Here is a 412,230-nt window from a genome sequence, read left to right as displayed (position 1 = left end):
CTATTGTGGTGACGCACGGTGTTGACTCCGTTTTCGTGTCCGGGAGACGCGCCAACGTCTGGACACGAGTAGAATCAATGCCCTGCGCCTCGTCCACAAAACTTAACCGGACAGCCGTGGGTCAAGCCCGGCCATGACGAAATAGGGAAGTTCACCGCCCCGCCGCGATCTCCGCCAGACGCTCCGGATCGAGGATCTCCACCGTATAGGTGTCCAACAACCTGATCAGCCCGCCGGAGCGCAGCTTGGTGAAGGTGCGCGACACCGTCTCGATGGTCAGGCCGAGATAGTCGGCGATGTCCATCCGCCCCATGGGCAACGGCACCCGGCACAACCCCGCCTCGTCGGCCGGCTGGCGGTCGCGCAGGATGATCAGCAGCGATGCCAGCCGCTCCGTCACGCTCTTGCGGCCGAGCAGCAGCAGGCGCTCATGCGCGGCGACCAGATCGGCCTGCATCATGTCGAACAGCTTGCGCGCCAGCGCTGGGCGCTGGTCCATGGCGGCGTCCAGCCGGCTGCGCGGCATCCGGCTCAGCGTCGTGGGGGTCACCGCTTCGGCGGTGTGGGTGTGATTGTCGCCCGCCGCTAGCCCGACGATGTCGCCGGCCTGCAAAAAATCCACGACATGCCGCCGCCCGTCCGGCAACAGGATGCTGATGCGCACCATGCCCTCGACCACGCGGTAGACGCTGCGCGCGGCGTCGCCCTCGTAGAACAGCGCCTCGTCGCGCGCCACCGTCACCGTCTCGGTGGCCAGCGCGAACACGTCGTCGCCGACCACCAACCCAAACTGCCCCACCACGGGCCGGAGCACCGGGCGCCGGGCCGATGCGGGGGTCGGCATCGGAACCGGCTGAAGGGGCCGTTGCTGCCGCAGGGCGGAGAGTTGCAGGGTCATGGAGATGGCTTCCATATCCGATGGCCGTCCAGAATTCGGCCGTCTAACGTTCGAAGGTATGGTTGATCGACATTAACCAAGTCCTAAGAAAGCCTGCCCCGGCGGCTGAGCAAAAGGAGTAGGGGCGTTTCATCCGGCTTAAGCGCCGGGGCGGCGGTACCAGCCGGTGCGGTCGGCGGTCTTGAGCAGGCTCATCACTTCCGGCGACACCCACCAGCGGCAGCGGCGGCGCTCGTCGCTGGCGGTGGTGAGCAGCCGGTCGATCAGGCCGGACTCCTCGTCGCTGAAGCGCTGGCGCTGCGCCAGAGCCTCCTCGACGATGCGGATCAGCGAGCCGTCCAGCGCGGTGACCTCAATCGGGTGGCCGATCAGCTCCATAAGCTCGGCCAACTTGCCGAGACGTGGCAGGTCGGCCTGCTGGCCGGCGCCGGTCAGGTCGCGGAACAGGCCGGACAGGTGCTGGGCGATGCTCGGCTGCCAGGGCTTGATGGCGGTGGCGAAGCCGCGCGGCTTCAGGCGCGCCTTGAAGGACGCGACGTAGCGGATGCGCTCCAGCAGCGGTTCCGGCGAAGAGAAGCGCGTCATCGTCATTAGGCGCTGGCCGACCGAGGGGACCAGTTCCAGCTCCACCGCGTTGATGAAGCGGCCGAAGGCGTCGCGGATGCCCGCCAGATGGCGGTCGCTTTCGTCGATGCCCAGGGCGTGCAGCGCGTCGTACCAAGCGAAGACGTTTTCTGTCAGCACCTCGATGTCGCCGCTGTTGGGCGGCGTGCGCGTCGGCGCGCGGTTCAGGTAGTGCTCCTCGATCCACTCGCGCGCGACCTGGGCGGCCAGCTGGAAGTGGGCGACGATGCAGTCGCGGGTCAGCGTCTGCGGGAAGGTGTGGTGGATCTCCAGCGCCGCGGCCGGGTTCCGCTTGGCGTGCAGGTGCGCCACCACCAGCAGCATGGCGCCCTCGGCGCCGGGGCGGCGCTCCTCGGTGGCGGTCAGCACATAGTCGGTCAGCGTGGCGAGGTTGGTCGCCGGGGCCGGCTTCGCCAGATCGCGCCACGCCGGGGCGACGGTCAGCAGGAATTCCAGCGTGTCGAGATCGGAGGCGGTCAGCGGCGGCGTGGCGCGGCAATTCCGGCTGGCCAGCGTGGACTTGCGCTGCATGTTGGCGTCGGCGAGGAACTTGGCGCGCTCGGTCGCCTTCGGCTTGACGGCGGCGATGACCGCCAGGGATTCCTTGCGCAGATCCTCGGCGATGCGCTGTGCGGCCGGCGAGGCGAAGATCTCGTCCAGCGGCTTGTCGTTGGCCTGTTTGGTGACCGTGCGCTGGATGCGGGCGACGTTGTGTTCCATGTGCTGCGACAGCGCGAACCACCACGCGCCGGCATCGATGATGTGCATGCTGGCGGGCAGGCGGGTTTCGGCGCGGATGCTGTAGTCATCGCGCAGCAGGATCGGGTCGAACCAGCCCGTCCACAGGCGCCGGGCGTGCTCGGTGCGGCGGCCGTTCAGCATCTCCAGCAGCAGGTTGGCGACGTGCGGCCCCAGCGACTGGTTGTCCAGGTGGCCGTCGCGGATGAGCTGGTGAAGGCGCGCCTTCTGCTCGCGCCCGAGCGGTTCGAGCACGTCCCGCACACGGGCGAGGTTCGCGTCGGCGAGTGGACGGGGCTGATCCGTGAGGCTCATGGCGTGCATCTGCCTTCTCCCAGCGATGGCAAGCCGGTGGAGGCGGCCTGCCCGTGGCAGACAAAGCAACAATTAAGCCAAATTCGGGAGCGGCGGATCGGCTGCCGTTCGTGTGTGGGAGCAGTATGGCCACGCTTCCGTTTCCGGGAATCGGGGACGCGTTTTGCCGAATCCGGGACGTCAGCGCTTCCGCGCCGGCCTCGCGTCCAGGCGTTCGGCCTCGGCGCGGGCGGCGGCGCGGGTGGGGGTGAGGAAGGCGCGCTCGACATAGGAAATGACCGCGGCGATTTCCTCGTCCGACAGCACGGCACCCCACGCCGGCATAGACGTGTTCGCCAAACCGCGGCGCACCGCCTTTTCGATCCGTGCGTGGTCCAATTCGGCGACCTGCGTGATGTCGGTGAAGTTGCGGGGGTGCGGTTGCAGGAACGCGCCGATCCAGTTCTTCGCCGTGCCGTCGGCGGCGTGGCAGAAGGCGCAGTTCTGGTCGTAGATCGCCTTGCCCTTCGTCTCCTGGGCGTTCAGCCCCTCGATCACCGGCGGCACGTCGTGGCCGGCGTAGGTGCTGGCGTGGCTGATGGCGTCCACCTCCTTGCCGCGCACCACCGTGCCCATGTGCGACAGCGGGAACGCCTCGATGGTCGGGTTGGCGGTGTTCCTGGGCTCGTGGCAGGTGATGCAGCTGTCGAGAAACAGCGCGCGTCCGGCGCGGGCGGTGTTGTCCAGCGTGTCCAGCGGCGTGTCGAGCGAGGCGCCGCCGCGCACGAACGGGTAGGCGGCGGCGTACTTCGCGTGGTGGTCGGGCCAGCCGTTCTCGACGGTGTGGTAGGCGGTGTTGGGGGCGCCGCGGCGGACGAACTCCTCCAGCACGAAGACGGCGACGTCGCGCCGTTCCTCGGCCGAGAGGACGTTCTTGAAGCTCTTCATCCCCGTCCCCGAGACGCCGTGTTCCAGCGTCGAGAGGATCTTGTCCAGCGTCAGGCCGGGCGACTGCACGAAGTTGCGCGGCGGCGGGTCGAGCTGTTGCGCCGCCACCGTCTTCGCGTCGCCGCTGTAGCCGTGGCAGAAGTAGCAGCGGAAATTGTAGACCTTCCGCCCGCTCTCGACCTCAGGCGCCGCTACGGCTTTTTTTTTGCGTCGGGCTCCGGGGCCGGCGGCGCGGCTTGCGGAGCGGCGGCCGGGGCCGGCGTAGCGCCGGGGGTCCACTGCGGGGCGGCCGGCGGCGCGTCGGGCTGGATGAAGGCGGTGAACACGTACTCCGCGACGTTGGCGATCTGCTGCGGGGTCAGCACCTTGGACCAGGCGGGCATCTCCGAACCGACGACGCCGTCGCTGATCGCCTTGAACAGCGTCGGGCGGTTGAGGTCAGCCTTGTATTGCGGCTGCTGGAAGTCGGCCGGGCGCGGGTTGATGAAGTAGGCGCGCGGCCCCTCGCCGTTGCCTTCCTTGCCGTGGCAGGTGGCGCAGGTGTCATCGAACATCGCCTTGCCGGCGGCGCGGTCACCGGCGAGCTGGTTGGGCATCGGCAGCGACAGGTCGGCCGGGCCGACGCTGTGCATGATCTTTGCCGTCTTGGACCCGCCCTCCTTACCACCGCCCGCCGGGGGCAGGGCGGCCGTCTGGGCGTGCGGCTGGGCCGGCGTTTGGGCCGGCATCTGGGGATGCGCGGGGTTCTCCGATTTGGCAACCGGGGCGTCATCCTTCCCGTTTTCGGGAATGGCGGCCGGGTAGATGAAGGTGCCGCGGACATAATCGACGACGGCGGCGATGTCGCTGCGCGACAGCTTCGTCGAAAAGCCCATCATGGCCGTCTTCGGGCTGCCATAGGTGACGGTGTTGATCATGTGCCGGCGCGACAGTTCCTTTGCCTTCGTCGACGTGAAATCGAAAGGCGAGGGGTTCAGGCTGTTCTTCGCCCAACTGGCGCCGTTGCCCTTGTCGCCGTGGCAGACCGAGCAGGTCCTGGCGAAGATGGCGCGGCCACGGCTGGCGTCTTCGGTTTGCGCCGGCAGCATGAAGGCTTCCCGCATGTAGGAAACCACCGCCGACAAACGTTCCTCCGATAGGGATTTCCAAGCCGTGCGGGCCGCCTCGGCGTGCGCCGATTCGACACCGCGGCGCATGCGGTCGTAAGGATAGCGCACCACCGCCTGCGGCGTCGTGAAGTTGGGAACCGGTTGCCCGGCAGTCGCCGCTTCGGGGCCGTCGCCCGCACCGCCCTTGCCGTGGCAGCTCGTGCAGTACGCGGTGTAGTCCTGCATTCCCGTGATCTTTTGCGACGCTGCCTTGCGGCCGTCGCCTTCCTGGGCGTGCGCGGCCGATGCCAGCAGGGACAGCGCGATGATTGCCAGGGACAGGGACCGCATTCTCGCTTCCTCGTAGTCGTGCCATAGGGGGCGGCGCCGGGGAACGTTACTCCCGGATCGATGCCGCCGCTAGAGCAAGAAATGGGCCACGCACTGGCACGCGGGTTGCTTGAAAAAACGCCTGATCCCGTCCCCCGGCGATGCCGTGGGGGCACCCGAAACTCCGGCGCGGGTGTGGCCTTGTGACGACCTTCATGCGGATCGCGTCCGCCCTGCTCATGCTTGGTGCGGTGCCCGCGTTGGCCGGTACGCTGGTCGGCTCGAAGCACGACCTGACGGCGCTGAACACCCGCGCCAAGGTCGAGGCGATGACCGGGCTGGCGTTCAACAACTACCGCGACCCCTGCATCTACTGCCACCTGCCGGCCGACGCCAAGGCGACGAACGCCTTCAACGACGACGAGCGCTACAAGGACTGGAACCGGTACTTCTCCAATCAGGAGGACTACCAGCGCTACGAGAGCGGCTCGGCCAAGGTGAAGCCGGGCCAGCTCGGCCCGCAGAGCCTCCTCTGCCTGTCCTGCCACGACGGCACGATGGCGGTCGATATGGTGGTGAGCAAGCCGGGAGGCTGGTCCACCAAGGACGATTCGCCGCTGCACATGAAGCTGGACAAGGGCGGCGGCCTCGATCGATGCACCCAATGTCACGACGGTGTCACCGCGCACAAAATGGATGCCGTAGTAATCGGTCGCAATCTCATGGACGATCATCCCGTGGGCATCAAATACCCCGGCCTGTTCGGCAACGAGGACTACCATCCACCCGGTCGTGACGGTACTTTCCGTAATGGCGTCAAGCTGTTCGACAATCAGGTCGAGTGCGCGACCTGTCATGATGTCCATCAGCCCGACGTCGTCCCCTTCCTACGCGTGGAGCAGAGCGAGCTATGCATAACCTGCCACAACAAATAGGCCGGCGGATCGCCGGTTCCCTCATGGCAGCCGCATTGGCCCTCACTTTGGGGGCATGCGCGACCGACCAGAAGAAGCAGAGCGCACAGACTCTGGTCTGGCCGTCGCCCGACGATGCGCGCTTCTATTGGGAGCAGACCCTGACGGGGTCCGGCGACCTGATGGAAGAGACGCAGCAGCAGCGGCTGCGCCGCATGGCGACCGGCGAGACCACCGCCGGCCATTCCTTGCAGAAGCCCTGGGGCGTTGCCGCCTTCGATGGCAAGGTGTACGTCGGCGACACCATCGCGCGCCGCGTCCATGTCTTCGACATGCGCGCCAAGAAGTACTCGACGATCGCCGACCAGGGCGTCGGCGCGCTGGCCAAGCCGCTGGACATGACCACGGACGGCAAGGGCCAGCTCTACGTCTGCGACAACGCCGGCAAGCGTATCGTCATCTTCGACGCCGAGGGCAAGTACGCGCACTCCATCGGCGGCACCCTGCAACGGCCGAGCGGTGTGGCCGTCAACAAGGACGGGTCGCGCATCTACGTGGTGGACACCGGCGGGGTCACCTCGGAGAAGCACCAGATCGTCATGTTCGACGCCGCGGGCAAGGAACTGGGCACCATCGGCACCCGCGGTTCGGCGCCGGGGCAGCTCAACCTGCCGCTCTCCGTCACCTATAGCGTCGCCAACGACCATATTTATGTGGTGGACGGCGGCAACTTCCGGGTCAGCGAATTCACCGCCGACGGTTCGTTCGTCAAGGCGTTCGGCGACATCGGCCGCAGCTCGGGCCAGTTCGCCCGTCCGAAGGCGATCACCTCCGACCGCGAGGGCAACGTCTACGTGACCGACGCGGCGTTCGGCAATTTCCAGATCTTCGGCCCGGACGGCAAGCTGCTGCTCGACGTCGGCGGCCGCGGCGCCAGCGGTGTGGGCGGCGAGTTCATGCTGCCGGCCGGCATCACCGTCGACAAGTCGGACGGCCGCGTGTACGTGGTCGACCAGTTCTTCCCGAAGGTCGACGTCTTCCGCCCGGCGAGCACGGCGGAAGCCCGCGTGCCGCGTCCGGCGAGCGAGCTGAAGGAAGCCAAGAAGTAAGAGCGGAATTCCCGGAAACGGGAAGGAATCGTGTATGGTGGCCGCCTGGGCACGGGCGGCCACTGCCGCAACTGCGGGGCGACGGGTGGCACGATCATTGCGACTGTGCGGCCAACGTCCGGGGCGGCAGCGCGCCGCTTCCGGGCGACAACCTGCCCAGCAACGGAGAACTCTGACTATGCGTACGTTCCTGCTCGCTTCTGCCGTCGTCCTGATGAGCGTGTCGGCCGCCAACGCCGCCAACGCCGCCAACCCCGCCGCCGGCAAGGGCGTGTACGAGACCAACTGCGCCGCCTGCCACGGCCCGGACGGTGTCGCCACCATCCCCGGCGCCCCGAACTTCGCCAAGCGCGAGCGCCTGGAGAAGCCGGATGGCGCGCTGCTGAACTCGATCAAGAACGGCCTGAACATCATGCCGGCGTGGCAGGGTCAGCTGAGCGCCGACGAGATGGCCTCGGCGCTGGCCTACGTCCGCACGCTGGCTCGCTAAAGCTCAAGGAGACGCTGTCTTGACGACGCACCGCCGCTTTCATCGGATGCTTGCCGCGGGGGCCGTGCTCCTGTCGGCGATGGGGAGCGCGTCCGCTCAGACCAAGACGGCGTCTCCGGCCGCTATCGAGAGCTTCAACGTCGGCGAGCGGGCGTACGTTCGCTCGCTGGCGATGGACCCCGGCCGCAACTCGCTGTGGGTCGGCACCTCAGTCGGCGTGCTGGAGGTGGACCTGAAGGGCAACGCCCCGAAGAACACCTTCACGCGTGAGCAGGGCCTCGCCAACGAGTACGTCTTCGCCATCGGCGTGTCCCCGGACCCGGCCGCCAACGGCAAGGTCTGGTTCGGCACCAACGCGGGCGGCACCAGCACCTACGACAAGGACGGCAAGTGGAAGGTCTACTTCCCCATGCACGGCCTCGCCGACTATTGGGTCTACGCCTTCGCCTTCGACCGCCAAGGCGGCACCTGGATCGGCACCTGGGACGGCGCCAACTACGTCGACCCGAAGACCGGCGCCTTCACCACCTACCGCAGCGAGCTGATCAACATCTGGGTCTACGGCATCGACATCGACGCCGAGGGCAAGGTGTGGTTCGGCACCGAAGGCGGTGTGACCATGCACGACGGCAAGACCTGGACCTCCTGGACGCACAAGGACGGCCTGGGCGCCGAGAACGCCGGCAACCTGCCGCGCAGCGCCAACACCGGCCTCGGCACCCGCTCGCGCCACGATCTGGCGCTGGAAGCGGCCGGGCAGGAGACCTACAACCCCAACTACGTCTTCTCGGTGAAGGTGGACAGCACCGGCCGCGGCGTCTGGTTCGGCACCTGGGGCGGCGGCGTCTCGCTCTACGACGGCAAGACCTGGAAGTCGTTCAGCACGGCGGACGGCCTCGCCGGCAACGTCGTCTATTCCATCGCCCAGGACGCCGAGGGCGGCCTGTGGTTCGGCACCAACCACGGTGTCAGCCACTATGACGGCAAGCGGTTCGTCACCTACACCAAGGCGGACGGCCTTCTGAACGACAACGTCTACGCCATCGCCCTGACCCCGGACGGCAGCGCGTGGTTCGGCACGCTGGGTGGCGTCAGCCACCTTCTCCACCGCAAGCAGTGAACGGAATCCAGTCCATGCGGAACGTCCTCATCGCCGCCGGCGCCGCCGTTGCCGTCGTCGCCGTGGGTGCCTACCAGCTTGGCCGTCAGCAGGCGCCGGCCCCCGCCGCCCCGGTCCCGGCGGCGACCGCCCCGGCGGCTCCCGCGGCTCCGGCAGCCCCTGCGACTGCGGCTGCGTCGCCCCACGCGGTGTCGCCCCACACGGCGGCCCCCGGTGCCGCTCCGCAGGTTCCGCTGCCGCCTGGCGCAGTGGCGCCCGGCGCGGCCGCCCCGCACGCGACGCTGCGCGACTACGACCACTTCCGCATGGGCAACCGCAACGTCAAGGCGCTGTGGTCGGACGGCGACACGCTGTGGGTCGGCTCGTCGGGCGGCGTGATCCGCTACACGATCTCCGAGGACAAGTACGTCGTCTACGACAACAAGTCCGGCCTGCTGTCCAACGGCATCTTCTACCTGCAACGCTTCGGCGACGAGCTGTGGGTCGGCACCTACGGCGGCGGCCTGTCGGTGCTCGACGTGAAGACCGGCGCGTGGCGCGGCTACAACGTGCCCGAGGGCATGGGCGACGCCTTCATCTACGGCGCGCTGCGCACCAAGAGCGGCGACGTCTGGATCGCCACGTGGTCCGGCGCCAACCGCATCAAGGGCGGCCAGATGGACGACATCGACGCCTGGGAGCTGCACACCGTGGCCTCCACCGGCGGCGGCCTGCCGAACGACTGGGTGTACGGTCTGGCCGAGGGCAAGAACGGCGAGATCTGGCTGGCGACCGAGGGCGGTCTGGCCCGCTTCCAGGACGGCAAGTGGGAGAACTGGACCCACGCCAAGGGCCTGGGCGCCAAGGCCGAGGCGGTGAAGGGGCAGGGCGAGCTGAACAACGACCCCGGCACGCAGTCCCGCCACCACGCCCAGCAGAAGCAGGAGCAGGGACTGGGCGACGTCACGACGGCCTACAACCCGAACTACGTCATCTCCATCGCTGTGGACAACGACGGCGCCGTGTGGGCCGGCACCTGGGGCGCCGGGCTGTCGCGCTTCGACGGCAAGGAGATGAAGACCTTCACGGTCGCCGACGGTCTGCCGTCCAATCACATCTTCATGCTGAAGAAGGCGCCGGACGGCACGCTGTGGATCGGCACCAACCGCGGTCTGGTGCGCTATGACGGCAAGAGTTTCACGACCTTTACGGAGCAGGACGGCCTGCTCGGCAACAACGTGTTTTCCATGGCCTTCGCCGAGAACGGCGAGGTCTGGGTCGGCAGCTTCGGCGGCCTGACCCGCTTCCGCAAGGGCTTGTAAGCCCCTCTCCCCAAACCCCTCCCCCGCAAGGGGGGAGGGGCTTTCGATTGAGCGGCAGGAGCGACATCGGATGTTCACGGAAATCGGCCACTACGCGCTGATCATGGCCGTCGCCGTCGCGGCGGCGCAGGCCGTCGTGCCCCTGATCGGGGCGCAGCGCGGCGACCGCGCGCTGATGGCTTTTGCCCGCACCGCGGCGTTCGCGCAGTTCCTGCTGGTCGGCATCGCCTTCGGCGCGCTGATGCACGCCTACGTGACCAGCGATTTCTCCGTGGCGAACGTCGCCCAGAACTCGCACACCGACAAGCCGATGCTCTACAAGGTGAGCGGCCTGTGGGCCAACCACGAGGGCTCGCTGCTCTTGTGGATCACCATTCTCGCCGGCTTCGGCGCCGCGGTGGCGACCTTCGGCCGCAACCTGCCGGAATCGTTGCGCGCCCGCACCCTGGCGGTGCAGGCGATGATCGCCGTGGGCTTCACGCTGTTCATCCTGCTGACCTCCAACCCGTTCGAGCGCCTGGACCCGGTGCCGCTGAACGGCAACGGCCTCAACCCGCTGCTTCAGGACCCCGGCCTCGCCTTCCACCCGCCGTTCCTCTACCTGGGCTATGTCGGCTTCTCCATCGCCTTCTCCTTCGCCGTCGCCGCGCTGATCGAGGGCCGGGTGGACGCCGCCTGGGCGCGCTGGGTGCGCCCGTGGACGCTGGCCGCCTGGACCTTCCTGACCGTTGGCATCGGCCTTGGTTCCTGGTGGGCCTATTATGAGCTGGGCTGGGGCGGCTGGTGGTACTGGGACCCCGTCGAGAACGCCTCGTTTATGCCGTGGCTGGCCGGCACGGCGCTGCTGCACTCGGCGATCATCGTCGAGAAGCGCGACACGCTGAAGACCTGGACCATCCTGCTCGCCATCGTCGCCTTCAGCCTCAGCCTCCTGGGCACCTTCCTCGTGCGCTCGGGCGTCATCAGCTCCGTGCACTCCTTCGCCTCCGACCCCGGGCGCGGCCTGTTCATCCTCGGGCTGCTGCTGGTGACGGTCGGCGGCTCGCTGGGCTTGTACGCCGTGCGCGCTCCGGTGCTGAAGTCCGGCGGCCTGTTCTCCGGCGTCAGCCGCGAGGGCTCGCTGGTGCTCAACAACGTGCTGCTGTCCACCGCCGCCGGCACCGTGCTGCTCGGCACGCTGTACCCGCTGTTCGCCGACGCGCTGAACCTCGGCAAGCTGTCGGTGGGCGCGCCCTTTTTCAACGCGGTGTTCGTGCCGCTGTCGGTGCCGCTGGTCCTCGTCATGGCGCTCGGCCCGCTGCTCGCCTGGAAGCGCGGCAACCTGCTGCGCGCCCTGCGCACGCTGAGCCCCGCAATCGTCCTCGCCGTGCTGACCGCCGGGGCGACGCTGGTGTACGGCGGCTCGTCCTCGCCCTGGTGGGCGGCGCTGGGCACCGGGCTCGCCGCCTACCTGTTCGTCGGCACGCTGAGCGAGATCGGCGAGCGCGTCCGCTTGTTCCAGATCCCCGTGGCCGACAGCCTGTCCCGGCTGGTTCACCTGCCGCGCTCGGCCTATGGCCTGCTGCTGGGCCACCTCGGGCTGGCGTTCGTCATCGCCGGCATCACCGGCTCGTCCGCCTGGAAGGTCGAGAGCATCCAGACCCAGCGCATCGGTGAAACCGTCGTGGTGGCCGGCTACGGCTACCGCCTGGACGGTGTCGAGGAGACCCGCGGGCCGAACTATGTGGCGGCGCGGGCGACCTTCACCGTGACGAAGGACGGCAAGCCCTTCGCCATCATGTACCCGGAAAAGCGCCTGTACATGCAGCCGCAGCGCCCGACCACCGAGGCCGCCATCGAGACCACTCTGTTCGGCGACCTCTACGCGGTGATCGGCGATTCCGAGAATGGCAGCTTTGTCACGCGGCTGTACTACAACCCGCTGGTGCCGTGGCTGTGGGTCGGCGGCATCATCATGGCGCTGGGCGGGCTGGCCAGCCTGTCTGACCGACGCCACCGCATCGGCGCGCCGGTGCGCGCCCGCGGTGCGCTGCCGGCCAACGCTGTTGCCGGAAAGGCCTGATCCATGAAGCGTCTCGTCTATCTGCTGCCGCTTCTGATCCTGGTGGTGGTTGCCGGGTTCTTCCTCGTCGGGTTCAACCGCGACCCGAAGCTGATCCCCTCGCCGATGATCGACAAGCCGTCGCCGGCCTTCTCGCTGGCGGGCCTGCGCGGCAGCGACGGCACGGTCTCGAACGCCCGGTTCGAGGGCAAGGTCACGCTGGTTAACTTCTTCGCCTCGTGGTGCATCCCCTGCCGGGTCGAGCACCCGCTGCTGTTGGAGTTGTCGCGTGCCGGGACGGTGCAGATCGTCGGCTTGAACTACAAGGACAAGCCCGAGGACGCGCTGAACTGGCTGCGCCAGCTGGGTGACCCGTACGGCGTCATCGCCGCCGACCGCGACGGCCGCGTCGCCATCGACTGGGGCGTCTACGGCGTGCCGGAAAGCTACATCATCGACAAACAGGGCCGCATCCGCTTCAAGCAGGTCGGCCCCATCACGGAAGACGTCTGGCGCAAGGACATGGCGCCGATGATCAAGGAGTTGTCCCGGTGAAGCGCCTGATCTTGGCCGCCGCTTTGGCGATGGGACTGGCGGCGCCGGCCGGCGCCGTGATGCCCGACGAGGTGCTGAAGGACGCCACCCTGGAGCACCGGGCGCGCGAGATCAGCAAGGATCTGCGCTGCCTGGTCTGCCAGAACCAGTCCATCGACGATTCCGACGCGCCGCTCGCCCGCGACCTGCGGGTCATCGTCCGCGAGCGCCTGAGCGCCGGTGACAGCGACGCCGGTGTGGTGAAGTTCCTCACCGACCGCTACGGCGACTATGTGCTGCTGAAGCCGCCGGTGAAGGCGACGACGGTGGTGCTGTGGACCGCACCGGCGGTGCTGCTGCTGCTGGCGCTGCTGGCGGCGCGCTCCGTCCTGCGCCGCCGCGCCGTCGAGACAGCCCCCGTGCCGCTCAGCGACGCCGAGCGCGCGCGGCTCAAGGATATCCTCTCCAGCGGAGGCCAGTCATGACCTTCTGGCTCGTCCTCGCCGCCCTGACGGCGGTGGTCCTCGCCCTGTTGCTGCTGCCGCTGCTGCGCCGCGGCGACGCCACCGAGGCGTCCACGCGCGGCGCGCACGACCTCGCCGTCTACCGCGACCAGCTCACCGAGGTCGAGCGCGACCTGGAGAGCGGCCTGCTGACCGCCGATCAGGCCGAGGCCACGCGCATCGAGATCCAGCGCCGCATTCTCGGCGTGGCCGCCGACCGCGCCGACCGGCCGCTCGGCCGCGGTGCGCGCGCGGCGCTGGCCGGCTCGCTGACGCTGTTCGTGCCGGCGGTGGCCTTCGGCCTCTACAACCACCTCGGCGTGCCCGGCCACCCGGACAAGCCCTACGCCGAGGCGCAGGCGGAGCGCCAGGAACTCGGCGGCGACCAGGACCCGACGATCCTCGCCATGATCGAGGGCCTGTCGGCCCGCCTGACCCAGAACCCCGAGGACGTCGAGGGCTGGCAACTCCTCGGCCGTTCCTACCGCGCCCTCAACCGGCTGGAGGAGGCCGCGGCCTCGCTGCGCCAGGCTGCGAAGCTCGGCAGCACCGACCCGGAGACCTACGCCACGCTGGGCGAGTCCATCGCGCTGGCCGGTGGCGGCACGGTGACCACCGAGGCCGGCAACGCCTTCCGCAACGCGCTGCGTCTGCACCCCGGCGACCCGCGCTCGCGCTTCTATCTGGGGATGGAGGCCATGCAGCTCGGCGACGCCGTGCAGGCGGTGGCGATCTGGCGCGACCTGGAGAAGGACTCCGGCCCGGAGGCCCCCTGGCTCCCGTTCCTGCGCGAGCGCATGCGCGAGGCCGCCGCCGCGGCCGGCGTCAACCCGGAGAGCGTGCCGCCGCAGTCCCCGGTCACCGCGTCGGTCGGCGACGGCCGGCATGAGCGCGTCGCCCCCGCCCAGCGCGACACTCCAGAGATGGTCCGCAACATGGTCGCGCAGTTGAGCGAGCGGCTGGCGCAGAACGGCGACGACGCCGACGGCTGGGTAAAGCTCGGCCGCTCGTACCGGGTGCTGGGCGACATGCAGAAGGCCAAGGACGCCTACGGCCGGGCGACCGCGCTGAAGCCCAAGGACGTGCAGATCAAGATGGACTACGCCGACGTGCTGCTGCTGATGGCTGGCGAGCCGGAGACGTTGCCCGCCGACTACGTCACGGTGATGCGCGAGATCCTGATGCTCGACCCCGGCAACGCCGACGCGCAGTACTTCATCGGCTTGGCGGAGATGCAGGCCGGCCGCTACCGCGCGGCGCGGACGCACTGGTCGAACCTGCTTGGCGGGCTGGACCCGAAGTCGGCCGAGTACAAGGAACTGAAGCGCCAGATCGAGGAACTGCCGGAAGGCTGACCGGCTTTCAGGAACAGGAACGGGCGGCTTCGGCCGCCCTTTTCGTTTGTGGGATCAGCTGTCCTTCGGAGCGTCGGCGTTCGTGCTCGGCGCGGGTTCGGCGGGCTTGGCCTCATCCGGCTTGGCATCTGTGGGCTTCTCCTGCTTCTGCTCCTGCTGCTGCGCCGCCTTCTTGTCGCGCTTGGCCGTCTTCGCCTGCCAGGACCGCTCGGCCGGGGTGGCGCCCTGCGGGATCGACTTGGCGGGCGAGGGCAGGGGGATCATCGGCTTGGCGGTTCCCGCCGGAGCGTCGGCCGACGCGTCGATCTTCACCGCCGGGCGCGGCACCGCCGGTGGCGCCTTCTGTTCGGGATAGTACGGCTTCGCCGGCGGGGCTTCCGCCTTGGCCTTGTCGACGGACAGCGTCTGCTCCGCCGGCTTCTCGGCCGGCTTTTCGGCCGGTTTCTGGTCGGCCGCCTTCTGCTCGGCGGGTGCGCTGCTCTTGTTGTCGCTGCGCTCCTGCGCCGCCTTCAGCATGGCGACCTCGGAGTCGTCGCCCTTCCCGCCCTTCTTGGCCAGCTTCTCGGCCTCAGCTTCCGCCTTGGTCTTGACGATGATCTTGCGCTTGCGCGGCGCGTCGCGATCCTCGGCATAGGTCGGGGCCTTGACGACCTCGATCTTGGTGCCGGTCACGAATTGGATCAGCGTCTGGTTCGTGTCCCACAGGCCATAGCATCCGCACAGCGGAACGCTGAGGATGGCCACGAGGACAAGGCGGTGGGTCATAGCTCCGAACCACTCCGACGGGACGGCGCCAAGGGCGCCTGGGTGGTTCCATGCCAAAGCCGGGCCACATAGCCCGCATTCTATAAATATTTCGGGGACTGGCACAAACTGTCACGGCGCTTGCAAGGTACGGGGTGCACAGTGCGGCTTTTGCGATCTCTCCCACGCCGCTTCCTCAACGCACCGCCCGCAGGCTCGGACGGTGCGTTTTCTTTTGCGCTCCGCGCGCCCCCTCCGCTTCCCCGCGCCGGGAAGCGGATTCCCGGAAATGGAAACGCAATTCACCGCTCCCAACCTTGGGAACGCCCCGCACGCTCCAGCCGCCTCCGGTCCGCTTCTTGCAACTCTGCGGGCAACGACCGACGGCGCCGGTTCATTGGCTGTTAACCACGACCATCGATCATGCCGGCGCCGGCACCAAGCCAACTGGACGATCACGATGAGCGGCACCATCCCCCAAGCCCGACCCGTGGAGACCTCACGTCCTGCCGCCCGTCCTGCGGCGAAGCCGCAACCGGCGCTGGCGTCCGTGGCCCGCGCCGTCGAGGGGTTCTTCGTCCGCCACCGCCGCCGGCTGGCGTACGTGCACGCGGCGATGTTCGTGGTCTTCATGACCATCATCTTCGGCCCGCTGTTCACGCCCGAGGCGCCTCCGGGCGCCGGGGCGTTCGACCACATCACGCCGTTCGCGTCCTATGTGCTGTGGGGGCTGTGGTTCCCGCTGGTGTTCCTGTCGGTGATCGTCACCGGCCGGTCGTGGTGCGGCATCCTCTGCCCGATGGGCGCGGCGGCGGAGTGGGGCAACCGCTTCGGCCCGCAATGGAGCATCCCCGCGTGGCTGCGCTGGGAAGGCTTGCCGGTGGTCAGCTTCCTGATCATCACCATCCTCGGCCAGACGGTCGGCGTGCGCGACCATCCCGAAGCCGCGGCCGAGGTGTTCGGCGCCACCATGGGGGCGGCGATCCTCGTGGGCTTCTTCTATGGCCGGCGCCGCCGCGCGTGGTGCCGCCACCTGTGCCCGATCGGCCTGCTGCTGGGCGTCTTCTCGCGCCTGGGCGCGGTCGAGTTCCGCCCGAAGATCAAGCTGGCCGGCGGCGAGAGCTACACCGAGCACGGCGTCTGCCCGACGATGATCGACGTCACGCGCAAGGAAGAGTCGCGCCACTGCATCGAGTGCTTCCGCTGCGTCAACCCCGACGCCAAGGGCGGTGTCGCGCTGCGCCTGCGCCGGCCCGGCGAGGAGGTGGAGAACATCCGCCACCACCACGCCAACCCGATGGAGGTGTGGTTCCTGTTCATCGGCACCGGCATCGCGCTGGGCGGCTTCCTGTGGCAGATCCTGCCGCTGTGGCAGGATCTGCGCCAGATGACCGGCGAGTGGGCCATCGAGCGCGACCTGTTCTGGCTCCTCGAATCCGGCCCCGGCTGGCTGATGAGCGTCCACCCCGAGCGCCGCGAGGTGCTGGTCTGGCTCGACTTCTTCCTGATCGTCGGCGCCATGCTGGCGGTGATGGCGCTGTACACGGCGCTGCTGGGCGCCACCACCGCGGCCGCCGCGCGCCTCGCCGGCCGCGCCGGTGCGGATTCCACCTTTGCCCGCCGCTTTACCGAGTTGGGCTACCAGTACGCGCCGGTCGCCATGGTGTCGCTGGTGGTCGGCCTGGGCACCGCGCTGTTCGCGCCACTGCAACTGCTGGGCTTCGGCCCCGACGTGGTGCGCGCCGCCAAGGCGTTGCTGTTCGCCGCCAGTCTGGTGTGGAGCGTCTGGCTCGGCTGGCGAATCCTCGGCAACCAGGGCGTGCCGGCAGCGAAGCGCTGGCTGCCGCTGGTGCCCGGCGTGCTGGGCAGCGCCGCCATCGCGTTCGGCTGGTGGCCGGCGCTCTTCGGCCTTTGATTTCCGTGACCCCAAGGAATTCTGCGATGAAGACCCTGTACGCCCTGCCGCTCGCCGCCCTGCTGATCGGGGTCGCCGCTCCCGCCGCGCTCGCCGCCGGCCGCGACATCGGCACCGCCGAGCGCGAGGGCATGAACATCGTCGTCCGCTACATCCAGGCGGTCGAGGTGGAGACCGGCGACGAGCCCGGCCAGAAGCCCGCGGCCAACCCCCACGCCGGCCACGGCGGTCCGGCCGACGCCCATCTGGAGGCGGTGATCACCGCCGCCAAGGACAACGCCTACGGCTTCTTCCCCGGTGCCTTCGTGCCGTACCTTCAGGTCGAGTACATCGTGCGCAAGCAGGGTTCCGACTGGGTTGGCGACGGCGTGCTGAAGCCGATGATCGCCTCGGACGGCCCGCACTACGCCACCAACCTGCTGCTGAATGGCCCCGGCAAGTACACAGTGGAACTGATCGTCGCCCCGCCGTCCGCCAAGGTCTTCCCGCGCCACCTCGACAAGGAGACGGGCGCCAAGCCCTGGTGGCAGCCGGTGTCCATGGAATGGCCCTTCACCTTCGTCGGCAGCACGGGGAAGAAGGGCGGGTATTGAGGGGACGGGCTCGTTGCAACGCCCCCTGACCGTCATCCCCGCCTCCGCGGGGATGACGGTCAGGGAAAGGGCGCAGCGGCCCTGTACAAACAAAAAAGGCCGGGCGCTCTGCCCGGCCTTTCTCGTGGGAGGGAATGCCTTCACTCCGCCTGCAAGGCACCGATGAAGAAGACGCCGGGGAAGGTGCGGTTCAGGCCGTTGGCGTAGAAGTCGCGCACCATCGTGCCGTCGCCATGGCGGACCACCATGCCGGCCTTCAGGTCGGTGTACGGGGCGGCCAGCCAGCGCTGTCCATCCTCGTCCTCGACCAGGGCGTAGGTGTAGCTGTCGCTGTCAAAGGCTTCGACCACCGTGGCGGTGAAGGGCAAGTCGGCCTGCACGCCGAGGGTTTCGCCGGTGCGGTGCTGCGGCGCGGGGCTGGGAGACGACGCGGCCGACGACAGGGTCGCGGGGGCAGCGATGACCAGGGTGGCGAGGGCCAGCGTGGTGAGGACGGTCAGCGTGCGTTTCATAGCAGTCTCCCAAGTCCGGTGCGCTCTGCCCGAGGGGGTGGTTCGGCGTCGCGCACCTTCCTCTTTGCAGGCCGCGTGCCAAGGCGCCGCTCCCATGTCTCCCTTGGATTCCCGCTTCGCTCCAATCCAAGATTCCTCAATGCCGGAAAAATCCCGCCTAATTTTCCCACAGCGGAGAGGAGGCCATTCCCGGCCGGTCAGCGCTTGCGGATTTCCGGCCGCAGGTCGGCGCCGCTGCTTCGCTTGACCTCGATCTCGCGGGCGGCGGCTTCCAATGCCAGGAAGCGGGCGGGGGTGGTGGGGTGGCTGGTGGACATGGTGATGGTGCGCGGGTTGAGCGCCGCCAGCCGCCGCCAGAAGCCCGCCGCCGCGGTGATGTCGAACCCCGCGCGCGCGGCGTAGTAGATGCCGACATAGTCGGCCTCCGCCTCGAAGTCGCGGCCGTAGGCGCCACGCGCCACGTCGCCCCAATAGCCGCCCAGGTGCTCGGCGCCGGTCAGCAGATCCAGCACGCCGCCCAGCGTCGAGCCGGTGCGGGCGTTCTCCTCGCGCTTGTCCATGTGGCCCATGGCGTTGTGGCCCAACTCGTGGCCGAAGATCAGCGCCAACTCGTCGTCGGTGACGAAGTCCATCATGGCGGTGGTGAAGCGTACCGACCGGCCGTCGGCGTAGGCGTTCACCACGCCCGCCCGCTCAAGCCGCACATCAAAATCGCACCGCAACGTCGGCGTTACCCGCAGGTCCAGCGGCTGCCCGCCGCGCGACAGCGAGAGCGTGACGGGCCGCTCCGACGAGACGGCCCGGCGCAGCAGCGCCTCGACCTGCGCGAGGGTGTCGCGGCCGGTGGGCAGGCGCTCGCCGTTCACTGCCAGCAGCCGGTCGCCGACCTTCGGCCCGCCGGTCTTCGTGTCGCTGACGGCCAGCACCACCACGCTCTCGTCATTCGGGAAATGGCGCAGGAAATCCCCGGCGAACGCGTTGTCGGAGCGGTTCATCGGCACGAGGCCGAGATCATAACGCGTGCGTCCGCCACACAGCGGTGCGTTGGCCTCCAGCACCCGCGCCCCCACCGCATGAAGGCGCTGGAGGCGGGTGATGTCGTCGTCTCCCGCCTTTGCCGGCCCGGTGTCCAAACCGTGCAGGCCGCCGAAGCCGCGCACGGTCGCCAGCCGCATTTGCAGCTCGGTTTCCTCGCGCTGGTGGTCGGCGTCGATCTGCGGCACCTCGGCCACCGGGCGGCTGCACGCCGCCGCTACGGCCAGCGCCGCCAGCGCCGCCCACCTCCATGTCCGCCCCGCACCCGCGCGTGTGCCCATCGGCTCCTCCCCGTCGATCGTGCGGGGCGCGACCGCAAGAAGCATACCATAGTCGTATACAGCGAAGCGGCGCCGCCGGCTTTGTCACGTGTGGGCCGGGGGCGGGCGGACTATGCTGTTGCGATGGCGGGATAGCCCCGCTAGAAGCGGGAGCAAGCCTGTCGTGGAGCGATGGTGGTGAGAAGACGCGCATCCTTGCCGGCGGTGATGGCGATTGTGCCGCTGCTGCTGTGCGCCGCGCCGGCGCGCGCCGCGGCGCCGACGGTGGACGACGCGCAGGTGCTGTGGGACTGGATCGCCCGCACCATCGCCACGGTGGCGCGCTGCGCCGACTACGACTACGACCGCCGCGAACAGCACCTCGATCTGCTGGAGCAGTACTTCAACGAAGTGAAGGACGCCCAGGCGAAGATCGAAAGCATCCTGGTGCAGGACGCCACCCGCACCGGATCGCGCAGCCCGGCGCGCGACACCGCCAAGAGCATGGACGCGACCATCGTCAAGGCCCGCGCCACGGTGGACGAGGAGAACCAGGGCCACGACATCCGCTTCATCAAGAACGTCTGCAAGGGCTTGCTCGACGACTACCGCGCCGACAAGGCCCTGTTCATCCCACTGACCGAGCGCTTCCCCAGCGAGGCGAAAGCGCTGAGCCTGACGGCGCCCTGAGGGGGCGGAACGGCGCACTTGCTCTCGCAGGCTGTCCGGTCTAGGATGAAATTCCTCGTTGGCGAGGTGCGTCCGCACGCTGCGGAGAGGATGAGACGCTCCGCAAAAATGCGTTTCATAGCGTCTCATACCGAAGGCGCTTGATGTCTTCCATCAAGCGCCTTCGGTTCAAACCCGGCAGCATATTGCGCAGCAATGTGCGGGAGGGTGATACGGCCGGCCGATCATGGAAGCATTCATGCGCCGGCCGTATCACTCCGTCTCATCCGACGCCGAACGGATGCAACGCTCACCAGAATCGCGTTTCATAGCGTTTCATAGCGTTTCATTGGTTGCATCCGACGCCGCCGGGAAAGCGGTTCTAAGTCGGGATCGGCACGCCGGCCCGGTAGGTCTGGAGATAGGCGATGCCTTCGGCGGCGGCGTCTTCCACGACGGCGAGCAGGGCGCGCACCGCCGGGGCGTCGCCCGCGTGGGCGGCGGCGCACAGCTGGCGGCAGCGGGCCGGCAGCACTCGCAGGCCGACGTTGCCGGCATAGGACACCAGCGCGTGCGCCTTGCGGTCGACCGCCGCCATGTCGTCGGCGGCGGCGCGCAGCGCCTCCAGGCGCTCGGGCGCGGAGCGCAGGAAGTCGTCGATCAGCTCGGCGCAGGACCGGTCGCTGAGCGACTCGCGCAACTCGTCCAGGATGAACTCGTCCAGCACCGGCAGGTCGCTGTCTTCCGGGTCGAGGGCGTAGGCGGCGCCGGTCACGGCGGCGCCGATGGCGGCCAGCAGGCCGGTGCGCTCGATGGGTTTCAGCACGTGCCCGTCCATACCGGCGGCGCGGCAGTCCTCCAGCTGGCGGGGCAGCGCCGCGGCGGTCATCGCGAGGACCGGCAGGCGGCCGACCGGCGGCGGCAGGGCGCGGATGGCGCGCGCCGCCTCCAGGCCGTCCATCACCGGCATCTGCACGTCCATCAGCACCAGGTCGTAGCGGACGTGCTGCACGGCGTCCAGCGCCTGGGCGCCGTTCTCCACCGTGTCCACCACGTGCCCGGCGAGGCGCAGCACGGCGCTGGCGACGACGCGGTTGCTGTCCAGATCGTCCGCCACCAGGATGCGCAAGGGGTGTGGCGTCGGTTCCGGCTCCGGCTTGGGCGGGGCGGGGGAGGCGATAGGCAGGGGAGCGGGCTGTGGGGCGGGCTGTGGGGCGGGCAGGGTGATTTCGGCCAGCAGCGCGTCGATCTTCGCCTTCAGCTCCATCGCGGAGAAGGGCTTGGGCAGCATCTCGTAACCCGGTTGCGGGTCGTCGCTGCTGGCCACGGTGTGCGTGGCGAAGCCGGAGGTGACGATGATCCGCATCTCCGGCCGCAGGCGGCGCGCCTGTTGGGCCAGCTCGATGCCGCTCATGCCCGGCGGCATGATGACGTCGGTGACCAGCAGGTCGATCGTCGTGCCGTCGTTCAGCAGCACCAGCGCCTCATTGGCGTTGCCGGCCTGAAGCACATGGTGGCCGTAGCTCTCCAGCACCAGGACGGTGGCCTGCCGCAGCAGCGCGTCGTCGTCGACCACCAGGATGGTGGCCTTGCCCGGCGTCTGCGCCGCGGCGGCGCAGGGGTGGGCGAGGCGGAGCAGCCGCTCCGCCGGCAGGCGCACGGTGATGGTCGAGCCCTCGCCGACGCGGCTGCTCAGCACCATCTGGCCGCCGTGCAGCTCCACCAGATGACGGGTCAGCGGCAGGCCCAGGCCGGTGCCGGTGAGCTGCCGGTTGGCGGGGTTCTCCACCTGCTCGAACGCCTGGAGGACGCGCGGCACATCCTTCTCGTCGATGCCGATGCCGGTGTCGGAGACGGTGATCGTCGGCGCCCCCTGGTTCAGCGCCACCGTCACGGCGACCCGGCCGCCGGAGGGTGTGTACTTGACGGCGTTGGTCAGCAGGTTCAGCAGGATCTGCCGGATGCGCTTCTCGTCGGCGCGGAGGTACTGGGCGTCCGGCGCCACGCTGTGGCTGATGGTGACGCCCGAGCGCTCGGCCCGCGCGGTGATCATCCGCGTGCAGAATCGCACGGCGGCCGAGAGGTCCACCGTGTCCTCGTCCAGGCGCAGGCGGCCGGCCTCGGCCTTGGCGTGGTCGAGGATCTCGTTGATCAGGCCCAGCAGATGGTGGCCGCTGTCGCGGATGTCGGAGCCGAACTGCACGTACTGCCGGTCGCCGGCCGGGCCGAACGCCTCGCGGGCGATCAGGTCGGCGAAGCCGATGATGGCGTTCAGCGGCGTGCGCAGCTCATGGCTGAGCCCGGCCAGGAAGTTGCTCTTGGACTGGTTGGCGCGCTCGGCGGTGCGGCGCGCTTCCTCCAGGTCCTCTTCCATGCGCTTGCGGTCGGTGATGTCGCGGATGACGAAGACGAATTCCACCGGCTCGCCGTCCCGCAGGTCGGTAATCAGGCGGGCCGACGCCTCGGTCCACACCCAGCGGCCGTCCTTGTGCCGCATCTGGAAGGTGCCGGTGCCGCGCGGCGTGTCCGGCGTCAGGCGGCTGAACAGCGCGCCGGCGGCGCGGCGGTCGTCGGGGTGGACCTGCGTCATGAAATTGTCGCCGGTCAGTTCCTCCGGCCCATAGCCGAACACGTCGTGCACCGCGCCCGAGCAGTAGGTGCGCACACCGTCGAGCGACACCCGCACGATGACGTCGGAGACGTTCTCGGCCAGCAGCCGGTAGCGCGCCTCGCCCTCGCGCAGAGCCGCGTCCGCCTCGATCCGGCGGGAGATGTCGCGGATCACCATGACGTATTCGCGGATGTGCGCGGGGGTGACCGCCGGGGAGCGGCAGGCGACGGCGCGGACCCCCACCTCCACCCAGACCCAGCGGCCATCGGCGCGGTGGATGCGGCCGGTGAAGCGCGCCTCGGGTGCCGGCGGCTGCGGTCCGCCGGGCAGGGCGTCGGCACCGGGCTGGTCGGCGGGGTGAAGCAGATCGACGAAGCGCTGTCCGATCAGTTCGGCCGGCGTGCAGCCAAGCGTTTCCTGTACGGCGCCCGAGGCGAAGGTCAGCACGCCGTCCGGTCCGACCTTGCCGATCACGTCGGAGACGGTGTCGGCGATGAGGCGGTAGCGCCCCTCGTTCTCGCGCAGCGCGCGTGCTCCCTCCAGGCGCCGCCGCTCGCGCAGCAGCAGCGTGCCGAGGAACGTGGTGCCCAGCAGCCCCATGCCCATCACCGCGGCGCCGGTGGTGCGCAGCGCCTCCAGTGCCGTGTCCCTGGGCAGCAGCGCCGCCGCCAGGATTTGCGCCGACCCGGCGAGCAGGCCGAGCAGCAGCATGTGGCGGCTGCCCAGCTTCACCCGGCGCCGTTCGGCGACATACGCGAAGGCGATGCCGGCCGCGGTGGAGAGGACGATGGCGGCCACCCCGGCGAGCGCCCCGGCGCCCCCCAGCCACAGCCGGTAAACGGCGGCCAAGGCGGCGGCGGCCATGGCGGCGAGCGGTCCGGCGATGGGGGCGGCGAGGGCCAGTATCACGCTGCGCGCGTCGATGTAGACGCCGGGTTCGATGGTGATCGGCTGCGCCATGGAGATCAGCGCGCCCGTGCCGAACATCGCGCCGCAGGTCAGTGGCCACACCAGTGGGCGGCGTCCCAGCCGCTGCTCCAGATCGCCGAAGAGGATGGACACGAGCGCAAGGAGGCCGACCCCCTTCAGGAGTTCGACCAGCGCCTCGGCAGAAGGCAGCATCCCCGCGTGCATCGTTGCTCGATTCCCACCCATGCCCGAGCCGCCTGGACCGTGTGCTGGGTCAGGCGATTGTCGGGATACTATACGAAAGCGTGTGCGCGGAAATCTGTCAAATCCGTGCGCTGTAGACGCCGCGGGCGTCCACATTATTCGGCAATGGTTCCGGTGATGCGCCGGGTCGGCGCCGCACCCGTAAGGGGTCAGGACATGGGGGGCTCCACAGGGGGCGGATGGGGGGCATCGGGTAGGCCCTATCTTATACGCAAAAGCCGTGCCGCGTCGTCAGGGGGGCGGTGCGTTGCGCCAGCGCCGGACGCGTTCGGCGATCAGAGTCGCGGCGCGGCAGCGGTCCACCGCCGCCGTCTTCTCCTGCAAGACGGCGAGGTGCTGTTCCTCCGCCGGTGTCAGGCGGGCTGTGCCCAGGCGCTTGCGCGAGGTGAGCGCCAGTTCGTCAATGGCCTCGGCCTCGCTGTACTCGCCGCAGGTGGCGGTGATCCGCCGCCGTTCCGAAGCGGTCGGACCCTTGAGGTCGGCTTCCAGCCGTTCCTCCGATAGCGGCCGGGACGCGCCCGGCGGCAGCGTGGCCAGCGTGGCGGCGTAGGCTGGCGGCACTTCCATCTCCGCCAGATAGGCGGCGATCTCCGGTTCGGGCAGGCGGCGCAGCAGCAGATGCTCGCCCAGCCGCTCGGCACCCGCCACCCACACCAGGAAACAGGCCCCGGCGCAGATGCACTCGGTGTCGGGCTTGCAATGTGCCGGGAAGACGCCGCCGCGGTCCGGCCGGTACTGCGGAGCTACGGTGCTCAGGTGGCGGGCGCGGACCAGCCGGCCGATCCGCATCGCCTCGGCCACGTCGCCGCCGCGCGCCACGGTGTCGATGCGGGCGAGGAATGGCCCCGACCGCTCTGCCAGGGCGGACACTGCGGCATAGTCGCCTGGACGGATCTCGCCGGTCAGCGCCAGCGCGCCGCAGGCGCCCGGCGATGGCCCCCCGATGTCCGGCGTGGCGGCGGCGACGACGCGGCGGACGTCGTCGGCGGACACGGGGACGCAGCGCACGGCGGCCTGCGCCGGGCCGGCTGTCAGGAGGCCGAACCCCAGCAGCGCCAACGCTGCGAGGTGCCGGATGCGATGTCGGGCGGTCATGGCCGTAACACCCCAATACAGCTTTTGACTTTGGTCAAGCGACAAGCCCGGCGCCGCCCGCCGCCGTCCGTGCTCAATGACAAGCCTGAAATACGATTGGGCCATGTGTGTCCTCGTTATGACCAACGTATTGTTCTCTTCTCTTTCGAGGTATGGCATTCTTGATCTCGGGCGGTGTTTCTTCGGGTGTGCAAATGAAGCGGGCGGTTATCGGCGCCGCGTTGCTGCTGGGCGGCTGCAACGCGCACAACGGGGCCTCTCTCAACGAGAAGCTCTACAATTTCGCGAACGCAGGCATGGTTCGGGTGGGCGATGGCCAATACGCGTCGCTGCAGGCGACGCAGGTGCATTCGCCGCGCGAATGCGCTGCGCTGACGCAGCCGGGGGCGCGGGTGTCGGCGTCCAGCTACGACACGCTCCGTTCGCTGTGCGTGAAGGACGCTTCCTTCAAGGCCGAAGTCGCCGCCGTCAACTAAGGCGGGCCAGCCAAGGCAAAATTGTGGGTATAGGGGCGGAAGGCCGCAGGGCCTGTCCGTCCCTTGGCGCGCTCGGCCTGGATCGGCGCCATGCTGGACGAGGGGGCGAGTCGCTCCTCGCCGGGGCGTCGACGGTGGTGGAGGCGGGCAGTGCCGAGAGGGGCCGTGAAGCGGCGGGGCGGCGTCCCTTCGTCGGACCCTTGGTGAGGATCAGGCCAGGGCGCGGGCCTGTTTCAGGTGCTGGCGCGCCAGGGCCAGCGTTTCGCGGTTGCTGACCAGGCGCTCGCGCAGCGTTCCGCCGGTCGGGTAGAGCCGCACATCGCCAAGCACGCGTTCGGCCTTGTCAAGGAAGGTCATGATGGTGAAGGCGGTGTCGGTCGTCATGTCCTGTCCTTCCTTAATGGGGTTGCGGGCCTTGTGCGTTGCGGGCGACGTGGGTGGTGCGGGTGCTGGGCGCATCCCTAATAGCAACGGCCGTGCCAAAGCGTGAACGCCGCGGCAGCAAAGCAAAATCCGCATTTCGATCGGGGCTATGTCCCAACTCCGGGAACCTGAATGTCAATTTCTGGAGTGGCGTGACCCGTCGCCGCGCCGGCAATTCGCCATCAAGGCCCCCTCCACCCCATGACGGCCCCCCGGAGCGTGGTATAGGGAGGCAGGCAGAGTTCGAACGGGGAAGCGGGATGAGTTCGGGAATGGCCTCTGCCGAGACGGGCAATTTCGGTTCGTTTGTCCGGGACATCGTGGCCTTTGGGCGGTGGCGCTTGGCTGGAGTTGCCGTATTGGCCGTGCTGGCGGTGGCCGCCGAAGGGCTGGGGTTGCTGCTGCTCGTGCCGATTCTTCAACTCATGGGGCTCGTCGAGGCCGGCACCGGCGCTCCGGCGTGGGCCGGCGTTCCGTCCATTGGGCTGGAGGGGGCGTTGGCGGTGTACGTGCTGCTGGTGGCGGCGGGCGCCATGGTGGTGGCGGCGCGCAGCACCGCGGTGGCGGCGCTTCGTTCCGATTTTGCCGACGATCTGCGGCGGCGCCTGCACCGCGGGCTGACCGGCATGGAGTGGCGCGCTTTCAGCCAACTGCGCGGGGCCGATGCCCAGCATGCGCTGACCATGGAAACGGCGCGCGCGGTCAATGGCGTGGATTTCCTTCTGCGGATGGCCGGTTGGACGGTCGAGATCCCGGTGCTGCTGGCGGTGGCCCTGCGGCTGTCGCCAGCCTTGACCGGCGCCTCCCTGGCACTCGGCGGCGTTTGTCTGGTGCTCAGCCGTCCGCTCAACCGGCGGTCGCACGCGCTCGGGCAGCAGCTGGGCGTGACGTGGAAGGCCTTGCAGGGCGACATCAGCGACGACCTCGCGGGGATGCGGGTGATCCGCGGCTTTGGGCTGGAGACGCTGCGGCGCCGGTGCTTCGAGGGGCGGATGGCGGACGTTCGGGCCGCGACCCTTGCGCATCAGCGCTCGTCCAGCTTGGGCCGCGCGGCGCTTCAAGCGTTTGCGGCCGCCGCGGCAGCCCTGTCCGTCTGGTTCGCCGTGCGGGTGCTCGCCATGGGGCTGGCCGACACGCTGGTGCTGATGATGGCGTTCGCCCGTCTGCTGGCGGCGTCGCTGCGCATTCAGGATGCTTGGCGGACGGTGCTGCACGCGCTGCCGGCGTACGCCGCGGTTCAAGGCATGCTTGCACGCTGCCGCGCCGCCGCCGAGCCGGACCTCGACGCTGACGACGCGCCGCCCATGGCGCCGCCGGTGCGCGGGCTGACGCTGGAGCGGGTAACGTTCGGATACGGCGCGGACGGTCCGGCGGTGCTTCGCGGGATCGATGCCCAGGTTTCCATGCACGCCGTCACCGCGGTGGTCGGTCCCTCTGGGGCCGGCAAATCGACCCTGGCCGATCTCCTGCTCGGGCTGAGCGAGCCCGACACGGGGCGCATCCTGGTGGACGGGCGTCCTCTGTCCGGGGCGTTGCGGCGGGCGTGGCGCCGGCGGGTGGGGTACGTTCCGCAGGAAGCGTTCCTTTTCCATGATACCGTCCGCGCCAATCTGCTGATGGCGTGTCCTCAGGCTTCCGACGCGGCGCTGTGGGCGGTGCTGGAGCAGGTGGCCGCCGCCGATTTCGTGCGCGCTCTGCCCCAGGGGCTCGACACGATGGTGGGTGACCGTGGCGGGTGGTTGTCCGGTGGGCAGCGGCAGCGCCTTGCGTTGGCGCGCGCGCTCCTTGCCGGCCCGGACCTGTTGATCCTCGACGAGGCGACGAGCGCGCTCGACAGTGAAAGCGAGGGGCGCGTCCTTGACGCCTTGGAGGCGTTGCGCGGGCGGCTGGCCGTGGTGGTGATCGCGCATCGGCCCTCCACCGTGCGCTCCGCCGATCACGTCATCGTCCTGGATGCGGGGCGCGTCGCCGCCACCGGACCCTGGGCGGACGTGAGCGCCACGGCCAAGCCCATCCTGGATCGGCTGACGATGGGCTAGGAGAGATCCCGACTCCGGGAACCGGAGTGTCAAAGGCAGGATTGGCGGAACCCGAATTGGTATCCTGGTGCCGCGGCGGTGGTTGGCTTGCGCCGGCTGCGCCTTGGCACGCGTCATGCACGGATGTCGGCACAGTTACCATCCATCGCACTCGAAAATGAGGGTGTCATGCGCGACGAATACGAATTCCTGCTCGCGCTGAGCAATGAAGCCGACGCAGAAGTCCGCTTGCAGATCCAGCGTATCTGCGAGATGCCCCGAAACGAGAAGCTCTGGACCCAGCCGGAGGCCTCGCAGAACCGTACGCTGCCCCGCCGTCCCGAAACCAGCCGCCACGCCTCCCACTGAGCTTCCAGCCAGCCCCATGAGGCCGCCCATGCAAGGCCGTATCGCCATCAGCGCTTACTGCCACGCCCTGATCCTCGGCTTCGCCGAGGTTCGTGCCCGCGATTTCGCAGACCGGGTGTTCGGCGAACTGTTCCCCGAGATTTCCGCCGACGAGCGCAAGGCCATCCTCGACCACGAGATCTCGACCGTCGAGAATCGTGTCATGCCGACCACCCACTGAGGGCGCCGACTCTCATGAAGAAGATCCGCACCCGCCGACACGCCGAAGCCGCCAAGGCGCTGTCCGCCATCCCCCCCTTTGACCGCCTGTCGTTGCTGCGCTTCTGCGGCGTGACCGAGATGATTGAGGTGAAGAGCCACGCCCGCGGCGCGGTCCTGTTTGCCCGCGGCACCGTGTCGGACGTCCTGTACATCCTGCTCAGCGGCACGGTGGCGCTGGAGGCGGCGGTGCGTGACGGCCAGCCGATGGTCGTCGAGGTGATCTCGCGCCCCGGTCCGCTGGACGCCATCGCGGCATTGGCCGGCGCGCCGTGCTCGGTGCAGGCGGTCGCCACCCGCCCGGTGCGAATCGCGACGCTGCCGGTGTCCGTGGTCCGTTCGCTGACCATGCTGGAGCCAGCCTTTGCCGCCGCCCTGTTCGGCATGATCGCCCAGCAGTACCACGCGGCGGTGGAGCAGATCGGCGACCTCAAGGCGATGTCGGCCACCGAGCGCCTGGGCTCCTACCTGCTCCAGCAGGCCGACCACGCCGAACCCGCCGACAACGGCGGCGTGCGCATGCGCCTGCCGATCGCCAAGAACCAGATCGCGCAGAAGATCGGCATGGTTCCCGAGAGCCTCTCGCGCGCCTTCATGGGCCTGCGCCGCGTGGGCGTCACCACGGCGGGGCGCGACGTCGCTATTGCCGATGTGAGTCGGCTGCGCGCCTTCTGCGCCAACCGCAACGCCGAGCCGGCCCGGGTGGCGTCATGAGCGCCGCGACCGCGCGGGGCTGGTGGGTTGCCGCCCTCCTGCTGGCGGCCGTGGTGCAGGCTCCGGCCGGCGTGGCCGCCGCCCCCGCGGACGAGGTCCGCGCGCTGGATCCGCTGATGGCCGCCGAACTTGAGCGCGTCGCCACCGCCTGCACCGTACCCGAGGGCATCGCCAACTGCCAGGACGCCATCCGCGCGTGGTTCGGCACCCACGACCCGCGCGCGGCCAACTGGCAAATCGACCGCCTTGTCGAGGAACTGCGCTTCGACATCGAAGTGGCCGCCCTTCTAGCCCGCATGGAGCACGCCGACGCTCCAGCCGCGGTGGAGCGCTTCCGCGAGCGCCACCAAGCGCTGCTATCCGCCCAGCGCGAGGCAACCGGGCAGCGGGAGCCGGCCGCGCTTGCCGGTCCGCCCGCCGATTCTTCGAATCGGTAACCGTCGCCACCCCTTTCCCACAATCGAGAGGCGAGCCGTCGCGGCACCGCCGTTTCTTGCGCGGATGCTGGCCGTGTGCCCGCGGCATGCCGCTTGCTTTGTTCGCGGAAGATGGCCGGGAGGCCGCAGAAGCACCGCCACCATGCTTCCACTGCGGCCCGACACGGTCCCGGGAGTGCAACGAACCAACACCGGACGAAGGGCTTACGGTCCGAACAATCGCCCGGCTCCTATCGCTCAAAAGGAACCCATTCCATGATCCGTTCCGTCTTCGCCGGCCTCCTCCTTGTCTCCGCCGCGTCGGGTGCGTATGCCGCCGACGTGCCGGTCATGACCTATCACGAGTTCCCGCCCTTCGTGACCGAGCCGGGCAAGGGCCTGACCTATGCGTTGGCCGACTACATGACGAAGAAATCGGGCGGTAAGTACACGTTCGTGGTCGAGGCCATGCCGCGCAAGCGCCTGGACACCGCGCTGGCCGAGGGCAAGGCGGTCGTCGTGCCATGGGCCACCCCGGCCTTCTTCGGCGACCAGGACCAGACCAAGTACAAGTGGTCGGCCACCGTCATCCAGGACGCCAACGCCGTGGTGTCGCCGAAGTCGGCGCCGATCGAGTACACCGGTCCCGACGCCCTCGCCGGCAAGATGCTGGGCGGTGTCGCCGGCCACCGCTACGGCTCGGTGGATGCGCTGGTGGACGGCGGCAAGATCAAGCGTGACGACGCCAACTCCGAACTGACCAACCTGAAGAAGGCGGCGCAGGCGCGCATCGACGTCACCATCCTGGCTGACACCGCCGCGCGCTACCTGATCAAGAGCGAGAACCTCGCCGACAAGCTGCACGTCTCGGCGACGCCGCACAGCAAGTACGAACGCCGTGTCTTCGTGTCCGGCGGCGACGCCGAACTGGTGGGTTTCGTCACCAAGACGGTGGACGGCCTGGCAGCCGACGCCGACTGGAAGACGATCAGCGAGCCGTACCTGAAGTAAGGCGCCGACGGTGGGGAGGGGCGTTCCCTCTCCCCACCGGCTGCCCTTCGCTCCTCCCTGGACAGGAAATCCCGCCATGACCGCCGCAACCCGCCGCAAGAGCCTGAAGATCACGCTGCTGGCCTGGACCGCAGCCCTGCTCGCCGTCGTCTTCACCGGCTTCAGCGCATGGCAGTTGCGCAGTCAGGCGGCCGATCAGATGGCGCTGGTCGAGGCGCGCGGCACGCTGATCGCGTCGCTCCAGGCGGAGGCCGTCGCGGCGCCGCTGTGGAACATGGAGGACGACAGTGTCGCCAAGATCCTGGCGAGTTTCGCCCGCGACCCGGACTATCTGGGCTCGCGCGTCGTCGATCCGTCGGGCAAGCCGAGCCATGCGCACGGCGCCGCCCCCAACCCTGACGCAATCCTTTTCGCCCAGGACGTCACGCGCGGCGGCAAGAAGCTGGCCGTGCTGGAACTGCGCCTGTCGCGCGCCTCGCTTGAGGCGGCCAAGAGCGCCGCCATGCTCCGCACAGTGCTGACGCTGGGCGTGGTGGCGGCGATGATCATGGCCGGCTTCTCGCTGATGCTGCGCCGCATCTTCCGCCCGCTCGACCAGATCCGCGAGGCGATGTACGCGCTGTCGCACGGCGAGCTGAGCGCCCAGGTGCCCGGCCTGGAGCGCGCGGACGAGATCGGCTCCATGGCGGACGCGGTGCAGACCTTCAAGAAGAACGCGCTGGACGTGCAGCGCCTGGAGGGTGAGCGCGCCGCCGAGAAGCAGGCCGCCGAGGCCGAGAAGCGGAGGGCGCTGGCTGCCATGGTGACCACTTTCGAGGCGTCGGTGCAGACCGTGGTGCAGTCCGTGGCGACCGCCGCCACCGACCTCCAGGGCTCGGCCGAGACCATGAGCCGCGTCGCCCAGGAAACCCGCCGCCAATCCTCCATCGTCAGTTCGGCGTCCGAGCAGACCTCCGCCAACGTGCAGACCGTCGCCGCGGCGACCGAGGAGCTGTCCGCCTCCATCGGCGAGATCAGCAAGCAGGTCGGCCACGCCGCCTCCGTCGCCGGTCAGGCGGTGCAGGAAGCCAACCACGCCAACACCATCGTCCAGGGCCTCGCCACCGCCGCCAACCGCATCGGCGAGGTGGTCAATCTTATCAACGACATCGCCAGCCAGACCAACCTGCTGGCCTTGAACGCCACCATCGAGGCGGCGCGCGCCGGGGAGGCCGGCAAGGGCTTCGCGGTCGTGGCCAGCGAGGTGAAGGCGCTGGCGACCCAGACCTCGCGGGCGACCGACGACATCCGCAGCCAGATCGACGGCGTCCAGAAGGCGACGAACGAGGCGGTGCAAGCCATTCAGGCCATCACCGGCACCATCGGCGACATCAGCCAGGTGTCGGCGGCCATCGCCTCGGCGGTCGAGGAACAGGGCGCCTCGACCAACGAAATCGCCCGCAACGTCGAGCAGGCGGCAGCCGGCACCCAGGACGTGTCGGACAACATCGCCAACGTCAGCCACGCCGCCGGTGAGGCCGGCACGGTGGCCGACACGGTGCTGACCGCCGCCGTCGCGCTGTCGCAGCAGGCCGGCGCACTGCGCCGCGAGGTGGACCAGTTCATCACGAATGTCCGGGCGGCGTGATCGTCACGCGACCTGGAGGGCAAGTCCAAGGAGAGCAAACATGACCATGTCCAGAAGGGAAGTGATCGCGGCCGGTGCGATGCTGGCGGCCGCCGCCCCCGGTGTTGCCGAGGCGCAGACCGCGCCGGCCAGCCCGACCGTGAGCGCCAACACCAAGCCGAAGCTGAGCACGCACGTGCTCGATACCTATCATGGCCGGCCGGGTGCCGGCGTGAAAATCGATTTCGCGCGGGTCGAGAAGGACGGCTCGAAGACGCTCATCAAGACCGTCACCACCAACGCCGATGGCCGCACCGACCAGTTGCTGTTCACTGCCGAGGAAATGGTGGTCGGTACCTACGAACTGACCTTCCACGTCGCCGACTACTACCGCGCCCAGGGCCTGACGCTGCCCGAGCCGGCGTTCCTGAGCACCGTGCCGATCCGCTTCGGCATCTTCGACGCCAAGCAGGGCTACCACGTGCCGCTGCTGTGCACGCCGTGGAGCTACAACACCTACCGGGGCAGCTGAGCGGCAGACCACCCGTAGAGCCTCAGTCAACACTCTACTCCGGATCATGGCGGCAGTCGGTACAGCCGGCGCAAGGCGGCCCAGCCGGCGGCCGCTCCATGGTCGCGCCGCACGATCACAGCAGCATCGGCGATGCGCATACGTTTTTCGGCGTTGGGCAATGCAGCCAATTCCGACAATGCGGCGGTGATGGAATCAACGTCAGTTCCGCACCAGCGCACCGCCGGTCCGAAATGGACGAGACTGCGCAGGCCAGGGCTGTCAGCGAGTGCTGCGGGCACGCCGCAGGCCAGGGCTTCCAAGGCGGCGACGGGTAATCCCTCCCGGTGGGACGGCATGGCGAAGGCGTCGGCTGCGTGCAGCAGCGAGCGCACGTCGTCGACCACTCCCAGGAAACGGACGCGGTCGGCGACGCCTTCCGTGACGGCAAGGGCTCGCTCTGCGGCTTCCAGCGGTCCATGGCCGGCATGCAGCAGCAGCATGTCCTTGCCGTTCGCCGCCAGTCGGGCGACGGCCCGGATCAAGGCGTCGTGATTCTTCACTTCCAGGCAGCTTCCGACGGCCGCCACCGCGAACGTTCCATCGGCAAGCCCCAGGCGGGCGCGCGCCTCCGACCGCTCCTCGTCCGTAGGTGGCCGGAACACGGGATCCACCCATGCCGGAATGCACTGAACGGGATTGGCGAAACGCCTCTGCTCGTTGTCGACGACGGATGCGGATGGTGCGGCATGGACGACGCCCAAGAGATGCCGCGCTATTGCACGTTGCGCTGATCGACGGACACGCAGGCTGCCGGTGAAGGGGAACGTGCTGTGCACCATGCGCACGATCCGAGGCACCCGATTGAGATGGGCGGCCAATTCGATCCAGAACGCCGCCCGTTCGCAATGGACATGAACAACATCGAAGCGATTGCGGCGAAAAAGGGCAATGAGATGCCCGACGAAGGACAGGTTGCGGGAAAAAGGGAGGTGGTTGATGACGTAGCCCGCGGCGGCAAGGCGTGCCGCGAAGGGGCCTGGTCCGTTCTCACCGGTCGACAGTATTGTTGGTCGAAGCCCGTTCGCCACGATCAACGGCCCGATCACCTCCAGCATACGTTCGGCGCCGGATGGTTGCAGATCCGCCATCACGTGGAGGATGCTGCGGGCGTTTCCGCTGGTGGTCTGCTCCATCCGATCGACCCTGCTTTGGTGTTCATGCACGGAAGTGTACAATCTGGGATGTGCTGCCGCGCGCAACACTGCCGCTGTGCGCAACGTTGCCGTGCTTTTCCTGGCGCTATGGACGAGGGCAATATACAACAATGGGGAATGGTGACGCGCAACAAGGAACGTCGAGTATGTTAGACATGGCCCCTTCAACAGAGAGCCAAGCCGCGTGCGATGCCGGGGCGTTCCGGGAGACAGCGGACACGCTGCTGGAGCAGTTCGCCAGGAAGCATGGCGCCTCGAAGATGGTCCACGACTATCTGAAGCGTTACGACCAGCACTTCCATCAACGGCGGCACGACGTCCGCCGGATCATCGAGATCGGACTCCAGGCGCCGCACCAGAGCGGCTCGTCCGTCCACATGTGGGAGGACTACTTCCCGAACGCCGTGGTGCACGGCATCGACATCAATCCGGCCTGTCGCGGGCTGGAAGGGGGCAGGGTCAAGATTTCCATCCTGAACTCGGCCGATGGTGCCGCGGTGGACGCCTTCATTCGCGAGAACGGCAGCGACTTCGACCTGATCATCGACGACGGCAGCCACTGGTACCAGGACCAGATCGATACCTTCCGCAACTTCTTCCCGCATGTCCGTCGGGGCGGGCACTACGTGGTCGAGGATCTGGTCAGTGGCGACGGTCCGCACCGATACATCGCGGTGAACGCTTTCAAGGAACTGGTCGACGGCATCAATTACTTTCCCGCCGACCTCAGCACGGGGTGGTGGCAGCGCCTGCACTCCCTGGAGGGGGGGCAGGCATCCTATGTCCGCGATGTAGTCGCCGTCAGCTTCTACCGCTACATGGCCGTGGTGGAAAAGGGGCGGAACCCCGAGGACAACCGCTTCCTCACGTGCGAGGCGCCCGCCGTTCCCATCTCCATCAAGGACACCTCGGCTCGGACAGGCGGGGGTGTCGAAAAGCTGCGCCGCGTGGTCGAGATCGCCCGTGCCCTGCGCAAGCGCCACTTCATCCCGGCCAAGGCGGTGCGCGCACCCAGCTTCCTGGATCGTCTGCTCGGCCGCATCCGCTGACGCGGACTATGGTGGCGATTTGCAGGCTCGCCTGAGCGGCTCAGGACGGCTCAGGTCCGCTGCAGCCGCTCCCAGGTGTGACGCCCCGGCACGTCGCTGGTGGGGCCGCGCACGTAATGGTGCAGGATCAGGCGTCCCGTCAACCGCGGCAGGCTGTCGGCGAGATGGCGGAACGCGCTGTCCATGCAGTGGATCTCCTGGGCGTTCTCCAGGATCATGCCGTAGTCGAAGATGTTGTCGGTCATCCGGCGGTCGGGCCGGATCACCGGCAGGCCGCCGGGCACCAGGCGACGGTCGATCGTGAGGTTGCGGCCCGGATCGTCATGAAGGAACAGGTAGGGCCGTACGGTCCCGACCAGCCGCTCGAACAGGGCGCGCTCGCGCTCCGGGTTCCGCTGCACGAAGGAGAGCGCCCAGCGATCCGAGTAGTCCAGTCCGGCCTGGGCGTAAAAGTCTTCCCCGAAGGTGTGGCGCTTCTCGTCCAGCTTCTCGAAGCCGATCCTGACCAGCGGAACCGCCGGGTAGTGCCGCAGGAAGTCGTTCACGTCATCGTCGTGGCGAACCGGGAACAATCGGATCGTCGGGTCGTCCCGGAACATGAAGCGGACGCTCGTCTCGTTATGCCGCTTGACGAACAAGCCGAGCGACGGCGTCCCCGCTGCGATGTGGCGGACCAGCCCGTTGCATATCAGATGATCGCCCAGCCCGAGGTGGTGGGAGAGGAACAGGGCCGGAAACGCCTCGGGCGCCGCTGGCCGGCCGTGCCGTGCGAGTGCGGTGTGGGCGCGTGTTTCCTCCGGCCGCCGGGCTAGGAGGTCGAGCAGCAACCCCTGCGCCTCGCCGGGGCGGCCGAGCGCCTCGTGCAGGGCTGCGAGCAGGAGCAGCGCCTCGGCGTCGTCGCGCCGGCAGGCGGAGTCCTCCAGGCACCGCAGGGCACCGGCACCGGGGCGGCCGGGCAGCAGTGCCCTTCCGGCCATGAGAAAGGCGCCCGGATCGGCCATGGCGATGCGGCGAAGATCCTTATAGAGCGCCAGGGGACGGACGGGCAGTCGCCGCAGTCCGGCGAGGCTGCTTTTGGTCTGTCGGGTGGCCGCGACGACGGCGTCGAGCATGACTTGATTTCCCTTCCCCCGCGCGGACATCCAGCGACGGGTTTGCCGGAGCATGGCCCAAACATCCCGTGCCCTGCAATCCTGGACGCGCCATGCGGGCATCGTGACAAGGACGGGCGCGCGTTCCGCGAACCCGGCGCTGTGTCCCCACGGGATTCGAGGCCATTGCGCCCCGCCGCGGCAATGACGCACACTGCGGCTCCCTCCACGCACCGCCCCGGTCCCCGCTCCCCATGCCCACCGGCGACGCGCCGACCGCCTCTCATGCTCCGCTTTCGTCGAAGCAGGTCGGATTCTCACTGCGCTGGACCTTTGCGACGACCGCCGCCACCGGCGTCGTGCAGCTAGCGCTGGCCGCGGTGCTCGCGCGCCTGCTCAGCCCGGCGGATTACGGCATTGTCGGCGTGGCGGCCGGCGTGCTGCGCTTTCTGCAGTACTTTGCCGATTTTGGCATCGTCTCGACGGTGATCCAGAAGCGTGACCTCGATCATGCGCGGGACGTGCCGATCCTGTTCGCCTTGGCCGCTGGCGCCAACCTCGTCCTGTTGGGCGTTGTCTGGGTCGGAGCGCCGCTGCTCGCCGCAGTGGTGCCCAACCTGTCCGCCGATACCGTTGCGGTGCTGCGCGGTCTTGCCTTCGCCGGCCTGATCGGCGGTGCCGGGCAGACCGCCATCGCACTGATGCGCCGCAACCTTGATTTTCGCGCCATCGGCATCCAGGGGTTCGTGGCCCTTGCGGTGGGGCAGGGCGCCGTGGCCATCCCCCTGGCGGCGGCCGGATTCGGACCGTGGAGCCTCGTCGGCGGTGCCATCGCGCAGGTCGCCGTCGCCGCGGCGCTGGCGCTGTGGAGTGTCCGGCCGGTGCTGCGGCCGCGGTCGACCACGCGGGTGCGCTTGCGCGCGCTGGCAACGTTGGGCAGCGGTTACTTGATCCTGCGCATCCTCGATTCCACCGGGCTGCACCTGCTGCCCGTGGTGGTGGGGGTGTTGGCCGGTATGGACGCCGTCGGGCTGTGGGATCGGGCCTTCATCCTGGCTATGCTGCCGCTGGAGGCGCTGTGCGCCGGCGCCGGCCAGATCCTGTTCCCAGTGTACAGCCGGCTGGCCGGTGAACCCGAACGGCTGCGCAAGGCTTGGCTCTCGGTCATCCTGCTCGGCCCCTGCCTGCTGGGCGGTGTCGCCGGTGGCATGGCTGCGGCGGCGCCGCAGATTGTCAGCGTGATGCTCGGTCCGGCGTGGCTGGGGGCAGTGCAGCCGCTGGCGTGGCTGTCGGCCTGGGCGCTGCTGCGGATGCTCGCCATGCTGACCGGCACCCTGTGTGAGGCGCTGGGCCGCCTGACGTTGCGAGGCGCTCACCAAGTGGCTTACCTGGCCGCACAGGGCTGCGCCCTGGCCGTCGTGCGGCCCGTCGACTTGGTGGGGATCCTCCAAGTGCTGCTGGCTGTGGAGGTGGTCGCCCAGTCGGTGATGCTGTTGCTGGCGGCTGGCGCGTGCGGCGCCCCGCGGGGCGAGGCCGCGCGGAATGTGCTGACGGCGCTGCTGCCCGGCATTCTGGTGGGCGGCGGCACCGCGGCCGTCACGGCGGCGTGGGCGGCGTCCGGCCTGCCACCGCTTGCTGGTCTGGTGGCGGCGATGGCCGCGTCCGGCCTGCTGCTTGCCATTGGCGTGCTGTTGCACCCGTCGCGGGCGCTGCGCCGCGCGGTTGGACAGCGGCTGCTGGGCGATGCGCTGGGCATCACCGCGGAAGGCCGCACGCCAGCCGCCGCTGCGCGGCGCTGGCTGGAGCGCTGATCCGCGTCCGGGGCAGGCCACTCCGCGCATCGCTGGAATGTCACGGAGCGTGGAGGTCACCTGCGCCGATAATGCTTGCATGCCGTTCATCCCCATTGGCGTACCCCGAGTTGCATGAGCGGGGAGCAGGCGATATACTTCCAAGGGACGGTGAGGGCGTGATGCTGGATGTGGACCAAGTTCTGGCGGGCGACGTTCTCGGCATCGTCGCGGCGTTAGCCGCCTTCTGCGGCATCGTCACGGCGATGCTCCGCTGGATGCCGCTTGTGGTCGCCATCGTCATCGTCGGCGTGATCGAGGGGCACCTCGGCATCGATCTGGGCATAAGGGTGGCGGACCGCACGGTGTCGCCGGCCGATCTGATCTTCATCATTGCGATGATTGCCGGTAGCGTACGCCTGCTGTTGCGAGGCGGCTTCACCCGCATCCAGTTCGTCTGGATGGCGACGGTGCTGGTGCTGCTGGTGGCGTTCGGCATCGGCGCGCTCCAGTACGGCTTCGACACGGCCACGACGTTCTACCGCCGTTACTTCTATCTGTCGGCAGGGACGCTTTACGCGCTCAGCTTCACCTGGACGTCGAACGACCTCGACCGGCTGGCCCGCATCTGGCTGGCGGCAGCCGGGGCGCTGGTGTGCTACACGCTGCTCGCCTGGATCGATCCGGATATCGCCACGCTGGCCGGACCCACGGTGTTCAGCAACTACGCCGAGTACGAGGCGGAGCGCGTGCTTCCGTCGTCGAGCGCGTTCCTGATCGCCGAGGCCGGCCTGCTCTGCCTGGCGGCCTGGAGCCGATTGGACGTGTTGCCGCTCTACCGCGCGGCGGCCATCCCGTTTCTGCTGATTGCCATCCTGCTGTATCACCGCAGCGTCTGGTTCGTGATGCTCGTCGCCATCGCGGTGCTGCCGCTGCTGAACCCGCGGGCCGTGCTGCGCATCGGCTTGGCGTTGCTGATAGTGCCGCTTGGGCTGGCGGTGGTCTGGCTTGTCGGCCTGGGCTTCGGTCAGGACGTCCTGTCCGCCTCCATGTCCAGCGCGATCATGGAACCGCTGAACGATGACAGCACCCTGTCGTGGCGCCTCACCGGCTGGCGCATCCTGGTGGACCGCACGTTGGCGGGCGGGTTGCCGTCCATCCTCTTCGGGTCCGGCTTCGGCATCGGCTACGAGCGGCTGATCGGTTGGTCGACCATTCAATATTCGCCGCACAACCTTTACGTCGAGCTGTTCATCAACGCCGGCATCGCCGGCAGCGGCCTGTGGATACTGTGGCTGCTCATGGTGCTGCGCCGCCTGTGGAGCGGAGGCGACGACGGCGGGCAATTGCTGGACCGCGCCGCAAGCATGGCCCTCTTCGTGGCCGTGGCCGCCTTTGGGCTGCCGTACACGCCGGCAATGGAGCAGGGTATCCTGGTCGGCGCCATCGCCGCGCTCGCCATGCGGCTGGAGTCCAGGAGAACCATGCCGGTGCCAGCTCCAAGGGAAGCGGCCGCATGATCGCGTTGCGCCGTGTCACGGCGGTGCTCGCCTGCCACAACCGCCGCGACCTGACCTTGCGCTGCCTGGGCACACTGTTCGAGCAGCGCTTCCCAAACGGTGCAGCGGTGGACCTGCGGGCGGTTCTGGTGGACGACGGCAGCAGCGACGGCACCGCCGACGCCGTTGCGAAGCGGTTCCCGGAGGTGTGCATCCTGCGCGGCGACGGCACCCTCTGGTGGGCCGGCGCCATGGAGATGGGGCTGCGCGCCGCCATGGCTGACGGCGCGGACCTCCTGCTCTGGCTGAACGACGACGTGGCGCTCGACGAAACAGCGTTGGCTTCCCTGCTGGACGCCCACGACCGCTGGAGCGCTGCCGAAGGATGCCAGCCGGTAGTCGTCGGTGCAACGCGCGCTCCCGACGGCGGGGGCCGGAGCTACGGCGGGCAGCGGCGCGGGCGGTGGCATCCCTTCCGCCTGCATCCCGTGCACGCGGTGGGGGAGGCGCAACGTTGCGACACCTTCCAGGGCAACGTCGTGCTGGTGCCGTGCTCCGCCGCGCAGGATCTCGGCGGCATCGACCCGGTCTTCATCGGCGTCCAGGGCATGGCCGACACTGACTTTGGGCTGCGGGCGACCGCGCGCGGCATTCCTGTGGTGGCGGTGCCACCGGTCGGTGCCTGCGCCTCCAACACGGTGCCGGCGCCCTGGTGCGACGGCGGCAGGCCGCTGACCGAGCGCCTGTCCGCCATCGTCGGGCCGCGCGGCCTGCCACCGCGGGCGTGGTTGAGCTTTGCCCGCCGTCATGGCGGCGGGCTGTGGCCGTTGTGGGCAGCGCTGCCGTACGTGCACGCGGCGCGTCGTGCGCTGGCACCGTCGGCCGCGCCGCCATCCGCCATGCTGCCGCCAGCCAGACCACGGGTTGCGCTGTTCGACGGCATCACGCCGCGCTACCGCCTGCCGCTGGTGGAGCGCCTGGCGTCCGAGCCGCGGTTCGCCTTCACCGTCTTTCACGGCCGCGGCCTGGCGGGATGGAACGCCGCCGATGTCCAGGAAGCGCTGCCGCTGCCCGAAATGCGCGTGCGCAACCGCTTCTGGCCAGGCGGCGGCGGCCGTATCGCCTGGACCGGCGGCGCGCTGTCGGTGCTTGTCGGACGCTACGACGCGGTGATCGCCGGATTCCACGTCCACGATTTGGCCATCTGGTCGTTATGGCTGGCGCGCCGGCTGTTTGGACGGCCGCGGCTGCTGCTGTCGGGGCACTTCGACTTGCAGCCCGGGGGCGGCGCTGTCTGCCGTCTGCGCCACTGGCTGCGCGTCCGCATGGCGCAACGGGCCGACGCGGTGCTGCCCTACACGCCGCGCGGCGCTTCCAACTGTCTGGCCAGCGGGATACCGGCGAACCGGGTGTTCGTCTCGCACAACAGCCTCGACGTGCTGGCGATCCGGGCAGCCGCGGCGGGCATTGGGCCGCAGGCGGAGGAGGAGGCGCGTCGCCGCCACGGCCTGCATGGGCTGAACGTCTTCCTTTTCGTCGGCCGGCTCTACCCCGCCAAGCGCGTGGATCTGGCGATTGCCGCAGTGCGTGCGTTGCGGCAGGCGGGGCGGCCGTGCGTCCTGCTGGTGGTAGGCGACGGCCCGGACCGAGCGCGTCTGGAGGCCATGGCGGGGGATGGGGCCGTGCGCCTGCTCGGCGCTCTCTTCGACGACGCCGACTTGGCAACGCTGTTTCGTCTGGCTGTCGCCATGGTCCTTCCCGACGCCGTGGGGCTGGCGGTGGTGCATGCCTTCGCTCATGGCGTGCCGCTGGTGACCTGCCGGGGCGGGACCGCGCACGGGCCGGAAATCGACTATTTGCGCGACGGTGAGAATGGTCTGCTGGCGGACGCGCCGGATGCCGCCGCGCTCGCCGCCGCCCTGGCAAGCCTGCTCGACCGGCCGGAGCGGCTGGCGGCGTTGCGGCGGGAGGCGCACCGCACCGCGGACACCATGGGGGTGGACGCCGCCGCCAAGGCGATGGGCGCCGCCTTGACCCGCGCGCTGGATGCGGCGCATGGCTGAGTCCCGCGACGCCGTTGCGGAGCGGCTGGCGGCGGCCGGCATCGGCGCGCGGGCGGCGCGCTGCACGGCGCTGCACATGCGCAAGATCGCGGTGGTCCTCGATGACGGGGCGGGGTTTGTCAAGGTGGCGCTGCACCCGGCCTCGGTGGCGGCCGTGCGGGTTGAGGCCGCCGCCTATGCCGGCCCGCTTCCGGCCGCGCCCTATGGGCGTCCGGTTCTGAAGCGGTTCCACGACGGCGGCGACTGGGCCGCGCTGTGGCTGTCGGCGGAAGCCGGCCGGCCGATGCCGTCCTGGCGCTCGCTCCTGCCCCGGCCGGGGCCGTTCGAGGACCGTTTCTCGACGCGGCCGGCGGCTGACCTGCTGGGCGATCCCATGCCGCCGCCGTTCGAGGACTGGCGCCGCCGGCTTGTCGACAGGTTCGGCGACTGCACCGTGCGGACCGCTCCGGCGCACGGCGACTTCATCTATTGGAATGTCCTGTCCGGCGGCCCGGACGGGCCCGTGCTGATCGATTTCGAGCAGCATGAACCCTGCGCACCGGCCAGCCACGACCGCTTGTTCTGGACCTTCGTGCCGCTGGCGCGCAAGGCGCTGGCGTTGCGCTGCGGGCAGGCGCTGGCCGCAGCCGCTCCGGCGCTGGCCCGGCGCCTGGTGCCGGAGGCCGAGCGTTCAGGACTGGAATTGGCGCTGCTGGTGCTGCGTCATGGCGCACGCATGGCGGTCGAGCACGAGCGCCCCGACATCGGCCTGCTCTACGATTCCGAAACCGTGCGCCTGCAGCACGGTCTAATCGCACTCTACAAGCGCGTGCTGGGGAGGCTGTTGCCGTGAGCGGCCGGCATCTCTACCGTTTCCTGCTTGGCCGGCTGGTGCCGGAGCGGGTGCAGACGCGGCGCTTCGTCGTCGGGCTGCGGGACGCCGGCGTTCCGGCCGGGCTGTGCGTCGATGTCGGCGCCGGCACCGGCCCCTTCGCCGCCGCTCTGAGCGAGGCGCTGCCGGACGCGCGGTACGTCGCCGTCGACTTTGTTCGCGGCGACCGCGTCGAGGTGGTGTGCGACGCTGCGCGGCTGCCCTTTCCCGACGGCTCCGCCGGACTGGTGGCGCTGTTCCAGGTGCTTCAGCATCTTCCCTGCGTCACCGACGCGCTGGCCGACATGCGCCGGGTGCTGGCACCGGGCGGCTGCGTGCTGATCAGCTATCCGGCGCTTCAATTGCAAGGCCGCGAATGCGACCTGTGGCGCTGGACCCGGGCGGGGATGGAGGCACAGCTCACCCGGGCGGGGTTCACCGTTGTGCGGCACGACGTGCGGGGCGGGCTGCTGCTGTCTGCCACGTCGCTGGCCGCTGGGCTGCCCGGACGCCTTCTGCTCGGCGGTGTGGGGTGGCGTCGGGCAACGGGGCGAGGGGGCGCTCTGCGCCTCGCGCTCGCCTTCGCACTGGCGCTGCCCTTCCATCTCCTGGGCTTCGCCGCGGCTTTCGCCGACTCCCTCCTTGGCGCGTCGCCGGTGTATGTCGGCGGCATCATTCTGGCGCGGAAGCCCGCCGATGGCTGAGATGCCGACCGGGTTGCGTCTCACCACGTCCTGGGACGACGGACATCCCGCCGACCTGCGGCTCGCCGAGGCACTGGGCCGGCACGGCATCGCGGCCACCTTCTACGTACCGGCGGTGAACCGCGAGGGCCGCCCGGTCATGACCCCGGCCGAACTGCGCGGCCTCGCAGCCGCAGGGTTCGAGCTGGCAGCCCACACGCGCGACCATTGCCGGCTTGCCCGCCTTCCGCTCGACGAGGCGCGCCGGCAGGTCGTGGACGGCCGCCGCTGGCTGGAGGATGTGCTCGGCGGTCCGGTGCGCGGATTCGCCTATCCGGGCGGGGCGGTCGGACGGCACGGCCGGCGCTTGGCGCGCGACGCTGGCTTCGCGTATGCCCGCACGACGCGGATGTTCTGCCTGACGCCTGGCCGCGACCCTTTCGACCTGTCCACCACCGCGCAGTTCTACGCGCACGGTCCCGCCGCGCTGCTGCGCAACTGGGCGCGTCGTGGTGCCGGGCTCGACCGGCTGCGGCTGGCCGTGCGCTGCATCGCCGCGGGCGGGGTGGAGGACGCGGTGGGCGCGCTGCTCGACGAGGCGGCGGCGCGGGGCGGCGTCTTTCATCTCTGGGGGCATGGGTGGGAACTGGATCAGGAGGGCCTGTGGCCCAGCCTGGACCGTGTGCTCGCCGTGCTTGCCGCTCGCATTCCGCGGGCGCGGCGCATCGTCAACGCGGGGCTCGTCCCATGATCCGCTTCCTGGCAAAGGTGGCGGTGCAGCACGCCATCGGCGCGCTTCCGCGAGGGCCGCAGCTCTACGACTGGGTGCAGCGCCGGGTGACGCGGTCGATCATCGCCGCTCCCGAGAACGTCAGCCACAAGCGTGCCGTCGCCATCTCCATGAAGGCGCTGGTCGAAGCACACGGCGGCGTTCCCATCGCCGAAGCGGGGCCGCACCTCGACATCGGGGCCGGCTGGCTGCCGGTCATCCCACTGGTCTTTCGCCAATTCGGCCTGGGCGAGCAGGTCCTGGTGGACATCATCCGTGGCCTGCGACCCGACACCGTGTTCGCCGCCGCGCGTCTCCTCGACGCAGGGCGCGGCGGCCTGCCAGCCCTGAACCCGCCGGAGACCTGCGGCGATCTGGACGGGTGGCTGTCCGGGCTCGGCATCGCCTACCGGGCGCCGGCATGGCCACCCTATCCATTGGAAGACGGTAGGTTCCGTCTCATTACCTGCACGCAGGTTTTTCAGTCTCCACCGGCGCCGGTGGTCCGCGCCATCCACGCCGAGGCGGCGCGTCTGCTGGCGCCGGGCGGGTTGTACGCCGCCACCATCCGGCTCGACGACCAGTACGCGCGCAGCGACCCGTCGCTGCCGCGCTTCCATTTCCTGCGCTATGGGCGTGCCACTTGGGAGCGCTGGTTCGACAATCCTATGGCTTCCTTCAACCGGCTGCGCGCTTCAGACCACGCCCAGCTGTTCGAGGGGCTGCCGCTCGACCGGCTGGTCTGGGATGAAGAGGGCGGCGGCCCCGCTGAACTGGCGGAACTGGCATGCAGTCGGCCGCATCCGGAGTTCGCCGGCTACCGGCCGGAGGATATGGCGCGCACCGGCCTTACCTTCCTCATGCGGCGGCGGAGCTAGACCGTGCGGATTCTGCTCTCCGCATACGCATGCGAGCCCGGCAAGGGATCCGAGCCCGGCGTCGGCTGGGGCTGGGCGCGCACCCTGGTCGAACTCGGGCACGAGGTGTGGGTGCTGACCCGGTCCAACAACCGGCCGGCCATTGAGGCCGAGTTGGCGGAGCGCCCGCTTCCCGGTTTCCTCCCCGTCTACCACGACCTGCCGGGCTGGGCGCAGGCCGGCAAGCGCGCTGGGGGTGGAGTGGGGCTGCGCGCCTACTACACGGCATGGCAGGCGACCGCGGTGCCGCTGGTGCGCCGGTTGATGGCCGAGCGGCCGTACGACCTGCTGCACCACGTCACCTTCGCGCAATGTTGGTCCGCCAGCGCGCTCGCCGGCCTGCCGGGGCCGTTCCTGTGGGGGCCGGTCGGCGGCGGCGAGGCGTGCCCGCCGGCCTTCTGGCCCGACCTCGGGGCGCGGGGCGTCCTTTCCCAAAAAGACCACTNGGCGCGGGCCGCCGTCTACGAGGCGGCCCGCGCCGGGCTGCGGCTGGCAGCCGGGGCGTTGCCCCACCTGCGCCTCACGGCGCGGAGTTGCCGGCTCGCCGTCGCCGCTACGCCTGAAACCGCCGCGATCCTTGCCCGGCTGGGCGTGCGCCGCGTGATCGTCGCCTCCCAGGTCGCGCTCGAGCCGGAGACGATCGAGCGTTTGGGCGCCGTCGTCCGCTCGCCTGGGCCGCAGTTCCGGTTGGTGCTCCTCGGCGACCTGCTGCCGCACAAGGGCGGGCATCTGGCACTTGCCGCAGCCGCCCGGCTGCGCGGGGATTGGCGGCTCGACGTGATCGGCGAGGGGGGGGAGCGTTCGCGGCTGCAGGGCTTGGCGGCGCGTCTGGGCATCGCCGGGCGGGTCTGCTTTCGCGGCGCGCTGCCGCGAGCCGAAGCGCTGGAGTGGCTCGGTCAGGCACACGCGCTGCTGTTCCCGGCGCTGCACGATTCCGGTGGACTGGTGGCGGCGGAGGCGCTTGCGGCCGGCGTCCCGGTGATCTGCCTTGGGTTGGGCGGGCCGGCCTGCCTTGTTCCGGCTGATGGCGGCATCGTCGTGCCGGCCTCCGATCCACGGGCTGCGGTGGAGGGGCTCGCCGACGCGGTGCAGCGGCTGATCGACGAACCTCACCGTCTGGTGGCGCTGTCCGCAGGAGCCAGGGCATATGCGTGCCGAACCTTCGGCTGGCCGGCCCGCGCCTCCGCCGTCTATGCCGCCCTGGCGGAGGCGTCATGAGTCTCGGCATTCTCGTGTACCACCGCATCGTGCCGGAGCGGGTGGCCGCCTTCCACGACGTGACGGAGACCCGATTGGCGGCGCACTTCGACGCGCTGGCGTCGCTGGGGGTGACGGCGCGGGGAGCAACGCTGCGCACCCCCGGCGGCCGGGACGTGCTCGTCTCCTTCGACGACGCCACGGACGGCCACTGGCGCGCGGCCGACCTGCTGGAGGAGCGGGGGTGGCGCGGTGTGTTCCTGGTGCCGGCGGGCCGGCTGGGAGAGCCCGGCCGGCTGAGTGCCGCGGCGGTGGCCGACCTCGCCCGGCGCGGTCACGTGATCGGCGCCCACGGCCTGACACACGACCGCTTCGACCGCATGGATGCCGCTGCGCTCGACCATGAACTGGCGGAGCCGCGCCGCATCCTGTCCGGCCTGACCGGCGCGCCGGTCGTGTGGCTGGCGCCGCCCGGCGGCCTGTGCCCACCGGGTTTGACGGAGGCCGCGCGCGCCCACGGCTACACCATGGTGAGGGGAATGCGCTGGGGCTATGCCGACAGTGAATCGGGGGAGTCGGTCGGACTGCTGCCGGCCCTGCCGGTGGTCGGGCGAGCCACGCCGGCGGCGGTCCGCCGCATGGCCGAAGGCCGGGCGCCGATCTGGCTGGGCCGGCTGAAGGACGCGGTAAAGGCGCTGGTCGGGGAGGAGCGCTGGGACGCCCTGCGGGAAGGGTTGCGATGACCCGCGAAGCGCTGCTCGCACGGTTGCTGTGCGCCGCACTGGCCGAGGGTTTGCCGCTGGCGCGCCTCGACGCCGCTGCCGACCCGGCGGCCCCGATCGGCGGCGGCGACGCCGACCTGCTTGCCGCGTGGCGTCCGTGGCGGACGTGGCTGGGGCTGGTGCGGCGCTGCACCGCTTCGACCGGCTGGCGGCTGCTGGCGGCCGTGCCGCGCGGAACGGTGCTGATCCTGTTCCTGGGCGATAGGGCGGGCGGCTTCCTCCAGATCGATCTGCACCGGGCGCTGACCGCCCGCGGGGTTCCGTTCCTGCTGGCGAGCGACCTGCTGGCGCGCGGCCGGCCGGAGAACGGTGCGCTCCGCCTCGATCCCTCCGATGCGCTTGGGGCGCGGGAGCTGGAGCACCGCATGGTGCACGGCCGTCCCCGGCAGGCCGGCACGACCGTGCCGGCGCATCTCGCCGCCGAAGTGTTCGGAGCGGGGAAGGGGGGCCGGGCAATGGCGCTGCTGCGGGCCTTGCGGCGGCACCCTTGGGAGTGCGTGAGGGTCCTGGCAGCCAAAGTCGCGGACGCCACGGTGTGCGGCCTCCGGCCGCCGGGCAGCCTATGGATAGTTTGCGGTCCGGACGGCGCGGGAAAGACAGCTCTGCTCGGTGTGCTGACGTCCGTCCTGCCGCGCCGTCTGGCGCGCGGTGTGCGGGTCTTCCACACGCGCCCGTTTCTGCTCCCGCGGTTGGTCGGGCTGTTTCCGTCCGCTCAGGCGTCCGGCCTGGCGCGCCCGGACGAACGCCGGCCGGGCCGCATCGCTTCCTGGATTCGGCTGGCGATCGCCTGGGCCGATTGGGTGCTCGGCTATTGGCTCATTGTTCGCCCTTGCCTGGTAGCGGGGAATATTGTTCTGTTCGACCGCTACGTGCAGGACTATCTGGTGGCGCCGGAACGGCGGGGAATCGGCGTGCCGGAATACGCCCTCGCCTTCGTCGCCCGCCGGGTGCCGAAGGGGGACGGGCGGATCGTGGTGGTGGCGGACACCGAGGTCCTGCTGCGGCGCAAGGACGAGCTTTCGCCCGAGGAAGCGGTGCGACAGGTGGCGGCTTACCGTCATCTCGCCCGGGGCGACGCGGGCGCGTTGCTGCTGGACGGTGCCTCAGCCCCGCCGGAGGGGTTGGCCGGTGCCGTCCTGGAGCGAATGATGGAGGTTATGGCCAGGCATGCGTGTCCTGCTGATCCATGAGCGTTATCGTGAGCGTGGCGGTGAGGACGTCGCCTTCGACGCCGAAGCGGCGCTGCTCGCCGCGCACGGCGTGGAGGTGATCCCGCACCTGGAGGACAACGGGCGTATCGCGGGGGCGGGGTCGGCAGGCATGGCGTTGCGCGCCATCTGGTCTCCGTCGTCGTATCGCGTGACTCGCGACGCCATCCGCGCGGCGCGGCCGGACGTCGTGCACGTGCACAACACCTTTCCACTGCTGTCGCCGTCGGTCTACGACGCAGCGCGGGCTTGCGGCGTTCCGGTCGTGCAGACGCTGCACAACTATCGGCTGCTCTGCCCCAACGCGCTGCTGCTGCGCGACGCCGCCCCCTGCCAGCTTTGCCTGCCACGCACCGTGAAGTGGCCCGGCGTGCTCCACCGCTGCTACCGCGGAAGCGCCACTGCCAGCGCCGCGGTCGCCGCCGTCGCCGGCGTACACCGCGCCCTGGGGACTTGGCGGCACAAGGTCGATCTGTTCCTGGCGCTGACCTCCTTTGCGGCCGGGCGGTTTGCCGAAGGCGGGCTGCCACACGAACGTCTGGCGGTCAGCGGTGTGGCGGTGCCGGATCCCGGACTGGTGGCGGTGGACGGTCCGCGCGCCGGTGCGCTCTGCGTCGGCCGGCTCAGCCAGGAAAAGGGTATGGACGTGCTGGTCGAGGCTTGGCGGGACATCGACGCGCCGCTCGACATCATCGGCGACGGGCCGATGATGGACGCTTTGAAGCGCATGGCACCACCACAGGTGCGCTTCCTGGGCCGCCAGCCGGCCGCGGCGGTGTCGGCGGCAATGGCACGGGCGTCGCTGCTGGTTTTCCCGTCGCTGTGCTACGAGAATTTCCCGCTGGTGGTCGTCGAAGCCATGGCGCACGGGCTGCCGGTGCTCGCATCGTCCAGCGGGGCCGTGGAGGAGATGGTCGAGGATGGCGCCACCGGCGTTTTCGCCAGCCCCGGCGTTGCGCAGGATTGGAGCCGCAAGGCGGCGGCTCTGCTGGCCGCCCCCGGTCGGCTGCGGGGCCTGGGTGCCGGCGCGCGCCTTGCCTATGAGGCGCGCTACGCCCCGAACCGGGTGTTCGAACAGCGCATGGGGCAGTACCGGCGCGTGCTTGGCGGCTTCCCCGTGCCCGCCGCCATCCCCGTCGAAGGGACGGCCCTGTGACGCCGCTGCCGCTGATCCGGTCCGACGCACCGCCGCGTCCGGAGGTGCCGCGCAGCGAGATTCTCGGCACGCCGGTGAGCATGGTATCGCTCGACCGTGCGGTGGCGCTTTCCGCCGGCTGGATCCGCGCGCGGACGCCGACCTATGTGTGCCACCTCGACGCCCGCAGTGTGCTGGCAGCGCGCGACGATCCGGATGTCCGCGCGGCCTATGCCGGCGCGGGGCTCGCCGCGCCGGACGGCATGCCGCTGGTCTGGATGGGCCGCGCGCGCGGGTTCCCGGTCACACGGGTGTACGGTCCCGATTTCATGGGGGCGATGCTGGCCCACACTGCCACCTGGATTGACCGCCCCTGCCGGCACCTGCTGTTCGGCGCCACCAACCCGGTGCTGGACCGCCTCGCCGCCCGGCTTCGCTCCACCTATCCCGGCGCCCTGATCGCCGGTGCTTTCGCGCCACCCATGGGGACCTGGAGCGAAGCAACGGAACGCGAGCATTGCGCCGTGCTGAACGCCGTCGGGGCCGACGTCATCTGGGTCGGGCTGGGGGCGCCGCGCCAGGATCTGTGGATGGCGCGCAACCGCGCGCGGCTGGAAGCGCCGCTTCTGGTGGGGGTGGGGGCCGCCTTCGACTTCCTGTCCCGGAGCAAGGCGCAGGCGCCGCTCTGGCTGCGCTCGGCGGGGCTGGAGTGGGCGTTCCGCTTGGCGACCGAGCCGCGGCGCCTCGCCGCCCGCTATGGCGCCACCGTGCCGCGCTTCGCCGCGCTTGCGCTGGCCGAGGAGGCGGCACGCCGGTTGAGCCGGCGCTGACCGCCGCCACAGAGTTTCACCGCCGCCGTCAGGCTCGCGAACTCCAGGATTGTGCGACGCCGGCACCGACTATGGCCGCCCAGGTCACTGCCACCGCTGGGACTTGCATGCTGTAATCCAGCATCGCGTGCATCCCCACCAAAACTGTGGCCGCCAGCCCCAGGGCGGGATAGACGCGGTCGGTGTGCCGCACCAGGATACCACGCACGCACAGGCCGGCCAGCCACAGCACCGCAAGAATGAGAGCGGCTGCAGCCGGAATGCCCAACTCCAGCGCCAGTTCCAGATAGGTGTTGTGCGCCTGATCCCAAACCTGCATCAAGCCGAGCGGCCGCTCCATGGCGAAGACCGCCGGGAAGCTGCCCAAACCGGAGCCCAGCCACGGCCTCCCGGCGATGGCGTCCAGTGCCATGGCATAGATTCGCAGCCGGTCCGGCAGGTCCGGCATGGCGTCGCGCCTCAGCCACAGCAACGTAACGAAGCCGGCGAGCGTCACTACCCCCACACCGGCGGTGACGAGGGCCACCCCTGTCCGTGGCTGCGGCCGGCTGGCCACCAAAAGGCCGGCGACCAGGACCCCAAGGCCCGAGGCGGCAGCGGCCACGCCGGCCCGCGAGCCGGTGCCGAGCAACGCCGCCGCGAGGACCAGCGCCGCCGCCGGGAAGACGATTGTGGGCCGCCGCACATGCCGCAGCAGCGTCACCAGCCGGATGGGCCCGGCCCCCATCCGGTGGGCGGCCGCAGCGACGGCGCACAGCAGGGCAAGGCCGGCGTAGGTCGCGAACGTGTTGCGGTTGACGAACGTGGCGGTGACGTCACCGCGATAGGCCCACTTCTCCATCCACAGGATGGTTTCGCTCCCGGAGACATGAAGCAGCAGCCCGTACACCGCGTAGAGTCCGCCGGCGATGGCGAGGCCTTCCACGAAGTGGTGCGCGCGGCGGGATGAGCGGGTGTGCAGCAGCGCCAGCCAGAACACGCCGCCATAGCACAGCAGCCGCATGACGCCGTCCAGTGCGGCTCGCTCGTCGAGGCCGATGCGCCCGGCCGTCTGCACATCGGGGGCGAGCGCTGCCGCGGCGTCTCTCCACAGGGGATGCCAGAGCTGGTCCGGCACGCCCGGTACACTCTGTACCATTGCCCAGGCCAGGGCGGCCGCAAACAGCAGAGAGGGCACCAGGATGCGCCCCGGCGCTACGGTGCGGGTCCCTTTGTCACGCCACAGGGCGAGCGGCCACGTCAAGCACAGCAGGCCGACCAGCGTGGCCAGCAGGGTCCAACTCCAGGGACGGTTGGTGCCTAGCGGCAGGGGGGCCAGCGTGACGACGATGAGCAGGCACCAGAAATGGAATCGCCGAAGCATTGCCGGTCGCCGCCCGCCGTTACACCGTCACCGGCGAATAGAACAAAGTGGTTGTGTTGGCAAGGGACCATAGCTGTGCCGCGAACTGCCGGTGTTAGGCGTCTCGCTCCCCTCAACGGCGGTGTCGGCGCTGACCGTGGCGGAAAAGGCGGATGAAGCGGCGAAGTAGTATGGCCGGCATGGATGCACCCGGAGCCTCCTCCACGTCGGCCTCTCTCGGTCGCAGCAGGGCCGCCAGCAGCGCCGCCTTGCCGGCCGGCCGGGTCAGCAGCGCCAAATCCGTGGGAAGCTTGGCCGAGGTCGGCCGCCGCCCGGCCAGGGCGTCGGCGTCCGGCAAGCCGATCAGGCCTCCGGCCCACAGCGCAGCCAAGCGCCGCACTGTGCGGTCGGGCGGCGGACACCATTCCGGCAGCGGTGCGTTCAGCAGACCGGCGGCCAAGCGGCAGCCCACGGCAAGCGGCCGGACGAGATCCCACTGCTGCGCCAGGACGGTCGTCCGCGAGCCGCCGTCGCGGCCGCTGCGCAGTCGTTCAGCCACGTCGCATAGCCAACTCAGCCGGGACCATCCATGGCTCGATCCATGCACGCACAGATACAGGAAGGTCTCCGCGTCCGGCAGCGTTCGAACCGGTGTCCCGGCAAGGTCGACAGTGACCGAGCCGGTCATGGCCTGCGCCACGGCGACCGGGAACAGCATCCGCGGCGAGGTGAATTCCCAATGCAGGTCGATCATGGTGCCACGGGCCGGCGCTACGAACGCCAGTTCCGCCAATTGCAGCCAGCCGGAGCCGAGAAACGGTGCTGCCGCCGGCGTCATGGGGCGCAGCCCAAGCCCTTCCAGCACCCGTGCTGCCCTCGGAGCGTCGGAGGGCTGGACATAGAGGTCCACGTCGCTGGCCTCGCGGCCGGCGGGATTCCCCCAGGATGCCACCGCTTCAACGGGCCCCTTGACGAGCAGTGCCGGAACGCCCGCCCCCTCCAGTGCCCGCACTGTGCGGGTCGCCTCGGTCGTGGCCGCGAGGGCCCGCAGGCTGGCGCGCCGCGCCGCTGCGCCGATGTGGGTGCGGGCGATCTCGGGGAGGGGGAGGGCGTTCATGGCGCGATGGACAGGAAGCACGATCCTGTGCCCGACCGCCATCTCGATGAACCTGTCCCAATCGACCCCACGCTCGACGGCGCTTCGCGCGCCGGCCTCGTCCGGTGTCCGCCGGGCCGACGCAAGCAGCAGGTCGACAGTCGCGTCGGGGCCGGCGGCACCCGTATCGGGTGAAAAAGGAAGTGAAGTCATTTTTTAACTAGTGTAGCTAGAATGCTGCTGAGCCCTTCTTACGACTATAGCGCTCCCCAGACTAACCGAAAGCAGCATGAACACGCAGGCCGATTGCACAATGCACGACGTGCCGGGCCGTGAGGCCGAGGCGCCGGGGGAACGGTTCCTGGCGCCTGTGCAATCCAATAAGGTTCTCGCCACCGCGGTTCTGGTCGCGGGGGACATCCTGGTGCTGGAACTGTCGATCGCCTTCGGCACGCTTCTGCGCATTCTCGCAAGCTCCTGGTTCCCGATCGGGATCGGACCCAGCATCTTCCTGGGCGTCCATGCGGCGGTGTTCCTGCTGCCGCTCGGCTACTGCATGGCCGGATTGTACCCGGGCTACGGGCAGACGGAGGTTGAGCGCCTGCGGTCCCGCACCATTGTCACCGGATTGTCCTTCGGGGCCATGGTCCTCTTCGACTACTTGGCGCAGGACGGGAAATGGTCGCGCGGCATCCTTCTGTCTTCGGCGATGATCGCGCTGGTGGTGAGCCCGGTGTGGGATGTCGTCGCGCGCCGGCTGCTCATTCGCCTGAAACGGTGGGGAGCGCCCGTCGCGGTCTGGGGGGCCGCCGACCGTCGCGCAGCGGTCATCGAGGCGTTGCGGGAGAATCACCAATTGGGCTGGGTTCCGGTGCTGGAGGGCGACTGGCCGGTACCGGGCAAGTTGCCTCCGGCCGACATCGAAGTGGCGCTTCTGGTGCTGCCGCGAACCGGCTCGCCGGCGCTGGCGCTGGCCGACGAGCTTCCCTACCGCCGCGTCATGCTGGTGCCCGATGTCAGCAACGTGCAGAGCCTCTGGGTCTCCGTCCGCGACCTCGGCACCTACCTCGGTCTGGAGACGCGGCGCAACCTGCTGGCCCCCTTCAACCGGATCGTGAAGCGGGCGATGGACGTCGTGCTTTCGTGCGTGGCGCTGGTGCCGGCGTTGCCCATCCTCGCGGTGTTCGCGCTGGTGGTGGTGGTGGCCTCGCCGGGCCCGGCGTTCTTCGTCCAGACCCGCACCGGCCTGGACGGACGCCCATTTCGCATGTGGAAGCTGCGGACCATGGTGCCGGACGCCACCGAGCGTCTGGCGGAGCTGTTCGCGAGCCTGCCGAGCGCGGAAGTTGAATGGAAAAATCATATGAAGCTTCGGGCGGATCCGCGGGTCATTCCGTTCGTCGGCCGCCTCATTAGGCGCTTCAGTGTTGACGAACTGCCGCAGCTGTGGAACGTCATCCGTGGCGACATGAGCCTGGTCGGACCCCGGCCGTTGCCAAGCTACCATCTGGCGGTGCTCGACCCCGCGGCGAACCGGCTGCGCCAGAGCGTGCGCCCCGGCCTGACCGGCCTCTGGCAGGTCGCCGGGCGCAGTTCCCGTCCGCTGGCGGAGCAGCAGCGGCTCGACACCTACTATGTTCGAAACTGGTCCATATGGCTTGACATCCACATCCTGGCCTGCACGGTGGTTGCGGTGCTGCGGGGGAAGGGGGCCTGGTGATGAGCGTCGTGCATCCAGGCGGGTTCCCGGTGGCCGGGCTCCGTCACCGTTCCATTCAGTCGGGTCGATCATGAATCACATCGTGCGTGCCGCCAATATGCTCCCCAGCCAGCCGGCACAGGCCCGGGCGAATCTCGACGTCAACATCGCCAACATGCTGCGGACGCTGTGGCGGCGACGGTTCTTCCTGGTAGCTTGTCTGGTGCTGGCGGTCACGGTCACCTGGGTAGTGCTGTCCCGCATCACGCCCGTCTACTCGGCCAGCGCCACGGTGGCCATCGATACCCGGCGCTCTCGCGTGATAGACTTCAAGGAGGTGCTCTCCCAGATGCAGCCGCATCTGGTGACCGTCTTCACCGAGGTGGAAGTCGTGCGGTCGCGGGTTATCGCGCAACGCGTCGCCGACAAGCTCGACCTTTACAACGACCAGGAGTTCAACCCGTCCCTGCGCAAGGAGGATGGGTACAGCCCGCTCGCGTCGGTGTTCGCGCTGTTGCTCGAAGCACGCAAGCTCATCCGGGACGAGCCGGCCCCGCCGCCGCCCGACCCGCAGACGCAGGAACGGAAGATGCGCGCCGGGGTCGTTGACGCGCTTATCGGACGGCTGTCCGTCAGCCCCGTGCCGCAGTCGCTGGTGCTGAGGCTGACGTTCAACTCGACCGATCCGGCCAAGGCGGCGCAGATTGCCAACGCTTTCGCCGACGCCTACATGACGGAGCAGCTCGAGACCAAGTTCGACGCCGTCCGTCGCGCCAGCACATGGCTCAACACGCGCCTGGAAACGCTGCGGCAGAACGTCGTGGCGTCCGAACGCACCGTTGCGGCCTACCGCAACTCGAATGGCCTGATCCAGAACAAGGGGCAGCTGCCCAGCCAGCAGAAGCTGACCGAACTGAACACCCAACTCATCACCGCTCAGGCGAAGCGGGCCGAGGTGGAGGCGCGCGTCGCACGCGTGGAGGCGCTGGTGCGGTCTGGCCGTGGCGGTGACGGTGCCGACGAGATGCTGGACTCGCCGCTGATCCAACGCCTGCGCGAGCAGGAGGCGATGCTGTCGCGTGAGGCGTCCGAACTGGAGCTGCGCTATGCCCCGCGCCACCCGCAGATGGTGAAGGTCCGGGCGGAGCTGTCGGATCTCCGTGGCAAGATCGCCGGCGAGATGGACCGTGCCGCGCAGGCACTGCGCAGCGAACTCGCCGTGCTCAAGGAGCGTGAGGCGGGGACGGCCAGCCAAGTGCGCCAGCTCGAAGGCTCGGTCATGGAGCAGAACAAGGCCGAAGTGCAGTTGCACGAATTGGAGCGCGAGGCGCAGGCGAACAAGGCGCTGTACGAAGCCTTCCTGTCCCGCTTCAAGGAAACCGGCGAGCAGGAGCAGATCCAGCAGGCCGACGTCCGCATCGTGTCCTACGCCGAGGCGCCGAACAGCCCGTCGTACCCGCGCAGCGGTCTGCTGATCTTCGGTGCCGCCATCCTGGGGCTGTGCGCCGGAATGGTGCTGGTGGTCATGCTGGAGCATCTCGACAACACGGTTCGCAGCCGTGAACAGTCCGAGGAGATGACCGGCGTCGCGTCCATTGGCATGATCCCGCAGATCCGTGGCGCCGGAAAACGGGTGGAGAACTACCTGCTTGAGCACCCGGCCTCGGCGTTCGCGGAGGCGTTCCGAATCATCTGGTTCGCGCTGAAGCACGCCTCGCCCGCCGAGAGTCCGCACGTCATCATGGTGACTTCCTCGGTACCGGAGGAGGGCAAGAGCCTTACTGCGCTGTCGTTGGCCAGGACGGCGGCCAACCTGTCCATGCGCGTCGTGCTCGTGGACGCCGACCTTCGCCGCGCCACCCAGGGCGGCCTGCTGGGCATCGCGCCGGAGCGCACCATCGTCGATGTGCTGACCGGACAGGCGTCGCTGGACGAGGTGATCCGCCGTGACCCGCGCACCTCGCTGGACGTGGTGCTTGGCCGGCCGGTCAAGACGCAGGAACTCGACTTGGTGGCGTCGAACCGCCTGCCGGAAATGATCGAGGCCCTGCGCGAGCGTTATGATCTGGTGATCATCGACAGCCCGCCGACCATGCCGCTGGCCGATGCCTATGTGCTGGCTCGCATGGCGGAGCAGACGGTGTTCTGTGTCCGCTGGGACAAGACCCCGCGGAACGTCGTTGCTGCGGCGGTGCGCGGTCTGCTCGATGCCAAGGTGAACGTGGTGGGCACCCTGCTCACACGTGTCGATGTCCGCAAGCACGCACGCTACGGCTATGGCGACATCGGGTACTACTATGGCCGCTACCGAAATTACTATGCGGACTGACCCCACTGCCGCCCGAGGGCGGCGCGGAGCCGGTGCCAGCGTGTTGTCCATGCTGCTCGGGATTGCGCTGCTGGTGCTCGCCGGCCCGCGCCTGTCCGCCGAGGTGGCGCTTCTGCTGGCGGAGCGGCCGCTGCGCGAGGCCGAAGCCGGGCGCCCCGTCGCTCCTCCTGACCTGCGCCACACCGCTGAGGTGATGGAGTTTGCGGCGACCCACGGCACCGCGGCCCGGACTTACGACAGCGCCGGCCGGGCTTGGCTGGCCCTTGCCGGAACGCTCGACCGCGGGGTGTTCGATCGGGCGGCACGCTCGCTGATGGCTGGCTTGGCGCTGGCTCCCGGCGATTCCCGGAGCTGGCTTCTGCTGGCCCACGTGGAGCACCGGCGCAACCGTCTGCTCGAAGCGGCGCGGGCGTGGCGCCTGTCGGTGGTCACCGGCCTCTTCGATCCGGAACTGATGTTCCAGCGCGAGCAGAGCGGCCTGGCCCTTTGGCCTTACATGGACCTCGACGCGCGCGATGCCTTCGGTCGGCAACTCGCGGTGCACTGGGCCTGGGGGCCAAGCGGCCTGTCGGAGCTGATCCACCGCTTCAATGCCATCGCCATCGCACAGCATGCGCTGGCCGGGCATCCCGAGGCCGCTGCGGACTTGACCATGCGGGTGAACCGGCGCGCCGAAAACGACAAGGCGAGGCCATGATACGGTTCCCGGTTCAACCGATGCGTCACAACCCCGCCAATCGGCACACGCAAAGGCGAAGCAGGCAATTGCGATAGGCATCTTTCGTGGTATTATCCGGCAACGGCTTTGGCCGGCGCGCGTCGCAGAGCAGATTTGGGAGCAGCGTATGGTCATGCGCAATCGGATTGCCGTTGCAACGGCGATGGTACTGCTGGTGGGCATTTCGGCGTTGCCCGCGTTGGCCCAGAACCGGCCGCAGGGCAACGCCGCCGCCCAAGGGGCAGGGACCCTGCCGCCTGCTTTGCAGGCAGCCATTCAATCCGGCAACGCGCAGGCGGTGACCCAGGCGATCGCCACTCTCAGCGGCGGCAACTCGCAACGCGCCGCTGCGCTTGCGGACCAGACGGTCCGGGCGGCGGAAAGCATGCTCGCAACCAACCCGCAGGCAGCCATCGCCATAGCCAGGGTGGCGGTGGAGACGGTGCGGAGCGAATCCGTGCAGTCCGGCTCCCCGCAGCAGACGCAGGACGTGGTGACCACGGCCGCGCGCATCTTCATCAACCCCACCGCGCAGCGCGTCGCGCCGGAGCAAACCGCGGAACTGGCGGCGGCGGCGGTGCAGGTCGCTAGCTCCACCAAAAACCCGTCGTTCACGGCCAGCATCGCGGCGCAGGCTGTCGCCACGGCCGAAAAGGTTCTGAAGGATGCCCCAGCGGCGGCACTGCAGGTGGCCAGCGCCGCCGTGCAGGCGGTGAAATCTACGCCTGTGCTCAGCAGCGCTCCGGAGAAGAGCCTGGAAACGGTCACCATCGCGGCGCGTATCATCATCACGCCGGAGGCGCAGAAGATTGGTGGGGATACGGTTAGGTCCATCGCCACTGGCGTGTCCGACGCAGCCAACAATCCGGTGGTGGTGCAGAACAATCCAGCGGCGGCCAAGGATGCCGGGGATAAGGCCAAGCAGGCTGGGGGGCCAGAGGTAGCGGCAGCCAACCCACAGAACAATCCGCAGACCAACCAGCAGACCAACCCGAACAATAAGCCGGAAGTCGTGCTGCCGACGGTCCAGGACAAGACGCTGACGGCCAGCCCTGGCTGATCGCCGGATGGGAAGCGACGTGCCTGGGAGTTCCGGGCACGCGTTTGCATATTCCTCTGGCCGGGGTGCAGGAAGCTGGGCACATTGGGCACCCATTTCCCCGGTGCACCCATGTTCGTAGTGTTGTCATGACGCGGCGTCTGGTTTCCGTTTTCCGGCGCCTGTCCCAGTCCCTGCGTGGCGACGCTGCCCCGGCTGTTCCGGCCCGGGTTCCCGACGGGCTGATCGTCTATGCCGTCGGCGACATCCACGGCGAGAATGGCGCGTTGGACAAATTGCTGGCCCGGATCCGCGACGACAGAGCGGAGAATGGTGCTGGCCTCTCCCCGGTCATTGTGTTCCTCGGCGACTATGTGGATCGGGGGCCGGACAGCCGCGGCGTGCTCGACCGACTGTGCGGGGAGCCGCTGCCCGGCTTCACCGTCCACTTCCTGCTCGGCAACCACGAACAGGCGATGCTGCGCTTCCTTGATGCACCGCGCGAGGGGGCGGATTGGCTGGCGTACGGCGGCGCCATGACACTGACCAGTTACAAGGTGCCGAGTCAACTCGGCGTGCGTGAGGCGGATCGCGACGCCGCGTTGTGCGAGGGGCTGGCCGCACGGTTGCCGGCTGAACACCGGCGCTTCCTGGAGGCGCTGGAGACCTGCGTGGTCTATGGCGACTATGCTTTCGTGCACGCAGGGATACGGCCTGGCCGGCCGCTCGCGATGCAGACGGCCGAGGATCTGCTGTGGATCCGTCAGCCCTTCCTCGACTGGCCGGACCGGCATGAGAAGGTGATCGTTCACGGCCATACGCTGGTGGACGCGCCGCAGGTCCTACCGAATCGCATCGGTATTGATACCGGAGCCTACGCCACGGGGGTGCTGACCGCCGTGGCCCTGCAGGGCGACAGAGTGCGCATCCTGCAGGCCCGCCGCTGATACGGCCGGCGCATGGATGCTTCCATGACCGGCCAGCCGTATCACCCTCCCACTGGCGACAGCCCATTGCCACAGGCAAAGGGCGAGAACGGTGCATTGAGCTGTTGGGTTTGAACCGAAGGCGCTTGATGGATGGCATCGAGCGCCTTCGGCATCGAGAGGTTAGAACCGCCGCTGCGTCACACGGACGATGTCGCCGGGAAGGATCGGCGTGCGCTCGTTCGCGCGGTATTCCTTCTGTTCCTCGTCCTGCTGGCGCACCAGCACCACCTCGCCCTCGCGTGCCCGGTAATCGTATCCGCCGGCCTTGGCGATGGCGCTGAGGACGGTCATCCCAGTCATGTAAGGAAACTCGCCGGGCTGACGCACCTCGCCCAGGACATAGAAGGGCCGGAAGGTCTGCACCTCCACCGCGACTCGCGGCTCGCGCAGATAGGCCTCCTTCTTCAGCGCCTCCTCGATTCTCTGGGTCAGCGCTTTCGCGGTGATGCCGCTGGCCGGGATGTTTCCCATCAGGGGCAGCGCGACGTTGCCTGCCGGATCGATGATGAAGTCGCCGGACAGGTTCGTTTCGTTGAAAACGGTGACGCGCACCCGGTTCCCCGGCTCCAGCCGATAGGTGTCGGTGGGGTTGATCGTTTTCATCGGCGCGTCCACTGACGGGAAGCTGACAGTGTTGCCGCACCCGGTCAGCAGAAGCACCGCGACCGCGGCAGCGCTGACGGATGAGCGGACGATGCGGCCAATGCGATGTGACGGCATGGATGAAACACTCCCACCAGGGTCTAGTGCAACGGCTCGGATTGCCCCGATGGCATTAGAACCGGCCCACGGATTTGCGCCCACTTAAATCACTTTCGTGCGTGCTCGCAACAGTGGAATTAGCTCGAATTACAGATAGCCCCGGATGTCGGAGCTTTGTCACGGGCATGTCTTTCAATCGGCCAGGGGCGACCCCGAATGGGCCGCAGCCGAAGGCCTGGAATCGCCCGGATTGTGTCGGTTAGGGCACGTATGGACGGTTGAATCGCTCAAAGGTCATTGCTCGCTGGTTCTAGGCCGATTGTAATGGTATGAGGCATGCTGTCTTCAACCGTTTGGGCCGATTACCCGCGATGTCGAACGTGCAGGATGCCCCCGGAACTTCCACTGTCGTAATCACGAACCGCTTGGGCGCAGCACTCGGGGCCGTGCTGCAGGTGTTGAGCGTGGGCGCGGGTATGTATTTCGTGGCGGAAGCCGCCGCTCCGCACGACGCGTTGGCGCAGACGGCATCGCCTCGGCCGGTGCCCCGCACCGGTGCAAAGATCACCACGGAGACGACCACTCCGGGGGCCGCGGCCCCGGAGCAGACGGACGACTCGACGCGCGTCCACGACTCGTACCAGCCCAAAGGTATCGAGCTTGGGGAGTTCCTGCTGCTGCCCAAGATAGACGTCGACGAGATGTACAACACCAACTTCTACGCCACGGAAAACGACAAGAAGTCCGAGTTCATCACCGCCATCCGGCCCGAATTGAAGCTGCGCTCCCGTTTCCGGGAGCACGCGCTGAACGTGGTTGTTCAGGCTGAGCAGTACCTGCACCGGAAATACACCCACGATAACCGCCTCGACCTGCAGGCCGAGGCCGATGGGCGGTACGACTTCTCGACCGAAACGCAAGCCAACGGTTACGTGCGGTTGTTCTCCCAGCACGAGGACCGCGGCAGCCCCGACGACACGCGCGGCCTGGAGCCGGCGCAGACCCGCGGCGCCATCAATCGGTTTGGCGTCAAGCACCAGTTCGGACGCTTTACCGTCGGCGGCGACGTCGGCCTGAACCGTCGGGTCTTCAACAGCGTGGAGACGAGCGCCGGCACGACGATCAGCAACCAGGATCGCGACCGCTGGGAGAGCGAGGCCAGGGTGCGCGGCGGATACGAGTTCATCCCAGGGTACGCGGCGATCACCGAGGCGAGCATCAACTCCCGCCGTTACGACGACCGTTTCGACCGCCGGGGCTTCGAGCGCAGCAGCCACGGCTACCGCATCGAGACGGGTGTGGGTGTCGACGTCAGCCAGTTGATCCGCGGTGACTTCCTGGTCGGCTATCTGCAGCAGGACTATCGGGACCCTCGGCTCTCGGATCCGCAGGGACTGTCCTTTCGAGCGACCTTCAACTGGACGCCGTCGACGCTGACCGTCGTGGTGCCCTCGCTGGAGCGCACGGTCAACGAAACGACGACCACCGGCGCCTCGGCGATGGTCCGCAACGGCTTCTCGCTTCTCGTGCGCCACGAGTTGGAGCGCAACATCGTGCTGACCGGCTATGCCGGGGTTTTCTATGATCAGTACTCTGGACTTGAGCAGAGCAGTTGGACCTACGAGGGCCGTGCCCGCGCCACCTATGCCTTCACACCGGAATTGTATGTCGCCAGCGAACTGGCCTACCGGCAGAAGGATTCGCAGATCGTGGGCCAGAGCTTTGATCAGGCCGTGATTATGCTTCGCCTCGGTCTGCAGATGTGAGTTATCTGTGGCGGGGCGTCGTCTTTGCTGACGTTCCGCCGCCCGATGGTGCTGCTCCCGGCCCCGCGCAAGCGGTGCAGGCGGCGGCTGTGGTCCGGCAGCCGATTTCAACTGTTTGCAGACGCGGCCGGTCATGGCAACGTTAGCCCCCATTCCAACATCCCCCTCGGGATACGCCGCATGACCGATCTTCTGACGCTGACGCTCGACTCCTTCACGCCGCACGTCGGCACGCCCTTCGCGCTGAACCATCCCGAGTTCCAGGAGACGTTCACGCTGGTGGAGGCGAAGGCGGGCATACCGCACGACCATCCGATGAAAAAGCGCGACCCGTTCTCCCTGCTCTTCCACGGCAGCAGCACCGACCGGCAATTCAACCAGCAGATCATGCCGTTGAAGCACGAGGCGATGGGCGAACTGGCGATCTTCCTGGTGCCGCTCGGGCGCAACGAGGACGGCTCCATCCGCTATCAGGCGGTGTTCAACTAAAGCCCCCAGATTAAAACCGACATTGCGCCGATGCACCGGCCTCGGCTAGCGTCGGGGCCGTTGCAATCGGGAGGCCGGGATGAAGGCGCGCGTGAGGTGGGTGGACGGCATGATGTTCGTCGGCGAGTCCGGCAGCGGGCATGCCGTGGTCATGGATGCTGCCCCGGCGGTGGGTGGCCGCGACCTGGGCATCCGGCCCATGGAGATGCTACTGCTGGGCCTGGGCGGCTGCTCGTCCATCGACGTGATGATGATCCTGAAGAAGGGCCGCCAGACGGTGACCGACTGCTGGGTCGAACTGGAGGCCGAGCGCGCCGAAACCGATCCGAAGGTGTTCACCAAGATCCACGCCCATTTCGTGGTGACCGGCCGAGGCATCGACCCAACGAAGGTCGAGCGCGCCATCGCGCTGTCGGCGGAGAAGTACTGTTCCGCCTCGGTGATGCTGGGCGCCGTGGCGGCGATCACACACGGCTTCGAGGTGCGTGAAGAGGGCTGAGCGCTCCGGTCAATGCGGCAGCGCCAGCAGTCCGGCGATGCCGTCCAGGGTGCCGCGGTGGCGGCGCCAGCGGTGGCCGCGCTCGTCCACCTCGAACAGGCGGACGAAGGGCGTGTGCGGCAGCATCGGGTCCAGGTGAACCTCGACGATGTCGGCGCCCGACGGGCAGGTGTCGATCAGCGGGTCGGCGGATTCGAAGGCGTGGCCGGCGCGCAGGCAGCGCTCGGCGAAGCGCTCCAGCAGCACCGAGGCGGAGTCCGCGTCGCGCAGCGGCCGCAGTTCCGAGATGACCTGCGGCATGCCGCGGAAGCTGGCCAGGAACAGGCCGGCCGCGTGCCGGTCGTCGTGCACCACGAGCTTGATGGGGTTCGGTCGCATGGGCGCGCGCTCCTTAGAGCCGGATGTCGACGGAGAACAGGGCGAGGTCGGCCGCGGCATAGGTGGGCCGCCGGGCCAGCGCCGCGCGCAGCAGGCCGGTCAGGGGTGAGAAGAGCTGGCGCATCGCCGTGTCCTCGCCGGTCAGGGTGTGTCGCCCCTCTTATGCGCCGCGCAGTGTGACAGTTTCCATCACGGCCCGGTCATTGTGCGCCGAGTCACAAAACCGCAAGACGCGTCTGCTATAGCTTCCGCTACCGCAGTTGCGCCGGAGCCGACGATGGGCCTTTCGATCCTGGACGCCCTGGACCATGAGGGCGACGCGCCGTCCGTCCCGGTGGCGGCGTCGGTGGCAGAGGCGTGGCGCGGGACTCTGGCCGGCATCGAATATGCCTTTCAGCCCATCGTGCAGATGCGCACCGGCCGTTGCTATGGCTATGAGGCGCTGATGCGCGGCCTCGACCGCACGCCGTTCGCCGACGCGAACGCGCTGCTCGACACCGCCTGCGCGCAGGGCGTGCTGGTGGAGGTGGAGGCGGCGCTGCACGCCAAAGCCATCGAGAGCTATTGCGCACTGGACGGCTGGCTGAGCGCCAAGCTGTTCCTCAACGTCGACGCCCGCGCGGTGGGGGTGAGCCCGCTGCTGTGGCTGCCGGTGCTCGACCGCTTTCCCGGCCTGGGCGTGAGCTTCGAGATTTCCGAGCGCAAGGAGTTGCAGCCCGAGGTCGGCATCGAACAGGTGATCGAGCAGTACCGGCGCGCGCATCTCAGCGTGGCGCTGGACGATTTCGGCGTGGGTTACGCCGGGCTCAAGCTGCTGTACGAGGCGAAGCCTGATTACGTGAAGGTGGACCGCTTCTTCATCGACGGCATCGGCCGCGACGTGCGCAAGCGCGCCATCGCCAACGCGTTGATCAGCTACGCGCATGCGCTGGGCATCCTGACCATTGCCGAGGGCGTGGAGACGGAGGCCGAGTTCTACGCCTGCCGCGATTTGGGTTTCGACTTCGCGCAGGGCTATCTGATGGCCCGCCCGCGCACGGCCATGATCGAGTTGCCGCTGTCCAGCCCGGTGGTGGAGCGGCTGAACCGCACTGACCGCCGCCGCGCCGCCGCCAGTCACCAGCGCGTCTACGAACTGATGGAGCGGCTGACGCCGCTGTCCGTCGTCTCGCCGAAGACGGCGCTGCTCGACTATTTCTGCGCCAGCGGCGCGCCGCCCATCGCTCCGGTGGTGGACGATCACCGCCGTCCGCTGGGGCTGGTGCGCGAGCGCGACCTGAAGCGCTTCGTCTATTCCCGCTTTGGCGGCGAACTGCTGCGCAACAAGGGCGTGGGCGGCAACCTCGCCGACCTCGTCATCCGCAGCCCGGTGTGCGACATCGCCACGCCGCTCAATCAGGTGATCGAGGCCTTCTCGGCCGAGGAGGCGAGTGACGGCATCATCATCATCGAGGCCGGCGAGTACGCCGGTTTCCTGTCGTCGGGCGCGCTGATCCGTCTGGTGCACGAGCGCAATCTGGCCATGGCCGCCGACCAGAACCCGCTGACACGCCTGCCCGGCAACACGGCCATCGTCCGCCACATCGACTCGGTGCTGGAGGACCGCGACCGGCCGCACGTGCTGGTCTATTTCGACTTCGACAACTTCAAGCCGTTCAACGACAGCTTCGGCTTCCGCCAAGGCGACCGCGCCATTCTGATGTTCAGCGAGCGCCTGAAGGCGTTGGCCGGGGCGGGCGGGGCGTTCGCCGGGCACATCGGCGGCGACGACTTCTTCCTGGCGGTGAGCGGCCTGGACGAGGTGGAGGTGTGCGGCCGGCTGGCCGAACTGGTGGCGCTGTTCCGCTCCGACGCCGAGAGCCTGTACGACCCGGAGACCCGCCGGGCCGGCGTCCTGGTCGCCCACGACCGCTACGGCAACGCGCGGGAGTTCCCGCTGCTGTCGGTGAGCGGTGTGGCGGTGGCGGTGCCGGCCGGCGCGCAGGGGCTGACGCCGGACGCCATCAACGCCACCATCGCCGCCAACAAGGCGCTCGCGAAGAGCAGCCCGGAGAAGCTGCACGTGGTGCGGTTGGGTTGATTGCCCTCTCCCGCTTCCGGCAGGAGAGCGAGGTTTCCTTGGCGTTTCGGCGGCGCTGGATGGAACGCTGTGGAACACTATGGAACAGTGTGCAGGGGGTGTTCCATTCGACCGGCACCATACGGACACGGCTCTCCGACGAGGATTGTCATCCTAGAATAAATCGCTCGCAAGAGCAAGCGCAGCGTTCGAACCAGCGTGCAAACCACGGCCTCTCCCCCAACGGAGCTGGGGGGAGACCGTGCCCTTTATGCCCGCGCGGCGCGCAGGAGCACGGTGGCGGTGGTGCCGCGGCCGGGGGCGCTCTCCAGCCGCAGGGAGCCGCCCATGCGCTCGGTCAGCATCTTGGCGATGAGCAGGCCCAGGCCGCTGCCGAGGTGGCCGTCCCGGTCCGGCGTAGCGTGCGTGTGGTCGAGCCGGAACAGCTGCGGCAGCGTCTCCGGTGGAATGCCGACGCCCTCGTCGCGCACGGACAGCGCCACGCCGTCGTCGAGTGTGGCACTGGACACCACCACCGTGCTGCCCGATGGCGAGAAACGCACGGCGTTGTCCACCAGATGGCGCAGCGCGGCGGTGAGCGCGGAGAGGTCGGCCAGCGCCAGGACGTCCTTCGCCGCGTTCACCAGGGTGATCGCGCGGCGGCCGGCGGACGGGGCCATCTCCTCGATCAGATCGTCCACGACACCGCCGACCCGGTAGCCGCGCAGGTCGATCGGCATCTGGTTTAGTTGCAGGCGCGACCACATCGCAAGGTTTTCGATCATGCGCATGACCTGCCGGCCGGCGTCGTCGCACAGGTCGGCACAGCCCGCCATGTCGGCGGTGGGGAGCATCTGCGTGACGCCGAGGATGGCGCTCATCGGCTCCTTGAGGTCGCGGCACAGCAGGTCGAGGAAGCGGTTGACGCGTTCGATGGTGTCGGTGAGCTGGTCGCGCTCGTTCCGCAGCAGCGCTTCCGCCGTGTGTCGCCGGCTGATGTCGGTGACCACGATGAGGGCGTCGCCCGAATTGGCCACCGTGCCGCTGTTGAAGATGGTGTGGACGAGGCTGCCGTCGCTGCGCACCAGCGTCATGTCGTAGGTGCGCCGCGGCGTCAGGTCGCGCATCGCCACCTGTCGGTCGATGGTGCACAGGCTCTCGTCGGCGACGAAGGCCAGAAGCGGACTGCCGACCATCTCACCGTCCCGGTAGCCGAGCAGCGCGCACATGGCCGGGTTGGCGTAGGTGAGGATCAGGTCCCGGTCGACGATCCAGCAAGGAGCCGCCGCCGCGTCCAGCAGGGCCGGAGCGGGCAGCGGAGCCGTGTGCGGCGCGTGAACGGAATGGAGCGGCATCAACATCTCGGCTTCCTTGTTTAAGAATCAAAACAATGACTTGGCCGGGATGATAGACTCGCTCTGGTTGCCGGAATTAAACGCTCCCATGAAATTGCCGAGACGGTCGTGTGGAGGTTTGATGACGCTCCTTCACACCCGTTCGATGACGGCGGCGATGCCCTGGCCGATGCCGATGCACATGCTGACCAGCGCGTAGCGCCCGCCGGTGCGCTCCAGTTGGCGCAACGCCGTCAGAGCCAGACGGGCGCCGCTGGCGCCCAGCGGGTGACCGATGGCGATGGCGCCGCCGTTCGGGTTGAGGCGGCTGTCGTCGCCCGCGATCTCCAGCAGCTTGGCACACCCCAGCACCTGGGTGGCGAAGGCCTCGTTGATCTCGATGACGTCCATGTCCTGGAGACTCAGCCCGGCGCGTTCCAGCGCCTTGCGGCAGGCCGGCACCGGCCCCAAACCCATGACGCGCGGCTCGACACCGGCGATGGCGCCGGACACGATGCGCCCGCGCGGCTTCACGCCGGCGGCCTCGCCGGCCGCACGGCTGCCGACGATCAGCGCCACGGCGCCGTCGTTGAGGCCGGAGGCGTTGCCGGCCGTCACCACGCCGTCCTCAGCTAGCGGACGCAGCTTGGCGAGGCCGGCGGCGTCGGTCTCCGGGCGTGGGTGCTCGTCCTCGGCCACCACCACGGGCGGCGCCTTGCCGCGGGCGGGCAGGGTGATCGGGGTGATCTCCTCGGCGTAGAAGCCGGCGGCCTTGGCGGCGGCGTACTTTTGCTGCGAGGCCAGGGCGAAGCGGTCGCTCTCCTCGCGGCCGATGCCGAGGTCCTTGGCGATGTTGTCGGCCGTCTGCGGCATGGTGTCCGCGCCGAACGCCTTGGTGATCTTCGGGTTGGGGAAGCGCGCGCCCATGGTGGTGTCGAAGATCGCCGCGTCGCGCGAGTACGCGCTCTCCGCCTTCGCCAGCACGAAGGGGGCGCGGGTCATGCTCTCGACGCCACCGGCGACGAACAGCGCGCCCTCGCCGACGCGCACGGCGCGCGCCGCGTCCATCACCGCGGCAAGCCCGCTGCCGCACAGCCGGTTGACGGTCTGACCGCCCACCTCGACCGGCAGGCCGGACAGCAGGGCGGCGTGGCGGGCGACGTTGCGGGAATCCTCACCGGCCTGGCAGGTGCAGCCGGAGATCATGTCCTCGACCGCGGACGGGCTGAAGGCGCTGCGCTGCATGATTGCGGCGATCACCGAGGCCAGCAGGTCGTCGGGGCGGACTTTGGACAGGGCGCCGGCGTGCCGGCCGAAGGGGGAGCGCAGTCCGTCGTAGATGTAAGCGCCATCGTCAATTTTTGTGGTCATGGGATCAGGCCTCGGGAGTCGTCAGGGGCACGTTGAGCAGCGCGCGGCGCTTGAGCCACGGGCTGGGGCGGTAACGGGGGTCGCCGGTGAAGGCGTGCAGCGCCTCCAGCACGGCGAGGATGCGGCGCGGGCCGAGCCTGTCGCCGAAGGCCAGCGGCCCGTGCGGGTAGCCGAGACCGAGCGGCACGGCGCGGTCGATGTCGGCCGGGGTGGATATTCGCTGCTGGGCGATGTCGCAGCCGATGTTGACGATCATCGCCACCACGCGCTGCGCCACGAAGCCGGGACTGTCGTGGATCACCGTGACCGGAGCGCCTCTACCGAGTGCAGCGTGCACCGCGTCGCGCACAGCCGGATCGGTGACCGGGTTGGTCATCAGCGTGCGCCGGTTGTCCAGGCCGAACAGGGTGTCCACCGCGACGGTGCGTGTCGGGTCCAGTCCCTCGGCGAGCGCCGCGGTGGTGCAGTCCTCACCCAGCGGCGCCACGATGCAGGCGGAGCCGGGGGAGGGGCGGTCGCCGCTGTCGATCTCGACACCCTCCAGCGCCTTCGCCAGCACGCCGGCACCCTCCGGGTTGCGGTTGCCCAGCCAGACGGGCATGGGGGCTGCTTCGGGCGGGGGCACCTCGGCGGGCAGGACGGGCCTGCCGGCCTCGTAGGCGTAAAAGCCGCGGCCGGTCTTGCGGCCGAGCAGGTTGGCGGCGACGAGCTGACGCGGCAGCACCGAGGGGCGGAAGCGCGGCTCTTGATAGAATTGGGCGTACAGCGACTCCATGACCGCGTGGCTGATGTCGATGCCGATCAGGTCCAGCAGCTCGAACGGCCCCATGCGGAAGCCGGCGGCACCGGTGAGGATGCGGTCGATGTCGGCATAGCCCGCCACGCCCTCACCGACGATGCGCAGCGATTCCGTGCCGTAGCCGCGGCCAGCGTGGTTGACCAGGAAGCCCGGCGTGTCCTTGGTGAGCGCCGCGAAATGGCCCATGCGGGCGCCGAGACCCAGCAGCGCGTCGGTGACCGCGGGATCGGTCAGCACGCCCGGTGCCACCTCGACGATCTTCATCAGCGGCACGGGATTGAAGAAGTGGAAGCCGGCGATGCGCTCGGGCCGCTTGCATGCCGCGGCGATGGCGGTCACCGACAGCGACGAGGTGTTGGTGGCGAGCACGCAGGCCTCGCTGACCACCGCCTCCAGGCCGGCGAACAGGGCGCGCTTGGCGTCGAGGTTCTCGACGATGGCTTCGACCACCAGGGCGCACTGCGCGAAGTCCGGCGCGTCCGGCGGTACCGGGGTGAGGCGGGCCTTGGCGGCGGTGGCGGCTTGCGCTGAGAGCTTGCCCTTTTCGGCGAGACGGTCGAAGGCGGCGTCGATGGCGGCGACCGCCTCCTCGGCGGCACCCGGCTTGGCGTCGGCAAGGATCACCGAGACGCCGGCCGCCGCGGCGATCTGCGCGATGCCCCGGCCCATGGTGCCGGTGCCGACGACGCCCATCACGAGCTGATCGGACTGCGGGTCGAAGGTCATGAATCCTCCCATTCGTTCTTAACCCTCTCCCGTCCCGGGAGAGGGTGGCCGGCGGCAGCCGGCCGGGTGAGGGTAAGGCCAAGGATCCTTGCAGTGACCCTCACCCTCCCGCTCGTGCCGAGCGGGCCCCTCCCTCTCCCGGGGCGGGAGAGGGGCTCTAAGTTCATTTCCCTTCGTACTTCGGTCGTCGCTTCTCCAAAAACGCCTGCATGCCTTCCTTCTGGTCGCTGGTGTCGAACAGCAGTTGGAAGGCCTTGCGCTCCAGCATCAGCCCGGTGGCGAGCGGGGCGTCCATGCCGGCCAGCAGCACCTCCTTGATCTGCATGACCGCGATGGGCGGCATGGCGGCGATGGTTTCGGCGGTCTTCAGCGCGGTGTCCAAGACCTCGGCGTCCGGCACGACGAGGCTGACCAAGCCCATGGCGTCGGCCTCTCGGGCGGTCACCGGCTTGCCGGTGAGGATCATTAGCATGGCCTTGAACTTACCGACCGCGCGGGTCAGCCGTTGGGTGCCGCCAGCACCGGGCATCACGCCGACACGGATCTCCGGCTGGCCGAGTTGCGCGCCTTCACCGGCGATGATGATGTCGGCGTGCATGGCCAGCTCGCAGCCGCCGCCCAGCGCGAAGCCGTTCACCGCGGCGATCACCGGCTTGGGGCAGCCGGAAATGGCCTGCCACAGCAGGTGCGACTGGCGCAGCAGCATGTCCGCCGCCCCGACGCCCGCCATCTCCTTGATGTCGGCACCGGCGGCGAAGGCGTTCTCGTCTCCGGTCAACACAATGGCGCGCACGTCGGCGGCCTTGCCCAGATCCGTGAACGCCTCGGCCAGTAATTGCCGGACACGGCCGTTCAGCGCGTTGCGCACCTCCGGCCGGTTGATCCGCACCAGCGCCACGCCGTCGCGCGGGCGTTCGACCACCACTTCGGTCAAGGTTCCCTCCCTCTAATTTCGCATAACGAAACTGAGTTTCATTCTTGTTGACATGACCCTAAACCGCGGGCAGGATCGCTGCAACAGAAAACAATCCGGCGCACGAACGGCCGGATGCCCGGAGGGAGCGGGCGAAACCTATGAGAAAGCGCGACGAGATCCCTGATGTGGACGACCTCGCCCCGATCGAGGGAAAGGACCCCAGGTTCGTGACGGCGCTCGCCCGCGGCCTGGATGTCCTGCGCGCTTTCCGCCGCGGCGACCCGCCGCTGGGCAACCAGGAACTGGCGGAGCGCACCGGCCTGCCGAAGCCGACCATCTCCAGGCTCAGCTACACGCTCTCGCGGCTTGGGTTCCTTGTGTACGACGGGGCGACGGGCAAGTACCGCCTGGGCACGCCGGTGCTGTCGCTGGGGTATACGGCGCTGTCGGGGCTGGGCATCCGCTCGGTGGCGCGGCCGTTCATGCAGGAACTGGCCGATCACAGCGCGCTTCAGGTGGCGCTCGGCAGCCGCGACCGGCTGAGCATGGTGTACCTGGAAAGCTGCCGCGGCGATTCGCCGGTCATTCTGCCGCTGGACGTCGGCTCGCACATCAAGCTGGGCACCACGGCTATGGGCCTCGCCTATCTCGCCGGTTTGCCCGATGCGCAACGGGCGGCGCTGATGCCCCGCATCGAGGAGCACGAGGGCAAGCGCTGGCCGGTGGTGCGCGACGGCATCCTGGCTGCCGTCGAGGAGTACCGCGCCAAGGGCTACTGCACGTCCGTCGGCGCGTGGAAGGCGGAGGTGAACGCGGTGGGCGTGCCGCTCATCCCGCACGACGGCTCGCCGGTGCTGGCCTTCAACCTCGGCGGCCCGGCCTTCCTGGTCGATCCCAAACGGCTGGACGACGATTTCGGCCCGCGGCTCGCCGCGATGGTGCGCCGGATCGACGCCGCCCTCTTCAACGCGTGAACCGGAGACGATTCCATGGCTTTGGACCCCGAGACCCTGCAACAGCTCCTCGACACCGTGGCACGCTTCGTGCGCGAACGGCTGGTGCCGCTGGAGCACAAGGTCGCCGAGGATGACGCGATCCCCAGGGAGATCGTCGCCGAAATGCGTGAGCTTGGCCTGTTCGGCCTGTCGGTGCCGGAGGAGTACGGCGGGCTCGGCCTGACCATGGTGGAGGAGGTGCAGGTCGCCTTCGAGCTGGGCCGCACCTCGCCGGCGTTCCGCTCGCTGATCGGCACCAACAACGGCATCGGCTCGCAGGGCATCGTCATCGACGGCACGCCCGAGCAGAAGGCCACGTACCTGCCCAAGCTGGCGTCCGGCGAGATCGTCGGCGCCTTCGCGCTGACCGAACCCGAGGCCGGGTCGGACGCCGCCAGCCTGCGCACCAGCGCCCGGCGCGACGGCGATCATTACGTGCTGAACGGCACCAAGCGCTTCATCACCAACGCGCCGCACGCCGGCCTGTTCACCGTCTTCGCCCGCACCAACCCGGACGAACCCGGTGCGCGCGGCGTCAGCGCCTTCCTGGTTGAGGCCGGTACGCCGGGCCTGACCATCGGCAAGATCGACAAGAAGATGGGGCAGAAGGGCGCGCACACCGCCGACGTGATCTTCGAGGATTGCCGGGTGCCGGCCGCCAACATCATCGGCGGCAAGGAGGGCCAAGGCTTCAAGACGGCGATGAAGGTGCTGGACCGCGGCCGGCTGCACATCGCCTCGGTGTGCGTCGGGGTGTCCGAGCGGCTGATCCAGGACAGCCTGCACTACGCCATGGAGCGCAAGCAGTTCGGGCAGCCCATCGCCGAGTTCCAACTGGTCCAGGCGATGCTCGCCGACTGCCGGACAGAGGCGTACGCCGGGCGCTGCATGGTGCTGGAGACGGCGCGCAAGAAGGACGCCGGCGTGGACGTCGCCACCGAGGCGGCGTGCTGCAAGCTGTATTGCTCGGAGATGGTCGGCCGCGTCGCCGACCGCGCGGTGCAGATCCACGGCGGCGCCGGCTACATCGCCGAATACGGGGTGGAGCGCTTCTATCGCGACGTTCGGCTGTTCCGCATCTACGAGGGCACCAGCCAGATCCAGCAACTCGTCATCGCCCGCAACATGATCCGTGAGGCCGCCTGACGTGAGCGAGGAACAGGCGATCGTGGCGGCGCTGCCGCGGCGGATCAGCCATCCGCCGCTGGCCTGGGCTGACAGGACCCCCGACGCGCCAGCCCTGCGCGAGGGGGGCACGGAGTGGACCTATGCGCAGCTCGGTGCCGCGGTGCGGCGGATGCGCGACCGCATGGCGGGCTTGGGCGTGCGCGGTGGCGACCGGGTGATGCTGATCGGCGAGAACGGCTTGGCGCTGGTGACTCTGATGCTGGCGGCGAGCGAGCTGGACGCGTGGCCGGCCATCATCAACGCCCGGCTCTCCGAGCGCGAGATCGACACCATCCGCGACCATTGCCGGCCGCGCCGGGTGTTCTACACCGACGCCGTCTCGCCGGACGCCGCGGCGCACGCCACCCGGCATGGGGCGACGCCGCTGGGCGATGCCGAGTTGCCGGCGATGGCGGTTGGGCCGCTGCTCGACGCCGAACCGGAGCCGGTGTTCGCGGACAACGCCCGGCAGGTCGGCGCGCTGATCTACACGTCGGGCACGACGGGGCACCCCAAGGGCGTGATGCTGTCGCACCTCGGGCTGCTGTTCGTGGCGGCAATCTCCGGCCGTCAGCGCGGGCTGAACAGCGCCGACCGCACCTACGGTGTGCTGCCGATCAGCCACGTCTTCGGAGTGGCCTCGACCTGTCTGGGAACGCTGTACGCGGGGGGATGCCTGCACACGGTGCCGCGCTTCGATCCGAAAGCCGTCGTCCGTGCTCTGGAGGAGGAGGGAGTCACCGTCCTGCAAGGGGTGCCGGCCATGTATGCCAAGCTGGTCGAGCACATCCGGGCGAGCGGCAAGCCACTGAACGCGCCCGCGCTGCGTTACCTGTCGTCGGGCGGGTCGGTGCTCGATCTGGCGCTGAAGCAGGACGTCGAGGCGACCTTCGGGCTGGTGCTGCACAACGGCTACGGCCTCACCGAGTGCTCGCCCACGGTGACGCAGACGCGCATCGGCAGCCCGCGCACGGACACCTCCATCGGGCCGCCGCTGCCGGGCGTCGAGGTCCGTTTCGTCGATGCCGCGTCGGGCCGGGACGTGCCGGCGGGGGAGGTTGGCGAGCTGTGGGTGAAGGCGCCCAACGTGATGCTCGGCTACTACCGGGCGCCGGAGCTGACCGCCGAAATGCTGACGGAGGACGGCTGGCTGCGCACCGGCGACGTGGCACGGCTGGAGCCGGACGGCTGCTTGAGCGTCGTCGGCCGCATCCGCGAGATCATCATCCACTCCGGCTTCAACGTCTACCCGGAGGAGGTCGAGGGCGTGCTGTCCAGCCACCCTGCGGTGACGCTGGCTGCGGTGATCGGCCGCCAGGCGGCCGGCAACGAGGAGGTGGTGGCCTTCGTGCAACTCGCCCCCGGCAAGACGGCCGGCGAGGCGGAGCTGAAGGCCTGGGCGGCGGAGCGGCTGGCGCCCTACAAGCGCCCGGCGCGCATCGTTGCCGTGCCGGCGCTGCCCGCCAGCCCGACGGGGAAGCTCAAGAAGGGCTCGCTGCGGGACATGGCGGAGGGGTTGCTTGGCGGCGGAACTTAAAGAACAAACGGGAGGAATGACGACATGATGCGCACGCTCACCGGGTTGGCCGCGACCGCGGCCGTGGCGTTGGTTCTGGGCATGGGAGCCGCCCAGGCGAAGGACTTCGTGCTGGGCGAGGAATCGCCGCTGTCCGGCAATCTGGCCCGCGTCGGCCAGGGCATGCACGAGGGCATCTCGGTCGCCATCGACATGGCGAACAAGGCCTACGCCGGCAAGCACAGCTTCAAGCTGGAGACCATCGACGACGAGACCTCGCCGGCCAAGGCGGTGGCGGCGGTCGAGAAACTGGCCGGCATGGGCGTTTTGGCGCTGACCGGCGGCTACGGCTCCAACATCATCGGCCCGGCGTCGGAGGCCGCCAACAAGGCGGGGCTCGTCTACGTCACGTCGGGTGGCGTCACGCCCGACCTGACCGAGCGCGGCCACAAGACGTTCTTCCGCATCAACAACACCGAGGGCTATGCGGCGGCCATGATCGGCCTGCTGACCGACATGAAGGTCAAGAAGGTCTCGGTGGTCTACCTGAACAAGGAGGCCACGTCGAACCTCGCCAAGTCGGTGCAGAAGCAGCTGACCGACAAGGGCGTGACCGTGGGCATGCACGAGTTCGACGGCTCGACCAGCGACTTCAAGCCGCTGATCAACAAGGTGAAGCTCCAGGACCGGCCCGAGGTCATCGCCATGGTCGGGTATGAGAACGACTATGTCGGCATCTTGCGCGCCGCCAAGGTTCTGAAACCGGATGTGAAGGCTATGGTCGGCGTGTGGTCGCTGGCGACCTCGCAGATGGCCAAGGAGTTCCCCGATCTGATGGAGAACGTCTATGGCACCTCCATGCTGCCCTACCCGGTAGAGTTCACCCAGCCCGAGGCGCAGGAGTTCGCCAAGAGCTACAAGGCGCTGTTCAACAAGGAACCCGACTATCTGGGCCAGTTCGGCTACGTGCAGACCAAGCTGCTGATCCAGGCGATCCTGCGCGCCGATCAGGCCGGCACGGTGGGCAAGGGCGGCGTCGCCGAAGAGCTGCGCAAGACCGACGAGCAGACGCTGATCGGCCGCGTCACCTTCAACGAGAAGGGCGACAATCCGAACTTCAGCCACCGCATGGGTCAGCATCAGAAGGGCAAGGTCGTGCTGGTCTGGCCGCCCGAGGCCGCCAACGGGAAGATGAACTTCCCCGGCGTGCCGTGGTGATCGGTTAAGTCGCAGCGTTGGCCCCCCTCCCAACCTCCCCCCGCCCAGCGGGGGAGGGGTGGGTGGGGGCCGACGCGACCACGCGCACCGCACGCAAAGGCGCAAATATGTTCGAACTCACACTCCAGGCACTGTTCTCCGGCCTCTTGGCCGGCGGCTATTACGCCACCGTGGCGGTGGGGTTGGCGCTGGTGTTCGGCACCATGCGCGTCATCAACCTTGCGCATGGCGAGCTGGTGCTCCTGGCCGCCTACATCGCCTACGCCGGCGAGGCGCAGTACGGCCTGAACCCCGTGCTGTGCATCCCCTTCGCGCTGGTGGTCGTCTGCGCCAGTTCCGCCATCGTCTACGCGCTCCTCTCGCGCATCGAGCAGGACCGCGAGATCAACTCGCTGATCCTCACCTTCGGGCTGGGCGTCATCCTCACCAATCTGATCCTGATGACCTGGGCGGCCGACATCCACTCCACCTCCAACGCCTGGATGCTCGACAGCGTCGTCCTCGCCGACACGCTGTTCGCCATGCGCTCGGAGGTGGTGTTCTTCGTCGCCGGGCTGGTGCTGATGGCCGCGGTGCATGTGTGGCTCAGCCGGTCCTGGCAGGGCCGCGCCGTGCGGGCGCTGTCGAGCAACCGCAACGCCGCCACGCTGATGGGCGTCAATCCGCGCAAGACCGAGATCCTCTCCTTCCTCGTTGCCGGGGCGCTGTCCACGTTCGCCGGTGTGGCCATCTACACCGGCAAGACCATCTTCCCGGCGCTGGGCCACGTGATGACGGTGAAAGCCTTCATCATCACCGTGCTGGCCGGCATGGGCTCGATCCCCGGCGTGCTGATCGGCGCGGTGATGATCGGCATCATCGAATCCTTCACCGTCACCTTCGCCTCCGCCTCGTTGCAGGAGCTGGCCGGCATGGTTCTGTTCCTCGTCGTGCTGTTCGTCGCCCCCTCGGGCCTGTTCGGCGGCAAGAAGGCGCTTCCCCGATGAACCCGCGCATCCTCGTGCCCGTGCTGGTCGCCGCCTATCTGGTGGTGCCGCTGGTCTTCCAGTCGAACGGTTACATCCTCGGCCTCATCGTCGCCTCGCTGACCATCGCCGGCATTGCCGTGGCCTGGGCGCTGCTCGGCAACCTCGGGGGCATGGTCAGCTTCGGGCACGCGGCGTTCTTCGGCGTCGGTTCCTACACCTCGGCGGTGCTGACCATGAAGGCCGGCATGCCGGTGTTCGTCGGCCTGCTGATGGGCGGGGTCGGCGCCGCCATCGCCTGCATCGCCACCATGCCGGCGTTGCGCCTGAAGGGACCGTACTTCGCGCTGGCGATCCTCGCCTACGCCCACATCTTCCAGATCCTCGCGGTGCAGATGGAGGGCGTCACCGGCGGGGCCGGCGGCCTGCTGTCGATTCCGCGCTTCCCCACCGTGCTGGGGATGGATTTCGGCTCCAAGCTCGGCGGCTACTACGTCATCACCACGGTGGTGGTGCTGGCGGCGCTGGCCTACGACGCGATCCGCCGCTCGACCTGGGGGCTGGCGCTGAAGGCCATGCACGACAGCGAACTGGCGACCCGCGTCATCGGCGTGCCGAGCACGCACCTGAAGGCCGCCATGCTGGTGGTTTCCGCCTTCATCACCGGCGTGGTCGGCGCCTTCAACGCCCACTTCATCAACTTCCTGGAGCCGGACTACGCGTTTTCCGGAGCCTGGACGGTGCTGCCCATCGCCGCGGCGATCTTCGGCGGCTACCGCACGGTGTGGGGGCCGGTGCTCGGTGCGCTGGTCATCTATCTGTTCGACCAGTTGCTGTTCAAGGAGATCCTGCCGCATGGCCACCAGCTGGTGCTGGGTGCCCTGATGGCCGGCATGGTGCTGTTCAGCCCCGGCGGCCTCATGCCGGTGCTGGTCCGCCGCGGCAAGGGGGGGCGTGCGCATGCTCACGCTTGAGGGCGTCCAGGTCAGCTTCGGCGGCGTCACCGCGCTCCGCGGCGTCACGCTGACCGTGGGAGAGGGCGAGACGGTCGGCCTCGTCGGTCCGAACGGCGCCGGCAAGACGACGCTGTTCAACGTCATCTCCGGCGTCGTCCATCCGGTGGCCGGGCAGTTGAGCTTCCGCGGCCAGCCGCTCGGCCGGTTGCCGGACTACAAGCGCGCCCGCCTCGGCATCGGCCGCAGCTTCCAGATCCCGCGCCCGCTGCACCACTGCACGGTGCGCGAGAATCTGATCGTCGCCCAGCGCTTCGGCGCCGGGAAGACCGATCCCCAGCGCATCGACGAGATCCTCGACCTGCTCAAGCTCGCCCACAAAGCCGACCGCGACGCGGTCAGCGAACTGGCGCTGACCGAGCACAAGGCGCTGGAGGTCGGCAAGGCGCTGGCGACCGACCCCAGCCTGCTGCTGCTCGACGAGGTGCTGGCCGGGCTGGAGACCGCCGGCAAGCGCGCCTTCATGCAGACGCTGAGTGCGGTCCGCGACCGCTTTCACCTGGCGATGATCGTCATCGAGCACGACATCCCGACCATCTCCTCGCTGTGCCCGCGCGTGGTGGTGCTGAACTTCGGCGAACTGATCGCCGACGGCACGCCCGAGGCGGTCTTCCGCGACCCTCAGGTCATCAGGAGCTACACCGGTGAAGCCGTTGCTTGAAATCGAGCGCCTTCGCGCCGGCTATGGCGCCATCAACGTGCTGTGGGACGTGTCGCTGAGCATCGCTCCCGGCGAAACCACGGTGATCGTCGGCCCGAACGGGGCCGGCAAGACGACGCTGCTGCGTGCCTTGATGGGGCTGGTGTCGGTGCAGGCCGGCGACATCCGCATGGACGGGGTGAGCATCCGCAACCGCCGCACCTGGGACAGCGTGGCCGCCGGCCTCGTCATGATACCCGAGGGGCGAATGATCTTCCCCGACATGTCGGTGGAGGACAATCTGATGATGGGCGCCTTCCCGCCCAAGTGCCGGAACAACTGGAAGGCCAACAAGGACATGGTCTTCGACATGTTCCCGCGCCTGAAGGAGCGCCGCGGCCAGCTCGCCGGCACGCTGTCGGGTGGCGAGGCGCAGATGCTCGCCATGGGCCGGGGGCTGATGGAGGAGCCGCGACTCTGCCTTATCGACGAGCCGTCGCTGGGCCTCGCCCCGGTCGTGGTGGACGAGATCTTCCGCATCCTGACGCGCCTCAAGCAGGAGGGGCTGACCATCGTGCTGGTCGAGCAGAACACCGTCAGGGCGCTGAAGATCGCCGATCAGGTCTACCTCATGCAGTCCGGCCGCGTGGCGCTGTCCGAGCGCGGCGACCGTGTGGATCTGGACCGCCTGCACGCCCTCTACTTCGCGCACGAGGCGGCGGAATGACCCGGCCCGACCTGCCCCACGACCACCTCCTTGACGGCGAGCCGCCGTCGGGCTTCCAGGACCTGCTGACCTACCGTCTGGCACGCTGGGAGGACGGGGTGGCGGAGATGGAACTGAGCATCGACCGCCGCCACCTCAACCGCGCCGGAGTGGTGCACGGCGGCGTGCTGACGACGCTGCTCGACACCGCCATGGGCTTCTCGGCGACGTATTGCCCGCTGCCCGGCCGGGTGCGGCGGGTGGTGACGCTGTCGCTGTCCACCAGCTTCCTCGGGCAGGCGCGGCACGGCACGCTGGTGGCGCGCGGCAGTCTGCGCGGCGGCGGGCGGAAGATCGTGTCGTGCTCCGCTGAAGTCCGGCTGCGCGAGACCGGCGTGGTGCTGGCCGCCGCCGAGGGCATGTTCAAGTACCGCACCGGCAGCGAGCACGCGGACGGCGTCGAACTCCACCGCGCCTGAGCCTCGGTCTTTGGCCTGGCGTGACCCGGCGGCGCTGGATGGAACACTGTGGAACGCTGTGGAACACTATGGAACAGTGTGCAGGGGGTGTTCCATTCGACCGGCGGAGCGCGGACATCACTCGCCAGCAAGGATTTCCATCCTATAACGAAACACCCGCAAGAGCAAGCGCATCATTCGAATCAACGCGCAAACCGCTGGTGCGGCATACGCCGACCTGCGTGCGCAGCTCGACGGCGAGGGTGCGAATGAGGCTTTCGGCGTGCAGCCGCTCGCCGTGCAGCGCCACGATCAGCAGCACCGCAAGGCCGGCGGCGGCGGCGGCGCCGCGCGAGCGGACGGTGGCCGGCGGCAGGCGGCGGTACAGCAGCGCGAACAGCGTTACCGTGGCGCCGCCGACGGTCAGGCCGATCACCACCTCCACCGCGCTGTGCGCATCGAGCAGCAGCCGCGACGCGGCCACGGTGGCGACCAGCCCGGTTGCGGCAAGTCCGGCCAGCCAGCGCGCCGCTCCCGCGGTGTGGCGGGCGACGATGACTGCGGCGGCGCCGTAGACCATGGCGGCGAACGCCGCATGGCCGCTGGGGCTGACCAGTGTCGGGATGGCGAGCGCTTTCTCGCAGGCATGGCCGGCCAGCTTCAGCGCGGTGATGGCGGCGAGGCCGGGGATGAGCGCGCCGATCCAGGCGAGTGCCGCCGATGCCGACTGCTGCGACCACAGCACGACCGCGAGCGTAACCGCCAGTGGCAGCATCAGCGCGCTGTCACCAAGGTCGGTAATCGCGTTCAGCAGTACCAGAGCCATGCCTCATTCTGATCTGTGGGGGCGCATCGGGCAAGTCCCGCGTCGGTGGGCCGGGAACGGTCTATGCCCTGGAATTAAGCCTAAAGTGTGGGCAATACGCCCTTGTTGCGGTCATTATCCGAATTTATTATGCCTACAAGCTCAAACGTCTCGTGAGGGTGTCGCCATGTGCGCCGGCGTCGAAGGCTGCTTCCTGATCCGCGCCTATCAGCAGAACCTGCGGAAGCATGGCCACGCCGAAGCGGTGAGCGCCGCCGCACGCCTGTACCAGCGCACCAACACGGATGCCTCCGACGAGGAGGCCCTGGCCTTCGTCACCCGCTTCGTGACCCCGACCGCCGCGGTGGCCGACTGCGAGGGCTGCACGCACGCGGGGTGATCGTGGTGGTGAAGCCTATGAACGAAGTGATACGGCCGGCGCATGGATGCTTCCATGATCGGCCGGCCGTATCACCCTCCCGCACATTGCTGCGCAATGTACTGCCGGGTTGAACCAAAGGCGCTTGATGGAAGACATCAAGCGCCTTTGGTATGAGGGCACCGGCGGTGTGAGCGGTGAAACCGCGCCGGTGCCCTCACGTGACCGCTTGCACGGCCATCCCGTCTTTTATCGAACGACCACGACCACCAGCCGCTTCGGGCCGTGGACGCCGTAGGCCAGCGTTTGCTCGATGTCGGCGGTCTTGGACGGGCCGGAGATCAGCAGCGCGTTGGTCGGCATGCGCTCGGCCCATCCGTGCCCGGTCATCACCTGCCAGAAGGTGTCGTACAGCGCGTCGGCGCGCAGCAGCGCCACATGCACGTGCGGCACCAGCGACAGAAGCCGCGGTTCGTCCTTGCTCGGCCACAGGACGAGGCTGCCGGTGTCGGCGATGGCGCCCAGGGTCGAGGTGATGCCGGCGTCGATGCCGGTGAACATCTCGTCCTTGAACTCCTCGATGGCACGGTCGTAGCGCACCAATTCCGGGCCACCTTCGGCCCAGGAGGACTCCAGCCGGGCGCCGGTCGCGGTGGCCGGGGCGTACAGCACGGTTTTGGCGCCGGCTTGCCTCAGGAAAGCCTGCACCACGTCAGGCCAGTCCTGTTCGGTGGCGTCGAGGAACTCGGTGTGGACGGCGTCCATCAGGCGCTTGATGCGCTCCAGCCGTTCGGCGGGCTCCCAGCGCTTGTCCTTGAGGACGGTGAAGTCGGACGCGACCGTTTCCACCGGGTGTGCGTCGCGGCTGGCGCGCAGGCTCGCCAAGATCGAGGCGCGGGCGGTGTTGGTGCTGGCCTCAGGCATCGGGAATCCCCTTCTCGCGGGCGAGGTCGTGCAGCGTGCGGCCGGCGAAGCGCGGTTTGACGCGCGCGCTGGTCCATTGCTTCAGCATGGGCAGGCTGGCCGGTGCGGCGTTGCCCACCGCCGCCAGCGCCGTGGTGGCGACGCGGTAGAGGGTCGGCGAGGCGTTCGTTGCCGCCCAGCCCTTCCACACCAGCGCTTCCACCGACGATGCGCGGGAGCCGGCGCCTTTCACCGCGTTGCCGGGGTGCACCGCCTCGGCGCGAAGGCGGCCCATCAGCTCGACGATGGGGATCTTGACCGGGCAGATCTCGACGCAGGCGTTGCACATGGTGCAGGCGTGCGGCAGTTCGCCGCGCGGACCCAATCCGTCCACCTGCGGCATCAGGATCGAGCCGATCGGGCCGGGGTAGGGCGCCTCGTAGGCATGGCCGCCGACGCGGGTGTAGACCGGGCAGTGGTTCATGCACGCGCCGCAGCGGATGCAGCGCAGCGTGTGGCGCAATTCCTCGTCGGCGTAGATCTTCGAACGGCCGTTGTCGAGGATCACCAGATGGATCTCGCGCGGGCCGTCCTTCTCGCCGGGCTTGCGCGGGCTGGTGATCATGTTGACGTAGGTGGTGATCGGCTGCGCGGTGGCCGAGCGGGTGAGCAGGCTCAAGACCGGCGGCACGTCCTCCAGCTTTTCGACCACCTTTTCCAGTCCCATCAGCGCGATGTGCACCGGCGGCACGGTGGTGACCATGCGCCCGTTGCCCTCGTTCTCGACGAGGCACAGCGTGCCGGTCTCCGCCACCGCGGCGTTGACGCCGGAAATGCCCACGTCGGCGTCCTTGAACTTCTTGCGCAGCACGCGGCGCGCAAGGTCGGTCAGTTGCGCCACGTCCTCGGTGTATTCGGCTTCCTTGATCTTCTCGCGGAACAGATGGGCGATCTGCTTCGTGTTCTTGTGGATCGCCGGCATGATGATGTGCGACGGCATCTCCTGGTCGAGCTGGACGATGTATTCGCCCAGGTCGCACTCCAGGCTCTCGATGCCGTGCTTTTCCAGGAAGGCGTTGAGGTGCATCTCCTCGGTGACCATGGACTTGCCCTTGACCGCCAGCTTGGCGTCCACGCGCAGCATGATCTCGAGGACGATGTCGTTGGCCTCCTCGGTGGTCGAGGCCCAGTGCACGGTGATGCCGTTCCTGGTGCAGTTGGCTTCCAGCTTCTCCAGCAGTTCCGGCAGCTTGGACAGGGCACGCAGGCGGACCGAGGCGCCCAGCGCCCGCATGTCGTGCCATTCCTTGGTGTCGGCGAACTGTACGGCGCGCTTGGACATCAACCCGTCCATGGCGCGGCGGAAGTTGGCGCGCAGCTGCGGGTCCTTGAGGGCCGTGCGCGATGCTTTCGCGAAGTTGACGTCAGCGAGGGCCATGGGTCCGCTCCAACAGGAATTCGGCGATGTGCTTGCCCTTGATCGCCGTGGTGCCGGCGTCGAGGGCTCCGTTGATGTTCAGGAGGCAGCCGCAGTCGCCCGAGACCACCGCCCTGGCGCCGGTGTCGGTGATGTCGGCCACCTTGTCCTCAACCATGGCGGCGGAGATCTCCGGGTGGCGGACGGCGAAGGTGCCGCCGAAGCCGCAGCACTCCTTCTCGCGCTTCAGTTCGACCAGTTCGACGTTGGCGAGCTGGCGCAGCAGCGCCTTGGGCTCGTCCACCACGCCCATCTCGCGCTGGGCGTGGCAGGAGGCGTGCCACGTGATGCGCACCGGCTCGCCCTTGTCCTCCAGCGTCACGTCGAGGACTTTGACGAGGAACTGGGTCAACTCGAAGACGCGGCCGGCGACGGCGACGGCGCGGGCTTCGTCCGGTTCGCCCTTGAAGAGGTCGGGCCAGTGCGTCTTCATCATGCCGGCGCACGAGCCCGAGGGCACGACGACCGGATAATCCTCGGTGAAGAGGACGAGCTGGGCGCGCGCCACCTTCAGCGCCTCGTCCCGGTAGCCGGAGTTGTAGGCGGGCTGGCCGCAGCAGCTCTGCCCCCTGGGGAAGACGACGCGGATGCCCTCGCGTTGAAGCAGTTCCATGCCGGCCATGCCGGCCTGCGGGTAGAACAGGTCCACCAGGCAGGTGCCGAAGAAGTAGACCGTGTCGGGCCGTTTGGTCGTTTGCATTGGCGTTTCCTTCCAAACTCTTTGTAGCCCCTCCCCCGCGAGGGGGAGGGGCTTTATTCTTCCCCTAGAACGCCGGTTCCGCCGTCCGTGCCGCATCCGCCGTGGCCTTCGGCCGCGTGCAGGCGTCCACGAGGTAGACGATGGAGCGGTACGGCATGCCGGAATGGTGGGCCAAGCCGATCTCGCAGGTCCGGCTGGTCGAATAGCCGCCTTCGCTGCCCTGCGGCACGCCGGTCTTGAGGTGGCGCAGCGCGTGGGCGTTCAGGTCCGGCTGGGTGAAGCCCTTGTCGCCGGCGAAGCCGCAGCAGCCCACGCCGTCCGGCACCACCACGTGTTCCGAGCACTTGGCGGCAACAGCCTGGAGCTTGCCCTCCAGCCCCATGCGGCGCAGCGAGCAGGCGAGGTGCAGCACCGCCGGCTCCGCCCGCTTCACGAACTCCAGGCGGTCGAGCAGGTGGTCGTGCAGGAACTCCACGAGGTCCAGCACCTTCAGCCCGTCGTCGGCCAAGTGCCGCTTCAGGCGGAAGGCGCAGGGGCTGGTGTCGATGACCACCGGCAGCCGGCCGTTGTCGCTGGCGGCGCGGATGGCGGCGACCATCTCGTCGGCCTTGGCGTCGGCCTGGGTGGCGAAGCCCTTGCTCTCCAGCGGCATGCCGCAGCACAGGTTGGACAGGCCATCGGGGTAGAGCACGCGGTAGCCGGCCTTGCGCAGCAGGCCATCGACCTTCTGCGGCAGCGGCGTGCTCTCGGGGTCGTCGGCGGCCGGACCCATGGTGCGGCTGGAGCAGCTCGGCACGTAGACCACGGCGGGGGCTTCCGCGCACTCGGCGACCGGCGCCGGCACGAAGTTCAGCGCGGTGGGCAGCGAGCGCGGCAGGTGCGGCAGGCGGTCGCCGGACAGGCGGCGCAACGCTCCAGCGGTGGCCGACACCGCATCGGCGCCGACGACGCGGCGGGCGAGGTCGGCGATCTTCAGACCCGTGCGGCCGGCGGCCAGCGCCACGCCGAAATGGTCGGCGGCGAACTGGCCGAGGCGGCGCTGCATCGGACCCTTGCGGTTGCCGCGCAGCGCCTTGATGAGCAGGCCGGTCTCGATGCCGACCGGGCAGGCGGTGGAGCACAGGCCGCACGCCGCGCAGGTGTCGATGCCCTGGTGGTCGTAGGCGGTGTGCAGCGCGTCGAGCCGTGCACGGTCACCGGTGCCGGCCAGCCGGGCGATCTCGCGCCAGCCGACGATGCGCTGGCGCGGGCTGAGCGTGAAGGTGTGCGACGGGCAGACCGGCTCGCAGAAGCCGCACTCGATGCACTTGTCCACCAGCGGGTCGGCGGCCGGCAGCGACTTGAGGTTCTTGAGGTGCGCCTCCGGGTCGTCGTTGAGGATGACGCCGGGGTTCAGCAGGCCCTCGGGGTCGAACAGGCCCTTGATTTCCTTCATCAGGCCATAGGCCTGGCTGCCCCACTCCATCTCGACGAAGGGCGCCATGTTGCGCCCCGTCCCGTGCTCGGCCTTCAGCGAGCCCTCGTAGCTGTTGACCACCATGGCGCACACCGCGTCCATGAACCGGCGGTAGCGGTCCACCTCGGCGTCGGTGTCGAAGGCCTGCGTGAAGACGAAGTGCAGGTTCCCCTCCAGCGCGTGGCCGAAGATGATCGCCTCGTGGTAGCCGTAGTGCTCGAACATGTGCTGGAGTTCGACGGTGGCCTCGGCCAGCCGGTCGATGGGGAAGGCGACGTCCTCGATGATGACCGTCGTCCCGGTGCGCCGCACCGCGCCCACCGCCGGGAACAGGCCCTTGCGGATCTTCCAGAACTTCTCGCACTCCGCCGGATCGGTGCTGAAGGCGGCCGGTTGCAGCAGCACGCAGCCGTCCAGCACCGTGCCGATGGCGGTGATGTTGCCGGCAAGGGCTTCGGCGTTCTCGGCGCGGGTTTCGACCAGTAGGGCGGCGGCGCGCTCGTCCAGGCCGCGGATCACCGCCGGCATGCCGGGCTTGCCCTGCACCGAGTGCAGCGCCGCGCGGTCCATCAGCTCGACCGCCGAGACCGGGGCCGGCTTCAGCAGCGCCACGGCGCGGCAGGCTTCGGCGATGTCGGGGAACAGCAGCAGCGCGCTCGCCTTGTCGGCGTGCTCGGGCACGGTGCGGTAGGTGATCTCGGCGATGAAGCCCAGCGTGCCCTCCGACCCGATCATCAGGTGCTGGAGGATCTCGAACGGGTCCTCGAAGTCGACCAGCGCGTTCAGGCTGTAGCCGGTGGTGTTCTTGATGGCGAACTTGCGGCGGATGCGCGCGGCCAGAGCCTCGTCGCCGCGGGTGCGGGCGCCCAGCTCGGCCAGCTTCGCCAGCAGCGGGGCGTGGCTCTTTTCGAAGGCGGCGCGGCTGGCGGCGTCGCCGGTGTCCAGCACCGTGCCGTCGGCCAGCAAGAGGCGCATGGAGGCCAGCGTGCGGTAGCTGTTCTGCGCCGTGCCGCAGCACATGCCGCTGGCGTTGTTGGCGGCGATGCCGCCGACCTTGGCGGTGGCGATGGACGCCGGGTCGGGGCCGATCTTGCGGCCGAAGGGGGCGAGCTTGCGGTTGGCGTCGGCGCCGATGACGCCGGGCTGCAAGGTGACCGTCTCGGCGCCCTGCGGAATGGTGCAGCCGCGCCAGCCGTCACCCAGCAGGACCAGCACGCTGTCGCTGACCGCCTGACCGGACAGGCTGGTGCCGGCGGCGCGGAAGGTGACCGGAGTGGAAAGCGCGCGGGTGTGGTGCAGCAGGCGCGCCACCTCGTCCTCGCTGTTCACCACGGCGACGATCTTCGGGATCAGGCGATAGAAGCTCGCGTCCGTGCCGTAGGCCAGCGTGCGCAGGGGATCGACGATCAGGCGCTCGGTCGGGATGAACTCCCGCAGCGCCACGTGAAGCCGGTCATAGGGCGCGGGCAGCATCGGTCGGTCGAGCTCCGGGTTGTTGGGGTAATATTGTTTCCGCTTGGTCGGCGGCTGGCAACTTATGTGCCGCAGCTGTGTTTGTGGATAAACGATTTGGCCAAAATCCGCAATGGTAAAATCAATTGACCATAGCCATGTTCTCCTGACCGCTGTTGAATGCGGAAGGAGGGGGCATCAATGACCTACGGCTCGATCAAAACGGCCAAGCTGGCCGATACCGTTGCCGAGCATCTGGAGCGGCTGATCCTCGAAGGATCGCTGCGGCCGGGCGAAAAGCTGCTGGCGGAACGTGAGTTGGCCGGCAAGCTCGGCATCTCGCGGCCCAGCTTGCGCGACGCGCTGGCCCGGCTGATCGAGCGGGGGCTGATCCGCACCGACGCGCACGGCGCCGCTTATGTCAGCGAGACCATCGGCGCCGCGCTGCGCGACCCGTTGACCGAGCTGTTGCGCAACCATCCCGAAGTGACCTTCGACTATCTGGAGTTCCGCAACGTCGTCGCCGGGGCGGCGGCGTATTACGCGGCGAAGCGGGCCACCGACCTCGACCGGCAAGCCATCGCCGAGTGCCTGCGGCGCATGGAGGCGGCGCACGACAAGGATGACCCGACCGAGGAGGCCGACGCCGACGCCGACTTCCATCTGGCGACCTACGAAGCGACGCACAACGTGGTGATGCTGCACGTCATGCACTGCCTGTCGGACCTGCTGCGCACGGATGTCTTCTACAACCGGCGGAAACTCTACGATTACAAGGGCGTGCGCCATCTGCTGCTCAACCAGCACCGGGCGATCTGCGAGGCGATCCTGGCCGGCGACGCCGAGCGGGCGCGGGACGCGGCGACGCAGCACATCGGCTACACGTATGGCGCGCTGGAGGAGATCGGGAAGTCCGAGGCACGGCTGGAGGTGTCGCTGCGCCGCATGGGGCGGTCCGACCTTGTGGCGGGGGCGAAGCGGGTGCGGGAGGGGTAGGGGGCAATAAAAAGCCCCTCTCCCTTGACGGGAGAGGGGCTTTCGTGAGGGCCGGCAATCCGTTTTACGGGATCATCCACGCCAGGACGTAGGCCTGGATGTAGGTGATGATTCCGATGATCGCCACAAAGAACAGGCTGTGCTTCAGCGTGAAGCGGAACAGCTCCGACTCCCGGCCGACCAGCCCCACGGCCGCGCAGGCCACGGCGATGGACTGCGGCGAGATCATCTTGCCGGTGACGCCGCCGGTGGTGTTGGCGGCCACCAGCAGGACGTCCGAAGCGCCGATCTGGTTCGCCGTCGTGGCCTGAAGGCCGCAGAACAGCGCGTTGCTCGACGTGTCGGAGCCGGTCAGGAACACGCCCATCCAGCCGAGGATCGGCGAGAAGAACGGGAACAGCGAACCCGTGCCGGCCAGCAGCAGCGCCAGCGTCGAGGACAGGCCCGAGTAGTTGGCGATGAAGGCAAAGGCCAGCACCATGCCGATCGAGTAGATCGGGCGCTTCAGCTCGTTCACCGTCTCGCTGAAGGTCTTCAGCGCTTCCATCGGGCGCATGCTCAGCACGACCATCGAGATGATCGCCGAGATGAGGATGGCGGTGCCGGTGGCGGCCAGCAGGTCGAGCTTGTAGACCGCCTCGTACGGCTTCGGCGAGGCGACGATGGGGGCCGCCTTCATCACCAGCTTGTCCAGGCCGGCGACGGGGAAGTACAGCACCGTGTCGGCCAGCGCGCCGCCCTTGTTGAACAGCGCCTTGAAGGGCTTCAGGCTCCAGATGGTGACGATGACGGTGAGGATCAGGAACGGCGACCACGCCTTGAAGATCTGCCTGCCGGTGTAGCTGCGCGCGGCGGCGAACTCGCTGGAGGCCATCGCGCCGACCGACGCCGGGGCCGGCGTGGCGAGCGGGGAGTGCGAGAAGCGGAAGACGGCCTTCGGCTTCCAGACCTTCAGGAACAGCGTGATGGAGACGAGGCTGACCAGGGCCGAGGTGATGTCCGGCAGCTCGGGGCCGATGAAGTTGGCGGTGAAGTACTGCGTCACGGCGAAGGTGCCGCCGGCCACCAGGATGGCGGGCCACGTCTCGCGCACACCCTTCCAGCCGTCCATGATCATGATGATCCAGAACGGGACGAACACCGACAGCAGCGGCAGCTGACGGCCGGCCATCGCGCCGATGCGGAACGGGTCGAGCCCGGTCACCTGACCGGCGACGATGATCGGAATGCCCATGGCGCCGAACGCCACCGGGGCGGTGTTGGCGATCAGGCACAAGCCGGCGGCGTACAGCGGGTTGAAGCCCAGGCCGACCAGCAGCGCCGCGGTGATCGCCACCGGCGCGCCGAACCCGGCCGCACCTTCGAGGAAGGCGCCGAACGAGAAGCCGACCATCAGCATCTGCAAACGCTGGTCTTCGGTGATCGACACCACCGACGAGCGGATGATCTCGAACTGTCCGGTCTTGACCGTGATCTTATAGAGGAACACGGCGGCGACGATGATCCAGGCGATCGGCCAGATGCCGTACAGGAAGCCGTAGCCGGCCGAGGCGAGCGCCATGCCGACCGGCATCTTGTAGAACAGGATCGCGACGGCCAGCGAAATCGCAACGGTGATCGTGCCGGCGATGTGGCCCTTCAGGCGAAGGACGGTCAGCGCCAGGAAAAAGAAGATGATCGGCAACGCGGCGACAAGCGCCGATAGCCAGAGATTGCCCGCTGGGTCGTAGACTTGTGTCCAGGTTTGCATGTTTCCTACCTATGTCGCTGTTCTCAGTGCAAGTCGTCGGTGCGCGACCTTGAAGCGGGCTTCGTATCTGTTCCGCTGGGCTCACACGCCGCCTTATCAGCCGCAGTGCGGGCCGGCTGGAAACAGTCTTTTTCCATGGCCCTGCGAGCGGTCAAAAAATCTGACCAAACGCGAGCGTACGGATACAATGTGTTGCCAACTAATGCAATGTGGAAAATTATGGTCATATGACGGGTGCCGGGCAGGCCGTTCGTATCGCGGGGCAGGACCGGATACGCCGCGGCTCAAGGCGGCTGGCAGCCTCAGTGGTCAAATGATCTGATCATCCCCATAATTTTGGACAGCGGCGTTTTTCCGCATTGCCAACGGGGGTGGGCTTTGTAGGATCAGGCTCGAAGATGAGCGGACGCGAATGGAACGGACGGATGCGATGAGATCGGACTCCATCAAACCGGCGAAACTGGCGGATACCGTCGCCGAGCACCTGGAGCGATTGATCCTCGAAGGCGCGCTGCGGCCGGGGGAGCGGCTGCTGGCCGAGCGCGAACTGGCGACCAAGCTCGACATCTCGCGCCCCAGCTTGCGCGACGCGCTGGCCAAGCTGACGGACCGCGGCCTGCTGATGACCGACCACAACGGGGCGACCTACGTGGCGGAGACGCTGGGCGCCACCTTCCGCGACCCGCTGACGCAGTTGCTGCGCGAGAACCCGGAAGCGACCTTCGATTATCTGGAGTTCCGCAGCACGGTCGAGGGCTCGGCCGGCTACTACGCCGCCAAGCGGGCCAACGATCTGGACCGCGAGGCGATCAAGGCTTGCTTCGAGCGCATGGAGGCGTCGCACGGCAACGACGATTCGTCGGAGGAGGCGGACGCCGACGCCGACTTCCATCTGGCGATCTACGAGGCGACGCACAACGTCGTCATGCTGCACATCATGCGCAGCCTGTCCGAACTGCTGCGCAACGACATCTTCTACAACCGCACCAAGCTGTACGAGCGCAAGGGCGTGCGCGACCTGCTGCTCGACCAGCACCGGGCGGTCTACGACGCGGTGATGGCCGGCGACCCGGAAGGGGCGCGCGACGCGGCGGAGCGGCACATCACCTACATCAACGCCGCGCTTCAGGAGATCCGCGACGCCGAACAGCGCCTGGAGGTGTCTCTGCGCCGCATGGGCCGCAGCGACCTCGTCGAAGTCGGCGGGCGGCGGCGGAAGGCGTGACCTTTCAGCCCCCGCCCATGAGAGGATGCGGGAAGGTATCGACGCGGCGCGCTTCGGTCCCTAAGATCCCCCGCCGCTGGGGACGCTAGGGGAGAGGGCGCGTGGGCAAGAGGGACGACGGACAGGGCAGCGACCATTTCGAGGGCACGGTCGCCGACCGGCTGGCCCGCTACTGGCGCGCCGAGGACCCCCGGTTCGACGCGCTGCTGGACGAGGTGCTCGACGGCGGCCGGCAGGCGGTCATCGAGGCCGCGCTGGGCAAGCTGCGCGAGGGCGAGCATCTGCCCTTCATGGACGATGTCGAGACGCTGGCGGAAATCGTCGAGCGCACCGGCGCGGACGGCGAGCACCTGTCCACCAGCCTCTACTGGTTCGTCGCCGAGGTGGAGGGCGATGCCCACGCCCCGCCGCCGGCCGCGCAGATCGAAGAGGCGTTCCTGTCGGTGGATCTGCTGAAGCCGGGCGAGCGGGTGCGCTTGCTGCCGGTGTGGCTCGATCCTGAACAGCTTTCCTATCTGGAGGCGATCGACCGCCGGGCGCTGCTGCGCCGCATGCTGGCGTCGTTCGATGTCGCGCTGCGCTTCGCCGCCGACCAGGAGGTCACCGCCGAAACCGACGAGGGGCCGCGCCTGCTGGCGCTGGTCGGCCTGTTCGACGAGGTGGTCGGCGACGCGGTCGAGGACGAGGACTGGGACGACGAGGAGAACAGCGAGGAGGTCGAGCGCATCGGCGCCGCCGTCGAGACCTTCTCGGCCAGCGTGGCGCGGGCGGATTCGCGCATTTCGCGCTGCCGTCCGGTGGGCGGGCTGACCGATCTCTTGGAGTTCGTCGCTGAGGAGCCTTGGGACGAGGCCGCCGACATGGAGGATCTGGAGCGCTTCATCGACGTGGCGCTGGCCGAGGTGAGCGACGGCCTGCTCGACGCCGAGGTGCGCTGGACGCCGGGATCGCTGGATGTGGGCCTGAGCGGGTCGGACGGCCGCTGGGTGGACAGCGCCACCTTCGACGTGCCGGAAACGCAGCTTCCCACCGCCATCGACACGCTGAAGCGCCTGTGCCGGTCGGTCCGCCCGGCCGGCGGGCCGACCGGGACGGCTTAGGCAAGGAAAATAGCCCCTCTCCCTCGACGGGAGAGGGGGTGGGGAGAGGGTGGCGCCGGCGCAGCCGGCCAGAAACTTTTCGCGCCCGCCCCCTCTCCCCAAACCCCTCTCCCGCAAGGGGAGAGGGGCTTTTCTCTTTAAGGGGCCGTCCTCAGATCGGGAAGCTCACCGAGGCCGTGGTGCCGGCGGCGTCCGAGTCGGTGGACAGCGTGTCGCCGAGTTGCGACGCCAGCGCCTCGGCCAGCATCAGCCCGTCGTCGGACGTGGTGTCGAAACCGGCGGGCAGCGGGCGTCCGTTGTCCTCCACCACCAGCCGCGCGCGGGTGTCGTTCACCTTGGTGACGATGACCTGAATCCAGCCCTGCTCCGGGAAGGCGTGGTGCAGGCTGTTGGACACCAGTTCGGCGATGATGAGGCCGAGCGGCATCGCCTCGTAGAGGCCGACCGCCACAGGATCGGCCTTGACGGTGATCGGGATGTTGGCGAGCCCGCCCGGCGTGCCGGACTTCACCACCTCGCACAGCGCCTCCACGTAGCGGCCGAGGCCGACGTGCGTTCCGGCGCCGGTCTCGTGCAGTTGCCGGTACAGGATCGCCAGCGCCTCAATGCGCACCATGGTCTGTTCATAGGCGATGCGGGCGTCCGGGTCGCGGATGCGGCCGGCTTGCAGCTTCAGCAGACTGATGACCAGCTGGAGGCTATTCTTGGCGCGATGTTGAAGCTCGCGCAGTTCGGATTCCAGCTCGCGGACCCGCGCGGCGTTCGTGTCCTCGGCCGACGCCTCCGGCCCACCGGCGGCGGCGTCGGGTGGCAGGTGATCCGGGTGAGACATCGGCGGCATTGCGGTGACCTATGGCTGCACGGAGGAGCTTCGCTATCTCATCAACTCCGGTCAATTTATGCACTTGCGGCCAGTACGGCGCAGGCTCAGAGGAAGTACCTCCAGGGGTATAGGCGGGAGGGCGGGTGTCGCAAACCCTATGATTTTTAAGGCATGGTCAAAAGGCGGCAGGCGCACGCGGCAAACCCGAAAGGGGTAGCGCAGCCTCGGCCGGAACGGATCTTGCCCATGGCGGGGGTAGTCCCGTCGCCCTGGCAAGGGAAAATGAGTTTCCAACGCCCGGTTGCCATGGTTGAGTGGCGGGATGATGCTTTCCCCGCTTTCCCAACCCTGGCGCTCCCGATCCTGGCGACACCGTGCGGCGGCGTTGCTGCTCGGCGTTCTGATGGCGGGGGCTTGCGCCGGGCCGTCGCCCGGCGTGGAGTGGAGTTCGCGCCCGGTGCCGTTGCAGCATGACGATGCGCAACGGGACCGCGTCGGCGCCTTTGTCTTTCGCGGTGCGGTGGAGGTGGTCAATGGCGGCCCCGGAGTCGGCGGCCTGTCCGGGTTGGCGATCACCGATGGCGGGCGGCAGTTCGTGGCGATCAGCGACGTCGGCGCCGTGGTGTTCGGCCGCCTGCACCACGACGGCGGGCGGTTGGTCGGGGTCAGCGACCTGACGGTGAGGCCGCTGGCCGGCATCGGGCCGCGGCACGGCCGGGCGCGCGAGGACGATTCCGAGGAGATCGTGGCACTGCCGGACGGCGGCTGGCTGGTGTCCTTCGAAGGGCATCACCGCATCCTGCGCTATCCGCCCGATTTCGGCCGATCCGGCGGGGCGCCGGTGGAACTGCCGCTGGCGCCGGGAATGGCCGAATTGCCGCTCAACAGCGGGCTGGAGGCGGTGACGCGGTTGCACGACGGCCGGCTGCTGGCGTTCGCCGAGGGGCCGGACAACGGCGTTCCCGAGCGTTCGGCGTGGATCGGCGGCCCGCTGCTCAAGGGGCCGGGCGACTGGGGGCCGGGCGACTGGAGCGCCTTTACCTACCGCGCCGCGCCCGGCTTCCGGCCCACCGGGGCGACGGTGCTGCCCGATGGCGACGTTCTGGTGCTGGAGCGATTCTTCTCGCTGTTGGGCGGCGTCAAGGCGCGCATCGCGCGCGTGGCGCGGGCCGACCTCAAGCCCGGCGCCGTGGTGGACGGCGAGGAACTGGCCCGCCTGGAACCGCCGCTGCTGACCGACAATTACGAGGGCATCGCCGCCGTGCCGGGCGCTGCCGGAGAGACGCTGGTCTACGTCGTTTCGGACGACAATTTCAGCGCCTTGCAGCGGACCTATCTGCTGATGCTGGCGCTGCCCGACCGAAAGGTGGCGCGGGCGCCGTAGCGCGTCCGCTCAATCCTCGTCAGGGTCGACGATGCGCAGCCCGACGATCCGGGTGTTGATCAGCACCTTGCCGGCGTGCTCGAAATTGACGGTGACGCGCTCGCGCACCGCCGACTGCACCTGGCCGAGGCCCCAGTCGGGTTGGCCGGGGTGGCGCACCCAGGCTCCGGGCACCAGTGAGTCGTCCATGGGTCCCCTTCCCGAAATTCGGCGGCATCTCGCGGCGGTGGATGTTACAAGAAGGAGGAGCGTCACGGGAAGGTCCCGCCGCTCCGTTCCGGCCACCTGACCGCGTGAAGAACATGGACCTGGACATCCGCGTCGTCGAGTTGCTCGCCTCCCGCCTCTGCCACGATCTGGTCAGCCCGGTCGGTGCCATCCGCAACGGGCTTGAACTGATCGAGGAGATGAACGAAGACGAGGAACCGAACCCCGCCTTCATGGGCGAGGCGATCAAGCTGATCGACCATTCCTCGCTCCAGGCCGACCGCCGTTTGCGCGTCTTCCGCCTCGCCTACGGCACGGCCGGACGCGAGCAGAAGGGATTTGCCGACGTGCGCAGCGCCGCGCAGGGCTGGGTGGAGGGCTCGCGCACGACGCTCGACTGGCCGGCCGGCGTGCCGTCCGACTGGGCGGCGATGCGCACGGGCGTCGCCAAGGTGCTGCTCAACACGCTGGTGCTGGCCGAGGAGTCGCTGACCCACGGCGGCACCGTGACCGTGGCAGGGGAGGGCAGCCAGGACACCGGCCGCCTGACCGTCACCGCGACAGGGCGCCCCGGCGCGCTGACGCCGGAGGCCGAGGCGGCGCTGAGCGGCCGGGCGAAGCCCGAGGACCTGACGGCGCGCACCATCCACCCCTACATCACCGGCCGCTTTGCGGAGACTTATGAAGTGCGGCTGACAGCGGCGCCGGCGGGGGCGGAGACGCTGGTGTTTACGCTGGAGTGGTGAGGAGGCGGGGCCCTCACAACTGCTTGCAGATCCGCACCTCGACCACCGTCTGCTCGACCCCGTGCGTCGTCTGGTGGGCCGTTGCGCGCACGGTCACCGCCAGGCTGTGGCGGGCCGCGGTGGTCAGCGCCTCGTTGAGCGCCGCCACCGCGTCGCGCACCTGTTGTGCCAGCTCTTCGTCCTTCATATCGCTCCCCCTGTGACAAGCCATCGCGGGCTGGCCCCACCCATTCGAGGTAAGACACTTTTAATCAGTGTTTGACAGGCTCCCTCCGTGCCCGAAGGCCCGGATTGCGGCCTGAGCGGGCGCACCGTGCCGCCGGTCCCGCCATGGGAGCCGGAGCACGATAACGGAGGCCTGGGGAACACGCCATGGATGATCTGCTCAGTGAATTCCTGACCGAGACCAACGAGAACCTGTCCGTGCTCGACGTCGAGCTGGTCCGGTTGGAGCAGAACCCCAACGACCCCGAGCTGCTCTCGAACATCTTCCGCCTCGTCCACACGATCAAGGGCACCTGCGGGTTCCTCGGCTTGCCGCGCCTGGAAAAGGTCGCGCACGCGTCGGAGAACGTGCTGGGCAAGTTCCGTGACGGCGAGTTGACCATCACCCCCGAAGCGGTGTCGCTGATCCTCCAGGCGCTCGACACCATCAAGGGCCTGCTCGCCGTGCTGGAGGCCACCGAGGCCGAACCGCCGGGCGACGACAACGACCTGATCCTCCGCCTCAACGCCTGCGCCGAGGGCAAGCTGGGCGGCGCCCCAGCCGCCGCTAGCGCTCCGCCGCCCCCGCCGCCGCCCGAGAAGAAAAAGGAAGAGGTGGTCGTCCCGTCGGTCTCGCTTGAGGAGCTCGAGGCCGCCTGGAACGCCGCCCCCGGCCCCGGAACCGCGCTGACCCCCGTCGCCGCCGAGCCGGAGCCGTCACAGGAACTGGCCGTGCCGGAGCCCGATCCGGTGCCCGCCGCCCCCTCGAAGATGCCCGTCCCGGCCGCCCCGGCCGCCGGCGGCACCAGCGGCGACGACGTGCGCGAGGCCGGCAACAAGGAATCCGCGGTCGCGGCGCAGACCATCCGCGTCAACGTCGATCTGCTCGAAAACCTGATGACCATGGTCTCGGAGCTGGTGCTGACCCGCAACCAGCTGCTCCAGATCCTGCGCTCGCAGAAGGAAAGCGAGTTCGCGGCACCGCTTCAGCGCCTCAACCACGTGACGTCGGAGCTGCAGGAGGGCGTCATGAAGACGCGCATGCAGCCCATCGGCAACGCCTGGGCCAAGCTGCCGCGTCTGGTGCGCGATCTGGCGCACGAGCTGAACAAGAAGATCGACCTCCAGATGCTCGGCGCCGACACCGAGCTTGACCGTCAGGTGCTGGAGCTGATCAAGGACCCGCTGACGCACATGGTGCGCAACTCGGCGGACCACGGCCTCGAAATCCCGGCCGAGCGCGTGAAGGCCGGCAAGTCGGAGACCGGCCGCGTCACGCTGAACGCCTACCACGAGGGCGGCCACATCATCATCGAGATCCAGGACGACGGTAAGGGCCTGGCCATCGACAAGATCAAGCAGAAGGCCATCCAGAACGGGATCGCCTCGGAGGGCGAGCTGGCCGCCATGTCGGACCAGCAGATCATCCAGTTCATCATGAAGCCGGGCTTCTCGACGGCGGCCAAGGTGACCAGCGTCTCGGGACGCGGCGTCGGCATGGACGTGGTCAAGACCAACATCGAGAAGATCGGCGGCACGATCGAGATCAAGTCCCAGCAGGGCAAGGGCTCGACCTTCGTCATCAAGATCCCGCTGACGCTGGCCATCGTCTCGGCGCTGATCGTCGAGTGTGCGGGCGAACGCTTCGCCATCCCGCAGATCAGCGTGGTCGAACTGGTGCGCGCCGCCGCCGACAGCGAGCACACCATCGAGCGCCTGAAGGGCACGCCGGTGCTGCGCCTGCGCAACCGCCTGCTGCCGCTGGTTTCGTTGCAGACCCTTCTGCGCCTCGAGGACGAGGAGCACACCACCAAGACCACCGACGAGACCTTCATCGTCGTCACCCAGGTCGGCACCTACACCTTCGGCATCATGGTCGACCGCGTGTTCGACACCGAGGAAATCGTGGTCAAGCCGGTGGCGCCGATCCTGCGCCACATCGAGATGTTCTCGGGCAACACCATCCTCGGCGACGGCTCGGTCATCATGATCCTCGACCCCAACGGAATCGCGTCGGCGTCCGGCGAGATCACCATGGGCGAGGCCGCCAACAAGGAGGCCGCCTCGGTCCAGGCGACGCGCCAGGAGGACAAGATGGCGCTGCTGCTGTTCCGCGCCGGGTCGCAGGCGCCCAAGGCGGTGCCGCTGTCGCTGGTCGCCCGCCTGGAAGACGTCGATGTCGCCGCGGTGGAGATGTCGAACGGCCTGCCGGTAGTCCAGTACCGCGGCAAGCTGATGCCGCTGGTTCCCATCGATCCGGGCTTCATGCTGGGCCAGGAAGGCCGCCAGCCGGTGCTGGTGTTCGCCGACGGCGACCGCTCCATGGGCCTGATCGTCGACGAGATCGTCGACATCGTCGAGGAGAAGCTGGTCGTCCAGCTGACCGCCGAGCGTCCGGGCCTGATGGGCTCCGCCATCATCGCCGGCAAGGCGACCGAGGTGATCGACGCCGGCTTCTTCCTGACCCAGGCCTACAAGGACTGGTTCGGGTCCTCGCAGGGCAGCGAAGCCTTCGAAGAGGAAAAGTTGCAGCGCGTGCTGCTGGTGGACGACAGCCCGTTCTTCCGCAACCTGCTCACCCCGCTGCTGTCGGTCGCCGGTTACGACGTCACCGCGGTGGAGAACGCGAGCGAGGCGCTGGCGCTGTGCGAGGCGGGCGAGGACTTCGACGTCATCGTCTCCGACATCGAGATGCCGGGCATGAGCGGCTTCGACTTCGCCGAGGCGGTGCGCGGCGGGTCCCGCTGGCAGGCGGTGCCGCTGGTGGCGCTGTCCAGCCACGCCACGCCGCGCGACCTCGACCGCGGCCGTCAGGCCGGGTTCACCGATTACGTCGCAAAGTTCGACCGTGACGCGCTGCTCTACACGCTCCAGCAGACGCTGTCCGAACAGAAGGGTGTCGAAGCATGAGCAACGCGAAGCTCCCCGCCACCAGGAAAGCCAAGGGCGAAGAAATCGTCTCCGGCGGCTCCCAGGACTACGTCACCATGACCATCGCCGACCAGCTGTTCGGCATCCCGGTCTTGCAGGTCCAGGACGTGCTGGGGCACCAGAAGATCACCCGCATCCCGCTGGCCCCGCCGGAAGTGGCCGGTTCGCTGAACCTGCGCGGCCGGATCGTCACCGCCATCGACGTGCGCCTGCGCCTCAACCTGCCGGCGCGCCCGAAGGACAAGCCGGGCATGTCGATCGTCGTCGACCTGCGCGGCGAGCTGTACAGCCTGATGGTCGATTCGGTCGGCGAGGTGCTGAGCCTGTCGAACGAGGACTTCGAGCGCAATCCGGCGACCCTCGATCCGCGCTGGCGGGAGGTGTCCACCGGCATTTATCGCCTGAACGGCCAATTAATGGTTGTGCTGGACGTGCCGCGTCTGTTGAACTTCACCAACATGGAAGCGGCGTGACGGCGCGGCTGGCCAGCCCGCCGACAAGCCCAGGGTGTGCGTGATGAGATCGTGTCTGGTGGTGGATGACAGTCGGGTGGTCCGTAAGGTCGCCCGGAAGATCCTGGAGGAACTGGCCTTTGCCTGCACCGAGGCGGAGGACGGCCGACAGGCCATGGAAGTGTGCGCCAAGGGTATGCCCGACGCCATCCTGCTGGACTGGAACATGCCGGTGATGAACGGCATCGATTTCCTGCGCCGGCTGCGCAAGATGAGCGGCGGCGACCAGCCCAAGGTCGTCTTCTGCACCACCGAGAACGATCTCGCGCACATTCAGGAGGCGCTGTCGGCCGGGGCCAACGAGTACATCATGAAGCCCTTCGACAGCGACATCATCCAGACCAAGTTCCAGCAGATCGGGTTGCTGTGAGCGGATCGCACCGGTGAAAGGCTGAACGCCGCATGTCCGACAGCTTCCGACCCTTCAGCGCCGCCAAACCTCCGGCGCCTCCGTCCCCGCCCCCTCCGGGAGGCGGCGCCGATCCCTATCGGGTGATGGTGGTGGATGACTCCGCGGTGATTCGCGGCCTGCTGACCCGCGCGCTGGAAGGCGACGCGGAGATCCGCGTCGTCGCCTCGGTGGGCGACGGCCAGATGGCGATCAACTCGTTGCAGCGCAACTCCATCGACGTCATCGTCCTGGACATCGAAATGCCGGTGATGGATGGCATCACGGCGCTGCCCAAGCTGCTGGCGGTGGCGCCGCAGGTGAAGATCATCATGGCCTCGACGCTGACGCTGCGCGGCGCCGACGTGTCCATGCGCTGCCTGCAAGCCGGCGCCGCCGACTACATCCCCAAGCCCACCTCGACCCGCGAGGTCGGCGGGGCCGAGGACTTCAAGCGCGAACTGGTCTCCAAGGTGAAGGCGCTGGGTGGTGCGGCGCGCCGCGCCGGTTCGCGCTCGCGCGGCGAGATCCGGCCGCTGCCGCCCTCGCTGGCGCAGTCCATGGCCGACCGCGCCGCCGGCGTGCCGGCACCGTCCCCGTTCCGTCGCGCCGAGCCGGGACCGGTCACGCTGCGGCCTTTCCCGACCCCGGCGGTGCGCCCGGACGTGGTCGCCATCGGCAGTTCGACCGGCGGCCCGCAGGCACTGTTCGAGGTGCTGTCGCACCTCAAGGGCCTGACGCAGCCGATCCTCATCACCCAGCACATGCCGGCCACCTTTACCACCATCCTGGCCGAGCACATCAGCCGGCAGTGCGGCCTCTCCGCCGCCGAGGCGAAGGACGGCGAGGCGATCGTAAGCGGGCGCGTCTACATCGCGCCCGGCGACTTCCACATGCTGGTGGCGCAGCGCGCCGGGCAGAACGTCATCCAACTCAGCAAGGATCCGCCGGAGAACTTCTGCCGGCCGGCGGTGGACCCCATGATGCGCACCCTGATCAAGGGCTTCGGCGCCCGCAAGATACTGGCCTGCATCCTCACCGGCATGGGCCAGGACGGCATGCGCGGCTGCACCGAGGTGGTCAACCAGGGCGGCGTGCTGATCGGTCAGGACGAGGCGTCCAGTGTGGTGTGGGGCATGCCGGGCGCCGTGGCGCAGGCCGGCCTGTGCAGCGCCATCCTGCCGCTCAAGGAGATCGGTCCCACCCTTCGTAAGCTTGCGGCGAGGGCCTGAACATGAGAGTCGAAGACTTCGACATGTTCGCCACGCTGCTGAAGCAGCGCTCGGGCCTGGTGCTCACCAAGGACAAGGCGTACCTGCTGGAATCGCGCCTGATGCCGGTGGCGCGCAAATGGAACATGAAGGGCCTGGACGAGCTGGCCTCGACCGTGCGCACCCGCAAGGACGAAGCGCTGCTGCGCGACATCACGGAGGCGATGACCACCAACGAGTCCTCGTTCTTCCGCGACCAGAAGCCCTTCGACCAGTTCAAGCAGATCGTCCTGCCGCGCCTGATGGAGGCGCGGGCGGCCAAGCGCTCGATCCGCATCTGGTCGGCCGCCAGCTCCTCGGGGCAGGAGGCGTATTCGCTGGCCATGATGCTGAGCGAGGACGCGCCGCGCCTGTCCGGCTGGCGCATCGAGATCGTCGGCACCGACATCTCGTCCGAGATGGTCGAGCGCTCCAAGGCCGGAATCTACACCCAGTTCGAGGTGCAGCGCGGCCTGCCCATCCAGATGCTGGTGAAGCACTTCCGGCAGCAGGGCGACAAGTGGCAGATCGCTCCCAACCTGCGGCAGATGGTGACTTTCCGGGAGTGGAACCTGCTGAGCGATCTCGGCGGGCTCGGCCAGTTCGACGTGGTGTTCTGCCGCAACGTGCTGATCTATTTCGATCAGCCGACCAAGGCCAAGGTGCTGGAGTCCATCGCCCGCCAGATGCCGCCGGACGGCGTGCTGTACCTGGGCGGCGCCGAGACGGTGCTGGGCATCACCGACCGCTTCAAGCCGGTCGATGGGCAGCGCGGGCTCTACACGCTGGCCAACGGGCCGGGCTTCAACACGGCGGGGATGCGGGCGGCGGTGTAGCTTTGGAGGGGCCGTGCAGATCGACGCTTCGTCCTGACGGTGCGCGATCTGGACGCCACCATCGCAGCACCTACTGACGGATGTTCGCCATCATCACCGCCCACGGCGTGGGGGTGCCGCGCGTCTCCCACACCGCGAGCGCCTTGTCCTCGGCGCGCAAGCCGGCCAGCGCGGCGGGCAGGGCGGTGGTGTCGGGAATGCGGTTCGCCACCAGGGTCACGGTGTGCGTCGGCCGGAAGCGCCGCGGGATTTCCTCGGCCATGTTGGCGCGGGCAAAGGGGTGCAACTCGGTCAGCACATCGAAGCCGGTCAGTGCCGGGAAGCGAGCCGGATCGAGCAATTCCTGCTCGAAGCCCTCGACATCGCACACCACCAGCACCCGCTGACCGGCGAAAGCGGCGAAGTCCTCGCCGGTGAAACGGCCGCCGACGATCACGCGGTCGGCGACGCCGTTCGCCTCGGCCAACCGGCGGCAGGCGTCCAGAGCGGCCGGGTCGATGTCGCGGGCGTGCACGGCCACGTGCGGCCAGCGCCGCGCCAGCCCGACGGCGTAGTAGCCCTCGGCGCAGCCGACGTTGATCACCACATCATGGCCGCGCGCCGCCAGGGCGTCGAGGTGTGGGTGCAGTTCCGCCTCGTAGCAGCCGAGCATGCGCGGCACGAAGCAGCCCTCGGTAACGGTGCCGTCGAACATCATCCCTTCGAACGGTCCGCTCAGCACCCGCGGTCCGTAGGCGTCGAGCAGCATCTCGCGCAGCACCGACACCTGCGCCGCCCAGGCGTTGCGCGCGAAATCCGGGTGGAAGAGGGCGAGGCGGCGGTAGGCGTCGAGCGCGGCCGGCCACGCGCGCTGGCCGGTGTGGGCCTGCGACAGCTTGGCGTATCCGGCGTCGAAATCGGGCACAGCCGCCAGCACGCGGCGGAAGCTTTCCGCTGCGGCGGCGTGCTGGCCGTTCGCCAGATGGGCGTCACCGATGTCGAAGCAGGCCCGTGCGAGGGCGATGAGGATTGGTTCCATGGACGCCCATGGTACGGGCGCGCGGCGGCCGCATCAACAGTGGTAGGGGCGAGACGCGACGGGCCTCAGCCCGCCGCCTGCTGCTGCGGCACCTTGGGCGGCGTCGCGTGATGAATGTCCTCGTGCGGGTCGCGCAGCACGTAGCCGCGGCCCCACACCGTCTCGATGTAGTTGTCGCCCTGCGTCGCCGCCGCCAGCTTCTTGCGCAGCTTGCAGACGAAGACGTCGATGATCTTCAGTTCCGGCTCGTCCATGCCGCCGTAAAGATGGTTGAGGAACATCTCCTTGGTCAGCGTGGTGCCCTTGCGCAAGCTGAGCAGTTCGAGGATGCCGTATTCCTTGCCGGTCAGGTGCAGCGGCTGGGTGTCGACCTCCACCGTGCGGGTGTCGAGGTTGACGGTCAGGCGGCCGGTGCGGATGACGCTGTCCGAGTGCCCCTTGGAACGGCGGACGATGGCCTGGATGCGGGCGATCAGTTCGCGCTTGTCGAACGGCTTGGTGAGATAATCGTCGGCCCCGAAGCCCAGGCCCTTGATCTTGTGGTCCAGTTCGGACAGGCCGGACAGGATCAGGATCGGCATGGTCACCCGCGCGGCCCGCAGCCGCCGCAGCACCTCGTAACCATCGATGTCCGGCAGCATCAGATCGAGAATGATGATGTCGTAGTCGTACAATTTTCCGATTTCGAGCCCGTCCTCGCCCAAGTCGGTGGAGTCGACGATGTAACCCTCGGACTGAAGCATCAGTTCGATGCTTTTCTGGACCGAGGTATCGTCTTCGACCAGCAGAACCCTCATTGGCGGTATCCCGACGTTGGTGGTGCCTTACCTTACCCGAACCTTGAATCTCTCACGCCTCGCCGGTGCGGCCGATGAGCTCCGGCCGATCCGCTGGCGGGCGACGCATGCTTAACAGGTCAGGTCGCTCGTTTACACAGGTTAACAGACGATTCAGCTTAACGCCAGCGCCGGAATGCGCTTCATTTAACGTTAATCTTTCCGGCCGATGATGGCTCTGCAACGGCGGAAAAGCCAATTCTCCAGCCGTTTCCAATGCTTAACGCCGTCCCGGACCGTACCGTGCCAGCCGACGTCGCCCGCCTCATCGATGACATTAATGCGATGCCCGACTACCGCCGGTTCGGGCGGGTCACCGCCGTTCTCGGCCTGCTGGTCGAGGTCGGCGGCATCGAAAAGGAGCTGTCGGTCGGCGGCCGTTGCGCCGTCGAGGCGCGCGACGGCCGCCGCGTGCCCTGCGAAGTGGTCGGATTCCGCCAGAGCCGGGCGCTGCTGATGCCGCTGGGCGGGCTCGACGGCGTCGGGCTGGGGTGCCGGGCGGTGGTGGCCGACGGGCAGCCGATGGTCTATCCCACCGACGCATGGCTGGGCCGCGTCATCAACGCGCTGGGCGAGCCGGTGGACGGCAAGGGGCCGCTGCCCAAGGGCACGGTCGGCATTCCGATCCGCAACTCGCCGCCCTCGGCGCATTCCCGCGCGCGGGTCGGGCAGAAGCTCGACCTCGGCATCCGGGCGATCAACACCTTCCTCACCTGCTGCCGCGGCCAGCGCATGGGCATCTTCGCCGGTTCGGGCGTCGGCAAATCGTCGGTCATGTCGATGCTGGCCAAGTACTCGGGCGCCGAGGTGGCGGTGATCGGCCTGCTCGGCGAGCGCGGGCGCGAGTTGCAGGAGTTCATCGTCGAGGATCTGGGCGAGGAGGGACTGGCGCGCAGCGTCGTGGTCTGCGCCACCTCGGACGAGCCGCCGCTGATGCGCCGGCAGTCGGCCTACATGACGATGGCGGTGGCCGAGTATTTCCGCGACCAGGGCCGCGACGTGCTGTGCATGATGGACAGCGTGACGCGCTTCGCCATGGCCCAGCGCGAGATCGGCCTGTCGGCCGGCGAGCCGCCGACCACCAAGGGCTACCCGCCCACCGTCTTCGCCGAACTGCCCAAGCTGCTGGAACGCGCCGGGCCGGGTGTTCCCGGATCGGGCTCGATCACCGGCCTGTTCACCGTGCTGGTGGAAGGCGACGACCACAACGAGCCGATCGCCGACGCGGTGCGCGGCATCCTCGACGGACACATCGTGCTGGAGCGCCAGATCGGCGAGCGCGGCCGGTATCCGGCCATCAACATCCTGCGCAGCGTGTCGCGCACCATGCCCGGCTGCAACTCCCAGGAGGAGAACGAGCTGGTCGGGCGGGCGCGGCGCATGCTGTCGGCGTACGACAACATGGCGGAGATGATCCGCCTGGGCGCCTACCGCCGCGGCACCGACCCGGCGGTGGACGAGGCCATCCACTACCAGCCGGCCCTGGAAGCCTTCCTCAAGCAAGGCAAGCGTGAGGCCACCGATCTTGCGACCGGTTACGCCCAGCTCGCCGAAATCCTCGGGATGCCGTGGTCATGAGCAGCCTGAAAACCATCATCCGCCTGCACAAGTGGCAGCTCGACGAGAAGCGTCGCGCCCTGTCCGACTTGCAGAACCTGCACGACCGCCTGTGCATGGAACTGGCCCGCCTGCGCGAGGAGGTCCGGCGCGAGCAGGAGGCGGCGCGCACCGATCAGGCCGTGGCGTTCAGCTACCCCGCCTTCGCCAAGGCGGCGCGCGAGCGCGACCACCGTTTGCAGGACTCGATCGCCCAGGTCGAGCAGCAGATCGAAGCCGCCACCGAGGAGATGTCCGAAGCCTTCCAGGAGCTGAAGCGCTTCGAACTGGCCGAGGAGGAGCGCCTGAAGCGCGAGCGCGAGAAGATCCGCCGCAAGGAGGACGCCATGCTCGACGAAACCGCGCTGGTCGGCTTCCGTCGCCGCCAGGCACAGGAAAGCGCCGGGCAGTAGCAGCCCGGCCCGCGTCCCTTACTTCAGCGACTTGATGAAGGCGATCAGGTAGTCCTGCTCGGCGCGGTCCTTGATCGAGACGTGGCGCATGCGGGTGCCGGGGAGGACTTTTTCGTTGTCGGCGATCCAGCGGCGCAGGTTGGCCTCGGTCCAGGTGATGCCGGACTTGCGCATGGCGTCGGAATACTCGAAGCGCGGCAGCGTGCCGGCCTTGCGCCCGACGACGCCGATCAGGCTCGGCCCGAAGGCGTTCTTGCTGGGGTCGAGCGCGTGGCAGGCGGCGCAGTGGTTGAACACCTGACGGCCGGCAACCTCCTCGGCGGTTTCCGCGAGCGCGGGACCGCCCGCAAGCAACACCCCCGCCGCTATCGCGATGCCGGCGACTTTCATGGCGCGAATTCCCCCATCTGAAACTTACCCACGTGCATAATAGGGGTATTCCGGCGGCGGGATTATTAGACTTTAGAACAAGTGCGACCGTTAATACCGCTCCATCCGCGCGAAGAGATGCGGGTTGTCCCAACCCGGCTGACGGTCTTCGACCACGACGCGGTGGGCGGTGCGCTCGGCGCGCACCTCGGTCCAGCGCGGCACGGCCTCGTTGCCGACATCGTCCAGCACGGCCAGCGCCAATGCCTCCAGCCCGCCGGGGAAGGCGGCCAACTCGGTCAGGTAGGCGGCGAAGCCGGCGGGGGCGATCACCCAACGGTCGGGCACGTAGCGCAGCTCCAGCCGCGTGCCGGGCTGCGGCTCGCCGGACAGAGTCACCAGATAGTCGTGCCGGACGTCGGGGTTGGCGGCGGTGGTCAGGCGCTCGCGGCGCTGTTTGGGAGGGGGCATGGGAGGCGCTCCGTTCATGCCGTGACGCCCAGGCCGGCGCGGCCGGCGCGGGTCAGCTTGACCCAGTTGCGCGCGCCGTTCTGGAACGACAGCGTGCCGGTGAAGCCGACCGCGCCGAGGCTGTCCGCGAAGATGCCCGTCAGCTCGGCGTTCAGTTCGGCGGGGAACGGCGTGTGGGTGCGCAGGATCAGGTCGAAGCGTTGCGGCCGCACCAGCCCGTCGAGCTGGAGCGGGCCGAAGCGGCTCAGCTCCAGGTCGATGACGAAGCGGCTGCCGCGCGCCTCGCGCTCGCCCTTGGAGCCGCCGCCCTCGTCGCCGTCCACCCGGCGGATCTGCACCTGCATCGGCTGAAGCGTGCGCCCGTCGAGCATCGGCACGGCGAAGAGCTTCCAGTCGGACGGCGGCGCGTCGGCGGCGGCCGGGCGGGGCGGGGTGCGCAGTTCCTCTTCCAGCTGCTTGAGCAGGGCGCCCTGGCCGGTGCGCTCCAGCGTCGCCGTCGCCTCCTCGCCGAGCCAGCCGCGCGCGTCGCCGCCGCGCATGGCCGACAGCAGGAAGGTCAACGCCGCGGCCAGCTTCTTGTTCGGCTGCGGAAGCACGGTGTTGGTGAGCGTGCGGGCCAGCTCCGGGTCGGCGGCGGCCAGAGCCGCCATCACCTGCCGCAGCGCCGGCCAGTCCTTGGCGTCGGCCGGCGCCTCGGCGCCATGCGGAGCGGCGGCGTGCTGCGCCCGCAACGGGTCCGTCAGCACCACCGTCGCCCGCGTGCCGGGCGGCAGCGGCCCCTGCGTGGTCAGCACCAGCATGCCCTGCCGGGTGGCGAGGATCGGCTGCCCCTGCGGCGTGGCGCCGGCCACCGTGCCGTGCAGCAGCGGCCCCCGGTCGTTGTCCGCCGCCGGAAGGCTGGTGAGCGGGGCCTCCAGCGGGATCGGCGCGGCGGTGCCGGGCTGCGCCACGCTGACCACCTTCAACGCCACCGTCGCCCCCTGCACCAGCATAGGGGCGGGCTTGGCCGGCACGGACGACGGCTGAAGCGGTTGGGGCGCGGCGTCGGGAACGGCTTGAGGGGTGGCCTTGGGGGTGGTCTGCGGACCGGCTTCGGAAGTGGTCTGCGGTGCCGGCGCGGCTTGGGGCGCGGCCTTGGGAGCGGCGGTTGGGTCGGGCTTGACCTCGGGCTTGGCGCCGTTGGGCAGGGTTGGGGATGCGCCGGGGTGCGCGGCGTCGCCGCCCAATTGGACCGGTGCGCCGGATGGCGGACCCGCAGGCGGCGCGGCGGGCTGGGCGGTGCTGGCGGGTGCCGGGGGGGCCGCTGTTGGAGCGGTCGGCGCCGCGGAGGACGGTGCCGCGGGCGCGGCGGTCGCCGGGGTGGGGCGTGAGGCCGGCGCTGCGCTGGTGGGTGCGCTGGGTCCAGGAGGTGTGGCCGGCTTGGCGGCGGCGAGCACCAGCGCCGGCAGGACGCTGCCCGGCAGCAGCAGAGGCACCGCCGCGCCGGGCGCCGCCGGGGCTGCGCTGGGCAGCGTCAGCAGCACGGCCGGCGGCGTGCCCGCCGGCTGCGGCTGCGGCGGTGCGGCCCCGGCCTGGCCGGTGGTGGGCGGGGTGTTGGCGAAGACCATGGCGCGGCCGGGCGGCTGGCCGGGGCTGATTTGCACGGTGACGGGTTTGTCCGCCGACAGCGTGGCGGCGAGGTCCAGCAGCACGTCGCCCATCTGGGTGCGGATGCGCGTCAGACCCTCGGGCGTCGTACCGGCGACGGTGCCTGTCAGCGCCACGGCCCGCGGCAGATCTTGGAGGCGCTCGGGCAGCTTCACCACCGCGGCCTCGCCCAACAACACCTGCGCGGTGCCGGGCGTCGTGGCCGGGGCCGCGACGGCGGTCGGCGGGGGTGGCGGGATGGAACCGGCGCCGCCCATCGCGCAGCCTCCTTACGCCTTTTCCTTGTCCTTGATCAGACGTTGCGCCAGTTGCACCACGTCGTTGGCCGCGTCGCTCTGCGGCGAGCGGGTGAGGATCGGGATCTGGTTGCGGATGGCGTCGCGCACCTTGAGGTCGCGGCGGATGATGCCGGCCAGCGGCGGCTTGAACTTCAGGAAGTTCTGGCAGGCCTTGAGGATGGTGCCGTAGGTGCGGTCGCCCTCCTTCAGCGTCTGCGCCAGATTCACCACCACGCGCAGGTCGGCGTTGCGATTGGTGACGTGCGTCAGCTTGATGAAGGCATAGGCGTCGGTGATCGAGGTCGGCTCGTCGTTGGTGACCACCAGCGTGGTGCCGGCCGGGCCGCACAGCGTGCGCACCGTGCGATCCACGCCCGCGCCCATGTCCATGATGACGTAGTCGTAGTCGCGCGCCAGATCGAACAGATTGTTGCGCAGGCTCGACAGCGCCTGACTGGGCAGCGTCGCCAGGGTGCCGGAGCCGGACCGGCCGGCGATGATGTCGAAGCCGCCATCGGGGAAGCGCTCGGCCGCGCGCTGGAGCGTGACCGTGCCCTCGATGACCTGGCCCAGGTCGCGCTTGGGCTGGAAGCCCAACTGGATGTCCACGTTGGCGAGGCCCAGATCGCCGTCGAACAGCAGCGCGTTCTTGCCCATGCGCGCCAGCGCGTGCGCCAGCGTGATGGAGAACCAGGTCTTGCCGACACCGCCCTTGCCGCTGGCCACGGCGATGACGTTCCGGCCGCGCAGCGGACGGACGTTGGAGCCGGGGGCAATCGACGCGGGCGCCGGGAATACCTTTTCGGTCATGATGCGGTCCTCGACGAGCTCACGGCGTGAGCGGCTTTGGTTTGTCTGGTCTTGGCCCTGGACGGTGCCGGCTTGACGGCCGGCTTCTCCACCGGGGGCATCATCAGGCGGGCGAAGGCGACGGGATTGAGCGGCGTCAGCCCCTCGGCCACCTTGGCGGACACGGTGCCGTCGCAGAAGACGAGGCGGGCGCGGTGCGCGGCGGCCAGCGTGCTGCCGAACCGCCGCGCCACGTCCAGCCGCGTCACCAGCAGACGCTTGACGCCCAGCGCCTTGAAGGCCATCCCGGTCTCGGCGGCCTCCACCATGTCCATGCCGGCGGGCAGCACCAGGATCGGCTCCATCTCGCCGGCCCCGAGCAGCGCCCGCAGATCGCCCATCTCGTCGGCGTCGAAGGGGTTGCGGCCGGCGGTGTCGATGACGACGAGGTCGTTGCCGCGGCTGACGTCGATGGCGCCGCCCAGCGCCTCCGGGTCCTCGACGCGGTGCAGCTTGACCTTCAGGAGGCGTGTGAAGGCGGCCAGCTGGTCGACGCCGCCGGCCCGCACGGTGTCGGTGGTGATGACGCTGACGGTGCGGTTCTTCAGCACGGCGCGCGCCGCCAGCTTGGCGACGGTCAGCGTCTTGCCCGAACCCGGCGGCCCGACCAGCATCAGCGGTCGGGCGTTGCCGCGGCCGCCGTTGGGCAGCGGGTGGAAATTGAAGACGGAGTCGAGCGCCGCGCCCAGCGCCAGTGTCGCGTCCTCGGTGTCCAGGCCGGCGGCGGCGTCGATGAGCTGTTCGGCCAGTGCCGCCGGCACGCCGTGGCGGTGCAGGGCGTCGGCCACCAGTTCGCCAACGTCCACCTCGGGCTCGACGGGCGCTCGGCTGGAGACGGCGGCGTTGATGCGGGCGGGTTCGGACGGGTGATCGTCTTCCTCGACCGCGGCGGTGACGCGCACGCCGCCGCCTTCCTCCTCGCGCGTGGCGACGATGATGGCATCGTCGCCAAGCTGCTGACGGACCTGGCGCATGGCGTCGGCCATGCTCTTGGCGTGGAAGGATTTCAGCCGCATGGGCGGCACTCCTTCCGGTTTCTAGGGGCGGATATGCGCATGATCAGATCTGCCCCAGGGTCTTGATCTTGGCCTTCGGATGAATCTCGTTCTGCGACATGACCACCGTGGACGGCCGGAAGCGCTCGATGATCGAGCGCACGTAGGGCCGTATCGGAGGACTGGTCAGCAGCACAGGCGTTTCACCCATCATGGCTTGTCGTTCGAACGTCTGGCGCACCGACGTTATGAATTGTTGCAGTCGGCTGGGCGCCATCGCCAACTGCCGGTCGTCGCCTTCGCCCATGAGCGATTCGGCGAAGGCCTCTTCCCATTCGGGCGACATCGTGATGAGCGGGATGAACCCCATTTCGTTGGTGCAGGCGTCGCAAATCTGCCGCGCCAGGCGCGAACGGACGTGCTCGGTGATCTGCGTGATGCTGCGCGTTTGACCCGATGCCTCGGAGACACCTTCGAGGATGGCCGAAAGATCCCGGATCGAGATGCGTTCCGCAAGCAGGTTTTGCAGAATGCGCTGCAAACCACCGATGGTGATCTGCGACGGGATGACGTCGGCCACCAGCTTCTGGTGCGCCTTGTCCAACTCGTCCAGCAGTTTCTGCGTCTCGGTGAAGGACAACAGCTCGGGCATGTTGTCCTTGATGAGTTCGGTCAAATGGGTGGTCACCACGGTGGATGGGTCCACCACGGTGTAGCCCTTGAACAGCGCCTCCTCGCGGTAGCCGGCCTCGACCCAGATCGCCGGCAGGCCGAACGTCGGCTCGGTGGTGGCCTCGCCGGGCAGGCTCATGGCCTCGCCGCGCGGGTCCATGACCAGAAGCATGTTGGGCCGCACGTCGCCGCGGCCCGCCTCGATCTCCTTCACCCGGATCACGTAGGTGTTGGGTGGAAGCTGGAGATTGTCCTGGATGCGCACCGCCGGCATGACGAATCCGGCCTCGCCGGCGATCTGCCGGCGCAGCCCCTTGATCTGGTCGGTCAGCCGGTGGCTGCCGGACTGCGGCGCGTTGATCAGCGACAACAGGCCGTAGCCCAGCTCCAGCCGAATCAGGTCGATGGCGAGTGCCGTGGATATGGGCTCGTCGGCCACCGGGGCCGCCGCGCTGGCGGCCGCGTCGTCGATGCCCGCCTGCGCCTCCTCCTGCTCCTTGCGGGCGCGCATGCGGGGCAGGAACCACGCCGCACCGCCGGTCGCCAGCGCCATGGGCAGGAAGACGTACGACGGCATGCCCGGCATCGCCGCCAGCATCGTCAGCAGGCCCGTCGCGATGCCCAGCGCCATGGGATAGCCGGTCAGCTGGCCGACCACCGCCTTGTCGGTGGAGCCGCCGGTGCCGGCCTTCGACACCAGGAAGCCGGCGGAGATGGAGATGACCAGCGCCGGGATCTGCGACACCAGACCGTCGCCGATGGTCAGCTTGGTGAAGGTGTCCAGCGCCGTCATCACCGGCATGTTGTGGCGCAGAACCGCGATCGACACGCCGCCGATGATGTTGATGAACATGATCAGCAGGCCGGCGACCGCGTCTCCCTTCACGAACTTCGACGCACCGTCCATGGAGCCGAAGAAGGCGCTTTCGTCCTCCAGTTCCTTGCGGCGCTTGCGGGCCGTGGTCTCGTCGATCATGCCGGCGCCGAGGTCGGCGTCGATGGCCATCTGCTTGCCGGGCATGGCGTCGAGGGTGAAACGCGCCGCCACTTCGGCGATGCGGCCGGAACCGGCGACGATCACCTTGAAGTTCACGATGGTCAGGATCGCGTAGACGATCACGCCGATGATGAAGTCGCCGCCCATCACGAAGCTGGCGAACGCCTCGATGACGTGCCCGGCCGCCTTGGTGCCCTCGTGCCCGTGGCTGAGGATGAGGCGGGTCGACGCCATGTTCAGCGACAGCCGCAGCAGCGTCGTGATCAGCAGGATGGTCGGGTAGGACGACAGCTCCAGCGGCTTCTGGATGAACAGCACGACCATCAGGATCAGCACCGACGCCGTGATCGACACCGCCAGCATCATGTCGAGCAGCAGCGTCGGCATCGGCATGATCAGCGCGATGATGATCATCATGATGCCGACCGCCATCAGCACGTCGCCGCGCTTCAGCGATGCCTTGATGACGCCGACCATCTCGCCGATCGCGGCCACGTTGCCGCCGCCGCCGGCACCACTGCCGCCGCCGCTGTTCTCGGGATTGTGTTCGGTGAGCGCCATGGAGGTGTCCGGCCTTTACGCGGTCAGCCGAACATGGCGCCGCGGTCGTCGCCGCCGGACGGCGGCACCGGGACGCCTTCCTCGTTGTACTGCTTCAGCTTGTTGCGCAGCGTGCGGATCGAGATGCCCAGGATGTTCGCCGCGTGCGTCCGGTTGCCCAGGCAGTGCGACAGCGTTTCAATGATCAGGTCGCGCTCCACGTCGGCCACCGTGCGGCCCACCAGTCCGGTCAGACCGCTGCCCCCCGGCATCGCCGCGATGGGCGGGGCGTAGGGCTGCGCGTAGCCGGGCGGGGGAGCGTAGGCGGAAGATGCGGTAGGAGGCATGGGCCGGGCCGCCGGCACGGTGCCGGACGGGCCGGCGAAGGGCTGCGCCACCGGCGAGCCGGCGGGGATCGACGCCTGCGCCGAGCCCTCCGGCGCCAGCGTCTGGCTGCTCAGCATGATCGCTTCCGGCCCGATGGTCTCGCCGCGGGCGAGCAGCACGGCGCGGTGCATGGTGTTTTCCAGCTCGCGCACGTTGCCGCGCCAGTGGTGCGCCATCAGCAACTGAAGCGTCTCCGGCGCCAGCGTCTTCTCGGGCAGGCCGTTGGCCTCGGCGTACTTCTTGATGAAGTGATCGGCCACCAGCGGGATGTCGAGCGGCCGCTCGCGCAAGGAGGGCAGACGGACGTTGAAGACGTTCAGGCGGAAGTACAGATCCTCGCGGAAATTGCCGGCCTGGACCTCGGCCTCCAGATTGCGGTTGGAGGTGGCGATCAGGCGGACGTTGACCTTGATGGGCTGGGACGAGCCGACCCGGTCGATTTCCTTCTCCTGGATGGCGCGCAGCAGCTTGGCCTGGAGGCGCGGGTGCATCTCCGACAGCTCGTCGAGCAGCAGCGTGCCGCCGTTCGCCTCCTCGAACTTGCCCAGCCGGCGCGCCACGGCGCCGGTGAAGGCGCCCTTCTCGTGGCCGAACAGCTCGGACTCCAGCAGGTTCTCGGGGATGGCGGCGCAGTTGACGGCGACGAAGTTCTCCTTCGAGCGGCGGCTCTTGCGGTGGATGTAGCGGGCCATCAGCTCCTTGCCGGTGCCGGACTCGCCGGTGATCAGCACGGACGCGTCGCTGGGGGCGATCTGGTCGGCCAGCCGCAGCGTCGCCACCATCGCCGGGTCCTGGCAGACGATGGAGTGGCTCTCCTCCGCCACCGCTTCCAGCACGGCGCCGATCAGCTCGGCGTTGGGTGGCAGCGGGATGTATTCCTTGGCACCGGCGCGGATGGCGCGCACGGCGGCGGACGCGTCGGTGCCGATGCCGCAGGCGACGACCGGGATGTTGATCCGCTCGGCCTTCAGGCTGTCGATGAAGGCCGCCACGTCCAGCTTGACGTCGATCATCGCGATGTCGGCGCCGCACGCCGCCCGCAAGGCGTTGAGAGCGCCCTCGATGCTGTCGGTGTGGGACACCTTGGCGCCGCGCTGCATGGCGATCTTGCCGGCAGCGGTGATGTACCCCTCCAGGGTGCCAACGATCAGTAGACGCATCTCACGCTCCCCTCGGGGACTCTTTCTCGAAATACTGGATCCGCCGCCCCGGCGGCAGAAGCGTATTGAGCAGCATCTCCAGGCGGCGGGGGTTTTCCTGCCGCGCGATCGATACCGCACCAATGGTGTACAGGGTCTTGACCAGGGCCTCTTCCTCGGCGGCGCGTTCGAGCTTGGCGGCCAGCGGCGCCAGCACGACGTTGCCCAGAACGGCGCCGTAGAAGGTGGTCAGCAGCGCCAGCGCCATGCTCGGCCCGATGGTCGAGGGGTCGCTGAGGCCGCCCAACATCTGCACCAGCCCGACCAGCGTGCCGATCAGCCCCATGGCCGGCGCCACTTCGGACGCGCGGCGCAGCACGGCGGCGCTCTTGGTGCGCGCGGCGCCGACCGCTTCGACCTCGGCGGTCAGCATGTGCTCGACGTCGTCGGTGGGCAGGCCCTCGGTGATCAGCGAGACGCAGCGGTGCAGGAACGGCTCGCCCTTCAGCTCGGGGAGCATGCTTTTCAGCATCTCCGGCCCGGCGCGGCGCGCGGCCTCGGCGAGCAGCATGACCTGTCGCGACACGGCGCGCGGGTCGTGGGTGCTCTGTACCAGAATGCGGCCGGCGTTGCCCCACGCCGCCATCACGTCGCCCAACGAGAAGGACGCGGTGGTGACCGCCAGCGTGCCGCCCAGCACGATCAGCAGCGACGGCGGGTCGAGGAAGGCGCGCAGACTGCCGCCCGACGCCATCGCCACCAGGATGACGCACGCCGCGGCCCCCAGGCCGACCAGCGTGCCGGCGTCGAGCCGGCCACGCAGGCGCGTGCGCGACGGCGACGCCGCGACGCGTTCGGCCATGGCCGCGGTCCGCTGGGCGCGCAGTTCGTTGGCCTCGCGCGTGGCGGCGTCGCGCGTGGCGGCTTCCCGCAGGCCGTCATCGTCCAGGGCGGCTTCCCGCCTGGCGGCGGCGTTGCGGATGCTGCTGTCGCGGGAGCTGATCATCCGCGCTCCGACTTGATGATTTCGGTCATGGTGATGCCCAGCCGGTCCTCGACGACGACGACCTCGCCGCGCGCCACCAGACGGTTGTTGACATAGATGTCGATGGCCTCGCCGACCTTGCGGTCCAGCTCGACCACGGCGCCGCGGCCGAGCTTGAGGAGCTGGCTCACCTGCATGGTCGATTTTCCGAGCACGGCCGAGATCTGGACGGGGATGTCGTACACCGCCTCGAGATCCTTCGCCGGGCCGAGACCGCTGTCGTACTCCGACATGTCGGAGCGACCGTTGTCGATCTCGTCGAGGGAGAAGGTGTCCTTAGCCATCTAGAGTCTCCGGACAAAAATCGTTCACTGCAGCGCACCCCCTTCAAGGAGACGGGAAGCGCTTTCCTCGATGTCGGCCAGCAGGCGGGCGGTGTCCCGCTCGGCACCGCCCTCGGCCCACTCGACCCGGCAGTCGCCGGGGCCGAGCGCCGGGTCGCCGACGACGACCAGCTTGGTGTCGAAGCCGCAGTTGGCGACGGTGGCCTCCAGGTGCCCGCGCACCAGTTCGATGGTGTCGGGGGCGACGCGCACCACCAGCCGCGGCTCGTCCATCAGGTCGGTCAGGCAGGCGCGCACCAGCCTCTCGATCTCGGCGAGGCCGTTCCGGCGCGCCAGTTCCGGCATCAGCTTGCGCACGATGGCAAGCGCGATGTGCACGGGCTGGTCGCTGCGCGCGGCGTTGCCGGCCTCGCGCTGGACGATCAGATCCGCCACGCCCCGCGCGATGCGGTCCAGCGCCTGGGCGGTGAGCGCCGCGTCGGTGCTCTCGATCTCGGCGCGGGCGGCTTCGGCGCCCTCCGCCAGTCCGGCGGCGTGACCGTCGGCGTAGCCCTGCTCGATGCCGGCCTTGTTGCCGGTCACCATGCCCTCACGGAAGCCGGCCTCGCGGGCGGCGGTCAGCTCCGCTTCGCCGAAGGTTGGCGCGGGCGGCGGCTCGGGCGCCAATTCCTCCTCGACATGAGCGTAGTTGTGGCCGTGGTGGTTGTCCACGTCGAAGGATTCGTCGAACTGGAACTTGCGGACGGAGGTCATTCAGTGCGCCCTCAGCTCTCTTGGTAGAGCCAGTTGCGCAGGATCGACACCGCTTCTTCCGGGTGCTTCTCGACGATTTCGCCGACTTTGCGCAACGAGGACGCGCGGACGCGGCCCTCGACCCGATTGATGTCGATCATCTGCTCCAGCTCTTCGTCGGCTTGTGCGGCTTCCAGCGCCAGATCCTGTGCCAGCGCGCCGGTCGGGCCGGCGAGCGCCGCCGGCATGCCCGACTGATCGCTGAGCAGCTTGTCCATGTCGTCATCCTCCTGCGCGTCGGCCTTCTCGAAGGCGCGCGTGATCAGGGGGCGGATGACCAGCAGGATGATCAGCACGGCGACGATGCCCAGCACCACCATCTCGGCGATGCGGAAGATGTCGTCCTTGCCCATGCCCAGGAAGATGGCGTCCGGCTTGGCGAACTCGTCGTCGGGCGTGGAGAAGCGCATGTTGACGATTTCGATCGTGTCGCCGCGCACCGCGTCCAACCCGACCGCCGAGCGCACCAGCGCCTTGATGCTCTCCATCTCCTGGTCGGGGCGGGGCTGGTAGGTGGGCTTCCCGCCATCGGGGCTGGGCGTGTAGACGCCGTCCACCAGCACCGCCACCGACAGGCGGCGGATCTGGCCGCTCTCGCGGACGTGGTTCTTGGTGGTGCGGCTGATCTCGTAGTTGACCGTCTCCTCGTTGCGGGTCGACTTGTTCGAGGAGATGGAGCTGTTGTCCCTGCTGCCGGTCTGCGCGGTGGGCAGGTTCTGGTCGACGGTGACGGGCTGGAGCGGGTCGCGGTCCTGGCTCTGGTTGGTCTCGCCCACCGTCTGGGTGGAGCGCACCACCTGGCTTTCGGGGTCGAAGATCTCCGACTGCGTGGTGATGCGGTCGAAGTCCAGGTCGGCCGACACCTCGGCGCGCACCTTGCCGTAGCCCACCGTGCGGCCGACCAGATCCTCGATGGTGGCGGCGATGCGCCGCTCGTAGGCGAGTTTCTTCTCCTCGGCGTTGGCCATCATCAGGTCTTCGCTGTTCGCCCCGCCGCCGCGGGCGAGCAGCTTGCCCTTGTCGTCGATGATGGAGACCTGGGTGGGCTCCAGGTTCGGCACCGAGGCGGCGATCAGGTACTGGATTGCCGAAATGTTCTCGCGCGACAGCTGCGCGCCGGGCCGCAGCTTGAGGAAGACGCTGGCCGTCGCCGGGTTCTGTGTGCGGGCGAACAGCTCGCGCTTGGGCAGCACGAGGTGGACGCGCGCCTGCTGCACGCCGTTCATCGTGCCGACCGTGCGCGCCATCTCACCTTCCAGCGCGCGCAAGTGGTTGATGTTCTGGATGAAACTGGTGGCGCCGAAGCCCTCGCCCTTGTCGAACAGCTCATAGCCGACCGAGCCGCCGGACGGCAGCCCGGCCTCGGCCATCTTCATGCGGACGGAACCGATCTGGTCGGCGGGGACGCGGATCTTGGTGCCGTTCTTGTCGACGGCGTAGGGGATCTTGGCGTCGTCCAGCTTCTTGGCGATGGCGGCGGCGTCGGCGGGCTGAAGCTCGGCGTACAGCAGCTCCATGTCGGGGGAGGACAGGCGCGTCGTCAGATAGACGAAAAAGCCGATCAGCAGCAAAGCCACGGCGCCGATCGCCCCGAGGCGCGCGGGGCCCAGATTGCGCAAGGTTTGCAGCAGGTTGTTCACGCGCGTCAGTCCCCGAGCGGTCGGAACCCCGCAGCCGCCGGACCGGGGCTGCAAAATCCACGCCGATGGTTTTTCACGGTTCGGAGGGTGAAAGGTTTTGATGAATTAACGGTTAATTCGTCGGCAGGATTTGCCCAGTACTGGGCAAAATGTGCCTACCGTGACACGTATGACGCCGTCTGTTGCGTGACGGCCACATCATGATGAGGGTTGCATGGCCGCACGGCCGTTCCTATCGGCTGGAGTAATCGCAATGGGGCGCCATGTATCATTGGGCGAGTTCGCCGGTGCGTCCGTTGACGGACCGGGGAGGTGGGCGTAGCTAAGAAATCGCATACGCACACGCAACCCGTACGGGTTCTTCGGTGTTGAAGGCTTTAGGGTTTATGCGGTGAACACGGGGGAATGCTGTGAAAAAGCGCGGCCGTGAAAAGAAGGAAGGCCTCAACGAGGTCGATGTGTTCGTCGGCCAGCGCCTGCGCGAACTGCGCATGCTGGCTGGCTTGTCGCAGAGCGACGTGGCGTCGGCGCTGGGGCTGACGTTCCAGCAGCTTCAGAAATACGAGCGCGGCTTCAACCGCGTCTCGGCCAGCCGGCTGTACAAGCTGGCGCAGTTCTTCCGTGTTCCCGTCTCGGTGTTCTTCGACGGCCTGGAGGAGCGCTCCCACGCCGAGGCGGCCGGCGGCCGGGCGGAGGAGACCGCCGAGAGCGAGGGCACGCTGCGCTCGCGCGAGGCGCTGATGCTGGCGCGCTATTTCCAGAACATCCGCGACCCGCAGGTGCGCGCCGCCATCCGCGAACTGGCCGAACGCTGCGCCAACGCCAGCGAGGGCGCCGAGGGCCACCACGCCGAGGATCTGGGCGTTCCCGCCCAGCGCGGCACCCGCCGCCGCGGCGAGCAGCCGGCAGGACGGGCTTGAGGGCGGATCAGGGCCGCTTCAGTTCCCGGTAGCGCGCCAGGAAGGCGGCCATCGCCTCCTCCGGCCCCAGCGGCACGATGGGGTCGGCGGCGGGCGGCGGCAGGTCCTGCCAGTTCACCCGGTGCGGTGCGCACAGGTCACGCAGTTCGGTCGCCAGCGCCCGCTGGTCGGCCACCTTGACCGGCTTCGGCTCCGGGTGGCGGAAGCCGAAGCGCCGGGCCAGCCCGATCTTGATGGGGGCGATGGCCTGCTTGATCGCCTCGCGGCCGATGCGCGCCTTCCACGGCGTCGGCCAGTCGCCGGTGAACGCCTCCTCGCTATCGTGCATCAGCGCGTCGTACGCGTACTCCGGCGGGCACAGATGGCTCGCCAGCAGGCAGTGCTGGGCGACGCTGAAGAAGGTGCGGGTGTTGCCGACGAAGCGGCACTGGAAGGCCAGCGGGCGCGCCACATCCTCGATCTCGAAGCGGCTGAAGTCCGGCTTTTCCAGGTCGACGACCCGGCCGGAATAGGTGATCAGCACGGCCGTCGGCTCGGGCACGTCGAGCAGGTCGTACTGGTCGGGATCGGGAACGGTCGGCGAGGCGGTGCGGCGGCGTGTCATCGCTTATCCTTAACAGAGCCGCGCCGCAGACGACAACCGGTGCTCATGGGGGAACGCGCATGGGAATCGACCGGAGCGCGAGACGATGGTATGCTCATTCCATTCTGCGTATCGGCGGGTGTCCATGGACAAGTCGGATCTGATCCTCGCGGCGATTGAACAGCTCGGGCGGAGCCTGGGCGCAAGAATCGATGGCACAGCGGATTCGCTGCGCACGGAATTGAAGGCGGCCATCAACGACCTTCGCTCGGAGTTGAAGGCAGACATCAACGACCTTCGCACGGAGTTGAAAGCAGACATCGCGCACCTCGAAACCGAGGTGCGCACCGAATCCCGCGTCATCCACGCTCGCCTCGACGAGCAGCGGCAGACTGTCAACGCCTTGATCCCGACGCGCATCGCCGCGGTTGGGCGCGGCACCGACGCGGCCGAGTAAAGGGCATTCCCCAAACAAAACGGGGCGGCCCTCAAGCCGCCCCAAGGCTCGGGAGGAACGCGGTGGCTGGCTAGCGCGCGCCCATGCGCAGCTTGCCGAGGAAGGCGTCGACGTTCTGCTGCAGGGTGCTGGCCTCGTGCTTCAGGCCGGTGGCGGCGTCCAGCACGCGGCCGGCGGCGCGGCCGGTCTCGTCGGAGCTGCTGGTGACGCCGACGATGTTCACCGACACCTCGCTGGCGCTCGATGCCGCTTCCTGGACGTTGCGGGCGATCTCGGCGGTGGCGGCACCCTGCTCCTCGACGGCGGCGGCGATGGCGGCGGTGATGCCGTTGATGTCGGCGATCAATGCGCCGATCTCGCGGATGGCGCCGGCGGCGCTGCCGGTCACCCGCTGGATCTCGCTGACCTGCTGCTGGATCTCATCCGTCGCCTTGCCGGTCTGGTTGGCGAGGCTCTTGACCTCGCTCGCCACCACGGCGAAGCCCTTGCCCATCTCGCCGGCCCGCGCCGCCTCGATGGTGGCGTTGAGCGCCAAGAGGTTGGTGCGCGACGCGATGTCGTTGATCAGCTTGACGATCTCGCCGATCTTCTGCGCCGAGTCCACAAGGCCCTGGACGGTCGCGTCGGTGCGCTCGGCGGCGGTGACGGCGCGGCCGGCGACGGTGCTCGACTGGTTGACCTGCCGGCTGATCTCGGTGATCGAGCTGGACAGTTCCTCCGCCGCGGCGGCCACGGTGGCGACGTTGCTCGACGCCTGACCGGCGGCGACCGCCACCGTCTCCGACTGCTGTCTGGACATGTGGGCGGTGACCGCCATCCCCTCGGCGGTGGTCTGCATCTCGCCGGCCGAGCTGGTCAGCCCGACCACGGCGGTGCGCACCGAGGTGGCCAGCCCCTCGACCATCTCCACGTGGCGGCGGCGCTCCTCCTCGCCCTTCTCCAGGTAGACGGAGATGGCGAGGCTCATGTCCAGCATGATCGCCTGAAGCAGCGCGCGCTGAATCCGGGCCGTGCGCGCCTCGGCCTCGCGCGGGTTCCAGCGCGAGCGGAAATGCCGCCCGGCGGCGGTCACCAGCTCCGACGCGATGAAGGAATAGCCGCCGATGTACCAGCGCGGCTCCAGCTTGCGCACATGGTGTGCGTTGCCGATGCGCTGGATGGATTGCTGATAGCTGGCGTCGAAGCGCCCCTGCGCGATCTCCAGCCAGTGGCGCAGCTGATGGTCGCGGGCGTGCTTGACGCCGGCCTCGCCGCCGAAGATCGCCATCAGATTGGGCCAGCCACGCAGGTGCGCGTAGAAGCGGTCGAGGATGCCGGGCATCTCCGCCTCGATGACCGGGCGGAACTCCTGGAGGGCAGCGCGGGCGTCCTGGTCGACGCGGAGGAAGCGGAGCTGATCGGCGAGGTCGACGGTGCTGTCTTGGCTCATGGCGGCTCTCCCGGTGGAACGACCCCTATCCGATTGTGGGATAGTTGAGTGTTTTGCTGGGATAAGCCTGCAGCGAAAGTCTTAAATATTTATTTCGAATTTTAATAGCTTGCGGGGGCTATAGTTGGGAGGCGTGCGACGTTGGATCAGCCCGGCGCCTGCACGGAATCCGGGTCCTCGATCAGGCGGTTGGTGTCGGCCACCGTCGCCTCCAGCAGCGGCAGCAGGGAGGCCACGCGCTCGGGGTCGGCATGGTGCTCGTTGAGCGCGCGGGCGATGGCGGCCAGCCGCGGCGCGCCGAAATTGGCGGCCAATCCGGTCAGCGTGTGCGCCGCCTGCCGCAGGTCGCGCGGGCGGTCGCCCTGGAAGGCGGCGCGGATCGCCGACAGCTCGCGCAGCGACGTTTCCGGCATCAGGCGCAGCATGCTCTCCAGGCTCTCGGCGCCGAGCGCCAGACGCAGCTCCGACAGCTTGACGCGGTCGAGCAGCGGCACGCCGTGGAGGCCGTCCTGGTCGGCGGGTGCCGCCGCCGCCGGGATCGGGCGCGGGGTGCGCGGCCGGCTGGCCATCTCCAGGATCAAGGCCCCCAGCGCGTCCCACTCGATGGGCTTGGTCATGTAGGCGTCGAGCCCGGCCGCCATGTGGCGGTCGCGGTGCTCGGGCAGGGCGTCGGCGGAAATGCCGACGATCGGCATCTGCGCCACCGGGCCGGGGCTGCGCCGGATCGCCCGCGCGGTGGAGCCGCCGTCGAGGATCGGCATTTCCATGTCGAGCAGCAGCAGGTCGTACGCCTTCCCCTGGAGGGCGGCCAGCACCGCGCGCCCGTCGCCCACCGCGTCCACCCGGTGCCCCATGCGCGTCAGCATGGTGGAGATCAGCATGCGGTTGATGTCGTTGTCCTCGGCCAGCAGCAGGTGCAGCGAGGCGGCGGGCTGCGGCGCGGGTGCCGCCGGCTCCGGCGCCGGCTCAGGCGTGGACTGCGGCGGGCGCACGCGGATCGAGAAGCGGAAGGTGGAGCCGTCGCCGGCCTCCGACGTCGCGGTGATGTCGCCGCCCATGGCCTGCACGAGGTGCTTGCAAATCGCCAGCCCCAACCCGGTGCCGCCGTACTTGCGCGTGGTGGAGACGTCGGCCTGCACGAAGGCCGTGAACAGGCGCTTCTGCTGCTCGGGCGTCATGCCGATGCCGGTGTCGGTCACCTCGAAGCGCAGCACGACCTCGCCGGTGTCATCGACCTGCGGGCGCCAGACGCAGATCTCGATGCCGCCGCGCTCGGTGAACTTGATGGCGTTGGACACCAGATTGAACAGCACCTGACGCAGCCGCGTCGGGTCGCCGCGCACATGGGTGGGCGTCTCGTCGGCCACCGAGGCGGACAGATACAGCCCCTTGGCGGCGGCGCGCACCTGGAACAGTTGCACCACATCCTCGATCAGGCGCCCCAGGGAGAAGTCGATCTCCTCCAGTTCCAACTGCCCGGCCTCGATCTTTGAGAAGTCGAGGATGTCGTTGAGAATCGCCAGCAGCGTGTCGGCCGAGGAGCGCAGCGTCTTGACGTAGCCCGTCTGCTGCTCGCTGAGATCGGTGCCCAGCAGCAGGTCGCCCATGCCGAGCACCGCGGTCATCGGCGTGCGCAGCTCGTGGCTCATCATGGCGAGGAAGCGCGACTTGGCGCGGCTGGCGTTCTCGGCGGCGATGCGGGCGGCGTCGGCTTCCTCGCGGGCGCGGTCGAGGTCTTCGGCCAGCGCGAAGGTCTCGGCGGCGAGCTTGGTGAGCTGGTCCTGGGCGTCGCGCAGCCCCTGCTCGGACTGGTGCTGGCGGGTGATGTCGGTGGACGAGCCGACGTACCAGCGCACCGCGCCATCCGCCCCCCGCACCGGGCGGATCGACAGGGCGTTCCAGAACGGCGTGCAGTCCTTGCGGTAATGCAGGATCTCGACCGCGATGGGCGCTCCCGCGGCCAGCGCCCGGTGCAGCGTGTCCACCGTGCGGGGATCGGTGTCCGGCCCGCGCAGCAGGTCCAGGCTGCGGCCCAGCAGCTCCGGCGCGGTGTAGCCGGTCATCTCCAGGAAGGCAGGGTTGCAGTGGACGGCCGGGGTGCCGGGCTGGCGCGCGTCGAGCACCGCGATGCCGGTGCTGCTGGCCTCCATCACCTCGGCCAGCATGGCCGGGGTCAGCACCTCGGTATCAGACAAACCGCCGGGAACGGAGGGGGACAGGGAAGAGGGGGGGTGCTGGTCCACGCGTGGGCCCGTCGTCGTCGAATGGTGCGACCATAAGCGTTCGCGCGCCTGATTTCCATGGGATTGCCACGGGCGTCGGTGCGCCGTACCATGCACGCGGCACACCCTGATGGGGCAGGAACGACACGCCATGATGGCCGACCAGAACAGCGCCGCTCCGCGCACCGTCAATAACCTTGGTATTCTGCTTGCCGAGGACGATGACTTCACACGCTCGCTGGTGTCGAGGCTGTTGAACGACATCGGCGTTCGCGCGGTGTGGGAGGCGTCGGACGGCATCCACGCCCTCGACGTGTTGCGGCAGCGCGGCGGCCAGGTCGATCTGGTAATCTGCGACCTTGAGATGCCGCGCATGGGCGGGCTGGACCTGCTGCATGCGCTGCGCACCTCGGGTGGCGACGGGGTGGCCGACCTCCCGGTGATCGTGCTGACCGGCCATCGCGAGGCCGAAACCGTGAAGCGCGCCATCGCCTACGGCATCTCCGGCTATCTGGTGAAGCCGGTCGCCAAATCCGACCTGCTCAAGCGCCTGACCTTCGCCTTGCAGAAGGGGCGGTAGGGGCAGGAGCGGGTTTTTTGTAGCGGTTGGCGCGCTGCCCCCGACGCGCATATTATTTCTCACGGATGCCATCGACGGAGTGCCTTCGTGCGAGACGCTGCTTCCATGGCGATTGCCGAGCGGTGCGACGAGATCGCCCGGACCGTGGTCGAGGCCCAGTTCCGGCGCTGGCCGGACCTCTACGGCCGCTATGGCGAGGCCGGGCGGGCGAAGTGCGTCGAGGATCTGCGCTTCCATGTGCTCTACCTCGCCGAGGCGGTCGGGGCGGACAGCCCGGCGCTGTTCCGCGCGTATGCCGGCTGGGTGAAGGTGCTGTTCGCCGGGCTGCGCATCCCGGTGGAGGATCTTTGCAGCAGCCTGGAGATCCTGCGCGACGTGGTGGCCGACACCATCGGCGGTGTCGCCGCGGAGCGCGCGGCGGCGTGTGTGGCGGCGGCGCTCGACGCGCTGCCCACGGTCGGCATCGACCCGCCCAGCTTCATCGTCCCCGATGCGCCGCACGCCGAATTGGCCTCCACCTATCTGGACGCTCTGGTCGCCGGTGACCGGCGTCGCGCCACGCGGCTGGTGATGGACCGTGTCGAGGACGGCGGCCTGGATGTGCGGGACGCCTACCTGCACGTTTTCCAGCCGGTGCTGCGCGAGGTCGGGCGGCTGTGGCAGACCGGGCGCATCGGTGTGGCGCACGAGCATTTCGCCACCGCGGCGACGCAGGCCGTCATGTCCTTGCTGTACCCGCGCATTTTCGCGACCCGGCGTGTCGGGCGTTCGCTGGTGGCAACCTGCGTCAGCGGCGAGCAGCACGAGATCGGCGTGCGCATGGTGGCGGACTTCTTCGAGATGGCCGGCTGGGACACTTACTATCTGGGCGCCAACACGCCCGCGCGCAGCGTCGTCGCGGCGGTGGAGGAGCGCAACGCGCAGGTGCTGGCGGTGTCGGCCACCATCACCGCCCATATCGGCGCCGTCGCCGAACTGATCGACGCGGTGCGCCGGGGGATCGGCGCCCGTCCGTTGCGCATCATCGTCGGCGGCTATCCCTTCACCGTCGAGCCGGAGCTGTGGAAAGCCGTGGGTTCCGATGCCTCGGCCTCGGACGCGGCCGAGGCGGTGGCGGTCGCCGGACGGCTGATCCAGGAGACGCCATGGGGGGCGTCATGACCCCGGCGGCGGCGACGGGCGGTGCGGTGCTGATCTGCGACCGCGACGGCCGCGCCACGGCGGTGCACCCCGTGGGCGCCGGTGTGCCGGGGCTGCGGTCGGAGGTGGGGGCGCCCTTCCCGGTGCTGTTCGGTCTGGAGCCGCTTGGCCACGCGCTGGAGCTGTTCACGGCGCTGCGGCGCGACGGGACGATCCACGACTGGCCGCTGCACGCGGCGCTGTCTGATGGCACGACGCGGGCCGTCTACCTGTCCGGGCATTGCGCCGAGGGGATCATGGCGCTGGTGGCGGCCACCCAACCCGGCGCGGCTGATGCGGTCTGCGCCGCGGTGGGTCAGGCGCGGCCGGAACTGGCGGCGCTGCTCGGCCCGCTGACCGGTGCGCCGGTGGCGCCGACCGCCGAGACACTGTTCGAGGAGATGACGAGCCTCAACAGCCAACTCGCCAACGCCCAGCGCGAGCTCGCCAAGGCCAACGCCGAACTGGAGGCCGTCAACGCCCAGAAGGCCCGGTTGCTCGCCATGCTGGCGCACGATCTGCGCACGCCGCTGCAGGTCATCGGCGGCTTCGCGCAGGTTCTCAAGGGCCGGCTTTCCGGCCGCGGCGAGGAGCGTGACCTGGAGTCGCTGGAGCGCATCCGGGAATGCAGCTTGTTCATGCGCCACCTGATCGAGGACGTGCTGTCCATGTCGGCTCTGGAGGCGGGCCGGCTGACGCTGTCGCCGAAGGACACCGACCTCGGCGCGCTGGTCCGCCGCAACGTCGCGATGAACGAGATCCTGGCGCTGGGCAAGGGCCTGACCATCGACTGCCGGGTCGCCGAGGGCTTGCCGACGCTGCCGCTCGACGCGCCGCGCATCGAGCAGGTGATGAACAACCTGCTGTCCAACGCGGTGAAATACTCCGATTCCGGGACCTGCATCCGGGTAACGGTGGAGGCGTGCGGTGACGGCCGGGTGCGGGTTTCCGTCGCCGACCACGGCCGCGGCGTCGCGGCGGATCAGCTGGCGCGGCTGTTCCAGCCCTTCTCGCACGCCAACACGCTGACCGACCTCGGCGACACGTCGGTGGGGCTCGGCCTGTTCATCTGCCGCAGCATCGTCGAGGCGCACGGCGGCAGCATCGGCGTGGAGAGCGAGCCCGGCCGGGGCTCCACCTTCCACTTCGAGTTGCCGGTTCCGGCCGTGCACGGCTAGTCAGGGCGCCGGGGATACGGTAGAACAGGGGGCCATCCCTTATGCACCGCACCCGCAAGCGGTCGGAGCGTCGTGAGCGAAGAACCGCCGATAACCATCGCTGCTCCACTCGGGGAGAGCCGCCCCCGTGCGTCCGAACTGCTGGAAGAGTTCCTGGCGCACGAGCACGGCGAGCGGATCGCGCTGGGTGACCTTGTGCGCATTCTCGGCGACCGGGCGTTCGGCGCGCTGATCCTGCTGCTCGCCATCCCCAACGTGCTGCCGGTGCCCGGCCTGTCCACGGTGACCGGCCTGCCCATCGCCTTCGTCGCGGCGCAGATGATCCTTGGCCGCACGCAGCCCTGGTTGCCGCGCCGGCTGGCGGCGCTGAGCATGGAGCGCGAGGGCTTCCTGCGTGTGCTGAAGCGCGCCCACCCGTACATGGAGCGGATCGAGCGCCGCTTCCTGCGACCGCGCCTGCCGGCGCTGACCTCGCCTTTGGCCGAGCGGTTCATTGGGGCCGCCATGGTGGTGCTGGCGGTGGTGCTGGCGCTGCCCATCGTCTTCGGCAACCAGCCGCCGGCCCTGGCCATGGCGCTGATGGCGCTGGGGTTGATCGAGAAGGACGGCGTGTTCGTCATAGCCGGGCTGGTCACCGGCGTGGCCGCGCTGGCCATCGTCGCCGCCGTCCTGTTCGGATTCATGCAAGGCCTGCTGATTCTCATCGGCTTGGCCACGGGTTGAGGGAAGCGGCACCGGCCATGATTTGGGAACTGCTGGTCATCGTCCTGCTGATCGTGGTGAACGGCTTCTTCGCCATGTCGGAACTGGCCGTCGTGTCGGCCCGCCGGGCGCGGCTGCAACGGATGGCCGAGGGGCGCGGCGCCAGGGGGGCCAAAGCCGCCCTGGAGCTGGCCGAGAACCCCAGCCACTTCCTGTCCACCGTGCAGATCGGCATCACGCTGATCGGCATCGTCGCCGGTGCCTATGGCGGCTCCACCGTCGCCGAGCGGCTGGGGCCGAAGCTGGACGCCGTGCCTTGGATCGCCCCGCACGGGTCGCAGATGGCCTTCGCGCTGGTGGTCGCCGGCATCACCTACCTGTCGCTGATCGTCGGCGAACTGGCGCCCAAGCGCCTCGCGCTGATCAACGCCGAGCGCATTGCCGTGGCGGTCGCCGGACCGATGCGGACGCTGTCGCGGGTGGCGCTGCCGCTGGCGTGGCTGCTCGGCGCGTCGACGGAGGCGCTGCTCAGGCTGTTGCGGCTGCCCACCACGCGCGAGCAGACGGTAACCGAGGAGGAGGTCAAGAGCCTCATCGCCGAGGGCACGCAGTCCGGCGTCTTCGCCCCGGCCGAGCGGCAGATGATCGAGGGGGTGCTGCGCCTCGCCGACCGCACGGTGCGCGCCATCATGACGCCGCGCCCGGACGTGCTGTGGCTCGATCCCGACGACCCGCCCGAGGCCATCGCCACGGAGATCCGCGACGGCGGCTATTCGCGCTTCCCGGTCTGCCGCGGCGACGTGGACGAAGTGCAGGGCATCGTCTCGGCCAAGGCGCTGCTGGATCAGGCGTTGCACGGGCGGCCGCTCGACCTGCGCGCCGCGCTGGTGCAGCCGATGATCGTGCACGACGGCACGCCGGTGCTGCGCCTGCTGGAGCTGTTCAAGCAGTCAACCGTGCACATGGCCGTGGTGGTGGACGAGTACGGCAGCGTCGAGGGCATCGTCACCATGACGGACATCATGGAGAGCATCGCCGGTGAAATGCCCGAAGCCGGGCAGGAGGCCGACAGCGGCCTCGTGCAGCGCGAGGACGGCTCGTGGCTGGTGGACGGCATGCTGCCGGTGGACGAGGTGGAAGCGACGGTCGGCGTGCCGGGGCTGAAGGGGGAGGGGACGTACCACACGCTGGCCGGCTTCGTGCTGGAGCGTATCGGTCACGTGCCCACCGCGTCGGAGCATTTCCTGTGGCGCGGGCACCGGTTCGAGGTGGTGGACATGGACGGCCGGCGGATCGACAAGGTGCTCATCCAGCGGGTGGACGAACACCCGGAGCCGTGAGTTCGGGTGTCGGGGGCAAGAATTCACACGAATTGCACGGATTTTGGCACGGATTACACGGATTTTTTATTCGTGCGCAGCAGCGGCCTTCGGGATGGCTCGCGGCTTTGCGAGCATAAAAAATCCGTGTAATCCTTGTTCAAATCCCCAAAATCCGTGTGAATTCTTGCCTTCCCATCTCAGAACTCGCTCACCCCGGTCCGGGAAATCCGCACCTCGCGGTGGACCGAGACGCTGAGCAGGAAGCCCACGCAGATCAGCAGCGTCATCATCGCCGTGCCGCCGTACGACACCAGCGGCAGCGGAATGCCGACCACCGGGATCAGGCCCATCACCATGGCGACGTTGACGAACATGTAGAGGAAGAACTGCGTCGTCAGCCCGACACCCACCAGCCGGCCGAACTGGTTGCGGCAGGACAGCGCGATCACCACGCCGTACACCAGCAGCAGGCAGTAGAGGAACAGGATCGCCAGCGCCCCGGCCATGCCGAACTCCTCGGCCAGCACGACGAAGATGAAGTCGGTGTGCTTCTCCGGCAGGAACATCAGCTGGCTCTGCGAGCCCATGGTGAAGCCCTTGCCGAACAGGCCGCCGGAGCCCAGCGCGATCTTCGACTGGATGATGTTGTAGCCCTTCCCCAGCGGGTCCAGCTCCGGGTCGAGGAAGGTGTAGACGCGGTTGCGCTGGTAGTCGTGCAGGAACTCCCAGGCGACGGGGATGGCGCCCAGGCCGCCGCCGATGGCCAGCGCGAACTTCCACAGCCGCACGCCGGCCGTGAAGAACACCGCACCGGAGCCGAGGATCAGCAGCAGCGAGGTTCCCAGGTTCGGTTGCAGCAGCACCAGCCCGACCGGCGTGAACACCAGGAGCAGCGGCGGGATCAGCATCAGCGGCCGGCCGACCTGATCCAGCGTCAGCCCGTGGAAATAGCGCGCCAGCGCCAGCGTCATCGCCGGCTTCATCAGCTCCGACGGTTGCAGGACGAAGAAGCCCAGATTGATCCAGCGCTGCGCGCCCATGCCGATGTGGCCCATGATCTCCACGGCCACCAGCAGCATGAACACGCCGAAATAGATCACGTAGGCGAGCCGCATCCAGATGCGGATGTCCACCAGCGCGATGCCCAGCATCAGCACCAGTCCAGGGATGGCGCGCACCAGCTGCGCCTTGGCCCACGGGTCCCACTGGCCGCCGGCGGCGGAGTACAGCAGAGCCACGCCGACGCCCGAGATGGTGCACACCAGGAGCACCAGCCCCCAGTTGATCATGCGGATCTTGGCGCCGAGCGTCAGCGTCGGGCGTTGCGGCGACAGCCCGCCGGAGTGGTTTTGAAGGAGCGCGACCATGTCCCGTGGGTTTGGCGGTTTCCGCCGGCTGGTCCACCGGCTGGGCTGCGGGATACTGCACCAGGACGGGGTGCGCGGTAAAGCCATCCGCCGCACCCGCCCCAGCAAGGCCACGGATCAACGGCTTTCGTCTTATCGCGGAGCGGATCGCAGGGAGAAGAGATTCGGGATATTGCGGCGCCCATGGATAATCCGGACGATCTGGAGCGTCTGCTGGTCGTAGGCAATCACAAAAGGCGGCTCGCTGACGAACAGGAAGGGCAGTTCAGCCGGCACGTCTCGCCGCTTGTGGCCGTGGCCTCGGCCCATGGCGATGGCTTCAAAGCGGTGGCGCAGCCTGTCTCGTGTTCTGCGGGCGACAGCCTCGACCGCAGTTCGCTTTCCAGGACAAGGCGTCTCAGGTCCGTATACGCCTGCCTGGAAAGCCTGACGGTCATAGGTCAGCGCTTCCGGGCCTGTTCGGCCCTTTGTTGCGCGAGAGCCTCGTCCACCATGCGGTCAGCCTCTTCCATGCTGACGACTCGCCCAGCCTCCAGGTCGGCCAAGCCTTCCATAAGCATTGCGATCAGTTCCTCCGGCTCAATCCCGAGCGGGTAATCGTTCGGGCCGTCGGACGGCATTCTGGGACGATCGTCGGGCATGGCTGCCTCCGCGTTGGCTCCATCCATGATAACGCGAAACGCGCGGCGATGTCAGTGCGCGTCCGGCGCGTAGCCCTTGGTGAACAGCGCCACCGCGGCGTCGACGAAGCGGTTGGCCTCCGTCTCCGGCAGCGCGTCCTGGATGCCCATGATGAAGCGCGTGTGGATGTGCGCCTTGATCAGGCCGAAGAACTGCTCGGCCGCCAGATCGACGTCGGGGATGCGCAGCGCGCCGCGGCGGTCGAGTTCGCGCAGATAGGCTGCCATCTGCCCGTGCGAGCGCGCCGGACCCGACTCGTAGAAGGCGCGCGCCAGCTCGGGGAAGCGGTGCGCCTCGGCCACCACCACCCGGTAGGCCGCCAGCGCCTTGCAGGACAGCAGCAGCTGGAGGAAGCGCCGGCCGATGAAGCGCAACCCTTCGGCGGCATCCATGCGGCCGATGTCGGCGCAGGTCATGTCGCCCATCTGGTCGCGGCACTCGCACGCCACCATCGCGGCGAACAGCTCGTCCTTGCTGCGGAAATGCGCGTACAGCGTCGCCTTGGACACGTTGGCCGTCTTCGCCACCGTGTCCATGCTGACGGCACCGTAGCCGTTCTCCAGGAACAGCTTGCCCGCCGCTTCCAGGATCTGCGCCGGCTTGGAGCCCGCTTCGGGGCTCGGCGCCACCACACCCGCCATACCGTCCTCCCGCATCGTCGACACCCGTTCCATGGATCTTGGTACTAAACCGTTCAGTTCACTCTTGACAACAGATATGCAGCCATCCATGTTCGTACAAGACAAAACTGAACGGTTCAGTTTGGTCCTGACCGCAGGGCCGGCGCGGACCGCACCGCAGAGGTTAGATAAACATGCCCAAGGGCGTTCGGAAGATCATTCTGACGGGTGTCGCGGCGGTGGCGTTGAGCGGCGCCGGGTACGGCGGCTGGCACTGGTGGACGCAGGGGCGCTTCGTCGAGTCCACCGACAACGCTTACGTGCAGAGCGACATCAGCGTGGTGAGCCCCAAGGTCGCCGGCTATGTGCGCGAGGTGCGCGTGGCGGAGAACCAGCAGGTGAACGCCGGCGACGTGCTGGTGGTGCTGGAGGACCGCGACTTCCGCGCCAAGGTCGCCGAGGCCGAGGCCAACGTGGCGGCGCAGCAGGCGGCTCTGGGCAGCAACGCGCAGAAGCTGGTGTGGCAGCGCACGCAGATTGACCAGGCCGAGGCCAATCTGGCGTCCGCCGAGGCCGAGCGCCAGCGCGCCGCGCAGGAGTTCAACCGCACCCGCTCGCTGGTCAGCGACAACTGGACCTCGCGCCAGAAGCTCGACACCGCCGAGGCCGACCTGCGCAAGGCCGACGCCGCCGTGCTGAAGATGCGCGCCGCCCTGGCCGCCGAGCGCGACCAGATCGGCGTGCTTGAGGCCGCGGGCGCCGAGATCAAGGCGCACTTGGAGCAGGCCGCCGCCAGCCTGGACGCCGCCCGCAACGACCTGGACAACACGGTGATCCGCGCCGGCGTGGACGGCGTGATCGGCAACCGCGGGGTGCAGGTCGGCCAGTACGCGCGGCCGGGTGTGCAGATGCTGGCGCTGGTCCCGCTGCCCGACGTCTATGTGGTCGCCAACTTCAAGGAAACCCAGCTCTCCGACATGCGGCCGGGGCAGAAGGTCGAGGTCAAGGTGGACGCCTTTCCCGGCAAGACGCTGAGCGGCACGGTGGAGAGCTTCGCGCCGGCCTCGGGCTCCAAGTTCAGCCTGCTGCCGCCGGAGAACGCGACCGGCAACTTCACCAAGGTCGTTCAGCGCGTGCCGGTGCGCATCGCCCTTCCCAAGGACACGCCGCTGGCCGGCCTGCTGCGTCCGGGACTGTCGGTCGTCGCCGAGGTGGACACCCGTGGCGCCGACGACCGCCCGCACCTCGCCGGCTCGGTGTTCGGCATCGCCAACCCGACCAGGGCGCTGGCGCAGAAGTAAACCCCTGAGGTCAACCCATGACCGACACCACAATCGACACCCGAACCGCCCGCGGCCCTGCCCCCCACGACGGGCCGCGCGGTGTGGAGGGCCCCGCGTCCCGGCCAAACACCCCGCTCCCCAGCGGCCGGGACGCGGCGGTCTCCCCTCCAGCCTTCGCACGGCGCGCGCTGACGGCGCGCGACCTGCTGGGCTTTCTGGCGATGATCGTCGGCATGTTCATGGCGGTCCTCGACATCCAGATCGTCTCTTCTTCGCTGTCTGAGATCCAGGCCGGCCTGTCGGCCAGCGCCGACGAGATCAGCTGGGTGCAGACCTCGTACCTGATCGCCGAGGTCGTGATGATCCCGCTGTCGGGCATGCTGTCGCGCATCCTCTCGACGCGGGTGCTGTTCACCCTGTCGGCGCTGGGTTTCACACTGACCAGCGTCGCCTGCGCCTTCACCAGCGGCATCGAGGCCATGGTGCTGTGGCGGGCGTTGCAGGGCTTCATCGGCGGCGCCATGATCCCCACCGTCTTCGCGTCCAGCTTCGCCCTGTTCCCGCCGGAGAAGCGGCCGGTCGTGTCGGTGGCCATCGGCCTCGTCGCCACCATGGCGCCGACGCTCGGGCCGACGCTGGGCGGCTATCTGACGCAGTCGTTTTCCTGGCACTGGCTGTTCCTCATCAACGTGGTGCCGGGCGTGGTGGTGACGACGCTGGTGTGGAACTGCGTGGACTTCGACAAGGGCGACCGCTCGCTCCTGAAGGGCTTCGACGCTTTGGGGCTGGCGCTGATGGCGGTGTTCCTCGGCTGCACCGAGTACGTGGTCGAGGAAGGCCCCCGCAACGACTGGTTCGACGACCGGACCATCGCGCTCCTGGCCGTGGTCGCGGTGGCGGCCGGCGCCGGGTTTTTCTGGCGCGTGCTGACCTACAAGAACCCCATCGTCGAGCTGCGCGCCTTCCGCGACCGCAACTTCGCCATCGGTTCGCTGTACAGCTTCATCCTCGGCATCGGGCTGTACGGCGCGGTCTACATCACGCCGCTGTTCCTGGCGCGGGTGCGTGGGCTGAACAGCTTGCAGATCGGCGAGATCATGTTCGTCACCGGCCTGTTCCAGTTCATGTCGGCACCGCTCGCCGGCTTCCTGTCGGCCAAGATCGACCTGCGGGCAATGCTGGCCATGGGGCTGACGCTGTTCGGCACCGGCGTGTGGCTGAACTCCTCACTGACCGCCGACTCCTCGTTCTGGGAGCTGTTCGTGCCGCAGGCGGTGCGCGGGATGTCGCTGATGCTGTGCTTCATCCCGATCAACACGCTGGCGCTGGGCACGCTGCCGCCCGAGCAGCTGAAGAACGCGTCGGGCCTCTACAACCTGATGCGCAACCTGGGCGGCGCCATCGGCTTGGCGGCCATCAACACGGTGATGATCGACCGCTCGGCGCTGCATCTGAACCGGGTCGGCGACAACTTCAACATGGCGCGCCCGGTGGTGCAGGACATGCTGGACGGGTTGGCCGCACGCTTCGACGGGCTGGTCGTGGACCCGCAGGCGGCGGCTGCCAAGATGCTGGCCGGCATGGTGCAGCGCGAGGCCATGGTGCTGACCTTCAACGACCTGTTCCTGGTAATGGCCGGCGTCTTCGCTGCGGCGCTCCTGTTCATGCCGCTGGTGCGCAAGCCGCAGCAGGTGGTGGCGGCGGATCACTGAGTGAGGGTTGGGAACAACAGGGTTCACACGGATTTCACGGATTGAGGCACGGATTTCACAGATTTTTTATCCGTGCGCCGCAACGGCTTGCGGGTGAGCCGATGCGCTGCAAGGATTAAAAAATCCGTGTAATCCGTGTTCAAATCCCCGAAATCCGTGTGAACCCTGTTGTCCGCACAGCACTGATGGACCACACGCCACGGTGACCTTCCCCCCGCGTTCGTGCTATAGGGCCGTCCGTTCCCCGGTAATCCGCTCAGGCACCCATGAAGCGTCAATACACCCGCCACGAGGTCAAGGAGCTGCTGGGCGCCCTTGAGCGCCAGTGCCGGGAGGCGGCCAAGCTCGCCAAGATCGCCGAGGTCGAGGCCAGCAAGCACAGCTTCGGCGCCTACCGCGAGTTCCGCGACAAGGTCGGCGAGTTCCAGGCGCTTGTCATCCTCATCGAGCAGCGCCTGCGCAACCTCGTGGACGCCCGCTCCGACGATCTGCGCGACCAGTTCGAGCGGCTCGACACGGTGATGCTGGCGCTGCTGGTCCGGGCCAGCATGCGGTTCTTCTTCGTGCTGTCGGCCAACCCGATCCTGCCCATGGGCGCGCGCGAGATCTTCATGGCCGAACTGCGCAGCCTGCACGACGCCGCCGAGAAGCTGAACCGCCCCAACTATGCCGGCAAGCTCGGCCCCGAACTGGGCCGCGACCTGGAAACCGCCTCGCTGATCCTCGAAGAGATCATCGACAAGGCCCCCGGCCTGCTGAACTTCCGCGGCTTCAGCAGCGAGGAGGCGTAGCGGCGCCTTGGCCTGAGGGAGGATGCCCCCATATGTGCGGGGACCATCCGCCACCCCGCGAGCCCATCCCGTGCGCCTTCCCGACTTCAACGACCTGACCGACGTCGGCGCCCGCCTGCTGGGGCGCGCCGGCGGCGTCGCCGGGCGCATCCTGGTCGAGCGCGACGTGCGCCTCGGCGTCACCGGTCTGCGCCGCGCCGGCAAGACGGTGTTCACCACCGCGGTGGTCGACAATCTGCTGAAGGCCGGCCGACTGCCGTTCCTCGACGTGGTCTCCTCGGGCCGCCTCCAGGCCGCACGCCTCCAGCCGCAGCCCGACCCGGACGTGCCGCGCTTCCAGTACGAGGAGCATCTGAAGGCGCTCTCCGGTTCCGATCCCCATTGGCCCGAGCCGACGCGCGGCATCAGCCAACTCCGCCTTGCGCTCCGCTACCGGCCGAACTCGGCGCTGAAGCGCGTCGTGCAGTCCACGACCATCCTCAACCTGGACATCGTCGATTACCCCGGCGAGTGGCTGCTCGACCTGCCGCTGCTGAACCAGTCCTTCGCGGAATGGAGCACGCAGACGCTCGATCTGGCCGAACGGGCGCCCCGCGCCGCGCTATTGGCCGACTGGCGCGGCTGGCTCGCCACGGTGGACCCCGCCGGGCGGGCGGAGGAGGAATCGGCACGCACCGGTGCGCGGCTCTACACCGCCTATCTGCACGCCTGCCGCGGCGTCGACGGGCTCAGCCTGATCCAACCCGGCCGCTTCATCGAACCGGGCGACTTCGAGAACGCGCCGCTGCTGACCTTCTGCCCCTTGCCGGGCGCGCCGCGCGGCCGCGGCACGCTGTGGGCGCTGATGGAGGAGCGTTTCGACGCCTACAAGTCCGTGGTCGTCCGCCGCTTCTTCGCCGAGCATTTCGCCAAGCTCGACCGGCAGGTGGTGCTGATCGACGTGCTGGGCGCGCTGAACGCCGGCCCCGACGCGGTCGCCGACATGAAACGCGCGCTTGAGCTGAGCCTGGAGCCGTTCCGGCACGGCAGTGCCGGGTGGCTCGACTGGCTGTTCGGAACGAAGATCGACCGCGTGCTGTTCGCGGCGACCAAGGCCGACCACATCGCGTCGAGCCAGCATCCCAACCTGCGCCGCCTGCTGGACGATCTGGTGGCGGACGCGCGGCGCTCGATCCGCTTCGAGGGCGCGCAGGTGGACACCATGGCGCTCGCCGCGCTGAAGTCCACCGAGACCGTGATGGCCGAGCACGAAGGCAAGCAACTGCGCTGCGTGCGCGGCACCCCGGTGGGCCGCGACCGCGAGACGGTGCTGTACCCCGGCGACATCCCGGAGGTGCGGGACGTGTTCCTGCGCCCCTACAGCTTCATGCCCTTCAAGCCGCCCCCCGGCGCCGGCACGGACGGGCGCGGGCTGCCGCACGTGCGGCTGGATCAGGCGTTGCAGTTCCTGCTGGGGGATTATCTGGCATGAGCGAACGTTCGAAGGAGCGCACCCCCAAGGAACAGGCATGGGTTCCCCCCATGGAGATCGACCCGGTGCACGCCGCCCCGGTCCCGGTGGAGGACGAAGCCCCCGCCGGCTCCGCCGCCGAACGCCTGCCGGCGCGGCTCGCCGAGGGCAGGCGGCCCGGCGTCGGGCGCTGGCTGTTTGGCGCGTTGGCGGCGCTGGTGCTGGTGGCGCTGGGCTTCGACACGGCGGACCTGCTGCAACGCTCCTTCGCCACCAGTCTGGCGCTGGGCACGCTGGTGGCGGCGCTGGTGGGCGTGGCCGGCGTGTCGGCGGTGGCGATGCTGGCCCGCGAGCTGCGCAGCCTGCGCCGTCTGCGCCGCATCGAGCATTTGCGCGGCGAGGCGGACGCGCTGGTGGTCAAGGCCGGGCAGGGGGAAGGGCAGGGGGGCGGCGACCGCTTCGCCGGGGAGCTCAGCCGCCTCTACGAGGGGCGCACCGACCTGGAGCCGGCGCTGGCGCGCCTCAAGGACTTCGTCACCGATGCGCACGACGATGCGGAGGTGGTGCGCCTCATCGACCGCGAGGTGCTGGCGGTGCTCGACCGCCGCGCCTACCAGACGGTGCTGCTGGCCGCCCGCGACACCGCCATCGTGACTGCGCTAAGCCCGGCCGCGGTGGTGGACCTAGCGGTGGTGTTGTGGCGCAACCTCAAGCTGGTCCGCACCATCGCCGGGCTGTACGGGGCGCGGCCGGGCTATGTCGGCTCGCTGCGGCTGCTGCGCCGCATGCTCGCCAATCTGGCGGTCGCCGGGGTGACCGAGAGCGCCCATCACGTGGCGGTGGAGGCGCTCGGCGGCTCGCTGGTGGCGGCGCTGTCGACGCGGGTCGGGCAGGGGGTGATCAACGGGCTGCTGACCGCGCGGGTGGGCATCACCGCCATGCACCTCTGCCGCCCCGTCCCCTTCGGCCCGCACAACCGCCCCAGTCTGGCGAAGATCCGCGGCGAGCTGATGTCGCTGCCGAAACAGGTGTTGTAGATACCCTCTCCTGAGACGGGAGAGGGTGGGGCCCGCTCGAAGAGCGGGAGGGTGAGGGGCAATCCAAGGATCCTCGCGCTACCCTCACCCGGCGCCTTCGGCGCCACCCTCTCCCGGGGCGGGAGAGGGAAAAAACTCAATCCAGCATCGGCAGCCCGGTCTCGATGCGCACCAGCGCCGCCAGCAGCGGCGCGCCGATATCGCGGCGGACGAAGTTGCTGGCGCGCTCGGCGGCGTTGATCGCCTGCTGGAAGCTGACCCGCCAGCGGTTCTCGCCGTACAGCACCTTCTCCGCCTTGGCCTTCTGCGCCAGCAGGGCAGGGCGCTTGCCGTTGCTCTCCTCCACCAGGCGGACGAGGCGGCGCATCAGATCCTCGGCGGTCGCGCGCTCGTTGCGCTTGACCGACACGTCGATCAGTTCGGCGAAGGTCTCGCCGCGCACGTCGATGTCCTGCACCTGCTCGGCGTAGGCGATGGCGACCGCGGCGTCGCCGCGCCGCGCCAGCCGGCCGAGCACCGCCGGGATGGTCCAGGGGTTCTCGTCCTGCACGTTGCGCAGCATGCCCAGCGCCAGATTGGCGTCGCCCAGGTCGGCCGCCGCCACCGCCAGTTCGGGCGGACAGCAATCGCCCTTCAGTTCCTTGGCCTCACGGAACTTGGAGAACTGCCTCTCCACACTGTTGAGGAACAGGGTGCGGGCCTCGGCCTCCTTGCCGGCGCGCAGCATCGCCTGCACCACCAGCCCCAGCTCCCAAGAGCAGCCGTGCGTGGTCGCGTACTGCTTGGCCTCCTCGGCCAGCGCCGAAGCCAGCGCCGCGTCGCCGCGCCACGCCGCGACCTTGCCGATGTCGCCCAGATTGTAGAGCCGCGTGCCGCAGTCGGGGATCTGCCGGGTGATGTCCAGCGCCAGCGGCACCTGATTCATCAGCGCCAGCGCGCGGGCGACGAACAGGTCCTGTCCCGAGTTGTCCGTCGCCTTGCCGCGCCGCACGGCGCTGACGAAGGGGGAGACGATCTCCTTGGCGCGGCCGGGGTCGCCCAGCTGCTGGTAGGCCACCGCCAGCGACAGCCAGTCCCAGCGCGCCGCGGTGATGGGCGTCTCCACCGGGGGCAGCAGCTCACCGACGCGGTGCAGGAAGCACAGGCTGCTCAGCGGCTCGTTGCAGACCAGCGCCTTGATGCGGCCGCGGAACTCGTAGAAATCGAAATCGCCGACGAACTGGTTGGTCACCAGCTGCACCGCCAGCGCGCTATCGGGGTACTTGGTGACGATCTCCGTCAGCAGCCGGTCGGCTTCCTTGAGCAGCCGGCTCTCATCGGCGGTGTCGTAGGTGTTGTCGGCCTGCCGCACCATCTGCATGGCCTGCACGAACAGCCGGTTGGCCGGGCTGTTGTCCTGCGCCAACGCCTGTCCCGCCAGCCCGGCAAGGGCCGCCACGACCACGAACAGGGTCGTCAGGAAGGCGGGAAAGCGGTGCTGGACGAGGGCGGCGAACATGGCGGTGCTGGGTACCTCTGTGGCGGTTTACTGTTGAACGTAGCTGACGACGCGCTGGACGTTGGGGATGGCGCGGGCGTGGCCGATGACCCGGTCCAGCTCGTCCTGACTCTTGGCCCATCCCATTAGATAGACAACACCGTTGACGGTATCGATGTTGTAGTTCTGTCCCGACACCGCACCGTCGAAGGTGAGGCGCGTGCGCAACTGTGTGTTGATCCAGGTGTCCTTGGCGGAATCGGCGATGCCCGACTCGGTGTCGACCTGGATTTCGTTGATGACTTCCTTGACGCCGTTGGCCTGCCAGGCGAGGCGCACGGCATCCAGGCGCATTTGCGGATCGGCGGCACGGCCGGTCAGCAGCACGCGCCCCTGATCCACGCGCATGGACAGCCGCCCGTACAGGTCGATCGAATGCTGAAGCCACAACTCGTTGATCTGCGCGGTGATGGCCGTGTCCGTGGCGAAGCCGCGCAAGCCGCGCTTCTCCTGCGAGGCGACCACCGCGGTGCCGGCGCCGCCGAGGACCAGGGGCACGCACGCCGTTCCGGCGACCGCCACAACGGCCAACCCGACCACCGCCCAAAGGCGCGCCAAAGCCGACACGACCGACCTCCGTCCACTCGCCTGTCCAGGGTGCGAGCGGTGCGAAAAAGTCACGCCTGATGTGGGATTGCAACGGGTTTTTTCGCTCATCTTTGTTTTGTTTTCCTAGTGATGCAGGGATGCTGCACATGCGAAGGCAACGGGGTGGAATTCAGGTGAACGGGGCACGGGCAAGCACGGCGGCGAGTTCCCGCGCCAGCACCTTTGCCACCGTGCGCCGCGCCTCGGCCGTGCGCAGGGTCTGCTCGTCCTCGGGGTTGGACAGGAAGCCGGTTTCCACCAGCACCGACGGCACGTCGGGCGCCTTCAGCACGGCGAAGTTGGCGGCGCGCATGGGGTTGTCGAGCAGCCGTAGCTCGCGTCCGGCGCCCTTCACGATGCCCTGGCGGGCGGCCAGCGACGCCTTGGCAGTGTGGCGGGTGGCGAGATCCATGAGGATGGCGCGCACCGCCGGCTTGGCGCCTTTGAGGTCGACTCCGGCCACCGCGTCGGCGCGGTTCTCCTGGCGGGCCAGCGCCCCGGCGAAGCCGTCCGTCGCCTTGGCCGACAGCGTGTAGGCGGACAGGCCGCGCGCCTCGCGGGTGGGGGCGCTGTCGGCGTGCAGCGAGACGAACAGGTCGGCCTGCGCGGTGCGCCCGACCTCGACCCGGTCCTCCAGCGCCATGAAGCGGTCGTCCCGGCGGGTCAGCACGGCCTTGACGCGGTGCTGGTCCGTAAGGCGCTCGGCGATCTCGCGGGCGATGTCGAGGGTGACGTCCTTCTCGCGCGTGCCGTGCAGCCCGATGGCGCCGGGGTCGGCGCCGCCGTGTCCGGGGTCGAGCACCACCACCGGCACGCCCGGCCGCCGCGCCGGCATGGCGGCGGCTGGCCCGGCAAGAAGGCCCGGACCGCCGCACAGCGGCGCCGACCACAGCAAATTCAGCAGAAGCCTTCTGTCCATCGTCCCGTATCCCATGCGACCTTCTGCCGCACTCCCTGTCGGCGAGCCCGCCGCGTTAACCAATGCGCGCGCTCGAAAGTGTTATAGGCGACGTTTGGCTAATCCCAAAGGTTAACTGGTAGGACCGCCCTGAAATAGGGCAGCCTCGCAGGAGAAGCCGGCCCCGCCGATCTGTAGCTTGATGATTATCTCGATTCGGATTAAAATTTTAAGAACTGGTATCGGGAGGCATCGATGTTGAGGAATGCCCTGTTCGCCATCATCCGTCAGGAGCAACGCGAGATCGAAGACCGCCTCGTCGAGGAGGAGCGCCGTCCGGCGCCCGACGTCGGCCGTCTGGTGGCGCTTCGCGCGCAAGCGAGCAACCTGCGCCGGGAACTGGAACACTTTCCCGAGGCCTGAGACGCCCCTCCTCATGGCTCGGCATCCCGCCCCTCTCCCGCACGCGCGGGTGAGGGGCGTTGTTTTTTAAAGGGAAGGAGCACCCCCGCGTTGCCGGGTGCATCGTGCGGACATTCGTGCTAGGGGAGGAGCCCCCTTCCACCGTCGAACCGCACTGCAGCACGCGCATGTCCCAGACCGGCTCCGAATTCATCCTGACCATCTCGTGCCCCGACACCGTCGGCATCGTCTTCGCGGTGTCCGGCTTCCTGGCCGAGCGGAACTGCAACATCATAGACAGCGCCCAGTTCGGCGACCGCGGCAGCGGCCTGTTCTTCCTGCGCGTGCACTTCGCCGCCGGCCGCAAGGGGCCGGGCCACGCGGAGCTGTCGAAGGCGTTCAAGGAGGTCGTCGCCGACCCGTTCCGCATGAACTGGAAGCTGCACGACGCCACCCGCCGCCAGCGCGTGCTGATCATGGTGTCGAAGTTCGGGCACTGCCTGAACGACCTGCTGTACCGCTACCGCATCGGCTATCTGCCGATCGAGATTCCGGCGATCGTCTCCAACCACCGCGACTTCTACCAGCTGGCGGCGTGGCACGATGTGCCGTTCCACCACATGCCGGTGACGCCGGAGACCAAGGCGCAGCAGGAAGCCCGCCTGTGGGAGATCGTCGAGCAGGAGAACATCGACCTCGTGGTGCTCGCCCGCTACATGCAGGTGCTGTCGCCGGAGATGTGCGAGAAGCTGACCGGCCGCGCCATCAACATCCACCACTCGTTCCTGCCGAGCTTCCGTGGCGCCAAGCCGTACCATCAGGCCTACACGCGCGGCGTCAAGCTGATCGGCGCCACGGCGCACTACGTGACCTCGGGCCTGGACGAGGGGCCGATCATCGATCAGGAGGTCGAGCGCGTCGACCACACCATGACGCCGGAGGATTTCGTGGCGATGGGCCGCGACATCGAGAGCGTCGTGCTGGCCCGCGCGATCAAGTACCACGTCGAGCACCGCGTGCTGCTCAACGGCAACAAGACCGTGGTGTTCAAGTAGCCATCAAAAGTCCCTCCCTGCCGGAGCGGGGAGGGACTTGAGCGTCAGCCCGTCGGCGGGGCCGCCGCCTTGGCCTCGTCCGGCGTCGGCGTGAACACGGCCCGCGTGATCGCCTGCTCGATCTGGTCGCGGGTGAACGGCTTGGGGATCACCGGGCCGAGATACTCCAGCCCGCGCTTCGCCAGCTCGTCCGGGAAGGCGGTGACGAAGATCACCGGCAGGAAGCGCTGCCGGCGCAACTCGCGCGCCACCTCGATGCCGTTGTCGCCCTCGGCCAAGCGGATGTCCATCAGCGCCAGCGTCGGCGTGTGCTCGGCCGCCAGAGCCAGCGCCTCGTCCATGGTGGTGGCGTTGCCGCAGACGATGTGCCCCATACCGCGCACCGTCTCCGTCAGATCGAAGGCGATGATGGCGTCGTCCTCGACGATGAGGATCACGGCGGTGAGGTGGGCGCGCACCACCTCGCGGGCGTGCGTCAGGCGCTCCACGGCCTCCTCCAACGCCAGACCCAGCGTATCGGCGGCGTCGGTGAGCGTCGCGTCCTCCAGGTTGACCAGCAGATAGAGGCGCCGGTCCGTCTCGTCGAGCGTGTCGAGCGCCGCCTCCACGGGGTGCGCCGCGCCGCGCTCCGGCCGGGGGCCGGCCTCGTCGGCCAGCGCGTTCAGCCGGGCGTACAGCGCCAGCCGCAACCCGCCCCGGCCGTCTGGGGTCCCGCCTTCCAAGCCATCGTTGCCGTCGTTCAGCAACTGCTCGAGCGCGCGCGTCACCAGGGCATCGCCGCGCGCCGCCGATCCCGTCAATGCGCGGGCATAACGGCGCAGGTACGGCAGATGCGCCATCAGCTCGCGGGTGCGTTCCACCATGGTGTTCCCCGTCGTTTGTCGCGATGCGACGGCAATGATAGCGTCGCGTTCGTATCGGACACAGTCAATTTCGGTGCTCGGGAGGCGGAAGGGAAAGGGCCTATGGCATAATGCGCAGCATTTCCCGAGGGACTTCCAAAGGATTGTTGCGAATTACCATGACGGGTTAACGCAAAAGGTTAGGTCGTCTTTGCCGTTCCTCCGCGCTCCGCGTCCGGCGCGCGATTTGGGAACAAGAGTCGGGTTCATCCGTTTCAATCGGCAATGGTGTGATTCCTCCCTGAACCGCCAGCAACTCGCGGCGGGGGAGCGAAAGCGTTGAAAACCAAGAGGGTATGCCCTCCGGATCAACGCCGCTCCCCCCCAGCCTGTCCCCCGAATCCTTCCCGAAAGTCGCCGCAGCGCTGGGCGTGCGCCGCGGTCGGGCCGCATGCGGGTGGTGAGGCCGTTTTGCCTTTTGAGTGCCTCGTGGCCGGCGGCAGTTCATATATGACCTACCAAATATACCTTCTGCCATGTGGGGTAAGTAGTTGGATCTGCATAGGGTCCGCGCTCTCAAAGCACAATGAAGCCTATGAATAGCGCGGAGTAAAAGAATGGCTGGTGACTTGCTTTTTGACGAGGAATTTAACAAGTTCGATCCTTACAGCAAAGATGATGCGTGGAAGACTTCGTTCCATTGGGGAAGTGATCAGGTGCTTGGCGGTGAGAAGGGTTATTACGTCGACACCGAAAATGGAGGAGGTAACGGCACCAACCCCTTTAGTGTTTCGAACGGAGTCTTGTCGATCACATCCACCCCCGCGTCGGGGCTGCCCAATGATCAATCCTACACCACGGGTGTCATCACCAGTCAGGGCAGCTTTGCGCATCAGTATGGTTACTACGAGATGCGCGCCGAATTGCCGGGCGGCAAAGGCTTCTTTCCGGCATTCTGGATGCTGCCGGCGGACAAGCAAACGCTGCCGGAACTGGACATCATGGAGTACTCGTCGCGCTTTCCCAACGAATACGTGACGACGCTGCATTCGAAGACCGGCAACGGGTCGCCGGTGGTTCAGGAATTCGCCAAGGGGTTGCCGGACCTGTCGGACGGCTTCCACACCTTCGGAGTGGATTGGCAGGAGAACGAGATCTCCTGGTACTTCGACGGCAAGGAGGTTTACTCGGCGCCGACGCCGTCCGATCTTCACACGCCGATGTACATGATGCTGAACCAAGCGGTGGACCGAAACAGCTGGATCGGCCCTCCCGACGGTTCGACGCAGGATTTCAAGATCGACTACGTCCGCGTCTATGACAGCAAGCCCGCATCGGCCGGTGCCGCGGCCGCGCCGGCCCAAGGGACGGCGCCGATGTTGGCGCCGTCCAGCGACACGCTCCTCGGTGGGGCGCCTCCCTACGGCGACGACCAGTTCCTGCTCGCGGGCTCTGGCGGAGCGGCCTTCTCGGGAGGGCTCTGACCCTACGGAGGCGTGGAAGACTGGAACGGGGCCGGCGGTCGCACCGCCGGCCCCCGCCATTCCTTGGAAAGATCCAACCCCGGCGGCGGTGTGGCGCTTGCGCGCGCGGCCCTGGCCCGGTAATGAGAGGCCGGCCCCGCTTAGACCGTTTCCACACCGGACCCCGACACCGATGGACGAGCACGAGACCGACCCTCAGGTCACCGACGGCTTGACGCCGGAGGAGCTCGCCGACCTGGAGGTGTGGCGAGGCAGGGTGCGGGGCACCAACATCTCCGACAAGACCTTGCTGGCGACCGATTATCTCAATCACTTCAACGAGATCGTGATGTTGATCGAGATGATCCCGGACATGCCGGACATGTTGGAGGAATGCTACGTCTGGCAGCCCAAGACCTACCAGGAGCACTTCCGCGACAGCGGCTTTTCGGACAAGGCACTGGCCATCGAGGCGTACGAGCACGTCCCTGCCAAGTTCCGCAAGCCCTTCGAGGACACCATCGAGCACATGACACAGGTGGTGCACCACACCCTGGAGCGTATCGGAAACGACGTCCACCAGGGTGATCCGGACCGCCTGCGCGCCGATTGCCAGCAGTCGGTGGAGCTGATCCATCGCATCATCCAGGTCGCCAACGGCATCATCCACGGTGCCGCCCACGTCATGGAACAGGGCGAGATCGACCTGTACCTGGGGACGGGGTGAGGGACGTACTAAGTCTTCACGGATTTCACGGATTTGGGCACGGATTACACGGATTTTCTTTATCCGTGCGCAGCGATGGGCTGACGGGTGAGCCGACGCGCCGCAAGAATCAAATAATCCGTGTAATCCGTGCCCAAATCCGTGAAATCCGTGGAAAATGGTGACCCCGCACCTCCCAACCGGTCGTCCCCCCGGAAGCGCCCGTTGCTGGGATGCCCACCATTCGCTCAACGCATGCCTCCGCGCCGCCGCCGGCCCTTACAGTGGGCGGGCAATAAGAAAGAACCGGCGAGCGCCGGGCAGGGGGAGTGGTGAAGGCAGGCGGTCCCAGCATGATGGACGACGCGGCCGAGGCGCAGGGCGACGGCCCCACGGATGTCGAGACGGCGGCCGACCTCGCCGCCCGGCCGGAGCTGCGTTTGTGGCTACGTCTGTCGGCGTGCGACGCGCTGATCGGTCAGACGCTGCGCACCCGGCTGCGCGACGAGTTCGACACCACGCCCGCGCGCCATGACCTGATGGCGCTGCTCGACAAGGCGCCCGACGGCCTGACCATGGGGGAGCTGTCCAAGCGCCTGATGGTCACCAACGGCAACGTCACGGGCATCGTCGACCGGTTGGTGCAGGATGGGCTGGCGGTGCGCGCCTCGGCCTCCTACGACCGCCGCACGCAGTTCGTCCGGCTCACGCCGTCCGGCCGCGCCGCCTTCCGCACCATGGCCGACGCGCACCAGTCCTGGCTGGCGGAGCTGATGGGCGGGATGGAGCACGCGGAGGTGGTGGCCTTGCTGAGCCTGCTCGACCGGCTGAAACGCTCGGTGCGGGGAGGCGGGCGGTGAGCGGCGGCGCGCATGTCGACACCTTTGCCCGAGACCTTCTGCCGCCGCGCGCGCAGTGGCCGGACTTGCGTCTGGAGGCGGCTGGCCTCGCCTATTCCGAGCGTCTGAACGCCGCGGCCGAACTGCTGGATGCCTGGATCGCCCGCGGCCATGCCGACCGCCCCTGCCTGATCGCTTCCGGCGAGGCGTGGAGCTATGGCCGACTGCACGAGACGGTGAACCGGATCGCCCGGCTGCTGGTGGATGTGCACGCCCTGGTGCCCGGCAACCGGGTGCTGTTGCGTGGGCCGAACACGCCCATGCTGGCGGCGTGCTGGCTGGCGGTGGTGAAGGCCGGCGGCATCGTCGTGCCGACCATGCCGCTGCTGCGGGCGGCGGAACTGGGGCATATCCTGGAGGCCGCCCAGATCCGGCTGGTGCTGTGCGACGCCGGCTTCACCGCCGACCTCGCCGGGCTGGCGGCGACGGTGGTGTCCTACAACGGCACCGGGCCGGATGGGCTGGAAGCGCGCATCGCCGGGGTCGAGCCGCTTTTCGACGCGGTGGACACCGCGGCCGAGGACATCGCGCTGATCGCCTTCACCTCCGGCACCACTGGGCGGCCCAAGGCGACGGCGCACTTTCACCGCGACCTGCTGGCGGTCGCCGACCTGTCGCCGAGGCTGCTGTTGCGCACCGGCCCGGAGGACGTGTTCTGCGGCACGCCACCCATCGCTTTCGCCTTCGGGCTGGGCGGGATGCTGCTGTTTCCGCTGCGCGCCGGGGCTTCGGTGGTGCTGCTCGACCGGCCGTCGCCGGAACGGCTGCTGGCCGCCATGGCGCAGCACCGCGCCACTCTGTGCTTCACCGTCCCCACCGCCTACCGCGCGATGACCGGGCTGATCGAGGGCGGGCAGGCGTCGGCGCCTGCAACGTTGCGCGCCTGCGTCTCTGCCGGCGAGCCTTTGCCGGAGGCAACCTTCGCGGCGTGGCAGGTGGCCACAGGGCTGGAGATCCTCGACAGCCTGGGCACCACCGAGATGCTGAACGCCTTCCTGCACGCCGAGCCCGGCGCCGTCCGCCCCGGCGCCACCGGCCGCCCGGTGCCCGGCTATGAGGCGATGGTGGTGGATGAGGAGTTCGCCCCCGTGCCGCCGGGGCAGGTCGGCCGATTGGCGGTACGTGGCCCGACAGGGTGCCGCTATCTGGACGACGTGCGGCAGGCGCAGTACGTCCAGCACGGCTGGAACCTGACCGGCGACGCGATGCGCGTCGATGAGGACGGGGTGTTCTGGTACCACGGGCGGGTGGACGATTTGATCGTCTCGTCCGGCTACAAGATCTCCGGCCTGGAGATCGAGGAAGTGCTGCTGACCCACCCGATGGTCGAGGAGTGCGCCGTCATCGCCACGCCCGACGGGCTGCGCGGCGCCATCCCCAAGGCCTTCGTGGTGCTGCGCCCGTCCGTACGGCCGGGGCCGGAGCTGATGCGCGAATTGCAGGACTTCGTGAAGGCGCATATCGCGCCCTACAAGTACCCCCGCGCCGTGGAGTTCCTGGAACACCTGCCGCGCACCGAAACTGGCAAGATCCAGCGCTACAAGCTGCGGCAAAGGAACGGCGAGGGGTAGATCGGGCGCTGATGCTCACGCCTCGGCGAAGCGCCCCAGCCGCAGGCGCCTGGCCGCCAGCAGGCCGGCGAAGGCGTCGCTCTTGAGATACTCGTACTCGACCGCGCGCTGGTCCACCAGGGGATCGGCCGCGCGCAACGCCGCATCGGGGATGCCGGGGTGCACCATCACCAGCGTGCGGCCAGTCGGCGAGTCGAGAAAACGTGCCATCAGGTCGCCGAACGGCACTGTGCCGGTAAAGTCGTAGACGCCGCGGAAGCTGCTGTTGGCCGGAATGCCCGTTGCCCGAACCCGCGCCGCCAGCCCGCGCCCCATCTCGGAGATCAGCAGCGTTTTCGCCACCGTGACACCGCGCCGGACGATGGCGCGCCGCGGTTCGCCGCACAGGCGCACGTAGGCCCCCGGCAAATGCGCCAGCGCGGCCAGCACCGCCTCGCGCACCACGGGAAGCTGGTGGATGTGCTGATGCCCGTCAATGTAGGCGGGCGGGGCGCCGAAGTACTCCGTGAAGGCGGCGACCTGCCGGTCCACCTCGGCGCCGATCTCGCGCGCGTCCAGCGCCCCGGTGTAGGCCTTGCGCATCAGCGACCCCAGCGGCGGCAGCTTTCCCTCCGGCGCCAGCGCCGGCATGGGGCCGAGCGGCGCCTGATCGGTCAGCGTCAGGTGCAGCCCGACATCGGCCATCTCCGCCAGCGGCTTGAGCTTGGACGCTTCCTCCGGCCAGAAGCGGCAGACCGTCATGCAGGATGTGGCGGTGAGCCGCCCGCGCCCGATCAGGTCGCGGATGGCCTCGCCGACGCCGGGCGACAGCCCATAGTCGTCGGCACAGAGAATGACGGGGTGGTGCGGCATGGCGGCGATCAGGCCACAGTCGGCCTCGGCGGGCAAGTGCTACCCGATGGCGCGCGCCAACTCGTCCAAATGGCCGAGCACGGTTTCCGACAGGCGTTCCACCTCGTCGATGTCGCGCAGGGCGCCGTCCAGGTCGCCGCGCGACAGCTTGGCCAGCGCTTCCTTGCCGAGCCTGTGGAACGCCTCGTGCGGGGCCGCCAGCGCGCGGAAGGCGGCGGTCTGGCGGATGCGCTCGTCGGTGACGCCGTCGTACCACTTGCCCAGGCGGCAGCCGTGGTGGTCGGCGATCTGGCCGGGCTCCAGCCTGGTGCGGCCGATCAGCGCCTCGTAGATCTTCTTCTTGAAGCGGATGTGGTCGGCCTTGGCGATCTGCACCACCTTGCCGCGGGTGTCCCGCTTCACCAGCGCTTCCAGACCGGCGCCGATCATGTCGTCGCTGCTTCCCATGGTGCCGAGCAGCACGTCGATCTGACTGGCGGTGTTGCCGGTCATGCCGGCGATGGCGTGGATGCCGGCGGCGACCTCCTGCGAGGCCGACTCTTGCTGGGACAGGATGGCGGCGATGTCGCCCATCTCCCGGGCGATGCCGTCGATCTGTCGGCCGGCCTCGCGGATGTGCCCACCGGCGGCGGCGATGACCGCATGGCCCTCGCGGACCGCATCGGAGCTTTGCTGCATCGACGCCGTCATCACCTGCATCTCCCGGCGGATCTCGTCGATCCGCCCGCGGATGTCCTCGGTCGCCCGCGCCGTCTGGTTGGCGAGGGTCTTCACCTCGGTCGCCACCACGGCGAAGCCCTTGCCGGCTTCCCCGGCCCGCGCCGCCTCGATGGTGGCGTTCAAGGCCAGCAGGTTGGTCTGCTTGGCGATGGCCTCGATCTCCTTGACGATGTCGCCGATGCTGACCGACGCGGAGGCCAGGGAATCCACTTTGGCCATGGCCTGTTCGACCGTGCCGGCGATGCGGTCGATGGAGGTCACCGCCTTCTCCGACGCCGCCAGTCCGTCACCGGCGGCGCGGCGGACCTGAATGGCGTTCTGGGCGGCTTCGCCACTGACGCGGGCGATCTCGCGCACCGAGGTCACCATCTCCTGCGCGGCGGCGGCGATGCCCTGGGTTCGGTCGCTGATCTGGCGGGCGTCGCGCGACATCTTGGTGACCGACACCAGCGCGCCGCCGCACTTCACCGATACGTCCACCATCGTCCGCAACTCGTCCATGGTCTGGCGCTCCAGCGCCCCGGCCAGGGTGCGCAATGCGTCGGCCACTTCGCCCCCGGCCACCGCGAGACCGTTGTACTGCCCCTCGGCAAGCGCCCGGATGGCGGTGACAAGCGACGCAACGTCCATCGGCGGAGCGACGCCCTCGGCAGCCAGGATGGGGGCCGGGCTGCGGCGACCGAACGAACTGAACATGGAGCACTCCAAGCGTCTGGATGTTGCCTCCATTATAGTCAGATACATTAGAAGAATGATGTAACGAATTTTTCATAAAGCCGCGACGTTTTTACACGCAAGCTATGATCACCCCGCGGCAAGCGCCCGCATGGCCTCTTTGAAGCCGAGCGCCGCGGCGTCCTCTTGCGGGTGGCGGCCTTCGCGCACGCGCCAGACGCCGCCGGCCATGACGTCGCGCACCAGCCGCGCGTCCCCGGCAAAGATCCAGCGGTCGAGCGCCACGTCGCCCGACAGCCCGTCGAGCAGCGGGTGGGCGCCGTCCAGCACCACCAGATCGGCGCGGCCCCCGACCGCGATGCCGGCCGTGCCGTGCCCCAGCGCCGCCGCGCCGCCGGCCAGCGCTGCGTCCCACAGGAAGCCACCCACCGATGGGCGGCCGGGAGCGTGGAGGCGGTTGCGCCGCTCGTCCGACAGGCGGCGGCCGTACTCCAGCCAGCGCAGTTCGTCGGACGGGCTGACCGTGACGTGGCTGTCCGACCCGACGCCGAACCGCCCGCCGAGATCGAGGAAGCGGCGGATCGGGAACAGCCCGTCGCCCAGGTTCGCCTCGGTGGTCGGGCAGAGCCCGGCGACGGCGCCGGACGCCGCCATGCGGGCCAGTTCCGCGTCGCTGGCGTGCGTGGCGTGGACGAGGCACCAGCGCGCCGTCACCTCCGCATGGTCGTACAGCCAGTCGATGGGCGTGGCACCGCACCACGCGCGGCAGTCCTCGACCTCGCGGCGCTGCTCGGCGATGTGGATGTGCACCGGGCAGGCGGGAGTGACGCCGGCCAGCACCGCGGCCATCTCCTCCACCGTGACGGCGCGCAGGCTGTGGAAGGCGAGGCCGGTGGCGATGGTGGGGGCGATGGCGTTCAGCAGGTCCAGATAGGCGTCGGGCGTCAGGGTGAAGCGCCGCTGGCCGTCGCCGGGCGGCACGCTGCCGAAGCCCCCGTGCCGGTACAGCACCGGCAGCAGCGTCAGCTCGATGCCCGCCGATCCGGCGGCCGAGGCGATGCGGTGCGCCATCTCCGCCGGATCGGCGTAGGGCTGCCCAGCCGGGTCCTTGTGCAGGTAATGGAACTCGGCGACCGAGGTGTATCCGGCCTTCAGCATCTCCACGTACAGGTGGCGGGCGATGGCCTCGACCTGTTCGGGCGTCAGGGCTGCGAGGCAACGGTACATAGCGTCGCGCCATGTCCAGAAGCTGTCGTCCTCCGGCCCGGCGCGCTCGGCGAGGCCAGCCATGGCGCGCTGGAAGGCGTGGCTGTGCAGGTTGGGCAGGCCGGGCACCACCGGGCCGGCGGCGCGTTCCGCATCCAGAGGCGCGGCGCCGGGCTCGACGGCGGCAATGCTGCCGTCCGCGGCGGTTGTGATGCGGACGGCCTCGCGCCATCCTTCTGGAAGCAGGGCCCGGTCGGCGAAGAAGGTGGGCATGGGTTTGGTGCGGGGTTGGGAGACACAGACAATGGACTGGGATGGTCTCTGGATCAACGGACACGCAGCCACCATGGGGCCGGCCGGCTCGATCCGTGACGCTGCGCTGGCCGTCAAGGATGGCCGCATTGTCTGGGTCGGTCCGCGCGCCGAGCTGCCGGCCGGCCGCGCCGTGCAGGAGCACGATCTGGGCGGATGCTGGCTGACGCCGGGGCTGGTGGATGCGCACACCCATCTGGTGTTCGGCGGCAACCGGGCCGCCGAGTTCGAGATGCGACTGGAGGGCGCCTCCTACGAGGAGATCGCGCGGGCCGGCGGCGGCATCGTCTCGACCGTCACGGCGACCCGCGCCGCCGACGCCGAAGCCCAGGCCGCCAGCGCCGCCCCGCGGCTGGAGCGTCTGCTGGCCGAGGGCGTCACAGTGGTGGAGGTGAAGTCCGGCTACGGCCTGGATCTCGCGTCGGAGCGGGCGATGCTGCGGGCGGCGCGGCTGCTGGGCGAGCGGTATCCGGTCACGGTGCGCACCACGTGCCTCGCCGCGCACGCCGTGCCGCCGGAGTTCGCCGGGCGGCCGGACGCCTACATCGACCTCGTCTGCCATGAGATCCTGCCCGCTCTGGCGGCCGAAGGGCTGGTGGATGCGGTGGACGTGTTCTGCGAGCGCATCGCCTTCAGCCCCGAGCAGACCGCGCGGGTGTTCGATGCGGCCAAGCGCCTCGGCTTGCCGGTGAAGCTGCACGCCGATCAGCTCTCGGACCTCGGCGGGGCGGGGCTGGCGGCGCGGTATGGGGCGCTGTCGGCGGACCATCTGGAGCACGCGTCGGAAGACGGCGTGCGCGCCATGGCCGAGGCCGGCACGGTGGCGATGCTGCTGCCCGGCGCCTTCTACCTGCTGCGCGAGACCAAGCTGCCGCCGGTGGAGCTGTTCCGCCGGCACGGCGTGCCGATGGCGGTGGCGACCGACTGCAACCCCGGCACCTCGCCGGCGGTGTCGCTGCTGTTGATGCTGAACATGGCCTGCACACTGTTCCGCCTGACCCCCGCCGAGGCGCTGGCCGGCGTCACCCGCGTCGCGGCGGCGGCGCTGGGCATGGCCGCGACGCACGGCACGCTGGAGCCCGGCAAGGCCGCCGACTTCGCCGCCTGGGACATCGAGCGCCCGGCCGAGCTTTGCTACTGGCTGGGGCTGAACCCGTGCGCGGCGGTGGTGCTGGCGGGGGAGATGGTGCGGGGCGGGTGAAAGTGGGGTATCTTGCTGTGGTGGGGAGGGCCGTGCGATGGGTAAAGTGATTCTGGAGAACCTCGACGACGATGTGCTCGCCATGCTGCGGGCCAACGCGCTGGGGAGTGGCCGATCCCTGGAAGACGAGATCAAGAGGATTGTTGCGGACGCGGTGTCTGGCCCGCAGGTTGACAAAACGGCCTTGCGCGAGGAAATGGCGAAGACCCGCGCCATGACCCCGCCCGGCTTCAACGTCGATATGACTCAGCTCATTCGTGAGGATCGCGATCGGTGATCGTCATCGTCGATGCCAGCGTGGCTGTGCGATGGTCGATCCGGGACGAGTTCTCGCCGGCCGCCGATCGGCTTCTCAGCAACGACGTTCTGGCGTTCGCGCCGGACCTTGTCTTTCCAGAACTTGCCAACGCGCTGTGGAAGATGGAGCGGGCCTCGCATATCTCCGCCGAACAGGCCCGCCGCGCCCTGATCGAGATTCCGCGCGGTTTTGACCGCGTGTTCGGCACGGCAGCGTTCTTCGAGCGAAGCTTGGAGATCACCCGCACGCTGAACCATCCCGCCTACGACTGCTTCTATCTCGCCCTGTCGGAAACCCTTCAGGCGCCGCTCGTCACCCTGGACCGCCGGCTGTTCAACCGCACGCGCGGCACGCCGTGGGCCGACCTCACCACCTTGCTCGGCGGCGACCCCGCTCTCACCTGAAGAAGCACGCCGCAACAGGAAGCCTCCGGGGAGGACACCGCCATGACCGATGCCGCCAACCGCCGCGTCATCCGGGCGCCGCGCGGAAGCCAGCTCATCGCCAAGTCGTGGCTGACCGAGGCGCCGTTGCGCATGCTGATGAACAACCTCGACCCCGAGGTGGCGGAGAACCCGGACGAGCTGGTGGTGTATGGCGGCATCGGACGCGCCGCGCGCAACTGGGCCTGCTTCGATGCCATCGTCGCCGCGCTGACCACCCTGAAGGACGACGAGACGCTGCTGGTGCAGTCCGGCAAGCCGGTGGGCGTCTTCCGCACCCACGCCGACGCGCCGCGGGTGCTGATCGCCAACTCCAACCTCGTGCCGGCTTGGGCGACCTGGGAGCACTTCCGCGAGCTGGATGCCAAGGGGCTGATGATGTACGGCCAGATGACGGCCGGCTCGTGGATCTACATCGGCAGCCAGGGCATCGTGCAGGGCACCTACGAGACCTTCGCCGAGATCGGGCGCCAGCATTACGGCGGCGATCTCCGGGGCAAGTGGATTCTCACCGGGGGCTTGGGCGGTATGGGCGGGGCGCAGCCGCTGGCCGCCACCATGGCCGGCGCCTCGCTGCTGGGCGTCGAGTGCTCGGCGCACCGTATCGAACGCCGCCTGGAAACCCGGTACCTCGACCGCAAGGCCGCCACCCTCGACGAGGCCATGGCGATCATCCGGGAGGCGCACGCCAGGGGCGAGGCGGTGTCCGTCGGCCTGCTCGGCAACGCCGCGGAGGTGTTCCCGGAGCTGGCCCGGCGCGCGGCCGCCGACCCGCGTTTCCGCCCAGATGTGGTGACCGACCAGACCAGCGCGCACGACCCGCTCAATGGCTATCTGCCCGCCGGCTGGACGCTGGAGGAGCACGAGGCGAAGCGCCGCACCGATCCCGACGCAGTGGTCCAGGCGGCCAAGGCATCCATGGCGGTGCATGTGCGCGCCATGCTGGACTTTCACCGCATGGGCGTGCCGACGCTGGATTACGGCAACAACATCCGCCAGATGGCGAAGGACGCCGGCGTCGAGGACGCATTCGCCTTTCCCGGCTTTGTGCCGGCGTACATTCGGCCGCTGTTCTGCCGCGGCATAGGGCCGTTCCGCTGGGCGGCGCTGTCCGGCGACCCGGAGGACATCGCCCGCACCGACGCCAAGGTGAAGGAGTTGATCCCCGACAACCCGCACCTGCACCGCTGGCTGGACATGGCGCGCGAGCGCATTGCCTTCCAGGGGCTGCCGGCGCGCATCTGCTGGGTGGGGCTGGGCGACCGGGCGCGGCTCGGCCTCGCCTTCAACGCCATGGTGGCGTCGGGCGAGATGAAGGCGCCCATCGTCATCGGCCGCGACCATCTCGATTCAGGCTCCGTCGCCAGCCCCAACCGCGAGACCGAGGGGATGATGGACGGCTCCGACGCGGTGTCGGACTGGCCGCTGCTGAACGCGCTGTTGAACTGCGCCTCGGGGGCGACCTGGGTGTCGCTGCACCACGGCGGCGGCGTGGGCATGGGCTACTCACAGCACGCCGGCATGGTGATCGTCGCCGATGGCACGGAGGCCGCGGCGAAGCGGCTTGAGCGCGTGCTGACCAACGACCCCGCCACCGGCGTCATGCGCCATGCCGACGCCGGCTACGAGATCGCCAAGCGGTGCGCCAGGGAGCAGGGCCTCACGCTTCCGATGCTCGGGTGACCGGGCGCGGCACCGCCGGCAGGGTGGCGAGCAGCACGCCGGGGAGGATCAGCAGCACGCCCATGAGGTGGAACGCCTGCAACGCCTCGCCCAGCATGACCCAGGCGAGCAGCGCCACCCACACCGGCGAAACGTACAGCGCCGTCCCCGCGCGCGCCGGCCCCAGCATCGCGATGGTCTTCTGGTAGGCGAGGAACGCCAGCACGGACGAGACTAGCGCCACGCCGCCGATGCGCAACGCCGTCTCGACGGTTGGCACCACGGGATGGCCGCTCAGCGTCTCCCAGGCGTAGAAGGGGGCGAGCACGGCCACGCCGGACAGGGCGTTGGCGGCGAACTGCGTCACCACCGGCAGCGGCGTGCCGCCGGTGCGGCGCAGCAGCACCGTGTACACCGCCCACGACACCGCCCCGGCGAGGACCAGCAGGTCGCCCCGGTCGAAGGCGAACCCCAGCAGCGCGTCCAGTTCGCCGCGCGTCAAAATCACCAGCACGCCGGCCAAGGCCAGCGCGATGCCTGCCACCTGTCGCGGCGTCACCGGCTCGCCCAGCGCCAGCGCCGAGATGGCGAGGATCAGCACCGGGCTGGTGGCGTAGATCAGCCCGGCGTTGGTGGCGCCGGTCTGTTGCAGCCCCATGTAGACGACGGCGCCGCAGATCCCCATGCCGAGCGCACCCAGCACCAGGAACTGCTTCCAGCGCCCGAGCAGCACGCGGCGATGGCGCACCAGCCCGCTCCAGGCGAAGGGCAGAATGATGAGGAACGCCACCAGCCAGCGCCAGAACGCCAGCCCGACCGGCGGTACCACGTGTGCGGCGGCGCGGCCGAAGATGACGTTCGACGCCATGAACGCCGAGCCGAGGATGAACAGCGTGTAGGCTACAAGCGGACCCTGACGGGGGCCTTCGGTCATGGCGAACCCGGATGGTGCGGAGGTGGATGGCGGCGGGCGTGGACCTTAACACGCATCTGCATCCCGCTTCTACCGGACGGGTAAGGGCCGGACGGGCAGGGGCCGGGGGGTGGCCGGCGCCCCATGTAAAGCGGAACACCACACGTTCGAGAGGGGGAGGGCCGGATGGCCACGGGCACCGTCAAGTGGTTCAACGCCACCAAAGGATTCGGTTTCATCGAGCCGGAGGACGGCTCCGCTGACGTCTTCGTCCACATCAGCGCCGTCGAGCGCGCCGGCCTCGGCACGCTGAGCGAGGGGCAGCGAGTCTCGTACGAACTCGAGCGCGACCAGCGCAGCGGCAAGAACGCGGCGGTGAATCTGCGCGCCGGATGAGCCGGCGCGGCGGCTTTTGCTTCCGTTGCTTACTTCCGCTATCCAATCTTTGAAAATCCCGGTACTCCCGAGTTGACACCCATCGGCTGCCATCGCCTAATGGCTTGACAAACTGAGCCGGCGCGACACCGCCGCACGGCCGTGGAAACCGGGTTACGGGAGACAAGAAACATGAAGCGCATGCTGCTGAGCGCCGGTCTTTGCATGACCGCCGCGCTCGCCCTCGCCGCGCCGGCTCACGCCGCCAAGACCCTCGTCTACTGCTCCGAGGCCAGCCCGGAGAACTTCAATCCGCAGATCAACACGACCAGCACCAGCAACGACGTTGCGGTGCAAATCTACAACAACCTCGTTCACTTCGAGTACGGCGGCACCAAGGTCGTCCCCGGACTGGCGGAGTCGTGGACGGTCTCCCCGGACGGACTGGTCTATACCTTCAAGCTGCGCCAGGGCGTGAAGTGGCACAGCTCGAACGACTTCAAGCCGACGCGCGACTTCAACGCCGATGACGTGCTGTTCACGTTCGAGCGCATGTGGAAGCCCGAGCACCCGTATCACAAGGTATCCGGCGGCGGGTACGACTACTTCAAGGATATGGGCATGCCCGATCTCCTGAAGTCGATCGAGAAGGTGGACGATCACACCGTCAAGTTCACGCTCAACAAGGTCGAGGCGCCGTTCGTCGCCAACATGGCGATGCCCTTCGCCGCCATCCTGTCGGCCGAATACGGCGACACGCTGCTGAAGAAGAAGACGCCGGAGAAGATCGACCAGATCCCGATCGGCACCGGCCCGTTCCAATTCGTCGCCTACCAGAAGGACGCGGTGATCCGCTACAAGGCGAACGAGCAGTACTGGGCCGGCAAGGCGCCCATCGACAATCTGGTCTTCGCCATCACGCCGGACGCCGCGGTGCGCTACGCCAAGCTGAAGGCCGGCGAGTGCCATGTCGTGGCCTACCCCAACCCGGCCGATCTGGAGGCGATGAAGAAGGACAGCTCCATCACCATGATGGAGCAGGAGGGGCTGAACATCGGCTATCTGGCGTTCAACACCACGAAGAAGCCCTTCGACGACGTCCGCGTGCGCCGCGCCGTCAATATGGCGCTGGACAAGAAGGCCATCGTCGACGCGGTCTACCAGGGTTCGGGCGTGCCGGCGAAGAACCCGATTCCGCCCACCATGTGGTCGTACAACACCTCCACCGACGACTATCCCTTCGACCAGGAGAAGGCGAAGAAGCTGCTGGCCGACGCCGGCTATCCCAACGGCTTCGAGACCGACCTGTGGGCGATGCCCGTGCAGCGCCCCTACAACCCCAACGCCAAGCGCATGGCGGAGATGATGCAGGAGGACCTCGCCAAGGTCGGCATCAAGGCGAAGATCGTCCAGTACGAGTGGGGCGAGTACCGCAAGCGCCTCCAGGCCGGCGAGCACCAGATGGGCATGATGGGCTGGACCGGCGACAACGGCGATCCGGACAACTTCCTGCACACGCTGCTGGGCTGCGACGCCGCGCGTCCGGGCGGCTCGAACATCGCCAAGTGGTGCTACAAGGAGTACAATGACCTCGTCATCGAGGCAAAACGCACCACCGACATCGGTGCGCGCACCAAGCTGTACGAACAGGCGCAGGTGATCTTCAAGGAGCAGGCGCCGTGGTTCACCGTCGCGCACTCCGTCGTCCACATGGCGCTCGCCAAGAACGTCGTGGGGTACAAGATGGACCCGTTCGGCCACCACAAGTTCTACGGCGTCGACCTGAAGCAGTAGTCGCTGGACAAACAGCACGTGGGGGCGTAAGCCCCCGCACCACACGCAAGGGGGCTTACGCCCCCTTGTCTGCTTTCCACTCCGGTATCCCACCATGTTCCGCTTCATCCTGACGCGTGCGAGTTTGGTCATTCCGACCTTTTTCGGCGTCACGTTCCTGAGCTTCCTGCTGATCCGGCTGGTGCCCGGCGACCCCATCGAGGTGCGTTTGGGCGAGCGCGGCATCGCGCCCGAGCGGCTGGCCGAGCTGCGCCACGAGATGGGCCTCGATCAGCCGATGTGGAAGCAGTTCGCCGACTATGTCGGCGGCGTGCTGTCCGGCGATCTCGGCATCTCGCTGGTGACGCAGAACCCCGTGCTGTCGGAATTCTTCACCCTGTTCCCGGCGACCATGGAGCTGGGGCTGATGGCGATCCTGTTCGCCATGCTGCTCGGGCTGCCGGCCGGCATCGTCGCGGCGGTCAAGCGCGGTTCCTGGTTCGACCACGGGGTGATGGGGCTGAGCCTGACCGGCTATTCCATGCCGATCTTCTGGTGGGGCCTGCTGCTGATCCTGTTCTTCTCGGTGCATCTGGGCTGGACGCCGGTGTCCGGGCGGCTCGACCTGCTGTACTACGTCGAGCCGCGGACCGGCTTCATGCTGATCGACACATGGCTGGCCGACGAGCCCGGCGCCTTCGCCTCGGCGCTGCGCCACCTGATCCTGCCGTCCATCGTGCTGGGCACCATCCCGCTGGCGGTGGTGGCGCGCATGACGCGCTCGGCCATGCTGGAGGTGCTGGGCGAGGACTACATCCGCACCGGCCGTGCCAAGGGGCTGTCCGAGGGCCGGGTGATCGGCCTGCACGCGCTGCGCAACGCGCTGATCCCGGTGGTCACGGTGATCGGCTTGCAGGTTGGCACGCTGCTGGGCGGGGCGATCCTGACCGAGACGATCTTCTCCTGGCCGGGGGTGGGCAAGTGGCTGGTGGAGTCCATCAACCGGCGCGACTATCCGGCGCTCCAGGGCGGGGTGTTGCTGATCGCGACGACGGTGATGACGGTGAATCTGCTGGTGGACCTGCTGTACGGCGTCCTCAACCCCCGCATCCGGCATTCGCGGTGACGACATGACCATGGACGTGCAATCGAACGCTGTGATGGAGCCCATCGCCACCGCGACCCCGCCGCACCCGCTGGCGGAGTTCTGGTTCCATTTCCGCCAGAACACCGGCGCGGTGATCGGGCTTGTGGTCATCGTGCTGCTGATCCTGCTGGCGGTGTTCGCCGATGTACTGATGCCGCACCTGCCCAACGCGCAGTACCGCGACGCCATCCTGGTGCCGCCGGTCTGGCAGGCGGGCGGGTCGTGGAATCACATCCTGGGCACCGACGACATCGGCCGCGACATGCTGTCCCGCCTCATGCACGGGGCGCGGCTGTCGCTGCTGATCGGCCTGATCGTGGTGACGCTGTCGCTGGCGGTGGGTCTGGCGCTCGGCATGGCGTCGGGGTTCTTCGGCGGCGTGGTGGACATTGTCATCATGCGCCTGATGGACATTGTGCTGTCTCTGCCCAGCCTGCTGCTCGCCATCGTCGTCGCGGCGATCCTCGGGCCGGGGCTGTTCAACGCCATGCTGTCGGTTTCGGTGGTGGTCGTCCCGCACTACGCCCGGCTGACCCGCGCCGCGGTGCTGTCGGAGATGTCCAAGGACTACGTCATCGCCAGCCGCGTCGCCGGGGCCGGGCCGTTGCGGCTGATGCTCGTCGACGTGCTGCCCAACTGCTCCGCGCCGCTGATCGTCCAGGCGACGCTGGGCTTCTCCGTCGCCATCATCGACGCCGCCGCTCTGGGCTTCCTCGGCCTTGGCGCGCAGCCGCCGACGCCGGAGTGGGGGACCATGCTCGCCTCGTCCTTGCAGTTCCTGCAACGCGCGCCGTGGGTGGTGACGTGGCCGGGTGTCGCGATCCTCGTCACCGTGCTTGCCTTCAACCTGCTGGGCGACGGGCTGCGCGACGCCCTCGACCCCAAGCTCAAGCGCTGATCCCATGCCGCTTCTCGACATCCAGAACCTGTCCGTCGAGTTCACCACCCGCGCCGGAACGTTCCGCGCGGTGGACAGCATCGACCTCACCGTGGACGAAGGCGAAGTGGTCGGCATCGTCGGCGAGTCCGGCTCCGGCAAGTCGGTGACCTCGCTGGCCGTGATGGGCCTGATCCCGTCGTCCGGCCGCGTGATCGCCGACCGCATGAGCTTCGCCGGCCGCGACCTGCGCGCGCTGAGCCGGGCGCAGCGGCGGAAGATCACCGGTAAGGACGTCGCCATGGTCTTCCAGGAGCCGATGACCAGCCTTAACCCGTGCTTCACCGTGGGCTTCCAGATCATGGAGACGCTGAAGGTGCACGAGGGGCTGTCGGGCCGGGCGCTCAAGAAACGCACCATCGAACTGCTGGAGCAGGTCGGCATCCCCGCCCCGGAAAGCCGGCTGTCGGCGTTCCCGCACCAGCTCTCGGGCGGCATGAACCAGCGGGTGATGATCGCCATCGCCATCGCCTGCAACCCGCGCCTGCTGATCGCCGACGAGCCGACCACGGCGCTGGACGTCACCATCCAGAAGCAGATCATCGACCTGCTGGTGCAACTCCAGAAGGACCGCGGCATGGCGCTGATCCTCATCACCCACGACATGGGCGTGGTGGCGGAGACGGCGCACCGCGTCGTCGTCATGTACGCCGGCCAGAAGGTCGAGGAGCGCGAGGCGCGCGACCTGTTCGAACGGCCGCAGCATCCCTACACCGGCGCGCTTCTGGACGCGCTGCCTGAGCGGGCGCTGGACCGCCGCCGGCTGCCGACCATCCCCGGCGTGGTGCCGGGCATCGGTGACCGCCCGCAGGGCTGCCTGTTCAACCCGCGCTGCCGCTTCGCCAAGGCGGACTGCCGCACGCTGCGCCCGCCTCTGTTCCCCGACCCGGAGGGGCAGGCGCGCTGCTACTACCCCCTGGGCGGCGACATGTGGGGGGCGCCGGAATGAGCGAGAACGATACCCCCGTGGTCTTGGAAGCCATCAATCTGCGCAAGCACTATTCGGTGAAGCGCGGGCTGTTCAAGGGGCACGCCACCGTGCGCGCCCTGGACGGCGTGTCGTTCCAGCTGGAGGCCGGCAAGACGCTGGCGGTGGTCGGCGAGTCCGGCTGCGGCAAGTCCACGCTGGCGCGCTCGGTCACCATGATCGAGCCGCCGACCGGGGGCCAGCTGCTCTACGACGGCCGCGACGTGGTCGGCCGTTCGGCCGCCGATCTGAAGGCGCTGCGGCGCACCGTGCAGATGGTGTTCCAGAACCCCTACGGCTCGCTCAACCCGCGCAAGACGGTGGGCTCCATCCTGGCCGAGCCGCTGGTGATCAACACCGATCTGCCCAAGGCCGAGCGCCGCGCCCGCGCGCTGGCGATGATGGCGAAGGTCGGCCTGCGCTCCGACCAGATCGACCGCTACCCGCACATGTTCTCCGGCGGCCAGCGCCAGCGCATCGCCATCGCGCGGGCGCTGATGCTGAACCCCCGCGTGGTGGTGGCGGACGAGCCGGTGTCGGCGCTGGATGTATCGATCCAGGCGCAGGTGCTGAACCTGATGATGGATTTGCAGGAGGAGCTGAAGCTCGCCTACCTGTTCATCAGCCACGATCTGAGCGTGGTGCGGCACATCGCCGACGCGGTGATGGTGATGTATCTCGGCCGGCCGGTCGAGCACGGCCCGAAGGACGTGGTCTTCGCCCGGCCGCGCCATCCCTACACGCGCATCCTGCTGGCGGCGACCCCGCGGGTGAACCCGGAACTGCGCGCCGAGCGCGTGGTGCCGAAGGGCGAGCTGCCGTCGCCGCTCAACCCGCCCCCCGGCTGCCCCTTCCACCGCCGCTGCCCGCACGCGCGTGACAACTGCGCGGTGGACGTGCCGGCGTTGCGGGATGTGGATGGAAGGCTGGTGGCCTGCCACTACGCCGAGGAGATGGCGTAGGGCAGGGGGCTACTGCCCCCGCCCGGTCCGTTCCTGCAACGCGTCGATGCGCTTGGACGCCTCGGCCTTGCTGAGTTTGGGGTCGAAGCCTTCGCCGGCTTCCTCGCTCAGCGTCTTCAGGTAGGACGCCTGCGCGCCGGTCATCGGCTCGTCGCCCGTCGTCCAGTCCTCCGGCGCCTTGTCGCGGTTCGAGAATGCCTCGCCGGATTTCGGGTGCTCGCGGTCGATCTTCGGTTCCTGCTTGCCCATCGTTCGTCCTCCTTGCGAATGGGAACGTAACGGGAACAAGGTGGGCGCAGAAAAGTTCCGGCGCGCCCCTTCTCCCCTGGCTGCGCCGGAACCCGACAGGCGTCCCGTTAGCGCTTGCTCTTCCCCTTGCCGGGCTGGCTGACGTCCTCGACGGTCTGGCCGACGACGTCGTCGTCGGTGGTGCGGGTGGCGAGGTCGCCGATGGCCACCACGCCGACCAGACGCTTGTCGTTCCGGCTGATCACCGGCAGCCGGCGAACCTGCTTCTCCGACATCATCTGCGCCGCTTCGGCGGTTTCCTGGTCATCGAAGACGAATTCGGTGCCGGCGCTCATGGCGTCGCGCACCTTGGCGCTGTTCGGGTCCTTGCCGTCGGCGACGGCGCGGACGGCGATGTCGCGGTCGGTCAGCGTGCCGACCAGCCGGTCGTTCTCGCCCACCGGCAGGAAGCCGATGTCGGCGTCGCGCATCATGCGCGCCGCTTCCTTCAGCGAACTGTCCGGGCTCACCGTTTCAACCTGTTTGGTCATGATCTCACGGATCTTCATGGATTCCTCCGTGGTGCCAAGTAAGGACAGGAGCGCCGATGCAACCGCCAAACCCTTTGGGAAGTTCCAGGCTAGACCAAGCCGCTGTTTGGTTTTACCCAGCATCCGCCGCGGAACTTTCAACCGAGGGCCGGGTTCATGCTGTGACGGGCCAACGGGCCTTCAGCCATAAGAAGCTCCGAGCCGCCACGCGACGGGAGGACGGCGACCCTGTCGGCCCGTCGTGTTGTCCGGCTGGGGGGTTCGATGGAAAACTGGCTGTTGAAGTCCAAGTTCGTCGCCTTCAATTTTTGGGGCTTTTCCGTCCTCGTCATCGCGTACATGAACGGTTGGATGGACCGCCTGCTGGTTGGCGAGATCGCCATCGCAGCGGTGGTTCTGTTCGGTGTCTTCGGCATCGGATTGGCGATGACCGCCTACCGCGTCTGGAAGGTCGGGGCCGAGTTGGACCGGCTGAAGCATGGCGAAGGTCGCGTGATCACCATCGAGAGCGAGCGGGCGCTGGAGATCCGGCTGTTTTCCCGGCTGTCGCACATCCAACACATCGCCAACGCGCTGGGCCTGTTGGGCCTCGTCGGCACGGCTTGGGGATTCAGCCTGTTCGCCGCCAACATCTCGCCGGATCAGGTCGGCAACGCGTCGGCGGCCGGCGCGCTCGTCAGCACCATCGCCCGTGGCATAGGCGTCGCTATCTACGCGACGATGCTCGGCGGATTGCTGTGCCTCTGGACGACTTGCAACCTTCAGATGCTGCGCAGCGCCACCGCGTCCCTGTGCGCGTCGATCATGGACGCGGCGCGGGTGAACGCGCGTGAGAGGGCGCTGAACGATTCCGATGGCCGTACCGTTGCCCTTCGTCCGGCCATGCGAACGGCGGAGGCCCAATGAACGACCTCATCGGCGAAGACCAAACGGGGGTGCTGGTCGCGCGGGACATGCTGACCCTGTTGTTGTGCGGCTTCGTCGCGTGCGCGGTCTTGGCGGTGCCCTTCATCAATGAGTCGAAGAAGGCCAATGGCGCCGGGGTCTCCGATGTCGAACCGCCCGGCAACGTCATCATCGAGGCGCGCTGGGACGACAAGCTGCGCACCGACGTCGATCTGTGGGTGCAGGCGCCGGGCGACGTGCCGGTGGGCTATTCCAACAAGTCCGGTCTGATCTTCAACCTTCTGCGCGACGACCTGGGCAGCTACGCCGACCCGACGGAAGTGAACTTCGAGACCTCGTACAGCCGCGGCATTCCGCCCGGCGAGTACACGGTCAACATCCACCTGTTCCGCAATCTGGAGAACATCTATCCGATCTGGGTGCGGGTGGTGGCTCGGGTCAAGAAGGAGACCGAGGCGGGAGCCGCGACGCTGGCCGCGACGCGCGTCCGCCTCGACCGTGAGGGGCAGGAGATCACCGCCTTCCGCTTCACGCTCGACGACAAGGGCGACTTGGTTCCGGGGAGTCTGAACGCCGTCTACAAACCGCTCCGTTCGGCGAGGAAGTGACTCCATGGAAAGCCTGACCTTGCTGTTCGTCATCTTCGCGGCACTGGCGTTGATGCTGGTGTTCGTGTCGCTGCGCTGGGCGCGCGACGGGCGCGGGCGCACCTTCATCCTGGCGCTGTTCGCGCTGCTGCTGCCGGCTGCCTACGCGGCGCCGGCCAGCCTGCTCGGCCGCGCAAAGCCGGTGACCCTGGAATGGCTCGGCACCAAGGTGCCGGAGGCGACGGTGCTGAGCGCCACCTTCAAGGAGAACGACGCCATCTACCTGACCCTGCTGTGGACCCAGGCCCCCAACCTCTACAAGCTGCCGTGGAACGCCAAGATGGCCGAGCAGCTCCAGCAGGCCATGCGCGAGGCCGACCGCAACGGCACCCATCCGATGATGAAGCTGCCCTTCGAGCAGAGCTGGGACGACCGCGAGCCGCGCTTCTACGCCCTGCCGCAGCCGAAGATGCCCGACAAGCCGAACGAGGGCATGGGCATCGAGTTCCAACATCCGGGGCAGCGGACGTAAGGCCTTTGCGCCACCGCCGGGCTATCTGGCGCTTACTTCCAGGCAAAGACGATCCCCCCAACGCTTCTGCGGTCCGTTCTGAAGTGAAATGGGTTTCCGGGGCTGCCGGCATTACATGGGAGATGCACGCCAACGTTGCGCGGAGGGCGGGGTGAAAAATCTCTGGGGCAGGCTGCACAACGATTATCTGCGGGGCGACCGGCTGGCCGAATACCGGGCCTTGCTGTCGCTGGCGGAGCAGCGCTCCTACACGGTCATGCCGGTCGGCGCTTTCTGTGCGTTGCGCCGCAGCGGGGCCACCTTCACCAACGACAGCCGCCGGATCATCGTGATGCGGCACGACATCGACACTGCCCCCCGCGTGGCGCCGCTGTTTGCCGAGGCCGAGGCCAGCGCCGGTGGGAGGGGATCGTATTTCTTCCGGTTGCAGACCATCGACGTGCCGATCATGCGCGCGCTGGCCGCCGCTGGACATGAGGTGGGCTACCACTACGAGGAGTTGGCGACCGTCGCCAAGGAGCGGGGGGTGAACGGCAAGAATCGGCTGGACGAAATCCTCGACGAAGCGCGGGAGCGCTTCGTGCGGAACCTGACGATGCTGCGCGAACGCACCGGCCTGCCGTTGCGCGTCGCGGCGAGTCACGGTGACTTCGCCAACCGCGCGCTGGGCACCAGCAACACGCTGCTGCTGGCCGACCGCGCGTTGCGCGAGCGGGCGGGGATCGACCTGGAGGCCTACGACGCGGACGTCGAGGACTGTCTGGCCTTCCGTGCGCGGGACTTGCCCTATCCGCTGGAGTGGCGGTCCAGCGACACGGCGAGGAGGGACCCTGCCGCGGCGATCCGCGACGGCGTCGGGCCGATCCTGATCCTCACCCACCCGCGGCAGTGGGGGCGGCAGTGGTACTGGAACGCCCGCGAAGACCTCAAGCGCACGGCCGAGGGGCTGCTGTTCAACGCCGGTGTCCCTCAGGTCTGGCGGCGGGTCTGGCAGCGCACCTGATCAGCGGCTTGCCCTCTGGACGGGAGCGCGCGGCTCCACTACGGTCGCGGCGCATCGTGGAAGAGGGGAGGAGAGCCATGCCGTCATTCGACATCGTGTCCAAGACCGAGATGTCCGAAGTGGAAAACGCCCTTGCCGGCGCTCGGCGCGAGATCGAGCAGCGCTATGACTTCAAGGGCTCCAAGTGCTCGATCGAGCGCACCGAGAACGACATCACCGTGCTCGCCGACGACCAGCCGAAGCTGGATCAGGTGCACGAACTGCTGCGCGTCCACATGACGCGGCGCAAGGTGGACGCCAACTTCCTCGATTTCTCGGCCAAGGTGGAGAAGGCGGCCGGCGATACGGTGCGCCACGTGGTGAAGATCCGCCAGGGCATCGCCCAGGACCTCGCCAAGCAGATCGTCAAGGGGATCAAGGACGCCAAGCTCAAGGTGCAGGTGTCCATCCAGGGCGACGAACTGCGCGTCACCGGCAAGAAGCGCGACGACCTCCAGGACGCCATCGCCCACGTGCGCGGGATGAAACTGGAGCAGCCGCTGCAATATGTGAACTTCCGGGACTGATACGGCGGTTCGTCACCCCTGCGTCCGCGGTTTCAGCGCCGGCGATGCCGGCGCCTCGTGCGCCGCCGTGTCGAAGGGCAGCAGGCGCTGCAAGGCGGCGATGTAGCCGTGCAGCGCCTCGCGGCCGAGGGGGGTGAGGGCGTAGCTGGATTGCGGCCGGCCCTCCCCGGTGTCCTTGCGGACGGACACATACCCCGCCGCCATCAGCTTCTTGATGTGCGAGTCGAGGTTGCCGTCCGACACCTCCAGGCGCTGCTTCAACTCGGTGAAGGTCGCCTCCCCGGCACCGGCCAGGAAGGCGGCGATCTGCGTGCGTAAGGGCTGATGCAACAGCGGGTCCAGGGTGTCCACGGCGCGGTGCGCTCCTAGGGCTTGAGGTCGAACTGGGCCGTCAGCGCGCCGGGCGCCTTGGTGTCTGTCTCACCGGGAAGCTTCATCTCGAACCGTGCGTCCATGACCTTGTCCCCGGCCTGCCAGGTCTTGCCGTCGAAGCTGACCCAGGTCCGGTAGACATAGATGTCGCGGTTCGTGGCCACCTCCAGCCGCGCCTGCGCCGGTTTCGTCAACACCGTACCCGATACCCCGGCGACGACCGGCAGCGGAACTCCGGCCGGATAGAGCCGCACATACTCGCCGCCGGCCGGCGCCGCCTCGCCGTAGCGGACCACCGGGAGCTTCGCCATATCCTCCGCACCCGGCGGGAACAGACCGACGCAGCCGCCCAGGCTCGATCCGGCCAACACCAGGGCGGCCAACAGTTTCCGTTTCATGCCATGTCTCCTCGATAGGGTTTGTAACAGGGTGGATGGGGCCGGTCAGGGGTGCTGTTCGGCCATGCTCTCGGCTTTCACGACGGCGCGGACGAGTGGGCCACGGCCCGGCGTGAGTTCGGCCTGCATCTTCGGAATGGTGATCCACAGCCCGGCGCCGCCGCGCACCCAGGATTCGCCGACGAAGCGGACGTCGCCGGTCGGCTCGCCGTTCTCCGTCACCAATTCCAGCGGCAGGGCGAGCGTCAGCGGCAGGGTTGCGGCGGGGGTGTTGCGGAAGATGTTGCCGGCGATCTGGACCTGCACGGGAACCGCCGTCCCCGCCGGCAGCGTGACGATGCGCCGGCCGGTCGCGCCCGCCCCCTTGAGGAAGGACTCCAGCGCCAGCGGCGGGGCATCGGCGGGCTGGAGTCCGGTGCCGCCGTGGAGGTGGGCCGCCAGCGGTACGCCGAGCACCACGAGCGTCCACGCCGCCGACTGCACCATCCGCTGCCAGGAAGGCCGCACCCGCCCACGGTCGAGCATCAGCGCCAGCAGCGGCAGTCCAAGCCCGAAGACCGACGCCGCGATCTGCCGCGTCGTCTCGTAGTCGAGGCGATAGCCCAGGCTGGCGACGCCGATGACGATCGACAGGACGCCGATCCACTCCAGCAGTTCCTCGGAAAACAGGCCGTGCACGTACAGGCCGAGGCCGATCAGCACGATCCAGGCGGCGCACAGCATGTAGCCGCCGCCGAAGAAGAAGGTCGCGAAGGTCAGCAGCGTCCCCAGCGCCATCAGCAGCCACCAGACCTTCAGCACCTGCCGGTGGATGAACGACCACGCCTCGTCCCGCTCGCGCTTGGCCCGGCGGGTGAGGTACCAGTCGAGCGCCGCGACGCCGCCCAGCGTCACCGACAGCAGCGCCAGCCACGCCAGCGCCCGTTGCGCCACGTCGGGGAACTGCGCCTCGGTGAGGATGCCGTTGCTGGCCAGCAGCAGCCCGCCGCCCGCAGCACCCCAGAGCATCAGCGTGTGCCGCTCGATCCGCAGGTTCCGGTGCCCGGCCGAGAGCATGGAATGGATGGCGTCGATGCGCTGGGTCACGCTGTCGGACATAGGCTTCCTGCCGCTTCACTCTGCGATGCAGAGTTAATTACACTCTGAAATGCAGAGTGTCAACGGCCAAGCTGGCGCGCGGCGCCGGGGCGGGCGGAAAAGGGGCGGGACGGTTGGAAAGTCCTAACGCGGCTGCGCGCCCAGGTCCTCGAAGGCGACGCCCTGGTCGGTGGCGCGGAAGCGGCCCTTGCCGTTGACGGTCAGCGGCGGCTGGCCGGGCTGCGGGGAGAAGGTGGCGGCGTAATAGCAATCATGCTGGCCGGCCTTGCCTTTGGTCTCGACACAGCCCTGTTTGCGGAAAACGTCGAACTGCCGGAAGCCGGGGCGGCCTTGCGCCTCCAGCGTGCGGCGGGTGGTGGCTTCGACGGCCTTGCGCATGTCGGACTCGGACGGCTCGCCCGAGCAGCCCGTCAGCGCAAGGCACGCCAGCATGACGGCGGCGATCCTCATGGCTCCGAACGTACCACGTTTGCGCGAAATGTGCAGCCCTAGCTGGCGTAGCCGAACTGGCGCAGCAGCGGCCCTTGGTGCTTGCGCAGCAGGCCGAGCGCCCGCTCGTCCAACCGGGTGTGGGGCTCGGTCGGGGCCGGCCGATGGCTGAGGCAGGCGGCGAGCGCCTCGTCGTCGGCGCGCACCTCCAGGAAGCGCAACGCGGCGCCCAGGTGGGTGTGCGGGTCCTCCAGCAGGTCCTCCCAGCGCACCTCGTGGTAGCGGTCATGCCGGCTGGCGCCGAAGCCGCAGGCGGTTCGCGTGGCGTCGGTCCAGGCGTAGGCGGCGGCGTCCACCGCGCCGTACCAGGGCTCGCTGCCGGGCTCGGCCCCGGCCAGATCCAGCGCCGCGGCGACGGCGGCGCGCCCGTCACGCACCACGTGCAGCACCTTGAGGTCGGGGACCATCAGCTCCCAGAAGTCGAGGTTGTGGGCGTGCACCGCCGCCGCGCAGCCGATTAGGCGGACGCCGTCCGTCACCTCCAGCTTGGCGAGCGCCAGCATCACCGCGGTCCGCACGAGGTGGAGGAAGTCACCCTGCGTGAAGCCCGCCTGTCCGGCGTCCAGCCCGGCGTTGTAGTCGCCCAGAACCTCCTTGAGCGGTACGGCGAAGCGGTCGGTGAAGTGGCCATCGGGGGCGCAGCGCACCTCCGGGTGGGCGTCGAGCAGAACGCGCGCCGCCTCGAACCCGGACTGCGGCGCGCCGACGATCAGCACCAGCGGCCGGGCGTGGATCGCCTTCATGCGGTTGTCGATGAGGTCCGGGCGGTGGGGCATCGGGGGCTTTCGTCTCTTGCGGGGATGACGAGTATGGCTGTTGGCGCGCGTACGTCCAGCCCCGTCACGTCACCAGAAACCGCCGCTCCGTCCCTTCCAGCACCAGACAGGTCAGGCGGTGCGTCGCGAAGGCGCCGGTGTCGATGCCGATGCGGTTGGGCCGCACTTCGGGCTCCGGCGTGATGGTGTGGCCGTGCACCACCACCTTGCCGTGGTCGGCGGTGGAGCGCAGGAAATCCTCGCGGATCCACAGCAGATCGTCCTCACGCTGGCGGTCAAGCGGCATGCCGGGGCGCACGCCGGCGTGGACGAACAGATAGTCGCCGATGGTCACGCTGGTGCGCAGCGATCCCAGGAACGCCAGATGCGTCGGCGGCAGCGCCAGACGCAGCATCTCCTGGGCGTGCTTCAGATCCTCCGGCGGGGAATCGGCGTGCGGCGGCTGCACGTGATAGCTCGCCAGAGTTGCTGTGCCGCCGTAGGTCATCCAGTTCGGGCCGACGCTGATGTCCTCCAGGAACTCCAGCATCGACGCCTCGTGGTTGCCCTTGAGGGGAATGGCGCCGAAGCCCGGTGGCGGCCCGGCGGCAAGGCGCTCGATGACGCCGCTGGAGTGCGCTCCGCGATCCACATAGTCGCCGAGGTAGACGATGTACTTCACAAGGTCCGGCGCCGCGGCGCCGTCCTCGTCGATCTGGTCCAGCATGCGGTCCAGCAGGTCCAGGCGGCCGTGCACGTCGCCAATCGCGTAGACGCGCAAGCCCCGCGGCACCGCTGCCGGCACTGGCTCCGTCTTCTGCCACCGCGCGAAGCTGAACAAGGCGCACTCCTTCGGGAACGACCTGCTACAGGTAGGTCGAAGGACGCAAATTGCGAGGGGTTTCGCCTTCCGCGGGCAGCGCCTCAACGCTCGGCGGATACCCGGTCGAACGTCGCCATCAACCCTTCGAGAGGCACCGAGACCGAGCGCTCCGTCAGACTGAGCCAATGATAAACGCGCGTTCGGTTGCTTGGCTCGGCCGAAAAGTCGATGCGCAGCACGCGCGCGGACGCCAGCCGCTCCATCGGCGCGCAGGCCAGACCGATGCGCCGCGACTCCTTCATGGCGAACTCCTGCGCCGGGCCGTCGTCCAGCGCGATGCGCGCCGGCCGGTCCAGCGCGATCGGCCCGTCGAAGCCGACGTTCAGTGTGGTGCAGGCGGCGTCGCGGACGATGGTCACCGTCACGTCGTTGCGTCCGCCACGGTTGTTGGTGAAGCCGTAGACCGTGCCGACGCTGCACCGCCGCTCGGCGCCCTGGCCCGAGCATCCGCCCTGCCACGCCGTCTCGGCCGCCCCCGCCGGCCCCGCCAGCGCCGAACCCAGCGCCACCAGCCCCAACCACCGCCGCATGTCCGCACCCCAGACCGTAAGTCTACGAACGATAGGGGCGCGGGCTTTCGCAGCGGTTAACGGCGCGTCTGCGTCCTTCCGTGCCTTGATGGGCGGGCGGGGGAGGGGCTAGGCTGGTCGCCAACGGGAAAAACGAAAACAAAAGGGAAGAGACAACCATGGACGGAAGCGCCGAACTGCGGCCGAACGACCTCGCCGCCTACTGGATGCCGTTCACCGCCAACCGGCAGTTCAAGAGCGCGCCGCGCCTGCTGGTGAGCGCCGAGGGCATGCACTACACCTCGCACGACGGCCGCCGCATCCTCGACGGCACCGCCGGCCTGTGGTGCTGCAACGCCGGTCACGCCCGTCCAAAGATTGTCGAAGCGGTGCAGCGGCAGGTGCGGGAGATGGACTACGCGCCGCCCTTCCAGATGGGCCACCCCCGGCAGTTCTCGCTGGCGACCCGGCTGGCGGCGCTGATGCCCGGCGATCTTGACCACGTGTTCTACACCAACTCCGGCTCGGAATCGGTGGACACCGCGCTGAAGATCGCGCTGGCCTACCACCGTGCGCGGGGCGAGGGCCAGCGCTTCCGCTTCATCGGCCGCGAGCGCGGCTATCACGGCGTCGGCTTCGGCGGCATTTCGGTGGGCGGCATCGTCGCCAACCGCAAGGCGTACGCGCCGGCCCTGCTGCCCGGCGTCGATCATCTGCCCCACACGTACAGCCGCGAGCATCAGGCGTACAGCCGCGGCCAGCCGGAGTGGGGCGCCCACCTCGCCGACGAGCTGGAGCGCATCGTCACCCTGCACGACGCCTCGACCATCGCCGCGGTGATCGTCGAGCCGGTGGCCGGCTCGACCGGCGTGCTCCTGCCGCCCATGGGCTATCTGGAGCGTCTGCGGGCGATCTGCGACAAGCACGGCATCCTGCTGATCTTCGACGAGGTCATCACCGGCTTCGGCCGCCTGGGCACCGGCTTTGCCGTCGAGCGCTTCGGCGTGCAGCCCGATCTGGTGACGGTCGCCAAGGGCATCACCAACGGCGTCGTCCCCATGGGCGCGGTGTTCGCCCGCACCTACATCCACGATGCGCTGATGACCGGCCCGGAGCAGGCGATCGAGCTGTTCCACGGCTACACCTACTCCGGCCACCCGCTGGCCTGCGCCGCGGCCGAGGCGACGCTGGACACCTACGCCGAGGAGGGCCTGTTCGAGCGGGCGAAGAGCCTGGAGGACGCCTGGGCGGACGCGATCCACGCGCTCAAGGGCCTGCCGCACGTGGTGGATTTGCGGAACATCGGCCTGGTCGGCGCGGTGGAACTGGAGCCCCGGCCGGGCGAACCCGGCAAGCGCGCTTACGAGGCGTTCGTGAAGGCGTACGAGAAGGGCATCCTGGTGCGCACCACCGGCGACATCATCGCCCTGTCGCCGCCGCTGATCATCGAGAAGGAGCAGATCGACGAACTGATCGGCACGCTGGCGACGGTGCTGCGCGGCGTGGCGTAAGCCTTCAGGCCCTCCCCCGAACAGGGCCGGGGGAGGGACCGGTGTTTGCGTTGCTCAGTAGCCGCCGCCACCTCCTCCGCCGCCCCCGCCGCCCCCGCCTGCGCCGCCGCTGTGGTCCCACACCGTGCCGGACGTGCCCGTGCCGGAGGTGCCCGATTGGGCGCTTCCAGACGAGCCGTTGCACGCCGCCAAGCCAAGGCTGAGCGCCAAAAGGAACAGAATGCGCGTGATCATCGCCGCCTCCCGAACGTAGGCCCCGATGACATCAACATCGGCTTTCGGGCGGCATCCGACAGGGGGCGGCGGTCACATCTTCGTGTGGGCGCCTACTTGCGCTCCCACACCTTCGTCTCGATGAAATTGCTCGCCAAGAACCGGTAGGTCAGCTTCTGCAACTGCTCGATCTGCTGCGATTTCTCGACTGGCACGCCGTCCCAGGCGCGCAGGACGTCCTCCCACTCCATCAGGCGCGAGCGCAGGTCGTCGCGGATCTTGCGGATGAAGTTCACCGTGGAGTCGAACGACTTCAACGCTCCCATGATCTCGCCGGTCTGGGCGTCGGCCTGATCGAAGATGGTGTCGTACGTCCTCAGCGGCTTCTTGATCAGCCCCTGCATGCGCTGGATCTCGGAGCAGAAGGTCCGGTCGGCGCGGTAGATCTGCAAGAGCTTGGTGAAGTTGTCGTTGATCGCCCGGATGTGGTTGAAGCGGTCGCGCAGCGCCTCGATGTACGACAGCTCCTGCGTCAGGTCGTCGATGCGGTCGTTGATGTACTGCTCGGCGTTGTCGCTGTGGATGCCCAGCTTCTCGGCGATCTGCGTGAAGGCGGTTTTCAGGCGCTCCTTGGTCTGCGGGTCCTCGACGATCTGCTCCAGTTCCGCTTGGTCGACGACGATCATCTCCGACCCGGTGATCCACGACACCAATTGCACCGTCAGCCGCCCCTTGGCGATGATCCGGTGCCGGTCCTCCACCGACCAGGATGCGGTGCCATCCAGCAGTTCGCCGGGGATCTTCTCGCCGGGGCGGATCTGCTTGACGTACTGCAACCCCTTCTCGACCAAGACCAGCAGGCGGGCGTCGCGGCTGTCGTCCTCGATGGAGAAGGAGTCCTTCAGCGTGTTGAAGGGCAGCCCCGCCTTCAGGTCGCCCAGCAGGATGTTCAGCACCGGCTGCTTCGACGTCGGGTCGTGCGCGAAGTACGCCGCTGGCAGGCTGAACACCTTGTGCTGGAAATCGAAATGCGTCTCGCGCATCTGCGCGGGGGCGCCATCCTTGGCGTCGGCGGCGTTGGAGAGGTCGGTCATGGTTCGGGGCGCCGTCGCAGCTTCGTGAGGGGTACTGATAATCCCAATCGAGGGACGATCCGTTGCGGTTCGATGTCGCTCCCCGCAAAAATCGGGCGGAGCTTACAGCAGATCGCGCAGTCGGAACCAGAGCATCGCGAGGACAAGCGCCGGCGTGCGCAGCCCCGGCCCGCCGGGAAAGCTGCGGTGCGGGATGCGGGCGAACACGTCGAAGCGCTCGGCGGTGCCGCTCACCGCTTCGGCGATCACCCGCCCGGCGATGCCCGCCAGCGCCACGCCGTGCCCGGAATAGCCCTGCGCGAAGTACGTCGCCGGGCCGAGACGGCCCAGATGCGGCAGCCGGTTGGCGGTGATCGCCACGTGCCCGCCCCAGACGTGGCTGACGCGCACCCCCTCAAGATCCGGGAAGACGCGCAGCATCTTGCGGCGCATCCCCAGCTCCAGCCCAGGCAGGTCGCGGCCGGAATAGCTCACTCCGCCGCCGAACAGCAGCCGGTGGTCGGGCGTGCGGCGGAAGTAGTTGAGCGCAAAGTTCATGTCGCTCACCGCCACGTCGCGCGGCAACAGCGCCGCCGCGCGCTCCGCCCCCAGCGGTTCGGTGGCGATGATGTAGGTGGCGACCGGCATCGCCTTGGCGGTGAGCGCCGGTGCCAGCCCGCCCAGATACGCGTTGCCGGCCAGCACCAGGAAGCGCGCCCGCACCCGGCCGCGCGCCGTCACCGCCTCCGGCGCATCGCCGGTGGCGATGCTCAACACCCGCGAGCCCTCGAAGATCCGCACCCCGGCCGCTACGCAGGCGTCCGCCAGCCCAAGCGCATAGTTGAGCGGGTGCAGGTGCCCGCTGCCTGAGTCGTACAGCCCGCCAACATAGCCCTGGCCCCGCACGTATCCGGCAAGCCCGGCGCGGTCCAGCCGCTCGACCCCGGTGTAGCCGCAGTCGTCGCGCAACTCGCGCTCCAGCCCGGCCAGTTCGGCCATGTGGCGGTCCTTCAGCGCCGCCAGCACGAATCCCCAGGTCAGCGAACAGCGGATGCCGTGCCGTTCCACCCGCTCGCGCAACAACGCCTTGGCCTCTTCGCCCAAGTCCCACAGCTTGCGGGCGTCATCCGCGCCCATGCGCGCGGCGATCTCGCCCATGGACTTGTTGTAGCCGGTGATGACCTGCCCGCCGTTGCGCCCGGAGGCACCCCAGCCGACCCGCTCGGCCTCCAGCAGCACGACGTCGTAGCCGCGCTCGGCCAGTTCGAGCGCGCTCATCAGGCCGGTGTAGCCGCCGCCCACCACGCACACGTCGCACGCCAGGGCGCTGTCCAGCGCGGGGTGCTCGGGGTGGGGGTTTGCGGTGTCGGCGTACCAGGAACGGACGGGCCGGCGGGAGGTCATGCCCAGGGCAGATACGGGGTGGGCGCCCGGTCGTCAACCGGGCTGCGCGCGTGGCCGCCCCAATATGACATCTTCGCGTTATGCCAAAGCCCCCCTGGCGCGGTCCCCGACGTCCGCCCATACTCGGACGGGGTCAACAGCGCGGAGGCGTCTGCCGAGCCGGGGCGGACCGTTTGTTCATGGCGTTCATGGAAGATTTCATCAAAAAGAACCGCATAACCGAGGTGGAATGCCTCGTCCCCGATCAGTCGGGCATCGCGCGGGGAAAGATCGTTCCCGCCGAGAAGTTCCTACGCATCCTGCGGGATCGCGGCCTGCGGCTTCCCGAAGCGATCTTCGTGCAGACCGTCACCGGCGAGTACCCCGATGACGAGGACGTCACCTCGGACGAGAACTCCGACATCTACATGATCCCCGACGAACGGACGATCCGCTTCGTCCCGTGGTACGAGGAGCCGACCGCCCAGGTCATCACCGACTGCGTCTACGCCGACGGCAAACCGGTGGACTTCTCGCCGCGCCACGTGCTGAAGCGCGTGCTGGCGCTGTACGAAGCGCGCGGCTGGAAGCCCATCGTGGCGCCGGAGTTGGAGTTCTTCCTGGTCCAGGTCAACAAGGACCCCGACTATCCCCTCATCCCGCCGGTCGGCCGCAACGGCCGGATGGAGAGCGGGCGGCAGGCCTTCGGCATCGACGCCGTCAACGAGTTCGACCCGATTTTCGAGGAGATCTACGATTTCTGCGAAGCGCAGGACATCGACATCGACACCCTGACGCACGAGGCCGGTGCGGCGCAGATCGAGATCAACTTCAATCACGGCGACGCGCTGGAACTGGCCGACCAGGCCTTTCTGTTCAAACGCACGGCGCGTGAGGCGGCGCTGCGCCACCAGATCTACGCCACCTTCATGGCCAAGCCCATGCAGTCCGAGCCGGGCAGCGCCATGCACATCCACCAGTCCGTGGTGGACGCGGAGAGCGGCCGAAACCTGTTCGCCAACCCCGATGGCACGGACAGCCCGCTGTTCCTGTCGCACGTCGCCGGTTTGCAGAAATACCTGCCCTATGTGATGCCGCTGCTGGCGCCCAACGTGAACTCCTACCGGCGTCTGGTGCCGAATTCAGACGCGCCGATCAACGTGCACTGGGGCCGCGACAACCGCACCACGGGCTTGCGCGTGCCGGTGTCGCCGCAGGATTCGCGCCGGGTGGAGAACCGCGTGGCGGGGGCGGATGCCAACCCGTACCTCGCCATCGCCGCGTCGCTGGCCTGCGGGTACTTAGGGATGGTGAACGGGATGGAGCCCAACGATCCGGTGAAGGGCTCGGCCTATCGCCTCGCCTTCACGCTGCCGCGCCACCAAGGCGACGCGCTGGCGAAGTTCAACAGCTGCAAGCCGTTGAAGGAGATCATCGGCGAGAAGTTCGTCGACGCCTTCACCTGCGTGAAGGAGGCCGAGTACGAGGCCTACCACCGCGTCATCAGTTCGTGGGAGCGTGAGAATCTGCTGCTGAACGTGTAGGCGACCGGCCATATCCGCTCTTCGCGCGTTAACCCACGGTGTGGGAACGCGAGGAGGGGATATGGCTGTTCCACGGCGCACCGACCTTTCCGAACAGCCTCAAGGCACGCCGCCCCATCGCCCGGCCGCCCCGGCGCCCTGGTCGCGGCGCACCGCGCGGCTGGTGTTCGCAGCGGCGCTGATGCTGCTGGGCGTCTGGGTGGCGTGGGACTTCCTGGGCTCCGTGACCTGGGCCGTCGTCATCGCCATTGCCGTGTGGCCGCTGCACCAGCGCTTCGCCGACCGGCTGCCGGAGCGCTGGCGCGGGGTGGTGGCGCCGCTGGTCTCGACGGTGCTCGCCTCGCTGATCGTGCTGCTGCCGCTGACCGTCGTCGCTCTGGAGGTGGCGCGCGAGGCGCAGGTGGTGACGCGCTGGATCGCCGGGGCGCAGGAGAAGGGCATCCCCGTCCCCGAATGGCTGGAGCGGCTGCCGCTGGTCGGCCATCAGGCGCTGGCGTGGTGGAAATCCAACCTCAGCGATCCCAGCGCTGCCGGCGGACTGCTGAAGGGCCTCGACCCCAACGCGCTGGCGAGCTGGACGAGCAGCCTTGGCGGGCAACTGCTGCACCGGCTGCTGCTGTTCTTCGTGACGCTGGTGGCGCTGTTCGTGCTGTTCCGCGAGGGCGCATGGCTGGCCCGCCGCTGCATCGAGGGCGCCGACCGCTGGCTCGGCGATCCCGGCGAGCGGCTGGCCGAGCGCATGGCGATGGCGGTGCGCGGCACGGCGGTCGGCACGCTGGTGGTGGCGGTGGGCGAGGGGACGATCATCGGCGTCGGCTATATGGTGGCCGGCGTGCCGCACGCCGTGCTGTTCGCCGTGATGACGGCGGTCTGCGCCATGGTGCCGCTGGGCGCGTGGCTGGCCTTCACCGTGGCGTCGCTGATCCTGCTGGCGCAGGGCAGCGCGGTCGCCGCGGCGGCCCTGTTCGCCTTCGGCGTGGCGGTGATGATGGTCGGCGACAACGTCGTCCAGCCGGCGCTGATCGGCGGAGCCGTGCGTCTGCCGTTCCCCTGGGCGCTGGTCGGCATCCTGGGCGGGCTGGAAACCTTCGGGTTGCTGGGCCTTGTGCTGGGGCCGGTGGTGATGGCGGCGATCCTGGTGCTGTGGCGCGAGTGGGGCGACGTGGCGCCGCCGGAGCCCAATCCCTGACCCGCCCCCAACCCGCCACCCAACCCGTTGACAAGCCCTGCGTGCCACAGTGCAATGGCGCCCGCGTCGGGGACGCCGTGCGCTGCCGCCGTGCGGGCACGCCAAATAACAACGCCTTGATCGGGGGGCATCCTATGAAGAAGACATTCGCTCTGGCGCTGGCCGGCGCTGTCGCCGCAGTCGCCGTCACTGGGGCGCTCGCCGGCACCGCACGCGCGCAGGACAAGAAGCCGGTCAACATCTACATCTGGAACGACTATCTGGGCGAGACCACGCTCGCCGACTTCACCAAGGCCACCGGCTATCCGACCAAGGTCGATCTCTACGACAGCCTGGAACTGCTGGAGCAGAAGGTGCTGGTCGGCAAGTCCGGCTACGACGTCATCGTGCCGACCGCCGAGCCGACGCTGTCGCGCATGATCCAGGCCAAGGTGCTGGCCCCGCTCGACAAGGCGAAGATCCCCAATCTGAAGAACGTCGATCCGGCGATGCTCAAGCTGGTCGCGACCTCGGACCCCGGCAACAAGTTCGCCGTGCCGTACCTCGGCGGCACCGTCGGCATCGGCATCGTGCCGGAGAAGATCAAGGCCGTCGCCCCCGACGTGGCGCTCGACAGCTGGGACATGATCTTCAAGCCGGAAGTCGCCAAGAAGCTGTCGGCCTGCGGCATCACCGTCATGGATTCCGCCATCGACGTGATCCCCTCGGTGCTCAACTACCTCGGCCTCGACCCGAACTCCGAGAAGAAGGAGGATCTGGACAAGGCCGAGAAGGCGCTGATGGCCGTGCGCCCGTACATCAAGCAGTTCGTCACCGGGCAGAACATCAACCTGCTGGCGGCCGGCGACGCCTGCGTGGTGATGGCCTATAACGGCGACGTCAACCAAGCGGCGGCCCGCGCCGTCGAGGCCAAGGCGACCCACACCGTGCAGTACGTGGCGCCCAAGGAAGGTGTGCAGGTCTGGTGGGACACGCTGGCGGTTCCGGCCGACGCGCCCAACAAGGACGGCGCCTTCGCCTACATCAACTTCGTCCTCGACCCGGCCAACATCGCCGGTGTGAGCAACGCGGTGAAGTACGCCAACGCGGTGCCGTCGTCGCCCGTCGATGCCGAGGTGAAGGCCAACCCGGCCGTCTACCTACCGGAGACCACGAAGGTGAAGCTGTTCAGCCTGAAGGCCATCAAGCAGTCCACCGACCGCGCCCGCACGCGGGTGTGGACGAAGGTCAAGACCGGGAAGTAAAAGGCGCCTGAGACGCGCCGCAACGCCCCGGTCCGTCCTGCACGGGCCGGGGCGTTTTTCGTTCCCGTTTTCCGTTCCAGGGGGAGGAACCCGCCCGCGATGGCCCAGCCGCCGATCCGCAAGACGACCCGACTGGAGCCCTGGCAGGACCCGGCGCAGGCTCCCTACGTGCGCATCGAGCGGGTGACCAAGCGTTTCGGTGACTTTCTCGCCGTGGACGACGTGAGCCTGGACATCCACCGCGGCGAGTTCTTCGCGCTGCTCGGCGGCTCCGGCTCGGGCAAGACGACGCTGCTGCGCATGCTGGCGGGGTTCGAGACGCCCAGCGAGGGGCGGATCTTCATCGACGGCGCCGACATGGCGGGCATTCCGCCCTACGAGCGCCCGATCAACATGATGTTCCAGTCCTACGCCCTGTTCCCGCACATGAGCGTCGAGCAGAACATCGCCTTCGGCCTGAAACAGGACCGTTTGCCACGCGCCGAGATCCGCGACCGCGTGGCGGAGATGCTGGAGATGGTCCAGCTCGCCCCCTTCGCCAAGCGCCGGCCGCACCAACTCTCCGGCGGGCAAAAGCAGCGCGTGGCGCTGGCGCGTAGCCTCGCCAAGCGGCCGAAACTGCTGCTGCTGGACGAGCCGCTGGGCGCGCTGGACAAGCGGCTGCGCGAGCAGACGCAGTTCGAGCTGGTCAATTTGCAGGAGAAGCTGGGCGTCACCTTCATCGTGGTCACCCACGACCAGGAGGAGGCGATGACCATGGCCAGCCGCATCGCCGTGATGAACCACGGCGCGGTGGCCCAGGTCGGCACGCCGACGGAGGTGTACGAATACCCCAACGCCCGCTTCGTCGCGGAGTTCATCGGCTCGGTCAACATGTTCGAGGGCCGCGTGGTGGAGGAGGAGCCGGACCACGTGCTGATCCGCTCGCCCGACGCCGGCTGCGACCTGTACATCAACCAGGGCGCGCCGGTTCCCGTGGGGGCGTCGGTGCATGTGGCCGTGCGGCCGGAGAAGATCGCGCTGAGCAAGGACCCGCCGGAGGATGCGAGCGCCCGCAACACCGTGCGCGGCGTGGTGCGGGAGATCGCCTATCTCGGCGACGTGTCCATCTATCTGGTGGAATTGCCGAGCGGCAAGACCGTGCGGGTGACGGCGACCAACCTCGCGCGCCGCGCCGACCTGCCGGTCTCCTGGGACGACGAGGTCACCCTGACGTGGCGCCCCTTTGCTGGCGTGGTGCTGACGCGATGAACCTTCTCCGCCGCATGGGCCTGCGCCGCATCGGCCTGTGGGGCCGCGGGGTGGTGTTCGGCGTGCCGTACCTGTGGCTCGTCCTGTTCTTCCTGGTGCCGTTCCTCATCGTGCTGCGCATCAGCTTCTCGGAAGCCGTCATCGCGCAGCCGCCCTACACGCCGCTGATCGACTGGCTTCAGGGCGAGGACGGCGAGGGGCTGAAGCTTCAGGTCACGCTCAACCTCGGCAGCTACCTGCGCCTGTTCGGCGACGAGCTGTACGTGCTGGCGTACGTGTCGTCGCTGAAGGTGGCGGCGGTGTCGACGCTGCTGTGCCTGCTGCTCGGCTATCCCATGGCGTACGCCATCGCGCGGGCGCGGCCGGAACGGCGCGGCGCCTTGATGATGCTGGTCATCCTGCCGTTCTGGACGTCGTTCCTGATCCGCGTGTACGCGTGGATCGGCATCCTCAAGGCCAACGGCACGCTGGCCAATCTGCTGGCGTCGCTCGGCCTCGCCGATCCGTCGTTCGAGCTGCTGTACTCCGACACCGCGGTCTACATCGGCATCACGTACTCGTACCTGCCGTTCATGATCCTGCCGCTGTACGCGTCACTGGAGAAGATGGACCCGGCGCTGCTGGAGGCCGCTGCCGACCTCGGCTGCCGACCGTGGCAGGCGTTTTTGCGGGTGACGCTGCCGCTCTCCATGCCCGGCATCATCGCCGGCTCGCTGCTGGTGTTCATCCCTGCGGTCGGCGAGTTCGTCATCCCCGAGCTGCTGGGCGGGCCGGACACGCTGATGATCGGCCGGGTGCTGTGGAACGAGTTCTTCTCCAACCGCGACTGGCCGGTGGCCTCGGCGGTGGCGATCGCGCTGTTGCTGTTCCTGGTGGTGCCGATCATGCTGTTCCAATACGTCCAGGGCCGTCAGCAGGATGCCGGGCGATGATGAGGCCGCTCTCCTGGGCGCTGTGGTTCGGCTACGCCTTCCTGTACGTGCCCATCGCGCTGCTGATCGTCTACTCGTTCAACGAGTCGCGGCTGGTGACGGTGTGGGGCGGCTTTTCCACCAAATGGTACGGCGAGTTGCTGAAGAACCAGCAACTGCTCGACTCCGCCTACCTGTCGGTGGAGATCGCCGCGCTGTCGGCGTCGCTGGCGGTGGTGCTGGGCACGCTGGCGGGCCTGGCGCTGGCGCGGTTCGGGCGCTTCCGCGGGCGGACGCTGTTCGGCGGGCTGATCTCGGCGCCGCTGGTGATGCCGGAGGTGATCATCGGCCTGTCGCTGCTGCTGCTGTTCGTCGCCATGGAGCAGCTGATCGGCTGGCCGGACGGGCGCGGCATCACCACCATCACCATTGCCCACACCACCTTCACCACCGCCTACGTGTCGGTGATCGTGCAGTCGCGCCTCGTCGGCATGGACGGCAGCTTGGAGGAGGCGGCCATGGATCTCGGCGCCCGGCCGGCCAAGGTGTTCTTCGTCATCACCCTGCCGCTGATCGCGCCGGCCATCGTGGCGGGCTGGCTGCTGGCGTTCACGCTGTCGCTGGACGACGTGGTGGTGGCGAGCTTCGTGTCCGGGCCGGGCTCGACGACGCTGCCGATGACCATCCTGTCCAGCGTGCGCTTCGGCGTCAGCCCGCAGATCAACGCGCTGGCGACCATCATCGTTCTGGTGGTGGCGACGGGCATCTTCGTTGCCAGCCTGCTGCTGTCCCGCCGCGAGCGCCAGCGCAGGCGCGACGAACAGATGGCGTTGCAAGCGGGATGAGCCTGCCGAATAGGGGAGGGGCATGGACCTCCCCATTGCCAAAACGCCACACCGGTGGTTAGGTCATGGCAGGCTGGGCCTGCCCGAAAAAGGTCACAGGAGGGACTGCATGACGACCCCGGCGGCGGAAGGTCTTCACATGCCCGGCGAGTGGGAGCCCCACGCGCGTTGCTGGATGGCGTGGCCCTGCCGCGCCGAGACGTGGCCGGCCGGTGAGGACGGCGACGGCCTGGAGGCCGCCCGAACCGTCTATGCCGACGTCGCTCGCGCCATCACCCGGTTCGAGCCGGTGACCATGGTCTGCGACCCCGTCGACGTGGCCGAGGCGTCGCTGGCCTGCGGGCCGGGCATCCAGATCCTGCCACTGCCCATCTCCGACAGCTGGATTCGCGACACCGGCCCCAGCTTCGTGGTCGGCCGCAACGGCCGGGTGGGCGGCGTGCACTGGCGCTTCAACGCCTGGGGCGGCAACTACGCGGATTGCGCCAAGGACCAGGAGGTCGGCCGCCTCGTGCTCGACCACCTCGGCCTGGAGCGCTTCGCAGCACCGCTCGTGATGGAGGGCGGTTCGTTCCACGTGGACGGGCTGGGCACGCTGCTGACCACCGAGCAATGCCTGCTCAACCCCAACCGCAACCCGACCCTGTCCAAGGCCGAGGTCGAGCGGCACCTCAGGGACTTCCTGGGTGTCTCGACGGTGATCTGGCTGGGCCAGGGCTATCAGGACGACGAGACGGACGGGCACATCGACGAGATCGCCTGCTTCGTCCGCCCCGGCGTGGTGCTGGCGCTGACCACCGACGATCCGACCGACGCCAACTTCAAGGCGTTCCAGGACAACCTCGACCGCCTGAAGAAGGCACGCGACGCCCAGGGCCGCGAGTTGGAGGTCATCCCGATCCGCCAGCCTGCCCGGCGCGACCAGAACGGCGTGCGGCTCACGCTGTCCTACACGAACCTGTACATCGCCAACGGCGGCGTGGTGATGCCGGCCTTCGAGGACCCCGCCGACGACGAGGCTTATCGCATCGTGCGCCGTGCCTTCCCCGACCGTGAGGTGATCCAGATCGCCGCGCTGGACATCGTGCGCGGCGGCGGCGGCATCCACTGCATTACGCAGCAGCAGCCAACGGGATGAGGATTCCAGCCATCCTCCGGGATTCCTGCGGTGCGGCGATTCGTTCCTTGTAATTGCACAGGTGCAGGCGTACTTTTCTTAACATGGACTTAACACCCGCCGTCGCGCCATTTGTGGCGAAACCCCAGCAGCCGATCTCGCAATCGGCGCAGGCGGCGTTGTCTCCGGCGATGGCCGCGGCGCAGGCCACCGTCTCGGTCACCCGGACCCAAACCATCCAGGCACCGCAGGCCACCGGCAAGACGGAAGGCTCGCGGGAAACCCGCTCGGGCACCGACACCGGGCATTCGGTGGACACCGGCGCCAACGTGGCGCAAGCCCGTGGCAACCACGGCGGCCACCCGCCGCGCGGCTCGCTCCTCGACGTCAGCGTCTGACGCTTTCCGGCTGCCCATGCTGCCGCCATTTCGACATCTGCGTCATCGGCCGACCCTCCTCACCGCTCTTGCCGTTGCCTGCGTTGTGGACGCCGCGCTGCTGCCGGTCGTCCCCAGGCCAATCACGGCTCTGCTGATCGGCTGGTGCATCGGCGTTACCGTCTATATGGCAATGACGCTGCGCCTGATGGCAAAGGCCAGGGTGGACACCATCCGCCGGCGCGCCAGACTGCTGGAGCAGGGGCGGGGCAGCATCCTTGCCGTCATCGTGACGACGGTGGTGGCGGCGCTGGCCGCCATCGTGGTGGAGATTGCCCAGAGCCGCGGAACCCCCAACGCCGTGACCGGCGCCGCGCTGGGCGGGCTGACGATCCTGCTGTCCTGGGCCTTTCTGCACGTGGTGTTCGCCCAGCACTACGCGCACGACCACTGGCTGGGCGAGCCGACGCTGGAGTTCCCCGGCACGCAGACGCCGGACTATCTGGAGTTCCTGTACTTTTCCTTCACCATCGGCATGACGGCGCAGGTCTCCGACGTCACCACCAAGGCGGCGGGGGTGCGGCGGCTGGTGCTGCTGCACGGCATCCTGTCGTTCCTTTTCAACACCGCCATCCTCGCCTTGGGAGTCAACATCGCGGCGGGGCTGTTCGGGTGAGGGAAGGCGAGCGGGCATAAAAAATCCCCCTCTCCGGGTGGAGAGGGGGGCTCGGCGGCGGACGGCTACTTCAGCTCGTCCATATTCCCGATGATCTTGCTGACGATGCCGTACTCGCGGGCTTCGTCGGCCATCATCCAGTAATTGCGGTCGGTGTCCTTGGAAACCCGCTCCAGCGACTGGCCGGTTTCCTCGGAGATGATCTTGTTCAGCCGCTCGCGCATGCGGATGATTTCCTTCGCCTCGATGGCGATGTCCGTCGCCCGGCCACCGGTTCCGCCCAGCGGCTGGTGGATCAGGAAGCGCGTGTTCGGCAGGCAGAAGCGGTTTTCCTTCTTCGCCGCCAGATAGATGTGGCAGCCCGCGCTGGCGACCCAGCCGGTGCCGAGCATCTTCACCTCGGGCTTCACGAAGCGGATCATGTCGTGGATGGTGTCGCCCGCCTCCACGTGGCCGCCCGGCGAGTTGACGATGACGCGGATCGGGTCATCGTTCTCCGTCGCCAACGCCAGCAACTGCGCGGTCACACCCATCGCCAGCTTCATGTCGATCTGGCCGAAGATCAGGACCGTGCGAGCCTTGAACAGGTTCTGCTGAACGGCAGCGAAGGGGGGCTGGGCGCTTTCCTTCGACTTTTCGTCCGGCTCGGTGCCCGGCTCCTCGGGATCGTCGTCGAACCGGTAGGTTCCGGCGTGCGCCATCTTCTTGTCTCCCTGGTGTCGACCTGATGTCAGTCTCGCTCGTGCGGCGTACGCACGTCCACTCCCCACATAGCCCGTCTTGGCCCCCGGTTCAACGCCCCGCGGACGATTGCGCGCTCCGCTGCTTCAATATACGCGCCCGCATCATACACGATCAGCCTCGTTGACAGCACCCCGTCGCCCGCCCGCTAATGACGGAGGTTTGCGGCGTGGCCGGGGGGCGGTGATGGAGGGGGCTGGCGTCTCGGTGATCATCCCGGCCTACCGGGCGGAGGCGACCATCGGCCGCGCCGTGCGCAGCCTGCTCGCCCAGACCTGGGATGCCTGGGAGGCCGTCATCGTCGCCGACGACGGCGCCGACTACCGCTCCGTGCTCGCCGCCGAGGGGCTGGCCGACCCGCGCCTGCGTTTCGTCTCCACCGGCCGCACCGGCAGCGGCGCCCCGGCCGCCCGCAACGCCGGGCTGCGCGCGGCGACCCTGCCGCTGGTGGCACCGCTCGACGCCGACGACCTCTGGGCGCCGGACCGCCTCGCCGTGCTGGCGCCGCTGGCGCTCGAGCACGGGGCGGCGGCCGACAACGTGGCGGTGGTGCGCGACCGCGACGGCGCAGCACTCTCCACCCTGTTCCCGCCGGGCGAGGGCGTGGGAAAGCTGACCGCCGCGCACTTTCTCGCCACCTCGGTGCCGATGTTCTTCGTGCTGCGCCGCGATGTCTGCCCAGACTGGCCGGAGGACGTGAATTTCTGCGACGACGTGGTGTTCAACGTGCTGGTGCTCGACCGGCTGGGGGCGATCCCGCTGGCCCGCCGGGCGCTCTGCGAGTACCGGCAGCGCGAGGGCTCCATCACCTTCGCCGCGGATGCCGGCGCGCGGGCCGAACAGTGTTACCGGCACGTGCTGGACCGGCTGGCTCTCGACGGCTTCGGCATTCGGGACGAGTCCCTGCGCTGGGCCTTTGTCGCCGCCGTGGAGGCCAAGCGCGCGCTCAACGCCGCCTACGAGGCGGCGCACTCCGCCGGGCGCTGCGCCAATTTCCAGGAATTCATAGCCCAGGATTTCATAATGGGGCAGGGACGTTAGGAGCAAAACCCCGCCTCCCGCTGTTCACAAGGCACGCCTTGACGGAGCCGGACACGCCATGAGCAAGCCTTTGATCGTCACCATCCCACACCAGCTCGGCAAGCAGGGGGCGAAGACACGCATCCAGGACGGACTGGGGCAGGCGCGTGCGCAGCTCGGCGGCCTCGGCGCCACGGTCGAGGAGCAGTGGAACGAGGACCAGCTGGCGTTCAGCGTCGCCGCGCTCGGCCAGACGCTGACCGGCCGCATCGACGTGTACGAGGAATCCGCCCACGTCGAGGTGGACCTCCCCTGGGCGCTCGCCCTGCTGGGCGGCAAGATCCGCGACCGCCTTCAGAAGCAGGGCACGCTGATGCTGGAGAAGAAGTAGCCGCCCGCGCTCAGTCCTCGATCACCATCAGCGTGTTCATGCGGGTCACCTCCAGCACGCGGCGGACTTGGCCGGTGGCGGCGCGCAGGACCAGAATCTTGTTGGCGCGCTTCATCTCCTCGCTGGCGATCAGCAGCATGCCCAGACCGGCCGAGTCGATGTGCTGCAATGCGCTCACGTCGATGACGTGCCGCGGCGCGCGGTGGCGCAGAATGCCGTCCAGCGTCGCGCGCATGGACGGGTAGGTCTCGAAGGTCAGGCGCCCGTTCAGATAGGAGATGTCATCGTTCCGGCGCACGTGGCAGGACTGCGTGCTGGCGGTGTCCATGCGTGTTTCCTCGGTCAAGGGGAGGTGCGGCGGGCGGCGAGCGCCGGTGACGACGCCGTCAGTTCGTCGAGCGCCCGCTCGAAGCCGATGACCGCGCGGACATAAAGGCCGATGGCTAAGGCGCACACGCCGATGCTGGCGAGTACGGCGAAATCCGCGAGGGTCGGGGACATGGTGGCTCCATGGCAGGAGAGGTCCCCAGCGAATACGCAGCTTTCGTGCCAAATGCAGGCCCCGCCCTGCACAAGGTTTCCGTCGGCGGCGGTGCTCCGACATTTCCATAAATTGGAAGCAGATCGGCGCCGCCCCCGAATTTGGGAACACCCCGGTATGCGGGCGTCAGGGGAACGGGCGGGCCTGGAACTCCGGTCCGATGAAGCTCAGATGGGTGATCAGTCCGTCCTCGGGGGTCCAGCGGTGCAGCGCCACGGCCGGCGTCTCCGTGGTCCAGCGGTAGGGTGCCTGCACGCGCAGGTCGAGCGCGATCTGGTGCGCGGTCGAGGGCGCGGAGAACGCCACCACGCCGCCCCAGCCCACGGTGACCGGCCGGTGCGCGTGTCCGCAGACGATGCCCAGGACGTTGCGGTGCTGTGCCAGCAGCGCCGCCAGCCCCTCGACGCCGAAGCAGCGGATGCGGTCCATGCCCTCCAGGCCGGTGCGGAAGGGCGGGTGGTGCATGGCGATCAGCGTCGGCTTGCCCGGCGCCTCCGCCAGCCGCTCGGCCAGCCACGCCAGCCGCCGCTCGCACAGCCGGCCCTCGACTCGGCCCGGCTCCTGCGTGTCGAGCAGGATGACGCGCAACGGGCCGTCGTCCACGGTCTGGTGCAGGAACTCGCCCTGCATCGGCACCCAGCCGCGCGGCCCGAAAGTGTCCCGCAGGCCGGCGCGGTCGTCGTGGTTGCCGGGAATGGCGCGGCAGGGCAGGGCGAGCGGCGCCAGCAGTTCCGCCAACATCTCGTACTCGGCCGGTGTGGGCGTGTTGGCGAGGTCGCCGGTGATCAGCACGAGGTCCGGTGCCGGGTCGAGCCGGTTCAGGTGCGCCACCGCGGCGGCGAGGTGCGCGTTGGTGTCCACCATCCCGAACGCCACGGTGTCGCGGGGAGTGACGTGCAGGTCGGTGATCTGGGCGATCAGCATGGCGGGGCTCTCCGGTGGCGTGCCTCCAGAGATTGCCAGCATCGCGCCACAGGGCAAGGGAAGGTTCCGTTAACCAATACAACGGTATGCTCGCGGGCAGGATGATGGACACCTCCCGCCTCCTCGCGACCGAGAAGTATTGGCTGAAGCGCGCCCGTGTGTGCCTCGCCATGGTTCCCGACGCCGTGCCCGAACTGGCCGCGCGGGTGGCCGGGGATGGCACCGTGCTGGCCGACCTGCGCATCGAGGACGGGCTGATCCGCGCCGTGCTGCCGGCCGGCGGCGCGCCATGCTGCTGCCGTGGCGTCGATCTGGAAGGTGCCTGCGTGGTTCCGCTGGAGGAGGGCGGATTGCTGCGCTCCGGCGCGCCGGCCGATCTGCTGATCGACCGCGGTGCGCGGCGGCTGGTGCTGCGCGGCGGCGCCGTCTCGACGGAAGGCTGCGACCTGGAGGTCGTGTGCTGCTGCACGCCCGCGACGCCGTAAAGCGGACCTTCCGCATTCGGCCATCCGGCCTAGATCCTCTCCAAGTGTCTCGACATCGGAACTGAACTGAACGATATAGTTCAGTTCATGGCGGCCACCCCTGCGGTGCGGCGCCCAACAAGACACGCGCTTCCCCCCGGTTCACGAGACATCCATGCGCCCTTCTCGCACCCTCGCGCTTCTCATCCTCGTTGCTGTCGCCGGCGGGGGGTACTGGTACTTCATCAAGAACGGCGGCAGCCTGGATGCCTTGGTGGCGCTCGTGAAGGGCGCGCCGGCAACGGGCGGCGCATCGGCGCCTCCGGGCGGCAAGCCGGCCGGCCCCCCCGGCGGCATGCCGCCGATGCCGGTGGAAGCCGTGCCGGTGCGCGTCGGCGCGGTGGCGCGGACGATCACCTCCGTGGGGTCGCTGCTGTCCAACGAATCTGTGGTGATCCGCCCGGAAGTCGCCGGCCGCATCGCCGACATCGCCTTCAAGGAAGGCCAGCGCGTCGCCAAGGGTGCCGTGCTCGTGCGCCTCGACGACTCGGTGGCGAAGGCCACGCTGGCGCAGGCGCAGGCCAGCATCGCCTTCGACAAGGCCGAGCTGGCGCGCGCCGAGGAACTGTTGAGCCGCAACGCCGGTCCGGCGCGCAACCGCGAGCAGGCCTACGCCAAGCTCCAGGCCGATCAGGCCGCCGTGCAGCTCGCCCAGGCGCAGCTGGAGAAGCTGACCGTCACGGCGCCGTTCGACGGCGTGCTCGGCCTGCGCAAGGTGTCGGTCGGCGACGTTGTCGCGGCCGGCAAGGACTTCGTCAATCTGGAAGCCATCGACACCCTCAAGCTCGACTTCCGCGTGCCCGAGGCCTACCTGCCGGCGGTGAAGTCCGGCCAGAAGCTCGCCGTCCTGGTGGACGCCTTCGGCGGCCGCAAGTTCGAGGGCGAAGTCTACGCCATCGACCCGCTGATCGACGTGAACGGCCGCGCGCTGGCGGTGCGCGCCCGCGTGCCCAACACCGATGGCGCGCTGCGGCCGGGCCTGTTCGCCCGCGTCACGCTGACGCTGACGGTGGACCAGAACGCCGTGCTGGTGCCCGAGCAGTCGGTGGTCGCCTTCGGCACCGACCAGTTCGTCTTCAAGGTGGTGGACGGCAAGGTGGCCCAGACCAAGGTCAAGCTCGGCGACCGCCGCAACGCCGAGGTCGAGATCGCCGAAGGGCTGAAGCCCGAGGACGTGGTCGTTACCGCCGGCCAGCTGAAGATCCGCGACGGCGCGCCGGTGATGGTCATCGACCCGACCAAGCCGCCGCCGGGGCCGCCGGGCGCCGCGCCGGGCAAGGGGAGCTGACGCCATGGTGTTGTCCGATATCTCCATCCGCCGGCCGGTCCTGGCGACGGTGATGAGTCTGGCACTGATGCTCATCGGCGTCGTCTCGTACCAGCGCCTGTCGGTGCGCGAATACCCGAAGATCGACGAGCCCGTCGTCACCGTGGAGACCACCTACAAGGGCGCCTCGGCCGAGATCATCGAGAGCCAGGTCACCCAGCCCATGGAGGACTCGCTCGCCGGCATCGAGGGCATCGACGTGATGTCGTCGATCAGCCGCCAGGAGAAGAGTCAGATCACCGTGCGCTTCCGCCTGGACCGCAACGTCGACGTGGCGGCCAGCGACGTGCGCGACAGGGTGGGGCGCGTGCGCGCCATGCTGCCCAACGAGATCGACGAGCCGGTCATCGCCAAGGTCGAGGCCGACGCGCAGCCGATCCTCTATCTGGCGTTCTCCTCCGACCGCCACTCGCCGCTGGACGTGACGGACTTCGCCGACCGCTACGTCAAGGACCGCTTGCAGAACCTGCCCGGCGTGGCGCAGGTGCGCATCTTCGGCGAGCGGCGCTTTTCCATGCGCATCTGGCTCGATCCGCAGCGCATGGCCGCCTACAAGATCACGCCGCAGGATGTCGAGAACGCGCTGCGCAAGCAGAACGTCGAGATCCCCGCCGGCCGCGTCGAGAGCAAGGCGCGCGAGTTCACCGTGGTGTCGGAGACCGACCTGCGCACGCCCGCGCAGTTCGAGGACATGATCCTGCGCGACGTGGACGGCTACCTCGTGCGCCTGAGGGATGTCGGCCGGGCCGAGCTGGGCGCCCTGGACGAGCGCGTCAGCGCCCGCTTCAACGGCCGCGCCGCCGTCGCCATTGGCGTCATCAAGCAGTCCACCGCCAACCCCTTGGATGTGTCGAAGGCGGTGCAGGGCGCCTTGCCGCTGATCCAGGCGGCGATCCCCGAGGGCATGGGCGTGGACGTCGCCTACGACAGCTCGGTGTTCATCTCGCGCTCCATCGACGCGGTGTTCAAGACGATCTTCGAGGCCATCGGTCTGGTGGTGCTCGTCATCTTTTTCTTCCTGCGCTCGTTCCGCGCGACGCTGGTACCGCTGGTGACCATCCCGGTTTCGCTGGTCGGCGGCTTCGCGCTGATGTACGCCTTCGGCTTCTCCATCAACACGCTGACGCTGCTCGCCATGGTGCTGGCCATCGGCCTCGTGGTGGACGACGCCATCGTCATGCTGGAGAACATCTTCCGCCACGTCGAGGAGGGCATGCCGCCCTTCCAGGCGGCGCTGAAGGGCTCGAAGGAGATCGGCTTCGCGGTGGTGGCGATGACCATCACGCTGGCGGCCGTGTACGCCCCGATCGGCTTCATGACTGGCCGCACCGGCCGCCTGTTCACCGAGTTCGCGCTGACCCTGGCGGGCGCGGTGGTGGTGTCGGGCTTCGTGGCGCTGACGCTGTCGCCGATGATGTGCTCCAAGCTGCTGCACCACGAGACCAAGCACAACATCATCTACAACCTGATCGAAGGCATCCTGAACGGCCTGACCAACGGCTATCGGTGGCTCCTGCGGCTGTCGCTGCGGGCGCGGCCGGTGGTGCTGCTGATCGGCATGGTGGTGGCCGGCGCCAGCTACACGCTGTTCACCAATCTCAAGTCCGAACTGGCGCCGGTCGAGGACCGCGGCACCATCATCGGCATTGCCATCGCGCCGGAAGGCTCGACGCTGGACTACACCCAGCGCTACGCCACCATGATGGAGGGGATCTTCCGCTCGGTGCCGGTTGTGGAGAAGTTCTTCGTGGTGGTCGGCTTCCCGGTGGTCAACCAGGGCATCGGCTTCGTGCGCCTGATCGACTGGGACCAGCGCGACGTGAAGCAGCAGGCGATCACCGCCCAGCTGTTCCCCAAGATGTTTGGCATCCCCGGCATCCTGGCCTTCGTCGCCAACCCGCCGTCCCTGGGCCAGAGCCCCATCGACAAGCCGGTCAACTTCGTCGTCCAGACCACGTTGTCTTATCCCGAGCTGCAAAAGCTGGTCGACGCCCTGATGGCCGAGGCGCGCAAGAATCCCGGCATCACCAACATCGACACCGATTTGAAGCTGAACAAGCCGGAGCTGCGCATCTCCCTCGACCGCGACAAGGCGGCCGACATGGGCATCGACGTGGAGACGGTGGGCCGCACGCTGGAGACCTTCCTGGGCGGCCGGCAGGTGACGCGCTTCAAGAAGGAGGGCAAGCAGTACGACGTCATCGTCCAGGTCGCCGACGTCGACCGCCGCAACCCCGACGACATCGCGTCCATCTACGTGCGCGGCGCGCCACCGGCCGCCACCGCCACCGGGGTGACCAGCACCATGGGGCCGATGGTGTCGCTCGCCAACCTCGTGAAGATCGAGGAGCGGGTGTCGCCCAAGGAGCTGAACCACTTCAACAAGCTGCGCTCCGCCACCATCACCGCCACGCTGGCGCCGGGCTCGTCACTGGGCGAAGCGCTGTCGTACATGCAGGAGGCGGCGGGGCGGGTGCTGCCGGCCACGGCGCAGACCGACTACGCCGGCCAGAGCCGCGAGTTCCGCGAGTCGGCTACGGGTCTGTACTTCGTCTTCGTGCTGGCGCTGGCGTTCATCTATCTGGTGCTGGCGGCGCAGTTCGAGAGCTTCATCGACCCGTTCGTCATCATGCTGACGGTGCCGCTGTCGATGACCGGCGCGCTGGCGGCCTTGCTGTACACCGGGGCGACGATGAACGTGTACAGCCAGATCGGTCTGGTGACGCTGGTCGGCCTGATCACCAAACACGGCATCCTGATCGTCGAGTTCTCCAACCAGCTCCAGCGCTCGGGCGTGGACATCCGGAAAGCGGTGGAGGAAGCGGCGGTGTTGCGCCTGCGGCCGATCCTGATGACCACCGGTGCGATGGTGCTCGGCGCGGTACCGCTGGCATACGCGCACGGGGCGGGCGGCGAGAGCCGGCAGGCCATCGGCGCGGTGATCGTCGGCGGCATGATGCTGGGTACGCTGCTGACGCTGTTCGTGGTGCCGACGGTGTACAGCTACATCGCCAAGAAGAAGCCGTTCCCGACCGACGAAGAAGAGGCCGCCGGCTACGGCGCGGCGCACCACCCGGCGGAGTGAACCACACCGTGCCCGTCGCGCTTTCCAAACGGGAGCGCGGCAGGCACGGTGCGGCCGTACCAAGCCATCGCGCAGACCTCCGAGCGCTTACTTCCTGGATTCCAGCAGACGGATGATCTCGGGGATGCGGGTCGAGAAGATCGTGATCTTCAGTCCCGGTCCCATCGGCTCGTCTTCGTCCCGCAGGACGCCTTTGTACTTCGCCAACTTCGCTTTGCCGAGCGTCGTGTTGGCCAGCATGTTCTGGTCGTAGTCTGCCAGCGTGCTCTTGTAGGCGACGTTCGTTGCGGAGACTTGCGGCACGATCTCCAAGGCGTCGGTGCCCTGCAGCGCATCCAGGGAACTGAAGTGCTCGTCGAGGACGCCGGGCATCAGCTTGTCCGAACTTCCGCCGCCGTTGTCGCCGAACTTCTTGCGCAACGCTTTCTGTGCCCGCGCCTTGTTCTTGCTGTAGAACGAGCCGAACACCTCGCCCAGCATCTCGACGACGACCTTGACGATGGCGGCACCGGTCGGATGCACCTCCAGGACGCCCAATGGGCCGCCCTGTTGTTCCCGGGCGACCATGTACTCGTAGACCTCGGTCAGCGCGGCGCACATATCCTTTGGATTCAGGCCGGGGCCGTCCCCTTTCGCATCGACGTGCAGGTCGGCCTTGTTGGGAGCTTTCTCGTACGTGCCGCGGACGAGGCCCCAGCGGATCGGAATGTTGTCGGATGGCAAATTGTTGGCCAACATGCGCTGGATGGTGCCGGAACGGCGCGGTGCCGTCGCATGGCGCGCCCTGGGGGCGTGCATCTGCGGTGATCCGGCCGCGGCGCCGGCCGGTGCCGGCTTGGCTTGGACGGGTGCCGGCCCGAACCGGGGCGGCGGCGGAGCCACCCCGAGTCCGGCGCGCGCCGCGACCGGCTTCGCTTGAACCGGCGCCGCTCCGAAGCGGGTCGGTGGCGGAGCCGTCCGGCGCGCCACTGCCGCGCTCTCCGGTGTCGGCTTGGCTTGGACGGGCGCCGGCCCGAACCGGGTCGGCGGGGGAGCCATCCCGTGCCCGACGGCGTGTGATCCCGGTGCCGGCTTGGTCTGGGCCGGCGCCGGTCCGAACCTTGTCGGTGGCGGGGGAAGCCCGCGGTTCATGGCGTGCCCCCGGGCGGGTGCGGCGTGCGCCGTTCCGCGGTCAACCGGTTCCAGAGAAAAGCCTTCATGATCGCGTCTCTCCCCGCCGGAGTTCACCCCGCCGTCGTGGCGTTCTCGTCCACCATGTAGGGTTTGTACTGCTTGTCGGTGGTCTGGATGTGCTCGATCAGCCATTCCTTCAGCAGCAGGATCAGGTCGATGCGCAGCATCATCGTCTGGTCGCCGCGCAGCTCGCGGCGCAGCTTCTCGACCTCGTCGACGAAGTAGCGGTGCGCTGCCTTGTGCGCCTCCATGTCCGGGAAGGCGTGGCGCTCCATCAGCGCCTCCTCGCGGCGGAAGTGCACGTCCGTGTAGTCGCACAGACCTTCCAGCAGCGTGATCAGGTCGTCCTTGCTCTTGGTCGACACGCCGGTCTTCAACAGGCCGTTGAACATGTCCAGCAGCCGCTTGTGGTCGTTGTCGAGAATCCCGACGCCGACACTCATCGAATCATCCCAGACGACGTGATCCATCCAGCCCGTCCTCCCCGCAGTTCGTGCGCCGCGCCCCTTGTGAAAAGCTTAGATTGGGCACTCTGCGGCATACAAGGCATATTCCAAGCGGCAAAAGCCCGCAGGCTCTCTTCCGGCCGGCGCCGCGACCCCCTATACATCGTCGGGACCGGGCAAGGGATATGGTGATGGCGCTGCTGGACGAGATCAACGACAAGAAGCGTGCGCTCGACGCCGCGCGCCCGCTGCCGGTGGAGGTCGTCGGCGAACTGGCCGACCGCTTCGAGCGCGAGCTGACCATCGCCTGCGTCGCCGTCGAGGGTGCCGGCCTGACGCCGGAGGAGGTGCTGTTCGTGCTGGGCCGCGGTGCGGTGCTGCGCAACCGGCCGGCGGAGGCGCAACGCCTCGTGCTCAATCACGTGCAGGCGCTGGCGCTGATGGCGCGGCTGGCCTACGAGGGCGGTGGAATCATCACCGAGCGCACGGTGACGGCCTTGCAGGGCGTGCTCTACCAGGGCCTGGACGCCGGTGCCGGGCAGTACCGCGACGCGCCGCTGCCGGACGAGGGCGACAACGCCGACCCGGCGAAGGTCCGGGTCTCCATGGCGGCGCTGAGCGGCTGGCTGCGCCGCACCGAGCCCGGCGTCGAGACGGCGCTGGAGGCGCACCACCGGCTGATGATCGTGCGCCCCTTTGCCCGCGGCAACGCGGCGGTGGCGCTGCTGATCGCCAATCTGCTGCTGAACCGCGCCGGCTACCCGCCGGTGTCGGTGCGGCCGGACGATGTGCAGGGCTATGCCGATACGGTGGAGCGGGCGCGCACGGTGGGCGACAAGGTGCCCTACCGCGAGGTCATGCTGCGCCTGCTGAGCCGCAGCCTGGACGACTGCTTGGAGGCGTTGGCGCGGGCTGGGGGCGCGTCGTAGGTCGGGAGACAAGAGTTCACACGGATTTTGGGGATTTGAACACGGATTACATGGATTTTTTGATGCTTGCTGCGTCGTAGGCTTACCCGACAGCCTTTGCTGCGCACGATTAAAGAAAATCCGTGTAATCCGTGCCTCAATCCGTGCAATCCGTGTGAATCTTGCCCCCGACGCCACGAATCGCCAGACCCGCAGCAACACCCCCTACGAATCGTAGCTCAGCAGCGTCTCGCATGGCACGTCGATGCGCTCGCGGCCATTGAGGAAGGTCAGCTCGACCAGGAAACCCGCCGCCTGCACGTCGCCGCCGACCTGACGCAGCAGCTTGATCGCCGCCGCCATCGTCCCGCCGGTCGCCAGCAGATCGTCCAGAACCACCACGCGCTGGCCGGGCTTCACGGCGTCGGACTGGATCTCGATGGTGTCGGTGCCGTACTCCAGGTCGTAAGAATGCGTGACCTTGTCGCCCGGCAGCTTGCCGCGCTTGCGCACCATGACGAAGCCGATGCCCAGCGCCAGCGCCAGCGGCGCCGCCACCAGGAACCCGCGCGACTCGATGCCGACCAGAACGTCGGGCTTGTAGGGGCGGATCGCCTCGGCGAGCCGGCGCACCGTCTCCTGCCACGCGGCGGCATCGGCCAGCAGCGGCGAGATGTCGTAGAACAGGATGCCCGGCTTGGGAAAATCCTGGATGCCGCGGATGTGGTCTTTCAGGTTCATGGTGCTTTGGTTCCGTGAAATCGGCGGTTGGCGCGGCGGCATACTAGCCATGCCGCGGCTTTGGCGCAAATCGCCCCTACAAACGTTGCATGCAGCACGACGTTGACCGCGGCGGGTGCTCCGGCCAATGTCGGCAAAGCTTTCGTCTGCGAAAGATATCAAGAGGGTAGACCGCATGGCGCCCGAACGGGCCTGGATGGAGACGGCGCAGGCCGGCGATGGCGCGCTGGTGCTGAGCGCTGGCGGACGGTGGGACCTGCACGGTGCCCGCGCGCTGATGGACAAGCTGGACGCGCTGCACCCCCCGGCACGCGAAAGCGCCGTGCGCCTGGACCTGTCCGGGGTGGATGCGCTGGACACCGTGGGCGCCCTGCTGCTGGCGCACCTCGCCGACCGGCTGCGCGCCGAAGGGCATGCGGTCGAGGTGGCCGCGGTCCGCCCCGAGCATCAGGCGCTGTTCGACGCGGTGCGCGAGGCCGACCACACGCCGCCGGTGCAGCATCCCACCCCGCACCCGATCATCGAGATGGTCGAGCGCACCGGCCGCGCCACCCTCAGCGGCCTGCACATAGGGCTGGAGCTGATCAATTTCCTGGGCGTCGTCACGCTGTCGCTGGGCCGCATCCTGTTCAACCCGTCGCGGCTGCGCTATCGCTCGGTGCTGTTCCATATTGAGCAGACCGGGCTGAACGCGCTGCCGATCCTCGGCCTGCTGTCGTTCCTGATCGGTGTGGTGATGGCTTTCCAAGGGGCGGACCAGCTCAGGCGTTTCGGGGCGGAGCTGTTCGTGGTGAACCTGCTGGGCATCTCCATCCTGCGCGAGTTGGGCATCCTGATGACGGCGATCATCGTCGCCGGGCGCTCCGGCTCGGCGTTCACCGCGCAGATCGGCACGATGAAAGTGAATCAGGAGGTGGACGCCATCTCCACCCTCGGCCTCGATCCCATCGAACTGCTGGTGGTGCCGCGCGTGCTGGCGCTGATGGTCTCGCTGCCGCTCTTGTCGTTCTTCGCCGACATCATGGGGCTGCTGGGCGGTGCGACCATGAGCTACATGTCGCTGGGCATCACCTTCGCGCAGTTCATCAAGCAGCTTCAGGGCGCGGTCGGGCTCAACACCTTCCTGGTCGGCATCGCCAAGGCCCCGGTGTTCGCGCTGGTGATCGCCATGGTCGGCTGCTACGAGGGCCTGAAGGTCACAGGCAGCGCCGAGAGCGTCGGCGCGCTGACCACGCGGTCCGTGGTGGAGGGGATCTTCCTGGTCATCGTCATGGATGCGGTGTTCTCCATCCTCTTCTCCATTCTGGGGGTTTGAGCGATGGAGCGCGAACCTGCCATTCGCGTGCGCGGCCTCGTCACCCGCTTCGGGACGCAGGTGATCCACGACGGCCTCGACCTCGACGTCGAGCGTGGCGAAGTGTTGGGCGTGGTCGGCGGCTCCGGCACCGGCAAGTCGGTGCTGATGAAGGAGATCCTCGGCCTGATCCGCCCGGCCGCCGGAACCATCGAAATGCTGGGCAAGAACACCGCCGCCCTGAACGACCGCGAGCGCGTCGCCTTGCAGGCGCGCACCGGCGTGCTGTTCCAGGACGGCGCGCTGTTCAGCTCGCTCACCGTGGCCGAGAACGTCATAGTGCCGCTGAAGGAGCACACGACGCTGCCGCGCCCGCTCATCAAGGAGGTCGCGCGCGTCAAGATCGCCATGTCCGGCCTGCCGGCCAACGCCGGGCCGAAATTCCCCTCCGAGCTGTCGGGCGGCATGAAGAAGCGCGCCGGTCTGGCCCGCGCGCTGGCGCTCGACCCGGAGATCCTGTTCCTCGACGAGCCCACCGCCGGCCTCGACCCCATCGGCGCCGCGGCGTTCGACGAGCTGATCCGCAACCTGCAACGGAGCCTGGGATTGACCGTCTTCATGGTGACGCACGATTTGGACAGCCTGACCTCGATCTGCGACCGCATCGCCGTGCTGGTGGACAAGCGCATCAAGGTCGGCACGCTGGACGAGCTGCTGCGCGACGATCATCCCTGGATCCGCGACTATTTCCACGGGCCGCGCGGCCGCGCCGCCCGTCGTGTGGAGGCTTGAGAGTTCATGGAGACGCGCGCCAGCTACATCCTCGTCGGCAGCTTCGTGCTGACCCTGCTTCTCGCCCTGTTCGCCTTTACGGTGTGGGTCGCCAAGATCCAGTTGGAGGAGACGCGGCAGCCCTATTACATCTACTTCACCGGCTCGGTGACGGGTTTGCAGACCGGCAGCCCGGTGCGCTACCAGGGCATCCCCATCGGCACCGTCACCGACCTGCGCCTCGATCCGAACAACGTCACCCAGGTCCGCGTCACCATCGAGGTGACCAAGGACACGCCGATCAAGACCGACTCGATCGCGTCCCTGGAGGTGCAGGGCGTCACCGGCGGCGCCTACGTGCAGATCACCGGCGGCACCACCGACAGCGAACTGCTGAAGCACGCCGAGAGCCACGGCATCCCGGTCATCCCGTCGCGCCCGTCGACGCTGGCGACGGTGGTGGACGCGGCCCCGCAGATCCTCTCCCGCGTGCTCGACCTGACCGATAGGCTGTCCGCCGGCCTGATGAGCCCGCAGAACGTCCAGGCGATGACCGAGACGCTGGCCAACGCCCGTCAGGTGAGCGGCGACGTTGCCGCCGCCACCCAGGGATTGGACGCCACGGTGCGCGAGCTGAGCGGGCTGCTGGCCGAGCTGAACCGCACCGCGCAGACGGTCGGCCCGCACCTTGACCAGACGGTGGTGCAGGCCGGCAAGTCGATGGCGACGCTGACGGCCGACCTGCACGAGTTGACCGCATCGCTGAAGCAGGCGTCGGGGCAGCTCAACACCATGGTCGGCGAAAACCGCCAGCCGGTGCACGACTTTGCCACGACGGGTCTGTATGAGATAACCTTGCTCGTCACTCAGTTGCGGGATCTGTCCGGGCAGATCTCACGCGTGGTGACGCGCATCGACAACGATCCGTCGAACTTCCTGTTCGGCGGCACCCGCAACGGCGTGGAGATCCGCAAACGATGAACGCCCACCGGCCTTTGATGTTGGCGGTGCTGATGGTGGCCCAAGTGGCGGTGTTGACCGCCTGCGCCGGGGCGCTTTCGCCGACGCCGGCCAAGCTCTACACGCTGACGCCGGCCGAGCGGTTCGACCCGGCGCTGCCGCAGGCGGGCTTCCAGTTGCTGGTGGAGACGCCCATCGCCGGGGCGGCGCTCGACACGCCGCGCATCGCGGTGGAGAAGACGGCGACCTCCATCGACTACTTGGCGGACGCGTCCTGGACCGACCGGGCGCCGGCCATGCTCCAGGGGCTGATCGTCCAATCCCTGGAAGACAGCCGCAAGATCGTCTCGGTCGGGCGCGACACGGCGGGGCTGCGCTCCGACTTCGTGCTGCGCACGGAAATCCGCGATTTCCAGGCCGAGTATTCGGTGCCGACCGCGGCCAACCCCGACCGCGTGCGCGTGCGCATCGCCGCCAAGCTGGTCGGCATGCCCCGCCGCACCATCGAGGCCGGCGAGACCTTCGAGGCGGTGGTCCCGGTGAACGACGGCGGCGTTCAGGGCGTGGTGACCGCCTTCGACGCGGCGTTGGGACAGGTGATGGAACGCCTCGTCGCCTGGACCCTGCGGACGGGGAGCAGCATCGGCGTGGCGGGCACGGGTGCGGGCAGCGGGTCGTCGCGCACGGTGCGGTGAGGGCGCGCAAAATCCTTGCAGGGGGCGTTGTTTTGCCTACGTATTGAGTGGTCCTGAACCGACAGGGTGCCCGCCCCGATGATCGATCTGAACGGTCTGCCCCGCGACACCCTCGAAGCCATGGCGGAAGCGGCCCGCGAGGTCCGCACCTGCCAGCGCGTGCTGGCCAAGACCGGCGACACGGTGGTCGGTGAACTGCTGCGAGGCCAGGGTTCCGTCTACGAGTGGCGGCACTACCCGCAGGGCGACGTCTACGACGCCGAGTACCATGCCCAATATTATTACCATTGCCACCCACCGGCCGAGCAGGCCGCGGGCGAGCACGGCCACTTCCACACCTTCCTGCGCCCGCTGGGCATGCCCGACGGCGTGCGGCCGGCGCCGGTCGAGGATTACGTCGCGCCGGCCGGCGACAACGACGCGCTGTCGCATCTGGTGGGCATCGCCATGGATCATGGCGGGCGGGCGGTGCGGCTGTTCACCACCAACCGTTGGGTGACCGGCGAGACCTGGTACCCGGCCGCCGACGTGGTGCGCATGCTGGACTGCTTCACCATCGACCACGCCCGGCCGTCCTGGCCGGCCAACCGCTGGATCACCGCGCTGGTGCGCCTGTTCCGCCCGCAGATCGAGGAGTTGCTGCACCAGCGCGACGCGGCGATTCTCCGCTGGGCCGAGGCGCACCCGCGCGCCAACGTCTATGAGGACCGCGGGCTCGAAGTCACGTCGCAGATTGCCGTTTCGGTGGACGACCAGCTGGCGCTGATCGAGGCGGCGTTGCGTGCCGTGCGGCGGCAGGCCGCAACCGCCTGTTAACAAAGGCTCAATGCTTCACCACCATGCTCCTTGAAGAAACGCCGGTCCCTCGGGGCCGTGGGGAGGCTGGGGTAGGAAGGGTCGGAGACCCATGTCGGAACATTTGTCGAAGGACGACGTCGTTCGTCTGCTGTCGGACCCGTCCCCCAACACGCGGGCCGATCTGGCGGTGAAGGTGGCGCGCCAGTTCGGCGGCGAAGCCCTGTCGGACAGCGAGCGCGGCCTCGCCGAGGAGATCATCCGCGTCATGGCCAGCGACGCCGTGCTGCGCGTGCGCCAGTCGCTGGCCGAGAACCTGAAGTCCAACGTCAACCTGCCGCGCGACGTGGCGCTGACCATGGCCAAGGACGTGGAGGCGGTGGCCATCCCGATCCTCAGCGTCAGCCAGGTGCTGACCGACAGCGACCTGATGGAGGTCGTGCGCGCCGGCACGGAGGGCAAGCACACGGCCATCGCCAGCCGCCCCAGCGTCTCGCCCCAAGTGGCCGAGGCCATCGTCGAGACCGCGTCGGAAACCTCGGTCGCCGCCCTGGTCGCCAACGAGGGCGCGCAGTTGGGCGAGGGCACGCTGGGCCGCGTCATCGACCGATTCGGCGCCAGCGAGGCGGTGCAGGCGCCGCTGGTGCACCGCGCCCGGCTGCCGATCACCATCGCCGAGCGGCTGGTTGCGGTGGTGTCGGAGCGGATGCGGCAGTACCTCGTCACCCATCACGAGCTGTCGCCGAAAACCGCCGCCGACCTGATCCTGCAAAGCCGCGAGCGCGCCACGGTGACGCTGCTCAACGGCGAGAGCGACGAGGTGGCGCTGGAGCGGCTGGTGGTTCAGCTCCAGCAATCCGGCCGGCTGACGCCGCCGTTGCTGGTGCGGGCGCTGTGCATGGGCGATCTGGCGTTTTTCGAGGCGGCGCTGGCGCACCTCGCCAACATACCGCTGACCAACGCGCGGCTGCTGATCCACGACGTCGGGCGGCTGGGCCTGAAGTCGATCTACGACCGCGCCAAGATGCCGCCGGCGCTGATGCCGGCCTGCCGCATCGCGCTGGACGTGCTGAAGGAGACGCCCTACGACGGCGAGGAGCACGACCGCGAACGCCACCGCCGCCGCATGATCGAGCGCATCCTCACCCAGTACGAGGATCTGGCGTCCGACGATCTGGACTACCTGCTCGACAAGCTCGGCGACCTGATGCAGGCGGGGTGAGGGCGGGGGCTCCGCAGGGGCGCCGTTGAATGGCGGCGCATGGCCGGTCATATTGTATTGGTACCGGTCAGGTGAGGTGAGCATGGGCTTCGTGGAACGCACGATTACCGCCAGCGAATTCCAGGCGACGATGCTGGACGTCCTGGGGCAACTTGCCGGCCACACGCTGAACCGCGTCGTCATTACCGACGACGGCCGGCCCGTGGCCGTGCTGACGCCGCCTGCGGCGACACGGGAAGAGGCGGAAGGGCTGTTCGGCTGTCTGGCCGACCAGACGGTCATTCCCGAGGGTTATGATCTGACCGAGCCGGTCATTGACGAACTGCCGTCTACAGCATACGGGCGCCTCCACGAATGAACTGGGCAGGGCCCATCCTCCTGGACACGTGTGCGATGATCTACATTGCCACGAAGCAGCCAATTTCCATGCCGGCTCGTGAAGCCGTTCTGGCCGCGGCACAGGGGCCGGGAGTGTTACTGTCGCCGGTATCGGCCTGGGAAATTGGCCTTCTGAGTGCGAAGAAAGTGGCGATGGAGTTCCTTCCCGATCCAAAGGCTTGGTTCAACCGCTTCCTGATGCGTCCGGGAACGCGTCTGACCCTGTTCACAACAGATATCGCCATCGACGCCGCCTATCTGCCGCTGCCACTCCATGGCGACCCGGCCGACCGCATGCTGATCGCCACGGCGCGCTCGTTGAGCGTGCCGATCCTCACCAGCGACCGAAAGATCCTCGCCTATGCGGACGCGGGCCATGTGCAGGCCATCGCCTGCTGACGCTTTGGCCTCGCCTCGCGCCCCTAGGACTACTTCTTTCAGCTAAATGTCCTCCCTCTAATAAGCCCCGCCGTCCGCCTGTGCGTATCCGGAAAGTCGGCATGACGGACGGTATGGTCTCGTGACATGCTTGCGTGTTGGTTTCGGGCCGCTTTGCCTTTCGGCATGACGCGCCAGGTGCATCGACTGTTCTGAGATCACACCTGATCTTCCAGAGCGGTTGAACCGCCCCATGTTGTTTGCGTGACGCGGATACCAGGGCGAGACGCCGCACGAAACAAGCGAAGGTCATCCGCTGTTGAAGGACAGACGGCGAGGTTCATCGCCGCATAGGGAGGCTTCGGAATGGTCTGGTCGCAAGTCTACGACCCGCTCAACAATGCGTGGCTGTCCACAATTCTCGCGTCGCTGCCGGTGATCGTGCTGCTCGGCGGGCTCGGTGTTCTGCACATGAAGGCGCACACGGCGGCGCTGCTTGGCCTCGCCTCGGCGCTGCTGGTGGCGGTCCTGGTCTTTGGCATGCCCGTGGCGATGGCCGGCAAGACGGCGCTGCTCGGTGCCGCCTATGGGCTGTTCCCGATCGGCTGGATCGTGCTGAACATCATCTTCCTCTACCGCCTGACCGAACAGCGCGGCGAGTTCAAGGTGCTTCAGGAAAGCATCACCGGCATCACCAACGACCGGCGGCTCCAGCTCCTGCTGATCGCCTTTTCCTTCGGCGCCTTCTTCGAGGGGGCGGCGGGCTTCGGCACGCCGGTGGCGGTGACCGGCGCCATCCTCATCGGCCTGGGCTTCTCGCCGCTGGCCGCATCGGGCCTGTCGCTGATCGCCAACACCGCCCCGGTCGCCTACGGCGCGCTGGGCACGCCGGTGCTGGCGCTGGCGGCGGTGAGCGGGCTGCCGCTCCTGGACCTGTCGGCGATGATCGGCCGGCAGTTGCCATTCTTCTCGGTCATCGTGCCGTTCTGGCTGATCGTCGCCTTCGCCGGCTGGCGCGGCACCATGCAGATTGCCCCGGCGATCCTGGTGGCCGGCGTCAGCTTTGCCGTTCCACAGTTCCTGGTGTCGAACTTCCACGGCCCGTGGCTGGTGGACGTGGTCGCCGCGGTGGTCTCCATGGGCGCCGTCACACTGTTCCTCCGGGTCTGGCACCCGCAGGAGATCTGGACCTCGCCGTCAGGTCTGGCGCCGACCGGCAGCGTCGGTGCCGCGGAAGTGCGCGGCGGTCCGGACGATCCGCGCGGTAGCCACGGCTACACCGCCAAGGAGGTGCGTCAGGCATGGGCGCCATGGATCATCCTGTCGGTGGTGGTCTTCCTCTGGGGCCTGCCGGACGTCAAAACGTTCCTCGACAACCTCTGGGTCGCCAAGTTCCCCATCGAGGGGATGCACAACATGATCCAGCGCATGCCGCCGGTGGTCGCCAAGCCGACGCCGGAGGCCGCGGTCTACACCTTCAACATCCTGTCGATGACCGGCACGGGCATCCTGGTTTCCGCCATCATCGGCGGCTTCGTCATGGGCTGCTCGGTGGGCGAGATGGTGCGCACGTATTTCCGCACGATCTGGGTCGTGCGCTATTCGCTGATCACCATCGCCGCCATGCTGGCGCTGGGCTACACCACGCGCTACTCCGGCCTCGACGCCACGCTGGGTCTGGCGTTCGCCCAGACCGGGTTCCTCTACCCGTTCTTCGGCACGCTGCTGGGCTGGCTGGGCGTGGCGCTGACCGGCTCCGACACCGCGTCCAACGTGCTGTTCGGCAGCCTGCAACGCATCTCGTCCCAGCAACTCGGCCTCAACCCGGTGCTGATGGCGGCGGCCAACAGCTCGGGCGGCGTCATGGGCAAGATGATCGACGCGCAATCGATCGTCGTCGCCGCGACCGCGACCAACTGGCACGGGCACGAGGGCAGCATCCTGCGCTACGTGTTCTGGCATTCCATCGCGCTGGCCTGCCTGATGGGCCTTCTGGTGATGCTCCAGGCCTATGTGGCGCCGTTCACCAACATGGTCTTGCCCGGCCCATCCTGAGCGGGTTTATGGCCGGTGGGGTTGCCAACCCCACCAGCCAACCCCTATTAGGAGCCCTGATCCGCGAGGAACGGGGAGCCCCACACCGTGTTCGACGAGCTGCTGCCGGAACTGATCGCGCTGGGTCAGGTGATCTTCATCGACCTCGTGCTGGCGGGTGACAACGCCATCGTCGTCGGCATGGCCGCGGCCGGAGTGGCCCGCGCCCAGCGCGCCCGCGTCATCTTCTGGGGCATCGCCGCCGCGGTGGTGCTGCGCATCATCTTCGCGCTGTTGACCACGCAACTCCTCGCCATCATTGGCCTGACCTTCGCCGGCGGCATCCTGCTGCTGTGGGTATGCTGGAAGCTGTTCCGCGAACTGCGCGAGCAGCACGAGCAATCCGCCGGCACCGACCTGCTGGACGACGGCGGCAACGGCGCCGCCAACAGCCCGGCGGAGAGCAAGCCGATGGGGGTCGCCATCTGGCAGGTCATCGTCGCCGACGTGTCCATGTCGCTGGACAATGTGCTGGCGGTGGCCGGCGCCGCGCGCGAGCATCTGTGGGTGCTGGCGATCGGGCTGGTGCTGTCCGTGGGCTTGATGGGGGCTGCGGCCAGCATCATCGCGCGCCTGCTCAACCGCTTCCACTGGATCGCCTACATTGGGCTGGCGGTGATCCTGTACGTGGCGCTGCGAATGATCTGGGACGGCGGCATCGAGATCATGGTGGCGGCGGGGCAAGCGTAGAATCCGGCATCGCCGAAGCCGCCCGACCACCGGTCCAGCCAGCGGAACCTTTGCGCGCCGGGGGGTGTTGCTCCCCGCAGCGTCAAACGGAGCGCCACGCCATGACCCGTGCCGTCGAAAAGGCCGATCCTCAAGACCACCAAGCCCGCAACATGGCGGACATAGAGAACGACATCCGCGGCATTCGCGCCCGCATGGATTCGACCCTCGACGAGATCGAATTCCGCCTCTCCCCCGGCCAGCTCACCGGCCACGTCAACGACGTCGTGCGCGATGTGATCGAGGGGCGGCCGACCCGCGTCGCCACCGCCATCCGCTCCAACCCCATCCCGGTGGCGCTCATCGGCATCGGCGTACTGTGGCTTGCCTGGGCGGTGTCGCGCACGTCGGCGCTGGAGGGCGCCACGGCGCCGGACGGCCAGATCTCCGACCAGCGCATCCGCATCCTTCTGGTGGGTCTGGTCAACGCTTGCCGCCAGGGCGCCGAGGGCTTCCGCGAGGCCGACATGCTGCTGAGCGACAGCCAGCTGTCGCCGCGGCTGATCGAGGTGTCCAACCAGTTCGAGCGCACCTCGGCCTCGCTGGACCACGAGTTCCGCATGTACGGCGGCACGCCCGAACCGGGCGAGCCGGTGCACCCCGCGTGGCACGCGCTGCACGACCAGCTGACCGGCGCACGCTCGCGCGCCGATATCCTGGCGGCGCTGGAGAACGGGCTGGAGCACACGCTGGACCTGTTCCGCGACTCCCTGCACGAGCCGCTGCCGGACGAGCTGCGCGTCGTCGTCGGCGCCCATTTCCATGATCTGGAGCGCGTCCAGCACCGCATCGGCGCCCTGCGCGAGGCGGTGAGCTGAGCCATGCTGGGACTGAGCCGCCGCCACCACTACATGCCCCATATCCAGATGAGCGACCGCGACGCGCACGAACGCGGGCGCACCGCGCGGAATCCCAAGGACATCCCGGCCAAGGGCTGGAAGGACATCCTCTGGCGCGTCTGGGACGAGCAGTCCAAGGACAACATCTCGATGATCGCCGCCGGTGTGGCTTACTACGCCATCCTAGCGCTGTTCCCGGCAATCGCCGCCGCGGTGTCGATCTACGGCCTCGTCGCCGACGCCGGCACCATCGAGAACCAGTTCGACACCCTGTCCGGCTTCCTGCCGGGCGAGGCGCTGAACATCCTCAAGCAGCAGGCGCACATGGTGGCGTCGGCGCCCAGTGGCGGCTTGAGCATCGGCGTGGTGGTGGGCCTGCTGTTTACGCTGTGGAGCGCGTCGCGCGGCGTCAACGCGCTGATGACCGCGCTCAACATCGCCTACGAGGAGACGGAGAAGCGCAGCTTCGTCCGGCTCGCCCTGGTGTCGGTGGTGATGACGGTGGGGGCCATCCTGTTCCTGATCGTCACGCTGGCGGTCGTGGTGGTGGTGCCGACCATCCTCAACCTGATCCCGCTGGGGCCGGTGTGGAAGTGGGCGGTCAGTCTGGTGCGCTGGCCGATCCTGGCAGTGGCGATCCTGGCGGCGCTGGCGGTGCTGTACCGCTACGGGCCCTCTAGGGCCGAGCCGAAATGGCGCTGGGTCACCTGGGGCTCGGCGGCGGCGGGCGGCCTGTGGCTGCTGGGCTCCATCGCCTTCTCCATCTACGTTTCCAACTTCGGCAACTACAACGAGGCGTACGGCTCGGTGGGCGCGGTGGTGATCCTGCTGCTGTGGCTGAACCTGACCGCCTATGCGATCCTGCTGGGCGCCGAACTGAACGCCGAGATGGAGCACCAGACGGCGCAAGACACAACCGACGCGCCGGAGAAACCCATGGGCCAGCGCGGCGCGACGATGGCCGACACGTTGGGCGAGAGGAAGACGGCGTAACGCTATCGCTGGCGCCGCCAGCCCGCTATCCTGTCGGCGGGTCCGCAGGGAGCGTTCGGCGATGATCGAGTTCTGGCACTGGTGGGTGCTCGCCGTGCTTCTGGCGGCGCTGGAGACGGTGGCGCCCGGCGCCGCGTTTCTTTGGCTGGGCGGTGCGGCGGTGTTGGTCGGCATGGCGCTGCTGGCGTTTCCCCAGCTGGACTGGCAAGGGCAACTGCTGCTGTTCGCTGTGCTGGCCATCGTCGCCGTGCTGGCCGGGCGCGCCGCTTACCGGCGCGCGGGTCTGCACGCCAAGCCGAACCGCCTCAACCGCCGGGCCGAGCAGCACATCGGCACCCTGCACACGCTGGAGACCGACATCGTCAACGGCCGCGGCCGCGCGCGGGTCGGCGACGCCACGTGGAGCGTCGAAGGCCCGAACCTGCCGGCCGGCACCACCGTGCGGGTGGTCGCGGTGGATGGCGCGGTGCTGAAGGTGCAGAAGGAATAAAGCCTATCCCCACCCGAGCGCGGACGGGCCGCGGCCGATCTGGTCGGAGCACGACTTCAGGCGTTCGGCCAGCACGGCATAGCGCGGGTCGTGCAGGTTGCTGGCCATTTCGGCCGCTTCGATGCTGAGGGAGGCGAGGTGGCGGGCCATGGCCCGATAATCGGGCGCGCCGGGCTTGCGGTGCTGATCGTGGCTCATGTTGGGCTTGGGATACCCTGCTACGGAAAAGCTCGTTCCATGGCCGTCATGCTGTCACAGTCCCGCCATCCCGAGAATCCCGCCTTCGGCCGGAAACGCCCTTCGCTTTCGTCCCAAGGCTGCGGTCGGGTATTAGGCCCCTGCTCCATCCTTGGGAAGGGGTTGGTCATAGGTTGGAATGGCGCGCCCGCTCTTTTGGCGAGGCGCAACCGTCAGTCGATGAGGTCTTCCAGCGTGCCGCGCACCACCCCGACGATCTCGGCGCCGTGCGGGCTGACATCGAGGCCACGGCTGCCGACGAGGACGTTCAACTCGTGCTCGGTGGTCGGGGCGAAGCGGGCGATTTCCGACACCAGTTCGTCGGGCAGGACGGCGTCGCGCGCCAGCCCCTCACGGGCCGCGATGCGGTCGCGCCAGCCGTTCAGCGCGGCGGCGATGGCGGTCTCGATCTGAAGCGATTCCTCCTTGCGGCGGAGGTCCTGGAACAGCACCAGCACCCGCCACGCGCCATCGGCGTAGGCGGTGTCGATCCGCTCGACCTCGACCGTGCGCAGGAAGGCCGACAACTCGGCCTGCGCCGCTTCGGCTTCGAGGTCGGGGATGCGGAAGGTGCGGATTTCAGCGCTCATGGGTGCCCGCCGTCAAAGTGCCACGCCACAGGGTGGCGGATCGGCATCGGCGATTCAATGGGGAATGCGGCCGGAGAGTCACCGGTTTGCCACGGTCGGCCGCTCTTGGGGGACTCCTTCCGCATTGCTGATGAACAAGGGCGCTCCGTCGCTGTTGGAGCGTTTGGAGGGGTGCAACTCGAAGGCGGGCACGTGATGGAACAGGAGCAGTTCGGCCCACCGATGCCGCCGCGCCGGCGGCGGTGGCGGCGCCCGCCGGTGATCCTGGCGGGGCTGGTCCTAGTTGTGATCGGCGCCCTGGGCGGCGCCACCTGGACCGGCTACCGGCTGTACGACGAGCCGTTCGTGCGCTTCAACATGAACCGCGCTGGTGCGGTCGCCGACCGGCTGTGGCGCAGCAACCCACAGGGTGTGGCGGTGGTGGCGCTGGGCTCCTCGCCGCTGCGCTACGCCACGCTCGACGAGTCGGGCATGGCCAGGCTGGCGGCGCGGCACGGCATCCCGGCGCTGCAATTCCTGCGCATCGTCAACGATTCGGCGCAGTTCACCGACTTCGAGCCGCTGCTGGCGCGCATCGTCAAGCTGCGGCCGGCGCTGGTGATGCTCGACCTCGACCTGCTGTTCGCCGAGCGCAAGGACCGGTACTTCTACCCTGCCTATCTGGGCCGGCTGGTCGATGTGGTGGAGGGTGACCAATCCTACCTGCGCGATCAGGTGGCGTTGCAGTACGACAAGCCCTGCGCCCGGCGCGCGGGCGAGGCGATGGCGGACGTAGGCCCTTATGTGGCGCAACTGCGCGCGATGGTCGACCTGCGCGCCGATTCGCCGGCCTTCGCGCGGGTGCGGGCGTTCGCCGTGGCGGCGCAGGCGGCGGGCATCCGCGTGGCGCTGCTGGCGCTGCCCAAGCCCGTGGCGGTGGAGGAGCGGCTGAATGCAGGGCTGCCGGCGCCGCTGGAGGACATGGCGGAATTGCCGCGGGTGCCGGTGTGGCACTACCCCCGCGATCTCGACGACCGCCGCGATTTCTGCGACTTCGCGCACGTCACGCCGGAGACTCGCGAGGCGTATTCCGCATGGCTCGCCGGCCAGATCGCCGAGGCGCTCCGCAAGCCGGCGGTGGAAGAGGTGTCGCTGGTGAAGTGAGGAGAGAGAAGGGGAGCACGAGCCGGCGGCGCGCTGGACTGCGCGACCGCCGGACCCGGCTGTCTCCACGGAGCCTGTGATGTAAGGCTTGCCGTCAACCTTCCCTGAAACACTCGGCTCAACGGCCGCCGGGATTGTTCCCAGATTCTGTGCCGCCGCCGTGAGGCGCCCGTCTCTTAAGCGCCCCATTGGTAGGACCACGCTAGCGTGCGCTTACCAATGCGTCAAGAGCCTGCCGCGTGCGCGAATAACTTTCAGCCATCCAGCATGGATGCAAGCTTCATGGCGACCCCGGTCGAGCCCTCGACCTTCAGTTTGCCCATGGTGTAGGCCAGCATGGGGTTGAGCTTGCCGGCGATGAGTTTGCTGAGGTTTTCAGCGGTGATGCGCAGCGTGCAGTCGGCCTCGCCGTCGCCGCGGGCGACGCTGACGTTCGGCGTGCTGGCATCGACCAGGATGACATCGCCGCTGCTGCCCAGAACGAATCGCACGCGGGCGTTCAGGCCGCGCAACTTCGCCGCATGGGCCTGAATGTTGCGGACGAGATCATCGATTATCAAGAGCTTCTCCTGGATCTGTGAGGGGCAACGCGCCCGACAGTAAGGGAAGGTTACGTTTACGTCAACGTCATCGCGGAATGGGATGGGGGTGGTACCCACACTTTGCCGTATGGCCTTCCTGTGGTAGGAAGAACATGACGGGCGGTTCGGACGTTCACCAATACGTCAATGATCTGCCGTCCACGCCGACAAAGGTGCCTGCCCATGGACGATCTCTACACGGTCAACCAATTGGCCGAGGAACTGGGGATCACACCCCGGACGCTACGGTTCTATGAGGCCAAGGGGCTGCTCACGCCACGGCGCGTCGGCAACAACCGGGTGTATTCCAAGCGCGACCGCGCCCGGCTGAAGCTGATCCTGCGCGGCAAGCGGCTCGGCTTCTCGCTGGAGGAGATCAAGGAATACCTGGATCTCTACAACGTGGACCCCAGCCAGCAGGAGCAGATGCGCGTGCTGCTGGCGCGCATCCGCGAGCGCCTCGATACCCTGGCGCAGCAGCGTCAGGACCTGGAGGCCACGGTGTCGGAGCTGAAGGAAATCGAGACGCAGGTGGTGTCCGTGCTGAAAGAGCGCGGCGCCCCGGCGGAGGTGTAACATGTCCCTCCCCCGCTTCCGGCGGGGGAGGGACATGCAAGTTCCTCAGACCTCTTCGACCACCATGTCGATGGCGCCGCAGGGGCATTCCGCGGCGCAGATGCCGCAGCCCTTGCAGAAGTCGTAGTTGAACTGGAAGCGGTTCCCGGCGCCGAGCTTGATCACCGCGTTGTCGGGGCACACCCCGAAGCAGTTGTCGCACTCGAAGCAGTTGCCGCAGCTCAGGCAACGCCGCGCCTCGAACAGCGCGGTGGTCTCGTCCAGCCCGCCCTTGACCTCGTCGAACGTCGTCTGGCGGCGCAGCAGGTCCAGCGTCGGCTGCACCGTCTGCGGCGCGTCGGTGTAGTACCACGTGTTCAGGCGGTCGAAGTCGGCGGTCGGGCGCTTCTCGGCCGGCTGGTACGTCTCGCCGCGCAGGTAGGCGTCGATGTGCCGGGCCGCCTTCTTGCCGTGGCCGACGGCCACCGTGACCGTGCGCTCCGACGGCACCATGTCGCCGCCGCAGAACAGGCCGGGATAGCCGGTCTGCAAGTCCGCGCCGACCTTGATGGTGCGGTCCTTGTTGACCTCGACGCCGGGCACCTGCTCGATCACCGTGGTGTCGACGTCCTGACCCAGGGCGAGGATCAGCGTGTCGCCTTCCAGCTTTTCGAACTCGCCGGTCGGCTGCGGCCAGCCCTGCTCGTCTAGCGCCATCTTCTCGACGACCAGTTCGCCCTCATCCATGCTCTTGATGGTGCGCAGCCAGTGCAGGGCGACGCCTTCCTCCAGCGCCTCCTCCACTTCGAAGTCGTGCGCCGGCATCTGCTCGCGGGTGCGGCGGTAGACGATGACGGCTTCCTCGGCGCCCAGGCGCTTGGCGGTGCGGGCGACGTCCACGGCGGTGTTGCCGCCGCCGTACACCACCACGCGACGACCCAGCTTCGGCGGCTCGGCGCCCACCTCCATGCCGCGCAGCACGCTGACGGCGTCGAGGATCTGGCCGGCGCCGCCGGCCGGGATGTCCACCCGCTTGGCCAGATGCGCACCGACCGCGGCGAAGCAGGCGTCGAAGCCCCCGGCCTTCATGGCGCCGGGGATGTCGTTGACCTTGGTGTTCAGCCGCAGCTCGACGCCCATGTCGAGGATGCGCTTCACCTCGGCGTCCAGCACGTCGCGCGGCACGCGGTAGCTGGGGATGCCGAAGCGCATCATGCCGCCGGCCTTCGGGCCGGCGTCGGCCATGACGACCTTGTGGCCGAGGCGCGCCAGATGGTAGGCGGCGGACAGGCCCGAGGGGCCGGCTCCGATCACCAGCACCTTCTTGCCTGTGGCCGGACCGGGCTCGACCTTCCAGCCCTCGCGGATGGCGAGGTCGCCGAGGAAGCGCTCCACGGCGTGGATGCTCACCGGCTGGTCGACCTGGGCGCGGTTGCAGGCGGTTTCGCAGGTGTGATAGCAGGCGCGGCCCATGATGGCGGGCAGCGGGTTGTCCTGCACCAGTTGGTCCCAGGCGGCGCGGTAATCGCCGCTCTCCGCGTGGTACAGCCAGGCCTGGATGTTCTCGCCGGCCGGGCACTGCTTGTTGCAGGGCGGCAGATGGTCGTTGTAGACGGGCTTCACCGTCCGCCACGACCCGGTGCGGTTGGCGAGCGACGTGCCGACGTCGAGCGTGATGGCAAAGGGGCGATTGCCGGTGTTCTGTTTGGGGGTCATCACGCGACCTCCTCTTCACGGAGCAGGTTGTAGCGGCGGCAGTTCGCGTCGGCCATCGCCTGGATGCGGGCCAGGGACTCCGCCGCGTGCGGGTTGTCCGCCTTGAACAAATGGGCGAAGCGGCGCTGCGGCTTCAGGTACTCGGTGACCGGCACCTTGCGGCGGATGGCGCGGGACGCGGTGACCTCGCCGTGCTCCGCCTCGAACAGCGGGAAGATGCCGCTTTCCACCGCCAGACGCGCCAGCCGGATGGTGTCGTGGCTGAGCGTGCCCCAGCCCAGCGGGCAGGGCACCATGATGTGGATGTAGCGCGCCCCGCGGAACGACATGGCCTTGGTGACCTTGCGCTCCAGATCATGGAGGTCGGACACCGATGCCGTGGCGACGTAGGGAATGTTGTGCGCCATGGCGATGCGCGGCACGTTCTTGCCGGTGCCGAACACGTTGCCGGGCGCCTCGCCCACGGCGGGCGTGGTGGCGGTGCGGGCCGCCGGCGGGGTCGCCGAGGAGCGCTGCACGCCGGTGTTCATGTAGGCTTCGTTGTCGTAGCAGATGTAGAGCACATCGTCGTTGCGCTCGAACATGCCGGACAGGCAGCCGAAGCCGATGTCGGTGGTACCGCCGTCGCCGCCCTGGGCGATGACGCGGGTGTCCGCCTTGCCCTTGACCCGCATGGCCGCGGCCACGCCGGTCGCCACCGCCGCGGCGTTGCCGAACAGCGAGTGGATCCACGGAACCTGCCACGAGGTCTCGGGGTAGGGGGTGGTGAACACCTCCAGGCAGCCGGTGGCGTTGGCGCAGATCACCTTGCCGTTGGTCGCCTTCAGCGCCGTGTCGATGGCATAGCGGGCGCCCAGCGCTTCGCCGCAGCCCTGGCAGGCGCGGTGGCCGCAGGTGATGGCGTTGGAGCGGTCCTCGGAGGACTGGACGGTGCGCGTCTCCGGGTCGAGCAGACGGTTGCCGACGGTCAGCGTGCCGGTCTGGTAGAACTTGACGGTCTGTGACATCGCGCCCTCCCTTACAGCACGTTCTGCGCGTCCGCGCCCATGTGGCGCAGGATGTTCTCGGCGATGGGGCCGGAGCGGCGCGTCTCGCCCATGCGCGCGATCTCGGCGTCCACCACGTCGCGCTTCAGGTCGAGGAAGTGCAGGTCGAAGTGCGGCTCGCTCTCGACGTTCTCCAGGAAGCCCTTCAGCGACGCCCGCGTGATCGGGCGGCCGCCGAGGCCGGCGATCAGCGTGTAGACGCGGCTGTGATGGCCGCGCAGCGCCATGCGGACGTGGCTGGCGAGCACGCCGCCCATGCCGACCGCGAGGTTCTTCTCCAGCACCACGATGCGCTTGGCGCCCAGCAGCGCATCGCGCACCTGCTCCAGCGGGAACGGGCGGAACGAGCCGATATGCAGCGCGCCGACCTTGTGACCCTGCTCGCGCATCTCGTCGATGCTGTCCTTGATGGTGCCCATCACCGAGCCCATGGCGACGACGATGGTCTCGGCGTCCTCGGCGCGGTAGGTGCGGACCAAGCCGCCGGACTCGCGGCCGAAGATCGCCTCGAACTCCTTGGCGATGGCCGGGATGCGGTCGAGCGCCACCACCTGCTTGTGATGGGCGAGGTAGCGCACCTCGGTGAACGCCTCCGGCCCGACCATGGCGCCCATGGAGACGGGGTCGGCGGTGTCCAGCACCTGCTGCGGCTCGAACGGCGGCAGGAAGGCGTCGACCTGCTCCGGCTCGGGGATGTCCACCCGCTCGACCGCGTGGGTCAGGATGAAGCCGTCGACGTTGACCATCACCGGGCAGGACAGTTCCTCGGCCAGCTTGAAGGCCTGGATGTGCAGGTCCACCGCTTCCTGGTTGGTCTCGGCGAACAGCATGATCCAGCCGGCGTCGCGCACCGACATGGCGTCGGAGTGGTCATTCCAGATGTTGATCGGCGCACCGATGGCGCGGTTGCCCAGCGTCATGACGATGGGCAGGCCGAGGCCGGAGGCGTTGTAGACCGCCTCCATCATGAACAGCAGGCCCTGGCTCGACGTGGCGGTGTAGGTCCGCGCGCCGGCCGCTGACGAGCCGATGGCGACGGACAGCGCCGCGAACTCGGACTCGACGTTGATGTATTCGCAGTTGGTGAGGTGTCCGTCGCGCACCAGCTCCGCCAAGCCCTCGACGATGTGCGTCTGGGGGGTGATGGGGTAGGCGCAGACGACCTCGGGGCGGCAGAGCGCGATGGCTTCCGCCATGGCGTGACTGCCTTCGACCTGCTTCAGCATGGGATATCCTCTCGGATCAGACGAGGCAGTGTTCGTAGGCGGCGGTGGCGGCGCGGGCGTTCGCCTCGCCGATCTTGCCGGGGAACGTCTCGCGGATGGCGGCGAGGACCGATTCCAGCTTGATCTGCCCGGTGATGGCCGCGAAGCCGCCGAGCAGTGCCGCGTTCGGCAGCGGCCGGCCAACGTGCAGCTTCGCCATGTCGCTGGCCGGAACGCAGTGCGCGTGGCCGGCGGGGAAGCGCGCGATGTACTCGGCGATGTTCAGCTCCTCGAACGACCGCGAGGAGTTGATCAGCGCATACCCGGTCTCGCGCAGGCCCTGGAAGACGTCTACGGAGTGGAACAGCGTCGGATCCTGAACGATGAGGCAGTCGGGTTCGAGAATGGGTTCGCGCAGCCGGATCTCCTTGTCGTCGATGCGACAGAAGGAGACGACGGGGGCGCCCATGCGCTCGGAACCGAAACTGGGGAAAGCCTGGGCGTGCTTGCCTTCCTTGAAGGCTGCGACGGAGAGCATTTCGGCGGCGGTGACAACGCCTTGCCCCCCACGCCCGTGGAAGCGGACCTGGAACATTCTGAGCGTCCTCCAGAGAGCACTCTTATTGTGGTTGTCCGCCTTGTAAGTGGTCATACCACTTGCTGCATTGACATAGCGCAATGCTGAACCGAAAAGTCGATGATCTTTCGGGGTAAATTAACTTGAAATCGGTTAATGTCTCGTGGTGCAAGGCGGCGCCCGGCGGTTTGGCCGCGGTGGGGTGTCGCAAAGCCCCATTCCCTTCGCAAGAGAGGGGCTTCGAAAGATCCACCCTCCAACAGGTATCCCCCGTGCACGTCAAGCTCGCCGAAGCGGCGGGTGCCGCTCTTTTGGGTAGGCCGGGGGCTGAACGGCGTTCCGGGCTGTTCTTTCTGCAAGGCCCCGATCCGGGCCGCCGGCTGTCAACGGAAATATAGGAGAACCCCGTTGGGAACATCCCGGAGCGAACGATCATGAGCAGCAGCACTTGGCCCACCGATGGCACCGCGCTCGCCGATGTCCTGGAGCCGGTCCTCAACGCCGTGGAAGACGACGACACGGCGCTCCTCCAGGCCGTCACCGACGTGGCCGAGGCGCTTGCGGCGCTTGGTGTCCTGATCGTCGACCGGGCGGGCAAGCCGGCGCACGGGGTGAGCGATGAGCGGGCGGTGATCGGCGCACTCGCCACCTACGCCCGCACCTTGGCCCGCTACGGTCATCTGGACGACGCCATCGAAGTCGGCGAGCTGATGGACCGCATCGACCGCCTCAGCCAAAAGCCGCGCCGTTGGCGAATGGCGTGACGGTCATCTGCCCTGCCCAACCGCCTTTGTCAGGGTGTCGCGGAGCACCGGCATGCTGAACGGCTTGTGCACGGTGGGCGCGTCGGCAAAGCGGCCATCGATGTCGGCCGAGCCGTAACCGGTCATGAAGACGAACGGCACGCCGCGCGCTTTCAGCGCCGCCGCCACCGGATAGATCGGCGTGCCCGCCACGTTCACGTCGAGGATGGCGCCGGCGATCCCCTGGTCGGTCTGGGCGAGTTCCAGCGCGTGGGGGACATCGCCGGCCGGGCCGACCACCTCACAGCCGAGGTCGTGCAGCATGTCCTCAAGCATTATGGCGACCATCGCCTCATCCTCGACGACGAGCAGCCGCAGACCCGTCAACGGTTCGTCGAGCGTCATCGCACCACCATCCCTGTTCAGAAAAGCCGCGCCCGCCGCCGTTCAGACGGTCATCACCGTCAGGCTGACCGGTGAGCGCGGCCCCTCGATGACCACGATCCCGCTGTCGGTCAGGTGATAGCGCTTGGCGTCCTCGGTCGGGTCGTAGCCGATCAGCGTGCCGGGCGGGATGCGCACGTTCTTCTCGATGATGGCGCGGCGGATCTTGCAGCCTCGGCCGATGTCGACGTTGTCGAAGACGACGCTGTCCTCCACCTCGGCGTGGGAGTGCACGCGCACGGACCGCCCCAGCACCGAGCGGCGCACCGTGCCGCCGGAGATGATGCAGCCGCCGGCCACGATGGTGTCCACCGCCACGCCGCGCCGCCCCTCGTCGTCGAAGGCGAACTTGGCGGGCGGGTCGGAATAGCCGGCGGTGCGCAGCGGCCAGGCGCGGTTGTAGATATCGATGGGCGGGTCGATGGCCCGCATGTCCATGTTGGCCTCGTAGTACGCGTCCAGCGTGCCGACATCGCGCCAGTAGGCGGGCTGGTTCTCTATCTGGCCGGGGATGCGGTTGGTCTTGAAATCGTACGCAAACATGGCCGAGGAGCCGATGAGCCGCGGCAGGATGTCCTTGCCGAAATCGTGGCTGCTGTCGGCGCGCTGCGCGTCCTCGTAGACCATCTGCAACAGGCATTGGCGCGAAAAGATGTAGTTGCCCATGGACGCCAGCACGCAGTCCGGGCTGTCGGGCATGGTCGGGGCGTCGGGCTTCTTCTCGATGAAGCCGGTGATGCGGTTGTCGCGGTCGATCTCCAGCACGCCGAAGTCCTTGGCGAACTTTTTCTCCACCGGCAGGGCGGAAATGGTGACGTCGGCGCGTTTCTCCATGTGGTACTCGATCATCGCCCGCACGTTCATGCGGTAGACGTGGTCGGCGCCGAACAGCAGGACGAGGTCGGGTTCCGACTGCTCGATCAGGTTGGCGTTCTGGTACACCGCGTCGGCGGTGCCGCGGTACCATTCTTCCCCCTCGGAGCGCATCTGGGCGGGGACGGGGATGATGAACTGGTTGTTCAGCATGCCGCCGAACTGCCAGCCGTCGCGCAGGTGCTGGATCAGCGACTGGCTCTTGAACTGCGTCATCACGTAGATCGAGTAGACGCCGGAGTTCACAAGGTTCGACAGCACGAAGTCGATGATCCGGTACTTGCCGCCGAAGGGCACGGCCGGCTTGGCGCGCTCCTGGGTGAGGGGGGCGAGGCGGGTCCCCTTGCCGCCGGCGAGGACGAGGGCGAGCACTTTCAGCTGCATCGGACACTCCTGACAAACCGCCGTGACAGGAACCCGTTGGACCGGGTTCGGGTTCCCGTCGTCGGCTTCCCATAAGGGTATCCAAAAAGGCCCGTGTGTCGGCATCGCCGACACCACCGTCGGCCTTGTGGACACCCCATCCGCCCGCAACCATCCGCCTTTCCAGCGAATCCGCGCCCGTGCGCCGCTGCTGGTCCATGGCACGTTGTTTGCTGTTGTCCAGACAACACGCCGCTTCGCTGCGGCCGATAAAAGCATAGGAGAGGATGCGCCATGGCGAACGGATCACCGCGCCCCACGCCGCGCGGCGGCAAGAACAAGATCGTCAGCGCCGCCGAGGCGGTCGCCATCGTCGGCGACGGCAACGTGCTGTGCAACTCGGGCTTCGTCGGCTGCGGCGTGCCGGACGAACTGCTAGCCGCGCTGGAACAGCGCTTCATCGAGACCGGCAGCCCGCGCAACCTCACCGTCCTGTTCGCCGCCGGGCAGGGCGACGGCAAGGAGAAGGGCCTCAACCGCCTCGCCCACGAGGGCCTCGTCAAGCGTGTGGTCGGCGGCCATTGGGGGCTGATCCCTAAGATGGGCAAGCTGGCGCTGGACGGCAAGATCGAGGCGTACAACCTGCCGCAGGGCTGCATCTCGCACATGTACCGCGACATCGCCGCGGGGCGGCCGGGCGTGCTGTCCAAGGTCGGGCTGAAGACCTTCGTCGATCCGCGCCTGGAGGGCGGCAAGATCAACAATTCCTCGCCCGAGGACATCGTCGAGCTGGTCACCCTCGGCGGCCAGGAGTGGCTGTTCTACAAGGCGATGCCCATCGACGTGGCGTTCATCCGCGGCACCACCGCCGACACGCACGGCAACATCTCCATGGAGCGCGAGACGCTGACGCTGGACGCGCTGTCCATGGCGATGGCGGCGCGCAACTCCGGCGGGATCGTCATCGCCCAGGTTGAGCGCGTCGCCGAGGCCGGCACGCTGAACCCCAAGCTGGTGAAGATCCCCGGCATCCTGGTCGATTGCGTGGTGGTCAGCCGGCCCGAGAATCACATGCAGACCTACGGCACCGCCTACAACCCCGCCTATTCCGGCGAGATCCGCGTACCGATGGACAGCCTGCCGGCCATGGCAATGGACGAGCGCAAGCTGATCGCCCGGCGCGTCGCCTTCGATTTGCCGCCGGGCGGCGTGGTCAATCTGGGCATCGGCATGCCGGAAGGCGTGGCGGCGGTGGCGGCGGAGGAGCGCATCCTCGACCGCATCACGCTGACCGCCGAGCCGGGCATCATCGGCGGCGTGCCGGCCAGCGGGCTCAACTTCGGCTCGGCGGTGAACGCCGAGGCGATCATCGATCAGAACCAGCAGTTCGACTTCTACGACGGCGGCGGGCTGGATCTCGCGTGCCTGGGGCTGGCGCAGGTGGACGCGCTGGGCAACGTCAACGTCAGCCGCTTCGGCCGCAAGCTGGCCGGGGCGGGCGGCTTCATCAACATCTCGCAGAACGCGCGGCGGCTGGTGTTCGCCGGCACCTTCACGGCGGGCGGGCTGGAAATCGCCGTCGAGAACGGCAGGCTCCGCATCGTCCGCGAGGGCGACAGCCGCAAGTTCATCCGGGCGGTGGAACAGGTCACCTTCTCCGGCCCCTACGCCGCGGAACTGGAACGGCCGGTGAGTTACGTGACCGAGCGTTGTGTCTTCGCGCTGCGCAAGGAGGGCTTGGAACTGGTCGAGGTGGCGCCCGGCGTGGACATCGCGCGCGACATCCTGGCGCACATGGACTTCGCCCCCATCGTCAACGACCCGCGCCCCATGCGCGCGGAACTGTTCCGACCCGAGATCATGGGCCTGAAGGAACGGCTGGTCGAACTGACGCTGGAGGAGCGCTTCGTCTACGACCGCGAACGCGACCTGCTGTTCATCAACTTCGAGAACCTGCACGTCCGCTCGGCCAAGGAGATTGCCGAGATTTTCGAGGTGGCGGTACGCAGTTGCGAATCGGTGGGCAAACGCCTGGACGTGGTCGTCAACTACGACGGCTTCCGCATCGAGGAGGATCTGCTGGACGAGTACGCCGGCATGGTGCAGGTGCTGGTGCAGTTCTACTACGACCGCGTCAGCCGCTACACGACCAGCGCCTTCCTGCGCATGAAGATCGGCGATGCGCTACGCGGCCGCGGCGTCAGCCCCGGCGTGTTCGAAACCAAGGACGAGGCGCTGGCCTTTGCCCGAACCGACGCGCACGCCCCAGCCGTCGCAGCGGGCTCGCGCGATTGGCGGAAGATCGCAGCCGCGCATCAGGCCGGTCCTCGCGGAGGCAGCTTGCCGGTGGCCGGATCGGCGTGACGAAAGCATAAGTCGCCTACACTCACCCTCACCGCCTATACTGAACCCGCATGCAGTCGGCATTTCCGCCGGGTGCATGCGGAATCGTTCATGTGCTATGGATAGCGCGGCGGCGCGACCGATACGAAAAGACCGCCGGTCCAGGGAGGTTAGGGTGAGGGATGTCCTCGATTCCGAGGCGCTCTGCGCGCGGGCGTACCAGACGCTGTTCGACCAGCTTGCCGACATGTGCGTCGGCGCCGTCACCGTGGACAGCAACGCGCGCATCGCCTGGATGGACGAGAAGTACAAGGCCCTCCTCGGCATCGTCGGCGAGGTGCTCGGCAAACCGGTCGAGGAGGTCATCCCCAAGAGCCTGATGCGCCGCGTCGTCGAGACCGGCAAACCGATCCTGCTCGACATTCTGGAGACCGCCGACCGCAATCTGGTGGTCACCCGCCTGCCGCTGCGCTCCGAATCGGGCGAGGTGATCGGCGCCATCGGCTTCGCGCTGTACGACCGCGCCGAGCACCTGAAGCCGCTGTTCTCCAAGTACCAGAAACTTCAGGAAGAACTGGTCCGTACCCAGCACGAACTGGCCCAGGAACGCCGCGCCAAATACTCGTTCTCGCAGTTGCTCGGCGTGTCGGAGGCGGTGCGCGAGATCAAGCGCATGGGCCGCCGCGCCGCGCAGATGGACTCGACCGTGCTGCTGCTGGGCGAGACCGGCACCGGCAAGGAACTGCTGGCGCAGGCCATCCACGCCGCGTCCCCGCGCGCCGAACGCCCCTTCGTCGGGCTGAACGTCGCGGCGATCCCGGAAAACCTGCTGGAGGCGGAGTTCTTCGGCGTGGCGCCCGGCGCCTACACCGGCGCCGACCGCCGCATGCGCGAGGGCAAGTTCCAGCTCGCCAACGGCGGCACACTGTTCCTCGACGAGATCGGCGACATGCCGCTGCCGTTGCAGGCCAAGCTGCTGCGCGTGCTGCAGGAGCGCGAGGTGGAGCCGATCGGCTCCAACAAGGTCATCCGCGTGGACGTGCGCATCATCGCTGCCACTAGCCGCGATCTGGCCGCGCTGGTGCGCGAGAAGCAGTTCCGGGCGGACCTCTATTACCGCCTGAACGTCGTGCCGATCACGCTGCCGCCGCTGCGCGCGCGGACCGAGGACATCGAGAGCATCGCCGACAGCATCCTCGACCGCCTGTCGCTGCAACTGGGCGTGCCACCGCGCGAGCTGACGCCGTCGGCGGTGAACGCGCTGCGCGCCTACGATTGGCCGGGCAACGTCCGCGAACTGTACAACGTGCTGGAGCGCGTCATCGCCACCACCGACGACGCGACGGTGACCGCCGAGCACATCGCCGCCGTGCTGCCGCCGGGTGCGGACGAGCCGGCCGAAGCCATCGCGCCCGCTGCCGGCGTTCGTCCGCTGTCGGAGGTGATGATGCAGACCGAGCGCGTCGCCATCGCCCGTGCGCTGGCCGAGGCCGGCGGCGTCAAGTCCAGGGCCGCCAAGTTGCTCGGCATCTCCCGCGCCTCGCTGTACGAGCGGATGATAAACCTTGGCATGGTGACGAACTCCTGACTGGTGATATCCTCGTTCTCTAATCAACCCGCACGTGCCGGGGGAGGGGACGATGGGGCAGGGGATTCGTGGGGTCGTGCTGGGGCTGTTGACGGTGCTCCTGCTGGCGGGATGCGGCACCAACCCCGTCACCGGGCGCTCGCAGCTCATCATGATGGGCGAGCAGGAAGAGCAGCAGATGGGCCTTCAGGCATTCCGCGACACGCTGTCCCAGAAGACCGTCTCCCGCGATCCGGCGCAGAACGCGCAGGTGCAGCGTATTGGCAAGCGCATCGCTCTGGCGAGCGGGCGCAGCGACTACCAGTGGGAATTCCGTGTCATCCGTGACAAGGAGATCAACGCCTTCTGCCTGCCCGGCGGCAAGGTGGCGGTGCACACCGGCCTGCTGGATTTCGTGCAGAGCGACGACGAGTTGGCCGCCGTCGTCGGCCACGAGGTGGCGCACGCCATTGCCCGCCACGGTGCCGAGCGCATGAGCCAGAACATGGCGGCTGAGGTCGGCGTAGCTGTGCTCGGCGCGGTGATCTCCGCTAAGAGTTCCACCGGCGGGGCGGTGGCGGCCGGTTTGCTGGGGGCGGGGGCGACTTACGGCGTGTTGATGCCGTTCTCGCGCCTGCATGAGTCGGAGGCCGACCACATGGGCCTGATCTACATGGCCGCCGCAGGCTATGACCCGAACGCCGCGGTCACCCTGTGGAGCCGCATGGCCGAGAAGAACAAAGGCAAGAAGCTGCCGGAGTTTTTCTCCACCCATCCCTCGGACGAAACGCGCGTCAAGGAGATCCAGGCTGAGATTCCTGAGGCCATGCGCTATTTCCGCCCGATATCGGCCGGTGACCCAATCCCGGTAAAGCCGAATCCGGTGCCGGCCTCCGCGCCGGCGAACGCGGAGCCGGCGCCGCCAGCCGCGGCCCTGGAGAAGCAAGTCCGCAGGACGGCCGCCGCCCCCGTCGATGACGACGCGGACGACGGCGATGATGACGATGATGATGACGACGACGGTTGAGCCGCTGCGGCGCGGCTTTATGCGCGCTTGGTGTTCTCCGCCGTTTGGCCGAACAGCACGCCGCGGCTTTCCTCCGGGATCGGCAGGGTGCGTTCCCAGGGCTTGCCCTTCTCGTAGGCGCGCACCGTCGCCGGGCGCTCGCGGATGGCGGTGAACCAGCGCTTCAGGTTGGGGAAATCGTCGAGGTCCTGGCCCTGCCGCTTGTGCGGGACGATCCACGGGTAGGACGCCATGTCGGCGATGCTGTACTCCTCGCCCGCCAGGAACGCGCGGCCCTCCAGCCGGCGGTCCAGCACGCCGTACAGCCGGTTGGTCTCCTTGACGTAGCGCTCAATGGCGTAAGGGATCTTCTCCGGCGCGTAGAGCGCGAAGTGGTGATTCTGCCCGGCCATCGGCCCCAAGCCGCCGACCTGCCAGAACAGCCACTCCAGCACCGTCTTGCGCCCGCGCGGGTCGGTGGGCAGGAAGCGTCCGGTCTTCTCCGCCAGATAGACGAGGATGGCGCCGGATTCGAACACCGAGATCGGCTCGCCGCCGTCGGCGGGCTGCGGGTCGATGATGGCGGGCATGCGGTTGTTGGGGCTGAAGGCCAGGAACTCGGGCCGGAACTGCTCGCCCGTCGTGATGTCCACCGGGAAGATCCGGTAGTCGAGCCCGGCCTCCTCCAGGAACATCGTGATCTTGTGCCCGTTCGGCGTCGGCCAGTAGTGCAGATCGATCATGGTCTCGTCGTGCTCCCGTTTTTATGCGTCGTAATAATACTACCCCAGCGCCGCCACCGCACGCCGCAGGATCAGCCCGGCCATCGCCGGGTGGCGGCCGATGGCGGCGGTCAGCCACAGGCGCCGGCCGTCCGCCATGGGCGTGCCGTCCACCAGCGTGTCCTTGCTGCGCAGGAGATCCGGCAGGTCGGTCTCTTCGTGGCGGCCACCGGAAACGAACAGCGGCACCACCACAACGTCGCGCCGCCCGGTCACCCCGCGCCAGTCCGCCGCCAGCGGCGGTTGCTCCAGGTAGACTGCGTCGACCTCGCCGTAGCGCCCCAACGACTCCAGCGCCGCCGCCAGCGCGCCGGTGGCGCGTTCCGAGGCGGTGCGCCGCGTGCTGCCGTGCCCGGCGACCAGCACCGCAACGTCCGCCGGCTCCAGCCCGGCGTCGGCGATGGCGCGGTCGGCGATGTCGGCGGCGATCCCCAGGATCTCCGCATCCATGCCGATGGGTGGCAGCACGGTCAGACGCGCCGTGTCGTCCGCTTCGTTCAGCAGGCGGGGCAGCACCATCGTCGCCACGCCGCCCTCGGTCGCCAGCAACGGCACCACCACCACCCGGCGTTGCGGCAAGCGGGCCAGCGCCGAGGCGGGGGAGGGGGCTTGCAGCGCGAACGCCGTCGCCACCGCTCCGAACACCTCGGCGCCTCGGATCTCGGCGGCCAGCGCGTCGGCAATGGCCGAGCCGCTGCCGTCCGACGTGCCGTGCCCGAACAGCAGCAGCGCGGTGTCGGTACCGGCAAGTGGCTTCTGATCTGTGGAGGGCATAGCTTTTCTCGTATGGGACCTATCTCTGCAAGGTAGCGTCCGCCACCGCCCTTGGCGAGCGGGTCCGTGGGATGTATATAAGGTATTGCTAAACAATAGCGTTCAGCCGCGCCGAACCGCGCCGGGTGTGCTATTCCAATCATGTACCGTTCCTAGAGGGGGGAGTGTTCATGCCGAGCCTGAGCAAGATCGACGACGAGGTGTTCGCCACCGGCCAGCTGTACGACGACGACTTCGCCGAGCTGGCGCGCCAGGGCGTGAAGACCATCGTCAACAACCGCCCGGACGGCGAGGAGCCCAACCAGCCCACCGCCGGCCACGGCGCCGAGTTGGCGGCCAAGTACGGCATGGCCTACCACTACATCCCCGTGGGCCGGGAAGGCCCGACCGAGCAGGCGGTGGACCAGATGGCCGCCGTGCTGAAGGACAGCGCCGTGCCGATGGTCGCGCACTGCCGCTCGGGCGCGCGCTCAAGCAGCATCTACGCGATGGCGCGGGCCCGCCTGCGCGGGGCGCGCTGACGCCCATGGCAAGCGAGCACCCCTTCGCCCAGTACGTCCGCATCCTCGGGAAGGGGCCGACGCTGTCGCGCTCCCTGACCGAGGACGAGACGTACGAGGCCGTTTCGATGATCCTGCGCGACGAGGTGGAGCCGATCCAGCTCGGCGCCTTCCTCTGCCTGATTCGGGTGAAGACCGAAACGCCGGAGGAACTGGCCGGCTTCGCCCGCGCTGCGCGCGGCGCGGTAGCAAAGCCGGCCGACATGCCGGCGGTGGACTTGGATTGGCCGTCCTACGCCGGCAAGTCGCGCCGGCTGCCGTGGTTCCTGCTGTCGGCGCTGCTGCTGGCGCGCAGCGGGGTCACGGTGTTCATGCACGGCACCGATGGGCACACCGCGGGCCGGCTGTTCACCGGCGGTGCGCTGGAGGCCCTGGGCATTCCGGTGGCCGGGTCGATGGACGTGGCGGCGGAGCACCTGCGCGCCAACCGCTTCGCCTACCTGCCGCTGGCGGCCATGGCGCCGAAGCTGCACGCCATCATGGGGCTGAAGCCGCTGCTCGGCCTGCGCAACCCAGTGCACACCGTGTCGCGCATGCTGAACCCGCTGGAGGCGCCGTGCCAGATCGTCGGCGTGGCGCACCCGCCCTACCGCGACGCGCACCAGAAGGCGGCGGCGCTGCTCGGCCAGCCCAACCTCGCGGTGTTCAAGGGCGAGGGCGGCGAGGCGGAACGCCGGCCGGAAAAGCCTTGCGACGTGCGGACCCTGCGCGACGGCGAATTTGGCTCGGAACTGTGGGTGCCGATGGCGGCCACCACAACGGTGCGCCACGACGAGGACCTGGACGTGGCCCGCCTGAAGGCGCTGTGGGAGGGCACGTCGGACGACGCGGAAGGCCGCGGCGTGGTGATCGCCACGGCGGCGGTGGCGCTCAAGCTGCTCGGTCGCGCCAACACGCAAGCGGACGCCGAGGCGCTGGCCGCGGATCTGTGGCGCGGGCGGTGATGGCTTAATCCCTCTCCCGGCCCGGCCGGGAGAGGGCATTCATCGTCAATGCGACAGCAACACTGGCATTGGGGCGGTGCGCAGGACGTGGCGGGTGCCGCTGCCGCGGTGCAGGTACGGGAAGCCATAGTGCCCGTGCGCGCCCATCACCAGCAGGTCCGCCCCCCGGTCGATGGCCTGCGCCAGCAGCGCGTCCATGGCGCCGATGTCGTTCACCGCGAAGTTCGACGCCTCCGCCTTGATGCCGTGCAGGCGCAGGTGCTCCAGCACGCCGATGCGCGGCGTGTCGGCCGGGTGGCCGGCGGTGGCCTGGGTCAGCACGGTGATCAGCGTCACCTCGCTGGCCAGTTCCAGCAGCGGCATGGCGTCGGCCAGCGCGCGGGCGGCCTCGCGCTCGGCGTTCCAGGCAATCACCGCGCGCTTGCCGATCACCGGGAAATGCCCGGCGAAGGGAATCACCAGCACCGGCCGGCCGGCGTTGAGCACGACCTGCTCGGCCAGTTCCTCGGGGGCGGCGTTGTCGGGATTGTCGCGGTCGAACTGGCCGAAGATGGTGAGATCGGCGAAGCGCGACCAGATGATCGTCTCGCGGATCACGTGGTTGTACTCGCCGTGCGCCAACTGGTGCCAGTCGGCGGTAACGCCGGCCTCCTGCGTCTTGTTGCGGAACACCGCCTCGCTGCGGGTCGATGCTTGCGCCAGATGGTCGCTGGAGCGGCGCGCGATCACGCTGGTGGCCTGCCGGTCCGGCTGCGCGAACAGCCCCCGCAGAAAGGCGCCGTGCGCCTTGGCGAGCGCGATGCCGGCCTCGATGCGTGCCTCGGTGTGCGGGCTGGAATCCAGATGGACCAGGATGTGCTTGAGCGACATGGTTGCGTTTGCCTCCCTCGGGTGTTTTCCCGGACGTCTTGGCCGGGACCTTCCCCCGGCGAGCGTTCGTGTTGCGCCCCCATGATGCCACGAGAGCGCGCCAACACGAAGACCACAAAACGGCAACTCTATGCGTATTTCGACGCGGGCGAGTGTGGGAGGCGGTATCGGGCGGTGGAAAGCCCCTCTTCACCACTGAAAAAGGGGCTTTTTGCCGCTACCGGGGGAACACCACCCACGACTCGTGGGCGGCCTCGCTGGCCGGCTTTGCGTTGTGGCCGAGGGTTGCGCCCTCGGTGTCGGCGGTCACCATGCCCGCCGCCCGTTCGCGTCGGCGCGCCTCGTATAGGCGGCGCGCCCGGCTCCGCCCGTTGCCCATCCCCGGCAGTCGGCCGGCGTACGCCGCCACCGCCAGCGCGCCCAGGCCGGCGAACAGCGCCGCGGTCGTCCACGGGTGCATCTCGGCGCTGGTGTACAGGCTGGTGTGCCGCACGAAGGAATGCCGGCCCGACTGGGCGTGGCCGTCGTTCCAGGGCTCGTGCAGGCTGTCGCGCTCGCGCAGGCGCGGGCCGCCGCGCTGGCCGCGGGTCAGCATCCGCTCCATCACATAGTCGGTCATGCGCGGCGCGTAGCGCTCGCCCCACTGAAACACCTTGCCGCCGCCACCGACGAACAGGTCGCGTACGGGGTGCTGGGCGGCGTGCAGGATCGCTTGCGCCACCAGTTCCGGCGCGTAGACCGGTGGCGGCAGGTTGGGCTCGGCGTCCATGTAGTTCTTCGCGTGCTCCTCGAATCCGGTGTCGATGGAGGCCGGTTTGATCAAGGTGACCGAGATCGGCGCGCCCTCCGCCTCCAACTCCATGCGCAACGCGTCGGTGAACGCCTTCACCGCGTGCTTGGTGGCGGAATAAGGGCCTTGCAGGGGAATGGCGCGCTCGGACACGACGCTGCCCAGGTTGATCAGCGCGCCGCCGCTCCGGCGCAGGTGCTGGGCGGCGATGCGCGAGCCGATCACCACGCCCCAGTAGTTGGTTTCGAACAGGCGGCGATGGTCGTCCATCGACACCTCCTCGATGCGACCGTAGATCGACACACCGGCGTTGTTCACCCAGGTGTCGATGCCGCCGAAGCTGCTCACGGCAAGGTCGGCGACGCGGCGCATCGCCTCCTCGTCGGCCACGTCGGCGACGGCGTGCACGGCGGTGCCGCCGTTCTGCCGGATCTCCTCGGCGACGTGGCCCAGCGCGTCGCGGTCGCGCGCCGTCAGCACCACCTTGGCGCCGTGCTCGGCGGCCATGCGGGCGGTGACCAGCCCGATGCCGCTGGTCGCTCCGGTGATGACGATGACCTGCTCCTCGATGGGCTTGAGACGCACGGACATGGCGGGAATCCTCTGGCTGGTCGAAGGGGGCGTCGCCCTTCCAACAGAATCCCGAAGGCCGGCGTTCCGGCGGAGGCACAGGGCTCTTGTATCCAGGGGGGCAGTGACGCCACATGATGGGCGCGCGGACAACCCCCCGCTGAATGAGGCGGGGCCAAGGAGATGGGAACGATGACGCCAGAGGAACGCAACCTGCTCGACGACCTGTTCCAACGCCTGCGGCAGGCCGAGGGCCAGCCGCGAGACCCGGATGCGGAGCGCTTCATCCGCGAGACCATCCAGGCGCAACCGGCCGCCCCCTATTACATGGCGCAGTCGCTGCTGGTGCAGGAGCACGCACTGACCGCCGCCCAGCAACGCATCGCCGACCTGGAGCGCCAGCTCAAGGACGCGCAGCAGCAGCGCCCGCAGACCGGCGGCGTCGGCAGCTTCCTGGGCAACGCGCTCGGCCTCGGCCGCCGCGATGAGCCGCGCCCGGCCCCGCAGCCCGCCCCGCAACCGATGGCGCAGCCTGCCAGCCCGTGGGGGGCGCCGGCTCCGGTCGCCTACCCGCCGCAGCCGCAACAGGCGCCGGGCGGCGGCTTCCGCGGCCCGTGGGGCGGCGGGGCGCCGGGCAACTACGCGGCACCCGGCGGATTCGCTCCGCAGGGGGGCGGCTTCGCCCCGCAGGGCGGTGGCGGCAGCTTCATGGGCGGTGCCTTGCAGACGGCGGCCGGCGTGGCCGGCGGCATGCTGGCGGCCAACGCCATCTCGTCGCTGATGCACAGCGGCGGAAGCCCGTTCGGCGCTGCTGCGGCCAGCCATGGCATGCTGCCGCCGTCGGTCACGGAGACGACGACCATCAACAATTACTACGGGGACTCCCAGGCGCCCGACCACGGCGCGGCGCCGGAAACCCACAACGCCGGCTATCAGGAGGCCAGCTATCAGGAGGCCGCTTACGAGCCGGACAACGCCGACTACGCGATGGACGATGGTGATGTCGGCGGCGGAGGCGGCGGTGACGACGATAGCAGCTGGGCGTAAGCCCTTCGTGAACGAGCCCTGACGAAAGCCCCTCTTCCTTCACGGAAGAGGGGCTTTTTCGTGCGCCTCCGGCGCAGTTTCGGCCGTGGACGGCGTTGTGTCGCCGGGAGGCAGCAGGCGCATGATTTCCTCCGGCCGCGACGGCTTGAACAGCACATGACAGTCCAGGCTCTCCAACACCTCGCGCGCCGCGTGGGAGGTGTCGGCGGTCAGAACGAGGATAGGAAGTGCGGCGAACCGCCGCCGGATGCTGTCGATGATGCAGCGCACCTCACACGGCGCGCTCTGGTCGAACTCGGTGATCATCGCCACCGGTTCATCGTCCAACCGGTTAAGTGCCGCGCAGGCCTCCCAACCCGTCGAGAACGGCATGGGCCGGTGACCCATCGACAGCACCAAAAAGCTCAACGCCGAAAGGCAGAGCGGGTCGGTCTCGACGATCAACACCGGTTTCGTCATGCCGGCGCCCCTTTGTCCGAGCGATCCTTCTCAATATTAGGAATCCATAAATCGCAAATTCCCTCAAGGATAAAAACGAATGCTATACGGAATTTCAGCCCCGTGCGACGAAGGGTGTTGAAGGACTGGAGGTTTTAAAAATCCGACATTTCCTGTGATCTGAAAATCGTTGCTGTCGTCCAAGTCATTGCGAAGCTTGATGGTGGCGAGTGGGCCTCTGATGGTGCCCGCCCTGATCGCGTTGCGGCAAGGCGAAACAGAATTTCCTGTGCGCCTAACATTGTGTCGCAGTGCATCGCCAGCGTCGGTGGTTACCCCGTTTTGCGGCGCACCTCGTCGAGATCGCGCTTGACCTCTTCGATCTGCTGTCGTGAGTGACCGACGTGTTCCTCGACGTCCTCCAGCCGCTCGTCGATGGTTTCCTCCTTCACCTTTTTGAACTCCTCCTTCACCTCCTGAAGCTTGTCTTCGGACGCGTCCTCTAGGTTGATGAGTCCGTTGCGCGCCTCGTTGGTGACGCGAATCAACTCGTCCAGCTTGATCTGGATGGCCTGGGTGTCGCGGTTCTGGGTGTTCTGGATCAGGAAAACCATCAGGAAGGTGACGATGGTCGTCCCGGTGTTGATCACCAACTGCCACGTGTCGGAGTAGTTGAACATCGGCCCGGTGACCGCCCAGACGAGGATGACCAGCACCGCAACCACGAAGGTGGACACCCGACCCGCCTGACGCGAGGTCCACAAGGCGGCCTTGTTGAAGAATTCTTTCACGGACAGGACTCCGGTTGTGCCCCCGCACGAAGGGATAAACCCCGGAGACGCCCAAAGGGTCCGTCAGCGGTTCCGCCGCTCCGCGGCCGCGTTGCGCAACGACCGCAGCATGCCCTGGTCGTTGAGGATGCGTGGTACCTTGTTCTGTCCGCCGAGCTTGCCGCGTGCCCGCATCCACGCCGCGAAGGTGCCCGGCGACGCCGGCTCCACGGCCGGCGCGTCCATGCCAAAACCGCCGGCGCGGTGCGCCTCGTAATCGGCGTTGAGGGCCGACAGCCGCTCGTCCAATGTGCGGGCAAAGGCGGCCAGCGCGTGGGCCTCCGGGATGCCGGCGGCGAACTCCACCACATAGACGTGGCCGCCGCGCGTACCCGGCACGTCCGGGAACACCGGGCCGACGGAATAGTCGGTGACGTCCGCGCAGATGCTTGCGGCGGCATCGGTGACGGCGCGGTCGACTTCCTCGCCGATCAGATGCTCGCCGAAGGCCGACAGCGTGTAAGAGGTGCGCCCGGTCACCAGCACGCGCGGCGGGGCAGTGTCCGCGAAACGCACCGTGTCGCCCAGCACGTAGGCCCACACCCCCGCGCAACTGCTCAGCACCACGGCGTAGTTCACGCCGGTTTCGACCGTCTTCACCCAGAAACGGCGCGGTTCGGCGGCGGACAGCTCCTCCAGCGGCACGAACTCGAAGAACAGGCCGTTGTCGAGGATCAGCCGCAGCCCTTCGCCGGAGCCGCGGTCGGCCACCGCCATGAACCCCTCGCTGGCCGCGTAAAGCTCGCGCAGCTCGGCCCGGCTTCCGGCCAGCCACGCCTGGAAGCGCGCCCGGTACGGCTCGAACGCCACGCCGCCGTGCGCCACGAGGTCGAGGTTCGGGTAGAAGCTCGCTACGGACTGCGGGCGGTCGGGGAACAGTTCGGCCAGCCGGTCGAGGAACAGCAGCAGCCAACTCGTCGTGCCGCCGATGGTGCGGATGTCGGCCTCCAGCGAGCGGCGGCCGAGGATGTCCACCTTGCGCTCCCAATCACTGATCAGCGCCAGTTCGGCCGGCGGGAAGGTGCGGCTGCGCACCCACGGCGGGATGGCGCGCGCCATGATGCCCGACAGGTCACCGGTAACGATGCCCGGCGCCAGCTCCGTGAGGTCGGTGCTGCCGCCCAGCAGGAAGTTGCGCCCGCCCATGACCCGGCTGTCGGGCTTGGCCGTCACGTGGTGCGTCAGCAGGTCGAAGGCGGCGCGGGTGTTGGCGCGCAGCATCGGCTTGGACACGGGAATGTACTTGGTCACCCCCGTCGTGGTGCCGGAGGTGGCGGCGAAAACGGGGATGGTGCCGGGCCAGCTCACGTCGGTGAGGGTCGGGAACGGCGCCTTCCAGTAGGTGGCCCAGAAGTCCTCATAACGGCGCAGCGGCACCCGCTCCTGGAAATCGAGCACGGACAGGATGCGCTCGAAGCCGTGGTCGCGGCCAAACCGTGTTGCCTCCGCATGGCGCACGAGGCGCAGCAGCGTCGCCTCCTGCACGGCATCCGGCCGCTGCCGCGCCAGCGCGCGCAGGCGACGGCGGGCGTACAGGCGGAGAAGCGGCGTGGCGTCGAGCATCTTACCCTCTCCCCTCTGGGGAGAGGGTGGCGCGGAGCGCCGGGTGAGGGGGGGCACGGGGGACGGGGGACGTTCGCATTGCGGGACCCCCTCACCCTAACCCTCTCCCCAGGGGGGAGAGGAAACAAGAACCGTCACATGCACAAACATCGCCCGCGCCGTCTCGGGGCGCAACGGCACCTGCACGTACCGGCCGTCCCGCCACGCATCCATCTGGTCGAGGAAGCCGTCGCTGCCCGGCCAGCCGTCCTGCCCGCCCAGCAGCGCGAACCAGTTGGCGTCCGGGTCGGCGAAGTCGGAAATGTACCGCGCACAGGAGCCGAGCTGCGCGCCATGCACACCGCCTTTCAGCCCGTGCGCGGTCTTCATCACCGTCTCGTTTCCGCCCGCCGCCGGCTCGTCCACGAAGCGCCAGCGCCGCCCCAGCACCGGGACCATCCCCAGCGGGTGCATCAGCCGCAGCCGGTGCACCGTCCCCCAGGTGCCGAAGCGCGCCGCATCGCGCGCCGCCTTGCCCACCGCCTCACGCAGCGCATCGGCAAGGCGGCCGGGCTCGGTGCGGTCGAGGTCATCGCGCAGGATCGCCCATGGTTCCCACCCCGCCGTGTACAGCGCCACCCCGTCCGCCCCACGCAAGGCACAGGCGAGGTGGTGCAGCAGCAGCTCGAACGCCAGGGCGCCCGCTGAGTCCGCGTCGTAGCGGCCGTCCCACGCCTCCAGCCGGGCGAACAGTTGCGGCGCCGTTGCGCCGGCCCGCTCCGCCGCCTCCAAGAGCCGGTCGCGCAGCTCCGGCGCCGAGGGCACCGCCACGTCGCGTTGCAACGCCTTGAGGTGGTCCACCGACACGCGGTCGAGCCCCTCCAGCACCATGCGCAGCCGGCGCACGCGGTCGTCGGGCGAGAAGAAGAACCCCACCGGCACCTGGCCCGCCTCATCCGGCCGGTTGTTGGCCGAGGCGACGAAGCCGCTTTCCGGCGCCAGGGTGCGGGGCAGAGCGGTCGCGGTGGCGAAGCGCTGCCAATGCCGGCGCGCCGTGCGCGGGGCGAACAGGTCGGCGGGCGGGCCGTGCGGGCGCCAGGGCAGCTTGGCGGCCATGCACTGGCCTACACGGCCGTCCACATCGGCGTACACCATGGTCTGCGCCGGCACCGCGAAGCCGTCCAACGCCGCCAAGAACGCGTCCCACCCCCCGGCGCGGTTGACGCCGAGCAATGCCGTCACCTCGTCGGAGGGCAAATGCCCGACCCAATGCAGCGCTAGCGTCCGCGCGGTGGTCAGCAGCGGGCTGTCGCTGACGATGGGGCCGTAGTCGGTCTCACGCACGGTGACCTCGACGGGCTTGGCCCAGCGCACGCGGATGGTCTCGCGGCGCTCGGTGATCTGGCCGGTGGGCAGGCCGGACATGTCGAACAGCTCGCTCGACTGGGCGTGCAGGTTGGTGCCGCCCCAGCCGATGCGCCGGTTGCGCCCCAGCGCCACCGCCGGCACGCCGGGGATCATCAGCCCCACCGCGTCGAAGCCGGGCGACCGCAGGCCGGCGATGATCCAGCTGTTCGGCAGGGTGAGAGACAGGTGCGGGTCGGCGGCAAGCAGCGCTGCGCCACTTGCACTCTTGTCCGCCGCCACCGCCAGCGCGTTGCTGCCCTGCACGCCGAACAGCGGCAGCCCGCCGCCGGAGAATCCCGGCACCGGCAGCGCGGTGTCGCGCATCAGCCTTGCCCACAGGTCCGGCCAATCCTTCCGCTCGCGCAGGCCCAGCAGCAGCACCCACACCCGCCACGTGAAGTCCGTTCCCCCCAGCCGGCCAAGCGCCAGCACGTCGTCCAGGCTCCACGGCTGCGGGCGGAAACCCAGCAGATCGAACTCCTCCGGCCACACGTTGCTGTGGGCGATGACGGCGTTGATGCCGGCGGCGAAACCTTCCAGCCACGCCCGCGTGGCGTCGGGCAGCAGCGCGCGGATGCTCGGCACCGCCTTGGGCAGGTTCAGGATGCGCAGCGTGTGGTCGAGGCCGAGCGCCACCGGCCCCAGCACCTCGGCCAGCCGGCCCCAGGCGGCGCGGCGCATGAACTCGATCTGCGCCAGCCGCAAATGGGCGTGCACGACGCCCAGCGCCACCGCGAGGTCGGTGTCGTGCTGCGCCTCGATGACGGGGACGTGCCGGTCGTTCCAGCGGATCGTCACCGGGGCGCGCAACGGCAACCCTCGGGTCGGCAGCATGCCCAGCCGCTCGGCAAGGCCGAGGCGACGCCGCGGCCGGCGCAGGCTGCCCCAGAGCAGCCGCGCTGCCAGCCGGCCGGCGCCGGGCGGGAGTCGTTCGGAGAGCGCCATGGCCTTCGCGCAGCATCCGCGGTGGTACGACGAATCAGGCTACCTCAACGGCGCGGATGGGGCGGGGTTCCTCCGGCGGAACCAGTTCGGGATTGCGGGGTTCCCCAACTGGTCAGCCACGAGGGTTTCGCGATGCACCCGGTGATTTTCCCCAGCTTCTCGCCCTACGTGCTGACCGATGCGCTGCGGCCCCGTGCGCGCCGCCGGGCCGTCGACGGGCTGGGGTACCTCTTCGAGCCGTTCGGCCCCAGTGCCGTCAACATCCTGCCGGCGGTGGTGCTGCTGCCCGATCTCGACGGCCCGAAGTCCGGCCACGAGTTCACCTATGGCGAACAATTGGCCCGGCGCGGTTATGTGGCGCTGGTGCTGGACTGCTTTGCGCGGCGCGGCTGCCGGGACCGCGGGCCGGCGCAGCGCCTGATGCGCGTTACCGAAGCGGCGATGCTCGCCGACGCCTTCGCCGGCTTGCGTCTGCTGGCCGCGCACCCGCGCGTCGATCCGGCGCGCGTGGCGGTGGTGGGATTCGGCATGGGCGGCATGGTGAGCGTGCTGGCGGCTTACCGGCAACTGCGCGAGCTGTTCGTGCTGGACGGATTGAGCTTCGCCGCGCACGTTTCGTACTAGGGCTGTCCGGCGCCGCGCTTCGACCGCAGCGAGGCCACCGGCGCGCCGGTGCTGCTGCTGGTCGGCGAGGTGGACGAGGCGGTGTCGATCCGCCGAACGCGCGAGATCGCCGGCGACTTGCGGCACGGCGGCTCGCCCGCCACTGTCCGCGTCTACCCGGAAACCGCGCACGCCTGGGACACCGAGGAGGGCGAGGCGCACCTTCCCGATGTGGGGCTGGCGCAGTTCCGCCTGCGGGTGACCGAGGACCACCGGATGATCGACCCTTGGTCGGGCATCGAACTGCGCGGCCCGCTCAGCCGCCGCATGGCGCTGTGGCTGGCGCACGGGCGGGGGGCGTGTCTGGCGCAGAAGAGCGCGCAGGCCAAGGCGTGGTCCGACGACGACCTCGCCCGCTTCCTGGCGGATACGGTGGGCGAACCCGCCGCGTTGATTCGCGCCGGTGCTGTGCCGACGCATTTGGGGTCACGCACGTCGCGCGGGTAGGTGCCAAAATCCGCGAAATCCGTGAAGACTTGGTACTCCCCAACCCGCCGTTACTCCTCCACCGGCTTGGCGGACCGCAGCGGCAGTTCTTCAAGGAACAGCGTCAGCACGAGCGATACCAGACCCAACCCCGCGGCCATCACGAACAGCGTCTCGAAGGCGCCCTCGAAGGCTTGTATCGCCACGGCGCGGGCGGCATCGGGAAGGGCATTGATGACCGAGGTTCCATGTTCCAGCACGTCGCGCGGGTTGAGGTCGGGCAGGCCGGCCGCGGTCAGGCGGTGTGTCACATCCCAGGTCAGCACCGCGCCGAACAGCGCCACCCCGACCGACCCGCCGAGCGAGCGGAAGAAGCCCACCGACGCCGTCGCCGCACCCAGGTCGCGGCGGTCCACGGCGTTCTGCACCGCCACCGTCATCACCGGCATCACCAAGCCCAGCCCGACGCCCAGCGGCACCAGCACCAGCGTCGAATACAGCGGGTCGCCGGCCACCGAACTGACCAGCCCCAGCACCAGATACATGGCGACCGCCAGCCCCAGCCCGATGATGGGGAAGATCTTGTAGCGCCCGCTGCGCGCGATCAGCCGGCCGCCGCCCACCGCGCCGAAGGTCATGCCGAACACCAGCGGCAGCAGCAGCAGGCCCGACGCCGTGGCGCCGGTGCCCAGCACCAGTTGCAGGTGCAGCGGCAGGAAGACGATGCCGGCGAACAGCGTCATGGCCGAGATGGCGACGATGGGGTTCGCCACCGCGAACACCGGAATGCGGAACAGCCGCAGCGGCAGGATCGGCTCCGCCACCCGGCGCTCGTGCACGATGAAGGCGGCTAGCAGCACGACGCCCGCCACGCCCAACCCAAGCACGGAGGGCGACGTCCACGGCTCCGCCCGGCCGCCGCGCGAGACGACGAGCAGCAGGCTGGTGACCGAGCCCATCAGCAACGCCGCCCCGAGATAGTCGATCTTCGGGTGCGCGGTGCCCATCGGCAGCCGGTTCAGCGCGCGGTTGGTCATGAACACCGCCGCCACGCCAATCGGCAGGTTGATGAAAAAGATCCAGTGCCAGGACAGCTTCTCGGTGAACACACCGCCCAGCAGCGGTCCGGCGACGCTGGCCAGCGCGAAGACGCCGCCGATCATGCCCTGGTAGCGCCCGCGCTCGCGCGGCGCCACCACGTCGCCGATGATGGTGAAGGCCAGCGCCATCAGCCCGCCGCCGCCCAACCCCTGGATGCCGCGGAAGACGATCAGCTGCACCATCGACTGCGCCAGCCCGCACAGCAGCGAACCGGCGAGGAACAGCCAGATGGCGATCTGCAGGATGCGCTTGCGCCCATACAGATCGCTGAGCTTGCCGTAGATCGGCGTCGTCGCGGTGGAGGCCAGCATGTAGGCGGTGACCACCCACGGCAGATTCTCCAGGCTGCCCAGGTCGGCGCCCATGGTCGGCAGCGCGGTCGCCACGATGGTCTGGTCCATCGCGGCCATCAGCATAGCGAGCGCAACGCCGCTGAACACCTCGATGATCTCGCGGTGGGTGAAGGCGACGCGGTCGGGAGTCGAGTGGGGCATCGGTGCCGTCGTGGTTGGCCGGGACGGTCGCACCATAGTCGCCTTGGCGCGTCATGCAAACTCCACTCGGTGGTGGTACCATGCGGGAGCCATGCTGACCGTCCGCGATCTCTTCACCCCCGTGCTGAAACCCGCCACCCTGCGCGTCGCCCCCGGCGAGTGCGTCGCCGTGGAGGGGCCGTCCGGCGCCGGCAAGTCAGTGCTGCTGCGCGCCGTCGCCGACCTCGACCCCAACCGGGGCGAGGTGCGGCTGGACGACCGGGCGCGCGAATCCATCCCGGCCCCGGCGTGGCGCCGCCTCGTCACCTATGTGGCCGCCGAGTCCGGCTGGTGGCTGGACCGCGTCGGCGCGCACTTCACCGACCCGCGCGCCGCAGTACCGCTGGTCGAAGCGCTGGGCCTGTCGGCCGAGGCGCTGAACTGGCCGGTGGCGCGGCTGTCGTCGGGCGAGCGGCAGCGTCTGGCGCTGGCCCGCACGCTGGTGCAGCGGCCAGCGGTGCTGCTGCTCGACGAACCGACCGGGGCGCTCGACGAGGCGTCGGTCGGCCGGGTCGAAGCGCTGCTGAAGAGCGAACTGGAGCGTGGCGCGGCGATCCTGCTGGTCACCCACGCCGGAGCGCAGGCGGAGCGTCTGGCGCACAGGAGATTGAGGATGGAAAAGGGAGAGCTTCTTGTCCCTCCCCCAGCGGGGCTGGGGGCGGGGACATGAACCTCATCTCGCTGAGTTACTGGGACCTCGCCATCGCCGCGCTCTTGCTGCTGATCAACGGCGGGCTGTCGGTCGCCATGGCGCTGCGCCTGGAACGGCCGCTGCTGATGGCCGCCGTGCGCATGGTCGTGCAACTCACCCTCGTCGGCCTTGTGCTGCGGCAGCTCTTTGCGCTGCAATCGCCATGGCTGACGCTGAGCGCGGCGCTGGGCATGGTGGGATTCGCCGGTTACGAGATCATGGGCCGGCAGGACCGCACGCTCCACGGCGGCTGGACCTACGGGCTGGGCAGCGCGTCCATGGCGTTCGCCGCGGCGCTCGTCATGGTGGTGGCGTTGACCACCGCCATACGGCCCGATCCCTGGTACGACGCGCGCTACGCCATTCCGCTGCTGGGCATGGTGCTCGGCAACACCATGAGCGGCATCAGCCTCGCCCTCAACACACTGAGCACCGCCGCGGTGCGCGAGCGCGCCGCCATCGAGGCGCGCCTGGCGCTGGGCCACACCCGCTGGGAGGCGCTGCGCACCCAGCAGCGCCTCGCCTTGCGCACCGGGATGATGCCGATCATCAACGGCATGTCGGCGACCGGGCTCGTCTCGCTGCCGGGGCTGATGACCGGTCAGATCCTCGGCGGCGTCGATCCGGGCGAGGCGGTGAAGTATCAGATTCTCATCATGTTTCTGATCGCCGGCTCCACCGGATTGGGTGTTCTGCTCGCCACATTCGGGGCGGTTCATCGGCTGACCGATGTGCGCGATCGTCTGCGCTTGGATCGCTTGAGCGCCCCCAAAGGTTGATCGGAACCAAGCGCCAGGTCACCGGTTGTTCGCCCAACGGCCGTGAGAGCCGTACTTGGACCCGGAGGAGCGCGCATGGCGGATGTGCAGCCGTTCGAGCGCAGGAAATCGCGCGAGTTGTGGGCGTTCCTGTTCCTGACAGTGGTGTTCTGGCCTCTGCTGGCGATCGCGGTCGTCGGTGGCTACGGATTGGCGGTCTGGCTGTTCCAGCTCGTCTCCGGCCCTCCGGCGGGGTGAGGCGGAGATGGCCGATGGCAGCGGGTTCGATCCCGGACGGCGACGGGTCCTCTTCGGGCGCAGGCGAGCCGAGCGCCCGGCGGTGCGCCCGCCCTGGGCGCGGGTGCGCGACTTCACCGAACTGTGCACGCGCTGCGGCGCCTGCGAGGCGGCTTGTCCCGAGACGATCATCGTCAAGGGCGACGGCGGCTTCCCCACCGTGGATTTCCGGCGCGGCGAGTGCACCTTCTGCGGCGGCTGTGCCGAGGTCTGCCCGCAACCGATCTTCGACCGCAACCGCCGCGCCTGGACGACCGGGCCGCAGATCAGCCGCGGCTGCCTGACGCGCAGCGGCGTCATCTGTCAGACCTGCCGGGACATCTGCCCGGAAAACGTCTTCTCCTTCGTGCTGATGCCGCACGCCGCCCCCCGCCCGGTGATCCATGCCGGGTCCTGCACGGGCTGCGGCGCCTGCGTTTCCGCCTGTCCGGCGGACGCCGTCACCATGGAATCCACCAGCCGGGAGCCACGCGATGGGTCGTGAACTGCACATCTCCAGCGTGGTGGTGCACGCCCGGCCCGAGGCGGTGCCGGCGATCCGGCCGGTCATGGCCGCCCTGTCCGGCGTCGACATCCACGCCGAGGCAGGCGGCAAGCTGGTGCTGACGCTGGAGACCGAGAGCGAACAGACCATCGTCGAGCATCTCAACACGATCAGCCTGCTGGACGGCGTGCTCGCCGCCACGCTGGTCTTCCACCATGTCGAAGCGCTGTCAGACGCCGAGTGAGGAGGCTTCCATGACGCTATCCCGTCGCGATTACCTGAAGGCGCAGGCCGCCGCCACCGCAGCAGCCGCCGCCAACATCAGCCTCCCGGCCCTGGCCGCTCTCCCGCAGGTCGGCGGCGACGCCCAGGTGAAATGGTCTAAGGCGCCATGCCGGTTCTGCGGGACGGGGTGCGGCGTCATGGTCGGCGTCAAGGACAACCGCGTCGTCGCCACCCACGGCGACATGCAGCATGAAACCAACCGCGGCCTCAACTGCGTCAAAGGCTACTTCCTGTCGAAGATCATGTACGGCGCCGACCGCCTGACGACGCCGCTGATGCGCATGAAGGACGGCAAGTATGCGAAGGACGGCGACTTCAAGCCGGTGTCCTGGGACCAGGCCTTCGACGAGATGGCCCGCCAGTGGAAAAAGACCATCAAGGAGAAGGGGCCGTCCGCCGTGGGCATGTTCGGCTCCGGCCAGTGGACGATCTTCGAAGGCTACGCCGCATCCAAGCTGATGCGCGCCGGCTTCCGCTCCAACAACCTCGACCCGAACGCGCGGCACTGCATGGCGTCGGCGGCGGTGAGCTTTATCCGCACCTTCGGGTCCGACGAGCCGATGGGCTGCTACGCCGACATGGAGCACGCCGACATCTTCGTGCTGTGGGGCTCCAACATGGCGGAGATGCACCCGGTCCTGTGGACCCGCGTCACTGACCGCCGGCTGACCAACCCCAACTCGAAGATCTTCGTGCTGTCCACCTACGAGCACCGTTCGTCGGACCTCGCCGACGTGTCGCTGGTGTTCAAGCCGGGTACGGACCTGGCGATCCTCAACTACATCGCCAATTACATCGTGCAGAATGGCGCGGTGAAGCGCGAGTTCGTCGACAAGTTCATCAATATCCGCCGCGCCAACACCGACATCGGCTACGGCCTGCGCCCCGACCACACGCTGGAGCAGCGCGCCCAGCACGCGAACGACGCGCAGGTCTCGCACCCTTCCAATTGGGATGAGTATGTCGCGTTTCTGAAGACCTACACGCTGGACTACACGGCCGAACTGACCGGCGTGCCGAAGGAGAGGCTCGAGGCGCTGGCCAAGGCCTATGCAGACCCGAAGCTGAAGGTCATGTCGCTGTGGACCATGGGCTTCAACCAGCACGTCCGCGGCGTGTGGGCGAACCACCTCGTCTACAACATCCATTTCCTGACCGGGAAGATCGCCGAACCGGGCAACAGCCCGTTCTCGCTGACCGGGCAGCCCTCGGCCTGCGGCACCGCGCGCGAGGTCGGCACCTTCGCGCATCGTCTGCCGGCCGACATGCAGGTCACCAACGCCGAGCACCGCAAGGCGGCCGAGCGGATCTGGAAACTCCCCGACGGGCTGCTTCCCGACAAGATCGGCTTCCACGCCGTGCAGCAGGACCGCATGCTCAAGGACGGCAAGCTGAACGCCTACTGGATCCAGGTGAACAACAACCTCCAGACGGCGCCGAACACCGGGCAGGAGACCTATCCCGGCTACCGCAACCCGGCGAACTTCGTCGTGGTGTCGGACGCCTACCCGACCATCACCGCCATGGCCGCCGACGTGATCCTGCCCGCCGCTATGTGGGTGGAAAAGGAAGGCGCCTACGGCAACGCCGAGCGGCGCACGCACTTCTGGCACCAGTTGGTGGACGCGCCGGGTCAGGCGCGCTCCGACCTGTGGCAGCTCATGGAGTTCTCCAAGCGCTTCACCACCGACGAGGTCTGGCCGGCGGAGATCCTCGACAAGAACCCGGAGTACAAGGGCAAGACGCTGTTCGACGTGCTGTACACCAACAAACAGGTGAACAAGTACCCGCTGACCGACATCGAGGAGGGCTACGACAGCGCCGAGTCCAAGGCGTTCGGCTTCTACGTCCAGAAGGGCCTGTTCGAGGAGTACGCGGAGTTCGGCCGCGGGCACGGCCACGATCTGGCGTATTTCGACACCTACCACCAGACGCGCGGCCTGCAATGGCCGGTGGTGGACGGCAAGGAAACGAAGTGGCGCTACCGCGAGGGCCTGGACCCCTTCGTCAAGGCCGGCACCGGGTACCAGTTCTACGGCAACCCGGACGGCAAGGCGAACCTGATCTTCGCCCCCTACGAGCCACCGGCCGAGAGCCCGGACCAGGAGTTCGACCTGTGGCTGGTCACCGGCCGCGTGCTGGAGCACTGGCACTCCGGCTCCATGACCATGCGGGTGCCGGAGCTGTACCGGGCGTTCCCCGGTGCGGTGGTGTTCATGAACCCGGACGACGCCAGGGAGCGCAACCTGCGCCGCGGCTCGGAGGTGCGCATCGTCTCGCGGCGCGGCGAGATCCGCTCGCGGGTCGAGCTGCGCGGGCGCAACCGCATGCCGCGCGGCGTGGTGTTCGTGCCGTTCTTCGACGCCAGCCAACCCATCAACAAGGTGACGCTGGACGCCACCGACCCGATCTCGAAGCAGTCGGACTTCAAGAAGTGCGCGGTCAAGGTCGTCCCGTCGCAGGTGGCGCAGGCCGGGGAGGGCAAGCAATGAAACGTCGTCTGCTGCTGGCGGCGCTGGCCGCGCTGCCGGTCCTGGCCGGTGGCCTGATGGGGGGAGTGATGGCGGCGGACTCGCCGCGCCTGATCGGACCGACGCCGTTTACCGAGGTGCCCTCGGCCCCGACGCTGCCGGCGGAGATCACCGACGACGTGCGCCGCTCGCGCAACTATCCCGAACAGCCGCCGGTCATCCCGCATTCGATCCGCGACTACCAGATCGACCTGAACTTCAACAAGTGCCTGTCCTGCCACAGCCGGAAATACACCGAGCAGTCGCAGGCCCCCATGGTCTCCATCACCCATTACCAGGACCGTGACGGCAACATGCTTGGGGCGCTGGCGCCGCGGCGCTACAACTGCACCGCCTGCCATGTGCCGCAGACCAACGCTCCGCCGCTGGTGGAGAACAGCTTCAAGGACCTGGAATCCATCGTGTCGCCACCCGGCGGGGGGCGGTGAGCCATGACGCTGCGGGATTCGGCACGGGCCGCGTGGCGGACGCTGACGCGCCCGGCGACCTTCTTCAGTCTGGGCTTCCTGACACTGGGCGGCTTCATCGCCGGCGTGGCGTTCTGGGGCGGTTTCAACACCGCGCTGGAGGCCACCAACCGCGAGGCCTTCTGCATCTCCTGCCACGAGATGCAGTCCAACGTGTATGAGGAACTGAAGCAGACCATCCACTTCACCAACCGCTCGGGCGTGCGGGCGACCTGCCCGGACTGCCACGTGCCGCACGCCTGGACCGATAAGATCGCCCGCAAGATGCAGGCGTCGAAGGAGGTCTGGGGCCACCTGTTCGGCTCCATCGACACGCGCGAGAAGTTCACCGGCCTGCGCCGCACGCTGGCCGAGCACGAGTGGCACCGGCTCAAGACCAACAACTCGCTGGAATGCCGCAACTGCCACAGCGCGGAGTCCATGGACATCACCAAACAGGGCGCGCGCGCGGCGCGGGCACACGAACAGTATCTGTTCAGCGGGCAGATGACGTGCATAGACTGTCACAAGGGGATCGCCCACCGCCTGCCGGACATGACCGGCGTTGCCCAGTGGGACCCGCAATCGCAGCAGCCCACGCGAGGCAAGTGATGGCCAACATCGTCGAGATCCGCGCCAAGTCCGTCGTCGCCAACGACGATTCAGACGACACCTATCTGCCGGTAGGCACGCACATCGACCGCCCGGACGGGCACTACGTCCGATTTGGCATGGACGTCGAAGGGCCGTACAGCCGCGACGCAGCCAACCAACGCATCGACAGCCTGCGTCAGGCGCGTGAGGGCGAGCTGGATGTGGAGGACGGGCACAAGCACGTGCCGTAGCGGCGAAGCCCCTCACCGGACGGCCCCTTTACTGGACGGACGGGATGGCGCCCGGCATGATGCGGGCTTGAACGGTGGTGGGTGAGGGGATTGGGAATGGCGTCGGTGCACGCGCTGCTGCTCGGCCTGTACGTGGTGCCGGTGGCGCTGGCGATGGGGTGGGACGCCGTCGCCTATCGGATTCCCAACTGGACGGTGGGCGTGCTGGTCGCCGGCTTCCCGCTGGCGGGGCTGCTGCTGCCCGGGGGGCTGCCCTGGCTGGAGCATCTCGGCGCGGCGGCGCTGGTCTTCGCGGTCGGGGCCGGGCTGTTCGCCTTCCGCTTCGCCGGTGGCGGCGACATCAAGCTGCTGACGGCGGTGGCGCTGTGGGTGGGATGGCGGCACCTGTTCGACCTGATGGTGCTGATGGCTGTTCTGGGCGGCGTGGTGGTGGTGTTCCTGCTGGTCGCGCGGCGCTTCCTGCCGCAGTTGCTGTCGATGCACCCCTCAGCGGAGACACTGGTGCTCCCGCGCGTCTTCCGCGAGGGCGAAGCGGTCCCCTACGGCATCGCCATCGGCGTCGCCGCCCTGATGATGACCCCGGAATTGACGGCGCTGGGCGGATAGCTCACCCCATCCCTTCCACCGAACTCTTGCGGGTGAACAGGTAAGGCACGAAGCTGCGGTGGTGCTCGTCCACCGACAACCCCCGCCCGATGGGCGGGAAGGCGCGCTGCTGGCAGTCCAGGCGCTCGCACAGGCGGCAGTTGACGCCGATGGGCACCGCCGCCTTGGTGTCGGCGATGTCGATGCCGGCGGAATAGACAACCTCGCCGGCATAGCTCGCCTCGCAGCCCAGTCCCACCGCGAACTGCCGCGACGGGCGCAGGTAGGCGCCGCCGCGCTTGGTCACCGTGCGGGCGATGCCGATGTAGGTGGTGTGGTCCGGCATCTCGGCGAACTGCACCAGGATCTTGCCGGGCTGGCCGAACGCCTCGTGCACGTTCCACAGCGGGCAGGCGCCGCCGAACCGCGCAAAGTGAAAGCGCGTTGCCGAGTGGCGCTTGGTGATGTTGCCGGCCATGTCGACCCGCACGAAGTAGAACGGCACCCCGCGCGCTCCCGGCCGCTGGAGCGTGGACAGCCGATGGCAGACCTGCTCGAAGCTCGCCCCGAAGCGGCTCTGCAACTGTTCCACGTCGTGGCGCAGCGCGCGGGCCTGATGCAGGAAGGCGCGGTAGGGCATCACCAGCGCCCCGGCGAAGTAGTTCGCCAAGCCCACCCGGCAGATCGACTTGGCGTCCTCGCTGGAGAAGCTGGCCTGGGCGATGATGTCCTCAACGATGTCGCGGAAGCCCAGCAAGGCGATCTGGTGCGCCATGTGGAAGGCGCGGCTCGGCCCGTTCAGCAGCGCCGACAGGCGTAGCGTGCCCGTCGCCTCGTCGTAGGAGCGCATGGCGGTCTCGCCACCGTCGTCGGCGACGATCTTCACCCGCACGTCGTGCCGGCGCTTGAGGTAGGCTGCCAGTTCGTTGAGCAGGGCGCCGGTGTGGATCTTCTCGCTGTCCCACAGCTTCTCCGCCGCCTCGTCCAGGGAGCCGACGTAGTTGTTGCAATAGTGGAAGTAGTCGCGCACCTCCTCGTAGGGGAACTGCGCCCGCGTCAGGTCGCTGTTGTCCCCCTGGGCCTGGAGGTTGTCGGCCAATCCCTCCACCCGCTCGGTCAGCTTCTGGAACGCCTGATGCAGCCCCAGCACGCGCCGCGCCAGTTCCGGCGAGGCGCCGACCACGCCGCGCAGCTCGGCCGCGCCCAGCGGCTCGCCGCCGAACAGCGGGTCGGCCAGCGCCTCGCGCAGGTCGGCGACCAGACGCGCCTCCTCGTCCTCGATGAAGTTGGTCAACTCCACCTCGAAGACGCCGCTGACTTTCAGCAGCACGGCCAGTGTGAGTGGCCGCTGATTGTTTTCCAGCTGGTTCAGGTAGCTGGGCGACAGGTCCAGCGCCTTCGCCAGCGCCGCCTGAGTCAGCCCGCGCTGCTCGCGCAGCCGGCGCAGCTTGTATCCGAGGTAGAGTTTCTTCTGCATAGGACGTATGGGGGATGCTTCGCAAGGTTCGCAAACCATTCTCTGCGTTCGCAAAGATTTTTGCAAGTTCGCACTATTTTGGCCGCCCCTAGGTTTATGGCGGATTGCAGGGTTGCAAATCCTGTGAATAATCCCGGCCACCTAATGGAGGGCACCGCGGTGTCCGACGATCGTTCAAGTGGGAAGCGCCGAATGCAGGAAATCCTGGCCAGGTTGGAATCCATGCGCGCTGGAGCGCGTCTGGGCGGTGGCGAGAAGCGAATCGCCGCGCAGCACGCCAAGGGCAAGCTCACCGCCCGCGAGCGCATCGAGCTGCTCGTCGACGAGGGCTCGTTCGAGGAGTTCGACATGTTCGTCGAACACCGCTGCATCGATTTCGGCATGGAGACCCAGAAGGTCCCCGGCGACGGCGTGGTTATCGGCCACGGCACGGTCAACGGCCGCCTGATCTTTGTGTTCAGCCAGGACTTCACCGTGTTCGGCGGCTCGCTGTCCGAGGCGCACGCCGAGAAGATCTGCAAGATCATGGACCTCGCCATGAAGGCGGGCGCCCCGGTGATCGGCCTCAACGATTCCGGCGGTGCGCGCATCCAGGAAGGTGTGGCGTCGCTCGGCGGTTACGCCGAGGTGTTCCAGCGCAACGTGATGGCGTCCGGCGTCGTCCCGCAGATCTCCATGATCATGGGCCCGTGCGCGGGCGGTGCGGTGTACTCGCCGGCCATGACGGACTTCATCTTCATGGTGAAGGACTCGTCCTACATGTTCGTGACCGGCCCGGACGTGGTGAAGACCGTCACCCACGAGGTGGTCACCGCCGAGGAACTGGGCGGCGCAATCACCCACACCACCAAGTCCTCCGTCGCCGACCTCGCTTTCGAGAACGATGTCGAGGCGATCCTGCAACTGCGCCGCTTCATCGACTTCCTGCCGGCCAACAACCGCGAGAAGGCGCCGGAGCGTCCCTGCATCGATCCGGCCGACCGCTACGACCACTCGCTCGACACCCTGGTGCCGGAGAACCCCAACAAGCCCTACGACATGAAGGAGCTGATCCTCAAGGTCGTGGACGAGGGCGATTTCTTCGAACTCCAGGCCGAGCACGCCAAGAACATCATCATCGGCTTCGGCCGCATGAACGGCACCACGGTCGGCTTCGTCGCCAACCAGCCGCTGGTTCTGGCCGGCTGCCTGGACATCGACAGCTCGATCAAGGCGGCGCGCTTCGTGCGCTTCTGCGACGCCTTCAACATTCCGATCGTCACCTTCGTGGACGTCCCCGGCTTCATGCCCGGCACCGCGCAGGAGTACGGCGGCATCATCAAGCACGGCGCCAAGCTGCTGTTCGCCTACGCCGAGTGCACCGTGCCGAAGGTCACCGTCATCACGCGCAAGGCGTACGGCGGCGCCTACGACGTCATGTCGTCCAAGCACCTGCGCGGCGACATCAACTACGCGTGGCCGTCGGCGGAGATCGCGGTGATGGGGCCGAAGGGCGCCGTCGAGATCATCTTCCGCGGCGACATGGGCGACCAGTCCAAGATCGACGCGCGCACCGAAGAGTACCGGCAGAAGTTCGCCAACCCCTTCGTTGCGGCGTCGCGCGGTTACCTGGACGACGTCATCCATCCGTACGGCACCCGCAAGCGGATCTGCCACGCGCTCGCGATGCTGCGCAACAAGCAGCTCGAGAACCCGTGGCGCAAGCATGACAACATCCCGCTCTGAGACGAGGTAGGCGCCAAATGTTCACCAAGATTCTCATCGCCAATCGTGGCGAGATCGCCTGCCGCGTCATCAAGACCTGCCGCCGCCTTGGCATCAAGACGGTTGCGGTCTATTCGGATGCGGACAAGAACGCCCTGCACGTGGACATGGCCGACGAGGCCGTGCACATCGGCCCGCCGCCGTCCGCGCAGAGCTACCTGCTGATCGACCGCATCGTCGATGCCTGCAAGAAGACCGGCGCCCAGGCCGTTCACCCCGGCTACGGCTTCCTGTCGGAAAAGCGCGAGTTCCAGGAGGCCCTGGACAAGGCCGGCATCGCCTTCATCGGTCCGGGTGCCCACGCCATCCAGGCGATGGGCGACAAGATCGAGTCGAAGAAGCTCGCCAAGGCGGCGGGTGTCTCCACCGTGCCCGGCTATCTGGGCGTCATCGAGACCGACAGCGACGCGGTGCAGATCGCCCGTGAAATCGGCTACCCGGTGATGATCAAGGCCTCGGCCGGCGGCGGCGGCAAGGGCATGCGCGTGGCCTGGAACGACGAGGAGGCCCGCGAGGGCTACCAGTCGGCCAAGAACGAGGCGCGCTCCAGCTTCGCCGACGACCGCGTCTTCGTCGAGAAGTACATCCAGCAGCCGCGCCACATCGAGATCCAGGTGCTGGCCGACAGCCACGGCAACGCGCTGTACCTGGGCGAGCGCGAGTGCTCGATCCAGCGCCGCCACCAGAAGGTCATCGAAGAGGCGCCGTCGCCGTTCCTCGACGCCGCCACCCGCAAGGCGATGGGCGAGCAGGCTGTGGCGCTGGCCAAGGCGGTGGACTACAAGTCGGCCGGTACGGTCGAGTTCATCGTCGACGGCGACCGCAACTTCTACTTCCTGGAGATGAACACCCGTCTCCAGGTCGAACACCCCGTGACCGAACTGATCACCGGCCTCGATCTGGTCGAGCAGATGATCCGCGTCGCGGCCGGCGAGAAGCTGCCGATCACCCAGGACGAGGTTCGCCTGAACGGCTGGGCGATGGAGGCCCGCGTCTACGCCGAGGACCCGTTCCGCAACTTCCTGCCGTCCACCGGCCGTCTCACGCACTACCAGCCGCCGGCCGAGGACCCGCACGTGCGCGTCGATACCGGCGTGTACGAGGGCGGCGAGATCTCGATGTTCTACGATCCGATGATCGCCAAGCTGTGCACCTGGGGCTCGACGCGCGACGCGGCGATCACCCGCATGCGCGAGGCGCTGGACGAGTATTACATCCGCGGCGTCAGTCACAACATCCCGTTCCTGGCCTCGCTGATGGCGAGCCAGCGCTTCGTCGAAGGTCGGCTGACCACCAACTTCATCGCCGAAGAATACCCGAACGGCTTCCACGCCGCCGACCTGCCGCCCGACGACCCGGCGGTCCTCATCTCCATCGCCGCGGTGATCCACCGCTGCCTGAACGACCGCGATATCCAGATCAGCGGCAAGATGATCGGCAACACCGCCAAGGTGCGCAGCGACTGGGTGGTCGTGCTGAACGGCACGCAGCACCCCGTGCACGTCGATCCGGTGGCCGGCAGCCCGCAGCGCATCGGCTACGGCGTCGACATCGAGGGCAAGCACCACACGGTGTGGAGCGACTGGCAGATCGGCAACCCGCTGTTCCGCGGCACCGTGAACGGCGTGCACGTCTGCGTGCAGGTCGACCGGGTGGGCAGCGGCTACCGGCTGTTCCACTCCGGCGCCCAGGCCAACGTCAAGGTGCTGACGCCGAAGGGTGCCAAGCTCGACGCGCTGATGCCCGAGAAGCAGCCGCCGGACATGTCCAAGTTCCTGCTGTCGCCGATGCCCGGCCTTCTGGTCTCGCTGGCGGTGGCCGAAGGGCAGGAGATCAAGGCCGGCGAAGTGCTGGCCGTGGTCGAAGCGATGAAGATGGAAAACATCTTGCGTGCCGCCCAGGATGGTACGGTATCCAAGGTGCACGCCACGCCGGGCAGCAGCCTTGCGGTGGACCAGAAGATCATCGAGTTCGCGTGATCTGCTAATCTTCCCTCCCCTGCCTCCGGCGGGGGAGGGATGCTTGTGATTTGTGGAGGGATTTCATGTCCGACTTTCCGAAGAAGACCCTGGCCGATTGGGAAACCCTGGCTGCCAAGGACATCGGCGCCAACGGCAAGCTGTCGGACCTGACCTGGCACACGCCGGAAGGCCTGGACGTCAAGCCCCTCTACACCGCCGCCGACCTGGAAGGGCTGGAGACGGACACGCTGCCGGGCTTCGCGCCCTTCACCCGCGGCCCGCGTGCCACCATGTTCGCGCACCGGCCCTGGACGATCCGCCAGTACGCCGGCTTCTCCACCGCCGAGAAGTCCAACGAGTTCTACCGCGCCAACCTGAAGGCCGGGCAGATGGGCCTGTCGGTGGCCTTCGACCTCGCCACCCACCGCGGCTATGACAGCGATCACCCGCGCGTCGTCGGCGACGTCGGCAAGGCCGGCGTGGCGATCGACAGCGTCGAGGACATGAAGATCCTCTTCGACGGCATCCCGCTCGACAAGATGTCCGTCTCGATGACCATGAACGGCGCCGTTCTGCCGATCCTCGCCGGCTACATCGTCGCCGCCGAGGAGCAGGGGGTGAGCCAGGACAAGCTGTCCGGCACCATCCAGAACGACATCCTCAAGGAGTTCATGGTCCGCAACACCTACATCTATCCGCCCGAGCCCTCGATGCGGATCATTGCGGACATCATCGAGTACACGGCGCTCAACATGCCGAAGTTCAACTCGATCTCGATCTCCGGCTACCATATGCAGGAGGCCGGCGCGACCGCGGTGCAGGAACTGGCCTTCACCATCGCCGACGGCCTGGAATACGTGCGTGCCGCCATGTCCAAGGGCCTGCCCGTGGACAAGTTCGCGCCGCGCCTGTCGTTCTTCTTCTCCATCGGCATGAACTTCTTCATGGAGATCGCCAAGCTGCGCGCCGCGCGCCTGCTGTGGTCGACCCTCATGAAGGAAAAGTTCGATCCGAAGGACGCCCGCTCGCTGGCGCTGCGCACGCATTGCCAGACCTCGGGCGTCTCGCTGACCGAGCAGGATCCCTACAACAACGTCATCCGCACGACCATCGAAGCGATGGCGGCGGTGCTGGGCGGCACGCAGTCGCTGCACACCAATGCGTTCGATGAGGCGCTCGGCTTGCCGACGCCGTTCTCGGCGCGCATCGCCCGCAACACGCAGCTGATCATCGCCGAGGAGACCGGCGTCACCAACGTCGTCGATCCGCTGGGTGGCTCCTTCTACATCGAGCACCTGACCAGCAGCCTCGCCAACGCGGCCCTGGAGCTGATCAACAAGGTCGAGGACCTCGGCGGCATGACCAAGGCTGTCGAGTCCGGCATGCCCAAGCTGCTGATCGAGGAGGCCGCCGCCCGCCGTCAGGCCCGCATCGACCGCGCCGAGGAAGTGATCGTCGGCGTCAACAAGTACCGCCCGGAGAACCCGGAGACGGTGGACGTGCTCGACATCGACAACACCGCGGTGCGTGAGTCGCAGATCGCCCGCCTCCAGTCGGTCCGCGCCAACCGCGACGACGCGGCCTGCCGCGCCGCTCTGGCCGAACTGACCAAGGCCGCGGCGGAGAAGTCCGGCAACCTGCTGGACCTCGCCGTCAAGGCGACTCGCGCGCGGGCCACGGTCGGCGAGATATCCGACGCGCTGGAGGCCGCCTTCACCCGCCACGTAGCGCAGATCCGCTCGGTGTCGGGCGTGTATGGCGCGGCCTACGAGGGCGACGCCGGCTTCAAGGCGATCCAGGACGAGATCGACACCTTCGCCGCCGAGGAAGGCCGCCGCCCGCGCATCCTGGTGGTCAAGATGGGCCAGGACGGCCACGACCGCGGTGCGAAGGTGATCGCCACCAGCTTTGCCGACATCGGCTTCGACGTGGACATCGGCCCGCTGTTCCAAACGCCGGAGGAGGCCGCCCGTCAGGCGGTGGAGAACGACGTGCACGTGATCGGCGTGTCGAGCCAGGCCGCCGGCCACAAGACGCTGGTGCCGCACCTCATCGAGGAACTGAAGAAGCAGGGCGCCGGCGACATCCTGGTGGTGTGCGGCGGCGTCATCCCGCCGCAGGACTACGACTACCTGTACAAGGCCGGCGTGTCGGCCATCTACGGCCCCGGCACCAACATCCCCAAGGCCGCCGCCGAGATCATCGGCATCCTGCGCAAGCAGAAGGCCGCTGCCTGATCAAGTGCGAGGGGGACACCCCCTCGCGCACCTTGCCAGAGGCCGAAAGGTCCCTGGACCCCTGGAAGGCGCCGCGAGGCGCCTTTCTTTTTTGGCGGGAGTTCCATAGGGTGCGCACAACCCAGTGCTGCTCGACGAGCCCCCGATGACAACCGACGCCTCGCCCCTCTGCGTAACCGACCAGCCCGACCCGGACGTGGCTGGGCAGCTCCTTGACGGCTTGCGCCGCTACAACGCGGCCCACACCGGCCCCCATGACCGGCAGCCCCTGATGATCACCATCCGCGCGCCGGATGGAGCCCTGGCCGGCGGCATGACCGGCTTCACCCTATGGCAATGGCTGTACGTCGATTACCTGTGGGTGGCGGAGGGTAAACGGCGCACCGGCGTCGGCTCGCGCCTGCTGCGCGCGGCGGAGGAGGAGGCGGTGCGCCGCGGCTGCCGCTGGTCGCGCCTCAACACCTTCGATTTCCAGGCGCCCGGCTTCTACGCCAGGCATGGCTATGAGCAATGCGGCGCGATCGAGGGTTACCCGCCCGGCCATCGCTTGCTCTGGCTTCGCAAGGCGCTGTAACGTGGCCGCATCGGCCGGGCGAAGGCGCCGCGAGGCGCCTTGCCTTTTGGTGTTTAATGGGTGGTTTCCGGCTCGTGTGCGATCGGCTTGCCCATTTCGTAGAAGTGGAACAGGTGCATGGCCCGTTGGCCGTTGTAGTCCAGCACGCGGAGATCATCGGTCTGCGACAGGTCCTGGCAAACCGCCTCGAAATGCCGGGCATAGCGCTCCTTCACCAGGGGCAGCGGCAATTCATAGGCAAGGAACTTGTCGATTCCCTTGATCGCCAGTTTCCTGATGAGTTGGCGATCCTCGATCTCCGGGTAGGAGGACAGAATAACCAAGGGGCCGCTGCCCGTGAGCAGGAAGAACGCGTGCATCACGCACCTCGCGACGTCAATGGGCACTGGCCTTCCTCAATGCCCGGATCTGCAAGGCGGATCATCCGAAGGCATCCGCCTGAATGATATGTTGTCGGGGCGTCGGCACAGGGAGTGCCCTCCACTTTGTCGCCACAAACTGTTGTGGGTGGTGCCCCGGCCCCCTTAGACTTCCGCCGCACTCCACCTCTGGCAAGCCCATGACCCCCGACAGCCTGACCGTTTCCCTCTCCGGCCACCTCGATCCCGCCGAGGTCGCGCGCATTCACGAAAGCCTGCGCCGCTTCAACGAGCCGCACAGCGGCTCCTACGACCGCGACGACCTGCTGGTCACCGCCCGCGCGGCGGACGGCACGCTGGCCGGTGGCCTTACCGGGCTGACGCAGTGGCAGTGGCTGTACGTCGACTATCTGTGGGTGGACGAGCGCTGGCGCGGCAGCGGCCTCGGCTCGCGGCTGATGCAGTGTGCGGAGGACGAGGCGGTGCGCCGCGGCTGCCGGTGGTCGCGGCTCTACACCTACGACTTCCAGGCGCCGGGCTTCTACGCGAAGCGCGGCTACGAGCAATGGGGCGTGCTGGAGGACTACCCGCCCGGCCACCGCCAGATCTGGCTGCGCAAGGCTCTGTGACGTGTCCGTCGCCGCGGAAACCGACCTCTACGCCCCGGTGAAAGCCTTCCTGGAGGCGCAGGGCTATGTCGTGAAAGCGGAGATTCACAGTTGCGACCTCGTCGCCGTGCGCGCCGACGAGCCGCCGGTGATCGTCGAGCTGAAGAAGCGCTTCACCCTGGACCTGCTGCTCCAGGGCGTGGACCGCCTGTCGGTCACCGACGCCGTCTACCTCGCCGTGCCGCAGCCCGGCCGCAAGGCGTCCGGCCCGTCGCCGTACGACTCCGACGTGAAGAAGCTGTGCCGCCGCCTCGGCCTCGGCCTGCTGATCGTTGATCCGGCGCGCACCGAGGCGCACCGGGTGGAAGTGCTGCTCGACCCCGTCCCCTACAGCCCGCGCAAGGACCGCAAGCGCGCCGCCCGCCTGCTGGGCGAGCACGCCCGCCGCACCGGCGACCCCAACCGCGGCGGCAGCACCCGCGTGCCCATCGTCACCGCTTACCGCCAGGACGCGCTGCGCTGCGCCCGCCTGCTGCACGCGCAAGGCCCGATGACCATGAAGGCGATGCGCGCCGCCGGAGCCCCGGCCGACGTGACGAAGATCCTCCGGCGCGATGTCTACGGCTGGTTCCAGCGCGTGGCGCGCGGCACCTACCATGTGTCGGAAGGCGGGGTTCAGGGGCTGGCGACGTTCGCTTATGCTCTGGAGATGGAAAGTACGTGAGGACGGGGAGGGACAGGACATGCCGACGCTCATCGTGACCGGAGGCAGCCGCGGCATCGGCGCCGCGGTGGCGCGGCTGGGGGCGAAGCGCGGCTACGCCGTGGCGGTGAACTACGCCTCCAACGCGGCGGCGGCGCAGGCCACCGTCCAGGCGATCCGCGCGGCCGGCGGCACCGCGGAGGCCATCCAGGGCGATGTGGCGAACGAGGCGGACGTGCGCGCCCTGTTCGACGCGGCCGAACGGCTGGGACCGCTCGCCGCGCTGGTCAACAGCGCCGGTATCGTCGGCCCTTACGGCCGGCTCGACGAGGCGGACACCGAGGGGATGCGGCGCACGCTGGACATCAACGTCTGGGGCTCGCTGCTGTGCTGCTGCGAGGCGGTGCGGCGCCTGTCCACCCGCCACGGCGGGCCGGGCGGGGGCATCGTCAACCTGTCGTCCATGGCCGCGGAGTTGGGCTCGCCGAACGAGTTCATCACCTACGCGGCCAGCAAGGGCGCCATCGACAGCCTGACCATCGGCCTCGCCCGCGAGGTGGCAACGGAGGGCATCCGCGTCAACGCCGTGCGGCCGGGCCTGATCGACACCGAGATCCAGGTGATCCCCGGCAAGGGCAGCCGCCTGGACACGCTCGCTACCTCCCCGCCGATGGGGCGTCCGGGGAGCGCAGAGGAGGTGGCGGAAACGGTGCTGTGGCTGCTGTCGGACGCCGCGTCGTACGTGACGGGGGCGCTGCTGAACGTGAGCGGAGGGCGGTAGGCATCCCCTCTCCCGCCCCAGGAGAGGGAGTGGGGCAATCGCATATGAAGACGTTCAAACCGTATAATGGCAGTCGGGCCAGGCCCTGGCCGGATGCCGGTTCTTGGCAGATTTTGCTTCGCGCGGCCAAGGGTGTTCGAGATTGGATACCCATTTTTGACCAATAATACTGCGATCCGCTTTATCCTTCTGGATAATTGACGGCACATGTATGGTGTTGTTACTCTGTTCGATGCGTGATTAATCTAAAGATGATGACGCTTGATTTTGTTGATGCACAATCAGGTTTGTGTCTTCTCATCTTTTTCCCTGGCTCGCGACAATTTGGGAGGGCGATATGCGTAAGGTGTCCAGCCGGTGGATCCACTGTGCGGCCGTGGCGTGCGTCGCCGCCGGTGCGTGGATGTCCGGGGTGGCGACAGCCCAGGAGGCGAAGCAGACGCCCGATGGGACCATCGAGTTTACCGGCGGGTCCGCCGCGATCGGCATTGGGTACTCCTGGGGAAGCGGCACGCTTTTCTACAAAGGCAAACAGTACCCGTTCACGGCCTCCGGCTTTTCCCTGGCGGATGTCGGGGCCACCGAGAACAAGGTCACCGCGGACGTCTACCATCTCAGCGCGATCAGTGATTTTCCGGGTACGTACAACGTTGCGCAGACGGGCGCCGCTCTGGTCGGCGGCGGCGGGATCGGCTATCTCCAAAACGACAAAGGCGTCGTTCTGAAAGTTGTCTCAAGCACGAAAGGGGCCAGACTGTCCCTCGGCGTCGGGGGCGTGGCCATTGCACTGAAACAGTAGATCCCTTCGCGGACTGCAATCTCCTTATGCGACGGCCCTGTTTTCCCGGCTGCCGCCGATAGCGACCCCTCATCCCAACCCTTCTCCCCTTGGGGGAGAAGGGTTTCTTCTTGCGCCGAACCTTCAGGCTACCGCTTCTTCGCCGTCACCGGCGGCCTCGGCGCTGCGGCCGGAGTCTCGCCCGGCACCTCCAGCCCGCCGCCGCGGGCTTGGCGATAGTAGGCGAGGTTGCCCTGCACCATCGGCTCGTCCAGGTCGAGCCGGCCTATGCGGGCGGCGTCCTGGTCGCGGCCGGCCAGCCCGTAGGCGAGCGCCAGATTCTGCCGCTGGAGCGGGCTGGCGGACGGCGAGCGGGCCAGCGGCTCCAGAATGCGGATCGCCTCCGCCGCGTTGCCCGACAGCACGTAGGAAAAGCCCAGGTTGTTCAGCGTCACCCGGTCGTCCGGCGCCAGCGCCAGGGCGGAGCGGAACTGCTCCTGCGCGCCTTTATGGTCGCCCATCATGTCCTTGGCGACGCCCAGGCCGTTGAGCGCACGACGGTCCTTGGGGTCGGCCGCGAGCACGCTGGCGTACTGGCGGGCCGCCTCCTCCGGCTGGTCCAGCGCGATCAGCGCCCGGCCGTAGCCGCGCAACGCCGCCGCACTGCCGCCGTCGAGCGCCAGCGCCTGACGCCACGCGTCCAGCGCCTCGCGCGGGTTGCCCTGGTCGGTCAGCACGTCACCCAGGCCCAGCAGCGGCTCGATGCGCTTCACGCCGGCGGCGTGGGCGCGGCGGTAGAGCGTGGTGGCGGTGAACAGGTCGCCCTGGGCGCGCGTGGAGTCGGCGATGCGCATCAGCGCGTCGTAGCTGGCGGCGTTGGCCGCGCCGGTCTCGGTGCCTTCCTTCGTCGTCTGGCAGGCGGCGAGAACCAGCGTCAAAAACACCACCAGAGCGGGCGGACGGCAACGGCGGCGGAGGGTGTTGGAGGCCACGATTCCAGGAATTCCCAAGATTTTTCCCTGCGTACGGTCTGTGTTGACGGTTAAGATATCTTAAACACTTCCATACCTACTGTATTTGATCGACTTGGCGGCCTCACAGACTGCATCCCCGTCCCATGACAACAACGCTCGTTCAGCCCCAGCCCGACGAGGCCACCCGCAAGGACAAGGTCGCGCCGAGCCAGATGTACCATGAGATCGCCCGCATCATCGAGAGGATGCACCGCCGCTATCTCGACGTCCTGCGCATCGAGCTGGGCCGCATCGGCATCGACGACATCAGCCCCGTGCAGGTGATGATGCTGCTGAACATCTCGTCCGGCGAGATTAGCGTGCGCGACCTCATCGAGCGCGGTTATTACCTCGGCTCGAACGCGTCGTACAATCTGAAGCAGCTGGTCGACCAGGGGTATGTCGATCGCGCCGCCTCGCCGCGCGACAAGCGGGCGGCGCGGCTCAAGCTGTCGGTCCGCGGGACGGACCTGTGCGAGCAGCTGCGCCGCATGTCCACGCTGCACGCCGACGCGCTGATCCGGGGCGAGGGCGACATGCAGGAGTTCGAGGTGACGTACAAGACACTGCGCCGCCTGGAGCGCAAGTGGACCGATGTCATCCGCTCCGACGAGAGTGAGCTGCTGTAGGCGCTCCGCTGCAATCCGGCTGTTTGAATTGCTATCAGGAACTGGCACTCTCAGGCATCGATGAGATGGTTCCGGTGCCCGCATGGTTCGCAGTGTCTGGTGGCAGGGCCTGGCCCGCTGGTTTGCCGTACTGATCGCGGCCGCAGCAACCGCGGTGGCAGGCGGGGCGGCCAGCGCCGATTCCGCAGCCGGGTCCGCCGTGCGCGTGCGCGTCGTCTACGAGCCGAAGGCCAACCCGCCGCGCATGCTGGGCGAAGGGACCGCCATCGATTGGGAAAAGCCGGGCCTGACGCTGGAGCTGCTGCGTCTCGTCGGTGCGCGCACCGGCGTCCAGTTCGCCTATGAGCGGGTGCCGTGGAAGCGCGGGCTGTTCCTGATCGAGGCGAACGAGGCCGACGCCATCTTCCACACCAGTTTCGTGCCCGAGCGCATGGACATCATGGTCTACCCCATGAAGGGCGGACAGCCGGATGCGGGGCGCGCCGTCTTCGTGCAGAACTATATGCTGTACAAGCGCGCCGGCACGCCGGTCGTCTGGGACGGCGCGGCGCTGGCCGGCGCCGACGTGCCGGTGGGAGCCACCTCCAACTATTCGGTGGTGGGCGACCTGAAGCGGCTCGGCGTGCCGGTCGAGGTGGCGAACACGTCGGAGCAGAGCCTCGACAAGCTGCTGAGCGGGCGCATCGCCGCCTACGCCGGGCTGGAGGCGATGACCGACGCGGTGCTGGCGGGCAACCCGGCCAAGTACGGCAAGCTGGTCAAGCTGACGCCGCCGCTGGTCAGCAAGCCCTACCACCTGACGTTCTCGCGCGGCTTCTACACGGAGCACCGCGACGTGGCGGAGCGGATCTGGGATGCCATCGCCGCGGTGAACGCCTCGGCGGAGTTCGCGGCCATCGTCCACCGTTATGTGGACTGATCGCCGATGACGGCGGATGTCATCCAAAAGGTGCCTCTACGGTCGCAGATCGCGGTCCGGCTGATCCGCGTCACCTTCGGGCTGTACGTGCTGGTGGCGGCGCTCATCGCCGGCACGCAGATCGTCCAGGAGTATCTCGGCTCGCTGGAGGGCGTGCAGCGCGAGCTGACCATCTACGCCGGGGCCTTCGAGAACGGGCTGGGCAGCGCGCTGTGGTCGCTCGACACCGAAGAGCTGCAATCCATGGTCGCCGGCATGACGCGCATTCCCGGCATCGCCGGGGTCAAGGTGGTGGACCATCGCCGCGCCCGCACCTTCGCGGTGGCCGGCGCCGTGCTCGACGGCAACGGCACGGCCACGTGGCACGGCCGTGACGGCCGGCCCGGACCGGCCCCCGACGCCCGCATCCTGACCGGCCTGTTCGGGCAAGAACACCCGGTTCAGCACACCCACGCCATGGGCAGCACCCTGGTCGGCTATGCCACCCTCTACAGCAACTCCGGAGCGGTACTCGACCGCGTGTGGGTGCCGGTGGCGCTGGTGCTGGGCGGCGCCGCGGTGAAGACGGCGGCGCTGTGGCTGATCTTCGTCTTCGTCGCCCGGCGCCTGCTGGTGCGGCCGCTCACCCGCCTGACCGAGGCGGTGGTCCACATGGACCCGCGCACCGGGCCGGGGCCGGACCTCGCACCGCGCTCCGACAGCGGCGACGAACTGGCGGCGCTGGAGAACGCCTTCGCCGACCTCTCCCACCGCCTGCGCGAGGAGACCGCCGCCCGCAACGCCCTGGCGGCCGGCCTGGAGGACGAGGTCCGCCGCCGCACCGGGGAAGCGGTCACCGCCCGCCGCTCCGCCGAGCGCGCGCTGGCCGAACTGGGCGAGGCGCAGGCGCATCTGGTGCAGGCCGAGAAGATGGCCTCGCTCGCCACGCTGGTGGCCGGCGTGGCGCACGAGATCAACACGCCGGTGGGCATCGTGGTGACCGCGTCGTCTCACCTGATCGATGAGGCGCGCCGCATGGAGGAGCGCGCCCGCGAAGGCAATTTGCGCCGCGCCGACCTCGACGGCTTCCTGGGTGCGGTGACCGAGGCCGCCACCATCGTCCTGTCCAACGGCCGGCGCGCCGCGCATCTGGTGCAGAGCTTCAAGCGAGTCGCCGTGGACGAGGCCAGCGAGGAGCGCCGCGTCTTCGTGCTCGACACCTATGTGCGCGACGTGCTGGCGACGCTCGGGCCGCGGCTCAGCCGCAGCCCGGTCCGCGTGGACCTCGACATCCCCGAAGGGATCGAGCTGGAGAGCTACCCCGGCGCGCTTGCCCAGGTGCTGACCAATCTGCTGCTGAACGCGCTGGTGCACGCCTTCCCGGATGCCAGCGGCGGACGCATCACCATCGCCGCCCGCGAGGACGCCCCGAACAGCATCGAGCTGACCGTGTCGGATGACGGGTGCGGCATCGCGCCCGACCTGCTGCCGCGGGTCTTCGACCCGTTCGTCACCACGCGCCGCAGTGCGGGCGGCAGCGGGCTTGGCTTGCACGTCGCCTTCAACCGGGTGACGCTGACGCTGGGCGGCAGCATCGCGGTGGATAGCCGGTTGGGCCGGGGCACCGCGTTCACGCTCCACCTGCCGCGCGTCGCCCCCGAGCCGGTGCACCCGGAGCCGGAAGGCGTCCGGTAAGGGGCGGCCGGTCATCGCCTTCATCCTTTCGTTTCCGAACCCAATAATATCCGATTGCCGTACTTGGTCTTTGCGACTTAGTATCGATAGCGGCCCGCTTCGAGGCCGATGAGCCGTTGATCGAGGGTGTGGCTGTTTGGCTTTGGTACGATCCTCGATGCGCTGGTGGACGTCGGCGATTCCGATCGTCGTGTTGACGGCGATGCTGGCATTGTTGGTCCGCTGCGCGGAGCCGGAGGCGGCGGGGCGCGGGCGGGTGATCGGTGTGCTGACCAGCGCCGCGGTGGCACTGCCGGCCTATGACGGCTTCCGTGCCGGCATGGCCGAGATCGGCGGCAATCCCGTGTCCTACATGTTCAGCGGTGTCATGGCCGCCGACGATGCCCTGGCCGCCGAGGCGAGCCGGCTGGTGAACGCCGGTTCCGACCTGATCCTGGCGCTCACCACTAAGGCGGCGCTGGCGGCGCGGGACGCCGGACGGGAGCGCGGCGTGCCGGTGATCTTCGCGCCGGCCAGCAACCCGCTGAAGACCGGGCTGGCGGCGTCGCTGCGCCAGCCGGGCGGACTCGCCACCGGGGTGACCTTTGGACGGCAGGAGGCGCGCCGGCTGGAATGGCTGTTGCGCCTGATGCCGGGGCTGGGCGGAGTCTATGTCCCCTACACCCGCAACGACCCCAGCCCGCTCGCCAGTCTGGCGGTGTTGCAGGAGGCGGCGCGCAAGCTGAACCTGCCGCTGACGCTCGCGCCGGTGGACGGCTGGAAGGATATGCAGGCGACGCTGGAGCGCCTGCCCGACGGCGTGCAGGCCATCCTCATAACGCCCGATCCCGAGTTGGCGTCGCACGCCCGTGAGCTGGCCGCTTTTTCTATGGAGCGCGGCATCGCGCTGTCCATGCCGCACCGCGAGGGGGTGGAGCAGGGCGCGCTGATGTCCTACGGCTTCGACCTGTACAGCCTTGGCGGGCAGGCGGCGCACCAGGGCGCTCTGGTGCTGTCTGGCGTGGCGCCGGCTGAAATTCCGGTCGAGATGGCCGAATTCTCGCTGTCCATCAACCTGGAGGCCGCGCGCCGCATCGGCCTGGCGATCCCGCCGACGATCCTGCGGCAGGCCCATGTGGTGGCGCCATGAGCGCCGGTCCAATGAGCGCGTGGCCTCGCCGCAGCATCCGCAAACGGCTGATCGCCGCCTTCTTCGGACTGGCGGTCGGGCCGCTGCTGCTGCTGGCGCTGTTTTTGCTGCCCTACAGCGCCTACACCCGGCTAGAATCCTCGCTGCTGCGCCAGGACGAGGCGGCGCGGCGGGTCACCCTCGACGTCGCCGTGCTGTTCCGCGAAACCGAAGCCTCCATGCGCGCGGCGCTGGGCGAGGTGCAGACCTACGGACTCACCGGCCCGCCGCTGCACCTGCGCCTGGACGCGCTGATCGCCGAGGCGCACCGCTTCTCGTCGGTGTCGCTGGTGGACCGCGCGGGCATCGAGAGGGCGCGGGTCGAGTACGACGCCATCGTCGGCCCCGACGATCTGCGCGACCTCCACGCGCTGGCGCCGGTCGACGGTGCGCTGGCCAGCGGCGCCACCGCTTACGGCCCGGCCGAGTTCGACGCGCAGACCGGCGAGCCGTCCATGCTCGTCGTCATGCCGGCGCTGGCCCCGGACCAGCGCACCGTCGAAGGGGCGCTGGTCGCCCGGCTGCGCATCAAGCCGATCTGGCACGTGGTCGCGCATGCCTGGGCGGCGCAGGATCTGGATGCCTACGTCGTCGATCCCACCGGCCGGGTGATCGCCCACCGCAGCCCCTCGGTGGTGCTTAGCGAGCGGCGCGTCGCGCTGCCGCTGGAGGACGGGTTGACGCGCGGCCTGAACGGCGGCTGGGTGGCGCGCGCCTCGGTCGGGCGGCCGGTGGGTGGGCAGACGCTGACCACCATCGTCGATGTGCCGGCCGCGGAAGCGCTGGGGCCGACGCTGCGCCTGCTGGGCGTCACGATGACCCTGCTGCTGGGCGGCATCGCCGTTGCCGCGGTGCTCGTGCGCCGGGCGCGCCGCAGCATCACCCGGCCGTTGCGCGAACTGGTGGAGACCGTGCAGGCGATCACCGCCGGCGACCTGACCCGCCAAGCGGAGGCCCATCGCAACGACGAGGTCGGCGATCTGGCGCGCGCCTTCAACGAGATGACCGAGCGGTTGCGCGACCTGATCGGCGCGCTGCGCCTGGAGGTCGCCACGCGCACCGACGCCGAGGAGGCGCTGCGCCGCCTCAACGAAGAGTTGGAGGAGCGTGTTTCGCGGCGTACCGCCGAGCTGGCCGGCGAACTGGCCGAGCGCCGCCGCGCGGAACAGGCGCTGACCGCCAGCGAGGGGCGGGTGCGCGCCATCATGGACACCGTGCTGGAGGGCATCGTCGTCGCCGACGAGCGCGGCATCATCCAAGCCTTCAACCCGGCGGCCGAGCGGATCTTCGGCCTCACCGCGGCGCAGGCCATCGGCAACGAGCTGGGCATCCTGATGGCGCCAGCCGACGCCGCGGCGCACCGCAAGTACCTGGAGCGCTATCTGATGGCCGGGGAGGCGTGGGTCATCGGCCGCAACCGCGAGGTCACCGGCCGACGCCGCGACGGCAGCGAGTTCCCGCTGGACATCGCCGTTTCCGAGCTGATCACCGACGAGGGGCGGCTGTTCATCGGCGCGTTGCGCGACATCAGCGCCCGCAAGGCCATCGAACGCCAGCTGATCGCCGCCAAGGATCAGGCGGAAAGTGCCAACCGGGCCAAGAGCGAGTTCCTCAACAGCATGAGCCACGAGCTGCGCACGCCGTTGAACGCCATCCTCGGTTTCGCGCAACTGCTGGAAATGGACAGCCCGGCGGCGCTGCCGGCCAAGCGGGCGGAGTACGTGCAGCTCATCCTGCGCGCCGGGCACCATCTGCTGTCGCTGATCGAGGACGTGCTGGACCTCGCCAAGATCGAGGCCGGGCGGGTTGAGCTGGCGGTCGAACCGGTGGCCCTCGGCACCGCGGTGACCGAGGCGCTGGACATCGTCGGCCCGGTGGCGGACGCCGCCGGCATCACGATCGTGAACGAGGCCGGCGACGGCGCGCCGCTGGTGCTGGGCGACGCGCGGCGCGTCCGTCAGGCGCTGGTCAACCTGCTGTCCAACGGGGTGAAGTACAACCGCCCCGGCGGCCGGGTGACAGTGTCGGTGAAACCCGGCGACGGCGGCCGGCCGCGCGTGCTGGTCACCGACACCGGCCGCGGCATCCCGCAGGACCGCCTGGGCGAGCTGTTCGAACCCTTCAACCGCCTGAACGCCGAGCGCAGCGCCATCGAGGGCACCGGTATCGGTCTGGCGATCACCCGCCGGCTGATCGAGTCCATGGGCGGCGAGGTCGGCGCCACCAGCCAGGAGGGCGTGGGCTCGACCTTCTGGATCGCACTTCCGGCGGCTGGGTGGCAGGCGGCGGAGTTGCTGGAGGTCGGGGCGGTGGGGCGCTGAGGGCACCTGTCGGGTGAGGACCTCGCCGGTCATTTCCACCAGATCGTCGATCCATTCGCCGGCGAAGCGGGCCATCGGCCGCCGCGTCCCGGCCCGCCAGCGTTGCCGAACGGGGCGTTGGACGTCACAATGGCGGCGGACCAACAGGGAGATCCGAATGCCGGACGTCGTCGTACGCCCGTCGCGCGCCGAGGACATCGACGCCATCCACGCCATCTATGCCCACCACGTGCTGCGCGGGCTGGCCTCCTTCGAGGAGGTGCCGCCGGCCGCCGCCGAACTGGCGCAGCGGCGCGAGGCCATTCTGGCCGGCGGCCTGCCGTATCTGGTGGCGGAGGTGAACGGGCGGGTGGCCGGCTATGCTTATGCCGGGCTGTTCCGGACGCGCTCGGCCTACCGGTACACGCTGGAGGACTCGGTGTACGTGGAGCCGGGCCGGGAAGGGCAGGGCATCGGCCGGGCGCTGCTGACCCGCCTGCTGGCGGAATGCGAACGGCTGGGCTGCCGCCGGATGATCGCGGTGATCGGCGACAGCGGCAACGCCGGGTCCATCGGCCTGCACGCGGCGCTGGGGTTCCAGCACGCGGGCGTGCTGCCGTCCACCGGCTTCAAGCTCGGCCGCTGGGTGGACACCGTGATGATGCAGCGCCCGATGGGGCCGGGCGACGAGACGCTGCCGGAGTAACCGCTCTACTCCGCCAGGATCTTCAGCAGGCCGGACAGCACGAGGTTCGAGCGCAGATCGTCCTCGGTGAACAGGTCGGGGCGCGAGGCCATGAGCGCGTGCTGTTCCTCGGTGATGCCGATCAGCTCCGCGCAGAGCGCCTTGTCGGCGGGGGCGAGGCCGGCGACGAAGGCGGAGATTCCGTGCGCCCGGATTCGTTCGTCGAGGTTGATCAGGAAGGTCCGGCGCTCCCCCAGCATGGGGGCGAGGCGCTCGCGGATGAACGCCTCCTTCTGCGCCTGGATGTCCAGGGGAGAGGGGCCGTGATCGACCTCCTGGATCAGGGAGGCGGCTTCGCGGTCCCGCGCCTCGGCAGCGGCGGCGGCCTTCCGCTTGATCGTCTGCGCCTGCTCGACGATCCGTCCAGTGGAGAGGACTGGCGGCGGGGGCGGCGCGTCCTTGGCGTGCTTGCGTTTGAGGTCCTGGGCCTTTTCGATGACGGCGTCGGCCGCCGGGCCACGCGGAGGGGCGGCCTTTTTCAGGTCCTGCGTTTGGACGATCAGGTGCTCGACCGAGGACGCCGCCCTCTTGAGTTCCTGAGCCGCGACGATCACGTCGCCGATGGACGGCGTCGCGGGCTGTGCCGCGGCGTCCGCCACGTGCAGGAAAGCCGCAAGCGCCAGTCCAAAGGTCGTGAGGCGTCCGTGCATCGGTGCGTTACGGCCGCAGGATGGGCTTGCAGTCCGGGTGGCCCTTGGCCTTCACCTCCTGGCAGAACTGGGCGGCGGCCTCGCGGTCGGCGAATCCGGTGAGCCGCACGAGCGTCAGCACGGTGCCATCGGTGCTGCGTGTCTGCGGCACGAACAGCGGCTCGTACGCGTCGAACAGCGGGCTCATCCGCTTTTGCAGGCGCTTCCACTCCGCGCCGGCACGGTTCTCGCTGACATAGGTGCCAACCTGGACCTGAACTCCACCCACCGCGGGATCCGCAGCCGTGGCCGGTGCTGGCTCGGCCGGGGGCGTGGCCGCTATCGGTGCGGGCGGTGGTGCCACCGGAGCGGCGGCCACCGGGGCTGGCGGCGGCTCCGGCGCCCTGGCGACGGCCGGTGTCTGTTCCACGCAGGCCGCCAGCGCCTTGAGGCTCTCGCCGACGCCCTTCAAGGAGAAGTCCTCGGTCCGCTCGACGCCTTCGACGGAGAGCCACTGGCCGGTGCTCAACAGGTCGCGGACGGCCGGGCCGGTCGGCAGATCGACGACCACGCTGTCGCGCACCATGTACGCCGGCGCCGTGTACGCCAGCCCGTGGTCGATAGAGTAGCCCACCGACAGCCGCTCGCCCTTGGGCAGGTCGATGGGGGTGTTCTGGAGGATGAGGAAGAAGTCCTTCTCCCGCGTCAGCGCGAAGGACAGCGTGGTCCCTGTGTCGAATTTCTGCGCGGCGACGCAGCTTTTCACCTGACCGCGGGCGTCGCGGAAGATGGTGCCCTCCCATGGGCTTCCGGCCTTGAACCCCTCGGCCAGGGCCGGAGCGGCGACGGTCAGGAAGGCAGCGGCCAGCAGGAGAGTCCGGCGAAGCGAAGAGGGCGGCTTGTTCATGCCGCACGGTAGGGCGTTTCGCGCGCCGAGGCAAATGGGGCCTTCCGTCGCACTCACCGTCGCACTCATGGCGCTTTCTCCGGCTCCGACGCCAGGATGCCGTCGAGCCATTCGAGGTGCGGCGCCGCGGCGGCCTGCGTCGCTTCCTCCAGCTGGTGATAGCGCTCGACCAGCTCCAGGCCGAGCGGCGTCAGCTCGGCGCCGCCGCCCTCACGGCCGCCGACGCTGGTGCGCACCAGCGGTTCGTGGAACATCTTGTTCATGGTCTCGATGAGGAACCACGCGCGCCGGAACGCCATGTCCAGCGTCCGCGCCGCGCCGGAAATCGAGCCCGTGTCGCGGATCGCCTGGAGAAGCGCCACCTTGCCGGGGCCGATCACGCCCTGGTCGTGCACGATGCGCAGTCGAAGCCTGCTCGCCATTCCCACCCCTTCGTCCGGGCGGGCCATAGGCCCGCGCGGCGTAAGGGTATCATGGCGATGGCGGATTCCGATATTCCCGGTAGGTGAACCCGACCTCCGTCCGCGCGGCGTCCCGTTCCGCCGTGGCGAGAACCCCGGCGTGGGCGTCGGACAGCGCACACACGGGGTCGGCCGCCGCCGCGTCGCCGGTCAGCGCCAGCGCCTGGCAGCGGCAGCCGCCCCAGTCGATCTCCTTGCGCTCGCAACCCTTGCAGGGCTGCGGCATCCAGTCGGTGCCGCGGTAGCGGCGGAACGCCGCGCCGTCGCGCCAGATCTCGGCCAATGGGCGGTCGAACACCGTCTCGAAGGTCAGGTCGGGGATGGTCTCGGCGGCGTGGCAGGGCAGCACCCGACCGGTCGGCGAGACGTTCATGAAGCGCCGGCCCCAGCCGCCCATGCACGCCTTCGGCCGCTGCGCGTAGTAGTCCGGCACCACGTAGTCCACGACGATGCGGCCCTTCAGCGACGGCAGCCGCGCTTTCACCACGGCGTCCATGGCGACGAGCTGCTCGCGCGTCGGCATCAGCGCCGCACGGTTGACCAGTGCCCAGCCGTAATACTGGACGTTGGCGATCTCGATGCGGCCGGCCTTCAGTTCCAGCGCCAAGTCGATGAAGGCATCCACCCGGCCGATGTTGTGCCGCTGCACCACCGCGTTGACGGTCAGCGCCAGCCCGAGATCGACGATCTCCCGCGCCGTGGCGAGCTTGCGGGCGTGCGCGCCGGGCATGCCGGCGACGCGGTCGGCCTCGCCGTGCAGCGTGTCCTGAAAGCTGATCTGCACGTGCTGGAGGCCGGCTGCCTTCAGCCGCTCCAGCCGCGCGCGGTCGAGCGTCACCGCCGAGGTGATCAGGTTGGTGTAGAGGCCGGCCTTGGTGGCGTGCGCCACCAGCTCCTCCAGATCCTTGCGCAGGCAGGGCTCGCCGCCGGAGAAGTGCACCTGAAGGGCGCCGGCCTCCGCCGCCTCGTCCAGCACGCGGCACCATGTGTCGGTGTCCATCTCGGCCGCCATGGCGTCGAGCTGCAACGGGTTGGAGCAGTACGGGCACTTGAGCGGGCAGCGGTGGCTCAGCTCCAGATGCACGGCGACGGGCGGTTCGAGGGTGGTCATTGTTGCACAAATCCCCGCTCGCGCATGTCCTGCAACAGCTCCAGCACGTCCGTGGCGATCTCGGCGCGCGGGGCGGCGAAGTCCGTCGCCAACTGGTCGATGCCGGCGCCGACCGTAACGCCGGCCTGCACGCAGGCGCGCACCACCTCCAGCGCCAGCTCGTCCAGCACCAGGACGCGTTCCGGCCCGAGCAGAGTCCACTGGTCGCGCGCCCGGTCGTGGCGCAGGAGCACGCCGGGGGCGAGGCGCAACGTGTCGGTTTCAGCGATCATCGCGTGTACCGGGTCGGCTCCATCCCCGCGGGCACGAAAGCACCGGGCGGGATCAGGCCGGGCGACACGTAGGCGTGGTGCAGCGCGTCGAGCTGCGCCCACAACAGCTCCGTCTTGAAGCGCAGGGCGGCGATCACCTGTTGCTGCTGCTCGGGCGTGCGGGCGTTTTCGAGGACGTAGCGCAGGCCGAAGCGTACGTCGCGCGGCGCCTCGTCCAGGCGCTTGCGGAAGTAGCTTAGCGTGCTGTCGTTGGCGAAGTCGTAGTTCTGCTCGAAGCCGGCGATGCGCTCGCGGTGGATGGCCGGGGCGAACAGCTCGGTCAGCGAGGAGGCGACGCACTCCAGGATCGACTTCTCGGCGCAGAAGTTGACGTAGGCGTCCACCGCGTAGCGCGTCGCCGGCAGGATGCCCGCCAGCGACTTCACATAATCGCGCTCCAGGCCGAGGCCGTCGGTGAGGCGCAGCCAGCGCTCGATGCCGCCGACCTTGGTCTCGTCCACCTGCCCGTCGGGGCCGAGGCCGTCGTGGTCGAGCACGCGTTGCAGCCACTCGCGGCGCAGCTCGTGGTCGTCCATGCGCGACATGATGGTCAGGTCCTTGATGGGAATCGAGACCTGATAATAGAAGCGGTTCAGCGCCCACGCCTGGATCTGGCCGTGCGCCAGCTTGCCGCCGTGCAGCAGCTTGTGGAACGGGTGCAGGTCATGGTACTGGCGCTCTCCGATGGCCAGCAGCTCGCGTTCCAGGTCGTCGCGGGAGAGAAGGCGGGTCATAGGCTCAGCTCCATGCCGTCGAAGGCGATGTCCCAGCCGGCGTCCGCGGCGGCGCGCCGCTCGGGCGAGTCCTCCAGCAGCACCGGATTGGTGTTGTTGATGTGGATGAACACCTTGCGCGCCACGCCCAGGGGGGCGAAGGCGGCGATGCTGCCGCCCGCGCCGGACATGCACATATGGCCCATGCGGGTGGCGGTCTTGGTGCCGGTGCCGAAGCGCTGCATCTCGTCGTCGGTCCAGGTGGTGCCGTCGAACAGAACCAGCGGAGCGCCGCGCAGCCGCTCGGCCAGCCAGTCGGGCAGGGACGCGCAGCCGGGGATATAGAAGAATGCCGCACCGGTCGCCGGATCGCTGACGCGCAGCGCCACCGTGTCCTCCGGCACCGAGCCGAAGCCGGGCGCCGACTCGTCCTCCAGGTACAGCGCCACCTTGCCGGGCACGGCGAACGCCTCGACCTCCAGCCCGAGCGGCGCGCCGTCGGCGGCTTCGGGGCGGAAGGGCTCGCCCACGCTCATGGCGCGGCGCGGCACGAGGTCGGCGTTCAGCACCTGGAACACCGAGTTGCCGGCCAGCACTCGGTGCACGCGCGGCGTGGCGTAGACCGCCAGCGGCTGCATCTCGCGCAAGGACAGCAGGCCGGTGACGTGGTCGATGTCGGCGTTGGTCAGCACCGCCGCGGCCAGCGGGCTGGAGCGGATGCCGTCCTGCGGGTGCAGCGCCGGGTTGGCGTTGATCTGCGCGCGCAGATCGGGGGAGGCGTTCAGCAGCAGCCACCGGCCGTCGCCGGAACTCACCGCGATGGAGGATTGGGTGCGCGGACGCGCGGCCGGGTCACCGGAGCGCGCACGGCGGCAGCCCGCGCAGTTGCAGTTCCACTGCGGGAAACCGCCCCCGGCCGCGGAGCCGAGAACAAGGATGTGCATCGTCGAGAATCCCGGACGGGCCGTCCGGCGGACGGACGGCCCGTGTTCGTCGTGAGGGCGGGCTTAGAGATCCGCGCAGGCGTAGGCGTTGATCTCGGTGCCGACCGCGATTTCGACGATCTTGGGCTTGCGCCAGGTCTTCATGGGGACTCCCTCCAGTGCTCGGATGCCGGTCTTGGCAAAATCCGGTTTGCCCGGATTTGTTCATCAAGCGTACTGAGGAAGGTCCCCACCATCCATGCTACTTTGGTCGAAGCCCATGGGGCATGCGGCTACGCCGCGATCTTGCCGATGCCGAACAGGCGCTTGAACTTCTTCACCTTGGCGGTGAAGCGGTGGCGGGCGTGTTCGCGCGCCATCGAGGCGCGGTCGACGCAGTAGTTCATCATCACATAGCGCCGCTCGCCCTCGAACGAGGTGTGGCCGTGCCACGCCTCGGGCGTGCACTTGAAGGCGAACAGCAGGCCGCCCTGCGGCGCCACCTGACCGGCGAAGTTGGTGATGTCGCCGGGGCCGCGCAGCGTGCGCAGCCAGCCGTCCGGGCTCTGCCAGCTGTCGTTCAGGTACAGCAGCAGGGTGACCATCTTGAAATCGGCGTCCAGGTGGATCTGGCCGTCGCGGGCGCGGGCGCGGGAGCGCACGGTGGTCATGGTCGGGCGGTTCGCCAGATCGACGCCGAACTTCTCGCCCATGATGGCGCCGAGTTCGGCGCTGTTCATGTCCTTGAGCAGCGCGTCGAAGGCCGGCCCGCCGCTGACCTCCTCGACCGGGAAGAGGCCGGGCATGTCGATGCCGGGGAAATCGTCCATGACCTTCCGCAGCCGTTCGCCGTTCAGGAAGTTCGGGACCACGAGGTGCGGGAACGGGTCGTTCGACACGGTCGCGGCCTTTACAGCCTCGAGGTCCAGGATCATGGGTCACTCTCTCCGGTTCGGATGCCCCCGGACGCACGGGGGCGGGCATGGGGACGGGATGCTGTGGACCCTAACGGAGTTAACCCGTTCGGCTCCACGCGCCCACTTGTCGCACCTCGCGGGAGGGGAAGTCTAGAGGATCTCCAGCACCTGTTCCGGCGGGCGGCCGAGGCGAGCCCGGGCGCCCTTCACCACGATGGGGCGCTCGATCACGGCCGGGTTGGCGACCATGGCGGCGATCAGCTGGGCGTCTGGCAGATCCTTGGCGACGCCGGCCTCGGCGGCTTCCTTGGCGCGCAGGATCTCGGCCGGGCGCTTGCCGAGCTTGGCGAGGATGTCCGCCAGTTCGGCGGCGCTGGGCGGCGTCTTCAGGTAATCCACGACTCGCGGCTCGACGCCATTGGCCTGGAGCAGTTCCAGCGTCTGGCGCGACTTGCTGCAACGCGGGTTGTGGTAGATGGTCACGGTGTCGGTCATGGCCGCCTCTCTCAATCCTTTGGTCTGCCTGCCCACAGATAGCTTGGTCTGCGCGGCACGCCAAGCGGCCATGCTGCACCGCCGAAGCCCGTGACAACAAATCGCGAGGACGCTACCTTGCGCCCTCGCCGATTTTAGAACCGGGTGCCTGCCGTGACCAAGCTGTCGTTCTCCAAGGAAAAGATCCAGATCCTGCTGCTCGAAGGCGTGCACGACAACGCCATCTCCGAGTTGGAGGCGCGCGGCTACGCCACGATCGAGCGCCTGCCTTTGGCGCTGGACGAGGCGGAACTGATCGAGCGCATCGGCTCGGTGCACATGCTGGGCATCCGCTCGCGCACGCAGCTGACCGCCAAGGCGCTGGAGGCGGCGGAGCGGCTGTTCAGCGTCGGCTGCTTCTGCATCGGCACCAACCAGGTGGACCTGAAGGCGGCCCGCGCGCGCGGCATTCCGGTGTTCAACGCGCCGTACTCCAACACCCGCTCGGTGGCGGAGCTGGTGATCGGCGAGATCATCATGCTGATGCGCGGCATCTTCTCCAAGTCGACCCTGGTGCACGCCGGCGGCTGGATGAAGTCGGCCAAGGACTCTTACGAGATCCGCGGCAAGACGCTGGGCATCGTCGGCTACGGCCACATCGGCACGCAGGTGTCGATCATGGCCGAGGCGATGGGCATGCAGGTGCGCTACTACGACGTGGCGCGCAAGCTGGCGCTGGGCAACGCGCGCCCCTGCGACACGCTGGACGAGCTGCTGGCGACCTCCGACGTGGTGACGCTGCACGTGCCGGACACGGCGCAGACCCGCAACATGATCGGCCCGGCGCAGATCAAGGCGATGAAGAAGGGCGGCTACCTGATCAACGCCGCGCGCGGGAAGGTGGTGGACATCCCGGCGCTGGTCGGGGCGCTGGAGAGCCGGCACCTGCTGGGCGCCGCCATCGACGTCTTCCCCAAGGAGCCGGGCGGCGACAAGGAAGCGTTCGAGAGCCCGCTGCGCAACCTCGACAACGTCATCCTGACGCCGCACATCGGCGGCTCGACCCTGGAGGCGCAGGCCAACATCGGCACCGAGGTGGCGCAGAAGCTGATCGAGTATTCCGACAACGGCTCGACCATCGGGGCGGTGAACTTCCCGCAGGCCGGCCTGCCGGTGCACGACGGGGCGACGCGCTTCCTGCACATCCACCGCAACGTGCCGGGCGTGCTGCGCAAGATCAACGACGTGTTCTCGTCGCGCGACCTGAACATCGCCGCGCAGTATCTGCAGACGGACCCGGAACTGGGCTACGTCGTCATCGACGCCGACGGCGATGTGGACGAGGGCGACGTCCTCAACGATCTGCGCGCCATCGACGGCACGCTGCGCACGCGCTTCCTCTATCCGGGGCAGCCTAGCCGCTGAGGCGGATCTTGCGGCGGTGCCGGACCACCCCGAGATATGACGGGATGATCCCGCACCGCCTCCTCCTTACGGCCCTGGCGCTGCTCGCCGTGCCGGCGCTGACCCGGCCGGCGGCGGCGCAGGGTGCGGGCTGTCCGCGATTCGACCGGCCGGCGTTGCAGATCGACACGCAGGTGATGCCGCTCAAGCGCGACTTCGACAAGACGCTGCCGCAGCTCCAGGCCATGCCCGGCCGGTCTGCGGGGCCGGTGGGGGCGCAAAACGGGCAGGTGCTGGGGCTGGCGCACGCCACCTTCGGCGAGCGCTGGCAGGTCGGCGCCAATTACACGCCGCAGCCGGGCGGTTCGGTCTGCGCCGCGCTGTCCAAGCTGACCGTCAATTTCGGATTCCAGGAGCGCATCGTCTATGTGGCGCGCGAGCTGCCGCAGGGCAGCTGCATCCAGCGCGAGGTGCTGAACCACGAGATGAAGCACGTCGCAACGGACGAAGCGCTGCTGCGCGAGTTCATGCCCGGCTTCCGGCGCCGGCTGGAGACGGTCATCGGCCGCCTGGGCACCGTAAGGGCGCGCAGCCAGGAGCAAGCCATGGCGACGCTGCGCCAGCCCATCGACGCGGCGTTCCGTGAGCTGATGCGGGAATTCACCGCCGAGCGCGAGAAGCGTCAGGCCAAGGTGGACACGCTGGAGGAATACAAGCGCGTCTCCAAGAGCTGCGACGGTGAGCTAGCGAAGTACGTGAAGGGGAAGGGGCGGCTGTAGTGCGCAGCGCTGCGGAAAACGCTGCTGGGGCATTGAGCCCCCGCGGCCTCATGGCCGCGAAGCCAAGGCCGCGGATGCGGCCGCCCGGCGTCTGAGGGAAAAGCTCAAGCCGCCCGCGAGCTGCGCTGCTTCGGCGTGGTCTCGATGACCTGGAATCCGTAGGTCTTCGCCAGAGCCCGCACCGACGACGCCCACGCCATCCGCAGGATGGTCAGTTCGGTCAGCGGGTCGAGCTGACCGTCGTAGATCATCGCCGCCACCTGGGAAATCAGGCTCTCCCGGCGCAGTTCCGTGGGCAGCTTCTTCTCGACGCGCAGCAACCGGGTGGCCAGCAGCCGGGTCGGGTGCTGCTTGCGCCGCGTTTCCATCTGGGTGAGGAAGCGGCCGATCGCCGCGAGTTCCTCGCGCAGGTCGTCGCTGATCATCATCCCCTGCATGACACGCTCCAACGCTTGACCGCTTGATTCGTCTTCAGGCTAGCCAGCCGGTGGTGCGTCCGCTGTGACGGTGGTCACAGATCCCCCGAATTCGCAAATGTTAGCGGCGCTGATGATCGGGTTGCAAAACGGGGCTTGACGGCAAATAGGTAATTCGGTACTGCTATGCGTAATTGAAACGGGACGGCGGCGCTTCGGGATCGAAGCGGATCCGGCAAGAACCCGAAGGAGGAGACGACCCTTGTCACCACAGCCTCATCGATGGGTGATGACCGCCGCGGGCGAACCGATGGCGCAGGTGCCGATGGACCCCACGCCCGGTCCGGGCGAGGTGGTTGTGCAGATCGCCGGCTGCGGCGTCTGCCACACGGACCTCGGCTACTACTACGACGGCGTGCGCACCAACCAGCCGCTGCCGCTGACGCTGGGGCACGAGATTTCGGGCCGGGTGTCCGCGGTGGGCGCCGGCGCCGAGTCCTGGCTGGGCAAGGCGGTGATCGTCCCGGCGGTGGTTCCCTGCGGCACCTGCGACCTGTGCAAGCGCGGCAAGGGCACGATCTGCCCGAACCAGAAAATGCCCGGCAACGACATCCAGGGCGGCTTCGGCACCCACATCGTGGTGCCGGCCTACGGCCTGTGTCCGGTGGACGAGACGCGCCTCGCCGCGGTCGGGCTGGAACTGGCCGACGTCTCGGTGGTCGCCGACGCGGTGACCACGCCCTATCAGGCGGTGGTGCAGGCGGGCGTGCAGCCCGGCCAACTCGCCATCGTCATCGGCGTCGGCGGCGTCGGCACCCACTGCGTGCAGGTGGCGGCGGCGTTCGGGGCGACGGTGGTGGCGCTCGACGTCGATCAGGACAAGCTGAACGCGCTTGCCGAGTACGGTGCCGCCAAGACCTTCAACGTCCGCGAGTTCGACGCGCGCGCGCTGAAGAAAGAAATCGGCGCCTTCGCCAAGGCGCAGGGACTGAGCCAGCGCGAGTGGGTGATCTTCGAGTGCTCCGGCACCGGTGCCGGCCAGACCACCGCCTACAATCTGCTGGTCCACGGCGCCACGCTGTGCGTCGTCGGCTTCACCATGGACAAGGTCGAGGTGCGGCTGTCGAACCTGATGGCCTTCCACGCCCGCGCGCTGGGCAACTGGGGCTGCCCGCCGGAGCTGTACCCCGCGGCGCTGGACCTCGTGCTCGACGGCAAGATCAAGCTGGCGCACTTCGTGGAGCGCCACCCGCTCAACGACATCAACCACGTCTTCCACGAGGCCCACGCGCGCAAGCTGAAGCGCCGCGCCATCCTCGTGCCGGCGGCGTGACGGGAGGAAACAGACCAATGACCGCCGATACCAAATCCGTCATCCGCAGCACCGCCCCGGCCGAGGTCAAGGACCATGACCTCGCGCTGGTCGAGTTCAACGGCCCGGCGCCGAGCGTTCTGTTCGAGAAGCGCCCGGCCCGCCGTCCGGACGGCAGCGTCGTTCCGGGGCTGTTCAACGCCTGGATCACCCTGAACAACCCGGCGCAGTTCAACAGCTACACCACCGACATGGTGAAGAAGGTCATCCTCGGCTTCCGCGCCGCGTCGAACGCGCGGGACGTGGTGTGCGTGGTGTTCACCGGGGCTGGCGACAAGGCCTTCTGCACCGGCGGCAACACCAAGGAATACGCCGAGTACTACGCCGGCAACCCGCAGGAATACCGGCAGTACATGCGGCTGTTCAACGACATGGTCTCGGCCATCCTGGGCTGCGACAAGCCGGTGATCTGCCGCGTCAACGGCATGCGCATCGGCGGCGGCCAGGAAATCGGCATGGCCTGCGACTTCACCGTCGCCCAGGACATGGCCCGCTTCGGTCAGGCCGGGCCGAAGCACGGCTCCGCCCCGATCGGCGGCGCCACCGACTTCCTGCCGGTTCTGGTCGGCAACGAGCGGGCCATGGAGTCCGGCGTGCTGTGCGAGCCGTGGTCGGCGCACCGCGCCTACCGCGAGGGCATGATCACCGACATCGTCCCGGCGCTGAAGGTGGACGGCAAGTTCGTCGCCAACCCGCTGGTGTGGACCGACAGGTATCTCGACGACTACGGCCGCATCCTGCACGGCGAGGCCAAGACCGGCGACGATCTCGCCGAGGCCAAGGCGGTGATGAAGCAGGGCGTGGTTGACCTGTCCCTGCTCGACGAGAAGGTCGAGGCGCTGTGCGCCAAGCTGCTGCTGACCTTCCCGGACTGCACCACCAAGACCATCGAGGAACTCCGCAAGCCCAAGCTCCAGGCCTGGGACGCCAACAAGGAGAACTCGCGCGCCTGGCTGGCCCTCAACATGATGACGGAAGCCCGCGCCGGCTTCCGCGCCTTCAACGAGGGCACCAAGGAGGACCGCGAGATCGACTTCGTGGCGCTGCGTCAGGCGCTGGCCGTCGGCACGCCGTGGACGCCGGAACTGACCGAGAGCCTGATGCCCGGCGCCAAGGGGAAGGCGTGATGACCGCCCCACCTCTCTCCGAAGGGCCGCTCAAGGTCTGGCGTGAGCGCGACGGCCGCTTGCTGCGGCTGCGCCTCGCCCGGCCCAAGGCCAACATCGTCGATGCGGCGATGATCGGCGCGCTGGATGCGGCTCTCGCCGCGGCGGCGTTCCCCGATCCGGAGGCTCCGGCCATCCGCGCCGTGCTGCTCGACCACGAAGGCCCGCACTTCAGCTTCGGCGCCAGCGTGCAGGAGCATATGCCGGACAGCTTCAAGGGCATGCTGGCGGCGCTGCACCAGCTGGTCCTGCGCATGGTGGCCTATCCCGTGCCGATCCTGGTCTCGATCAAGGGCCAGTGCCTCGGCGGCGGGCTGGAGGTCGCCGCAAGCGGCCACCTGCTGTTCGCATCCCCCGACGCCAAGTTCGGCCAGCCGGAGATCGTTCTGGGCGTCTTCGCCCCGGCCGCCTCCTGCCTGCTGCCCGAGCGCATGCAACGCGGTGCCGCCGAGGACCTGCTGTACTCCGGCCGCAGCATCGATGCTGAGGAGGCCCTCCGCACCGGCCTGCTCAACGCCGTGGCCGACGACCCCGAGGCGGCGGCGCTGGCGTGGTTCGACACCCACGTCGCCAAGCATTCCGCCTCGTCCCTGCGCTTCGCAGTCGCCGCCGCCCGCCTCGACATGGTGGAGCGGGTGCGCAGCAAGCTCGCTTCCCTCGAAAGACTGTACATCGACGGCCTGATGTCGACGCGTGACGCCGTGGAAGGTCTCACGGCGTTTCTCGACAAGCGGGCCGCACACTGGGAGGACCACTGACCCATGCCCGCAAGCTCCCTCTCCACCGCGGCCATCACCGCGCGTTGCCAGGAACTTTTCGACGACCTGGACTTCACCGCCGCGCGGGCCTGGAAGGACGCCGCGCCCGGCCGCAAGGTTGTCGGCTACATGCCGGTCTACGTGCCGCGCGAACTGATCCACGCCGCCAACATGCTGCCGCTCGGCATCCTCGGCGGCGGCGAGAACATGGAAGTCATCCACGGCGACGCCTACTACCAGAGCTACATCTGCCGTATCCCGCGCTCGACGCTGGAACTCGGCATCACCGGCAAGCTGGACTTCGTCGACGGCATGCTGTTCCCGTTCGTCTGCGACGTCATCCGCAACCTGTCGGGCATTTGGAAGCTGCTGTTCCCGAAGGTCTACACGCGGTTCTTCGACACGCCGCAGAACTACAAGGACGAGGTCGGCGGCTACTACTACGCCAAGGAACTCCAGGAACTCCGTGAGGGGCTGGAGCACCTGAGCGGCGCCAAGATCACCGACGAGGCGCTGCGCAACTCCATCGCCGTCTACAACGAGAACCGCCGGCTGGTCCGCGAGGTCTACGGGTTCCGTGCCCAGACGCCGTGGAAGGCGCCGTCCGCGGACGTCTACCTGCTGATGCGGGCCGGCAACGTGCTCCCGGTCGAGGAGCACAACCAGCTCATGAAGGACTACCTCGCCGCCGCGAAGGCCGAGGACCGGCCGGTGCGCGACAACTGCCGCGTCGTGCTGAACGGCGCCTTCTGCGAGCAGCCGCCGCTCAACCTCATCAAGTCGATCGAGATGTCCGGCTGCTACATCGTCGACGACGACTTCATGCTGGTGAACCGCTGGCTGATGGCGGACGTGCCGCTGGAGGGCGATCCGCTCGCCAACCTGGCACACGCCTTCCTGCACCAGTCGATCGAGACGGCGGCCAAGTACGTCACGAACGAGGAGGACAAGGGCAAGTTCCTGCTCCAGTCCGTGCGCAAGACCGGCGCCGAGGGGGTGATCTTCGCCGCGCCCAGCTTCTGCGACCCGGCGCTCCTCGAGCGGCCGATGCTGCAGGCCAAGCTGAAGGCGAACGGCATTCCGTACATCTCCTTCAAGTACGCCGAAAACTCCGGGCAGATGCAGCCCATCCGCGAACAGGCCGGCACCTTTGCCGATTCCATCAAGCTGTGGAGCGCCGCATGAGCCAGCAGGACGTCATCAAAGAAGCCTCGATGCTGAAGCAGAAGGAGATGATCGCCAACAACTACGATCTTCTCACCAGCACCAAGGATCACGGCCGCAAGGTGGCCTCCACCTTCGTCCCCGGCAACCTCAACGAGTTGATCATGTGCTTCGACATGCTCAACAACCTGCCGGAGATCAACGCCATCCAGAACGGGATGAAGAAGCTCTCGGGCAACTACATCACCGAGGCCGAGAAGGGGGGCCATTCCGAGGACGTCTGCACGTACGTCAAGGCCGACCTCGGCATGATGAAGCGCGGCAACCTCGCCCCCAACGGCAAGCCGCTGCCCGATCCGGACCTGCTGCTGCTCAGCTACACCGGCTGCTTCACCTTCATGAAGTGGTTCGAGCTGCTGCGCGCCGAGTACAACTGCCCGACCGTGATGCTGCACGTCCCCTACCAGGGCGATGGCCAGACCACGCAGAACATGCGAGACTACATCGTCAAGCAGCTGAAGGAAGATGTCATCCCGGCGCTGGAGAAGGTCTCGGGCGTCAAGTTCGACATCGACCGCCTGCGCGAGAACCTGCGCCGCTCGGCCAAGGCCGAGGATGATCTGGTCTGGGTGCTGGACACGGCGAAGAACAAGCCGACGCCGATCGACGCCTATTTCGGCGGCGTCTACTACATCGGCCCGATCTTCACCGCCTTCCGCGGCACCGACGACGCGGTCGAGTACTATCGCCTGCTGCGCGCCGAAATCGAGGAGCGCATGCGCCTCGGCCTCGGCCCGCTGACGCCGGAAGGCGAGATGAAGGAGCAGAAGTACCGGCTGGTGGTCGAAGGCCCGCCCAACTGGACCAGCTTCCGCGAGTTCTGGAAGATGTTCTACGACGAAGGCGCGGTGGTGGTGGCCTCCACCTACACCAAGGTCGGCGGCATGTACGACCAGGGCTTCCGCCACGATCCCGACAACCCGCTGGAGAGCCTCGCCGACTACTGCCTGGGTTGCTACACCAACCGCAACCTGCCGCAGCGCGTCGACCTGCTCGAGAAGTACGTCAACGAGTTCGAGGCCGATGGCCTGCTGATCAACTCGATCAAGAGCTGCAACAGCTTCTCGGCCGGCCAGCTTTTGATGATGCGCGAGATCGAGAAGCGCACCGGCAAGCCCGGCGCCTTCATCGAAACCGATCTGGTGGACCCGCGCTACTTCTCGGCGGCGAACGTCAAGAACCGCCTGGAAAGCTACTTCCAGATGATCGACCAGAAGCGCCGCGCCTTCGCTCCGGCCGCCTGAGGGGGAAACGCACCATGAAGTGTTTCATCGGCATCGACCTCGGCTCCACGACCACCAAGGCGGTGGTCATGGACGAGAACTGCGCGGTGCTCGGCCGCGGCATCACCAACTCGCGCTCCAACTACGACACGGCGGCCGCGGTCTCCAAGCGGGAGGCGCTGATCGACACGCGCTTCACGCTGGTCCGCCGCGGTCTGACCGACGTGTCGTCGCTGTCCGGCAAGGTTGACGGCTTCCTCTCCGACCTGGAGCGCCACTTCCGCCGCGTCCAGTTCGTCGATCAGCTGACCGACCTGGAAGAGACCTGCATCCGCAACACCGCGGGTCCCCGCTTCGCCGGCCGTGAGAAGGCCATCCACGAGACGCTGGCGCACATTTTCGGCAAGCTGCGCCAGGAGTCGTTCGAGATCTTCGCCCCCGGCGCCAAGCGGCGCTCCGACTTCTTCCGCGACATCGCCGGCTCGCGCTTCATGACGGTGGCGACCGAGGCGTGCAAGGAGGCCGGACTGTCCTTCGACCTCGTGCTCAACGTCTACGACAAGTCGATCATCGAGGTGGAGAACCGGCCGCCGGCCGGCACCATGGAGTCGAAGTTCATCACCGCGCTGGACAGCACGCTGACCGACGGCGCCGGTGTTGACGCCGACGCCGTGCGCAAGCCGGTGGGGGCGGCGCTGGAGATCCCGCTGGAGGAGACCTACGTGGTCGGCACCGGCTACGGCCGCGTCCGCCTGCCGTTCCCCAAGGAGCACATCCGCTCGGAGATCCTGTGCCACGGGCTCGGCGCGCACATCATGTTCGGCGACACCCGCACCGTGCTCGACATCGGCGGCCAGGACACCAAGGCCATTCAGGTCGATCCGCACGGCATCGTCGAGAACTTCCAGATGAACGACCGCTGCGCGGCCGGCTGCGGACGCTATCTCGGCTACATCGCCGACGAGATGAACATGGGCCTGCACGAGCTGGGTCCGCTGGCGATGAAGTCCACCCGTTCGGTGCGCATCAACTCGACCTGCACGGTGTTCGCCGGGGCCGAGCTGCGCGACCGGCTGGCGCTGGGCGAGAAGCGCGAGGACATCCTGGCCGGTCTGCACCGCGCCATCATCCTGCGCGCCATGTCGATCATCTCGCGCTCCGGCGGCATCCGCGACCAGTTCACCTTCACCGGCGGCGTCGCCAAGAACGAGGCGGCGGTGCGTGAGCTGCGCAAGCTCATCAAGGAGAACTACGGCGACGTCACCATCAACATCGACCCCGACTCCATCTACACCGGTGCGCTGGGCGGCGCTGCATTCGCCCAGCGGGCGGTGATGAACTGACGCGGAGGATACGCCCATGACCATCACCGCAGGCATCGACATCGGCACCGGCTGCGTCAAGAGCGTGCTGTTCTCGTCCGAGAACGGCGAGACCAAGTGGCTCGCCCGCTCGCTGGAGCGCATCCGCCAGCGTGACCCCTACCAGTTGGCCGAGGAGTGCTACGACGGCCTCCTCGCCGAAACCGGGCTCAAGCGCGCCGACGTGGCGTACGTCGCCACGACCGGCGAGGGCGAGAACCTCGACTTCCACACCGGGCACTTCTACTCGATGACCACGCACGCCCGTGGCGCGATCTATCTGAATGCGAACGCCCGTGCGGCCCTGGACATCGGCGCCCTGCACGGCCGCGCCATCTCGGTGGACGAGCGCGGCAAGGTGCTGAGCTACCGCATGACCAGCCAGTGCGCCTCGGGCTCCGGCCAGTTCCTGGAGAACATCGCGCGCTATCTGGGCATCGCCCAGGACGAGATCGGCACGCTGTCGCAGCAGGCCGACGACCCGGAGAAGGTGTCCTCGATCTGTGCCGTGCTGGCGGAGACCGACGTCATCAACATGGTCAGCCGTGGCATCTCGGCCGCCAACATCCTGAAGGGCATCCACGTGTCGATGGCTGTGCGCCTCGCCAAGCTGCTGAAGGCGGTGGGTGCGGTGGACGGGGTGGCGCTGATGACCGGCGGCTTGGCGCTTGACGCCGGTCTGGTGGCGGCGCTGCGCGAGGCCATGGTGACCGAGAAGATCAACCTGGACGTCCGCGCCCACGAGGACTCGATCTTCGCCGGCGCCATCGGCGCCGCCTTGTGGGGCGCCTTCCGCCACGAGAAGCTGTACGGCCGGCAGCCGCTGGCGCTTGCGAGCTAAGGAGACCGACCATGGCCCTGTTGATCACCAGCGAATGCATTTCCTGTGACGCGTGCGTCTCGGTGTGCCCGAACGACTCCATCAGTCAGGGGTCGAGCGTCTACGTCATCAACGCCGAACTGTGCACCGAATGCGTTGGCGCCGAGGATGAACCTCAGTGCCGCACCGTGTGTCCCGTCGAGTGCATCATCGACGACCCGGACCGTCGCGAGTCTCGCGACGAATTGCAGGCGAAGTACCAGCGCCTGCATTCCTGATGTTTGCTGAGCGTCCTTCCGTGAGGAAAGGCTAAACTGAGGCGATCCCCCGCCAAAGCCCCTCCGTCCCATGTGGGCGGGGGGATTTTTTGCTTTTCAGACCGCCTCGCGGAGAGGATTGACGATCGCGACGCCGGCAAAGTCCTTCTCGTTGTCGGTGACGACGATGCAGTCGTTGGCCTCGGCAATCGCCGCGATGATCGTGTCGAGTGCGCTGCGCGGCTTCCCGTTCGCGGTTCCTTCGGCCATCAGCCGAGCCCAGATCAAGCCCGCCTTCTCGTCGAAGGGCAGCACGCGGCCGGCAAAGAGTGCAGAGGGGCCTTCCGGGCCGGAAAACCAGGCGTCGAGCTGGTCACGCTTGCGGCCGGCCGGCTTTTCCAGCACGCCGCGGCGGATTTCGGCGACGGTGAGCGAGGCGATGAACAGATCCTCGTCGATCTGCTCCGCCATCCAGGCCAGCAGCGATTCCGATGGGATCGGCTTGGTGACGTTGCTGATGATGTTGGTGTCGAGGAGATAGCGGGTCACAGGTCGACCTTGCGGCCGGTCTCATGGGACCGGGTAAGGTCGAGATCGGCATCGACCAGCGGTGAACGGCGCAGGGCGTCGAGGATGCCGCCCCTTCTCGGAGGTTCGCCGGCCATGCTCCGGCTGACCGTCGCCCGAAGCCGGGCGGCGTCGGGACCGTCGTCGGCGAGACGCCTTGCCAGAGAGCGGATGAGGTCACGGTCGGCGTCGAGGCCCAGCACCTCGAAGCGGGCCAGCCCGCGCTCGGTGAGGCGATTGCGATAGTTCTTGATCGCGCGATTCTGAGATGTGCTGCTCACGGCGGGCCTCCGCACTATAGCCGGTAATATATCTGGTTGCGGAGATGCCGGCAATGGGAGAGGCGCCGGCTGCTTGCAGCACGCTCACCGCCAATGGCCGCCGCCGTGCCCCCACCCGCCATGGCCGTGACCATAGTAGCCGTGCCCGCCGCCCCAGTAGCCGCCCCAGAAGCCGTAGACCTGCGGCTGCACGACCACGGGCGGGTAGGCGGGATAAGCGGGGTAGACTGGGTAGCCGGAGTAGCCCGGGTAGGGTTCATAGACCGCGCATCCGCCCAGAACGAACAGGCCGATACCGATCACCGCCGCTCTGAAGATTTTCATGGCACCGCTCGCGCCGAAGCTTGTTCACTCCATAAACACCCAGCGCGGGACCGTTATTCCCGATGCCTGTTGGGGGAGGAAACCACCACGCGCGGAGGGTCCCTTGCGCCGTACGCTTTTCGTGCACGCAACGCTCCCGATCCTGCTGGCGATGCCCGCCGGTGCGCTCGCGCAGAGCTACAGCGGCGTGCAGGCCTTTGGCGACAGCCTGACCGACAACGGCAATCTCTTCGCGCTCACCCGCGCCATCCAACCGGTGCCGGCCAGTCCGCCCTATTTCGACGGGCGATTCAGCAACGGCCCGGTCTGGGTCGAGCACCTGATGCCGCGCCTGGGCCTGCCGTCCACCGCGCTTGACGACCGCGCCTATGGCGGTGCCGAGACCGGGTTGGGGCCGAGCCCGTCGCCGGGGGTGCTGGCCCAGGTCAGCGGCGCGGTGACGTTCGGCCCGCGGCCGGGACCGAGCACGCTGGTGGTGGTCTGGGGCGGCGCCAACGACTACCGCAACCACGCCCGCACCGCGCCCGACCCGGCGGTCCTGGTGGACAGCGCCATCAACAATTTGCGGGACAGCCTGCAACTGCTGATCAACGCCGGGGCGCGCGAGATCCTGGTGCCCAACGTGCCGAACCTGGGCGACACGCCGGAGGGGCGGGAGCAGGACGCCACCGCACCCGGCACCGCGGCGCGCATCAACGCCATCATCGCCGGCCACAACGCCGCGCTGGCGCAGACGGTCGACCGGCTGCGACGGCCCGGCGTGCGGATCACGCTGCTGGACGTCAACGCGCTGTTCCGCGACGTGCTGACGGCGCCGGGGCGCTATGGCTTCACCAACACCACCGTGCCCTGCCTGTTGGGCGTGGCGCCGGACGTCGGGGCGGACTCGGGCGCCTGCTCGACGCCGCAGGGCGCCGCCACGACGGTGTTCTTCGACAAGCTGCACCCGACCACCGCCGCCCATGCGATCGTCGCGCAATTCGCCGACTCCACCCTGCGGGCGCCGATGGCCGGCGGCAACGCAGCGCCGGCCCGCGCGCAGATGGCGTTCCTCTCCGCCGCCGAGCAGGCGCGCGCCATCTCCGAACGCCTGGCGGCCTTGCGCGGCGGCTTCGGCGGGATCGGCGTGCTGGGCAGTGGGCTGTCGCCGCTGACCGGCGGCACGGCCGGCGGGGTGTCGGAGGGCAACCGGCTGGATGTCGGGGCGGCGAGCGACCGGCCGTTTGGCCTGTTCCTCTACGGCACGCACGATTGGGGCAACCGTGAGGCGCGCGAGGGGCAGGACGCCTTCCACTACCGCGGCTCGCTGGTGGCGCTGGGGGCGGACTACCGGGTGACGCCGGGGCTGACGCTGGGCGCCGCGATCGGCTACGGCTTCGGGTCGAGCAGCCTGGACGAGGGGAGGGCCGAGGCGCACAGCACCAAGCTCAGCGCCTATGCGGGGTATCAGGCGGGCGGATTCTACGCCGACGCCGATCTCGGCTACAGCTTCGACCAATACCCGGACATCCGCCGCAGCACCGGCTTCGCCTTCCTGCCGCAGGCGCGCGGCGAAACCCATGGCAACACGCTGAGCGCCGACGCCACCGTGGGATACGACGTGCCGGTGGGGACGCTGACGCTCGGGCCCTTCGTCGGTGGCCGATACGCGCGCATCCGCACGGATTCCTTCACCGAGCGCGATGCCGGGGCGCTGAACCTGCGCGTCGATGGGACCAGCGCCACCTCGCTGACCGGGGCGGTGGGGCTGCGGCTGGGTGGCGTGTTCAGCGCGGGCACGGCGAAGGTGGCGCCGCACGTGCGCCTCGCCTACGAGCACGAGTTCTCCCACGACGCCCGGCGCATCACCGCCAGCCTCAGCGGGGCGTCGCTGACCGCCGAGCCCGGCGTCGGTGCCCGCGACGCGCTGGTCGCCGGTGTCGGTGTGCGGGTGCAGGTCTCCGACCGGCTCAGTCTGGTGGCCGACTACGCCGGCACGCTGGCGCGCGCCGACGGTCGGGACCACTCGTTACTGGGCAAGGTCGAGGTGAAGTTCTGATTACCCCACCGGCTTCACGAAGCTCAGCCGCTGGGCCAGGGTGAAGCCGCTGCGGTCGAGGAAGCGCAGCAGCGGGAAGTCGTTCCACGCGACCTCGGTCGTCACGCGTTCGACGTGCAGCGAGCGCAGGTTGGTGAGGAGCTGCGACAAAAGTGCCTGACCCACCTGCTTCGACCGGTTGGCCGGATCGACGCCGATGGTGTCCATCACCGCCACCGGTTCGGTGCGGCCGAACTCGCCGAAGTCCACCCGCGCCATGACGAAGCCGACCGGCAGCCCCTCCGACTCCGCCACCAGCGACACCCGCACGCCGGAACGCTTCAGCACCTCGTCGGCCTTGCGGGCGTAGTAGGAGGCGCGGTCGCGGCCGGTGATGTGGCGGTCGATGCGGACGATGGCCGGCAGATCGCCCTCGGTCATTGAGCGGATGGTCATGCGGTCGCGCGGCAGCAGGCCGTCCTCGGCCTCCGATTCGTCGACGGGCGCCGCGGTCCGGTGCAGCACCAGGCGTTGCGCCAGCTGGAAACCCGAGGAGGAGAAGAAGGTGACGAGGCTGTGCTCGGTCCAGTCGGCCTCGGTGCGCAGTTCGCTGACGCCGCGGGACGCCAGCGCGTGATCCAGCCCGCTCAGCAGGCGCTGGCCGACGCAGAAGCCGCGGGCCGCTGGGTCCACGCCGATGGCGTCCAGCACGCCGACCGGCGCGGTGCCGCCGAACTCGCCGCTGCGCAGGTGTGCCAGCACGAATCCGACGACGCGCCCCTCGCGCAGCGCGGCCAGCCCGACGAAGTCCTGCGGGGTGCCGGACGACGCCTCGAAGCGTTTCTCGTAAAAGCCGCGGCGCACGCGGTCGGTGATCGCCTTGTCGATCTCCACCACGCGGTCGAGGTCGGCCGCCTTCAGTGGAAGGATGCTCATTTGCTCGGACATGAAACCTCCCGTTTCCGATAATTCGGTGTGTTGTGTAAGTAAAACCACTGCGACGCCACCGACATTGTCCAGTCGGAAAAGCGTGTCTCGCGAATGATCAAAAGAAAATGATTGCCGCGTGGCGGTGCTTGTGCGTAAATCATTGGTGAAACGAACAATATTTGTGTGGGGGGATAACATGGATGGAATCGGGTTCCGCTTCGACGGACGGACGGCGGTGGTCACCGGCGGGGCGCGCGGCATCGGCCGCGGCATCGCCGAGGAATTGCACCAGGCCGGCGCCGACGTTCACGTCTTCGATCGCATCGCCCCGGAGGATGAGGATCGGCTGAGCTTCCACTTGGTGGACATCACCGATTCCGCCAGCGTTGCCGCGGCGGTGGAGCGGTTGCCGCAGGCGCCGGTTCTGCTGGTCAACAACGCCGGCATCACCCGCGACCGCAGCCTGCTGAAAATGAGCGACGAGGAGTGGCGCTCGGTGCTCGACGTGAACCTGACCGGGGCGTTCAACACGCTGCGGGCGCTGGCGCCGGGCATGGTGGAGGCGGGTTACGGGCGCATCGTCAACGTGGTGTCGATCAACGGCCTGCGCGGCAAGTTCGGGCAGGCGAACTACGCCGCCTCCAAGGCCGGTCTGGTTGGCCTGACCAAGACCGCAGCGCGCGAGCTGGGGCCCAAGGGGGTGACGGTCAACGCGGTGGCGCCGGGCATGGTGCTGACCGAGATGACGCTGGCCCTCGCCCCGGAGTACCGGCAAAAGGCGCTGGACGAGGCGGTGTTGCCCCGCCTGCCCGAGGTGGCGGACATCGCGGCGGCCGTGCTGTTCCTGCTGTCCGAAGCCGCGCGCACCGTCACCGGCGAGGTGATCCGCGTCGATTCGGGGCAGTATATTTGAGGCGGCGCCCATGCGCTCCGTCCTGCTGATTGCCGGTAAAGCGCATTATGGTACTTGTTTACCGATTTGTCCATGTGTAGCATGCTGGTGATTGAGCATGCTCCAAGAGGGAGGGGCGAGCGGCATCGCCGGAGTCGGATAAGGCATTCCGATCACTGGCAGCGAAACGTCGTTTCTGGTATAACCGTACCAGAATATCAGGAGCCTAAAATCAAACAGGCCCGCAGATGGCACCGCCCGAAGACGTCACGCGAAGACTTCGGGCCGGGGCCATGGCTTCAAACCAGGGAGGAAGCCCCGTGTCCGACACTCCGTTCGTTGCCAATCGCCGTCAATTCCTTGCCTCAACCGCGGCCGGCGTTGCCGTCGCCGGACTGCCGCGTTTCGCCATGGCCGCGCCGGCCCGCGTCAAGGTCGGCCTCATGCTGCCGTACAGCGGCACCTACGCGTTGCTCGGCAACAACATCACCGACGGTTTCAAGCTGCGCCTCGCCGAGTTGGGCGAGAAGCTCGGCGGAGTCGAGGTGGAATTCGTCCGAGTGGATGACGAATCCGCCCCGCCCAAGGCCAAGGACAACGCCGCCAAGCTGATCGTCAAGGACAAGGTGGACGTGCTGGTCGGCACCGTGCACTCCGGCGTCGCCGAGGCGATGGCCCAGGTGGCGCGCGAGGAGGGCACGCTGACCATCGTGCCGAACGCCGGCTCCAATCGCCTGACGCGCGAACTGTGCGGGCCGAACCTGTTCCGCACCTCCTTCTCCAACTGGCAGGCGAACTTCCCCTGCGGCGACGTGATGCTGAAGGACGGCCACCGCAACGTGGCGCTGATCTCGTGGAACTACGCGGCCGGCAAGGAAATGCTGGACGGCTTCAAGGAAGCGTTCACTGCGGGCGGTGGCCGGATTGCCAAGGAATTCCTGCCCGACTTCCCGAAGGACGAGTTCCAGGCCTATCTGACCGAGATCGCCGCGCTCAAGCCGGACGCGGTCTACTGCTTCTTCTCCGGCGGCGGGGCGCTGAAGTTCATCAAGGACTACGCGGCGGCCGGCTTGCAAGGCAAGATCCCGCTGTATGGGCCGGGCTTCCTCACGGACGGCGTGCTGGCGGCGGCCGGGGCCGCGGCGGAGGGCATCAAGACGACGCTGCACTACGCGGTGACGCTCGACAATCCGGTCAACGTGAAGTTCCGCGAAGCCTTCCAGAAGGCCACGGGGCGTGAGGCCGACGTGTTCGCGGTGCAGGGCTATGACGCCGCCTCGCTGCTGGCCCAGGGGCTGACGGCGGTGAAGGGCGACATCAGCGCCAGGAAGGCGCTGTACGCCGCCATGGAAAAGGCGGAGATCGACAGCCCGCGCGGCAAGTTCACCCTGTCGAAGGCCCACAACCCGATCCAGGACATTTACCTGCGTCAGGTGAAGGACGGCAAGGAAGTGGTGCTGGGCGTCGCCGGCAAGGCGGTCAACGACCCGGCGACCGGGTGTAAGGCGTAGCGCTGGGCCTCTCCTCCCACCCACCCCTCCCCCGCTGGGCGGGGGAGGGGTGGGTGGGGGCAATGCCTTCCCGATGCAGGACTGTCGCCCGGAGACCGCGCGCGCATGGACGCAGCCTATTACCTGATTCAGATCCTCAACGGCGTGCAGTACGGCTTCCTGCTGTTTCTGGTCGCCAGCGGGTTGACGCTCATCTTCGGCATCATGGGGATCGTCAACCTGGCGCACGGCGCCTTCTACATGGTCGGCGCCTATCTGGCCTTCTGGCTCGACAGCGTCACCGGCAGCTTCACGCTGGCGCTGCTGGTCGGCGTGCCGGTCAGCGTGGCGCTGGGCCTCGCCATCGAGCGGTTCGGCTTCACCCACCTGTACCGGCGCGACCACCTCTATCAGGTGCTGTTCACCTTCGGGTTGATCCTGGTGATCGGCGAGTTGCGCTCGATCCTCTGGGGCAACGACGTCAACGGGGTGAACGTGCCGCCGCTGCTGGCCGGCTCGATCCCGCTGACCGAGACGCAGTCCTATCCCGTGTACCGGCTGTTCATCTCGGTCGCCTGCCTCGCCACCGCGGCGGGGCTGACGGGGCTCATCCGCTACACCAAGCTCGGCATGATGATCCGTGCCGGGGCCTCGAACCGTGAGATGGTGCAGGTGCTGGGCCTGGATGTGAACCGGCTGTTCATGGTGGTGTTCGCCATGGGCGTCGGGCTGGCGGCGTTCGCCGGGATGATCGCCGCGCCGGTCAACTCGGTGCACCCCGCCATGGGGGACGAGATCCTCATCATCTCCTTCGTCGTCGTGGTGATCGGCGGGGTGGGGTCCATCAAGGGCGCCTTCTGGGGCGCCATGCTCATCGGGCTGGCCGACACCTTCGGCGCGGTCTTCCTGCCGGAGGCCGCGGGCGTGGTGGTCTATGCGCTGATGGCGCTGGTCCTCGTCTGGCGGCCGAGCGGCCTGTTCGCGGGAGGGTGAGAGCATGCCGCACCGCAAGACCGCATTGCCAATCCTGTTCGCGGCCCTTTCCATGGCCATCGCGCTGTTCCCGCTGGTCGGGGACTCCTTCTACATCCGGCTGGTCGCCAAGATCGTCGTGCTCGGCATCCTGGCCATGAGCCTGGATTTGCTGGTCGGCTACACCGGGCTCATCAGCCTCGGGCACGCGGCGTTTTCCGGAACCGCCGGGTACGTGGCCGCGGTGCTGATCAACAAGACCGGGATCACCGATCTGCTGCCGCTGCTTGCCTGCTCGCTGGCGGCGTCGGGGCTGGTGGCGCTGGTTCTGGGCTGGATCAGCGTTCGCACCTCCGGCATCTACTTCATCATGATCACCCTGGCGCTCGGTCAGATGGTGTTCTTCTTCTTCCACGATCTGTCGTTCTGGGGCGGGGCGGACGGCGTCAACCTGTCCGACAAGCCGGCGCTGGCGCTGGGCGAGACCACGCTGCTCGACCTGTCCGTGCGCATCAACTTCTACTACACGGCGCTGGCGTGTCTGGTGGCGGTGTACCTGCTGCTGAGCATGGTGCTGCACGCGCCGTTCGGGCAGGTGCTGCGCGGCATCCGCATCAACGAGGCGCGGACGCGGGCGCTCGGCCACGACGTGCAGCGCTACAAGCTGGCCTGCTTCGTCATCGCCGGGCTGATCGCCGGGCTGGCCGGCTTCCTGGAGGTGGTGCGCGGCGGCTTCATCAGCCCGGCGCACCTGAATTGGCACGAGTCCGCCATGGTGCTGATCGTCGTCATCCTGGGCGGTATGGGCACGCTGGTCGGGCCGGTGATCGGCGCCTTCGCGCTGGTGCTGCTGGAGGACTGGGTGGCCGACCTCACCGACCACTGGAAGCTGGTGATCGGCCTGTTCGTCATCGGCGTCGTGCTGTTCCTGCCCAACGGGCTGATCGGCTCGCTGGCGAAGGGCGGCAAGTGCCGGCTCCGCCTGTTCCGGCAGCGGCCTAAGGAAACCCCGCGGGAGAGCGTCAGCGATGCCTGAGACCATCCTGGAAACCCGCAACCTGTCGCGCCAGTTCGGCGGCCTGCGCGCCGTGGCCGGCGTGTCGGTGGCCTTCGAGAAGGGCGTGGTGCACGCCGTGCTCGGCCCCAATGGGGCGGGCAAGACGACGCTGATCAACCTGCTGTCCGGTGATCTGCCGCCCAGCGACGGGATGATCCTGTTCAAGGGTCAGGACGTGACAGCCATGCCCGTGCACAAGCGCGTCGGCCTGGGAGTGGGGCGCAGCTACCAGAAGACCAATATCTTCCCCGAGCTGACCTGCCTGGATAATTGCTGGCTGGGCGCGCAGGCGCGGCTACCCGGCTGGCTGCACCTGATGCGCCCGGCCCGCCGCTACCCGGCGGTGCGTGACCGGGCGGAGCGGGCGCTGGTGCTGTGCGGCCTCGACCACCGCGCCGACGTGGCGGCCTCCGCGCTCAGCCATGGCGAGACGCGGCAGCTGGAGATCGGCATGATGCTGGCGACCGAGCCGGAACTCCTGCTGCTCGACGAGCCGCTGGCCGGCATGGGCGTCGAGGAATCCTGGCGCGTCATCGACCTGCTGAAGCGCCTGCGCGCCGAGCACACCATGATCCTGATCGAGCACGACATGGACGCGGTGTTCTCCATCGCCGAGCGCATCACCGTGATGGTCAACGGCGTCGAGCTGGAGACCGGCAGCGTCGAGCAGATCCGCTCCAGCGCCGCGGTGCGTGAAGCGTATCTCGGCGAGGAGCACGCGGCATGACGGACACGCCGATCATCGAAGCGCTCGGGCTGCACACGCACCTCGGCTCCAGCCACATCCTGCACGGCGTGTCGCTGCGGGTCGGGCGGGGGGAGGCGGTGTGCCTGCTGGGCCGCAACGGCATGGGCAAGACGACAACGCTGCGCACCATGCTCGGCCTGACCGCGCCCGACCAGGGCGAGATCCGCGTCAACGGGCGGGCGATGACCGGGGCGCCGCCGCACGCCATCGCCCGCCAGGGCATCGCCATGGTGCCGGAAGGGCGCGGGGTGTTCCCGAACCTGACCGTGCGCGAGAACCTCGTCATGGCCGCGCGGGCGGGTGTGGACGGCCGCTGCGAATGGACTTTCGAGCGGGTGATGGAGACCTTCCCGCGCCTTGCCATGCGGCTCGACAATCTGGGCAACCAGTTGTCGGGCGGCGAGCAGCAGATGGTCACCATCGGCCGGGCGCTGATGACCAACCCCGACCTGATCATCCTCGACGAGGCGACGGAGGGCTTGGCGCCGCTGATCCGCAAGGAGATCTGGGCGGTCATCCGCACCATCCGCGACGCCGGCATCGCCACGCTGGTGGTGGACAAGAACGTCAAGGATCTGCTGGCGCTGTGCGACCGGGCGCTGGTCATGGTCAAGGGCCGCATCGTGCTCGACGGGCCGACGGCCGAGCTTGCGCAAGACGAGGATGGCCTGATGCGCCACCTCAGCCTGTAACATCCACGAAAAGGCACCCCGCGGAGAATCGGGGGCCGTAAGGATTGGAGGAAACCCGCCATGAAGCCGCTCTCGCTGCCGACCATCATCGTGGATACGTCGCAGTCGCCGGCCGCGATCACCTTCGCGCCCGGCTTCAACGCCGCCGTGCCCTTCATCGACCGCCACCTGGACGAGGGGCGCGGCGCCAAGGTCGCCATCCGCACCGTGTCCGGCCGCGAGGTCACCTACGCCGAACTGGCCGCCAACGTGAACCGTTGCGGCAACGCGCTGCGGGCGCTGGGCGTCGAGCGCGGCCAGCGGTTGCTGATGGTGGTGAAGGACTGTCCGGAGTTCCTCTACCTGTTCTGGGGCGCCATCAAGGCCGGCATCGTGCCGGTGCCGCTGAACACGCTGCTGCGCACGGCCGATTACCAGTACATGATCGAGGATTCCGGCTGCACCGCCGTGGTCTGGAGCCCGGAATTCGCCGCCGAATTCACCCCCGCCGTTCAGGCCGCCAAGCCCGGCCCTGCCGTGGCGCTGCCGGTGGAGGGAGAAGGCAAGAGCATCGTGTCGCTGATGGCCGAGGCGTCCGACCAGTTGGAGGCCGTGCCGTCGGCGGCGACCGCGCCGTGCTTCTGGCTGTATTCGTCGGGCTCGACCGGCCGGCCCAAGGGCACCGTGCACCGCCAGCGCGACATGGTCGCCACCAGCCAATGGTACGGGCAGGAGGTGTTGGGCGTGCGCGAGGACGACGTCTGCTTCTCCGCCGCCAAGCTGTTCTTCGCCTACGGTCTGGGCAACGGCAACACGGTGCCGCTGTGGGCCGGCGCCACCGTCGTGCTGCTGGACGTCAAGCCGACGCCCGAGAACACCTTCGCCACCATCGAGCGCTTCAAGCCGACCATCTTCTACGGCGTGCCGACGCTGTACGCCGCGCAACTCCAGGCGCTGGAAAAGGCAACCCCGGACCTGTCGTCGCTGCGCGTCTGCGTCTCGGCCGGCGAGTCGCTGCCGGCCGACATCTTCCGCCGCTGGAAGGAGCGCACCGGCACGCTGATCCTCGACGGCATCGGCTCGACCGAGGCGCTGCACATCTTCATCTCCAACCGGCATGAGGACGCGCGGCCGGGGTTCAGCGGCACGCCGGTGCCGGGGTACGAGGTGCGGATCGTCGATGATCGCGGCAACCCCGTTCCGGTCGGTGAATCGGGGCGTCTGCAAGTCAAGGGTTGGTCCACCGCCGCGTATTATTGGAACAACCCGGAGAAGACCGCAGCAACCATGCTCGGCGACTGGCTGGACACCGGGGACACTTACAGCAAGGATGCGGACGGTTATTACCAGTATTGCGGGCGCAGCGACGACATGCTGAAGGTGGGCGGCATCTGGTGCTCGCCCATCGAGATCGAGAGCCGTCTGGTCAGCCATCTCAAGGTGCTGGAGGCCGCCGTCATCGGCACGCCGGACGCCGCCGGGCTGGTCAAGCCGGAGGCTTGGGTGGTGCTGCGCGATGGGGTGCGGGCCAGCGAAAGCCTGTCCGATGACCTCATGCAGCATTGCAAAGGCGCGCTGGCCCCTTACAAATTCCCGCGACGCATCCATTTCGTCCAGGAACTGCCCAAGACGGCCACCGGCAAGATCCAGCGCTTCCGCCTGCGCCAGATGACCGGCGAGCCGACAGGGGCCTGAACTTCGGAGACACCGTGACCATGACAGCCGCCGCCCACCCGTCCTTCGACCGTCCCGTGGAGGCCGGCTCGGTCCAGGTGGCGCCCGGCGTGCACTGGCTGCGCATGCCGCTGCCGTTCCAGCTCGACCACATCAATCTGTGGCTGCTGGAGGACGGGCCGGGCTGGACGCTGGTGGACACCGGCTTCAGCAACGAGGCCACCCGCGCGCTGTGGGAGCGGATGTTCGCCACCGTGCTGGAGGGGCGGCCGATCACCCGCGTGATCGCCACCCACTTCCACCCCGACCATATGGGGCTGGCCGGCTGGCTGGTGCAGCGCTTCGACGCGGCGTTCCACGCGACGCTGGCCGAATGGCTGTACGGACGCATGATCAGCCTGGACCCGGACGAGCTGACCCGCCCGTTGGTCGAGCGCTTCTACCGCCACGCCGGGCTGCCGGAGGAGATGATCACGGCGGTGATCAACCGCCCCAACGGCTACCGCACGGCGGTGACGCCGCTGCCGACCACGCTGAACCGGCTGCGCGACGGCGACGTGCTGGAGGTGGGCGGGCACACCTGGCGCGTCGTCGTCGGCCGCGGGCATGCGCCGGAACAGGCCTGTTTGCTGGACGAGGCGCGCGGCCTGTTCATCGCCGGCGACCAGATCCTACCGAAGATCAGCCCCAACGTCAGCGTCTGGCCGCACGAGCCCGACTCCGATCCGCTGGCCGACTATCTGGCCTCGCTGGAGGCGTTCAAGGCGCTGCCGGACGGGCTGCTGGTGCTGCCGTCGCACGGACACCCCTTCATGGGTTTGCATGCCCGCATCGACGAACTGATCGAGCACCACGGCCTGCGCCTCGACGAAACCCTCGATGCCTGCGCCGAGCCGGCGACGGCGCACGAGGTCATGCTGGCGATGTTCACCCGCAAGCTCGATGTCCACCAGACCCGCTTTGCGGTGGGCGAGGCCATCGCGCACCTGAACCACCTCGTCCGCCAGGGGCGTCTGGTCCGCGAGCGCGCGGATGGGGTGGACCGCTACCGCTTGCACCCCAGCACCACGGCCGCCACGGCGGCGCGGGTGCTGCCGACGTAGCGGTTCGCCAGCACGTCCTGCCACAGGTTCGCGCGCTTGAGGTCGTCGGCGATGCAGCGGCATTGCGCGGCGCAGGTCGTCTGGCCGCTGGTGGCGCAGCCGGCCTCGCAGTTCGCCACGAAGTCCCGCGTCTCGCGGTCTTCCGCTCCACCGGACAGCAGGGCCAGCAGCGACAGCGCGCCGAACAGCACGGGCTGGTGCACGAGGTAGATCGGCAGGCTCCAGCGCCCGGCCCAGGCCAGCGCGCGGGTGGGCTTGCCGGTCGGGCGCCACACGGCGATGGCGCCGCGTCCACGCCACAGCCGGCCCAGCGCGATGCCCCACAGGACGATGCCGAACCACGGGAACAGCGGCACGTAGTCGTTGGAGTCGGGATGGAACGTCATCAGCCCGATCCATTGCAGCGCCGGATGGTCGAACATCGGCACGCTGACATGGTCCGGCAGCGCGAAGACCACGACGCCCAGCGCCGCGGTCGCCCAGGCTGGCAGGCGCAGGAACGCGAGGCCGAGCACGCTTGCCACTGCGATGTGGTGCAGCACGCCGAAGAAGATCGGGCTGTCCGGGAACTGGACGTAGGACACCGCCGACACGGCAGCCGCGGCGGCGGTCAGCAGGCCGAGGCGGCGCAGGTAACGCCGGCGGTCGAAGCCGCGCTCCACCGCCAGCACGAGGCTCACCCCGGTCAGCAGCAGGAAACTGCCGAGAATGGCTGTGCGCGCCGCCAGCCAGAACGGATTTTCGAGCAGATCGAACTGGGCGAAGCCCAGGAAATCCAGGTCCCAGCTGAAGTGGTAGGCGACCATGGCGAGGATCGCCACGCCGCGCGCCGCATCGACCACAGGAAGACGGTTGATGGGCAAACGGACGGCGGCGGGGGAGAGCGGCGCAGGGGGCATGGATGGTTGATGCCCGAAGGCTCGGGGCCTGTCTACTTTTCCCCTCTCCCGCCCCGGGAGAGGGGCTTTACTTGAATGGATTCTCCACGCTGTCCGTGGGCTCCGGCGGCGGGACGTGGTCGGGCAGGTCCTTTTCCGCTTCCAGCGCCTTCACCACGCGGTCCAGCAGGTCGCGCAGGTCGCGGGCGTGCTTCAGGCCCTCCTTGTCACGCGTCAGGTCGATGTTGCCGTAGACTACGACGCGGTCGGTGCGGTTCTCCACCGTCAGGTCGGCAATGCCGATGGAGTCGCTCTCGTTGGCATACGGTTTGATCGTCTTCATCGGACCCTCTTCTACCGTCGTTCGCCGACCTGCGGGCGGCGGCCCTGCGGCGCCGGCTCGGGCAAGGGCATGGCGACGTCCTTCACGGCGCGGGACAGAGTAGGGAACACGTCGATCCCGGTGATCGTCTCCAACTCGCTGATGGACAATGCCGTCCAGCTATCCCCTGCGGCGTTGGCAACGTGGTAGGCTCCGGCCTGACCGGTCCGTGGATCGTACACCGCCTTGAAGATCTGCGTCGGCACCAGCACGCGGCCCTTCAACCGCTCCAGCCGCTCGCCCTGGTAGATCGGGCCGGTGACCACGTAGACCTCGCCCTCCCGGCGGGCCAGCACACGTACCGCCGCCTCGATGTCGCTCCACAGGTTGCGGTTGTTCTCAGGGTTCTGTGGAATCATGTTGGCGAGGCTGAAGGACTCGTTCTGCTGCTCCGGGTCCGGCATGTCGCCGCTGGGCGCCATGTGACCACGGTCGAAGCCGGAGCGGGTGTAGTCCGACAACTCGGCGCGCTCGTCCTTCGGCAGGTTGGGATCGGGATGGAAGCTGTTGTTGCGTTCCAGCCCACGGGCGGCGTTGACCCGCTCGCGGGTCAGATGCTCGGCGGCGTAGAGCGGCGTGCGGGTGATGCCGGAGTGCAGGACGGCGAACCCGGTGTAACACAACTCGTGCGTTCGGGCAGCGAGGCGCTCGTTGACGAGGTTGGGCGCGTCGCCGCCGGCGAAGTGCTGGGGACACGCGCTGGACGCCGCTTGTGTCCCGGCGGGGACGGCCAGCAAGACCGCGGCGAACGCAAGGCAGCGAAGCATGACGGCACCGATTTGGCTTCGGTGCCGGACTCAACGCGATGGATGGGCTGGGGGTTCACTCCGCCAGCCGAGACCTACCCAATATCGTCATCCCCGCTTTTTGAGGGGATGACGGTTGACGTGGTCGAGGTGGGAAGTGTCTGCCCGATCAGCCGAACCGCCCCGTGATGTACTCCGCCGTCTTCTCGTTGGACGGGTTGGTGAAGATGGTCTCGGTCTCGCCGTACTCGACCAGTTCGCCCAGGTACATGAAGGCGGTGAAGTCGGACACGCGGGCCGCCTGCTGCATGTTGTGCGTCACGATGGCGATGCAGTAGTCGGACTTCAGCTCGTCCACCAACTCCTCGCACTTGGCCGTCGAGATCGGGTCAAGCGCCGAGGTCGGCTCGTCGAGCAGCAGCACCGACGGCTTCACCGCGATGGCGCGGGCGATGCACAGGCGCTGCTGCTGGCCGCCGGACAGGCTGAGGCCGCTCTGGCGCAGCTTGTCCTTCACCTCGTCCCACAGGGCCGCGCGGCGCAGCGAGTACTCGACGCGCTCGTCCATGTCGGCGCTGGACAGCTTCTCGTACAGCTTCACGCCGAAGGCGATGTTGTCGTAGATCGACATCGGGAACGGCGTCGGCTTCTGGAACACCATGCCGACGCGGGCGCGCAGCAAATTGACGTCCTGCTTCGGCGACAGGATGTTCTCGCCGTCCATCAGCACCTCGCCGGTGGCGTGCTGCTTCGGGTACAGGTCGTAGATGCGGTTGAGGATGCGCAGCAGCGTGGACTTGCCGCAGCCCGATGGGCCGATGAACGCCGTCACCCGCCGGTCCAGCAGCGACAGGTTGATGTTCTTCAGCGCCCGGAAACCGTCGTAGTAGAAGTCTAGGTTGCGGATGGCGATCTTCTCGGCCATGCCGGCGCCCGGCATCGTGTCGCTGCGGCGCACTTCGGTGCGGATGTCCATGGAGCGGGTGGTCTCGGCAGTGGCCATGGTCATTTGCTCGTCGTGCTGAGGGCCGCGAGGGCGCGGGCTCCGATGTTGAGGGTCAGGATCGCCAGGGTGATGACCAGGGCGCCGCCCCAGGCCAAACGCTGCCATTCCTCGTAGGGCGACATGGCGTACTGGAAGATGACCACCGGCAGGTTGGCCATCGGCGCGTTCATGTCGGTGCTCCAGAACTGGTTGTTCAGCGCGGTGAACAGCAGCGGCGCCGTCTCGCCGCTGATGCGGGCGATGGCCAGCAGCACGCCGGTGATCATGCCGTTGCGGGCCGCGCGGTAGGCGATCATGGTGACCATCTTCCACTGCGGCGCGCCCAAGGCCGCGGCGGCCTCGCGCAGGCTGTTGGGCACCAGCTTCAGCATGTCCTCGGTGGTGCGCACCACCACGGGGATGACGATCACCGCCAGCGCCACCGCCCCCGACCACGCGGAGAAATGGCCCATGCGGATCACCAGCACCTCGTAGACGAACAGGCCGACGATGATGGACGGCGCGCTCAGCAGGATGTCGTTGATGAAGCGGATCGACTCGGCCAGCTTGTTACCCTTGCCAAACTCGGCCAGCCAGGTGCCGGCCAGGATGCCGATGGGCGTGCCCAGCGCCGTCGCGACCGAGGTCATCACGACGCTGCCGAAGATGGCGTTGAGCAGGCCGCCCTCCGCACCCGGCGGCGGCGTCATCTGCGTGAACATGGCGAAGGTGAGGCTGCCCACCCCGTTGAACAGCAGCGTCCACAGGATGGCGACCAGCCAGAACAGGCCGAGGCCGGCGGCACCCAGCGCCAGCGACAGCGCAAAGCGGTTGACCACGCGGCGGCGGCGGTAGATCGCCAGATTGAGGCCGGGCAGGGCGGCTGTGGCGGCATCGGTCATGGCGTCAGGTCCCCGCGTTGCGTTGCAGGCGCACCAGCATCAGCTTCGCCAGCGACAGCACGATGAAGGTGATGATGAACAGGATCAGGCCCAGCGCCACCAGCGAGGAGGTGTAGACGTCGCCCACGGCCTCGGTGAACTCGTTGGCGATGGCGGCGGAGATGGTCGTGCCCGGCGCCAGCAGCGAGGAGGTGATGCGGTGCGAGTTGCCGATCACGAAGGTGACCGCCATCGTCTCGCCCAGCGCGCGCCCCAGGCCCAGCATCAGCCCGCCGACCACGCCGACCCGCGTGTAGGGCAGCACGACGCGCCAGACCACCTCCCAGGTGGTGGCGCCGAGGCCGTAGGCCGATTCCTTCAGCATGGGCGGCACCGTCTCGAACACGTCGCGGGTGATGGACGTGATGAAGGGCAGCACCATGATGCCGAGGATCAGCCCGGCGGTCAGGATGCCGATGCCGTACGGCGGCCCCATGAAGACGTCTTCCAGGTACGGCAGCTGGCCCAGCGTGTTGATCAGGAACGGCTGCACCGTGCTCTGCATGAAGGGCGCGAAGACGAACAGGCCCCAGATGCCGTAGATGATCGAGGGGATGCCGGCCAGCAGCTCGATGGCGGTGCCCAGCGGGCGCTTCAGCCGGCCGGGGCACAGTTCCGTCAGGAACAGCGCGATGCCGAAGCTGACCGGCACGCCCACCGCCATGGCGATCAGCGCGGTGACCAGCGTGCCGTAGATCGGCGCCAGCGCACCGAACTTCTCGGTGACGGGGTTCCACACCTCGGTGGCGGCGAAACCGAAGCCGAACTCCTTGAGGGCCGGCAGCGAGCCTTCGACCAGGGCGATGATGACGCCGCCCAGCAGCGTCAGCACGACCAGGGCGAAGAAAAGGGTGGCCCAGCGGAACGCGGCGTCCTGGAGACGCTGGTTCTGGCCGTGGCTTCGGGAGGAGGTCCGCTCGGACACGATGGCTATGTCGGTCATGGTTGCTCCAACGGTCGTGGGGAGGCGCGGCATACCGGACCTCCCCCCGACTCAGGCTGGACGTATCACTTGTTGGCCGCGGCGGTCCAGACCGGCTTGTCGCCGGCCTTGATCTGCTCGCCCCAGGTCTTTTCCACCATCTGCACGACGGTGTCGGGCATCGGCACGTAATCCAGTTCGGTGGCGATCTTGTCGCCGTCCTTGTAGGCCCAGGCGAAGAACTTCAGCGCCGCCTCGGCCGACGCTGCGTCCTGCGGGGCCTTCGGCATCAGGATGAAGCTGGCGCCGGTGATCGGCCAGCTCTCGGCGCCGGGCTGGTTGGTCAGCAGCACGTAATAGCCCTTGGCGTTGGCCCAGTCGGCGTTGGCCGCGGCGGCCTGGAAGGCCGAGATCTTCGGCTCGACGATCTGGCCGTCCTTGTTCTGCAGCGCGGCGTGCGGGATGCCGTTCTGCTTGGCGTAGGCGTATTCGACGTAGCCGATGGAGCCTTCGGTCTGCTTGACCATATTGGCCACGCCCTCGTTGCCCTTGGCGCCGATGCCGGCCGGCCACTGGACCGACGTGTTGGCGCCGACCGTCGAACCGAACTTGGGGCTGGCCTTCGACAGATAGTCGGTGAACAGGAAGTTGGTGCCCGACCCGTCGGAGCGGTAGACCGGGGCGATGGCGACGTTCGGCAGCGTGGCGCCGGGGTTCAGCGCCTTGATCTGCTCATCGTTCCACTTCTTGATCTCGCCCAGGTAGATGTTGCCGAGCACGACGCCGCTCAGCTTGATCTCGCCCGGCTTGATGCCCTTCAGGTTGATGACCGGAACCACGCCGCCCATGATCTGCGGCCACTGCACCAGGCCGGACTGCTCCAGCTCCTCGGGCTTGAGGGGCATGTCGGAGGCACCGAAGGTGACGGTCTTCGCCTTGATCTGTTTGATGCCGCCGCCCGAACCGATGGACTGGTAGTTCAGCCCGATGTCGGTCTGCTTCTTATAGGTGTCGGCCCACTTGGAATAGATCGGGTAGGGGAAGGTCGCGCCGGCGCCGGAGATGTCGGCGGCCTGGGCCGTAACAGAGGCCCCGCTCGCGGCCACGACGGCGCACAGGCCCATCGCGGCGTGGCGGAGGGTCGTCTTGGTGAGGATGGTCACGATCTCAACTCCCGTTTCTGGTTCCAGCGCGTTTGTCACAGCGGCTTGGACGCGGCGGACCTTAGTCGTCGTGTGAGTCCGGTTTGTTGCGGTTGTGTTGCAGTTTTGTGAATTGTGCCCCGTGCGCAGGGGTCCTATGCCACGCTTTGAGTAACAACGAATTGGGGGTAGGATCGCCGCGCCCGGCTGGGGGGCCGGGGTGTCGAGAGAAAGGACTGACCGTGGGTTTGGCGATGCGGTGGACGAGGATTCTGGGCTTCGGTCTTGCGGGGCTGTGCGGCTTGGCGGGGGGCATGCAGCCGGGCGCCGCCCGCGCGGCGACGGTGGAGGAAATGGGGCCGGAAGGCCAATGGATGGCCGATTGCTCCATGGACCGCATGACCGACACGCGCACGTGCCGCGTGCTGGTCTACCGTCTGCTCGGCGACGCGTCGGGCGCCATGCGCACCGCGGCGATCAGCGTCGTGCCGGTGGGCAAGGACTATGAACTGTTCCTGACCATCGACAAGGGCGTGGTGGACCGCTGCGCGCTGCGCGTCGATCGCCAGCCGCGACTCGAATCGACGGTGTCGACGATCAGCGTCTGCGTCTTCGCGAACTTCGCCGCCGACAAGGTGGCCGACAGCTTCCGCAACGGCACGACGGTGCTGACGCGCTTCACCTTCAAGGATGGCAGCCAGCAGGACATCGACTTCCCGCTGAAGGGCTTCAAGCAGGCGTTCGAGGAAATGGCGCGCGGGTTGAAGTAGCGTTCTTTGTTCCCTCCCCTGCAAAGCGGGGGAGGGTTAAGGTGGGGGCACGCGAAGCTTAATCCTCCCCCGCCGCCGGGGCCGCAGCCAGCATCGTGCGGCGTTTGACGGTCTCGCGGTGCAGGATGTAGCAGCCGCTCGCCACCACGATTGCGGCGCCGGCAATCACATGCCAGTCCGGCACCTCGTGCCACAGCAGCCAGCCGAACAGCGCAGCCCAGATGATCGAGGCGTAGTTGAACGGTGCGATCACCGCCGCCGGGGCCAGCGTGTAGGCGCGCGTCATGAACAGCTGCGCCGATCCGCCCACAAGCCCGGTCATCACCAGCAGCACGAAGCCGTGCAGGTCCGGCGTCCGCCACGCGAACGGCAGGGTCAGCGCGCACAGCAGCGTGGTGGTCAGCGTGAAGTAGAAGACGATGGTGTTGGCGCTCTCGCTGGAGCTGAGCTGGCGGATGGCGATCATGGCGAAGGACTGCGCCAGCGCCGCCGACAGCGCCACCATGGCGCCCAGTTGCAGCATGTCCTGGCTCGGCCGGACGATCACCAGCACGCCGACGAACCCCACGGCCACCGCGCTCCAGCGGTGGATGCCGACCTTCTCGCTCAGCAGCGGCACCGACAATGCGGTGAGGAACAGGGGCGCCGCGAAATTCAGAGCCACCGCGTCGGCCAGCGGCAGCAGGTGGAACGACCAGAACATCAGCGTCATCGACAGGAGGCCGATGCACGACCGCCAGAGATGGCCCATCGGCCGCGCCGTGCGGATGGTGCCGAAGCCACCCTGCGTCATCACCGTCGCCCACACCGGCAGCAGCGCGAAGGCGTTGCGGAAGAAGGTGACCTGCGTCAGCGGATAGTCGGCCGTCGTCACCCTCACCAGCACGTTGAGGATGGAGAAGAGGAACACCGCGATCAGCATCATCATGATGCCGCGCGGCGCGTTGTCGACTCGTCGGACGGCGGGGACAGCGGCGGGGGGAGGAGGAGGCATGTTGCGGATGCTAGCAAATCGCTGCGAGCCGCGTCATGCCCTGTCCGAATGGCCGCGTTGCAGACGGTCCGTGCGCCCTATTGCCTGAACACTTATTGCCCGAGCAGCGCGCCGAAGGGCAGGCGGTAGGTGAAGCCGACCACGTTGTTGGTTTCGGTGCGGCTGTCGGCAGCGGGGCCGCCGGTGATGCGGCTGTAGCCCAGCGTCACCCGCGAGCGGTTCTCGAACTGGTAGCCCAGTTCGACCTGCGAGCGGAACTCGATGGTTCCACGGTTTTCGCGCGGCGAGTTGGCGACATACCCCGCGCCCACGCTGGGCGTGAACAGGAACGAGCCGACCGGGACATCGAGCAGCACGCCGCCGCGGCTGGTCACGGTGCCGTCCGGCTGCTTGTTGCCGGCGACCCACGGCTTCAGCGCCGCGTAAGGCTCCAGCCCCGGCAGCGGGGCGGCGCCCAGGCGGTATTTCTGCTGCATGTCGCCGATCGTCTCGGAGCGGTCGGTCGGCACGGAATTGGAAAAGGCGAGGGAACCCAGACGCCAGCTCGGCACGGTGTCGACCGGCGCCAACGCCTCTTCGGCGCACGCCGGTCCGGCAGCCACAACGCCCAGGGAAACCACAGCGATGGCAACACGGCAGCGAGTCACGGCACGCCCCCCGATTTCCAATGCTTGGCCACAGTGTGCACCGAAAAATGTTTCCATAACGTCAATAGGGATTCACGCCGCGGGTTTGCAAGGGGGCAATGCTGCTACTCCGCCGAGGCGCTCAATTTGTCATAACGGCAAAAGGACGTACCAAGTGCGGAGATGCGCCCGTTCCCGCGCAAGATGTTAGAGTGCCGGCATGACCGACGACCAGCGCGCCGTCATCGCCTTCCTCGCCGATCCGCGCACGCACGGCGGCCGGGCGGTGGAGCGCATCGACACGCACGGCGCCATGATTTTCCTGGCCGGCGACACCGCCTGCAAGCTCAAGCGCGCGGTGCGCTTCCCCTATATGGACTTCGCGACCCGCGACAAGCGCCGGCTCGCCTGCGAGGCGGAACTGGCGCTGAACCGGCGCACCGCGCCGGACCTCTACTTGGCCGTCGAGCCCGTGGTGCGCGGCGCCGATGGGCGGCTGGCGCTGGACGGTGCCGGGGAGGCGCTGGACTGGGTGGTGGTGATGCGGCGCTTCGACGGGGATCTGCTGTTCAACCGGCTGGCCGATCGCGGCGCGCTGACGCCCGACCTGATGCGCCGGCTAGCCGAGGCGGTGGCCGCCTTTCACGCCCAGGCGGTGCGGCGGCCGGACGGCGGCGGGGCGGAGGCCATGCGCGCCGTCGTCGCCGAGAACCTGACGGAGCTGCGCCAACGCCCGGACCTGTTCGCGCCGCCGCGGGTGGAGCGGCTGGCCGCGCTGTCGGAGGCGGCGCTGGTGCGGCACGGCGCGCTGATGGACGCGCGGGCGCACGACGGACTGGTGCGGCACTGCCACGGCGACCTGCACCTGCGCAACATAGTGCTGTGGAAGGACCGGCCGACGCTGTTCGACTGCATCGAGTTCGACGAGGCGTTCGCCGTCATCGACGTGCTGTACGACCTCGCCTTCCTGCTGATGGACCTCGACCACCGCGGCCTGCGCCCGCTCGGCAACGCGGTGTTCAACCGCTATCTGGAAGTGACCGGCGACCTGGAGGGGCTGGCGCTGCTGCCGCTGTTCCTCGCCGCGCGGGCGGCGGTGCGCGCCAAGATCGGCGCCGCGGCGGCGGCCGTGCAGCCCGATCCCGAGAAGGCCGGCGCGTTGCAGGCGGACGCCGCCGCCTATCTGGAGCAGGCGGTGTCCGCGCTGGAGCCGCCGGCGGCGCGGCTGGTGGCGGTGGGCGGGCTGTCGGGGACCGGCAAGACGACGCTGGCGCGCGGCCTTGCGCCCGGCCTGGGGCCGGCGCCCGGCGCGCTCATCCTACGCAGCGACGCTCTGCGCAAGCAGCTCATGCAGGTGGACGAGACGGTCCGCCTGCCGGCCGAAGCCTACACCCCCGCGGCGACTCAGCGGGTCTACGCCGAGATCGCGCGCCGGGCCGGCGTGGCGCTGGCCGCCGGGCACGCGGTGCTGGCCGACGCCGTCTACGCCCGCCCCGAGGAGCGCCGCGCCGTCGCGGCGGTGGCGGAGCAGGCCGGCGCCGCCTTCTGCGGCCTGTGGCTGGAGGCGGCGATGCCCGCGCGCGCCGGCCGGGTGGAGGCGCGCAGCGGCGACGCCTCCGACGCCACGGCGGAGGTGGTCCGGCTTCAGCAGGGCTATGACTTGGGCATCGTCGAGTGGGCGCGGGTGGACGCCGATGCCGAGCCCGCCGCTGTCCTGGGTGCGGCGAAGGGTACCCTGGATTAATACATTCGGAACGCGCGCCCGCCGTTGTGTTGGAGTATCATAGCGAACGATCGGCGCCCGCGGGCTGCACCGCCCGCCGCCGCGCCACTGAAGCAAGACGGGCCGCCCAACGGCCTGGGAGGCGAAGATGTCCATCAAGACCATTCTCGTGCCGCTGAGCGGTGTCGATTCCGATCCCGTAGCCCTGTCGGCGGCGTTCACCGTCGCCCGGCTGTTCGACGCCCACGTCGACAGCCTGTTCGTCAAGCTCGACCCGCGCGACGCGGTGCCGATGCTGGGCGAGGGCATGTCCGGCGCCATGGTCGACGAGATCATGAGCGCTGCCGAAAGCGAGGCCGACGGCCACCTTTCGGCGGCCCGCCGCCACTTCGAGGAGATCGTCCGGCGCGAGCAGATCGACCTGCGCGAAGGGCCGCCGGCCCTGGAGGGCATTTCCGCCCGCTGGCGCGAGGTGGTCGGCCGGGCCGAGGAACTGGTGCCGCTGGAAGGCCGCCTCGCCGACCTGCTGGTCTTCTCCCACACGGAGATCGACCGCGACGCGCAGGCCTACGCCACGCTGGAAACCGCGCTGCTGGGCGCCGCGCGCCCGCTGCTGCTGGCGCCCAAGGGCGGGCTCACGACCATCGGCAAGACCATCGCCGTGGCCTGGAACGGCAGCCCCGAGTCCGCCCGCGCGGTGGCCGGCGCCATGCCCTTCCTGCGTCAGGCCGACGCCGTGCACGTGCTGACCGCCGAGACCTCGGTGACGCAGTCCGCGACAGGTCGTCGCATTGCCGAATATCTGGCTTGGCATGACGTTAATTGTCAGTTAACCATTGTGAAGCCGGGATCGGAACCGGTCGGCCAGGTGCTCATGGGCAAGGCGGCCGAGTTGGGTGCCGACCTCCTGGTGATGGGGGGATACGGGCACAGCCGCATGCGGGAACTGATCCTTGGCGGCGTCACCCGGTACGTACTCGGTCACGCCGGCCTGCCGGTGCTGATGGCCCATTAACCGACGCGCGGCACGGACACGCCCTCCACGCCGGACGGTCTTTGGCCCTCCAGGTTCGTCTCTAATATTAGGGAAGGAACCGCTCCATGTTGACGATCGACGACTGCATCGCGCTCAGCGATCTGACGGAACAGGAGATCGACGCCATCGCCGAGCACGAACACGTGCCGGAGATGGTGGCTGTGGAGATGGGATGCTGTCTGGTCCATTGCGCGGACGGGCAGCGGCGCATCGCTTCGTTCATCCGTGACGACATCGACCGGGCGCGCCGCCATGGCAACGCCCGGCACGCCGCCGACCTGACGGTGGTTCTGCGCGGCTTCGTGGCGCACCACGGGGACCTGTACGGCGCGCGGAACCTCGGCGCCTGAAAAGTCATTTATAATCGGGGAGGGTGACGGGAGCGCACAGGGCGCTCCCGCCCTCTTTCATTGATAAGGACGACCGCCGTGCCTCTGAAGAAAATTCGCCTGGAACTGGCCCGAACGCGCGAGTTTCCCGAGGGCAGCGGCGAGCACGGCTACGAATTCCTGGCGCCGCTCGACGCCCACGGCCAGTTCGACGTGGATGAATGGCGAGCCAACCGGGACAAGTGCAAAGTGCACCGCTTCTGGCGCGGCGAGGACGACCAGCACGGCACGCTGATCCACCGAGGCCAGCGCTGGGCCTTCCATTACGAGGATGGCGACGACGAGGACGAAGAGCCCATCTTCCGCTTCGACCGCCACAGCTTCGTCGAGGGCGAGTACGTCTCCATCACCGAGCACGATGGCGAGCAGCGGACGTTCCGGATCGTCGGGGTGCGGTAGGAGAGGGGGCTCTATTCAGATACGGATCAGATACAGAAAACGCCGCCCCGCTGGATGCGGACGCGGCGTGCGTGTGGCGGGCCGATTGATTGAACGCCGGGGCCTCGTTCGGTGGGACCCGGATCGTCGGAGAACTCAGGCGGCGAGGCGCTCCTGCTGCTGGGCGCGCAAACGGCGGCGCATCTGTTCCATGAGGCGCTGGACGTGCTCGCGGCTGATGCCGTCGCGGGTCATCACGGCCACGACGATCGGGTCGTCCAGGATCTCGGTCAGGCTGGGATCCTTGCGAAACTCCATCGTCTTCTCCTCCCATTTGCTTGCCCGTTGGCGTAGGGCATTGTTCCTTCGGCAGATTCGACAGAACAGTATTTCGCAAGAATAAAGCATTGCGTAACTATCTGCCATTACCGCTTTGGTCGGCTCGCCTTCAGGATTAGTGCCTTTCGTTCGAGGTTCGGCGTGCAGCGCAGCAATCGTGGTCTGTCAAAGGGATAGAGTTCTGGTTGCACTGCACCATCCGAATGCCACGGGTCATAGCCGTCGACAGGTGCATATCCGAAGGTGTTACACCCCTTCGCCGCGTTCGCGGGAGACGGTGACCCCGGCGACCGCACCGGAGGCATGCTCCGGCAATTCCACGTCGACGCGCACGCTGCACACCTTGGGCTGCTTCAGGCACAGCGCGGCGGCGCGCTCGGCCAGTTCCTCGACGCCGGGCAGGCGCTCGTTGGCGCACAGGCTGCGCAGATCCTGCACGATCGGCTCGTAGGACATCACCGCGGCGATGTCGTCGGCAAAGTCCGGACCGGGGTGCGCCACCGTCAGGCGCACATTGAAGTGCGCCGGCCGGTGCTCATTCTCGCCGCGCAGGATGACCGGGGCGGTAAAGTCACGCAGGAAGATGGTGTAGGTGGGGGCCGCGCCGCCGGGGGCGGAGCGCCGCTGAAAACTCTGTTCGACCAAGGGTACGGATCTCCCGGACGTGGGCGGCTGCTGGTCCGCTCCGATTGGGGGGCGGGGCCGCGTCGTCGCTGATGCCGCCAGTATAGCCGATGCCGCCCGGAAAGCCATGGGCGAGGACGGGGCGCCATCGTAGGAAGGGCGGACCGCCCCTAACGGATAGTCGATACTCCTTTGGCCTGATTGCGCATGGCGTCCGACGAAGGCAGCATAGCCGGCAAAAGAAGAAGAATCAGTCACTCACCGTCGGGAGGACGCCGAATGAACCTGCGCCCAGAGACTCCGTTTCAGGACGCGTACAGCAACGCCACATCGGTCTTCACTGGCCGCGATTTCATCCACAGCCTTGGCAACAACCTGGGGGAGGTGGGCGGCAGTGGCCTTCAACACCAGAAGAACACGCTTGCCGGCTGGATCGCGTTGATCGCCGACGACCGCGGGCTTGGCCCCCAGGACGTCGCGGGCGTGGCTGGTCTCGACCGCGAACTGGCCGCCGCCATCCTCGGCGGCACCGTGAAGGCCGTCCCGCTGTCCGTGCTGGACCGCACGTTGCGCGCGCTGGAAAACCGCACGCATTGAGGGGATGGGCATGGGCCGGCCGTTCGCCCGGCCCATGCCCTATTGCGAAAACTTCACCACCGTCTCCGCCCCCGGTACGTCCGCCAGCAGGTCCGCGATTGTGCGGCCGAGCACGGGGTGACGCACATCTGCCGCCACGTCGGCCAGCGGGCGCAGCACGAAGGCGCGTTCGGCCATGCGCGGGTGCGGGATCTCCAGCGCCGCGTTCGCCAGCACCGTCTCGCCGTAGAGCAGGATGTCCAGATCCACCTCGCGCGGGCCGAAGCGCACGCCGCCGACGCGGCGGCCCAAGTCCGCCTCAATGCCCTTCAGGTGCGCCAGCAGGGCGTCCGGCAACAGGTCCGTCTCCGCCCGCAGCGCCATGTTGAGGAACGCCGGCTGGTCGGTGACGTACATGGGCGCCGTCTCGTAGACGGCCGAGCGCGCGGTCACCGCCGCCGCCGGGGCAAGGCGTGCGATGGCTGCCTCCAGGTTCGCCCGGCGGTCGCCGAGGTTGCTGCCCAGCGCCAGATAGACAATCGTCATGCGGGCCTCTCCACGCGGGCGGCGCAGAACTTGAACTCGGGGATCTTGCCCACGGGGTCGAGCGCCGGGTTGGTCAGCAGGTTGGCCGCGGCCTCGGCGTAGCAGAACGGGATGAACAGCATGCCCGGCGCCACGTCGCGGTCGGCGCGTGCCTTGATGCGGATGCGTCCGCGCCGGGTCGCCACCTCCACCACCCCGCCGGGCGCCACGCCCAGCCGCGTCAGGTCGGCCGGGGCGAGGAGCGCCATCGCCTCCGGCTCGATGGCGTCGAGCGCCGCGGCGCGCCGGGTCATGGAGCCGGTGTGCCAATGCTCCAGAATGCGGCCGGTCGTCAGGATCATCGGGTACTCGTCATCGGGCGTCTCGTCGGGCGGAGTGATTGCGGCGGGCACGAAGCGGCCACGGCCGTTTGCCGTGGCAAAGCCGTTGCCGCCGAGGATGGCGCGGCCGGGCTGCGTCTCGTCCTCGCAGGGGGCGACCACGGAGCCTTGCGCCTCTAGCCGCGTCCACGGGATGCCGGCCAGCGGGGGCATGACCTTGCGCATCTCCTCGTACACCTCACTGACGTGGGGGTAGCTCCAGGGCAGGCCGAAGCGCCGGGCCAGCTCCTGGATGATCCGCCAGTCCTCGCGCGCCTCGCCGGGGCAGGGCAGGGCCTTGCGGGCGAGCTGCACGCGGCGGTCGGTGTTGGTGAAGCTGCCGGTCTTCTCCGGGAAGGCGGAGGCCGGCAGCACCACATCGGCGTGGAATGCCGTCTCCGTCAGGAAGATGTCCTGCACCACCAGCATGTCGAGCTTGGCGAGCGCCGCGCGAGCGTGCCCCGCGTCGGGGTCGGACATGGCCGGGTTCTCGCCCATGATATACATGCCGCGGATCTGGCCGGCGTGGATGGCATCCATGATCTCGACCACCGTCAGGCCCTTCTTCGGGTCGAGCGGCGCGCCCCAGAACGCCTCGTACCGCGCGCGGACCTCCGGGTCCTCGACCGGGCGGTAGTCGGGGTAGACCATGGGGATCAGCCCGGCGTCCGAAGCCCCCTGCACGTTGTTCTGGCCGCGCAGCGGGTGCAGGCCGCAGCCCGGCCGCCCGACCTTGCCGGTCATCAGGGCGAGGCTGATCAGGCAGCGCACGTTGTCGGTGCCATGCACGTGCTGCGACACGCCCATGCCCCAGAACACCATGGCGGTCCGGGCGGTGGCGAAGCGACGGGCGATGGTGCGGATCTCCGTCGCGTCGACGCCGCACAGCGGCGCCATGGCCTCTGCCGAGAAGCCCTTCACATGGTCGGCGAGGGCGGCGAAGCCCTCGGTGTGCGTCTTGATGAAGGCTTGGTCGGTCAGCCCCTCCTCGACGATGGTCGCCAGCATGCCGTTCAACAGCGCCACGTCGGTGCCCGGCCGGAAGCGCAGCACGTGCGTGGCGAAGCGCGCCAGCGCCTGCCCGCGCGGGTCGGCGACGATCAGCGTGGCTCCCTTGCGGACCGCGTTCTTGATGAAGCTGGCGGCGACGGGGTGATTGACCGCCGGGTTGGCGCCGATGACGAAGATCACCTCGGCGTTGCGGCATTCCTCGATGGGCGCGGTGACCGCGCCCGAGCCGATGCCCTCCATCAACGCCGCTACCGAGGAGGCGTGGCAGAGCCGCGTGCAATGGTCGACGTTGTTGGTGCCGAAGCCGGTGCGCACCAGCTTCTGGAACAGGTACGCCTCCTCGTTCGAGCCCTTGGCGGAGCCGAAGCCGGCCAGCGCGTTGCCGCCGTGCCCGTCGCGGATGCGCCGGAGGTCGGTGGCGGTGCGGTCCAGCGCCTCCTCCCAGGTGGCCTCGCGGAAGTGCGTCCAGGGGGTGGTGGGATCGACCGCCATGTCGGCTCCCTTGGGGGCGTCGGCGCGGCGGATCAGCGGCCGGGTGAGGCGGTGCGGGTGGTGCACATAGTCGAAGCCGAAGCGGCCCTTGACGCACAACCGGTTTTGGTTGGCCGGTCCGTCGCGGCCGATGGCGCCCACCAGCCGGTCATCCTGGATCTGAAAGGTGAGCTGGCAGCCCACGCCGCAGTAGGGGCAGACGCTGTCCACGGTACGGTCGGGGGTGACGGTCTTCAGCCCGCGCGCGTCCACCTGCGCGGCCGGCATCAGCGCCCCGGTCGGGCAGGCCTGCACGCACTCCCCACACGCCACGCAGGTCGAGCGGCAGAGCGGGTCGTCGCAGTCGAAGGACGGCTTGGCGTGGGACGCGCGGTGGGCCATGCCGATGACGTCGTTGCCCTGCACCTCGCGGCAGGCGCGGACGCACAGCGTGCAGCGGATGCAGGCGTCCAGATTGACCGCGATGGCCGGATGGCTGCGGTCGGGTTTCGGCCGCGGGCGGGCGGGGAAGCGGCTGGCCGTGACGCCGACCGCCTCGGCCCAGCGCCAGAAGCGGCTGTCGGGGTCGTGCGCGACCTCCTTGGGCGGCTGGTCGGCGAGCAGCAGCTCGAACACCATCTTGCGCGCCGCCTTGACGCGGGGGGATGCGGTCTCGACGCTCATGCCGGCGGTGGGCTTGCGCGTGCAGGACGCGGCCAGCGCGCGCTCGCCGTGTACCTCCACCACGCAGGCCCGGCAGTTGCCGTCCGCCCGGTACCCCGGCGAGGGGAGCCAGCACAGGTGCGGGATCTCGACGCCGTGACGCTCGGCGACCTGCCAGATCGTCTCGCCGGCCCGCCCGGTTACGGTATGGCCGTCGAGGGTGAAGTGGATTTCGGTCATCGAGTTCTCTCAATTCCGTCATCCCCGCCTGCGCGGGGATGACGGTAAGTGATTGGAATTATGTGAATTGCTGGGTTTGGCTCAGTTCGGCAATCCATTTTCGTCATAGCCCAGGATCTCATCCGGGCTGCGTGGATCAAGCACCGGGAGCGACGCGCAGTGCTTTCCGATCTCAATGAGCCGTTCCCTCATCTGGGAGGCCAACTCCTGGGCGAGGCGGTCCGCCTCGGGGTGGTTGATGATGAGGGTCATGGGTGCGCATCCTCTGCCGACGCTCGCATCCTAACATGGTGTCCGGCATCCCGCGACGGCCAGCCCGTGGCCCCTTCCGGTGGGGCGTGGAGGTGGTATGTTCGGAACCGGCGGCAACGCGCCGCCCCTCGGAAGGGTTTCCTTGGGCAAAGATCGCACGGAGGGCTGGGGATGAAGAGGTTGGTGCGCGTGGCGGGTTTGGCCGCCCTGGCGGGGCTGGCGGCGTGCGCCAGCAACAGCCCGGACATCGAGATCGCGCAACGGGCGCAGACGCAGCTGGTCGGCCTGCCGAAGGCGCAACTGCTGTCCTGCGCCGGCGTGCCGACGCGGCAGGCGGTGGCCAATGGCGACGAGTACTACACCTACTCGCAACGCCCCGTTTACGTCAGCGACGCCCCCGCCGTCAGCCTTGGCGCCAACGGGGCGACCGGCGAAGGGATCGTGCTCGGCCTGGGAGTCGGTGTGCCGGTGTTCAGCGGACGCGGCACCCAGGGCTGCGACGCCACCTTCGTGCTGCGGGGCGGCGTGGTGCGGCAGGTCTCCTACCCGGTGGGCGCCAGCCTCGAGGATTGCGGCGCCCTCGTCGCGGCCTGTATGCCCAAGTAGACCGTCACGTCACCTCGTCGGCGAACCAGCGCAGCACCGAGCGGACCGGGTTGCACGCCGCCTGGCCCAGGCCGCAGATGGAGGCGTCGCGCATGGCGGCGCCCAGCTCGTCCAGCAAGGCGGTGTCCCACAGCGGGCGCTCCATCAGCGCCAGCGCCTTCTCGGTGCCGGCGCGGCAGGGCGTGCACTGGCCGCACGATTCGTCGGCGAAGAACCGCATGAGGTTGAGCGCGGTGTCGCGCAGGCTGTCCTCCTGCGACAGCACGATCACCGCGGCCGAGCCGATGAAACAGCCGTGCGGCTCCAGCGTGCCGAAGTCGAGCGGCACGTCGGCCATGCTCGCCGGCAGTATGCCGCCCGACGCCCCGCCGGGCAGGTAGGCCTTGAAGGTGTGGCCGTCCGCCATGCCGTCGCAGAACTCGTCGATCAGTTTGCGCACCGTGATGCCGGCGGGCGCCAGCTTCACCCCCGGTTCGCGCACGCGGCCCGACACGGAGTAGTGGCGCTGGCCGGTGCGTCCCTGGCGGCCGAAGCCGGCGAACCAGCCCGGTCCGTTCTCCAGGATCGGGCGCACCCAGTGCAGCGTTTCCACGTTGTGGATCAGCGTCGGGCGGCCCCACAGGCCGGACTCCGCAGGGTAGGGCGGCTTCTGGCGGGGTAGGCCGCGCTTGCCCTCGATGCTCTCCAGCATCGCCGATTCCTCGCCGCAGATGTAGGCCCCGGCGCCGCGGCGCAGGTGGATGCGGGTGACGCGGTCCAGGCCCTCGGCCGACAGGCGGGCGATCTCGCGCGCGAGGATGGCGCGGATCACCGGGTATTCGTCGCGGACGTAGAGGAAGACGTCCGTCGCCTCGATGGCCCAGGCGGCGATCAGCATGCCCTCCAGCATCTGGTGCGGCGAGCCCTCCAGCAGGCGGCGGTCCTTGAAGGTGCCGGGCTCGCCCTCGTCGGCGTTGACCGCCATCAGGCGCGGGGCCGGGCGTTCGCGCAGGAAGCGCCACTTGCGCCCGGCCGGAAAGCCGGCGCCGCCCAGGCCGCGCAGGCCGGCACCGTCCAGGCGCGCGATGTAATCCTCCGGCGTGGCGCGCCCGTCCAGCGCATCGCGCAGCAGACGGTAGCCGCCGCCAGCCGTATAGGCGTCGAAATCCTGGTAGGCCGGCACGTCCGGCTCGATCCGGCCGGCGGCCACCGCGGCGGCGACGGAATCGGGCGTCGCGTGGTCCACCGGGCGGCGCCCGACCAGCACGGAGGGGCCGGTGTCGCACCGCCCCATGCAGGGTGCCGGCGCCACCCGCACCCGCGCCGGGGCCATGCGGCGCGTCAGCTCGGCGTGCAGATCCTCCGCCCCGGCCAGCGAGCAGGTCAGCCCGTCGCAGACCCGCACGGTGACCGGCGGCGGGGCGGGCTCGCCTTCGCGCACCACATCGAAGTGAGCGTAGAAGGTGGCGACCTCGTGCACCTCGGCCTGCGACAGCCGCATCTCCTCGGCCAGCGCGGCGAGGTGGGCGGCCGAGAGCGCGCCGAAGGCGTCCTGGATGCGGTGCAGATGCTCGATCAGCAGGTCGCGGCGGCGCGGTTCGCCGCCCAGCACGGCCCGCACCTCGGCCAGCGCGCGTGCGTCGACGGGGCGCCCCTTGGTCAACGGCGAGGCGCTGCGGCGGACGGCACCGGGGTGGCGGGAGGCGGGGGTGTCGGACAATTGCGGCTCCGCGGGCTTGCCTGGGGAGCGGAAGCCTAGCAGATGGAATCGTGTCCCGTCAGCCGGGCGAGGGATGGGCAGGCGCCGGAAACGGTTTAGTTTCCCGCGCGGGCAGGAAACGATAGCTTGGCCGGGACGGAGGAGGACACGCCATGGACATGACCGGAACCCACCGCATCCTGGCCCCGCGCGAGCGGGTATGGGCGGCGCTCAACGATCCGGAGGTGCTGCGCCAATGCATCCCCGGCTGCGAGGAGGTGCAGAAGCTCTCCGACACCGAATTCACCGCCAAGGTGCACGCCAAGGTCGGCCCGGTCAGCGCCCGCTTCACCGGCAAGGTGACGTTGTCCGACCTTGACCCGCCGCAGGGCTACCGGATCACCGGCGAGGGCTCCGGCGGGGCGGCCGGATTCGGCAAGGGCGGCGCCGTCGTGCGGCTGGAGGACGAGGGGCCCGCCACCGTGCTCAACTACGAGGCGCACGCGCAGGTCGGCGGCAAGCTGGCGCAGATCGGCTCGCGGCTGGTGGACGGCACGGCGCGCAAGATGGCGGACGACTTCTTCACCCGGTTCGCCGCCATGCTGGGGGAGGATACCCCGGCCGAGGAGGCGCCGGCAGCGGCGGAGTCGATGGCGGCGCCGGTGCGACTCGTTTTGCCGGAGGTCCCGCTGCCGATGCCGATGCTGCGGATGGGGCAAGGCTTCTATGTTCCGTGGGTTGCCATCGGGCTTGCGGCGGTGCTGTTCGCCCTGATGTTGGGTATGTCCTGAACGGCGTGGATGAAAGCCCCCGCTTCCGCTGTTCGTTGGGGTTGGCAGTTCGTTGAATCTGTGTATTCTGCCCCCCGAACCCGCAGCCGGCCCCGACCGGTCAATACAACAAAGGGAACGTACCAAATGAGCAAGAAGCTTTTGATCGGTGCCGCTCTGGCTCTGAGCATGACCGCCGCCGCTGGTGTCGCGCAGGCTGCCGGTGATGCCGCTGCCGGCAAGGAAGTCTTCAAGGAGTGCATGGCCTGCCACACTGTCGAGGCTGGCAAGAACAAGGTCGGCCCGTCGCTGCACGGCGTTGTCGGCCGCAAGGCGGGCTCGATCGACGGCTTCAAGTACTCCAAGCCGATGCAGGAGAAGAATGCCGCGGGCTTCGTCTGGACCCCGGAGAACCTGATGGCCTACGTGCAGGCCCCGAAGGAAATCGTCCCGGGCGGCACGATGGCCTACGCCGGCCTGAAGAACGTGCCGAAGTACAAGGATAACTCCGCGGCTGCCGCCGAGAACCTGATCGCCTTCCTGAGCGAGCAGAAGTAAGCGCGCGAGTCGTCGCCGCGATCACCGGGCCGGAGGGGCAACCCTCCGGCCCGGTTCGTTTTTGGAGAATGCTTGCGGCGAGCCTTACCCCACCGCCTCCAGACTCTTCGTCGCCACCTCGAAGACGTCCGGCGACAGTCCGGGTTGGGCGGCGATGCGCTTCAGTTCGGCGCGCATCAGCTCCTGCCGGCCGGAATCGTAGCGGCGCAGGCGGGAGAACGGCCCCATCAGGCGCGCCGCCACCTGCGGGTTCATTGGGTCGAGGTGCAGCACCTGATCCGCCAGGAACCGGTAGCCGGCTCCGCCCGGCTCGTGGAAGCGCACCGGGTTGCCGCCGGCGAACGCGCCGATCAGCGCATAGACCTTGTTAGGGTTGCGGATCTCGAACGCGGGGTGGTCGAGCAGGCGCGTCACGTCCGCCAGCGCGGCCGGCCGGCTGGCCGTCGCCTGCACGGTGAACCACTTGTCCACCACCAGCGGCTCGCCCTTCCAGCGCTCGTAGAAGCCGGAGAGCGCTTGCGAGCGCTCCGCCGCGTCCGACCCGGCGAGCAGGCCGAGCGCCGCGATGGCGTCGGTCATGGCGTGGGCGCCGTGGAACTGGCCGACGCACAGGCCGACCGCCTCCGCGTCCTCCAGCGCCATCAGGTAGGCGAGGCAGAGGTTCTTCAGCGCCCGGCGGCCGATGGCCGCGGCGTCCACCGAGAACGGCTCGTTGCCGGCGCTGGCCCGGTAGCCCGCCAGCCACTTCGGCCGCAACGCCTCGGCCAGCCGTTTGCGGGCGAACTCGCGGGCGGTGTGGATGGCGTCGGGGTCGATCACCGGCATCTGCGTGCCGAGGTAGGACTCAGTCGGCAGCACCAGCGCCTGCGCCGCGAAGGCCGGGTCCTTGGACGAATCGTCCAGCACCGCCTCGACCGCAGCGACGAAGCTCTCGGGCAACTCCAACGGCCGACCAGCCTGGGCGTCGGCGACGAGCTTCAGCAGGATGCGGGTGCCCAGCGTCTGCCCGGCCTCCCACCGGTTGAAGGCGTCGCTGTCGTGCGCCATGAGGAACGTCAGGTCCGCGTCCGACAGGTCGGTCCTCAGCGTCACCGGCGCCGAGAAGCCGCGCAGCAGCGACGGCACGGGCCGCGCCGGCACGTCGGTGAACTCGAACACCTGCTCGCTGTTCTTGATGGGCAGGACGCGCGACGTGCCGCCGGCCTGCGCCTCGCCCTTCAGCGTCAGCGGCAGATCGTTGCCGTCGGGGCCGAGCATGCCCATGGCCAGCGGGATGTGCATGGGCAGCTTGGTCGGTTGGCCGGGCGTCGGCGGTACGGTCTGGCGGATGGTCAGGCGGTAGGTGCGCGCGGCGGCGTCGTAGGCGCCCGACGCCTCGATGACCGGCGTGCCGGCCTGCCGGTACCACAGCTTGAACTGCGTGAGATCGACGCCGGTGGCGTCCTGCATGGCGGCGGCGAAGTCGTCGCAGGTCACCGCCTGCCCGTCGTGCCGCTGGAAATAGAGGTCCATTCCCTTGCGGAAGCCCTCCTTGCCCAGCAGCGTGTGCATCATGCGGATGACTTCCGAGCCCTTGTCGTACACCGTGGGCGTGTAGAAGTTGTTGATCTCCACATAGGCGTCCGGGCGCACGGGGTGCGCCATGGCGCCGGAATCCTCGGTGAACTGCACGGTGCGCAGGCGCTGCACGTCGGAAATGCGCTTCACCGCGCGGGAGTGCATGTCGCTGGAGAATTCCTGGTCGCGGAAGACGGTCAGCCCCTCCTTCAGCGACAGCTGGAACCAGTCGCGGCAGGTGACGCGGTTGCCGGTCCAGTTGTGGAAGTACTCGTGCGCCACCACGGCCTCGATCCCCAGGAAATCCTGGTCGGGGGCGGTCTCCGGCTTGGCGAGGATGTACTTGGTGTTGAAGACGTTGAGCGACTTGTTCTCCATCGCCCCCATGTTGAAGTCGCTGACAGCGACGATGTTGAAGATGTCCAGGTCGTATTCCAGCCCGAACACCTCCTCGTCCCATGTCATGGACTTCTTCAGCGAGGTCATGGCGTGGTCGATCTTGCCCTCGTTGCCCGGCTCGACGTAGATGCGCAGCGTGACGTCACGTCCCGACGCGGTGCGGAAATGGTCCTCGATGTGGCGCAGGTCGCCGGCGACCAGGGCGAACAAATAGGCGGGCTTGGGGTACGGGTCGTCCCAGCGCGCCCAATGGCGGCCTTCCGTCGCGTCGCCACCATCCACCAGATTGCCGTTGGACAGCAGCACGGGATAGCGCGCCTTGTCCGCCTCGATGGTCGTGGTGTAGCGCGCCATCACGTCGGGGCGGTCGGCGAAGTAGGTGATGCGCCGGAATCCCTCCGCCTCGCACTGCGTGCAGAAGTTGCCCGACGACTTGTAGAGCCCCTGGAGTGCGGTGTTCTCCTGCGGCTTGATGCGAACCAGTGTTTCCAGCGTGAAGGCGGCCGGTACGCGCGGGATGGTCAGGCGGGCATCGTCCACGCTGTAGCACTCGGGCGCCAGCACCGTGCCGTTCATCGCCACCGAGACGAGGTCCAGCCGCTCGCCGTCGAGGGTCAGCGCCGGGTGCTCCAGATCGTCGCGCGCCGGGTTGCGGCGGATGGCGAGCTTGGCGCGCACGGAGGTCACCTCCTCGCGCAGGTCGAAGTGCAGGTCCACCGTGTCGATGAGGTGCGCGGGCGGCCGGTAGTCCTTGAGGTGGATCGCCTTCGGCGCGACCTTCGCGATGCCTTTGTCCATGACGGTGTCTTTCTGCTCCCGTTGGCTGGGTTCTGGTTAGGTGTGGCGTGGAGCAGCGTCTTCAACCCGGTCAAGCGGCGGATGCCGCTGCTCGATGGCCGTCAGTGCACCATCTCGCCGCGCGCCATGGCGAGGTGGTGCATCTGGTGGTGCCCTCCCTGCGCCATCAGGCCGATGAAGCCGAGGGCGCGAATCTTCGTGGCCTGCCGCGGGTCGGCGGAGGTCACTGTCAGCGTGACGCCGCCCTCCCGCGGTTCGGCCTTCCAGGCCCAGCCCTGCGCCCCGTTCATCTCCCGCGCGTGTGCCGGCAGCATGCGCTGGATCGCCTCCAGCGTGCGTCCGGCGCCGGTCACCTCCAGGCGCAGGCCGCCGTCCACCGGAGTCGGGGCCGCCTGGGCGTGCAGCGTCAGCTCGTTCATGTCGATCAGGTGTTCGCGCAACGCCGAGATGTCGACCTTGCTCCAGTCTGTGTTCGGGTCGGCCTCCAGGATGCCGACGATCTCCTGGATGGCACCGAAGGCGTCCTGGCCGGGCAGGGTGGGCATCGTGCCGGCATGGCGCATGCCCTGGTGGTGGCCAGCATCATGGGAGGCGCGGTCCATCTGCGCCGACGCGGTGCCGGTGGACAGTAGCACGGCGAGGACGGCGAGGGTGCGGGCGGGTCGGCGCATGTCTTCCTCCGGGGGCTGGCTTGACGTTTGGCCCTATTGACGTGGGCGCAGCACCGTTCATAACCAGCAGCCCGGCAGAAGGAAAGGGAGGGTGGCGTGGACGCGTTGGTCAGCGTCTTGGTGGTGTTCTTCGTCGTGGTCGATCCGATCGGCCTCGTGCCGGTGTTCCTCGGCCTGACGCAGGGGTTCGACGCCCGGCGCAAGCGCCTGATCGCGCTGCGCGGCACGGCGCTCAGCTTCACCATCCTGGTGTTCTTCGCCTACCTCGGCCGTTCGGTCTTGCAGGCTCTGGGGATCGGCATGCCGGCGTTCCGCATCGCCGGTGGCGCGCTGCTGTTCTGGATCGCCTTCGAAATGCTGTTCCAGCGCCGCTCCGACCGCAAGGAGAAGGCCGCCGACGAGGCGCGCACCGACGAGGAGGCGCACGACGTGGCGGTGTTCCCGCTGGCGATTCCGCTGATCGCCGGGCCCGGCGCCATCGCGTCGGTCATGCTGCTGATGGACCAGTACGGGAGCAGCGGCTGGCGGGGCCAAGCGACGGTGCTGGGTGCGGCGGCCATCGTGATATTCGGCGCGGCGGTGCTGCTGATGTTCGCCGACGTGGTGCGCCGCTTGGCCGGCCGCACGATGATCCTGACGGTCAGCCGCATCCTCGGCATCGTGCTGGCGGCCTTGGCCGCTCAGACGATCCTGTCGGGCATCATGGCGATTTATCCGCCGGGGTGAGGAAGGCTCATGCCTTCAGCCGGTACCCCGTGCGGAAGATCCACCATACCGCCGTCAGGCACAGCGCCAGGAACGCCGTGGTCATGGCGAGGCTGGCGCCCACTCCGACGTCCGAGGTGCCGTAGAAGCTCCAGCGGAAGCCGCTGACCAGATAGACGACCGGGTTGAACAGCGTCACCGTCTGCCAGACAGGCGGCAGCATGCCTATGGAATAGAAGCTGCCGCCCAGGAAGGTCAGCGGCGTGACGACCAGCAGCGGTACGATCTGCAACTTCTCCCAGCCATCGGCCCAGACGCCGATGATGAAGCCGAACAGGCTGAAGGTCACCGCGGTCAGCACCAGAAAACCCGCCATGACGAACGGATGCGCGATCCCGAACGGCACGAACAGCCGCGCGGTGGTCAGGATGATCAGGCCGAGGATGATCGATTTGGTCGCAGCCGCGCCCACATAGCCGATCAGGATCTCGGCGATGGAGATGGGCGCCGACAGCACCTCGTAGATGGTGCCCGAGTATTTCGGCATGTAGATGCCGAAGGAGGCGTTGGAGACGCTCTCGGTCAGCAGCGCCAGCATGATCAGGCCGGGGACGATGAAGGCGCCATAGCTGACCCCGTCGATCTCCGCCATGCGCGCACCGATGGCCGAGCCAAACACCACGAAGTACAGCGAGGTCGAGATGACCGGTGCGGCGATGCTCTGCGCCAGCGTGCGGAAATAGCGCGCCATTTCGAACGTGTAGATGGCGCGGATAGCATACAGGTTCATGGCCGCGCCCTCACCAGACTGACGAAGATCTCTTCCAGCGAGCTTTGGCTGGTTTGCAGGTCCTTGAAGTCGATGCCGTGCTCGTTCAGGCGCCGCAGCAGGCCAGCGATGCCCGTGTGCTCACTCTGCGCGTCGAAGGTGTAAACCAGCTCGGCGCCATCGGCGGACAGGTCGAGCTGATAGTCGGAGAGGCTGTCCGGCACGCGGTCGAGCGGGCTTTGCAGATGCAGGGTGAGCTGCTTCTTTCCGAGCTTGCGCATCAGCGCGTCCTTGTCCTCGACCAGGATGATGGCGCCCTTGCTGATCACCCCGATGCGGTCGGCCATCTCCTCGGCCTCTTCGATGTAGTGGGTGGTGAGGATGACGGTGACGCCGCCCGCGCGCAGCGTGCGGACCATCTCCCACATGTCGCGGCGCAGTTCCACGTCCACGCCGGCGGTCGGCTCGTCGAGGAACAGGATCTTCGGCTCGTGCGACAGCGCCTTGGCGATCATCACCCGGCGCTTCATGCCGCCCGAGAGCGTGATGACCTTGGCGTCCTTCTTCTCCCACAGCGACAGGTCGCGCAGCACCTTCTCGATGTGGGCGGGGTTCGGCGGCTTGCCGAACAGGCCCCGGCTGAAGCTGACGGTGGCCCAGACGGTCTCGAAGACGTCGGTGGTCAGCTCCTGCGGGACGAGGCCGATGGTGGAGCGGGCGGCGCGGTAGTCGCGGATGATGTCGTGGCCGTCGGCCAGCACCGTGCCGGTGGACGGGTTGACGATGCCGCAGATGATGCTGATCAGCGTCGTCTTGCCGGCGCCGTTGGGACCCAGGAGGGCGAAGATCTCGCCGCGGCGGATCTCCAGGTCGATGCCCTTCAGCGCGTGGAAGCCGGTCGCGTAGGTCTTGGTGAGGCCGCAGACGGAGATGATCGGTGGGGCGGGGGGAGTTGCTGCGGTCGCCGGGGCGGCGGCGATGACGGTGTCGAGGGGGTTCATGCGGCGGACTGTCCGTACGGCTTCACGTGCCCCCACCCTAACCCTCCCCCGCTCAGCGGGGGAGGGGATTTTGGCATCACACGTGGAAGCTCTCCCCGCACCCGCAACGGCCCTTCTCGTTCGGGTTGGTGAACTTGAAGCCCGTCTCGAACTTGTCGTCCACGTAGTCCATCTCCGTGCCGATGAGGAACATGACGGCCGCCGGGTCGATGAGGATGGTGACGCCCTTGTCCTCGACGACCTCGTCGAACTTCATCTTTTCCTTGGCGTACTGGATGTCGTAGCTCATGCCCGAGCAGCCGCGCGCCTTCACGCCGATGCGCAGGCCGACGATCTCGCCCGGCGCCTTCGCCATCAGCGACTTGACGCGCTCGGCGGCGGCGGCGGTCAGGGTGAGGGCCTTCGGGAGTGCCATGGGTCGTCTCGCTCCTTCAGATCAGAACATGTCCAGCTGGATCTTGGCGACGTCCGACATCATGTCCGGGCGCCATGGGGGTTCCCACACCAGATCGATCTTGCATGTGGTGACGCCATCGGCGTTTTGAACGGCCTCCTGCACCTGTTGCGGCAATTCGCCGGCCACCGGGCACATCGGGCTGGTCAAGGTCATGTCGATCTCGACGTCGCCGCCGTCGTTGACGTTCACGCGGTAGATCAGGCCCAGTTCCCAGATATCCACTGGGATTTCCGGGTCGTAGCAGGTCTTGATCGCCTCGACGATCCGCTCCATCAGCACTTCCTTCTCGGAAAGGGCCGGCGGGGCGGAGGCCGTCTGGGCTTCGTTGGTGGTGATCGCGTCCTGGGGCATCTCTGGCTCCGTCACTCGCTCGACGCCTTTTCCTCGCCTTCGATGGCCGCGTTCATCGCGTGCCAGGCGAGGGTGGCGCATTTCACACGCACGGGGAATTGGCGGACGCCGGACAGCACCATCAGCCGGTCCATGGCGTCCTCATCGACGGGGCCGTGGTCGCCGTGCTCGTGGTCATCCTTGGTGCACAGGTCGTGGAAGGTCTCGAACAGGGCCTTGGCCTCTTGCTCGGTCTTGCCCTTGACCACTTCGGTCATCATCGACGCGCTGGCGGTGGAGATGGCGCAGCCGCGCCCCTCGAACGCCACGTCCTCGATGACGTGCTGGTCGTTCAGCTTGACGTACACCGTGAACTTGTCGCCGCACATGGGGTTCTCGCCCTTCGCCTCGCGGTTGGCGTCGGGCGGGTGGCGGAGGTTCCGGGGGTTCTTGCCGTGGTCCAGGATGACCTCCTGGTACAGCTCGCGCAGCTCGTCCATCATGCTCCGAAGAACTCCTTCACCGCCTTGACCGCGTCGACCAGAGCGTCGGCCTCGGCCCGCGTGTTGTAAAGTGCGAACGACGCCCGCGCCGTCGAACCGACGCCCATGCGCTCCATCAGCGGCTCGGCGCAGTGTTGGCCGACGCGGACGGCGACGCCGTACTGGTCCACCACGGTGCCGAGGTCGTGCGGGTGCACGCCGTCCACCACGAACGAGATGATCGCCGCCTTGCCCGGTGCCGTGCCGACGATGCGCAGGCCGTCGATCTCCTGAAGCCGCGCGGTGGCGTAGGTCAGCAGGTCGTGCTCGTGCGCGGCGATCGCCTCGCGGCCGATGCCCTCAACGTAGTCGATGGCGGCGGCCAGCCCGATGGCCTCGGTGATCGGTGGGGTGCCGGCCTCGAAGCGCATGGGCGGCTCCTTGAACGTCGTGCCGGCGAAGCTGACGGACTGGATCATGTCGCCGCCGCCCATGTAGGGCGGCATCGTCTTGAGGAACTCCATCTTCGCGCACAGCACGCCGATGCCCGTCGGGCCGTACAGCTTGTGCCCGGTGAAGACGTAGAAGTCGGCGCCGATGTCCTTCACGTCCACCGAGCCGTGCACCACCGCCTGGGAGCCGTCGAGCAGCACCGGCACGCCGCGCTCGTGCGCGATGCGGACGATCTCCTTGGCCGGCGTGACGGTGCCCAGCACGTTGGAGCAATGGGTGATCGCCACCAGCTTGGTGCGCGGGCCGAACAGCTTGGCATAGGCGTCCATGTCGAGCACGCCGCGGTCGTCGATGGGCGCGACCTTGAGCACGAGGCCCTTCGCCGCCTGCGCCAGCTGCCACGGCACGATGTTGGCGTGGTGCTCCATGACCGAGACGATAATCTCGTCGCCCGGCTCCAGATGGGTGCGGGCGTAGCTGTACGCCACGAGGTTGATGGCTTCGGTGGCGTTGCGGGTGAAGACGATGCCGTCGCGGCTGGGGGTATTGAGGAACGCCGCCACGCTGTCGCGCGCCGCCTCGAACCGGTCCGTTGCGCGCTGCGACAGGAAGTGCACGCCGCGGTGGATGTTGGAGTAATCCTCCTCCATGAACCGCGTCATGGTGTCGATGACGTGGCGCGGCTTCTGGGCGCTGGCGCCGCTGTCCAGATAGACGAGCGGCTTGCCCGGAGCCGGCTTCTTGCCGATGCGCTCGTGCACGGTGCGCGACAGGATCGGGAAGTCGGCGCGGATGCGCTCGACGTCGTAAGGGGCGGCGGGCCGTTCAAGCGTGTGGGCGATGTCGCTCATTACACTCTCCTTTACCGCGCGCTCAGCCATCCGGTCACGAAGCCCTGGAAAGCCTCGCGGATCGGCTCCTCTGGAATCTCGTCCAGCGCCTCCGCCAGGAAGGCGGCGATCAGCAGGGCGCGCGCTTCGTCCTTGGGGATGCCGCGGGCGCGCAGGTAGAACAGCGCCTCATCGGCCAACTCGCCGGCCGTGGCGCCGTGGCTGCACTTCACGTCGTCGGCGTAGATCTCCAGCTCCGGCTTGGAGTCGATCTCGGCGGTGTCCGACAGCAGCAGCGCGCGGTTGAGCTGGTGCCCATCGGTCTTCTGCGCGCCGGGATGCACGACGATCTTGCCCTGGAACACCGCGCGGCCGTGGTCGTCGATGGCGCCCTTATAGACCTCGCGCGAGGTGCCGTGCGGCTCCTTGTGCTCGATCACCGTGGTCGTGTCGCAGTGCTGGTGGCCGCCGATCATGTAGGCGCCGTTGACGTTGCAGCTCGACCCCTGGCCCAGCGCCACGCGCACCTCGTTGCGGGCCAGCCGCGCGCCGGTGGTCAGGATGAAGTTGTCGTAGCAGGCGTCCTTGCCAACCTTCGCCACGCTGTTGGACAGGTGGAAGGCTTCCGAGCCCTCGCGCTGAACCTTGTAGTGGCGCAGGATGGCGCCCTCGCCGACATAGGCTTCGGCAACATGGTTGGCGAAGGTGGCGCCGACGCCCAGGCCAATGTGGTGCTCGACCACCACGGCCTTGCTCTGCGGCTCGGCGATCAGCAGCGTGCGCGGGTGGAAGGCGACCGGGCCGTCCTCGGACCCCAGCGACACGAAGACCAGTTCGATCGGCTCGGCCACCTCGACCCCGCGGCCGATGCGCACCACGGCGCCATCGGCCAGGAAGGCGGTGTTGAGCGCCACGAAGCGCTGCTCGTCCGACACCGCGAGGCGGCCGAGATGCTCGCCCACCAGATCCGGGCGCCTGGTCAGTGCGTCGGCGAGGCCGAGCAACTCGACGCCCGCCGGGATGCCGGCGGTGGAGGACAGGTCGGCGCGGAAGAAGCCGTCCACGAAGACCAGGCGCGGGCCATTGCCGACGTGCGGCAGAACGTCGAAATGCACGCTGGCGGCGGCCGGCTTGGCGGGCTGGAAGGCGACCTTCTCCAGGGTCTTGAGGCTGGTGTACTTCCACGCCTCGACCTTGGTGGTCGGGAAGCCCAGCTGGGCGAAGCGGCTGCGGCCCTGCTCGCGCAGCTCACGCACCCAGGACAGCGCCGCACCGGGCAGTTCGCCCTTCACGCGGTCGTACTGTTCCAGATAGGGCTGGGCCGGCGCCGGGTCGCCGTAGCGAGGGGAATGGGTGACCGTCATCTCACGCCGCCTCGTCGATGCCGAAGTCCTTGTAGCCGTTCTTCTCCAGCTCCAGGGCCAGTTCCTTGCCGCCCGAGCGCTGGATCTTGCCGAACGCCAGCACGTGCACGTAGTCCGGCACGATGTAGTCCAGCAGGCGCTGGTAGTGGGTGATGACCAGCATCGAGCGGTCCGGCCCGCGCAGCGCGTTGACGCCATCGGCGACGATCTTCAGCGCGTCGATGTCCAGGCCGGAGTCCGTCTCGTCGAGGATGGCGAACTTCGGCTCCAGCACGGCCATCTGGAGGGTCTCGTTGCGCTTCTTCTCGCCGCCGGAGAAGCCGACGTTCACCGCGCGCTTCAGCATCTCGTCGGTCATGCCGAGCTGCGTGGTCTTGGCGCGGATGTGCTTGAGGAACTGCATGGCGTCCAGGTCGCTCTCGCCTCGGCGCCGGCGCATGGCGTTGATGGCGGACTTGAGGAACGTGGCGTTGGGAACGCCGGGGATCTCCACCGGGTACTGGAAGGCGAGGAACACGCCCTCGGCGGCGCGCTCTTCCGGCTCCAGCGCCAGCAGATCCTGGCCGTAGTAGGTGACGGAGCCCTTGGTGACCTCATAGCCGTCACGGCCCGCCAGCACGTAGCTGAGCGTGCTCTTGCCCGACCCGTTCGGCCCCATGATGGCGTGCACCTCGCCGGGCCGGATCGTCAGGTCGATGCCCTTGAGTATCTCCTTGCCGTCCACCGTGGCGTGCAGGTTCTTGATTTCGATCATCGTTTATCTTCCCTCACTCACCATGGCGGGCGGTCAGCCCACACTGCCTTCCAGGCTGATGCCCACGAGCTTCTGCGCCTCGACGGCGAACTCCATGGGCAGTTCCTTCAGCACTTCCTTGCAGAAGCCGTTGACGATCAGCGACACCGCGTCCTCCGCCGCCAAGCCGCGCTGGCGGCAGTAGAAGAGCTGGTCCTCGCTGATCTTCGCCGTCGTCGCCTCGTGCTCGACGCGGGCCGAGCGGTTCTTGCTCTCGATGTACGGCACCGTGTGGGCGCCGCACTGGTCGCCGATCAGCAGGCTGTCGCACTGCGTGTGATTGCGCGCCCCTTCCGCTTTGGGCAGGATCTTCACCAGCCCGCGGTAGGTCTGCTGCGCCTTGCCGGCCGAGATGCCCTTCGACACGATGGTCGAACGGGTGTTCTTGCCGATGTGGATCATCTTGGTGCCGGTGTCGGCCTGCTGGCGGTTGTTGGTGATGGCGACCGAATAGAACTCGCCCACCGAATTGTCGCCTTGCAGGATGCAACTCGGGTACTTCCAGGTGATGGCCGAACCGGTCTCCACCTGCGTCCACGAGATCTTCGCGTTGACGCCGCGGCACGCACCGCGCTTGGTCACGAAGTTGTAGATGCCGCCGACGCCGTTCTCGTCGCCCGGATACCAGTTCTGCACCGTCGAGTACTTGATGGTGGCATTATCCAGCGCCACCAGTTCCACCACCGCGGCGTGCAGCTGGTTCTCGTCGCGCTGCGGCGCCGTGCAGCCTTCCAGGTACGAGACGTAACTGCCCTCGTCGGCGATGATCAGCGTGCGCTCGAACTGGCCGGTGTTGGCCTGGTTGATGCGGAAGTAGGTGGACAGCTCCATCGGGCAGCGCACGCCCTTGGGGATGTAGACGAACGACCCGTCGGTGAACACCGCCGAATTCAGCGTCGCGAAGAAGTTGTCGGTGTATGGCACCACCGAGCCCAGATACTTCTGCACCAGCTCGGGACACTTGTGCACTGCTTCGGAGATGGCGCAGAAGATGACGCCGATCTCTTCCAGCTTGGCCTTGTAGGTAGTCGCCACCGAGACGCTGTCGAACACCGCGTCCACCGCCACCGCCGGGCTCTGCCCTTCGGTGCCCTCGACGCCGGCCAGGATCGCCTGCTCCTTCAGCGGGATGCCGAGCTTGGCGTAGGTCTTCAGCAGTTCCGGGTCGATCTCGTCGAGCGACTTCGGCTTCGCCTTCATCTTGGGCGCGGCGTAGTAGTACGCGTCCTGGTAGTCGATGGGGCCGTAGTTGAGCGCCGGCCAGTGCGGCTCCTCCATGCCCTTCCAGGCCTGGAAGGCGCGCAGACGCCACGCCAACAGCCACTCCGGCTCTTCCTTCTTGGCGGAGATGAAGCGGATGATGTCCTCGTTCAGGCCCTTCGGCGCCATGTCCGACTCGATGTCGGTGGCGAAGCCGTACTTATACTTCTGTTCCGCGAGGGCGCGGACCTGATCGGCCGTGTCGGTGCTGGCAGCCATGGCTCTCTCAAACTCCCTAGGCGTTACCCTGCGCGAGCGCCTTTGCCGGTTCGGAAACCGGCGGCGTCCACACGGGGGCCATCATGTCGGCGAGCGTCACCTGCTCCAGCGCGGAGCGGATCGCCCGGTTGATCTTTTCCCAGCCGCCCCGCATGGGGCACAGGTTCTCCACGCCGCACTCCTCGCCGGCCCCCTCGACGCACGCGGTGAGCGCGATGGGGCCGTCCAGGGCGACGACGATGTCGGCGATGCTGATGGCCTCGGCCGGGCGGGACAGCGCGTAGCCGCCCGACGCCCCGCGGTGCGAGGTCATCAGCCCGGCCGTGGTCAGGCTCTTCATCAGCTTGGCGACCGTGGGGGTGGGCACGCCGGTGCGGTCGGCCAACTGGGTCACGGTGTGAACCGCACCCACTTGGCGCGCCATCTCGCTCATCACCACGATGGCGTAATCGGTCAGCTTGGAGAGCTTGATCATGGCCGGGTTTAATCAGGACTAATTCGGTACTGATTAATTGGCCAAACCCGACCGGAAGTCAAGCGAAACGCTAGGGCATTCGGCCCCGCGGGACCGTCCGAATATACTAGACCGGGGCGGTACAGTATGTGGTGCGACGTTCTGTCGCACCATTCGTAAAGCCATCATCCCCGCGAAGGCGGGGATTGCGAAAAAAGAGACAGGGGGCGAGGGGAGGGCGCGTGGCCCTCCCCTCGGCTCATGCCCTTACGTCGGCCGGTCCATCTGCTCCTTGGCGGCGCCCTTCACGTCGTCGGCGGCCTCGGAGATGTGCTCGCGGGCCGCTTCGGCAGCCGCTTGGGCGGCGCGGGTGCCGCGCTCGATGGCGTCCTGCGCGGCTTCCTTGGCCATGCCGGTCACCTGACCGGCGTAATCGCCGACCCAGCGCTCCTCATACCGCGTGGACGGGATGCTGGCGCCCAGCGCCGCTCCCAGCGCCACGCCCATTACGCCGGCCACCAGCGGATGGTCCTCCACCAGATCCCAGAAGCTGGTGGTGACGTGGCCGATCTGGCGGCTCATCGAGCTGGTCATCGACCGGCCCGACGGCTGCCCGCGCCCACCCTGGTAGGATGCGCCACGGCCCGCCGGGCCGCCGCTGCGGCCGTCGTAAGTATCGCGGCCGGTCATGCGGCTGGCGGCGTCGCCGGCCTGATCGTAAACGTCGCCGGCCATGTCGCCGGCCCGGTCGTAGAGGTTGCCGGCGGCGTCGCGCACGCTCTCGGCCGCGCTGTAGAAGGTGTCGCGCGCGTAGCGGGCAGTGGAGCCGGCGGTGCTGCGCACGCTGCGCATCGCGCCGCTGTGGGCGATGCGCTGGTCCATGCCGCTGCGCGACAGCAGCATCCAGCCGACGCCCAGGCCGATCATGGCGAGGGGCACGGGGTTGCCCCGGACCATGTCGCCCATCGACGACGCTCCGCTGCTCATCCGGTTGGTCATGCGATTCATGGTCTGCTCCTTGAGGGTGTGGGGCGAGAGGCGATGCCGGAGCTGGTCCAGCGTGCCGCCGATCCGCGACTGGCGGTCGCGGATCTCGCGCTGCATGGCGTCGTAGTCGGGGCTGGTGGGGTCATCCTGGCGGGTCATCGGCTGAGCTGGCTCCGTGCCCAGTCCTTGTCGTCGCGCAGGGTGTCCATGGTGCGGCTGGGCTGCAAATTCTCCGGGCGGAGCCTTGAGCGGCCCATCAGCATCAGCGCCACACCCAGGCCGACCACCACCAGCCCGACGATCAGCGCCGCCAGCCACGGCTTGACCACCAGCGACAGCGCCAGCACGGCGCAGGCCAGCAGCACCAGCAAGCCGGCAAAGGCGATGAAGCCGCCCGCGGCGATGAACGCCGCGCCGCCGGCTGCTTGCCCAGCCTTCTCGCTCAGCTCGGTCCTGGCGAGTTCAAGCTCGGTGCGGATCAGCCCGGTCATGTCGCGCGCAAGGTCGGCGAACAGCCCGGCCAGCGAGCGGTTGGCCCGCGGATCGTAGCGCCCGTAGTCGCGATCCTCGGCTGCGCTCATGGTTTGAACTCCTGGGGCTTGGCCTCCTGGGGCTTCGCCGCGCCGGCCGGAGTGGCGCCCATGGTCTGAGTCGGGGTGCCGGCGCCGGTCACCGGTTCGGCGGTGTTCGGGTTGGCGCGGCTAGGCTCGTTCCTTGCGGTGTCGGCCTTCGGCGTTTCAGTCTTGGCGGGTTCGGGCGAGCCGCCGGCCATCAGTTCGGCCGCATCGCGGATGCCGCTGCCGGTGCTGGCCGTGTTGCCGACGCCGGAGGAGGCGTCCGAGGAGGGGCGCGACCGGCCGGCACCGCCACCGCCCATACCGCCACCGCCCATACCGCCACCGCCCATACCGCCACCGCCCATACCGCCACTGCCCATGCCGCCACCGATGGCGCCGCCACCGCCGGCCGAGCGGGCGCTCGCCGGGTAGGAGCCGCCGATGTTCTGGCGCTCGTTGGAGAAGTCATAGGTGCCGCGTGGACGGCCACCGCCGCCACCGCCACCGCCGCCCATGCCACGCCCGCCGCCCATCTGGCCGCGGCCTTGCTGGCCGGCCATGTCGCGTTGGCGCGTCAGATCGGCCATGCGGATGCGGTCGCCGGAGCTTTTGATGAAGCGGGCGAACAGGAAGCCGACGCCGAACGCCGCGCCCAGGAAGATTTCCGGCTGGCGGCGGGCGAAGCTCTCGACCTGACCGACCAGATCGTCCACCGACGAGTTGCGCAGGGTGTCGGCGAACTGGCCGACGCGTTCGGCGGCGATGTTGGTGTAGCGGGCGGCGGTGCCGTTGTTCTCGGCTTCCAACTGCTCGGCGGCTTGGTGCAGGGCTTGAGCGACGCTGCCGATCTGGTCGGCGGCGCGGTGGCTCTGCTGTTCGAAGACGGTGCGGATGCGGTTCTGGGCGGCGCCCAAGCCCTCGCGGCCGGCATCCGTGGCCTCCTGCTGCGCGCGGCCGAGCGGCCCTGAGGACTTGTTCTCCTGACCGCCCTGACCCGAGCCCTGACCCGAATTGTCGCGCGTTGCCATCGTTATCCTCCTGGGGATGTCGTTCGTGTGCGGGCTTGGTTGCCTTCGCGGAAACTCGCCCCTTAAACAAAGGGCGAAGGTCAGGGTTCCGAAGGCAGCCCGCCGGACGGATCGGGGGAGGCGTGGAGGAGCGGGGGTACCCCGAACCGAACGATGTTCGGTTCAAGCGGTCGGCGCCTCCACCACCGGCTGTGCGCTGCGGCGCGGCCAGAGTTGCCAGAGCAGCGCCGCCACCTGTCCCGCCACCACGATGCCCAGCGCCAGCCGGTGCCCCTCCGGCGCGTAGCCGCCGTGCGCGCCGGGCGGGAAGGCGCCGATCACCGAGCCCAGGCCCCATTGCAGGGCGAACGCCACCACGAACATCAGCAGGTTGGCGGCGGTGTTGACGCGCCCCGCCATCTCCGGCGCGAAGCCTTGCGACAGGATGGCGTAGATCATCACCGAGGCGCTGGCGAACAGCGGGTACAGCACCCACGCGACCACCGGCGGCAGCGGCAGGCCGAGCAGCAGCGCCACCTGCACCACGGTCGCCAGCACGATGCCGGTGGTCGCCACCGTCATCGGCGGCAGGCCGCGGCGGCGCAGCGCTTCGGAGGCCAGCGCGAAGCCGGTGTAGCCGGCGACCATCGCCATGGCGGCGTATTGCAGGTGGGTGGCGACCTCCTGCTTGTCGAAGCCCTCGACGTCGCGCAGCCACGGTCCGGCCCACAGCGCCATATAGGCCATGAAGGCGCCCTGCATGACCACGGCGGGCGGCGCCATGCGCCAGAAGGTCCGGCTGGAGAATACCTCGGCGGTGCCGCGCAGCAGCGCACGAAAGGTGGTGCCGCCGCTGCGGCGTGGCCGTTCCGGTACCACGACGAACAGCAGCGCCGCGCACGCCACGGTGACCAGAGCCAGACCGAGGAACAGGCCGCGCCAGTCGGTGACGGTCATCAGCGCCCGCACCGGGGTGGTGGCGAACACGGCGCCCAGGCCGCCGCTCGCCATGAACAGGCCGTTGACCATCGGCAGCCGGTCCACCGGCCACCACATGACGTTGGCGGTGATCGCCGCCATCAGGCAGGCCGACACGCCGATCCCGATCAGCGCCCGCCCGACCGCCAGCGTTCCCAATCCTTCGCCCACCGAGAACAGCGCTGCTCCGGCGGCGGCCACCAGCAGCAGCGCCGTCTCGATCCGCCGCGGCCCGAAGCGGTCGAGCAGGAGGCCCAAAGGCGCCTGGAACGCGCCGAACGCGAAGAAATAGGCGCTGGTCAGGAACCCCAGCCCCGCCGCGGTGATGCCCAGCGACGCGGTCAACTCGTCGGCGATGACGGCGTTCACGGTGCGGAACAGGTAGGACATGAAGTAGCCGACGGCGAACGGCGCGAAGACGCGCAGGATGCGGTACGGCACGCTCGGACGTTGCTGGTCCGTCACGGGTGACCTCGGTGGCTCATTGTCGCTGCGACGGCCATCCCCGGCGGAGACTCCGTCCCTCCCATTGTGGGGTAGGGTGCCCCGGCCGGGGTATCCCCGCAAGGACTAACCCCACGATTTCGCCGCAAGCCAAACCCTTGACGGCGGAGCGGGAGAGGCGCACGCTCATGGGGTGAACGATTGTGCTCTCTCAGCATTGATCGCTCGCCGCCGACCAGCCTGACGGCTCGGCCGGAAACGCAGCTGGATAATAGCGGCAACGTCCGGCCCCACAGGGGTTCCTCGGAACGACGTGTTGCCCATCCGGCTGAACGGCGGTGGGGCCCCATGTCAGGGCGGCTCCACCGCCGATTGCTTTTCTGGGCTCCCAAGCTTTTTCTCCACCGCCCCTGACGCATGGCCGCGTCGGCGTGGATGCCCGTGTCGAGCACGGGCATGACGCAGTGAGAGGGGCGGGGATAGTTGGGGCAGGGGAAATCCTCCCATGCACACTCCCCTGCGCCGATTCCCCTTTCCCGCATTGTCACCGAACGGTCACGCCAATTAGGTTGAAAACCGAAACAACTCGTCAGCAATGAGTTGGGCTGTTTTTGCATATGTCCGCTGTTTGCCTGGGCAATGTCAGAAAAATGTGCCCATTGCTTTGCAATAAGGTGGTAGCTCTCCGGCATTTAACCCGTCATTAACCAGCTTGGACTGATCTTCTGGTCACCGGAGGCGGGAAGTGTGGCGGAAACGCCGCGAATGATCCCCGCGAATTCGACCACGATGTTTGAAAGGTCCGGACCATGACCATGACCGGCACCATGCACGAAGTGGCTGGAGGAGTCGGCACCGGATGCCGACGGTGCGGGGCAGGGCTCGTTCTGGCGGTTCTGCTGCTGGCCGGGTGTCCCGGCACGACCACCAACCCGGACATTTCCACGCTGCCCTCGCGCACCAACGCAAAGGGGCCGCTCGCTGCCAGTCAGCCGCCGTACCCGAAGGCCAAGCCGACGGTGCGCGCCGAGGTTCCGCAGGGCGGAATGGGCAGCATGGCCAGCGCGATGACCAACGGAATTGCCAACGGAATTGGGGGCGGCATCGGCGTCGCCATGGCCGCCCCGGCCAAACTCGAACCGGAAGCGCTGATGGGACTGGACCAGCGCCAGACCAAGCGTCTCCTGGGTGTCCCTGCCGCCATGGAGGAGCAGTCGCCCGCCAAGGTGTGGAGTTACGCCAACGGCGCCTGCACCTTGAAGGTCTTCTTCTTCATGGACCTGTCGTCCCAAGACTTCCGAGCCCTCTCATATGATGTGAAGAGCAACGAACATGTCCCAGATGTCGATCAACGATGCTTCGCCCAACTGCTTGCCCAAGCCGGGGATGGCAGCCATGAGTAGCGCAACGCTGGCGCGTGTCGCGCTGGTCGACGACGACGACCTGTTCCGGGAGTCGCTCGGCCTCAACCTCGGCGACGAGGGTTTCGAGGTGGTGTCCTTCGACCGCGGTGAGCCGGCGCTGGACTTCTTCGCCACCGGCGGTCAGGTGGACATCGTCCTCCTGGACTGGCGCATGCCGAAGATGGACGGCATCGACGTGCTGCGCCAGATGCGCGCCCGCGGCATCGAAGTGCCGGTCATCTTCCTGACCGTGCTCTCCGATCAGATCTATGAAGAGGCGGCGCTGTCCGGCGGTGCGCTGGACTTCGTCGAGAAGTCGCGCAGCCTGTCGATCCTGCTGAAGCGCATGCGCCTGATCATCGACGGCACCAAGGCCGGCGGCGAGGAGGCGGCGGCCAACGACGCCGGCGGCGTGCACACTCTGGGCAAGCTGGAGCTGCGCCTGGACAACAGCCGTGCGCTGTGGGACGGCACCCGTGTCGACCTGACGCTGACCGAGTTCAACATCGTCCGTCTGATGGCGACCCGGCCGGAGGAGGACGTCTCCTACCGCGAGATCTACGACCTCGTGCACGGCAAGGGATTCCTGGCCGGCTATGGTCCCTCGGGCTACCGCGCCAACGTGCGCGCCTTCATCAAGCGCATCCGCCAGAAGTTCCGCGCGGTGGATGCCGAGTTCGACTGCATCGAGAACTATCCGGGCTTCGGCTATCGCTGGGGCGACGGGACGGGACAGCATTCCGGCAACAATGAGGACGCGGACGTTGGCATCCTCGATGACGCTGCCGCTGCTGCGGAGTAACGTCGCCCGGACCCGGTGGCTGTGGCGTTCGCTGGCGAGCCGGCTGGCGCTGCTGTCCATCGTGTTCCTGGCCGTGCCGGTGCTGATCTACGATCAGTTCCGGCGCGCCGACGAGACGAGCCAGACCCTGCTGCTGCAAAGCGCGCAGCAGCAGGGGCGGTTGATCGCGCGGGCGATCCAGCCGGACCTGGCGCGCGCCGACCGGTCCAGCCTGCCGCAGATGGGGCAGGCGCTGAGCCGCTTCGCCGACGACCGCACGCGCCTGCGCCTGCTGGTCCGTCCGCGCACGCTGTCCGGCGGCGAGGGCTTCTTCTATGTGGGCGCCGCGCCCTCCGTCCCCACCGCCGACCTCGACGCCGAGCGCCGGCAGCTGGTGGAACAGGGCGTGCTGGACCGCCTCGGGTCGAGCTGCGAGGGCAACGTGCCGCTCGCCATGCGCGTGCCGCGCACCTCCGGCACCGAGGAGGTGCTGACCTCCATCACACCGATGAACACCAATTTCGGCTGCTGGGCGCTGGTCACCAGCAACGGCACCGAGGCGTACCTCGACTCCTCGCTCGGCCGGCCGTACTGGAAGACCGCCACCGTGCAGGCGGCGGCGCTGATCTACGTGGTCATGGCCGGGCTGGTGCTGGCGGTTCTGCTGGGCGTCATGCGCAACCTGCACCGCTTCGGCGACCTTGCCCGCGACATCGTCGGCGGCGAGGTGCCGGGTGAGAACTTCGCCCAGCGCAACACCGTGCCCGAACTGTCCGGCGTGGCCGAGGCGTTCGACAAGCTGGTGGAGACGCTGCGCCAGTCCGCCATCTCGCTGCGCCGGGCGGCGGAGGACAACGCGCACGCCTTCAAGACGCCGATCGCCGTCATCCGCCAGTCCACCGAGCCGCTGCGCCGCGCGGTGCCGGAGGGCGACGTGCGCAGCCACCGGGCGCTGACGATGATCGACAAGTCGCTCGACAAGCTGGACGGTCTGGTGTCGTTCTCGCGCCGCATGGACGAGGCGACCGCCGACCTGCTGGAGCCGCCGCGCAGGAAGATCAACATGTCGGCGTTGGTCGAGCGCATGGCCAACAGCTACACCGGCCTGCTGGCCGAGCGGAAGCTGCACATGCGCTCCAGCATCCAGCCCGGTGTGGTGGTGCGCGCCAGCGAGGACATCCTGGAGACGGTGGTCGAGAACGTGGTGGAGAACGCCGTCAGTTTCTCCCCCGCCGACACCACAGTCAGCGTCCGTCTGACCCGCAACGGCAACACCGCCGAGCTGACGGTGGAGGACGAAGGGCCGGGTGTGGACCCCGGCAATTTGCCGCGCATCTTCGAGCGCTACTTCTCGCAGCGCGAGGCCGGCAAGGGCATGCCCGAGGCCGACCCGACCGGGCAGACGGCGGAAGGGACGCATTTCGGCATCGGGTTGTGGATCGTGCGCCGCAACGTCGAGGCAGTGGGCGGCACCATCGTCGCCGAGAACCGCCGGGAGAGCCAGGGCTTCCGCATGAGGATCGTGCTGCCGCTGGTGGGGTAGCCTCAGCTCGCCCCGCCGAAATGGTCTTGCTCGTCGCGGACAAAGACCGGGCGGGGCGGGGTGGAGCGCGGCGGCTCGACCACAGTCTGCACCAACGGCGGCTTCGGCAGGTCGGCGGTCGCGAACAGCGCCTCGAATCGCAAAGGCGTGCCGGCCAGCATCTGCATCAGCACGGCCGCCGCGACCAGGGGGATCAACGCGTCTTCGGGCCGGGTCATCTCCCGCTCCTTGCCTGAAGGACCTGGACGAAGCTTACATCATGCTTCGCTCATGTCAGCCCCGATAAAGGCACAAGGTGCGGGCTATGCCTCCGCCGAATGTCCCAGCCCTTGGCCTTGCTGTTGCCACAACCCGTGTCTAGGTTTGGCCAATTCGGAAGGGGTAGCGAAGGGGCCATGCACGCGATCGTCGTCACCGTCCTTGGTGTGTCCGGGCTGCTGGTGCTGGTCAGCGCGCTGCCGCCGCTGGCCGCCCGGCTCAGGATTCCCTACACCGTCCTGCTGGCGGCGGCCGGCATCGCGCTGGGCGCGCTGATCCAGGGCGCCACGTCGCTGGACGCCATGGCCGGGCCGCTGGGCGACTTCTTCAAGTCGCTGTCCGGCCTCGACCTATCGTCGGAAACGCTGCTCACCATCTTCCTGCCCGTTCTGCTGTTCGAAACGGCGCTGGCCATCGACGTGCGCCGGCTGATGGACGACCTCGCGCCGATCCTGATGCTGGCCGTGGTGGCGGTGTTCGTCTGCACCTTCGCGGTCGGTTACGCGCTGTGGGCGGTGACGCCGCTGGGTCTGGTGCCGTGCCTGCTGCTGGGCGCCATCGTCGCCTCCACCGACCCGGCGGCGATGGTCGGCATCTTCCGCGACCTCGGTGCGCCGCGGCGTCTGACCCTGCTGGTCGAGGGCGAAAGTCTGCTGAACGATGCCGCGGCCATCGCGCTGTTCACGCTGCTGCTGGGCATGCTGACCCGGCGCAGCGACGGTGGCGCCATGGAGGCCGCCGTGGACTTCCTGTGGAGCTTCGGCGGCGGTGCCCTGGTCGGCGTCGTGTGCGGGCGGGTGGCGTGCGTGCTGGTGACGCCGGTGCACGACCAGCCCATGGCGGAAATCACGCTGACGGTGGCGCTCGCCTACCTCAGTTACCTTCTGGCGGACCACTATCTGGACGTCTCGGGCGTGGTGGCGGTGGTCGCCGCGGCGCTGGTCGTCGGCTCGGTCGGGCGCACGCGCATCTCGCCCGACACCTGGCAGGCGCTGGAGCATGTCTGGCGGCAGTTGGGATTCTGGGCGAACTCGCTGATCTTCCTGCTCGTCGCCCTGGTGATCCCGCACATCGTCGAGCACGTGGCGTGGAGCGAGGCCGGCTACCTGCTGATCGCCGTGCTGGCGGCGCTGGCGGCGCGCGGCGTGGTGCTGTTCGGCCTGCTGCCGGCGCTGTCGGCGCTGGGGCTGGCGCAGCGCGTCGGCCACGCCACCAAGGCGGTGATGCTGTGGGGCGGGCTGCGCGGTGCGGTGTCGCTCACCCTCGCCATGGCGGTCACCGAGAACGCCCGCGTGCCGCAGCACGTGCAGGAGTTCGTCGCCGTGCTGGCGACCGGTTTCGTGTTCTTCACGCTGTTCGTCAACGGCACGACGTTGCGCCTGGTCATGCACCGGCTGGGGCTGGACCGCCTGTCGCCGGTCGAGCGCGCCATGCGCAACCGGGCGCTGGCGCTGTCGCTGGCCGGCGTGCGCGAGCGGGTCGACGGCCTCGCCCGCACGTACGAAATCGAGGAGCCTGCCACCGAAAGCCTGCTCGGCCACTACGCCGAGCGCCTGGACGCCATCGACCGCGAGCGTCAGGAGGAGGCGCCGCTGTCCGAGGCCGAGCGCGTCACCATCGGCCTCGTCATCCTGGTCAACCGCGAGCAGGAGCTGTACTTCGCCCGCTTCCAGGAAGGCATTCTGTCGCGCGGGGTGGTCGAGTTCCTGGCCGGCCGCGCCGGCCGCACGCTGGACGCGGTGAAGACACAGGGGCGCGACGGCTACATGGCGGCGGCCGACGGGGTCATCGACTTTTCCTTCTGGATGCGGGCGGCGAGCTGGCTGCACCGGCACTTCGGCATCCAGCGGCCGCTGTCGCGCCGGCTGGCCATGCGGTTCGAGGTGCTGGTCTCCGTCCGCATGGTGCTGCGCGAGTTGATCTCCTTCAGCCGGCACCGTCTGGCGCAGGTGCTCGGCCCGGACAGCGCGGTCGAGCTGGAGGGCCTGCTGGCGGTGCGCCTGGACCATGTGGAGAAGGCGCTGTCGGCATTGCGCCTGCAATACCCGGACTACGCAGTCGTCCTGCAGAACCAGTATCTGGGCCGCGCCGCGCTGCGCCTGGAGGCCGCCGACTATCGCACGCTGCACGCCGAATCGGTGATCACCCAGGAAGTGCTGAGCGATCTGGAGCGCGGCATCGCCCGCCGCCGCCGTGCCCTGGAGCAGGCGCCGCGGCTCGACTTGCGCCTGGAGCAGAACGAGCTGGTGCGCCGGGTGCCGATCTTCGCCGGTCTGGCGCCGGAGCGCGCCGCGCGGATCGTCAAGCTGCTGAAATCCCGCCTCGTGCTGCCGGGCGAGACCATCGTGCGGCGTGGCGAGCGCGGCGACTGCATGTTCTTCATCGCGTCGGGCGCGGTGGAAGTGCTGGTGCCGGGGCTGGAGATGCAGGTCAAGCTGGGCACCGGGGATTTCTTCGGCGAGATGGCGCTGCTCAACCGCCAGCCGCGCAACGCCGACGTGCGGGCGCTGGGCTACTGCCAGATGCTGATGCTGGAGGAGAAGGACTTCTGGCGTCTGGTGCGCCGCGACCCGACGCTTCGCACCCACATCGAGGAGGTCGCCGCCAAGCGCCGCGTCCGCCCCGCGCCGCCGCCGGTCATGGCGGAGGTTCCGGCGGGGGACTAAAAAGCCCCTCTCCCCTCGCGGGAGAGGGGTTGGGGAGAGGGGGGGCGGCCGAAAGGCCGGAAAAGAGTCTTTCTCCGCCCTGCCGGGCGTAAATCCCCCTCTCCCCAACCCCTCCCCCGCAAGGGGGGAGGGGCTCTTGTAAGGCGTCGGCGCAACCCACCCCTGCCGTCGCAAGCCCTTCCCACCGCCTCGCCGACCGCTTAAAGAACGAACAAAGGCCGGGAGAGAGGGACGATGGTGGAGCACGCTGCCGGCGAGGCGCGGTCCGACTGGGTGCGGGTGATGCCCGCCGTGTTCGTGCTGCTGTGGAGCACCGGCTTCATCGGCGCCAAGTTCGGCTTGCCCTACGCCGAGCCCTTCACTTTTCTGCTGTTGCGCATGCTGTCGGTCGCGGCGCTGCTCGGCGTGGTGGCGCTGGTCATGCGCGCACCCTGGCCGCGGAACTGGCGCATGGCCGGGCACATCGCCGTGGCCGGGCTGCTGGTGCACGCCGTCTATTTGGGCGGCGTCTTCTTCGCCATCGCCCACAAGGTGCCGGCCGGCATCGCCGCGCTGATCGTCGGCGTGCAGCCGCTGCTGACCGCGGCGCTGGCCAGACGGCTGCTGGGCGAACGGGTGTCGCCGCGCCAATGGGGCGGCCTGCTGCTTGGCCTGATCGGCGTCGGGCTGGTGGTCAGCGAGAAGATCACGCCGGGCGGCGGCGGCAGCCTGGCCGGATACGTGGCGGCGGTCGCGGCGCTGGTCGGCATCACGCTGGGCACGCTGTACCAGAAGCGCCATTGCACCGGCATGGATTTGCGCACCGGTGCGGTCATCCAGTACGCCGCCACCGCCGCCGCCTTCGCGGTGCTGGCGCCGCTCACCGAGTCGATGCGGGTGTCGTGGACCGGGGAATTCGTGTTCGCGTTGGCGTGGCTCACCATCGTGCTGTCGGTGGGGGCGGTGTTCCTGCTGTTCGCCCTGATTCGCCGAGGCGCCGCCGCGCGGGTGGCGAGCCTGTTCTATCTGACGCCACCCGTCACGGCGGTGGTGGCCTGGGCCATGTTCGACGAGCGGCTTGGTGTGATTGCGTTGGCCGGGATGGCGATGACGGTCATGGGCGTTGCGCTCGTCAACCGCGCCGCGTAATGCTGGAAGAGACTTCGTGACTTGCGGTGTTCGGTGTGTGTATTAATTCTTAGGCAGGGGAACGGACCGGGATGACCGGTTCTGCGATGATCGGCAGGGGCGCCATGGAGACTTTCTCTCTCGAAGACAACCGTACGCTCCAGGCCATCGGCATCCTGGCCGACGTGCTGGACGGCGTTTCCGTCCCCGGCGGGCTGGACACGGTGCTGGTGTCGAAGGCGCTGCGTCAGGTGGTCGCCACCAAGTCGCAGCCGGCGTTCGATTTCGCCAGCCGCGCCTTCAAGACGCTGGACCCGGCCGTCCGCCGCAAGGTGGCGGAAGACGCCGACACCGCCGCGCGCGACAGCGTCGAACTGCGTGGCCGCGTCGCCGGCTTCCTCGGCACAGCACCGCCCAAGGAGCGTGGCCCGGTGGTCCAGTCGTCGACCACCTTCCTCACCGCGCTCAACCTGCGCAGCAAGCGGCGCAAGCCGGAGGCGTAAGCACTCCCTCCCTCGCCCCCGGCGGGGGAGGGAAGGGGCCCGCGAAGCGGGAAGGGTGGGGGCTACGGCCTCACCGACAGTCCAGAAAGCCCTGGATTCCCGGCTAGACCTTGCCCCCACCTAGCCTCCCCCGCCGGGGGCGGGGGAGGGACTGGGGGTTACGCCTGGTGGATGTCCGCCAGGAAGCGTTCGACCTTGCTGCCCAGCATTTCGGCCTGCCTGGACAGGCTGCCGGACGCATCCAGCACTTCCGATGATGCGGTGCCGGTCTTCAGCGCCACCTCGCGGACCGCGTTGATGCCGATCGTCACCTCGCCGGTGCCCTGCGCCGCCTGATTGACGTTGCGGGCGATCTCCGCGGTGGCGGCGCCCTGCTGCTCAATCGCGGTGGCGACCGCCATGGCGATGGCGTTCATCTGGCGGATGGTGTCGCCGATGGTGCGGATTGCCGTCGCCGCCTCGCCGCACACCGCGTGCATGCGGTTGATCTCCTGGGTGATGTCTTCGGTCGCCTTGGCCGTCTGGGTGGCGAGGTGCTTCACCTCGCTCGCCACCACGGCGAAGCCTTTGCCCATCTCGCCGGCGCGCGCCGCCTCGATGGTGGCGTTGAGCGCCAGCAGGTTGGTCTGTCCGGCGATGTCGCTGATCAGATTGACCACTTCGCCGACGCGCTCGGCGGTTTCCACCAGACTGCCGACGGTCGTGTTGGTGCGGTCCGCCTCCTCGACGGCCTGACCGGCGATGCGTTGCGACGCCTCCACCTGATGGGCGATGTCGCCGATGGTGGCGGCCAGTTCTTCCGACGCGGAGGCCACCGACTGCACGTTGCCCGACGCCTGCTCGGCCGCCGCGGCGACGGAGGTCGCCTGCCGGGTGCTCTCGGTCGCGGAGTCGGACATGCCCTGCGCCACCGTGCGCATGCGCGTGGCGGCCACGTGCACGGTGGTCAGCACGCCATTGACGTCGCGGTCGAAGGCGCGCACCAGACGGTGCAGTTCCTCGGCGTGGCGCTCCTTGGCCTCCTGGGCGGCGTGTTGCGCGGCTTCCAGGCGGGCGCGTTCCCCGGCGTTTTCCTTGAAGACCTGTACGGCCTCGGCCATCTCGCCGATCTCGTCGGCGCGGTCGAGGCCGGGGATCGCCGCTTCCAGATCGCCACCAGCCAGATGGCGCATGGCGGTGTTGAGCACGGTCAGCGGCCCGGTGATGCCGCGGATTGTTACCACGCTCGCCAGGATCGTCGCCGCGAGCAGCAGAACCGCCAGCGCCGTCACCGTCATGAACGCGGACGCGGCCTCCGTGCGCACGGTCCCGACGCGGCGCAGCAGGGCGGCGTTCACCTGATCCTCGACGCTTTTCAGAAGATCGATGCGCACGGTGGCGGTGGTGAACCATTGGTCGCCGGCGATGCCGCCCAGCGCGCCGGTCAGGCCGCCCGTGTAGACGGTCTTGCGCATCGCCTCGACGCGCTCCACCGCCTCGCCCGACACGGTCTTGGCGAAGGCCGCCTTGAGGTCGTCCGGCGCGTAGGTGGCGAAGCTGTCGAAGAAGGCCTGCTGCTGGGCGCCCAGCGCTATGAAGCGCTGGTACAGCGCCGGGTCGAACGTGCCGGCGGCGAAGCCGGTGCCACCGGTGGCGCGCTCTTGTCCGGCGCGCTCCTTGCCGTGCATCAGGCTGTTGTAGGCGACGATCAGGCCGGAGATCGACGGCGCGCCGCTGGAACGCGAGATCTCGCCGGCAATATCCAGCAGCCGCAGAATGGACCCGGTGTAGAACGCGGCCGAGTCCGGGCCGGGCAGTGTCAGCGCGGCGATGGCGTCGCGCTTCGCCGCCAGCGGGGCCAGCGCCGCCCGCGCGGCGTCCAGACGCGCCGAGAGCGCCGGGTCAGCGCCATAATCGGCGCGGAAGCGGTCGACGGTGCGGCGGTAGGTCTCGGCGGCCTTGTCGGACTGGCGGCGCTGCTCGGCCAGGGCGTCCGCCATCTTGGAGCCGCGGCTGGAGATGAAGACGGCGGAGGTGCCGCGCTCCTTCTGCAACTCGTGGACCAGGGCGCTCACGTCGGACACCAAGGCGGCCATCCCCTCCAGCCGTTCCATGGTCTTGAGCGTCTGGCGGCTGTCCAGCATGGCGGCGGCCGAGAAGCCGAGCATGCCCAACAACGGCAGCACGACGACCAGCGCGAAGCGGTGTCGGATCCGCATTCTCCGGGTCAGATCCTGCATGAATGTTCCCCCCGTCCGTCCATTCCCACCTGCTGTGGGCGCAGAACGCCAAGCTCAAGGGTATTACCGTTTTGTAACGGTCCCGGGCTTGACTTTGGTCAACGGCAATAGCGAAGGGCGGCCGCTTGCACTTGTGACAACTACGCCGCGACGGCGCGCGCGGCGGGGGGCAGGGCGGCGTCCCAATACGGCTCGGGGCCAAAGCGCGTCGCCAGGAAATCGACGAACGCCCTCACCTTGGGCGACAGGTGGCGGTTCTGCGGGTACACCGCATAGACCGCCGAATCCGAGAACGTGTAGTCCGACAGCAGGCACCGCAGCGTACCGGACGCCAGCGCCTCGCCGCAGATGAAGGTGGGCGCGATGGAGATGCCGTGCCCGGCGATGGCGGCGGACAGCAGGATGTCGCCGTTGTTGGCGCGCAATGGGCCGGACACGCGCACCGAGCGTATCTCGCCGTCCACCTTGAACTGCCACTGCTCGGCCGCCGGTACGTTGGTGTAGAGCAGGCACAGGTGCTGTGCCAGATCCTCCGGTGTCGCCGGGGTGCCGTGCTTTTCCAGATAGGCGGGACTGGCGCAAATGACCCGGCGGTTGGGCGCCAGGCGCTTGGCGATCAGCGAACTGTCGCGCAGCCGGCCGATGCGCACCGCCACGTCGTACCCCTCGTCGAAAAGGTCGACGTAGCGGTCGTTGAGGTCGATATCGACCTCGATGGCCGGAAACCGCTCCATGAACTCGGCGATGGCCGGCGCCAGATGCAGCAGCCCGAACGACAGCGGCGCGTTCACCCGCAGCCGCCCACGGGGGGCCGAGTGTAGATCGGCCACCGCGCGCTCCGCTTCGTCCAGATCGGAGAGGATGCGTGTGCAGCGTTCATAGAACGCCTGCCCCACCTCGGTCAGGCTCAGCTTGCGGGTGGTGCGGTTCAGCAGCCGGGCACCGAGCCGGTTTTCCAATTCGGCGATGCGGCGCGACACCACGGATTTGGACAGATTCAGCCGGTCTGCGGCGGCGGTGAAACTCTTGGCGTCCACCACCTTGATGAAGGCCAGCATGTCGTCGAGGCGATCCATCCCATTGTTGTACACGCGGCAACGATGAAGTGCCAGCGCGGTGGGTACCCGGCGGCCTCCCGCCGGTTTATTTCGGAGGGACATGCCAGCGCGGAGGAACGTGTCATGGGGCTGCTGATCGACGGTTGCTGGACCGACCAGTGGTACGACACCAAAGCGTCGGGCGGCGCCTTCGTGCGGCCGGAGACGCAGTTCCGCGGCTGGGTTCGGGCGAACGGTTCGACGCCGTTCCGGCCCGAACCGGGGCGCTATCACCTGTACGTCTCGTACGCCTGCCCGTGGGCGCACCGTACGCTCATCCTGCGTACGCTCAAGAAACTCGAGAGCGTGATCTCCGTCTCCGTTGTCGATCCGCTGATGCTGGAGAATGGCTGGGAGCTGCCCGAGGGCGCCGATCCGGTCAATGGCGTACGCTTCCTGTCCGAGGTGTACGTTAAAGCCAGTCCCGGCTACTCGGGCCGCGTCACCGTGCCGGCGCTGTGGGACAAGGCGACCGGCACCATCGTGAACAACGAATCGGCAGAGATCATCCGCATGCTGAACCGCGAATTCGACGCCCTGGGCGACGCGTCGCGGGACTTCTGCCCGGAAGACCTGCGGGACGAGATCGATCGGGTCAACGCCTTCGTCTACGACCGCGTCAACAACGGCGTCTACAAGGCCGGCTTCGCTACCGCCCAGGACAGGTACGAGCACGCCTTCGACGCGCTCTTCGACGCGCTGGACGCGTTGGACGCGCGGCTGGCCGGACAGCGCTGGCTGGTCGGCAACCGGTTGACCGAGGCGGACTGGCGGCTGTTCACCACGCTGGTGCGATTCGATGCGGTGTATGTCGGCCACTTCAAGTGCAACAAGCGGCGCATTGCCGACTACCCCAATCTGTCCGGTTACCTGCGCGACCTGCATCAGGTGCCGGGCGTGGCGGCGACGGTGCGCTTCGACCACATCAAGCGGCACTACTACGGCAGCCACCGCACCATAAACCCGACCGGCATCGTGCCCAGGGGACCGGAACTGGACCTCGGCTCGCCGCACGGCCGAGAGTGGCTCGGGCCGGGGCTGTAGCCATCAGGCCAGATGCCGCGCCAGCGCTTCCAGCAGACCCAGCGTTCGGAACGGCTTGGCGAGGTAGTCGTCCATCCCGGCGGCGAGGCAGCGGTCGCGGTCCTCGGGGAAGCCGTGCGCGGTCATGGCGATGATCGGCACGCCGGCACGCGGCGCCGGCAGGGCGCGAATCGCTGCGGTGGCGGCCATGCCGTCCACGTCGGGCATCGCCACGTCCATCAGCACCGCGTCGAAGGTCCCCTCCGCCATCAGCCGGACCCCTTCGGCGCCGCCCTCCGCCAGCGTCGTGGCGAAGCCCGCCTTGTTCAGCAGGGCGGCGGTGATGACGCGGTTGGTGGCGCTGTCGTCCACCACCAGAATCCGGCCGCCGCGGCCCTGCGCCCACGCCGTCAGCCGCTCCAGCCGGGCGTCCGTGCTTTCGGGCGTCCGATCGGCGGGCAGCGCCTCGACCGGCACGGCGAACCAGACACGGTTGCCGCCCTCCGGCCGCACCTCACAGCCGACGCGGCCCAGCGCCAGCAGCGGTTCGGCCAAGCGGCGGCGCTGGTCCGGCGTCAGCACCGGGGCGGTGTCGGTGATGGAAAACACCAGCGAGCAGCGGCCCGGCTCCGCCGGCTCGGTGGTCAGCGACACGGTGACGTGGCCGCGCTCGGTGGTCGTCAGCGCGTGGCCGGCCAGCGCCCGCAGCGCCCGGCGGATGCCCGACGCGTCACCCCGCGCGCGGATCGGGGCAGCCGGGTCGATGGTGCTGTCGAGCCACAGCCCCTTGGCGGCGGCGACCTCCACCAGTTCCAGCGCGATGCCGTGCGTCAGGTCGGCAGGGGTGAAGACGTCCCATCCGGCCGGTAGGACGGCGGCAACCCGCTCGGCGGTGTCCTGGGGCAGCAGGCGCATGATCCGAAGTCCGCTCAGCCTTGGCAATTTGCGACGCAATTTGCGTGTGCGGCCGAGGAAAACGCTTGGTTTTCGCGGGCCGACCGCACGACGCAGTCCAGCGCAGCAAGCGGCGGGCCAATCCTCCTTTGGAAGGGGAGGCATCCTTCTTCGGCAGGATGCCCAAGTGCGGGTATGCTCGGGCGGCAATGGGATCGGCGAGGGGGACCATGGGAATCATCGGGCGGATCTGGCTGGCGTTCGCCGGGCTCAACGCGGCGGTCGCCGTGGGGGCCGGCGCCTACGCGAATCACGCGCTGGCCGGTCCGGGGCTGGAAAAAGCGCAGGAGTGGGTGCGCACCGCCGGGCAGTACCAGCTCTGGCACGCGCTGGCGCTGATCGCGGCGCTGCTGCTGGCGGCACGGACAGAGGGGCTGGCACGGCTGGCGGTGCGGCTGGCGGGCTGGCTGTTCCTGGCCGGCATGGTGCTGTTCTGCGGGACGCTCTACGCGCTGGCGTTCCAGGCCGCTCTGCCGGTGCCGAACACCGCGCCGCTCGGCGGCAGCGCCTTCATGGCCGGGTGGGCCGTGTTGGCGCTGGCGGCGCTGCTGCCGGGGTGGCGGCGCTGAGCGCGGGGCAAGCCGCCTAGGTCAGCCTGGGTCAGGCCGGGGCGGCGGCGGCGCGGCTCTCGCTGTCGTTGGCGCCGGCGGCGGGCTGGCGCGCGCAATAGAGGTCATGCAGCGTCGCCATGACGTGCTTCGCCTCCTCGCCGTTCAGCGAGTAATAGATGTTCTGAGCGCTGCGCCGGGTCGCCACCAGCTTGTCGCGGCGCAGCCGTGCCAAGTGCTGCGACAAGGCCGATTGGCTGAGCCCCACCAGCTCTTCCAGCTCGCCCACCGACTTCTCGCCGAGCGACAGGTGGCAGAGGATGAGCAGGCGGCGCTCGTTGCTCATGGCCTTGAGCAGCGTGCTCGCTTTGCGTGCGTTGGCTTGCAGGTCCGCAATGTTCATCAAAATGCCCCTACCGTCGCGTCGTCTTGTTTTTCCGGCCGGGCCGGACACTGGACTAACCGCTGGTGTTACCACATGATATGGAGGGATTCGACCCCTTGTCTACTGTGGCTTTCAGGACATTGTACCTAGGCCGTTCGGCGGGTATTGTTGCCAGCAAGCTATTGATTTGACACCTATAGGAATGGGAGCAGCGCTATGGCGCGCCACGAACTCGATGCGAAGGGACTATTGTGCCCGCTTCCCGTATTGCGTGCCCGCAAGGCATTGAAGGCGCTCGGCCCCGGTGACGTGCTGGTGGTGGAGGCCACCGATCCGAGCGCGCCCAAGGACTTCGCCGCGTTTTGCGACACCACCGGCAATCGGCTGTTGTCCAGCACCGAAGCGGACGGCGTCTTCCGGATGGAGGTCGAACGGGCGGGGTAACCGGCACCGCCCCACTGGGGGTGTGACGATCCGGCCCGCATTCCTCCTGTACTTTGATTAGCGATCCGGGAACAATAGCGACGGGAAACGCCAACGACGCTGATCGTAACGACACAAACATGTTCACCACTCTGTTCACGCACCCGACCTGCCTGGAGCACGACACCGGCCTCGGGCACCCGGAGTGCTCGGATCGCCTGAAGGCGGTGCTGGCTGCGCTCGAAGCCGAGGATTTCCACCTGCTGGAGCGGGCCGAGGCGCCGCTTGCCACGACCGAGCAGATCGCCCGCGTCCATCCGCTCTCGCACATCGAGCGGGTGATGCAGGCGGTGCCGGAGAGCGGGCACGCGGGCATCGATGCCGACACCGTGATGTCGCCGCTGTCCGGCGAGGCCGCGTTGCGGGCCGCGGGTGCCGTCATCGCGGCGGTGGATTCGGTCGCCGCCGGCCATTCGCGCAACGCCTTCTGCGCGGTCCGCCCGCCCGGCCACCACGCCGAGCGCGCCAAGGCCATGGGCTTCTGCCTGTTCAACAACGTCGCCGTGGGCGCCCTGCACGCGCGCGCCGTGCACGGCATGCAGCGCGTGGCGGTGATGGACTTCGACGTGCACCACGGCAACGGCACGCAGGACATCTTCCAGGACGACCCGGACCTGCTGTACTGCTCGACCCACCAGTCGCCGCTCTACCCCGGCACCGGCGACGCGGGGGAGATGGGCCAGTACGGCAACTGCGTGAACGCGCCGCTGCCGGCCATGGCGGGCAGCCCGGAATTCCGGCACGCCATGTCCCACATCGTCCTGCCGGCCATCGACCACTTCAAGCCAGACCTCGTCATGATCTCGGCCGGCTTCGACGGGCACTCGCGCGACCCGCTGGCCAGCCTGCACCTGATGGACGACGACTTTGCCTGGGCGACGCGCAAGCTGGGCGATCTGGCGCGCACGCACTGCGGGGCGCGCATCGTGTCGGTGCTGGAGGGCGGCTACAACCTGCGCGCGCTGGCGTCGGCCTGCTCGGCGCATGTTCGTGAGCTGATGGCGGCGTAAACATCTGCTTTTCGGACTGGCCGGCGGTATAGGTTCGGGCGGCGGCGTCATACAGCCGCCGTCCGTGCTTGCGCATCCGCATCCGGCGGGCCTAACTTCAATAACGGTTTCACCAGCGGTCCGATTCATGTCCGAACTCCCCACCGTCCCGCCGGACATCGCGGCGATGAGCTTCGAAGACGCCCTTTCCGAGCTGGAGCGCATCGTGCGCCAACTGGAGGAGGGGCGCGGCAAGCTCGACGAGGCGATCTCCTCCTACGAACGCGGCACGGCGCTGAAGCGCCACTGCGAAGCCAAGCTGCGGGAAGCGCAGGCGAAGGTGGACCGCATCACCGTCGCCGCCGACGGCTCCATCGCTACCGAACCGGCACGGATCGACTGACGTGACAGTGAACCTCAAAGCCGCCATGGCCGAATCCGCGGAGGTGGTCGAACAGGCCATCGCGCGCCTGCTTCCCTCCACCGACTACCCGGAATACCGGCTGTACGAGGCGATGCGCTACGGCAGCCTCGGCGGCGGCAAGCGGCTGCGGCCGCTCCTGGTGCTGCATTCCGCCAGCCTGTTCGGCGTGAACCCCGACTGCGCGCTGCGCACCGCCGTGGCGGCGGAGCTGGTGCACTGCTACTCGCTGATCCACGACGATCTGCCGGCCATGGACGACGGCGACCTGCGCCGCGGCCGGCCGACCGTGCACCGCCAGTTCGACGAGGCGGCGGCCATCCTGGCCGGCGACGGCCTGCTGACCTACGCGTTCGAGGTGTTGGCCGACCCGGCGACGCACGAGGACCCCAGCGTGCGCTGCAATCTCGTGGCCGCGCTTGCCAAGGCGGCGGGGCCGCACGGCATGGTGGGTGGGCAGATGCTCGACCTCATCGCCGAGCACGAAACCTTCGACATCGGCACCGTCACCCGCCTGCAACGTATGAAGACCGGCGACATGATCGCCTTCTCCTGCGAGGCCGGCGCCATCCTCGGCAAGGCCGGGGCGCCGCAGCGGCACGCGCTGCGCGCCTACGCGCACGACCTCGGGCTGGCGTTCCAGATCGTCGACGATCTGCTGGACGTGGAGGGTACGGAGGCCGAGACCGGCAAGTCGGTCGGCCGCGACGCCGAGGCCGGCAAGGCCACCTTCGTTTCCATCCTCGGGCGCGAACGCGCCCGTGCCCAAGCGGAAATGCTGGCGAAGCAATGCGCCGCGCACCTGGAAATCTTCGAGGGGCGCGCCGACATGCTGAAGGCCGTGGCCGAGTACGTCGTGACCCGACGCACGTGATAGGGAGTGAGAGAGTGACCGCGACCAGCAAGACGCCGCTCCTCGATCAGGTGCATACCCCCGCCGATCTGCGGGCGCTGAAACCCGAATTGCTTCGCCAGATCGCCGACGAACTGCGCACGGAAACCATCGATGCCGTCTCGGTCACCGGCGGGCACCTGGGTGCCGGCCTGGGCGTGGTCGAGCTGACGGTGGCGCTGCACTACGTCTTCAGCACGCCGGACGACCGGCTGATCTGGGACGTCGGGCATCAGTGTTACCCACACAAGATCCTCACCGGCCGGCGCGACCGCATCCGAACGCTGCGCATGGGCGGCGGGCTGAGCGGCTTCACCAAGCGCTCGGAGAGCGTCTACGACCCGTTCGGCGCCGGCCACAGCTCGACCTCGATTTCCGCCGGGCTGGGCATGGCGGTGGGCCGCGACCTTCAGGGGCGCACCAACAACGTCATTTGCGTCATCGGCGACGGGGCCATGAGCGCCGGCATGGCGTACGAGGCGATGAACAACGCCGGTTCGACCGACAGCCGGCTGATCGTCATCCTCAACGACAACGACATGTCCATCGCCCCGCCGGTCGGCGCCATGAGCGCCTACCTGTCGCGCGTGGTCTCGTCCAAGCCGTACGTCAGCCTGCGCCATCTGGCGAAGGACATCGCCGACCATATGCCGCGCCCGCTGCGCGACGCCGCCCGCAAGGCGGAGGAGTACGCGCGCGGCTTCGTCACCGGCGGCACGCTGTTCGAGGAGCTGGGCTTCTACTACGTCGGCCCCATCGACGGGCACAACCTCGACCATTTGCTGCCCGTTCTTCAGAACGTGCGCGACCTCGACGACAAGCCGGTGCTGGTCCACGTCGTCACCAAGAAGGGCAAGGGCTACGCCCACGCGGAGAAATCCGCCGACAAGCTGCACGCGGTGGCCAAGTTCGACGTGGTGACCGGCGCCCAGGCCAAGCCGAAGGCCGGCCCGCCGACCTTCACCCGCGTCTTCGCCGACGCCCTGATCGCCGAGGCCGAGGCCGATTCGGGCGTGGTGGCGATCACCGCGGCGATGCCCTCCGGTACCGGGCTGGACCTGTTCGCCAAGCGCTTCCCCGACCGCTGCTTCGACGTCGGCATCGCCGAGCAGCACGCGGTGACCTTCGCCGCCGGCCTGGCGGTGGAGGGGCTGAAGCCGTTCTGCGCCATCTACTCGACCTTCCTTCAGCGCGCCTACGATCAGGTGGTGCACGACGTGGTGTTGCAGCACCTGCCGGTGCGCTTCGCTCTGGATCGCGCCGGGCTGGTCGGGGCGGACGGCGCGACGCACGCGGGGGCCTTCGACGTGGCCTATCTCGGCTGCCTGCCGGACATCATTCTGATGGCCGCGGCGGACGAGCAGGAACTGATGCACATGGTCGCCACCCAGGCCGTCATCGACGACCGGGCGAGCGCCTTGCGCTACCCGCGCGGTGAGGGCACTGGCCTGGAACTGCCGGCGCGCGGCACGGCGCTGCCCATCGGCAAGGGCCGGGTGCTTCAGGAGGGCAGCAAGGTCGCCATCCTCAGCTACGGTGCGCGGTTGGGCGAGTGCCGCAAGGCGGCGCAGGAACTGGCGGCGCGCGGGCTGTCCACCACGGTGGCCGATGCGCGCTTTGCCAAGCCGCTCGACGAGGACCTGGTGCGCCAGCTCGCCCTCAATCATGAGGTGCTGATCACCATCGAGGAGGGCTCGGTGGGGGGCTTCGGCAGCTTCGTGCTGCACTTCCTGGCGACCTCCGGCCTGCTCGACGGCGGGCTGAAGATCCGCCCGATGGTGCTGCCCGACCGCTTCCTCGACCACGACGCGCCGGTCAAGCAGTACGAAGAGGCGGGCCTCGGCGCCAACGCCATCGTCGCCACGGCGCTGCTGGCGCTGGGCATCGACGCGCTGACCGAGGCACGCGCCTGACCCGCAGTCGTTTCCCGTCCCGGTAGACCGCAGGGCCGTCCGTGCGCGGGCGGTCCTTCGCATTTTTGTTTGCACATCAAAGAACGGCGCCGAAGGTCCTACCCCTTTTTGAGTGGTTTGGAGTCGGTGGGTTTCCCTGGAGACGCCATCTTCCGTCCACTACATTCCGTCAAATCCGGGATCGATCCGCACGGATCTTGCTGAGGATCTTTCGTCTTTATGCCTCCTCCGTCCGCCTCCGCTGTATCCGGCGTTCCCGACTCCGAACAAACGGCGCTCCTCCTCACGTCGCTGGAGCGGGCACCCGTCGCCATGGCCGTGGTCGAGGGGGCGGAGCACCGCTACCGCTATGCGAACGCCGCCTTTCGCGCGCTGGCGACGGGGCAGACGCCGCTGCCCGGCGGCCGCCTTGCCGACAGTTTTCCCGGCTTGGCGGAAAGCGAGTGCGTGCCGTGCCTGGGCGAGGTCTATCGCACCGGCCAGCCGGCGCGGGTCAACGAACTGCGGCTGACCCGCGACGGTGGCGGGGCCGAGGTGTGGGACGTGGACTGCGTCCCCCTGGCTGGCCCCAGCGGTGTGGGCAGCGTTCTGATCACCGTGCACGACGTCTCTGCCAAGGCCGCCGCGCTGGCCGAGAAGGAGGGCTTGCTGCGCGAGGTCAACCACCGGGTCAAGAACAGCCTGCAACTCGTCTCCAGCCTGTTGACCCTTCAGGCGCTCAGTTCCATAGACCCGGACATGCGCCGCCAGTTCCAAGAGGCGTGCGGGCGCATCGGCACCATCGCCCAGGTGCACCAGCGCCTGTATCAGAGCGAGACCTACAGCGTCGTCGCCTTTGGCCAATATTTGCGCGACCTGTGCCGCGAACTGAGCGGCAGCCTGTCGGCGGCAGAGAAGGGGCGGGGGATCATGGCGAACGCTGACGAGATCGATCTGCCAGCGGACACTGTCATTCCGCTGGCGCTGGTGGTCAACGAACTGGTCACCAACGCCATGAAATACGCCTACGCCGATGGCCAGACGGGCGACGTGGCGGTGGATTTCCGCGTGATGCCGGACGGCCGGAAGCAACTCACCGTGGCCGATCGTGGCCGCGGCCTGCCGGACGGCTTCGACGTGGAGCGCGCCGACACGCTGGGCATGAAGGTGGTGCGCGCCTTCGCCGGCCAGCTCAAGGGCCGCTTCCGGGCGGAGCCCAATGGGCCGGGAACGCGGTTCATCATCGACCTGCCGGCTTGACCACACGTCGCTGAACGCTTGCCCTGCCTGCGGCATTGCGCCATGCATCTCCCCTGACCGAGGGGAGAGCAAGGGCATGGCGAAGGTGCGCGTGGACATGGCGCTGGTGGAGCGTGGGCTTGCCGAGAGCCGCGCCAAGGCGCAGGCGCTGATCCTCGCCGGACTGGTCTATTCCGACACCCGGCGCATCGACAAGGCCGGCGACCTGCTGCCCGCCGAGGCACCGCTGTCCGTCAAGGGCCAGGACCACCCATGGGTGTCGCGCGGCGGGCTTAAGCTGGTGAAGGGCTTGGACGAATTCGGCATCGACCCGGCGGGGCTGGTGGCGTTGGACGTCGGCGCGTCCACCGGCGGGTTCACCGATGTGCTGCTCAGCCGTGGGGCGGCCAAGGTCTACGCGGTGGATGTCGGGCACGGGCAGCTGGCCTGGAAACTGCGGCAGGACCCGCGCGTGGTGGTGCTGGAAAAGACCAACGCCCGACACCTGACCCGCGCCGAGATCCCCGACGCAATCGACCTTGTGGTGTGCGACGCCAGCTTCATCGGGCTGGAAGTGGTGCTGCCCGGCCCCCTGGGGCTGGCAGCCTCAGGGGCGCGGCTGGTGGCGCTGATCAAGCCGCAGTTCGAGGTCGGCAAGGGCCGGGTCGGCAAGGGCGGCGTGGTGCGCGAGCCGGAACTGCACGCGGAAGTCTGCGAGCGCATCCGCGACTGGCTGAACGGCCTGCCCGGCTGGCGCGTGCTGGGCATCGCCGAGAGCCCGATCAGCGGCCCGGAGGGGAACAAGGAGTTCCTGATCGGTGCGGTGTATGGTCCACCCTCTACCTTTTTGGATGAGTGACAAAATAAATTGATCGGGAAGTCTTTATCAATATTTTGTGGATTAGGAAGCAAAAAGAGGCGCTGGGTGGGCGCCTCTTCATATCGTCTTTCCTAATATTAGTAAGCATGGCATGGGGCAATCTTCAGAAGCCTCTCATCAAGGCGATACCGGTAGTCGCCCACAACCTCCTCAGCTTGTCGGTAGAGCTTGGCTCTGTAAATGTTGTCATGCGTGCTATGATGGGCATTAGTTTTAGGGGGGGTTGTTCCTTGTTGGGCGCGCGTTTCCTCAATGCCGTTGTGCAATAATAAGGTCAATGCCTTGCACAAAGGTATAAAGTGGCTCTCTTCTACAAGACCTTGCTCTTTAAGGCGGTCAAAAAGGCTACGGAAGCCCTTGATCTTCACGCCAACTAATTGAGGGTGTTGGGCGTGCCAAAGTAGAGTCAGGTGCTCATCTACGCGATTCGCCCGATACGACTCATTGCTTCGGAGATAGATCAACTGATCCATCTCCGGATCGAAATACGCTGTCGGCTCAAACGGCTTGCCGTCATTCATGGCGTAGAGCCGCGCGAACAGCTCAGCGGTCTGTCGCTCTATGGCCATGGCATTTTCTCCGAATAACGCGTTGCGTGATCCTCGGGCAACTCGGGCATGACAGCGTCGCTCAAAACCCATTCCCAATGGTAAATGAGATACACCGTCTGGTGATCCGCTGCGAGGTTGCGCCTGATCTGATCGCGTTGGCCATCATCGTCTACACGACGAAGATATGCAACAAATACACTCGTTGCGGGAGGATCGCAACGGTTCGGTTTTCCGGACGATGCATCAACACCGAAGCTTGGCTTGCAAACCAACGTCAATACGCGATCCTCTCTGTACCAAGGAGGGTACCCTGGCACACTCATAGGCCGCTTCAAGCCGCGAAAGATTGCTGTCGGCTTACAGAGGACAGCTCCTTGGATCAAAAGAAGATCCGACTCGGCAATCTTTCCGAACATACGCATGTCCGCGAGCGCCATGAGCCTGTCCTCTTTTACCGCTCCCAAAGTTGCCTCGCTTTGGTGCAGCTTCAAGGGGACCCTGTGGTATGTGAGAGATTGGTTGTTACTCAAGTGAGACCGGCTCCCCAAGGAAGAGGGGCGCAATCTACGTAAATTGAAGTGGTGGTGCAACCTCTGCTTTGGCGCCAGGGCTGCGCGTGCTGTGTTCAACTGAATGCATACCAGAGTATTCGCTCGTAGGATGTGCGTATCACTTGAAGTTACCCTGAGTATCCGCTGACTCAAGATTCTGAGGGCTCCAACGTGCTGGTGATTGCTGGTCAAGTTAGGCATTTAAGCAAAAATTCCCCGAATATACCGCGTATTCGCCTGATTTAAGGATTGTCATCCTACAACAGGCTTCCTGGTTGGTCAAGAGACGTTAACCAGAGGCACTCATCTCAGAGCGGCAGCCACCCAACGACCAAATTTAACAAAATACGGCGCTAATTTATTTTAACTTTAGGCGTGCTCGCCCTGATCCCCGGCGTCACCGCCTCCCGCATCGCTTCCAGCCATGGGCGCAGCGCCGCCATCCGTGCCATTGCACCCTGCGCGAGGCCCTTGCCGGACGCCACGCTCATGATCTCCTCCAGGGTGGATTTCGGCGGCGGGTACACTTCCAGCGACACCGGGGCGTCGGCCGCCAGGCCAATCGCCTCGCGCACCCGCACCAGCGCCGTCTCGGTATCCCCCAATTCGTCCACCAAGCCGAGGCCGAGCGCCTGCGCGCCGGTCCAGACGCGGCCCTTGGCCGCCGCCCGCACCTTGTCCGGCGGCAGCTTGCGCGCCTCCGCGACCTTGGCGAGGAAGGTGGAGTAGGTGCTGTCGATGATCGCCGTCAGGCGGTCCTGCTCGGACTGGCTGAAGGGCTGGAAGGGCGACCACATGCCGGCGTTCCGGCCGTCCGCCACCACGCCCCAGTGCACGCCGAGCTTTTCCGACAGGCCGTCCACCGACATCTTGCCGGCCACCACGCCGATGGAGCCGGTGATGGTGCCGGGGGATGCCACGATGCGGTTGGCGTTCATCGAGATCCAGTAGCCGCCCGACGCCGCCGCGTCGCCCATGGAGACGATCACCGGCTTGCCGCGCTCGCGCGCCTTGACCACGGCGCGGCGGATCGTCTCCGACGCGGTGACCGAGCCGCCGCCGCTGTCGACACGGAACAGGATCGCCTTGACGTCGTCGTCGTCGATGGCGTCCTCGAACGCCTCGACGATGGTGTCGGAGCCGGCGGTCAGCTCGCCGATGCCGTGTCCCTCGCTCTCGCCGCGGGTGATGTTGCCGATGGCGTGGATCAGCGCCACGGTGGGCCCGTCGTCGTGCGGCCGGCCGGTGGACTCCAGGTAGTCCGCAAGGTCCACCATTTCGGCGCCGCCGGCACGGCGCTCGGCCTCGGCCTCCGTCTCGTCGCGGTAGCCGATGCGGTCGATCAGGCGGGCCTGGAACGCCTCCTGGTCGAGCAGCGGCGCCCGGTCGATCAGCCCGCGCACCGCCGCCGGGTCGAGGCGCCGGGCCTTGGCGATGCCGTCGATCATCTGCTGCGACAGGTCGCCGAGCAGCGCCTGGGTCGCCTCGCGGTTGGCAGGGGTCAGGTCGCGCTGGGTGAAGGTGTCGGCGAAGCTCTTGTACTCCTCGCGCTGCTGGACCTGCGGCTGGACGCCCAACTGGTCGAGCGCGCCGCGCACGAAGGGGATCTGCGCCGCCAGACCGGTGATGCCGACGTTGCCCAACGGCTGCATCCACACCTCGTCGAAGGCGGTGGCGAGATAGTACGAGCGGTTGCCCGACCCGCCGCCGCCGAACTCCTCGGCGAAAGCCAGCGCGAAGCGGCCGGAGTTGCGGAACCGCTCGACGGCGGCGCGCAGCTCCTGCGCTTCGGCGAAACCCGGCTCATGTCCGCCCAGGCGCACCACCAGCCCCTTGACCCGCTTGTCGGTGCGCGCCTGTTCGAGCGCGTCCACCACGTCGCGCAGGCTCGATTCGCGGCCGAGCAGGCTGCTCAGCGCGTCGCCGTCCGGCCGGCTGGACAGCGGCTGGTCGAGGTCCAGGTTCAGCACGATGGAGCCCGGCAGCGACTCCTCGTGCTGCCAGACGAACCACACGGCGGTGCCGATGCCGGCCACCACCAGGAAGCCGACGAAGGCGAACAGACGGACGAGGAAGCGCAGCATCGGGAGGGTCCCTATCAGCGGTCGAGCGCGTGGTATTCGCGGTTGGGGATCATGTCCACCGCCGAGGCGACGCGGTTCGACATGTTGTAGAACCCGGCCACGTCGGCGACGTCGAAGATCTCGTCATCGCTTAAGCCGGCGCGGCGCAGGGCCTCGCGGTCGTCCTCGCCCATGGCCCACGGCTCCTTGGTGAGCTTCCAGGCGAAGTCGAGCATGGCGCGCTGGCGCGGCTCCAGCGGTGCGACGCGGTAGTTGGTCACCAGCATCTCGCCCAGTTCCGGGTCGCCGGACAGCTTGCGCACCGCCTGCCCGTGCGCCACCAAACAGTAATAGCAGTGGTTGGCCGAGGAGACGACCACCGCGATCATCTCGCGCTCCAGCTTGGACAGCTTGCTCTCACCGAGCATCAGCTCGTTGTAGAACTGCGCGAAGGTGCGCAGCTTCTTCTGCCGCGCGCTGTAGGAGCGCAGAACGTTGGGGATGAAGCCGAGCTTCTCCGTGCACTTGTCGAAATAGGCCTTCATGTCGTCGTCCAGCGTGGACGGGTCGGGCACGGGCAGGGCCATGATATGGTCGGGCTGCGGCATCTCTTCGGTTCCTCCTTTTGTTGTTCGGTCCAAGGTAGCGGCGCCATGCGTCCGCGCAAAGCCTTCCCTGTGCCGGTGCCCTCAACTTCTTCCTCGCAAGGCTGTCCCGGACGTGGCATGAATTCGCCGTTAATCCAAGGCACTAGATCAGCAAATCGCGATGAACGACGCACCGATCAAGGGGTGGTCGCGGCTGGGCCAGCTGTCCGTGCTGGTGGTGGAGGACAACGCCTTCATCCGCTCGGTGCTGGTGGGCGCCTTGCGCACCGTCGGCGTGGGCACGGTGCACGCCGCCAAAAGCGGCGCCGACGCCATCCGCTTCTTCGAGGACCGAAAGGCGGCGCTGCCACCCGGCGCGTCGCCGGTGGACGTGGTCATCACCGACATCGTCATGCCCGAGGTGGATGGCATGATGCTGCTGCGCTGGATTCGCTCCAGCCCGAAATCGCCGGACAAGTTCCTGCCGGTGCTGATGCTGTCCGGCGCGGCCGACCGGCATTATGTGGCGCAGGCCCGCGACCTGGGAGCCACCGACTTCCTCGCCAAGCCCTTCTCGGCGCACACGGTGAGCAACCGGCTGATGCTGGCCATCGCCCGCCCCAGGCGCTTCGTTCTGGCCAACGGCTATTTCGGCCCCGATCGCCGGCGCACCGCCAAGCCGGTGCAGATGGACTGTCGCATGACCTCCGATCCGGAGATCCTGGTGGTGCACAGCCAGTCCAAATCCGTGGGCATCGACCGCTATCCGGTCGTCTATTTCGAGCTGCCGAACCGGCTGGGCGCCAAGGCCGGCATCAACCCGCGCGACCCGGTGCCAATCCTGCCGGAGTCGGTGCTGGAAGCCGCCGAGGCGGAAATCCAGAGCCGGGCCGGCGACTACGCCACCTGGATCGTCGGCGAGGTCGAGGAAATGGCGCGCCGCGTCGACCGCCTGGGGGGCGACTCGCGCCACGTAGCCGGTTTGGTGGCGGACATCAACCGCTCGGCGCACGAGATGCGCGGGCAGGGCGGCATCTTCGGCTACCCGCTGATCACCCACATCGCCAAGGCGCTGTACGAGGCGACGAGCGGCGGGTTGAAGGCGGTGGCCCCCAACGAGCAGCTGCTGTTCAAGGCGCACGTCGACGCCATCAAGGCGGTGATGAACGGCCGAGTCAGCGGCGACGGCGGCGCCACCGGGCAGCAGCTCCTGGCGTCGCTGGACGTGGCGAAGAAGAAATACGCCAAGGCGGCGGAATGAGGACGGGGTGGACTCGTCCTTACCAGAGCGAGGCGATGAACCCGGACACTAGGGCGAGGACGGTTTCCGGCCGCTCACGGTGCGGCACATGATAGGTGTCCGCCATGATCTCGACCCGCGACGGACCACCGGAGAGCTGCCCGATCATCTCCGGATGGCGTGTCGTTCCGTACTCGTCGTGGATTCCGTGAATGGCGAGCACCGGGCAGGTCGCCAGAGGCAGGACGCCGGCGAGTGACCACAACGCGAACTCCGGATGAAGCCACGAATCGGTCCAGGCATCGAGGACCCACTTGGCCTTTTCCCCGTGATACCGCTTGAGGCGATCGACCTGCCGTTCGTCCTTGAATTGCTCCTTGGCCACCGCGATGGCCTGGAGAGTCCGGTCTTCCGGGAAGACCTGCGCTGATTCGGTGATCAGGGCTTCGCAATCCGTGGCGAACGCGGCCGCGCAATGGACGGCCATGCCGCCGCCGACGCTGTGACCGAAGGCGACGAATCGCTGGAAGCCGAGTTGCTCGCGGATGACCGGAAGGTAGGTCTTCGCCTCGTCGGCTATGAACCCCACTGGCGCTAGGGTGTCGTGCCGGGGATCGGACATTCCAAACCCCAGGCGGTCGTAAGCGATGACTCGGCGTCCGGTGATCGCGCTCAAATCGGCTGGGAAGTTGCGCCACAGATCGACGCACCCCAGGGAGTCGTGGAAGAGCACGATGGGGCTGTCCGACGGGGCGGTGCCCGCCTCACCGGCAGGGGTCCAGACACGCGCGAAAAGCCGTCCCCGCGGATGGTCGACCCAAACGTTGTTGGAAATGATGGCGGAGGCTTCGAAGCATGACGGTCCCATTGCTCTTCCTTCGATCCATGGTCCAGGGAGCCGTGGGGCGCAGCGGCGGCGGGATCGGCTCGGCGAGATCAATCATTTTTACCATACGGACCCGTATGGCGCTTCCTTTTTCTTGCTCCGGAGGAACCGACGGCGGGCGTCATTGGCTGGGAAACAGGGCAATACGTCGGGGCTACGCGCCCGCTCGCTCGTCGCGGAACAGCATCAACCGTTGCGGATCGACGGATGCCGTCACTGCATCGCCCGCGCGCATGGGCACGTAGCCGGCCAGACGGGCGTGGATCTCGACGCCATCGGGCATCCCGGCCGCCGGCAGGCTCAGGCACACGCGGGTGGTCGATCCCAGGAAACTCGTGCGCCGCACGGTGGCCGCGATGCCGCCGGAGACGCCGCCGGGGGGCTGCACCGTCACGTCCTCGACCCGGCAGGCGACCTCCATGCAGCCGGTGGCGGCTTCTGCTGGGACGGCGAAGCGGCCGAGCGGGGTGTCCAGATGGCCGTCCACCACGCGGGCGGAGAAGCGGTTCAACTCGCCGAACAGCTGGGCGACGAAGCTGTTCGCTGGGTTGCGGTACAGCGCGTAGGGCGTGTCGGCCTGGACGATGCGGCCCTCGGTCATCACCACGACGCGGCTGCCGATCTCCATGGCCTCCTCCGGGTCGTGGGTGACGACGATGGTGGCGATGCCGCTGGCGCGGATGATCTGCACCACCTCCTCGCGCACGGCGCGGCGCATCTGCTCGTCCAGCGCCGAGAACGGCTCGTCCAGCAGCAGCACGTCGGGCTCGCGCGACATGGCGCGGGCCAGCGCCACGCGCTGCTGCTGCCCGCCCGAGAGCGTGTGCGGGTAGGCGTCGGCGTAGCGTTCCAGCGCCACGAGATCCAGCAGCTCGGCCACGCGGGCCTCGCGCGCGGCGCGCGGGCGGTGGCGCAGGCCGAAGGCGATGTTGCCGGCCACCGTCAGGTGCGGGAACAGCGCGAAGTCCTGGAACATCATGCCGACCGGCCGGCGCTCCGGCGGCAGCGAGCGGCCGGGCACGGCGACCGGAACGCCGCCGATGGAAATCGCGCCGGCCTGCACGGTCTCAAGCCCTGATATCAGGCGCAGCAGCGTGGACTTGCCGCAGCCGGATGGGCCGACGATGCACGTCACCTCGTGCGGGGCGACGGTCAGCGACACGTCGTTCAGCGCGGTATGGCCGGGGTAACGGTGGCGGACGTCGGCGATCTGGATGGTCGATGACGGCGGCTTCGACATGGTGCCCCACCTGCGGAAAGCCGCGGACCGGGAGGCCCGCGGCGGTCTTCATAGCATTATTTTCAGCCGGGCATCATTTCCAGCCGGCGCGGTCCATGATCTGCAGGGCCTTCTGGTTGTTCTCCAGATACGCCGCGGCGTTGAGGCTGTCCTGCTTGAAGGCGCCCAGCGACACCAGGGCCGGGTGCGGCTGCACCGTGGCGTTCACCGGGAACTCCATGTTGCCGTCGGCGAAGGCGCGCTGCGCGTCCGGGCTGGCGAGGTATTCCAGCAGCTTGACGGCTTCCTCGCGGTGCTGGGCGGTCTTCACCACGCCGGCGCCGCTGAGGTTCATGTGGGTGCCGCGATTGGACTGGTTCGGGAAGATGGCGCCGACCTTCTCGGCCACCGCGCGATCCTCGGGCTTGGCCGAGGTCATCAGCTTGCCGAGGTAGTAGGAGTTGCTGATGGCGACGTCGCCTTCACCGGCGGCGACGGCCTTGATTTGGTCGGTGTCGCCGCCCTTCGGCGCGCGCGCCAGATTGGCGACAAGGCCCTTGGCCCACGCCTCGGTCTTCTCTTCGCCGTTGGCGGCGACCAGCGAGGCGGTCAGCGCCAGATTGTAGGGGTGCGTGCCGCTGCGGGCCAGGACGCGGCCCTTCCAGACCGGCTTGGCGAGATCCTCGTAGTCCTTCAGGTCTTCCGGCTTCACGCGGTCCTTGGCGTACACCAGGATTCGGGCGCGGATCGACAGGCCGTACCACTGCCCCTGGGCATCGCGCAGATGCGTCGGGATGACCGCTTCCAGGGACTTCGACGGCAGCGGGGCGAGCAGGCCCTCACGCGCCGCCAGGGCAAGACGCTCGGCGTCCACGGCGATGAACAGGTCGGCCGGGCTGTCGGCACCTTCCGATTTCATGCGCTGGATCAGCTCGTCGGGGTTGCCCTCGATGAGGTTGACCTTGATGCCGGTGGCGGTGGTGAACGCCTCGTAGATCGCCTTGTCGGTGCTGTAATGGCGCGAGTTGTAGACGTTTACCTCGGCGGCCTGCGCACCGGCACCCACACAGATCCCGGCGAAAAGGGCCAGCGCGCCCAGCTTGGAACGAAGCATCCTGCCACCTCTGCAATTGCAAATCATTATCAGTTGCGATCTGGATAGCAGAGCGCGGAGGGGCTGTCGAGAGGCCGCGCGACGAAAGGAGCAGGCATGCGGCGGAGTGCCGCAGGGGGCTCAGCGGTGGCCGGGCCGCGACGCGTTGAGCGAGCGGCTGAGCAGGATCACCGGCAGCAGGCCCACGGCGACGATGATCAGCGCCGGCAGGGCGGCGGCGTCGAGGCGCTCGGTGGAGGCCATGCGGAAGGCTTCGACGGCCAGCGTCTCGAAGTTGAAGGGGCGCAGGATCATCGTCGCCGGCAGCTCCTTCATGATGTCCACGAAGACCAGCAGCGCCGCGCTGAGGATGCTGGCGCGCAGCAGCGGCACCTGCACCCGGAACAGCACCTGCACCGGCCCGCTGCCCAGCGAGCGCGCTGCGCCCTCGATGTTCGGGCTGACCTTGGCGAAGCCGGATTCCAGCGGCCCGTAGGCGACCTGGAAGAAGCGGATCAGGTAGCCGTACAGGATGCCGAACACCGTGGCGCCCAGCAGCGTGCCGGCGGGCAGGCCGAACCACTGCCCCATGGCGCCGATGGCGATCAGGATGCCCACGGCGATCACCGTGCCCGGCGTGGCGTAGCCCAGCGTGGCGACGCGCGCGGCAATGGCGGCGAGCCGGCTGCGCTCGCTGCGCACGCCGTGGATTACCGCCAGCCCGACCGCCACCACCACGACGGCGCCGGACGCGGCGAGCATGAAGCTGTTCAGCGCCGGCAGGGCGACGGAGGCGCCCCACACCTCCTCGCCGCCGGTGGCGATCAGGCGCAGCAGAATGCCGGCCGGCAGCAGGAAGCCAAAGAACACCGGCGTTCCGCACACCATCCAGGCCAGCGCGGCGCGCCCGCCGGTCAGGCGGATGGTCGGCAGCGCGCGGTACTTGGTCGTCGTCTGGTGGAAGCGCATGCGGCCGCGCGACACCCGTTCCAACGCGACCACCACCACGACGAACAGCAGCAGCAAGGCGGCGAGCTGCGCCGCCGCGGCCGGGCTGCCCAGCGCGAACCACGTGCGGTAGATGCCCACGGTGAAGGTGTCGATGGTGAAGTACTTCACCGCGCCGAAATCCGCCAACGTCTCCATCAGCGCGTAGCCGACGCCGGCCGCCAGCGCCGGACGGGCCAGTGGCAGCGCCACCCGCCAGAACGCCCCGAAGGGCGTCGAGCCGAGCGTACGGCTGACCTCCAGCACGCAGGCCGACTGCTCCAGGAACGCCGAGCGGCCGAGCACGTACACGTACGGGTAGAGCACCGACGACAAAACGAAGCCGGCGCCGCCCAGCGAGTGGATCTCCGGGAACCAATAGTCCGCTTTGCGCCAGCCGAAGGCGGCGCGCATCCACGTCTGCAAGGGTCCGGTGAACTGGAAGAAGTCGGTGTACGTGTACGCCAGCACGTACGCCGGCATGGCGAGCGGCAGCAGCAGCGCCCATTGCAGCACCGCCCGGCCGCGGAATTCGTACATGGTGACGGTCCAAGCCGACGCCACGCCGACCACCAGCGTCATCCCGGCGACGATCAGCAGCAGCGCCAGCGTGTTGACCACATAATCGGGGAGCACCGTCTGCGCGAGGTGCGTCCACATTCCGTCGCTGGACGCGGACAGCGCTTGCAGGAACACCGCGGCGATGGGGGCGGCGATGACCGCCGCCAGCCCCAGCGCCACCAGCGTGCCCCAGCCCGTGCCGGCGACAATGCGTCTCAGTCGCACCGGCAAGCCGGTAAACTCGTGCCTGTTGCCGGCGACGGACATGAGGTGTGGCTCCCGATCAGCGCGCGTAGGCGCGCCAGCGCAGCCAGTGGTCGGCCAGCACGCAGGCCATCATCGCCTCACCCACCGGCACGGCGCGGATGCCGACGCAGGGATCGTGGCGGCCCTTGGTGATCAGGTCGGTGTCGTGGCCCTGGAGGTCCACCGTGCGGCGGGTGACGAGAATCGAGCTGGTCGGCTTCACCGCGAAGCGCACCACCACGTCCTGGCCCGTCGAAATGCCGCCCAGCACGCCACCGGCGTTGTTGGACAGGAAACGCGGGCCGGACTCGTTGCCGTGGCGCATTTCGTCGGCGTTTTCCTCGCCGGTCAGCGCGGCGGCCTCGAAGCCGTTGCCGATCTCCACGCCCTTGACCGCGTTGATGGTCATCATCGCGGCGGCGAGGTCGCTGTCGAGCTTGTCATAGAGCGGCTCGCCCAGGCCGGCCGGCACGCCGGAGGCCACCACCTCGACCACCGCGCCGATGGAGGACCCGCGCTTGCGGATGTCGTCGAGGTAGTCGGACCACAGCGCCGCGGTCTGCGCGTCGGGGCAGAAGAACGGGTTGTTGTCCACCTCCGCCCAGTCCCAGCGCGCGCGATCCACCTTGTGCGGGCCGATCTGGACGAGTGCGCCGCGGACGGAGATGCCCGCCAGCACCTTGCGGGCGACGGCGCCCGCGGCGACCCGGCACGCCGTCTCGCGCGCCGAGGACCGGCCGCCGCCGCGGTAGTCGCGGATGCCGTACTTGGCCTGATAGGCGTAGTCGGCATGGCCGGGGCGGAACTTCTGCGCGATCTCGCCGTAGTCCTTGGAGCGCTGATCGGTGTTCTCGATCAGCAGCGAGATCGGCGTGCCGGTGGTCTTCCCCTCGAACACGCCGGACAGGATCTTGACCTGATCCGGTTCCTGACGCTGGGTGGTGAAGCGCGACTGGCCGGGCCGGCGCTTGTCCATCCAGGGCTGGATGTCGGCCTCCGACAGGTCCAGCAGCGACGGGCAGCCGTCCACCACCACGCCGATCGACGGCCCGTGGCTCTCGCCCCAGGTGGTGAAACGGAACTGCTTGCCGAAGCTGTTGCCGGCCATCGGAGACCCCTCACGCGCAATCACTCATGTCCCATCACCGTTATCCCCGCCTTCGCGGGGATGACGGGTGGGGGAGGCGGTTGCCGCCCCCGGCCCGGCGGGAGCGCCGCCTTACTCCGCCTTGGCGGTGCTGGCGCTCAGGCCGTTCAGCAGTTGGCCCACCGCGGCCGCCTCGTCCACCGCCACCATGCCGACGACGTGATAGCCGCTGTCCACGTGCATCACCTCGCCCGTCACACCGGCGCCCAGGTCGCTCAGCAGGAACAGGCCGGCGCCGCCGACCTCCTGGATGGTGACGTTGCGCTTCATCGGCGCGTTCAGCTCGTTCCACTTCAGGATATAGCGGAAGTCGCCGATGCCGCTGGCGGCCAGCGTCTTGATCGGGCCGGCGGAAATCGCGTTGACGCGGATGTTCTGGGCTCCCAGATCCACCGCGAGATAGCGTACGCTGGCCTCGAGGGCGGCCTTCGCCACGCCCATCACGTTGTAGTGCGGCATCACGCGCTCGGCACCATAGTAGGACAGCGTCAGCAGGCTGCCGCCGTCGGTCATCAGCGGCACCGCCCGCTGGGCCACCGCGGTGAACGAGTAGGCGGAGATGTCCATGGTGCGGAGGAAGTTGCCCCGCGTGGTGTTGAGGTATTTGCCGTCCAGCTCGTTCTTGTCGGAAAACGCGATCGCATGCACCACGAAGTCGAGCTTGCCCCATTCCGCCTCGATGGCGGCGAACGTCGCGTCGATGCTGGCTTCGTCACTGACGTCGCAGGGCAGAACCAGACGCGCGCCGATCGAATCGGCCAGCGGCTTCACGCGCTTCAGCAGCGCGTCGCCCTGGTAGGTGAAGGCGAGCTCCGCGCCCTGCGCGGCCAGCGCGGTGGCGATGCCCCAGGCGATCGAGCGGTCGTTGGCGACGCCCATGATCAGGCCGCGCTTGCCGTCCATGAGCGGCTTCGGGTTCGACATCCGGTCCTCGTGACAGTGGTGGCCGTGTTGAACGGCGGTTCAGGAAATTTGCCGCGCATCCTACACGAAAGACGAGCCGGGTCAAACCGGGTGGGGGAAGGAGTCCTATGACCGAACCGGTGGCCAGTCCGGGGGGGAGCCCGCCCGAGAAGCCCTTCGTCGAGCGCCGGCGCAAGCCGAAGGCCGTGCGCATGCTGCGCGAGCTGTTCGGCTTCCTCGGCCATGCGGCGATGCGCTACTACAACGACAACTGCTTCCAGACCGCGGCGTCGCTGACCTACACGTCGCTGCTCGCCCTGGTGCCGATGATGACCATCGGCTTCGCCATCTTCTCGGCGTTCCCGGCGTTCTCCGAGCTGCAAAAGCGCGTGCAGGAGCTGATCTTCCGCAACATGGTGCCGCAGATCGGCGATGCAATTCTGGAATACCTCGGCCACTTCATGGCCAACGCCGGGCAGATGCCGGTCTTCGGCATCATCGGGCTGGCGGTGTCGGCGGTTCTGCTGATCTGGACCATCGAGGGCTCGTTCGCCTCGATCTGGCGGGTCAAGGAGCCGCGCTCGGCGGTCACCCGCATCCTGTCCTTCTGGGCCATCGTGTCGCTGACCCCGCTGTTCGCCGGCGCCAGCCTGACGCTGTCCACCGAGTTGTGGAAAGCCTTGCGCTTCGTCCATCTCGAGGAACTCGCCGCACCGGCGGAGGGGATCAGCGGGATCCTGCCGTTCATGCTGCAATGGATCGGCTGTTCGCTCTTGTACCTGATCATCCCCAACCGCACCGTTCAGTGGCAGGACGCGGTAGGCGGCGGCGCCATGGGGGCGCTGCTGCTGGAGGGCTCGAAGGCCGGTTTTGCCTGGTACATGCGCGAATTCCCGGCTTACCAGACCATCTACGGCGCGCTGGCAACGGTGCCGATCTTCCTGTTCTGGCTGTACGTGGCGTGGTCCACCGTGCTGTTCGGCGCGGTGGTCACCGCGGCGCTGCCGGAATGGCGGGCCGGCAAGATCACCCGCGGCGGGCCGGAAGGGCTGCTGCCCGGCCAGCGTCTGGCGCTGGCGCTGGCGGTGCTGCACGAACTGATGGACGCCAACCGGCTGGGCGTCGGCATCCGCCGCCGCACGCTGGTGGCGCGGGTGCCGGTGGGGGCGGTGCTGATCGACGGCATTCTCGAACAGCTGCGCGACGCGCATTGGGTGGCGCACACCACGCGCGACGCCTGGGTGGTGACCCGCGACCTGAACGAGGCGACGCTGTTCGAGCTGATGAAGGCGCTGGGCATCGGGCTGCGCGGCCCGGTCCGCGGCCTGGGCGGACTGGAACTGCCCTGGCAGGAGCGCACCGGCCAACTCCTCGACGCTGCCGAGGCCGGGCAGCAGGAGATCCTCGGTGTGTCGCTGAAGGCGCTGCTGTCCGACCAGGAGTCCGGCGGCGGGGCCGGGGCGGCGGTTCCGCTGAGCGCGCGCCGCCGGTCGTCGTCCTAGACGGCAACAGGGATAACATTTGAACAGGTGTTCATAGTCTGATAGCCGTTCCGACGCGATTACCCCTTTTTTGCGTCGGAATTCATGAGCTACGCCACCGCCCTCGTTCTCGCCTTCAGCCTGTCCATGGACTCCTTTGCCGCGGCGCTCGGCACCGGCGCGGTGCTGCGCCGCCCCAGCCTGGGCGAGGCGCTGCGCGTCGGCCTGCTGTTCGGCGGTGTGCAACTCGCCATGCCGCTGATCGGCTTCGGCCTGGGCCTGACCTTCGCAACCTACGTGGAGGCGGTGGACCACTGGATCGCCTTCCTGCTGCTGCTCGGCGTCGGCGGCAAGATGGTATGGGAGAGCCTGTCCGGCGACGAGGAGGACGAGGACGAGTCGCAACGCGGCCGCCTCGGCCTTGGCCCGCTGTTCCTGATGGCGGTGGCGACGTCCATCGACGCGGCGGCGGTGGGCGTCTCGCTGGCGGTGGTCGACGTGGACATCGTCGGCATCTGCCTGCTGATCGGTCTGGTCACATTCGGCATGGCGTCGGGCGGGGTTTTGATGGGCCGCGCCGCCGGCCCGCTGTTCGGCAAACGCGCCGAACTGCTGGGCGGCCTCGGCCTTATCGCCATCGGCGCCAAGATTTTGGTCGAACACACGATGTGATGGGGATTGGGAGGGCCGAAGCCCTCCCGCGCCAGTCCCTTAGGCCGACCGGATGCGCCGGACGAAGTCGTCCACCTGCTGGGTCAGCGTCGTCGATTGGCTGCCCAGCTCACGGGCCGCCTTGAGCACCTCGTCGGCGGCGCCGCCGGCTTCCACCGCGGCGCGGTTGACGCCGCCGATGTTGCGGCTGACCTCCGACGTCCCCTGCGCCGCCTGCTGCACGTTGCGCGAAATCTCGCCGGTGGCCGCGGTCTGCTCCTCCACCGCCGAGGCGATGGCGGTGGAGATCTGGTTCACCTTCAGGACCGTCTCGGCGATCCCGCGAATGGCCGATACCGCGTCGAAGGTCTCCTTCTGGATGGCCTGCACCTGGCTTGAAATGTCCTCGGTGGCCTTTGCGGTCTGGTTGGCGAGGCTCTTGACCTCGCTGGCCACCACGGCGAAGCCCTTGCCCGCCTCACCCGCGCGCGCTGCCTCGATGGTGGCGTTCAGCGCCAGAAGGTTGGTCTGGCTGGCGATGTCCTGGATGAGTTGGACGACGGTGCCGATCTTCTGCGCCGCCCCCGCCAGACTCTCTACGGTCACGTTGGTGCGTTGCGCTTCCTCGACGGCGGTCTGGGTAATGCTGGCGGCGTCCTCGACCTGTCGGGCGATCTCGGCGATGGAGCTGGACAGTTCCTCGGCGGCGGTGGCGACGGTTTGCACGTTGGCCGAGGCCTGCTCGGTGGCGACGGCGACGGCGGTTGCCTGACGGGTCGTCTCCTCGGCCACCGACGACATGCTCTGTGCGTTGCCCTGCAACTGCGTGGCGGAGGCGGAGACGGCGCCGACCACACCCTTTACCGACTGCTCGAAGCTGTCGGCCAGCGCGTTCATGGAGCGTCGCTTGTCCTCGGCGGCGCGCTTTTCGGCTTCCTTGGCCTCGGCCTCCATGGCGTGGGTGCGTTGCAAGTTCTCCTTGAAGACCTGCATGGTGCCGGCGATCTGGCCGACCTCATCCTTGCGCTCGACACCGAAGATATCGACCGTCAGGTCGCCATCGGCAAGGCGGCGCAGGCAGCCGACCGAGGCTGCCACCGGCCGCCCAATGCCGTACTGTGCGATCAGCAGGCCCACCACGATGCCGCCCAGAATGCCGAGTGCGGCCACGGCGATCAACATGGTGCGCACCGAGGCCGCGTGGGCGGTGGCGTCCCGTGAGATGGTCTCCGACTTGTCGTCGGCATAGCGATTGTAAGCGTTCATGGTGGTCTGCAGCTTGTCGGCCACCGCGCGTGATGCCATGGCGGAGTTGACGACGGCCTTGCGCGCCTCGTCCATGGTCACCTGATCGCCGACCCTGCGGGCCTGGACGAACGTGTCGTCGAGTTCCTTCAGGTAAGCGGCGTAGGCCTGCTCGATGGTACGCAACAACTCGGCCTGTTTCGGGTCGGCGCTCTTCTTCAAGTCGGTGAGGCGCTGTTCGAATTCGCTGCGCTGGGTGCTGACCTCTTTCTCCATGTCGGCAATGGTCGTGCGCGAGGGATCGGCGGCGAGGTGGTACTCGGCGCGGTTGAGGCCGACAACGTTGCGGTTGGCGCGCGCGCCGGTCAGCGCCTCGCGGCCGGCCAGCTCGATCCCATCGGAATCCTTGTCCAGTGCGGTGACCGCCTGCACACCAATGACGCCGACGATCACGGTGACCGCGGACATCAACGCAACGACGGTGAGCACCTTGAAGACGATCTTGACGTCTTTGAACCGCATGTTTTGCACCCTTGAACGACAATGCCGAGGCCAGTCGCGACAACGCCGCTGGCCCTAGTAAGTGGAGGGTGTAGTCTGAGTGTGGCCTGTTGCAAAACTGTTAAGAAAAATAACGAGGAAAGGCCTGGGGTGCATTCGCGTTATGCAAATAAATAACCCCTAATGCATTTGGATGCGTTCTGCTTTGGAAGCGGCTCGAAACGATTTGACTCGATGCCCGCAGGAAGGTGCTGTTTTTAACTTTAAGGTGGTGGGTTCGGTGGATGTTGCAACCTGTTCGACGTGATCGCCACGACATGGCAAAGCGCCACCGCACCGGTGTTGCAACCATCGGGTTTGGCCCGGCGCTGCTGGTGCGTCAACCTGCCGCAGGACTATTCAAGCCCGGCCTTCTTGCGCACGTCGTAGCTGCGGGTCTTCGACCACTTCTCCATGAACTGGACCAGTTCGGCATCCGGCGGGTCGGGCAGGACGACCTTGAGCTTCACGTACTGGTCGCCGGCCTGCTTGGTGACCTGACTGACCACGCCCTTGCCGCGCAGGCGCAACGTCGAGCCGGTGTTGGAGCCGGGCGGCACCTTGACCGCCACCGGGCCGCTCACGGTCGGCACGCGGATGGTGGCGCCAAGCACCGCCTCGTTGATCGTGATCGGCACCTCGACCAGGATGTCGCCGTCCTGCCGGGTGAAATGCGGGTGCGGCTCGACGTGCACCTCGACGATGGCGTCGCCGGCCAGCGCACCGCCCAGGCCGGCCAGCCCCTGGCCCTTCAGGCGCAGCTTCTGCTGGTCCTCGGTGCCGGGCGGGATGGCGACGTCGATGCTCTTGCCGTTGGACAGGCTGATGCGCCGCTTGGTGCCGTTGGCCGCTTCGAGGAACGGCACGGTGACCGAGTAGGCGATGTCGGTGCCGCGCGCCTTGGCACCGGCCGAACCGCCGGCGGCACCCGGCCGCCGTCGGCCGCCGAACAGGTCGGAGAACCAGTCGTCGCCCCAGCCGGCGCCATCCTCGGCACCCTGGGCATGAGCGCGCGAGCGCGCCCCGCCGTGCGCCGTGCGTGAACCGAAGCCCGCGTGCCGCTCCTGGCCCGAGGCGTCGATCTCGCCGCGGTCGTAACGCGCCCGCTTCTGGGTGTCGGACAGCAGCGTATAGGCCGCCGAGATCTCCTTGAAGCGGTCCTCGTTGCCGGCGCTCCCCGGTTTGAGGTCGGGATGGTGCTGCTTGGCGAGCTTGCGATACGCCTTCTTGATGTCGTCGGCGCTGGCGCTTTTGGTCACGCCGAGGACTTGGTAGGGATCGCGAATCTGGGCCACGAGCAGACTTGTCCTTTACCCCAGACCGGGGCTCAACGGTCGGTTCAGGTGTTGGTGACGATCTTCCACGCACCGTCCGCCTGTTTGCAAGCGGTTCCGTAGGCCAGCTCCGTCGTGCGGCCCACCGTCACCGTCTGCTGGTACTCCCGGCAGTAGGTGCCGCCGCTGTTGTAGCCGTCGCGAGTCGAGGTGATCGTCCCCGAATTGCCCGACTGTGGGTTGTTCCAGAAGATGCGCTCGCCAACCGGGACGGCGTAGGCGCGCTTGGCAGCCGTTTCGGCGTACTGCTGGTCAGCCTTGTCCAGCGACCCGCTGATGTCCTTGCCGATGAACGCGCCGAGCAGCGTGCCCACGCCGGCCTGCGCCAGCTTGGGGTTGCCGGCGCCATACTGCGAGCCGATGACGCCGCCCAGCATGGCGCCGGGGCCGGTGTCGGCCTCCTTGGTGGAGGTCTGGCAACCGGCCAGCAGAGCCGCTGCGGTCAGGGCGGGAACGAACGTCTTCAACATGGATGCCTGCCTCGAACTGTTGGCTGCGATTCATTTTCATGGGGGGCATCCTCAAATGGGACACTCCCGCCCGTCTCGGACAGTGATATATGCGAAAGCTCGCACTCTGTGAATTGCGATGTCCGAGACGATGAGAGGCGGGGCCGGTATGAGTGACGTGACCGAGCAGGACCCCTACGCGCTGTTCACCGCCTGGATGGACGACGCCACCCGCAGCGAGCCCAACGACCCCAACGCCATGGCCCTGGCCACTGCCGATGCCGAGGGGCGCCCGTCGGTGCGCATGGTGCTGCTGAAGGGCATCGATCCGCGGGGCTTCGTCTTCTACACCAACACCGAGAGCCGCAAGGGCGAGCAGCTCGGTGCCAACGCCAACGCCGCGCTGTGCTTCCACTGGAAATCGCTGCGCCGTCAGGTGCGCGTCGAGGGGCCGGTGGAGCGGGTGACCGACGTCGAGGCGGATGCCTATTTCGACAGCCGCGCGCGGGAAAGCCGCATCGGCGCCTGGGCCTCGCAGCAGTCGCGCCCGCTGGAGGGCCGCTGGGAGCTGGAAAAGCGCGTGGCGCAGTACGCCGCCAAGTTTGCCCTGGGCCACGTGCCGCGCCCGCCGCACTGGACCGGTTTCCGGGTGCTGCCGAGCCGCATCGAGTTCTGGCAGGACAAGCCGTTCCGCCTGCACGAACGCATCGAGTTCCTGCGGGCCGGCGACGGCTGGACGACGCAACGCCTGTTCCCCTGATGGCGCCCCCGGCGGAAGACAAGGCCGCCCGGCTGCGGCGTCTGGCGACCTACGCCAGCGTGACGATGGCATCGACGCTGATCGTCGCCAAGCTGGCCGCCTATCTTCTGACCGAGTCGGTGAGCATCCTGTCCTCGCTCATCGATTCGAGCACCGACCTGATGGCCTCGGTGGTGACGCTGTTCGGCGTGCGGCAGGCGTTGCGTCCGGCCGACCGCAGCCACCGCTTCGGCCACGGCAAGGCGGAAGGGCTGGCGGCGCTGGCGCAGGCGGCGTTCATCGGCGGCTCGGCGGTGTTCCTGGTGATCGAGGCGGTGCGCCGGCTGATCTTCCCGGCGCCGGTGGGCGAGACCGGCGTCGGCGTCGGCGTCATGCTTTTGTCCATCGTGCTAACGGCGGGGTTGATCACCTTCCAGCGCTACGTGGTGCGCCACACCGGGTCCATCGCCATCGGCGCGGACCGGCTGCACTACTCCGGCGACCTCATGATGAACGCGGCGGTCATCACGGCGCTGCTGGCCACCCGGTATACCGGCATCGGCGCGGTGGACCCGCTGGCCGGCATCGGCATCGCCGCGTTCCTGCTGCATGGCGCCTGGGGCGTCGCCCAGGACGCGCTCGCCGTGCTGATGGACCGCGAACTGCCGGAGGAGGAGCGCGACCGCATCGCCGAACTGGTGCGCGCGCACCCGCAAGCGCGCGGCCTGCACGATTTGCGCACCCGCAGCTCGGGCACCGGCGTGTTCATCGAACTGCACCTGGAGTTGGATTCGCACCTGAACCTTGTGCAGGCGCACGACATTGCCGACGCAATCGAGCGCCAACTGTGCGCCGCTTTCGCCAATGCCGAAGTGCTGATCCACCAGGAACCGGCCGGATTGAAGGACGAACGCCTCGATCATCGCATCGAGGGCGAGGATTAAGTGGTCCTCATACGAAAGTCTCATTCGGCTTAGGCCGCTGCGGACCTGCCTAAGGCTGTGAAATCGCTGTTATACGAGGAAAAGGGGGTAATCCGCTTGTCCGGCGTTGTTGCGATTTTGAAAGATTATGGCAATAATCTGTATGGGGAAGACGCGCATCTCAGCACATCACAACAAAACAGCACCAACGGCGGACGCAATGGACAGTACCCTCGGCAACCGCTCGTTTCTGATCGCTGATATTGCGGCGGAAGCGGGCACGTTGGGCATCGAGATCGCCGACGTGGCCGGACACGTCGAGGACGTCAGCGGCCGCATCGCCAAGCAGGCCGAGGTCTTCACTCAGCTTCGCGACACCGGCGCGAAGATGACCTCCAGCACCCAGAACATTTCCGCCGCCTCCTCGGTGGCGCGCCGGGTGACGGAAAAGGCGCGGCAGGAGGTCGAGGCCTCGCACGACCGCGTGCACCAGTCGCTGGGCGACATCCACACCCTGGTTGCCGCGGTGGGCGGCATGGAAAGCCAGATCGCCGGCCTGCGCGAGGCGCTGGAGCGCGTCGGCAAGGTCGCCAAGGAGATCTACGCCATCGCCAAGCAGACCAACCTGCTGGCACTGAACGCCACCATCGAGGCGGCGCGCGCGGGTGAGGCGGGCCGGGGCTTCGCGGTGGTGGCCGGCGAGGTGAAGGCGCTGTCCACCAAGACCTCGGAAGCCACCGCCGAGATCGACGCCACGCTGAAGTACCTGAACGAGCAGGCGCAGCGCCTGATGACCGAAAGCTCGGCCAGCGCCGCCAAGGCGCGCTCGGTGAGCGAGGGCACGACCGCCATCGGCGGCGTCATCGACACGGTCGGCCGCGCCATGTCCGAGCTGAACCGGGAGACCGACAAGATCGACGCCGCCGCGTCGGAGATCGGCGCCAACTGCACCGACCTGGAGCATGAGATCGCCGATCTGGCCGTCGGCGTGCAGCTGTCCAACGAGAATCTGGCGCAGGCCCGCGACCGCATCAACAACCTGCTGGGCATGGGCGAGCGCCTGATCGGCATCACGGCGGAACTGGATGTTGAGACGGTGGACACGCCGTTCATCCGCATCGCCCGCGGCACCGCCGAGACCATCTCCGCCGCCTTCGAGGACGCGCTGGCCAAGGGCGACATCTCGGAGGCGGACCTGTTCGACCAGGACTACCAGCCGATTGCCGGGACCAATCCGCCGCAGGTGCTGTCGCGCGCCGTCTCGTTCCTCGACCGCGTGCTGCCCGGCATCCAGGAGCCGGTTCTGGCCGACAATCAGCGCCTCGTCTTCTGCGTGGCGGTGGACACCAACGGCTATCTGCCGACGCACAACCTCAAGTTCAGCCAGCCGCAGGGCAACGACCCCGTGTGGAACGCCGCCAACTGCCGCAACCGCCGCATCTTCAACGACCGCGTCGGTCTGGCGGCCGGGAAGAGCATGAAGCCGTTCCTGCTGCAGACCTACCGGCGCGACATGGGCGGCGGCAACTTCGCGCTGATGAAGGACGTCTCCGCCCCCATCATGGTCCGCGGCCGGCACTGGGGCGGCCTGCGCATCGCCTACAAGGTGTGATCCTCCCGCCCCCGGATGGGGGCGGGTAGGGAATTCAGATGCAGCGGCCGCCGTCCACCTCCAGGCAGATTCCGGTGAGGAACTCTGCCTCGTCGGAGCAGAGGAACAGCGCGGCGTTGGCGATGTCCTGGGGCGTCGAGAGGCGGCCGAGGGGCACCGACGCCTTGAACTGCGCGCGCTTCTCCGGCGTGTCCTCGCCCATGAACAGGTGCAGCATGCCGGTCTCGCCGGCCACGGGGTTGATCGCGCAGACGCGGATCTTGTCCGGCGCCAGTTCGACCGCCATGGATTTGGTCAGGGTGATCGCCGCCCCCTTGGAGCCGTTGTACCACGTCAGCCCCGGCCTGGGGCGCACGCCGGCCGTCGAGGCGATGTTCAGGATCATGCCCCCGCCTTGCCCGCGGAACACCGGCACGGCGTGTTGCGCCGCGAGGTAGATGGACTTCACGTTGACGGCGAAGATGCGGTCGAAGGTGGCCTCGTCCACCTCCAGCATCGGGCCGTTGCGGTGGGTGTAGCCGGCGTTGTTGACCAGGATGTCCAGCCGGCCGAAGGCCTGGACCGCGGCGTCCACCATCGCCTTGACGTCGGCGCTCACCGACACGTCGGCCCGCACCGCGATGGCGCCGTTGCCGGTTTCCGAGGCGACGCGGCGGGCGGACTCCTCGTTGATGTCGGCGACCACGACCTTGGCGCCCTCCGCCGCGAAGCGCTTGGCCATCCCCTCACCGAAGCCCGAACCGCCGCCGGTGATGATGGCGACCTTGCCCTGTAAGCGCATGTCTTCCCCCCTTAGTCGTGCTTGATCGCCACGGTCTTGACGGCCGAGAAGCCGTACAGCGCCTCGAAGCCCTTTTCGCGGTTGAAGCCGCTTTTCTTGACGCCGCCGAAGGGCAGTTCGACACCGCCGCCTGCACCGTAATTGTTGATGAAGACCTGTCCGGCGTGCAGCCGCTTCGCCATACGCATCTGCCGGCCGCCTTCGCGCGTCCACACGCCGGCCACGAGGCCGAACGGGGTGCCGTTGGCGATCCTGACCGCCTCCTCCTCACCGTCGAAGGGGATGACGGCCAGCGCCGGGCCGAACACCTCCTGCTGCTCGATCTCGCAGCCCGGCTTCACGTCGCCGAACAGCACCGGGGCGACGTAGAAGCCTCCCCTGGGGGCGCCCTCCACGACGCGGCCTTCGGCCAGCACCGGGAAGCCGTTCTCCCGCGCCGCGTGGACCATGTCCACAACGCGGTCGCGCTGCTTGGCGTTGATCAGCGGGCCGATGTCGTGGTCCTCCAGCGCCGGGCCGACCTTCAGCGCCTTGAAGCGTTCGGCGATCATGGCGGTGAAGCGCTCGTAGATCGGCCGCTCGATCAGCACGCGGCTGCCGGCCGAGCAGGTCTGCCCGGCGTTCTGCACCGACGCCCGCACCACGAAGGTCAGCGCCTGTTCCAGATCGGCGTCGGCGAACACCACTTGCGGCGACTTGCCGCCCAACTCCAGAGTCACCGGCACAATGTTGCGCGCGGCGGCCTGCTGCACCAGAACGCCGACCTCCTGACTGCCCGTGAAGGAGATGTGGTTGATCCCCGGATGCGAGGACAGCGCCGCCCCGGCCTCCTCGCCATAGCCGGACACGATGTTGAGCGCCCCGGCCGGGAAGCCGGCCTCGTGCGCCAGCCGGCTGAGGTAGAGCGTGGTCAGCGAGGCGTCCTCGCCCGGCTTCACCACGCAGGCGTTGCCCATGGCGAGCGCCGCGCCGACGCTGCGGCCGATGATCTGCAACGGGTAGTTCCACGGGATGATGTGCGCGGTCACCCCGTGCGGCTCGCGCAGGGTCAGCACCGTGTAGCCGTTCAGGTACGGGATGGTGTCGCCGTGCACCTTGTCGGCCGCCCCGCCGTAAAACTCGAAGTAGCGGGCGCAGGCGATGACGTCCGCCCTGGCCTGGGCCAGCGGCTTGCCGACGTCGCGGCTCTCCAGCTCGGCCAGGGTGTCGGCGTGTTGCAGGAGCAGGGCGGAGAGCTTGAACATCAGCCGGCCGCGCTCGGCGGCGGTCAGGCGGCCCCAGTCGCCGTCCAGGGCGGTGCGGGCGGCTTCGACCGCGCGGTCCACATCCTCGGCCTTGCCGCGCGGGATGGCGGCGAAATTCTCGCCGGTCGAGGGATCGACGCAGGGGATCGTCTCGCCGCTGGCGGCCTCGACGAACCGGCCGCCGATCAGGAGCTTGGTTTCCATCATGGCACTTGTCCTCAGTAAACGAGGCTGCGGAAGAACAGCGTCACCGCGGGCACGTAGGTGATGACCATCAGGCAGGCGAAGACCACCAGCACGAAGGGGACCAGCCGGCCGATGATCTTCTCCAGGCTCAAGCCCGCCACCTGGCAGGCGGCGAACAGGTTCACGCCGAAGGGCGGCGTCACCATGCCCAGCGCGAGATTCACCACCATGATCAGCCCGAAATGCACGGGGTCGATGCCGAAATGCGCGGCGACCGGCGCCAGGATCGGCGCCAGAACGATGATCGAGGCCGAGGTCTCGACGAACATGCCCACCACGAACAGGAACAGGTTCACCACCAGCAGGAAGACGCCCGGGCTGCCGATGGTCCCGGCGATCCATTCGCCGATGGCCGCCGGCACGCCGGCCCGCGTGATCAGGAAGCTGAACAGCCCGGCCGCCGCGATGATGAACATGATGATCGACGAGGACAGCACCGACTTGCGCAGGATCGGCGCGAGGTCGGCCCAGGTGATCGCCCGGTAGACGAACATGCTGACGATGAAGGCGTAGAACACCGCCACCACCGACGCCTCGGTGGGGGTGAACACGCCCTTGTAGATGCCGCCGATGATGATGACCGGCATGATCAGCGCGAACGCTGCGCGCTCCGTCGCCTTGACGAAGCCCATGCGGCCCTCGCGGTCCTGGCGGCCCCAACCGTTCATCTTGCAGGTGATGTAGGTGAAGACCGTCAGCGCGCCGCCGATCAGCAGGCCCGGCCCGACGCCGGCGATGAACATCTCGCCGATGGAGACCTCGGCCGAGACGCCGTAGAGGATCATCGGGATCGACGGCGGGATGATGACGCCCAACTCGGCCGAGGTGGCTTGCAGGGCGGCGGCGAACTCGCGCGGGTATCCGTGCTTGATCATCGCCGGGATGATGATGGCGCCGATGGCGAAGGTGGTCGCCACGCTGGAGCCCGACACCGACGCGAAGATCATGCAGGTCAGCACGCAGGAGCAGGCCAGCCCGCCCTGGATGTTGCCGACCACCGACTTGGCGAACTCCACCAGCCGGGCGGAGATGCCGCCGGCCTCCATCAGGTTGCCGGCCAGGATGAAGAACGGCACGGCCATCAGGGGGAAGCTGTCGATGCTGGTCATCAGCTTCTGCGCGACGACGATCAGCGGCATGGTGGTGAAGAAGCTGATGCCGCCGATGGCCGCCGCCGTGATCGCCACGGCGATCGGCACGCTGAGCGCGAACAGCGCCACCATGACGAAGAGCATGAAGCTGGTCATGGCGTCAGACCTCGTAGATCTCTTGCGGGGCGGCCGGCGCGGTGCCGGCGCGGCGGACGAGGGCGATCTCCTCGGCGGCGCGGGCGACCACGCCGATCATCGACAGCACCGCGCCCACGGGGATGGCGGCGTAGACCAGGGCGATGGAAATGCCCTCGCCGGTGAACGGGTTGTCCACCCCGGCCAGCATCTGGAACCGGACCCGCCCGGTCATCTCCCAGCCGGCCCAGGCGATCACCGCCAGCACGCCGAGCGACAGCCCGGAGATCAGCGCCACCAGAACGATGCGGGCGCTGCCCTGCGTGCGGCTGTGCAGGAACTCGACGGCCATCAACGCGCCGTGGCGGAAGGCGACGGCGACGCCCAGGTAGACCATCCAGATGTCGAGCGAGCGCGCCATCACCTCGGACCACGTGGACGGCTCCTCGAAGACGAAGCGGGTGATGACTTGGTAGAGCGAGACGATGCAGGCCAGCACCAAGAGCGCCATGGCGGCCCGCATGGTCCAGCGCATCAGGAACTTCTCGAACGCCGACAGAGCCGCGAGCATGGGAACTCCATTTCTACCCTCTCCCGCCTCTCGCGCTGGCGAAGCCAGCGCTGACGGCGTCAGGCGGATCGAAGATCCGCCGAGAGCCCCGGGAGAGGGAGGGGCCCGCCCACAGGGCGGGAGGGTGAGGGTAAATTCAAGGATCCTTGGCCTCACCCTCACCCGGCCGCCTGCGGCGGCCACCCTCTCCCGGGGCGGGAGAGGGATTTTTCAGTACTTGTAGTTCCTGATCTCGTCGATCTTCGCCTGACCGAACTTCTTGGCGTACTCGGCGTAGGCGGGCTTGAGGGCTTCCTGGAAGGCGGCGGCGTCCACGCTGGGCACCACCTCCATGCCCTGCTTCTGCAACTCGGCGATGCCGTTGGCGGCGTCGTCCTCGGCCTTCTGGCGCATGGCCTTGGCGCCGGCTGCGGCGGCCTGCTTGAACCAGCCCTTTTCCTGGTCGGACAGCTTGCCCCACACGCTGGGCGACAGCAGGATCAAGGCCGGCGAGTACACGTGCTGGCTCACCGTCAGGTACTTCTGCACCTGGGAGAACTTGGCGCCGAGGATCACGCCGATGGGGTTCTCCTGGCCGTCCACGGTGCCCTGCTGCATGGCGGTGAACAGTTCGGGGAAGGCCATCGGGGTGGGCAGCACGCCCAGCGTCTTGAACGCCGTCATGTGCACCTGATTCTCCATGGTGCGGATCTTCAGGCCCTTGGCATCCTCGGGCGTCTTCACCGGGTGCTTGGAGTTGGTCAGGTTGCGGAAGCCGTTCTCGCCCCAGGCCAGCGCGATCAGCCCGTGCTTGGGGAACTGGTCGAGGATCTTCTGGCCGATCGGACCGTCGAGCACCGCGTGGGCGTGCTTGTAGTCCTTGAACAGGAAGGGAATGTCGGTCACCAGCGTGTCCGGCACGAAGTTGCCGACCGGCCCGGTCGACGTGGCGACGATGTCCACGGTGCCGATCTGCGCACCCTCGACCATCTCGCGCTCGCCGCCCAGCGCGTTGGCCGGGAACTGCTTGATGGTCCATTTGCCGTTGGACAGCTTCGCCAGTTCGTCCGCCATGGCCGAGACGCCGACGCCGTAGTGCGAGGTCGGCGGCAGCGAGTAGCCGGCCTTCAGCTCCTCGGCCCAGGCCACACCGGCGGTGAGGCCGAAGCCGAAAACGGCGGTGGCGATAACCCTCTTCAAGACCATGGGGGCCTCCCTGTTATTGTGGTTGTTCGTTCAGCGTTGCATGTCGTCGGCGATGTAGGCCCGGACGATGGCGTCGATTCCCTCGTCGCGCTGAAAGCCGAGGCGGTCGGCGCGCGTGGTGCGCATGGCGCCGGGCCAGCTGCGGACGATGCGGGCGATTCGCTCGTCCGGCGTGCGGTCGATCAGCGAGGAGTCGCCGCCGGCACGCTCCAACGCCGCGATCATCTCCGCCACCCGCACGCCAATGCCCGGCAGATTGAGCGTGCGGTCGTCCTCCCAGGCCTCGGGGGCCAGACCGTGCGCGTGCAGCAGGTTGCTCACCACCGTGCGCGGCGAGGAAATCCAGATCGGCAGTTCCTCCGGTACCGGGCAGGCGGCGCGTTCGCCGTTCAGCGGCTCGCGGATGATGCCGCTGGCGAAGGACGAGGCGGCAAGGTTCGGCTTGCCCGGCCGCACCACCACGGTGGGCAGGCGCAACGCGCAGCCCTGCACGAAGCCCTTGCGGCTGTAGTCGTTGACCAGCAGCTCGCCGATGGCTTTCTGCGTGCCGTAGGAGGATTGCGGGCGGGCCGGCGTGTCGTCCTCGACCACCGGCGGCGCGTGGCCGAACACGGCGACGGAGCTGGCGAAGACGACCCTTGGCGGCTTGGGCATGGCCCGGCAGGCTTCCAGGAGCGCGCGGGTGCCGTCCACGTTGACGCGCAGGCCAAGGTCGAAGTCCGCCTCGGCCGCGGAACTGACCACCGCGGCGAGGTGGAAGACGCTGTCGAAGGCCGCGTCGCGAATGCGCTGCTGCACCGACGCGTCGCACAAATCGCCGATCAGGCTGGTGGCGCCGGCGGGCAGGGGTGGGCCGTCCTGCACGTCGAGCAGCACGAGGTCGGAGACGCGCTTCTCGGTCAGCAGGCGCTGCGCCAGCTTGCGCCCGAGGAAACCGTTGCCGCCGGTGATGAGGATTTTCACGGCATCGCCTCCAGCGCGTCGTGGAAGAAGTCCTCGCCGCCGAAATTGCCGGACTTCAGCGCCAGCGCGTACGGCGTGGCGCCCAGGCTGACGGTGGCCGGGACGCCCGGCGCGATCTCCGGGCCGATGCGCAACGCCCGAACGCCCAGCGCCTCCACCACGGCGCCGGAGGTCTCGCCGCCGGCCACCACGAAGCGCCGCGCGCCGGCCTCGGCCAGCGCCGCCGCCAGACGGGCGAAGGCCTGCTCGATGGCCCGGCCGGAACCCTCGCGGCCGAAGCGGTCCTGCACCGCGCGCACATCGTCCGGCCGGGACGAGGACACCACCAGCACCGGCGTCCGCCCCAGATGCGGACGGATCTGGTCGAGCAGCGCTGGCACCACGTCGCCGCCGGCAAGCAGCGCATCAACCTCCAGCCGCACCACCGGGTAGCGGCGCTCCGCCGCGGCGACCTGCGCCAGCGTGGCGGGGGAGCAACTGCCAGCCAGCAGCACCTCCGGCCCGGCGACCGGCGGCAGGCCGGTGGCGTTCTCGCCCCTGGCAAGCCCGGCGCGGATGAAGTTGTCCGCCAGCCCGGCGGCCAATCCCGAGGCGCCGGTGACCAGCGCCAAGTCGCGGCACGCCGCACCGATGGTGGCGAGATCGCCGAGCGTCAGCGCGTCCACCACCGCAGCGCCGACGCCCGCGCGTTTCAGCACGTCGAAGGCGGCACGCACCGCGGCCGGCCCCTGCGTCACCGTCTGCCAGTCCACCAGCCCGGTCTTGGTGCGGCTCTGCCGCTCCAGCACGCGGACGAGGTTGGCATCGTGCATGGGGTTGAGCGGGTGGTCCTTCAGCGGCGATTCGTGCAGCGGCTGGCTCCAGACGAACAGGTGCCCCTGGTAGACGGTGCGCCCGGTCTCCGGGAAGGTCGGGCAGGCGATGGTGAAGTCGCCGCCCGTCTCGGCCAGCAGCGCGTCCAGCACCGGGCCGATGTTGCCGCGATCGGTGGAATCGAAGGTCGAGCAGTATTTGAAATAGCACTGCCGGGCGCCGAGGCTCTTCAGCCGTCGCCACGAATCTACCGACAGGCACACGGCGTCGTCCGGGTCGATAGAGCGGCTTTTCAGCGCGACCACTACGGCCTCAGCGTCGCCGGCCTCGGACAGCCCATCGGTGCCGATGGTCTGCACGGTGCGCAGCCCAGCCTTGGCGAGCGTGTTGGCGAGGTCCGAGGCGCCCGTCACGTCGTCGGCGATGCAGCCCAGCAGAACGCTCATGCTCCACCCCGCAGGTAGCGCTGCGCCCAGCCCAGCCCGGCGAGCGTGCCGGCCCTGGGGCGGTACTCGCAGCCGACCCAGCCGGCGTAGCCGATGGCATCCAGCTCGCGCAGCAGATGGTGCGGGTCGCACTCGCCGGTGTCCGGCTCGTGGCGGTCGGGCACGCCGGCGATCTGCACGTGGCGGATGGCGGGCGCAAGGCGCCGCATCCGCATGGTCAGGTCGCCCTCCATGATCTGCGCGTGGTAGAGGTCGAATTGCAGACCGAGGTTCGGGGCCCCCACATCCTCGATCACCTGCATGGCCTCGGTGGTGGTGCGCAGCAGATAGCCGGGCACGTCGCGGTCGTTCAGCGGCTCGATCACCAGCGTGCGGTCGTGGTCGGCGGCACGGTGCGCGGCGTGGCGCAGGCGTTCGGCGTACAGGGCGAGTGCGTCGGCGCGGTCCATTCCGGCGGGCGGGATGCCGGCCATGACGTGCAGCGTCGGGCAGTCCAGGGCGGCGGCGTAGATCAGCGCGCGCTCGACGGACTCGACGAACTCCACCTCGCGGCCGGGCAGGCAGGCGAGACCGCGCTCGCCCGCCGCCCAGTCGCCGGGGGCGAGGTTGAACAGCGCCACCGACAGGCCGGTGCCTTTGCGGGCGCGGGCGATTTCCTCGGGCTCATGGTCGTAGGGGAAGAGGAACTCCACACCGGAAAATCCCACCTCGGCCGCCGCGCGGAAGCGGTCGAGGAACGGCACCTCGGTGAACATCATCGTCAGGTTTGCGGCGAGCCGGGGCATGGCGGCTACCGGAACGCGGACGCCGTTCGGGCGTCGGTGGCGTGCGTCTTCATGGTCCTCCCCGGCGGGCGCGTCGAGGCGCCCGCATTCTTAGGATCGATTGTCGGCAGGGATGATTTGTGCGTCAAGCATTTACGAGCCGGGCAGGTTGAACTGGATGCCCTGGGCGAGCGGCAGGGAGTCCGAGTAGTTCACCGTGGCGGTCTGCCGGCGCATGTAGGCTTTCCAGGAATCGGAACCGGACTCGCGCCCGCCGCCGGTCTCCTTCTCGCCGCCGAAGGCGCCGCCGATCTCCGCGCCGGACGGGCCGATGTTGACGTTGGCGATGCCGCAGTCCGACCCGGCCGCGGAAAGAAACTTTTCCGCCTCACGCAGATCGGTGGTGAAGATGCACGACGACAGGCCCTGCGGCACGTCGTTCTGGATCGATATCGCTTCGTCCAGGCCGCCCGAATAGCGCACCACGTAGAGGATCGGCGCGAAGGTCTCGTGCCGCATGATGTCGGTCTGCTCCGGCATCTCGACCAGCGCGGGACGGACATAGTGGGCGTCAGGGAAGCGGTCGGCCAGCACGCGCTCGCCGCCGGTGACGATGCCGCCCTCCGCCCGCGCGGCGTCCAGCGACCGCTGCATGTTTTCGAACGCCCCCCGGTCGATCAGCGGGCCGAGCAGGTTCGTCTCCTCCAGCGGCGTGCCGATGGAGACCTGGCCGAAGGCGTGCTTGAGCTGCGGGATCAGGCGATCATAGACGCTCTCGTGCACGATCAGGCGGCGCAGCGTGGTGCAGCGCTGGCCGGCGGTGCCCACCGCGGCGAACAGGATGGCGCGCACGGCGAGGTTCATCTCGGCCGAGGGCGCCACGATCATCGCGTTGTTGCCGCCGAGTTCGAGGATGGTGCGGCCGAAGCGCTGGGCGACGCGCGGTCCGACCGCGCGGCCCATGCGGGTGGAGCCGGTGGCGCTGACCAACGGCACGCGCGGGTCGTCCACCAGTTGCTCGCCGATGTGGTGGTCGCCGACGATGACGTCCAGCAGCCCGGCCGGGGCCGAGCCGAAGCGGGCCGCGGCGCGCTCGAAGATGCGCTTGCAGGCCAGCGCGGTGAGCGGCGTCTTTTCGGACGGCTTCCAGATCACCGGATCGCCGCAGACGATGGCGAGCGCGAAGTTCCACGCCCACACGGCGACCGGGAAGTTGAAGGCGCTGATGACGCCGCACACGCCAAGGGGATGCCACGTCTCGGTCATGCGGTGGCCGGGGCGCTCCGACGCGATGCTCAGGCCATAGAGCTGGCGCGACAGGCCGACCGCGAAGTCGCAGATGTCGATCATCTCCTGCACTTCGCCGTAGCCTTCCTGGATCGACTTGCCGCATTCCAGCGTCACCAGACGGCCGAGGTGTTGTTTCTCCTTGCGCAGTTCCTCGCCCAGCAGGCGGATCAGCTCGCCGCGCTTCGGCGCCGGGACGGAGCGCCAGTCCAGGAAGGCGGCGTGAGCGGCGGCGATCTTGGCGTCGACGGACTCGGGCGTGTCGGCCGGCACGCGGCCGAGCACCGCGCCGTCGATGGGCGAACGCACCTCGATCTCGCCGTTGCGCAACGTCTTCATGTCGAGGAGGTGGGTCACGCCGTGCTGGTCTAGCGTCATCTCATGTGTCTCCCTGGCCGCGCCGGCTTCTGCGGCCGGGCACGGCGATGCGGTGTGTCGGTCTGGATCATATAGGGAGCGGGAAGGCCGTCCAGCGGTGGATCACGCCACCGCCTTCTCCTTGGCCAGCCGCGCCACCGCCGCTTCGTCGAAGCCCAGCTCCCCGAGGATAGCCCGCGTGTGCTGGCCCAGCGTCGGCGCGCCGGAGCGCACGCCGCCCGGCGTGCGGGAGAACTTGATGGGCAGGCCCAGCGTGTTTACCGGGCCGGCCTTGGCGTGCTCGACCTCGACCACCATCTCGCGGGCGCGGGTGTGCGGGTGGTCGTGCATCTCGGCGATGCTCAGCACCGGGCCGGCGGGGATGCCGGCCTGCTCCATGATCGCCAGCCACGCCGAGGTGCCGCGGCGGCGGAAGATCGCCGACAGCGACTCCACCAACTCGTCCAGGTGCCGCATGCGGCCGGGGTTGTCGGCGAAGCGCGGGTCGTCGCGCAGGTCCGGCGCCTCCAGCACATCCAGCAGGCGCAGCCAGTTCGTCTGGTTGGCGGCGCCGATGTTGATCCAGCCGTCCGCGGTCGGGAACGCCTGATAGGGCGCGTTCAGCGGGTGGGCCGAGCCCATCGGGCCGGGGCTCACCCCGGTGGCGAAGCGGATCGCCGACTGCCAGTAGGTGTGGACGATGCCCGCCTCGAACAGCGAGGTGTCCACCCGCTGCCCCTCGCCGGTGCGCTGGCGCTCGTACAGCGCCGCCAGCACGCCCATGGTGCCGAGCAGGCCGGCGGTGATGTCCGTCACCGGGGCGCCGACCTTGACCGGCGGGCGGCCGGGGCCTTCGCCGGTGATGCTCATCAGGCCACTTATGCCCTGCGCCACGAGGTCGAAGCCGCCCTGGTCGGCCAGCGGCCCGCTGCGCCCGAAACCGGAGATCTCGCAATAGACGAGGCGCGGGTTGAGCTGCTTCAGCACGTCGGGGCCGAAGCCTAGCTTTTCCATGGTGCCGCGGCGGTAGTTCTCGATGACCACGTCGGCGGTGCTCAGGAGGCGCTTCAGCACCTCCTTGCCGCCGGGTTGCTTGAGGTCGAGCGCGATGCCGCGCTTGTTGCGGTTCATCATCATATAGGCGGCGGATTCGCCCTCGATGGTGGGCGGCACCATGCGGCGGCTGTCGTCGCCGCCGGGCAGCTTCTCGACCTTCACCACGTCGGCGCCCATGTCCGCCAGCATCAGCCCGCACACCGGGCCGGCCATGATGTGCGCCAGTTCGACGACCTTCAAACCTGACAACGGTCCCATTGGTGTCCCTCTTGTTCCCTCTCCCCCTGGGGAGAGGGTTAGGGTGAGGGGGTTGCGCACCGCGGCCGTTTCCGGTCCCCCGCAAACCCCCTCACCCGGCGCTTCGCGCCGACCTCTCCCCAGAGGGGAGAGGTTAGATCATCGCCCTCGAAACTTCGGCTTTTCCTTAGCCAGGAAAGCACGATAGCCGATCTGGAAGTCCTCCGTACCGTAGCAGGCGTATCCCTCTTCCATCTCCTCGGGCGTCAGGGGGGCGCCCTGTTCCAGCCGCGCCACGAACTTTTTGTGCCAGCGGGCGACCAGGGGGGCGCCCTCGGCGATGCGCCGGGCGGTGTCATAAGCCTCCTGCTCGACCATGTCGTCGGGGACGATGCGGGTGACGAGGCCCTTTTCCTGCGCCTCGCGCGAGCCGAAAATTCGCCCCTCCAGCAGGATTTCCAGCGTCGCCGCGCGGCCGGCAAGCCGCAGCAGCCCGTCGATCTCCGGGTAGGCCATGACGAGGCCGAGGCTCTTGACCGGCACGCCGAAGCGGCTCGATTCGCCGCAGATCCGCAGGTCGCAGTTGGCGGCGATCTCCAGCCCGCCGCCGACGCAGATCCCATGGATCATCGCCACCAGCGGGTGCGGGCAGGCGCGCATGGTGTTCAGCGTCGTGTGCATGATCGTGCCGTAGGCGCGCGCCTGCTCGACGTTGGCGCGCTCCGTCTCGAACTCCGAGATGTCGTTCCCGGGGCTGAACGCCTTGGTGCCCGCCCCGCGCAGCACGATGCAGCGCACGGTCTCGTCGGTGCTCAGTCCACCGATCACCTCGCCCAGGCGCCGCCACAGCGGCTTGGTCATGGCGTTCAGCTTGTGCGGGCGGTTGAGCGTCAGGGTGACGATGCCGCCGTCACCCCGTTGCACCAGCAGGTCTTCGTTCATGATCCCCTCCCGTGTCCAATGGCGACCGGCAGCATAACGCCGGTGGACCGTGAGGGGGCAGGGAAGACCCCCTTATGCGTCCCAGAACACCGGCATGATCGCGGTCGCCGTATAGCCGTGTTCGCCCATGGACGACCACGCCAGATCGTGGATGCCCATGCTCAGCGCCGGCGAGCCGGGTTGCAGGGCGTATTTGCCGTAATACGCGTCCACGAACATCGGGTTGCCGACCACATCCGCGGTGCCGTAGGTCGGCACGTTGTGGACGAGATTCTGGTCGATCACCGGATTGTTGGCCGTCAGCAGCTCGTGGTAGTCGTCGAGCGGCAGCGTGCCGTCGATGACGTTCTTGACCACCACGTTGTTGATCGGCGTGCCGAGGTCGCCGAACTTCGGGTTCCAGCCGATGCGGATGAACTCCTCGGCGTTGGCGGCCAGGATGCTGAAGTTGTTTTCCACCCGGTTATCGTCGCCGCCGTGGATGTGTACGGCCGCCATGGCGGTGTTCTTCAGGAAATTGTCGCGCACGGTGACGCCGCCGGCCAGATCGTCCATGTAGACGCCGAAGCCCTTCCACTTCGTCAGCCACTGGTCGGACGCGTTGGTGGCGAGGCCGCCGACGTCCTCGATCCAGTTGTTGCGCACGATGATGCCGGTGTCGACGCTGGAACGCCCGAGGATCTCGATGGCCCCGGCGTCGGCCGATTCCTGCACGGTGTGCAGGATGCGGTTGTTCTCGATGATGTCGCCGGTGTTGATGTTGGTGGAGTTGTAGTTCTTGAACGAGATGCCGTAGCGCGCGCTGTAGGCGATGTCGTTGTTGGCGATCACGTTGTCGTCGGCGCCCGTGCCGATGATGCCGGCGGCGTACTTGCGGACCTCGCCGATGTGCTGGATGTCGTTGGCGTAGATGTGGTTGGCGTTGCTGTCGTTGGTCAGCTCGATGCCGTTCACCGCAAGGTGGTCCAGCACGTTGCCGCCGATCAGGTTGTTGCCGGAAGCCTTCAGCAGGATGCCGGTGCCGACGTTGAGGAAATGGTTGTTGCCGATGCTGTTGCCGGTGCCCGAGACGACCGACAGCGCCGCTGAGTCCGTGCGCCCATCGGCGAAGGTCAGCCCCTCGACCGTGACGCCCTGCGTGCCGTTCAGCGTCATCAGCGTGCCGAGCCGGCCCACGGTGACGCCCGCCTGCTCGAACCCCGCCGGGTCGACCGGCTTCACCACCAAATGGCCGTCCGACGCGCGCCACGCGAACTCGCCGGCCTGATCGACGAAGGCGGCGTTGTCGAGCAGCTTGTAGGTGGCGCCTTCCTGAAGGGTGAAGGGGACGGGGGTCTTGAACTGGATGGTGCGGGTGGCGTCGTTGATGCTCGACACCTCGACGATGGCGTCTTGCAGGCGCTCCACGTCGAAGACCTGAATCTTGGTGCCCGGCGCCAGATCGGACGCCGACACGTCGCCCGTGTGGTAGCGGATCGCCGAGGCGCTGGGGCCGGTCTCCGCGGCGTCGGCGAAGAACCAGCCGGCCTTGGCGTCGGTGGTGTCCCACACGCCCTTTTCGGCCATGTGCTGGCGCACGCCGCCGATGCTCACGTCGAAGCCGCTGGCCGTGGCGAGCTTGGCGGAGAACACGCCGTTGCCCTCGTTGACGAAGCCGGTGACCTTCTCGCCGCCGTCCAGCACCGGCGTCTCGCCGGGGTAGTTCTTGAAGGCATGGCCGTTGTCCAGTGCGGTCAGTTCCACTGTCTTGGACAGGGTGTACTTGCCCTCGCGGACGAAGGTGGTGTCGATGTCGCTGCCGCGCATGGCGTCGCGGGCGCGCTCCAGCGAGGCGAACGGGCCGTCGGTGCCATCGGCGTTGGGAGCGGCCAGCTTGCCCGACCACGTGTCCTTGCCGTTGGTCGCCACGTAGAAGGCCGGCTTGGTGGGCGGCGGCAGCACGGGATGCTCGAAGTAGGCGGACGGTGCGGTGAGGTTTATGGCGCCGCCCCAGTACAGCCCCTCCTGCCCGGCGACCACGTCCTTGCCGTCCACCACGCCCTTGTCGTAGGTGACCCCGGCGTCGGTGACGTTCACCTCGTGGCCGTTAATCGACACCGGCTTGACGAACAGGTTGCGGTCCTGGCCGTTGACGGTGGCGTCATTGTCGTACCAGACCTGCACCTTGTGGGCGACCGTGGGGTCCACATCGGCCTTGAAGGTGTAGGGAGTCGCGGTGCCGGTGGTGGCGCGGCCCTCGCCGACCACCGCGCCGTCGACCAGCAGCTTGAAGTGCGGGGCCACGCCGCCGGCCGAGGCGCCCCAGGCGTTGACGACGATGTCCGCGGATTTGGTGGGCACCGGCTCCGGCGGGGGCGGAGGGCGGACGACGGGGCCGCCGAAGACCTCCTCGCCCAGGCCGTAGGTCAGCGCACCGCCCCAGAACAGGCCCTCCTGCCCGGCGACCACATACTTGCCGTCCACCGGACCCTTGTCGTAGGAGGCCAGCGGGTCGGTCGCCGCGAACTCCTTGCCGTCGATGGCGACGCTGCGGACGTAGAGGTTGCGGTCCTGGCCGTTCACGGTGGCGTCGTTGTCGTACCAGACCTGGACCTTGTGCGCCTCGTCGGGGTTCAGCGTCGTCTTGAAGGTGTAGGGGGCCAGCGCGCCGGTCGCGGTGGCGTCGCCCACCACGACGTCGTCCACCAGCAGCTTGAAGTGCGCCTGTTTGCCGCCGGCCGCATCGCCCCAGGCGTTGACGGTGATGGTGCTGGTCATCGACGGCGGGGTGACCACCGGCGGGGGCGGAGGCGGCAGGAACGCCGAGGCCGGCAGCGCCACGTTGAGCGCACCCTTCCAGTACATCCCCTCCTGCCCGCCGACCACGTCCTTGCCGTCCAGCGCGCCCTTGTCGTAGGTGACGCTGCGGTCGGTGACGGCGATGGTGTTGCCGTTCACGTTGAACGACTTCACGAACAGGTTCATGTCCTGCCCGTTGATCCACGCATCGTTGTCGTACTCGAGTTGGAGCGCGTGCGCCGCACCCGGCGTCACGTTGGTGGTGAAAATGTATTGCGTCGGGTCGGCCGAGCTGACCGTCGCCTGACCGATTTCCTGTCCGTCGAGCCGCAGCACAACGTGAGGCCATCGGCCACCCGCCGACTGCCCGTAGGCGGTGATGGTAAAGGTGGTGGGGATCAGGCCGTCAGCGGTGGTCGTCATGGTCATGCGCCTTTTTCGAACGTACATACGACCTTCCGCCCGTACGGTTAACGGCTGGAAACCGAGAATGGTTAAATTTTCGTTAAATGCCGTGTTTTGCGGTGACAAATTAAGGACTTGGCGGTTGACGGCCTCAGGCCCGCCGCGGCACCGCGCTGTGCGCATGAGCGCCATGCGCGGCCCGGGCGCCCTGGACAGCGGCCGGCGATGATGCTTGGCTAGGTGCAACGAACTTAGGGGAGAGGCGACAGGACATGGCGTTGTTGGACGAGTCCGCCCGGGGCGTCTTCATCATTGCGGTGACGCCCTTCGCGGAGAACGGCGAGCTTGACCTCGCCAGCACCGACCGCATGGTCGATTTCTACCTGGAGCGCGGCGTCACCGGCATCACCGTGCTGGGCATCATGGGCGAGGCGCCCAAGCTGACCGCCGAGGAATCGCGCATTTTCGTGCGCCGCGTGCTGTCCCGCGTGAACGGGCGCATCCCGACCGTGGTCGGCGTCTCCAGCCCCGGCTTCGCGCCGATGCGCGAACTGGCCGACGCGGTGATGGACGACGGCGCGGCCGGCGTGATGGTCGCCCCCGCCGGCCATCTGCGCAGCGACGACCAGATCTACGGCTATTACGCGGGTGTCGCCGAGGCGCTGGGCAAGACGCCGTTCGTGCTCCAGGACTACCCGCTGACCACCAACGTGCAGATCCCCACGGGCGTCATCAACCGCATCATCAAGGATCTGCCGACCTGCGTCATGGTCAAGCACGAGGACTGGCCGGGGCTGGCCAAGATCTCCGTGCTGCGCGCCGCGTCGGACAAGGGCGACGTGCGCCGGGTCAGCATCCTGACCGGCAACGGCGGCCTGTTCCTGCCGGAGGAGATGGGCCGTGGCGCCGATGGCGCCATGACCGGCTTCGCCTTCCCCGAGATGATGGTCGGCGTGGTGGACGCCTACACCAAGGGCGACGTGGAGCGCGCGCACGACATCTTCGACGCCTACCTGCCGTACGCCCGTTACGAGCAGCAGCAGGGCATCGGCCTGATGGCGCGCAAGCACGTGCTCGCCAAGCGCGGCGCCATCGCGTCCGCCACGCTGCGCAAGCCCGGCGGCACGCTGTCCGCCCTGGACGTCGCCGACATCGAGCGCCTGCTGACCCGCCAAGACAAGCGCCTGAAGGAGATCGCCTGATGGATCTGGGAATCGCCAACCGCCGCGCCCTGGTGCTGGGCGCCAGCCGCGGCCTGGGCGCCGCGTCGGCCCGCGCCTTGCTGGCCGAGGGCGCCACGGTCATCGCCGCCGCCCGCACCGAAGCGCGCATCCGGGAGTGGATCGACACGCTGCCGGAAGACCAGCGCGGCCGCGCCCGCGCCATGCCCCTTGACCTGTCCGACCGCGCGTCGGTGGACCGGCTGGCCGACGCGGTGCTGGCCGAGGGCGGGGTGGACATCCTGGTCAACAACTCCGGCGGCCCGCCGCCGGGCACCGCGCGCGACGCGACGCTGGAGCAGTGGACCGCGCAGTTCGCCATGATGGCCGGTCACCTGTTCCACCTGACGCAGCGCCTGCTGCCGGCGATGGAGGAGCGCGGCTGGGGCCGCATCATCACCATCGGCTCGTCGGGCATCGAGCAGCCGATCCCCAACCTCGGCCTGTCCAACGGCATCCGCGCGGCGATTCTCGGCTGGTCGAAGACTCTGTCGAACGAGGTGGCGGGCAAGGGCATCACCGTTAACATGGTGCTGCCCGGCCGCATCCAGACCGAGCGCATCGGCGAACTGGACAACGCCAACGCCAAGAGGCTCGGCAAGTCGGTGGAGGATATTTCGGCCTCCGCCAAGGCCGCCATCCCCACGGGCCGCTACGGCCGGCCGGAAGAGTTCGCGGATGCGGTCGCCTTCCTCGCCAGCGAGCGGGCGGCGTACATCACCGGCGTCAAGCTCCGCGTTGACGGCGGGCAGACGAAGGCGGTGTGATGACCGCACCCGTCTGCCTGATCGTCCAGCCGATCCACGTGGCCGGCGAGCGCCGTCTGGAAGAGGCGGGGGTGGTGCTCGCGCGCGCCCCTTCCGCCGACACCGCCGACGTGGTGCCGCTGATCGGCGCGGCGGACGCCGCCATCACCCGCAACGCCGGCCTGAAGGCGGCGGCCATGGACGCCGCACACCGGTTGCGCATCGTCGCCAACCACGGTGTGGGCGTCGACCAGATCGACGTCCCGCACGCCACCTCCCTCGGCATTCCGGTCACCAACACGCCCGGCGGCAACACGGTGTCGGTGGCCGAGCAGGCCATCGCGCTGATGCTGGCGCTCGCCAAGCAGATCGTGCCGGCGCACACCGCCGCGCGGGCGGGGGACTTCGACGTGCGCTACCGGCTGCCGTTCGCCGAAGTGTCCGGCAAGGTGCTGGGCATCGTCGGCTTCGGCGACATCGGCCGGGCGACCGCCCGCATGGCGCACCACGGCTTCGGCATGCGCGTGCTGGTGCACAGCCCGTCCGCCCCGCGCGAGCTGGTGGAAGCGCTGGGCTATTCCAAGGTGGACGATCTGGACGCTTTGCTGCACGCCGCCGACGTGGTGTCGCTGCACCTGCCGTTGCGCGACTCCACCCGCAACCTGATCGGCCGGCGGGAGCTGGCGTTGATGAAGCCCTCGGCGCTGCTGATCAACACCGGCCGCGGGCCGACGCTGGACGAGGATGCGCTGGTCGAGGCGTTGGCGAGCAAGCGCATCGCCGGTGCCGGCCTCGACGTCTTCTCGCGCGAGCCGCTGCCGGCCGGGCACCCGTTGCTGGGCCTGGACAACGTGGCGCTCAGCCCGCACACCTCCAGTTCCACCGAGGAATGCCTGGTGCGCATGGCGCTGATGGTGGCGGAGTCGGTGATCGACACCCTGTCGGGCCGCCAGCCGCTGCACCTCGTGAACCCGGATGTGTGGGAGGGGCGGCGTCCGGGATAGGTTTCAGCACACCTCGACGCGGTTCCGCCCCGAGCGCTTGGCCAGATAGAGCATCTCGTCGGCCTTGCTCATCATCTGGTCTAGGCGGCCGGCCGGACCGCAGCACACGCCGATGCTGACGGTCACCGGCACTGAACGGCCGTCGATGTTGACCTCGATGCTGGAGATCGCCGTGCGCAGCCGGTCGAAGAAGCCCGACACGCTCTCCGGCGCCAGATTGATGGCAAGCAGCGCGAACTCCTCGCCACCGACGCGGGCGATGATCTCGGCTTCGCGTGTGATGGCCCGCAGGTTGCGCGCCACCGCCTTCAGCACATGGTCGCCGGCATCGTGGCCGAGCGTGTCGTTGATGCGCTTGAAATGATCCACGTCCATGATGGCGGCGGTCAGCGTGATGGTGCCGCGCTGCATGCTGGCGAACAGCGTCTCGCCGACGTCGTAGAAGTGGCGGCGGTTGTACAGCCCCGTCAGATAGTCGGTGGTCGAGACCTCGCGCAGCGAGGTGATGAGGTCCAGCAATTCCATGTTTTGCGCGACGCGGCAGTAGAATTCCTCGCGCAGGAAGGGCTTCGGCAGGAAGTCGTTGGCGCCGGCCTTGATGAAACGGGCGGATATGGCGCCGCCGGCCCCCGACGACAGGCCGATGATGGTCAAGCGGTCCTTGGAATGGGTGGCGCGCATGCGCTTCACCATCTCCAGCCCGTCCATGCGCGGCATGTGGAAATCGGTGATGACGAGGCTGATGTCGAGGTGCTCGGCCAGTTGCGCCAGCGCCTCGACGCCGTTCGCCGCGAGCAGGACGCGGAAGTTGTACTGGCGCAGCAGGTCGCCGATGTAGGCCCGTGAGGTCACCGAATCGTCCACCACCAGCGCCTTGGCGTACCGGTTGCGCACCAGCCGCTTGATCACCGAGACGAGCTGGCCGATGCTGGCCGGCGTGTCCTTGACGATGTAGTCGATGACGCCCTCGGCGGTCAGCCGCTCGCGCAGGTCTTCGGAATAGGTTCCGGTGAAGACGACGGTCGGCACGCCGGTCTCGCGGCACAGCGACGCCACGGCGCCATCGGCGGCGTCCGGCAGGATGATGTTGAGCACCGCCACGAGGTACTCGCGCCCATGCGAACGCAGTGCCGCCCGCGCCTCGGCGAAGGTGCCGCAGCAATCGACGGTCAGCCCGGTCGCCGCCTGGATCTCCTGTTGCAGCACCGCGGCGAAGAAGCGCGAGCTTTCGACGATCAGGATCTTATGGGCGATGTTCGCCGGCTCTTCGGTGCGCGCGCGCTTGCGCAGGAAGCGCGCGTAGTCCATGTCCGAGACCAGGATATGGTCGAGAATCCAGGCCTGAAGGAAGCGCGCGACGCGCTCCGGCTGCTGCCCCTCGGCGACGACGTCGCGGATTTCCTGAAGCTGCGCCAGGAGTTGCGCGTGCGAGGCGCGGTGCGCCTCGGCGTCGGGATAGCCGGTCTCGAAAAGCAGCGCCTCTTCCCGGCTGAAGTGCTGGCGGGTGTAGTCCTCCAGGTCCTCGATGGCCGTCTTGACCACCGCGGCGCCGCGGCCTTCCAGGATCGCCGCCATCACCTCGTTGGTCAGGGCGAAGAGGTGCTGATGGTCGCCGTCCAGCGCCGAGGTCCCGACCGCCAGCGCCTCGCTCCACCGGATCCGTATGTCCGCCATGCCTTCGCCCCAGGGGTAAATCGTTCGTGTAGCATGCCAAGAAACGCGGTGCCGTGGCTTCCAATATTTTTGGTAAACGCTACAAAGCGGAATCGGCTGCCGTCCGCAGCAGGTCGGGGTCGAGCCGTTCCGTCTCGGTCAGCAGGGCCCGCATCTCCTCGGAGATCCACCAGCGCGACTTGCGGCGCTCGGTGACCGCCACGGCGATCACCCGCTCGATCAGCCGGCGCTCGGCCGGGCCGCAGCGGTTGCGGTCGGGAAGCGCTTCGCGCACCGCGGCCAGCAGCCCCTCGTCCAGCGCCGTGACCTCGACCGGAGAGCCGACCAGCTCGGCGATTTCCGTCAGGTTGGCCAGCACCGACAGGCGGTCGGGGCGCGGCGAGGAGACGGTCTGGCGGAACTGTCCCGCCAGATGCTCGCCGACGGTGGGCGGCCACGGGTTGGGCGAGGCGATTAGCCCCCGGCGCAACAGCCCGTCCTTGAACTGCCGCACGAATCGCACGCCGGACAGCGCCGCGGCCGGAGTCACGCGCTCGTTGAGTTCGAGGATGCGCCGGGTCAGCGCCGGCACCAATTCCTCTTCCAGGACCTGGATCAACTCGCCCATGGAGTAGCGGATCTCCGCTTCGGTGCGCTGCTCCTGTTCCAGGTTGGCGGCGTGCGCGGCGTCGTACCAGCCGAAATAGCGTTCGAGCAGCGCGTCCGGGGCTGAGGTGCGCTGCCCCCGCGCCCCGCCGGTGCCGCGCGCCGCGCCCCCCTGGCGCATGCAGTCCCGCAACCGCTGGCCGGCAAGGCGGAGGTGGCCGACGATGCTGGACCGCACCAGCGGCAGGGCGAGTTCCTGGTACAGCGCCGCGGCGGTGGCCGGCTCGCCGCCGCCGTGGACATGCGCCACCGCGTAGAAGGCCGCCGCAGGGGCGTGCCCGGCCGCCTGCGCCAGCAGCCCTTCGACCATGCCGACGATCTCGTCCGCGTCCACCTGGGCGGCGGGCTTGGGCAGCGCCGTCCACGCCGGTGCCGCCTCGATCATGGCGAACAGCGTGTCGAAGTCGGCGGCGTCCAGCGGTGGCGGGCTGCCCCGGTCGGTCGGGGGGAGGAGCTTGAGGCGCTCGGCGTTGGCCGTGGCCAGGAACTTGGTGCGCGGCTGCACCGCCGCGCGCAGCGCCGACAGCTTGGCAAGGCTTTCCAGGCGCAGCATGTCCGCCCACTGGCGGGCGGCGTCGGACGCGAAGATGGTGTCCAGCGGCATCGACCGGCCGCGATCCTCGATGGTGCCCTGGATGGGGGCGACCACGTGGGTGATGCGGGGCGCCAGCGCCTTCCACCAGCCGCCGGCATCGGCGATGTGCAGATAGCCGGGCAGGCGGCGCTCGGCGTACAGGGTGTCGTCGTCGCGGACGATGATCGGTTCCAGCCAGCCGGTCCACAGGCGCCGGGCGTGTTCGGTGCGGTTGCCGTTCAGCACTTCCAGCAGTGCCGCGGCGATGTACGCGCCCACGGGGTCGCCGGTGAGCTGCCTGTCGACCAGATAGTCGAAGAGCTGGGCCTTCACGCCGCGGCTCAGCGGCAGCAGCGTCAGCTTGACCTTGTCCAAACGCGCCTTCAGGGATGGCTTCGGATCGGTCATCAGTTTTCCGCCGGGTTTCCGCTGGCGCGCCAAGGAACATGTGGGATTCGCCGTATAGCTTTCAATTCGTTAAAATTCTCTACAGATGCGAAACGTCGCAGTCTCCCGGCCGCTTTGAGGGTGGGGTAAGGCCGCGGCGACGTGTATGATCGTTTTCCCCGAACATTCGGAACCAACCCTCTGGACAAGGTCGAGCGCAAGCTTATGGCGGAACGGACTCAGGCCGAGATCGAAAACATCAAGGGCATCATCGTCGCCCATCAGAACTGGCTGAAGCGCAAGGGCGGCAAGCGCGCGGACCTGAGCTTCCGCGACCTGACCGGGCTGAACCTGCCGAAGATCGACCTGACCGGCGCCAAGCTGTCGGGGGCCAGCCTGTGCGGCGCCAAGCTGATGGGCGCCAACCTGACCCAGTGCGACCTGTTCGGCGCCGACATGGAGGGGGCGAACCTGACCGGCGCCACCCTGGCCGGCGCCGACCTGCGCGGCGCCAACCTGCACAAGGCGGCGCTGACGGACGCCATCCTGCGCGGCGCCGACCTGCGCGCCGGCGCCATCATGTCGGACGGCGGTGCGGGCACCCGGCAAGGCGGCGGTGCGGCGCGCCTGACCGAGGCGCAGATGGAGCGCTCGATCCTCGCCGGCGCCAACTTCTCCGGCTGCGACCTGTCGGGCGCCGACCTCAACGACGCCGACCTGTCGGGGGCGGAGCTGTCCGGCGCCGTGCTGGTCGGCACCGACCTGTCCGGCGCCACGCTGGACGGGGCGGCCTTCAACGGCACGGTCATCGATCAGGCGACGCTCAGCCGCACCTACATTCCCTTCGTGCTGCCGCCCGAGGCCATCGCCCACCCAACCTACACCGAGATGACGAACGACGCCTTCATGGAGGCGGTGGCGGCGCATGAGCGCTGGGTGGATACCGGAGGGCAGGAGGGGCATCGCCTCGACCTCGACCTCGTGTCGGTGGTCGGCACCGACCTGTCCGGCCGCATCCTGTCGGCGGCGCGCATGCGCCGCTGCCGCTTCGCCAAGGCCAGGTGGCACAAGGTCGGGCTGGAGATGGCGGACCTCTCCTACTGCGACCTGGAGGGCGCCGATCTCACCGAGGCGGACCTGCGCGGCACCACGCTGCGCCGCGCCCATATGGCGGCGGCCAAGCTCGGGAACGCCCAGGCCAAGCCGCTGATGCTGGCCGGCGGCAAGTCGTGGCCGACCAACTTCGACGGTGCCGACCTGTCCTTCGCCGACCTGCGCCACGCGGATCTCGGCGCGGCGATCGTCCTGAACGCCAAGATGGACGGCGCCAAGCTGGAGGGCAGCGGACTCGCGGCGCCGGACCCCGGCAACGCCCCGCCGCCGCGCCCGGCCACCCCGCAGGAGCAGCGCAAGCAAAAGCGCTTCGTCCGCCCGGTGTTCATGGTGCAGACCGACCGCGGCGTGCACCACACCCGCAACTGGTCGCTGGGCGGCCTGTGCTTCCGCATCTACGATGATGAGGCGACCTTCAAGCGCGGCGAAGTGGTCAAGTGCAAGCTGATGTTGGCCGATCGCATGGACATGAACGCCATGGCGGAGTTCATCGTGATGCACGTCAACCAGCAAAAGGGTCAGGTCTCCGTCCGCTTCGAGCGTTACAGCGACGACCTTAAGATGTTCCTGAAGTTCGCGTTCCAGGAGAATCAACGATTGGGCGGATAGCTGCCCTCTCTCGGCGGGGCTGGGGGAGGGGACAAGAAAAAATAAGGGGAGGGGAGGCCATGCGTTTCGTCTTTTCCGACGTTCAGTTGACCCACCGCCCGCCCGCCTATCTGGTGCGCGGCCAGCCCAAGCCCTGCCCCGAGGTGCCCGAGCGAGCCGAGAGGCTGTTGCACGCCCTTACCGCGCGCGGCTGCATCGTCGACAAGCCGCCGCATTACGGTCCGGGGCCGCGGGCGGCGGTGCACTCCGCCGACTATCTGCGCTTTCTCGAGACCGCCTACGCCCGCTGGTCGCAACTGCCCGACGCGTCGGAGTGCGTGATCCCCAACGTCCACCGCACCACCGACACGGCCGGGTATCCGGACGGCGTCGTCGGACAGGCCGGCTGGCACATGGCGGACACCGCCTGCCCCATCGGCCCCAACACCTGGGAAGCGGCCTGCGCCGCCGCCGACACGGCGGTGCACGCGGGGCACCTCGTGGCGACGGGCCAGATCCCGGCCGCCTACGCGCTGTGCCGGCCGCCGGGGCACCACGCGTCGCACGACGCGGCGGGCGGATTCTGCTACCTGAACAACGCGGCCATCGCCGCGCAGTCCATGCTGGCCACGCTGGTGAAGCACGGGAAGGCGCCGCGCGTCGCCATCCTCGACGTGGACGTCCACCACGGCAACGGCACCCAGGCGATCTTCTATGAGCGCGACGACGTGCTGTTCGTCTCGATCCACGCCGATCCCGCCAACTTCTACCCGTGGTTCGCCGGCTACGCGCACGAGCGCGGGCAGGACCGCGGGCGGGGCTGCAACCTCAACATCCCCCTGCCGCAGGGCACCGACGAGCCGACCTTCCTGGCTGCGGTGGACGAAGGACTGGCGTACATCCGCACGTGGGGGCCGGAGGCGCTGGTGGTCTCGCTGGGCTTCGACACCTACGGCGGCGACCCGCTGGCCGCCTTCCAGGTGACCACGCCGGGCTTCGCGGCGCTGGGCCATGCCATCGCCGCCCCCGGCTGGCCGACGCTGCTGGTGCAGGAGGGCGGCTACGACGGCACGGCGCTGGCCGCCAACCTCGCCAGTTTCCTGACCGGGTTCCGCGCGCCCTGAAGGCAACGTCCGGCCGGCTCCTCTGTTGACCGCGTCGACAGAGGAGATTTCGTGATGACCAAACGACTTGCGATCCTGATGGCGCTCGGCCTGACCATGGCCGCGTGCCAATCCCCGAGCGCCACGGCACCCCAAAACGCCAACCCGTCGTCGGGTATCTCGGGCGCCCCCGGAGTCGGCGGCGGACACGGCAGCGGCGGGGGCGCCGGTGGGAGCGGCGGCGGTGGGACCGGTGGGACCGGCGGCTGACGCCGGTCCTCAGGTCACCTCGCGTCCTGCCCAGGCGATCAGCAACTCGTCGCGCGACTTCAGCCCCGGCTCGGGCAGGGCGTGGTTGACCACCGCCTTGGACGCCCCGCCGGTGGCCTCGGGCAGGCGGTTCTCCCACATCGCCTGATGCAGCGTGGGCAGCGTCTGCCACGCCCCCAAATGCGTGGCCGGCACGCGCACCACGCCGGACGCGATGACCCGGTTGAGCCCGGCGATCTCCGCCGCGTTGGACAGGTGGGTGCCGATGATGGCGGCGCTCGGCATCAGGATGCGGCGCTGCCGCATCCACACTTGCGGGGCGTAGAAGCTGTAGCGCCTGCCGCCCATGTCGCCGCAGAACACAACGCGGCCGGTGTGCGGCTTGACCAGCATGGTCGACACCGCCAGCGTGTCGCGCCGCGCCCGCTCGACCACCACGTCCGGCATGCCGCGCGGGTTGTCGGCGGACCGCAGGATGCGGCCGACCGCCTGGCCCAGCGGCTTGAACGTCTCCTCGGTGAACAGGCGGACGGCCTCCTTGAAGGCCGCAGTTTCGGCTTGCGGGTCGGGCAGGTCGGCCATGGTCTCGGGCCAGCGGAAGTGCGGCACCCGGCGGGCGATTTCCGCCAGCGACACCGCCCCAGCCAGCGCCTCGCCATAGCCCAGCGACAGCACGAAGTCGCGCTCGCCGTCCTGGTCGGTGACGACGCAGACCCGCGCCCCCGCCTCGCGCGCCGCCTCGATGGCCGACAGAGCCATGTCGTCGCGCAACCCCCGTGCCCCGGCGCCGTAGAACACCAGCACCGCCTCGCCGGGGCGCAAGCGGGCGCGGCGCAGCATCTCGGCCGGCTCGGCGGCACCGGGCTTGCCGATGAACGTCATGTGGTAACCGGATGAGGCGCCGAAGAAGGTCAGCGCCCCGCCGGGGGCGAGCGCCTGGAAGCTGCGCGGGAAGGTCGTCTCACCGGCGTGGCTGACGGCGTAGTCCACCAGATGGCCGCCGTTGACGGCGCGCACCGCGTCGAGGAACGCCGCCCCCTTCTGCTCCCACGGCCCCCAGGCCTGCGGGTCGGCGGGGATGCGGGTGAAGGCGTCCTCGGCGGCGGAGCGGTCCACCGCTTGCGCGCCGCGGGCACGGATGGCGGCGGCGCGGCGCTCGGACGACACCATGCCGGTCACTTTCATGCGCCGGGCGAGTGCCAGTTCCACCGTCCAGGCGCCGGTGCCGCCGGCCGCGCCCTCGACCAGCAGCCGCTTGCCCGGCTGCACGTCGAGCGCGGTGACCAGCGCGCGGTAGGCGGTGCCGGCGGCCAGCATGTAGCTGCCGGCCTCCTCCAGCGTCAGCCCCGGCGGCAGGGGGAAGAGCTGCGGCCCATCGGCCAGCATGAACTGCTGGTGGCTGCCGTCCGGCGACTGGTAGCCCTGGATGTGGAAGTCGGTGAACATCGGGTCGGCGCCGGCTTCCGGGTCCAGCAGGTCGGACACGCCGGAATAGACCGCCACCAAATCGCCGACGTTGAGCCGCCCCTGGGCCTGCAACGCCTCGCCGAGGCGCACCACCATGCCGACGCCGCCGGAGCCGGTGACGTGCACGTCCTCGTCGTGCTCGTCGAACAGTGAGACGGGGATGCCGGTGATCGCCCAGACGTCGTTGTAGTTCACCTCGGACGCCAGCACATAGACCAGCGCCTGGTTGGGGCCGGGCTCGGGCACGGGGACGACCACCTCCACTTCCGCGCGGTCGGGGTCGCCGTGCGCGGCGGCGCCGGTTTTCAGGTCGCGGACTACGGCTTGTGCAAGCTGCCAGCGTGGCAGCGGCGTGGCGCCGGGGAAGAACGGGCTGCCGATGGGCAGCACGCCGTCGCGGGCGTCGTGGCGCGGGCGCGCGGGCAGGGGCGGGGATTTCTTTTCGAGGAACAGGGCAATGCCCTTCTTGGCGCCGTGCTCGGCGTCGAGGATGAAGCGGGCGAAGGCGTCGATCTCCGCGGCGGAACCGGCGTCGAAGCCTTGCTCCAGGCCGGTGCGGACGAGGGCGATGATGGTGTCGGCGACGGCGCCGCGGCCGACGGAATGGGCTTGGCGGAGCAGGCGCTCAACTCCCTCTCCCCCCTGGGGCGTGGAGCCGACGGCCGCAGGCCGGATGGGCGCCGAAGGCGACCATAGGTGGAGCGCGGTCGCGAGACTTGCGAGCGACCTGGGTTGGGGTGAGGGGGTCTCGCGAATGCCGGACGTGCCGCCGTGCGGGACCCCCTCACCCAGCCCTCTCCCCAGGGGGGAGAGGGTTTCCAACGCCATCTCCCGTGCCATGCTCTTCGCTAGCGTCAGCGCGTCGTCCGCACCGCGCGCGATCACATCGACCAGCCCGATTTCGTACGCCGTCTCCGCATCGACCTGCCTTCCCGACAGCAGGATCTCCAGCGCCCGCTCCACTCCGTGTTCCGCATCCCTGCGGATCAGCAGCCTCGGCAGCCGCTGCGTCCCGCCATAGCCCGGCGGCAGGAACAGGTTGATCTCAGGCTGGCCCAAGCGCGCCCGCGGGTCCGCCACGCGCAGATGACACGCCATCGCCAGCTCGCAGCCACCCCCCAGCGCCACGCCGCGGATCGCGGCGATCACCGGCTTGTCGAGGTTCTCCAGCGCCCGGAACACCGCGTGCGCCTTGGCGGGCAGGGCGCGCGCCTCATCCTCGGTCTGCACCTCGTCGAGCAACTGGCGGATGTCGGCGCCGGCCACGAAGCTCTTGCCGCCGGCCCCGGTGATGACCACCGCGCGGATGTCCACCCGGCGCTTGAGGTGAGCCACCAGCGTGTCCAACTCGTCCAGCAACCGATCGGACAGCGCGTTGACCGGCGGGTTGTCGATGGTCACCGTCGCCATGCGGACGGCACCATTCGATCCATGGGCTGCCAGCGTGTCGTACTGGATCGACAGGAAGCGCTGGCGCTCCAGCAGTTTCTGTTCCTCGGCGCGTTGCTGGCCGCGCGTCCAGGCGTCGATCTTCACCCGCAGGGCCAGCAGGCACTCGGGGTTGCGCAGGGTCGAGGTGTCGCCCAGTTCCTCGCCGTTCATCATGGCGGTGAGAAAGCGGCGCATGTACTTGCCCGAGCGCGTCTCGGGGAAGGCCGGCACGCTCAGGATGTCCGACGGCACGGCGACCGCGCCCTTCTCCTGCCGGACGAGGTCCTTCAGCCGCCGCTCGTCGTCGCCAGTCAATGCGCGTCCCCCGGCGGGCAGCACGAAGGCAACCGGGGTCAGGCCCTTCTCGCGGTGCGGGGCGCCGACGACGATGACGTTGCCTACGGGGGAGTCGGGGTTGATCTGCTTGTCGCGCAGGATGGCGCCTTCGATCTCCTCGGTCCCCATGCGGTGGCCGGAGACGTTGATCACGTCGTCCGAGCGGCCGTGCAGGCTGAACGAGCCGTCCGCGTACTTGCGCGCAAAGTCGCCTTGCAGATAGGCCCACACCGGCTTGCCCGCGCCGTCGCGGAAGCGGCCGAAATAGGTCTTCACGAAGCGCTCGAAATCGCCTTTCCAGGCCGACGTGCCGACCGTCTCCGCATCGCCCCAGATGGTGCGGGCCAGATACGGATAGGGGGCCGCCACGATGATCTCGCCCTTCTCCTCCAGCTCCGCGGGGCGGAAGGCGAGACGCCCCTCGGCATCCGGTTCGCCCTCGGTCACCCACACGTCGCCCATCACCCACGGCAGCGGGTAGGTGTGCGCGTCGGCGCGGAGCGGCTGGTCGGGGTTGCCGTAGGGGTGCGTCCAGACGATGCCGCCGTGCTCGGTCGCCCAGTAGGAGTTGATGTACTGCGGCGTCATCACCGCCATGCCGAAGGCCTGCACGGCGGGGCTGGTCGGCTCGGCGCAGAAGGTGGCGACGCGCAGGGTGGAGCGGTCGTAGCGCTCCACGTCCGCCCGGTTCTCCGGGTGGGTCATGACGGTCTTCAGGAAGGTCACGCCGGCCTTGAAGATCGTCACCCTGTGCCGCTCGATGATGGACGCGAAGCGGCCGGCGTTGGGGAAGACGGGCGCGCCTTCCGTGATGATGCCGGGGATGCGCGCGGCCAAGCTGGCGGTGATCAGGTAGCTCTGCCCGGTGATCCAGCCGGGGTCGGCGACCACGTAAATCACGTCGCGGCCGGGCAGGGCGTCGAAGGACACCGCCATGGTGTGCGCCAGCCCCGCCACGTAGCCGCCGTGCACGTGCACCACGCCCTTGGGCTTTCCGGTCGAGCCGGAGGTGTAGATGATGAACAGCGGATACTCCGCGTCCACGGCCAAGCAGGGCACGGCTTTCCACAGCGCGGCGCAGAGCGCGCGGTCGTCGAGCGCGCGGAGATCCGCCACGCCCGCGCTTTTGCAGACCGCCGTTTCGGCGGCGGCGAGCAGATCGTGCGCCCACACGTCGCGGCCGGGCACCCAGGCGATTTCCGGCAGGTTGGCGTGGCGCACCACGACGACCTTCTCGACGCGCGGCGGGGCGCTGGTCAGCGCCTCGGCGACGCTGGCGCGCAGGTCGGCGAGCGCCCCCGCGTCCATGCCGCCGCTTTTGTCCAGCGCCTTGCCCAGCTCGCGCATGACGTCGGCCGGCGCCACGGTGATCTCGCCGGCCAATCCCTCGCGGACGGACTCCAGCAACGCGGCGTCGCTGTGCTTGGCGCGCACCACCGTCTCGACGATGCGCAGCGCCACCGGCAGTGCCACGAAGCGGTCGAGCGCCGGGTCGGTGTAGGCGTCCTTGAAGGGCGCCATCTCGGCGTTGCGCGAGGCGCCGTCAGCGGTGATGACGACGCGGGCGCCGGCGTTCTCGATGCGGTCGGACAGCGTCTTGTCGGAGAAGCCGCCGAACACCGGCGTGTAGATGATGCCCAGCCGCTTGGCCGCCTCGGTCCAGACGATCTGGTCGAGGATGTTGGGCATGTTCAGCGCGATGCGGTCGCCCTGGTTCAGGCCCAGATCCCTCAGCGCCTGCGCCGCGACGACCGAGCGGATCAGCAGCTCGCGCCGGGTCAGCGTCACGTGGTGCACCGGCCCGCCGCGCCCGCCGTTGGCCGCGGCGTCCCAGCGGTCGCCCTCGTACCAGTAGGCGGGCTCGGCGCCGAACCCGGCCAGCACGTGGCGGTCCACCTCGTTGAAGGCGGCGTTGGTCAGGCCACCCGAGAACCAGCGGTAGAAGGGGGCTTGGGAATCGTCGAACGCCGTGGTCCAGGGAGTCCAGTCGTGCCGCTCGGCCGGTTCGCCGGTGACGGCGTCCCAACCGCGCCAGACACCGTCCGCGCCGCGCGTCAACCACGCCGTGCCATCGAACCAATGGATCGTTCGCGCCGCGATGTCGCCATGAAAGGCGCCGGGATCACGTTCGCAGGCGGTCCGCATGCGCTGCCAGTCCACGGCGCTGCGGATCGGGTTGACGGTCACGTCCTGCGGCAGCGGCGGCGTGAAGACGGCGCCCGCGGCGGTCTCGTCCCTGACCTGGGCCATGAATTCCTCCCCATACTTTTGCGGCACTATAACGCGCTGCCGGCTGTGCGTCATACTCGTTCCAACCACGAAATGCGGGAGGAGCGAAGCATGGGAGAGATGCGCTTTTCGGTCAGCCACGCCGATGATTCACCGTTCCGGCGCGATGGCCTCCGGCCGTTCTTCGAGTACCGCGAGCTGGGCATCCGCGCCGCCTCCGGCGGCAAGGTCGGCGCGCACGTGATCCGCGCCCGGCCCGGCGAGGAGTCGGTCGGCGGCTGGCACACGCACGACCTGGAGTTCCAGATGGTCTACGTGCTGAAGGGCTGGGTGAAGTTCGCCTACGACGGGCAGGGCGAGGTGATGCTGCGGGCCGGGAGCTGCGTGCACCAGCCGCCGGGCATCCGGCATGTGGAGATCGCCCATTCCGACGATCTGGAGATGCTGGAGATTACGTTGCCCGCGGAATTCGAGACGGGTGCGGCCTGAATCCCTCTCCCCCCTGGGGAGAGGGTGGCGCGAAGCGCCGGGTGAGGGGGTTTTCGGGGGACGGTGAATGTCCGCACTGCGGGCCCCCCTTACCCTAATACTACAGCGGGGATTTACCGGTTTGGGTACGGCGCTTCCAATGGCACTGGCGTGCTCGTTGCTGGTGCCGCCGTCGCCAAGCGGACCAAGCGATAACGGCGATGGGTTCTGGCCGCGGCAGGCCGATCCAGGAGGCAAGCAGGCGGCGGATTTCCGGCACGGTGAGGGGCAGCAAATCGGCCGACAGATCGACGCGCTCCTCGCCCCCCGATAGCCGCCGCTCGGGCGGCGGTGAGAAAGGCCAAGGCGATCATGGCGAGCGTGACGTGGCGGTGCCAGGCCGTCCAGGTACGCACCTCGTACTGGTCGAGCCCCACCTCGCCCTTGGCGGCTTCGAAGCACGACTCCACCGTCCAGCGCGTGCCCGCGATCCGCACCAGCGTCGGCAACGGCGTGCCCTCCGGCGCGAAGGTCAGATAGTAGGTCAGCTTATCCGGCTCGGCGATCGAGCGGCGAACCAGCAGGCCGCGGCTCCAGCCCGCCTGCAGCGACGGATAGCTCTTGTAAGCCCAATCGTACAGGCGTGGGCCCTTGGCCCCATCCCCGGCGCTCAGCCGCTGCCAGTCGTTGCTGGCGACGCAGGCGGCGGTCCGCTGCTTGACGGTGTCAAAGCCGAGCGGCGCGCGCTGCTTGCTGGTGACCGTCAGGACATAGCCGAGCGGCTGCCGTTCCAACCACAGCCGTAGCGCGTAGTCGCCGCCGTACACGCTGTCGGCCGTCACCCAGGCGCACGGCACGCCCGCCGCGACGGCGCGCTCCAGCAGCACCCGGCCCTGCTTCGGCTTGGTGGCGAAGGCCACCTCCTCCGGCACCCCGGCCAGCCGCCGGCGGTCGGCATCCGCCGCCCACTCCTCGGGCAGGTACAGCGCGCGATCGATCAACGCTCGCCCGCGGCGGCTGGCATAGCCGAGGAACACCGCGACTTGACAGTTCTCAGTGCGCCCGGCGGTGCCGCAGTACTGACGTTTGACGCCGACCGAGCGGGTGCCCTTCTTGAGAAAGCCGGTCTCATCGAGCACCAGCACGCCGTCGGCATCTCCCAGGTGCTGGATCACGTAGGCTTGCAGGTCATCGCGCACCGCCTCGGCGTCCCAACGGGCACGGCCGAGAAAGTCGTGCAGGGCGTCCGGCGTGCGATCACCGGCGGCTTCCGCCAGATGCCAGCCGTTCTTGCGCGCCAAAGGGGCCAGAAGGCCGCGCAGATACGCCAACGCCCGCTGCCGCGCCTCAAGACGGCGAAAGCGGGGCGCAAGCTGCCCCACCAGATCCTCCAGCGCGCTCGCCCACCTTTCCGCTTCGCCGATAGCCGTCATCCGTGGATCCTCCCTGCTGATCCACGCTCAACAGCTGACGCCGCTCAACGTCACCTTCGGATAATCCCCGCTGTAGTACTAACCCTCTCCCCAGGGGGGAGAGGGAACTCCTTCTTGCCTCCCTACGCCGCTTCGGTCTCCAGCCGCGCTTCCGCCATCCCGGCGATCTCCGAACCGGTCAGCGTTTCGCGCTCCAGCAGAGCCTCGGAAATCGCATCCAGCGCGTCCCGGTTGGTGGTGAGCAGACGCTTGGCGCGCTCCATGCCCTCTTCGGTGATGCGGCGGACCTCCTCGTCGATCAGCCACGCCATGCGCTCGGAGGTCGCGTTGCCCGGCTCGGCGGAGTGGGCGACGAAGCCGACCGTCTCGCTCATGCCCCAGGACTTGACCATCCGCCGCGCGATGTCCGTGGCGGCGCGGAAGTCGGCCTCGGCGCCGGTGGTCACCGCATCCGCGCCGAACACCAGTTCCTCGGCCGCGCGGCCGGCCATGGCGACGGCGATGTCGGCCAGCAGCTTGGCGCGCGACATGGACACCCGGTCGCCCTCCGGCAGACGCACCACCATGCCCAGCGCGCGGCCGCGCGGGATGACGGTCGCCTTGTGGATCGGGTCGGCCTCGGGGATCTTGACGGAGACCAGCGCGTGCCCGGCCTCGTGCACCGCGGTCAGGCGGCGCTCGTGGTCGGAGAGCGCCAGCGTGCGCCGCTCGCTGCCCATCAGCACGCGGTCCTTGGCGTGCTCGAAATCGTTCATGTGGACGATGACCCGCCCCTGACGCGCCGCCGACAGCGCCGCCTCGTTGACGAGGTTGGCCAGTTCCGCGCCCGAGAAGCCCGGCGTGCCGCGCGCCACCGTCTTCAGGCAAACGTCGGTCGCCAGCTTGCAGCGTCCGGCGTGCACGGTCAGGATCGCCTCGCGGCCGGTGACGTCGGGCGGGGTGACGTTGATGTGGCGGTCGAAGCGGCCGGGGCGCAGCACGGCCGCGTCCAGCATCTCCACCCGGTTGGTGGCGGCGATGATCACCACGTCGCCGCCCTCGACCACGCCGTCCATCTCGACCAGCAGCTGGTTCAGCGTCTGCTCGCGCTCGGAGTGCGAGTTGGCCTCGCCGCGCTTGCCGGCCAGCGCGTCGATCTCGTCGATGAAGAGGATGCAGGGCGCCTTGGCGCGGGCCTGTTTGAACAGGCTGCGGACGCGCGCGGCGCCCAGGCCGACGAACATCTCGACGAAGTCGGAGCCGGACGCCGCGAAGAACGGCACGCCTGCCTCGCCGGCCACGGCCTTGGCCAGCATGGTCTTGCCGGTGCCGGGCGGGCCGACCAGCATCAGGCCCTTGGGCACGCGCGCACCGGCCATGGCGAAGCGATGCGGGTCCTTGAGGAACTCCACCGTCTCGCGCAGTTCCTCCTTGGCCTCGTCGACGCCGGCCACGTCGTCGAACTTGACCGAGGTGTCGTCGGGGTGAATGCGGGTGGCGCGGCCCATGCCGAAGAACTGCCCGCCGCTCAGCGCCAAGCCGCCGACCATCAGGGCGATGATCAGCACCGGGGCCAGCTTGTCCAGCACCGTCATGGTCTGCGGCACAAGCCCGTCCGGCCCGTCGCTGAAGGAAATGGCGACCTTGCGCTCGCGCAGCTCGCGCAGCAGATCGTCGGTCACGGGCACGACGATGCGGTACTGCTTGCCGTCGGATGCGGTGGCGCGCGCCAGATTGTTGCCGAGCGACACCGAGGCGATGTCGCCGCGCGCTGCCATCTCGACGAGTTCGCTGTAGGTGGCGGTGCCCTGTTCGGCGCGAAGCGCGTAGTCGTTCCAGGCGGCGAAGATCATCCAGCCGCTCACCAGGGCGAGGACGGCGGCGATGGCGATGGTCAGTCGGCGGGGCAGTTGCGGCATGTCAACCTTGCAGCTCGGAACGCGGGTCGGATCAGCTCAGACCCATGAATGCGTTGCCGATGCCGCAGCATCAACCGCTTTTACACTAAGGCTTTTCTTTAACACGGCGGAGGCGGCGGGCGGCACGCCCCCCGCCGCCCCCTGGCCGAGGCATCATTTATGGCCGCGCAGCGCGTCCTTGATGCCGCCGATGGCGTTCTGGATCTTGCCCTTGACCTTGTCTATGGCGCCTTCCTGCTGAAGCTTCTGGTCGCCGGTCACGCGGCCCACGGTCTCCTTCACGTCACCCTTCATCTTGGTGCCGGAGCCTTCGATACGATCGCGGTCCATCGTTGTCCTCCAAAGCTGTGGCTGCACAACAACAGGGGGCGGGGGTGGAAGTTTCGCAGAAAATGCAGGTGCGGGCCTGTTCGGTGCAGTTGGGCCTTCCCATATCGCCGCGAGGCACTATTGTCGCGCCACCGTCACAACCTTGCGGAACGACCATGCCGCCCAGCAAACCGACCCAGGCCGCCAAATTCTCCGACACCGAGATCGCCCGCGTGCAGATGTACCTGCGCAAGACGTTCGGCAACGACAAGATCGCCATCGAGGCGCCGCAGAAGGCCGGTCAGTCGGCCGAGGTGACCATCGCCGGTGAATTCGTCGGCACGCTCCACCGCGACGTGGAGGACGACGAGGTGTCCTACGCCCTGCACGTGGTGATTTTGGAAGAAGATCTGCCGACGCCGCAGATTCGCCGCTGATTTCCTACGCCGTTGGTAGGAGGGAATAGGCGGGAAGACGCGCACGTTAATTCCATTGGACGGCTGGGCGCCCCGGCGCTCTTCCGGTAAAAACGCCCCCAACATTGGGGGCATTCAATCCCTTGGGAGGAAACGTGACGCGTCTGTTCTGCGCCTGCTGTGGCCGCCCGTTCCAGCGTCAATCGACGCGCGGGCCGGCGCCGCTCTACTGTTCGACCGACTGCCGCATCCAGATGGCGGTCCGCCGCCGCGCCTGGACGCGCGCCGATCTCGTCGTTACACCCCAGCCGCAACCGATCCCGCACGGAGCCAACCAGAACCGGACCCGGCCACGTTACGCAGCCTGAGGCGGCGGATCACTTGGTCACGCCGCCTGAGGAGCCTCACTCGCCGCGGGTCGGCGGGCGCAGCGGCCGGCGTTCGACGATCGGGGCGGGGCGGGGCTTGTTGAAACCACCGCCCGGACCGCCGCCATAGCCACCGCCCGCCGGGCGCGGCGGGGCCGAATCGTAGGACGGCATGTCCCGCACGCGGAAGACGCCGCGCTCCGCGGGAAGGCTCTCCGCCAGAACCACCACCGAATTCAGCGATACCAGCTCCGCATCCGCGCCGCCCTGGAAGGGTTTCAAGCGGCCGTCGGCCACATAGCCGCTGACCTCTTCAAGGGTGCATCCCAGCCACTTGGCCGTTTCGGGGAGAGAGAGCGGCTGATCGCGCATGATGCGTTCCTGTGCCTTGGCGTTGTCGTGTCGAACGGGCGGATCTTAAGAACAGATGGTCAGCAGCGCCGTCACGGAACAGCCCTGCCTCATGCCCCGACGCGGCACCGCGCGGCGGTGGACACCGCATGTGACAATAAGCGGTTTGCGCGCCCGTGTCGCGCCCCGTGTGCATCGCACGCTGCGCTTTCCGATCAGCGGCGCCCGATCAGCGGCGCAACACGCGCAGCAGCAGTGCCGTGCCGAACCCCCACGCGCCGTTGACCAGGGGGCCAATCAGCACTGCCGGAAAATTCCAGCCGCCGCCGGCCGGTGCACCTTTCAGCGGCGCCACGACGAACCACGCGACCAACGTCAACGCCAGGGCGCCGAACAGGGTCGCCATGACCCAGTACGCGGCCCCGCGCGGAAACGCGCGCTCGACCCAGGTGAAAGGGATGCCCCAGACGCCGCCCCAGAACGCGGCGGACATCACGGCGGGGACGCCGAAAGGCGCTAGGGGCTGGAGCGAGAAGGGGGCTCGGGCCGTGATGCCGGAGAGGTGAAGCAGGCCCAGCATGCCCTGGTGGAACACCAGGACGGCAAGGAAGCCGGCCGCGAAGCCCTGCGCCGCGTGTGTTGAGAGGAGTCGGGTGTCGGTCATGAAGGGCGTGAGTGCTCGCCGCCTGGAGCCGGCCGCGGGGGCGGCGCGGCGCGCCGCCCGCCGTCTTCAGCTTCAGTGGGAAAGCCGGTCGATCTCTTCCTTGATGTGCAGCTTTTCCGTCTTCATGCGCGCGACGGCGATCGTGTCGTAGGTGTGGTGGGCCTCTTCCTCACGGATACGCGTGTCCAGTTCGGTGTGGCGCTGGCGCAGCGTGTCGATGTGGGATTCCTTGTTCATGGGACTGACTCCCTGCATGCAGTTGGGCTGAAAAGCAACGAAATCAGCTTGGGCCAGACTAAATGCTTCGTTGTTGGGGCGCCGCCCGAGGGTCGCTGTCGAACGCTCTCCGGGTCACCCGCACCCGGCGGCCGGACCATCCGGCGTGTTGCGACGTTTCCGTACCGATGAACCATTATGCCCCAGAATTCCGGGAGGACGACGTGAAATTTCGCATGGTCCATTTTGTCGCTGCCGTGGTGGCAACTGTGCTAGCCGGCTGTCAGTTCCCCGGGTTCGAGCAGCCCCGGCAGGCGGCGTTGCCGCTGCCCCCGCCCAAGCGCGCCGAACCGCCCGAGGCGCGCGGCATCTGGATCGTCGGCGCCCCGGCGGTGGAGCCGCGGATCCGCGCCGCCGCCGCCAAATACGAAGCGACGCCGGACACCAAGCCTCACGTGGTGGCGGAGGGCACGGCGCCGGGGTTTCGCACGCTGTGCGCCGGCACCGGGGTCGAGCATCCCGACATGGTGCTGGCCGACCGGGCGATCCGCGCCGACGAGATCAAGCGCTGTGCCGCCAAGGGGATCACGCTGACGGAATACACGCTGGGGCCGAAGCAGTATGTCTACGTCAAGGATTCGCACATGATGGCCATCCCCGGCGTGCGCAACTTCGTGGAAAGCTGGGACATGCAGGGCAAGCCGGTCACCGTGGCGACCCAGCCGAGCTAGGCCCAAGCGGAGATAGCCGACTGAGCCGAGGTTGTACGGCGCACGGTCGGGTTGGCGCGCCGTCCCACGGTGCCACTTCCTATTGAGGAGGTGCGCATGGACGATGAGGCCGCACTCCGCAGCGCGCTCCGCGCCGTGGATTACCTTCTGGGTCACATCGGCGAAGATCCCGCGGTGCTCGCCGCGGCGCTGCGGCGGATGGTCGAAATCGCCTCGCTGCTGCCGGCCGGGGGCGACGCCGCCGGCGCGGTGCGCGCCGCGGTGACGATGGCGCTGCCGGTGGCCGGCAGCGATCCGCCTCTGGCCGCAGCCCGGCTGCGGCTTGGCTGGATGGCCGCGGTGCGCTCGCTGGTGCAGGGAACCGGCCTGCACGCCGTCGCCGGGCTGCCCGGTGCCGGTCGGACGGACCGGCCGCGGGGGTGAGTGGACAGCCGCGCCGCCGGGGGCTATGACCGCCGTGCAATCATGATGGGAAGGGCGCGCCGTGGCGGAGCAGGGCGGGGCATTGGTGCTGTTTTCCGGCGGGCAGGACTCGACGGTCTGCCTGGCCTGGGCGCTCGACCGCTTCCAGCGGGTCGAGACCGTCGGCTTCGACTACGGCCAGCGGCACGCCGTGGAGCTGGACCGCCGCGGCGCCGTGCGCGAGCGCCTGTGCGCCGAAAACCCGGCTTGGGCGCCGCGCCTGGGCGACGACCATACGGTGGACCTCAAGGGCCTCGCCGCCATCAGCGACACCGCGCTGACCCGCGACGCCGAGATCCGCATGACCGCCGAGGGGCTGCCGAACACCTTCGTCCCCGGCCGCAACCTGATCTTCCTGGCCTACGCCGCGGCGCTGGCCTATCGGCGCGGGCTGACGCGCATCGTCGGCGGCATGTGCGAGACCGATTATTCCGGCTACCCCGACTGCCGCGACGACACCATCAAGGCCATGCAGCTGGCGCTGAACCTCGGCATGGACCGGCGATTCGTCCTGCACACGCCGCTGATGTGGCTCGACAAGGCCGAGACCTGGAGCATGGCCGAACGGCTGGGCGGTGCCGCCCTGGTGGCGCTGGTGGTCGAGGAGACGCACACCTGCTACCTGGGCGACCGCACGCACCGGCACGTCTGGGGCTACGGCTGCGGCAGCTGCCCGGCATGCGAGCTGCGCGCCGCGGGCTGGGAGCGCTTCACCGCCGGAACCTGATCACGCCGCGTCGCATAACGCGTCCACATCGGCGGCGAGCCGCACGTCCTCGAAGGGAATCGCCCGGCTAAGCGGGCCGGGGCCGGAGCGCACGTGGCCGAGCGCCGGGCTGAACACCTTGTATTTGCCGTGCACGAGGTCGATGCCGACGATCTCGCCTTCCACCTCGACGCGATTCCAGTCGCGGTCGTTGCTCACGACGCGAATCACCGCGCCGTGGGGCAGCGCCGGTGTGATGCCGTGGTGCGCCACCCAGGCCGCCACCAGCCGGTCGTGCGCCAGCAGCAGTTCATAGAAGAGGTCGTCCGGCGCATTGCCGCCACGCTCGGCCAGGGCGTGAAGGGCCATCTGGCGGACGATGGGCAGCGACAGGGCAGGGCGCCGCCGTGGTGTGGTCGCGGTGGCGACGAAGCGGGCCGGATCGGGGGGCGCGTGCAGGCGCAGGTGGGGTTCGGGCGAGCGCGGAGCGTCCATGCCGAGGCCTCCTGTGTTGCGGATTCATGAAATCTCGGCCCCACTCCGCGCACAAACTGGTTAACGCGAGATGACCGCTCACATACGCCCTTGCCTTGCGGCGCGTTAGGGGCTATCTGAGAGCGCCATAAGGCGCCCCCGTGTTGGTCACAGTGGCGCGTGACCCGTCGTCTGTGATAGAAGGCGGGCCGTATGTATTGGGATCAACCGCGACGAAATGCCCAGGCGTTTCGCCTAACGTTTACTGCGCCTTAACCGAACACACGTAAAACCCTAAACCACGCCGCCGGAGCGGACGCCTGATCGTCGTGCTTCGCGTACAGGTTTACACCGTAACGGACCCGCCACATGCCGCGCCAAACGCCTCTCTCCGACATCCGCAACATCGGCATCATTGCCCACGTCGACGCTGGCAAGACCACGACGACCGAGCGGATCCTGTATTACACCGGCCGTAAGCACACGATCATCGACGTGCACGAGACGAAGGATCTCAAGACGTCGACGACGACCGACTATCTGGAGCAGGAGCAGAAGCGCGGCATCACGATTCAGTCGGCCGCCGTCTCCGCCTTCTGGCGCGACAAGAAGATCAACGTCATCGACACCCCGGGCCACGTGGACTTCACCATCGAGGTGAACCGTTCGCTGCGCGTGCTCGACGGCGCGGTCGTGGTGTTCGACGGTGTCGCCGGCGTGGAGCCGCAGTCCGAGACCAACTGGCGCCTCGCGGACAACTACAACGTGCCGCGTCTGTGCTACGTCAACAAGATGGACCGCTCGGGCGCCAACTTCACCCGCTGCGTCAGCATGATCCGCGACCGCCTGGGCGCGCGTCCGCTGTGCGTGCAGGTTCCGCTGGGGTCGGAAGACAACTTCCGCGGCATGGTCGACCTCGTCGAGATGAAGGCCTACGTCTGGTTCTCCGACGACAAGGACGCCAAGTGGGAGATCTGGGAGATCACCGACGATCTCGCCCAGAAGCTCAACCTGACCGTCAAGGAAGACCTCGACAACGTCGCCAGCATCAAGGCGCTGCGCGCCGAGCTGGTCGACACCTGCCTGGAGCAGGACGAGGCCGCCATGGAGGTCTACCTGGACTCCGGTGAGGAGCCCTCGGCCGACACCCTGCGCACCTGCCTGCGCCGCGGCACCCTGGTCGGTGCCTTCACCCCGGTCCTGTGCGGCTCGTCGTACAAGAACAAGGGCGTGCAGCAGGTTCTGGACGCCGTCGTCGACTACCTGCCGGCCCCGACCGACGTTCCCGCCATCAACACGGTGGACGAGGACGGCAACGCGAACGGCACGCGCGACAGCTCGGACGAGGCTCCGTTCTCGGCGCTGGCCTTCAAGGTCATCAACGACACCTACGGCTCGCTGACCTTCGTGCGCGTCTACTCGGGCGTGCTGACCAAGGGCATGTCGATCCTCAACACCACCCGCGGCAAGCGCGAGAAGATCGGCCGCATGGTCGAGATGTTCGCCAAGGAGCCGCACCCGGTGGAAGAGGCCCGCGCCGGTGACATCGTCGCCCTCGTCTCGCTGTCCGAGACCGAGACCGGCGACACGCTGTCCGACGCCACGGCCCCGGTCATTCTCGAGCGCATGCGCTTCCCCGAGCCCGTCATCAGCGTTTCGGTCGAGCCGAAGAGCAAGGGCGAGCAGGAGAAGTTCTCCATCGCGCTCGGCAAGATGGTTCGCGCCGATCCGTCGCTCCGTCTGGAGACCGACCGTGAAACCGGCCAGACCATCCTGCGCGGCATGGGCGAGCTGCACCTGGAAGTGACGCTGGACCGCATGCGCACGGAGTTCGGCGTGGAAGGCAACATGGGCAAGCCCCAGGTCGCCTACCGCGAGACGATCACCAAGCCGGTGGAATACACCTACACCCACAAGAAGCAGACCGGCGGTTCGGGCCAGTTCGCCGAAGTGAAGATCATCTTCGAGCCGCGCGAGCGTGGTGAAGGCTTCGAGTTCAAGGACGAGACGGTCGGCGGCACGGTGCCGCGTGAGTATGTCCCGTCGGTGAACAAGGGCCTGGAGATGCAGAAGGAAGACGGCGTCCTCGCCGGCTACCCGACGGTCGACTTCCGCGCCCGCCTCGTGGACGGCAAGTACCACGACGTCGACTCGAACGCGCTGACGTTCGAAATCGCCGCCAAGGCCTGCTTCCGCGAAGCCCTCAAGATGGCCGGCCCGATCCTGCTCGAGCCGGTGATGAAGGTCGAGGTGGTGACGCCGGAGGATTACCTCGGCGACGTGATCGGCGACGTGAACCGCCGCCGCGGCACCGTCATGGGCCAGCTGGAGCGTGGTGCGAACATCGCCGTGGAGGCCAACGTGCCGCTGAACGAGATGTTCGGCTACATCGGCCAGCTGCGCGGCATGACCTCGGGCCGCGCGTCCTACACCATGGAGTTCAGCCACTACGAGCCGGTGCCCCGCAACGTCACCGACGAAATCGTGGCCGGCCGCAACGCCAAGGCTGCCTGATCCAAGGTTCTACGTTTTGTGAAAAGAAACGGCCGGCGGAGCAATCCGCCGGCCGTTTCTTTTTGTGATATACTGAGGCGGATGCTTCGAAACGGTGCCGAGCGGAATGCATCGCTCCATCAAATCGCGTTTCATAGTGTTACACGGTGTTACATCCGACGC

Annotated in this window: 407 protein-coding genes; 225 read left to right on the top strand and 182 right to left on the bottom strand. The window is 68.4% G+C overall.

The window, feature by feature from the left end; genetic code table 11:
* Window positions 1-151: 151 nt before the first annotated feature.
* The 4 genes from ACSVDD_RS06560 to ACSVDD_RS06545 all read right to left on the bottom strand — a co-directional run bounded on the left by ACSVDD_RS06560 (window position 152) and on the right by ACSVDD_RS06545 (window position 4,941).
* Complete coding sequence (locus tag ACSVDD_RS06560) at window positions 152-898, bottom strand: helix-turn-helix domain-containing protein (protein ID WP_448188486.1); 747 nt, start codon at window positions 896-898, stop codon at window positions 152-154.
* 138 nt (window positions 899-1,036) lie between these two features.
* Complete coding sequence (locus tag ACSVDD_RS06555) at window positions 1,037-2,575, bottom strand: hypothetical protein (protein ID WP_448188485.1); 1,539 nt, start codon at window positions 2,573-2,575, stop codon at window positions 1,037-1,039.
* Between the two features lie 180 nt (window positions 2,576-2,755).
* Window positions 2,756-3,781 (bottom strand): c-type cytochrome, encoded by a 1,026-nt coding sequence (locus tag ACSVDD_RS06550; protein ID WP_448188484.1) that lies wholly within the window; start codon window positions 3,779-3,781, stop codon window positions 2,756-2,758.
* Window positions 3,694-4,941, bottom strand: coding sequence for a c-type cytochrome (locus tag ACSVDD_RS06545; RefSeq protein WP_448188483.1), 1,248 nt, complete (start codon window positions 4,939-4,941; stop codon window positions 3,694-3,696). The genes ACSVDD_RS06550 and ACSVDD_RS06545 overlap by 88 nt, the downstream gene beginning before the upstream one ends.
* A gap of 194 nt (window positions 4,942-5,135) precedes the next feature.
* Here ACSVDD_RS06545 and ACSVDD_RS06540 point away from each other — a divergent pair, with 194 nt between their 5' ends.
* The 9 genes from ACSVDD_RS06540 to ccmI all read left to right on the top strand — a co-directional run bounded on the left by ACSVDD_RS06540 (window position 5,136) and on the right by ccmI (window position 14,287).
* Complete coding sequence (locus ACSVDD_RS06540) at window positions 5,136-5,855, top strand: cytochrome c3 family protein (RefSeq protein ID WP_448188482.1); 720 nt, start codon at window positions 5,136-5,138, stop codon at window positions 5,853-5,855.
* 23 nt (window positions 5,856-5,878) lie between these two features.
* Window positions 5,879-6,943 (top strand): NHL repeat-containing protein, encoded by a 1,065-nt coding sequence (locus ACSVDD_RS06535; RefSeq protein ID WP_448188481.1) that lies wholly within the window; start codon window positions 5,879-5,881, stop codon window positions 6,941-6,943.
* Between the two features lie 178 nt (window positions 6,944-7,121).
* The gene (locus ACSVDD_RS06530; RefSeq protein ID WP_448188480.1) at window positions 7,122-7,433 is read left to right on the top strand and encodes a c-type cytochrome; all 312 of its coding nucleotides are present in this window, start codon (window positions 7,122-7,124) and stop codon (window positions 7,431-7,433) included.
* Window positions 7,434-7,452: 19 nt separating this feature from the next.
* The gene (locus ACSVDD_RS06525) at window positions 7,453-8,553 is read left to right on the top strand and encodes a ligand-binding sensor domain-containing protein (RefSeq protein WP_448188479.1); all 1,101 of its coding nucleotides are present in this window, start codon (window positions 7,453-7,455) and stop codon (window positions 8,551-8,553) included.
* A gap of 14 nt (window positions 8,554-8,567) precedes the next feature.
* Window positions 8,568-9,854 (top strand): ligand-binding sensor domain-containing protein, encoded by a 1,287-nt coding sequence (locus ACSVDD_RS06520; protein ID WP_448188478.1) that lies wholly within the window; start codon window positions 8,568-8,570, stop codon window positions 9,852-9,854.
* Window positions 9,855-9,924: 70 nt separating this feature from the next.
* Window positions 9,925-11,916 (top strand): heme lyase CcmF/NrfE family subunit, encoded by a 1,992-nt coding sequence (locus tag ACSVDD_RS06515; protein ID WP_448188477.1) that lies wholly within the window; start codon window positions 9,925-9,927, stop codon window positions 11,914-11,916.
* Window positions 11,917-11,919: 3 nt separating this feature from the next.
* A complete protein-coding gene (locus tag ACSVDD_RS06510) occupies window positions 11,920-12,450 on the top strand; it encodes a DsbE family thiol:disulfide interchange protein (protein WP_448188476.1) in 531 nt (176 codons plus the stop codon).
* On the top strand, window positions 12,447-12,914 hold the full coding sequence (locus ACSVDD_RS06505) for a cytochrome c-type biogenesis protein (protein WP_448188475.1): 468 nt from the start codon (window positions 12,447-12,449) through the stop codon (window positions 12,912-12,914). Before ACSVDD_RS06510 ends, ACSVDD_RS06505 begins: the two co-directional genes overlap by 4 nt.
* The gene (ccmI, locus tag ACSVDD_RS06500) at window positions 12,911-14,287 is read left to right on the top strand and encodes a c-type cytochrome biogenesis protein CcmI (RefSeq protein ID WP_448188474.1); all 1,377 of its coding nucleotides are present in this window, start codon (window positions 12,911-12,913) and stop codon (window positions 14,285-14,287) included. Before ACSVDD_RS06505 ends, ccmI begins: the two co-directional genes overlap by 4 nt.
* Before the next feature lie 54 nt (window positions 14,288-14,341).
* On the opposite strand, the gene ACSVDD_RS06495 is transcribed toward ccmI, so the two are convergent.
* Window positions 14,342-15,052 carry a hypothetical protein gene (locus ACSVDD_RS06495; RefSeq protein ID WP_448188473.1) on the bottom strand — a complete coding sequence of 237 codons (711 nt, stop codon included), beginning with the start codon at window positions 15,050-15,052 and terminating at the stop codon, window positions 14,342-14,344.
* A 439-nt stretch (window positions 15,053-15,491) separates the two neighbouring features.
* Here ACSVDD_RS06495 and ACSVDD_RS06490 point away from each other — a divergent pair, with 439 nt between their 5' ends.
* Together ACSVDD_RS06490 and ACSVDD_RS06485 are read left to right on the top strand one after the other, a co-directional pair.
* Window positions 15,492-16,946 carry a 4Fe-4S binding protein gene (locus ACSVDD_RS06490; RefSeq protein ID WP_448188472.1) on the top strand — a complete coding sequence of 485 codons (1,455 nt, stop codon included), beginning with the start codon at window positions 15,492-15,494 and terminating at the stop codon, window positions 16,944-16,946.
* A 26-nt stretch (window positions 16,947-16,972) separates the two neighbouring features.
* Window positions 16,973-17,539 carry an iron transporter gene (locus ACSVDD_RS06485; RefSeq protein ID WP_448188471.1) on the top strand — a complete coding sequence of 189 codons (567 nt, stop codon included), beginning with the start codon at window positions 16,973-16,975 and terminating at the stop codon, window positions 17,537-17,539.
* 140 nt (window positions 17,540-17,679) lie between these two features.
* Here the strand turns inward: ACSVDD_RS06485 and ACSVDD_RS06480 are convergent, their stop codons facing one another.
* Both ACSVDD_RS06480 and ACSVDD_RS06475 read right to left on the bottom strand, forming a co-directional pair.
* Window positions 17,680-18,051 carry a hypothetical protein gene (locus tag ACSVDD_RS06480; RefSeq protein ID WP_448188470.1) on the bottom strand — a complete coding sequence of 124 codons (372 nt, stop codon included), beginning with the start codon at window positions 18,049-18,051 and terminating at the stop codon, window positions 17,680-17,682.
* 197 nt (window positions 18,052-18,248) lie between these two features.
* Window positions 18,249-19,367 (bottom strand): M48 family metallopeptidase, encoded by a 1,119-nt coding sequence (locus ACSVDD_RS06475; RefSeq protein ID WP_448188469.1) that lies wholly within the window; start codon window positions 19,365-19,367, stop codon window positions 18,249-18,251.
* Between the two features lie 177 nt (window positions 19,368-19,544).
* Here ACSVDD_RS06475 and ACSVDD_RS06470 point away from each other — a divergent pair, with 177 nt between their 5' ends.
* The gene (locus ACSVDD_RS06470) at window positions 19,545-20,036 is read left to right on the top strand and encodes a hypothetical protein (protein WP_448188468.1); all 492 of its coding nucleotides are present in this window, start codon (window positions 19,545-19,547) and stop codon (window positions 20,034-20,036) included.
* 361 nt (window positions 20,037-20,397) lie between these two features.
* On the opposite strand, the gene ACSVDD_RS06465 is transcribed toward ACSVDD_RS06470, so the two are convergent.
* Window positions 20,398-23,748, bottom strand: coding sequence for a response regulator (locus tag ACSVDD_RS06465; RefSeq protein ID WP_448188467.1), 3,351 nt, complete (start codon window positions 23,746-23,748; stop codon window positions 20,398-20,400).
* 282 nt (window positions 23,749-24,030) lie between these two features.
* Window positions 24,031-24,894 carry a hypothetical protein gene (locus tag ACSVDD_RS06460; RefSeq protein WP_448188466.1) on the bottom strand — a complete coding sequence of 288 codons (864 nt, stop codon included), beginning with the start codon at window positions 24,892-24,894 and terminating at the stop codon, window positions 24,031-24,033.
* A gap of 194 nt (window positions 24,895-25,088) precedes the next feature.
* On the opposite strand from ACSVDD_RS06460, the gene ACSVDD_RS06455 reads away from it, so the two are divergent.
* Window positions 25,089-25,370, top strand: a complete 282-nt coding sequence (locus ACSVDD_RS06455) for a hypothetical protein (protein WP_448188465.1) — start codon at window positions 25,089-25,091, stop codon at window positions 25,368-25,370.
* 210 nt (window positions 25,371-25,580) lie between these two features.
* Here the strand turns inward: ACSVDD_RS06455 and ACSVDD_RS06450 are convergent, their stop codons facing one another.
* Entirely contained in the window at window positions 25,581-25,754 is a 174-nt protein-coding gene (locus ACSVDD_RS06450) for a hypothetical protein (RefSeq protein WP_448188464.1), read from the bottom strand.
* 380 nt (window positions 25,755-26,134) lie between these two features.
* Here ACSVDD_RS06450 and ACSVDD_RS06445 point away from each other — a divergent pair, with 380 nt between their 5' ends.
* The 8 genes from ACSVDD_RS06445 to uraH all read left to right on the top strand — a co-directional run bounded on the left by ACSVDD_RS06445 (window position 26,135) and on the right by uraH (window position 32,717).
* Window positions 26,135-27,832, top strand: a complete 1,698-nt coding sequence (locus tag ACSVDD_RS06445; RefSeq protein WP_448188463.1) for an ABC transporter ATP-binding protein — start codon at window positions 26,135-26,137, stop codon at window positions 27,830-27,832.
* A 168-nt stretch (window positions 27,833-28,000) separates the two neighbouring features.
* Window positions 28,001-28,180 (top strand): hypothetical protein, encoded by a 180-nt coding sequence (locus ACSVDD_RS06440; RefSeq protein ID WP_448188462.1) that lies wholly within the window; start codon window positions 28,001-28,003, stop codon window positions 28,178-28,180.
* A 28-nt stretch (window positions 28,181-28,208) separates the two neighbouring features.
* On the top strand, window positions 28,209-28,400 hold the full coding sequence (locus ACSVDD_RS06435; RefSeq protein WP_448188461.1) for a hypothetical protein: 192 nt from the start codon (window positions 28,209-28,211) through the stop codon (window positions 28,398-28,400).
* Window positions 28,401-28,414: 14 nt separating this feature from the next.
* Complete coding sequence (locus ACSVDD_RS06430) at window positions 28,415-29,152, top strand: Crp/Fnr family transcriptional regulator (protein WP_448188460.1); 738 nt, start codon at window positions 28,415-28,417, stop codon at window positions 29,150-29,152.
* Window positions 29,149-29,589, top strand: a complete 441-nt coding sequence (locus tag ACSVDD_RS06425) for a hypothetical protein (RefSeq protein WP_448188459.1) — start codon at window positions 29,149-29,151, stop codon at window positions 29,587-29,589. Before ACSVDD_RS06430 ends, ACSVDD_RS06425 begins: the two co-directional genes overlap by 4 nt.
* 255 nt (window positions 29,590-29,844) lie before the next feature.
* Window positions 29,845-30,579, top strand: coding sequence for a substrate-binding periplasmic protein (locus ACSVDD_RS06420; protein WP_448188458.1), 735 nt, complete (start codon window positions 29,845-29,847; stop codon window positions 30,577-30,579).
* Between the two features lie 76 nt (window positions 30,580-30,655).
* A complete protein-coding gene (locus ACSVDD_RS06415; protein WP_448188457.1) occupies window positions 30,656-32,206 on the top strand; it encodes a methyl-accepting chemotaxis protein in 1,551 nt (516 codons plus the stop codon).
* A 40-nt stretch (window positions 32,207-32,246) separates the two neighbouring features.
* Window positions 32,247-32,717, top strand: a complete 471-nt coding sequence (gene uraH, locus ACSVDD_RS06410) for a hydroxyisourate hydrolase (protein WP_448188456.1) — start codon at window positions 32,247-32,249, stop codon at window positions 32,715-32,717.
* A gap of 44 nt (window positions 32,718-32,761) precedes the next feature.
* Here the strand turns inward: uraH and ACSVDD_RS06405 are convergent, their stop codons facing one another.
* Window positions 32,762-33,892: a glycosyltransferase gene (locus ACSVDD_RS06405; protein ID WP_448188455.1), complete on the bottom strand. Its 1,131-nt coding sequence runs from the start codon at window positions 33,890-33,892 to the stop codon at window positions 32,762-32,764.
* Window positions 33,893-34,068: 176 nt separating this feature from the next.
* Between ACSVDD_RS06405 and ACSVDD_RS06400 the strand changes: the two genes are divergently transcribed.
* Window positions 34,069-34,962 (top strand): O-methyltransferase, encoded by an 894-nt coding sequence (locus ACSVDD_RS06400; protein ID WP_448188454.1) that lies wholly within the window; start codon window positions 34,069-34,071, stop codon window positions 34,960-34,962.
* Between the two features lie 50 nt (window positions 34,963-35,012).
* Here ACSVDD_RS06400 and ACSVDD_RS06395 read toward each other — a convergent pair whose 3' ends face one another.
* The gene (locus tag ACSVDD_RS06395) at window positions 35,013-36,074 is read right to left on the bottom strand and encodes a hypothetical protein (protein WP_448188453.1); all 1,062 of its coding nucleotides are present in this window, start codon (window positions 36,072-36,074) and stop codon (window positions 35,013-35,015) included.
* A gap of 233 nt (window positions 36,075-36,307) precedes the next feature.
* Between ACSVDD_RS06395 and ACSVDD_RS06390 the strand changes: the two genes are divergently transcribed.
* The 12 genes from ACSVDD_RS06390 to ACSVDD_RS06335 all read left to right on the top strand — a co-directional run bounded on the left by ACSVDD_RS06390 (window position 36,308) and on the right by ACSVDD_RS06335 (window position 49,776).
* Window positions 36,308-37,864 (top strand): oligosaccharide flippase family protein, encoded by a 1,557-nt coding sequence (locus tag ACSVDD_RS06390; RefSeq protein WP_448188452.1) that lies wholly within the window; start codon window positions 36,308-36,310, stop codon window positions 37,862-37,864.
* 161 nt (window positions 37,865-38,025) lie between these two features.
* Window positions 38,026-39,363 carry an O-antigen ligase family protein gene (locus tag ACSVDD_RS06385; protein ID WP_448188451.1) on the top strand — a complete coding sequence of 446 codons (1,338 nt, stop codon included), beginning with the start codon at window positions 38,026-38,028 and terminating at the stop codon, window positions 39,361-39,363.
* Entirely contained in the window at window positions 39,360-41,405 is a 2,046-nt protein-coding gene (locus ACSVDD_RS06380) for a glycosyltransferase (protein WP_448188450.1), read from the top strand. Before ACSVDD_RS06385 ends, ACSVDD_RS06380 begins: the two co-directional genes overlap by 4 nt.
* A complete protein-coding gene (locus tag ACSVDD_RS06375) occupies window positions 41,398-42,237 on the top strand; it encodes a hypothetical protein (protein ID WP_448188449.1) in 840 nt (279 codons plus the stop codon). Before ACSVDD_RS06380 ends, ACSVDD_RS06375 begins: the two co-directional genes overlap by 8 nt.
* Window positions 42,234-42,959, top strand: coding sequence for a class I SAM-dependent methyltransferase (locus ACSVDD_RS06370; RefSeq protein WP_448188448.1), 726 nt, complete (start codon window positions 42,234-42,236; stop codon window positions 42,957-42,959). Before ACSVDD_RS06375 ends, ACSVDD_RS06370 begins: the two co-directional genes overlap by 4 nt.
* Window positions 42,952-43,689, top strand: coding sequence for a polysaccharide deacetylase family protein (locus tag ACSVDD_RS06365; protein ID WP_448188447.1), 738 nt, complete (start codon window positions 42,952-42,954; stop codon window positions 43,687-43,689). Before ACSVDD_RS06370 ends, ACSVDD_RS06365 begins: the two co-directional genes overlap by 8 nt.
* Complete coding sequence (locus ACSVDD_RS06360) at window positions 43,686-44,585, top strand: class I SAM-dependent methyltransferase (protein ID WP_448188446.1); 900 nt, start codon at window positions 43,686-43,688, stop codon at window positions 44,583-44,585. Before ACSVDD_RS06365 ends, ACSVDD_RS06360 begins: the two co-directional genes overlap by 4 nt.
* 303 nt (window positions 44,586-44,888) lie before the next feature.
* The gene (locus tag ACSVDD_RS06355; protein WP_448188520.1) at window positions 44,889-45,842 is read left to right on the top strand and encodes a glycosyltransferase family 4 protein; all 954 of its coding nucleotides are present in this window, start codon (window positions 44,889-44,891) and stop codon (window positions 45,840-45,842) included.
* On the top strand, window positions 45,839-46,564 hold the full coding sequence (locus ACSVDD_RS06350) for a polysaccharide deacetylase family protein (protein ID WP_448188445.1): 726 nt from the start codon (window positions 45,839-45,841) through the stop codon (window positions 46,562-46,564). Before ACSVDD_RS06355 ends, ACSVDD_RS06350 begins: the two co-directional genes overlap by 4 nt.
* A complete protein-coding gene (locus ACSVDD_RS06345; protein WP_448188444.1) occupies window positions 46,561-47,793 on the top strand; it encodes a nucleoside/nucleotide kinase family protein in 1,233 nt (410 codons plus the stop codon). Before ACSVDD_RS06350 ends, ACSVDD_RS06345 begins: the two co-directional genes overlap by 4 nt.
* Window positions 47,771-48,967 carry a glycosyltransferase gene (locus tag ACSVDD_RS06340; RefSeq protein ID WP_448188443.1) on the top strand — a complete coding sequence of 399 codons (1,197 nt, stop codon included), beginning with the start codon at window positions 47,771-47,773 and terminating at the stop codon, window positions 48,965-48,967. The genes ACSVDD_RS06345 and ACSVDD_RS06340 overlap by 23 nt, the downstream gene beginning before the upstream one ends.
* Window positions 48,964-49,776 (top strand): WecB/TagA/CpsF family glycosyltransferase, encoded by an 813-nt coding sequence (locus tag ACSVDD_RS06335; RefSeq protein WP_448188442.1) that lies wholly within the window; start codon window positions 48,964-48,966, stop codon window positions 49,774-49,776. Before ACSVDD_RS06340 ends, ACSVDD_RS06335 begins: the two co-directional genes overlap by 4 nt.
* Window positions 49,777-49,804: 28 nt before the next feature.
* Here the strand turns inward: ACSVDD_RS06335 and ACSVDD_RS06330 are convergent, their stop codons facing one another.
* The gene (locus ACSVDD_RS06330; RefSeq protein ID WP_448188441.1) at window positions 49,805-51,139 is read right to left on the bottom strand and encodes an O-antigen ligase family protein; all 1,335 of its coding nucleotides are present in this window, start codon (window positions 51,137-51,139) and stop codon (window positions 49,805-49,807) included.
* Between the two features lie 112 nt (window positions 51,140-51,251).
* Complete coding sequence (locus ACSVDD_RS06325) at window positions 51,252-52,427, bottom strand: nucleotidyltransferase domain-containing protein (protein WP_448188440.1); 1,176 nt, start codon at window positions 52,425-52,427, stop codon at window positions 51,252-51,254.
* 76 nt (window positions 52,428-52,503) lie between these two features.
* Between ACSVDD_RS06325 and ACSVDD_RS06320 the strand changes: the two genes are divergently transcribed.
* The 5 genes from ACSVDD_RS06320 (at window position 52,504) to ACSVDD_RS06300 (ending at window position 58,946) form a co-directional block, all read left to right on the top strand.
* Window positions 52,504-53,934: an exopolysaccharide biosynthesis polyprenyl glycosylphosphotransferase gene (locus ACSVDD_RS06320; RefSeq protein ID WP_448188439.1), complete on the top strand. Its 1,431-nt coding sequence runs from the start codon at window positions 52,504-52,506 to the stop codon at window positions 53,932-53,934.
* A 70-nt stretch (window positions 53,935-54,004) separates the two neighbouring features.
* Window positions 54,005-56,242 (top strand): GumC family protein, encoded by a 2,238-nt coding sequence (locus ACSVDD_RS06315; RefSeq protein WP_448188438.1) that lies wholly within the window; start codon window positions 54,005-54,007, stop codon window positions 56,240-56,242.
* A gap of 49 nt (window positions 56,243-56,291) precedes the next feature.
* Window positions 56,292-56,939, top strand: coding sequence for a hypothetical protein (locus ACSVDD_RS06310; RefSeq protein ID WP_448188437.1), 648 nt, complete (start codon window positions 56,292-56,294; stop codon window positions 56,937-56,939).
* Between the two features lie 148 nt (window positions 56,940-57,087).
* Entirely contained in the window at window positions 57,088-58,020 is a 933-nt protein-coding gene (locus ACSVDD_RS06305; RefSeq protein WP_448188436.1) for a hypothetical protein, read from the top strand.
* Between the two features lie 128 nt (window positions 58,021-58,148).
* Complete coding sequence (locus tag ACSVDD_RS06300) at window positions 58,149-58,946, top strand: metallophosphoesterase family protein (protein WP_448188435.1); 798 nt, start codon at window positions 58,149-58,151, stop codon at window positions 58,944-58,946.
* Window positions 58,947-59,108: 162 nt separating this feature from the next.
* Here the strand turns inward: ACSVDD_RS06300 and ACSVDD_RS06295 are convergent, their stop codons facing one another.
* Complete coding sequence (locus tag ACSVDD_RS06295; protein ID WP_448188434.1) at window positions 59,109-59,708, bottom strand: polysaccharide biosynthesis/export family protein; 600 nt, start codon at window positions 59,706-59,708, stop codon at window positions 59,109-59,111.
* 353 nt (window positions 59,709-60,061) lie between these two features.
* On the opposite strand from ACSVDD_RS06295, the gene ACSVDD_RS06290 reads away from it, so the two are divergent.
* The 3 genes from ACSVDD_RS06290 (at window position 60,062) to ACSVDD_RS06280 (ending at window position 62,444) form a co-directional block, all read left to right on the top strand.
* Window positions 60,062-61,456 carry an outer membrane beta-barrel protein gene (locus tag ACSVDD_RS06290; protein WP_448188433.1) on the top strand — a complete coding sequence of 465 codons (1,395 nt, stop codon included), beginning with the start codon at window positions 60,062-60,064 and terminating at the stop codon, window positions 61,454-61,456.
* A gap of 180 nt (window positions 61,457-61,636) precedes the next feature.
* Window positions 61,637-61,945: a DUF6916 family protein gene (locus ACSVDD_RS06285; protein WP_448188432.1), complete on the top strand. Its 309-nt coding sequence runs from the start codon at window positions 61,637-61,639 to the stop codon at window positions 61,943-61,945.
* Window positions 61,946-62,024: 79 nt separating this feature from the next.
* Window positions 62,025-62,444 carry an OsmC family protein gene (locus tag ACSVDD_RS06280; protein WP_448188431.1) on the top strand — a complete coding sequence of 140 codons (420 nt, stop codon included), beginning with the start codon at window positions 62,025-62,027 and terminating at the stop codon, window positions 62,442-62,444.
* A 9-nt stretch (window positions 62,445-62,453) separates the two neighbouring features.
* On the opposite strand, the gene ACSVDD_RS06275 is transcribed toward ACSVDD_RS06280, so the two are convergent.
* A complete protein-coding gene (locus ACSVDD_RS06275; protein WP_448188430.1) occupies window positions 62,454-62,822 on the bottom strand; it encodes a hypothetical protein in 369 nt (122 codons plus the stop codon).
* Window positions 62,823-63,099: 277 nt separating this feature from the next.
* On the opposite strand from ACSVDD_RS06275, the gene ACSVDD_RS06270 reads away from it, so the two are divergent.
* Window positions 63,100-64,902 carry an EAL domain-containing protein gene (locus ACSVDD_RS06270; RefSeq protein WP_448188429.1) on the top strand — a complete coding sequence of 601 codons (1,803 nt, stop codon included), beginning with the start codon at window positions 63,100-63,102 and terminating at the stop codon, window positions 64,900-64,902.
* A 248-nt stretch (window positions 64,903-65,150) separates the two neighbouring features.
* Here the strand turns inward: ACSVDD_RS06270 and ACSVDD_RS06265 are convergent, their stop codons facing one another.
* The 4 genes from ACSVDD_RS06265 to ACSVDD_RS06250 all read right to left on the bottom strand — a co-directional run bounded on the left by ACSVDD_RS06265 (window position 65,151) and on the right by ACSVDD_RS06250 (window position 70,036).
* Window positions 65,151-66,242 (bottom strand): PAS domain-containing sensor histidine kinase, encoded by a 1,092-nt coding sequence (locus tag ACSVDD_RS06265; RefSeq protein WP_448188428.1) that lies wholly within the window; start codon window positions 66,240-66,242, stop codon window positions 65,151-65,153.
* Window positions 66,243-66,368: 126 nt separating this feature from the next.
* The gene (locus ACSVDD_RS06260; RefSeq protein WP_448188427.1) at window positions 66,369-67,586 is read right to left on the bottom strand and encodes a 3-oxoadipyl-CoA thiolase; all 1,218 of its coding nucleotides are present in this window, start codon (window positions 67,584-67,586) and stop codon (window positions 66,369-66,371) included.
* 4 nt (window positions 67,587-67,590) lie between these two features.
* A complete protein-coding gene (locus ACSVDD_RS06255) occupies window positions 67,591-69,111 on the bottom strand; it encodes a 3-hydroxyacyl-CoA dehydrogenase (RefSeq protein ID WP_448188426.1) in 1,521 nt (506 codons plus the stop codon).
* A 163-nt stretch (window positions 69,112-69,274) separates the two neighbouring features.
* A complete protein-coding gene (locus ACSVDD_RS06250; RefSeq protein ID WP_448188519.1) occupies window positions 69,275-70,036 on the bottom strand; it encodes an enoyl-CoA hydratase in 762 nt (253 codons plus the stop codon).
* 149 nt (window positions 70,037-70,185) lie between these two features.
* Between ACSVDD_RS06250 and ACSVDD_RS06245 the strand changes: the two genes are divergently transcribed.
* The 9 genes from ACSVDD_RS06245 to ACSVDD_RS06205 all read left to right on the top strand — a co-directional run bounded on the left by ACSVDD_RS06245 (window position 70,186) and on the right by ACSVDD_RS06205 (window position 78,726).
* Window positions 70,186-71,001 carry an IclR family transcriptional regulator gene (locus tag ACSVDD_RS06245; protein ID WP_448188425.1) on the top strand — a complete coding sequence of 272 codons (816 nt, stop codon included), beginning with the start codon at window positions 70,186-70,188 and terminating at the stop codon, window positions 70,999-71,001.
* A 15-nt stretch (window positions 71,002-71,016) separates the two neighbouring features.
* On the top strand, window positions 71,017-72,168 hold the full coding sequence (locus ACSVDD_RS06240) for an acyl-CoA dehydrogenase family protein (protein WP_448188424.1): 1,152 nt from the start codon (window positions 71,017-71,019) through the stop codon (window positions 72,166-72,168).
* 1 nt (window position 72,169) lies between these two features.
* Window positions 72,170-73,726, top strand: a complete 1,557-nt coding sequence (locus ACSVDD_RS06235; RefSeq protein WP_448188423.1) for a class I adenylate-forming enzyme family protein — start codon at window positions 72,170-72,172, stop codon at window positions 73,724-73,726.
* A gap of 24 nt (window positions 73,727-73,750) precedes the next feature.
* Window positions 73,751-74,923: an ABC transporter substrate-binding protein gene (locus ACSVDD_RS06230; RefSeq protein WP_448188422.1), complete on the top strand. Its 1,173-nt coding sequence runs from the start codon at window positions 73,751-73,753 to the stop codon at window positions 74,921-74,923.
* A 107-nt stretch (window positions 74,924-75,030) separates the two neighbouring features.
* The gene (locus ACSVDD_RS06225; RefSeq protein ID WP_448188421.1) at window positions 75,031-75,909 is read left to right on the top strand and encodes a branched-chain amino acid ABC transporter permease; all 879 of its coding nucleotides are present in this window, start codon (window positions 75,031-75,033) and stop codon (window positions 75,907-75,909) included.
* Window positions 75,906-76,862, top strand: coding sequence for a branched-chain amino acid ABC transporter permease (locus tag ACSVDD_RS06220; RefSeq protein WP_448188420.1), 957 nt, complete (start codon window positions 75,906-75,908; stop codon window positions 76,860-76,862). Before ACSVDD_RS06225 ends, ACSVDD_RS06220 begins: the two co-directional genes overlap by 4 nt.
* On the top strand, window positions 76,849-77,562 hold the full coding sequence (locus tag ACSVDD_RS06215) for an ABC transporter ATP-binding protein (RefSeq protein ID WP_448188419.1): 714 nt from the start codon (window positions 76,849-76,851) through the stop codon (window positions 77,560-77,562). Before ACSVDD_RS06220 ends, ACSVDD_RS06215 begins: the two co-directional genes overlap by 14 nt.
* Window positions 77,546-78,268, top strand: coding sequence for an ABC transporter ATP-binding protein (locus ACSVDD_RS06210; protein WP_448188418.1), 723 nt, complete (start codon window positions 77,546-77,548; stop codon window positions 78,266-78,268). Before ACSVDD_RS06215 ends, ACSVDD_RS06210 begins: the two co-directional genes overlap by 17 nt.
* Window positions 78,265-78,726, top strand: coding sequence for a PaaI family thioesterase (locus ACSVDD_RS06205; RefSeq protein WP_448188417.1), 462 nt, complete (start codon window positions 78,265-78,267; stop codon window positions 78,724-78,726). Before ACSVDD_RS06210 ends, ACSVDD_RS06205 begins: the two co-directional genes overlap by 4 nt.
* Before the next feature lie 142 nt (window positions 78,727-78,868).
* Here ACSVDD_RS06205 and ACSVDD_RS06200 read toward each other — a convergent pair whose 3' ends face one another.
* Window positions 78,869-79,531 carry a phosphatase PAP2 family protein gene (locus ACSVDD_RS06200; RefSeq protein WP_448188416.1) on the bottom strand — a complete coding sequence of 221 codons (663 nt, stop codon included), beginning with the start codon at window positions 79,529-79,531 and terminating at the stop codon, window positions 78,869-78,871.
* Between the two features lie 166 nt (window positions 79,532-79,697).
* Between ACSVDD_RS06200 and ACSVDD_RS06195 the strand changes: the two genes are divergently transcribed.
* Window positions 79,698-79,910: a hypothetical protein gene (locus ACSVDD_RS06195; protein ID WP_448188415.1), complete on the top strand. Its 213-nt coding sequence runs from the start codon at window positions 79,698-79,700 to the stop codon at window positions 79,908-79,910.
* Window positions 79,911-80,138: 228 nt separating this feature from the next.
* Here the strand turns inward: ACSVDD_RS06195 and ACSVDD_RS06190 are convergent, their stop codons facing one another.
* The 4 genes from ACSVDD_RS06190 to ACSVDD_RS06175 form a co-directional block, all read right to left on the bottom strand.
* Window positions 80,139-80,813, bottom strand: a complete 675-nt coding sequence (locus ACSVDD_RS06190) for a LutC/YkgG family protein (RefSeq protein WP_448188414.1) — start codon at window positions 80,811-80,813, stop codon at window positions 80,139-80,141.
* Window positions 80,806-82,230, bottom strand: coding sequence for a LutB/LldF family L-lactate oxidation iron-sulfur protein (locus ACSVDD_RS06185; protein ID WP_448188413.1), 1,425 nt, complete (start codon window positions 82,228-82,230; stop codon window positions 80,806-80,808). The genes ACSVDD_RS06190 and ACSVDD_RS06185 overlap by 8 nt, the downstream gene beginning before the upstream one ends.
* Window positions 82,217-82,969 (bottom strand): (Fe-S)-binding protein, encoded by a 753-nt coding sequence (locus tag ACSVDD_RS06180; protein ID WP_448188412.1) that lies wholly within the window; start codon window positions 82,967-82,969, stop codon window positions 82,217-82,219. Before ACSVDD_RS06180 ends, ACSVDD_RS06185 begins: the two co-directional genes overlap by 14 nt.
* Before the next feature lie 64 nt (window positions 82,970-83,033).
* On the bottom strand, window positions 83,034-85,898 hold the full coding sequence (locus ACSVDD_RS06175) for an FAD-binding and (Fe-S)-binding domain-containing protein (RefSeq protein ID WP_448188411.1): 2,865 nt from the start codon (window positions 85,896-85,898) through the stop codon (window positions 83,034-83,036).
* Between the two features lie 180 nt (window positions 85,899-86,078).
* Here ACSVDD_RS06175 and ACSVDD_RS06170 point away from each other — a divergent pair, with 180 nt between their 5' ends.
* The gene (locus ACSVDD_RS06170; protein ID WP_448188410.1) at window positions 86,079-86,873 is read left to right on the top strand and encodes an FCD domain-containing protein; all 795 of its coding nucleotides are present in this window, start codon (window positions 86,079-86,081) and stop codon (window positions 86,871-86,873) included.
* Window positions 86,874-86,937: 64 nt separating this feature from the next.
* On the opposite strand, the gene lldP is transcribed toward ACSVDD_RS06170, so the two are convergent.
* Entirely contained in the window at window positions 86,938-88,623 is a 1,686-nt protein-coding gene (lldP, locus tag ACSVDD_RS06165; RefSeq protein WP_448188409.1) for an L-lactate permease, read from the bottom strand.
* Window positions 88,624-89,053: 430 nt separating this feature from the next.
* On the opposite strand from lldP, the gene ACSVDD_RS06160 reads away from it, so the two are divergent.
* Both ACSVDD_RS06160 and ACSVDD_RS06155 read left to right on the top strand, forming a co-directional pair.
* Window positions 89,054-89,848: an FCD domain-containing protein gene (locus tag ACSVDD_RS06160; protein WP_448188408.1), complete on the top strand. Its 795-nt coding sequence runs from the start codon at window positions 89,054-89,056 to the stop codon at window positions 89,846-89,848.
* A 101-nt stretch (window positions 89,849-89,949) separates the two neighbouring features.
* Window positions 89,950-90,948 carry a hypothetical protein gene (locus ACSVDD_RS06155; protein ID WP_448188407.1) on the top strand — a complete coding sequence of 333 codons (999 nt, stop codon included), beginning with the start codon at window positions 89,950-89,952 and terminating at the stop codon, window positions 90,946-90,948.
* 151 nt (window positions 90,949-91,099) lie between these two features.
* Here ACSVDD_RS06155 and ACSVDD_RS06150 read toward each other — a convergent pair whose 3' ends face one another.
* Window positions 91,100-91,780 (bottom strand): sensor histidine kinase, encoded by a 681-nt coding sequence (locus ACSVDD_RS06150; protein ID WP_448188406.1) that lies wholly within the window; start codon window positions 91,778-91,780, stop codon window positions 91,100-91,102.
* A 394-nt stretch (window positions 91,781-92,174) separates the two neighbouring features.
* Between ACSVDD_RS06150 and ACSVDD_RS06145 the strand changes: the two genes are divergently transcribed.
* On the top strand, window positions 92,175-93,155 hold the full coding sequence (locus ACSVDD_RS06145; protein WP_448188405.1) for an esterase-like activity of phytase family protein: 981 nt from the start codon (window positions 92,175-92,177) through the stop codon (window positions 93,153-93,155).
* Window positions 93,156-93,164: 9 nt separating this feature from the next.
* On the opposite strand, the gene ACSVDD_RS06140 is transcribed toward ACSVDD_RS06145, so the two are convergent.
* Window positions 93,165-93,344: a DUF3553 domain-containing protein gene (locus ACSVDD_RS06140; protein ID WP_448188404.1), complete on the bottom strand. Its 180-nt coding sequence runs from the start codon at window positions 93,342-93,344 to the stop codon at window positions 93,165-93,167.
* 113 nt (window positions 93,345-93,457) lie between these two features.
* On the opposite strand from ACSVDD_RS06140, the gene ACSVDD_RS06135 reads away from it, so the two are divergent.
* Window positions 93,458-94,108, top strand: a complete 651-nt coding sequence (locus ACSVDD_RS06135; RefSeq protein ID WP_448188403.1) for a histidine phosphotransferase family protein — start codon at window positions 93,458-93,460, stop codon at window positions 94,106-94,108.
* Between the two features lie 13 nt (window positions 94,109-94,121).
* Here ACSVDD_RS06135 and ACSVDD_RS06130 read toward each other — a convergent pair whose 3' ends face one another.
* Window positions 94,122-94,295, bottom strand: coding sequence for a hypothetical protein (locus tag ACSVDD_RS06130; RefSeq protein WP_448188402.1), 174 nt, complete (start codon window positions 94,293-94,295; stop codon window positions 94,122-94,124).
* 185 nt (window positions 94,296-94,480) lie between these two features.
* Here ACSVDD_RS06130 and ACSVDD_RS06125 point away from each other — a divergent pair, with 185 nt between their 5' ends.
* From ACSVDD_RS06125 to ACSVDD_RS06105, 5 genes are all read left to right on the top strand, one after another.
* Window positions 94,481-97,222: a hybrid sensor histidine kinase/response regulator gene (locus ACSVDD_RS06125; protein WP_448188401.1), complete on the top strand. Its 2,742-nt coding sequence runs from the start codon at window positions 94,481-94,483 to the stop codon at window positions 97,220-97,222.
* Entirely contained in the window at window positions 97,219-97,716 is a 498-nt protein-coding gene (locus tag ACSVDD_RS06120) for a chemotaxis protein CheW (protein WP_448188400.1), read from the top strand. The genes ACSVDD_RS06125 and ACSVDD_RS06120 overlap by 4 nt, the downstream gene beginning before the upstream one ends.
* 43 nt (window positions 97,717-97,759) lie before the next feature.
* Window positions 97,760-98,125, top strand: a complete 366-nt coding sequence (locus tag ACSVDD_RS06115; RefSeq protein WP_448188399.1) for a response regulator — start codon at window positions 97,760-97,762, stop codon at window positions 98,123-98,125.
* A 125-nt stretch (window positions 98,126-98,250) separates the two neighbouring features.
* Entirely contained in the window at window positions 98,251-99,375 is a 1,125-nt protein-coding gene (locus ACSVDD_RS06110; protein WP_448188518.1) for a protein-glutamate methylesterase/protein-glutamine glutaminase, read from the top strand.
* A 2-nt stretch (window positions 99,376-99,377) separates the two neighbouring features.
* Window positions 99,378-100,229, top strand: coding sequence for a CheR family methyltransferase (locus ACSVDD_RS06105; RefSeq protein ID WP_448188398.1), 852 nt, complete (start codon window positions 99,378-99,380; stop codon window positions 100,227-100,229).
* A gap of 70 nt (window positions 100,230-100,299) precedes the next feature.
* On the opposite strand, the gene ACSVDD_RS06100 is transcribed toward ACSVDD_RS06105, so the two are convergent.
* Complete coding sequence (locus ACSVDD_RS06100; RefSeq protein ID WP_448188397.1) at window positions 100,300-101,247, bottom strand: class I SAM-dependent methyltransferase; 948 nt, start codon at window positions 101,245-101,247, stop codon at window positions 100,300-100,302.
* A gap of 65 nt (window positions 101,248-101,312) precedes the next feature.
* Window positions 101,313-102,044, bottom strand: a complete 732-nt coding sequence (gene ctrA / locus ACSVDD_RS06095) for a response regulator transcription factor CtrA (RefSeq protein WP_448188396.1) — start codon at window positions 102,042-102,044, stop codon at window positions 101,313-101,315.
* Between the two features lie 324 nt (window positions 102,045-102,368).
* Between ctrA and fliI the strand changes: the two genes are divergently transcribed.
* Both fliI and ACSVDD_RS06085 read left to right on the top strand, forming a co-directional pair.
* A complete protein-coding gene (fliI, locus tag ACSVDD_RS06090; RefSeq protein ID WP_448188395.1) occupies window positions 102,369-103,661 on the top strand; it encodes a flagellar protein export ATPase FliI in 1,293 nt (430 codons plus the stop codon).
* Complete coding sequence (locus ACSVDD_RS06085) at window positions 103,658-104,092, top strand: flagellar FliJ family protein (RefSeq protein WP_448188394.1); 435 nt, start codon at window positions 103,658-103,660, stop codon at window positions 104,090-104,092. The genes fliI and ACSVDD_RS06085 overlap by 4 nt, the downstream gene beginning before the upstream one ends.
* Window positions 104,093-104,110: 18 nt before the next feature.
* On the opposite strand, the gene ACSVDD_RS06080 is transcribed toward ACSVDD_RS06085, so the two are convergent.
* The 11 genes from ACSVDD_RS06080 to fliF all read right to left on the bottom strand — a co-directional run bounded on the left by ACSVDD_RS06080 (window position 104,111) and on the right by fliF (window position 116,197).
* Window positions 104,111-104,482, bottom strand: a complete 372-nt coding sequence (locus ACSVDD_RS06080; RefSeq protein ID WP_448188393.1) for a c-type cytochrome — start codon at window positions 104,480-104,482, stop codon at window positions 104,111-104,113.
* A 90-nt stretch (window positions 104,483-104,572) separates the two neighbouring features.
* The gene (locus tag ACSVDD_RS06075) at window positions 104,573-104,932 is read right to left on the bottom strand and encodes a hypothetical protein (RefSeq protein WP_448188392.1); all 360 of its coding nucleotides are present in this window, start codon (window positions 104,930-104,932) and stop codon (window positions 104,573-104,575) included.
* A gap of 14 nt (window positions 104,933-104,946) precedes the next feature.
* The gene (locus ACSVDD_RS06070; RefSeq protein ID WP_448188391.1) at window positions 104,947-106,836 is read right to left on the bottom strand and encodes a hypothetical protein; all 1,890 of its coding nucleotides are present in this window, start codon (window positions 106,834-106,836) and stop codon (window positions 104,947-104,949) included.
* Between the two features lie 12 nt (window positions 106,837-106,848).
* Window positions 106,849-107,667, bottom strand: coding sequence for a MinD/ParA family protein (locus tag ACSVDD_RS06065; protein ID WP_448188390.1), 819 nt, complete (start codon window positions 107,665-107,667; stop codon window positions 106,849-106,851).
* Window positions 107,664-108,722, bottom strand: a complete 1,059-nt coding sequence (locus ACSVDD_RS06060; RefSeq protein ID WP_448188389.1) for a flagellar biosynthesis protein FlhF — start codon at window positions 108,720-108,722, stop codon at window positions 107,664-107,666. The genes ACSVDD_RS06065 and ACSVDD_RS06060 overlap by 4 nt, the downstream gene beginning before the upstream one ends.
* 43 nt (window positions 108,723-108,765) lie before the next feature.
* On the bottom strand, window positions 108,766-110,931 hold the full coding sequence (gene flhA / locus ACSVDD_RS06055) for a flagellar biosynthesis protein FlhA (RefSeq protein ID WP_448188388.1): 2,166 nt from the start codon (window positions 110,929-110,931) through the stop codon (window positions 108,766-108,768).
* A 23-nt stretch (window positions 110,932-110,954) separates the two neighbouring features.
* Window positions 110,955-112,457 carry a sigma-54-dependent transcriptional regulator gene (locus ACSVDD_RS06050; RefSeq protein WP_448188387.1) on the bottom strand — a complete coding sequence of 501 codons (1,503 nt, stop codon included), beginning with the start codon at window positions 112,455-112,457 and terminating at the stop codon, window positions 110,955-110,957.
* A gap of 1 nt (window position 112,458) precedes the next feature.
* Window positions 112,459-113,442 (bottom strand): motility protein A, encoded by a 984-nt coding sequence (locus tag ACSVDD_RS06045; RefSeq protein WP_448188386.1) that lies wholly within the window; start codon window positions 113,440-113,442, stop codon window positions 112,459-112,461.
* Entirely contained in the window at window positions 113,439-113,714 is a 276-nt protein-coding gene (gene fliN, locus ACSVDD_RS06040) for a flagellar motor switch protein FliN (RefSeq protein WP_448188517.1), read from the bottom strand. Before fliN ends, ACSVDD_RS06045 begins: the two co-directional genes overlap by 4 nt.
* Before the next feature lie 75 nt (window positions 113,715-113,789).
* A complete protein-coding gene (locus ACSVDD_RS06035) occupies window positions 113,790-114,518 on the bottom strand; it encodes a FliH/SctL family protein (protein WP_448188385.1) in 729 nt (242 codons plus the stop codon).
* An 11-nt stretch (window positions 114,519-114,529) separates the two neighbouring features.
* A complete protein-coding gene (gene fliF, locus ACSVDD_RS06030; RefSeq protein WP_448188384.1) occupies window positions 114,530-116,197 on the bottom strand; it encodes a flagellar basal-body MS-ring/collar protein FliF in 1,668 nt (555 codons plus the stop codon).
* Between the two features lie 410 nt (window positions 116,198-116,607).
* On the opposite strand from fliF, the gene ACSVDD_RS06025 reads away from it, so the two are divergent.
* Window positions 116,608-117,117 carry a helix-turn-helix domain-containing protein gene (locus ACSVDD_RS06025; protein ID WP_448188383.1) on the top strand — a complete coding sequence of 170 codons (510 nt, stop codon included), beginning with the start codon at window positions 116,608-116,610 and terminating at the stop codon, window positions 117,115-117,117.
* A gap of 7 nt (window positions 117,118-117,124) precedes the next feature.
* Here the strand turns inward: ACSVDD_RS06025 and ACSVDD_RS06020 are convergent, their stop codons facing one another.
* A complete protein-coding gene (locus tag ACSVDD_RS06020; protein ID WP_448188382.1) occupies window positions 117,125-117,721 on the bottom strand; it encodes a transcriptional regulator in 597 nt (198 codons plus the stop codon).
* Window positions 117,722-117,845: 124 nt separating this feature from the next.
* Here ACSVDD_RS06020 and ACSVDD_RS06015 point away from each other — a divergent pair, with 124 nt between their 5' ends.
* Window positions 117,846-118,157 carry a hypothetical protein gene (locus ACSVDD_RS06015; RefSeq protein WP_448188381.1) on the top strand — a complete coding sequence of 104 codons (312 nt, stop codon included), beginning with the start codon at window positions 117,846-117,848 and terminating at the stop codon, window positions 118,155-118,157.
* Between the two features lie 70 nt (window positions 118,158-118,227).
* On the opposite strand, the gene ACSVDD_RS06010 is transcribed toward ACSVDD_RS06015, so the two are convergent.
* Window positions 118,228-119,586 (bottom strand): protoglobin domain-containing protein, encoded by a 1,359-nt coding sequence (locus ACSVDD_RS06010; protein ID WP_448188380.1) that lies wholly within the window; start codon window positions 119,584-119,586, stop codon window positions 118,228-118,230.
* Window positions 119,587-119,732: 146 nt separating this feature from the next.
* Entirely contained in the window at window positions 119,733-121,781 is a 2,049-nt protein-coding gene (locus ACSVDD_RS06005; protein ID WP_448188379.1) for an ATP-binding protein, read from the bottom strand.
* A 178-nt stretch (window positions 121,782-121,959) separates the two neighbouring features.
* Between ACSVDD_RS06005 and ACSVDD_RS06000 the strand changes: the two genes are divergently transcribed.
* The 5 genes from ACSVDD_RS06000 to ACSVDD_RS05980 all read left to right on the top strand — a co-directional run bounded on the left by ACSVDD_RS06000 (window position 121,960) and on the right by ACSVDD_RS05980 (window position 126,787).
* On the top strand, window positions 121,960-122,388 hold the full coding sequence (locus ACSVDD_RS06000; protein ID WP_448188378.1) for a response regulator: 429 nt from the start codon (window positions 121,960-121,962) through the stop codon (window positions 122,386-122,388).
* An 87-nt stretch (window positions 122,389-122,475) separates the two neighbouring features.
* The gene (locus ACSVDD_RS05995; RefSeq protein WP_448188377.1) at window positions 122,476-123,549 is read left to right on the top strand and encodes a cobalamin B12-binding domain-containing protein; all 1,074 of its coding nucleotides are present in this window, start codon (window positions 122,476-122,478) and stop codon (window positions 123,547-123,549) included.
* Window positions 123,534-124,745: a sensor histidine kinase gene (locus ACSVDD_RS05990; protein WP_448188376.1), complete on the top strand. Its 1,212-nt coding sequence runs from the start codon at window positions 123,534-123,536 to the stop codon at window positions 124,743-124,745. The genes ACSVDD_RS05995 and ACSVDD_RS05990 overlap by 16 nt, the downstream gene beginning before the upstream one ends.
* Before the next feature lie 72 nt (window positions 124,746-124,817).
* Window positions 124,818-125,468 carry an exopolysaccharide biosynthesis protein gene (locus ACSVDD_RS05985; protein WP_448188375.1) on the top strand — a complete coding sequence of 217 codons (651 nt, stop codon included), beginning with the start codon at window positions 124,818-124,820 and terminating at the stop codon, window positions 125,466-125,468.
* Between the two features lie 17 nt (window positions 125,469-125,485).
* Window positions 125,486-126,787, top strand: a complete 1,302-nt coding sequence (locus tag ACSVDD_RS05980; RefSeq protein ID WP_448188374.1) for a hemolysin family protein — start codon at window positions 125,486-125,488, stop codon at window positions 126,785-126,787.
* Between the two features lie 179 nt (window positions 126,788-126,966).
* On the opposite strand, the gene rodA is transcribed toward ACSVDD_RS05980, so the two are convergent.
* From rodA to ACSVDD_RS05960, 4 genes are all read right to left on the bottom strand, one after another.
* Window positions 126,967-128,136: a rod shape-determining protein RodA gene (gene rodA, locus ACSVDD_RS05975; RefSeq protein WP_448188373.1), complete on the bottom strand. Its 1,170-nt coding sequence runs from the start codon at window positions 128,134-128,136 to the stop codon at window positions 126,967-126,969.
* A gap of 132 nt (window positions 128,137-128,268) precedes the next feature.
* Complete coding sequence (locus ACSVDD_RS05970) at window positions 128,269-128,580, bottom strand: type II toxin-antitoxin system RelE/ParE family toxin (RefSeq protein WP_448188516.1); 312 nt, start codon at window positions 128,578-128,580, stop codon at window positions 128,269-128,271.
* The gene (locus ACSVDD_RS05965) at window positions 128,577-128,777 is read right to left on the bottom strand and encodes a hypothetical protein (protein WP_448188372.1); all 201 of its coding nucleotides are present in this window, start codon (window positions 128,775-128,777) and stop codon (window positions 128,577-128,579) included. Before ACSVDD_RS05965 ends, ACSVDD_RS05970 begins: the two co-directional genes overlap by 4 nt.
* A 51-nt stretch (window positions 128,778-128,828) precedes the next feature.
* Complete coding sequence (locus tag ACSVDD_RS05960) at window positions 128,829-129,473, bottom strand: TetR/AcrR family transcriptional regulator (RefSeq protein ID WP_448188371.1); 645 nt, start codon at window positions 129,471-129,473, stop codon at window positions 128,829-128,831.
* Between the two features lie 158 nt (window positions 129,474-129,631).
* On the opposite strand from ACSVDD_RS05960, the gene ACSVDD_RS05955 reads away from it, so the two are divergent.
* The 5 genes from ACSVDD_RS05955 to ACSVDD_RS05935 all read left to right on the top strand — a co-directional run bounded on the left by ACSVDD_RS05955 (window position 129,632) and on the right by ACSVDD_RS05935 (window position 135,710).
* Window positions 129,632-130,738 carry an HlyD family secretion protein gene (locus ACSVDD_RS05955; protein WP_448188370.1) on the top strand — a complete coding sequence of 369 codons (1,107 nt, stop codon included), beginning with the start codon at window positions 129,632-129,634 and terminating at the stop codon, window positions 130,736-130,738.
* Window positions 130,739-130,755: 17 nt separating this feature from the next.
* Window positions 130,756-132,432: a DHA2 family efflux MFS transporter permease subunit gene (locus ACSVDD_RS05950; RefSeq protein WP_448188369.1), complete on the top strand. Its 1,677-nt coding sequence runs from the start codon at window positions 130,756-130,758 to the stop codon at window positions 132,430-132,432.
* A gap of 266 nt (window positions 132,433-132,698) precedes the next feature.
* A complete protein-coding gene (locus ACSVDD_RS05945) occupies window positions 132,699-133,223 on the top strand; it encodes a hypothetical protein (protein ID WP_448188368.1) in 525 nt (174 codons plus the stop codon).
* Between the two features lie 70 nt (window positions 133,224-133,293).
* Window positions 133,294-134,694, top strand: coding sequence for a YcjX family GTP-binding protein (locus tag ACSVDD_RS05940; RefSeq protein ID WP_448188367.1), 1,401 nt, complete (start codon window positions 133,294-133,296; stop codon window positions 134,692-134,694).
* Window positions 134,691-135,710 (top strand): YcjF family protein, encoded by a 1,020-nt coding sequence (locus ACSVDD_RS05935; RefSeq protein WP_448188366.1) that lies wholly within the window; start codon window positions 134,691-134,693, stop codon window positions 135,708-135,710. The genes ACSVDD_RS05940 and ACSVDD_RS05935 overlap by 4 nt, the downstream gene beginning before the upstream one ends.
* A 136-nt stretch (window positions 135,711-135,846) precedes the next feature.
* Here the strand turns inward: ACSVDD_RS05935 and ACSVDD_RS05930 are convergent, their stop codons facing one another.
* The 3 genes from ACSVDD_RS05930 to ACSVDD_RS05920 all read right to left on the bottom strand — a co-directional run bounded on the left by ACSVDD_RS05930 (window position 135,847) and on the right by ACSVDD_RS05920 (window position 138,754).
* The gene (locus ACSVDD_RS05930; protein WP_448188365.1) at window positions 135,847-137,208 is read right to left on the bottom strand and encodes a hypothetical protein; all 1,362 of its coding nucleotides are present in this window, start codon (window positions 137,206-137,208) and stop codon (window positions 135,847-135,849) included.
* A 27-nt stretch (window positions 137,209-137,235) separates the two neighbouring features.
* A complete protein-coding gene (locus ACSVDD_RS05925) occupies window positions 137,236-137,814 on the bottom strand; it encodes a BON domain-containing protein (RefSeq protein WP_448188364.1) in 579 nt (192 codons plus the stop codon).
* A gap of 151 nt (window positions 137,815-137,965) precedes the next feature.
* Entirely contained in the window at window positions 137,966-138,754 is a 789-nt protein-coding gene (locus tag ACSVDD_RS05920) for an N-acetylmuramoyl-L-alanine amidase family protein (protein ID WP_448188363.1), read from the bottom strand.
* A 234-nt stretch (window positions 138,755-138,988) separates the two neighbouring features.
* Here ACSVDD_RS05920 and ACSVDD_RS05915 point away from each other — a divergent pair, with 234 nt between their 5' ends.
* Window positions 138,989-139,156, top strand: coding sequence for a hypothetical protein (locus ACSVDD_RS05915; RefSeq protein WP_448188362.1), 168 nt, complete (start codon window positions 138,989-138,991; stop codon window positions 139,154-139,156).
* 167 nt (window positions 139,157-139,323) lie between these two features.
* The gene (purU, locus tag ACSVDD_RS05910) at window positions 139,324-140,190 is read left to right on the top strand and encodes a formyltetrahydrofolate deformylase (protein ID WP_448188361.1); all 867 of its coding nucleotides are present in this window, start codon (window positions 139,324-139,326) and stop codon (window positions 140,188-140,190) included.
* A gap of 44 nt (window positions 140,191-140,234) precedes the next feature.
* On the opposite strand, the gene ACSVDD_RS05905 is transcribed toward purU, so the two are convergent.
* Complete coding sequence (locus ACSVDD_RS05905) at window positions 140,235-141,053, bottom strand: PhyR family response regulator anti-anti-sigma factor (protein ID WP_448188360.1); 819 nt, start codon at window positions 141,051-141,053, stop codon at window positions 140,235-140,237.
* 596 nt (window positions 141,054-141,649) lie between these two features.
* Between ACSVDD_RS05905 and ACSVDD_RS05900 the strand changes: the two genes are divergently transcribed.
* The 4 genes from ACSVDD_RS05900 to ACSVDD_RS05885 all read left to right on the top strand — a co-directional run bounded on the left by ACSVDD_RS05900 (window position 141,650) and on the right by ACSVDD_RS05885 (window position 145,671).
* Window positions 141,650-142,516 carry a glycoside hydrolase family 16 protein gene (locus ACSVDD_RS05900; RefSeq protein ID WP_448188359.1) on the top strand — a complete coding sequence of 289 codons (867 nt, stop codon included), beginning with the start codon at window positions 141,650-141,652 and terminating at the stop codon, window positions 142,514-142,516.
* A gap of 172 nt (window positions 142,517-142,688) precedes the next feature.
* Window positions 142,689-143,222, top strand: a complete 534-nt coding sequence (locus tag ACSVDD_RS05895) for a hypothetical protein (RefSeq protein ID WP_448188358.1) — start codon at window positions 142,689-142,691, stop codon at window positions 143,220-143,222.
* A 332-nt stretch (window positions 143,223-143,554) separates the two neighbouring features.
* A complete protein-coding gene (locus ACSVDD_RS05890; protein ID WP_448188357.1) occupies window positions 143,555-144,061 on the top strand; it encodes a MarR family winged helix-turn-helix transcriptional regulator in 507 nt (168 codons plus the stop codon).
* Entirely contained in the window at window positions 144,058-145,671 is a 1,614-nt protein-coding gene (locus ACSVDD_RS05885) for an AMP-binding protein (RefSeq protein ID WP_448188356.1), read from the top strand. Before ACSVDD_RS05890 ends, ACSVDD_RS05885 begins: the two co-directional genes overlap by 4 nt.
* 15 nt (window positions 145,672-145,686) lie before the next feature.
* On the opposite strand, the gene ACSVDD_RS05880 is transcribed toward ACSVDD_RS05885, so the two are convergent.
* The 3 genes from ACSVDD_RS05880 to ACSVDD_RS05870 all read right to left on the bottom strand — a co-directional run bounded on the left by ACSVDD_RS05880 (window position 145,687) and on the right by ACSVDD_RS05870 (window position 149,397).
* Entirely contained in the window at window positions 145,687-146,559 is an 873-nt protein-coding gene (locus ACSVDD_RS05880) for a ChbG/HpnK family deacetylase (protein ID WP_448188355.1), read from the bottom strand.
* 3 nt (window positions 146,560-146,562) lie between these two features.
* Window positions 146,563-147,939, bottom strand: a complete 1,377-nt coding sequence (locus tag ACSVDD_RS05875) for a methyl-accepting chemotaxis protein (RefSeq protein WP_448188354.1) — start codon at window positions 147,937-147,939, stop codon at window positions 146,563-146,565.
* A 108-nt stretch (window positions 147,940-148,047) separates the two neighbouring features.
* Window positions 148,048-149,397 carry a formimidoylglutamate deiminase gene (locus tag ACSVDD_RS05870; protein ID WP_448188353.1) on the bottom strand — a complete coding sequence of 450 codons (1,350 nt, stop codon included), beginning with the start codon at window positions 149,395-149,397 and terminating at the stop codon, window positions 148,048-148,050.
* 31 nt (window positions 149,398-149,428) lie between these two features.
* On the opposite strand from ACSVDD_RS05870, the gene hutI reads away from it, so the two are divergent.
* The 4 genes from hutI to hutU are packed head-to-tail and all read left to right on the top strand — an operon-like array spanning window position 149,429 to window position 153,061.
* Entirely contained in the window at window positions 149,429-150,637 is a 1,209-nt protein-coding gene (gene hutI, locus ACSVDD_RS05865) for an imidazolonepropionase (protein ID WP_448188352.1), read from the top strand.
* 37 nt (window positions 150,638-150,674) lie between these two features.
* Window positions 150,675-150,914 (top strand): FitA-like ribbon-helix-helix domain-containing protein, encoded by a 240-nt coding sequence (locus tag ACSVDD_RS05860; RefSeq protein ID WP_448188351.1) that lies wholly within the window; start codon window positions 150,675-150,677, stop codon window positions 150,912-150,914.
* A complete protein-coding gene (locus tag ACSVDD_RS05855) occupies window positions 150,911-151,339 on the top strand; it encodes a type II toxin-antitoxin system VapC family toxin (RefSeq protein WP_448188350.1) in 429 nt (142 codons plus the stop codon). The genes ACSVDD_RS05860 and ACSVDD_RS05855 overlap by 4 nt, the downstream gene beginning before the upstream one ends.
* Window positions 151,340-151,381: 42 nt before the next feature.
* Complete coding sequence (hutU, locus tag ACSVDD_RS05850; RefSeq protein WP_448188349.1) at window positions 151,382-153,061, top strand: urocanate hydratase; 1,680 nt, start codon at window positions 151,382-151,384, stop codon at window positions 153,059-153,061.
* On the opposite strand, the gene ACSVDD_RS05845 is transcribed toward hutU, so the two are convergent.
* Window positions 153,039-153,974, bottom strand: coding sequence for a DMT family transporter (locus ACSVDD_RS05845; RefSeq protein WP_448188348.1), 936 nt, complete (start codon window positions 153,972-153,974; stop codon window positions 153,039-153,041). The genes hutU and ACSVDD_RS05845 overlap by 23 nt on opposite strands.
* Before the next feature lie 165 nt (window positions 153,975-154,139).
* On the opposite strand from ACSVDD_RS05845, the gene ACSVDD_RS05840 reads away from it, so the two are divergent.
* The 6 genes from ACSVDD_RS05840 (at window position 154,140) to ACSVDD_RS05815 (ending at window position 160,114) form a co-directional block, all read left to right on the top strand.
* Window positions 154,140-154,349: a cold-shock protein gene (locus tag ACSVDD_RS05840; protein ID WP_448188347.1), complete on the top strand. Its 210-nt coding sequence runs from the start codon at window positions 154,140-154,142 to the stop codon at window positions 154,347-154,349.
* Window positions 154,350-154,520: 171 nt separating this feature from the next.
* Window positions 154,521-156,122, top strand: a complete 1,602-nt coding sequence (locus ACSVDD_RS05835; RefSeq protein WP_448188346.1) for an ABC transporter substrate-binding protein — start codon at window positions 154,521-154,523, stop codon at window positions 156,120-156,122.
* A 94-nt stretch (window positions 156,123-156,216) separates the two neighbouring features.
* Window positions 156,217-157,227 carry an ABC transporter permease subunit gene (locus ACSVDD_RS05830; protein ID WP_448188345.1) on the top strand — a complete coding sequence of 337 codons (1,011 nt, stop codon included), beginning with the start codon at window positions 156,217-156,219 and terminating at the stop codon, window positions 157,225-157,227.
* Window positions 157,228-157,231: 4 nt separating this feature from the next.
* The gene (locus tag ACSVDD_RS05825; RefSeq protein WP_448188344.1) at window positions 157,232-158,146 is read left to right on the top strand and encodes an ABC transporter permease subunit; all 915 of its coding nucleotides are present in this window, start codon (window positions 157,232-157,234) and stop codon (window positions 158,144-158,146) included.
* A gap of 4 nt (window positions 158,147-158,150) precedes the next feature.
* Window positions 158,151-159,134 (top strand): ABC transporter ATP-binding protein, encoded by a 984-nt coding sequence (locus ACSVDD_RS05820; protein ID WP_448188343.1) that lies wholly within the window; start codon window positions 158,151-158,153, stop codon window positions 159,132-159,134.
* Entirely contained in the window at window positions 159,131-160,114 is a 984-nt protein-coding gene (locus tag ACSVDD_RS05815) for a peptide ABC transporter ATP-binding protein (protein ID WP_448188342.1), read from the top strand. The genes ACSVDD_RS05820 and ACSVDD_RS05815 overlap by 4 nt, the downstream gene beginning before the upstream one ends.
* Before the next feature lie 9 nt (window positions 160,115-160,123).
* Here ACSVDD_RS05815 and ACSVDD_RS05810 read toward each other — a convergent pair whose 3' ends face one another.
* Both ACSVDD_RS05810 and ACSVDD_RS05805 read right to left on the bottom strand, forming a co-directional pair.
* Complete coding sequence (locus ACSVDD_RS05810) at window positions 160,124-160,363, bottom strand: DUF3072 domain-containing protein (RefSeq protein ID WP_448188341.1); 240 nt, start codon at window positions 160,361-160,363, stop codon at window positions 160,124-160,126.
* Window positions 160,364-160,470: 107 nt separating this feature from the next.
* Window positions 160,471-160,911 carry a CBS domain-containing protein gene (locus ACSVDD_RS05805; RefSeq protein ID WP_448188340.1) on the bottom strand — a complete coding sequence of 147 codons (441 nt, stop codon included), beginning with the start codon at window positions 160,909-160,911 and terminating at the stop codon, window positions 160,471-160,473.
* Window positions 160,912-161,157: 246 nt separating this feature from the next.
* On the opposite strand from ACSVDD_RS05805, the gene ACSVDD_RS05800 reads away from it, so the two are divergent.
* From ACSVDD_RS05800 to ACSVDD_RS05780, 5 genes are all read left to right on the top strand, one after another.
* Window positions 161,158-161,799, top strand: a complete 642-nt coding sequence (locus ACSVDD_RS05800; protein ID WP_448188339.1) for a MotA/TolQ/ExbB proton channel family protein — start codon at window positions 161,158-161,160, stop codon at window positions 161,797-161,799.
* Window positions 161,796-162,407 (top strand): DUF2135 domain-containing protein, encoded by a 612-nt coding sequence (locus ACSVDD_RS05795; protein WP_448188338.1) that lies wholly within the window; start codon window positions 161,796-161,798, stop codon window positions 162,405-162,407. The genes ACSVDD_RS05800 and ACSVDD_RS05795 overlap by 4 nt, the downstream gene beginning before the upstream one ends.
* Before the next feature lie 4 nt (window positions 162,408-162,411).
* Complete coding sequence (locus ACSVDD_RS05790) at window positions 162,412-162,918, top strand: hypothetical protein (protein ID WP_448188337.1); 507 nt, start codon at window positions 162,412-162,414, stop codon at window positions 162,916-162,918.
* 151 nt (window positions 162,919-163,069) lie between these two features.
* On the top strand, window positions 163,070-163,921 hold the full coding sequence (locus ACSVDD_RS05785) for a polysaccharide deacetylase family protein (protein WP_448188336.1): 852 nt from the start codon (window positions 163,070-163,072) through the stop codon (window positions 163,919-163,921).
* A gap of 77 nt (window positions 163,922-163,998) precedes the next feature.
* Entirely contained in the window at window positions 163,999-164,487 is a 489-nt protein-coding gene (locus ACSVDD_RS05780; protein WP_448188335.1) for a YajQ family cyclic di-GMP-binding protein, read from the top strand.
* Between the two features lie 12 nt (window positions 164,488-164,499).
* Here the strand turns inward: ACSVDD_RS05780 and ACSVDD_RS05775 are convergent, their stop codons facing one another.
* The 7 genes from ACSVDD_RS05775 to ACSVDD_RS05745 form a co-directional block, all read right to left on the bottom strand.
* Window positions 164,500-164,838, bottom strand: a complete 339-nt coding sequence (locus tag ACSVDD_RS05775) for a winged helix-turn-helix domain-containing protein (protein WP_448188334.1) — start codon at window positions 164,836-164,838, stop codon at window positions 164,500-164,502.
* Window positions 164,839-164,852: 14 nt separating this feature from the next.
* Window positions 164,853-165,257: a hypothetical protein gene (locus tag ACSVDD_RS05770; RefSeq protein WP_448188333.1), complete on the bottom strand. Its 405-nt coding sequence runs from the start codon at window positions 165,255-165,257 to the stop codon at window positions 164,853-164,855.
* 45 nt (window positions 165,258-165,302) lie between these two features.
* Window positions 165,303-166,355 (bottom strand): hypothetical protein, encoded by a 1,053-nt coding sequence (locus tag ACSVDD_RS05765; protein WP_448188332.1) that lies wholly within the window; start codon window positions 166,353-166,355, stop codon window positions 165,303-165,305.
* Between the two features lie 123 nt (window positions 166,356-166,478).
* Window positions 166,479-166,805: a hypothetical protein gene (locus ACSVDD_RS05760; RefSeq protein ID WP_448188331.1), complete on the bottom strand. Its 327-nt coding sequence runs from the start codon at window positions 166,803-166,805 to the stop codon at window positions 166,479-166,481.
* A 38-nt stretch (window positions 166,806-166,843) separates the two neighbouring features.
* Window positions 166,844-167,620 (bottom strand): sulfotransferase, encoded by a 777-nt coding sequence (locus ACSVDD_RS05755; RefSeq protein ID WP_448188330.1) that lies wholly within the window; start codon window positions 167,618-167,620, stop codon window positions 166,844-166,846.
* Between the two features lie 64 nt (window positions 167,621-167,684).
* Window positions 167,685-168,440: a metallophosphoesterase family protein gene (locus ACSVDD_RS05750; protein WP_448188329.1), complete on the bottom strand. Its 756-nt coding sequence runs from the start codon at window positions 168,438-168,440 to the stop codon at window positions 167,685-167,687.
* An 83-nt stretch (window positions 168,441-168,523) separates the two neighbouring features.
* On the bottom strand, window positions 168,524-169,012 hold the full coding sequence (locus ACSVDD_RS05745; RefSeq protein WP_448188328.1) for a hypothetical protein: 489 nt from the start codon (window positions 169,010-169,012) through the stop codon (window positions 168,524-168,526).
* A gap of 158 nt (window positions 169,013-169,170) precedes the next feature.
* Between ACSVDD_RS05745 and aptA the strand changes: the two genes are divergently transcribed.
* Window positions 169,171-170,502, top strand: coding sequence for an omega-aminotransferase AptA (aptA, locus tag ACSVDD_RS05740; RefSeq protein ID WP_448188327.1), 1,332 nt, complete (start codon window positions 169,171-169,173; stop codon window positions 170,500-170,502).
* Between the two features lie 54 nt (window positions 170,503-170,556).
* On the opposite strand, the gene ACSVDD_RS05735 is transcribed toward aptA, so the two are convergent.
* The 3 genes from ACSVDD_RS05735 to ACSVDD_RS05725 all read right to left on the bottom strand — a co-directional run bounded on the left by ACSVDD_RS05735 (window position 170,557) and on the right by ACSVDD_RS05725 (window position 173,192).
* The gene (locus ACSVDD_RS05735) at window positions 170,557-170,736 is read right to left on the bottom strand and encodes a hypothetical protein (protein ID WP_448188326.1); all 180 of its coding nucleotides are present in this window, start codon (window positions 170,734-170,736) and stop codon (window positions 170,557-170,559) included.
* 92 nt (window positions 170,737-170,828) lie between these two features.
* Entirely contained in the window at window positions 170,829-171,809 is a 981-nt protein-coding gene (locus ACSVDD_RS05730) for a hypothetical protein (protein ID WP_448188325.1), read from the bottom strand.
* Window positions 171,810-171,911: 102 nt separating this feature from the next.
* Window positions 171,912-173,192, bottom strand: a complete 1,281-nt coding sequence (locus ACSVDD_RS05725; protein WP_448188324.1) for an NAD(P)/FAD-dependent oxidoreductase — start codon at window positions 173,190-173,192, stop codon at window positions 171,912-171,914.
* A gap of 179 nt (window positions 173,193-173,371) precedes the next feature.
* On the opposite strand from ACSVDD_RS05725, the gene ACSVDD_RS05720 reads away from it, so the two are divergent.
* From ACSVDD_RS05720 to ACSVDD_RS05680, 9 genes are all read left to right on the top strand, one after another.
* Window positions 173,372-174,715 carry a glutamine synthetase family protein gene (locus ACSVDD_RS05720; RefSeq protein ID WP_448188323.1) on the top strand — a complete coding sequence of 448 codons (1,344 nt, stop codon included), beginning with the start codon at window positions 173,372-173,374 and terminating at the stop codon, window positions 174,713-174,715.
* A gap of 61 nt (window positions 174,716-174,776) precedes the next feature.
* Window positions 174,777-175,904 carry an AI-2E family transporter gene (locus ACSVDD_RS05715; RefSeq protein WP_448188322.1) on the top strand — a complete coding sequence of 376 codons (1,128 nt, stop codon included), beginning with the start codon at window positions 174,777-174,779 and terminating at the stop codon, window positions 175,902-175,904.
* 134 nt (window positions 175,905-176,038) lie between these two features.
* Window positions 176,039-177,148 carry an extracellular solute-binding protein gene (locus ACSVDD_RS05710; RefSeq protein ID WP_448188321.1) on the top strand — a complete coding sequence of 370 codons (1,110 nt, stop codon included), beginning with the start codon at window positions 176,039-176,041 and terminating at the stop codon, window positions 177,146-177,148.
* A gap of 99 nt (window positions 177,149-177,247) precedes the next feature.
* Entirely contained in the window at window positions 177,248-178,399 is a 1,152-nt protein-coding gene (locus ACSVDD_RS05705) for an ABC transporter ATP-binding protein (RefSeq protein WP_448188320.1), read from the top strand.
* The gene (locus tag ACSVDD_RS05700) at window positions 178,396-179,331 is read left to right on the top strand and encodes an ABC transporter permease subunit (RefSeq protein ID WP_448188319.1); all 936 of its coding nucleotides are present in this window, start codon (window positions 178,396-178,398) and stop codon (window positions 179,329-179,331) included. Before ACSVDD_RS05705 ends, ACSVDD_RS05700 begins: the two co-directional genes overlap by 4 nt.
* Complete coding sequence (locus tag ACSVDD_RS05695) at window positions 179,328-180,155, top strand: ABC transporter permease subunit (RefSeq protein WP_448188318.1); 828 nt, start codon at window positions 179,328-179,330, stop codon at window positions 180,153-180,155. The genes ACSVDD_RS05700 and ACSVDD_RS05695 overlap by 4 nt, the downstream gene beginning before the upstream one ends.
* 109 nt (window positions 180,156-180,264) lie before the next feature.
* Window positions 180,265-181,293 carry an agmatine deiminase family protein gene (locus ACSVDD_RS05690; protein WP_448188317.1) on the top strand — a complete coding sequence of 343 codons (1,029 nt, stop codon included), beginning with the start codon at window positions 180,265-180,267 and terminating at the stop codon, window positions 181,291-181,293.
* Between the two features lie 113 nt (window positions 181,294-181,406).
* Complete coding sequence (locus ACSVDD_RS05685; RefSeq protein WP_448188316.1) at window positions 181,407-181,670, top strand: hypothetical protein; 264 nt, start codon at window positions 181,407-181,409, stop codon at window positions 181,668-181,670.
* An 85-nt stretch (window positions 181,671-181,755) separates the two neighbouring features.
* Window positions 181,756-182,325: a DUF1345 domain-containing protein gene (locus ACSVDD_RS05680; protein ID WP_448188315.1), complete on the top strand. Its 570-nt coding sequence runs from the start codon at window positions 181,756-181,758 to the stop codon at window positions 182,323-182,325.
* Between the two features lie 65 nt (window positions 182,326-182,390).
* On the opposite strand, the gene ACSVDD_RS05675 is transcribed toward ACSVDD_RS05680, so the two are convergent.
* A complete protein-coding gene (locus ACSVDD_RS05675) occupies window positions 182,391-183,026 on the bottom strand; it encodes an ATP-dependent Clp protease proteolytic subunit (RefSeq protein WP_448188314.1) in 636 nt (211 codons plus the stop codon).
* 226 nt (window positions 183,027-183,252) lie between these two features.
* Here ACSVDD_RS05675 and ACSVDD_RS05670 point away from each other — a divergent pair, with 226 nt between their 5' ends.
* Both ACSVDD_RS05670 and ACSVDD_RS05665 read left to right on the top strand, forming a co-directional pair.
* Window positions 183,253-184,107: a glycosyltransferase family 2 protein gene (locus ACSVDD_RS05670; protein WP_448188313.1), complete on the top strand. Its 855-nt coding sequence runs from the start codon at window positions 183,253-183,255 to the stop codon at window positions 184,105-184,107.
* A 58-nt stretch (window positions 184,108-184,165) separates the two neighbouring features.
* Complete coding sequence (locus tag ACSVDD_RS05665) at window positions 184,166-184,477, top strand: polyhydroxyalkanoic acid system family protein (protein WP_448188312.1); 312 nt, start codon at window positions 184,166-184,168, stop codon at window positions 184,475-184,477.
* A gap of 10 nt (window positions 184,478-184,487) precedes the next feature.
* On the opposite strand, the gene ACSVDD_RS05660 is transcribed toward ACSVDD_RS05665, so the two are convergent.
* From ACSVDD_RS05660 to ACSVDD_RS05650, 3 genes are all read right to left on the bottom strand, one after another.
* A complete protein-coding gene (locus ACSVDD_RS05660) occupies window positions 184,488-184,805 on the bottom strand; it encodes an STAS domain-containing protein (protein WP_448188311.1) in 318 nt (105 codons plus the stop codon).
* 14 nt (window positions 184,806-184,819) lie between these two features.
* Entirely contained in the window at window positions 184,820-184,978 is a 159-nt protein-coding gene (locus tag ACSVDD_RS05655) for a hypothetical protein (protein WP_448188310.1), read from the bottom strand.
* A 166-nt stretch (window positions 184,979-185,144) separates the two neighbouring features.
* A complete protein-coding gene (locus ACSVDD_RS05650) occupies window positions 185,145-185,942 on the bottom strand; it encodes a phosphodiesterase (protein ID WP_448188309.1) in 798 nt (265 codons plus the stop codon).
* Window positions 185,943-186,046: 104 nt separating this feature from the next.
* Between ACSVDD_RS05650 and ACSVDD_RS05645 the strand changes: the two genes are divergently transcribed.
* The 3 genes from ACSVDD_RS05645 to ACSVDD_RS05635 all read left to right on the top strand — a co-directional run bounded on the left by ACSVDD_RS05645 (window position 186,047) and on the right by ACSVDD_RS05635 (window position 190,878).
* Entirely contained in the window at window positions 186,047-186,427 is a 381-nt protein-coding gene (locus ACSVDD_RS05645) for a hypothetical protein (RefSeq protein ID WP_448188308.1), read from the top strand.
* Between the two features lie 154 nt (window positions 186,428-186,581).
* Complete coding sequence (locus ACSVDD_RS05640) at window positions 186,582-187,754, top strand: efflux RND transporter periplasmic adaptor subunit (protein ID WP_448188307.1); 1,173 nt, start codon at window positions 186,582-186,584, stop codon at window positions 187,752-187,754.
* 4 nt (window positions 187,755-187,758) lie between these two features.
* Window positions 187,759-190,878 carry an efflux RND transporter permease subunit gene (locus ACSVDD_RS05635; protein WP_448188306.1) on the top strand — a complete coding sequence of 1,040 codons (3,120 nt, stop codon included), beginning with the start codon at window positions 187,759-187,761 and terminating at the stop codon, window positions 190,876-190,878.
* An 87-nt stretch (window positions 190,879-190,965) separates the two neighbouring features.
* On the opposite strand, the gene ACSVDD_RS05630 is transcribed toward ACSVDD_RS05635, so the two are convergent.
* Complete coding sequence (locus tag ACSVDD_RS05630) at window positions 190,966-191,847, bottom strand: hypothetical protein (protein WP_448188305.1); 882 nt, start codon at window positions 191,845-191,847, stop codon at window positions 190,966-190,968.
* Between the two features lie 254 nt (window positions 191,848-192,101).
* Entirely contained in the window at window positions 192,102-192,521 is a 420-nt protein-coding gene (locus ACSVDD_RS05625) for a bacteriohemerythrin (RefSeq protein ID WP_448188304.1), read from the bottom strand.
* A gap of 167 nt (window positions 192,522-192,688) precedes the next feature.
* Between ACSVDD_RS05625 and ACSVDD_RS05620 the strand changes: the two genes are divergently transcribed.
* On the top strand, window positions 192,689-193,426 hold the full coding sequence (locus ACSVDD_RS05620) for a Fic family protein (protein WP_448188303.1): 738 nt from the start codon (window positions 192,689-192,691) through the stop codon (window positions 193,424-193,426).
* Window positions 193,427-193,630: 204 nt separating this feature from the next.
* On the opposite strand, the gene ACSVDD_RS05615 is transcribed toward ACSVDD_RS05620, so the two are convergent.
* On the bottom strand, window positions 193,631-194,146 hold the full coding sequence (locus tag ACSVDD_RS05615; protein WP_448188302.1) for an adenine phosphoribosyltransferase: 516 nt from the start codon (window positions 194,144-194,146) through the stop codon (window positions 193,631-193,633).
* Between the two features lie 175 nt (window positions 194,147-194,321).
* On the opposite strand from ACSVDD_RS05615, the gene ACSVDD_RS05610 reads away from it, so the two are divergent.
* From ACSVDD_RS05610 to ACSVDD_RS05550, 13 genes are all read left to right on the top strand, one after another.
* Window positions 194,322-195,461 carry an MlaE family lipid ABC transporter permease subunit gene (locus ACSVDD_RS05610; RefSeq protein ID WP_448188301.1) on the top strand — a complete coding sequence of 380 codons (1,140 nt, stop codon included), beginning with the start codon at window positions 194,322-194,324 and terminating at the stop codon, window positions 195,459-195,461.
* 3 nt (window positions 195,462-195,464) lie between these two features.
* Window positions 195,465-196,232, top strand: coding sequence for an ABC transporter ATP-binding protein (locus ACSVDD_RS05605; RefSeq protein ID WP_448188300.1), 768 nt, complete (start codon window positions 195,465-195,467; stop codon window positions 196,230-196,232).
* A 6-nt stretch (window positions 196,233-196,238) separates the two neighbouring features.
* Entirely contained in the window at window positions 196,239-197,192 is a 954-nt protein-coding gene (locus tag ACSVDD_RS05600; RefSeq protein WP_448188299.1) for an MlaD family protein, read from the top strand.
* The gene (locus ACSVDD_RS05595; RefSeq protein WP_448188298.1) at window positions 197,189-197,866 is read left to right on the top strand and encodes an ABC-type transport auxiliary lipoprotein family protein; all 678 of its coding nucleotides are present in this window, start codon (window positions 197,189-197,191) and stop codon (window positions 197,864-197,866) included. The genes ACSVDD_RS05600 and ACSVDD_RS05595 overlap by 4 nt, the downstream gene beginning before the upstream one ends.
* A gap of 78 nt (window positions 197,867-197,944) precedes the next feature.
* Window positions 197,945-198,682 (top strand): DUF6969 family protein, encoded by a 738-nt coding sequence (locus ACSVDD_RS05590; protein WP_448188297.1) that lies wholly within the window; start codon window positions 197,945-197,947, stop codon window positions 198,680-198,682.
* Between the two features lie 91 nt (window positions 198,683-198,773).
* On the top strand, window positions 198,774-199,883 hold the full coding sequence (gene spbR, locus ACSVDD_RS05585; protein WP_448188296.1) for a SpbR family protein: 1,110 nt from the start codon (window positions 198,774-198,776) through the stop codon (window positions 199,881-199,883).
* A 91-nt stretch (window positions 199,884-199,974) separates the two neighbouring features.
* Complete coding sequence (locus tag ACSVDD_RS05580) at window positions 199,975-200,241, top strand: type II toxin-antitoxin system Phd/YefM family antitoxin (RefSeq protein ID WP_448188295.1); 267 nt, start codon at window positions 199,975-199,977, stop codon at window positions 200,239-200,241.
* A complete protein-coding gene (locus ACSVDD_RS05575; RefSeq protein ID WP_448188294.1) occupies window positions 200,238-200,660 on the top strand; it encodes a type II toxin-antitoxin system VapC family toxin in 423 nt (140 codons plus the stop codon). The genes ACSVDD_RS05580 and ACSVDD_RS05575 overlap by 4 nt, the downstream gene beginning before the upstream one ends.
* A gap of 345 nt (window positions 200,661-201,005) precedes the next feature.
* The gene (locus tag ACSVDD_RS05570) at window positions 201,006-202,694 is read left to right on the top strand and encodes an L-lactate permease (RefSeq protein ID WP_448188293.1); all 1,689 of its coding nucleotides are present in this window, start codon (window positions 201,006-201,008) and stop codon (window positions 202,692-202,694) included.
* Window positions 202,695-202,781: 87 nt separating this feature from the next.
* A complete protein-coding gene (locus tag ACSVDD_RS05565; RefSeq protein ID WP_448188292.1) occupies window positions 202,782-203,423 on the top strand; it encodes a TerC family protein in 642 nt (213 codons plus the stop codon).
* Window positions 203,424-203,524: 101 nt separating this feature from the next.
* The gene (locus tag ACSVDD_RS05560; RefSeq protein ID WP_448188291.1) at window positions 203,525-204,280 is read left to right on the top strand and encodes a DUF3618 domain-containing protein; all 756 of its coding nucleotides are present in this window, start codon (window positions 203,525-203,527) and stop codon (window positions 204,278-204,280) included.
* Window positions 204,281-204,283: 3 nt separating this feature from the next.
* The gene (locus ACSVDD_RS05555; protein WP_448188290.1) at window positions 204,284-205,294 is read left to right on the top strand and encodes a YihY/virulence factor BrkB family protein; all 1,011 of its coding nucleotides are present in this window, start codon (window positions 204,284-204,286) and stop codon (window positions 205,292-205,294) included.
* A gap of 61 nt (window positions 205,295-205,355) precedes the next feature.
* Window positions 205,356-205,784, top strand: a complete 429-nt coding sequence (locus ACSVDD_RS05550) for an NfeD family protein (RefSeq protein ID WP_448188289.1) — start codon at window positions 205,356-205,358, stop codon at window positions 205,782-205,784.
* 3 nt (window positions 205,785-205,787) lie between these two features.
* On the opposite strand, the gene ACSVDD_RS05545 is transcribed toward ACSVDD_RS05550, so the two are convergent.
* Complete coding sequence (locus ACSVDD_RS05545) at window positions 205,788-205,982, bottom strand: hypothetical protein (RefSeq protein WP_448188288.1); 195 nt, start codon at window positions 205,980-205,982, stop codon at window positions 205,788-205,790.
* 212 nt (window positions 205,983-206,194) lie between these two features.
* Window positions 206,195-206,611 carry an HRDC domain-containing protein gene (locus tag ACSVDD_RS05540; RefSeq protein WP_448188287.1) on the bottom strand — a complete coding sequence of 139 codons (417 nt, stop codon included), beginning with the start codon at window positions 206,609-206,611 and terminating at the stop codon, window positions 206,195-206,197.
* Window positions 206,612-206,806: 195 nt separating this feature from the next.
* On the opposite strand from ACSVDD_RS05540, the gene ACSVDD_RS05535 reads away from it, so the two are divergent.
* Window positions 206,807-207,754, top strand: a complete 948-nt coding sequence (locus ACSVDD_RS05535; protein ID WP_448188286.1) for a hypothetical protein — start codon at window positions 206,807-206,809, stop codon at window positions 207,752-207,754.
* 254 nt (window positions 207,755-208,008) lie between these two features.
* On the opposite strand, the gene ACSVDD_RS05530 is transcribed toward ACSVDD_RS05535, so the two are convergent.
* A complete protein-coding gene (locus ACSVDD_RS05530; protein WP_448188285.1) occupies window positions 208,009-208,314 on the bottom strand; it encodes an SCP2 sterol-binding domain-containing protein in 306 nt (101 codons plus the stop codon).
* 204 nt (window positions 208,315-208,518) lie between these two features.
* On the opposite strand from ACSVDD_RS05530, the gene ACSVDD_RS05525 reads away from it, so the two are divergent.
* Complete coding sequence (locus ACSVDD_RS05525; RefSeq protein WP_448188284.1) at window positions 208,519-208,911, top strand: MerR family transcriptional regulator; 393 nt, start codon at window positions 208,519-208,521, stop codon at window positions 208,909-208,911.
* Between the two features lie 45 nt (window positions 208,912-208,956).
* Here the strand turns inward: ACSVDD_RS05525 and ACSVDD_RS05520 are convergent, their stop codons facing one another.
* The 4 genes from ACSVDD_RS05520 to ACSVDD_RS05505 are packed head-to-tail and all read right to left on the bottom strand — an operon-like array spanning window position 208,957 to window position 213,452.
* Window positions 208,957-210,606: an NAD(P)-binding protein gene (locus ACSVDD_RS05520; RefSeq protein ID WP_448188283.1), complete on the bottom strand. Its 1,650-nt coding sequence runs from the start codon at window positions 210,604-210,606 to the stop codon at window positions 208,957-208,959.
* Window positions 210,606-211,613, bottom strand: coding sequence for a thiamine pyrophosphate-dependent enzyme (locus ACSVDD_RS05515; RefSeq protein ID WP_448188282.1), 1,008 nt, complete (start codon window positions 211,611-211,613; stop codon window positions 210,606-210,608). Before ACSVDD_RS05515 ends, ACSVDD_RS05520 begins: the two co-directional genes overlap by 1 nt.
* 11 nt (window positions 211,614-211,624) lie before the next feature.
* Window positions 211,625-212,878, bottom strand: a complete 1,254-nt coding sequence (locus ACSVDD_RS05510; protein ID WP_448188281.1) for a hypothetical protein — start codon at window positions 212,876-212,878, stop codon at window positions 211,625-211,627.
* A gap of 16 nt (window positions 212,879-212,894) precedes the next feature.
* Window positions 212,895-213,452, bottom strand: a complete 558-nt coding sequence (locus tag ACSVDD_RS05505; protein ID WP_448188280.1) for a 2-oxoacid:acceptor oxidoreductase family protein — start codon at window positions 213,450-213,452, stop codon at window positions 212,895-212,897.
* A 416-nt stretch (window positions 213,453-213,868) separates the two neighbouring features.
* Here ACSVDD_RS05505 and ACSVDD_RS05500 point away from each other — a divergent pair, with 416 nt between their 5' ends.
* On the top strand, window positions 213,869-214,198 hold the full coding sequence (locus ACSVDD_RS05500; protein ID WP_448188279.1) for a hypothetical protein: 330 nt from the start codon (window positions 213,869-213,871) through the stop codon (window positions 214,196-214,198).
* A gap of 3 nt (window positions 214,199-214,201) precedes the next feature.
* On the opposite strand, the gene ACSVDD_RS05495 is transcribed toward ACSVDD_RS05500, so the two are convergent.
* Both ACSVDD_RS05495 and glgC read right to left on the bottom strand, forming a co-directional pair.
* A complete protein-coding gene (locus tag ACSVDD_RS05495) occupies window positions 214,202-214,582 on the bottom strand; it encodes a response regulator (protein ID WP_448188278.1) in 381 nt (126 codons plus the stop codon).
* 42 nt (window positions 214,583-214,624) lie between these two features.
* Window positions 214,625-215,878: a glucose-1-phosphate adenylyltransferase gene (gene glgC / locus ACSVDD_RS05490; RefSeq protein WP_448188277.1), complete on the bottom strand. Its 1,254-nt coding sequence runs from the start codon at window positions 215,876-215,878 to the stop codon at window positions 214,625-214,627.
* 273 nt (window positions 215,879-216,151) lie between these two features.
* Between glgC and ACSVDD_RS05485 the strand changes: the two genes are divergently transcribed.
* From ACSVDD_RS05485 to ACSVDD_RS05475, 3 genes are all read left to right on the top strand, one after another.
* On the top strand, window positions 216,152-218,221 hold the full coding sequence (locus tag ACSVDD_RS05485; RefSeq protein ID WP_448188276.1) for an acyl CoA:acetate/3-ketoacid CoA transferase: 2,070 nt from the start codon (window positions 216,152-216,154) through the stop codon (window positions 218,219-218,221).
* Between the two features lie 154 nt (window positions 218,222-218,375).
* Window positions 218,376-219,788, top strand: a complete 1,413-nt coding sequence (locus tag ACSVDD_RS05480; RefSeq protein ID WP_448188275.1) for a sigma-54 interaction domain-containing protein — start codon at window positions 218,376-218,378, stop codon at window positions 219,786-219,788.
* A 52-nt stretch (window positions 219,789-219,840) separates the two neighbouring features.
* Complete coding sequence (locus tag ACSVDD_RS05475) at window positions 219,841-220,794, top strand: M48 family metallopeptidase (RefSeq protein WP_448188274.1); 954 nt, start codon at window positions 219,841-219,843, stop codon at window positions 220,792-220,794.
* 17 nt (window positions 220,795-220,811) lie between these two features.
* On the opposite strand, the gene ACSVDD_RS05470 is transcribed toward ACSVDD_RS05475, so the two are convergent.
* Window positions 220,812-221,516, bottom strand: a complete 705-nt coding sequence (locus tag ACSVDD_RS05470; protein WP_448188273.1) for a glutathione binding-like protein — start codon at window positions 221,514-221,516, stop codon at window positions 220,812-220,814.
* A 39-nt stretch (window positions 221,517-221,555) separates the two neighbouring features.
* Window positions 221,556-222,329, bottom strand: a complete 774-nt coding sequence (locus tag ACSVDD_RS05465) for a CbiX/SirB N-terminal domain-containing protein (protein ID WP_448188272.1) — start codon at window positions 222,327-222,329, stop codon at window positions 221,556-221,558.
* Between the two features lie 170 nt (window positions 222,330-222,499).
* Here ACSVDD_RS05465 and ACSVDD_RS05460 point away from each other — a divergent pair, with 170 nt between their 5' ends.
* Both ACSVDD_RS05460 and ACSVDD_RS05455 read left to right on the top strand, forming a co-directional pair.
* Window positions 222,500-222,850: a protein tyrosine phosphatase family protein gene (locus ACSVDD_RS05460; protein WP_448188271.1), complete on the top strand. Its 351-nt coding sequence runs from the start codon at window positions 222,500-222,502 to the stop codon at window positions 222,848-222,850.
* A 5-nt stretch (window positions 222,851-222,855) separates the two neighbouring features.
* Complete coding sequence (locus tag ACSVDD_RS05455; RefSeq protein ID WP_448188270.1) at window positions 222,856-223,833, top strand: glycosyl transferase family protein; 978 nt, start codon at window positions 222,856-222,858, stop codon at window positions 223,831-223,833.
* Between the two features lie 45 nt (window positions 223,834-223,878).
* Here the strand turns inward: ACSVDD_RS05455 and ACSVDD_RS05450 are convergent, their stop codons facing one another.
* Window positions 223,879-224,703 carry a universal stress protein gene (locus ACSVDD_RS05450; protein ID WP_448188269.1) on the bottom strand — a complete coding sequence of 275 codons (825 nt, stop codon included), beginning with the start codon at window positions 224,701-224,703 and terminating at the stop codon, window positions 223,879-223,881.
* A 217-nt stretch (window positions 224,704-224,920) separates the two neighbouring features.
* Window positions 224,921-226,084, bottom strand: coding sequence for an SDR family oxidoreductase (locus ACSVDD_RS05445; RefSeq protein WP_448188268.1), 1,164 nt, complete (start codon window positions 226,082-226,084; stop codon window positions 224,921-224,923).
* A gap of 171 nt (window positions 226,085-226,255) precedes the next feature.
* Here ACSVDD_RS05445 and ACSVDD_RS05440 point away from each other — a divergent pair, with 171 nt between their 5' ends.
* Entirely contained in the window at window positions 226,256-227,110 is an 855-nt protein-coding gene (locus tag ACSVDD_RS05440; RefSeq protein ID WP_448188267.1) for a DUF2076 domain-containing protein, read from the top strand.
* 39 nt (window positions 227,111-227,149) lie between these two features.
* On the opposite strand, the gene ACSVDD_RS05435 is transcribed toward ACSVDD_RS05440, so the two are convergent.
* The 4 genes from ACSVDD_RS05435 to ACSVDD_RS05420 form a co-directional block, all read right to left on the bottom strand.
* Window positions 227,150-227,569, bottom strand: a complete 420-nt coding sequence (locus ACSVDD_RS05435) for a DNA-binding transcriptional response regulator (RefSeq protein ID WP_448188266.1) — start codon at window positions 227,567-227,569, stop codon at window positions 227,150-227,152.
* A 311-nt stretch (window positions 227,570-227,880) separates the two neighbouring features.
* On the bottom strand, window positions 227,881-228,339 hold the full coding sequence (locus ACSVDD_RS05430; protein WP_448188265.1) for a low affinity iron permease family protein: 459 nt from the start codon (window positions 228,337-228,339) through the stop codon (window positions 227,881-227,883).
* Window positions 228,340-228,402: 63 nt separating this feature from the next.
* Window positions 228,403-229,941 (bottom strand): GH3 family acyl-acid amido synthetase, encoded by a 1,539-nt coding sequence (locus tag ACSVDD_RS05425; RefSeq protein WP_448188264.1) that lies wholly within the window; start codon window positions 229,939-229,941, stop codon window positions 228,403-228,405.
* A 96-nt stretch (window positions 229,942-230,037) separates the two neighbouring features.
* Window positions 230,038-232,272: a penicillin acylase family protein gene (locus ACSVDD_RS05420; protein ID WP_448188263.1), complete on the bottom strand. Its 2,235-nt coding sequence runs from the start codon at window positions 232,270-232,272 to the stop codon at window positions 230,038-230,040.
* Between the two features lie 132 nt (window positions 232,273-232,404).
* Between ACSVDD_RS05420 and ACSVDD_RS05415 the strand changes: the two genes are divergently transcribed.
* Window positions 232,405-232,896, top strand: a complete 492-nt coding sequence (locus tag ACSVDD_RS05415; protein ID WP_448188262.1) for a dienelactone hydrolase family protein — start codon at window positions 232,405-232,407, stop codon at window positions 232,894-232,896.
* A gap of 48 nt (window positions 232,897-232,944) precedes the next feature.
* On the top strand, window positions 232,945-233,382 hold the full coding sequence (locus ACSVDD_RS05410) for a dienelactone hydrolase family protein (RefSeq protein ID WP_448188261.1): 438 nt from the start codon (window positions 232,945-232,947) through the stop codon (window positions 233,380-233,382).
* A gap of 50 nt (window positions 233,383-233,432) precedes the next feature.
* Here the strand turns inward: ACSVDD_RS05410 and ACSVDD_RS05405 are convergent, their stop codons facing one another.
* Window positions 233,433-234,956: an MDR family MFS transporter gene (locus tag ACSVDD_RS05405; protein ID WP_448188260.1), complete on the bottom strand. Its 1,524-nt coding sequence runs from the start codon at window positions 234,954-234,956 to the stop codon at window positions 233,433-233,435.
* Window positions 234,957-235,047: 91 nt separating this feature from the next.
* Here ACSVDD_RS05405 and ACSVDD_RS05400 point away from each other — a divergent pair, with 91 nt between their 5' ends.
* The 10 genes from ACSVDD_RS05400 to ACSVDD_RS05355 all read left to right on the top strand — a co-directional run bounded on the left by ACSVDD_RS05400 (window position 235,048) and on the right by ACSVDD_RS05355 (window position 241,938).
* Window positions 235,048-235,665 (top strand): ABC transporter ATP-binding protein, encoded by a 618-nt coding sequence (locus tag ACSVDD_RS05400; protein ID WP_448188259.1) that lies wholly within the window; start codon window positions 235,048-235,050, stop codon window positions 235,663-235,665.
* Entirely contained in the window at window positions 235,662-236,465 is an 804-nt protein-coding gene (locus ACSVDD_RS05395; protein ID WP_448188258.1) for an ABC transporter permease, read from the top strand. The genes ACSVDD_RS05400 and ACSVDD_RS05395 overlap by 4 nt, the downstream gene beginning before the upstream one ends.
* 75 nt (window positions 236,466-236,540) lie before the next feature.
* Window positions 236,541-236,702 carry a periplasmic nitrate reductase, NapE protein gene (locus tag ACSVDD_RS05390; protein ID WP_448188257.1) on the top strand — a complete coding sequence of 54 codons (162 nt, stop codon included), beginning with the start codon at window positions 236,541-236,543 and terminating at the stop codon, window positions 236,700-236,702.
* Window positions 236,703-236,709: 7 nt separating this feature from the next.
* Complete coding sequence (gene napF / locus ACSVDD_RS05385) at window positions 236,710-237,225, top strand: ferredoxin-type protein NapF (protein WP_448188256.1); 516 nt, start codon at window positions 236,710-236,712, stop codon at window positions 237,223-237,225.
* Window positions 237,215-237,469, top strand: coding sequence for a chaperone NapD (locus ACSVDD_RS05380; protein WP_448188255.1), 255 nt, complete (start codon window positions 237,215-237,217; stop codon window positions 237,467-237,469). The genes napF and ACSVDD_RS05380 overlap by 11 nt, the downstream gene beginning before the upstream one ends.
* A gap of 10 nt (window positions 237,470-237,479) precedes the next feature.
* Complete coding sequence (napA, locus tag ACSVDD_RS05375) at window positions 237,480-240,002, top strand: periplasmic nitrate reductase subunit alpha (protein ID WP_448188254.1); 2,523 nt, start codon at window positions 237,480-237,482, stop codon at window positions 240,000-240,002.
* Window positions 239,999-240,469 carry a nitrate reductase cytochrome c-type subunit gene (locus tag ACSVDD_RS05370; protein ID WP_448188253.1) on the top strand — a complete coding sequence of 157 codons (471 nt, stop codon included), beginning with the start codon at window positions 239,999-240,001 and terminating at the stop codon, window positions 240,467-240,469. Before napA ends, ACSVDD_RS05370 begins: the two co-directional genes overlap by 4 nt.
* Before the next feature lie 3 nt (window positions 240,470-240,472).
* On the top strand, window positions 240,473-241,099 hold the full coding sequence (locus tag ACSVDD_RS05365; protein ID WP_448188252.1) for a NapC/NirT family cytochrome c: 627 nt from the start codon (window positions 240,473-240,475) through the stop codon (window positions 241,097-241,099).
* Window positions 241,099-241,332 carry a hypothetical protein gene (locus ACSVDD_RS05360; RefSeq protein WP_448188251.1) on the top strand — a complete coding sequence of 78 codons (234 nt, stop codon included), beginning with the start codon at window positions 241,099-241,101 and terminating at the stop codon, window positions 241,330-241,332. The genes ACSVDD_RS05365 and ACSVDD_RS05360 overlap by 1 nt, the downstream gene beginning before the upstream one ends.
* Before the next feature lie 96 nt (window positions 241,333-241,428).
* Window positions 241,429-241,938: an A24 family peptidase gene (locus tag ACSVDD_RS05355; RefSeq protein ID WP_448188250.1), complete on the top strand. Its 510-nt coding sequence runs from the start codon at window positions 241,429-241,431 to the stop codon at window positions 241,936-241,938.
* Between the two features lies 1 nt (window position 241,939).
* Here the strand turns inward: ACSVDD_RS05355 and ACSVDD_RS05350 are convergent, their stop codons facing one another.
* The gene (locus ACSVDD_RS05350; RefSeq protein WP_448188249.1) at window positions 241,940-243,394 is read right to left on the bottom strand and encodes a helix-turn-helix domain-containing protein; all 1,455 of its coding nucleotides are present in this window, start codon (window positions 243,392-243,394) and stop codon (window positions 241,940-241,942) included.
* A gap of 192 nt (window positions 243,395-243,586) precedes the next feature.
* Here ACSVDD_RS05350 and ACSVDD_RS05345 point away from each other — a divergent pair, with 192 nt between their 5' ends.
* The 4 genes from ACSVDD_RS05345 to ACSVDD_RS05330 all read left to right on the top strand — a co-directional run bounded on the left by ACSVDD_RS05345 (window position 243,587) and on the right by ACSVDD_RS05330 (window position 249,930).
* Complete coding sequence (locus tag ACSVDD_RS05345; RefSeq protein WP_448188248.1) at window positions 243,587-245,119, top strand: acyl-CoA carboxylase subunit beta; 1,533 nt, start codon at window positions 243,587-243,589, stop codon at window positions 245,117-245,119.
* 17 nt (window positions 245,120-245,136) lie between these two features.
* Complete coding sequence (gene accC / locus ACSVDD_RS05340) at window positions 245,137-247,137, top strand: acetyl-CoA carboxylase biotin carboxylase subunit (protein ID WP_448188247.1); 2,001 nt, start codon at window positions 245,137-245,139, stop codon at window positions 247,135-247,137.
* A gap of 65 nt (window positions 247,138-247,202) precedes the next feature.
* Window positions 247,203-249,356, top strand: coding sequence for a methylmalonyl-CoA mutase (gene scpA / locus ACSVDD_RS05335; protein WP_448188246.1), 2,154 nt, complete (start codon window positions 247,203-247,205; stop codon window positions 249,354-249,356).
* Window positions 249,357-249,501: 145 nt separating this feature from the next.
* Entirely contained in the window at window positions 249,502-249,930 is a 429-nt protein-coding gene (locus ACSVDD_RS05330; protein ID WP_448188245.1) for a GNAT family N-acetyltransferase, read from the top strand.
* Window positions 249,931-249,983: 53 nt separating this feature from the next.
* Here the strand turns inward: ACSVDD_RS05330 and ACSVDD_RS05325 are convergent, their stop codons facing one another.
* Entirely contained in the window at window positions 249,984-250,289 is a 306-nt protein-coding gene (locus ACSVDD_RS05325; RefSeq protein ID WP_448188244.1) for a hypothetical protein, read from the bottom strand.
* 200 nt (window positions 250,290-250,489) lie between these two features.
* On the opposite strand from ACSVDD_RS05325, the gene ACSVDD_RS05320 reads away from it, so the two are divergent.
* The 4 genes from ACSVDD_RS05320 to ACSVDD_RS05305 all read left to right on the top strand — a co-directional run bounded on the left by ACSVDD_RS05320 (window position 250,490) and on the right by ACSVDD_RS05305 (window position 253,180).
* Window positions 250,490-250,918, top strand: coding sequence for a GNAT family N-acetyltransferase (locus tag ACSVDD_RS05320; RefSeq protein WP_448188243.1), 429 nt, complete (start codon window positions 250,490-250,492; stop codon window positions 250,916-250,918).
* 1 nt (window position 250,919) lies between these two features.
* Window positions 250,920-251,621, top strand: a complete 702-nt coding sequence (locus tag ACSVDD_RS05315; protein WP_448188242.1) for a DUF2161 domain-containing phosphodiesterase — start codon at window positions 250,920-250,922, stop codon at window positions 251,619-251,621.
* 19 nt (window positions 251,622-251,640) lie between these two features.
* Window positions 251,641-252,381, top strand: a complete 741-nt coding sequence (locus tag ACSVDD_RS05310) for an SDR family oxidoreductase (RefSeq protein WP_448188241.1) — start codon at window positions 251,641-251,643, stop codon at window positions 252,379-252,381.
* 337 nt (window positions 252,382-252,718) lie between these two features.
* Window positions 252,719-253,180, top strand: coding sequence for an EipA family protein (locus ACSVDD_RS05305; RefSeq protein WP_448188240.1), 462 nt, complete (start codon window positions 252,719-252,721; stop codon window positions 253,178-253,180).
* 128 nt (window positions 253,181-253,308) lie between these two features.
* Here ACSVDD_RS05305 and ACSVDD_RS05300 read toward each other — a convergent pair whose 3' ends face one another.
* Complete coding sequence (locus ACSVDD_RS05300; RefSeq protein ID WP_448188239.1) at window positions 253,309-254,151, bottom strand: tetratricopeptide repeat protein; 843 nt, start codon at window positions 254,149-254,151, stop codon at window positions 253,309-253,311.
* Window positions 254,152-254,276: 125 nt separating this feature from the next.
* Here ACSVDD_RS05300 and ACSVDD_RS05295 point away from each other — a divergent pair, with 125 nt between their 5' ends.
* The 6 genes from ACSVDD_RS05295 (at window position 254,277) to ACSVDD_RS05270 (ending at window position 261,568) form a co-directional block, all read left to right on the top strand.
* Window positions 254,277-254,801, top strand: coding sequence for a MarR family transcriptional regulator (locus ACSVDD_RS05295; RefSeq protein ID WP_448188238.1), 525 nt, complete (start codon window positions 254,277-254,279; stop codon window positions 254,799-254,801).
* Between the two features lie 82 nt (window positions 254,802-254,883).
* Window positions 254,884-255,720: a substrate-binding periplasmic protein gene (locus tag ACSVDD_RS05290; protein WP_448188237.1), complete on the top strand. Its 837-nt coding sequence runs from the start codon at window positions 254,884-254,886 to the stop codon at window positions 255,718-255,720.
* A 30-nt stretch (window positions 255,721-255,750) separates the two neighbouring features.
* Window positions 255,751-257,394, top strand: coding sequence for a sensor histidine kinase (locus tag ACSVDD_RS05285; RefSeq protein WP_448188236.1), 1,644 nt, complete (start codon window positions 255,751-255,753; stop codon window positions 257,392-257,394).
* 157 nt (window positions 257,395-257,551) lie between these two features.
* On the top strand, window positions 257,552-258,523 hold the full coding sequence (locus ACSVDD_RS05280; protein WP_448188235.1) for an ABC transporter substrate-binding protein: 972 nt from the start codon (window positions 257,552-257,554) through the stop codon (window positions 258,521-258,523).
* 11 nt (window positions 258,524-258,534) lie between these two features.
* Window positions 258,535-260,883 (top strand): ATP-binding protein, encoded by a 2,349-nt coding sequence (locus ACSVDD_RS05275; RefSeq protein WP_448188234.1) that lies wholly within the window; start codon window positions 258,535-258,537, stop codon window positions 260,881-260,883.
* A 157-nt stretch (window positions 260,884-261,040) separates the two neighbouring features.
* Window positions 261,041-261,568, top strand: a complete 528-nt coding sequence (locus tag ACSVDD_RS05270) for a GNAT family N-acetyltransferase (protein WP_448188233.1) — start codon at window positions 261,041-261,043, stop codon at window positions 261,566-261,568.
* A gap of 5 nt (window positions 261,569-261,573) precedes the next feature.
* Here the strand turns inward: ACSVDD_RS05270 and ACSVDD_RS05265 are convergent, their stop codons facing one another.
* The 10 genes from ACSVDD_RS05265 to arsC all read right to left on the bottom strand — a co-directional run bounded on the left by ACSVDD_RS05265 (window position 261,574) and on the right by arsC (window position 268,074).
* On the bottom strand, window positions 261,574-262,257 hold the full coding sequence (locus ACSVDD_RS05265) for a hypothetical protein (protein WP_448188232.1): 684 nt from the start codon (window positions 262,255-262,257) through the stop codon (window positions 261,574-261,576).
* 7 nt (window positions 262,258-262,264) lie between these two features.
* Window positions 262,265-263,212 (bottom strand): SPOR domain-containing protein, encoded by a 948-nt coding sequence (locus tag ACSVDD_RS05260; protein WP_448188231.1) that lies wholly within the window; start codon window positions 263,210-263,212, stop codon window positions 262,265-262,267.
* Entirely contained in the window at window positions 263,209-263,565 is a 357-nt protein-coding gene (locus ACSVDD_RS05255) for a winged helix-turn-helix domain-containing protein (RefSeq protein WP_448188230.1), read from the bottom strand. The genes ACSVDD_RS05260 and ACSVDD_RS05255 overlap by 4 nt, the downstream gene beginning before the upstream one ends.
* A 49-nt stretch (window positions 263,566-263,614) precedes the next feature.
* A complete protein-coding gene (pqqE, locus tag ACSVDD_RS05250) occupies window positions 263,615-264,715 on the bottom strand; it encodes a pyrroloquinoline quinone biosynthesis protein PqqE (protein WP_448188229.1) in 1,101 nt (366 codons plus the stop codon).
* Entirely contained in the window at window positions 264,712-264,987 is a 276-nt protein-coding gene (pqqD, locus tag ACSVDD_RS05245; RefSeq protein WP_448188228.1) for a pyrroloquinoline quinone biosynthesis peptide chaperone PqqD, read from the bottom strand. The genes pqqE and pqqD overlap by 4 nt, the downstream gene beginning before the upstream one ends.
* Entirely contained in the window at window positions 264,984-265,760 is a 777-nt protein-coding gene (gene pqqC, locus ACSVDD_RS05240) for a pyrroloquinoline-quinone synthase PqqC (RefSeq protein ID WP_448188227.1), read from the bottom strand. The genes pqqD and pqqC overlap by 4 nt, the downstream gene beginning before the upstream one ends.
* Window positions 265,757-266,683, bottom strand: a complete 927-nt coding sequence (pqqB, locus tag ACSVDD_RS05235; RefSeq protein ID WP_448188226.1) for a pyrroloquinoline quinone biosynthesis protein PqqB — start codon at window positions 266,681-266,683, stop codon at window positions 265,757-265,759. The genes pqqC and pqqB overlap by 4 nt, the downstream gene beginning before the upstream one ends.
* A 63-nt stretch (window positions 266,684-266,746) precedes the next feature.
* On the bottom strand, window positions 266,747-266,827 hold the full coding sequence (gene pqqA / locus ACSVDD_RS05230; protein ID WP_109122904.1) for a pyrroloquinoline quinone precursor peptide PqqA: 81 nt from the start codon (window positions 266,825-266,827) through the stop codon (window positions 266,747-266,749).
* 128 nt (window positions 266,828-266,955) lie between these two features.
* The gene (locus ACSVDD_RS05225; RefSeq protein WP_448188225.1) at window positions 266,956-267,597 is read right to left on the bottom strand and encodes a 2OG-Fe(II) oxygenase; all 642 of its coding nucleotides are present in this window, start codon (window positions 267,595-267,597) and stop codon (window positions 266,956-266,958) included.
* A gap of 132 nt (window positions 267,598-267,729) precedes the next feature.
* Window positions 267,730-268,074, bottom strand: a complete 345-nt coding sequence (gene arsC / locus ACSVDD_RS05220) for an arsenate reductase (glutaredoxin) (protein WP_448188224.1) — start codon at window positions 268,072-268,074, stop codon at window positions 267,730-267,732.
* A gap of 153 nt (window positions 268,075-268,227) precedes the next feature.
* On the opposite strand from arsC, the gene serA reads away from it, so the two are divergent.
* Both serA and ACSVDD_RS05210 read left to right on the top strand, forming a co-directional pair.
* On the top strand, window positions 268,228-269,478 hold the full coding sequence (serA, locus tag ACSVDD_RS05215) for a phosphoglycerate dehydrogenase (protein WP_448188223.1): 1,251 nt from the start codon (window positions 268,228-268,230) through the stop codon (window positions 269,476-269,478).
* Window positions 269,479-269,522: 44 nt separating this feature from the next.
* Window positions 269,523-270,236, top strand: a complete 714-nt coding sequence (locus tag ACSVDD_RS05210; protein ID WP_448188222.1) for a hypothetical protein — start codon at window positions 269,523-269,525, stop codon at window positions 270,234-270,236.
* 104 nt (window positions 270,237-270,340) lie between these two features.
* On the opposite strand, the gene ACSVDD_RS05205 is transcribed toward ACSVDD_RS05210, so the two are convergent.
* On the bottom strand, window positions 270,341-270,673 hold the full coding sequence (locus ACSVDD_RS05205; protein ID WP_448188221.1) for a hypothetical protein: 333 nt from the start codon (window positions 270,671-270,673) through the stop codon (window positions 270,341-270,343).
* 268 nt (window positions 270,674-270,941) lie between these two features.
* Between ACSVDD_RS05205 and had the strand changes: the two genes are divergently transcribed.
* Genes had through ACSVDD_RS05165 form a run of 8 tightly spaced genes read left to right on the top strand, consistent with a single transcriptional unit; the run spans window position 270,942 to window position 278,854 of the window.
* Window positions 270,942-271,985, top strand: coding sequence for a 6-hydroxycyclohex-1-ene-1-carbonyl-CoA dehydrogenase (gene had, locus ACSVDD_RS05200; protein WP_448188220.1), 1,044 nt, complete (start codon window positions 270,942-270,944; stop codon window positions 271,983-271,985).
* A 17-nt stretch (window positions 271,986-272,002) separates the two neighbouring features.
* Window positions 272,003-273,151 (top strand): 6-oxocyclohex-1-ene-1-carbonyl-CoA hydratase, encoded by a 1,149-nt coding sequence (oah, locus tag ACSVDD_RS05195; protein WP_448188219.1) that lies wholly within the window; start codon window positions 272,003-272,005, stop codon window positions 273,149-273,151.
* Window positions 273,151-273,948: a cyclohexa-1,5-dienecarbonyl-CoA hydratase gene (locus ACSVDD_RS05190; protein ID WP_448188218.1), complete on the top strand. Its 798-nt coding sequence runs from the start codon at window positions 273,151-273,153 to the stop codon at window positions 273,946-273,948. Before oah ends, ACSVDD_RS05190 begins: the two co-directional genes overlap by 1 nt.
* A gap of 3 nt (window positions 273,949-273,951) precedes the next feature.
* Window positions 273,952-275,133 carry a benzoyl-CoA reductase subunit C gene (bcrC, locus tag ACSVDD_RS05185; protein WP_448188217.1) on the top strand — a complete coding sequence of 394 codons (1,182 nt, stop codon included), beginning with the start codon at window positions 273,952-273,954 and terminating at the stop codon, window positions 275,131-275,133.
* Window positions 275,130-276,416: a benzoyl-CoA reductase subunit B gene (gene bcrB / locus ACSVDD_RS05180; protein ID WP_448188216.1), complete on the top strand. Its 1,287-nt coding sequence runs from the start codon at window positions 275,130-275,132 to the stop codon at window positions 276,414-276,416. Before bcrC ends, bcrB begins: the two co-directional genes overlap by 4 nt.
* 14 nt (window positions 276,417-276,430) lie before the next feature.
* Window positions 276,431-277,738: a benzoyl-CoA reductase subunit A gene (gene bcrA / locus ACSVDD_RS05175; RefSeq protein WP_448188215.1), complete on the top strand. Its 1,308-nt coding sequence runs from the start codon at window positions 276,431-276,433 to the stop codon at window positions 277,736-277,738.
* 16 nt (window positions 277,739-277,754) lie between these two features.
* A complete protein-coding gene (gene bcrD / locus ACSVDD_RS05170) occupies window positions 277,755-278,597 on the top strand; it encodes a benzoyl-CoA reductase subunit D (protein WP_448188214.1) in 843 nt (280 codons plus the stop codon).
* 11 nt (window positions 278,598-278,608) lie between these two features.
* Window positions 278,609-278,854, top strand: coding sequence for a YfhL family 4Fe-4S dicluster ferredoxin (locus tag ACSVDD_RS05165; RefSeq protein WP_448188213.1), 246 nt, complete (start codon window positions 278,609-278,611; stop codon window positions 278,852-278,854).
* Window positions 278,855-278,950: 96 nt separating this feature from the next.
* Here ACSVDD_RS05165 and ACSVDD_RS05160 read toward each other — a convergent pair whose 3' ends face one another.
* The 3 genes from ACSVDD_RS05160 to ACSVDD_RS05150 all read right to left on the bottom strand — a co-directional run bounded on the left by ACSVDD_RS05160 (window position 278,951) and on the right by ACSVDD_RS05150 (window position 280,005).
* A complete protein-coding gene (locus tag ACSVDD_RS05160) occupies window positions 278,951-279,382 on the bottom strand; it encodes a type II toxin-antitoxin system VapC family toxin (protein ID WP_448188212.1) in 432 nt (143 codons plus the stop codon).
* On the bottom strand, window positions 279,379-279,681 hold the full coding sequence (locus tag ACSVDD_RS05155) for a hypothetical protein (protein ID WP_448188211.1): 303 nt from the start codon (window positions 279,679-279,681) through the stop codon (window positions 279,379-279,381). Before ACSVDD_RS05155 ends, ACSVDD_RS05160 begins: the two co-directional genes overlap by 4 nt.
* Window positions 279,682-279,765: 84 nt before the next feature.
* Window positions 279,766-280,005 (bottom strand): hypothetical protein, encoded by a 240-nt coding sequence (locus tag ACSVDD_RS05150; RefSeq protein ID WP_448188210.1) that lies wholly within the window; start codon window positions 280,003-280,005, stop codon window positions 279,766-279,768.
* 103 nt (window positions 280,006-280,108) lie between these two features.
* Between ACSVDD_RS05150 and ACSVDD_RS05145 the strand changes: the two genes are divergently transcribed.
* Window positions 280,109-282,043, top strand: a complete 1,935-nt coding sequence (locus ACSVDD_RS05145; protein ID WP_448188209.1) for an autotransporter domain-containing protein — start codon at window positions 280,109-280,111, stop codon at window positions 282,041-282,043.
* Here the strand turns inward: ACSVDD_RS05145 and ACSVDD_RS05140 are convergent, their stop codons facing one another.
* On the bottom strand, window positions 282,044-282,970 hold the full coding sequence (locus ACSVDD_RS05140) for a GNAT family N-acetyltransferase (protein ID WP_448188208.1): 927 nt from the start codon (window positions 282,968-282,970) through the stop codon (window positions 282,044-282,046).
* Window positions 282,971-283,148: 178 nt separating this feature from the next.
* Between ACSVDD_RS05140 and fabG the strand changes: the two genes are divergently transcribed.
* The 8 genes from fabG (at window position 283,149) to ACSVDD_RS05100 (ending at window position 291,559) form a co-directional block, all read left to right on the top strand.
* Complete coding sequence (gene fabG / locus ACSVDD_RS05135; protein WP_448188207.1) at window positions 283,149-283,865, top strand: 3-oxoacyl-ACP reductase FabG; 717 nt, start codon at window positions 283,149-283,151, stop codon at window positions 283,863-283,865.
* A 299-nt stretch (window positions 283,866-284,164) separates the two neighbouring features.
* Entirely contained in the window at window positions 284,165-285,355 is a 1,191-nt protein-coding gene (locus ACSVDD_RS05130) for an ABC transporter substrate-binding protein (RefSeq protein ID WP_448188206.1), read from the top strand.
* 105 nt (window positions 285,356-285,460) lie between these two features.
* A complete protein-coding gene (locus ACSVDD_RS05125) occupies window positions 285,461-286,327 on the top strand; it encodes a branched-chain amino acid ABC transporter permease (RefSeq protein ID WP_448188205.1) in 867 nt (288 codons plus the stop codon).
* A 4-nt stretch (window positions 286,328-286,331) separates the two neighbouring features.
* Window positions 286,332-287,342 (top strand): branched-chain amino acid ABC transporter permease, encoded by a 1,011-nt coding sequence (locus ACSVDD_RS05120; protein ID WP_448188204.1) that lies wholly within the window; start codon window positions 286,332-286,334, stop codon window positions 287,340-287,342.
* The gene (locus ACSVDD_RS05115; RefSeq protein ID WP_448188203.1) at window positions 287,335-288,090 is read left to right on the top strand and encodes an ABC transporter ATP-binding protein; all 756 of its coding nucleotides are present in this window, start codon (window positions 287,335-287,337) and stop codon (window positions 288,088-288,090) included. Before ACSVDD_RS05120 ends, ACSVDD_RS05115 begins: the two co-directional genes overlap by 8 nt.
* Window positions 288,087-288,803 (top strand): ABC transporter ATP-binding protein, encoded by a 717-nt coding sequence (locus ACSVDD_RS05110; protein WP_448188202.1) that lies wholly within the window; start codon window positions 288,087-288,089, stop codon window positions 288,801-288,803. Before ACSVDD_RS05115 ends, ACSVDD_RS05110 begins: the two co-directional genes overlap by 4 nt.
* A 60-nt stretch (window positions 288,804-288,863) precedes the next feature.
* A complete protein-coding gene (locus ACSVDD_RS05105) occupies window positions 288,864-290,477 on the top strand; it encodes a benzoate-CoA ligase family protein (protein WP_448188201.1) in 1,614 nt (537 codons plus the stop codon).
* A gap of 20 nt (window positions 290,478-290,497) precedes the next feature.
* Window positions 290,498-291,559 (top strand): MBL fold metallo-hydrolase, encoded by a 1,062-nt coding sequence (locus tag ACSVDD_RS05100; RefSeq protein WP_448188515.1) that lies wholly within the window; start codon window positions 290,498-290,500, stop codon window positions 291,557-291,559.
* On the opposite strand, the gene ACSVDD_RS05095 is transcribed toward ACSVDD_RS05100, so the two are convergent.
* The 7 genes from ACSVDD_RS05095 to pstS form a co-directional block, all read right to left on the bottom strand.
* Complete coding sequence (locus tag ACSVDD_RS05095) at window positions 291,502-292,458, bottom strand: acetyltransferase domain-containing protein (protein ID WP_448188200.1); 957 nt, start codon at window positions 292,456-292,458, stop codon at window positions 291,502-291,504. The two genes, ACSVDD_RS05100 and ACSVDD_RS05095, sit on opposite strands and share 58 nt — an antisense overlap.
* A 67-nt stretch (window positions 292,459-292,525) precedes the next feature.
* Window positions 292,526-292,780 (bottom strand): hypothetical protein, encoded by a 255-nt coding sequence (locus tag ACSVDD_RS05090; RefSeq protein WP_448188199.1) that lies wholly within the window; start codon window positions 292,778-292,780, stop codon window positions 292,526-292,528.
* 11 nt (window positions 292,781-292,791) lie between these two features.
* Window positions 292,792-293,586 carry a DNA/RNA non-specific endonuclease gene (locus ACSVDD_RS05085; RefSeq protein ID WP_448188198.1) on the bottom strand — a complete coding sequence of 265 codons (795 nt, stop codon included), beginning with the start codon at window positions 293,584-293,586 and terminating at the stop codon, window positions 292,792-292,794.
* Window positions 293,587-293,734: 148 nt separating this feature from the next.
* The gene (gene pstB / locus ACSVDD_RS05080) at window positions 293,735-294,574 is read right to left on the bottom strand and encodes a phosphate ABC transporter ATP-binding protein PstB (RefSeq protein ID WP_448188197.1); all 840 of its coding nucleotides are present in this window, start codon (window positions 294,572-294,574) and stop codon (window positions 293,735-293,737) included.
* A complete protein-coding gene (gene pstA, locus ACSVDD_RS05075) occupies window positions 294,571-295,452 on the bottom strand; it encodes a phosphate ABC transporter permease PstA (protein WP_448188196.1) in 882 nt (293 codons plus the stop codon). Before pstA ends, pstB begins: the two co-directional genes overlap by 4 nt.
* A 4-nt stretch (window positions 295,453-295,456) precedes the next feature.
* On the bottom strand, window positions 295,457-296,434 hold the full coding sequence (gene pstC, locus ACSVDD_RS05070; protein WP_448188195.1) for a phosphate ABC transporter permease subunit PstC: 978 nt from the start codon (window positions 296,432-296,434) through the stop codon (window positions 295,457-295,459).
* A 65-nt stretch (window positions 296,435-296,499) separates the two neighbouring features.
* Window positions 296,500-297,576, bottom strand: a complete 1,077-nt coding sequence (pstS, locus tag ACSVDD_RS05065) for a phosphate ABC transporter substrate-binding protein PstS (RefSeq protein WP_448188194.1) — start codon at window positions 297,574-297,576, stop codon at window positions 296,500-296,502.
* A 233-nt stretch (window positions 297,577-297,809) separates the two neighbouring features.
* On the opposite strand from pstS, the gene ACSVDD_RS05060 reads away from it, so the two are divergent.
* On the top strand, window positions 297,810-298,325 hold the full coding sequence (locus ACSVDD_RS05060; protein ID WP_448188193.1) for an invasion associated locus B family protein: 516 nt from the start codon (window positions 297,810-297,812) through the stop codon (window positions 298,323-298,325).
* Between the two features lie 58 nt (window positions 298,326-298,383).
* Here ACSVDD_RS05060 and ACSVDD_RS05055 read toward each other — a convergent pair whose 3' ends face one another.
* Window positions 298,384-299,319 carry a DMT family transporter gene (locus ACSVDD_RS05055; protein ID WP_448188192.1) on the bottom strand — a complete coding sequence of 312 codons (936 nt, stop codon included), beginning with the start codon at window positions 299,317-299,319 and terminating at the stop codon, window positions 298,384-298,386.
* A 92-nt stretch (window positions 299,320-299,411) separates the two neighbouring features.
* The gene (locus ACSVDD_RS05050) at window positions 299,412-299,966 is read right to left on the bottom strand and encodes a hypothetical protein (RefSeq protein ID WP_448188191.1); all 555 of its coding nucleotides are present in this window, start codon (window positions 299,964-299,966) and stop codon (window positions 299,412-299,414) included.
* A 199-nt stretch (window positions 299,967-300,165) separates the two neighbouring features.
* Here ACSVDD_RS05050 and ACSVDD_RS05045 point away from each other — a divergent pair, with 199 nt between their 5' ends.
* The 4 genes from ACSVDD_RS05045 to ACSVDD_RS05030 all read left to right on the top strand — a co-directional run bounded on the left by ACSVDD_RS05045 (window position 300,166) and on the right by ACSVDD_RS05030 (window position 303,492).
* Window positions 300,166-301,689, top strand: a complete 1,524-nt coding sequence (locus tag ACSVDD_RS05045) for a bifunctional aminoglycoside phosphotransferase/ATP-binding protein (protein ID WP_448188190.1) — start codon at window positions 300,166-300,168, stop codon at window positions 301,687-301,689.
* A gap of 127 nt (window positions 301,690-301,816) precedes the next feature.
* Window positions 301,817-302,683 (top strand): universal stress protein, encoded by an 867-nt coding sequence (locus tag ACSVDD_RS05040; protein ID WP_448188189.1) that lies wholly within the window; start codon window positions 301,817-301,819, stop codon window positions 302,681-302,683.
* Window positions 302,684-302,769: 86 nt separating this feature from the next.
* Window positions 302,770-303,054 (top strand): hypothetical protein, encoded by a 285-nt coding sequence (locus ACSVDD_RS05035; RefSeq protein ID WP_448188188.1) that lies wholly within the window; start codon window positions 302,770-302,772, stop codon window positions 303,052-303,054.
* Window positions 303,055-303,132: 78 nt separating this feature from the next.
* The gene (locus ACSVDD_RS05030; RefSeq protein ID WP_448188187.1) at window positions 303,133-303,492 is read left to right on the top strand and encodes a hypothetical protein; all 360 of its coding nucleotides are present in this window, start codon (window positions 303,133-303,135) and stop codon (window positions 303,490-303,492) included.
* Window positions 303,493-303,627: 135 nt separating this feature from the next.
* Here ACSVDD_RS05030 and ACSVDD_RS05025 read toward each other — a convergent pair whose 3' ends face one another.
* Window positions 303,628-303,789, bottom strand: coding sequence for a hypothetical protein (locus ACSVDD_RS05025; RefSeq protein ID WP_448188186.1), 162 nt, complete (start codon window positions 303,787-303,789; stop codon window positions 303,628-303,630).
* A 267-nt stretch (window positions 303,790-304,056) separates the two neighbouring features.
* A complete protein-coding gene (locus tag ACSVDD_RS05020) occupies window positions 304,057-304,455 on the bottom strand; it encodes a dihydroneopterin aldolase (protein WP_448188185.1) in 399 nt (132 codons plus the stop codon).
* A 258-nt stretch (window positions 304,456-304,713) separates the two neighbouring features.
* Here ACSVDD_RS05020 and ACSVDD_RS05015 point away from each other — a divergent pair, with 258 nt between their 5' ends.
* Window positions 304,714-305,031 carry a helix-turn-helix domain-containing protein gene (locus tag ACSVDD_RS05015; protein WP_448188184.1) on the top strand — a complete coding sequence of 106 codons (318 nt, stop codon included), beginning with the start codon at window positions 304,714-304,716 and terminating at the stop codon, window positions 305,029-305,031.
* Between the two features lie 39 nt (window positions 305,032-305,070).
* On the opposite strand, the gene folK is transcribed toward ACSVDD_RS05015, so the two are convergent.
* The 3 genes from folK to ACSVDD_RS05000 all read right to left on the bottom strand — a co-directional run bounded on the left by folK (window position 305,071) and on the right by ACSVDD_RS05000 (window position 308,552).
* On the bottom strand, window positions 305,071-305,556 hold the full coding sequence (gene folK, locus ACSVDD_RS05010) for a 2-amino-4-hydroxy-6-hydroxymethyldihydropteridine diphosphokinase (protein ID WP_448188183.1): 486 nt from the start codon (window positions 305,554-305,556) through the stop codon (window positions 305,071-305,073).
* Window positions 305,553-308,300 (bottom strand): formate dehydrogenase subunit alpha, encoded by a 2,748-nt coding sequence (fdhF, locus tag ACSVDD_RS05005; RefSeq protein WP_448188182.1) that lies wholly within the window; start codon window positions 308,298-308,300, stop codon window positions 305,553-305,555. The genes folK and fdhF overlap by 4 nt, the downstream gene beginning before the upstream one ends.
* An 81-nt stretch (window positions 308,301-308,381) precedes the next feature.
* Entirely contained in the window at window positions 308,382-308,552 is a 171-nt protein-coding gene (locus tag ACSVDD_RS05000; protein WP_448188181.1) for a type II toxin-antitoxin system VapB family antitoxin, read from the bottom strand.
* Between the two features lie 171 nt (window positions 308,553-308,723).
* On the opposite strand from ACSVDD_RS05000, the gene ACSVDD_RS04995 reads away from it, so the two are divergent.
* Entirely contained in the window at window positions 308,724-309,158 is a 435-nt protein-coding gene (locus ACSVDD_RS04995) for a hypothetical protein (RefSeq protein ID WP_448188180.1), read from the top strand.
* Between the two features lie 4 nt (window positions 309,159-309,162).
* On the opposite strand, the gene ACSVDD_RS04990 is transcribed toward ACSVDD_RS04995, so the two are convergent.
* Complete coding sequence (locus ACSVDD_RS04990) at window positions 309,163-310,857, bottom strand: NAD(P)H-dependent oxidoreductase subunit E (RefSeq protein WP_448188179.1); 1,695 nt, start codon at window positions 310,855-310,857, stop codon at window positions 309,163-309,165.
* A gap of 152 nt (window positions 310,858-311,009) precedes the next feature.
* Here ACSVDD_RS04990 and ACSVDD_RS04985 point away from each other — a divergent pair, with 152 nt between their 5' ends.
* On the top strand, window positions 311,010-311,627 hold the full coding sequence (locus ACSVDD_RS04985; RefSeq protein WP_448188178.1) for an SRPBCC family protein: 618 nt from the start codon (window positions 311,010-311,012) through the stop codon (window positions 311,625-311,627).
* A 126-nt stretch (window positions 311,628-311,753) separates the two neighbouring features.
* Window positions 311,754-312,164, top strand: coding sequence for a c-type cytochrome (locus ACSVDD_RS04980; RefSeq protein WP_448188177.1), 411 nt, complete (start codon window positions 311,754-311,756; stop codon window positions 312,162-312,164).
* An 84-nt stretch (window positions 312,165-312,248) separates the two neighbouring features.
* Here the strand turns inward: ACSVDD_RS04980 and pepN are convergent, their stop codons facing one another.
* Together pepN and ACSVDD_RS04970 are read right to left on the bottom strand one after the other, a co-directional pair.
* Window positions 312,249-314,918 carry an aminopeptidase N gene (gene pepN / locus ACSVDD_RS04975; protein WP_448188176.1) on the bottom strand — a complete coding sequence of 890 codons (2,670 nt, stop codon included), beginning with the start codon at window positions 314,916-314,918 and terminating at the stop codon, window positions 312,249-312,251.
* Window positions 314,919-315,019: 101 nt separating this feature from the next.
* Complete coding sequence (locus ACSVDD_RS04970; protein WP_448188175.1) at window positions 315,020-315,589, bottom strand: hypothetical protein; 570 nt, start codon at window positions 315,587-315,589, stop codon at window positions 315,020-315,022.
* Window positions 315,590-315,685: 96 nt separating this feature from the next.
* Between ACSVDD_RS04970 and ACSVDD_RS04965 the strand changes: the two genes are divergently transcribed.
* Entirely contained in the window at window positions 315,686-316,315 is a 630-nt protein-coding gene (locus ACSVDD_RS04965) for a MarC family protein (RefSeq protein ID WP_448188174.1), read from the top strand.
* Window positions 316,316-316,322: 7 nt separating this feature from the next.
* Here the strand turns inward: ACSVDD_RS04965 and ACSVDD_RS04960 are convergent, their stop codons facing one another.
* The 14 genes from ACSVDD_RS04960 to ACSVDD_RS04895 all read right to left on the bottom strand — a co-directional run bounded on the left by ACSVDD_RS04960 (window position 316,323) and on the right by ACSVDD_RS04895 (window position 328,700).
* A complete protein-coding gene (locus ACSVDD_RS04960) occupies window positions 316,323-317,084 on the bottom strand; it encodes an ABC transporter permease (RefSeq protein WP_448188173.1) in 762 nt (253 codons plus the stop codon).
* Window positions 317,081-318,064 carry an ABC transporter ATP-binding protein gene (locus ACSVDD_RS04955; RefSeq protein ID WP_448188172.1) on the bottom strand — a complete coding sequence of 328 codons (984 nt, stop codon included), beginning with the start codon at window positions 318,062-318,064 and terminating at the stop codon, window positions 317,081-317,083. Before ACSVDD_RS04955 ends, ACSVDD_RS04960 begins: the two co-directional genes overlap by 4 nt.
* A gap of 76 nt (window positions 318,065-318,140) precedes the next feature.
* Entirely contained in the window at window positions 318,141-318,479 is a 339-nt protein-coding gene (locus ACSVDD_RS04950; protein WP_448188171.1) for a HesB/IscA family protein, read from the bottom strand.
* A 21-nt stretch (window positions 318,480-318,500) separates the two neighbouring features.
* The gene (locus ACSVDD_RS04945) at window positions 318,501-318,872 is read right to left on the bottom strand and encodes an iron-sulfur cluster assembly protein (protein ID WP_448188170.1); all 372 of its coding nucleotides are present in this window, start codon (window positions 318,870-318,872) and stop codon (window positions 318,501-318,503) included.
* Window positions 318,873-318,883: 11 nt separating this feature from the next.
* Complete coding sequence (sufU, locus tag ACSVDD_RS04940) at window positions 318,884-319,354, bottom strand: Fe-S cluster assembly sulfur transfer protein SufU (protein ID WP_448188169.1); 471 nt, start codon at window positions 319,352-319,354, stop codon at window positions 318,884-318,886.
* Window positions 319,351-320,637: a cysteine desulfurase gene (locus ACSVDD_RS04935; RefSeq protein ID WP_448188168.1), complete on the bottom strand. Its 1,287-nt coding sequence runs from the start codon at window positions 320,635-320,637 to the stop codon at window positions 319,351-319,353. Before ACSVDD_RS04935 ends, sufU begins: the two co-directional genes overlap by 4 nt.
* A gap of 11 nt (window positions 320,638-320,648) precedes the next feature.
* Window positions 320,649-321,980: a Fe-S cluster assembly protein SufD gene (gene sufD / locus ACSVDD_RS04930; RefSeq protein WP_448188167.1), complete on the bottom strand. Its 1,332-nt coding sequence runs from the start codon at window positions 321,978-321,980 to the stop codon at window positions 320,649-320,651.
* A gap of 1 nt (window position 321,981) precedes the next feature.
* Window positions 321,982-322,734, bottom strand: a complete 753-nt coding sequence (sufC, locus tag ACSVDD_RS04925) for a Fe-S cluster assembly ATPase SufC (RefSeq protein ID WP_448188166.1) — start codon at window positions 322,732-322,734, stop codon at window positions 321,982-321,984.
* Window positions 322,735-322,767: 33 nt separating this feature from the next.
* A complete protein-coding gene (sufB, locus tag ACSVDD_RS04920; RefSeq protein ID WP_448188165.1) occupies window positions 322,768-324,252 on the bottom strand; it encodes a Fe-S cluster assembly protein SufB in 1,485 nt (494 codons plus the stop codon).
* 16 nt (window positions 324,253-324,268) lie between these two features.
* On the bottom strand, window positions 324,269-324,727 hold the full coding sequence (locus ACSVDD_RS04915; RefSeq protein WP_448188164.1) for an SUF system Fe-S cluster assembly regulator: 459 nt from the start codon (window positions 324,725-324,727) through the stop codon (window positions 324,269-324,271).
* Between the two features lie 246 nt (window positions 324,728-324,973).
* Entirely contained in the window at window positions 324,974-325,852 is an 879-nt protein-coding gene (locus ACSVDD_RS04910) for a DUF3618 domain-containing protein (protein ID WP_448188163.1), read from the bottom strand.
* Window positions 325,849-326,274, bottom strand: a complete 426-nt coding sequence (locus ACSVDD_RS04905) for a phage holin family protein (RefSeq protein ID WP_448188162.1) — start codon at window positions 326,272-326,274, stop codon at window positions 325,849-325,851. The genes ACSVDD_RS04910 and ACSVDD_RS04905 overlap by 4 nt, the downstream gene beginning before the upstream one ends.
* The gene (locus tag ACSVDD_RS04900; protein WP_448188161.1) at window positions 326,271-327,278 is read right to left on the bottom strand and encodes a hypothetical protein; all 1,008 of its coding nucleotides are present in this window, start codon (window positions 327,276-327,278) and stop codon (window positions 326,271-326,273) included. The genes ACSVDD_RS04905 and ACSVDD_RS04900 overlap by 4 nt, the downstream gene beginning before the upstream one ends.
* A gap of 162 nt (window positions 327,279-327,440) precedes the next feature.
* Window positions 327,441-328,700: an MFS transporter gene (locus ACSVDD_RS04895; protein WP_448188160.1), complete on the bottom strand. Its 1,260-nt coding sequence runs from the start codon at window positions 328,698-328,700 to the stop codon at window positions 327,441-327,443.
* Window positions 328,701-329,494: 794 nt separating this feature from the next.
* Here ACSVDD_RS04895 and ACSVDD_RS04890 point away from each other — a divergent pair.
* From ACSVDD_RS04890 to ACSVDD_RS04880, 3 genes are read left to right on the top strand one after another with little or no spacing between them, the layout of a single operon-like run.
* Window positions 329,495-330,082, top strand: a complete 588-nt coding sequence (locus tag ACSVDD_RS04890; RefSeq protein WP_448188159.1) for a hypothetical protein — start codon at window positions 329,495-329,497, stop codon at window positions 330,080-330,082.
* Window positions 330,066-330,884, top strand: a complete 819-nt coding sequence (locus ACSVDD_RS04885; RefSeq protein WP_448188514.1) for a response regulator transcription factor — start codon at window positions 330,066-330,068, stop codon at window positions 330,882-330,884. Before ACSVDD_RS04890 ends, ACSVDD_RS04885 begins: the two co-directional genes overlap by 17 nt.
* Complete coding sequence (locus ACSVDD_RS04880) at window positions 330,847-332,406, top strand: sensor histidine kinase (protein ID WP_448188158.1); 1,560 nt, start codon at window positions 330,847-330,849, stop codon at window positions 332,404-332,406. Before ACSVDD_RS04885 ends, ACSVDD_RS04880 begins: the two co-directional genes overlap by 38 nt.
* 2 nt (window positions 332,407-332,408) lie before the next feature.
* On the opposite strand, the gene ACSVDD_RS04875 is transcribed toward ACSVDD_RS04880, so the two are convergent.
* Complete coding sequence (locus ACSVDD_RS04875; RefSeq protein ID WP_448188157.1) at window positions 332,409-332,624, bottom strand: hypothetical protein; 216 nt, start codon at window positions 332,622-332,624, stop codon at window positions 332,409-332,411.
* A gap of 177 nt (window positions 332,625-332,801) precedes the next feature.
* Here ACSVDD_RS04875 and ACSVDD_RS04870 point away from each other — a divergent pair, with 177 nt between their 5' ends.
* From ACSVDD_RS04870 to ACSVDD_RS04860, 3 genes are all read left to right on the top strand, one after another.
* On the top strand, window positions 332,802-335,330 hold the full coding sequence (locus ACSVDD_RS04870; protein WP_448188156.1) for a cation:proton antiporter: 2,529 nt from the start codon (window positions 332,802-332,804) through the stop codon (window positions 335,328-335,330).
* A gap of 234 nt (window positions 335,331-335,564) precedes the next feature.
* Window positions 335,565-336,458 (top strand): DMT family transporter, encoded by an 894-nt coding sequence (locus ACSVDD_RS04865; RefSeq protein ID WP_448188155.1) that lies wholly within the window; start codon window positions 335,565-335,567, stop codon window positions 336,456-336,458.
* A 104-nt stretch (window positions 336,459-336,562) separates the two neighbouring features.
* A complete protein-coding gene (locus tag ACSVDD_RS04860) occupies window positions 336,563-336,940 on the top strand; it encodes a hypothetical protein (protein ID WP_448188154.1) in 378 nt (125 codons plus the stop codon).
* 158 nt (window positions 336,941-337,098) lie between these two features.
* Here the strand turns inward: ACSVDD_RS04860 and ACSVDD_RS04855 are convergent, their stop codons facing one another.
* Window positions 337,099-339,138, bottom strand: a complete 2,040-nt coding sequence (locus tag ACSVDD_RS04855; RefSeq protein ID WP_448188153.1) for a methyl-accepting chemotaxis protein — start codon at window positions 339,136-339,138, stop codon at window positions 337,099-337,101.
* 161 nt (window positions 339,139-339,299) lie between these two features.
* Window positions 339,300-340,235, bottom strand: a complete 936-nt coding sequence (locus tag ACSVDD_RS04850) for a LysR family transcriptional regulator (protein WP_448188152.1) — start codon at window positions 340,233-340,235, stop codon at window positions 339,300-339,302.
* 105 nt (window positions 340,236-340,340) lie between these two features.
* On the opposite strand from ACSVDD_RS04850, the gene ACSVDD_RS04845 reads away from it, so the two are divergent.
* Window positions 340,341-341,300 (top strand): glutathione S-transferase family protein, encoded by a 960-nt coding sequence (locus tag ACSVDD_RS04845; protein ID WP_448188151.1) that lies wholly within the window; start codon window positions 340,341-340,343, stop codon window positions 341,298-341,300.
* Window positions 341,301-341,303: 3 nt separating this feature from the next.
* Here ACSVDD_RS04845 and ACSVDD_RS04840 read toward each other — a convergent pair whose 3' ends face one another.
* Window positions 341,304-342,194, bottom strand: a complete 891-nt coding sequence (locus ACSVDD_RS04840) for a response regulator (protein WP_448188150.1) — start codon at window positions 342,192-342,194, stop codon at window positions 341,304-341,306.
* A 209-nt stretch (window positions 342,195-342,403) separates the two neighbouring features.
* On the opposite strand from ACSVDD_RS04840, the gene ACSVDD_RS04835 reads away from it, so the two are divergent.
* Entirely contained in the window at window positions 342,404-342,802 is a 399-nt protein-coding gene (locus ACSVDD_RS04835; protein WP_448188149.1) for a DUF423 domain-containing protein, read from the top strand.
* A 31-nt stretch (window positions 342,803-342,833) separates the two neighbouring features.
* On the opposite strand, the gene ACSVDD_RS04830 is transcribed toward ACSVDD_RS04835, so the two are convergent.
* Entirely contained in the window at window positions 342,834-343,184 is a 351-nt protein-coding gene (locus ACSVDD_RS04830) for an ArsR/SmtB family transcription factor (protein WP_448188148.1), read from the bottom strand.
* A 198-nt stretch (window positions 343,185-343,382) separates the two neighbouring features.
* Between ACSVDD_RS04830 and ACSVDD_RS04825 the strand changes: the two genes are divergently transcribed.
* From ACSVDD_RS04825 to ACSVDD_RS04795, 7 genes are all read left to right on the top strand, one after another.
* Window positions 343,383-343,610, top strand: coding sequence for a sulfurtransferase TusA family protein (locus ACSVDD_RS04825; RefSeq protein ID WP_448188147.1), 228 nt, complete (start codon window positions 343,383-343,385; stop codon window positions 343,608-343,610).
* A gap of 119 nt (window positions 343,611-343,729) precedes the next feature.
* Window positions 343,730-344,659, top strand: coding sequence for a histone deacetylase family protein (locus ACSVDD_RS04820; RefSeq protein WP_448188146.1), 930 nt, complete (start codon window positions 343,730-343,732; stop codon window positions 344,657-344,659).
* Window positions 344,660-344,786: 127 nt separating this feature from the next.
* The gene (locus tag ACSVDD_RS04815; RefSeq protein WP_448188145.1) at window positions 344,787-345,041 is read left to right on the top strand and encodes an exodeoxyribonuclease VII small subunit; all 255 of its coding nucleotides are present in this window, start codon (window positions 344,787-344,789) and stop codon (window positions 345,039-345,041) included.
* Between the two features lie 25 nt (window positions 345,042-345,066).
* Complete coding sequence (locus ACSVDD_RS04810) at window positions 345,067-345,933, top strand: polyprenyl synthetase family protein (RefSeq protein ID WP_448188513.1); 867 nt, start codon at window positions 345,067-345,069, stop codon at window positions 345,931-345,933.
* A gap of 14 nt (window positions 345,934-345,947) precedes the next feature.
* Window positions 345,948-347,864 carry a 1-deoxy-D-xylulose-5-phosphate synthase gene (dxs, locus tag ACSVDD_RS04805; RefSeq protein ID WP_448188144.1) on the top strand — a complete coding sequence of 639 codons (1,917 nt, stop codon included), beginning with the start codon at window positions 345,948-345,950 and terminating at the stop codon, window positions 347,862-347,864.
* Between the two features lie 219 nt (window positions 347,865-348,083).
* Entirely contained in the window at window positions 348,084-349,103 is a 1,020-nt protein-coding gene (locus ACSVDD_RS04800; RefSeq protein WP_448188143.1) for a PAS domain-containing HWE histidine kinase family protein, read from the top strand.
* Between the two features lie 76 nt (window positions 349,104-349,179).
* Entirely contained in the window at window positions 349,180-349,941 is a 762-nt protein-coding gene (locus tag ACSVDD_RS04795) for a TlyA family RNA methyltransferase (RefSeq protein WP_448188142.1), read from the top strand.
* 98 nt (window positions 349,942-350,039) lie between these two features.
* Here ACSVDD_RS04795 and ACSVDD_RS04790 read toward each other — a convergent pair whose 3' ends face one another.
* From ACSVDD_RS04790 to ACSVDD_RS04780, 3 genes are all read right to left on the bottom strand, one after another.
* Window positions 350,040-350,531: a hypothetical protein gene (locus ACSVDD_RS04790; protein ID WP_448188141.1), complete on the bottom strand. Its 492-nt coding sequence runs from the start codon at window positions 350,529-350,531 to the stop codon at window positions 350,040-350,042.
* An 886-nt stretch (window positions 350,532-351,417) separates the two neighbouring features.
* Window positions 351,418-353,148, bottom strand: coding sequence for a signal peptide peptidase SppA (gene sppA, locus ACSVDD_RS04785; RefSeq protein WP_448188140.1), 1,731 nt, complete (start codon window positions 353,146-353,148; stop codon window positions 351,418-351,420).
* 14 nt (window positions 353,149-353,162) lie between these two features.
* Window positions 353,163-353,735 carry a peroxidase-related enzyme gene (locus ACSVDD_RS04780; protein ID WP_448188139.1) on the bottom strand — a complete coding sequence of 191 codons (573 nt, stop codon included), beginning with the start codon at window positions 353,733-353,735 and terminating at the stop codon, window positions 353,163-353,165.
* A 160-nt stretch (window positions 353,736-353,895) separates the two neighbouring features.
* Here ACSVDD_RS04780 and ACSVDD_RS04775 point away from each other — a divergent pair, with 160 nt between their 5' ends.
* A complete protein-coding gene (locus ACSVDD_RS04775; RefSeq protein WP_448188138.1) occupies window positions 353,896-354,975 on the top strand; it encodes a response regulator in 1,080 nt (359 codons plus the stop codon).
* 19 nt (window positions 354,976-354,994) lie between these two features.
* Here the strand turns inward: ACSVDD_RS04775 and ACSVDD_RS04770 are convergent, their stop codons facing one another.
* From ACSVDD_RS04770 to fabI, 6 genes are all read right to left on the bottom strand, one after another.
* Window positions 354,995-355,687, bottom strand: a complete 693-nt coding sequence (locus tag ACSVDD_RS04770; protein ID WP_448188137.1) for an alpha/beta fold hydrolase — start codon at window positions 355,685-355,687, stop codon at window positions 354,995-354,997.
* A 307-nt stretch (window positions 355,688-355,994) separates the two neighbouring features.
* Window positions 355,995-357,080 carry an ABC transporter ATP-binding protein gene (locus ACSVDD_RS04765; protein ID WP_448188136.1) on the bottom strand — a complete coding sequence of 362 codons (1,086 nt, stop codon included), beginning with the start codon at window positions 357,078-357,080 and terminating at the stop codon, window positions 355,995-355,997.
* 73 nt (window positions 357,081-357,153) lie between these two features.
* On the bottom strand, window positions 357,154-358,173 hold the full coding sequence (locus ACSVDD_RS04760) for a Fe(3+) ABC transporter substrate-binding protein (RefSeq protein WP_448188135.1): 1,020 nt from the start codon (window positions 358,171-358,173) through the stop codon (window positions 357,154-357,156).
* A gap of 120 nt (window positions 358,174-358,293) precedes the next feature.
* Window positions 358,294-359,967, bottom strand: coding sequence for an ABC transporter permease (locus ACSVDD_RS04755; protein ID WP_448188134.1), 1,674 nt, complete (start codon window positions 359,965-359,967; stop codon window positions 358,294-358,296).
* A gap of 16 nt (window positions 359,968-359,983) precedes the next feature.
* Window positions 359,984-361,054, bottom strand: a complete 1,071-nt coding sequence (aroC, locus tag ACSVDD_RS04750) for a chorismate synthase (protein WP_448188133.1) — start codon at window positions 361,052-361,054, stop codon at window positions 359,984-359,986.
* A 111-nt stretch (window positions 361,055-361,165) separates the two neighbouring features.
* A complete protein-coding gene (fabI, locus tag ACSVDD_RS04745) occupies window positions 361,166-362,017 on the bottom strand; it encodes an enoyl-ACP reductase FabI (protein WP_448188132.1) in 852 nt (283 codons plus the stop codon).
* A 107-nt stretch (window positions 362,018-362,124) separates the two neighbouring features.
* On the opposite strand from fabI, the gene ACSVDD_RS04740 reads away from it, so the two are divergent.
* Together ACSVDD_RS04740 and ACSVDD_RS04735 are read left to right on the top strand one after the other, a co-directional pair.
* Window positions 362,125-363,498: a YihY family inner membrane protein gene (locus ACSVDD_RS04740; protein WP_448188131.1), complete on the top strand. Its 1,374-nt coding sequence runs from the start codon at window positions 362,125-362,127 to the stop codon at window positions 363,496-363,498.
* A gap of 84 nt (window positions 363,499-363,582) precedes the next feature.
* A complete protein-coding gene (locus ACSVDD_RS04735) occupies window positions 363,583-364,149 on the top strand; it encodes a manganese efflux pump MntP (protein ID WP_448188130.1) in 567 nt (188 codons plus the stop codon).
* A 39-nt stretch (window positions 364,150-364,188) separates the two neighbouring features.
* Here the strand turns inward: ACSVDD_RS04735 and ACSVDD_RS04730 are convergent, their stop codons facing one another.
* From ACSVDD_RS04730 to ACSVDD_RS04720, 3 genes are all read right to left on the bottom strand, one after another.
* A complete protein-coding gene (locus tag ACSVDD_RS04730; RefSeq protein WP_448188129.1) occupies window positions 364,189-365,895 on the bottom strand; it encodes a methyl-accepting chemotaxis protein in 1,707 nt (568 codons plus the stop codon).
* 374 nt (window positions 365,896-366,269) lie between these two features.
* Entirely contained in the window at window positions 366,270-367,199 is a 930-nt protein-coding gene (locus ACSVDD_RS04725) for a DnaJ C-terminal domain-containing protein (RefSeq protein ID WP_448188512.1), read from the bottom strand.
* 53 nt (window positions 367,200-367,252) lie between these two features.
* Entirely contained in the window at window positions 367,253-367,717 is a 465-nt protein-coding gene (locus tag ACSVDD_RS04720; RefSeq protein WP_448188128.1) for an RT0821/Lpp0805 family surface protein, read from the bottom strand.
* Window positions 367,718-367,865: 148 nt separating this feature from the next.
* Between ACSVDD_RS04720 and pdxH the strand changes: the two genes are divergently transcribed.
* The 3 genes from pdxH (at window position 367,866) to ACSVDD_RS04705 (ending at window position 370,970) form a co-directional block, all read left to right on the top strand.
* Window positions 367,866-368,456 carry a pyridoxamine 5'-phosphate oxidase gene (pdxH, locus tag ACSVDD_RS04715; RefSeq protein ID WP_448188127.1) on the top strand — a complete coding sequence of 197 codons (591 nt, stop codon included), beginning with the start codon at window positions 367,866-367,868 and terminating at the stop codon, window positions 368,454-368,456.
* A complete protein-coding gene (locus ACSVDD_RS04710) occupies window positions 368,456-369,379 on the top strand; it encodes a cation diffusion facilitator family transporter (protein WP_448188126.1) in 924 nt (307 codons plus the stop codon). The genes pdxH and ACSVDD_RS04710 overlap by 1 nt, the downstream gene beginning before the upstream one ends.
* 199 nt (window positions 369,380-369,578) lie before the next feature.
* On the top strand, window positions 369,579-370,970 hold the full coding sequence (locus tag ACSVDD_RS04705) for a methyl-accepting chemotaxis protein (protein ID WP_448188125.1): 1,392 nt from the start codon (window positions 369,579-369,581) through the stop codon (window positions 370,968-370,970).
* A gap of 34 nt (window positions 370,971-371,004) precedes the next feature.
* Here ACSVDD_RS04705 and ACSVDD_RS04700 read toward each other — a convergent pair whose 3' ends face one another.
* The 12 genes from ACSVDD_RS04700 to ACSVDD_RS04645 form a co-directional block, all read right to left on the bottom strand.
* Entirely contained in the window at window positions 371,005-371,751 is a 747-nt protein-coding gene (locus ACSVDD_RS04700; RefSeq protein ID WP_448188124.1) for an SDR family oxidoreductase, read from the bottom strand.
* Window positions 371,752-371,762: 11 nt separating this feature from the next.
* On the bottom strand, window positions 371,763-373,202 hold the full coding sequence (locus ACSVDD_RS04695; protein WP_448188123.1) for an aldehyde dehydrogenase family protein: 1,440 nt from the start codon (window positions 373,200-373,202) through the stop codon (window positions 371,763-371,765).
* A gap of 11 nt (window positions 373,203-373,213) precedes the next feature.
* On the bottom strand, window positions 373,214-374,488 hold the full coding sequence (locus ACSVDD_RS04690) for a TRAP transporter large permease (protein ID WP_448188122.1): 1,275 nt from the start codon (window positions 374,486-374,488) through the stop codon (window positions 373,214-373,216).
* A 4-nt stretch (window positions 374,489-374,492) separates the two neighbouring features.
* Window positions 374,493-375,038 carry a TRAP transporter small permease gene (locus tag ACSVDD_RS04685; protein ID WP_448188121.1) on the bottom strand — a complete coding sequence of 182 codons (546 nt, stop codon included), beginning with the start codon at window positions 375,036-375,038 and terminating at the stop codon, window positions 374,493-374,495.
* Between the two features lie 210 nt (window positions 375,039-375,248).
* Window positions 375,249-376,223, bottom strand: coding sequence for a TRAP transporter substrate-binding protein (locus ACSVDD_RS04680; RefSeq protein ID WP_448188120.1), 975 nt, complete (start codon window positions 376,221-376,223; stop codon window positions 375,249-375,251).
* Window positions 376,224-376,253: 30 nt separating this feature from the next.
* Window positions 376,254-377,186 carry a D-erythronate dehydrogenase gene (gene denD, locus ACSVDD_RS04675; RefSeq protein ID WP_448188119.1) on the bottom strand — a complete coding sequence of 311 codons (933 nt, stop codon included), beginning with the start codon at window positions 377,184-377,186 and terminating at the stop codon, window positions 376,254-376,256.
* Window positions 377,183-378,445 (bottom strand): 3-oxo-tetronate kinase, encoded by a 1,263-nt coding sequence (otnK, locus tag ACSVDD_RS04670; protein WP_448188118.1) that lies wholly within the window; start codon window positions 378,443-378,445, stop codon window positions 377,183-377,185. Before otnK ends, denD begins: the two co-directional genes overlap by 4 nt.
* On the bottom strand, window positions 378,442-379,230 hold the full coding sequence (gene otnI / locus ACSVDD_RS04665) for a 2-oxo-tetronate isomerase (protein WP_448188117.1): 789 nt from the start codon (window positions 379,228-379,230) through the stop codon (window positions 378,442-378,444). The genes otnK and otnI overlap by 4 nt, the downstream gene beginning before the upstream one ends.
* Before the next feature lie 132 nt (window positions 379,231-379,362).
* Window positions 379,363-380,835 (bottom strand): L-piperidine-6-carboxylate dehydrogenase, encoded by a 1,473-nt coding sequence (gene amaB / locus ACSVDD_RS04660; RefSeq protein ID WP_448188511.1) that lies wholly within the window; start codon window positions 380,833-380,835, stop codon window positions 379,363-379,365.
* Between the two features lie 141 nt (window positions 380,836-380,976).
* Window positions 380,977-382,167 (bottom strand): CaiB/BaiF CoA transferase family protein, encoded by a 1,191-nt coding sequence (locus tag ACSVDD_RS04655; protein WP_448188116.1) that lies wholly within the window; start codon window positions 382,165-382,167, stop codon window positions 380,977-380,979.
* Window positions 382,168-382,305: 138 nt separating this feature from the next.
* Window positions 382,306-383,088 (bottom strand): enoyl-CoA hydratase/isomerase family protein, encoded by a 783-nt coding sequence (locus tag ACSVDD_RS04650; RefSeq protein WP_448188115.1) that lies wholly within the window; start codon window positions 383,086-383,088, stop codon window positions 382,306-382,308.
* Between the two features lie 72 nt (window positions 383,089-383,160).
* The gene (locus ACSVDD_RS04645) at window positions 383,161-386,289 is read right to left on the bottom strand and encodes a carbohydrate-binding domain-containing protein (RefSeq protein WP_448188114.1); all 3,129 of its coding nucleotides are present in this window, start codon (window positions 386,287-386,289) and stop codon (window positions 383,161-383,163) included.
* A gap of 254 nt (window positions 386,290-386,543) precedes the next feature.
* Here ACSVDD_RS04645 and ACSVDD_RS04640 point away from each other — a divergent pair, with 254 nt between their 5' ends.
* From ACSVDD_RS04640 to ACSVDD_RS04630, 3 genes are read left to right on the top strand one after another with little or no spacing between them, the layout of a single operon-like run.
* A complete protein-coding gene (locus ACSVDD_RS04640; protein WP_448188113.1) occupies window positions 386,544-387,473 on the top strand; it encodes a dihydrodipicolinate synthase family protein in 930 nt (309 codons plus the stop codon).
* Complete coding sequence (locus ACSVDD_RS04635; protein ID WP_448188112.1) at window positions 387,473-388,258, top strand: SDR family oxidoreductase; 786 nt, start codon at window positions 387,473-387,475, stop codon at window positions 388,256-388,258. Before ACSVDD_RS04640 ends, ACSVDD_RS04635 begins: the two co-directional genes overlap by 1 nt.
* Window positions 388,258-389,241: a hydroxyacid dehydrogenase gene (locus tag ACSVDD_RS04630; protein WP_448188111.1), complete on the top strand. Its 984-nt coding sequence runs from the start codon at window positions 388,258-388,260 to the stop codon at window positions 389,239-389,241. The genes ACSVDD_RS04635 and ACSVDD_RS04630 overlap by 1 nt, the downstream gene beginning before the upstream one ends.
* A 3-nt stretch (window positions 389,242-389,244) precedes the next feature.
* On the opposite strand, the gene ACSVDD_RS04625 is transcribed toward ACSVDD_RS04630, so the two are convergent.
* Together ACSVDD_RS04625 and ACSVDD_RS04620 are read right to left on the bottom strand one after the other, a co-directional pair.
* Window positions 389,245-390,915, bottom strand: coding sequence for a bacteriohemerythrin (locus ACSVDD_RS04625; RefSeq protein WP_448188110.1), 1,671 nt, complete (start codon window positions 390,913-390,915; stop codon window positions 389,245-389,247).
* A 79-nt stretch (window positions 390,916-390,994) separates the two neighbouring features.
* Entirely contained in the window at window positions 390,995-392,542 is a 1,548-nt protein-coding gene (locus ACSVDD_RS04620) for a hypothetical protein (RefSeq protein WP_448188109.1), read from the bottom strand.
* Window positions 392,543-392,746: 204 nt separating this feature from the next.
* On the opposite strand from ACSVDD_RS04620, the gene ACSVDD_RS04615 reads away from it, so the two are divergent.
* The 3 genes from ACSVDD_RS04615 to ACSVDD_RS04605 are packed head-to-tail and all read left to right on the top strand — an operon-like array spanning window position 392,747 to window position 395,595.
* Window positions 392,747-394,243, top strand: coding sequence for a pentapeptide repeat-containing protein (locus tag ACSVDD_RS04615; RefSeq protein ID WP_448188108.1), 1,497 nt, complete (start codon window positions 392,747-392,749; stop codon window positions 394,241-394,243).
* Between the two features lie 59 nt (window positions 394,244-394,302).
* Window positions 394,303-395,346: a histone deacetylase family protein gene (locus ACSVDD_RS04610; RefSeq protein ID WP_448188107.1), complete on the top strand. Its 1,044-nt coding sequence runs from the start codon at window positions 394,303-394,305 to the stop codon at window positions 395,344-395,346.
* A gap of 54 nt (window positions 395,347-395,400) precedes the next feature.
* Complete coding sequence (locus ACSVDD_RS04605) at window positions 395,401-395,595, top strand: hypothetical protein (RefSeq protein ID WP_448188106.1); 195 nt, start codon at window positions 395,401-395,403, stop codon at window positions 395,593-395,595.
* A gap of 9 nt (window positions 395,596-395,604) precedes the next feature.
* Here the strand turns inward: ACSVDD_RS04605 and ACSVDD_RS04600 are convergent, their stop codons facing one another.
* Window positions 395,605-401,079, bottom strand: coding sequence for an AMP-binding protein (locus tag ACSVDD_RS04600; protein ID WP_448188105.1), 5,475 nt, complete (start codon window positions 401,077-401,079; stop codon window positions 395,605-395,607).
* A 90-nt stretch (window positions 401,080-401,169) separates the two neighbouring features.
* On the opposite strand from ACSVDD_RS04600, the gene ACSVDD_RS04595 reads away from it, so the two are divergent.
* Window positions 401,170-401,547 carry a cupin domain-containing protein gene (locus ACSVDD_RS04595; RefSeq protein WP_448188104.1) on the top strand — a complete coding sequence of 126 codons (378 nt, stop codon included), beginning with the start codon at window positions 401,170-401,172 and terminating at the stop codon, window positions 401,545-401,547.
* A 113-nt stretch (window positions 401,548-401,660) separates the two neighbouring features.
* On the opposite strand, the gene ACSVDD_RS04590 is transcribed toward ACSVDD_RS04595, so the two are convergent.
* The 3 genes from ACSVDD_RS04590 to ACSVDD_RS04580 all read right to left on the bottom strand — a co-directional run bounded on the left by ACSVDD_RS04590 (window position 401,661) and on the right by ACSVDD_RS04580 (window position 405,187).
* Complete coding sequence (locus ACSVDD_RS04590; protein WP_448188103.1) at window positions 401,661-402,959, bottom strand: IS701 family transposase; 1,299 nt, start codon at window positions 402,957-402,959, stop codon at window positions 401,661-401,663.
* A gap of 122 nt (window positions 402,960-403,081) precedes the next feature.
* Window positions 403,082-404,857, bottom strand: coding sequence for an ATP-dependent zinc metalloprotease FtsH (ftsH, locus tag ACSVDD_RS04585; protein ID WP_448188102.1), 1,776 nt, complete (start codon window positions 404,855-404,857; stop codon window positions 403,082-403,084).
* A 153-nt stretch (window positions 404,858-405,010) separates the two neighbouring features.
* On the bottom strand, window positions 405,011-405,187 hold the full coding sequence (locus ACSVDD_RS04580) for a CsbD family protein (protein WP_448188101.1): 177 nt from the start codon (window positions 405,185-405,187) through the stop codon (window positions 405,011-405,013).
* A 155-nt stretch (window positions 405,188-405,342) separates the two neighbouring features.
* Between ACSVDD_RS04580 and ACSVDD_RS04575 the strand changes: the two genes are divergently transcribed.
* Window positions 405,343-405,603 (top strand): DUF3126 family protein, encoded by a 261-nt coding sequence (locus ACSVDD_RS04575; protein WP_448188100.1) that lies wholly within the window; start codon window positions 405,343-405,345, stop codon window positions 405,601-405,603.
* 134 nt (window positions 405,604-405,737) lie between these two features.
* Entirely contained in the window at window positions 405,738-405,950 is a 213-nt protein-coding gene (locus ACSVDD_RS04570; protein WP_448188099.1) for a hypothetical protein, read from the top strand.
* A gap of 36 nt (window positions 405,951-405,986) precedes the next feature.
* On the opposite strand, the gene ACSVDD_RS04565 is transcribed toward ACSVDD_RS04570, so the two are convergent.
* The 3 genes from ACSVDD_RS04565 to ACSVDD_RS04555 all read right to left on the bottom strand — a co-directional run bounded on the left by ACSVDD_RS04565 (window position 405,987) and on the right by ACSVDD_RS04555 (window position 407,202).
* Window positions 405,987-406,322 (bottom strand): hypothetical protein, encoded by a 336-nt coding sequence (locus ACSVDD_RS04565; protein ID WP_448188098.1) that lies wholly within the window; start codon window positions 406,320-406,322, stop codon window positions 405,987-405,989.
* Window positions 406,323-406,530: 208 nt separating this feature from the next.
* The gene (locus tag ACSVDD_RS04560) at window positions 406,531-406,965 is read right to left on the bottom strand and encodes a hypothetical protein (protein WP_448188097.1); all 435 of its coding nucleotides are present in this window, start codon (window positions 406,963-406,965) and stop codon (window positions 406,531-406,533) included.
* A 72-nt stretch (window positions 406,966-407,037) separates the two neighbouring features.
* Window positions 407,038-407,202 (bottom strand): YdcH family protein, encoded by a 165-nt coding sequence (locus ACSVDD_RS04555; protein ID WP_448188096.1) that lies wholly within the window; start codon window positions 407,200-407,202, stop codon window positions 407,038-407,040.
* A gap of 203 nt (window positions 407,203-407,405) precedes the next feature.
* Here ACSVDD_RS04555 and ACSVDD_RS04550 point away from each other — a divergent pair, with 203 nt between their 5' ends.
* The 3 genes from ACSVDD_RS04550 (at window position 407,406) to queC (ending at window position 409,101) form a co-directional block, all read left to right on the top strand.
* Entirely contained in the window at window positions 407,406-407,912 is a 507-nt protein-coding gene (locus ACSVDD_RS04550; protein ID WP_448188095.1) for a substrate-binding domain-containing protein, read from the top strand.
* Between the two features lie 96 nt (window positions 407,913-408,008).
* Complete coding sequence (locus tag ACSVDD_RS04545; RefSeq protein WP_448188094.1) at window positions 408,009-408,335, top strand: hypothetical protein; 327 nt, start codon at window positions 408,009-408,011, stop codon at window positions 408,333-408,335.
* Window positions 408,336-408,396: 61 nt separating this feature from the next.
* Window positions 408,397-409,101 (top strand): 7-cyano-7-deazaguanine synthase QueC, encoded by a 705-nt coding sequence (queC, locus tag ACSVDD_RS04540; RefSeq protein ID WP_448188093.1) that lies wholly within the window; start codon window positions 408,397-408,399, stop codon window positions 409,099-409,101.
* On the opposite strand, the gene ACSVDD_RS04535 is transcribed toward queC, so the two are convergent.
* Window positions 409,102-409,575, bottom strand: coding sequence for a hypothetical protein (locus tag ACSVDD_RS04535; protein WP_448188092.1), 474 nt, complete (start codon window positions 409,573-409,575; stop codon window positions 409,102-409,104).
* A gap of 348 nt (window positions 409,576-409,923) precedes the next feature.
* On the opposite strand from ACSVDD_RS04535, the gene fusA reads away from it, so the two are divergent.
* The gene (fusA, locus tag ACSVDD_RS04530) at window positions 409,924-412,068 is read left to right on the top strand and encodes an elongation factor G (RefSeq protein ID WP_448188091.1); all 2,145 of its coding nucleotides are present in this window, start codon (window positions 409,924-409,926) and stop codon (window positions 412,066-412,068) included.
* Window positions 412,069-412,230: the final 162 nt, after the last annotated feature.

It is taken from the genome of Azospirillum terrae, assembly GCF_053470425.1.
The sequence above is the reverse complement of the archived record's forward strand: the minus strand, read 5'-3'. Positions and strand labels throughout refer to the sequence as shown.

Excerpts from the sequence above, each read along its gene's own strand:
- ACSVDD_RS05090 (WP_448188199.1), bottom strand. The coding sequence starts at position 292,780 with ATGAAGACGATCAAACCGTATGCCAACGAGAGCGACTCCATCGGCATT.
- ACSVDD_RS05470 (WP_448188273.1), bottom strand. The coding sequence starts at position 221,516 with ATGATCGATCTGCACTACTGGCCGACGCCGAACGGGCACAAGATCACG.
- ACSVDD_RS05495 (WP_448188278.1), bottom strand. The coding sequence starts at position 214,582 with ATGACGCTCGACGAACCGTTGACGGGTCTGCGGCTGCTCGTCGTCGAG.
- ACSVDD_RS04790 (WP_448188141.1), bottom strand. The coding sequence starts at position 350,531 with ATGGCCATAGAGCGACAGACCGCTGAGCTGTTCGCGCGGCTCTACGCC.
- sufB (WP_448188165.1), bottom strand. The coding sequence starts at position 324,252 with ATGGCTGCCAGCACCGACACGGCCGATCAGGTCCGCGCCCTCGCGGAA.
- ACSVDD_RS05350 (WP_448188249.1), bottom strand. The coding sequence starts at position 243,394 with ATGCAGAAGAAACTCTACCTCGGATACAAGCTGCGCCGGCTGCGCGAG.
- pqqC (WP_448188227.1), bottom strand. The coding sequence starts at position 265,760 with ATGACCCGCCTTCTCTCCCGCGACGACCTGGAACGCGAGCTGCTGGCC.
- ACSVDD_RS05310 (WP_448188241.1), top strand. The coding sequence starts at position 251,641 with ATGCCGACGCTCATCGTGACCGGAGGCAGCCGCGGCATCGGCGCCGCG.
- ACSVDD_RS05450 (WP_448188269.1), bottom strand. The coding sequence starts at position 224,703 with ATGTCGCTCAAGCACATCCTGGTCCATCTGGATTCCAGCCCGCACACC.
- ACSVDD_RS06000 (WP_448188378.1), top strand. The coding sequence starts at position 121,960 with ATGATGGCCGACCAGAACAGCGCCGCTCCGCGCACCGTCAATAACCTT.
- ACSVDD_RS05690 (WP_448188317.1), top strand. The coding sequence starts at position 180,265 with ATGACGACCCCGGCGGCGGAAGGTCTTCACATGCCCGGCGAGTGGGAG.
- ACSVDD_RS05860 (WP_448188351.1), top strand. The coding sequence starts at position 150,675 with ATGGGTAAAGTGATTCTGGAGAACCTCGACGACGATGTGCTCGCCATG.
- ACSVDD_RS05040 (WP_448188189.1), top strand. The coding sequence starts at position 301,817 with ATGTCCATCAAGACCATTCTCGTGCCGCTGAGCGGTGTCGATTCCGAT.
- ACSVDD_RS05655 (WP_448188310.1), bottom strand. The coding sequence starts at position 184,978 with ATGTCCCCGACCCTCGCGGATTTCGCCGTACTCGCCAGCATCGGCGTG.
- lldP (WP_448188409.1), bottom strand. The coding sequence starts at position 88,623 with ATGCAAACCTGGACACAAGTCTACGACCCAGCGGGCAATCTCTGGCTA.
- ACSVDD_RS06290 (WP_448188433.1), top strand. The coding sequence starts at position 60,062 with ATGTCGAACGTGCAGGATGCCCCCGGAACTTCCACTGTCGTAATCACG.
- ACSVDD_RS05035 (WP_448188188.1), top strand. The coding sequence starts at position 302,770 with ATGTTGACGATCGACGACTGCATCGCGCTCAGCGATCTGACGGAACAG.
- ACSVDD_RS05650 (WP_448188309.1), bottom strand. The coding sequence starts at position 185,942 with ATGCTGATCGCCCAGATCACCGACCTGCACGTCACTCCCCGCGACACC.
- ACSVDD_RS06460 (WP_448188466.1), bottom strand. The coding sequence starts at position 24,894 with ATGACCGCCCGACATCGCATCCGGCACCTCGCAGCGTTGGCGCTGCTG.
- ACSVDD_RS06170 (WP_448188410.1), top strand. The coding sequence starts at position 86,079 with ATGACCTACGGCTCGATCAAAACGGCCAAGCTGGCCGATACCGTTGCC.
- ACSVDD_RS05390 (WP_448188257.1), top strand. The coding sequence starts at position 236,541 with ATGGCGGATGTGCAGCCGTTCGAGCGCAGGAAATCGCGCGAGTTGTGG.
- ACSVDD_RS05760 (WP_448188331.1), bottom strand. The coding sequence starts at position 166,805 with ATGAGGATCGCCGCCGTCATGCTGGCGTGCCTTGCGCTGACGGGCTGC.
- ACSVDD_RS05590 (WP_448188297.1), top strand. The coding sequence starts at position 197,945 with ATGATCGATCTGAACGGTCTGCCCCGCGACACCCTCGAAGCCATGGCG.
- otnI (WP_448188117.1), bottom strand. The coding sequence starts at position 379,230 with ATGCCCCGGCTCGCCGCAAACCTGACGATGATGTTCACCGAGGTGCCG.
- ACSVDD_RS05625 (WP_448188304.1), bottom strand. The coding sequence starts at position 192,521 with ATGGATCACGTCGTCTGGGATGATTCGATGAGTGTCGGCGTCGGGATT.
- ACSVDD_RS05165 (WP_448188213.1), top strand. The coding sequence starts at position 278,609 with ATGGCCCTGTTGATCACCAGCGAATGCATTTCCTGTGACGCGTGCGTC.
- ACSVDD_RS05520 (WP_448188283.1), bottom strand. The coding sequence starts at position 210,606 with ATGACCCCCAAACAGAACACCGGCAATCGCCCCTTTGCCATCACGCTC.
- ACSVDD_RS04710 (WP_448188126.1), top strand. The coding sequence starts at position 368,456 with ATGGCGCCCCCGGCGGAAGACAAGGCCGCCCGGCTGCGGCGTCTGGCG.
- ACSVDD_RS05990 (WP_448188376.1), top strand. The coding sequence starts at position 123,534 with ATGGGGGGCGTCATGACCCCGGCGGCGGCGACGGGCGGTGCGGTGCTG.
- ACSVDD_RS06545 (WP_448188483.1), bottom strand. The coding sequence starts at position 4,941 with ATGCGGTCCCTGTCCCTGGCAATCATCGCGCTGTCCCTGCTGGCATCG.
- ACSVDD_RS06490 (WP_448188472.1), top strand. The coding sequence starts at position 15,492 with ATGAGCGGCACCATCCCCCAAGCCCGACCCGTGGAGACCTCACGTCCT.
- ACSVDD_RS06015 (WP_448188381.1), top strand. The coding sequence starts at position 117,846 with ATGGACAAGTCGGATCTGATCCTCGCGGCGATTGAACAGCTCGGGCGG.
- ACSVDD_RS05255 (WP_448188230.1), bottom strand. The coding sequence starts at position 263,565 with ATGGCGAGCAGGCTTCGACTGCGCATCGTGCACGACCAGGGCGTGATC.
- ACSVDD_RS06380 (WP_448188450.1), top strand. The coding sequence starts at position 39,360 with ATGATCGCGTTGCGCCGTGTCACGGCGGTGCTCGCCTGCCACAACCGC.
- ACSVDD_RS06105 (WP_448188398.1), top strand. The coding sequence starts at position 99,378 with ATGAGAGTCGAAGACTTCGACATGTTCGCCACGCTGCTGAAGCAGCGC.
- ACSVDD_RS05890 (WP_448188357.1), top strand. The coding sequence starts at position 143,555 with ATGATGGACGACGCGGCCGAGGCGCAGGGCGACGGCCCCACGGATGTC.
- ACSVDD_RS05720 (WP_448188323.1), top strand. The coding sequence starts at position 173,372 with ATGGCGTTCATGGAAGATTTCATCAAAAAGAACCGCATAACCGAGGTG.
- ACSVDD_RS05265 (WP_448188232.1), bottom strand. The coding sequence starts at position 262,257 with ATGCACGGACGCCTCACGACCTTTGGACTGGCGCTTGCGGCTTTCCTG.
- ACSVDD_RS04740 (WP_448188131.1), top strand. The coding sequence starts at position 362,125 with ATGACCGAACCGGTGGCCAGTCCGGGGGGGAGCCCGCCCGAGAAGCCC.
- ACSVDD_RS06135 (WP_448188403.1), top strand. The coding sequence starts at position 93,458 with ATGGACCTGGACATCCGCGTCGTCGAGTTGCTCGCCTCCCGCCTCTGC.
- ACSVDD_RS06425 (WP_448188459.1), top strand. The coding sequence starts at position 29,149 with ATGAGCGCCGCGACCGCGCGGGGCTGGTGGGTTGCCGCCCTCCTGCTG.
- ACSVDD_RS06520 (WP_448188478.1), top strand. The coding sequence starts at position 8,568 with ATGCGGAACGTCCTCATCGCCGCCGGCGCCGCCGTTGCCGTCGTCGCC.
- ACSVDD_RS06415 (WP_448188457.1), top strand. The coding sequence starts at position 30,656 with ATGACCGCCGCAACCCGCCGCAAGAGCCTGAAGATCACGCTGCTGGCC.
- ACSVDD_RS05555 (WP_448188290.1), top strand. The coding sequence starts at position 204,284 with ATGCTGGGACTGAGCCGCCGCCACCACTACATGCCCCATATCCAGATG.
- folK (WP_448188183.1), bottom strand. The coding sequence starts at position 305,556 with ATGACGATTGTCTATCTGGCGCTGGGCAGCAACCTCGGCGACCGCCGG.
- ACSVDD_RS06405 (WP_448188455.1), bottom strand. The coding sequence starts at position 33,892 with ATGGAGCAGACCACCAGCGGAAACGCCCGCAGCATCCTCCACGTGATG.
- ACSVDD_RS05475 (WP_448188274.1), top strand. The coding sequence starts at position 219,841 with ATGGGGCAGGGGATTCGTGGGGTCGTGCTGGGGCTGTTGACGGTGCTC.
- napA (WP_448188254.1), top strand. The coding sequence starts at position 237,480 with ATGACGCTATCCCGTCGCGATTACCTGAAGGCGCAGGCCGCCGCCACC.
- ACSVDD_RS04735 (WP_448188130.1), top strand. The coding sequence starts at position 363,583 with ATGAGCTACGCCACCGCCCTCGTTCTCGCCTTCAGCCTGTCCATGGAC.
- ACSVDD_RS05295 (WP_448188238.1), top strand. The coding sequence starts at position 254,277 with ATGACAACAACGCTCGTTCAGCCCCAGCCCGACGAGGCCACCCGCAAG.
- ACSVDD_RS06310 (WP_448188437.1), top strand. The coding sequence starts at position 56,292 with ATGCTGCTCGGGATTGCGCTGCTGGTGCTCGCCGGCCCGCGCCTGTCC.
- ACSVDD_RS06270 (WP_448188429.1), top strand. The coding sequence starts at position 63,100 with ATGGGCCTTTCGATCCTGGACGCCCTGGACCATGAGGGCGACGCGCCG.
- ACSVDD_RS05770 (WP_448188333.1), bottom strand. The coding sequence starts at position 165,257 with ATGAAACGGAAACTGTTGGCCGCCCTGGTGTTGGCCGGATCGAGCCTG.
- ACSVDD_RS05560 (WP_448188291.1), top strand. The coding sequence starts at position 203,525 with ATGACCCGTGCCGTCGAAAAGGCCGATCCTCAAGACCACCAAGCCCGC.
- ACSVDD_RS05935 (WP_448188366.1), top strand. The coding sequence starts at position 134,691 with ATGAGCGAACGTTCGAAGGAGCGCACCCCCAAGGAACAGGCATGGGTT.
- pqqB (WP_448188226.1), bottom strand. The coding sequence starts at position 266,683 with ATGCACATCCTTGTTCTCGGCTCCGCGGCCGGGGGCGGTTTCCCGCAG.
- ACSVDD_RS05895 (WP_448188358.1), top strand. The coding sequence starts at position 142,689 with ATGGACGAGCACGAGACCGACCCTCAGGTCACCGACGGCTTGACGCCG.
- ACSVDD_RS06125 (WP_448188401.1), top strand. The coding sequence starts at position 94,481 with ATGGATGATCTGCTCAGTGAATTCCTGACCGAGACCAACGAGAACCTG.
- ACSVDD_RS05620 (WP_448188303.1), top strand. The coding sequence starts at position 192,689 with ATGGCGCTGCTGGACGAGATCAACGACAAGAAGCGTGCGCTCGACGCC.
- ACSVDD_RS05905 (WP_448188360.1), bottom strand. The coding sequence starts at position 141,053 with ATGGTGGAACGCACCCGCGAGCTGATGGCGCATCTGCCGTACCTGCGC.
- aptA (WP_448188327.1), top strand. The coding sequence starts at position 169,171 with ATGGACGGAAGCGCCGAACTGCGGCCGAACGACCTCGCCGCCTACTGG.
- ACSVDD_RS04800 (WP_448188143.1), top strand. The coding sequence starts at position 348,084 with ATGCCTCCTCCGTCCGCCTCCGCTGTATCCGGCGTTCCCGACTCCGAA.
- ACSVDD_RS06455 (WP_448188465.1), top strand. The coding sequence starts at position 25,089 with ATGAAGCGGGCGGTTATCGGCGCCGCGTTGCTGCTGGGCGGCTGCAAC.
- ACSVDD_RS04900 (WP_448188161.1), bottom strand. The coding sequence starts at position 327,278 with ATGGCAACGCGCGACAATTCGGGTCAGGGCTCGGGTCAGGGCGGTCAG.
- ACSVDD_RS04595 (WP_448188104.1), top strand. The coding sequence starts at position 401,170 with ATGGGAGAGATGCGCTTTTCGGTCAGCCACGCCGATGATTCACCGTTC.
- ACSVDD_RS05325 (WP_448188244.1), bottom strand. The coding sequence starts at position 250,289 with ATGCACGCGTTCTTCCTGCTCACGGGCAGCGGCCCCTTGGTTATTCTG.
- ACSVDD_RS05115 (WP_448188203.1), top strand. The coding sequence starts at position 287,335 with ATGCCTGAGACCATCCTGGAAACCCGCAACCTGTCGCGCCAGTTCGGC.
- ACSVDD_RS05055 (WP_448188192.1), bottom strand. The coding sequence starts at position 299,319 with ATGCCTCCTCCTCCCCCCGCCGCTGTCCCCGCCGTCCGACGAGTCGAC.
- ACSVDD_RS05380 (WP_448188255.1), top strand. The coding sequence starts at position 237,215 with ATGGGTCGTGAACTGCACATCTCCAGCGTGGTGGTGCACGCCCGGCCC.
- flhA (WP_448188388.1), bottom strand. The coding sequence starts at position 110,931 with ATGGCGCTCACCGAACACAATCCCGAGAACAGCGGCGGCGGCAGTGGT.
- rodA (WP_448188373.1), bottom strand. The coding sequence starts at position 128,136 with ATGGTCGCGCTCCTTCAAAACCACTCCGGCGGGCTGTCGCCGCAACGC.
- ACSVDD_RS06330 (WP_448188441.1), bottom strand. The coding sequence starts at position 51,139 with ATGCTTCGGCGATTCCATTTCTGGTGCCTGCTCATCGTCGTCACGCTG.
- ACSVDD_RS05870 (WP_448188353.1), bottom strand. The coding sequence starts at position 149,397 with ATGCCCACCTTCTTCGCCGACCGGGCCCTGCTTCCAGAAGGATGGCGC.
- ACSVDD_RS05595 (WP_448188298.1), top strand. The coding sequence starts at position 197,189 with ATGAACGCCCACCGGCCTTTGATGTTGGCGGTGCTGATGGTGGCCCAA.
- ACSVDD_RS05605 (WP_448188300.1), top strand. The coding sequence starts at position 195,465 with ATGGAGCGCGAACCTGCCATTCGCGTGCGCGGCCTCGTCACCCGCTTC.
- ACSVDD_RS04580 (WP_448188101.1), bottom strand. The coding sequence starts at position 405,187 with ATGGACCGCGATCGTATCGAAGGCTCCGGCACCAAGATGAAGGGTGAC.
- ACSVDD_RS04755 (WP_448188134.1), bottom strand. The coding sequence starts at position 359,967 with ATGTCCGTCGCCGGCAACAGGCACGAGTTTACCGGCTTGCCGGTGCGA.
- ACSVDD_RS06150 (WP_448188406.1), bottom strand. The coding sequence starts at position 91,780 with ATGTCTCACCCGGATCACCTGCCACCCGACGCCGCCGCCGGTGGGCCG.
- ACSVDD_RS04685 (WP_448188121.1), bottom strand. The coding sequence starts at position 375,038 with ATGCTCGCGGCTCTGTCGGCGTTCGAGAAGTTCCTGATGCGCTGGACC.
- sppA (WP_448188140.1), bottom strand. The coding sequence starts at position 353,148 with ATGCTGCGCTTCCTCGTCCGTCTGTTCGCCTTCGTCGGCTTCCTGGTG.
- ACSVDD_RS04575 (WP_448188100.1), top strand. The coding sequence starts at position 405,343 with ATGCCGCCCAGCAAACCGACCCAGGCCGCCAAATTCTCCGACACCGAG.
- ACSVDD_RS05725 (WP_448188324.1), bottom strand. The coding sequence starts at position 173,192 with ATGACCTCCCGCCGGCCCGTCCGTTCCTGGTACGCCGACACCGCAAAC.
- ACSVDD_RS04690 (WP_448188122.1), bottom strand. The coding sequence starts at position 374,488 with ATGACCAGCTTCATGCTCTTCGTCATGGTGGCGCTGTTCGCGCTCAGC.
- ACSVDD_RS04885 (WP_448188514.1), top strand. The coding sequence starts at position 330,066 with ATGGCAGCCATGAGTAGCGCAACGCTGGCGCGTGTCGCGCTGGTCGAC.
- ACSVDD_RS04630 (WP_448188111.1), top strand. The coding sequence starts at position 388,258 with ATGACCGCACCCGTCTGCCTGATCGTCCAGCCGATCCACGTGGCCGGC.
- ACSVDD_RS05800 (WP_448188339.1), top strand. The coding sequence starts at position 161,158 with ATGGAAAACTGGCTGTTGAAGTCCAAGTTCGTCGCCTTCAATTTTTGG.
- ACSVDD_RS06280 (WP_448188431.1), top strand. The coding sequence starts at position 62,025 with ATGAAGGCGCGCGTGAGGTGGGTGGACGGCATGATGTTCGTCGGCGAG.
- ACSVDD_RS05435 (WP_448188266.1), bottom strand. The coding sequence starts at position 227,569 with ATGACGAAACCGGTGTTGATCGTCGAGACCGACCCGCTCTGCCTTTCG.
- ACSVDD_RS04960 (WP_448188173.1), bottom strand. The coding sequence starts at position 317,084 with ATGAACCTGTATGCTATCCGCGCCATCTACACGTTCGAAATGGCGCGC.
- ACSVDD_RS06325 (WP_448188440.1), bottom strand. The coding sequence starts at position 52,427 with ATGACTTCACTTCCTTTTTCACCCGATACGGGTGCCGCCGGCCCCGAC.
- ACSVDD_RS06535 (WP_448188481.1), top strand. The coding sequence starts at position 5,879 with ATGGCAGCCGCATTGGCCCTCACTTTGGGGGCATGCGCGACCGACCAG.
- ACSVDD_RS06175 (WP_448188411.1), bottom strand. The coding sequence starts at position 85,898 with ATGCTGCCCGCGCCCTATGACCGGCTTCACGTGGCGCTGCGGGAGTTC.
- ACSVDD_RS05810 (WP_448188341.1), bottom strand. The coding sequence starts at position 160,363 with ATGGGCAAGCAGGAACCGAAGATCGACCGCGAGCACCCGAAATCCGGC.
- ACSVDD_RS04980 (WP_448188177.1), top strand. The coding sequence starts at position 311,754 with ATGAGCAAGAAGCTTTTGATCGGTGCCGCTCTGGCTCTGAGCATGACC.
- ACSVDD_RS04860 (WP_448188154.1), top strand. The coding sequence starts at position 336,563 with ATGGAGACTTTCTCTCTCGAAGACAACCGTACGCTCCAGGCCATCGGC.
- ACSVDD_RS05210 (WP_448188222.1), top strand. The coding sequence starts at position 269,523 with ATGATCCCGCACCGCCTCCTCCTTACGGCCCTGGCGCTGCTCGCCGTG.
- ACSVDD_RS04600 (WP_448188105.1), bottom strand. The coding sequence starts at position 401,079 with ATGGCCCAGGTCAGGGACGAGACCGCCGCGGGCGCCGTCTTCACGCCG.
- ACSVDD_RS05355 (WP_448188250.1), top strand. The coding sequence starts at position 241,429 with ATGGCGTCGGTGCACGCGCTGCTGCTCGGCCTGTACGTGGTGCCGGTG.
- ACSVDD_RS05105 (WP_448188201.1), top strand. The coding sequence starts at position 288,864 with ATGAAGCCGCTCTCGCTGCCGACCATCATCGTGGATACGTCGCAGTCG.
- ACSVDD_RS05460 (WP_448188271.1), top strand. The coding sequence starts at position 222,500 with ATGCCGAGCCTGAGCAAGATCGACGACGAGGTGTTCGCCACCGGCCAG.
- ACSVDD_RS06100 (WP_448188397.1), bottom strand. The coding sequence starts at position 101,247 with ATGGAACCAATCCTCATCGCCCTCGCACGGGCCTGCTTCGACATCGGT.
- fabG (WP_448188207.1), top strand. The coding sequence starts at position 283,149 with ATGGATGGAATCGGGTTCCGCTTCGACGGACGGACGGCGGTGGTCACC.
- fliI (WP_448188395.1), top strand. The coding sequence starts at position 102,369 with ATGCCCGACTACCGCCGGTTCGGGCGGGTCACCGCCGTTCTCGGCCTG.
- ACSVDD_RS05820 (WP_448188343.1), top strand. The coding sequence starts at position 158,151 with ATGCCGCTTCTCGACATCCAGAACCTGTCCGTCGAGTTCACCACCCGC.
- ACSVDD_RS05330 (WP_448188245.1), top strand. The coding sequence starts at position 249,502 with ATGACAACCGACGCCTCGCCCCTCTGCGTAACCGACCAGCCCGACCCG.
- oah (WP_448188219.1), top strand. The coding sequence starts at position 272,003 with ATGACCGCCGATACCAAATCCGTCATCCGCAGCACCGCCCCGGCCGAG.
- ACSVDD_RS05545 (WP_448188288.1), bottom strand. The coding sequence starts at position 205,982 with ATGAGCCACGATCAGCACCGCAAGCCCGGCGCGCCCGATTATCGGGCC.
- ACSVDD_RS06515 (WP_448188477.1), top strand. The coding sequence starts at position 9,925 with ATGTTCACGGAAATCGGCCACTACGCGCTGATCATGGCCGTCGCCGTC.
- ACSVDD_RS06555 (WP_448188485.1), bottom strand. The coding sequence starts at position 2,575 with ATGAGCCTCACGGATCAGCCCCGTCCACTCGCCGACGCGAACCTCGCC.
- ACSVDD_RS06345 (WP_448188444.1), top strand. The coding sequence starts at position 46,561 with ATGACCCGCGAAGCGCTGCTCGCACGGTTGCTGTGCGCCGCACTGGCC.
- ACSVDD_RS04700 (WP_448188124.1), bottom strand. The coding sequence starts at position 371,751 with ATGCGCTTACAGGGCAAGGTCGCCATCATCACCGGCGGCGGTTCGGGC.
- ACSVDD_RS06065 (WP_448188390.1), bottom strand. The coding sequence starts at position 107,667 with ATGACCGAAAAGGTATTCCCGGCGCCCGCGTCGATTGCCCCCGGCTCC.
- ACSVDD_RS06195 (WP_448188415.1), top strand. The coding sequence starts at position 79,698 with ATGTGCGCCGGCGTCGAAGGCTGCTTCCTGATCCGCGCCTATCAGCAG.
- ACSVDD_RS05575 (WP_448188294.1), top strand. The coding sequence starts at position 200,238 with ATGAACTGGGCAGGGCCCATCCTCCTGGACACGTGTGCGATGATCTAC.
- ACSVDD_RS05415 (WP_448188262.1), top strand. The coding sequence starts at position 232,405 with ATGCACCCGGTGATTTTCCCCAGCTTCTCGCCCTACGTGCTGACCGAT.
- ACSVDD_RS04765 (WP_448188136.1), bottom strand. The coding sequence starts at position 357,080 with ATGTCGAAGCCGCCGTCATCGACCATCCAGATCGCCGACGTCCGCCAC.
- napF (WP_448188256.1), top strand. The coding sequence starts at position 236,710 with ATGGCCGATGGCAGCGGGTTCGATCCCGGACGGCGACGGGTCCTCTTC.
- ACSVDD_RS05960 (WP_448188371.1), bottom strand. The coding sequence starts at position 129,473 with ATGCGGGAGGACGGTATGGCGGGTGTGGTGGCGCCGAGCCCCGAAGCG.
- ACSVDD_RS06060 (WP_448188389.1), bottom strand. The coding sequence starts at position 108,722 with ATGCGGCTGAAATCCTTCCACGCCAAGAGCATGGCCGACGCCATGCGC.
- had (WP_448188220.1), top strand. The coding sequence starts at position 270,942 with ATGACCGCCGCGGGCGAACCGATGGCGCAGGTGCCGATGGACCCCACG.
- ACSVDD_RS06255 (WP_448188426.1), bottom strand. The coding sequence starts at position 69,111 with ATGACCTTCGACCCGCAGTCCGATCAGCTCGTGATGGGCGTCGTCGGC.
- ACSVDD_RS05395 (WP_448188258.1), top strand. The coding sequence starts at position 235,662 with ATGAACCTCATCTCGCTGAGTTACTGGGACCTCGCCATCGCCGCGCTC.
- ACSVDD_RS06390 (WP_448188452.1), top strand. The coding sequence starts at position 36,308 with ATGCCCACCGGCGACGCGCCGACCGCCTCTCATGCTCCGCTTTCGTCG.
- ACSVDD_RS04820 (WP_448188146.1), top strand. The coding sequence starts at position 343,730 with ATGTTCACCACTCTGTTCACGCACCCGACCTGCCTGGAGCACGACACC.
- ACSVDD_RS05485 (WP_448188276.1), top strand. The coding sequence starts at position 216,152 with ATGGCGAACGGATCACCGCGCCCCACGCCGCGCGGCGGCAAGAACAAG.
- ACSVDD_RS05015 (WP_448188184.1), top strand. The coding sequence starts at position 304,714 with ATGAACCTGCGCCCAGAGACTCCGTTTCAGGACGCGTACAGCAACGCC.
- fusA (WP_448188091.1), top strand. The coding sequence starts at position 409,924 with ATGCCGCGCCAAACGCCTCTCTCCGACATCCGCAACATCGGCATCATT.
- ACSVDD_RS04835 (WP_448188149.1), top strand. The coding sequence starts at position 342,404 with ATGGGAATCATCGGGCGGATCTGGCTGGCGTTCGCCGGGCTCAACGCG.
- ACSVDD_RS06185 (WP_448188413.1), bottom strand. The coding sequence starts at position 82,230 with ATGGCCCTCGCTGACGTCAACTTCGCGAAAGCATCGCGCACGGCCCTC.
- uraH (WP_448188456.1), top strand. The coding sequence starts at position 32,247 with ATGACCATGTCCAGAAGGGAAGTGATCGCGGCCGGTGCGATGCTGGCG.
- ACSVDD_RS06190 (WP_448188414.1), bottom strand. The coding sequence starts at position 80,813 with ATGCCTGAGGCCAGCACCAACACCGCCCGCGCCTCGATCTTGGCGAGC.
- ACSVDD_RS06480 (WP_448188470.1), bottom strand. The coding sequence starts at position 18,051 with ATGAAACGCACGCTGACCGTCCTCACCACGCTGGCCCTCGCCACCCTG.
- ACSVDD_RS06070 (WP_448188391.1), bottom strand. The coding sequence starts at position 106,836 with ATGGGCGGCGCCGGTTCCATCCCGCCACCCCCGCCGACCGCCGTCGCG.
- fabI (WP_448188132.1), bottom strand. The coding sequence starts at position 362,017 with ATGTCGAACCCGAAGCCGCTCATGGACGGCAAGCGCGGCCTGATCATG.
- ACSVDD_RS05440 (WP_448188267.1), top strand. The coding sequence starts at position 226,256 with ATGACGCCAGAGGAACGCAACCTGCTCGACGACCTGTTCCAACGCCTG.
- ACSVDD_RS06440 (WP_448188462.1), top strand. The coding sequence starts at position 28,001 with ATGCGCGACGAATACGAATTCCTGCTCGCGCTGAGCAATGAAGCCGAC.
- ACSVDD_RS05140 (WP_448188208.1), bottom strand. The coding sequence starts at position 282,970 with ATGTCCGAGCAAATGAGCATCCTTCCACTGAAGGCGGCCGACCTCGAC.
- ACSVDD_RS04845 (WP_448188151.1), top strand. The coding sequence starts at position 340,341 with ATGGGGCTGCTGATCGACGGTTGCTGGACCGACCAGTGGTACGACACC.
- ACSVDD_RS04810 (WP_448188513.1), top strand. The coding sequence starts at position 345,067 with ATGGCCGAATCCGCGGAGGTGGTCGAACAGGCCATCGCGCGCCTGCTT.
- ACSVDD_RS05920 (WP_448188363.1), bottom strand. The coding sequence starts at position 138,754 with ATGGACAGAAGGCTTCTGCTGAATTTGCTGTGGTCGGCGCCGCTGTGC.
- ACSVDD_RS06240 (WP_448188424.1), top strand. The coding sequence starts at position 71,017 with ATGGCTTTGGACCCCGAGACCCTGCAACAGCTCCTCGACACCGTGGCA.
- spbR (WP_448188296.1), top strand. The coding sequence starts at position 198,774 with ATGTCGGAACATTTGTCGAAGGACGACGTCGTTCGTCTGCTGTCGGAC.
- ACSVDD_RS04615 (WP_448188108.1), top strand. The coding sequence starts at position 392,747 with ATGGCGGAACGGACTCAGGCCGAGATCGAAAACATCAAGGGCATCATC.
- ACSVDD_RS06080 (WP_448188393.1), bottom strand. The coding sequence starts at position 104,482 with ATGAAAGTCGCCGGCATCGCGATAGCGGCGGGGGTGTTGCTTGCGGGC.
- ACSVDD_RS05365 (WP_448188252.1), top strand. The coding sequence starts at position 240,473 with ATGACGCTGCGGGATTCGGCACGGGCCGCGTGGCGGACGCTGACGCGC.
- ACSVDD_RS06220 (WP_448188420.1), top strand. The coding sequence starts at position 75,906 with ATGAACCCGCGCATCCTCGTGCCCGTGCTGGTCGCCGCCTATCTGGTG.
- ACSVDD_RS05945 (WP_448188368.1), top strand. The coding sequence starts at position 132,699 with ATGAAGCGTCAATACACCCGCCACGAGGTCAAGGAGCTGCTGGGCGCC.
- ACSVDD_RS05205 (WP_448188221.1), bottom strand. The coding sequence starts at position 270,673 with ATGCAGGGGATGATGATCAGCGACGACCTGCGCGAGGAACTCGCGGCG.
- ACSVDD_RS05280 (WP_448188235.1), top strand. The coding sequence starts at position 257,552 with ATGCGCTGGTGGACGTCGGCGATTCCGATCGTCGTGTTGACGGCGATG.
- ACSVDD_RS06010 (WP_448188380.1), bottom strand. The coding sequence starts at position 119,586 with ATGAGCCAAGACAGCACCGTCGACCTCGCCGATCAGCTCCGCTTCCTC.
- pqqA (WP_109122904.1), bottom strand. The coding sequence starts at position 266,827 with ATGAAGACCTGGCGCAAGCCCAAGATCGTCGAAATCGCGGTCGGCACC.
- ACSVDD_RS05795 (WP_448188338.1), top strand. The coding sequence starts at position 161,796 with ATGAACGACCTCATCGGCGAAGACCAAACGGGGGTGCTGGTCGCGCGG.
- pstB (WP_448188197.1), bottom strand. The coding sequence starts at position 294,574 with ATGACCATGGCCACTGCCGAGACCACCCGCTCCATGGACATCCGCACC.
- ACSVDD_RS05510 (WP_448188281.1), bottom strand. The coding sequence starts at position 212,878 with ATGCTGAAGCAGGTCGAAGGCAGTCACGCCATGGCGGAAGCCATCGCG.
- ACSVDD_RS04780 (WP_448188139.1), bottom strand. The coding sequence starts at position 353,735 with ATGCCGCAGCCCGACCATATCATGGCCCTGCCCGTGCCCGACCCGTCC.
- ACSVDD_RS04950 (WP_448188171.1), bottom strand. The coding sequence starts at position 318,479 with ATGGCACTCCCGAAGGCCCTCACCCTGACCGCCGCCGCCGCCGAGCGC.
- ACSVDD_RS05600 (WP_448188299.1), top strand. The coding sequence starts at position 196,239 with ATGGAGACGCGCGCCAGCTACATCCTCGTCGGCAGCTTCGTGCTGACC.
- ACSVDD_RS05190 (WP_448188218.1), top strand. The coding sequence starts at position 273,151 with ATGACCGCCCCACCTCTCTCCGAAGGGCCGCTCAAGGTCTGGCGTGAG.
- ACSVDD_RS05505 (WP_448188280.1), bottom strand. The coding sequence starts at position 213,452 with ATGTTCCAGGTCCGCTTCCACGGGCGTGGGGGGCAAGGCGTTGTCACC.
- ACSVDD_RS06225 (WP_448188421.1), top strand. The coding sequence starts at position 75,031 with ATGTTCGAACTCACACTCCAGGCACTGTTCTCCGGCCTCTTGGCCGGC.
- ACSVDD_RS04645 (WP_448188114.1), bottom strand. The coding sequence starts at position 386,289 with ATGACGACCACCGCTGACGGCCTGATCCCCACCACCTTTACCATCACC.
- ACSVDD_RS05525 (WP_448188284.1), top strand. The coding sequence starts at position 208,519 with ATGGACGATCTCTACACGGTCAACCAATTGGCCGAGGAACTGGGGATC.
- ACSVDD_RS05805 (WP_448188340.1), bottom strand. The coding sequence starts at position 160,911 with ATGAAGATCCGTGAGATCATGACCAAACAGGTTGAAACGGTGAGCCCG.
- ACSVDD_RS05815 (WP_448188342.1), top strand. The coding sequence starts at position 159,131 with ATGAGCGAGAACGATACCCCCGTGGTCTTGGAAGCCATCAATCTGCGC.
- amaB (WP_448188511.1), bottom strand. The coding sequence starts at position 380,835 with ATGAAGACGTTGCGCAACGGCGAGATCGAGGTGCGTTCGCCCATCGAC.
- ACSVDD_RS05150 (WP_448188210.1), bottom strand. The coding sequence starts at position 280,005 with ATGAAAATCTTCAGAGCGGCGGTGATCGGTATCGGCCTGTTCGTTCTG.
- ACSVDD_RS05610 (WP_448188301.1), top strand. The coding sequence starts at position 194,322 with ATGGCGCCCGAACGGGCCTGGATGGAGACGGCGCAGGCCGGCGATGGC.
- ACSVDD_RS05835 (WP_448188346.1), top strand. The coding sequence starts at position 154,521 with ATGAAGCGCATGCTGCTGAGCGCCGGTCTTTGCATGACCGCCGCGCTC.
- ACSVDD_RS06385 (WP_448188451.1), top strand. The coding sequence starts at position 38,026 with ATGCTGGATGTGGACCAAGTTCTGGCGGGCGACGTTCTCGGCATCGTC.
- ACSVDD_RS06110 (WP_448188518.1), top strand. The coding sequence starts at position 98,251 with ATGGTGGTGGATGACTCCGCGGTGATTCGCGGCCTGCTGACCCGCGCG.
- ACSVDD_RS05705 (WP_448188320.1), top strand. The coding sequence starts at position 177,248 with ATGGCCCAGCCGCCGATCCGCAAGACGACCCGACTGGAGCCCTGGCAG.
- ACSVDD_RS04855 (WP_448188153.1), bottom strand. The coding sequence starts at position 339,138 with ATGCGGATCCGACACCGCTTCGCGCTGGTCGTCGTGCTGCCGTTGTTG.
- ftsH (WP_448188102.1), bottom strand. The coding sequence starts at position 404,857 with ATGCCGCAACTGCCCCGCCGACTGACCATCGCCATCGCCGCCGTCCTC.
- ACSVDD_RS05290 (WP_448188237.1), top strand. The coding sequence starts at position 254,884 with ATGGTTCGCAGTGTCTGGTGGCAGGGCCTGGCCCGCTGGTTTGCCGTA.
- pqqD (WP_448188228.1), bottom strand. The coding sequence starts at position 264,987 with ATGATCGCTGAAACCGACACGTTGCGCCTCGCCCCCGGCGTGCTCCTG.
- ACSVDD_RS05695 (WP_448188318.1), top strand. The coding sequence starts at position 179,328 with ATGATGAGGCCGCTCTCCTGGGCGCTGTGGTTCGGCTACGCCTTCCTG.
- ACSVDD_RS04775 (WP_448188138.1), top strand. The coding sequence starts at position 353,896 with ATGAACGACGCACCGATCAAGGGGTGGTCGCGGCTGGGCCAGCTGTCC.
- ACSVDD_RS04640 (WP_448188113.1), top strand. The coding sequence starts at position 386,544 with ATGGCGTTGTTGGACGAGTCCGCCCGGGGCGTCTTCATCATTGCGGTG.
- ACSVDD_RS04655 (WP_448188116.1), bottom strand. The coding sequence starts at position 382,167 with ATGGGACCGTTGTCAGGTTTGAAGGTCGTCGAACTGGCGCACATCATG.
- ACSVDD_RS06035 (WP_448188385.1), bottom strand. The coding sequence starts at position 114,518 with ATGACCTCCGTCCGCAAGTTCCAGTTCGACGAATCCTTCGACGTGGAC.
- ACSVDD_RS06340 (WP_448188443.1), top strand. The coding sequence starts at position 47,771 with ATGCGTGTCCTGCTGATCCATGAGCGTTATCGTGAGCGTGGCGGTGAG.
- ACSVDD_RS04830 (WP_448188148.1), bottom strand. The coding sequence starts at position 343,184 with ATGAACATTGCGGACCTGCAAGCCAACGCACGCAAAGCGAGCACGCTG.
- aroC (WP_448188133.1), bottom strand. The coding sequence starts at position 361,054 with ATGGCCGGCAACAGCTTCGGCAAGCAGTTCCGTTTCACCACCTGGGGC.
- ACSVDD_RS05715 (WP_448188322.1), top strand. The coding sequence starts at position 174,777 with ATGGCTGTTCCACGGCGCACCGACCTTTCCGAACAGCCTCAAGGCACG.
- ACSVDD_RS05225 (WP_448188225.1), bottom strand. The coding sequence starts at position 267,597 with ATGATCCTGGACCTCGAGGCTGTAAAGGCCGCGACCGTGTCGAACGAC.
- ACSVDD_RS06115 (WP_448188399.1), top strand. The coding sequence starts at position 97,760 with ATGAGATCGTGTCTGGTGGTGGATGACAGTCGGGTGGTCCGTAAGGTC.
- sufU (WP_448188169.1), bottom strand. The coding sequence starts at position 319,354 with ATGATGGACGAGCTGCGCGAGCTGTACCAGGAGGTCATCCTGGACCAC.
- ACSVDD_RS06245 (WP_448188425.1), top strand. The coding sequence starts at position 70,186 with ATGAGAAAGCGCGACGAGATCCCTGATGTGGACGACCTCGCCCCGATC.
- hutU (WP_448188349.1), top strand. The coding sequence starts at position 151,382 with ATGACCGATGCCGCCAACCGCCGCGTCATCCGGGCGCCGCGCGGAAGC.
- ACSVDD_RS06375 (WP_448188449.1), top strand. The coding sequence starts at position 41,398 with ATGGCTGAGTCCCGCGACGCCGTTGCGGAGCGGCTGGCGGCGGCCGGC.
- ACSVDD_RS06395 (WP_448188453.1), bottom strand. The coding sequence starts at position 36,074 with ATGCTCGACGCCGTCGTCGCGGCCACCCGACAGACCAAAAGCAGCCTC.
- ACSVDD_RS06450 (WP_448188464.1), bottom strand. The coding sequence starts at position 25,754 with ATGACGACCGACACCGCCTTCACCATCATGACCTTCCTTGACAAGGCC.
- ACSVDD_RS05635 (WP_448188306.1), top strand. The coding sequence starts at position 187,759 with ATGGTGTTGTCCGATATCTCCATCCGCCGGCCGGTCCTGGCGACGGTG.
- ACSVDD_RS06205 (WP_448188417.1), top strand. The coding sequence starts at position 78,265 with ATGACCCGGCCCGACCTGCCCCACGACCACCTCCTTGACGGCGAGCCG.
- ACSVDD_RS06305 (WP_448188436.1), top strand. The coding sequence starts at position 57,088 with ATGGTCATGCGCAATCGGATTGCCGTTGCAACGGCGATGGTACTGCTG.
- ACSVDD_RS05345 (WP_448188248.1), top strand. The coding sequence starts at position 243,587 with ATGCAGGAAATCCTGGCCAGGTTGGAATCCATGCGCGCTGGAGCGCGT.
- ACSVDD_RS05645 (WP_448188308.1), top strand. The coding sequence starts at position 186,047 with ATGGACACCTCCCGCCTCCTCGCGACCGAGAAGTATTGGCTGAAGCGC.
- ACSVDD_RS05640 (WP_448188307.1), top strand. The coding sequence starts at position 186,582 with ATGCGCCCTTCTCGCACCCTCGCGCTTCTCATCCTCGTTGCTGTCGCC.
- ACSVDD_RS04935 (WP_448188168.1), bottom strand. The coding sequence starts at position 320,637 with ATGAGCGACATCGCCCACACGCTTGAACGGCCCGCCGCCCCTTACGAC.
- ACSVDD_RS05000 (WP_448188181.1), bottom strand. The coding sequence starts at position 308,552 with ATGACCCTCATCATCAACCACCCCGAGGCGGACCGCCTCGCCCAGGAG.
- glgC (WP_448188277.1), bottom strand. The coding sequence starts at position 215,878 with ATGCAGCTGAAAGTGCTCGCCCTCGTCCTCGCCGGCGGCAAGGGGACC.
- ACSVDD_RS04985 (WP_448188178.1), top strand. The coding sequence starts at position 311,010 with ATGGACATGACCGGAACCCACCGCATCCTGGCCCCGCGCGAGCGGGTA.
- ACSVDD_RS05830 (WP_448188345.1), top strand. The coding sequence starts at position 156,217 with ATGTTCCGCTTCATCCTGACGCGTGCGAGTTTGGTCATTCCGACCTTT.
- ACSVDD_RS04590 (WP_448188103.1), bottom strand. The coding sequence starts at position 402,959 with ATGACGGCTATCGGCGAAGCGGAAAGGTGGGCGAGCGCGCTGGAGGAT.
- ACSVDD_RS05270 (WP_448188233.1), top strand. The coding sequence starts at position 261,041 with ATGCCGGACGTCGTCGTACGCCCGTCGCGCGCCGAGGACATCGACGCC.
- ACSVDD_RS04870 (WP_448188156.1), top strand. The coding sequence starts at position 332,802 with ATGCACGCGATCGTCGTCACCGTCCTTGGTGTGTCCGGGCTGCTGGTG.
- ACSVDD_RS06315 (WP_448188438.1), top strand. The coding sequence starts at position 54,005 with ATGAATCACATCGTGCGTGCCGCCAATATGCTCCCCAGCCAGCCGGCA.
- ACSVDD_RS04680 (WP_448188120.1), bottom strand. The coding sequence starts at position 376,223 with ATGGTCTTGAAGAGGGTTATCGCCACCGCCGTTTTCGGCTTCGGCCTC.
- ACSVDD_RS05730 (WP_448188325.1), bottom strand. The coding sequence starts at position 171,809 with ATGACCGACCTCTCCAACGCCGCCGACGCCAAGGATGGCGCCCCCGCG.
- ACSVDD_RS05110 (WP_448188202.1), top strand. The coding sequence starts at position 288,087 with ATGACGGACACGCCGATCATCGAAGCGCTCGGGCTGCACACGCACCTC.
- ACSVDD_RS06530 (WP_448188480.1), top strand. The coding sequence starts at position 7,122 with ATGCGTACGTTCCTGCTCGCTTCTGCCGTCGTCCTGATGAGCGTGTCG.
- ACSVDD_RS05125 (WP_448188205.1), top strand. The coding sequence starts at position 285,461 with ATGGACGCAGCCTATTACCTGATTCAGATCCTCAACGGCGTGCAGTAC.
- ACSVDD_RS05025 (WP_448188186.1), bottom strand. The coding sequence starts at position 303,789 with ATGGAGTTTCGCAAGGATCCCAGCCTGACCGAGATCCTGGACGACCCG.
- ACSVDD_RS04650 (WP_448188115.1), bottom strand. The coding sequence starts at position 383,088 with ATGAACGAAGACCTGCTGGTGCAACGGGGTGACGGCGGCATCGTCACC.
- ACSVDD_RS05405 (WP_448188260.1), bottom strand. The coding sequence starts at position 234,956 with ATGCCCCACTCGACTCCCGACCGCGTCGCCTTCACCCACCGCGAGATC.
- ACSVDD_RS04865 (WP_448188155.1), top strand. The coding sequence starts at position 335,565 with ATGGTGGAGCACGCTGCCGGCGAGGCGCGGTCCGACTGGGTGCGGGTG.
- ACSVDD_RS06475 (WP_448188469.1), bottom strand. The coding sequence starts at position 19,367 with ATGGGCACACGCGCGGGTGCGGGGCGGACATGGAGGTGGGCGGCGCTG.
- ACSVDD_RS04840 (WP_448188150.1), bottom strand. The coding sequence starts at position 342,194 with ATGCGCCTGCTGCCCCAGGACACCGCCGAGCGGGTTGCCGCCGTCCTA.
- ACSVDD_RS06130 (WP_448188402.1), bottom strand. The coding sequence starts at position 94,295 with ATGAAGGACGAAGAGCTGGCACAACAGGTGCGCGACGCGGTGGCGGCG.
- ACSVDD_RS06140 (WP_448188404.1), bottom strand. The coding sequence starts at position 93,344 with ATGGACGACTCACTGGTGCCCGGAGCCTGGGTGCGCCACCCCGGCCAA.
- ACSVDD_RS04605 (WP_448188106.1), top strand. The coding sequence starts at position 395,401 with ATGACCAAACGACTTGCGATCCTGATGGCGCTCGGCCTGACCATGGCC.
- ACSVDD_RS05515 (WP_448188282.1), bottom strand. The coding sequence starts at position 211,613 with ATGTCACAGACCGTCAAGTTCTACCAGACCGGCACGCTGACCGTCGGC.
- ACSVDD_RS06260 (WP_448188427.1), bottom strand. The coding sequence starts at position 67,586 with ATGACCACAAAAATTGACGATGGCGCTTACATCTACGACGGACTGCGC.
- ACSVDD_RS05320 (WP_448188243.1), top strand. The coding sequence starts at position 250,490 with ATGACCCCCGACAGCCTGACCGTTTCCCTCTCCGGCCACCTCGATCCC.
- ACSVDD_RS05120 (WP_448188204.1), top strand. The coding sequence starts at position 286,332 with ATGCCGCACCGCAAGACCGCATTGCCAATCCTGTTCGCGGCCCTTTCC.
- sufC (WP_448188166.1), bottom strand. The coding sequence starts at position 322,734 with ATGATCGAAATCAAGAACCTGCACGCCACGGTGGACGGCAAGGAGATA.
- fdhF (WP_448188182.1), bottom strand. The coding sequence starts at position 308,300 with ATGACCGAAATCCACTTCACCCTCGACGGCCATACCGTAACCGGGCGG.
- ACSVDD_RS05980 (WP_448188374.1), top strand. The coding sequence starts at position 125,486 with ATGATTTGGGAACTGCTGGTCATCGTCCTGCTGATCGTGGTGAACGGC.
- ACSVDD_RS05445 (WP_448188268.1), bottom strand. The coding sequence starts at position 226,084 with ATGTCCGTGCGTCTCAAGCCCATCGAGGAGCAGGTCATCGTCATCACC.
- ACSVDD_RS06350 (WP_448188445.1), top strand. The coding sequence starts at position 45,839 with ATGAGTCTCGGCATTCTCGTGTACCACCGCATCGTGCCGGAGCGGGTG.
- ACSVDD_RS05455 (WP_448188270.1), top strand. The coding sequence starts at position 222,856 with ATGGCAAGCGAGCACCCCTTCGCCCAGTACGTCCGCATCCTCGGGAAG.
- accC (WP_448188247.1), top strand. The coding sequence starts at position 245,137 with ATGTTCACCAAGATTCTCATCGCCAATCGTGGCGAGATCGCCTGCCGC.
- ACSVDD_RS04905 (WP_448188162.1), bottom strand. The coding sequence starts at position 326,274 with ATGAGCGCAGCCGAGGATCGCGACTACGGGCGCTACGATCCGCGGGCC.
- ACSVDD_RS05780 (WP_448188335.1), top strand. The coding sequence starts at position 163,999 with ATGCCGTCATTCGACATCGTGTCCAAGACCGAGATGTCCGAAGTGGAA.
- arsC (WP_448188224.1), bottom strand. The coding sequence starts at position 268,074 with ATGACCGACACCGTGACCATCTACCACAACCCGCGTTGCAGCAAGTCG.
- ACSVDD_RS04625 (WP_448188110.1), bottom strand. The coding sequence starts at position 390,915 with ATGGCGGACATACGGATCCGGTGGAGCGAGGCGCTGGCGGTCGGGACC.
- ACSVDD_RS04850 (WP_448188152.1), bottom strand. The coding sequence starts at position 340,235 with ATGGATCGCCTCGACGACATGCTGGCCTTCATCAAGGTGGTGGACGCC.
- ccmI (WP_448188474.1), top strand. The coding sequence starts at position 12,911 with ATGACCTTCTGGCTCGTCCTCGCCGCCCTGACGGCGGTGGTCCTCGCC.
- ACSVDD_RS06320 (WP_448188439.1), top strand. The coding sequence starts at position 52,504 with ATGAACACGCAGGCCGATTGCACAATGCACGACGTGCCGGGCCGTGAG.
- pqqE (WP_448188229.1), bottom strand. The coding sequence starts at position 264,715 with ATGACCACCCTCGAACCGCCCGTCGCCGTGCATCTGGAGCTGAGCCAC.
- ACSVDD_RS05615 (WP_448188302.1), bottom strand. The coding sequence starts at position 194,146 with ATGAACCTGAAAGACCACATCCGCGGCATCCAGGATTTTCCCAAGCCG.
- ACSVDD_RS06495 (WP_448188473.1), bottom strand. The coding sequence starts at position 15,052 with ATGACCCACCGCCTTGTCCTCGTGGCCATCCTCAGCGTTCCGCTGTGC.
- ACSVDD_RS05370 (WP_448188253.1), top strand. The coding sequence starts at position 239,999 with ATGAAACGTCGTCTGCTGCTGGCGGCGCTGGCCGCGCTGCCGGTCCTG.
- ACSVDD_RS05535 (WP_448188286.1), top strand. The coding sequence starts at position 206,807 with ATGGAACAGGAGCAGTTCGGCCCACCGATGCCGCCGCGCCGGCGGCGG.
- ACSVDD_RS05665 (WP_448188312.1), top strand. The coding sequence starts at position 184,166 with ATGAGCAAGCCTTTGATCGTCACCATCCCACACCAGCTCGGCAAGCAG.
- purU (WP_448188361.1), top strand. The coding sequence starts at position 139,324 with ATGTCCCAGACCGGCTCCGAATTCATCCTGACCATCTCGTGCCCCGAC.
- ACSVDD_RS04875 (WP_448188157.1), bottom strand. The coding sequence starts at position 332,624 with ATGACCCGGCCCGAAGACGCGTTGATCCCCCTGGTCGCGGCGGCCGTG.
- ACSVDD_RS05700 (WP_448188319.1), top strand. The coding sequence starts at position 178,396 with ATGAACCTTCTCCGCCGCATGGGCCTGCGCCGCATCGGCCTGTGGGGC.
- ACSVDD_RS05955 (WP_448188370.1), top strand. The coding sequence starts at position 129,632 with ATGCCCAAGGGCGTTCGGAAGATCATTCTGACGGGTGTCGCGGCGGTG.
- ACSVDD_RS04955 (WP_448188172.1), bottom strand. The coding sequence starts at position 318,064 with ATGAACCCCCTCGACACCGTCATCGCCGCCGCCCCGGCGACCGCAGCA.
- ACSVDD_RS05840 (WP_448188347.1), top strand. The coding sequence starts at position 154,140 with ATGGCCACGGGCACCGTCAAGTGGTTCAACGCCACCAAAGGATTCGGT.
- pstC (WP_448188195.1), bottom strand. The coding sequence starts at position 296,434 with ATGACCGACATAGCCATCGTGTCCGAGCGGACCTCCTCCCGAAGCCAC.
- pdxH (WP_448188127.1), top strand. The coding sequence starts at position 367,866 with ATGAGTGACGTGACCGAGCAGGACCCCTACGCGCTGTTCACCGCCTGG.
- ACSVDD_RS05900 (WP_448188359.1), top strand. The coding sequence starts at position 141,650 with ATGGCTGGTGACTTGCTTTTTGACGAGGAATTTAACAAGTTCGATCCT.
- ACSVDD_RS05465 (WP_448188272.1), bottom strand. The coding sequence starts at position 222,329 with ATGCCCTCCACAGATCAGAAGCCACTTGCCGGTACCGACACCGCGCTG.
- ACSVDD_RS06120 (WP_448188400.1), top strand. The coding sequence starts at position 97,219 with ATGAGCAACGCGAAGCTCCCCGCCACCAGGAAAGCCAAGGGCGAAGAA.
- ACSVDD_RS05845 (WP_448188348.1), bottom strand. The coding sequence starts at position 153,974 with ATGACCGAAGGCCCCCGTCAGGGTCCGCTTGTAGCCTACACGCTGTTC.
- ACSVDD_RS05305 (WP_448188240.1), top strand. The coding sequence starts at position 252,719 with ATGCGTAAGGTGTCCAGCCGGTGGATCCACTGTGCGGCCGTGGCGTGC.
- ACSVDD_RS04635 (WP_448188112.1), top strand. The coding sequence starts at position 387,473 with ATGGATCTGGGAATCGCCAACCGCCGCGCCCTGGTGCTGGGCGCCAGC.
- scpA (WP_448188246.1), top strand. The coding sequence starts at position 247,203 with ATGTCCGACTTTCCGAAGAAGACCCTGGCCGATTGGGAAACCCTGGCT.
- ACSVDD_RS06020 (WP_448188382.1), bottom strand. The coding sequence starts at position 117,721 with ATGACACGCCGCCGCACCGCCTCGCCGACCGTTCCCGATCCCGACCAG.
- ACSVDD_RS05790 (WP_448188337.1), top strand. The coding sequence starts at position 162,412 with ATGGAAAGCCTGACCTTGCTGTTCGTCATCTTCGCGGCACTGGCGTTG.
- ACSVDD_RS05875 (WP_448188354.1), bottom strand. The coding sequence starts at position 147,939 with ATGTTCAGTTCGTTCGGTCGCCGCAGCCCGGCCCCCATCCTGGCTGCC.
- ACSVDD_RS06145 (WP_448188405.1), top strand. The coding sequence starts at position 92,175 with ATGGCGGGGGCTTGCGCCGGGCCGTCGCCCGGCGTGGAGTGGAGTTCG.
- hutI (WP_448188352.1), top strand. The coding sequence starts at position 149,429 with ATGGACTGGGATGGTCTCTGGATCAACGGACACGCAGCCACCATGGGG.
- ACSVDD_RS05765 (WP_448188332.1), bottom strand. The coding sequence starts at position 166,355 with ATGTCCGACAGCGTGACCCAGCGCATCGACGCCATCCATTCCATGCTC.
- ACSVDD_RS06075 (WP_448188392.1), bottom strand. The coding sequence starts at position 104,932 with ATGCCCCCTCCCAAACAGCGCCGCGAGCGCCTGACCACCGCCGCCAAC.
- ACSVDD_RS04970 (WP_448188175.1), bottom strand. The coding sequence starts at position 315,589 with ATGCGCCGACCCGCCCGCACCCTCGCCGTCCTCGCCGTGCTACTGTCC.
- ACSVDD_RS05915 (WP_448188362.1), top strand. The coding sequence starts at position 138,989 with ATGTTGAGGAATGCCCTGTTCGCCATCATCCGTCAGGAGCAACGCGAG.
- otnK (WP_448188118.1), bottom strand. The coding sequence starts at position 378,445 with ATGAGCGTTCTGCTGGGCTGCATCGCCGACGACGTGACGGGCGCCTCG.
- ACSVDD_RS05360 (WP_448188251.1), top strand. The coding sequence starts at position 241,099 with ATGGCCAACATCGTCGAGATCCGCGCCAAGTCCGTCGTCGCCAACGAC.
- ACSVDD_RS04560 (WP_448188097.1), bottom strand. The coding sequence starts at position 406,965 with ATGACCGACACCCGACTCCTCTCAACACACGCGGCGCAGGGCTTCGCG.
- ACSVDD_RS05500 (WP_448188279.1), top strand. The coding sequence starts at position 213,869 with ATGAGCAGCAGCACTTGGCCCACCGATGGCACCGCGCTCGCCGATGTC.
- ACSVDD_RS05735 (WP_448188326.1), bottom strand. The coding sequence starts at position 170,736 with ATGATCACGCGCATTCTGTTCCTTTTGGCGCTCAGCCTTGGCTTGGCG.
- ACSVDD_RS06435 (WP_448188461.1), top strand. The coding sequence starts at position 28,209 with ATGCAAGGCCGTATCGCCATCAGCGCTTACTGCCACGCCCTGATCCTC.
- bcrC (WP_448188217.1), top strand. The coding sequence starts at position 273,952 with ATGCCCGCAAGCTCCCTCTCCACCGCGGCCATCACCGCGCGTTGCCAG.
- fliN (WP_448188517.1), bottom strand. The coding sequence starts at position 113,714 with ATGTCGGAGTACGACAGCGGTCTCGGCCCGGCGAAGGATCTCGAGGCG.
- ACSVDD_RS06365 (WP_448188447.1), top strand. The coding sequence starts at position 42,952 with ATGGCTGAGATGCCGACCGGGTTGCGTCTCACCACGTCCTGGGACGAC.
- sufD (WP_448188167.1), bottom strand. The coding sequence starts at position 321,980 with ATGACGGTCACCCATTCCCCTCGCTACGGCGACCCGGCGCCGGCCCAG.
- ACSVDD_RS05825 (WP_448188344.1), top strand. The coding sequence starts at position 157,232 with ATGACCATGGACGTGCAATCGAACGCTGTGATGGAGCCCATCGCCACC.
- ACSVDD_RS05570 (WP_448188293.1), top strand. The coding sequence starts at position 201,006 with ATGGTCTGGTCGCAAGTCTACGACCCGCTCAACAATGCGTGGCTGTCC.
- ACSVDD_RS04545 (WP_448188094.1), top strand. The coding sequence starts at position 408,009 with ATGGACGATGAGGCCGCACTCCGCAGCGCGCTCCGCGCCGTGGATTAC.
- ACSVDD_RS06045 (WP_448188386.1), bottom strand. The coding sequence starts at position 113,442 with ATGATCAGCTCCCGCGACAGCAGCATCCGCAACGCCGCCGCCAGGCGG.
- ctrA (WP_448188396.1), bottom strand. The coding sequence starts at position 102,044 with ATGAGGGTTCTGCTGGTCGAAGACGATACCTCGGTCCAGAAAAGCATC.
- ACSVDD_RS06360 (WP_448188446.1), top strand. The coding sequence starts at position 43,686 with ATGATCCGCTTCCTGGCAAAGGTGGCGGTGCAGCACGCCATCGGCGCG.
- ACSVDD_RS06420 (WP_448188458.1), top strand. The coding sequence starts at position 29,845 with ATGATCCGTTCCGTCTTCGCCGGCCTCCTCCTTGTCTCCGCCGCGTCG.
- ACSVDD_RS04620 (WP_448188109.1), bottom strand. The coding sequence starts at position 392,542 with ATGACCGATCCGAAGCCATCCCTGAAGGCGCGTTTGGACAAGGTCAAG.
- ACSVDD_RS04890 (WP_448188159.1), top strand. The coding sequence starts at position 329,495 with ATGACCGGCACCATGCACGAAGTGGCTGGAGGAGTCGGCACCGGATGC.
- ACSVDD_RS06265 (WP_448188428.1), bottom strand. The coding sequence starts at position 66,242 with ATGTTGATGCCGCTCCATTCCGTTCACGCGCCGCACACGGCTCCGCTG.
- ACSVDD_RS05400 (WP_448188259.1), top strand. The coding sequence starts at position 235,048 with ATGCTGACCGTCCGCGATCTCTTCACCCCCGTGCTGAAACCCGCCACC.
- ACSVDD_RS05095 (WP_448188200.1), bottom strand. The coding sequence starts at position 292,458 with ATGCCCCCTGCGCCGCTCTCCCCCGCCGCCGTCCGTTTGCCCATCAAC.
- ACSVDD_RS06465 (WP_448188467.1), bottom strand. The coding sequence starts at position 23,748 with ATGCTGCCTTCTGCCGAGGCGCTGGTCGAACTCCTGAAGGGGGTCGGC.
- ACSVDD_RS04910 (WP_448188163.1), bottom strand. The coding sequence starts at position 325,852 with ATGACCCGCCAGGATGACCCCACCAGCCCCGACTACGACGCCATGCAG.
- ACSVDD_RS05675 (WP_448188314.1), bottom strand. The coding sequence starts at position 183,026 with ATGGCGCACGCCGGAACCTACCGGTTCGACGACGATCCCGAGGAGCCG.
- ACSVDD_RS06275 (WP_448188430.1), bottom strand. The coding sequence starts at position 62,822 with ATGCGACCGAACCCCATCAAGCTCGTGGTGCACGACGACCGGCACGCG.
- ACSVDD_RS06285 (WP_448188432.1), top strand. The coding sequence starts at position 61,637 with ATGACCGATCTTCTGACGCTGACGCTCGACTCCTTCACGCCGCACGTC.
- ACSVDD_RS04795 (WP_448188142.1), top strand. The coding sequence starts at position 349,180 with ATGGCGAAGGTGCGCGTGGACATGGCGCTGGTGGAGCGTGGGCTTGCC.
- bcrA (WP_448188215.1), top strand. The coding sequence starts at position 276,431 with ATGAAGTGTTTCATCGGCATCGACCTCGGCTCCACGACCACCAAGGCG.
- ACSVDD_RS05755 (WP_448188330.1), bottom strand. The coding sequence starts at position 167,620 with ATGCCCCACCGCCCGGACCTCATCGACAACCGCATGAAGGCGATCCAC.
- ACSVDD_RS05100 (WP_448188515.1), top strand. The coding sequence starts at position 290,498 with ATGACAGCCGCCGCCCACCCGTCCTTCGACCGTCCCGTGGAGGCCGGC.
- ACSVDD_RS05275 (WP_448188234.1), top strand. The coding sequence starts at position 258,535 with ATGAGCGCGTGGCCTCGCCGCAGCATCCGCAAACGGCTGATCGCCGCC.
- ACSVDD_RS04945 (WP_448188170.1), bottom strand. The coding sequence starts at position 318,872 with ATGCCCCAGGACGCGATCACCACCAACGAAGCCCAGACGGCCTCCGCC.
- ACSVDD_RS05930 (WP_448188365.1), bottom strand. The coding sequence starts at position 137,208 with ATGTTCGCCGCCCTCGTCCAGCACCGCTTTCCCGCCTTCCTGACGACC.
- ACSVDD_RS04610 (WP_448188107.1), top strand. The coding sequence starts at position 394,303 with ATGCGTTTCGTCTTTTCCGACGTTCAGTTGACCCACCGCCCGCCCGCC.
- ACSVDD_RS06230 (WP_448188422.1), top strand. The coding sequence starts at position 73,751 with ATGATGCGCACGCTCACCGGGTTGGCCGCGACCGCGGCCGTGGCGTTG.
- ACSVDD_RS06180 (WP_448188412.1), bottom strand. The coding sequence starts at position 82,969 with ATGCAAACGACCAAACGGCCCGACACGGTCTACTTCTTCGGCACCTGC.
- ACSVDD_RS05540 (WP_448188287.1), bottom strand. The coding sequence starts at position 206,611 with ATGAGCGCTGAAATCCGCACCTTCCGCATCCCCGACCTCGAAGCCGAA.
- pepN (WP_448188176.1), bottom strand. The coding sequence starts at position 314,918 with ATGGACAAAGGCATCGCGAAGGTCGCGCCGAAGGCGATCCACCTCAAG.
- ACSVDD_RS06400 (WP_448188454.1), top strand. The coding sequence starts at position 34,069 with ATGGCCCCTTCAACAGAGAGCCAAGCCGCGTGCGATGCCGGGGCGTTC.
- ACSVDD_RS04825 (WP_448188147.1), top strand. The coding sequence starts at position 343,383 with ATGGCGCGCCACGAACTCGATGCGAAGGGACTATTGTGCCCGCTTCCC.
- ACSVDD_RS05745 (WP_448188328.1), bottom strand. The coding sequence starts at position 169,012 with ATGCGGCGGTGGTTGGGGCTGGTGGCGCTGGGTTCGGCGCTGGCGGGG.
- bcrB (WP_448188216.1), top strand. The coding sequence starts at position 275,130 with ATGAGCCAGCAGGACGTCATCAAAGAAGCCTCGATGCTGAAGCAGAAG.
- ACSVDD_RS04995 (WP_448188180.1), top strand. The coding sequence starts at position 308,724 with ATGAAGAGGTTGGTGCGCGTGGCGGGTTTGGCCGCCCTGGCGGGGCTG.
- ACSVDD_RS06540 (WP_448188482.1), top strand. The coding sequence starts at position 5,136 with ATGCGGATCGCGTCCGCCCTGCTCATGCTTGGTGCGGTGCCCGCGTTG.
- ACSVDD_RS06485 (WP_448188471.1), top strand. The coding sequence starts at position 16,973 with ATGAAGACCCTGTACGCCCTGCCGCTCGCCGCCCTGCTGATCGGGGTC.
- ACSVDD_RS06295 (WP_448188434.1), bottom strand. The coding sequence starts at position 59,708 with ATGCCGTCACATCGCATTGGCCGCATCGTCCGCTCATCCGTCAGCGCT.
- ACSVDD_RS06560 (WP_448188486.1), bottom strand. The coding sequence starts at position 898 with ATGACCCTGCAACTCTCCGCCCTGCGGCAGCAACGGCCCCTTCAGCCG.
- ACSVDD_RS04760 (WP_448188135.1), bottom strand. The coding sequence starts at position 358,173 with ATGCTTCGTTCCAAGCTGGGCGCGCTGGCCCTTTTCGCCGGGATCTGT.
- ACSVDD_RS04565 (WP_448188098.1), bottom strand. The coding sequence starts at position 406,322 with ATGCGCGATCAGCCGCTCTCTCTCCCCGAAACGGCCAAGTGGCTGGGA.
- ACSVDD_RS05660 (WP_448188311.1), bottom strand. The coding sequence starts at position 184,805 with ATGGACACCGCCAGCACGCAGTCCTGCCACGTGCGCCGGAACGATGAC.
- ACSVDD_RS04535 (WP_448188092.1), bottom strand. The coding sequence starts at position 409,575 with ATGGACGCTCCGCGCTCGCCCGAACCCCACCTGCGCCTGCACGCGCCC.
- ACSVDD_RS06050 (WP_448188387.1), bottom strand. The coding sequence starts at position 112,457 with ATGCGTCTACTGATCGTTGGCACCCTGGAGGGGTACATCACCGCTGCC.
- ACSVDD_RS04720 (WP_448188128.1), bottom strand. The coding sequence starts at position 367,717 with ATGTTGAAGACGTTCGTTCCCGCCCTGACCGCAGCGGCTCTGCTGGCC.
- ACSVDD_RS05710 (WP_448188321.1), top strand. The coding sequence starts at position 176,039 with ATGAAGAAGACATTCGCTCTGGCGCTGGCCGGCGCTGTCGCCGCAGTC.
- ACSVDD_RS06215 (WP_448188419.1), top strand. The coding sequence starts at position 76,849 with ATGCTCACGCTTGAGGGCGTCCAGGTCAGCTTCGGCGGCGTCACCGCG.
- pstA (WP_448188196.1), bottom strand. The coding sequence starts at position 295,452 with ATGACCGATGCCGCCACAGCCGCCCTGCCCGGCCTCAATCTGGCGATC.
- ACSVDD_RS06160 (WP_448188408.1), top strand. The coding sequence starts at position 89,054 with ATGAGATCGGACTCCATCAAACCGGCGAAACTGGCGGATACCGTCGCC.
- ACSVDD_RS04695 (WP_448188123.1), bottom strand. The coding sequence starts at position 373,202 with ATGATGGAAACCAAGCTCCTGATCGGCGGCCGGTTCGTCGAGGCCGCC.
- ACSVDD_RS06510 (WP_448188476.1), top strand. The coding sequence starts at position 11,920 with ATGAAGCGTCTCGTCTATCTGCTGCCGCTTCTGATCCTGGTGGTGGTT.
- ACSVDD_RS05950 (WP_448188369.1), top strand. The coding sequence starts at position 130,756 with ATGACCGACACCACAATCGACACCCGAACCGCCCGCGGCCCTGCCCCC.
- ACSVDD_RS04730 (WP_448188129.1), bottom strand. The coding sequence starts at position 365,895 with ATGCGGTTCAAAGACGTCAAGATCGTCTTCAAGGTGCTCACCGTCGTT.
- ACSVDD_RS04915 (WP_448188164.1), bottom strand. The coding sequence starts at position 324,727 with ATGATCAAGCTCTCCAAGCTGACCGATTACGCCATCGTGGTGATGAGC.
- ACSVDD_RS05085 (WP_448188198.1), bottom strand. The coding sequence starts at position 293,586 with ATGCTTCGCTGCCTTGCGTTCGCCGCGGTCTTGCTGGCCGTCCCCGCC.
- ACSVDD_RS05550 (WP_448188289.1), top strand. The coding sequence starts at position 205,356 with ATGATCGAGTTCTGGCACTGGTGGGTGCTCGCCGTGCTTCTGGCGGCG.
- ACSVDD_RS06085 (WP_448188394.1), top strand. The coding sequence starts at position 103,658 with ATGAGCAGCCTGAAAACCATCATCCGCCTGCACAAGTGGCAGCTCGAC.
- ACSVDD_RS04705 (WP_448188125.1), top strand. The coding sequence starts at position 369,579 with ATGGACAGTACCCTCGGCAACCGCTCGTTTCTGATCGCTGATATTGCG.
- ACSVDD_RS06300 (WP_448188435.1), top strand. The coding sequence starts at position 58,149 with ATGACGCGGCGTCTGGTTTCCGTTTTCCGGCGCCTGTCCCAGTCCCTG.
- ACSVDD_RS05965 (WP_448188372.1), bottom strand. The coding sequence starts at position 128,777 with ATGCCCGACGATCGTCCCAGAATGCCGTCCGACGGCCCGAACGATTAC.
- ACSVDD_RS05060 (WP_448188193.1), top strand. The coding sequence starts at position 297,810 with ATGCGGTGGACGAGGATTCTGGGCTTCGGTCTTGCGGGGCTGTGCGGC.
- ACSVDD_RS06430 (WP_448188460.1), top strand. The coding sequence starts at position 28,415 with ATGAAGAAGATCCGCACCCGCCGACACGCCGAAGCCGCCAAGGCGCTG.
- ACSVDD_RS05670 (WP_448188313.1), top strand. The coding sequence starts at position 183,253 with ATGGAGGGGGCTGGCGTCTCGGTGATCATCCCGGCCTACCGGGCGGAG.
- ACSVDD_RS05260 (WP_448188231.1), bottom strand. The coding sequence starts at position 263,212 with ATGAGTGCGACGGTGAGTGCGACGGAAGGCCCCATTTGCCTCGGCGCG.
- ACSVDD_RS04555 (WP_448188096.1), bottom strand. The coding sequence starts at position 407,202 with ATGAACAAGGAATCCCACATCGACACGCTGCGCCAGCGCCACACCGAA.
- ACSVDD_RS05425 (WP_448188264.1), bottom strand. The coding sequence starts at position 229,941 with ATGCTCGACGCCACGCCGCTTCTCCGCCTGTACGCCCGCCGTCGCCTG.
- ACSVDD_RS06200 (WP_448188416.1), bottom strand. The coding sequence starts at position 79,531 with ATGGCTCTGGTACTGCTGAACGCGATTACCGACCTTGGTGACAGCGCG.
- ACSVDD_RS05420 (WP_448188263.1), bottom strand. The coding sequence starts at position 232,272 with ATGGCGCTCTCCGAACGACTCCCGCCCGGCGCCGGCCGGCTGGCAGCG.
- bcrD (WP_448188214.1), top strand. The coding sequence starts at position 277,755 with ATGACCATCACCGCAGGCATCGACATCGGCACCGGCTGCGTCAAGAGC.
- ACSVDD_RS05045 (WP_448188190.1), top strand. The coding sequence starts at position 300,166 with ATGACCGACGACCAGCGCGCCGTCATCGCCTTCCTCGCCGATCCGCGC.
- ACSVDD_RS04815 (WP_448188145.1), top strand. The coding sequence starts at position 344,787 with ATGTCCGAACTCCCCACCGTCCCGCCGGACATCGCGGCGATGAGCTTC.